Genomic DNA, 456878 nt, shown 5'->3' with positions numbered 1-456878 from the left:
TCGTACCAGTCGGCCTCGACGTCGCGCAGGCGCTTGGCCTGCTTGGCGGCGATGGCCTCCTTGATGGTCGGGGCGTTCCAGCGGCGGATGACCACCGGCGGGCCCATCTTCACCGAGAAGGCGCCCTGGGACTTCAGGTGCGCCAGCATCGGCTGCAGCCAGCGGTCGAGGTCGCGGTCGAACCAGTCGATGACCGGGCCCTCGGGCAGGTAGGCGAGGTAGCGCTTGAGCTTGGGCAGCTGCCGGTAGAGCACCAGGCCGGCGCCGACGAGCTGGTTGGCCTCGTCGAACCAGCCGATCGACTCGGAGCGCCACTCGGCCTTCACATCGCCCCAGGACGGCACCTGCATGTGGCTCGCCGAGGCGCGGCTCCTGATGAAGGCGAGGTGCTCCTCGCGGGTGATCGTCCTCAGGCGCAGGCTCATGCTCGGTGCTCCTCGTCGGTCGGGCTGCGGTGGGCCCCGTCTTCTCGGGGTGACCCTATCGTCCGGGGTCCCGTCGGCCGCGGGCACGGCGGCGCCCCCGCCGCGTACCCGTCCGTCTGAAGACAAGTACGCCACGGGGGCGCCCGGGGTTCCTCGGGGGAGCGGGACTAACCCCACAGACCGCCGCGTGCGATGCCGAGGTAGAAGCCGATCGCCGAGGCGCCGAGCGTGATCATCAGGACGAAGCGCTCGGCCGTGGTGACGGAGACGTACATCCCCAGCAGACCGGTCACGATCCCGAACAGGCCGGTCCACGAGGTCAGCAGGTGCAGGTTGTGGAAGAACGACGTGATGAACGAGATCGCGCCCAGCACGGCGGTGAGGCCGACCAGGGTGTTCTCCCGCGGGTGCGGGTGTCCGTCGGTGTTCAGGGTGAGGGCGGGCATGCGGTGGACGGTCTGGGCCATGAGTCCCACCTCCTGCGGGGGAGACGAACGGGCGGGAAACCCGTTCCGTCCAGATTGCGGCGGTTGGGCGGGTCTCACAACCCCTATGCGTTTTGTTCGTCCGTCCGGGTGCGGGTAGGGTGTGTCGTCTGCACTGGTGTAGGTGTGCCCTCCTCTGCCCTCTTCCGGGTGAACGAGGAGGCACTGTCGGACCCGGCCGCTACGGTGGCCGTGTCGTCACTGCTCCGGTGCCGACGCTGCACAACCCTCCTGCCACGGAGAGACCGTGGCCGCTGAGTCCAAAGGAGGTGGGTTACTCATGCGTCACTACGAGGTGATGGTGATCCTCGACCCCTCGGTCGAGGAGCGCGCCGTTTCCCCCCTGATCGAGAGCTTCATGGCTGTCGTCCGCAACGCGGGCGGCAAGGTCGAGAAGATCGACACCTGGGGTCGCCGCCGTCTGGCCTACGAGATCAACAAGCAGTCCGAGGGCATCTACTCGGTCATCGACCTCCAGGCCACGCCTGAGGTCGTCAAGGAGCTCGACCGCCAGCTGGGCCTGAGCGAGTCGGTTCTGCGGACCAAGGTCCTGCGCCCGGACACCCACTGAGCCACCTCTGAGGCCTTCGGGTCTCGGGTAGCTCGCGACCGCTGTTTCACGTGAAACAGCGGTGAACGGACATCTTCCCGAGAGGTCATCACCACCATGGCAGGCGAGACCGTCATCACCCTCGTCGGCAATCTCGTCGACGACCCCGAGCTGCGCTTCACCCCGTCGGGTGCGGCGGTCGCGAAGTTCCGCATCGCGTCCACTCCCCGCACCTTCGACCGTCAGACCAACGAGTGGAAGGACGGCGAGAGCCTCTTCCTCACGTGCAACGTCTGGCGGCAGCCCGCGGAGAACGTGGCCGAATCGCTCCAGCGCGGCATGCGCGTCATCGTGCAGGGCCGGCTGCGCCAGCGGTCTTACGAGACCAAGGAAGGCGAGAAGCGGACGGTCTTCGAGGTCGAGGTCGACGAGGTCGGTCCGAGCCTGCGCTCGGCGACCGCGAAGGTCACCCGGGCCAACCGGTCCGGCGGCCCCCAGGGCGGCGGCTTCGGCGGCGGCCCGCAGGGCGGCGGCCAGGGCGGTGGCTGGGGCGGCGGCGGTGGCGGCCAGCAGGGCGGCGGCTGGGGTGGAAACTCCGGCGGCCAGTCCGGCCCCTCCGACGACCCCTGGGCGTCCAGCGCTCCCTCTGGTGGCAACCAGGGTGGCGGCGGCTGGGGTGCCCCGTCCGGTGGCGGCTTCTCGGAAGAGCCTCCGTTCTAGAGCTGACAGATTTCGTGCGGCCTGGCCGCGGGCGTCGCGAGACGCCCGCCCGGCCGTGAACCCCAATGGAGCACACAATGGCGAAGCCGCCTGCTCGCAAGCCGAAGAAGAAGGTTTGCGTCTTCTGCAAGGACAAGGTCAACTACGTTGACTACAAGGACACGAACCTGCTGCGGAAGTTCATCTCCGACCGCGGCAAGATCCGTGCCCGCCGGGTCACCGGCAACTGCACCCAGCACCAGCGTGACGTCGCCACGGCCGTGAAGAACAGCCGTGAGATGGCGCTGCTGCCCTACACCAGCACCGCGCGCTAAGAGAGGGTGACCGAACAATGAAGATCATCCTCACCCACGAGGTGCCGGGCCTGGGCTCGGCCGGCGAGGTCGTCGAGGTCAAGGACGGCTACGCCCGCAACTACCTGGTTCCGCGCGGCTACGCCATCCGCTGGACCAAGGGCGGTCAGAAGGACGTCGACGCCATCCGTCGTGCCCGGAAGATCCACGAGATCCAGACCCTTGAGGCCGCCAACGAGGTCAAGGGCAAGCTGGAGGGCGTCCAGGTCAAGCTGGCCGTTCGCTCCGGCGAGGCCGGCCGTCTGTTCGGCTCGGTGACCCAGGCCGACGTCGTCGAGGCCATCAAGGCCGCCGGCGGCCCGGCGGTCGACAAGCGCGCCGTCGCGATCGCCTCGCCGATCAAGACCGTGGGCACCCACAAGGTCTCGGTCAAGCTGCACTCGGACGTCCAGGCCAACCTGGACGTCGCCGTCGTCGCCGCCTGAGCCACGACCACCCGCCGGTAGCGTCAGCTCCTCGGCAGTGGCCCGAGGGCCGGTCCCCCTTCGCGGGGGACCGGCCCTCGGTCGTTCCCGGCCCTCGGTCCGTTCGCGGGCCGCGGGCCGGGAACGGCCGCTCAGCTCCGCACGGCGCCGGTGACCAGCCACCGGCCGCCCCGGGCCCGCCAGGCCAGGAAGCCGCCGCGGACCAGCATGAAGAGGTTCATCGCCCACCAGAGCCCGGCGAGCCCGGTGCCGCTGGCCGGCACGGCGAGTGCGGCGGGCGCGAAGACCGCCAGCGTGGCGAGCATCGCCCAGGCCAGGAACGGGCCGTCCCCGGCGCCCATCAGCACGCCGTCCAGGACGTAGACCAGGCCGGAGACCGGCTGGCAGAGCGCGAGCAGCAGCAGGACGGTGTTCAGCTGGTGCTGCACCGCCGGGTCCGGGGTGAACAGCGGGACGTACAGCGGCCGGGCGACCACCACCAGCAGGCCCAGCACCACGCCGGAGCCGATGCCCCACTCGATCATCCGGCGGGTGGCGGCCCTGGTGCCCGGGACGTCCCCGGCGCCCAGGTAGCGGCCGATGATGGCCTGGCCGGCGATCGCGATGGCGTCCAGCGCGAAGGCGATGAACAGGAAGACCGTCATGGCGATCTGGTGCGCGGCGATCTCGTCGTCGCCGAGCCCGGCGGCCACCGCGGTGGCGATCATCAGGATGGCGCGCAGGCTCAGGGTACGGACCATCAGCGGCCCGCCGGCCCGGGCGCTCGCCCGTATCCCGGCCGGGTCCGGCCGCAGCGAGGCCCGCTCCCGGCGGGCGCCGCGGACCACCACGAACACGTACACGGCGGCCATGCCGGTCTGGGCGATCACCGTGCCCCAGGCCGAGCCGGCCACCCCGAGCCCGGCGCCGTACACCAGGCCGGCGTTCAGCCCGAGGTTGGCGGCGAACCCCGCGACGGCCACGTACAGCGGCGTCCGGGTGTCCTGGAGGCCGCGCAGCACGCCGGTGGAGGCCATCACCATGAGGATCGCCGGGATGCCCAGCGCGCTGATCCGCAGGTACGTCACGGCGTACGGGGCGGCCGTCGGGGAGGCGCCGAGCGCGTCGGCCACCTGCGGGGCGAGCAGCAGGGTCAGCGCGACCACGCCGACGGAGAGCGCCAGCGCCAGCCAGATGCCGTCGACGCCCTGCTGGATCGCGGCCCGGCGGTCGCCGGCGCCGATCCGGCGGGCGACCGCGGCGGTGGTGGCGTAGGCGAGGAAGACGAAGACCCCGGTGGCGGTGGTGAGCGCGGCCGAGGCCACGCCGACGCCGGCCAGCTGGGCGGTGCCGAGGTGGCCGACGATCGCCGAGTCGGCCATCAGGAAGAGCGGCTCGGCGACCAGGGCGCCGAAGGCGGGGACGGCGAGGGCGAGGATCTCCCGGTCGTGCCGGCGGCGGTCGGTGGTGAGGGTCATGGGAACCAGGCTACTCATCCACAGGTAAGTGATGCTACCCACTAGTGTCACTTACTCGTACGAGCGCGCGAGCGGGACGTCCACGTGTGTGTCCACCGCCACCCGACTCCGTGTGAAGAATTTCTCATGCACAGGCCCGGGACGGGGGAAGCGCAGGTCAGCGGGTTGACGGTGGATCGATGGTCTGGTTATCCACAGGGCTTTCCACAGGGGCGTCCACAGGTTTGCGGCACTTCTCCACAGCGGAGGGCCGCTCGTCCACACCCCCTGTGGATAACCGCCTTGGCTGAAGGCCGTCCGGCGCCTTAGCGTGGGCCCTCCGCCCGACACTCCCATCCGCCCCGGCGTCCGATTTGTCGGAGCGGTGGCGTAGAAAATGCGGTGGCGCGGAGTCGGGTCCCGCACCATCCCAGCCACCGGCAAGACCCGCTCCAACTCGCACCACTCGCTGATCGGGGAACACGCGTGACCGGCCCCCAGTACGACGACCACGACGCCCCGCCGCCGGAGGACGACTGGCAGGGCGGCGACGACCCCTTCCCGGTCGGCGCCTTCGCCGACGCCCCGTTCCCGGACGGCCCCGGCGACCGGTTGCCGGTCTCCCGCGGCCGCGGCGGCCAGGGCCAGGGCGGCGGCTTCCAGAAGGGCGGCAAGGGCGGCCCCGGCGGTTCCGGCGGCTTCCAGCGCGACGGCGGCAAGCGCCGCAAGGGCGGCGAGGACGAGGGCGGCGAGGGCGGCGGCCTGGACGGCTTCGAGCGCGTCCCCCCGCAGGACCTCGCGGCCGAGCAGTCCGTCCTCGGCGGCATGCTGCTCTCCAAGGACGCCATCGCCGACGTGGTCGAGGTGCTCAAGCCGGCCGACTACTACCGGCCCGCCCACGAGCTGGTGCACGGCGCGATTCTCGACCTCTACGCGCGCGGCGAGCCGGCCGACCCGATCACGGTGGCCGGCGAGCTGACCAAGCGCGGCGAGCTCCAGCGGGTCGGCGGCCCCGGCTACCTGCACACCCTGGTCAACTCCGTCCCGACCGCCGCCAACGCCGAGTACTACGCGCAGATCGTGCACGAGCGCGCGGTGCTGCGCCGGCTGGTCGAGGCCGGCACCCGGATCGCCGGCATGGGCTACGCCGCCGAGGGCGACGTCGACGAGATCGTCAACGCCGCCCAGGCGGAGATCTACGCCGTCACCGAGCAGCGCACCAACGAGGACTACGCGCCGCTCGCCGACATCATGGAGGGCGCGCTCGACGAGATCGAGTCGATCGGCTCCCGCAACGGCCAGATGTCCGGCGTCCCGACCGGCTTCGCCGACTTCGACGCGCTCACCAACGGGCTCCACCCCGGCCAGATGATCGTCATCGCGGCCCGGCCCGCGATGGGAAAGTCCACCCTGGCGCTGGACTTCGCCCGGGCCTGCTCGATCCACAACAAGCTGCCGAGCGTGATCTTCTCGCTCGAAATGGGCCGCAACGAGATCGCCATGCGCCTGCTCTCCGCCGAGGCCCGGGTGGCGCTGCACCACATGCGCTCCGGCTCCATGACGGACGACGACTGGACCCGGGTCGCCCGCCGGATGCCGGACGTCAGCGAGGCGCCGCTGTTCATCGACGACTCGCCGAACCTGTCGATGATGGAGATCCGCGCCAAGTGCCGCCGGCTCAAGCAGCGCAACGACATCAAGCTGATCGTCATCGACTACCTCCAGCTGATGCAGTCCGGCGGCTCCCGCCGGGCCGAGAACCGCCAGCAGGAGGTCTCCGACATGTCGCGGAACCTGAAGCTGCTGGCCAAGGAGCTGGAGGTGCCGGTGATCGCGCTCTCCCAGCTGAACCGTGGCCCCGAACAGCGCACCGACAAGCGTCCGATGGTCTCCGACCTGCGTGAGTCCGGCTCGATCGAGCAGGACGCCGACATGGTCATCCTGCTGCACCGCGAGGACGCCTACGAGAAGGAGTCGCCCCGCGCGGGCGAGGCCGACCTCATCGTCGCCAAGCACCGTAACGGCCCGACCGCCACCATCACGGTGGCCTTCCAGGGCCACTACTCGCGCTTCGTCGACATGACCCGGGACTGACGGAGCCGGGCCGGGGATTCGCCCCGGCCCGGCGGTGGCGCGGGGCTCGTGTACGGACGTTCACGAAGGGGTGGTGCGAAGCCTGTTCAGGGCATGGGCTAGCCTCCGGCGCGTGATGACACTTAGATCCCGCTCTCGACGAGAGGCCACCGGAGCAGCCGCCGCCGGATCCGCACCCCCGTCGGCGAACCGACTCGGCTGGCTGGACGCGCTGCGGGGTATCGCGGCGCTGGCCGTCGCGGCCCATCACTTCGAGATCCTGAGGATCGTCCCGTACGGCGACACGATCACGGCCCACTTCGACCTCGGCTTCTACGGGGTCATCGCGTTCTTCATCGTCAGCGGCTACATCATCCCGGCCTCGCTGGAGCGCCGCGGTGACGTCCGGGCGTTCTGGATCGGCCGGATCTTCCGGATCTACCCCGCGCTGATCGTGGCGATGCTGCTGTCCGAGTTCATCCTGCCGGACGCCTACCAGGTCCTGACCTTCGACGGCTACCACCACGACAAGCTCTGGCTGGCGGGCAACGGCCTGATGCTGACCGACGTCCTGGGCGTGGTGAACGGCTTCGGCGTGAGCTGGACGCTCACGTTCGAGATGCTCTTCTACTTCTTCGTCAGCAGCCTCTTCGCGTTCGGCTGGCACCGGCGAAGCACGCCGATCGCGGTCGGGGCGGGTGCGATCGCCCTGGTGATGGGCGTCTGGATCCCCTCGCACAGCCTGCAGAGCACCAACCAGGAGATCTACAACCTGGTGACCGCCGCGCTGGTCGTTGTGGTCATGGGCGTCTTCTGCATGCTCAGCGGCAATGCCTCGCTGGCCCGGACCGGCGGTCTGCTGCTGGGCGGGCTCAGCCTGTACCTGGTGTTCAACAACGCCCGGGTGCCCGCGTTCGAGACCTTCACCATCTTCGCGACGATGTTCGCGGGCACGGTCGTCTACCGGGCGCAGCATGGGCAGATCGAGCGCATCGAGGCCTGGCTGTCCGTCGGCTTCGTGGTGGTGGCGGGCGCCCTGGTGGGGTGGATCTACAACCGGGGCGCGTGGGCGGACGCGACCTCGACCTTCACCTGGGAGGCCTTCACCTACGCCTACCTGGGGGCGTGGGCGTCGTTCGGGCTCTTCTTCCTGCTGCGCAAGCGGCGCTGGCCGCGCCCGATGGTCTGGCTGGGCGCGGTGAGCTTCTCGGTCTACCTGCTGCACTGGCCGGTGAAGCGGTTCCTGCTGTGGCGGTTCGGCTGGCACCCCAAGTACTACTGGCAGAAGCTGGCCGAGATGCCGTTCGCCGAGCGGTGGGCGTGGGTGGCCATGTACGTGGCGGTGCTGCTGGTGGTCTGCTGGGTGGTGTACCGGCTGGTGGAGGTGCCCTTCCAGAACCTGGGCCGCAAGCTGACCAAGGCGGCGAACCGGAAGTGGCCCCCGCAGCTCCTGGAGCACCCGGCACCGGCCACTGCGGCTGCCGGCCCGGCGAAGGCCGCGGAGCCGGCGGAGCCGGCCCTGGTGGGCGCAGGCACGGGCCCCTCGGGCCCGGCCAGGACGGACTGACCGGACGGCGCGCCGGGCGTCGGGCACCCGCCCCGGCGCCCGGCGCCGCCGTTCCGCGGCCCGGCCGGGGGCCGGATTCAGAGGGTGACGGTCGCGCGGAAGACGGTGGCGGCGCCGGCCAGGCGGGTCGCCGTCCCGGTGGCGGGGAGGAAGGCGGACTCGCCGCGGGCCAGCTCCAGCACGGTGCCGTCCGCCGCGGTCAGCCGGACGGCGCCGGCGGTGCAGAGCAGGATCTGCGGGGCCTCGCCGCCGACCGTCCGCTCGCGGCCGTCCAGGACGAACCGGGAGAGCCGGAACTCGTCGATCGGCACGGGGTACAGCTCCTCGCCGGGCGTGCCGTCGACCGCGACCGGGAGCAGCGGGGCGGGCGCGCAGGAGGCGAACTCGACCACCCGGAGCAGCTCCGGCACGTCGATGTGCTTGGGGGTGAGCCCGGCCCGCAGCACGTTGTCCGAGTTGGCCTGGAGCTCGACGCAGAGGCCGTGCAGGTACGCGTGCGGGACGCCGGCGCCCAGGTAGAGCGCCTCGCCGGCGCGCAGCCGGACGTGGTTGAGCAGCAGACCGGCGATCAGCCCGGCGTCCCCCGGGAAGTCCCGGGCGATCCGGGTGTACGGCGCGTACGGCCCGTCCGGGTCGTCGGCGGCGGCCTTGCCGACCGCCTCGGCGGTGTCCCGGACGGCCGCCGCGGCCTCGGGGCCGGACAGCGTGAGGGCGGCGGCCAGCGCGCGGCTGAGCGCCTCGGACTCGTCCTCGGCGCCCAGCAGGCCGATCACCGGCTCCAGCGCGGGCACCTTGAGGGCGGCCAGCAGCGCGGCCGCGTCGGCGGGCCGGCGGAAGCCGCAGAGGCCGTCGAAGTCGCCGAGCGCGCAGATGAGTTCGGGCTTGTGGTTGGCGTCCCGGTAGTTCCGGTGCGGGGCGTCCAGCGGGATCCCCAGGGCGTTCTCGGCGGCGTAGCCGGCCCGGGCCTGGTCGAGCGAGGGGTGGGCCTGGATGGAGATCGGGATGCCCGGGGCGAGGACCTTCAGCAGGAACGGCAGGGTGGGGCCGAACCGGGCCACCGAAGCGGCGCCCAGCTCGCCCTCCGGGTCGGCGGCGATCAGCTCGTCCAGCCGGCGCGGCCCCTCGCCCCGGTCCGCCCGCGAGGGGTCCCCGGGGTGGGCGCCCATCCACAGCTCGGCCTGCGGTTCGCCGGTCGGCTCCTGCCCGAGCAGCCCGGGGAGCGCGGTGACCGACCCCCAGGCGTAGGGGCGGACGGTGTTGACGAGCTTGTCCATGGGCGTGGTCCTGCTCCTTGCTGCAGTGGCTGGTGGGCCTCGCCGCCGTCAGGCGGCCGCAGGCGGGGGCGGACGGGTTCGGGCATCCGGGCAAAGGCCGGGCATCGACCCTAGCCGACCCGTACCCCCGCCGGGGAAACGCCGGGCGCCGGCCGGGAGTGCCTCGGCGGGAAGGTCCGTCCGAGGGCTCGGTAGTAGGATGCCAGGACCCAGTGTTTTCCACGGTGTCGTCCGGGCCGGCGGGGTGCCGGCCGGGACTGTGTCTTCCGATGAGTGCGGGCAATGGTGACCGGCACGTCCCGCCACCGGCCGAGAGGTTAGTACGTGACCGTCCAGCAGGGTTTTGCCGATCTCGGCCGGGTGCTGGTGATCATCCCCACCTACAACGAGGCCGAGAACGTCGAGCTCATCGTCGGCCGGGTGCGCGCCGCCGTTCCCGAGGTGCACGTCCTCGTCGCCGACGACAACAGCCCGGACGGAACCGGCGAGCTGGCCGACAAGCTGGCCGCCGAGGACGCCCAGGTGCACGTCATGCACCGCCGGGGCAAGGAGGGGCTCGGCGCCGCCTACCTGGCCGGCTTCCGCTGGGGCATCGACGAGGGCTACGACGTGCTCGTCGAGATGGACGCCGACGGCTCCCACCGCCCCGAGGAGCTCCACCGGCTGCTCACCGCGCTGCGCGGCGCCGACCTGGTGCTGGGCTCCCGGTGGGTCCCCGGCGGCCGGGTGGTGAACTGGCCGAAGTCCCGGCTGCTGCTCTCGCGCGCGGGCTCGACCTACTCGCGGCTGATGCTGGGCGTGCCGATCCGGGACGTCACCGGCGGCTACCGGGCGTTCCGCAAGGAGACCCTGCTCGGCCTCGGCATGGACCAGGTCGCCTCGGCCGGGTACTGCTTCCAGGTCGACCTGGCCTGGCGGACGGTGAAGGCCGGCTTCAAGGTCGCCGAGGTGCCGATCACCTTCGTCGAGCGCGAGCTGGGCGCGTCCAAGATGAGCAGGAACATCGTCGCCGAGGCGCTCTGGCGGGTCACCTCCTGGGGTGTCACCGACCGCGTCGGCAAGCTGACCGGCCGCCGGGGCTGACCCCGGCGGCGCAGGGTCACCGCCCGGACACGTGATCGGGAAGGCGCGCCCCCGCCGGGCGCGCCTTCCGCGTTTTCCGCGCGCCGTGCTCCCATGCTGTAGGGCGCGAACCGCCCAACCAGAGGGAGCACCCAGTGACGTCGTCCCCGTCCGAGGAGAACGCCGGCGCGGACCCGCTCGACGCGCCGACCGCCGCCGGGGCGCCGGTCCGGCCGCTGGAGATCGATGTCTTCACCGGCCCGGAGTCGGCCTTCTTCGCCACCTCCACGCTGATCCTCGGCGAGCACACGGCGATTCTGGTCGACGCCCAGCTCACCCGCAGTGCCGGCCGGCAGCTGGCCGAGTGGGTGGCGGGCAAGGGCCGCCGTCTGCTCGCCATCGTGATCACCCACCAGCACCCCGACCACTACTTCGGCGCCGAGGAGGTGCTGCGGCTCTTCCCCGAGGCGCAGCTGCTGGCCTCGCCGTCGGTCGTGGACGGCATCCTGGGCACCGCCGCCGCGAAGGTCGCCCAGTGGAAGCCGGTGTTCGGCGACGACATCCCGGACCACCCGCTGGTCCCGGCGCCGCTGCTGCCCCAGCCGCTGATGATCGACCGGCAGGTGATCCCGGTCCTGCTGCTCGGGCAGGGCGACTGCGGCGGCTCCACGGTGGTGCACGTGCCGAGCGTCCGTACCGTGGTGGCCGGCGACTTCGCGTACAACGGCACCCACGTGTGGACCGCCGACACCACGCCGGAGCAGCGCACCGAGTGGGTCCGCAACCTGGGCCGGATCGCCGGGCTCGGCGCGGACCGGGTGATCGCCGGGCACCGGGCGCCCGATCAGGGCGACGACGCGGGCCGGGTGCTGGCGTTCACCGGGGAGTACCTCCAGGACTTCGACCGGCTGCTGGCCGAGCACCCGCACGACGCGGAGGCGCTGGTGGCGGCGGTGAACGAGCGGTACGGGGAGCTGACCCTGCCGGCGCTGCTGGAGCTGAGCGCCGCGGCCAACACCGCCGCGGCCAACACCGCCGCGGCCGACACCGCGGCCGCCACCGACGAGGAGGCCGACGGGCCGGACGGGTCCGAGGAGCCCGAGGCGCCCGAGGAGCCGGACGGGCCGGACGGGCCGGACGGGCCGGAAGAGTCCGGCGAGCCGGACGCCGGCCGCGGGCCCGGGGACGGCCGGGACCCCGCCTGAGCCCTCCGGCGGATACTGGCGGCATGACGCCGTACGACGTGATCGTTCCGGCCGGGGGCGCCGCCCGGAGGCTCGGCGGGGCCGACAAGCCCGCCCTGACCGTCGGCGCGGACACCCTGCTGGACCGGGTGCTCGCCGCCTGCGCGGACGCCCGGACCACCGTGGTCGTCGGCCCGGTCCGGCCCACCGCCCGCCCCGGGATCCGGTGGACCTGCGAGCACCCGCCCGGCGGCGGCCCGGTGGCCGCCGTCGCCGCCGGTCTCGCCGAGGTCACCGCCGGCCTGGTGCTGCTGTTCGCCGCCGACCTGCCCTTCCTGGACCGGCGGACCGTGGAGCGGCTGGTCACCGCCCTCGACGCGGCCGGGCCGGACACCGCGGCGGCCGTCCTGGTCGACGCCGCCGGCCGCGACCAGCCGCTCGCCGCCGCCTACCGCACCGCCGCCCTGCGCGCCGCCCTGGCCGCCGCCGGCGATCCCGCCGGGCTCCCGCTGCGCCGGCTCACCGGCGCCCTGCCCACCCTGCGGCTGGCCGACACCGACGACGTCACCTACGACTGCGACACCTGGGAGGCCCTGGAACAGGCCCGCGAACGCGACGGCGCCGGGGGCTGAGCGCCCCGCCGCAGCGGCCGGCCCACCCGGTCGCCGCCGGGACGTGAGCGAAACGACGCGCGCCGCTCACCGGACAAACATCCCGGGGAAACCGCCGATCGGGCAGCATGTTCGCATGGAGCGCACGCTGGATGACTGGATCGCCGAGGTCCGTGCCGAGCTGGACATCGACCTGGACGTCGACGTCCGCGGCCTGCTCGACCTGGCCCGGGTGGTCGCCCACGGGGTGGACCGGCCCGCCGCCCCGCTGACCGCCTTTCTGATCGGCTACGCGGCCGCGCGGCACGGCGGCGGCCCGGAGGCGGTCGCCGAGGCGTCCCGGCGCACCGCCGCGCTCGCCGAGCGCTGGGCGGCGGCCCGGGCCGACGACCCGGGGCAGCCGTGAGCGTGATGGAGGAACGCGCCGCCCCCGCCCCCGCCCCGGTCCGTCCGGTCCGCTGGGCGGCGGCCCGGGAGACCGCCCGCCGGGCCGGCCGCCCGGCGCTGCCGCCGCTCGGCCTGCCGCTGGACGAGGCGCTCGGCCGCACCCTGGCCGAGCCGCTCACCGCGCTCACCGACCTCCCGGCCTTCGACACCGCGGCGATGGACGGCTGGGCCGTCGCCGGTCCCGGCCCCTGGCAGGTGACCGGCCGGCTGCTCGCCGGACGCCCCGCCGGCGGCCCGCTGGCCGACGGCACCGCCGTCGAGATCGCCACCGGTGCCCAACTGCCGCCCGGCGCGACCGCCGTGCTCCGCCGCGAGCACGGCGCGCCGGGCGGGGCGCTGCTGTCCGAACGCACCCCCGGTGCGCTGACCACCGGCCAGGACGTCCGGCCGCGCGGCCAGGAGTGCCGGCGCGGCGAGGTGCTGCTGCCGGCCGGCACCGCGGTCGGCCCGGCGGTGCTCGGCCTGGCCGCCGCCTGCGGCCACGACCGGCTGGCGGTCCGCCGCGCCCCGGTGGCGGAGCTGCTGGTGCTCGGCGACGAACTGCTCGGCTCCGGCCTGCCCCGGCCCGGCCTGGTCCGCGACGCGCTCGGTCCGCTGCTGCCGCCCTGGCTGCGCGCGGCCGGCGCGGAGACCGGCGGACCGCGCGCCGTCGGGGACGACTTCGGCCTGCTCCGGGACGCCCTGCGGCACTCCACCGCCGATGTGGTCGTCACCACCGGCGGGACGGCGGCCGGCCCGGTGGACTTCCTGCACCGGGCGCTCGCCGACGCCGGCGCCCGGCTGCTGGTGGACGGGGTCGCCGTCCGCCCCGGCCATCCGATGCTGCTGGCCGAACTCCCCGGTGGGCGGCACCTGGTGGGGCTGCCCGGCAACCCGCTGGCCGCGGTGGCCGGCATGGTGACGCTCGCGCTGCCGCTGCTGCGCGCGCTGGCCGGCCGGAGCGCGGGTGAGCCGGTCCTGGCCACGGCCGACGGACCGCTGCCCGGCCACCCGGCGGACACCCGGCTGCTGCCGGTCCGCCGGACCGCCCACGGGGTGGTCCGGCTTCCCCACGACGGCCCGGCGATGCTCCGCGGCCTGGCCCGCGCCGAGGCGCTCGCGGTGGTACCGCCGGGCGGCGCGGCGGAGGGCGACGAGATCGAACTGCTGGAGGCCCCGTGAGTGTCCGACGTGTCCGCGAGCGGCTGGCCGGGCCGTCCGCTCCCGGCACCGAGCCCTGGGCCGACTCCGGCATCGTGCTGCCCGCCCGGCGCACCGCCCCGGCGGTGCGGCAGGTCGGCTCCCGGCTGCTGCTGGCGCTGGGCGTGCTGGTCGCCACCACCGTGATCGTCTGGCTGGACCGGGACGGCTACAACGACAACGCCGGCGGGGGCCTGAGCTTCCTGGACTCGGCGTACTACGCCACCGTGACGCTCTCCACCACCGGGTACGGCGACATCACCCCGTTCAGCGACAGCGCCCGGCTCACCAACATCTTCGTGGTCACCCCGCTGCGGGTGATCTTCCTGATCATCCTGGTCGGCACCACCCTCGAAGTGCTCACCGAACGCACCCGTCAGCAGTGGCGGTTGAACCGCTGGAGGTCCACCGTGCGCGAGCACACCGTCGTGATCGGCTTCGGCACCAAGGGCCGCAGCGCCATCGACACCCTGCTCGGCCAGGGCGCGCGCAAGGACGAGATCGTGGTGGTCGACCCGCAGCGCAGGGTCGTCGACCAGGCCGCCCAGCAGGGCCTGGTGGGCGTGGTCGGCGACGCGACCCGCACCGACACCCTGCTGCGCGCCGGACTGACCACCGCCGCCCGGGTGGTGGTCGCGCCGGAGCGGGACGACACCGCCGCGCTGATCACCCTGACCGCCCGCCAGCTCACCCGCTCGGCGACCATCGTCGCGGCGGTGCGGGAGGACGAGAACGCCCCGCTGCTGCGGCAGAGCGGCGCCGACGTGGTGGTCACCAGCTCCAGTTCGGCGGGCCGGCTGCTCGGCATGTCGATGCTCAGCCCGCACGCCGGCGCGGTGATGGAGGACCTGCTCACCTACGGCAACGGCCTGGACGTGGTCGAGCGCCCGGTCACCCGGGCCGAGGCCGGGCACAACCCGCGCGAACTCGACGACCTGGTGGTGGCGGTGGTGCGCGGCCGGCGGGTGATCAACTACACCGAACCGGAGGCGCAGACGCTGCAGCTGACCGACCGGGTGATCGTCATCAAGTCGGCCGAGGGGGCGTAGGGTCGCCACCATGACCGGTCAACCGCAGCTCCCGTTCGGTACGTTCGACTTCTCCGCCCCCGCGCTGGAGGTGGCCGACCGGCTGGTCGCCCCGGTGGCCGACGCGCTGAAGAACTGGGACGACCGGGAGGCCGCCCGCTCCGTGCTGTACGTCGAGACCGATCCGGAGAAGGCCGACACCGCGGTCTTCTGCGAGACCTACGACGTGCCGCCGTCGGCCTCGGCGAACTGCGTGGTGGTCGCCGCCAAGCGCGGCGGGGAGACCACCCTGGCCGCCTGCCTGGCGCTGGCGACCACCCGGGTCGACGTCAACCGCACGGTCCGCAAGCACCTGGAGGCCCGCAAGGCCTCGTTCGCGCCGGTGGACACCGCCGTCGAGGCGACCGGCATGGAGTACGGCGGCATCACCCCGGTCGGGCTGCCGGCCGGCTGGCCGCTGCTGGTCGACGCCGCGGTGGCCGCGGCCCCGTTCGTGCTGGTCGGCAGCGGGCGGCGGCGGGGCAAGCTGATCCTCCCCGGCCGGGTGGCGGCCGCGCTGCCCGGCGCCGTGCTGCTCCCCGGCCTGGCCGGCTGACGGCGCGGGTCGCCCGCCCGCCGGGGTGCCGGCGCGCAGTAGCGTCGGGCCATGCATGCGATGACGATTCCTGAACCCGGCGGTCCCGAGGCACTGGTCTGGGCCGAGGTGCCCGACCCGGTCCCCGGGGAGGGCGAGGTCCTGGTCGAGGTGGCCGCCACCGCGGTCAACCGCGCCGACCTGCTCCAGCGGCAGGGCCTCTACGACCCGCCGCCCGGCAGCCCGCGCCACCCCGGCCTGGAGTGCGCGGGCCGGATCGCCGCGCTGGGCCCCGGGGTGTCCGGCTGGGCGGTCGGCGACGAGGTCTGCGCGCTGCTGGTCGGCGGCGGCTACGCGGAGCGGGTGGCGGTGCCGGTCGGCCAACTGCTGCCGGTGCCGCCGGGGCTGAGCCCGGAGCAGGCCGCCGCGCTGCCGGAGGTGGTCTGCACGGTGTGGTCCAACGTCTTCCTCACCGCGCACCTGCGGCCGGGCGAGACGGTGCTGGTGCACGGCGGCGCCAGCGGCATCGGGACGATGGCGATCCAGCTGGCCAAGGCGGTCGGCGCCCGGGTGGCGGTGACGGCGGGCGGTCCGGAGAAGCTGGCCCGCTGCGCGGAGCTGGGTGCCGACGTGCTGATCGACTACCGCACGCAGGACTTCGTCGAGGTGCTCGGGGAGGCCACCGGCGGCGCCGGGGCGGACGTGATCCTGGACATCATGGGCGCCAGGTACCTGCAGCGGAACGTGGACGCGCTGGCCGTCAACGGGCGGCTGGTGATCATCGGGCTGCAGGGCGGGGTGACCGGCGAGCTGAACCTCAACACCCTGCTGCGCAAGCGCGGCGCGGTGATCGCGACCAATCTGCGCGGGCGGCCGCTGGCGGAGAAGGCGGCGATCGTGGCGGCGGTGCGCGAGCACGTCTGGCCGCTGGTCGCCTCCGGGGTGGTGAAGCCGGTGGTCGACCGGGTGCTGCCGCTGACCGAGGCCGCCGAGGCGCACCGGGTGCTGGAGGCCGGTGCGCAGGTCGGCAAGGTGGTGCTGCGGGCCTGATCCCGGTGGTGGGAGGTGGGGTGCCGGGTCCCGGGGACCCGCGCTCCGCCGGTCCGGTCCGTCCGACATGCCCGGAATGCCGGACTGTGTGACGCTGGTCGGGAGCTGTCCCGCCGCCGACCCCGCCCCGCGCGGTCGGCCGTCGCGGAAGGACCTCGACCGTGCACGCACCTTCGTCCGCGTTCCTCGGGCCGCTGCCCGCTGCACCGCCGCCGTCCCCCTCCCGCCGGATCCCCGGGCGTGCCCGGGTCCGGGCGGGCGTCCGCCTCCGGGTCCGTCCGGGCACCCGCCGTGCCGAGCGCCGCGCGCGGCGGCTGCTGGTGGTGGCGGTGCTCGGTCTCGCCGTTCCGCTGGCCGTCGGACCGGCGGCGGCCCTGCCGGCCGGTCCGGCCGGCGCCGTTCCCGTCCCGGTCGTCTCCCCGGGACCGGGTGTCCCGCCGGTCCCGGCGCCCGGGCCCTCCGCCCCGCCGTCCCCGGAGGCGCTGCCCACCGCGGAGACGTCCGCCCCGCCCGAGCCCTCGCCCGAGCCCTCGCCCGCCCCGGAGCCGGCCGCCGTCGCGCAGTCCACCGCTGTCGCGGAGCCCTCCTCGGCCGCGCCCGCGGGGCCCGGGGCCGTCGAGGCGTCCGTGACCGCCACCGCCACCGCCACCAGCACCGCGACCACCACCGTGACCGGCACCGCGAGCACCGCCGCCGGCGCGGCCGCGTCCCCGGTGGTGCAGGCCGGGCGCCTGCACGCCGGACCCTCCCGGGCCGGGTGGGAGCAGCGCCGGCAGCGGCACCGCCCCGCCTCGGCGCCCGAACGCGTCCAGCAGGCGCCCGGGCAGGCACCGGAGCAGGCACCCGGGCAGGCCGTCGGGCAGAGCCCGGAGCAGCCGGTGGAACGCCCGGTGGAGCAGCCGGTGGAACGCCGCCCGGAGCAGCCGCCGGAGCAGCCCGCCGGCACCGGCGCGGACCCCGGCGCGGACTCCCCCGCCCCGGCCGGGCCCGCCGAGGACACCGGGAGCGGGACGCTGGCGCTCGGCCGCCCCGGGCCGCGGACCGAGGTGGCCGGCCCGGTCGTGCTGCCGACCCGCTGGGACGACGCCTCCACCCGCCAGCTCCCGCTCGGCGCCGGCCTGGGCCTGATCGGCTGCGGACTGGGGCTGATCGGCCTGCGGCTGCGGCGCGGCTGACCGCTTCCCGGCGGGCCGCGGGGCGCCCGGGTACCCGGGCGGACTGAGTATCCGTACGGATACCGCCCCCCGCGCCCGGGGCGTAGCGTCGTGCCCGGGTGGCCGGGGGCCTCCACCCCGGCAATCCCAGTGAGGGAGAATGTGGTTCATGACGAATCCGATGAACGAGCGCTCGTCGCACGAGTTCCACCAGGCCATGGGCGGGCAGTCGCAGGACGGCCAGAAGGTGCTGATCGTCGGACCGGACGGGCTGCCGGTGGGGCAGGGGGCGGTCGGCCTGGGCGGGGACGACGAAGGGGACGGCCCGCGTGAGCTGCCGGTGACCGAGATGGTCGAGCAGCCCGCCAAGGTCATGCGGATCGGCAGCATGATCAAGCAGCTGCTGGAGGAGGTCCGGGCGGCTCCCCTCGACGAGGCCAGCCGGGCCCGGCTGAAGGACATCCACGCCAGCTCGATCAAGGAGCTGGAGCTCGGTCTGGCCCCCGAGCTGGTCGCCGAGCTGGAGCGGCTGTCGCTGCCGTTCACCGAGGACTCGATCCCGACCGAGGCCGAGCTGCGGATCGCGCAGGCGCAGCTGGTGGGCTGGCTGGAGGGACTGTTCCACGGCATCCAGACCGCGCTGTTCGCCCAGCAGATGGCGGCGCGCGCGCAGCTGGAGCAGATGCGCCGGGCGCTGCCGCCCGGTCTGCACGGCGCGGAGCCGGAGGGCGACGAGCCGGGCGAGGGCCGCGGCATCCGCTCCGGCCCGTACCTGTAGGCCGTACCCGTACCGCCACGGCCCCGTCGGGGCCGTGGGGCACCGGGCGCGCCAGGGCGCCCCGGTGCCGGGAGCACCACCGGCCGGTGCCCGGTCGCGACCTGGACACAGTGTCGGCCCTGGACCGGTCGGTGTCGGCGCGAGCCGATACCCTGGGCCCCTGTCGCCGGGCGAGCGTCGCGACAGGGGCAGAGCAGGCCGGCGGGCCGGGCCCGCACACGCACGGACGAGACCGAACGTCACGGTCGCGGCGGCAGGGCCGCGCCGAGGGGGAGCAGAGGACCATGAGCGAGCACGGCAACGCGGCGGTCGAGGGCTACTCCCTGGGCAACGGGCGGTACGTGCTGCAGCGGGTGCTGGGCGAGGGCGGCATGGCCTCGGTCCACCTCGCCTACGACAGCGTGCTGGACCGGTCGGTGGCGCTGAAGAGCATGCACGCCGAGCTGGGCCGGGACGACTCGTTCAAGGAGCGCTTCCGCCGCGAGGCGCAGGCGGTGGCCCGGCTGGAACACCCCAACATCGTCACGGTGTACGACAGCGGCGAGGACATCGCCCCGGACGGCTCCAGCACCCCGTACATCGTCATGCAGCTGATCGACGGCAAGGGCCTGCGGGACGCCATCAACGAGGCGGTCGCCCAGCAGGGCGCGATCGCGGTCGAGGAGGCGCTGCGGGTCACCGTCGGCGTGCTGAACGCGCTGGAGGCCTCGCACGACATGGGCCTGGTGCATCGTGACATCAAGCCCGGCAACGTCATGTTCGACCGCAAGGGCAACGTCAAGGTCATGGACTTCGGCATCGCCCGCGCGCTGGAGAGCGGGGTCACCTCGATGACCCAGACCGGCATGGTGGTCGGCACCCCGCAGTACCTCTCGCCCGAGCAGGCGCTCGGCAAGCCGGTGGACGCCCGCTCCGACCTCTACTCGGTCGGCGTGATGCTCTTCGAGATGCTCACCGGCCAGCTGGTCTTCGACGGCGACTCGGCCTTCTCGATCGCGTACAAGCACGTCCAGGAGGAGCCGCCGGCGCCGTCCACGCTCAACCCGCGGCTCAGCCCGGCGGTCGACGAGTTCGTGGCCAGGGCGCTGCGCAAGGACCCGGCGCACCGGTTCCCGAGCGCGGCGGCGATGCGCGAGGAGGCGGAGCGGCTGATGGGCGCGGCCAAGGGCGGCGGCAGCCCGCTGGCGGCCAGCAACCCGCTGGTGATCACCGACGGGCCGCGCTCGGTGCACGCGGCGCCGCAGGCCCCGAGCACGCCGCAGCCGTTCGCGCAGCCGCAGCAGCCGTTCCAGACCCCGCCGCCGGCCTACCAGGCGCCGCAGACGCCGACGCCGTTCCCGCAGCCGCAGCCCTTCCAGACGCCCCCGCCGGCCTTCCAGGCCCCGCACACCCCGCAGCCGCAGTTCCTCCACCCGCAGGCCCCGCAGGCGCACACCCCGCCGCCGCACCCGATGCCGGCGCCGCCGTTCCAGCCGGCCCCGGCCTCGAACAGCGGCGGCTGCTCGACCGCGCTGGTGATCATCGGCATCATCGTCGGCGTGATCGTGCTGGCGGTCATCATCATCGCGATCGTGGTGAACCGGGCCGAGCGGGACACGAAGTCCGGTCCCGCCTCGCGGGTCTCGGGGCCGACCGCCACGGTGCTGCACCTGGACGGTCCGGCCGACCGGAATGGCCTGCTCTGACGCGTTCCGTCCGGATTCCGCGTGCCACAGGGGCCGGCCGGAGGCGGTAGCGTTCGGGGATACGAGCGACAGGGCACCGCGATCCGAGCGAAGGCCCGGGGCGAGGAGCGATGGCACAGACGCAGCATCCGGACGACGACGACGGGGCCTGGGCGACCGGTCCGGCCGGCGGGGCCCCGAGGCCCGAGCCCGGTGGCGACGCCGCCACGACCGCGCTCCCGCCGTACGGGGGCGGCCCGCAGACCCCCGGCCGGGGCACCGCGGCCCCGCTGGGCACGGTCGGCGACGGCCGCTACCGGCTGACCCACCGGCTCGGCCGGGGCGGCATGGCCGAGGTGCTGGCCGCCCAGGACGTCCGGCTCGGCCGGACCGTCGCGGTGAAGCTGCTCCGCGGTGAACTGGCCCAGGACGAGATCGCCCGGCTGCGCTTCACCAGGGAGGCGCACGCCGTCGCGGCGCTCAACCACCACGCGATCGTCTCGGTGTACGACACCGGCGAGGAGTACGTCGGCGAGGAGTCGACGCCCTACATCGTGATGGAGCTGGTCGAGGGCCGGACCGTCCGCGAGCTGCTGGTGGACGAGGCGGAGCCGCCGGTCGACCAGGCGCTGATCATCATCGCCGGGGTGCTGGAGGCGCTGTCCTACAGCCACCGGCACGGCATCGTGCATCGTGACATCAAGCCCGCCAACGTGATCATCACGACCAACGGCGCGGTCAAGGTGATGGACTTCGGCATCGCCCGGGCGCTCACCGGCACGGCCTCGACGATGACCCAGACCGGCATGGTCATGGGCACCCCGCAGTACCTCTCCCCGGAACAGGCGCTGGGCAAGCAGGTCGACCACCGCTCCGACCTGTACGCGGCCGGCTGCATGCTCTACGAACTGCTGACGCTGCGCCCGCCGTTCACCGGCGACACCCCGCTGTCGGTGGTCTACCAGCACGTCCAGGACCAGCCGGTGCCGCCCTCGCAGGCCAATCCGCGGGTGCCGCCCGGGCTCGACCCGCTGGTGCTGCGCTCGCTGGCCAAGAACCCGGACGACCGGTTCCAGGACGCCGACGAGTTCCGCGCGCACATCGAGCACGCGCTGCGCGAGCTGACCGGCGGCACCGGCGGCTGGGCCGTCGGCGCCGCGGCCGGGGCGGTCGGCGGGCCGGGCCGCGGCGGGCTGCCGGCGGCGGACGAGACGGCGGTGCTCGGGGCCGGTGTCCCGGGCGACCCGACGACGGTGCTGCCCTACCAGGTGCCGGGCGGCCCGCACACGCCGTCCTCGCCCTACCCGGCGGCCGGCGGCCCGTACGGGGACGGCGGCGACTCCGGTGACGGCCAGGGCGGCGGGCACGGGCACGGCTCCGGCCGGCGCGGGCCGTGGCGCTGGGTGGCCGGCATCGCGGCGGTGCTGGTCGCGGCCAGTGTCGGCATCGGCCTGGCGCTGAGCGGCGGCGACGACGGCGCGGACGGGAAGCCGGGCGGCACCAGCCCGTCCGCCGGGGTGGTGTCGACGGCGCCGGAGGCCACCACGCCCAGTTCCGGCGGGACGGCGACCCCGGGGCCGACCGGCCAGAACAGCCGGCGTCCGCAGCAGCCGCAGCAGCCGACCGACAACGGCAACAACAACGGCGGCGGCAACCAGAACCCGCAGCAGCCGGGCCAGCAGACCGGCAAGCACAACACGCCGAGTCCGACGGCGCCGCCGACCACGGCCGGCAGCAAGCCGACGACGGCGACCAACGCGCCGACCGGGACGGCCACCGCCCCGCCGACCAACCCGCCGACCACCGGGACGGGCGGCGGCACCACGCAGGCCCCGACCACCCAGCCCCCGGCGACCAACCCGGCCGGGGGCGGGGGTTCCCAGACCCCGCCGCCGGCCGGCGGCGGGGCCGGGGGCACCACGCCGAAGCCGCCGGTGCAGCCGACCACCCAGCCCCCGGCGACCGGGGAGTGATCCGCGGGGTCAGTTGGCGAAGGCGTCCAGGACCTGCTCGTACTCCTGGCACCACCACGCCAACTGGCCCGCGGAGGCGGGGTACAGCGGGTCGGCCCGGTGGTCGGCCCGCTGGTAGCGCCACTGGAGCATCCAGAAGTCGTTCAGCCGCTCCCACCAGACCCGGTGCGCCGCGGCGGCCAGGTGCTCGGCGGTGGCGGCGCCGGTGGCCCGGTAGGACTGCGACCAGTGCCGGACCCGGACGAGGTCCAGCACTCCGCTGACGCGGTCGTTGAAGAGCAGGGTGGCCGCCCGGACGGCCTCCTCGGCGCGCGGCTGCGGGCCGAGCTTGTCCCAGTCCAGGACGGCGGCGATCCGCCCGCCGCTGTGCAGCAGGTTGAGCCCGTGGAAGTCGCCGTGGGTCCAGCCGGTGGGCGGGGCGGCCTGCGGGAGCGGACGGCGGTGGGCGTGCTCGGTGAGCAGCTCCAGCCGTTCGGTCAGCCGGCGCTCCACCAGGGCGTCCAGCTCGCCGTGCGGCTGGTGCTCGCGGGCCCGGCGGCGCAGCTCGCGGGCGAGCCCGGAGCTGTCGCGCGGGTCCGCGCTGCGGTAGCCGGAGGGTTGTGCGAGGGGAGCGCAGACCTCGTCGAGCGCGCCGTGCAGCCGGCCGAGCAGCGCGCCCAGCTCGGCGCACTGCGACAGTGCCAGCTCGGTGCCGTGCCGGTGCCCGCCCTCCACCCAGGGGAAGAGGGCGAACAGCCGCCCGCCGAACGCGGCGATCGTGGCGGTGCGGCCGGAGAGGGCCAGCGGGGGAGCGACGGGCAGGCCCAGGGCGGCCAGCGCGTCCATCGCGCGATGGTGGGCGTCGACGGCCTCGCGGCCGGCGGTCGCGGCGTCGACGTAGCACTTCAGGAAGTAGTCGCCGGCCTCGGTGGTGACCCGGTAGCCGCGGTTCAGCAGGCCTTCGGCGACGGGTTCGGCGGTGAGCAGGCGGCCCACCCGGTAGCGGCGCAGGACCTCGGCGAGCGCGGCGCGGGGGACGGGCGGGCTGAGGGTTCCTATCGGGGGCGCGGTGAGGTCGGGACGGGCTGGTGCGAGGGCAAGGGTCTGGCTGAAAGTCACAGCCAGAGGGTAGGACCTCTCGGCGGGGGTCCTTGACAGCTCGTCAGTTCTGTGCATCCACCCTATCCGTGCTGGTGGTCCGCCTGGTGCCGGGCCACGAAGGCGGCCGCCTGGGTCCGGCGCTCCATCCCCATCTTCGCGAGCAGACTGGAGACGTAGTTCTTCACCGTCTTTTCGGCGAGGTGCAGCTCGTTGCCGATCTGACGATTGGTCATCCCTTCGCCGATCAGGTCCAGGATGCGGCGCTCCTGCTTGGTGAGCTGGGAGAGCCGCTCGTCCTCCTTCCCGCCGCCGTCGCGCAGCCGGGCGAGCACCCGGCTGGTGGCGACCGGGTCGAGCAGCGAGCGGCCGGCCGCGACGTCCCGGACGGCGGTGATCAGGTCCGTGCCGCGGATCGCCTTGAGCACGTAACCGGAGGCCCCCGCCATGATCGAGTCGAACAGCGCCTCGTCGTCGGAGAACGAGGTCAGCATCAGGCACGTGATGTCCGGCAGCCGGGAGCGGATCTCCCGGCAGACCTCGACCCCGTTGCCGTCCGGCAGCCGGACGTCCAGGACCGCGACGTCGGGGTGGACCGCCGGGATCCGGGTCAGCGCCTCGGCGGCGGTCCCGGCCTCGCCGACCACCTCGATGTCGTCCTCGACCGAGAGGAGTTCATGGACGCCCCTGCGGACCACCTCGTGGTCGTCGAGGAGGAATACCCTGATTTGTCCCTTATCAGTCACGCGCAAAGCCTCCCATATCACCCTACGAAAGACCTCTCGCCCGCACCGGGCCGGGGTCACGATCCGGCCAGAGCGGTCGAAACCGATGCCGGTAACCCCCTTACGCAGGAGCCTCCGCCCGGATAACGTGCGCAGGTGTCCTGAAGGCGACCGAATTGAGAGCTGCGCCACACGCGCGTTTGTAGATCCCGAACAAGTAGGACGTCCTAGCGCAGACGCGCCGAGGGCGGACGCTGGGTAACGTTCTCGTGAGGGACGCCGTCGGAACAGGATCACCACCTGCCCCGCAGTTGGGAGCGCACACCCACGCGCGCCCCGCGAGGCGGTGACCGGACCGGTCACCGGCGACCCCGGGCGGCCGGACAGACCGAGGAGTGAACGTGACCGTCAAAAGCACGGCGAGGGCTCGCAAGAAGGCGGCCCCCGGCGTCCCTGACACCCTCCGCGCCACGGGTAAGGACGCCCGGCCGGAGCTCGTGCAGCTGCTCACCCCGGAAGGCGAGCGGGTCGAGCACCCGGACTTCCCGCTCACCGTGGAGCCGGACGAGCTTCGAGCCCTCTACCGTGACCTGGTGCTGGTGCGCCGGTTCGACGCGGAGGCCACCTCCCTGCAGCGCCAGGGCGAGCTGGGCCTGTGGGCCTCGCTGCTCGGCCAGGAGGCGGCGCAGGTCGGCTCCGGCCGCGCGCTGCGGCCCGGCGACTACGCCTTCCCCACCTACCGCGAGCACGGCGTCGCCTGGTGCCGCGACGTCGACCCGCTGAACCTGCTCGGCATGTTCCGCGGCGTGAACCACGGCGGGTGGGACCCGAACGAGAAGAACTTCCACCTCTACACCATCGTGATCGGCGCGCAGACCCTGCACGCCACCGGCTACGCGATGGGCATCACCAAGGACGGCGCCGACGACGCGGTGATCGCGTACTTCGGCGACGGCGCCTCCAGCCAGGGCGACGTCAACGAGGCCTTCACCTTCGCCTCGGTCTACAACGCCCCGGTGGTGTTCTTCTGCCAGAACAACCAGTGGGCGATCTCCGAGCCCACCACCACCCAGACCCGGATCCCGCTGTACCGCCGCGCCTCCGGCTTCGGCTTCCCGGGCGTGCGGGTCGACGGCAACGACGTGCTGGCCTGCCTCGCGGTGACCCGCTGGGCCCTGGAGCACGCCCGCAGCGGCAACGGCCCGGTGCTGATCGAGGCGTTCACCTACCGGATGGGCGCGCACACCACCTCCGACGACCCGACCCGCTACCGGCTCGCCGAGGAGACCGAGTCCTGGAAGGCCAAGGACCCGATCACCCGGCTGCGGGCCCTGCTGGAGAAGCAGGGGCTGGCCGACGAGGCGTTCTTCGCCTCGGTCGACGCCGAGAGCGAGCAGCTCGGACTGCGGGTGCGCGAGGGCGTGCGCGGCATGCCGGACCCGGACCCCACCCTGATCTTCGACCACGTCTACGCCGAGCCGCACGCGCTGGTCGATGAGGAACGGGCCGGGTACGTCGAGTACGCGGCCTCCTTCGAGGCGGGGGAGAACCTCTGATGGCCGGTCAGCTCAGCATCGCCAAGGCGCTCAACGAGGCCCTGCGCAAGTCGCTGGAGAGCGACCCGAAGACCGTCCTGATGGGCGAGGACATCGGCAAGCTCGGCGGCGTCTTCCGGATCACCGACGGCCTGCAGAAGGACTTCGGCGAGGGCCGGGTGATCGACACCCCGCTCGCCGAGTCCGGCATCGTCGGCACCGCGATCGGCCTCGCGCTGCGCGGCTACCGCCCGGTGGTGGAGATCCAGTTCGACGGCTTCGTCTACCCGGCCTTCGACCAGATCGTCTCCCAGCTGGCCAAGATGCACGCCCGGGCGCTCGGCCACGTCAAGATGCCGGTCACCGTGCGCATCCCCTACGCCGGCGGCATCGGCGCGGTGGAGCACCACAGCGAGTCGCACGAGGCGTACTTCGCGCACACCGCCGGTCTGCGGGTGGTCAGCCCGTCCAACGCGCACGACGCGCACTGGATGCTGCGCCAGGCCATCGAGTCGGACGACCCGGTGATCTTTCTGGAGCCCAAGCGGCGCTACTGGGACAAGGGCGAGGTCGGTGACGCGGCCGACCTGGGCCTGCACGACGCCCGGATCGTGCGCCCCGGCGCCGACGCCACGCTGATCGCCTACGGCCCGATGGTCAAGGTCTGCCTGGAGGCCGCCGCGGCCGCCGAGGAGGACGGCCGCCGGCTGGAGGTCGTCGACCTGCGCTCGCTCACCCCGGTCGACTTCGCGGCCCTGGAGGAGTCGGTGAAGCGGACCGGTCGCGGCATCGTCGTGCACGAGGCGCCGGTGTTCCTGGGCATGGGCGCCGAGCTGGCCGCCCGGCTCACCGAACGCTGCTTCTACCACCTGGAGGCGCCGATCCTGCGGGTCGGCGGCTACTACGCGCCGTACCCGCCGTCCCGGGTCGAGGAGGCCTTCCTCCCCGACCTGGACCGCGTGCTCGACGCCGTCGACCGCGCCTTCGCGTACTGATCCAGGGGAGCGATGATGACCACCGAAGTTCGCTCGCTCCGCGAGTTCAAGATGCCCGACGTGGGCGAGGGCCTCACCGAGGCCGAGATCCTCAGCTGGTACGTCAAGCCCGGTGACACCGTCACCGACGGGCAGGTCGTCTGCGAGGTGGAGACCGCCAAGGCCGCCGTGGAGCTGCCGATCCCGTTCACCGGGGTCGTCGAGCAGCTGTTCTTCCCGGAGGGCGCGACGGTCGACGTCGGCACCGTGATCATCTCGGTCGCGGTGGCCGGCGGGGCGGGGTCGCCCGCGGCCGCGCCGGCCGCCCCGGCCGCATCGGCGCCCGCCGCCGGTGCCGCTGCCGAGGAGGCCGCCGAGCCCGAGCGGCGCGAGGTGCTGGTCGGCTACGGCCCGCGGACCGGCGGCAGCCAGCGCCGGGCCCGCCGCACCACGGCGGCCGCCCCGGCGCCCGTCGCCGCCCCCGTCGCGGCTCCGGCCGCGGTGCCCGCTCCGGCTCCCGTTCCGGCCCCCGCGCCGGTCGCGGTTCCGGCCCCGGCCCCCGCCCCGGCCGTCGCGGTGAGCGGTGACCGGCCGCTCGCCAAGCCGCCGGTGCGCAAGCTGGCCAAGGACCTCGGGATCGACCTGCGGGCCGTCACCCCGACCGGTCCGCAGGGCGTGATCACCCGCGAGGACCTGCACGCCCACGCGGCGGCCGCTGCGGCCCCGGCCGAGGCCCCGTCCCCGGCCGTCGAGCAGGCCGTCGAGCCGGCCGCGCTCCCGGTGGCCCTCCCCGGCGCGGGCGACGTCCGGGTGCCCATCAAGGGCGTCCGCAAGGCGACCGCGCAGGCGATGGTGGCCTCGGCCTTCACCGCCCCGCACGTCACCGAGTTCGTCCAGGTCGACGTCACCCGGACGATGAAGTTCGTCCGCCGCCTCAAGGAGAGCGGCGAGCTGGGCCGGGACGTCCGGGTCAGCCCCCTGCTGCTGGTCGCCAAGGCGCTGCTCACCGCGATCAAGCGCCACCCGGAGATCAACGCCCAGTGGGACGAGGCGGCGCAGGAGATCGTCATCAAGGGCCAGGTGAACCTCGGCATCGCCGCGGCCACCCCGCGCGGCCTGATCGTCCCCAACATCAAGGACGCGGGCGCGAAGACCCTCTCCGGACTGGCGGTCTCGCTCGGCGAGCTGATCGACACCGCCCGGCAGGGGAAGACGGCGCCCGGCGACATGCAGGGCGGCACGGTCACGATCACCAACGTCGGCGTCTTCGGCGTCGACAGCGGCACCCCGATCCTCAACCCCGGCGAGGCGGCCATCCTCGCCTTCGGGGCGGTCCGGGAGCTGCCGTGGGTGCACAAGGGCAAGGTCGTCCCGCGCCAGGTCACCACGCTGGCCCTGTCCTTCGACCACCGGCTGGTCGACGGCGAGCTGGGCTCCAAGGTGCTGGCGGACATCGCGGGCATCCTGGAGCACCCGAAGCGCCTGATCACCTGGGGCTGACCCCGGGCGGTCCGCGTCGCGCACCAGGGGCCCGCCCCGCCGGTACGTCCGGTGGGGCGGGCCCCGGCGCGTCCGCGGCCGCCTCTTCCGGTGGGATCCCCTACGAGGTCACCGGTCCGTTCGCCGCCGGCGAAGGAGAAGGGGCCCGGCCTCCGCACCGCCGTGCGGAGGCCGGGCCCCTTCGTTCCAGCGGTCCCCGCGGAGCTCAGGACCAGGCGGCGTCATCGTCGTCGGCGGCGTTCTCCTGGTTCATGCGGTGGCTCCGGCGCTGCGGGGTGTCAGCCCTGGGCGCGCAGGCGCCGCACGGCGACGACCAGGCCGGCGCCGAGCGCGGCGAGGCCGGCGGCGATCCCGCCGAGCAGGCCGTTCGGGGTGCCGGCGCCGGTCTCGGCGAGCTCCGGGGTGCCGGCCGGCGCGGCGGTGGGCTTGCTCGCCGGGGCGGCGGGGGCGGCGCTCGGGGTGCTCTTCGGCGTGGCCGGGGCAGCCGGGGCGGTCGGTGCGGTGGTGGCAGGCGTGTTGTCGGAGGCCGGCGCGGCGGGCTTGGCGGCGGGCTTGGCGGCGGGCTTCGACGGGGTGGGCTTGGCGGTCGGGGCCGTCGTGGCCTTGTCGGGCGCGGCGGCGCGGGAGACCGGCAGCGTCCGGGTGCTCTGCGTCCCGTTGGTGGACTCCGACCAGGCCGACAGGGTGACCGTCACGGCGGAGACGGAGGCCGGGGCCTTCGCCGACAGGCCGATCCGGAACAGCAGGCGACTCCCCCGGCCGTCCTTGAGGTCCTTGAGGAGCGGCGAGGTGTCGATGTTGACGTTCCGCTCGTAGCAGTCGGTGTTGGTGACGAGCTTCTTCCAGGCGCCGTTCACCATCACCTCGGCCGTGACGTCCTCGGGCAGCAGCTTCCCGCCCTTGCCGGTGACGGTGAGCGAGGGCGCGGCGATGTAGAAGTCGCCCCCGGTGAAGTTGGCGATCTGGGTGCCGATCTCGGCCTTCGAGCCGCCGGGGGTGATCCGGCCCGAGGTGTCGAAGAACGCGCTGGAGATGGCGCCGTTGTGCTTCACGGCCATCGCGGCCGCCGGGACCTCGGGCTGGTACGCCATGTCGGCGCCGCCGCAGGCCGAGGAGGACTCGGCGGTGAGCAGCTGGACGGAGCCGACGAGCAGGAGGGTGGCGGCGACGGTGGCGATCCGGCGGCGCCGGGTGGCGACGGAGGTGTGCGCGGAAGCGGGCATGATGGACGTGAGCATGACAGGACCCCCCAAGGTCTGATGCGGGTGAATGGCTTGATGGATGGTGAAGGTGACCGGCCTGCTCCTGCTGAGCAGTTGCGCCCCCCGGCCTCGCCGGTCTCGCTCCCGCTTCCTTCGTCCATACAGACATTGGTCGGGTCCGAAGGGTTGCGGGCGGTTCAGGAATTTCTTCGCGAGTTTTAGGTGACCGCCGCATCACGGACGGTGATGATTGGGCATCTGATCGGATTCATCGGTATGGCTGGTCGGATTCTTATAGTTCGTCCAGATCGGTGATCTTTTCGGCTTTCGGTGAGGACGACACGCCGGGCCGGGTACGTCTTCGCGTCCACCACCCGGGCGACGCCGGGTGACCGGAACGTCGAGGACGCACCCGTATGCCGCCTGGCAACCCTGGCCGGATCGTCCGGAGTCTGGCCGCGCTCGTGCTGGTGTCCACCGCCGTGCTCCCGGCCGCGCTCGAACTGGCCGGGCCCCCGCCGTTCGCGGCGATCGGACCCGGCGCCCCCGCCGACCGCGCGGTGCCGCCGCACACCGCGGTGCAGCACGCCGACCTGCAGACCGCCGGGGAGGCCCCGACCGTCGACATACGGCGCACCGGGGATCCGGCCAACCGGATCACCCTCGTCCTGCTCGGCGACGGCTACACCGCCGGGGAGCAGGACCTGTTCCGGGCGCAGGCGGACCGGGCCTGGCGCGCGCTGATGGACATCGAGCCGTTCCGCAGCTACCAGGGCTTCTTCAACATAAGGCGGGTCGAGGTGGCCTCCGCGGTCTCCGGCATCGCCGAGACCGAGAACCGCGGCCGGCGCCCCGCCACCCCGCTCGGCATGCACTTCTGGTGCGAGGGCACCGCCCGGCTGCTCTGCGCCGACGAGGAGGCGGCCGCCCGCTACGCCGGCCACGGGGACGGCCCGCAGTACCTCATCGCGCTGGCCAACTCCACCGAGTACGGCGGCGCCGGCGGCACCGGGGTGACCACCCTGGCCGGCGGCAGCCCGGACGCGGGGCGGATCATCCAGCACGAGATAGGGCACACCGTGGGGGACCTCGGCGACGAGTACGACAGCGCGCCGGACGACGCCGACTACCCCAACCTCGCCACCGACAACGCCGAGGAGATGCGCCGCAAGCAGACCAAGTGGTGGCGCTGGCTGGGCGCGGAGTCCCCGGACGGCGCCGGGACGATCGGCGCCTACCGCAGCGCCAACGGCATCTACCGGCCGACCCGGGACTCGGTGATGCGCACCCTCGGCGGGGCCTACAACCTGCCCTCGCGGGAGGCCATCATCGAGGAGATCTACCGGCGGGTCAGGCCCGCCGACGACCCGGTGCCGGCGCCCGGCGAGGTCACCGGCCGGCCCCGGCTGGAGGTCCGGCCGCTCCCGCTGGCCGGCGCCCGGCAGCTGCGGGTGGACTGGACGGTGGACGGCGTCCCGGTCGAGCCGCAGGGCGGGGACCGCAGCCGGCTGGACACCGCGGCGCTGGCGCTGCGGCCCGGGCACAGCGCGACCGTCACGGCCACCGTCCGGGACACCACGGACTGGGTCCGCGACGAGGCGTTCCGGGACCGCTACATGACGCGTTCGGTGTCCTGGACGGTGACCGGCTGAACCCCGTACGAAGGCACTCCGGTCCGCCCCGGGTCCGTTCCGGGCCCCGGGGCGGACCGGATGGTTCGTACCCGTCCCCCTGACCCTGCCCTGTCCGTCCAATGATGGGATGACTAATCTGGGGCCACTATGACCGTGGAGCCCGCCAGTTCAGTCCGCCCCCTGTCCGCCCCCGCTCCCCGTGCCGGCGCCGCCACCGGCCCCACCGCCGTCCATCACCCACCGGGTGGCCGGGCCGCCTGGCTCGCCTGGTCCATCGGCGTCAGTGTCTACGTCCTGGCCGTCATCCACCGCACCAGCCTCGGCGTCGCCGGGCTGGACGCCGCCGACCGCTTCGGCATCGGCGCCTCCGCGCTCTCCACCTTCTCGATCCTCCAGGTCCTCGTCTACGCGGCCATGCAGATACCCGTCGGCCTGCTGGTGGACCGGTTCGGACCGCGCCGGGTGCTGCTGCTCGGCGTCGTCCTGCTCAGCACCGGCCAGCTCGCCTTCGCCTTCTCCGGCTCCTTCGGCCCCGCGCTCGCCTCCCGGGCCGTGCTCGGCTGCGGCGACGCGATGACCTTCATCAGCGTGCTGCGGATCGCCGCCCGCTGGTTCCCCGCCGCCAAGAACCCGCTGGTCGCCCAGCTGACCGGCCTCGCCGGGATGAGCGGCAACCTGGTCACCACCGTCGTCCTCGCCCAGGCCCTGCACAGCGAGGGCTGGACGCCCACCTTCACCGCCATCGCCCTGCTCGGCGTCGCGGTCTTCGCCCTCGTCGCGCTCTTCCTCCGGGAGGCACCGGACGGGCCGGCCGGGGCGCTGCCGGCCGCCGCGCCGCCCCGGGTCGGCGTCGGGCGGCAGATCCGGGAGACCTGGCGGGAGCCGGGCACCCGGCTGGGGCTCTGGATCCACTTCACCACCCAGTTCCCCGGCAACGCCTTCGGCCTGCTCTGGGGCCTGCCCTACCTCGTCGAGGCCCAGGGCATGACCCGCGCGGCGGCCGGCGGACTGCTCACCCTGCTGGTGCTCTCCAACATGAGCTTCGGCTTCCTCTTCGGCCGCGTCCTGTCCCGCACCGCCCGGGCCCGGATGCCCATCGTGCTCACCGTCATCGGCGCCACCGCGCTGCTGTGGGCGGTGACGCTCGCCTGGCCCGGCGGCCACCCGCCGCTCTGGCTGCTGGTCGCGGTCGTCCTGGTGATGGGCAGCAACGGCCCCGCCTCGCTCGTCGGCCTCGACTACGCCCGCGCCCGCAACCCCGTCGAACGCCTCGGCACCGCCTCCGGCATCGTCAACATGGGCGGCTTCATCGGCACGATGATCACCCTCTTCGGCATCGGCGTCCTCCTGGACACCCTCACCCCGGACGGCACCGGCACCTACGCGGCGAGCGCCTTCCGCTGGGCGTTCTGCTGGCAGTACGTCCCGCTGGCGGTGGGCACCCTGATGATCCTCCGGCTCCGCAAGAAGCTCGCGGCGGTGTCGGCGTAGGGTTTCCGGCCCCCGGAAACGCCCGTGGCCTTCCTTCCGGGAAGGGCATTCCGCCGCTCTGCCCGACGAGAACCCGGGCAGAGCGGCGGAATGGGTCAGCCCCGGTACTCCCGCATGAGCCCGGCGATCTGAGGGGGCGTCCCGAGGATCCGGGCACCGTTCAGCTCCACGAGCAGGCTTCCGTGGCCGCAGGTGTGCGTTGCCCCGGGCTTCGGTCCGGCCCGAGTCTCGTTCCGCATCCGGACCAGGTCCACGATCCGCAGCTTCGGGCACCCCGGGACCACCCGGCTGCCCCGGATCCCGACGCGATCCTCGCTCGGGCACTCGAAGGGCGGGCCGAACGGTGGCCCGCTGTCGTCCGGCCCGGATAGCCGCAGGACCATTCCGCCGTGCCGGCAGCTGACCGTGCCGTCGGAGTGGACGGTGAGGGCCGGCCGGTCCTCGTGCTCGATCCGCGCGACGTGACGTACGGGAGCACGAGGCGCACTCGCCCGGCGTGCACGGTGCGTGTACGCCGGGCGGGTGATGGCCGGAGGTTACGGGGTGACGGAGAAGTTGGCCAGGACGCGGTCGGCCAGCTCCTTGTCGCCCTCGACGGTCACCGGGCCCGGGCGGCCGCGGCCGCAGGCGAGGCGGACGTAGGTCTCCCAGTCCAGGGTGAGCTGGACGTCGGGCGCGATGCTGACGGACTCGTCGACGGTGCCGCGCCCGGCGGAGTCGACCCGCACGGTGCGCAGGAACTCGACGGGGCCGGTGACGTCGACGACCAGCGCGGTGCCCGCCGGGGCGCCGGCCTGGTGGGCGACGGCCTTCGGCAGGGCCTGCAGCAGGACGTCGCGGGCGACCAGGGCCCCGGGGGAGTCGAGGTTGCCGGGGACGCCGAGGGCGCGGCGGAGGTCCTGCTCGTGCACCCAGACGTCGAAGGCGCGCTGGCGCAGCAGTTCGTAGTACTTGATCTCGCCGCTCTGCGGGCCGCCCGGCCGGCGGACCGGCTCGTTGGGCATCTGCTTGGCGTTCCGCAGCGCGCGGGAGCGGCGGATGATCGTGTACTCCAGCTCGCTGGTCATCTCCAGCGCGGTGTGGCAGCGGCGCTTGTCGACGGGGAGTTCGAGGTAGCGGGCGGCCTCGGTGGTGACGTGGCGCAGGTCGCGGGGGAGGGAGTGGATCGGGCGGGGATCGCCGAGGAGCTCGGACTCGACGGCGATCACGTGCGAGACGACGTCGCGGACGGACCAGCCGGGGCACTCGGTGGCCCGGTTCCAGGAGCCCTCGGGCAGGGGGGTCACCAGTTCGGATATCGCCTCGATGGACTGGGTCCACGCCTCGGTGTAAGCCTGCACGGTCTGGTTGTCCGTCACGGGAATCTCCGGCCCTCCGTCAGCTGCCTTGCCACGCGTGCCCGCGGGTTCCTGGGCGGCCGGGTTGTCCGGCTTCCCGGCGCACACGCTAACCGCACGTTACGCTGCCGGGAGAGAGCAGGGCAGCGCTTTCGGGTGACGATCGTAGGACTCTTGCCGTGGACGGTGGTACTGTGCGCGCTTCATTGATCCAACTCGTGGTCTCCGACGCCGAGCCCCCGGCCGAGCGGCGGGCCCGTGCGGCCGCGCTGGTGCGGGCGCAGCGGGGGTCCGACCTGGTCGTCCTGCCGGAGCTGTGGCCGCTCGGCGGGTTCGCCCACGACCTCTGGTCGGACGGTGCGGAGGCACTGGACGGGCCGACCTCGGACGCCATGGCGGCGGCCGCCCGCGCGGCGGGGGTCTGGCTGCACGCCGGTTCGATCGTCGAGCGCGATCCGGACGGGCCGATCTACAACACCTCGCTGCTGTTCGCCCCGGACGGCGAGCTGGTGCACACCTACCGCAAGATCCACCGCTTCGGCTTCGACAGCGGCGAGGCGGTGGTGATGGGCGCCGGGCAGGAGATCGTCACCGCGGCCACCGACGTCGGCACGCTGGGCCTGGCGACCTGCTACGACCTGCGGTTCCCGGAGCTGTTCCGGGCGCTGCTGGACGCGGGCGCGCAGGTGCTGGTGGTGCCGGCGGCCTGGCCGGAGCGGCGGCGGGAGCACTGGACGCTGCTGAACCGGGCGCGCGCGGTGGAGGAGCAGGCGTACGTGCTGGCCTGCAACACGGCGGGCACGCACGGCGGGGTCGAGCAGGCGGGCCACAGCATCGCGGTGGACCCGTGGGGCCGGGTGCTGGCCGAGGCGGGGGCGGGGGAGGAGGTGCTGACCGTGGAGTTCGATCCGGCGGAGGTCGCGAAGGCGCGTGCCGAGTTCCCGGTGCACCGGGACCGCCTGCTGGGGATCCCGGCGCCGGTCCAGCGCTGACGGGGCGGTCCCGCAGGCGGTCCGGCGGGGCGGTCCCCAGGGCGGTCCGCAGGGCCGGGAGGAGCGGCCGGGACGCGTGGCCGGAACGAGGGGGCGCGCCGGGATGTATGGGGGGCTTGTACACGTGGGTGTCCTTTTTGAGAAGATGAGCCCCCGTCGTGTTACCAGCCCGTACGTCGCCGGTCTGTCCCCGTCAGGCCGTCCAGCCCGCCCGAGGAGGTCGCGCGCATGTTCGGCACCGACGCGGGCGGCACCCGCCCCGTCATCCAGCGCAACAGCCTGCGCGAGCAGATAGCCGGCGCACTGCGCGAGGAGATGATGGCCGGCCGGCTGGCGGCCGGGCGGAACTTCACCGTCAAGGAGATCGCCGAGCTGTACGGCGTCTCGGCGACCCCGGCCCGGGAGGCGCTGGTCGACCTCTCGGCGCAGGGGCTGCTCCGGGCCGAGCACCACCGCGGCTTCACCGTTCCCGAGTTCGGCTGGGACGACTTCCGGGAGATCTTCGAGTCCCGGGTGCTGATCACCGACAGCTACTTCCGGCGGCTGGCCGTCGACCCCGGCCGGCACGACGACAGCCGGATGACCTCGCTGCGCCGCCGGGCGGACGCGGCGCTGCGGGCGTCCCGGGCGGGGAACCTGGACGTCATGGTGGGCTGCGACCGCCGGTTCTGGCAGGAGGTCGGCGGGCTGCTCGGCAACCGCCGGATCGCCGAGTACCTGGACTGGCTGCGGGTGCAGTCGTGGATGTTCGCCGCGCGCTACCTGCGGACGATGCCCGAGCTGGCCGGGGTCTGCTGGGACGGCCACCTCGACCTGGTGGACGCGATCGAGGCGCGCGACGTGCCGCGCGCACACCGGATCATCTGCGAGTACGACCTCTTCACCGCCGGGCTGCTGGCCGAGCTGGCCGGCCAGCCGGTCGAGTCGGTGGGGGTGCTGCCGCTGCTGACCGGGCACCCGCCCGCCGCGCCGGGCGGCCAGGACGCCGCCCCCGCGCCGCCCGGCGACCCGGGGGACGCCGCGCCGGGGAAGACCGGGGCGGGCACCGGTCCCGGCGCCGCCGAGGCGCCCGGTCCGGGGGAGCCCGCCCCACCGTCGGAACCGGGCCGCGCGGGCGGTGGCGCCCGGGGCCGGGACCGCGAGATCGGCCGCGAACTGGGCCGCGAACTGGGCCTGGGGCTCGGCCTGGTGCCGCAGCCGCGCGCGGTGCCGTACGGGCGGTTCGGCCGCCGCCCGTCCGTCCCGCCGCCGGACCAACTGCCCGGGGGGCGGCCCGATCCGCATCGCTCGCCGGGCCGGTAGGGTGGGCGGTCGTCCGTCCCGGCCGCCCGTCGTACCGGCCGTCCGGGCACCGACCCGCCCATCCGCCGTCCGCCGCCGCGCGGCCGGTCCCCCGCGTCCGGAGAGGAAGAGCCGGCCATGGCCTGCGACCTCTGGCTCGTCCCGCTGGTGGACGTTCTGAGCCACAGCCCCGACAACCCCTTCCGGGACGACCTCGCGCTCTACAACCAGGTGCTGGCCTCCCGGGGGCTGCCCGAGATGCCGGTCTACCGGTACGTGCCGGGGCTCAGCGGGGCGGTCGAGCCGATAGCCGCGTTCGACTACGACTCGCTGCACTTCCTGCGCCGGGCCTACCTGCTGGGCCTGACCGGCCTGGACATCACCCCGGTGGACGCGCTCGGCGGCGACTACGAGCAGCTGCTGGAGATGTTCGAGAGCAGCGCCGAGCAGTCGCACCTGGTCTGGCACTTCGACCACGCGGGCGCGTACGTGCCGATCGAGTTCGCCGCCCCGCTGGTGGAGGAGTCGCTGCTCGCCGCGGGCGGCCCGCTCGGCTCCAGCCACGGGCTGCTGCGCGAGCTGCAGGCCGTCGCCCCGGCGCTGGGCATCGACCCGCTCGCCCCGCCGGCGCCGACCAGGCCGCTCGGCCCGACCGGCCTGGAGCAGCCGTTCGGCCCGCCGCTGGACGACCTGCACCCGTTCGCCCGGGAGCGGCACGCCTGGGCGGGCCTGTACGCGGCGGCGACCCGGAGCCTGCACCAGGGCTCGATGATCGTCTTCGCCTGAGCCCTCCGGGGGCCCCGGCCCCGGGCCCCTCGGAGCCCCGGGGCCGCCGCGCCCCTACCGCAGCGGGCCCTCCGGCGGCCGCTGACGCGGCATGGTGGGCCTGGTCCCCGGCGGCGGCAGCACCCGCACCTGGGCGCCGACGCCCGGCTCGCTGCGCCCGCCCCAGCTGCCGGCGGCCTGGGTGGGCAGCCGGGTCATCCCGGCCCGGAACTCCAGCATCCACTCCGAGGTCTCCGTGCGGACCATGTCCGACACGTCCTCGCAGAACCGCCGCAGCACCCCGAGGCACCGCTCGGCGGCCTCGCCCGCGGTGCCCTCGGTGGGGCCGAGCACCTCCCGGACGCACTCCGAGGCCCAGTCGAACTGGAAGGCCTCCAGCCGGCGCTGCAGCGCCTGCCCGGTGGAGACGTCGCGCATCCAGCCGGAGGTCAGCCCGAACACCCGGTCCGCGCCGTAGCAGCCGACGGCCAGCGCCAGCCCCACGAAGCCCCAGTCGGTGGCGTGGGAGACGGTCCCGGTGAGGCCGACCAGCGGCGCGGTGACCCCGCCGGCCGCGAAGCCGGCCGAGCCGAACCGCAGCAGCCGGGCCCAGCGGCGCTTCCAGACCCGGTCCCTGCGGTACCACTCGATGGCCTCGACGGCCCGCTCCTCGGACCAGCGGTACAGCTCCTCCAGCCGCTCGGCGGGCTCGCCCCAGTCCCCCAGCGGGAACTGTCTGGTGCTCAGATCGGACCGGCGACGGGTGGAGGCCCGGCGCGCCACGGTCGTGGCGGGCTGGTCCTCCTCGCCGATCTCCTTGCCCCAGGCACTCTCCTCGGGCTGCATTTCCGGCTGGCTCACCTGTGGGGCTCCCTGTGGCGGGCGGACTGCTGGTCTGGCTGGTTCCGACTCTGCGCGGACCGACGTGTCACCGGCCTGACGGCCCGTGGAACGACGGACAACGCGGCGGCCACACCGCCGGTCCGGGGCGCTCCGCAGGTGCCCGGGACGGCGTCACCGACGGCTGCCGGTGGTGGTCCAACAGCACTTCTTACCGCCAAATGGCTTACCGTGTGGGCGCTTCGCCAATGATCGTTACCGGATTCGGCCAATGGATCCCGAGGTGAGAGGGTTGCGGCGGTCGGCGGGATTTCACCCGTCCGAGCGAGGGTTCGGTGACCCGCTGTCCTGACCCGGACACGGCGCGGCGATCACCGGCCCCCGGAGCTGGAGGTTCCTCCGAGGCCGTACGGGTACCGGACCCCCGCGGCTGTCTCTTCCTACGGGACCGGAGAGCGGCCGGAACCGGCCACCGACTACCCTTGCCCAGCGTGAAGGTCCTCGTCATCGGCGGCGGCGCCCGCGAACACGCCCTGTGCCGCTCTCTGTCCCAAGATCCCGCCGTGACCGAGCTGCACTGTGCCCCGGGCAACGCCGGGATCGCACAGGTGGCGACGGTCCACCCGGTCGACCAGCTGGACGGCGCGCAGGTCACCGCGCTCGCCCGCGGGCTCGGCGCCGAGCTGGTCGTGGTCGGCCCGGAGGCCCCGCTGGTCGCGGGCGTCGCCGACGCCCTGCGCGCGGCCGGCGTCGCGGTGTTCGGCCCGTCCGCCGAGGCCGCCCGGCTGGAGGGCTCCAAGGCGTTCGCCAAGGACGTGATGGCCGCCGCCGGGGTGCCCACCGCCCGCTCCTACGTCTGCACCACGCCCGCCGAGGCCGCCGAGGCGCTGGACGCCTTCGGCGCCCCGTACGTGGTCAAGGACGACGGCCTGGCCGCCGGCAAGGGCGTCGTGGTCACCTCCGACCGCGACGAGGCGCTGGCCCACGCCGCCGCCTGCGGCCAGGTGGTGATCGAGGAGTACCTGGACGGCCCCGAGGTCTCGCTGTTCGCGATCACCGACGGCACCACCGTGCTGCCGCTCCAGCCGGCCCAGGACTTCAAGCGCGCCCTGGACGGCGACCAGGGCCCCAACACCGGCGGCATGGGTGCCTACTCGCCGCTGCCCTGGGCGCCCGAGGGCCTGGTCGAGGAGGTCCTGGAGACCGTCCTGCAGCCGACCGTGGACGAGCTGCGCCGCCGCGGCACCCCGTTCTCCGGCCTGCTCTACGCGGGCCTGGCGCTGACCTCGCGCGGCACCCGGGTGATCGAGTTCAACGCCCGCTTCGGCGACCCGGAGACCCAGGTCGTGCTGGCCCGGCTGCGCACCCCGCTGGCCGGCGTCCTGCACGCCTCGGCGACCGGCACCCTGGACCAGCTGGAGCCGCTGCGCTGGGACGAGGGCGCCGCGGTCACCGTGGTGATCGCCGCCGAGGGCTACCCGGCGGCGCCGCGCACCGGCGACCCGATCGAGGGCCTGGCCGAGGCGGAGGCCGCCGACGGCACCGCCTACGTGCTGCACGCCGGGACCAGGGCGGCCGAGGACGGCCGGGTGCTGAGCGCGGGCGGCCGGGTGCTGTCGGTCACCGCGACCGGCGCCGGGCTCGCCGAGGCGCGCGAGCGGGCCTACCGGGCGGTCGAGCGGATCTCGCTGCCGGGCGGCCAGCACCGCGGCGACATCGCGCTGAAGGCCGCGCAGTAGCGGCCGCGCACCTCCCTCATCCCCCTCCGGGCCCCCGGCGAGCGATCCGCGCGCCGGGGGCCCGGGCGTTCCCGGCCCGGGCGCGACGTGCCGCGCGCACCCCGCGCAGCCCCGCGAGCGCCGCGGACAACCCCCATGGACGCAGCTCCGCCCGGCGTTTCGGGGGCCGGGCGGGCCGGAGCGGCTCGCGGCGCCGGCACACCGTTCGGCGGCCGGAATCCAGCCCATCGGGTGACAGCGGCCGCATCCGGCTGACGTAACCGGGTGCCCGGCCTTATGGTGCGCTGGACCACGGCACCACAGGTCGGGCCGCTTCCGCCCGCCGCCGGGTAGCGGCGGTCGCGCGGGGGGATGCTGGACGGCGTCCGGCCGGACCGGACACGCCCGGGCCGTCCGACACCGCCCCGGGGGGCCGTCCGGAATCCGGGCGGCGTCACCGGGACGAGTGGTACCGGGGCGATCCGGAACACCCACCCGGACACGGGCGTCGAAAATGTCAGAAGCGCCACGCAGCATGGACGACCGGGGCTCGGCCGCCGCCGTTTCCCGGTCGGAACTGATCGTTTCGAATCGGCTCAGGGCCCCTCGCCGGGCGCCCGAGGGCTCCGAAGGGGGTGCCGCACCGTATGGCCGCTGTCGACACCGCGCGCGCTCACGCCCAGGCGGTCCTGCGCATCCGGGGGCTCGCCCTGGCCGCCGCCGCACTGCCCGCCGCCGTCGCGGTGGTGCTGCTCGCCGGCCGGTTCACCGGCCGGATCGGCGCCCCCGGCTCCCCCGACGCCGTCGGCTGGGACGCCGCCCGCTGGACGGTCTGCGCGGTGGCCGCGCTCACCCTGCTGGTGGCCGCCGCGGCCGCCCGCCGGTACCGCCGCGCCGTCCCGCCGCAGACCCCGGCCGTCCCGCTCGGCCGCGCCCAGGCCCCCGAGCTGTACCGGCTGATCGACGACCTGTCCGACCGGCTGGAGGTCCCCGCGCCGTCCGCCGTGGCGCTCACCCCGGACTGCGACAGCTGGCTGGAGGACGTCCCCGCGCCCCGGCCCCGCCGCCGGGCCCGGGGCGACGGCGGGGAGCCGCCGGCGCCGGTCCTGGTGATCGGCTCGCCCTTCCTGTGGTGGATGCGGGCCGGCGAGCTGCGCGCCCTGCTCGCCCCGGTGGTGGCCGGCACCGCGCCCGCCGCCGACCCCGACATCGCCGCCGCCCGCCGCTTCCTGCGCGCCCTCGACGCCAGCCTGGACGACGGTGCGGCCCCCGCCCCGGCCGGAGCCCCCGGCGGCCCGCGCCCGCCCCGGCGCGGCCCGGCCGCGCTGACGGACCTGATCACCGACCGGATCACCCGCCGGCTGCTCGGCGCCTGCCGCGAGCACGCCGCCGAGCTGGAGCGGTCCGTCGCCGGCTGGGCCTCCGAACAGGCCCGCGGCGTCGACTACGGCCTGCGGATCGCCGCCCAGGAACAGGTCGGCCTCGCCTACGCGGGCTGGGACCGGCTGCTCACCCGGGTCGCGCTGCCCGCCTGGCGGCTCGGCCGGCACCCCGCGCACCTCAACGCGGGCGTGGCCGCCGCGCTCACCGAACTCTCCCGGCGCGACCGGCTGGCCGACGGCTACGGCAGCCGGCTCGGCGACCGCCCGGCCTGCGACCTGCTGGAGGAGCCCGGCACGGTGGACGCCGCGGTCTCCCGGCTCGCCGCCGAGCTCTTCTTCGGCGCGCCGGCCTCCGGCGGCTTCCGCGCGCTGGAGTGGGCCGACTACCCGGCCGAGGTGGTGGACGCCGGCTGGCGGGCCCGCGCCGCCGCCCTGCAGTCCGCCCTGGACCTGCTCGCCCCGCAGTCCCGCCCCGGCGCCCCGACGCTGACCCGGCTGCTGGGCCGGCTCGCCGACGGCGACGGCGAGCGGCTGGCCGCCGCGCTCGCCGCCCGGCCGGACCGCACCGCCGCTCCCGCCCCGCTGCTCGAACCGGTCCGCACCGGGCGGGACGTGCTGGTCGAGCACGTCACCGCGATGGTCTGCTGCGCCGCCGTGGACACCGCGGGCGCCGTCCCCGGGCTGGACTGGCTGGACGGCCCGGTGCTGCTGCTCGGCGGGGTCCGCCGCACCGACCTCGCCGAACCGGTCGCCCAGGCCGTGGAGCAGGGCCAGGACGGGCCGCTGCGGGCGTGGCTGGACGCCGCCGACGTCCGGCTGGAGAAGCCCGTCCGGCTCTGACCGGCACCCCCGGGAGGGGCGCGAACCCCCTTCGCGAGCGCCCCCGGCCGGACCGGCCGCCCCGGGTCTTCGCAGGCCGGAGGCCGTCCCCCCGACGGGCCGTAAGATTCCCGCCACTAGTTGCTACCGTAGGGTGACGCAGCGCCAGCACGGTGTGGTGTATTAGTCCGCACGCACATCCGGGAGGCACATGCCAGCCCGGCGGAGGTGCACCTGGGAGGGGCGCGCGTGGGGACCGAAGTCAACCGCCGCTGGGAGTCCGGGACGCACGCGCACAGCGTCTCCGACCCCTTCGGCCAGGGCCCGCTGCCCTGGCTGCGCAGCCCGGACCAGTACCTCGCCGGCACCGAGGGCGACGTCCCCTGGTACGTCTCGGTGGACGCCCCCGGGCAGCGCCCGCTCGCCGCCGGGCTGCGCGGCAAGCCCCCGGTCGGCACCCCGTTGAGCGCCAACGACGAGGAACAGCAGATCAAGGGCTTCGCCTCGGCCGGCGTGGTCCGCCCCGGCGGCTCGGTGGACCTGCGGGTCACCGTCAACCCGCCCCGCGAGTTCACCGTGGACGTCTACCGGATCGGCCACTACGCGGGCGACGGCGCCCACCACATGACCTCCAGCCCGCTGATCGCCGGCATGGTCCAGCCCGCCCCGATGGTGGCCGGCCGGACCGTCTCCTGCCACCACTGGTGGCACACCTGGCGGCTGCAGATCCCCCGGTACTGGCGGCCCGGCGCGTACGTCGCCGTGCTGACCACCGCCGACATGCTGCACCGCAGCCACATCCCCTTCACCGTCCGCGACCTCGACGACCAGGCCCGCGCCGCCGAACTGCTGCTGGTGGTCCCCGACGTCACCTGGCAGGCGTACAACCTCTTCCCCGAGGACGGCCGCAGCGGCGCCAGCCTCTACCACGCCTGGGACGGCGGCCTGCTGGTCGGCGAGAGCGAGGCGGCCGTCACCGTCTCCTTCGACCGCCCGCACGCCACCGCCGGGCTCCCGCTGCACGTCGGCCACGCCTACGACTTCATCCGCTGGGCCGAGCGCTACGGCTACGACCTCTCCTACGCCACCGCCTCCGACCTGCACGCCGGGCTGGTCGACCCCTCCCGGCACCGGGCCCTGGTCTTCCCCGGCCACGACGAGTACTGGTCCGAGCCGATGCGCCGCGCCGTCGAGGGGGCCAGGGACGGCGGCACCTCGCTGGTCTTCCTCTCCGCCAACACCATGTACTGGCGGGTCGAACTGAGCCCCGGACCGTCCGGCGAGCCCAACCGGATGCTCAACTGCCGCAAGCGCCAGAAGGTCCGTCCCGACCACCCGGCCGCCGGGGCGCCCGGCGCCGCCAGCGCGCTGTGGCGCGACGCCGGCGAGCCGGAGCAGCACCTGCTCGGCCTCCAGTACTCCAGCCGGGTCGCCACCGCCGTCCCGCTGGTCGCCCGGCACACCGCGCACTGGTTCTGGGCCGGCACCGGCCTGCACGAGGGCGACGGGCTGCCCGGACTGGTGGCCGGCGAGGCGGACCGCTACTTCCCCAAGGTCGCCCTGCCCGAGCACACCGAACGGGTGCTGCTCGCCCACTCCCCGTACCAGGACCCGGCCGGACGCACCCGCCACCAGGAGACCTCGCTCTACCGGGCGCCGAGCGGTGCCCACGTGTTCGCCGCCGGCACCTTCGCCTGGTCGCCCGCGCTGGACCGCCCCGGCCACACCGACGAGCGGATCCAGCGCGCCACCGCCAACCTGCTGGACCGCCTCTGCAAGGGCGGCTGAACGGCCCTCGGGCCGGTCCGCGCGGGTGGTCATGACAGACTCGACCCCAGTGACCTCCCCTTTCGCGCCGCACCGCCCGCGAACGACCCCTGAGGACTGAGACGACCTTGAGCGGATTTGTCACCAAGCCCGAGCCGGTCCAGGTGCCTGGCCTGGTCCACCTGCACACCGGCAAGGTGCGCGACCTGTACCGCGCCGAGTCGGGTGACCTCGTGATGGTCGCCAGCGACCGCACCTCCGCCTACGACTGGGTGCTGCCCAACGAGATCCCGGACAAGGGCCGCATCCTCACCCAGCTCTCGCTGTGGTGGTTCGAGCGGATCGCGGACATCGTGCCCAACCACGTGATCTCCACCGACGTCCCGGCCGGCGCCCCGGCCGACTGGAAGGGCCGCACCCTGGTCTGCCGCAGCCTGGACATGGTCCCGGTGGAGTGCGTGGCCCGCGGCTACCTCGCCGGCTCCGGCCTGGAGGAGTACCGCGCCTCCCGCACCGTCTGCGGGATCGCCCTGCCCGAGGGCCTGGACGACGGCTCCGAGCTGCCCGCCCCGATCTACACCCCGGCGCTCAAGGCCGAGGTCGGCGAGCACGACGAGAACGTCCCCTACGAGGAGACCGCCCGCCGGATCGGCTCCGAGCTGGCCGCCCAGCTGCGCCAGACCACCCTGGCCGTCTACTCCCGGGCCCGGGACATCGCCCGCGAGCGCGGCATCATCCTGGCCGACACCAAGTTCGAGTTCGGTCTGCTGGACGGCGAGCTGGTGATCGGCGACGAGGTGCTGACCCCGGACTCCTCGCGCTTCTGGCCGGCCGACGCCTGGGAGCCGGGCCGTCCGCAGCCGTCCTTCGACAAGCAGATCGTCCGCGACTGGCTGACCTCCCCGGCCTCCGGCTGGGACCGCCGCAGCGAGCAGCCGCCGCCGCAGCTGCCCGCCGAGGTCACCGAGCGGGTCCGCGCCAAGTACGTCGAGGCCTACGAGCGGCTGACCGGCCTCAGCTGGGCCTGAGGCCCCGGCGGAGCGCCCGCGGACCCGGCGGTCAGATCCAGCCGTGTTCGCGGGCGATCCGCACCGCCGCGTGCCGGTTCTCCGCGCCCAGCTTGGCCGCCGCCGCGGACAGGTAGTTGCGGACGGTGCCCTGGGAGAGCGCGGCCCGCTCGGCGATCTCGGCGACCGAGGTGCCGTCCGCGGCGAGTTCCAGCACGTCCGTCTCGCGCGGGGTCAGCGGACTCTCCCCGGCGGCGATCGCGTCCGCCGCCAGCTCCGGGTCCACGTACCGGCCGCCGGCCCGCACGGTCCGGATGATCCCGGCGAGGTCGGCCGCCGAGACGGTCTTCGGCAGGAAGCCCCGCACGCCCACCTCCAGGGCCCGCTTCAGGTACCCCGGGCGGCCGTGGCCGGTGACGATCATGCAGCGGCAGTCCGGCAGCAGCGCGCGCAGGCTGGTGGCCACCTCGATGCCGTCCAGGCCGGGCATCTGCAGGTCGAGCACCGCGATGTCCGGCCGGTGCGCCTGGGCCATCGCCACCGCCTCCGGGCCGGAGGCGGCCTGGGCGACCACCGCGATGTCCTCCTCCAGCGAGAGCAGCGCGGCCATCGCGCCGCGGATCAGGTGCTCGTCGTCGGCGAGCAGGACGCGGACGGGCGCGGTGTCGGTCATCGGCGGGCCTTCCGTACGGCGGTTCTCAGAGCGGGACGCTGGCGAGCAGCCGGAAGCTGCCGGGTGCGGCCTGCGGGAGGGTCAGCTCGCCGTCGTGGGCGGCGAGCCGCTCGCGCAGTCCGCGCAGGCCGGTGCCGCTGCCCTGGGAGGGCAGCGGCACGGCCGGCACCCCGTCATTCTCCAGCTCCAGCACCGCCCGGCCGTCCTCCCTGTGCAGCCGGATCGCGCAGCGGCCCGCCTCGCTGTGCCGCAGGACGTTGGTGGTGGCCTCGCGGATCACCCAGCCGAGCACCGACTGGACCTGCGCCGGCAGCCGGTCGGCGTCCTCGCCGAGGTCGATCTCGCAGGCCACGTCCGCGGCGCGGAGCACCGCGCGGGCACCGATCGCCTCCGCGTGGAGGTCCGCCGTGCGGTAGCCGCGGACCACGTCGCGGACCTCGCGCTGGGACTCCTGGGCGATCTGCTGGACCTCGGCCATCTGGTCGGCGGCCTCCGGACGCCCGCGCCGGGCCAGCTGGACGGCCAGCTCGCTCTTCAGGGCGATGGTGGTGAGGTTGCGGCCCATCACGTCGTGCAGGTCGCGGGAGAACCGCAGCCGCTCCTCGGCGACGGCCAGCCGGGACTGCGCCTCGCGGGCGGCGTCCAGCTCCCAGACCACCGACTGGAGCCAGGCGAAGCTGCGGCAGCTGCATCCGATGAAGAGCATCACCAGCCCGCTGCCGGTCAGCAGTCCGAGGCACGTCCCCGGAGTGGCGCCGGTCAGCAGCATCGCGGGGAGGACGGCCAGCAGGCCGGCGGCCCCGGCGAGGGCCGCCCGGCGCGGGGGCAGCCCGACCGCGACCGGACCGAAGGCGGAGAACAGGACGGTGGTGGTGATCGGGAGGGTGAAGACCACGGACTCCGTGGCGGAGGCCGCGCCGACCCGCGGGCCGATCAGCAGCACCGCCCAGCTGCCCGCCACCGCGACGCCGCCGGTGAGGGCGAGCCAGCGCAGGTGGTCGGTGGGCCGCTTCAGGTAGTGGTCCAGCGAGGTGCGGTAGGCCCGCAGGGTGACCAGGGTCTGGGCGAAGCCGAGCACCAGGGCGACCCGGGCGGCCGGGTGGGTGCGGTAGTCCGGGTCGGACAGGTTGATCAGCAGTCCGACCGGCAGCGGGGCGAGCGCCATCAGGTAGAGCGACCAGCGGAGGTAGAGCTCCGAGCGCTGGGGCTTGGAATAGTTCTTCCACGCGCGCACCGGATTCGCGACGCCCATCTGTCCTGCTCCCCGTTCGGTCATGATCGTGCCGCTGCCTTCCTATCAGAGGTGGAGCGGGGTGCGGACCTTAGCTTCGAAAAAGCGACGGGCCGCCCGTCCGGGCGGCCCGGGGCCGGTTCAGCGGCGCGGCTCCCAGCGGAAGTAGCGGACGGCGCCCCAGACCGCGAGGGCGAGCCAGATGGAGCCGGTGACCAGGTGCGGGGCGGCGGTGGCCCAGGTGCCGGCGAAGCCGGTCGGGGCGGCGGAGCCGTCGGTGCCGAACCAGCCGACCCGGACCAGCTGGAAGGCCGGGGTGGTGGGCAGCAGCCGGCAGATGTCGGCGAGCCGGTCGGGCATGACCTCCAGCGGGATGAACAGGCCGGAGCCGAACTGGGTGAGCAGCAGGACCGGCATGGTGGTGATGCCGGAGCTCTCCACGGTGCGGGTGAAGGCGCTGGAGACGGCGGCCAGCGCCATCAGGGTCGCGACGACCAGGGCCAGGCCGACGGCCAGCAGGACCGGGTTGGCCGGGGCGGTGAGGTCCAGCGCGGTGGCGCCGACGGCCCCGATCACGGTGCACATCACCAGGGCCAGGCCGACCGAGGGGACGGCGGTGCCGGCCAGGATCTCCAGGTCCCGGGCCTCGCCGGTGCGCAGCCGCTTGAGCACCAGCTCGCCGCGCCGGGCCACGTAGGCGGCGGTGAGGTTGTAGTAGACGACGAAGGCCAGCACCATCCCGACCGCACCGTTGACCAGCAGCGAGTCGACGTCGAGGCCGGGGTTGGTCTCGGCCTGCTGGGCGAGCACGCTCTGCAGGCCGAAGATCAGCAGGAGCGGCAGCAGCACGGCGGTGAACAGGGCGGTCCGGTTGCGCAGCAGCAGGATGCCCTCGGCCCGGCCCAGGGCGAGCAGCCGGCGGACGGTGGTGCTCTTCGGCCCGGTGGCGGTGGCGGTGGCGGTGGTCATCGGGCGAGTCCGATCAGCTTGCGGCGGGCGGGGGGAGCGGCGGGGGAGTCGGCCGGGGGCTGGTGGGCGGCCTCGGCGGCGATGGCCAGGAAGGCCTGCTCCAGCGAGGCGCTGCGGGCGTCGAGGGCGCCGAGGGCGATGCCGTGGTGGCCGGCCCAGCCGAGCAGGTCGGTCAGCGTCGCCTGGAGGTGCGGCGTGCGGACGGTGACCTTGCGGCCGTCGGCGGTGACGGTGGCACCGGCCAGTGGCGGGATCGAGGTGCCGGTGAACTCGGGGAGTTCGAAGGAGATCTGCGACGGCCGCCCGGCGATCACCTCGGCCACCGTGCCGGCGGCGACGATCCGGCCGCCGTGCATGATCGCCAGCCGGTCGGCGAGCTCCTCGGCCTCCTCCAGGTAGTGCGTGGTGAGCAGCACCGTGGTGCCCTGGGCGCGCAGCTCGCGGACCAGCCGCCAGACGGCGGCGCGGGCCTCCGGGTCGAGGCCGGTGCTCGGCTCGTCCAGGAACAGCACCTCGGGCCGGCCGAGCAGGGCCATCGCCAGGTCGAGGCGGCGGCGCTCGCCGCCGGAGAGCTGCTTGACCCGGACGTTGCGGCGGTGGCCGAGGTCGACCAGGTCCAGGGCCTCGTCCAGCGGGCGGACGTGGCTGGTGGCGCCGGCCCAGGCCCGGCCGGTCTCGGCGACGGTGAGGTCGCCGGGGAAGCCGCCCTCCTGGAGCATGATGCCGATCCGGGGGCGGACGGCGGCGCGCTCGCGGTACGGGTCGCGGCCGAGCACCCGGACCCGGCCGTGGGTCGGGGCGGCGAGGCCCTCGATCAGCTCCATGGTGGAGGTCTTGCCGGCCCCGTTGGTGCCCAGCAGGGCGAAGAGCTCACCGCGGCCGACGGTCAGGTCGACGCCGCGGACGGCGTGGTACCGGCTGCTGCCGGTGCCGTAGTGGCGGTGCAGGTCGGTGACCTCGATCACGTCGTCGCCGCGGCGGTGGGGCTGGCTCGTTTCCATGCCTCAAGCCTCCCGTCGCCGGGCGGCCGGGGGCAGTGCGCGGCCTCATGAGAACCCGGTGCGGATCCACGGGTCCGCGATGACAAATGTCATGGGGCCGGGCGGGGAAAACGCCGAAGGGCCCTCTCGACCGAGAGGACCCTTCGTACTGGAGCGGACGACGAGATTCGAACTCGCGACCCTCACCTTGGCAAGGTGATGCTCTACCAACTGAGCCACGTCCGCAGGATGGAACTATGCAATTGTGCTGTGCTCGCGCACTGCGAGCGGACGACGAGATTCGAACTCGCGACCCTCACCTTGGCAAGGTGATGCTCTACCAACTGAGCCACGTCCGCACGGTGCCTGGTGGGGCACCGGCCGCCTTCCCGGATCTCTCCGTTGCGGCGACGAGGAATACTCTACAGCATCCGAAGGGGTGGTCGTCCCGCCGCTCGGGCGCGGGCGGGACGACCGGTGCCCGCGGGCGTCAGTTCGCCTCGGCGAACGCCTCGTACACGTGCTTCGGGATCCGGCCGCGGGCCGGCAGCTCCATGCCGCGGGACTGGGCCCAGGCACGCACGGCGGCCGGGTCCGGGGTGAGGGCGGTGCGCCGGAAGGACTTCCCGGTGCGGCTCTGCCGGCGGCCGGCGGCGACGAACGGGGCGAGGGCCTCCCGCAGCTTTTCCGCGTTGTCCACGGACAAATCGATCTCGTACGACTTCCCGTCCACGCCGAAGTGGACCGTTTCCGCGGCGGCGCCGCCGTCCAGGTCGTCGGAGAGCGTGACAACTACACGCTGAGCCATGGGTGTCAATCCTCTCGGGCAATTCGGCCGACAAGGACGCGGGCGCGCCCCCGGGCCTGATGTGCACCTATCGCGCGGGCGCATACGGGCAGGCCGGACGGCCGTGCCGGATACGCAGCACTCGCCGCGGCAGGTGGCCCTATTCTGCACCCGAAGCGGGGAGAAATCGAAGAGTCCGGCTTTCTTTTCCGGATATTCACGTGTCTTCGCCGGGGTGCCGGATACCGGGGGCACTCGGCTGGCCGATCTGTCCGGAGTGCCGGTATTCGGGTGCTCTTCGGCCGTTCCCGCCGGGGCCCGCGGAATCCGGCGAAAAGGGGCGGACGGCGGGGGGTTCCGGGGGGACGGGGGCCTTGCGGCGTAAGGGTCGTGGGTCTACGCGCGTCACTACGCCCGGCCAGCAATCCTGCCCGAAACCCCCGGTAGTCTGGAGTTCCCCCGCCTCACGAAGACACCACCGGGAGTGCCAGTGGCACGCGTCGTAGTCGACGTCATGCTCAAGCCGGAGATCCTCGACCCCCAGGGACAGGCGGTGCAGCGCGCACTGCCCCGTCTCGGATTCACCGGGATCGCCGACGTCCGCCAGGGCAAGCGTTTCGAGCTGGAGCTGGAGGGCCCGGTCGACGACGCCGCGCTCGCCCGTATCCGCGAAGCCGCCGAGACCTTTCTCGCCAACACCGTGATCGAGGACTTCACGGTCCGCGTCGAGGAGGAGGGCAAGTGACCACCCGCGTCGGCGTCGTCACTTTCCCCGGCTCCCTCGACGACCGCGACGCCCAGCGCGCGGTCCGCCTCGCCGGCGCCGAACCGGTCGCGCTGTGGCACCGTGACAAGGATCTCCACCAGGTCGACGCCGTCGTCCTGCCGGGCGGATTCAGTTACGGTGACTATCTGCGCTGCGGCGCGATCTCCCGCTTCTCGCCGGTGATGGAGACCGTCATCGAGCAGGCCAGGGCGGGAATGCCGGTTCTCGGTATCTGCAACGGCTTCCAGGTGCTGTGCGAATCGCACCTGCTGCCCGGCGCCCTCACCCGCAACGACTCGCTGCACTTCATCTGCCGCGACCAGAAGCTGCGGATCGAGAACAACGGCACCGCCTGGACCCGCGATTACGCGGCCGGCCAGGAAATCGTCGTCCCGCTGAAGAACGGTGAGGGCCGCTTCGTCGCCGACGCGCACGTCCTCGACGAGCTGGAGGCCGAGGGCCGGGTGGTCGCCCGTTACCTCGACGTCAACCCCAACGGTTCGTACCGCGACATCGCCGGCATCACCAACGCCGCCGGCAATGTCGTCGGCCTGATGCCGCACCCCGAGCACGCCGTGGAGCCGCTCACCGGTCCCACCACCGAGGGCCTGGGCTTCTTCACTTCCGTCCTGAAGCAGCTGGTGAACGCCTGATGAGCCTCGACACCGTCAAGAACGCCGAGCAGACCCCGGACGCCGCCCAGCCGTGGGCCGAACTCGGCCTCAAGGAGGACGAGTACGCGCGCATCCGGGAGATTCTCGGCCGCCGCCCGACCGGCGCGGAACTCGCGATGTACTCGGTCATGTGGTCGGAGCACTGTTCGTACAAGAGCTCCAAGGTCCACCTGAAGCAGTTCGGCGAGAAGAAGCCCGAGACGGACGCGATGCTCGTCGGCATCGGCGAGAACGCCGGTGTGGTCGACGTCGGCCAGGGTTACGCGGTCACCTTCAAGGTCGAGTCGCACAACCACCCGTCGTACATCGAGCCCTACCAGGGCGCGGCCACCGGCATCGGCGGCATCGTCCGCGACATCCTGGCGATGGGCGCCCGCCCGGTCGCCGTGATGGACCCGCTGCGGTTCGGCGCGGCCGACCACCCCGACACCCGGCGCGTGCTGCCCGGGATCGTCGCGGGCATCGGCGGCTACGGCAACTGCCTGGGCCTGCCGAACATCGGCGGCGAGGTCGTCTTCGACTCCTGCTACCAGGGCAACCCGCTGGTCAACGCGCTGTGCGTGGGTGTCATGAAGCATGAGGACATCCACCTCGCGCAGGCCTCCGGCGCCGGCAACAAGGTCATCCTCTACGGTGCCCGCACCGGCGGCGACGGCATCGGCGGCGTCTCGGTGCTCGCCTCCGAGACCTTCGACGACAGCAAGCCGGCCAAGCGCCCGGCGGTCCAGGTCGGCGACCCGTTCCAGGAGAAGCTCCTCATCGAGTGCACCCTGGAGATCTTCCGCGAGAAGCTCGTCAAGGGCATCCAGGACCTCGGCGGCGCCGGGCTCTCCTGCGCCACCTCCGAGCTGGCCTCGGCCGGCTCCGGCGGCATGCGGATCGACCTCGACACCGTGCACCTGCGCGACCACACGCTCTCGCCGGAGGAGATCCTCATGAGCGAGTCGCAGGAGCGCATGTGCGCCATCGTCGAGCCGGAGAAGGTCGCCCGCTTCCTGGAGATCTGCGAGAAGTGGGACGTCATCGCCAACGTCATCGGTGAGGTCACCGACGGCGAGCGGCTGGAGATCTACTGGCACGGCGACCTCGTCGTGGACGTGCCGCCGCGCACCGTCGCCCACGAGGGCCCGACCTACCAGCGTCCGTTCGCCCGCCCGAGCTGGCAGGACGCGCTGCAGGCCGACGCCCCGACCGCCGAGCGGCTGGCCCGCCCGGCCACCGGTGAGGGCCTGAAGGCCGACCTGCTGAAGGTCGCCTCGCACCCGAACCAGGCCTCCAAGTCCTGGATCACCGACCAGTACGACCGGTACGTGCTCGGCAACACCGTGCTCTCGCACGGCGAGGACTCGGGCATGATCCGGATCGACGACGAGACCAACCTCGGCGTCTCGGTCGCCACCGACGGCAACGGCCGCTACACCAAGCTGGACCCGTACACCGGTGCCCAGCTGGCCCTCGCCGAGGCGTACCGCAACGTCGCGGCCGGCGGTGCCAAGCCGCTCGCCGTCTCGGACTGCCTCAACTTCGGCTCCCCCGAGGACCCGGACGTGATGTGGCAGTTCGCCGAGGCGACCCGCGGTCTGGCCGACGCCTGCCTGACCCTGGGCACCCCGGTGACCGGCGGAAACGTCTCGCTGTACAACCAGACCGGCGAGGTCGCCATCCACCCGACCCCGGTGGTCGCGGTGCTCGGCGTCATCGACGACGTCACCCGCCGCACCCCGGTGGCCTTCGCCGAGGAGGGGCAGCTGCTCTACCTGCTCGGCGACACCGCGGACGAGCTGGGCGGCTCGGCCTGGTCGCAGGCGGTCCACGAGCACCTGGGCGGCCTGCCGCCCAAGGTCGACCTGGAGCGCGAGCGGCTGCTCGGCGAGATCCTGATCTCCGGTTCGCGCGACGGCATGATCGACGCCGCGCACGACCTGTCCGACGGCGGCCTGGGCCAGGCCCTGGTGGAGAGCTGCCTCAAGGGCGGCCGGGGCGCGCGGATCGTCGTGCCCGAGGGCATGGACCCCTTCGTGTTCCTGTTCTCCGAGTCGGCCGGCCGCGCCGTGGTGGCCGTGCCGCGCAGCGAGGAGCTCCGGTTCAACGACATGTGCACCGCGCGGGGCCTGCCGGCCACCCGGATCGGTGTGGTCGACGGTGACAGCCTGGACGTCCAGGGTCAGTTCACCGTCTCGCTGGCGGAGCTGAAGGACGCCCACACCGGCGTCATCGAGGCCCTGCTCGGCTGATCCGCCGTCCGACGGCCCCCGGGGGCGGCCGGTTCCACTCGGAACCGGCCGCCCCCGGGCGTATGTTGGGGGCCATGCCTGCCAAGTCCCGTACGTACCGGCCCGCCGCGGTGCACGCCGCGCTGGTGGCGCAGATCGAGTCCCTGCGTGCGGCCGTCCACCGGCTGACCGCCGCCGAGCTGGAACGGCCGACCCGGCTGGGGCAGTGGCGGGTGCGGGAGCTGGTGGCCCATCTGGGCCTGCTGCTGGAGCGGCTGCCGGAGCACCTGGACGCCCCGGTGCCGCCGGGGCCGCCGATCACCCTGTCCCGGTTCACCGAGCTGACCGGGACGGTCGCCGAGGCGGTCGACACCGCGGTGACCGGGTACGCCGCGGAGGAGTTCACCGGCCCGCCCGAGCAGGTGGCCGCCCGCTTCGAGCGCTCGGCGGCCGCCGCCCTGGACGCCGTGGCGGACGCCGCCCCCGTGCGGCCGGTGGCGATGCGCTTCGGCCCGATGCCGCTCACCGAGTTCCTGGTGACCCGGCTGGTCGAGACGGTGGTGCACGCCGACGACCTGGCCGACGCGCTCGGCCCGGAGCCGTTCCCGCACGACCGGCAGGCGGTGGCCGCCGTCACCAGGATGCTCGCCGACGCCTTCGCCGAGCGGGTGCCCGGCGGCGCGGTCGAGCTGCGGGTGCCGCCGTACGCGGTGGTGCAGGCCGTCGAGGGGCCCCGGCACACCCGGGGCACCCCGCCGAACGTGGTCGAGACGGACCCGCTGACCTGGATCCGGCTGGCCACCGGGCGCACCGGCTGGGCGGCGGCGGTCGAGGCCGTGACGGTGTCCGCGAGCGGCGAGCGCAGCGATCTGCGGGCGTACCTGCCGCTGCTCGGCTGACCCGGGACGCGCCGGGGTGCTCCGGGCGCCGGCCCGGCGCCGGCCGGTTCAGGGGACCGGGGGGCCGCCGAGGTAGCCGCCGTCGGTGCCGTACGGCCAGGCGTTGGGCGCGCAGCCCTTGAGCCCGTAGATCTGCTGCATCATCGCGGGCGCGGGCTTGCCGGGGCCGGGGCAGGTCTCGTGGCCGTGGCCGATCCGGTGGCCGACCTCGTGGTTGACCACCAGGGCCCGGTACTCGTCGATCGGCCCGTCGAACTGGGGTGATCCGGTGGTCCAGCGCTTGACGTTGACCAGCACCTGGCTGCCGACGTTGCAGTTCACCTCGCCGTGGGTGTCGAGCCCGGCGGCGCCGCAGATCCGGTCCACGGTGGCGGGGGAGGCGATCTTCACGGTGAAGTCGTAGGCGCCGTCGGCGACCCGTTGGAAGCCGTTCTTCCGGTCGTTGGTCCAGCCGCGCGGGTCGGCCAGGATGCCCTGGATCTGCTGGGCGGAGGCCGCCGGGTCGATGCCGATGCCGTCCTCGACCTCGACCCGGTAGCGCCGGACCCGGCCCTTGCCGACCGGATCGGCCGAGCCCGGGGCGACGGTGAAGGTGCCGGAGCCCTTGACGGGGGCGCCCTCCGCGCCGCCCGGCTGCGGCGCGGAGGGCACCGGGGCGGCGGACGTCGGGGCGGGGGAGGCCGGGGGCGGGGCGGGAGCCGCCGGGGGCGTTGGGGGCGGCGGGGTCGCGGACGGCGTCGCGGCGGCGGGCGGCGGCGTGGTGCCGCCCGCGGGCGGGGCGACCCGGGCCCGGGCGGTCCGGTCGCCGCCGGGCAGCGCGTCGGGGCGGTTCAGCACGAAGAGCGTGCCGCCGAGGATCGCCACCGCGGTGACCAGGGCGGCGAGCATGCCGGGCCCGATCCGGCGGCGCGGCGGGCGCCGGCGGCGGGAGGCCGCCCGGGGGCGCGTCGCGGCCGTCCTCAGCCGTGCGGGGCCGGCGGCGGTGCGGGATCTGCGGGCGGGGCTGGGTGCGGGCACGCTGGGGCTCTCTTTCGACCGGTGGGGCCGCGAACCCTCGAACTGACGTGCGCTCCCCCTCGCGGGCCCACCCTGACATGGCGGAGTGGTGAATGTCCACGTACCCGGTATGCACGGAACGCACAGAAACCGCCCCCGATGCCCGTGTTCGGGCACCGGGGGCGGTGTCGGCGGGTGGTCCGGGGGTCAGCCCAGAGTGGCGGCGGCGGTCGGCGAGCTGTCGCGCAGGAACTGCGTGCAGCGCTCCGCCTCCTCCTTCTCCTCGATCGCGGCGGCGGCCCGGCCGAGCGCGTGCAGCGCCCGCAGGAAGCCGCGGTTCGGCTCGTGCTCCCACGGCACCGGGCCGTGGCCCTTCCAGCCGCTGCGCCGCAGCGCGTCCAGACCGCGGTGGTAGCCGGTGCGCGCGTAGGCGTAGGACTCCACGACGCGGCCGGCCGCGAAGGCGTCGTCGGCGAGCTGGGCCCAGGCCAGCGAGGAGGTCGGGAACTTCGCCGCGACCTCGGCCGGGGAGGCGCCGCCGGCCAGCAGCTCCAGCGGAGCGGGCTCGGCGGGCAGGTGCGTCGGGGGCGGACCCCCGAGGAGGTTCTCGTGAATGGTCATGCCCCCCAGTGAACCACCGGGGGGCACGGACCCAGGACCTCGCGCGGGGCGCGGTCCTTACTTCAGGCGGTTGCCGGCCGAGCGCAGCTGCTGGGCGGCCTCGGCCACGCGGGTGGCCATGCCGGCCTCGGCCAGCTTGCCCCAGGTGCGCGGGTCGTAGGTGTTCTTGCGGCCGACCTCGCCGTCGACCTTCAGCACGCCGTCGTAGTTCTGGAACATGTGCGCGGCGACCGGGCGGGTGAACGCGTACTGGGTGTCGGTGTCCAGGTTCATCTTCACGACGCCGTTCTCCAGCGCGGTGGCGATCTCCTCGGCGGTGGAGCCGGAGCCGCCGTGGAAGACGAAGTCGAACGGGTCGGTCTTGCCGTACTGCTTGCCGATCGCGTCCTGCAGCTCGCGCAGCAGCTCCGGCTTCAGCACGACGTTGCCCGGCTTGTACACGCCGTGCACGTTGCCGAAGGAGGCGGCCAGCAGGTAGCGGCCCTTCTCGCCCAGGCCCAGCGCCTCGGCGGTGCGGACGGCGTCGTTGACGGTGGTGTACAGCTCGTCGTTGATCTCGTGCGTGACACCGTCCTCCTCGCCGCCGGTCGGGGTGATCTCGACCTCAAGGATGATCTTGGCGGCGGCGGCCTGGGCGAGCAGCTCCTGGGCGATCGCCAGGTTGTCGCTCAGGGTCTCGGCGGAGCCGTCCCACATGTGCGACTGGAAGAGCGGGTTCTGGCCCTTGGCCACGCGCTCGGCGGAGACCGCCAGCAGCGGGCGGACGTAGCCGTCGAGCTTGTCCTTGGGGCAGTGGTCGGTGTGCAGCGCGACGGTGATGTCGTACTTGGCGGCGACGATGTGCGCGAACTCGGCGAGCGCGACGGCGCCGGTCACCATGTCCTTGTTGTGCTGGCCGCCCAGGAACTCCGCGCCGCCGGTCGAGATCTGGATGATGCCGTCACTCTCGGCCTCGGCGAAGCCGCGGAGCGCGGCGTGCAGGGTCTGCGACGAGGTCACGTTGATCGCCGGGTAGGCGAACTTGCCCGCCTTGGCCCGGTCCAGCATCTCGTTGTAGACCTCGGGAGTTGCGATGGGCATGCGAATCCGCTCCTGTCGGGTTGCGGCGTACGGACGGTGCTGTCCGACGCTGTGTACGCCTTGTGACGACTCCGGGGTACCGGGGCCGGTGCGCGGCTCTGCGGTGCGGCGGACCGGTACCAAGGTTCGAGGCAGCGGCCGCGGTGCGGCGATGAGGGTGTTCGCCACTGCGGGCCGGACGCCGGTGTCATCTTCCCAGAATGCCCACCGGCTCCACCATGCGGCCCGCCAGTCGGGACGGCGGGCGCGCGGCGCTCCCCGCAGGCGGCGGACGGCGCTCCCCGCAGGCGGCACGCGGGTGCTTCCCGGAGGCGGGGGCGGGGTGCGACGAAAGGATGAGCGCCCGCTCGCCCCCGGGGGCGAAGCCCCGGCCAGGACGGGCCCGCTATCCTGCGCCGTGTGGACTACAACCAGCTGGCCGTCAATCTGCTCGACGCCAAATCACTGATCTCGTCCCTCGGTGCCATCGGGCTGATCGCGATCATCTTCGCGGAGACCGGCCTCCTGGTCGGGTTCTTCTTCCCGGGTGACTCGCTGCTCATCATCGCGGGCGTGGCCTCCTCCAGCGCCGCCTCGTCGGTGCTCGGCGACAACGCGCGGCTGCCCATCGCGGCCCTGCTGATCGGGGCCCCGATCGCGGCGATCGCCGGCGCCCAGCTCGGGCACCAGATCGGTGTGAAGGTCGGACCGAAGATGTTCGACAAGCCGGAGTCGAAGATCTTCAGGCGCGAGTACGTGCTGAAGGCCGAGGAGTACTTCAACCGCTTCGGGCCGGGCAAGGCCGTCGTGCTCGCCCGCTTCATGCCGATCGTCCGGACCTTCCTGAACCCGGTCGCGGGCACCCTGGAGATGCCGGCCAGGACCTTCTTCCTCTGGAACGTGGTCGGCGGCGTCCTGTGGACCGAGTCGATGCTGCTGATCGGCTACTTCTTCGGCGACGCGCTCGCCCCGGTGATCGACAAGTACCTGATCCCGGCGGTGCTGCTGATCGTGCTGCTCTCGATCTCGCCGATGATCTTCGAGGTGCTGCGCGAGCGCAAGAAGAAGAAGGCCGGCGGCGCCCAGGCCGCCGAGGGCGGCGAGGCCGTCCAGGCCGGCGGTGGCCGGCACCGGCGCGACTGAGTCCGCTGCCGCGAACGGCCGGGGCCCGGAGCGTTTCACGTGAAACGCTCCGGGCCCCGGCCGTTCGCCGTGCGGGGGAGGAGGGGCGGGCTCAGAGGCCCAGGTCCTCCAGGGTGTAGGCGGTGACGTACGGCAGGCCCTCGGCCTCGACCGCGGCGGCGCCGCCGCGCTCGACGATCACCGCGACGCCGACGACCTCGGCGCCCGCCTCGCGCAGCGCCTCGACGGCGGTCAGCACCGAGCCACCGGTGGTGGAGGTGTCCTCGACGGCCAGCACCCGGCGGCCCTTGACCTCCGGGCCCTCGATCCGGCGCTGCAGGCCGTGCGCCTTGCCGGCCTTGCGGACCACGAAGGCGTCCAGCTCACGACCGCGCGCGGCGGCGGCGTGCAGCATCGCGGCGGCCACCGGGTCGGCGCCCAGGGTCAGCCCGCCGACGGCGTCGTACTCCAGGTGGGCGGTGGCGTCCAGCATCACCCGGCCGACCAGCGGAGCGGCCTGGCCGTCCAGCGTGATCCGGCGCAGGTCGACGTAGTAGTCGGCCTCCTTGCCGGAGGAAAGGGTGACCTTGCCGTGGACGACGGCCTTGTCCTTGATCTGTGCCAACAGGGCGTCGCGGTCGTTGCTCATGAGCGTCCAGTCTAGGCCCTGGGCCCGGCGCCGCCGGCTAGCGCCGCCGCAGCGCCCTGACCAGCACCACCGCGCCGCCCAGCAGGGCCACCCCGCCGCCGATCATCCACGGCACCGTGTTGCGGCCGCCGACGCCGGGCACCACGATGCCGCCGGCGTCGCCGCCCCAGCGGGAGGCCGCCCGGGCCCGGGCGCTGCGGGCCGGCAGGGCGGGCGCGTACGGGCCGCGCGGCGGGGCGTGGTCGACCTCCTCGGCCGAGCGGCCGACGATGCTGCGGCGCACCGGACCGCCGAGCACCGGCTCCTGCTCGTAGCCGAACGGCGGCTCGGCGGGCAGCTCGGCGGAGACCTCCTCCTCGGCCCCGGCGGCGGGCTCCCCGGCCGCGGCAGGCCCGTCGACGTCGTCGGCGTCCGCGTCCGGCTCCCCGAGCGGGAGGCCGAAGCGCTCGGCGTCGGCGTCGGAGAAGGCGATGAGGTCGGACAGGTCGTCGTCGAGGTCGTCGCCGGGCTCGTCCTCGCGGTCCTCCTGGCGCTCCTCCTGGCGGTCCTTCTCGCGGCCCTCCAGGAACACCACGGTGGCCTCCTCGGCCGTGTCCTCCGCGGCCGTGCCGTCCTGGCCGGTCCCGGTACCGCCCTCGGCGGCGGCCTCGTCGCCGTCCTCGCTCCGGCCCTCGGCCTCGCCCTCGCCCTCGTCCGCGCCCTCGTCCTCGGCGCCGGCCGCGTCCTCCGGGGAGGTCAGGGCGGCGGCGAAGCGGTCCAGCAACCGGCGGCCGGCCGTGGCGAGCGTCTCGTCGTCGAACTCGGTGAGCCGTCCGGTGGCGCTCAGGTCGCCGGTGAAGCGGACCACCGCGGTCCCCTCCGCGGCGCCCTCCGTGACGCTGATCCGCACCGTCGCGGTCGCCTCGCCGCTGCCGCGCGCCTCCTGGCCCTCGGCGAACGCGGTCAGCACGCCCTCGCGGCCCTCGATCAGCGAGAGCACGCCCTTGTACGTGATGGTGGAGGTGCCGAGCCGCAGCTTCAACCGCCCGCCGATCTCCTCCGCCCCGCCACTGCCGACGGCGGCGGGTTCGGTGCTCAGCCCCGGCACGGAACGCGCCAGCAGCGCCGGATCCTGCAGGGCCTGCCGGACCTGCCCGGCCGGCATCGGGACGACAACCTCATGCTCCATGCCACGGAGCCTACCGACCGAACCCCGTCGCGGGCCCGCCCCGTCCCCCACCTGTCGCCGCGTCCCCGCCGGCGTCAGTGCGGCCCGAGGAGGGTGAGGGCGGCCGGCGGGTGGAGCGGGCGCAGGGCGGTGAGGCGGGCGGCGGAGCTGCGCAGGGTGTCCGGCGTGAGGGCGCGCGGCGCCGGAGCGTCCGGGGCGAGGGTGAGCGGCGGCTGGGCGGCCGCGGCGAGCAGGAAGCTCTGGCTGCCCTCCGGCCCGGGCCGGCAGCTGGCCGTCGCGCTGCCCGCGACCGCGTACGGGACGGTCCGCAGCCCGGCGGCCCGCAGCCCCGACTCCGCCTGCCACAGGCCGCGCCGGCCGTGCTGCTCCTCGCCGCCGCGCACGGCGAGCCGCCCGCCCGGGGCGAGCAGCCGGGTGGCGAGGCCGTAGAACTCCTGGGAGTGGAAGGTCACCGGCCCGCCGTCGGAGGGGGCGGGCAGGTCGGCCAGGACGACGTCGAAGGACTCCCCGGGGGCGGGGCGCACGGTGCGCAGCCACTCCAGCGGGTCGGCCTGGGCGGTGCGCACCCGGGGGTCGTCCAGCGAGCGGCCGGAGAGCGCGGCGAGGCCGGGGTCGGTGCGGGCGAGCCGGGGGAGCGCCGGGTCGTGGTCGACGACCAGCACGGAGCGCACGCCGCGGTGCCGCAGCACCTCCCGCAGCGCCAGGCCGTCGCCGCCGCCGAGCAGCAGCACCCGGGCGTCCGGTCCGGCGGCCATCGCGGGGTGGACCAGGCCCTCGCTGCCCCGGTACTCGTCCGGTCCGCAGACCGCGAGCCGGCCGTCGAGGTAGAGCCGCAGCGGGCCCTCGGCGGGGCCGGTGAGCACGATCTCCTGGCGGAGGCCCTGGCTGACGGTGCGGACCTGCCCGCCGTACAGGGCCTGCCGGGCGGCGCGTTCGACCGCGCCGGACCAGGCGGCGGCCGCGGCGAGCAGGGCCAGGACGAGCCCGCAGCCGCCCCAGAGCAGCAGCCGCACCCGGGGGGCCGGCTCCTCGCGGAAGAGCCAGAGCACCACGGCGGCGCCGGCGACGGCGTTGACCGCGCCGGTGACCAGCGCCCCGCTGCCGGGGCCCAGCACGGGCAGGATGACGAACGGGAAGGCGAGCCCGCCGATCAGCGCGCCGACGTAGTCGGCGGCGAACAGGTCGGCGGCGGCGCGTCCGGCGTCCTCGCGGCGGATCCGCTGGATGAGGGTCATCAGCAGGGGGATCTCGGCGCCGATGAGGATGCCGATGAGGCAGGTCAGCCCGACCATCACGGCCTGGTGCCGGCCGATCCAGGCCCAGCAGGAGTACACCGCCAGGACGGACAGGCCGCCGGTGAGCGCGAGGGCGCACTCGACCAGGGCGAAGGCGGTGGCCGGCCGGCAGCTGAACCGCTTGGCGAGCAGCGAGCCGAGGCCCATCGCGAACACCATCACGGAGAGCACGACCGAGGTTTGGGTGACCGAGTCCCCGAGCAGATAGTCGCCGAGGGCCACGAGTTCCAGCTCGTAGACGAGTCCGCAGGCCGCGCAGACGAACGCGGCCAGCAGGACGGCCAGCCGGGCCAGTTCGGGATGGGCGCGCAGTCGGGAGGGGCGGCGGGCGGGCAGCGGGGTCAGGCTCCGCCCGGGCCGGGGCGGGCTGCCGTCGTCGAGGTCGAGGCTCGGCTGTGCGGGCGGCGGACCGGCCGGATGATTGATCACGAACAAACGCTAGGCGACGTGCGGGACGGACGGCTGCGCCCATTCGACGGACAGCGTGACATGGCAGGTTGACGAATCGTTCCTGCGTGCGAATGCAAGCCGGTGGCGTGGGCTATGGACGGCTCGTCCTCGGTGGCGCCGGCGGCGGGGGCGTCGTCGTCGGGGCTCATCCGGCCACCACCAGCGAGGACCGGGTGCAGACCAGCTGCCCCTCCTGCGGATAGGCGTGCCAGGTCCGCCAGAGCAGCCGGTCCGCGCCGCCCTGGGCGACCAGCGCGGTGAAGGCGCTGGGGTCGCCGGGGAAGACGCCGGCCAGGCCGCGCGGATGCCCCTCGACCAGGGCCAGCAACTCCTGTGCGCGGGCCGCGAAGTCGTGCGGCGGCAGCGCCTCGATCCGGGCGGCGAACTCGTACTCCCAGCCGTCCACCTGTTTGGCCACCCGGGCGGGCAGCGGCGTTCGCCGGCCGGGCAGGCAGGCGACGGTCTCCAGGCAGTGGCCCGGCCCGGCGGCGATCACCACCTGGTGGGAGGCGCCCAGCAGACGCAGCTGGAGGGTGCCGGGCGGGCCGGGGTGGCCGGAGCCGTCGAGTCTCAGGTCGCGGACCGCGAGGGCGGGCAGCGGTTCGCCGCCGAGACACCAGGCCAGGTCACCCGCGCGGGTGTCCGTGTAGGAGGTCTGCAAAGTGGTGAGCATGCTCGGCTCCGCGTTTCAGCTCCGTGCGCGCCCGCCGAGCAGCAGCGAGTAGGCCCAGGCAAAGGCGAGGGTGTTCGTGGCTGTGCGGTCCAGGGCGCGGCCGACCGTGGAAGGAGGGATTCCGGCTGGAGATTCAGCAGCAGAGAAGCACGAATACGCCGGGTCCGTCGGTGATTTACCCAACTTTGTCTAGCATTCACCGTTTCGAGCACATCTGCTTCCCTGCTCTGATCGACCCGGTGTGCGACTATGCACCGCGCGCGCCCCTCGCCCCGGCCCGCGCGCCGTGCGCGCCGTTCGCACGCCGCCCGCACGTCCTGTACGCCCCGTTCCCCCCGCCCCGGGCGCACGACCCCCTGCCGCCCCGTCCACGACCTGCCGCCCGGGCTGCAGCAATTGCCCGTGAGGCAGCAACAGCTCTCTCGTGAAGCCGAGTTGACGAATCGTCAGGACGTGCGAGAGGTCCCGTCGACGGAACTCACCTGGTCAGGACCAATCCGCAGCTGTAGGCGCGGCCGTGTCCGAGGCCCTGGGACAGGGTCCGCACCAGGACCTCCGGATCCGTCACCGTGAGTGAGCCGCGAACCTCCGCGCGGACGATCCGCAACCGCAGGTCTCATCTGTCGTTCGGCTCCTCGGCCGGCCACGTGGCCGCCCCGCAGAGTGGGTGGCGCCGGTCCGCCCACTCCAGCCATCCCTCCGGGGTCCTCGGGTACGTCCTCGACGCGTAGCAGACCGCCGACGAGGGCCCGATCAGTGCCGGCAGGCCTGCTGTCCTCAACCGGCCGTCCGCCGGAGCCACTGGCACGCAGCCCTCGTGGCGGGGATCCCGGTGCAGCCCCTGGCCCGCACCGGAGGCGGCCGAAGGGGAGGAGTTGGCGAGCATGCCGTTCGAGTTCCATCCGTCGTGGTGCGGCATCGGAGGAAACTCGAAGCTACCAGGAGGGCCGGGGCGGCGATGAGGGTTTGGCGTAATGCCAAAAGTCCTATGATCAAAGCAACTTGGCCGTGTCAGCGCATGGCATCCCCACCCGTGCGGGGAATGGTCCTGGCAACGATGCGGAACCTGCCGTCCGGCGACCCTCAGAGCCGGGACAGCCGTTCGACGGCCTCCTCCAGGACGGTGGTCCGCTTGCAGAAGGTGAACCGCACCAGTGGGCGGCCGGCGTCGGGGTCGTCGTAGAAGACGGCGTTGGGGATGGCGACGACTCCGCAGCGTTCCGGCAGGGAGCGGCAGAAGGCGATGCCGTCCTTCTCGCCGAGGGGGGTGATGTCGGTGGTGATGAAGTAGGTGCCCTGCGGCCGGAAAACCCGGAAGCCTGCGGTGGCGAGGCCGTCGGCGAGCAGGTCGCGCTTGTGCCGCAGGTCCGCGCGGAAGTCGTCGAAGTACGCGTCGGGCAGGTTCAGGGCCTCGGCGACGGCGTACTGGAAGGGGCCGGCGCTGACGTAGGTGAGGTACTGCTTGGCGGTGCGGACGGCGGCGACGAGTTCGGGGGCGGCGGTCACCCAGCCGACCTTCCAGCCGGTGAAGGAGAAGGTCTTGCCCGCCGAGGAGATGGTGACGGTGCGCTCGCGCATGCCGGGCAGGGTGGCGATCGGGTGGTGGGCGCCGTCGAAGACGAGGTGCTCGTAGACCTCGTCGGTGACCACCAGCAGGTCGTGCTCGACGGCGAGCGCGGCGATGGCGGTGAGCTCGTCGGGGGTCAGGACGAGGCCGGTGGGGTTGTGCGGGGTGTTGAGCAGCAGGAGGCGGGTGCGCGGGGTGATCAGTGACCGCAGCTCGTCGAGGTCGGGGCGGAAGGACGGGGCCCGCAGGGTGAGCGGGACGCGGACGGCGCCGGCCATGGCGATGCAGGCGGCGTAGGAGTCGTAGAAGGGTTCGAGGGCGATGACCTCGTCGCCGGGCTCCAGCAGGGCGAGCAGCGAGGCGGCGATGGCCTCGGTGGCGCCGGCGGTGACCAGCACCTCGGTGTCCGGGTCGAGGCCGAGGCCGTAGCGGCGCCGCTGGTGCGCGGCGATCGCGGTGCGCAGCTCGGGGATGCCGGGGCCGGGCGGGTACTGGTTGCCCCGGCCCTCGCGCAGGGCCCGGACGGCGGCCTCGCGGACCTGCTCGGGGCCGTCGGTGTCCGGGAAGCCCTGGCCGAGGTTGATCGAGCCGGTGGCCGTGGCCAGGGCGGACATCTCGGCGAAGATCGTCGTTCCCATGCCCGCCAGCCGGCGGTTCAACAGCGGCCTCGCACCCATCACGGCTCCTCACAGATCGTGGTCGGCCCCATCCTCCGACGGCCGTGGTCCGTGGACAAGCTCCGGGGTGCGGCCATTCCTCCGGCGCAGTGGAACCCGACGGTCACCGTGGACCTGCCCGCCAGTGCCGTGGGCGGGATCCACACCGGACCGCTGACCCACTCCGTTGCACGCGTGCCACCGCCACCTTCCCGAGGACTCCCGGCGTCGGCCGGTGCCTGCGCGCAGCCGCGGGGACGACGACGGCCCGCCACCGGGTGCCGGTGGCGGGCCGTACGGGAAGCCGGAGCGGGAGGCCGCGAGGCAGGAAGCGGGAGCGGGGGCCGGAACAGGAAGCCGGAACGGGCGGCCGGAGCTCCCGGGCGAACGGCGATCAACGATCAACGATCAGCAATCAGCGATCAGCGGCCAACGATCAGAGACCGGCGATCAGCTCTCGTCGGTGCCCTCGGACGGCTTGCCCTTGCCGTCCTCGCCCTCGATCTCGTCCTGCAGGCCGAGGCGCTCGACGATCCACTGCTCGAAGCCCACGGCGGCCTGGGTCCAGTTGGCGGTGGTGGTGACGAAGTAGTCCAGGTTGACGCCGGTGCCGACGATCATCTGGGCCTCGCCGATCAGGCGGACCACGCCGTCCTCGTGGGTGTGGGTGTAGACCTTGGGCCACAGGGTCTCGCGGTTCCACTCGTCGATCAGGTCGAGGATCTCGCCCTTCTTCTCCAGCGGGTACGGGCGGTCGTAGAACGCCCGGACGGCGAAGAGCTCCTTCTGCTCGCCGCGGAACATGTAGTAGACGCGGAAGCCCTCCCAGGGGGCGGTGAGGTCGCCCTCCTCGTCGACGCCGTGCTTGAGCTGCATCTGGTCGAGGAGCTGGCCCACCAGGTTCTGGTCCGGGACGATGATCGGCGGCGGGCCGGCCGGACGCCCGCCCTGGCCTCCGGGCTGGCCGCCCTGGGGCATGCCGAACGACGGGATGGACGACGGGTCGATGCTCATGGGGTCCTCTTCCTCAGTGCACATGGTGGTCGGCAATGAGAGGCCGCCCTTCCGAGTCCATCCTGCCTCATCCGGGGCCCGCCTCACAGGGGTGGCAGGCACCGGGACGGGCATGACCGGATCATGGTCCGGCCCCGGGGTCGACCGGGGCCGGACCATGATCGTCCGGTGGTGACGGGGGGCTACTTCTCCAGCGGCCCGCGGGCACGGACGGTGAGCCGGTCGCCGTCGTCCGCCCGTTCGACCAGCACGGTGTCGCCGTCGTGCACCTGGCCCGCCAGGATCGCCCTGGCCAGCTGGTCGCCGATCGCGGACTGCACCAGCCGGCGCAGCGGCCGGGCGCCGTACGCCGGGTCGTAGCCGGTGAGCGCCAGCCAGTCCCGGGCGGCCTCGGAGACGTGCAGGGTGAGCCGGCGGTCGCGCAGCCGGTCGCCCAGCCGGGCCACCTGGAGGTCGACGATCCGGGTCAGCTCGGCGGTGCCCAGCGGGTCGAAGACCACGATGTCGTCGAGCCGGTTGAGGAACTCCGGCTTGAAGGCGGTCCGCACCGACTCCAGCACGAGGTCCTTCTTCCGCTCGTCCGGGATGGCCGGGTCGACGAGGAACTGGCTGCCGAGGTTGGAGGTGAGGATCAGGATCGCGTTGCGGAAGTCCACCGTGCGGCCCTGGCCGTCGGTGAGCCGGCCGTCGTCGAGCACCTGCAGCAGGACGTCGAAGACCTCGGGGTGGGCCTTCTCCACCTCGTCCAGCAGCACCACGCTGTACGGGCGGCGGCGGACCGCCTCGGTGAGCTGGCCGCCCTCCTCGTAGCCGACGTACCCGGGCGGGGCGCCGACCAGGCGGGAGACCGAGTGCTTCTCGCCGTACTCGCTCATGTCGATGCGGACCATCGCCCGCTCGTCGTCGAAGAGGAAGTCGGCCAGCGCCTTGGCGAGTTCGGTCTTGCCGACGCCGGTCGGGCCGAGGAACAGGAACGAGCCGGTCGGGCGGTCCGGGTCGGCGATGCCCGAGCGGGTGCGCCGCACCGCGTCCGAGACGGCCTGCACGGCCTCCGCCTGGCCGATCAGGCGGCGGCCCAACTCCTCCTCCATGCGCAGGAGTTTGGCGCTCTCGCCCTCCATCAGCCGGCCGGCCGGGATGCCCGTCCAGGAGGCCACCACGTCGGCCACGTCGTCCGGGCCCACCTCCTCCTTGACCATCGAGGCGGAGGTGTCCTCGCCGGCGGCGCGCTCCTGGGCCTCGGCGAGCTCCTTCTCGGCCGCCGGGACCTCGGCGTACATCAGCTTGGACGCGCGCTCGAAGTCGCCGTCCCGCTGGGCGCGTTCGAGCGCGCCGTGCAGGTCGTCGAGCCGCTCCTTGAGCTCGCCGACCCGGTTCAGGCTCTTCTTCTCCTGCTCCCAGCGGGCCGTGAGCACGCTCAACTGCTCGTTCTTGTCGGCGAGATCGCGGCGCAGCTTGGCCAGCCGGTCGACCGAGGCCGGGTCCGACTCCTTCTCCAGGGCCAGCTCCTCCATCCGCAAGCGGTCGACGGAGCGCTGGAGTTCGTCGATCTCGACCGGGGAGGAGTCGATCTCCATCCGCAGCCGGGAGGCCGCCTCGTCGACCAGGTCGATCGCCTTGTCGGGCAGGAAGCGGGAGGTGATGTACCGGTGGGAGAGGGTGGCCGCGGCGACCAGGGCGGCGTCCGCGATCTGCACCTTGTGGTGCGCCTCGTAGCGGCCCTTGAGGCCGCGCAGGATGGCGATGGAGTCCTCGACGCTGGGCTCGCCGACCAGCACCTGCTGGAAGCGGCGCTCCAGGGCCGGGTCCTTCTCGATCCGCTCGCGGTACTCGTCCAGGGTGGTGGCGCCGACCATCCGCAGCTCGCCGCGGGCCAGCATCGGCTTGAGCATGTTGCCGGCGTCCATCGCGGAGTCGCCGCCGGCGCCCGCGCCGACCATGGTGTGCAGCTCGTCGATGAAGGTGACGACCTGGCCGTCGCTCTGCTTGATGTCGTTGAGGACGGCCTTCAGCCGCTCCTCGAACTCGCCGCGGTACTTGGCGCCGGCGACCATCGCGCCGAGGTCCAGGGCGACCAGGCGCTTGCCGCGCAGCGACTCCGGCACGTCGCCGGCCACGATCCGCTGGGCCAGGCCCTCGACCACGGCGGTCTTGCCGACGCCCGGCTCGCCGATCAGCACCGGGTTGTTCTTGGTCCGGCGGGAGAGCACCTGGACCACCCGGCGGATCTCCTGGTCCCGGCCGATCACCGGGTCGAGCTTGCCGTCGCGGGCGGCCTGGGTGAGGTCGGTGCCGTACTTCTCCAGCGCCTTGTAGGTGCCCTCCGGGTCCGGGGAGGTGACCCGGGCGCTGCCCCGGACGTCCTTGAACGCGGCGAGCAGCGCCTTCGGGGTGGCGCCCTGCTGCACCAGCAGCTCGGCGACCGCCCCGCCCTCGGCGGCGAGGCCGACCAGCAGGTGCTCGGTGGAGACGTACTGGTCGTCGAGGTCGTCGGCGCGCTTGCCGGCCTCGGTCAGCACCGCCAGGGTGTCGCGGGCCAGCTGCGGCGCGGCGACGGTGGCGCCGGAGGCGCTGGGCAGCGCGGCGGCCTGGCGGCGGGCCTCGGCGTCGATCCGGGACACGTCCGCGCCGACCGCCTCCAGCAGCGGCCTGGCGATGCCCTCGGGCTGATCCAGCAGGGCGGTCAGGATGTGCACCGGCTTGACGTCCGGGTTGCCGACGGCGCCGGCCTGCCGGATCGCGGCGGACAGGGCGTCCTGCGTCTTGGTGGTGAACTTGCTGGCGTCCACTGCTGGGGGGTCCTCCCTCGTTGTGCGTGATGTCTGCCGGGTACAGCATGCACTAAGTTGAGTCTATTCCGCTCAACCTTTGGATGAACGGTCGGGGCGGACCCGCAGCGCGGGGCGTTCGGGCGAGGCCGCGGGCTCGCGGGCCGTCCTCGGCGGCAGGGCCCGGGCCTGCGCCATCCGCGCCTGGTGGGTCCCGGCCGTGCGCCGGGTCAGCGCCAGCAGTTCCCGGGCCGGGCCGGTCGGCCGCTGCCCGGCCGGCCAGACCGCCCGCAGCGGGCGCCGCAGGTCCAGCTCCTCCGCCAGCCGCACCGCCACCAGCCGCCGGGTCGCCAGCTCCTCCACCACCGCCAGCTCGCTCAGGCAGACCGGCCCGGCCCCGGTCATCGCGGCCGCCTTCAGCGCCGTCGAGGAGGCCAGCTCCAGCCGCGGCGGCGCGGTGCCCCCGTACGGCGCCAGCGCCATCTCCAGCACCTCCCGGGTGCCCGAACCCGGTTCGCGCAGCACCAGCGGGGTCTGCGCCAGCTCCCGGCCGGACAGCGGCGCGCGGCGCCGTGCCCACGGATGGTCCGGCGCCACCACGACCACCAGCCGGTCGGCCGCCACCACCGCGCCCGCGAGCCCCGCCGGGGGCAGCGGCCCCTCGACGAAGCCGAGGCCCGCCTCCCCGGCCAGCACGTGGCCCGCGACGTCCGCCGAGTTGGCGGTGCGCAGCGTCACCGCCGTGCCGGGGCTGACCGCGTGCAGCGCCAGCAGCCAGCCCGGCATCAGGTACTCGGCGACGGTCAGGCTGGCCACCACGGTCAGCCGGGCGTCCCGGCGCTCGCGCAGCGCGTCGATCCCGGCGTCCAGCGCCTGCGCCGCCTCCACCACCTGCCGCGCCCACTCGACCACCAGCCGGCCCGCCTCGGTGGGCCGGGAGCCGCGCGGGGAGCGCTCCAGCAGTGGGACGCCGATCTGCCGCTCCATGCCCTTGATCCTGGCACTGGCGGTCGGCTGGCTCACCCCGAGTTCGGCGGCCGCCCGGCCGACGCTGCCGAGCCGGGCCACCGCGAGCAGCAGCTCCAGCGCACCGAGTTCGGGGACGCGCGGAGAGAGGGCCATAGACTCAGGCTATGCCCTCATAGAGCGGGCGGCGCTACCGCCACCGCCCGGGCCGGGCGACGGTGGGTGCCATGGCCACCCTGCTCAGCCCCGCCCCCAGTCCCCGCGCGTCCGTCCGCGTCCGCCGTCCCGACCTCGCCCAGCTCGGCCCGAACTGGTACGCGGTGGTCATGGGGACGGCCATCACGGCCAACGGCGCGGCCGTCCTGCCGGTCGGGTGGCCGGGGCTGACCGGCTTCGCCGAGCTGATGTGGGCGCTCGGGCTGGCCGGCCTGCTGGTGATCGGCGCCGCCCGGGCCGTCCACCTCACCCGGCACCGCGCGGCCGCCCGCGCCCACCTGCTGGACGACCCGGCCACCGCCGTCTTCTACGGCTGCCCGCCGATGGCGCTGCTCGCGGTGGGCCTCGGCACCCTGACCGTCGGCTCCCGGGTGATCGGCACCGGCCCGGCCGTGGCGCTCGACCTCGCGCTCTGGACGGCCGGCACGCTGTACGCGCTCGCCGTCGCGGCCGGCATCCCGTACCTGATGATCACCCGGCACGCCGTCTCCCCGCTCACCGCCAACCCGACCTGGCTGCTGCCCGTGGTCGCCCCGCTGGTCGCCTCCGCCACCGGCCCGGCGCTCGTCCCGCACCTGCCGGCCGGCGCGGCCCGGCAGACCCTGCTGTACGGGTGCGCGACGCTGTTCGGGATCGGCCTGCTGGCCACCCTGGCGCTGCTGCCGGTGGTGCTCACCGGCCTGGTGCACAGCAAGCTGCCCGCCCTGGCGCTCACCCCGACGCTCTTCCTGGTGCTCGGCCCGCTCGGCCAGTCCACCACCGCCGTCCACCAGCTGGCCGACGCCGCGGGCCCGGTCTTCCCCGGCCTGGCGCCCGCGGCGGTCGCCCTCGCCGAGCTGTTCGGGGTGGCGGTGCTGGGCGTCGCGATGCTCTGGCTGCTGCTCGCCGTCGCGGCCAACCTGCGCGCCCGGCGGGCCGGGATGGGGTTCGCGATGACCTGGTGGGCCTTCACCTTCCCGGTCGGCACCTGCGTCACCGGGGCGTCCGCGCTCGCCCGGCACACCGGCTTCCCCGGCTTCACCGGGCTCGCCGCCGCCCTGTTCGTTCTGCTGCTCGCCGGCTGGGCGCTCGCGGCGGGCGGCACGGCCGCCGCCCTGGCCGGCGGCCGGCTGCTGGCCCGCTGAGGCCGCAGGGCTCGCGGGGGCGGGTGCCGCCTTCCTGCGAACCCGCCCTGAACGGTTCGTTCATCGCTGACCAGCCGTTCACCGAGGCCGGCATCATCGACGGCAGCCTGCGCGGGCCGGAGTTCGGATCCGGCCGGCCGAGGCGCTGCGGCGCCGAGCCGCCGCTGCGGGACCGCCACCCGGTTTCCGGAACACGCAACTCCGCCGCCGACCGGACGGACGGTCGGACAATCCTCCCCCGTACCCCTCTGACCTGGGGTTTCACAGCAACCGGCAACGTACTGCGGAAGCGTGCGGCGAACCGCCGGTGCAGGTTCCTGCAATTGCGAGAACATGCAGCAGGGTGGTACTTGTTCACCGGCCGTCACGCTGTGAGGGTGGAGTCACGCCAGGTCGTCCGGGCAACCGCAGCCCGAAGCAGGCGACTTGCTCTTCATACTGGATGCGACCGGTACGTCCGCACGTACCTGCATATCGGGGGGGAGAGCGCCGGCCGGGACGCCATGTGTGGTGATGGCCCCCGTGACCGGAGCCGTCGAGGCGTTGCTGCTCCGCCTCGACGGAAGCGCTGGGACCGGCGTACACCGGCGGCCCCTGGACCCGGGTGCGACGGCACCCGGGGTCCGGGGGACCGTCGGGCGCCAGTACCTTGATCATCGCCCGCCACCGCGCGCGGCACGCTGAGCACCGACACCCAGAGCATCCGGCAGGGAGCGTTCGACGTGACGTTCGAGGCGACGGCGGACCCGAGCACCACCCGGGGCACCGCCGCCGGCGACGGGAGCGCGACCGCCGCCGGGGCGGCCAGCGAGCCCGACGAGGCCGCGCGCCGCGTCTACCTCGCGATCCTCGCCGACGGCGGCCGGGTCAGGTTCGCCGACGTCCCCGAGTCCGACCGCGAGCCCGTCCGCCAGCTGGTCTCCATCGGCCTGCTGATGACCAATCCGATGGACGCCTGCTACACCGCCGTCAGCCCCCGCTCGGTCAGCGACCGCCTCGGCGCGGAGCTGCGCAGCGAGGCCACCCGCCTGCTGGTGCGCGCCGAGAACCTGCCCGGCGCCCTGGACTCCCTCACCCGCGCCTACGACGCGATGCCCCGCCCGCCCGAGCGCTCCGGCGGCGCCGTCTACGTCGAGGGCCACATCCACATCCGGCACCGGATCTCCCAGCTGGTCTCCGACTGCCGCACCGAGGTCCTCACCGCCCAGCCCGGCCACCGCCCGCCCGACGCGCTCAAGATCGCCATCCAGCAGGACGTCAAGCTCCTCCAGCGCGGCTGCTCGCTGCGCACCCTCTACCAGCCCGTCGCGATCTCCGAACCGGCCGCCCTCGCCTACGCCGAGGAGGTCACCCGGCGCGGCTCGCTGATCCGGATCCTGGACGAGCCCTTCCAGCGGCTGATGATCTTCGACCGCTCGGTCGCGGTGATCTCCGCCAGCGACGACCACAGCACCGCCGCCTTCATCAGCGACCCGGCCGCGATCGCCTTCATCGTCAACGCCTTCGAGCGCGACTGGTCCCGGGCCGACGCCACCGACTGGTCCGCCGTGCTCAGCCAGGGGCCCGCCCACAACGCGCCCGACCGGGTCGGCCGGCTGCTCGCCCGCGGCCTGACCCAGCGCGCCGTCGCCACCCGCCTCGGCCTGAGCGAGCGCACCGTGGCCGCCCACATCTCCCGGCTGCGCGACCGCTACGGCGCCCAGACCCTCTTCCAGCTCGGCTGGCTGATGCGCGGCGGCCGTGATGACGGATGAGCCCACCGCCGCGGAGCACGGCCTCTACCTGACCGCGCTGGCCAACGGCGGCCGGCTCACCGCGTCGTGCGCCGCCGATCCGGCGGCGCTGGCGGGTCTGGTCACCCGCGGTCTGCTCGAACGCACCGCGGGCGGGTACAGCGCCGTCAGCCCGCGCACGGCCGGGGACCGGCGGGCCGCCGCGCTGCGCACCGAGGCGACCCGGCTGCTGGTCCGCGCCGAGCAGTTGCCCGGTGCCCTCGCGCCGCTGAGCGCCGCCTTCGACGCCGCCCGGCAGCCGGCCCCGCTGTCGCCCTGCGTCGAGGGCCCGGAGGCCATCCGGCACCGGCTCGCCCTGTTGGTCGCGGAGTGCCGGGAGGAGCTGCTGACGGCCCAGCCGGGGACCCGCCGGCGGGCCACCCTGGAAATGTCGGTCACCCAGGACGTCCCGCTGCTGATGACCGGGCGGCGGATCCGGACCATCTACCAGCCCGTGGTGCGCCGTCAGCCCGAGGTGATCGGGTACGCGAACGCGGTCGTTCCGCACGGCTCGCAGATCCGCCTGCTGGACGAGCCCTTCGACCGGCTGATCATCGTCGACCGGACCACGGCGGTGGTCTCCGCGCGGGCCGACCACAGCGCCGCCGCGTTCATCACCGACCGGGCCACGGTGGACGCGCTGGTCGCCACCTTCGAGCGCGACTGGTGCCGTGCCACCGTCATCGACTGGTCGGCCGCCGCCGCGCACCCGGTGGCCGTCCGGATCGGCCGCCTCCTCTCGCGCGGCTTCACCCAGCGGGCCATCGCCGCCCGGATCGGTCTGAGCGAACGCTCCGTGGCGGCCCACATCTCCCGCCTGCGCGAGCGCCACGGCGCCCGGACCCTGTTCCAGCTCGGATGGCGGATGCGGGGCTGCCGCGATGACTGAGCGGTGGTCAGCCGGTGGCCGCGCCGGTGGGCCAGTAGCCGGCCGGGCCGACGGCGGGGGGCTGCTGCCGGGGGACGGTGAACTGCTCGCCGGGGGCGGTCCAGAAGCCCTCACGCAGCGAGAGCGCCATGCCGGCCCAGTCGAGGGCGGTCTCCACGGTGTGGTGGAGGGCCTCCTGGGACCAGGTGTCGTCGAAGACCAGCGGCAGGACGGGGGCGACCTGCTCGATTGTGGCGATCAGCGGGTTGTGGGTGATGGCCTCGTCGACGAGCAGGACGATCGGCTTGCGCAGCGCCGAGGCCCAGCCCAGCTCCAGGCTGACGCCGGCGGACAGCGGCGCGCCGACGTAGGCGAAGACGAGGTCCGCGGACTGCAGCGCGCGGAAGTCCGACGGCACCCGGGGCTCGGGGGCGCGCCCGGCGACGGTCCAGGCGTCACTGTGGTGGGCGCTGTACACGGCGGCGCCGCTGCGGAGGAGGGTGGTGCGAAGCGTCGTCAGCCGCGTCCGGCTGGCGAGGGTCACCACACTGTCCGCGGGCCCGGTCAACCGCATCAGCGGCGCGGCCAGGAACACGCGTGCGCGCCGGCCCTCCTGGGCCTGTGCGGGGAGGTCGCGCAGATAGGGCTCGCTCATGACGACTCCGGGGAAGTGGTGGTCAGGCGAGCAGACATGGCACCGCTGCTCGGAGGTGCTGTTCCGTCCTGCCTGAACAATCAACGTGAGTTATTGCGACGGGCGGGTTGATCGTCCAATGAGACGGGTCTTGGCGTCCACAGCGTCGTGCTGGCATCTGACTGCCAGGCAGTCAGATGACACACCGCCGGGCCTGACCGGCGCGTACGTTGGTTGTGCTCACATCAGGAGAGCTTGTTCGGGGTGAGAGTAGACGTCGTCGACGTGCTCCTGCCAGCCCTCGCAACGCTCTGCGGGTGTCCTGGGGCGTGACACGTCGGCCCTTCATGGGTCATCATATGGTCGCATTAGTGCGACCGTCGCCCGATGAGTCGATGCTCGCAGTAAGTTGTCATGAAAGGAGTGATGTTGTGCTGAAGGCGCGCCGTATTGCTGTCTCTGCATTCCTCCTGGGCATCGCCATGCTCATTGGAGTGGGCTCGGCCACCGCTGATGACTCCCATTGGGGGGCCGACCGCCAGCAGGTTGCCATGCTCGACATGGACAGTCACTGGTAGGACTTTTGCCAGTCAAGGGGAAGGACCGATGCATCGGGCAGCATCGGTCCTTCTTGTTGCCGGGCGAGTTTCCAGCCCAGCTGGAAGAGCGTTTCGACCTCGTGCTCCTCGCGGAGTTCGGCGATGTGGCGGGCCAGTGTGCGCTCGCTCAGTCCGAGCCGGCGCGCGATCGTTCTGTGGCCGGCTCCCTGGAGCATCATCCGGATGATTTGCTGACGCATGCTCGAAACCACCTGGCGGGGGATCTCGTGCGAACCGGAGAAGGGAATGGCCCGCTCCCACTGGCTGCTGAACACGTGCACGATGTAGCTGATCACCGCCTCGTCCCGGATGAAGGCCGCGCGGTCGCGGTTCTCCTCGCCCCCGACGGTGACCACGGCCACCTTGCGGTCGAGCACGATGAGCTTGGCGAACGCCTCGTCGAGGGTCCTCACCTGGCAGCCTGCCTGGGTGATCTCCCGCACGTAGTCGACCGTCGGATTGGAATAGCGCGCACCCGGCTGGTAAATGGTCCGGATGGTGCCGCCGCGCTGCACGAATCTCATGTCCCGGTCGATGGCGATCCGCAATGCGTCGGCCGCCCGGCCGCCGCCGGGCTGCGCGGTCAGCATCTCGCGCGAGGCGTTCTCCAGCAGCGTTTCCAGGAGCTGGTTTATGGTGCCGCGGCCCTGGACGTACTCAATTGATCCGCCGGGTTCCGGTCCGGTGGTGTGCGCCTGGTATTCGAGGCTGAGTTCCTGCAGGGTCGCGTGCAGCGAAATCGACCGGCGGAGCAGATCGGCGGCCTCCATCTGGAGATTGTTCGAGGCCGATTCGGCGAGCTGCCGGGGGTCTTTCACCGCGAAGGTGCCCGGGGGGCCCACTTCCGGATTGAGGAGCCCGAGCCGCAGCAACTCCTGGAGCGGTTCGTGGTCGGATTCCGGCGACAGCGGACAGCCCTGGTCGTCCGTCAGGGGCCCGTCGTGCCGCAGGGCCTTCTGGTACAGGCTTCGGGCCTCGGGAGACAGCACCCCCTCGTGGCTGGCTCCAGACCTGTGTCCGGCACTCATCTGCGGCTCCTCGCCGTTGGCTGGACCGGGTGGACTGCGCGGACCTGGTCCGCCCTGGGCATCCTAGGCGCCGCGTGCCCCCGTGCCGACTGCTGCGTGGTGTTCGAGCCGGTTCCCCGCTTCCTGAACCTTCGCACTGGAACGATACTGCCGGTACCCGCTGTACGGCGGGTACCGGCGGTGGTGCGCGGGCGCGTGACGGTCGTCAGCGCTTGGGACGCCAGACGACGAGGGCGCTGGAGTGCGGGGTCGGGGGCTGGTAGGGGACGAGGTCGCGCCGGTAGGAGGCGTGGATGGTGGCCTCGCGCTGCTGGAGCGCGGTGGCCGCGCCCTCCAGGGAGTCGGCCAGTTCGGCGATCCGCGACTGCAGCGCGGCGACCTGGTTCTCCAGCTCGATGATCCGCTTGATGCCGGCCAGGTTGATGCCCTCGTCCTGGGAGAGCCGCTGGACCTCGCGCAGCTGCTGGATGTCGCGCGCGGAGTAGCGGCGGCCGCGTCCGGCGGTGCGGTCGGGGCTGACCAGGCCGAGCCGGTCGTACTGGCGGAGGGTCTGCGGGTGCAGGCCGGAGAGCTCGGCGGCCACCGAGATCACGTAGACCGGGGTCTCCTCGGTGAGCACGTACGGGGGCTGCGGGGCGGTCCGGCGGGTGGTGCGGCGGGCGCCGCCACCGGGAAGACCGTCGCCGAGGCCGGGGCCGATGGGTTCGTCGGGGGTCATCTGGTCGTCACGCTCCCTTCGCCGCTCGGAAGAGGGCGGCTCGCGGGTCGTCGGAGGCGGTCGCCTCGCGGTACTGCTCCAGAGCGGTCAGGGCGTCGCCGGTGACGGCCTGCGGCACCACGACCTCCACGGTGACCAGCAGGTCGCCGCGGGTGCCGTCCTTGCGGGTGGCGCCCTTGCCGCGGGCCCGCAGGGTCAGGCCGTTGGCGCTGCCCGGGGGCAGCTTGAGCTTCACCGAGGGGCCGTTCAGGGTCGGCACCTCGATGGTGCCGCCGAGGGCCGCCTCGGGGAAGGTCACCGGGACGGTCACCGTCAGGTTGTCGCCCTTGCGCCCGAACACCGCGTGCGGGTCGACGTGGACGGTGACGTACAGGTCGCCGGGCTGGCCGCCGCGCTCGCCCTGGGCGCCCTTGCCCTTGAGACGGATCCGCTGGGCGTCCTGGACGCCGGCCGGGATCCGGACCTGCATGGTGCGGGCGGAGCTGGCGCGGCCGCTGCCGTGGCAGTCGGGGCAGGGGTCGTCGACGATCATGCCGCGGCCCCGGCAGTCCCGGCAGGGCTCGGAGAGCGCGAAGGCGCCCTGGCCGCGGCTGACCGTGCCGGAGCCCACGCAGGTCGGACAGACCCGCGGGGTGGTGCCGGACTTGGCGCCGGTGCCGTTGCAGAGCCGGCAGGGGGCCTGGCTGGTCATCCGCAGCGGGACGGTGGCGCCGTCGACGGCCTCCTCGAAGGAGAGCGTCACCTCGGTCTCGACGTCGGCGCCCCGCCGCGGCTGGGCCTGCCGGGCGCCGCGGTTGAACAGGCCGCCGAAGACGTCGCCCAGCCCGCCGCCGGGGCCGCCGCCCTGGCTGCCGCTGAAGAGGTCGCCGAAGTCGAAGCTGTAGCTGCCGGTGCCGCCGGGGCCGCCCGGCCGGAAGCCGCCGTTGGCGAAGAGGCTGCGGGCCTCGTCGTACTCCTTGCGGCGCTTCTCGTCGGAGAGGACGTCGTACGCCTCGGAGATGTCCTTGAACCGCTCCTCGGCCTTGGTGTCGCCCTTGTTGGCGTCGGGGTGGAACTCGCGCGCCAGCTTGCGGTAGGTCTTCTTGATCTCCGTGGCGCTGGCGTCCTTGGGCACGCCGAGGACCTTGTAGTAGTCCTTCTCCACGTAGTCCTTGCCGCTCATGGCCGGCGCCACCTCCCGAGGTCCATCGTCACAGTGCTGTCAACGGGCCGGGCACGGTCCTCCGTGCCCGGGGACGCCGACAGCGCGCTGCGGAGCCGGCCGCCGTACTGGCCGGCGTACGACTCCGCAGCGCAAGGGTTGTCAACCGTCACCGGTGGTCAGCTGTCCGAGCCACCGTCGGCCTGGTCCTTCTTCTCCCCGCCCTTGGCGGTGTCGGCGTCCGGGCCGGACGTGGTCTGGGTGCCCGGCTGGGGCTCCGCGACCGCGACCATCGCCGGGCGGATGATCCGCTCGCCGATCCGGTAGCCGGGCTGGAGGATCTGGACACAGGTGTCCTCGGTGACGTCCGAGGAGTAGCTGTGCATCAGCGCCTCGTGCATGGTCGGGTCGAAGGGCTCGCCCTCCTTGCCGAACTGCTGCAGGCCCAGCTTGGCGACGACCGTCTCCAGCGACTCCGCGACGGACTTGAAGCCGCCCGTCACCTCGCCGTGGTCGCGGGCGCGGCCGATGTCGTCCAGCACCGGGATCAGCGACTCCAGGATGTTGGAGACGGCGATCTCGCGGACCGTCAGCCGGTCGCGCTCGACCCGCTTGCGGTAGTTCTGGTACTCGGCCTGCAGGCGCTGGAGATCGGCGGTGCGCTCGGCCACCTCGCGCTTGGCCGCGGCGACCTCGTCCGCACCGGAGCCCTCGGCCCCGGCCGCGGCGGCCTCCTCGGCCGCCTTGATCACGGCCTCCTCGGCGGCGGAGTCGTCGCCGGGCTCGGCACCCTGCGGCTTCTCCGTCATGCCGCACCGCCCTTGGGCTTCTCGTCGTCCACGATCTCGGCGTCGACGACGTCGTCGTCCTTGGCACCGGCGTCGCCGGCGTCACCGGCCGCGCCCGCACCGGCCGCACCGGCGGCGTCGGCGTTGGCGTACAGCGCCTGGCCGAGCTTCTGGGCGGTGGTGGAGACCTTCTCCGAGGCCTCGCGGATCTTCGCGATGTCCTCGCCCTTCAGGGCTTCCTTCAGCTCGCCGATGGCGGTCTCGACCTCGGTCTTGACGTCGGCCGGCAGCTTGTCGGCGTTGTCGGCGATGAACTTCTCGGTGGAGTAGACGAGCTGCTCGGCCTGGTTGCGGGTCTCCACGGCCTCGCGGCGCTTGTGGTCCTCCTCCGCGTACTGCTCGGCCTCGCGCATCATGCGCTCGATGTCGTCCTTCGGCAGCGCGGAGCCGCCGGTGACGGTCATCTTCTGCTCCTTGCCGGTGCCGAGGTCCTTCGCGCCGACGTGCATGATGCCGTTGGCGTCGATGTCGAAGGTGACCTCGATCTGGGGCAGGCCGCGCGGGGCCGGCGGCAGGCCGGTCAGCTCGAACATGCCGAGCTTCTTGTTGTACGCGGCGATCTCGCGCTCGCCCTGGTAGACCTGGATCTGCACGGACGGCTGGTTGTCCTCGGCCGTGGTGAAGATCTCCGAGCGCTTGGTCGGGATCGTGGTGTTGCGCTCGATCAGCTTGGTCATGATGCCGCCCTTGGTCTCGATGCCGAGGGACAGCGGGGTGACGTCGAGCAGCAGGACGTCCTTGACCTCGCCCTTGAGGACACCGGCCTGGAGCGAGGCGCCGATGGCGACGACCTCGTCCGGGTTGACGCCCTTGTTGGCCTCCTTGCCGCCGGTCAGCTCGCGGACGAGCTCGGCGACGGCCGGCATGCGGGTGGAGCCGCCGACGAGGACGACGTGGTCGATCTCGGAGAGCGAGATGCCGGCGTCCTTGATCACGTTGTGGAACGGGATCTTGCAGCGCTCCAGCAGGTCGGAGGTCAGCTGCTGGAACTGGGCGCGGGTGAGCTTCTCGTCCAGGTGCAGCGGGCCCTCGGCGGAGGCCGTGATGTAGGGCAGGTTGATCGAGGTCTCGGAGGACGAGGACAGCTCGATCTTCGCCTTCTCGGCGGCCTCGCGCAGACGCTGCAGGGCCATCTTGTCCTTGGACAGGTCGACGCCGTGGCCGGCCTGGAAGACCTTGACCAGGTGGTCGACGACCTTCTGGTCCCAGTCGTCGCCACCGAGGTGGTTGTCACCGTTGGTGGCCTTCACCTCGACGACCCCGTCGCCGATCTCCAGCAGCGAGACGTCGAAGGTGCCGCCACCGAGGTCGAAGACCAGGATGGTCTGGTCGTCCTTGTCCAGGCCGTAGGCCAGGGCGGCCGCGGTCGGCTCGTTGACGATGCGCAGGACGTTGAGGCCCGCGATCTCACCGGCCTCCTTGGTGGCCTGGCGCTCGGAGTCGGAGAAGTACGCCGGGACGGTGATGACGGCGTCGGTGACCGTCTCGCCCAGGTAGGACTCGGCGTCGCGCTTCAGCTTCTGCAGGATGAAGGCGCTGATCTGCTGCGGGTTGAAGTCCTTGCCGTCCAGCCCGATCTTCCAGCTGGTGCCCATGTGGCGCTTGACCGAGCGGATGGTGCGGTCGACGTTGGTGACCGCCTGGCGCTTGGCCACCTCGCCGACGAGCACCTCGCCGTTCTTCGCGAAGGCCACGACGGACGGCGTGGTCCGCGCGCCCTCGGCGTTCGTGATGACGGTGGGCTCGCCACCCTCCAGAACGCTGACGACCGAGTTCGTCGTGCCGAGGTCGATGCCGACCGCGCGTGCCATCGTAGATACCTCCACGGAAGAGTTGAGCTTTACGGACTCAAGGATGCATGACCGGCCAGGCGCCGTCAACAGGACTGAGTCCGGTCCGCTCAACTTTGCTGAGCCGTTGGCCCGGAACGGGGCGGCGCGCCGCGGCGGGAGTGCGTTCGCGTGACTGCCGCCATACCTTGAGCATCTTCAGCGGAAGTGTTGGCGAACGGTAATGTCCGGGCCGTCGGCCCTGGAAGTTACCGACGAGTACACTCCCCTTGGAGACACTGCACACCCGCAACTCGCAAGCCGCAGGAGACGGAGAGCCGATGCAGCTAGCAGCGATCGTCATCTCGCTGGTCACGTTCGTGGTCGGCACCGCGCTCGCCGCTCGTGCGGCGCTGTACATCTACCGGGTGGTGCGGACCGGCCAGCCGGACGCCACCCGCTTCGGGCAGCCCGCGCAGCGGGTGAGGACCGTGGCCGTGGAGTTCGTCGGCCACACCCGGATGAACCGCTGGGGGATCGTGGGCATCGCCCACTGGTTCGTCGCGGTCGGCTTCCTCACCCTGGGCCTGACCCTGCTGACCGCCTTCTTCCAGCTGTTCGACGCCGAGTTCGTGCTGCCGGTGCTCGGCGGCTGGCTGCCGTACGAGCTGTTCACCGAGCTGGTCGGCACCCTCACCACGCTGGGCATCGCGACGCTGATCGTCATCCGCCTGCTGAGCCTGCCCGGCCGGGCGGGCCGCAAGTCCCGCTTCGCCGGCTCGATCGCCTGGCAGGCCTTCTACGTCGAGTACACGATCCTCGGCATCGGCCTGTGCATCATGATCCTGCGCGGCCTGGAGGGCGCGCTGGAGGGCGTCGGCTCCTACGAGGCCACGTACCTGATTTCCTACCCGCTGGTGGCGGCCTTCCGCGGCCTGTCCCACGGCACCCTGGAGAACCTGGTCTACCTCTTCGCGATGCTGAAGATCTGCATCTCCTTCGCCTGGGCGATCACCATCGGCGTCAACCCCTCGATGGGCGTCGCCTGGCACCGCTTCCTGGGCTTCTTCAACATCTACTTCAAGCGCGAGGAGGACGGCTCCACCGCGCTCGGCGCACTGCGCCCGATGACCAGCGGCGGCGAGCCGATCGACTTCGAGGACCCGGCCGACGACGCCGTCTTCGGCGTCTCCCAGGTCGAGCACTTCTCCTGGAAGGGCATCCTCGACTTCTCCACCTGCACCGAGTGCGGCCGCTGCCAGTCGCAGTGCCCGGCCTGGAACACCGGCAAGCCGCTCTCCCCGAAGCTGCTGATCATGAGCCTGCGCGAGCACGCCTTCGGCAAGGCTCCCTACCTGCTCGCCGGCGGCGGCAAGGACATGGAGGGCACCGAGCGGGCCACCGCCGAGCAGCTGGGCGACGTCCCCGCGGCCGCCCTGGCCGAGGCCGAGCGCCCGCTGGTCGGCACCGCCGAGGAGAACGGCGTCATCGACCCCGACGTGCTGTGGTCCTGCACCACCTGCGGCGCCTGCGTCGAGCAGTGCCCCGTCGACATCGAGCACATCGACCACATCGTCGACATGCGCCGCTACCAGGTGATGATCGAGTCCTCGTTCCCCACCGAGGCCGGCACCATGCTCAAGAACCTGGAGAACAAGGGCAACCCCTGGGGCATGGCCACCAAGGCCCGGCTCGACTGGGTCAAGGAGCTCAAGAAGGAGACCGGCATCGAGGTGCCGGTGATCGGCGAGGACATCGAGCCCGCCGAGGTCGAGTACCTGTACTGGGTCGGCTGCGCCGGCGCCCTGGAGGACCGCGCGAAGAAGACCACCAAGGCCTTCGCCGAGCTGCTGCACACCGCCGGGGTGAGCTTCGCGATCCTCGGCAAGGAGGAGTCCTGCACCGGTGACTCCGCCCGCCGCCTGGGCAACGAGTTCCTCTTCCAGATGCTCGGCGCGCAGAACGTCGAGACCCTGAACGCGGCGCTGGAGGACGCCCCGGTCAAGCGGATCGTGGCGACCTGCCCGCACTGCTTCAACACCATCGCCAACGAGTACCCGCAGCTGGGCGGCCACTTCGAGGTCATCCACCACACCCAGCTGCTGCAGCACCTCATCGACGAGGGCAGGCTCGTGCCGGTAAACCCGGTCGAGGGCCTCATCACCTACCACGACCCCTGCTACCTGGGCCGCCACAACAAGGTCTACAGCCCGCCGCGCGAGATCATGGACAAGGTCCCGGGGCTGCGCCAGCAGGAGATGCACCGCCACAAGGAGCGCGGCTTCTGCTGCGGCGCCGGCGGCGCGCGGATGTGGATGGAGGAGCGCATCGGCAAGCGGATCAACACCGAGCGCGTCGACGAGGCGCTGTCCCTCGACCCGGACATCGTCTCCACCGCCTGCCCGTTCTGCCTGGTCATGCTCTCCGACTCGGTCAACGGCAAGAAGAACGAGGGTGCGGCGAAGGAGCACCTGAAGGTCGTCGACGTCGCCCAGCTGCTGCTCGACTCGGTCAAGGCGATCCCGCCGGCCGGGGCCGAGGAGCCGCAGACCGTCGATGCCTGAGGCGCCGTCCTGACCGGGCGGGCCGTGCGGCGGCCGGCCCGGTAGTTGTTCGACAGTTCTGCTACAACCGCCCGGCCCGGGCGGGGTGCCACCGGCGCCCGCCCGGGCCGGGCTTTTCGGCTCCGCGGGGCCGCCGCGCGGGTGGTGGAGCGCAGGTCGGGCGCCGGGGCGGCGGGGGGTCCGGGCGCCGGGAGGAAATACAGTAGGCGCCGGACCGGCCGCGAGCCGGTCGATCCGTTCCGGCCCCCGGAACGGCGTACAGCAGACCGACGGAGGTATCGGCCCGCCGGGCCGGGCCGCAGAGACCACAAGGGGAACAGCGCAGACCATGACCGAGGCGATCATGCTGGTCGGTGGTAAGGGCACGCGACTGCGTCCGCTGACCACCCACACCCCCAAGCCCATGCTGCCCGTGGCGGGCGTCCCGTTCATCGCGCACCAGCTGGCCCGCGCGGCGGCGGCCGGGGTCACCCGCGTGGTGCTCGCCACCTCCTACCTCGCCGAGGTCTTCGAGGACCACTTCCAGGACGGCACGCCCTACGGCATCGAGCTGGTCTACCTGACCGAGCGCGAGCCGCTCGGCACCGGCGGCGCCATCCGCAACGCGGCCACCGGGCTCACCTGCGGCCCCGACGAGCCGGTCCTGGTGTTCAACGGCGACATCCTCTCCGGCGTCGACATCGCCGCCCTGCGCGACGGCCACGTGGCCGCCGGGGCCGACGTCACCCTGCACCTCACCCGGGTCGAGGACCCGCGCGCCTTCGGGCTCGTCCCCACCGACGCCGACGGGCGGGTGCTGGAGTTCCTGGAGAAGCCGGAGACGCCGGAGCAGATCGTCACCGACCAGATCAACGCCGGCTGCTACGTCTTCACCCGCTCGGTCATCGACCGCATCCCGGCCGGCCGCGAGGTCTCCGTCGAGCGCGAGACCTTCCCGGAGCTGCTGGCCACCGGCGCGCTGCTGCGCGGCGTCGTCGACACCTCGTACTGGCTCGACCTCGGCACCCCGGCCGCCTTCGTGCGCGGCTCGGCCGACCTGGTGCTCGGCAAGGTCGACTCGCCGGCCGTCCCCGGCCCGACCGGTGACGCCCTGCTGCTGCCCGGCTCGACCGTGCGGCACGGCGCGGTGCTCAGCGGCGGCACCGTGGTCTCCGAGGGCGCGGTGGTCGAGGCCGGCGCGATCGTCGAGGGCAGCGTGATCCTGCCCGGCGCGGTCATCGGGCCGGACACCCTGGTCAAGGACTCGATCGTGGGCGCCTTCGCGGTCATCGGCGACCGGACCGCGCTGGACGGCGCGGTGATCGGCGACGGGGCGATCGTCGAGTCCGACAACGAGCTGCCGAACGGCGTGCGGATCGCCTGCGGCACGCTGCTGCCGGTCGGCGCCGTGCGCACCTCGGCCGGGCCGGGCGGGTGCCCGGCCGGCACCAGCGCGGCGGCGGCGGTGCACGGGCCGAAGGTCGGCGTGCGGGGTTAGGCCCTTTCTTCCGGATCCGTCGGCGGTGTCGCCGGCTCACCGGCTCACCGGCGTCGTCGGCGTCGCCGGCGTCACAGGCTCGCTGCAAAGCGGTCGCCGGACCGCCGCGGGTTCCGCCGGGCGGGTACCTTCGGAACGTGGCTGGCAATCGATACGACAGCGGTCAGGGCGCCGACCCCCGTGGCGGGTGGTCGGCGCCCCCGCAGCAGCAGGCGGCGCCCGGGGGGTACGGGCCGACGGACGGACCGGAGTACTTCACCGGCCCGCAGCAGGGGCCGCACCAGGACCCGTACGGCGGGTACGACCCGTACGGCCCGCGGACCCCGTACCCGCAGGGCCCGCACCAGGACCCGTACGCGGCCGACCACCCGGGCCACACCCGGGCCTTCCCGGTCGGCGCCGACCCGTACGCGGGCGAGCCCTCCTCCTACGGCCACGGCCAGGAGCAGCCGCCCACCGGGTACGCGGACGGGTACGGCCAGGACAACGTCGCCGTCTACCGGGCCGGCGGCCAGTCCGCGCCGCAGGTCACCGGCCCCCGGCCGACCTGGCGCGAGCTGCTGACCGGGCTGTTCCGCACCCCCACCGCGATCTTCGACCGCACCCGCGACCACCAGGTCTGGCTCCCCGCCGTCACCGTCTCCCTGCTGTACGGCGCCCTCGCCGTGCTCGGCATCGGCCTGACCCGCGACGACGTGGTCAACTCGGCCTTCACGGTCGCGCTCACCGCGATGCTCGCCGCCGCGATCGGCTTCACCCTGGCCGGCGCCATGCTCGGCGCCGTCACCTACGGCCTGGCCCGGCAGTTCGGCGGCGACGGCCCGTGGCAGTCCACGGTCGGCCTGGCCGTGCTGATCGGCTGGGTCACCGACGCGCCCCGGCTGCTGCTGGCGCTCGTCCTGCCGGCCGACAACCTGCTCGTCCAGGCCGTCGGCTGGGCCACCTGGCTGCTCTGCGGCTATCTGCTGACCCTCATGGTCCGCCGGGTGCACGACCTGCCGTGGGGCAAGGCGGCCGGCGCGGCCGCGCTGCAGCTGCTGGCCCTGCTGGTGCTGATCAAGCTGCCGACCCTGGGCTGACCGGGGGGCCTCCCGGCGGTCCGGGACGCTCGGCGACAATGGACGACGGGCCTCGCCTCGCGGGGCCCGTCGCGTTGTCCCGACCACGTCCGACCACCCTCACCCGCACGGAGCCAGGCATGTCCCTCCCCACCACCCACGTCAGCTTCCCGTCCGGGGCGGTGACCGGCGAGTCGACGGTGCTCGCGGTGCACCCGCTGGACGACGGCCGCTACGCCGTGGTCACCGGGGCGACCCCGTTCCACCCGCTCGACCACACCTGGCCCGACCAGCCCGCCGACCTCGGCACCCTCACCGTGGACGGCGTCGAGCTGGCCGTCGTCGACTGCCTCACCGGCGCGGTGGGCCCGGACGGCGGCGCGCCGCTCGTCGGCGCCGGTATCCCGGTCCGGCGCGGCGACGAGGAGTGGTCCTGGCTGGTCCTGCACGTCCTCGCGGCCGACCCGGGCGACCTCACCGGCCGGACCGCCGTCCTCACCGTCGACGCCGGGCGCCGCGCCGCGCTCAGCGCCTCGCACAGCGGCTGCCACCTGCTCGCCCTCGCCCTCAACGAGGCGCTCGCGCCGCGCTGGCGCAAGGACCCGGGCCGCGCCGACGCCCTCGGCCACCCGGACTTCGACAGCCTGGCCATGGCGAGCTCGGTGATGGACACCGAGGCCAGCACCGACACCTACCGGCTCGGCAAGTCGCTGCGCAAGAAGGGCTTCACCGCCGAGGCCACCGAGGACCTCCCGGCCCTCGCCGACGCCCTCCCCGCGCTCACCGAGGCCGTCAACCGCCGGCTGGCCGCCTGGGTCGCCGCCGACGCCCCGGTGCGCATCGACGTCCCCGGCCCCGAGCTGACCGCCCGCCGCCAGTGGCACTGCGAGCTGCCCGAGGGCGCCGCGCAGATCTTCTGCGGTGGCACCCACCTGCACCACCTGGGCGAGCTGGCCGGGCTCCGCACCGAGCTGCGGCTCTCCGCGGACGGCAGCGAGCTGGTCGCCGTCACCCGGCCCGAGCGGGCCTGACGCACCGGCGGGCGGTCGCCCCTCCCAGGGGTGACCGCCCGCGCCGTGTGCTCCTCGTCCTCCGCGCGCCGCTCAGACCTGCGTGCGGTGGAAGTTCAGGTAGGACCGGGACGGCGTCGGCCCGCGCTGCCCCTGGTACCGCGAGCCGTACCGCTCCGAGCCGTACGGGTGCTCCGACGGCGAGGAGAGCCGGAACAGGCAGAGCTGCCCGATCTTCATCCCCGGGTAGAGCTTGATCGGCAGCGTCGCGACGTTCGACAGCTCCAGCGTGACGTGCCCGCTGAAGCCCGGGTCGATGAAGCCCGCCGTGGAGTGCGTCAGCAGCCCGAGCCGGCCCAGGCTGGACTTCCCCTCCAGCCGCGAGGCGACGTCCTCCGGCAGCGTGATGACCTCGTAGGTCGACGCCAGCACGAACTCGCCCGGGTGCAGGATGAACGCCTCGTCGCCCTCCGGCTCGACCAGCCGGGTCAGGTCCGGCTGCTCCTCGGAGGGGTCGATGTGCGGGTAGCGGTGGTTCTCGAAGACCCGGAAGAAGCGGTCCAGCCGCACGTCGATGCTCGACGGCTGGATCATCGCGGGGTCGAACGGATCGATCACCACCCGGCCGTTGTCGATCTCGGTCCGGATGTCCTTGTCAGAGAGCAGCACGCTTCGAGGTTACGTGCACGACGCGGCCCCGGACGAATCGTCCGGGGCCGCCCCTGCCACTTCTCTCCTCCGTCAGCCCTCGCCGGACCCGGTCAGGCGAGGAACTCCGCGGCCTCCAGCCGCAGCGCCCGGGCCAGTTGCGGCTCGGACAGCTCCCGCACGTCGGCCAGCACCGAACTCCGCAGCCGTCCGCACTGCGGACACCTGATCAGCCGGCCGGGCCCCAGCCGGCCGGGTCCGAGGTTCTGCATCGGGAACGTGGTGGTGCTGAACAGGTGCCCCTCGGCACAACGAACGACGGCGCGCTGCTCCATCGATCCCCTTCCCATCCTTACCCCAGTACTCACCCGTACTCATCGCCCCGAACGGCGGAGCCCCCGGGACCAGCGTCACATTAGGGGATGTACCGGACATCTCACACCAAGGCTCGCCGCCCCGCCCCCACCCGCCGGAGCACTCTCACGCGGCCCACACAGTACGCCCCCGCCCCCGCCCCCCGCCCCTCCGCCGCAACCCCGGGCCACCTGTGCATCCACCGTCACGGATGGGGTACAGTGAGGGACAGATCGAGCGGTCTCTGACGGCTCATCAGGCGGGCGTAGTTTAATGGTAGAACATGAGCTTCCCAAGCTTAGAGCGCGAGTTCGATTCTCGTCGCCCGCTCCAGCAGGCAAGAGCCGCAGGTCAGATGACCTGCGGCTTTTGTGTTGCCCGGGGGCGGGTCAGGGGGTGCGGGGGAGGGTGCGGATGGGGTGGGTGGCGAGGAGGGCGGTGGCGGTGAGGAGGGCGACGGCGGCGCCGAGGAGGAGGACGTGGTCGGTGCCGAAGGCGTGGGTGGCGGGGCCGGCGAGGGCGCTGCCGAGGGGGTACATGCCGACGGAGCCGGCCACCTCGTAGGCGTGGACGCGGTTGAGGACCTCGCCGGGGACCTGGGTCTGGACGCTGGTGGCCCACATGACGCTCCAGATGCCGGTGCCGGTGCCGACCGCGATCTGGGTGGCGGCGAGCAGCCAGAGCGGCCAGCCGAGGACGATGCCGAGCGGGTAGAGGGGGTAGGCCAGCATCGCCACGGCGCCGGCGGCGAGCGGGCGGGCGGGCTTCCAGCGGATCGCCAGCAGGCCGCCGGCCACGGTGCCCGCGCCCAGGGCGCCGTTGAGCAGGCCGAAGGCGGTGGCGCCGTGGTCGGGGACGATGACGCCGGCGGCGACCGACAGCTGCGGGCCCCAGGAGAGCACGGCGAAGACCATCCAGATCACGATCACGCCCCAGAGCCAGCTGCGGGAGCGGAACTCCCGCCAGCCGACCGCCAGGTCGTGCCAGAGGCCGCCGCCGCGCGGCGGGGCGGGCACCGGGCCGAGCCGGAGGGTGAACAGGCAGGCGGCGCTGGTGCCGTAGGCGACGGCGGAGATCACCATCACCCAGGCGGTGTCCCCGAATCCGACCAGGACGCCGGCCAGTGCCGGGCCGCCGAGGCCGGTGAGCGCCTCGGAGGTGCGCAGCACGCCGTTGGCGCCCTGGACGTCGCGGGAGACCAGCGGGATGGTCGAGGCGGCGCCCGGCTGGAACATCGCGTTGGCGGTGCCGGCCACCACCAGCAGCGCGTACAGCTGCCAGAGGTGGTCGATGCCGTGCAGGAACAGCAGGGCGAGCAGGACGTGGGCGACGAGGTTGGCGAGGTCGGCGGCGATCATCATCCGGCGGGCGGTGAACCGGTCGGAGAGCACCCCGCCGAACAGCACCAGGCCGGCGAACGGGCCCACCAGGAAGGCCATCGCGTAGCCGGCGGTGTCCACGCCGTACCCGCCGCTGAGCAGGCCGGCCGAGACGGCGACGGGCAGCATCGCCCAGCTGAGCAGGCCCGCGCTGCGGGCGGTGAAGTAGCGGCGGAAGTTGCGGGACCAGATGGCGGGGAGCGGCGCTTCGCAGGGGCGGTGAGTCAGGAGGTCTTCCACGCCGACCACCGTAGGGAGGGGGACCGGCGGCGCTCCCGCAGCCGGACCGCAGGCGCGGAGGTCCCCCGGGAGCCGGACGGCTGCCGGGTGCACCCGCGCTGACCTGCGGTGGAGCGGCGGCGCCCGGCGGCCGGGCCGGGGGACCGGCAGAACCGGGGAAACTGCCGGGCCGGTCCTTCTGCCGCCGGCCGGGCGTCCGCGCCTCAGCGGGGCCGGGCGGCGCCGCCCATCGCCCGGTGCAGCCGCAGCGCCTCGCGCCAGTGGCCGAACGCCCGGCCGCGCGCGCCGAGGGCCGCCTGCGCCTGGCCGAGCGCGAGGTGACTGCGCGCCTCCCCGGGCCGGTGCCCGGTCTCGCGGTGCACGGCGAGGGCGGCGCGTCCGCTCTCCAGGGCGGGCCGCGACTCGCCCCGCCGGACCCGCACGCCGGCCAGCGCGTCGAGCGCGCAGCCTTCGAGCATCCGGAACCCGGCCTCCCGGGTGAGCGCGACGGCGTGCTCCGCGGTGTCCAGGGCGGCCCCCGGGTCGAGGTGCGCCTGGGAGGTCGCGAGTCCGACCAGGGCGGCGGCCTGCGAGAACCGGTCGTTGACCAGCTCGGCGAGGCGCAGCGCCTGCCGGTAGCTGTCGGCCGCGTCGGCCGGCTCGTGGGCGCGTTCCTGCGCGGCGCCCAGGGCGAGGAAGGCGTTGGCCTCCAGCGCCCGGTTGCGCAGGGTGCGCGCGGCGGCGAGCGCGGTGCGGGCCAGCAGCAGGCCGGTGGTGTGGTCGCCCAGGTCGGTGTACGCGCCGGAGAGGCCGTTCAGGGCGACCGTCTCGCTGTACCGGTTGCCGCTGCGCAGATGGACCGGGAGGGTTCCGCCGAGCACCCGGATGGCGTCCCCGGGGCGTCCCAGCGCCCGGTGGACGACGCCGAGGTTGGTGTGCGAGACCGCCTCGGCGCGGGCCGCGTCGTGTTCGCGGAAGTGCCGGGCCACCTGCGAGAAGTGCGCGGCGGCCTCGTGCAGCCGGCCGAGCTTCCAGCAGACCAGGCCGAGGGTGGCGATGTCCTCGTCGGAGCCCTCCCGGCGGCCGGGCCGGGTGCGCCGCAGCCGGGCGGCGGTGGCGACCTCGAAGCAGTCGCCGGTGTACATCCCGGTGGACAGGTAGCTGTGCAGGCTCTCGGCCAGCCGCCGGGCGACGGTGGTGAACCCGGCGTCGGACGCCTCCCGGACGGCGCCGGCCAGGTTCTCCCGTTCGCGCTCCAGCCATTCCGCGGCCCGGCCGTGGTCCGGGAAGGGCGGCGGTCCGGCCGGTGGCGGTCCGGCCGGGGCGGCGGGGAAGAGCAGCCGGGCCGCCGCGTCCGTGCGGTGCAGGTACCAGGCGAAGAGCCGCTCGCGGGCGGCGTGCGCCTCCGGGCCGCCGGCCAGCTCGCGGGCGTGGGAGCGCAGCAGGTCGTGCAGTCCGAACCGGCCGGCCGCCCGTTCCTGCACCAGGTGGGCGTCGGCCAGGACCGCCAGCAGCGCGGCCGCCGCGGCCGGGTCCGAGCCGGCCAGCGCGGCGGCGCCGTCCGCGGTGAGATCGGGGCCGGGCATCAGGCCGAGCAGCCGGAACATCCGCCGGGCCGCGGGCGGGAGCGCGCGGTAGGAGAGGTCGAAGGCGGCCCGCACCGTGGAGCGCCGGTCGCCCTCGACGTGCAGCCGGCCGAGCACGTCGCCGCCCGCCAGCTCGGCGCAGTAGCCGGCGATCCCGGTGCCGCGGGAGACCAGGTTGGCGCCGGCGATCCGGATGGCCAGCGGCAGTCCGCCGCAGAGCCGGACGAGGGCGCGGGCGGCCTCCTCCTCGGCCGCGACCCGGCACTCGCCGACGACGTCGCCCAGCAGCCGGCGGGATTCCTCCGGACCGAGCACGTCCAGGCCGAGCTGGCGGGCGCCGTCGCCCGCCACCAGCCCGGCGAGCCGGCTGCGGCTGGTGATCAGCACGGCGCAGTCCGGGGCGCCCGGGATGAGCGGTCTGACCTGCTCGGCGTCACGGGCGTTGTCCAGCACGACCAGCATCCGCCGGCCGGCGAGCAGGGTGCGGTAGAGCGCCGCGGCCTCGTCCTGGTCGGCGGGCAGCCGGTCGGGCGGGGTGCCCAGGGCCCGGAGGAAGCGGTCCAGGACCTCGCCCGGGCGCAGCGCCGGGAGCCGGGAGTGGCCGCGCAGGTCGACGAACAGCTGGCCGTCCGCGAAGTGTTCGCGCCGCGCGTGCGCCCAGTGCGTGGCGAGGGCGGTCTTGCCGACGCCGGGCGCGCCGACCACCGCCACCACGTGCCGGCGGTGGGGCGGATCGGGGGCGACGAGGGCGTCCAGCTCCTCCAGTTGCCGCCGCCGTCCGACGTAGCAGCCGGTGGCGGCGGGCAGTTGGGCCGGGAGCGGGAAGGGGGACGCGGGCGCGGGCTCCGGTGGGGGCGGGAGCGCGGGCGGGGCCGGGAGCGGGGCGAGCGGCAGTTGCCGGCGCAGCACCCGCAGCTGGGCGTCCTGGACCTCCGCGCCGGGGGCGATGCCCAGTTCCTCGTCGAGCCGCTCGCGCAGCCGGCCGAAGACGGCGAGCGCGGCGGCCTGCTCCCCGCAGCTCGCCAGCGCGAGGATCAGCCGGGCGTGCAGGCCCTCGTGCAGCGGCTCGGCGTCCACCAGCTCCGACAGCACCGGGACGGCCTCCGCGGAGCGGCGCAGCAGCAGCGCCGCGTCGGCGTGCGCCAGCGCCGCCCTGACCCGCCGTTCGTCGGCGGCCACCGCGGCCGGGTGCCGGCGCAGCAGGGGGTCCGCGTCCGCGAGCACCGGGCCGCGCCAGTGCCGCAGGGCCCGGGTGAGCGTCTCGTACGCGGCCCGCGGGTCCGGTGGCGCGGGGTGCCGGCTCCGCGCGCGGTCCAGCAGGTCGTCGAAGCGGCCGAGGTCGGTGAGGTCCCGGGCCGCCTCCAGCAGGTAGCCGGTGGGGGTGCGGACGACGGCCGGCGGCGGGGCGGTCCGCGGGCCGCCGGGGTCCAGCAGCCGGCGGACCTGGCTGACGTAGCCGTGGACGAGGCTCTGGTGCGAGCCGGGCGGTCCGGCCGGCCAGAGGATGTCGGTGATCTCGCGGTGGGTGGCGGGCGCGGGGTGCTTGAGCGCCAGCAGCCCGAGCAGGCGGCGCAGCATCGGGCTGGTGACGGGGACGGGCGTCCGGCCGTGCCGGAGGACGAGCGGGCCGAGGACCAGCAGCCGCGGTCCCGCGGCGCCGCGTGCCGGTTCGGTGCGGGCGGCGGCCAGCAGGTCCGTCAGTTCGGCGCCGGTCAGTTCCAGCGCCCCGGCCAGGTGCCGCAGGGTCCCCTCCCGGGGCCGGCGGACCCGGCCGTGCTCGATGTCGCGCAGCGCCCTGGTGCTGATGCCGGCCCTGGTCGCGGCCGCCTCCTGGCTGAGCCCGGCCCGGCTGCGGAACGCCTGGAGCCGCGCGCCGAACGCCTCCGGCCCGTCCGCCGCGGCCGCCGCCGTCTCCTCCGCCATGGCGTCCCCCTCGTCCGGTGATCAGTGTGGACCGGCCCGATCCGGCGGGCAAGGGACGTTCTCGGGGCGGGGGAGCGCGGAGGCGGGGAACAGGGGCGGGAACAGGGGCGGGAACAGCGGCGGAAGACAGGGAGGCGCGGAGCGAGTCCCCCCGGACCCGCCCCGCGCCGCGTCGACGCGCGGCTCTTCGCCGCTCCCCCCGATCGCCCCGGATTCCCGCCGTCCCCCCTGGCGCAGCTCTCCGGCGAGAGCGTTCCGCACAGGCCCGGCAAGCCCCCTGTGAAGTGGGGCGTCGTTGATCATTACGGTAACAAACCGTGTGGTTGGTTTGTCAATGCCCGGCCGCCGGAAACACCCACCATCGGGGACGGGGGTGCGGATGGCAGCGGGAGGCCGGGCGGGCCGGGGGAGCGGGCCGGTGGAGGCCGGTGGTCCGGGTGCGCGGCGGAGGACGGCTCGCCCCGGAAGAACGTGCGTTCGGAATCGGACGATCCGAACGGCGGGCCGGAATCAGCGGAGCAGACGGCGCTCCTTGGCCACGGCCACCGCGCCGGCCCGGGTGTCCACGCCCAGCTTGTCGTAGATCCGGCCCAGGTGGGTCTTGACCGTCGCCTCGCTGATGAACAGCGCGCGGGCGATCTCCCGGTTGCCCAGCCCCTGGGCGAGCTGCGCGAGGATGTCCGTCTCGCGCTCGGTGAGCTGCGGCGCCGGGGCCCGCATCTGCGCCATCACCCGGGAGGCGACCGGCGGCGAGAGCACCGTGCGCCCCTGCGCGGCCGAGTGCACCGCGGCGAAGAGCTCCTCCGGCCGCTCGGCCTTCAGCAGGTAGCCGGTCGCGCCGGCGCCGATCGCCCGGGTGATGTCGGCGTCGGTGTCGTACGTGGTCAGGACCAGGACGTGCGGGGCGTCCGGGGCCGCGGTGATCCGGCGGGTGGCCTCCACGCCGTCGATGCCGTCGCCGAGCTGGAGGTCCATCAGCACCACCTGCGGGGCCAGCCGGGCCGCCAGCTCGACCGCCTCCTCGCCGCTGCTCGCCTCGCCGACCACCTCGATGTCGCCGGCGCTGGCCAGCAGGGCGAGCAGTCCGGCCCGGACCACGGCGTGGTCGTCGCAGACCAGCAGCCGGACCGGGGACGGGACGGGGGCGGGGTTCATCGGACGGGCTCCAGACTCTGGGGGTCAGCGGCGGTCGGGGGCGAGGGGGACGGCCGCGGAGACCACGGTGCCCTCGCCGGGGGCGCTCTCCACGGTCAGGGTGCCGCCGAGCTGGCGCAGCCGGGCGCGCATGGCCGGCAGGCCGTGGCCGCGCCCCGAGGGGGCGGAGGAGGGCGGAGCCGCGGGGGTGAAGCCGCGGCCGTCGTCGGCGATGTCCAGCACGGCCTGGTCGCCGAGGAAGGACAGGGTGAGCGCGGCCGCCGAGGCCCCGGCGTGCTCGCGGACGTTGGCCAGCGCCCCCTGGGCGATCCGCAGCAGTGCGGACTGCGCGGCCGCCGGCAGCGGCACCGGCGCGCCGTCCAGGTGGAAGCGGACCGGCAGCCCGCTCTCGGCGGACTCCCGTTCGGCGAGCGCGCGCAGCGCCTGGTCCAGGGTGCGGCCGTCGGCGAGCTCGGCGGGCGCGAGGTCGTGGACGAAGCGGCGGGCCTCGGCGAGGTTGCGGGCGGCCACCTCGGCGGCGGTGCGGACGTGGTCCCGGGCGGTCGCCGGGTCGCCGTCCCAGGTGCGGTCGGCGGCCTGGAGCAGCATCTGCTGGCTGGACAGGCCCTGGGCGAGGGTGTCGTGGATCTCCATCGCCAGCCGTTCGCGTTCGGCGAGCGTCCCCTCCCGCCGCTCGGTGGCGGCGAGTTCGCGCCGGGTGCGGACCAGGTCGGCGATCAGCGCGCGCTGCCGTTCGGCCTGCCGCTCCATGTACAGGAAGACACCGGTGGCCAGCGCGGCGACGGCGGGCGGCAGCAGGACGAGGTTGGCGTCCTGCGGCCCCGGCAGCCGGACCTCGCCGACGACCACCAGCAGGGTGAGCGCCGCCACCAGCGGGATCGCCGCCGGCGTGGGCAGCGTCCGCAGGGCCGTGTAGACCAGCGGGACGGCGCACCAGGAGAAGCTCGGGGCGATCAGCACCAGGACCACCCAGAGCACCGTCACCACGGCCAGCGGCCAGGGGTCGCGGCGCTGCCCGGGGGCGGGCGGCCGGCGGTGGGCGAGCCAGGAGCCGACCGGCTGGACGACGGCCAGGGCGATGCTCAGGCCGAGCACCCAGGGGATGCGCGGGTTGCCCGCGTGGTGGGTGAGGAAGCGGCTGAGCGAGGTGGCGAGCAGCAGCAGGAAGGCGGAGTCGAGCAGCACGGCGAGCCGGCCGGCGTCCGGGTCGGGGGAGGCGGGGAAGGGGGCGGAAGCGGGCGGGGCGGGCCCGACGGGGGAGGGGCCGGGGTGGTGCACGGGCCGCTCCTCGCTCTGTGTCTCGCGCTCTGTCTCTCGCGTCCGGTCTCTCGTGTCCGGTCTCCGCACCGTCCCGGCTGCGGCGATCCTTCGATGGTGACCCGTCCGGTCCGCGGTCGCATCAACCGATCGGCTGACGGGTCCGTCGTCCATCATGCCCGGGTGCGGTGTCCGGACCGCCGATGCGGCGGGGCGGGCCCGGAACGGAGGATCGGATCCGTCCCCACCACCGCCATCCGACGAGGAGCCGGACCATGAAGAAGACCTCCGTTCGCACCAAGGTGCTGACCGGTACCGTCGCCGCCGCCGCACTGGCCGCCGCCACCGTCGGTGCCGTCTCGGCCAACGCCGACGCCACCGACACCCCGGCCGTCGCCGCCGCGGTCAAGACCGACGCCCAGAACAAGAACCTCGCCCAGACCACCGGTCTGACCATCGAGGCCGCCACCAAGGCCGCCCAGGCGACCCTGGACGCGGCCGCCAAGGCCGGCCAGCGCGTCTCGGTGGCGGTCGTCGACCGCGACGGCGTCACCCGGGTGCTGCTCAAGGGCGACGGCGCCGGCCCGCAGTCGCCGGAGTCGGCGGTGCGCAAGGCGTTCACGGCGGTCTCCTGGAACGCGCCCACCTCGGAGCTGGCCAAGCGCCTCGCGCAGGCCCCGAACCTGAAGGACATCCCGAACACGCTGTTCCTGGCCGGCGGCGCCCCGGTGCAGTCCAAGGGCGCGCCGGTGGCGGCCATCGGCGTCGCGGGCGCGCCCAGCGGCGACCAGGACGAGCAGTTCGCGCAGGCGGGCGTCGAGGCGCTCACCAAGTAGCCCACCGGGGGAGCGCCCCCTGAGGAGCGCTCGTCGAGGGAGCGCCCGCCGAGGAGCGCCCCCCGAGAAGCACCGGCCGCCGCCGAGCGCGCGGCCGGCCCCGCGCGCCGGGGCGGACCCCCGACCGCCCCGGCGCGCTTCCACGCGCCAGGAGGCTCCCCGTACGGGTGAAGGTCGCGCGGGTCGCCGCAGAACACGGGGTCGCCGGCCGAAAAGCCGCTGCCGCTGTCGGTGCCGCGTGGCAGGCTTCCCGCTATGACGGCGTGGACCCTCAACGACATCGAACGTGCGATCCGCTCCTCCTGGGGTGTCGACACCTGCGCGCCCGAGGACCAGGCCCACTGGCGTCCCGACAATCCCGCCCACGGCCAGTGCCGGGCGACCGCCCTGGTGGTGCACGACCTGCTCGGCGGCGAGCTGATGATGGGCGAGGTGTACACCGGCGCGGTCCGGACGGACCTGCACTGGTGGAACCGGTCCGCCGACGGCGCCGAGATCGACATGACCCGCTCGCGCTTCGGCCCGGACGAGCGGGTGGGCCCCGGCCGTCCGGTCGCCCGCCCGCAGCGCCCGGGCCGGTTGCAGGCCCAGTACCAGCTGCTGCGCCGCCGGGTCCTCGCGCAGCTGGAGGCCGGCTCGGCGGACGGGGGACGCGCCGCGGCCTGACCCGCCCCGGACGGCTCCGCAGGACGCGCCCCGACCGGCCGACGGTCGGAGAACTGACGTACAGTCGGTTGATCGTGGCCGGACGACCTTTCCGGCTGCCGGGCGACAGCGGGAGAGCGCGATGAGCGGGATGACGGTCGGCTTCGTCGGACTGGGCACGATGGGCCGGGGCATGGCCGCCAACCTGGTGAAGGCCGGGCACACCGTGCGGGTCTGGAACCGCTCGCCCGGACCGGTGGCCGCCATGGTTGCCCGGGGCGCCCTGGCCGCCGACGGACTGGCCGACGCCTTCGCGGCCGACGTGGTCGTCTCGATGCTCGCCAACGACGCCGCCGTGGAGCGGCTGCTGCTGGACCCGGCCCTGCTGGAGGCCGCCACGGCCCGGGTGCACGTCAACATGGCCACCGTCTCGGTCGCCCTGGCCGAGCGCGCCGAGGCCCTGCACGCCGAGTACGGCATCGGGTACGTCGCCGCGCCGGTGCTCGGCCGCCCGCCGGTGGCCGAGGCCGGGGAGCTCAACATCCTGGCCGCCGGGAGCGCGGAGTCGCTGGCGGCGGTCGATCCGCTGTTCGCCGCGATGGGCCGGCGCGTCTGGCACTTCGGCGAGCGTCCCGGCCAGGCCAACACCGCCAAGATCAGCACCAACTTCCTGCTGGCCTGCGCGATCGAATCGATGGCCGAGGCGTGCAGCCTGGCCGAGGCCAACGGCGTCCGGCCGACCGATCTGATCGAGATGCTCGGCGGCACGCTCTTCCCGGGGCCGGTCTACTCCGGCTACGGCTCGATGGTGGCCGAACGCCGGTACGAGCCCGCAGGGTTCAAGCTGCCGCTCGGGCTCAAGGACGTCGACCTCGCCCTGGCCGCCGGCGCGGCGACGCACGTGCCGCTGCCGTTCGGCAGCGTGCTGCGGGACGCGTTCCTGGACGCGCTGGCGCACGGGGACGGCGAGAAGGACTGGGCCGCGGTGGCGGCCGTCGCCCGGCGGCGGGCCGGGCTCCCGGAGTAGCGGGCGGGCGCGGCTCGCGGGCCCTCCCCGTCAGCGTCCCCGACGACGGCGCCGGGGTGTGCAGAGGCCCGTGCGGGGCGGTCCGCGGGACGCGCCCCGGCCGACCCGGGCCGTCCGGACGGGAGGAACAAACCCCCTGTCACGGGGCAGAGTTGGGCCAATGGGACAGCACCCGGTCCACGGCTGCCGGAAACCGGCACCCGGCTTCCGGCAGCCGTGGAGGCTTCGGTAGTCTCCGTCGGACTTTCAGCTTCGCGGGGGGATCGCGGCTCGGACGGCCGCCTGGTCCTTCCGCGCCCCCGGGCCGCGCCCGGACACTCTCGTGAGGTCTCCCTTGTCCATCTCCATACCTCGCAGTCTCGCCCTGGCCGGCGCCGCCGCGCTCGCCGCCTCGATGGTCCTGGCCGGAGCCCAGGGCGCGGTGGCCGCAGCCACCGCCGGATCGTCCCCCGCCGCCGCGCAGGCCGACAAGGCGGGCGCCCGCGCGCTCGACCTGTCCCTGGACGGGGTGCCGCGGACCTTCGTCGCCGGTGGCGACACCAAGCTGTTCAACTTCACGGTCGACAACAACACCAAGCACGACTTCGTCTACTACCCGCTGCTCAAGTTCAAGAACGAGGCGGGCAGCCTGCGCGCGCAGCACCTCAAGGTCGAGTACCAGCTGCCCGAGTCGCTGGACCGGACGCGGAGCTGGCTGCCGGCCGCGCCCGCGCCGGGCGGCGGCGACACCGACGACGACGGTGTGCTGTTCCTGCTGGCCAAGCTCATCGACAACGCGGTGCCGGACTACAAGAACTCGCTGCTCGCCCTGAACCGGGGCAGCAGCCTCACGGTCACCGTCCGGGTCTCGGCGGCCAGGAACGCGCCGCTCGGCAAGGCCGGTGTGGTCCCGGTGGTCTTCGCCTCCAGGGTGGAGGCCAACAAGCCGGTCGGCCCGGGCGAGTTCGCGGGCGAGCAGGACTGCGGCGAGCGGTTCAGGATCGTGGCCGGGGGCGGCAAGCCGAGCCCCACCGCCACGCCGTCGCCCACGAAGCCGACCACCCCGAGCGCGAGCCCGACCGGCAAGCCGACCACCTCGCCGTCGGCCAGCACGACGCCGCCGGCCACCGCCTCGCCGTCCGCGACCACGACGCCGTCCGCCACCACGACGCCGACCGGCAGCCCGAGCGCCACGGCCACGCCGAGCACCAGCATCAGCCCGTCGGCCACCACCACGCCGTCGGCCACCACCACGCCGTCGGAGACCGCCACGCCGTCCGGCACGCCGAGCGCGACCACGACGCCGTCGGGCAGCGCGTCGCCCTCCGCCACGGCGAGCAGCTCGCCGAGCGCCACGCCGACCTCCGGCGCGAGCAGCTCGCCGAGCGCCTCCACCGCCCCGGGCACCCCGGCGCCGACGCCCGGCGACACCTCGGGCGACGACGAGACCGGCGGCCGCCAGCCGATCGACTTCCCGGTGAAGCTCCCGGCCGTCGCGCCGCTGCCGATCACCCCGGAGGCCGTCGTCCAGGCGCGCGCCGACGCGGACAAGGCCCTGGCCACCACGGGTGGCGGTGACGACACCACCGGCATCGCGATCGCCGGCGGCGCCGTCCTCGCGGCCGGTGTCGGCACCCTCGTGGTGCTCCGCCGCCGCCGCGCCGCGCAGCACGGCTGAGGCCTGCACGGCCGGCCCCGCGGCGCACCGCGCCGCATCCGCCCGTGTCCCCGGTCCGCCGGGGGCACGGGCGGTTCCGTCCGGCCGCCCGGACGTGCCTAGGATGGCCGGTCAGGGGGCCGAAACGGGGCCGGAACGGGGCAGGCGAGGTACCGGGGTGCGGGGACGGGGCGCGGAGCGCTCGGCGAGGACGGAACGGCCGCGGCGCGCGGGGCGGGCCGGGTCGGACTACGGCGCCGGCGCCGGCCGGATCGCGGGTCTGCCGGTCCGCCGGCACCATGTGCTGCTGCTCGCCTGGACGGTCCTGTGGTTCCTGCTGGTCGAGCCGAGCGGCGGCTTCTCCTGGCACTACCTGCGCCAGGGCGAGGAACTGCTCTTCAGCGACCGGCCGGACGGCGGCCTCGCGCTCTACGCCCACCACCCCGAGCTGCAGATCGGCCCGGTCAGCCTGGCGGTGGCGCGGCTCTTCAGCCCGTTCCCGCCGCACACCGGTGAGCTGCTGGCCGAGGCGGCGATGTCCGGACTGGGCCTGGCGATGCTGGTCCTGGTCGGCCGCACCGCGGCCCGCCACTACCTGGGCACCGGCACCAACCACCGCCGGCTGCAGCAGCGGCTGCTGATCGCCGGCCTGGCGTTCATCCCGATGTGGGTCGAGGTGTCCGTGCGCTTCGCGCACCTGGACGACGTGCTGGCGCTGTTCTTCACCACCCTCGCCGCGCACGAGCTCAGCCGGGGCCGGGCCACCGCGGTCGGGGTGTACCTGGCGCTGGCGGTGGACGCCAAGCCGTGGGCGCTGGCGTTCGCGCCGCTGGTCCTCGCGCTGCCGCGGGCCCGGTGGCCGCGGACGCTGCTCTGGTTCGCCGCACTGGTGGCCGTCGCCTGGCTGCCGTTCTACCTGGGCGACCTGGACACCATGGCGGCCGCCAAGTTCACCATCCCCAACCAGCCCGCCTCGGCGCTGCGCTGGTTCGGCGTGACCGATCCGGCGACGCCGTGGTGGGACCGCCCGGCGCAGTTCGCCCTCGGGCTGTCCCTGGGCTGCCTGGCGGTGTGGCGCGGCCGCTGGCCGGCCGTCGTCCTGCTGGGGGCGGACGCCCGGATCCTGCTCGACCCCAGCGTCTACACGTACTACTCCGCGTCGATCCTGCTCGGCACGCTGCTCTGGGACACCGTCGGACAGCGGCGGCTGGTGCCGTGGTGGAGCTGGATCGCGCTGGCCGCCCTCTACGGCGGCACGCTGTTCCTGCCCTCCGACCCTGCACGCGGCTTCGTCCGGCTCGCCTTCGTGGTGCTCTCGGCGGGGTACGTGCTGCTCTGGCCCACGCAGCGGCGGCGCGGACGCGGCGGCGGCTCCCGGCCCGCCGCCGGGCAGTCCGCCGGGCAGCCCGCCGAGGGACGGCCGCCCGGCCGGGAGCCGGCCGCGGTCTGACGCGGACGCGGCGCGCCCGGACTTGACCCTCACGCAACGGGAGGGCGGAGGGTCGTGGTCAGCACGGAGGGAGATCCCGGATGAGCACCGGAGACGGGTACCCGGTCGGCGCGGTGGCGAAGATCGCCAAGGTGACCGTCCGCACCCTGCACCACTACGACGAGATCGGCCTGCTGTCCCCCCGGGGCCGCACGCCGGCCGGCTACCGCCGGTACGACGAGGCCGATCTCGGGCGGTTGCAGCGGATCCTGTTCTACCGCGAACTCGGGTTCTCCCTGGAACAGGTCGCGGCCGTCCTGGACGACGATTCGGTGAGTCCGAGCGAGCACCTGCGGCGTCAGCACCGGGTGCTGACCGACCGCATCGCCCATCTCCAGCGACTCGCCGCGGCCGTCGAACACGCCATGGAGGCAGAGAAGATGGGCATTCAGCTGACCCCGGAGGAGAAGTTCGAGATCTTCGGCGAGCACTACCGCGAGGAGTGGGAGACCGAGGCCGAGCAGCGCTGGGGCGACACCGCCGCCTGGGCGGAGTCCCAGCGCCGCACCGGCGGCTACGACAAGGCCGACTGGGAGCGGATCAAGGCCGAGACGGACGCGCTCAACGCCCGCCTCGCCGAGGCCTTCACCGCCGGCGAGCCCGCCGACGGCGGCCCGGCCACGGACCTCGCCGAGGAGCACCGGCAGCACATCCGCCGGAACTTCTACGACTGCACCTTCGAGATCCACCGCGGCATCGCCGGGATGTACCTCGCCGACCCGCGCTTCACGAAGGTCTACGAGGACCTCGCCCCCGGCCTCGCCCGGTGGCTGCACGACGCCATGCTCGCCAACGCGGACCGCCGCACCGGCGGACAGGCGTAGCGACGGCCGGACGGGGGCGGATCCCGGCCCGCCCCCGTCCGGGCCGGGAGCCGCCCCCGTCCGGGCCGGACGGAAGGAGGCCGATGAGTGGAATCGTTCCGGCCAGTGCGAAATTTTCTTCGAACACCCCACAACCCCGGCGGGACTTGGGCGTCTGACTGGGTGAGGGCCGATCCGGCGCGGGTCCGACCGAGCCGGTGCCGGGCCTCGCCGCACAGGCCGAGTCCGACTACCACGGGGAACCCACCATGCGCCCGTCCACCGTCCGGCGTCTCGTCGGGACCGTTCCGCTGGCGGCCGTCGTCGCCGGTGCGGCCGGCTACGCGCTGCTTCCCGCCGAGGAGGGCACGGAGTTCCGCCGGGTGCGGCCGGCCGGGGCGGCACCGGCCGGGGCGGCGTGGATGCGGTCGGCGCTGGCCGCTCCGGTGGCCGAGGCGGGCGCACCGGAGTTCGCACCGGTCGCCCTGGCCGTCCAGGCCGCGGCGCCCGTGCCGACGACGGGTCCCGGCCCCGTGCCCGGCAACTCCCCGGCCTGGCCCGAGGAGATGCCCGGCGCGGTCGCGGAGGCCGTCGACGTTTCCCTGCGCCCGCTCGCCGGCGCCTGGGAGATCCAGGCCGGCGGCAGCTACCTCGACTTCGAGGTCACCTGGACCAACACCACCCGGCAGCGCTACGACGAGGTCGTCCCGGTGGTGCGGGTGCTCCCGTACGACCACCCGGCCGCCCTGGCCGGCCCCGGCAGGACGTCCAAGGGGATGCTGGACCGCAAGGACCTCGACGAATGGCGCGAGGTGAAGCTGAACCAGCCGGGCGTGGGCAGCGGCCCCCAGCCGGGCGCGTTCGCGCTCGACCCCGGCGAGAGCCGGACGGTCCGCTACCGGCTGACCCTGTCCGCCGGCAGCCCGTCGGGCCGGCTGCCGGTCCAGGCCGAGGGCTGGATCGGCCGCAGCGCCAAGGCGGTCCGGGCCGGCGGCGCGCAGGCCCGGGTGAACGTGAAGGTGGACCAGCCGGTCCAGCTCTCGACGACCAGGCCCACCGAGGGGTCCAGGGGCCGGCAGCCCTCCGAGGTGCAGGTGGAGCTGGCCAACCTGGACGGCTACGCCCAGCACACCGTCACCCCCGCCCTGGCGGTGTCCGACCTGGGGTCCTCGAACGGCACCCACGACCTGACGCCGGCGGACCTGACCGCCGAGGTGCTGGCGGGCGGCGAGTGGCGCCGCCTCGACGGGGCCCTCGACGCGCAGGGCCGGGTCCGGCTGGACACCACCGGGCTCACCCGGGTGCTCGGGCCGGGCGAGAACGTGCTCTACCGGTTCCGGCTCAACGTGCCGGCGGGCTGGATGCCCGACCGGAGCCTCTGGACGGCCGCGGGCGCCGACGTCGACGGCCGGGCCCTGCCCGAGCGGTCGGCGGCCGTTCCCATGCTCGCCCGGTAACGGCGCGAACCGATCGAACCGGGCCGGACCGTCCACTCCGACCGGTCCGGCCACCCGAAGACGATGTCCTGACGCGCCGGCGTGGAACCGGAACGCCGTCGGGGGGAGAGCGAAGACGGATGTCCATGGCCATCGAGCCGGCCGCCCGGACCGACCGGGGGTGGGGAGCGGCCCTGCGCGGCCTGGTGACGCTGCTGTTCGGCGCCCGGGAGGCGCCGCAGGGCGGGGGCGAGGTGCTGGACATCCCGGTCGCCGCGCAGTCGGCCGGGCGGCGCCGCGCCGGGTTCCGGCTGCTGCCCGGCGGCGGCCGGACGCCCGAGGGGCGGCCGACGCTGACCGACCTCTACCTCACCCACCGGCTCAGCCTGGTCCGCCTCGCGGTGCTGCTGGTCGACCACCAGGACCAGGCGGAGGACGTCGTGCAGGAAGCCTTCGCCAAGCTCTACCAGCGGCACGGCGAGCAGCTGGACGACCTGGACAACGCGCTGGCCTACCTGCGCACCGCCGTGGTCAACGGCGCCCGGTCGGTGCTGCGCCGCCGCCGCACGGCCCGGGAGTACGTGCCGCCCCACGAGGCCGACGCACCGTCGGCGGAGGACCACGCCGTCCTCCACGACGAGCACCGCCGGGTGCTGGTGGCCCTGCAGGAGCTGTCCCCGCGCCAGCGCGAGGTGCTGGTGCTGCGCTACTGGTCCGACCTGTCGGAGTCGGAGATCGCGGAGATCCTCGCCGTGTCCCGCGGCACCGTGAAGTCCACCGCCAGCCGGGCCCTGGACGCGCTGGAGAAGAAGCTGGAGGACGCCCGATGAGCGAGGAGCGGCGCCCCACGGCCGACGGGGAGCACGGCGGCGGTCCGGTCCCGGGCGGCGAGTCCCCGGTGGAGTGCCTGCTCCGGGAGGCCATGGCGGCCCGCGTCGCCCGGATCACCACCCAGGACCTGCGTCCCGCCGATCCGCCGTCCGGCCCCCGGACGCGGCGCCGGCCCGCCTACCTGGTGGGCCTGCCGCTGATGGGGCTGGCGGCGGCGACGGTCATCGGCCTGCTCTCCGTGCCCGGTGACACCCTGGCCGACAAGGGCGACGACACCCCGGCGGCCACGATGAGCACCAGTGCCGACCCGAGCCCGGGCCCGGATCCGCTGGCCCCGGCCGAGCAGTCCGTCGACCCGCTCGGCCGCCCGGCCGGAGCGCCGGCCCCGAGCGGGCCGCCGGATCCGGGCGGCGCCTCCGCACCGGACGCCCCCGGGGCGTCCGGTGCCACCGGGGACCCCGGCGGCACCGGGGCGGGCAGGGGCCGGCCGGGCGCCGCCGGGGCCTCCCCGCCGCCGGGCGGGGCGGCGGCCGGAGCGTCCGGGGCGGGTGATCCGACCGCGGCCACCGGTGGGGTGGCGCGCCCGTCCCAGGGCATCGCGCTGAGCTTCGAGGGCCTGGAGAAGAAGGAGGCGACGGTGGGCGCCGGCCCGGTGGCCTTCTCGGTGACCTGGCACAACACCACCGAGCAGGCGTACGGGAAGGTGGCCCCCGTGGTGGCGGTCCGCTCGCTCGCCGCGGAGGGCGGCGGGGGCCGGTCGCTGCGCGGCCGCCTGCAGCGCGAGGACGAGGGCGGCTCCTGGACCGACGTGCCGCTGACCGAGGCGTCGGGCAACTACCTGGCCTCGGGCGACGAAGCGGCGTTCCCGCTGGCCCCCGGCGCCTCCCGGACGCTGCGCTACCGGCTGGACCCCTCGATCGACAGTGCGGAGGGAACCCTGCTGATCGAGGCCCTGGCCCTGACGCCGGCCACCCCGCAGCGCACCGTGGAGGCGTCGGTGCTGACCGCCCTGCGGCTGTCCGAGGCCCCCGCCGCCGCCCGGATGGCACCCGAGTTCACCGTCGCCCTCGCCAAGGACGACGGCGGGGCCGACCCGCAGCGCGCCACGTTCACGATGACCGTCCGCAATCCCGGTGCGGCGCCGCTGGCCTCGGTCCTTCCGACCGTCCTGCTGAGCGGGACGGAGGCGGCGAGCCAGATCATGGTCCAGGCCGGGTACGGCACGGACGGGCGGCGCAGCCTGCCGGTCACCCGGAACCAGGCGGGGCTGAGGGTGGTCGACACCTCCCTGCTGGAGCGGCTGGTCCGGCCGCACGAGTCGACGACCTTCTCGTTCTGGCTCAGCGTGCCGGAGGGCTGGCTCTCCGACCCCGAGAGCTTCACCGTGGTCGTGGGGGTCAGCGGGGACGGACGGGAGGCCGCACCGGTCGTGATCCACCCGTCCCTGGCGATCGCCGGCCGGTGAGAGCGGCGGGTGAGAGCGGCGGGTGAGCAGCGGCCGGCGAGAACGGCCGGGGACCGCCGGCCCCCCAGAACGCCGCCGGCGGTCCGGCCCCCACTGCTCGGGGGCCGGACCGCCGGCGGCTCGGACGGCCGCCGGCTCAGGCCAGCGAGGCCATCCACGCCTCGACGTCCTCGGCGCGGCGCGGCAGGCCGGCCGAGAGGTTCTCGTTGCCGTCGGCGGTGACCAGGATGTCGTCCTCGATCCGGACGCCGATGCCGCGGTACTCCTCCGGGACGGTCAGGTCGTCCTGCTGGAAGTACAGGCCCGGCTCGACGGTGAGCACCATGCCGGGCACCAGCAGCGCGTCGACGTGCTCCTCGGTGCGCGAGTGGGCGCAGTCGTGGACGTCCAGGCCGAGCATGTGGCCGGTGCCGTGCAGGGTCCAGCGGCGCTGCAGGCCCAGCTCCAGGACCTTCTCGACGTCGTACACCGAGGCGTCCAGCAGGCCCCAGGCGAGCAGCCGTTCGGCGAGCACCCGCTGCGAGGCGTCGTGGAAGTCGCGGAACCGGGCGCCGGGCTTCACGGCCGCGATGCCGGCCTCCTGGGCGTCGTGGACGGCGTCGTAGATCTTCCGCTGGAGCGCGTCGAAGCGGCCGTTGATCGGCAGGGTGCGGGTGACGTCGGCGGTGTAGAGGGTGCTGGTCTCCACGCCGGCGTCCAGCAGCAGCAGCTCGCCGGGGCGGACCTCGCCGTCGTTGCGCACCCAGTGCAGGGTGGTGGCGTGCGGGCCGGCGGCGCAGATCGAGCCGTAGCCGACGTCGTTGCCCTCGACCCGGGCGCGGCGCCAGAAGGTGCCCTCGATCCAGCGCTCGGAGGTGGCGACGGCCTGGCCGAGCTCGCGCACGCAGTCGGTGAAGCCCTTGACGGTGGCCTCGCAGGCGGCGCGCAGCTCGCCGATCTCCCACGCGTCCTTGACCAGCCGCAGGCCGCTCAGGAACTCCTTGAGCTCGGCGTCCCGGCCGGCGTCCAGCGCGCCGTCGAGCGCGGCCTCCAGACCGGCGTCGTAGCCGCGCACGATGCGGGTCGGCACGCCGTCCGCGGCCCGGGCGGCCAGCTCGTCGGCGGCCTTGCGGACGTCGCGCACCGGCAGCCCCAGCAGCTGTTCCTGCTCGGTGAGGCTGTGCCGGCGGCCGACCCACAGCTCGCCGTGGCCGTCCAGCCAGAACTCGCCGTTCTCGCGGTCGGAGCGGGGCAGCAGGTAGAGGTCGAAGGTGTGGCCGGCGGGGCCCGCGGGCTCGGCGACCAGCACGGCGTCCTCGGTCTGGTCGCCGGTGAGGTGCACGTACTCGCTGGCGGCGCGGAAGGCGTAGTCGCAGTCGTTGGACCGGACCTTGAGGGTGCCCGCCGGGACGACCAGGCGCTCGCCGGGGAAGGCGGCGGACAGCTTGGCGCGGCGCTCGGCGGCGTACGGGGCCTGCGGGACCGGGGTCAGGCCGCGCAGCTCGGTGTCCGCCCAGCCCGACTTCATCGAGGCGGCCAGTTCGTCGGAGACCTCGGAGTAGAGGCCGTTCTTGCGGCCCTTGAACTGCTGCGGCTCCTCGTCGCCGCCGACGGCCTCGGGGTTCTCGGCCACCGCGGGGGTGCGGTCCTCGGTCACGTACGTCGCCTCCTTGCGCGTGGTGCCGCCCGGGGCGCGTCGGATCGCGACACAGGTGGGCGGCCGTGCGTCCATGGTACGGACGCCCGGCCGCTCACCCGTTCGGGCCTTCGCCCGGCCCGTTCGAACGGGCCGGGCGGGCCCCGCTACTCGAAGCGCGCGGCGAGCAGCACCAGGTCGTCGGTGTCCGGACCGTCCCGGCGGCCGGTGGTGTCCTGCTCGGCCGCGGCCGCCACCAGGTGGGCGCAGAGCCGGTCGGGGTCGGTCCGCACGTCGCGCGGGGCGTCGGCGGCGGCCCGGCGCAGGTTGGCCTGCCCGGCGTGCAGGGTCGGGCCGAAGCGGTGGGCCAGCCCCTCGGTGTAGAGCACGAGGGTGTCGCCGCGCTCGGCGGTGAACTCGACCCCGGGCGCCTCCCAGCAGGAGAGCACGCCGAGCGGCGCGGAGAGCGAGGTCTCCACGAACTCGGCGCCGTAGCGGGTGACCAGCACCGGCGGGCAGTGGCCGGCCCCGGCCAGCGTGACCCGGCGGCCCTCCGGCTCCACCCAGGCGTAGACGGCGGTGGCGGTGCGGGCCGGCTCGGTGGTCTTCAGCAGCAGTTCGAGGTCGCCCAGGACGGACACCGGGTCCTCGCCCTCCAGCACCGCGTACGCCCGCAGCGCGGCCCGCACCCGGCCCATCGCGGCGGCGGCGCCGGGGGCGGAGCCCGGTCCGGCGCCCGGCCCGTCGCCGGAGACGGAGCCGACGGTGAGGCCGACCGTGCCGTCCGGCAGCGGGATGGCGTCGTACCAGTCGCTGCCGCAGGAGCGGTCCAGCCCGGCCGCGACCAGCCGGGCGGCCAGCCGCAGGCCGGCGGGCCGGGGGAGGCGGTCGGGCAGCAGACCGCGGCGCAGCGCCTCGGTGGTGCGCCGGACCTTCTCCGCGTCGAGCTGCTTGGCCAGCAGCGGGGCGGCCACCGCGCAGTAGCGGCGGGCCAGCTCGCGCTGGCGGCCGGTGGGGCCGGCGGGCTCGTCGTAGAACCAGAGCACGGCGGCCAGCGGGCCGTCCTCCTCGGTGGCGAGCGGCAGCCCGTAGCAGCCGCCGATGCCGAGGTGGCCGGCGAGCTCGCGCAGCCGGGCGCCGATCGCCGGGTCGCCGGCGAGGTCGTGCGAGGCCAGCTCGGCGGGCCGGTCGTGCGCGCGCAGCAGCCGGGCGAGCAGGCTCTGGTCCGGCGGAACGGTCTCCAGCGAGCCGAGGCTGGCGCGGTCCATGCCGAGGCCGACCGGCTGGCTGGGGCCGCCGCCGGGGAGCGCGGTGACCAGCAGGGCGCGGTCGGCGCCGAGCAGCGCGGCGCCGGAGGCGAGCACGGCGTCCAGGGTCGCGGACAGGCCGCGGGCGCGGGCGAGCCGCTCGGTGTGCTCGTGCAGGCTGGTGAAATCGGACAGGCGTCCGGCCAAACGGTCCTGCACTCCGGCGGCGGAGGCGTCGGGACGTTCACCGTCGGGCGCGCCGGGGGCGGACGCGGCACGGTCCGCGCCCTCGCCGGCGCCCGGCAGCTCGCCGGGCGTCAGGGCGTCCGGCCGTCCGGACCGCTCCGCGTCCGGCTCTCCGCCCGGCCGCGCGGCGGACGCGGCCGGATCGTGGAAGCCGGGCGGGTCCAGCACGGAGAGCCCGCTGGCACCGCCGGGTTCGGCGGGCTCGGAGGACGTCGACGGTGGGGGGGACTCGGTCATGCCGCCACTCCTGACGCGGTGGTGCGTGTCACGCGGATCATGCGGAACCCCCAGGTACGGCCGTTTGGAGCGAGCACGGCCAAAAGGGCGCGTTTCGCCTCGATTCGCTACTACTCGTCATTGATCGACAGCAATGCCACCACTTCTACACAGGCCATTCGGGGCATGTCCAGAGCCATGACAAGGCTGGTGGCCGCCGTCGCGCCGGGGCGGGCCCGGTCAGGGGGCGCGTTCCGTTCCGCGCGCGCCGGTCGAGTGCACCGCGGTCCGGCGGGACGGGGCGCCTCCGCCCGCCGGGCATGGAGCGGCCGGTGAGCGGGCAGAACCGGGGGGACGGCTCCGGCGGCCGTCCGGATCGTATGCCCCTGGCGCCGGCCGGCCGGGTCGGCCGGAAGCGACTCACTCGTACGGTGGAACCAACCGCGGCCGGGCGGCGTCCATCCGGTCGCATACGGGATTCTCGTTCCAAGGGCTGTTCTATTCCGCAGCCCTTTCACATCGTGCTCCACCGCGTGCTCCAGGCCCGCGCCGTTGTCCGCACCGCCGTCCGTACCGCCGCCCCGCCCGCCGCCCGGCTCCGGCCCGGCCCCCGGTCCGTTCCGACCCGGCTTCCGGCCGGATCCCTCCGTCCGGCTTCGCGGGCCGGTCCGGCGTCCCCGGACGCGCGGCGGCGGCCGGTCCGGCGGCCGCGGGGCGGAGCCAACCGAGCGGTCACGGAAAGGAACGGGTGCCAATGCGCGACAACCCACTGCGCGACGACCCGAGGAGCCGGCCGGCGGCCAGGGCGGCCCGGCTGGCCGGCGCCCTGACGGCGGCCACCGGCTACCGCTGGCCCGTCGTCCCCGGGGCCGTCCTGCTCACCGGCGGACACTGCTCCTGCGGTGACCCGGACTGCCCGGTGCCGGGCGCCCACCCGCACGACCCGCCGCTGCTCGCGGCCACCACCGACGCCCGGATGGTGCGCTGGTGGTGGGAGCGGCGCTGCCCGGACGCCCCGGTGCTGACCGCGACCGGCCGCACGGTCTGCGCGGTCAGCCTCCCCGCGGCGGCCGGCGCCCGCGCGCTCGCCTACCTGGCCGCCCTGCGGCTGCGGCTCGGGCCGGTCCTGGCGATGCCCGACCGGTACGCGATGCTGGTCGCCCCCTGGTCGCTCGACGCGCTCGGCGAGGTGCTCGTCCAACTCCCCTGGGTGCCCGGATCGTTGCGCTACCACGGGAGCGGCGGCTTCCTGCCGCTGCCGCCCGGCGGCGGGGACGGCGACCGGGTGCGCTGGGTGCTGCCGCCCCGCCAGGGGGCCGACGGCGGCGTCTGGCTGCCGCAGGTCGAGCCGCTGCTGGGCGAGTTGGTGGCGGCGGCGGTCCAGCTGGACAGCGGCCGCTCGGCGTACTGACGATCCGTCGTCCGCGTACTGATCGGGCACGGCCGACCGGCCCCGGCGTGGGGCGTTCGGAAAACAAAAGATCCGGCCGCTGGCGACGGGGGATGCACCAGCGACCGGACTCTTTAGACAGTAACAAGGATCCGCGCCCGCGCCAATTTCCAAGACGCCCTCGCAGCCCGGAAATTGCGGGTTGCGGGCGCCAATGTGACGCGTATCACGCCGATCCGCCGGGCGCGCCCCGGCGTTCCGTCCCGCCTTTAGTTCAGGGTGACCTGACGGTTCACCAGGTTGGCGCGGGCCCGCCGCTCGTCGGCGGTGAGCGGGGCCGGGTCGGCGAGCGTCGCGGCGAGCCGCTCGGCGAACTCCGCGGCCGGCTTCTCGCAGTCGGCCGCGGTCATCGCGAGCGGCAGGTCCCAGACCGGAACGGTCAGGCCGTGCGCCCGGAACGAGCCCACCAGACGGGTGTCCGGGCCGAGCGAGGACTCCTCGGCGGCGGTCAGCCGGGCCAGCGCGTCCAGCAGCTCCTCCTCCGGCACCGTCATCACCCAGCGCAGGTGGTTCTTGTCCGGGGTGCCGCACCAGTAGGCGGAGTCGACGCCGGCGAGCTTCTCGGTGGGGATCGCCGAGGCGTTGGCGCGCTCCAGCGAGGCGGCCACCTCGCCGGTGGCGGTCTCGGCGTCCTCCAGCCAGAACTCGAAGCCGGTGTGCACGGTCGGCTCGAAGGCGGCGGTGCCGTCCAGCAGGTCCTGCAGACGGCGGCCGCCCGGCACGGTCCGGCGGGCCGGCACCGGGGTGCCCGGGGCGGTGGCCAGCGCCAGCTCCAGGGCGTCCGCGAGGTCGCGGCTCAGGTCGCCGGAGGACGACTGGGTCTGCAGGCCGAGCAGGATCGAGCCGTCCTGGCGCCGCAGCGCGGGCCACGCCAGCGGCAGCACGGTGGCCAGGGTGACCGACGGCACCTCGCCCTCGGCGGTCCCGGCCACCCCGGCGGCCAGCGTCAGCGGCACGGTCGCGGCGGGCACCAGCTCGCGCAGCGCGACCCAGTCCGCCTCGCCCGGCAGGCCCTCGAACGGGCGGTGCACCAGCTCCTGGACGGCGTGCGAGGCCTCGCGGCCGTGGCAGGCCTTGTAGCGGCGGCCCGAGCCGCAGGGGCAGTTCTCACGGGCCCCGACCACGGGGATCTCGCCCGTGGCGGCGGGGGTGGACTGGCTGCGCTGCGGCGCCTTCTTGGCGGCCTTCTTGCCCATGGTGCGGCTCTCCCGGGAACGGTGGTGTGGTGCTCCCGTCAGCCTACTGACGTTCCCCGGGCGCGTGGGCGTGCGCCGGGGCGCGGACGGGCCCGCCGTGCCCGCTGCCCGGGCGCCGCGCCCTCCGGCCGCTCAGACCCCGGCGTGCCCGCCGTCATGGCCGTGGTGCCCGCCGCCGTGGCCGGGGTGCCCGCCCTCGTGGTGCCCGCCGCCGGGGTGCCCGCCGTCGCGGTGTCCGCCGCCGGTGCGCCGGGCGTGCCGGGCCCGGGCCGGCAGGGCCGCCCAGACGGTCACCTCGCCGGGGGCGTCGCGCACGCCCCAGTCGCTGGCCAGCTGGTCCACGATGCTCAGCCCGCGGCCGCCGTGCGAGGTCAGCGAGGGGCTGGACGGTGACGGCCGGGTCTGCGCCCCGCCGTCGGTGACCTCCAGGGTGAGCACGCCGTCGGCGTGCATCTGCCAGCGGACCAGGACACCGCCGGCGTCCTCGCCGGCGTCGCCCGGTGCGGCGGGCGGCCCGCCCGTCCGGCCGCTCTGCGACGGTCCGCCGACCAGCAGCGGCTGGACGGCCCCGGCGCGGGCGCCCCGGCCGAGCGCGGGCATCGGCCCGAGTGGCCGGGCGTAACGACAGGCGTTGCTCAATAGTTCGGAAAGGATCAGAACGGCATCATCAATGACCGGTTCCGGTATCTCGCGGTCTCCCAGATCTCGACGCAGTCGGCGCCGCGCGACCCCGACACTCGCTGGGCCGTGCGGCACTGCCATGGTCGATGAAGTCGGCACTTCACGCGCCACCATCAACGCCACCCCCGGACCTCCTTCAGCGTATGCCGAGGGATGGATGCCCCTTGGCAATACGTCGGAAACGACCGCGCGGCGATCCCGCGCGGACATTTCCGGCCCGTCCACCGTCGGTGCGCGACAGGTGATTCGGTGCTCACCCTCCGTCGTGAAACTGTATGAATTGCGGCAGAAATCGTCGCCGAAAGGTTTGAGTCCCTACCAAGACGATCAACGGCCGGCGGTGGTTGAACGGTTCACCACGTACCGGCCCCGTGCGCCGGGTCGGCCCGGGTCAGCGGCCGAGCTGGGCCAGCACCTCCGCCGGGCGGTTGGTGATGATCGCCGACACCCCGAGCTCCAGGCAGAGCTCGACGTCGGCCGGCTCGTCGACGGTCCACACGTGCACCTGGTGGCCCAGCTCGCGCAGCCTGGTCACCAGCCCCGGCCTGGCCCGCACCAGCTCGATGCCCGGCCCCGCGATCCGCGCCCCGCCCGGCAGCGGCGCGCCCGGGCGCAGCCGCCCGCGCAGCACCAGGCCGCGCTCGAACAGGAACACCCGCGGGTACTGCGGCGCGGCCGCCGCCACCCGGGCCAGCGCGACGGAGGAGAAGCTCATGATCCGGGCGTTGACGCCGTGCTCCCGGGCGGCCGTCCCGCCGCCGTGCGCGCCGCCGCGTTCCGTTCCGCCGCCCGCCGCGCCGCCGTGCGCGCCGCCGATCCCGAACCGGTCCAGCATCCGCAGCAGCTCGGACTCCACCCGGCCGCGGAACCGCACCGGGTGCTTGGTCTCGATCGCGAGGTCCACCGGGCGCCCGCAGTCCACGACCAGCTCCAGCAGGCTCTCCAGCCGCAGCACCCCGCGCAGCTCCGGGTCCTCGCTCGGCCGGCCGGTCTTCCAGGCGCCGAAGTCGTGCGCCTCCAGCTCCGCCAGCGTCATCGCGGAGACCGTGCCCCGGCCGTCCGAGACCCGTCCGATCCGCCGGTCGTGCACGCAGACCAGGTGTCCGTCGGCGGTCACCCGCACGTCGCACTCCAGGGCGTCCGCCCCCTCGCCGAGCGCCCGGCGGTAGGCGACGAGGGTGTGCTCGGGCAGGGCGAACGAGGAACCGCGGTGGGCGATCACCTGGACGGGCGGGGCGGTGCGGGTCGTCGTGGGCGAGACATCGGGGCTGGTCACGCCCTCCACGATAGGCCGCGGACATGACGAGGAGGCGAAGACGGCCCCAACCCGGGGGGCCGTCTTCGCCTCCGTGCCGGTGGCCCGGCGGGCGTCAGCGCGCGGCGTCCCGGCCCCGGGTGAGCGGGGTGAGCGCCCAGGTGGCCAGGGCCGGCACCAGGAAGCCGAACAGCGAGGCCGAGGTCCACTCCTGCGGCGTGAAGTGCAGCGCCTCCTGCGCGGAGGTCCAGAGGTCCGTCCACCAGCCGGCCACCGCGGTCGGCGCGATCAGCTGGTACGTGGCGAAGCCCAGCGCCCACGGCAGCAGCATCAGCCAGCGGGACGGCGCGTCGGCGGAGAGGTCCCAGCCGCGCCGCCCGGCGCCGAGGAAGTAGTCCACCGCCAGCACCGCGAACATCGGGACGAAGACCGAGCCGATCAGCCCCAGGAAGGCGTAGTAGGAGTCGGTGAACTCGGTGATCTGCAGCGCGAGCACGGTGATCAGCACGCCGGTGCCGCCGGTCAGCACCCGGCGGTCGGCCTTCGGCAGCAGGTTGTGGACCGACATCGCGGTCGAGTACACGTTGGCGAAGGACTGGTCGGTCTCGCGCAGCACCAGCACCAGCAGGAACAGCCAGCCGGCCCAGACGCCCAGGAAGGAGTCGAAGATCCGCTCCGGGTCCCCGTCCGCCTGCAGCAGCGCCATCAGCCCGAGCACGTAGCACCAGACCTGCGCCACCGTGTAGCCGGAGAAGCTGCCCCAGAACGCCGAGCGCGGGGTGCGCGAGTGCCGGGTGTAGTCGGCGGCGAGCGGCACGAAGGAGATCGACACCGCGATCATCGCGTCCGTCGCCGGCAGGAAGCCGTGCCAGTTGCCCGCGCCCGGGTCCGGGACGCCGTTGCGGCCGAGCTGGACGGTGAAGTACACCATCGCGACGGCCACCGCGGCCGCGACGAAGCGGCGCAGCACCGCGATCGCGCCGAGCGGCCAGATGGTCAGCGCGGTGGTCAGCGCGCCGGCCAGCACGACGAAGGCCCAGCGGTAGCCCTCGGCACCGGTGACGGTCTGGGCGCCGAGCGCGATCGTCAGCAGCTCGTAGACGCCCCAGCCGATGCACTGGACGATGTTGAGCACCGTCGGCACGTAGGACAGCCGGGTGCCGAACAGGCCGCGCAGGTTCGCCATGGCCGGCGCGCCGGTGCGGGCGCCGATCAGCGCGGCCACGCCGAGCATCGCGGTGCCGACCACGGTGCCGGCCACGATCGCGGTGACGGCGGCGGCCAGCGACAGCTCGCTGCCCTTGGCACCGAGCACGGTCGCGGCGGTGGTGAAGCCGATCAGCGAGACGCCGAGGTTCATCCAGAGCGCGAAGTGGTCGCGGAAGCCCAGGGTGCGGGGCGGTTCGGTGTCCAGCACCAGCGGCGCCTCGGCCCGGGCCGGGGGCTCCAGGACGGCGGTGGCCGCCGCGGCGGCGGAACCGGGGGCGGTGCCCGCGGCGTCCTGCGAGGAGGGGACGCCCGGCGACGAGGGCGCGCCCGAGGACGAGGATGGCGAAGCAGGCGGCATGGCCGATGTCTCCCTACGCCGGCATTACCCGGACAGGTTCCGGCGGTCTGCGCCCCCTCGACGGCCGTCCACGGGGTCCGTGGCGTACGGTCGACCGGCGCACTCTCAGCCTGGTGTGGGTCCAAGCTCCCGCGTGTCAGTTCGGAGCGACAGGCTAGTCGGCGCGGGGGAGAACGCCAAGGCCGGCGGGTTCGGGTGCGGCGCTGCGCGGGCCGTCGGGACCGGCTAAGGATTCTTATGAGTTCTTCAGAAGGGTCCTTACGGCAATCGAATCGGGTGTGCGAAAAACTATGGTTGTTGGTCCTGTCAGCTATGGAGGTCGTCCGTGAGCACCGAGCGCGAGGTTGGGTCCACCGGGCCGCAGGGGGAGCAGCCCTCCGTCGGCCAGGGGCCGGTGGGTTCCGCTTCTGACGGTCCGGCGCAGCAGCCTGCGGCCGGTCCCGCCCCCGCAACGACGCCCGCGGCCGACCAGCCGTCCCAGCCGGCCGAGGGGGGCTCCGGCGGGTTCACGCCCACGCTGGCGTTCGGCAAGCTGTCCGCCCCGGAGCCGGCCGGCGCCCCCGAGCCCGCCCCGGCCGCCGACGCCGGCTACCTCGACGCCCCGCCGCCGGTCCTGCCGCCCGCCGCGCCCGCGGCCCCGGCCGCGCCGGCCGCCGCCCCGTACGGCGGCAACCCGTACGCCACCCCGGCCCCGGGCACCCCGGTGCCCCCGGCGCTCGCCGCGCACGACCCGTACGCCGCCCCGGGCGCCCCGCAGGGCCAGGACGCGACCGGCCGGCACCACCACCCGTTCGGCGCCGGCCAGCCGCTCGGCGGCTGGGGCGCCCCGCACGACGTCACCCCGGGCGCGCCCGGTGCGCCCGGCGGTCCCGGCGGCCCGCTCGGCTACCCGGGCGAGTACCCCGGCGCGCCCGCCCCCGGCGGCCCGCGCAAGAAGCGCGGCGGCCTGATCGCCCTGGTCGCGGCCGTCGCCCTGGTGGCCGGCGTGGCCGGCGGCGCGGTCGGCGTGGCCGTCGCGGACCGCGACGGTTCCACCGTCAGCGCCAGGAACGACCGCAGCTCCACCACGGTCCAGGCCAACAACACCCAGAAGAACGAGCCCGCCCCGGGCTCGGTCGCCGGCATCGCCCAGAAGGCGCTGCCCAGCGTCGTCACCATCAAGGCCCAGGGCAACGGCGAGTCCGGCACCGGCACCGGCTTCGTCTTCGACACGGAGGGCCACATCCTCACCAACAACCACGTGGTCGCCCCGGCCTCCGCGGGCGGCAAACTGACCGTCAAGTTCGCCGACGGCTCCTCCTACAACGCCTCCGTGCTCGGCCGCGCCGAGGGCTATGACGTGGCCGTCATCAAGCTCGACAGCCCGCCCAAGGACAAGCTGACGCCGCTTCCGCTGGCCGACTCCGACAAGGTCAACGTCGGCGACTCCACCATCGCCATCGGTGCCCCGTACGGCCTGGAGTCCACCGTCACCACCGGCATCATCAGCGCCAAGGACCGCCCGGTCGCCTCCGGCGACGAGACCGGCGCGCAGGCCTCCTACATGAACGCGCTGCAGACCGACGCCTCGATCAACCCCGGCAACTCGGGCGGCCCGCTGCTGGACTCCGGCGGCGGCGTGATCGGCATCAACTCGGCGATCCAGTCCAACACCTCCAGCAACGGCCGGGCCGGCTCCATCGGCCTGGGCTTCGCGATCCCGATCAACCAGGCCAAGTGGGTGGCCGACACCCTGATCAAGACCGGCAAGCCGGTCTACGCCAAGCTCGACGTCCTGCGCAACGACGACTACAAGGGCGACGGCGCGCAGATCCAGACCCGCGACGTCCAGGGCCAGCCGGCCGTCACCCCCGGCGGCGCCGCCGACCAGGCGGGCCTCAAGCCCGGCGACGTCATCACCAAGCTCGGCGGCAGCCCGATCGAGAACGGCCCCGCCCTGGTCAGCAAGATCTGGACGCACAAGCCCGGCGAGACCGTCGACGTCGAGTACACCCGCAACGGCCAGACCGCCACCACCAAGGTCACCCTCGGCACCCGCGTCGGGGACAACTGACCCCGGCCCGCCCGGGAAACCCTGTGCACCGAACCCCGCCGGACCCGTTAGGCTGACCTCCGCCTGGAGAGCTGCCCGAGCGGCCTAAGGGAACAGTCTTGAAAACTGTCGTGCGGTGACCCCGTACCGTGGGTTCGAATCCCACGCTCTCCGCCGGTAGGAGAAGAACCACCTGCTCAAGGCGGGTGCCGACCCGAGGTCGGCACCCGCCTTCGTGCGTTCTGCCGGGTTCACCTGAACGGGGGGTTTGGGGGTGGGGCGTCCTCGTGCGGGGGTGCGGGGTCCGTTCACCGGGGCGTAGGGGGCGAACTGCCCTGGGCCCGGCAAGGAGAGACGGATGGCCTGGTACCCCGGTGCGGAGAAGATGGAGCTCCAACCCGAGTCGGACGAGCAGCCGGCGATCACGCCGACGCAGGTGATCTTCCACAGTGTGGCGGCGCCGTGGACGCCGCGGCGGATGTACGAGTACTGGCGGGACTCCACCAACCTGGAGTCGCACTTCGGGGTCGGTTACGACGGCAGCGTGGGGCAGTTCATCGGGACCGAGACCCGGGCCGACGCCAACATGCGGGCCAACCGCCGGGCCGACGGCACCGGCGCGGTGAGTGTGGAGTCGGCCAGCGACGACCAGAGCACCGATCCCTGGACGGATCCCCAGGTCGACGCGCTCGTCACGCTCGGGGTGTGGCTGCACCGGCGGCACGGCATCCCGCTGCGGATCTGCCCGGAGTGGGACGCACCGGGCTTCGGCGTGCACCGGATGTTCCCCGAGTGGTCGGACGGCGGGACGGCCTGCCCGGGCAACGCCCGCGCCCGGCAGTTCCGCGAGGTGGTGATGCCCGGCATCGTCGCGGTGGCCGGCGGCGCCCCGCTGCCCCCGCCGGGCGGCGGGTCCGGTCCCGCCCGGTACCGGGTGACCATCAACGGGCTGGAGTACGGCTACGGCGCGCACGGGCCGCAGGTCGAGGAGGTGGGCCGGGCGCTCGTCCAGCAGGGCTTCGGCCGGCACTACCAGTCCGGTCCCGACCAGGACTGGCGGGACGCCGACACCCTCAACTACCAGGACTTCCAGCACAGTCTGGGGTACTCGGGAACGGACGCCGACGGAGTGCCGGGCGAGGGGTCGCTGCGCCGGCTGCTGGGCCGGCTGCCCTCGCCGCAGCGGGTCTCGCTCGCCCACGTGGTCGCGGCGGCGCGCACCGACCCGGGGGCCGAGCAGGGCCACCAGACGTACGGCGGCGAGGTGCGGATCGTCGAACAGGCCCTGGCGGACGAGGGGTTCCTGGAGCAGCGCTGGGTGGACGGCTCGCTCGGCACCCGCACCGTGCAGGCCTACGCCGCCTTCCAGCGCAGCCTCGGCTACTCGGGCGAGGACGCCAACGGCATCCCCGGCCAGCGCAGCCTCCAGGTGCTGGGGCGGCGCAGGGGGTTCGACGTGACGGACTGAGCGGGCCCTCCGGGAGCGGAGGGACGGGCGTCGGCCCCGGTGCTTGACCGTGACACCGTGTGAGGGTCTGCACTGGAGGGACCATGTTGAACATCGGGGACTTCGCCAAACACGGCCGGGTGTCGGTCCGCATGCTGCGCCACTACGACGCCATCGGGCTGCTCCGGCCGGCCCGGGTCGACCCGGTCAGCGGCTACCGCTGCTACGAGGCGGCCCAGCTGGCCCGGCTCAACCGGGTCATCGCCCTCAAGGAGCTCGGCTTCACGCTGCACCAGGTGCGGGCCGTCCTGGACGAGGAGGTGGACACGGCCGAGCTGCGCGGGATGCTGCGGCTGCGGCGGGCCGAGCTCGCCGCGGCGATGGCGGCGGACGCCGAACGGCTGGCCCGGGTCGAGGCGAGGCTCCGGACGATCGAGAGCGAGGGGACCATGTCCACCCAGGACGTCGTGGTGAAGCGGGTGCCGCCGGTGCGGGCGGCCGAGCTGACGGGGGTCGCGGCGAGCTACGAGCCGCAGGACATCGGGCCGGTGATCGGCCCGCTGTTCGAGGAGCTCTGCGGCCGGCTGGCGGCGGCCGGCCTCGCGCACACCGGGCCGTCCGTCGCCCGGTACGAGGACACCGGGGACGGGGACGGCTCGGTGCTGGTCCGGGTCGCGGTGCCGGTCTCCGCCGCGGCCGGCCCGGCCGGGGAGCGCGGCTTCGTGGTGGTCGACCTGCCGGCCGTCGAGGAGGCGGCGACCGTGGTGCACCGCGGCCCGATGGACGGCTCGCTGGGTGCGGTCCAGGCGCTGGCGCGGTTCATCGAGGAGAACGGCTACCGCTCGACGGGCTACGCCCGGGAGGTGTACCTGGCCTGCCCGCAGGAGCCGGCGGACTGGGTGACGGAACTCCAGGAGCCGGTGGCGCGGGCGTAACCGCACGGGCTGCCCGGAGCAGTGCGGGGCCCCGGCGCCGCCGGGACCCCCGCGACGCCTCGCCCGGGCCGCGCGGGGCCAGGCGTACTTGCCGGGCGGGCGGGCGGCGGGCAGAGTGCGAGAGCCGGGCGGCGTCGGTCGGACCCGCGCCCGGGCGGTGCGAGCGGAGGCGGCGATGAGTGACCTGACGGACCGGCTGGCACAGGGCCTCCCGCCCGGCGCCCTGGCGGTGGACCCGGACGTGACGGCCGCCTACCGGCACGACATGGCGGGCTTCTGCCCGGCCGGCACGCCCGCGGTGGTGGTCTTCCCGGAGACGGTCGAGCAGGTGCAGCACGTCCTGCGGACCGCCTGCGAGCTGCGCGTGCCGGTGGTCCCGCAGGGCGCCCGGACCGGACTGTCCGGCGCGGCCAACGCCGTCGACGGCTGCATCGTGCTGTCGATGGTGAGGATGAACCGGATCCTGGAGCTCGACCCGGTGAACCGGATCGCGGTGGTCGAGCCGGGCGTGGTCAACGCCGAGCTGTCCCGGGCCGCGGCCGCCGCCGGGCTCTCCTACCCGCCCGACCCGTCGAGCTGGGAGTCCTGCACGATCGGCGGCAACATCGGCACCGGCGCGGGCGGGCTGTGCTGCGTCAAGTACGGGGTGACGAGCGAGTACGTGCTCGGCCTCGACGTGGTGCTGGCCGACGGGCGGCTGCTGTCCACCGGCCGCCGGACGGCCAAGGGCGTCGCCGGCTACGACCTGACCCGGCTGCTGGTGGGCTCCGAGGGCACCCTCGGCGTGGTGGTCCGCGCGGTGGTGGCGCTGCGGCCGGCCCCCGCGCCGCAGCTGGCGCTGGCGGCGGAGTTCCCGGGCGCGGGAGCGGCGGGCGCGGCGGTCTGCGAGGTGATGGCGCGCGGCTTCACGCCCTCGCTGATGGAGCTGATGGACGCGGTGAGCGTGCGCGCGGTCAACGCGCTGGGGCGGATGGGGCTGCCGGAGTCCACCCGGGCGCTGCTGCTGGTCGCCTTCGACGGTCCGGACCGGGTGGCCGAGCTGGCCGCGGTCGGGGAGCTGTGCCGGGCGGCCGGGGCCACGGAGGTGGTGCCCGCCGAGACCCGGGCCGAGTCCGAGCTGCTGCTGGAGGCGCGCCGGCTGGCGCTGCCCGCGATGGAGCGGCTGGGCACCACGATGATCGACGACGTGGCGGTGCCGCGCTCGCGGCTGGCCGAGATGCTGGACGGCGTCGCGGCGATCGCCGAGCGGCACGCGCTGACCATCGGGGTGGTGAGCCACGCGGGCGACGGCAACACCCACCCGATCGTCGTCTTCGACGCGGCGGACGCCGAGCAGTCCGCGCGGGCACAGCGCTCCTTCGACGAGATCATGGCGCTGGGGCTGGAGCTGGGCGGCACGATCACCGGTGAGCACGGGGTGGGGCTGCTCAAGCGGGAGTGGCTGGCGCGGGAGCTCGGGCCGGTGGCGATGGACCTGCAGCGGCAGCTGAAGGCGGTCTTCGACCCGCTCGGCATCCTCAATCCCGGGAAGGCGCTCTGACCCGTCCGGGCCGGAGAGGCCGGAGAGGCCGAAGGAGGGGCGGGAGGAGGGGCGGGAGGAGGGGCGGGAGGGGCCGGAGGGGGTCGGAGAAGCCGGAGCGGCGCCCGGTGTGGCGCTCTGCTGATTTTCGGACCGTCACAGAATGAGGGGAACGCCCGGCACGGGAGGGTGACCGCACCGAAAGGGGGCGTGTTCGGCCTCGGCGCACGCCGTGGTGGTGCGCCGGGTTGTCCGGGTGATTTCTCCACGCCGCTCCGGGCGCACCGGTCCGTGACCGGTCGACCCCCTTGCGCCGCAGGTGGGAGGGGGTGCGACGGTCCCGCTCTCCGGGTCGTGGACGGTTATGCGCCGGGCCGCCGGATATCACGCTAAAGGGCGAAAAGGCCGCCGGGAGGTGGTGCTTTGTCGATTTGTTGCGGAAGTCTGTCTCCCGACGTCGCAGACCGCGGGTGTTCGTTTGGTCGGCGAACTCCCGCACATCTTGCACGATTACCGTTTCTTGGAGGCGCTTCTTGGAGGCTCTGATGGCTCGCATCCGAACCCGCGGGGCGGCCGGCCTACTGCTGGCGGCCCCGCTCGCGGCCGGCCTGCTGATCGCCGGTGCCGGCTCGGCCGCCGCCGCCGAAGACGACGGCACGCTCGTGTCGAACGCCGGCACGGGCAACGTCTTCGGGTCGGTCGACGGCAACCACCTCTCCACCCAGCAGACGGCCACCGGCGCCGGTGCCTCGAACCAGGCCGACACCCTCGGGGTGAAGGACAACGCGGGCACCGTCCAGGCCGGCCAGTTCAACAAGAACGACACCATCGTCCTCGCGCCGGTCTTCTCCTGAGCACGGCCCGGGGGCCGTCGACGGCGGGGGCGCCGTCGGAGGGCCGCCGGGGCAGGCCGGAAGACCGGAGGACCGCGAGACCGAACGGATCGCACCGCGCATCACGCAACCGGGCAGCGGAAAGGGTCACCGCGCACCGGCCCCGTGGGCGGCACCGCACGTCGGTGCCGCCCACGGGCGCGTCCGGGGCCGGAGGAGGTCCAGTCCAGGGCCCGCGCCCGGCGCCGTCACCGTACGGCGGTACGGTTGCGCTCCGACAGCGCACCCCCGCGCCCGGCCCGCCCAGCGGCGCCCGGCCCGCCGCGGGGCTGCGGCCGCGGCAACCGGAAGGAAGGGCGCGATGGCAGCGGAGGAGGAGGGCCTGACCGGCCCCGGCGAGACCAGGCCCGCACCGGGCCCCGGGCCCGGCGGGGAGCCGGCCGCGGCCGCGCCCCGGTCCGTGCCCGAGCTGATGCTCGGCCGTCCGCCGATGGCCCGCCCGTTGCCGACCTTCGACACCGGGGCGGCCCCGGCCGAGCCCGGCCCGCTCTTCGTGGACTGGCTCGCCACCGCCCTGCAGGCGGGGGTGCTGGATCCCCAGGTGTTCACCCTCTCCACGGTCGACGCCGACGGCACGCCGGACGCCCGGGTGCTGGTGCTGCGCGACGTGGACGCCGCCGGCACCGGCTGGGTGTTCTCGACCGCCGCGGACAGCCCCAAGGGCCGTCAGCTCGCCGACCACCCGGCCGCCGCGCTCACCGTCTACTGGCCGCAGCTCGGCCGCCAGGTGCGGGTGCGCGGCACCGTCGAGCGGGCCGCCGACCAGGTGGCGGCGGCCGAGTTCGCCACCCGCTCCCCGGCCGCCCGGATCGGCGCGCTGGTCGGGCGGCAGAGCGAGCCGCTGGCCTCGCCCGCCGAGTACGAGGAGGCGGTGGCGGTGGCCCGCCGCCGGCTGGAGGCCACCCCGGACGCGGTCGCCGCCGGGCACGCCGTCTACACGCTCTGGGCCAACGAGGTGGAGTTCTGGCAGGGCGACGCGGAACGCCACCACGTCCGGCTGCGCTACACCCGGACCGGTCCGGTCCGCACCCCGGAGTGGTCGCGCACCCTGCTCTGGCCGTGACCCGACGGGGGCGCGCATCACCGGGATGCGCGCCCCCGGTTCACCCCGCCGCGGTGCCTCAGCGCCGCCCGGTCAGCGTGGCCCCGACGCTCGCCGCCACCACGCAGCCGATGCCCGCCAGCTGTGCGGCGCCCAGCAGCTGGCCCAGCACCACCAGGCCGACCAGCGCGCTGACCGCCGGCTCCAGGCTGACCAGCACGCTGAACACCCGCTGCGGCATCCGCCGCAGCGCCGTCATCTCCAGCGCGTACGGGATCACCGGCAGCAGCAGCGACACCCCGGCCACCGCGAGCAGCAGCATCAGCGGCGAGGCGCCCGGCTCGGTCAGCCCGTCCCAGGCCTGGCCCAGCCCGAACGGCGCCACCGTCAGCGCGCCGACCGTCATCGACACCGCCAGCCCCTGGAAGCCCTGGAACGCCGCCCCGACCTTGTCGGTGAACAGGATGTACGCGGCGTAGCAGGCGGCCGCCCCGAAGGCGTACAGCAGGCCGACCGGGTCGAGCCCGCCGCCCTCCCCGCCCTCGCCGAGCAGGGTCAGCAGCGCCACACCGCCGGCCGCGAGCAGCGCCCAGAGCAGGTGGCTGGCGCGGCGGGCGAAGACCAGGGCCACCGCGAGCGGGCCGAGGAACTCGATGGTGGCGGCGGTGCCCATCGGCAGCCGGTCGATCGCCCCGGCGAACAGCAGGGTCATCCCGGCCGAGGCCATGCCGAGCAGGGCGGCGGCGGCCAGGTCGCGCGGCCGGCGCCCGCGCAGGTCCGGCCGGGTGACGGCGAGCAGGATGACCGCCGCGAAGCCCAGCCGCAGGAAGGTGGTGCCGCTCACCCCGAGCGGTCCGAAGAGCGGCTTGGAGAACGCGATCCCGGTCTGCACCAGGAACATCGCCGTGACACAGAGAAGCGGCGCCGGAATCCGTTCCGGGCGCCGCAGGAGGCCGGTGAACCGTCGGCCGGTGGTCCGGCCGGGGCCCGCGTCCGGTGGCAGCCCCTGCCCGGGCGCCCCGCCTCGTCGCCAGCTGCCCCGCTCGCCGGCGGGCTCGCCCTTGGGGGCGGGCGGCATGGCAAGCGCCTCGGCGACGGCGGCGGCCGGCGTCGGGGCGGAGGTTTCGCTGGGATGGGAGGTGGGCATGGGGCGAGTTTGCCGTAAGGAGCCACTGGGCAGCAAGCTCGTTACAAGAATCGGGACGGATCCGGACGGGTGCGTCCGAAAGGGTGAGTTTCCCCGGCGCGCCCGGCGCGGCGTCCGCCGTCGCCCGACAGCCCGTCAGTATCAAGGCGGAGTGCGCCATCTCCGCTCCGCAGCCCTCACCGCCGCCTCGCTCGTCCTCCTGCTGGCCGTCGGCGGCCCGCGCGCGAGCGCCGCCGCCGCCGGTCCGGCAGCCGCCGCCCCCCGCATCCGGGCGGCCGTCCTGCCCGACCGGCTCGGGCCGCCCACCGCCCGCCCGCGCGACCACTACACCGGCGCGGCCTTCGACGCCTGCACCGCGCCCCCGCTGGAGACCCTGCGGGCCTGGCGCGACGCCTCGCCCTACGGGGCGCTCGGCATCTACACCAGCGGCCGCCAGCGCGGCTGCGCCCAGCCGAGGCTCACCGCCGACTGGGTGCGGCAGGCCCGGGCGATGGGCTGGCGGTTCCTGCCCGTCCACGTCGGCCTCCAGGCGCCGTGCAGCGAGCTGAAGCGCAAGCCGGAGCGGATCGACCCGGCGCGCGCCGCCCGGCAGGGGCGCCAGGAGGCGGCCGAGGCGGTCGCCGGCCTGCGGGCGGTCGGGTTCGGCCCGGGCAGCCCGGTCTTCGTGGACATCGAGGCCTACCCGCTGCGCGACCCGGCCTGCGGGCAGGCCGTCGTCGACTTCGCCGTCGGCTGGACCCAGGCGCTGCACGCGGCCGGGTACCGCTCCGGCTTCTACTCCAGCCTCGACTCCGGCATCGCCGACCTCGCCGCGGCGGCCCGGGCCGGGAGCTCGCCGCTGCCCGACGTCCTCTGGTACGCCCGCTGGGACGACCGCGCCGACACCACCGGGGGCGGGCCGCTCACCCCGGACCTCTGGAGCCGGCACCGGCGCGTCCACCAGTACCGCGGCAACGTCGAGGAGACCTACGGCGGCGCGACGCTCACCGTCGACCGCAACCAGGTCGACGCCCCGCTGGCCCGCTGACGGCCGCCGGCCGGGCGGCGGCCCGTCACTCGCGCAGCGCGAGCCCCAGCCAGCCCCGGCCCTGGCAGTAGCGGCAGGTCTCCGGGACGTACCCGGTGCCGGTGCGCCCCGCCCGCAGGCCCAGCCGTGCCTGGGTGCGCACCCCGCCGGAACAACACGGGCACGGCATCCGGAACCCGGTCAGACCCTGCCCCACCCGCCGTTCACCGCGTCCGTCGCCCATGCGCCCAGTATCCCGGCCGCCGCCGCGGGCGTCCGGGCGCCCCCGTCCGGCCGGGGAGAACGTGGCCCGACCGTGGCCGGGCCGTGATCGGCACAACGCGGTCGGGATGCTGACATCCGGGACACGGCGCGGCAGAATCGGGCCCTACTGCCCGTATTACCGCCGAGTAGCCGACGTCCGGCCAGGCCGGGGCAGGAGCCGCAGTGCCGCCCAGGTCGAGGAGGACCCGTGTTCAGCACGATGCAGGACGTACCGCTCACCGTCGCCCGGATCCTTGAGCACGGGTCCACGATCCACGGCCGTTCGACCGTCACCACCTGGGACGGCACCGGCCCGGTGGTCCGGACGTACGCGGAGGTCGGCGCCCGTGCCGCCCAGCTCGCCTGGGCCCTGCGGGACGAGCTCGGGGTGACGGCCGACGACCGGGTCGCCACCCTGATGTGGAACAACGCCGAGCACCTGGAGGCCTACCTCGCGGTGCCCGCGATGGGCGCGGTGCTGCACACCCTCAACCTGCGGCTCCCGGCCCACCAGCTGTCCTTCATCGTCGACCACGCCGCCGACCGCGTGATCATCGTCAACGGCACCGTGCTCCCGCTGCTGGCGGCGGTCCTCCCCGAACTCGCGCCGACCCTCAAGCACATCGTGGTCAGCGGCCCCGGCGACCGGTCGGTGCTGGCCGGCTTCGCGGGCGGCGTGCACGACTACGAGGAACTGATCGCGGACCGGCCCACCGCCTACCCCTGGCAGTCCGACATCGACGAGCGCCAGGCCGCCGTGCTCTGCTACACCTCCGGCACCACCGGGGACCCGAAGGGCGTGCTCTACAGCCACCGCTCGGTGTACCTGCACTGCCTCCAGGTCAACACCGGCGACAACTTCGCCTTCACCCCGCGCGACACCGCGCTGCCGGTCGTGCCGATGTTCCACGTCAACGCCTGGGGCATCCCGCACGCCGCCTTCATGTCCGGCGCCAACCTGCTGATGCCGGACCGCTTCCTCCAGCCCCGGCCGATGGCCGAGATGATCGCCACCGTGCGGCCCACCGTCAGCGCGGCCGTGCCGACCATCTGGAGCGGCCTGCTGGACGAGCTGGACGCCGGCGACTACGACACCTCAAGCCTGCGCATGGTGGTGATCGGCGGATCGGCCTGTCCGCCGTCGCTGATGAAGGACTTCGACGAGCGCCACGGCATCCGGGTCATCCACGCCTGGGGCATGACCGAGACCTCGCCGCTCGGCTCCTTCGCCCAGCCCCCGGGCGGCCTGAGCCCCGAGGAGGAGTGGCCGTACCGGTTCACCCAGGGCATCTTCCCGGCCTCCGTCGAGGCCCGGCTGATCGGCCCCGGCGGCGAGCGGATGCCGCACGACGGGGTGTCGGCGGGCGAGCTGGAGGTGCGCGGCCCGTGGATCGCCGGGGCGTACTACGGGGGCGCGGGCCAGGATCCGCTGCGCCCGGAGGACAAGTTCTCCGAGGACGGCTGGCTGCGCACCGGCGACGTCGGCACGATCACCCCGGACGGCTACCTGACCCTCACCGACCGGGCCAAGGACGTCATCAAGTCCGGCGGCGAGTGGATCTCCTCGGTGGACCTGGAGAACCACCTGATGGCCCACCCGGAGGTCGCCGAGGCCGCCGTGGTGGCCGTCCCGGACGAGAAGTGGGGCGAGCGGCCGCTGGCCACCGTCGTGCTGCGGCCGGGTGCCACCGCCGGGCTGCCGGAGCTGCGGGCGTTCCTGGCCGGGCGGATCGCCTCCTGGCAGCTGCCGGAGCGCTGGGCGATCGTCGAGTCGGTGCCGAAGACCTCGGTCGGCAAGTTCGACAAGAAGGTGATCCGCGCCGACTACGCCGCGCAGAAGCTGGACGTCACCCGCCTCGGCAAGGAGTAGGAGCGGGACGGCGAGGGCCGGCCACCCCGGGAGAGGGCGGCCGGCCCTCGGCGCGTGCGGGGGTCAGCCGGCGGCGGCGACGCCCGCCTCGCCCATGGCGCCGATCCGCCCGAGCAGGTCGACGATCCGGGACTGCACGTCGTCGCTGGTCGAGCGCTCGGCGAGGAAGAGCACCGTCTCGCCGGTGCGCAGCCGCGGCAGTTCGCGCGGGTCGAGGTCCACCGAGGTGTAGACGACCAGCGGGGTGCGGTGCAGCCGGTCGTTGGCGCGCAGCCAGTCCAGCAGGCCGACCCGGCGGCGGCGGATCTGCAGCAGGTCCATCACCACCAGGTTGGGCTGCACGCTGCTGGCCCGGGCGACGGCGTCGTTCTCGTCCACCGCGTGCTCGACGTGCATGCCGCGCCGTTCCAGGCTGCCGATCATCGCGGCGGCGATGTCCGGGTCGCCCTCGACCAGCAGGACGCGCGGGGCGTGGTTCTCGCCGTCGCGCGGGGCGAGGGCGCGCAGCAGGACGGCCGGGTCGGCGCCGTACGCGGCGTCCCGGGTGGCCTGCCCGAGGCCGGCGGTGACCAGCACCGGGACCCGGCTGTTCAGCGCCGCCGTGCGCAGCGACTGCAGCGCGGTGCGGGTGATCGGGCCGGTCAGCGGGTCGACGAAGAGCGCGGCGGGGAAGCCGGCGACCTGCGCGTCCACCTCCTCGCGGGAGCGGACGATCACCGGGCGGTAGCCGCGCTCCTGGAGCGCCTGACGGGTCGCCGGGTCGGGCTCGGGCCAGACCAGCAGCCGGCGCGGACCGCCGTCGGGGGCCGGGGCGGGCACCGCGCCGTGCTCGCCGGTGTCGGCGCGGCCGCCCGGCAGGGCGATCGGGGTGCCGGCCTGCGGGGCACCGGGAGCCGCCGGTGCGGGGGCGCCGGACGCGGCGGGCAGCTCGGCCATCGGGCGCGGCCCCGGACGGGCGTCGGCGGCGGGCGGCAGCGGCGTCACCGGCACCACCGCGCCGGCCGGGCCGGTCGCACCGAGCGGACGCGGCGGGGCCAGCTCGCCCAGCCCGCTGCCGACCGGCTGCGGGCCGCCCTCGCGCTGCTCGCCGCCGGGGGTGGCGGGGGCGGCGGGGGAGCCGCCCGGAGCGGGCGGCGCCGGGGCGGCCGCGGGCAGCGCGGGCAGCGCCGAGCCGCCCGCCGCCCCGCCCTCGGGCGCGGACGGGCCGCCGGCCTCGCCGCCCGGGCCGGGCGGGACGGCCAGCCGGCGCCGCCGGCCGGTCGGCGTGGGCGCGGCGGGCTCGGGCGGAGCGGGCGCCGGACCGGCCGGCAGGGCGTGCTCCAGCCCCGGGTAGACGGGGGTCTCGGGGACGCCGGGCAGGGCGAACCCGCCGGAGGAGTCCTCGGTACCGGGCAGCGCGCGGCGGCGCCGCGACGGCCGGTGCTCGGGGTCGCCGCCGTCCTGGCCGGCCGGTCCGTCCGGGGCGGAGTCGCCGCTGCCGGGGCCGAGGGCGATCGGACCGCGCGCGCCGCCGGACCGGGGCTCGCCGGTGCCGCCGCTCTCGCCGGGGCGCTCGTCCGGGCGCCCGCCGTCGACCGGCACGGCGTAGGCGGTGCCGGAGCGGCCGTCGTCCTTGCCCCAGGGGTCGTTCTGCGGGCCGCTCGGGCCGCCCAGGCCCTGGCGTCCGTACGCGGGGTCGTTGCCGGTGCCGTTCCACTGCTCGGGGACGGCCCGTTCGATCCGGGCGGGGGCGTTGGGCCACTGGTCGGCGGGGACGTCCGGGGCGGTGCCGCCCGCGGGGGCGGGCGCCGCGGTGTCGCGGCCCGGCTGCTCGGGGGCGGCGGGCGGCAGCTCGACGGCCGGCCGGCCACGGCGTCCGCGCCGCTGCTCGGTGGCCGGTGCCTCGCCCGGCGCACCGCCGGCCGCCGACGGGCCGGCCGGGGCCTCGGCGCCGCGGGCGTCGGCGGAAGCCTCGGGCGCGCCCTCCGGGGAGTCCTCCGCCGGACCGCCGGCGGGTCCGCCCGGTGCGGAGCCCTCGGCGGGGGCCGGCTCCCCGTCCCCGGCGGCGCTCGGCAGCTGCGGGATGCCCGGCAGGTCCGGCAGGACGGCGCTGTCGCTCTCCTTCGGCCGGTCCGACCGGCCCTCGGCGGCGGCGCGCTCGGCGGCGGCCTTGGCGGCGGCCGGGTCCAGCGGCAGTTCGACGACGTAGGTGGTGCCGGCCCGGCCCGGCAGCTCGTGCGGCTGGAGCACCCCGCCGTGGCGCTCGACCACCGCCCGGGCTATCGGCAGGTGGACGGGGCTGCCGCCGCGTCCGGGGCCGCGGATCTCCACCCGGGCGACCTCGCCGCGCTGGGCGGCGGCGAGCACCACGGCCGGCACGTCGCCGCCGGCCGGCGGCAGGGCGGGCGTGCCGGGGGCGGCGAGCCCGGGGGAGGGCAGTTCGGGGGCGGCGTCGTCCAGCGCGAGGCCGATGCCGCTGACGTCGGCGACCAGGTGGGCCAGCGCCTGGGCGAGCCGCTGCTCGTCGGCGATCACCTCGACGGCGGCGGCGTGCACGGAGAACCGCACCCGGCCGGCGCCGACCAGCTCGCCCGCCTGCTCGACGGCCCGGCGGACCACCGTGTCCAGCGCGACGGGCACCCGCTCGGCGGCCTTCCGCCCGCTCCTGCCGTCCGTGCCCTTGCCGTCCGCACCCTTGCCGTCGGTGCCGGCCCCGGCGCTCTCGCCGGCCTCGCACCGCTGGTGGGCCAGCACGCCCTCGATCAGCTTGCCGTACCGGCGGCACTCGTCGGCCAACCGGCGCAGCGTCCAGTTGGCCTCCGGCCAGAGCTGCCCGGCCGGGTCGGCGGCGAGCGCGTCGATCCGCCGGTGGAGCGCGGTCAGCGCGCCGCCCAGCTCGCTCTCCAGGACGGCGGTGAGGTGCTCGTTGCGGGCGACCAGCGCCAGCTCGCGGCTGCGGTCGGTGAAGGTCATCACGGCGCCGACCAGCTGGTCGCCGTCCCGGACCGGGGCGGTGGTGAGGTCGACGGTGACCGGACGGCCGTCCTTGCGCCACAGCACGGTGCCGCGCACCCGGTGCTTGCGCCCGGAGGTCAGGGTGTCCAGCAGCGCGGACTCCTCCAGCGCCAGCGGGGTGCCGTCGGCCCGGGAGTGCTGGATCAGCGGGTGGAGCTCCCGGCCGCCCAGTTCGCTGGCCCGGTACTCCAGGATGTGTGCGGCGGCCGGGTTGACCAGCACGCAGCGGCCTTCGAGGTCGACGCCGAGGACGCCCTCGGCGGCGGCCCGCAGGATCATCTCGGTCTGCTTGTGCTGGCGTCGCAGCTCCGCCTCGACGCCGAGCCGGCCGGTCAGGTCGCGGACCAGCAGCAGGAGCAGGTCGGAGGAGCGGGAGCCCTCGCGGTAGGGGTCGTAGGGCGCGGGGGGCGCGTAGCCGGAGCCGGTGGCGGACCCGTCGTCGTCGAAGTCGTTGCCGGAGACCTCGACCGGGAAGGTGGTGCCGTCGGTGCGCCGGGCGGTCATCCGCACCGGGCGGTCGAGCGCGTCGTCCTCACGGGCGGCGGGCCGCATCGAGCCGGGGATCCGACTGGGGTCGAACTCCGGGAGCAGGTCGAGGACGCCCATGCCGACCAGCGAGGTGCCGGGTGCCTGCAGCGCCTGGACGGCCGCGTTGTTGGCATCGACGACCGTGCCGTTGCTGTTCACCAGCAGCAGCGCGTCGGGCAGGGCGTCGAGTATGGCGGCGAGGCGAGCAGCGCCTCGGATCGGCCTGCTGCTCACGTCGACAGGTCTCCTCGGCTCAGGGCAGCTCTCTCCGGAGAGGGCAGTATCTCATTCTTCTTTGCGGCGGGGACGACCCGCCTAGTAACGTGGTCGGCGGTTGGTGCCGGGCCCCCGGGTTGTGGCATCATCACAGGCACAGGGAACGAGTCCGCGCACGCGGGCTTGCTCCGTGTGGAGGAGGCTTCGCCTAGTCCGGTCTATGGCGCCGCACTGCTAATGCGGTTTCGGGGTTATTCCTGATCGAGGGTTCAAATCCCTCAGCCTCCGCCAGCCGGGAGCCCCGCCGACGATCTCGTCGGCGGGGCTCTTCGCATGTCGGGGGAGGTCCGGGGAGGTCCCGGCGGAGGCCGGGGGAGGGCCCGGGCGGTGGCCGGCCGCGGGGCGTCCGGGGTGCCCGGATCAATCGATTTCGCCCCGCGCCGCAGGTCATGTAATGTTGTCCCCGCACCGCCCCGGTGGAAACGTTCACCAGGGCGAGCGCTCATAGCTCAACGGATAGAGCACTTGACTACGGATCAAGAGGTTGCAGGTTCGAATCCTGCTGAGCGCACCAAACCCCGCAAGACCGGGTCCGCCCGGCACTTGCGCTCATAGCTCAACGGATAGAGCACTTGACTACGGATCAAGAGGTTGCAGGTTCGAATCCTGCTGAGCGCACCATCGAGGAACCCCCGGCCATCGGCCGGGGGTTCCTGCGTTTCCGGGACCACCGGCCGGGCCCGGCCATGGGGGAGCGGGTCCGGAGCGGGGAGAGCCCACCGGTGAACGGCCGGATACCGGATACCGGACGCCGGTGCGTGGCCGGGGCGCGGCCGGGGCGCCGGGATTCCTCGCGATACCCCGCGATACCCCGCCTAATGGATGAAATGCAGTCCTTTCGGGTACATCCCGTCCTGCCGGTCGGAGGGCCGCCAATCGGGTGTCATGCGGCCAGGAGTGCAAGTGTCGCGGTATGACCGGCCCAGGATCGTGATTCCGTTTTGTCTGATCTTGTGTTCTGCCTGCCCGGCCGTCCAGGCCGCCCGGCAGCCGATGCGAAGGAGAGCCGGATGAGCCGACAGTTCCCGGCTGCGGCCCGGACCGCCGCCGTCCTGGCGGCCGGGCTGCTGATCGGCTGGAACCCGCCGCCCGCGGCCGCCCGGCAGGGTCCCGGGGCGGCCGTCATCGGCGGTTCCGGGGAGTCGGCCGGCCGTTCCGGAAGCGATCGTTCCGCCGTTCTGCCCTCGGACGCCCTGCGGTCCGGGGGCATTGCGGCGGCTTTCCGGAGTGCCGGGGAAAGCCCGCGGCCGGACGGTTCCGGGCGGGCCGCCGGAACGCTCCGGGCGGAATTCCCCGGGGCGCCGCGCAATCCCCGGCTGGAGACCGCCGGAATCGCCGCCGTCGCCGTTTCCGCGCCCGCCGCCGGGAATGACCCGGCCGCCGCCCCGGCCGAAGGCGCCGGCAGCGCACCGAAGGGCTACGGCACCGCCACCCACCGGCTCTCCGACCTCCGTCTGGGCGGTGATGCCGCCGCCGGTGCCCCGGACGGCGGCCCGGTCCTCGGCTATCCCGAGGAGGCGGTGGCCGGCCACGACTACCGGCTCACCGTGCCGGTCGCGGTCGGCGGCGCGCCCGCCACCGTGGCCGGCTGGATCGACTTCGACCGCAACGGCCGCTTCGACCCGGCCGAGCGGGTGCAGGCCGAGGTCGCCGCCGGCGCGCGCAGCACCACTCTGGAGTGGACCGTCCCCGGCGCGGCCTCCTCCGGCGAGACCTGGGCCCGGCTGCGGATCGGGCGTGACCCCGCCCAGGTGGTGCCGGCCGAGGGCCACGCCGACTCCGGGCAGGTCCTGGACCGGCGGATCCGGCTGACCGTCGGGGGTGCCCGCCCGGAGATCTCCCGGCCCGCCGACGGCGCCACCCTCGCCGAGACCCGCCCCGTGATCTCCGGCGGCCGGGCGACGGCCGGCGCCGCCGTCGAGGTCCGCGAGGGCGACACCGTGCTCTGCCGCTCCCGGGCCGACCGGGGCGGCGCGTGGTCCTGCCGCCCGGACGCGGCGCTGGCCGAGGGCCCGCACACCCTCACCCCCGTGCCGACGGCCGACGGCGGGGCGGCGCGCGCAGGTGAACCGGTGCGGATCACCGTGCGGACCGCGGCGCCGGGCACACCCGTGCTGACCTTGCCCGCCTTCACCAACGACCCCGGCGTCCGGCTGACCGGTACCGGCGAGCCGGGCGGCATCGTCGTCGTCACCGACCTGCCGTCCGACGGGCAGCGGACCGATCTGTGCAGCACGTCCGTCCGGGCCGACGGCAGCTGGTCCTGCCTGCCGGTGGAGAACCTGGGGGAGGGGCGGCACCAGATCACCCCGGCCGCCGCCGACCTCGCGGGGAACCGGACCGCCGGACAGCCGGCCGAGCTGGTGGTCGACACCGCGCCGCCGGACCGCCCGGTGCTGACCGCGCCGGCCGCCGGGGAGACCGTCCGGGCCGCCCGGCCCCGGCTGGCGGGCAGGGCCGAGCCCGGTGCGCGGGTGCTCGTCACGGCGGGGCCGCGCGGTGGCCGGGAGAGCGAGCGGATCGTCGCCTGCGGCACCACGGCGGCCGTCGACGGCAGCTGGACGTGCACCGCCAACCGGGATCTGGCGGGCGGGGAGCAGTGGCTGGTCGTCACGGTGACCGACCGGGCGGGGAACGGGACGGCGGCGGAGCCGGTGGCGGTCCGGGTCGAGGTGCCGCTGGGCGCGGTGGCTCCGGCTCCGGCTCCGGTGCCGACGCCGGTCCCCGTGCCCTCCGGGCCCCCCGCCGCGACGCCGTCGCCGTCGGTCACGCCCCCCGGGGCGGCGACGCCCACGGCCACGCCCACGCCCACGGCCACGCGGGTGCCGACGGTGGCCGCCACGGCGGCCTCGGCGGCCTCGGCGGCGGCCCCGGCGGCCGTCTCCCCAGTGGCGCCGAAGCCCTCGTCCCCCGCCCCGGTTCACCCGGCCCCGTCCGCTGCCGCGCCGACTGCACCCGTCCCGACTGCACCCGTCCCGTCCGTTCCCGTCCCGTCCGTCCCGGTGGCGCCGTCCCCGTCCGTTCCCGTGCCCGGGCCCGCCGTGCTGCCGGTCCCCGCCCCGGCCGGGCTGCTGCCGGTCGCCGTGCCCAAGGCCGCCCCGGCGGTGACCGGGCCGCCGACGGCGCGCCCGACCCCGACCCCGACCCCGCCCCCGACCCCGACCCCGCCCCTGACCCCGACCCCGCCCCTGACCCCGGCTCCGCCCCTGACCCCGGCTCCGCCCCTGACCCCGGCTCCGCCCCCGACCGCGGCCCGGAGCGCGTCTCCCTCGGCCTCGACGCCCCCGAGTCCGGGCCCGCGCCCCACCCCGGCCCCGGCCGCCGCTTCCTCCGTCACCCCGGCCCCCGTCACCCCGCCCTCGGCCGGCCCGGCCGCCGCCCCCGACCGCGCCCAGGCCGACCGGGCGCCGGCCGCGCCGCCGCCGGGCGGCCCGCGCCAGGCGGCCCGCACCGCGGCCGCCGCAGTCCCCGCAGCCGCCCCAGGCGCCGCCGCGGCCGTCCGGTCCGCCGGCCCGGCCGACGCGGAGGAGCCGTCCTCGCCGGCGGCCGCCGGCCGGCACCGGTCGGACGGCTGGCGCGGCGTGCTCGCCGGGGTCCTGCTCCTGCTCACCGGCGCCGGACTGGTCACCCGTCGGGTGGTCACCCGGGGATCCGGCCCCCGGCGGCGCTGAACCGCCCCACCTGTCCGCTCATGTGCCTGCGCGTCAGGCAGGGCTTCGGATGATTCGTCAGTAAATGTCGACACGCACTGGTTCAAATGTCGCATTTGATGACGTATGAACTTAGCCTGGGCTCTGGCACTGCCCGTCAGATCCGGGCCGCCCGTTGCGCGACACACTGAACCTGAGGATCCGTGCATGGACGTCACCCGCGATTCTTCGCAGCGACCCGACCACCTGCCCAAGGCGTTTCCCCCGGCACTGCCGGAACGTTCCGCCACGGGCTCCAGCCCGCTGGCCGGAGCGGCGAGGACGCCCGGGCCCGCCCGGCCGGCCGGCAGCGGCCCGGCCACGACCCCCATCGCGGTGGTCCCGGGACCCGCCGTCGGCACGCCCGCCGACCTGCGTGATCCGCTGGAGACGACCGACCCGCCGGCGCCGGTGACCGCGATGCTCCCGGTGACGGAGGAACCCGAGAGCGCCCCGGTCGGGGCGGCCGCCGCCGCCACCTCGCGCCGGCCCCCGCGCGCCGACCAGGCGCTGCGCGAGCGGCCCGCCGCCTCCCTGCCCGGCTGGGTCGCCCTGCTCGGGCTGCTGCTCGGCACCGCCGCCGTCCTGCTGGTGCTGGTGCGCGACGGCGTCGTCCCGTACTGGGACGCGCTGCCCGACCTGCGCACCGACGCCGCCCGGGCCAGCGGCCAGGCCGAGGTGACCGCCCGTTCGGTGGCCGCGGTGGCCGTCGCCGGGCTGCTCGTCGTCGTCTCGCTCGCTGGCCTGCTGGCCAACGCCGGCGGCGAGACCCGGGTGCTCACCCGCTGGGGCCGCTACCGGGGCACCGTGCGCCGCACCGGCCTGGTCTGGGTCAATCCGCTGCTGCGCCGCCGCCGGGCGGACGTCCGGCTGCGGCACTGGCGCAGCGAGCCGGTCAAGGTGGTCGACCGCACCGGGACGCCGATCGTCGTCCGGCTGCTGATCGTCTGGCGGGTCAAGGACACCGCCCGCGCCATGCTGGCGATCGAGGACCACGAGAGCTACCTGCGCGAGCAGGTCCAGGCGGTGCTCACCCGGACCGCCTCCACACTGCCGTGCGACAGCAACGCGGCGCCCGGGCCCGCGCTGCGCGACGGCCAGTGGTTCGCCGACGAGCTGACCCGGGCGCTGGCCGCCGAGGTCGCGCCGGCCGGTCTGGAGGTCTACTCGGCGCAGCCGCTGGCCCTGGACTACGCGCCGGAGGTGGCCGAGTCGATGCGCCGCCGCCGGCTGGCCGACCTGGACGCGGGCCTGCGCACGGTGCTGGTGGACGACGCGGTGGAGGCGGCGGCGCTCGCCGTGCGCCGGCTGGAGCGCGCGACCGCGCACGAGCTGGACGAGGCCGCCCGCAGCGCGCTGATGGAGCAGTTGCTGGTCGCCTTCGTCGCCCCGGCCGGAGTGGCCGCCTCGGTACCGCCCCCGGCCAACCGGGCCGGGCGGAAGGAAGGACGACCGGCATGAGGATAGCCACCGGCACGCACGCCGCCGCGGCGGGCGCGGACGCGGACGACGCGGCGCTGATCGGTTTCGAGGAGAGCCTCGGCAGCATCCCGGCGATCACCGGGTGTGCCTGCCCGAACTGTGCGGCCCGGCCGCGCACCGCCCGCGTCGCGGCGGAGCCGTCCGGTGGGGGCCGAATACACCGGGCGGTGCGAAGTACCTGCCTGGCCACCACCGTGCTGGCCGGCGCCGGGGTGGTCGGACTGACCGCCGGCGCCGGGGCCGCGCACGCCGCGCCGGGCAAGCAGGGCTGGGACGGCTCCAAGTACTGGTTCAAGAACGCCCGGGGCGAGTGGCGCTACACCAGCCACTACAGCGTCTACACCAAGGCGGTGGGCGGCGGCTCCGGCTCCTCCTCCGGGCAGTCGGTCTCCAACGGCCCGGCCTCCGACGGGATGGCGCAGGGCTGGGACGGCTCGAAGTACTGGTTCAAGAACAGCGCCGGCGAGTGGCGGTACACCAGCCACTACGACGTCTACCTGAGCCGCACCGGCCAGTCCGGTGGCGGGGCGTCCTCCTCGTCCTCGGCCGGCTCCGCCCGGCCCGCCGCGGACCCGGCACCGTCCGCCGGCCGGCTGGAGTCGGCGATCGAGTACGCGCTCGCCCAGCAGGGCAAGCCGTACGTGTGGGGCGGCAACGGCCCCTCCGGCTACGACTGCTCGGGGCTGGTGCAGCAGGCCTACCGGCGGGCGGGCATCGACCTGCCGCGGGTGGCCGACGACCAGTACGCGGCGACCACCTCGATCACCGCGGGGCAGCTGCGCCGCGGCGACCTGCTGTTCTGGTCGGACAGCGGCCGGGCCTCGGGCATCCACCACGTGGGGATCTACCTGGGCGGCAACACCTTCGTCGAGGCCCCGCGGCCGGGCAAGACGGTCCGGGTCTCCACGATCAGCAGCGGCTTCTACCCGACGCACTTCGGCCGGCCCTAGCCGATGGACGCGCGAGGGGCGTGCCGTCCGGGCTGCGGACGGCACGCCCCTTCCGTGCGGCCGGCGGTCAGGCGGAGGCTGCGTCCAGCAGGGCGGTCTGCGCCGGGGTGAGCTCCAGTGCGGCGGCGGCCAGCAGCGGCGGGAGCTGGGCGACGGTGCGGGCGCTGGCGATCGGGGCGACGACCGTCGGCCGGGCGGCGAGCCAGGCCAGGGCGACGGTGGCGGGCTCGACGCCGTGCTCGGCGGCCACGGTGTCGAGCGCCTCCAGCACCTTGGGGCCGCGCGGGTCGTCCAGGTAGCGGCCGGCCCCCTCGGCGCGGGCGCTGGCCACCTCGGCGCCCAGGCGGTACTTGCCGGTGAGGAAGCCGGAGGCCAGCGCGTAGTACGGCACGGTGGCGAGGCCGTGTTCGGCGACCACGTCGGCCAGCGGGCCCTCGAAGGTGCCGCGGGAGACCAGGTTGTAGTGCGGCTGGACGGCGGTGTACGCCGTCAGGCCCTCGCGGCCGGCGAAGGCGAGCGCCTCGGCGAGCCGGTCGGCGCCGATGTTGGAGGCGGCGACGGCGCGCACCTTGCCCTCGCGCACCAGCGCGTCCAGGGCGGTGACGAACTCCTCCACCGGAGTGTCGTCGTCCTGGTGGGTGTAGTAGAGGTCGATGTGGTCGACGCCGAGGCGGCGCAGCGAACCCTCGGCGGAGGCCTTGATGGTGGCCGCGCCCAGCCCGCGGGCCTCGGGGTGCAGGCCGACCTTGGTGGCGACGACGACGGAGTCGCGGTTGCCGCGGCTGCGCAGCCACTTCCCGATGATGGTCTCGGACTCGCCGCCGGTGTTGCCCGGGACCCAGCAGGAGTAGACGTCGGCGGTGTCGACGAAGTTGCCGCCGGCGGCGGCGTAGGCGTCGAGGACGGCGAAGGACTCGGCCTCGTCGGCGGTCCAGCCGAAGACGTTGCCGCCGAGGGAGAGCGGGAACACCGAGAGCTCGGAGTCGCCGAGCTGCACGTAACGGGGGGCGTCGCTGGGGGATTCGGTCATGGTCCGAGTCAACCCGATGGGCCGGGCCGGCATTCCGGGAACGAGGCGGACTTCACATGCCCGTCGCACATCCGTAGGGCGGAGACCGGGTGTCGGGGCGGTCCGCGGATTCGTTAGAGTCCCTGCCATGGCTGACAACGAGTACGACCCCGCCGGCAGCACCCAGATGTTCCGGGCCTTCGTCGAGGAGACCCCGGCACCGCAGGCGCCGGGCTCCGTCAACACCTACGGCAACAGCGGCGGTGGCAGCCGCACGGGCGTGATCGCGCTGATCGCCGTCGTCGCGCTCGCCGTGCTGGGCGCCGTCGTCTGGCTGGCCGTCAAGTAGTCCGGTCGGTGGAAGGCCTGGCGGTCCGGCAGCCGTCGGGGGCCGGGCCCTGCCTCCTCAGCAGGGCTTCCGCCAGGCGTCCAGTTCGAGTTTCTTCTGCATCGAGCTGAAGCCCAGGGCTTTGGTGCGGGTGCAGAACTTCTCGGTGCCCAGCTTGTACTCGACGTGGAACACCGCCTTGCCCGCCTGGATGAAGGGGGAGAGGCGGCCGCACTCGTCGTACTGCGCGCACTCCTCGTTCACGGCGAAGTCGAAGTCGTCCAGCAGTGCCGGGACCTGCTCCAGGTCGTTCTTCAGGCCGATCGCCAGACCGCGTTCGTGGGCGAGTGCGGCGAGCATGCGGTTGTAGCGGAGCTGGTCGTCCGCGGTCAGCGGGAAGCCGCTGTTCTGGTTGTAGGCCTCGATGGTGTCGGGTTCGACGGCGTCGAAGCCCTTCTGCTTGCACATGTCGAAGCGAGCCGCCATCAGCGGTTTCAGCTGGTCGATCCGGCGGATGTCGAACCACTTCTCGCCCTTCCAGCCGTTGCCCGAGCCCTGGAGGGCCTGGGCGAAGGCGGCGGAGTCGGGGCGGAAGTCCTCCCAGGAACCGGCGTTGACGTAGCAGATCACCTTGCGGCCCTTGGCGTGCAGGGCGGCGACCACGGAGGCGTCGGTCTCGAAGCCGTCGATGTCGTAGACGGGGACGTCGACGGACTGGTCGACGCCGCCGCCGAGTTGCCACTGCCAGGCGAGGCCGGGGGCGGGCTGCCAGCGGGCGCCGGCGGTGCTGGCCGTACCGGGGGTGCCCGGAGTGCCGGGCGTACCGGGGGCGTTGGGCGTTCCCGGGGTGACCGGGGTGACCGGGGCGGCGGGGATCGAGGGGGTGCCGGGCGCGGTCGACGGGCGGCCGGGCGCGGTCGGCGAGCCCGGGGCCGTGGGCGAGCCCGGGGCGTCCGGGGTGACCGGCGTACCCGGGGTGCCGGGGGTGTCAGGGGTACCGGGGGTGGCCGGCGCACCCGGGACGGGGGCGGCGGTGGCCGCCGGGGGCGGGGCCGGGGTGGCGTCGGCCGAGGTGTCGTCCTCGTCCTCCGAGCCGGAGCTGCTGCACGCCGTCGCCAGCAGTGCGGTGGCGGTGGCCAGGGCGAGGGCGGCCCACACGGGCCGGGTACGGCGGGTCATGGGGCACGGACTCCGGATCGGATCGGACGGCGGCGCGGACGGGTGCGCGGACGGGTGCGCGGACGGGCGTTCGGACGGTGGATCAGAGGGGTTCGGCCAACGGAAGGTTGCCGGTCAGCCGGTGCGGCAGGGTGCTCCAGGGGTTCTCCCCGGCGCCCGGCACCGCGCAGCCGACCCCGGCCCGCCGGGCGGCGATCAACGCGGCCGCCTCTCCGGCCCGTTCGGCGGGAACGTCGTAGACCAGGTGGCAGAACCGGGCGGCGGCGTGCCGTCCGGTCCACAGCGGCAGGGCCAGCGCCTGGTAGGCCGCCCAGTCGCCCTCGAAGGTGACCAGCAGATCGGCCAGGCCGACCTCGGCGTACCCGGGGTCCGGGTGGTCGCCGTGGCCGAACACCACGGTGGCGCAGCCGGCGGCCCGGGCCGCGGTGGCCAGGCGCCGGTAGTGCGGCAGGGCGCCGGGTGCGGCCGACACCTGGTCGAGGTAGACGCCGGAGATGCCGTGGCGCTGACGGTAGGTCAGGATGTCGTTGACCACGGCGGCGTGCGGCCGCCGTCCGTAGTCGGTGTCGGCGTAGCCGAGCAGCGGAAGGCCGGCCGTGCGGAGCTGCTCGGCGGCCTCGGCGAAGACGTGGTCGGGCTCGCCCGGCCCGTCGGCGAGGTTGAGCACCACGGCGGCGATGAGCCCCGGGTCGGCGGCGGCGACCGCCTGCCAGGCCGCCGGGTCCACCGCGGGGTGGACGTAGAGCGGCACCAGCAGGCGGCCGTCGGGGTGCGGGCCCCCGGTCATGCGGTGACCAGCGGTGCGGTGGAGGCCCAGAGGTCGCGCAGCGTCTCCTCGAACCCGGTCTGCGGGCGCCAGCCGAGTGCCCGGGCGGCGGCCGACACGTCGGCCTGCTGCCAGGAGACGGCCGCGGAGCGCTCGGAGCCGGCGCCGCTCTCGTCGATCCGGCCGGTGAAGGCGGCCGCCGCGACCAGGCCGTCGGCGATCGCCCGCACCGGCCTGGCCTGCCCGGAGGCGAGGTTGAGCACCCGGGGCAGCGGGCCCCGCGCGGTGACGGCGAGCGCCACCGCGCGGGCGACGTCCCGGGCGTCGACGAAGTCGCGGTGGGCCGAGAGGTCCCCGACCCGCACCACCGCGTCGGCGCCCCCGGGCGCGGCCCGGCGCAGCTCGGCGGCGAGCCGGCCGGGCAGCGAGCCGGCCGGGGCGCCGGGGCCGACCGGGTTGAACACCCGCAGCACCACGGCGTCCAGCGGCGAGCCGGCCACCGCGAGGGAGCCGGCCAGCTTGGTGGCGCCGTAGACGCCGACCGGGCGGGCGTCGGCGTCCTCGGCGAGCGAACTGCCGGGGGCGCAGACGCCGTACTCGCCGGCCGAGCCGATGTGCACCAGCCGGGCCGTCGGGGCGCCGCGGCCGAGCGCCTCGCAGAGCACGGCCGGGCCGCGGGCGTTGACCTCGGCGAGGGTGACGGCGCTGCCCGAGACGGCGCCGGCGAGATTGACCACCGCGTCCGGGGCGAGCGCGGCCAGCTCCTCGCCGAGCGGGCCCGCCTGGGCGGTGGCCAGGTCGAGCCGCAGGTCGTGGTCGGGCCGCCGCCCGGCGGTCAGCACGGTGGCACCGGGCAGGGCCCGCAGGGCGGTCGCGGCGTGCCGGCCGAGGAAGCCGTCGGCGCCGAGCAGGAGGATCCTCACGCGGCCCGCCCGTCGTTCCCCGGACCGGCCGGGACGGCGGCCGCGGCAGCCGTCGGCTGCCCGTCGGCGGCCTCGGGGGCGGTGCGGGCCGCGGGGATCGGCAGCCCCTGGCCGGTCGGCACGGCGTACAGGCCCTCGCCGGGGGTGGCGGGCGCGGGGCCGGCCGGCTCGTCAGGGAGCAGCAGCGAGCGGTTGAGCCCGAACTCGGCGTTGGCCCGGTCGTAGTCGTCCGGGCGGCCGATGTCCAGCCAGTAGCCGTCGAACTCGTAGGCGGCCGGCGGCGTCCCGGCGGCCAGCAGGTCGAGCACCAGCTCGTCGAAGCCCAGCGGCAGGCCCGGGGTGTAGCGGGCGAGCGCGGCGCGGGAGACGCCGTAGACGCCCATCGAGACGCGGTAGTCGATGCTCGGCTTCTCCTGGAAGCCGGTGATGGACCCGGCCTCGGTGGTCAGCACGCCGAAGTCGATCTTCACCTGGCGGGCGTAGGTCGCGATGGTGAGCGGGGCGCGGGATGCCTCGTGGTGCTGGAGCACCCCGGCGAAGTCCAGGTCGGTGAGGACGTCGCCGTTCATCACCAGGAAGTTCTCCGGCAGCCGGTCCTGCAAGGTGAGCAGCGGGCCGAGGGTGCCGAGCGGGCTGTCCTCGACCGCGTAGCCGACCCGCAGCCCCCACTGGGAGCCGTTGCCGACGTAGGCGCGGATGATGTGGCCGAGGTGGCCGATGGCCAGGGTGACGGTCTGGAAGCCCGCGGCGGCGAGCTGGCGCATCACGATCTCCAGGATCGCGTGCTGGTCGCCGATCGGGACGAGAGGCTTGGGAAGCGCGGTGGTGTACGGGCGCAGGCGTACGCCCTTGCCGCCGGCCAGAATCACTGCGTGCATGGTGGTTCCCCCACGGAAGTCGTTCGACACGGGGCCTTCGGGTGCCGGGAGCGGACGGAAGGCGGAGTCGGATCAGACGTTGTAGATGTCGGTCTTGTAGCGGGCCAGGTTGGCCGGGTCGCGGAAGAACGCGATGGTCTGCTCCAGGCCCTCCTCCAGCGAGTGCGCCGGGGCCCAGCCGGTGGCGGTGCGCAGCCGGGTGGCGTCCGCGACCAGGCGCATGACCTCGGAGTTGGCCGGGCGGATGCGCTGCTCGTCCTCCCGGACGGTGACGTCGACGCCCATCAGCTTGCCGACCAGGGTGACCAGGTCGCCGACCGAGATCTCGCCGCCGGTGCCGGCGTTGAAGGTCCGGCCGACCACGGTCTGCGCGGGGGCGGTGCCGACCGTGCGGAAGGCCAGCGCGGTGTCCTTGACGAACATGAAGTCGCGGGTCGGGCGCAGGTCGCCGAGGGTGATCGTGGTCTCGCCGGCGGCGAGCTGGGCGATCACGGTGGGGATGACGGCGCGCATCGACTGGCGCGGGCCGTAGGTGTTGAACGGGCGCAGGGTGACGACCGGGGTCCCGAAGCTGGCGTGGTAGCTGTCGGCCAGCCGGTCCCCGCCGGCCTTGGAGGCGGCGTACGGGGACTGGGTGTTGATCGGGTGGTCCTCGGTGATCGGCACGGTCTGCGCGGTGCCGTAGGTCTCGCTGGTCGAGGTGTGCACCAGGCGGGGGATCTCCAGGTGGCGCACGGCCTCCAGGACGTTCAGGGTGCCGGTGACGTTGGTGTCCACGTAGGAGTGCGGGGCCCGGTAGGAGTACGGGATCGCGATCAGGGCGGCGAGGTGGTAGACCGCCTCGGTGCCCTTGACCAGTCCGTTGACCGAGCCGGGGTCGCGGACGTCGCCGAGGACGATCTCGACGGAGTCCAGCACCTCCTTCGGGAGGGTCTCCAGCCAGCCGAACGACGAGAACGAGTTGTACTGGACCATCGCGCGGACCTGGTGGCCGTCGGCCACCAGGGTCTCGACGAGGTGGGAGCCGATGAAGCCCTCGGCTCCGGTGACGGCGACGCTGCTCATGGTGAATCGCTTCCTGTGTCTTCTGGGACTCGGTGTACGGGCCCGGCCGGGTGGTACGACGCTGTGGTGCCGGCCGGGCCGGTACGGGTGGTGCGGTTCCGTCGGTACTGGCTCCGTGCCGCGCTGTTCAGCGGTGCAGCCGTTCGGCTGCAGCTGGTCGGCGGCGCCGGGGTCAGCGGTGCTTGGTGGTGCGGCCGAGCACGGGCCCGGCGGTGGCGGTGAGGACGGCGGCCGCGGCCCCGCAGCCGGCCAGCTGCAGGAGGGTCGGGTCCGCACCGGTCAGCAGTCCGGCGCACTCGGCGCCCGCGGCTGCCAGACAGATGAGGGCGGTGCTCCAGCTGAGCCCGAAGGCGTTCAGCAGCAGCGCCAGCCAGAGCGAGCCGCCGAGCAGCAGCAGCGCGCCGAGCTCCGGGACGCCCAGCGCGGGGGCGCCGGGCCAGAGCACGGTGGCGGCGGCGTCGAGGGCGGCCACGGTGGTGAGGTAGATGAACAGGCAGCCGAGCAGCACGCCGCCGGTGCGGCGGGCGAACTCGCCCGGGGTGTGGCTGGTGCGCAGCGCGGCCACCGCCATCGCCCGGTAGCGGAAGAGCAGCCACTCGGCGAGGCCGAGGCTCAGCGTCAGGGCGATCATGGCCGGCCCGGTCGGGCTGGCCGAGGCGCCCTCGGCGCTGCCGGTGCGCACCGCCTGGTGGACGGTGACGCCCAGTCCGGCGATCAGGGTCAGGGTGCCGACCGCGAGCCCGAACAGCAGGTGCGGGACCTCCTTGTACAGCGGCAGCCGCAGCGGGACGGGCTCCGCCTCGGCGCTGCGGCAGCGCAGCAGCTCCCGGGCGGCGAGCCCGACGGCCAGGCCGAGCGAGGCGAGCAGCACCGCGGTGCGGACCGCCTGCGGCACGTCGACGGCGAGCACCACGCCCGCGCCGACCGAGGACGGCGCCAGCGCCAGCAGCAGGAACCTCTCCCGGCCCAGCACCAGCAGCACGGTGGCCGCCGCCAGGTAGGCGGACTGCCCGGCGGCGAAGCAGAGCGCGCCCAGCGGTCCGCCGACCACGTACCCGGCGGTGGCCGCGGTCAGCGCGCCGAGCGGCGCCCCGGTCGCCAGGCAGGCCGCGGCCGACCGGCGCCGGCCGCGGCCGAGCCAGGCGTACGCGCGGTGGGCCAGGGCCTGGTTCCACGACCAGCTGACCAGGGTCGCGACGGACAGCGCGAGCATGCCCGAGGGCAGGCCGAAGCGCAGCCGGTCGGCGGCGAACAGGTTGGCGCCCAGCAGGTAGCCGAGGCCGGGCAGGGCGAAGACCAGGCCGCGCACGACGCACCGCCGGGGGTCGGCCCGCCAGGGGTTGGCGAACTCGGCGCTCGGCCCGGGGTAGCGGCGCTCGACCCGTTCGAACAGCTCCTCGGCGACGGTGAACGCGTCGGGCCGGCCGTACAGCAGGCCCGCCTGTTCGTCGGAGAGGCCGTCGGACTCCAGGAAGGCCGCGATCTCGTAGGGGTGGACGGCGTCGGCGCAGATGTCCCGCAGCCGCTCGGCGAGCTCGTCCAGCGGGTCGGGGGAGAGGTCGAGCTGGTCCGTCTGCGGCCCGGGCCGCTGCGCGGGCAGGGCCGGGCGCCGCCGCTTCAGCGGCAGGACCCGCAGCTGGACGGTCTCGTCGGCCTCGTTCGGAACGAGGCGCAGGGGGCCGCTCATGCGCCCACCTCGCTGCGCTCGCTCATGCGCCCACCTCGCTGCGCTCGGCGGCCGCTTCGCGGAACGCGCACCTTGATTCGCTCGCTGCGCTCGCTCATGCCGTCACCTCACTGCGCTCCTGCTCGGCGGCCGGCTGTTCCCAGGCCCGGTCCGGCGGTCCGTCGGTCACGGCGACCACGCCCTCGGGCAGCCAGCGGGAGGTGCCCAGCAACTCGGTGTAGATGCCGCGGAAGCCGTCGATGTTCTGGCGGAGCGTGAACTGCTCGATCACCCGCAGCCGGGCCTGCTCGCCCAGCCGGGCCCGGCGCTCCGGGTCGCGCAGCAGCTCGACCGCCGCCGCGGCCATCGGCTCGGGCTCGCGCGGCGGGACGACCAGGCCGGTGTCGCCGACCGCCTCGCGCACGCCGCCGACGTCGGTCGAGACGGTGGCGCGCCCGCAGGACATCGCCTCGATCAGGGTGAACGGGAAGCCCTCGCTGATCGAGGAGAGCATCACCACGTTCCCGGCCGCGTAGGCGTCGGTGATGTCCGCGACCCGGCCCTCGAAGACCACCGCGTCGGCCGTGCCGAGCTCGGCGGCCAGCGCCTCGCACCTCTCCCGGTAGGCCTCGCCGCCCTTGGGGGTGCCGCCGAACAGCCGCAGCCGGGCGTCGGGTATCTCGCGCCGCACGAGCGCGAACGCGCGGATCAGCGTCTCCAGGTCCTTGATCGGGTCGACCCGGCCGGCCCAGCTGAGCGTCGGGGTCTCCGGCTCCGGCCCGGCGGGCGGGAAGGCCGCCGGGTCGACGCCGTTGTAGACGGTGCGGATGTGCGTGGAGGGGGTGCCGCCGCGCTCCTCCCAGCGCCGGTTGTACCGGTTGCCGGGGGTGACCAGCGCGGCCCGTCGGTAGCTCTCCTCGGCGAGCATCCGGTAGAAGCCGAGCAGCAGCGCCTTGACCGGCCAGCGGTAGGGGCCGGTGCGGTAGCCGAGGTAGCGCTCGCGCAGGTAGATGCCGTGCTCGGTGAGGAGAAACGGTACGCCGAACTGCTGGGCGGATATCAGCCCCGGGAGCGTGGCCAGCCCGCCGCTCGCGGCGTGCGCCACGCCGTCGCGCGGCGGCTCGACCGCGAGCGGGCGCAGCGCGTGCTCCAGCAGGTCGGTGGCGTTCAGCGCGTCGTGCATGGTCGGCCGGGAGACGGCCGTGGAGAGGTAGTCCCTGGTCCAGACGTGCTGGAGGGTGCGCAGGGCGCGCTCGCTGCGCAGCGCCGGGCTGAGCAGCCCGCGCCGGGCGAGGTCGGCGAAGCCGTAGAGCTCGGTGCCGAAGTGCGTGGTGTAGACCGGGTCCAGGAGGGAGTGCAGGAACCGTTCGTAGGCGTTGAGGAAGCGGCGCATCTCCTTGCCGCGCGGTGCCTTCGCCTCCGAGGCCGGGCCCCAGAGCGGGGCGGTGGTCACCGACCGCACATTGGCCGGCAGCTCCCAGGCCAGTGGTTCGTGGCCGGTTCCCGTGACGGCGATGACGTCGAAGTCGACGTCGGGCATGCCTTGCACGAGCTGGTCGCACCAGACACTGACCCCGCCGTGCTGGTGCGGGTACGTCCCCTCGGTGAGCAGGGTGACGCGCATCTCTGGTCCCCCCTCCTGTTCTTGCCTCAAGCTCCCGGCCGGGCAGGCCGGGTGGTGCCGGTGGCGGCCGCGGTACCGCGGCCGCCACCGGGTTCACCTGTCTAGCGGTGGCCGGCGGACGGGCCGGCGGTCTTCCTGGCGGGCTCGGCCTTCCCCCCGGAGGCCTTGCCGTGCTGCTGCGGGACGCTGCCGTGACCGGCCGCCTTCCCGCCGGTGCCGCTCGTCGTACCAGCAGTGGTACCAGCAGCGACGTTCTTGCCCGCCACCGGGGCCCCGCTGCCGGGGACCAGGGTCGGCGCCTCGGTGCGGTCGGTGTCGCCCGGGCCGGCCGGGACGGCGTCCGCGGTGCCCTGCGGGACGACCTTGGTGTCGGCCGGGGCCGGGGCCGGGACGGACTTGGCCGCGAGGCTCGGGCTGGCGCCGGCCGGGGCGGCCGGGGTGCCCGTCGCGGGCAGCGTCAGCTGGACGCCGCTCTGCAGCTGGCCGGGCTTCACCCAGCCGGAGAGCGAGCCCGCGTAGGCGGTGCCGAAGGCGGCGGTGCCGATCGCGAGCTGCTGCACGGTGCCGGCCGGCATGGTGGCCTGGACCTGGACGCCGGCCGGGGCGTTCACCCGGACGGTGTCACCGGTGCGGTAGGCGGTGACCTGGCCGGAGGCGAGGGCCGCGTTCCAGGCCGCCCGCCGCTGGAACTCCTGGCCGATCTCCTTCTGCGGGAGGTTCACGACCGGGGCGTTGTCGGCGTGCAGCGAGCGGTAGGTGGAGAGGATCCTCTCCAGCACCGGGTAGACGATCCGGTCCTCGGACAGGTTCGACTGGTGGATGAAGTGCGGCCGCGGGTCGTTGCTCAGCACGTGGCCGAGGTCGATCCGGGCCTCCAGCGGCACGATGTACGACTGGTAGCCGGTGTTGACGTCCAGCGGGGCCGGCAGGCAGGTGGAGTTGGCCGACTCGCAGGCGCCGCTGCCGCCGTTGGCCGCGCTGGTGTAGATCCAGTTGTACTCGTCGGTCTCCTCCTGCGCCGTGGCGGCGTTGTAGAAGACGTTCATCGGGTACCGCGGCACGGTCAGCGCGTTGCCGACGGCCCGCTGGGCGGGCTCGCGGGAGGCGTCGCTGGCGGTCCACTTGACGCCGTTGGCGGCCAGCGAGGGCGCCAGGTACGGGTTGTCGCTGGTCTCCTGGGGCGCGGTCAGCAGGCCGGAGTGCTCGCCGGTGACCAGTTCGGTCCGGTCCAGCTGCAGGCCCCGGGCGGCGGCCCAGTCCAGGTTGTTCTTGATCTGGGAGGTGATGGTGGCCTGGTCGACCCAGACGGTGCTGCCCGAGGGGGTCTTGGTGCACTTCCACGGCACCACCGAGACGTCCTGGAGGCAGCCCAGGTACGGGTGGGTGTAGGTGTGGTTGATCCACCGGTAGCTGCTCTGGTCGGCGATCATCCGGTCGACCACCGGGTCGGTGGTGGTCTCGTGGTCGGCCTTCCAGTCCTCGCTGCCGCCGCCGTTGAACACCATGTCCATGGTGAAGCCGTGGTCGAGCTGCCACTGCTTGGCGTACTGCGCGTCGGCGACCGTCATCCGGATCGGGTTGGCGGTCTCCGGGGTCCCGGGCGGGCAGGTGACGTCGCCGGGGGTGCACTTGAGCACCGTGTCCCAGCGGTCGTCGGCGAGGAAGACGTCGTCGACGTGGGCCGCGAAGTAGTTGCGGTCGTAGCCCAGGTGGACCCCCTGGGTGATCCAGTCGACTATGCCGCGGGCCAGCAGGCGGTACTGCTGCTGGTACTGGTTGTAGACGAAGGTGACGACCAGTTCCTTGCGGCCGGCGTGCTCGTACTCGCCGACCAGCGAGCCCTTGGCGGTGCTGCCCGGGATGGGCACCTCCACCAGCGGGGTGAAGCCGGAACCGGCGGGCAGGGTGGTCAGCGGGGTGGCGAGGTAGCCGTAGCTCTCCGAGACGGCCGGGTCGTTGTCCTCGAACGGGACGCTGCCCTTGAGGTAGCCGAACGGCCCGCTCAGGCCGGCCGTCGTGACCTCGCCCTGGAAGCCGTCCAGGGTACCCATGTACCCGGGGTTGACCGCCCAGTTCAGGCCGACGTCGGGACGGGCGTAGGTGTACGCGTCCACCTGGCGGACGCCGAACGCGGCCTCGTACGCGGCGATCGCGGTCATCTCGGCGGAGCCGGCCGCGAACGGGTTGTCGTTCGGCAGCACGATGCCCTGGTACTTGCCGCGCGGCTGCCCGTTCAGCGTGTCGCTGAGGAAGGCCGCGTCGATCACCGGGCGGTTGGCGTCGTTGAGGTCGACCAGCTTGTACGGCGTGCCCTGGCTCTTGAGCTCGGCGGCGATCGCGGCCGTGGCCGGCCCGCCGTCGCTGATCACCAGGACCGTGAGGTCGATCCGGGGCGTGGTGGTGGCGTGCGCGAGGGACGACTGCAGGCCTCCGGCCAGCAGGACGGCGGCCGCGCAGGCGGCGACTCTTCGGGTCGCTCGACCCATGTTGACTTTCCTCCCCTGGGCAGGGCGCTCCGCTGCCGGCGTCCACCTGCCCTGTAGCTGTTCACGGGCACCAGGCTGCCCGGCGCCCATCCTGGTGGAAGTTCCCGGGCAGGAGGGACCGAATGGGCAGGAGTGCAGCGAATCTGTTACCAACGTTCATGGTCGTTGCCATGAGGGCGCTGATTGTGGCCGAAACCGCAGCGGCTGCGCAAATAATGAATTAAAAATGAAAACCGGGAACCTAGCGTTACCGCTGCTCACCCATCGTGTGATCCGGGAGGCGGCCGGACCCTACACTGGCGGCGATGCCCGGGACACCCTTGCACATCCGGCTGTTTCGGTGGGCAGGTTCATGCAATATCGCTCAGGGTTGTGCAACGTCACCGTCCGAATATCCAATGGAGGCCCCGAGTGACCGAGCAGCAGATCGAAATCGCCGCAATTCCGGCGGCCCGCAGTCTGGGCCTGCTCGGCGCCGTGAATGCCCGGGACCTGGGCGGCTACCGGACCGCCGAGGGCCTGGTGCTCCGGGCCGGCGTCGCCCTGCGCAGCGACGGCCTCAGCCGGCTGACCGACGAGGACCTCGGCCGGCTGGCCGGACTGGGGCTGCGGCGGATCGTCGACCTGCGCAGTCCGGACGAGGTCCGCGAGGCGGGTGCGGACCGGATCGCCGAGGGCATGTCCGTCCATCAGCTGCCGGTCTTCGCGGCGGACTTCGACATCTACGCGACGCTGCGCGAGGCGCTGGCCGACCGCGATCCGCACAAGCAGCGCGCCCTGCTCGGCGGCGGACGCGCCGACGCCATGATGACCGGCCTCTACCGGTGGTTCGTCACCGACCGGATCGCGCGCGAACGGTTCGCCGACGTGCTTCGTCTCCTGGCCGATCCGGCCGGCGCGCCGCTGCTGTTCCACTGCTCGGCCGGAAAGGACCGCACCGGCTGGACGGCGGCCGTGCTGCTGACCGCGCTCGGTGTGGAGCGGGAGACGGTGGTCGCGGACTACCTGCTCACCAACGAGCGTTCCGCCGTCGTCGTGGAGGCCGTCCTGGAGGGCTTCCGGACCCGCGGTCTGATGCACGAGCCCGAGCTGCTGCTGCCGGTCTTCCGGGCCGAACGCCGCTACCTGGAGGCGGCCTTCGAGGAGGTCGAGGCCGGCTGGCCGGACTTCGGCGCGTTCTGGGCCGACGGCCTCGGCCTGGACGAGGCCGTGCTGACGGGACTGCGGACCAACCTGCTGGCGCCCTGAGGCGGCGGCGGGGCCCCGACGGGCCCCGCCCTGCCCCGTGCCGGCGCCGGTGCTCAGGCCTCGGCGGTCAGGCCCTCGCGCAGCTGGGTGAGGGTCTTGGTCAGCAGCCGCGAGACGTGCATCTGCGAGATGCCGATCTCCTCGCCGATCTGCGACTGGGTCAGATTGCCGAAGAAGCGCAGCATGATGATCCGCCGCTCGCGCGGCGGCAGCTTGGCCAGCAGCGGCTTCAGCGACTCCCGGTACTCCACGCCCTCCAGCGCGAGGTCCTCGTAGCCGAGCCGCTCGGCCAGCGGGCCCTCGCCGTCCTCCTCGCTCGGGCTGGAGTCCAGCGAGCTTGCGGTGTACGCGTTGCCGACCGCCAGGCCCTCGACCACGTCCTCCTCGCTGACGCCGAGGCAGGCGGCCAGCTCGGCCACGGTGGGGGAGCGGTCGAGGCGCTGGGAGAGCTCGTCGCCCGCCTTGGTGAGCGCCAGCCGCAGCTCCTGGAGCCGCCGGGGCACCCGCACCGACCAGCTGGTGTCCCGGAAGAAGCGCTTGATCTCGCCGACCACCGTCGGCATCGCGAAGGTCGGGAACTCGACCCCGCGCTCCGGGTCGAACCGGTCGATCGCCTTGATCAGGCCGATCGTGCCGACCTGGACGATGTCCTCCATCGGCTCGTTGCGGCTGCGGAAGCGCGCCGAGGCGTAGCGCACCAGCGGCAGGTTGAGCTCGATCAGGGTGTCGCGCACATAGGTGTGCTCGGCGCTGCCCGGTGCGAGGGCGCCCAGCCGTCCGAAGAGGGAGCGGGAGAGCGTGCGGGTGTCGAGCCCCGCGTCCGGCGCGGCCGCGACGCGCTGGAGCGGGATCTCCGCGGCGCCGGCCGGTGCAGCGTGGATCTCCGCAGTGCCCACCTCTGAGGACATGCGCCCACCCCCTCGTGACTGACGGTCCAACGGGCGCCGTCCCCGGAACGTTCCCGCGCCCGTGCCGGCCCCCCTCGAACCCTGCATACCGGCTCACGGTCCCCGGCAAACCCGAGCGTCGCAAGATGTCACGCGGCGGTGACGTGCCGCTATCGTGCCGTCACGGCGCAGCGTGGTCAGTCCTCCCAGGAGTTCCCGGTCCGCAGCCGGGTGAGGATCCGCGACAGCAGCCGCGAGACGTGCATCTGGGACATCCCCAGCTCGGTGCTGATCTGCGACTGCGTCAGGTTGGCGAAGAACCGCAGCATGACGATCCGGCGCTCCCGCTCGGGCAGTTGCACCAGCAGGTGGCGGACCATGTCCCGGTGCTCGACCTCGGCCAGCGCGGAGTCCTCGTAGCCGAGCCGGTCGAGCAGCGCCAGCCCGCCCTCGTGCTCCTGGGCGGCCTCCAGCGAGGCGGCGTTGTACGCCCGCCCGGCGTCCAGGCAGGCCCGGACGTCCTCCTCGGGGATGCGCAGGCTGGCGGCGATCTCCGGCACCTTGGGGGCCCGGCCGTGCGCCACGGTCAGCTCCTCCATGGCACCGCTGACCTGCACCCAGAGCTCCTGGAGCCGGCGCGGGACGTGCATGGTGCGGACGTTGTCGCGGAAGTAGCGCTTGATCTCGCCGAGGATGGTCGGCAGCGCGTAGGTGGGGAACTGCACCCCCCGCTCGGGGTCGAACCGGTCGATGGCGTTGATCAGGCCGATGGTGCCGACCTGGACGACGTCCTCCATCGGCTCGCTGCGGCTGCGGAAGCGGGTGGCGGCGTAGCGGACGAGGGGGATGTTGATCTCGATCAGCGCGGCCCGGACCCGCTCGCGCTCGGGGGCGTCCGGGGGCAGCTCGGCGAGCCGCTCGAAGAGCACCCGGGTGAGGGTGCGGACGTCGACGGCGGGGCGGCCGCCGGGACCGCGCAGGCCGTCCGGGCGGAGCTCGCCGGCCGGGCTGATCACGGCGGCCAGCACCTCGTCGTCCGGTGCGCTCCCTGGTGTCCGCACGGACACGTCACCCCTCCCAAAGTCGACAACGGTGGGACCTGCGGACCGGGTGTCGCGTCTGGTTCAGCACCTCGCCATGTCCGGCAAAACCGGTCATAGCATCACAAGGCGGGCACGCGTCGGGCAAGTACCACGTGGAGGTGTGTTGGTGCGCCGTCCGGCCCCCGCCGGTCGCGGCAGCGGTGCGGGGGCGGTGCGGGGGTGGTGCGCGGGCGGGCCGTCCGGGGGACGCGCCCGGACCGGCCGGGTGCGTCGGGGGCGGCCCGCCGGGCTCAGACCTCGATGTCGGCGATCACCCAGGTGGCGAACTCGCGCCACTGCGCGGCCGCGGCCTGGTGGGCCGGGTGGGTGAGGTACGCCTGGAGGGCCTCGCGGTCCTCGACCAGGCTGTTGATGGCGAAGTCGTGGGCGATGTCGCGGTCGGTGGTGTTCCAGCCGCACTCCCACTCGCGCAGCTCGGGGACGACCGGGCCGAGCTCGGCGAAGGCCTTGGCGCCGGCGAGCGCGCGCTCGTCGTCCTTGCTGACGCCTTCGTTGAGCTTGAACAGGACCAGGTGGCGGATCACGGTGCCGCTCCTCGCGGACGGGGTCGGGTGTCGGGCCCACCGTAGCCGGTGGGGTCCGGGCTACTTCACCAGGCCGGTCATGAAGGTGCCGACCGCCTTGGCGGCGTTCGAGATGCCTTCGAACCCCAACTGGACCAGCTCGGCCGCGCGGGCGGGCGAGGTGATGATCGTGTAGAGCACGAAGATGAGCAGCAGGACCATTCCGATCTTCTTCGCCTGCGCCATCCGGTGACCTTCCTCCCTGCCGTGGGCCGTCGTCGCCCGGTCCCCGAGCGGCCCGGTGCAACGGGCAGCTTATCCACCCGGACGGCCTATCAGGTGTGCGACGCGTTCACCTGCCGGGACGAAGGTCCCCGCGAGTGGGGCCTTTCTCCGGGTGCCCGGTCCGGCGGAGCGCGGCAGGATGGTTGATGTACCGAGGATCTGGCAGGAATCCCCGGTACGTGGATCCGGAGCTCCCCGCTGTGGGACCGGGCGCCGCGGCTTCCCCCCGACGCGGCCCCGGTTGTGGGACTCCGCCGGGGGAGCGGTCAGTCCCCCCGAACCGCTCCCCCTCTTCCAGGCTCCGTACTCGACAGGCGTTGGTGGTCATCGGCCGACGGGTACGGAGCCCTTTCCGCGTCCGAGGGTACGCGGGAACGCCGAAGGGCCCGTCCGGTTCACCGGACGGGCCCTTCGGGCTTGCTGGCGGTAGCGGTGGGATTCGAACCCACGGTGGAGTTGCCCCCACACACGCTTTCGAGGCGTGCTCCTTTGGCCGCTCGGACACGCTACCGAGGGGAACTCTACCGGACGGGTGGCGCGGGAACGAAATCCGTATCCGGCCGGGGTCCCGGCGGTGGTTCAGCGGTGGGTGTCGAAGAAGGCGCGGAGCTGCTCCCCGCACTCGTCGGCGAGGACGCCCCAGATCACCTCGGGCCGGTGGTTGAGCCGACGGTCGCGCATCACGTCGAAGAGCGAGCCGGCCGCGCCGGCCTTCTCGTCGAGGGCGCCGTAGACCACCCGGTCGATCCGGGAGAGCACGATCGCGCCCGCGCACATGGTGCAGGGCTCCAGCGTGACGACCAGCGTGCACCCGCTCAGCCGCCACTCGCCCAGCTTCTCCGCCGCCGCGCGGATGGCGACCACCTCGGCGTGCGCGGTCGGGTCGCCGACGGCCTCGCGTTCGTTGTGGCCGCGGCCGAGGATCTCGCCGTCCGGGCCGAGGACGAGCGCCCCGACCGGGACGTCACCGGTGGCCGGCGCCAGGGCGGCCTCGGCGACGGCGAGGCGCATCGGCGCCGCCCAGCGGTCGCGGACCGGGTCGGGGCGGACGGGGGCGGGCAGCGGCGGGATCGGGCGGACGGACTGCATGGCATCCAGTGTCGGGCATGACGGGGGTGCGGCCGTCCGGACGACGGACACGGGGCGTTACCGGACGGCCTCCAGGACCTCGCCGCAGCCGAGCGCCTCGGCGATCTCCTCCAGGGCGTCGCCGGGCACCGCGCCCTCGCCGCTGAGGGCGATCAGCTCGTCGGCGGCGAGGCCGAACTCGGTCAGCAGGTGGGCGTCGCCGAGCGGGCCGACCGGGACGCCGCCCTGGCCCTCGCCGTCCTCGTCCACCTCCTGCTCCTCGGCCTCCGCGCCGTCCTCCAGCTCGGCGACCAGGTTGTCGAGGTCGCCGAACTCGCTCTCGCCGGCCTGGTCGACCAGCTCGTCGGTGAGGACGGAGCCGTAGGAGCTGCGGGCGGCGGCGGCGCCGTCCGACACGAAGATCCGCGGATCCTCCTCGCCGTCCACCCGGACGATGGCGAACCAGGCGTCCTCCTGTTCGATGAAGACCAGGACGCTGTCGTCGTCCTGGGCCGCCTCGCGGGCCAGGTCGGCCAGGTCGGCGAGGGTTTCGACGTCGTCGAGCTCCGTCTCGCTCACATCCCACCCGTCCTCGGTGCGAGCAAGCACTGCAGCGAAGTACGCCACCAGGGACACTCCCAAGTCTCGGTCTCGGCTGTCGGCGCTCGCGGGCGGCGCGGAACTGGCCGCCCCCGCGCCAGAGCGGTCCGCTGGTCGGACCGTCCCATCGGAATCGTGACAGAAAGCACGGCTCTGCGGGGGGTGTTCTGCAGCGCGTCTTTGCAGGTCGTGTCGGAAGGGTTGGCCGCCGGACGGTGTCACGGGGGCCGCGCGGCAGAGGGTCTGTGGAGAAGCCGTGGAGGGCCGGTCAGATGCGGAAGGTTCGCATCCGCATCGCTTCGCGCAGCCGGCGCTCCTTGGTCCGGCGGGGCTGCACCCGCTCGCGGAGTTCGCGGGCCTCGGTGAGCTCGCGCAGGAAGACGGCGCGGCGCCTGCGGCGCTCCGCCTCGGTCTCCGGGCGGTCCGGGGGCGGACCGGAGCGCCCGCCCGACGGGGCCGGGGCCCCGTCCGCCGAGCCGTCCCCGGAGTTCGGGTTGCTCGTCATAGGACCTGACTTTCCCAGATCGGCCGGGTTGATACCACAGGAGGACGATCCGTCCGGACATTCTCACCACGTCACGGCGCGTCACGACGGAACCGGCAGCCGCCCGGGTCGGACCGCGGCCCGGCCTGGCACGGCGTGTCGTACGGGCGTCCGGACCCGGGCTAACCTCGATGCATGCGGATCCACGTCGTCGACCACCCCCTGGTCGCCCACAAGCTCTCCACCCTGCGCGACGAGCGCACCGACTCGCCGACCTTCCGTCGCCTGACCGACGAGCTGGTGACCCTCCTCGCGTACGAGGCCACCCGGGACGTCCGCACCGACGAGGTGGAGATCACCACCCCGGTGGCCGTGACCACCGGCACCCGGCTGTCCTACCCGCGTCCGCTGGTGGTGCCGATCCTGCGGGCCGGCCTCGGCATGCTGGACGGCATGACCCGGCTGCTGCCGACCGCCGAGGTCGGCTTCCTGGGCATGGTGCGCAACGAGGAGACCCTGGAGGCCTCCACCTACGCCACCCGGATGCCCGACGACCTCTCCGGCCGCCAGGTCTACGTGCTCGACCCGATGCTGGCCACTGGCGGCACGCTGGTCGCGGCGATCCGGATGCTGATCGAGCGCGGCGCCACCGACGTCACCGCCGTGGTGCTGCTGGCCGCGCCCGAGGGCGTCGCGGTGATGGAGCGCGAGCTGGCCGGCCTGCCGGTGACCGTGGTCACCGCGGCCGTCGACGAGCGGCTGAACGAGAACGGCTACATCGTCCCGGGCCTCGGCGACGCGGGCGACCGGCTGTACGGCACGGCGGGCTGAGCGGCCCTCGCGGGCCCGGTCCTCGCCGGCCCGGTCCTCGCGGGCCCCGTCCGTCCGGACGACGAGAAGCCCCCCGGCGCGCTGCCGGGGGGCTTCGTCGTGCGGGTGCGGGGGAGGGTCAGCAGCTGCCGGTGGTGCTCGGGGCCGGGACCGGCTTGGTGGCCAGGGCCAGCGCGGCGGCGGCCTGGGCCTCGTCGAGCAGCGCGTTGTAGCTGTCGCCGATGACGAAGTCCACGGTGGTGTCGGTGCGGGCGTCGGCGGTGCTGGTCGCGCCCGCGATCACCGAGCCGACCAGGGTGGACGCCCCGGCGCCGGCCGGGCCGGCGATCACCTGGGCGGTGCCGGGCACCTTCTTGTCCAGTTCGGCCGGGGCGTTGCCGACCTTGCCGATGGTGAAGCCGCGCTTCTTCAGCTCCTCGGCGGTCCGGGCGGCGAGGCCGGCCTTGGCGGTGGCGTTGTAGACGTTCACGGTGACCGCCGCCGGCTGCGGGACGGCCTTCGGGTCGATCGGCGCGGTGGCGGAGCCCGGAGCGGTCGGCGTCGCCTCCGGGGCCGGGGCGGCCAGCGGCTTGCCCGACGGGGTGGCACAGGCCTCGGCGGCGGCGTTCTTGCCCTTGCCGCTGAAGATGTCCCAGAGCTGGACGCCGCCGAGCCCGATCAGGGCCAGCGCGAGCACCACGCCGACCAGCGCGAACACCCTGCGGCTCTTCTTCGGCGGGCGGCCCAGCCGTGGATAGGAGTTGCCGGTGATCCGGTACTGCTTCCCCTTCAGGCCTTGGGGAGTCAACATGCTCACGGTTTGTCTCCCCCTCGTGCCGGGGCGGGGATCGGGTGACGGTGGGCCGGGCGCGGTGCCGCGCGAAGCGGTGTCACGCGAACGCGGTCGCGGCCGTAGTCAGCAGATTAGTGCCGTACAGCGGTGAAGGTACTAAACGATCATCATCGGGAGTACGCCGGTACCCGAATGGCGGCACCGCGACCGCACCCGGGTACGAACGGACCGCTCCCCGGAAGCAGCCGGGGAGCGGTCCGAACGCGTGCGGGGCCGGCCGGGCGGCCCCCGGGTTCATTCCATTTCGAGGACACGGGCGTGCAGCACCTGGCGCTGCTGGAGCGCGGCGCGGACCGCCCGGTGCAGTCCGTCCTCCAGGTACAGGTCACCGTGCCACTTCACGACGTGCGCGAAGAGGTCCCCGTAGAAGGTGGAGTCCTCCGCCAGGAGGGTTTCCAGATCCAGTTGTCCCTTGGTGGTCACCAGCTGGTCGAGTCGCACCGGGCGCGGGGCGACGTCCGCCCACTGGCGGGTGCTGGTACGGCCGTGATCCGGGTACGGCCGCCCATTGCCGATGCGCTTGAAGATCACACGGAAAGCCTACCGTTTGGGCGGCGGGTGGCGCAGCAGCCGCGGCGCCGCCACGCGCACGGGTACGGGCTGCGGGCGGGGGATTGCGGCTGTTTCATGGGAAATGTCGTGTAGGTCCCGCGCGGTTGGAGGGTCGTCCGATGTCCGCAGCTGTTCCGTCCGCCGTCCGGGAGATCGCCGACGGGTACGCCTTCACCGGCCCGGCGCTGGATCTCGGCGCGGTGCTGCTGGACGGCACCGCGTACGCCGGCGCCCCGGTGCGGGTGCCGCTCGGGGTGCTCAACCGGCACGGGCTGGTGGCCGGGGCCACCGGCACCGGCAAGACCAAGACCCTCCAGCTGATCGCCGAACAGCTCTCCGCCCAGGGCGTGCCGGTGTTCCTCGCCGACATCAAGGGCGACGTCTCCGGGGTGGCCGCCCCCGGCGAGCCGGGCGGGCGGACCGCGGCCCGGGCCGCCGAGGTCGGCCAGGACTGGCAGGCCCGGGGCTGCCCCGCCGAGTTCTACGCGCTCGGCGGCCAGGGCAGCGGCATCCCGCTGCGGGCGACGGTGACCAGCTTCGGGCCGCTGCTGCTCGCCAAGGTGCTGGACCTGAACGAGACCCAGGAGTCCTCGCTCGGCCTGGTCTTCCACTACGCCGACCGGCAGGGCCTGGAGCTGTACGACCTCAAGGACCTCACGGCGGTCATCACCTTCCTCACCTCCCCCGAGGGGAAGGCGGAGCTGAAGGGCATCGGCGGGCTCTCCGCCGCCACCGCCGGGGTGATCCTGCGCTCGCTCACCCTGCTGGAGAACGAGGGCGCCGGGGCGTTCTTCGGCGAACCGGAGTTCGACACCGCCGAGCTGCTGCGGCGGGCGGAGGACGGCCGGGGCGTGGTCTCGGTGCTGGAGCTGCCCGCCGTGCAGGACCGGCCGCGGCTCTTCTCGACCTTCCTGATGTGGCTGCTCGCCGACCTCTACCAGGAGCTGCCCGAGGTGGGGGACCTCGACCGGCCGAAGCTGGTCTTCTTCTTCGACGAGGCCCATCTGCTGTTCAAGGGCGCCTCCAAGGCCTTCCTGGAGGCGATCACCCAGACCGTGCGGCTGATCCGCTCCAAGGGCGTGGGGATCTTCTTCGTCACCCAGACGCCGAAGGACGTGCCGGGGGACGTGCTGGCGCAGCTGGGCAACCGGGTGCAGCACGCGCTGCGGGCGTTCACCCCGGACGACGCCAAGGCGCTCAAGGCGACCGTCTCGACCTTCCCGAAGTCGCCCGTGTACGACCTGGGGGAGGTGCTGACCTCGCTGGGGACGGGCGAGGCGGTGGTCACGGTGCTCTCCGAGAAGGGCGCGCCGACGCCGGTCGCGGCGACCAGACTCCGGGCGCCGCAGTCGCTGATGGGGCCGCTCGACCCGGCGGTGCTGCGGGCGGCGGTGGATGGCTCGGCGCTGACGGGGAAGTACCGGGACGCGGTCGACCGGGAGTCGGCGTACGAGAAGCTGGCGGCGCGGGCGGCCCGGCCGGAGGCGGAGCCGGTGCCGGTGCCGGTGCCCGCGGAGGATCGGGAGCCGCAGGCGCGGCGCGAGTCGGAGGAACGGCGGGAGCCCGAGGGGCGGCGGGAGAAGGAGGGCGCCGGGCTGCTCGGGTCGCTGCTGGCCAACCCGGCGCTGAAGTCCTTCGCCCGCTCCGCCGGGACGCAGCTCGGGAGGGAGATCTCCCGGAGCCTGTTCGGGACGTCCCGGCGGCGCAGGTGAGGGGCGGCCGGCGGCCGGGACCCGGAGTCAGAGGCTGTCGCTGAGCCAGACCCGGCCGGCCGAGATCGGGCGCTCGGCGACGGTGCGCGGCACCGTGGTGTTCAGGCTCCAGCGGTAGCCCGCGAACAGCTTGGTGTCGGCGTCCGCGTAGAACACCATGTGGCCGTAGCCGACGCCGTCGTGCTCCTTCCAGGTGGAGGAGCCGGCGGTGCCCGGGACCTCCTCGATCCGGGTGTCCGGGAACGCCCGGTAGAGGTCGGTGGCGGTGCCGCCGAGCGCCGGGTTGCCGTGCGGGTCGCTGGTGCAGTCGATGACCTCGAAGACGTACGGGACGACCGGACGGCCGATCTTGGCGTCCACCGCGGGCTCGGACCAGGTGCCCTTGCGCTCGCGGATCATGACGATGTGTCCGGTGTACGGCTTGGTGTTGTCCTCGCCCGGGTAGTAGTCGAGGGCCACCAGGTCACCGGGGCGCAGGTTCACCGGCTTGGTGACGCGGGTGAAGTGCGGGAGCGAGGCCGTGTCCAGGAAGGCCTGCTGGTACTTCTCCGCGGTCGGGTAGGGGTTGGGGTTGGCCGGGTCCTTGATGAAGTACTGCTGGAAGTACTCCCGGGTCGCCCAGCCGTAGCTGTAGTCGCCCCAGGGCATCGGGGTGCCGGCCGGCACGGTGGGCGCGGTCCCGTAGGCGCGCTGGAGCGCCAGGGTCAGGAACGAGGAGCACTGGGAGAGGTTGGAGAACTCCTCCGGGTGGCCGGCGGTGCCCCAGCGGACGCTGGTCGGGACGTCGTCGAACACGCCGGCCCGCTTGTAGCGGTTGGCGAGGTGGCTCCAGGGGCGCAGGCGCAGGTTGTCGACCAGGGCCTCGGCCTCGATCTGGTGCGGCAGCTTGAGGGCGTACGGGCTGGGCGCCGGGACGGTGGCGGCGGACGCCTCGCCGGCGCCGGCGACGGTGGCCAGGGCGGCGGCACCGGCGGTGCCGGCGGCTCCGGCGAGCAGGCCGCGGCGGGTGATCCGTGGTGTGGACATTGGAGTGCTCCCCCTCGTCGGATGATCACGACTGAGGGGGAGCTTAGGGTCCGGACATTGGCATGGTCAGGACCATTTCGCGCAGCTGATCGATCGAATCCGGCCATTCGGCGAGCGGGTCCGGTCGGGGCCGGTCCGGCCCGGTCGGGCGGGGGTGGTGGTCAGATGCCCAGGTCGTCGAGTTCCTTGAGCAGCGCGGTGCCCGGGCCGGCCGGGTTCGCGGCGCTCTCCGGGGCGTTCCGCGCGGTCCGGCCGCCCCCGTCGCGTCGACTGCCCCGGTCGCGCAGCAGCCAGGCGCCGGCCAGGCCGCCGATCAGCCCGCCCAGGTGGCCCAGCCAGCTGACGCCCTGCGCGCTCGGCAGCACGCCCAGCAGCAGGTAGGAGTACAGCGCGGCGACGACCACGCCGATCACCGTGTCCACCAGGTTGCGGTCGAAGATCCCGCGCAGCACCACGTAGCCGAAGTAGCCGTAGACGATCCCGCTGGCCCCCGCCGTGACGACGTCGGGCCGTTCGAAGAGCCAGACCGTCAGCCCGCTGGAGACCACGATCAGGACCGTCGCCAGCAGGAACCGCTTCATTCCCCGGTACGCGGCCAGGAAGCCGAAGGCGAACAGCGGCCAGGAGTTGGCCTCGATGTGGTCCCAACCGAAGTGCAGCAGCGGCATGGTGAGCATGTCCGGCAGCTCGTCCAGCCGCCCGGAGTTCATCCCGTACTCGTAGGAGAGCCGGTAGTCGTCGAGCCAGTTCGCCACCTGGACGGCCCAGATGACGGCCAGTGCGCCGAGCATCGTGATCAGCGCGGCGCGGGAGTCTCGGAGCAGACGGGCGAATCGCGGGGACATAACCCGACTGTAGGGCCGGGCAAGCCGGTTGGTCACCCCACTAAGGTGAATCCTGTCCGACGGCCCGCACCCGGGCCCGGGCAGCCCGTTCCCCCCGTGCCGAGAGGTGACCCTCCATGAGTGTGCGTCCGCCGCTGCCGTACGAGTTCCTGCCGCAGGTGCCGTCCTTCCCGCTGACCAGCGAGGACATCACCGACGGCGGGACGCTGGCCGAGGAGTTCCGCCACGGCGGGGGCAACGTCTCGCCGCAGCTGGCCTGGTCGGGGCTGCCCGAGGGCACCCGCTCGGTCGCCGTCACCTGCTACGACCCGGACGCCCCGACCGGCTCCGGGTGGTGGCACTGGCTCGCCCTCAACCTGCCCGCCGACACCACCGGCCTGCCGCGCGGCGCCGGTGCCTCCGACGCCGACCTGCCGGGCGAGCGCTCCTTCCACGGCCGCAACGACTTCCCGACCAACAAGTACGACGGCGCCGCCCCGCCGCCCGGCCCGGCCCACCGTTACGTCTTCGCCGTCCACGCCCTCGACGTGGACGCCCTGGACGTCACCGCCGAGACCCCGCCGGCCCAGGTCGGCTTCAACCTCACCTTCCACACCCTGGCCCGGGCCCTGATCACCGCCGAGTACGGCGTCTGACGCGCGGGCCGATCGCTCCGGCCGCCGCCGGGACCGCCCAGGTCCGGCGGCCGTCGGAGCAGGGGCAGGAGCAGGGGCAGGAGCCGGAGCCGGAGCAGGACGCACGGGCCGGCCGTCAGCCGGCGCGCCCGGCCGGGTCCGCGGCGCGGGTGGCGCGGGCGGCGAGGTCGCGCAGGCGGGTGCGCATCTCCGGCGGTGAGTGGACCTCGAAGTCGCAGCCGAGCATCAGGAGCCGCACGGCCAGCCAGTCGGGGGCGTCGGTGTGCGAGCGGAAGCGGCAGGTGTGCTCGTCGACCGGCTCGACCTCGTCGGCGTCGCCGTGGCCGCCCAGGCGGTGGCGGACCTCGTCGGCGGGCAGGTGGAGGGTGGCGTCCAGGGTCGGGGTGGGGGACTGCCGCCGGAGCTTGCCCGCCACGTACGCGGCGGCGTCCTCGGCGGGGAGCGGGCGCGGGGTGAAGCGGGCACCGGTGGCGAAGGGCTCGCTGATCCGGTCCACCCGGAACAGCCGCCAGTCGTCCCGGTCGAGGTCGAAGCCGACCAGGTACCAGCGGCGGCCGGCCGAGACCAGGCGTTCCGGTTCGACCTGGCGCCGGGTCTGGGCGCCGTCGCCGGCCCGGTAGCCGAAGCGCAGCCGCTCGCGGTTGGCGACCGCGTTGGCCAGCACGGTGAGGTCCTCCGGGTCGACGGTCGGGCCGTCCCCGCCGAGCAGCGGGAGGGTGGCCCGGTCCAGGGTGGCGACCCGGTGGCGCAGCCGGGCGGGCAGCACCTGGAGCAGTTTGCCGAGGGCGCGCACCGAGGCCTCCTCGATGCCGACCACGGCGTGCCCGGCCGCCGCTCGCAGGCCGACCGCGATGGCCACGGCCTCCTCGTCGTCGAGCAGCAGCGGTGGCATCGCGGTGCCCGCGACCAGCCGGTAGCCGCCGACCGGCCCCATGGTGGCCTCGACCGGGTAACCGAGGTCGCGCAGTCGGTCGATGTCGCGGCGGATGGTGCGCGGGCTGACCCGGAGCCGTTCGGCGAGCTCGCTGCCGGGCCACTCGCGCGGGGTCTGGAGGAGGGAGAGCAGGCTGAGGAGTCGTGCCGGGGTGTCGGTCATGGGATCCAGGGTGTCGGAAGTCGCGGTCAGGACCTGACCTACTCACCTCCTAGTTTCGTCGACGTGCTGACGAGGAACGGCGACGAGGAGTGTGTGGTGGGCAAGGTTTCGGATCCGGTGGCGGACGGGGCGCCCGGGGCGGTGGCCGCCGGGGCGGTGTCGGACCGGCGGAGGTGGATCGCGCTGGCGATCGTGATGACGGCCTCCTTCATGGACCTGGTGGACGTCACGATCGTGAACATCGCGATCCCGAGCATCCAGGAGTCCACGGGGGCGTCGTTCTCCGCCGTGCAGTGGGTGACCGGCGGCTATGCGCTGGCCTTCGCGATCGGTCTGATCACCGGTGGCCGCTTGGGTGACATCCACGGCCGCAAGCGGCTGTTCCTGATCGGCATGGCGGGCTTCACGCTCGCGTCGGCGCTGTGCGGTTTCGCCGGCGGCTCCGAGATGCTGGTCGCGATGCGGATCCTCCAGGGCGGGACGGCCGCGCTGATGGTGCCGCAGGTGCTGTCGATCGTGCACGCGACCTTCCCGGCGGAGGAGCGCGGCAAGGTGTTCGGCCTGTTCGGCGCGGTGGTCGGGCTCGGCGCGGTCAGCGGCCCGCTGATCGGCGCACTGCTGACGGAGTGGGACGTGTTCGGCCTCGGCTGGCGCCCGATCTTCCTGATCAACCTGCCGGTCGGCATCGCCGGCCTGCTGCTCGGCCGGGTCTTCATCAACGAGTCGAAGGCCGAGCGCGCCCTCAAGCTCGACCTGCCCGGCGTGGTGCTGGCCAGTGCCGCGCTGCTGATGCTGATCTACCCGCTGACCCACGGCCGGGAGGCCGGCTGGCCGCTCTGGGGTCACCTGATGATGGTGGGCAGCCTGCCGGTGTTCGCGCTGTTCGTCGCGTACGAGCGGGTCAAGACGCGGCGGGACGGCTCGCCGCTGGTCGAGCTCTCGCTGTTCCGGGTGAAGTCCTTCGCGGCGGGCATCGGCGTCCAGCTGACCTTCGGCGTGGTCACCGGGATCTTCTTCCTGGTCTGGACCCTCTACATGCAGCTGGGCCTCGGCTGGAGTCCGCTGAAGGCCGGCACGACCGGCATCCCGTTCTCGCTCGCCTGCTCGACGGCGGCCGGCGTCTCCGTGCAGCAGCTCGTCCCCCGGTTCGGGCGCAAGGTGCTCCAGGCGGGCGCGCTGGTGATGGCGCTGGGCGTGCTCGTCTACATCGGCGAGGCGCACCGGTACGGCACCGGCATCGCGCCCTGGCAGATGGCGCTGCCCCTGGTGGTGATGGGCGCCGGGATGGGCCTGATCGTCGCGCCGATCACGGACGCGGTGCTGGCGGAGGTGCCGCGGGAGCACGCCGGTTCGGCGTCCGGGCTGATCAACACGGTGAACCAGGTGGGCCTGGCGCTCGGCCTGGGCCTGGTGTCGGTGGCCTTCTTCGGCGCGGTGCCGGACGGGGCGGTGGCCGGCGAGCCGTTCACCGGCGCGTTCCAGCACGCGATGTGGTGGGTGCTCGGGGTGCTGGTGGTGGTGTTCCTGCTGATGTTCGCGCTGCCCGGGCGGCGGAGGGCCGGCGGAGCCGCTCCCGCCGCCGCCGAGGACACCGAGCGGGAGCCGGTCCTGGTGTAGACGCGCCCCGGCACCCGGCGGCGTCGGGCCCCGGTCGCGCGGCATGCGCGGCCGGGGCCCTCGTGGCGCACACCGGGAGGGCCGTGAACCGCACGCCGGTGGACTCCTCGGCGCTGCGCTCGGTCGGGTACGACGCGGCGCGGCGCGTCCTTGAGCTGGAGCTCACGGCCGGGGGCCGGTACGCGTGCCTGGCCGTGCCGGGGCGGCGGGTGCACCGGGAACTGATGGCCGCCGAGAGCCGCGGGCGGTACTTCGTCCGGGAGATCCGCGACCGGTACGACTGGCGGCGGCTGCGGTGAGCCCGTCCGTCAGGCGGAGCGGCGCGTCGTCCGGCGGCGCAGTGCGACGGTGGTGGCGCCACCGGCGAGGACCAGCACCGCGGCCACGGCGGCGAGCGCCGCGGTGTCGTCGTTCGTACCGGTCCGGGCGAGGGCCCCGGTGTCGTTGGCCTTCATGGTGTCCTTGATCCAGTTCGCGTAGGCGGGGGCGCTGGTGTAGAGACCGGGCCCTTCCGAACAAGGCACGTTCAGGGCGCCGGGGCCCGATGTGACGCCGACCAGCTCCCACTGCTCGTCGCGGCCCTTCTGGAGCTGCGGGCCCCCGGAGTCCCCGGAGCAGGCCATCGCCTTCGGCTTGGTGGTGATCGTGCACAGCCGGCTCGGGCCCGCGAAACCGGGCGCGCACTCGGACTCCGCGCCGAGGCGGGTGTCCAGCTCCTTGAGCCGGTTCGGGAACGCGAACTCGCCGTCGACCTCGGTGCCGAAGCCCAGCAGGCGCGTGGCGGTGCCCGGCCGCCCCGCCTCCTGCGCGATCCTGACGGGCTGCTCGGTGACGGGCCGGTCGAGGCGGACCAGGGCGAGGTCGTCCTGGTTGGCGGCCGCGTTCTCGCCGTTCACGTAGCCGGGGTGGACGAAGGTCCGGTCGATCTTCCGGACGGTGCCCCCGGCCTTCCGCTGGTCGCTGCCGATCCGGACGGTGCCCTCCAGTTCGAGACCCTCCCCGGTGACGCAGTGCGCGGCCGTCAGGACCCACTGACGGTCGATCAGGGAGGCGCCGCAGTTGCCGTCCACCAGGCCGTAGGCGGGGGCCGACTCCGCGATCGTCGCCATGAACGGATAGCTCGCGGTGGCGTCCCCGCCGTTGACGATCGCCCCGGCGCTGCCGGCCATGAGCGTGGCGCCGGCGGCGGCGGTGAGGGCACCGAGGGCGACGGCGCGGGCGGTACGGCGACGGGAGGACTTCAGGCTGAACACGGGGAGAGTTCCTTTTTGCCGGGAAATTTCGGATGTGTTCAGCCTGGTCGTCGGAGTCCCCCCGGGCCACGGTGGTACCACGTGGAACCGGGGGCCCGGCAGCAGGTGCCCGGACGGTGGGGATATCCCCCCTGGTGGGGCGGGGTCTCAGACCCGGGCCTTGGCCTTCGCCTGCGCCTCCTTCGCCGCCTTCTCCTCCTTGGCGGCGCGCTTCACCTCCTGCTTGGTGGCGCGCACCTTCTCCAGCGACTCGGGCCCGGTGATGTCCGCGACCGAGCGGAACGCCCCCTCCTCGCCGTACACCCCCGCCGCCTCCCGCCAGCCCTCCGGCCGCACGCCGTACTGCTTGCCGAGCAGCGCGAGGAAGATCTGCGACTTCTGCTTCCCGAACCCCGGAAGCGCATTGAGCCGGCTGAGCAGCTCGCGCCCGGTCGCGACCTCCTTCCAGAGCGCGCCGGCGTCGCCGTCGTACTGCGCCACCAGGAACTGGCAGAGCTGCTGCACCCGCTTCGCCATCGCCGCCGGATACCGGTGCACGGCCGGTTTCTCGCACAACAGCGCGACGAACTCCTCGGGGTTGTACGTGGCGATCTCGTGCGCGTCGAGGTCCTCGTGCCCCAGCCGCTGGGCGATCGTGAGCGGCCCGGTGAACGCCCACTCCATCGGCACCTGCTGGTCCAGCAGCATCCCGACGAGCGCGGCGAGCGGGCTCCGCCCGAGCAGCTCGTCGGCCTCGGGCTGCTGCGCGAGCCGCACGGTGACGTTCATGGGACGACCTCCTCGGAGCGTGGACTCGGGTCGCGCCCAGTCTGCTGGACGGGCGAGGAGGGGGTCGCGTCAACACGCCATGACCTGGTGATTCCTTGAAACCAAGGGGTGGTTCGTCGTCGGAGGGTGCGAGCGCCCGGTGCCGCCTACTCCAGACCGAGCGTCATGTGCGGGTAGCCGAGGCGGATCCGCCCGCCGAGCTCGACGCCGAGCCCCGCGATGAACGCCTCCAGCCGGGCGGTGGCCTGCTCGACGCCGTCGGCGTCGCCCTTGAACTCGAACTCGACGAACTCGCCGAGGCCCGCCACGCTGTCGAAGGCGACGGCGATCCCGTCGACGTGCCACTCCTCGCGCGTCTTGTCGACGACGGTCAGCTCCGTGAAGTCGAGCGAAGCCAGCAGCCGCCGCACGGCCTCGGCGTCGCCGACGCTGCTCTCGTACTCGTCGCAGTGCGTCTTGACCGGCGACGCGACCGGATGGAACCGCTTGAAGTTGACCGACGCCACCCCGTCCTCCACCCGCACCCGCAGCCACTCGGAGACGACGTCGTTGTCGAGGAAGTCCCGGTGCGGCGCGTTGTAGTACGTGTCCACCTGCCGCACCGGACTCCCGGGCGCGGCACCGAGGTTGGTGAGGAGGTTCTTCAACTCCTGCACGGGGCTGAGGAGTCGGAACTTCTGCTCGACCTCGATGTACTTCACGGCGGCTGATCCCCTTGTCGGTCGTCGAAGGTGGGACGAGAGTCGGTGCCGTTCGCGGACCCTACCAACCCGTCGGCGGGGGCGGGCCGAGGATGGGTGGGGTGGGGCCGATCAGTCGCACGGGTGAGCTAATCGGGAGGGGGGAGTTGGGCAGGTGTTCGAGGGAACTGGGCGATCTCATATGACTGTTCCGGTTCTCCGGCTGAGATCGTTGAAGTCGGGTAAAGCTGATTCGGCCTCGTCGACGCGTCCAGAAAGGCCCGCCCGGTGTCCCAGCCGTTCGAACTGCCGTCCTTCTACGTGCCGCACCCGGCGCGGCTCAATCCGCATCTCGACGAGGCGCGGGAGCATTCCGCCGTGTGGGCCCGGGAGATGGGCATGCTGGAGGGGTCGGGGGTCTGGACCAGGGCGGACCTGGACGCCCACGACTACGGGCTGCTCTGCGCGTACACCCATCCGGACGCGTCCGCGGAGGCGTTGTCGCTGGTCACCGACTGGTACGTCTGGGTGTTCTTCTTCGACGACCACTTCCTGGAGGTCTTCAAGCGGAGCAACGACCGGGAGGGCGGGAAGGCGTACCTGGACCGGTTGCCGCTGTTCATGCCGGCCGACCCGGGGGCGGAGGTGCCCGAGCCGGTCAATCCGGTCGAGGCCGGGCTCGCCGATCTGTGGCGGCGCACCGTGCCGTCGATGGGGGAGGACTGGCGGGTCCGGTTCGCGGAGAGCACCCGGAACCTGCTCAACGAGTCGCTCTGGGAGCTGGCCAACATCAACGCGGGGCGGATCGCCAACCCCGTGGAGTACATCGAGATGCGCCGCAAGGTGGGCGGGGCGCCGTGGTCGGCCGGGCTGATCGAGTACGCGGCGGGGGCGGAGGTGCCGGCGGAGGTGTCGGGGGCGCGGCCGCTGCGGGTGCTGATGGACGCCTTCTCGGACGGCGTCCACCTGCGCAACGACCTGTTCTCGTACCAGCGCGAGGTCGAGGACGAGGGCGAACTCAGCAACGGTGTCCTGGTGCTGGAGACGTTCCTGGACTGCACGACCCAGGAGGCGGCGGAGGCCGTCAACGACCTGCTGACCTCCCGCCTCCAGCAGTTCGAGAACACCGTCCTCACCGAACTGCCGCAGCTGTTCGCGGACACCGGGCTGGATCCGGCGGGATGCGCCCGGGTGCTGGCCTACGTCAAGGGCCTGCAGGACTGGCAGGCCGGCGGGCACGAGTGGCACCTGCGCTCCAGCCGGTACATGAACGACGGCGGGGCGGCGGCCTCGGCGGGTCCGGCCGGTCCGGCGGGCGCGGCGGGGGCGGCAGGGGCCGCCACCTGGTGGGACCCGTTCGCGATCGGCGGGGTGGGGACCTCGGCGCTGGACGTGCTGAAGCCGGGCGGGGCGCTGGACGATCTGGCCGGTGAGCTGGGCTCGTTGAGCCGGTCGGGGCCGGTGACGAAGGGCTGGGCGCCGACGGTCGGGCAGTCGCCGCTGGCCGGGCTGCTGGGGGCGCTGAAGGCGGGCGCGGCGGGTACGGGCGCGTCGCTGGAGTCGCCGGGGACGGGCCCGGTCGGGGGTTCGCGCGGGGACGTCGACCCCGGGGTGCGGCGGGCGCGGTCGCACGCGCACGTGCCGTTCCAGGCCGTCGGCCCGTCGCGACTGCCGGAGTTCCGGCTGCCGTTCACCGTCGACCCGAGCCCCTACCTGGAGTCCTCGCGGCTGCACACGCTCGCCTGGGCGGACCGGATCGGCCTGCTGGAGATCCGGCCGGAGGACCCCACCGCGGGTCTGTGGACCGCCGGGAGCATGGCCGACTACGACCTCGCGCTCTGCGCGGCCGGCATCCACCCGGACGCCTCCGCCGACCAACTCGACCTCACCACGGACTGGTTGGCCTGGGGAACGTACGCGGACGACTACTTCCCGGTGGCGTTCGGCCGGACCGGCGACCTGGCCGGCGCCAAGGCGGCACACGCCCGGTTCCTCCTGCTCATGCCGGTCGACGGCGAGCCGGCCGCGGAGCCGTTCACCGCGCTGGAGCGCGGGCTGGCGGACCTCTGGGAGCGGACCGCCGGGCCGATGACCGCCGAAGCGCGCGGGAAGCTCCGCGAGGCCGTCGGGACGATGACGCTGAGCTGGATCTGGGAGCTCAACAACCAGGCCCAGAACAGGATCCCGGACCCGGTCGACTACCTGGAGATGCGCCGCTCCACCTTCGGTTCCGACCTCACCATGAGCCTGTCCCGGCTGGCGCACGGGAACGTGGTGCCGCCGGAGGTCTACGCCAGCGGGCCGATGCGCTCGCTGGAGAACGCGGTCGCCGACTACGCCTGCCTGATGAACGACCTGTTCTCGTACCAGAAGGAGATCGAGTTCGAGGGCGAGGTGCACAACGCCGCCCTGGTGGTGCAGAACTTCTTCAGCTGCGACTACCCGGCGGCGGTGCGGATCGTCGACGACCTCATGCACGCGCGGCTCGACCAGTTCCGGCACGTGGTGGCCGAGGAGCTCCCGGCGCTGTTCGCGGACTTCGCGCTGGACGGACCGGCCCGGGCGGTGCTCGCCGGGTACGTCAGGGAGCTGGAGAACTGGCTCGCCGGGATACTGGCCTGGCACCGCGGCTGCCGGCGGTACCGGGAGGAGGACCTGCTGCGGCACTTCGGGCGGGAGGCGGCCGAGGCACCGGGGACCCTCGCACAGGAGGCGGTCGAACCGGGCGGCGGGGTGGCCGCTGCCCTGCTGGTGCGGCCGACCGGGCTGGGGACCTCGGCGGCCACGGTGGCGGGCGCCCTCGGCCGGGCGGCGGTCGGGTAGCGGCGGGCCGACGGGTGTGCGGCGGTCCGCCGGGGGTTCCGGCCCCGACGGGCCGCCGCCTTTGCGCGCGCGGACGGGTGGAGGACTGGCTAGGGTGACGAATCGGGACAAACGTCACACGAGAGGGCTTCGTCATGGCTGCGCTACCCGAGGGAACGCCCTGCTGGGCCGACGCGATGTTCGCCGACCTGGAGGGCGCCAAGGCCTTCTACGGCGATGTGCTCGGCTGGACCTTCGGTGAGTCCTCCACCGAGTACGGCAACTACACGCAGGCCTACTCCGACGGCAAGGCGGTCGCCGCGATCGTCCCGCCGATGCCGAACCAGGACGGCGAGGTGACCTCCGCCTGGTGCCTCTACCTCGCCTCGCCCGACGCCGCCACCACCGCCGAGAGGATCCGCGGCAACGGCGGCGAGGTGCTGATGGGCCCGATGACGGTCGGCGAGTTCGGCTCGATGGTGATCGCCAAGGACCCGGCGGGCGTCGTCTTCGGCGTCTGGCAGGCCGGCACCCACGAGGGCTTCGAGAAGCAGGGCGCACCCGGCGCGTACACCTGGGCCGAGGTGATCACCCGCGACGGGGCCGCCGCGGACGGCTTCTTCCCCGCCGTGTTCCCGTACACGGTGAAGCGGATGGATTCCGAGCAGGTCGACTACAAGATCTACGACGTCCGGGAGCAGCCGGTGCTGGGCCGGATGCAGGCCGGCCCCGACGACCTGCCGCCCGAGGCGCCGAACTACCTCAGCGTGTACTTCGCGGTGGACGACTGCGACGCGACCGTCGCCAGGATCACCGAGCGTGGCGGCAAGCTGTACGCCGGTCCGATGGACAGCCCGTTCGGCCGGTTCGCGGCCGTCGGCGACCCGCAGGGGGCCGCGTTCGGCGTGATCGACCTCGGGAGGACGGCGGGGGACCTGCCGGTGACGGTGGCGGAGTGACCTCCGCCGGCACCGCCCTCCACGGGGAGCGGGCGGACCTGCTGCGGACGTTGGACAGGCACCGGGGCTTCCTGCGGTACACCGTCCGCGACCTCACCGACGAGCAGGCCGCCCGGCGCACCACGGTCAGCGAGCTGTGCCTCGGCGGGCTGATCAAGCACGTCAGCGGGACGGAGGCGCGCTGGATGCGGTTCGCCGTCGACGGCGCGGCGGCGATGGAGGCCGAGCCGGTGGACTGGGAAGGGCAGTTCCGGATGACCGGGGACGAGACCCTGGCCGGGCTGCTCGCCGGCTACGAGCGGGTGGCCGCCGAGACGGACGCGTTGGTGGCGGGCCTGCCGGACCTCGACCTGGTGCACGCGCTGCCGGTGGCGCCGTGGTTCGAGCCGGGGGCCGCCTGGTCGGTGCGGCGGGTGCTGCTGCACGTCATCGCGGAGACGGCGCAGCACGCGGGCCACGCCGACATCATCCGGGAGGCGCTGGACGGGGCGAAGACGATGGGCTGAGCGGGCGGGGGCGCGCGGTGGGGGCTCGACGGCGCAGCGGCGCAGCGGCTCAAGGGCTCAAGGGCTCAGAGCGCGACGCCGAGCAGGTCCTGCAGCGCGCTCGCGCCGTCCGGGGTCACCCGCAGGGCGCGGCCGGAGCCGATCCGTTCGACCCAGGCGCGGTCCAGCGCCGTCCGGCAGAGCGCCGCCCCGAACGCGCCGCCCAGGTGGCTGCGCCGCTCGGTCCAGTCCAGGCAGGTGCGGACCACCGGGCGGCCGCCGGAGCGTCCGGCCCGGGGAGGCAGCTCCACGCCCAGTTCGGCCAGCCAGGACCGGCCGCGCCCGGTGAGCGCCGGGCCGTCCTCGTCCGCCACCAGGCCGCGGGCGATCACGGCGTCGCGCACGGCCACGCCGAGGCGCCCGGCCAGGTGGTCGTAGCAGGTGCGGGCGCGGGCCTCGGCGCTGGTGCGGGTGGCCTCGCGCAGCGAACCGGGGGCGGTGGGGGACGGCGGCCGGTCGGCCGGTCCGGCCGGGACCGGGAAGGACGCCAGGTCCTCGATCAGGGTGGCGACCTCGGGGCCGGCCAGCCGGACGTACCGGTGACGGCCCTGGCGCTCCTCGGCCAGCAGGCCGCCGGCGATCAGCCGGGACAGGTGCTCGCTCGCCGTGGACGGCGCCACGCGGGCGTGCCGGGCCAGCTCGCCGGCGGTCCAGGCGCGGCCGTCGAGCAGGGCCATGCAGAACGCGGCGCGGGTCGGGTCGGCGAGCAGACCGGCGAGGTGGGCGAGGGTCATGCGTCCATGGTGCCGCGGAAACGGTTCGGCGGGGGCCGAAACGTTCCGGTCCTAGCGTGGGGCGCATGGCCGATCCCACCGCTTCCACCGCCCCGCACGCGCCCCGCCCGCACGCGCACTCCCCGCACGCGCCCCGCCCGCACGAGCACCCCCCGCTCGGCCCCTTGCTCGACACCCCGTTCGCCGCCCTGCACCGCCGTCCCGGCGAGCCGCTGCTGCTGCCCAACGCCTGGGACCACGCCTCCGCCGCCGTCCTCGCCGAGCAGGGCTTCGCCGCCATCGGCACCACCAGCCTCGGGGTCGCGGCGGCGGCCGGACTGCCCGACGGCGCGGCGGCGACCCGCGACGAGACGCTGCGGCTGGCCGACCGCCTCGGCCGCTCCGGGCGGTATCTGCTCTCCGTCGACGTGGAGCACGGCTTCAGCGACGACCCGGACGAAGTCGCCGCTTTCGCCGTCGAGTTGGCGGAGGCCGGAGTCGCCGGCATCAACCTGGAGGACGGCCGCCCGGACGGCACGCTCAGCCCGGCCGCCGTGCATGCCGACAAGATCGCCGCGATCAAGGCCGCCGCTCCGGCCCTGTTCGTCAACGCCCGCACCGACACCCACTGGCTGGCCCTGCCCGACCCCGCCGAGGAGACCGACCGCCGCCTCGCGGCCTACCGACGGGCGGGCGCCGACGGCCTGTTCGTCCCCGGCCTCACCGACCGGGCCGCGATCGAGCGGCTCTGCGGCTCCCTCGCCCTCCCGCTGAACATCCTCTACACCCCGGCCGGCCCCACCCTCCCCGAGCTCGCGGCCCTGGGGGTCGCCCGGGTCAGCCTCGGCTCCTACCTCTACCGCACCGCCCTCGCCGCGGCCGTCTCCACCGCGCTCGCCGTCCGCGCCGGCGCTCCCGGCCCCGCCGCACCGGTCGACGCCCCCGGCTACGCCACCGTCCAGGCCCTGTACGCCGACGGGCGCTAGGCGGGCGGATCCCGGGAAAGCGGATCCCGGGAAAGCGGATCCCGGGCCGCCGTCACCCGGTCAGATAACGGCGGCCCGGGATCTGCTCGAAGATCAGGTTGGTGCGGGTCTGCGCCACCGCGGGATGGGTGGTGAGGTGGTCCACGACGAAGTCGCGCAGCTCCTCCGGGCCGGCCACGCCGACGTGCAGCAGGTAGTCGTCGGACCCGGCCATGTGGAACACCGCCAGGACGCCCGGCAGATCGGGGGCGGTGCTCCGGAAGCTCTCGATCCGCTCACGGGTGTGCGCCCGGAGCCGGACCGAGATCATCGCCTGCAGGGGCAGCCCGATCGCGGCGGGGTCTATCTCCGTCCGGAAGGCGCGGACGATGCCGCGCTCGCGCAGCGTGCGCACCCGCGCCAGACAGGTCGAGGGGGCGATGCCCACGGCCTCGGCGAGCGCGTTGTTGGGCGTGCGGGCGTTCTCGGCGAGCACGCGCAGGATCGCGCGGTCGGTGTCGTCGATGGGCGCCCGGTGGGCCTGCGGAAAATTCGGCACGCCGCTCAGCGTCCCCGACCGCGCCGCAGATCCGCAAGACAGGCGCGGCCGATTCCGAATCTTCTGCGGAAGGCTTTCGCCCGGGCAGTGAAAAGTTCCATCCTGACGGGCGAGCGGCCACGGCCGCCCCGCCGCCGTCCAGCCCCCGCCCGCCCTCAGCGAACCCGGAGCGCCGCACCCATGAGCCCCACCACCGCCCCCGCCGGCGCCCCGGTCCACATCGACGCGGCGCCGGAGAGCGGGGACTTCGCGATACCCGCCGAGGGGCTCACCGACGGCGAGCGGCTGCGCGCCCTCGACCGGATCGACGGGTACCTGACGCGCAAGCGCCGGCACCTGGTCGGCTACCAGGCCACCCAGGAGCTCGCGGGCAGCGCCCTCGACCTCGCCCGCTTCATGCTCAGCAACATCAACAACCTCGGCGACCCGTTCCAGAGCGGCGGCTACAAGCCGAACACCAAGGTCGTCGAGCGCGCCGTGCTCGACTACTACGCGCGCCTCTGGCACGCCGGGCGCCCGTACGACCCGGCCGATCCCGGGTCGTACTGGGGCTACATGCTGTCCATGGGCTCGACCGAGGGCAACATGTACGCCCTCTGGAACGCCCGCGACTACCTGACCCGCCCCGGCGCCCCCCGCCCGGTGGCGTTCTACTCGGAGGACACCCACTACTCCTTCGCCAAGGCCGTCCGGGTGCTGGGCGTCGACACCTTCCACGCGGTCGGCACGGCGGACTACCCGGGCGAGTGCCCGCTCGGCGGCGACTGGCCCGCCGAGGTGCCCTCGCTGCCCGGTCCGTCCGGCACCTCCTGGGACGGGCCCGGCGCCGTCGACGTGGACGCGCTGGCGGTGCTGGTGGAGTTCTTCGCGGCGAAGGGCCACCCGGTCTTCGTCAACTTCAACCTCGGGAGCACGTTCAAGGGCGCCCACGACGACGTCCGCGGCGCGTGCGAGCGGCTGCTGCCGGTCTTCGAGCGGCACGGCCTGCTGCCGGGCGCGGGCGCGCGCGACGGCGGGCGCCGGGGCTTCTGGATCCACGTCGACGGTGCGCTCGGCGCCGGGTACGCGCCGTTCCTGCGGATGGCCGCCGAGGACCCGTCGGCGTACGGCTGGGCGCCGGAACCCGGCGCCGGCGCACCGGAGTTCGACTTCGGCCTCACCCTGCCGAGCCGGACCGCCGGCGAGGTCGACATGGTCGCGTCGATCGCGATGAGCGGCCACAAGTGGGCCGGTGTGCCGTGGCCCTGCGGCGTCTTCATGACGAAGACCAAGTACCAGCTCGAACCGCCGACCCGGCCCGAGTACATCGGCGCCCCCGACAGCACCTTCGCCGGCTCCCGCAACGGCTTCTCGCCGCTGGTGCTCTGGGACCACCTCTCCCGGCACTCCTACCGCGACCAGGTCGACCGGATCCGCCGTTCCCAGGAGCTGGCCGCCCACCTGGAGCGCCGGCTCCACGAGCTGGAGGCGGAGACCGGCGCCGAGCTCTGGCCGGCCCGCACCCCCGGCGCGATCACCGTGCGGTTCCGCAAGCCCAGCGCCGGCCTGGTCGCCAAATGGTCGCTGTCCTGCGAGAACGTCCTGACCATCCCCGGAGACCCGACGAGCCTGCGCGGCTACGTGCACGTCTTCCTGATGCCCTCGGTGGACCGCGCGAAGCTGGACGCCCTGCTCGCCGACCTCGCCCGGGACCCGGTCATCCTCTCCGCCCCCGGCACCGCCGCCGCCCCCGCCGCCGTCTGACCCGCGGCACCCCGCCGCGCCGGTGCGCCGGCGCACCGGCGCGGCGGCGCACCGGGGGTCGGCCGGGGATTATTCGGTGGCACCGGCGCCGGCGGCGTTGTTACGCTCGCCGCTCCGTCTGTCCGTCACTGCTACGGCCCCGTGCCTCCGAGAGGGTGTCTTGATGTCCTGGACCGCGCCGAGTGCGCCTCGCCACACCGCCTGACGAACGTCGTCGAGGCCGCTCGGCCTGCTCTTGCTGTCATCGTTGACCTCCAGCAAGGAGCACCCCGGGTGTCCAGCACCACCAACACACGCAACACCCTGAAGACCGCCACCTTCGCCTGCGCCTGGTGCGGCCTGACCGTGTCCACGTTCGCCGGTGACGGCGCGCGGCGCAACCACTGCCCGTCCTGCCTGCACTCGCAGCACGTCCTCGACCACGTCGAGGGCGGTCCGAGCGCGTGCCACGGGCGGATGTCGCCGATCGCCATCGCCGTGCTGCGCACCGGCGACTGGATGGTCGTCCACCGCTGCGTGCGCTGCGACGAGTTGACGTCCAACCCGGTCTGCCGGGACGACAACCAGCTCATCCTGATGCGCATCGCCGTCCGGCCGCTGGCCCAACCGCCGTTCCCGCTCGAAGCGTTCGGCTCCCTCTGAACCGCCGCAGGAAAGGGAGACCGACCGTGCCACGACAGCGGAACAGCGGCGACGGCCGCCGCCGGCAGCGCCCCAAGGACGTCCTGCACGCCAGGGACGGGCACCGGGCGAACGACTTCCGGTGCGTCGGCTGCCGGCTGGACGTCCCGGTGGACGCCCCCGGCACCGTCCACCGCAACCACTGCCCGAACTGCCTGACCAGCCTCCACGTCGACCGTCGCGTCCCCGGTGACCGCGCCGCCGGCTGCCGGGGCCGGATGGAGCCGCTGGGCATGTCCGCGCGCCCGGACGGCGAGTGGATGATCGTCCACCAGTGCCTGTCCTGCGGCGAGCTGAGCACCAACCGGATCGCCGGCGACGACAACCCGCTGCCGCTGCTCCGGCTCGCGCTCCGGCCGTTGCGGGACGCGGACTTCGCCCGCCGCACGCTGTTCAGCCTGTGACCCCGCCGGTCTGGTCACCGCCCCCCGCACGGGCGGTGACCAGACCGGACTCGTAGGCCGCGATGACCGCCTGCGCGCGGTCGCGCACGTCGAGCTTGCCGAACAGGCTGGTGATGTGGTTCTTCACCGTGGACTGGCTGATGTCCATGGCCCGGGCGATGCCGGGATTGTCGAGGCCGGTGGCCATCAGCCGCCACACCTCCACCTCGCGCGGCGTGAGCTCCCCCGGGGCAACGGCGGGCGGCGACGGGGCACCGAGCGGCGCCCGGACGTAGGTGGAGATCAGCCGGGTGAGCAGGCGCGGGGCGACCACCGCCTCCCCGGTGTGGACGGTGCGGATCGCCGCCGCCAGGTCCTCCGGCGAGACGTCCTTGGGCAGGAACCCGTGCGCGCCGGCCCGCAGCGCGGCCACCACGTACTCGTCCATGTCGAAGGTGCTGAGCGCCAGGACCCGGCACGCCGGCAGGGTGCGGGCCAGCTCCTCGGTCGCGGCGACCCCGTCCAGGACGGGCATCCGGATGTCCATCACCACGACGTCGGGGCGCAGCCGGTGGGCGAGCGCGACGGCCTGCTCCCCGTCCTCGGCCTCACCGACCACGTCGAAGGCCGGGTCCGGCGAGAGGATCAGCGACAGACCGCGCCGCACCAGCGGCTGGTCGTCCACGATGAGCACCCGGATCCCGGGCTCGGCGGCCGTCACCGGACCGCCGCCTCTCCGTGCTGGACCGCCGCCTCGGACGTCTCCTCCGCCGCCAGTGGCAGTTCCGCCAGCACGGTGAAGCCGCCGTCCGGCCGGGGCCCGGCCTCCAGGGTGCCGCCGTGCAGGGCGACCCGCTCGCGCATGCCGATCAGGCCGTAGCCGCCCCGGCCCGGACCGTGGTCGGGGCCCCGGGGCGGGGCGCCCCCGCCGTCGTCGCGCACCTCGACGGTGATCCCGTCCGTGCGGTACGCCAGCAGGACGCGGGCGCGGGCCGGCCCCGCGTACTTGCGGGCGTTGGTGAGCCCCTCCTGGACGATCCGGAACACCGTCAGCCCGAGCGTCGGCGGCAGGGGCCGCGGGGAGCCGTGCACCTCGAAGTCGGTCGGCAGCCCGGCCCGGCGGGAGTCCTCGACCAGCCGGCCGAGGTCGTCCGCCCCGGGCTGGGGCGAGGCCGGGACGGCGTCCGGCACGTCGTCGGCCCGCAGGACGTTCAGCAGCTGGCGCATCTCGCGCAGCGCCAGTCGCCCGGAGGACTCCAGGGTGACCAGCGCGTCCCGGACCACCTCCGGGTTGCCGAGGTTGGCGCGGGCGCCGCCGGCCATCAGCTGCATGGTCGTGATGTGGTGAGCCACGATGTCGTGCAACTCCCGGGCGATGCGGCGGCGTTCCTCGGCCACCGCGCGGTCGGCCAGCAGCTTGCGGTTGGCGTTCACCTCGCGCTGCCAGCGGGCGACGGCGAGGCCGGTGCCGGTCACCAGGCCGGCGGAGCAGACGCCGGCGATGAACCCCTCCCAGGTGGGCGTGCGCAGGCCGCTCTGGCTCAGCATCGCCGTCAGCGCCGTGGCGGCGGCGGCGGCGGTGGCGACCGGCCAGGTGCGGTACCGGGCGGCCGCGTACAGCGCGACCGTCAGGACGGCGCCGAAGCGGATGCCCATCGGGCTCGCCAGGTCGATCACGGCCTGGATCGGCAGGACGGCGGCGAGCGCCAGGACCGGGTGCCGGCGCCGGGCGAGCAGGGGCACGCCCGACAGCGCGAGGAGCACGAAGACCGGTACGCCGACGGCGGGGGCGGCCTGCTCGTCCACCTCGCTGACGAGCAGGTGGGCGAGGAGGTCCAGGGTGCCGGTGACGACGGCGATCAGCGCGTCGGCCTGGGTCCACGGCAGACCGTCGGCGAGCTTCCGCGGCTTCTGCGCTTTCTGCGCTTTCTGCGCTTTCTGTGCCTTCTGCGCCTTCTGCAGCTTCTGCGGCTTCTCGGCCTTCCGGGGTTTCTCCGCCTTCTGCGGTTGCTCCGACCGGGGCTGCTCGGATGTCCGGGGGTCCGGCGTGTGCCGCGGCACCTCGTCCACGGGCGCCCCCGGGCGCTGACGCCCGTCCATTCCGTCCCTCGTCCTCCCGGCCGACCAGCCCTGATGACCTCATTCTGGCATCCGGCCGGCCGGCCCCGGATGGTCCCTCCGGCCGAGGACGGGCGGCCGGACCAGGAGCACGGTCCCGGTTCCGGGCCGGCGGGGGACCGGGGGCCCCGGTGCGGATCGTCCGCTGCCCGGACGCCCGGCACCCCTCTCACCTGATGGTCTGGAAGCAGGCCGGGAACCCCCGGCGCCAAGGCCGACGTTCGCGTCCATCAGCCGGAGGGCACCGTGATCCGCGCACTGACCGGATTCTCCACCAGGAACGCGTGGAAGGTCATCGTCCTATGGGTGGTGCTGGGGCTCGGGCTGACCGCGCTGGGCCCGCTGCTGCTCAACCGGGTCACGCAGTCCCAGACCGGGGACTTCCTGCCGAAGAGCTACGACTCGGCCGCCGCCCTGCGGATCGCCGAGGAGCAGTTCGGGGTGAAGCCCGACGCCACCACGATCACCGTGCTCGTCGCCCGGAGCGACGGCAAGGCGCTCACCGAGGGCGACCAGCGGCGGATCGAGGCCGGAGCGGCGGAACTCGGCAAGCGCCGGGTCGTCATGCCCAGGGTGAAGGACGAGCCGGCCTTCCTCAAGCCCGACCGCTCGCAGACCCCCCGGGTGGCCCCGGCGATGACGGCGCCCGACCGGAGCTTCGAACTGCTCTCCGTCGAACTGACCGGCAACGCCGTGGACGAGGGCGTCCAGGAGGTCTACCGGACCTTCCGGGACTCCGCCCGGGCGACGTTCGCCGACGCCGGGATGCGCACCGGGTTCACCGGCGGCCTGGCCGAGGCCACCGACAGCGCGGACGACAACCGGACCGCCGCGCTCATCGGCAGCAGCCTCGTCATCGTGCTGATCGTCCTGCTCAACGTGCTGGTGTTCCGCAGCGTGCTCGCGGCCGTGCTGCCGCTGCTCGCGGTCGCCATGATCGGCGGCGTCGCCGGCGGAGCGGTGGCCGGCGCGGCGGCGCTCACCGGCCTGCGGCTGGACTCCTCCACCCCGAGCCTGATCTCCGTGGTCCTGCTCGGCATCGGCGTCGACTACCTGCTGTTCCTGCTCTTCCGGTTCCGCGAGCACCTGCGCGCCCGGCCCGACCAGCCCGCCCGCGAGGCGGCCGCCGAGGTCTCCGCCCGGGTGGGCACCGCGATCACCTCCGCCGCGCTGACCATCGTCGCCGCCTTCGCCACCCTGGGCGTGGCGACCTTCGGACAGTTCCGCTCGCTCGGCCCGGCGATCGCCGTCGCCGTCCTGGTGATGCTGCTGGGCAGCCTCACCCTGATGCCGGCCCTGCTCGCCGCCTGCGGCCGCAAGATGTTCTGGCCCTCCCGCAGCCTGGACCGGGAACCGGGCGTCGGCACGGCCGCCCGCTACGGCGCCTTCGTCGCCCGGCGCCCGCTGGTCCTGCTGCTCGCCTCCGTCGCGCTGCTCGGCGCCCTCGCCGCCGGGATGACCGGGGTCCGGATGGACTACGGCCAGGGCGGCGGCTCGAAGACGGCGGCCGCGGCCACCGCCGCGGAGATCTCCCGCGCCCTGCCGGCGGGCGTGTCCGACCCGACCACCGTCTACGTCACCGCGCAGGGCGGCGGCACCCTGGACCCGGCCCGGCTCGACGGCCTCTCCCGCGCCCTCGCGAAGGTCGAGGGCGTCGGCCAGGTGGGCGGCACCGTCCTGAACGGGGACCGCCGCGCCGCCCGGATCGACCTCTTCCTCACCGCCGACCCGCAGAGCGCCCGCGCCCGCGAGCTGGCCTCCGGACCCGTCCGCGCCGCCGTCGCCGCCCACACCCCCGCCGGGACCAGCGCCCACGTCGGCGGCACGGCGGCGGTCTTCGCCGACGTCTCCGCCGCCGTCGACCACGACCTGACGATCGTCTTCCCGGTCGCCGCCGCCCTGATCGCCCTGATCCTGCTGCTCCTGCTGCGCAGCCTGCTCGCCCCGGTGGTGCTGATGCTCGCCGTCGGGCTCGGCTTCGCCGCCACCCTGGGCGCCGCCACCCTGCTGTTCCAGCACGTGCTGGACGAGCCCGGCGTCAACTTCACCCTTCCCCTGGTGCTGTTCCTGTTCGTGGTGGCCCTGGGCACCGACTACAACATCCTCATCACCGACCGGATCCGCGAGGAGATGCACCACCCCGGCCCGGCCCGCGCCGCGGTCGCCCGCGCCGTCCGCCACACCGCACCCGCCGTCGCCACCGCGGGCCTGGTCCTGGCCGGCTCCTTCGCGACCCTCGCCACCACCCCCGGCAGCGCCCAGATCGCCTTCGCCCTGACGCTCGGCATCCTGCTCTCCGCCGTCGTCCTCTCCCTCGGCCTGGTCCCCGCCCTGGCGACCCTCCTCGGCCGCTCCCTCTGGTGGCCGCTCCGCCCCACCCCGGCCTCCGCCCCGGCCCCCACGCCCGCCCCCACCCACTACGCCCCCACCCCCTGACCGGGCGCCCGCCTGCCCCGGGCGCCCACGGAGGCCCGGCCCCCACCCCGAGGGGCCGGGCCTCCGGCCTCGGCACGTCTCACCGCTCCCCGTGGAGCGCGGTGCCCAGGCCGCGTGCGTCGACGAGGTAGAGGCTGTCGATGATGTCGAGGCACCGGGCCCGAGTCGCAGGGTCCCCCTGGCGGTACAGGCGCAGTACCGTCTCGACCAGGTACCTCTCGACCAGAGAGCTTCCACGTCGCCCTTTACCGCTGCCGGCCGCGGCTACGGCCGCGAGTGCTTGGCAGGCCTTGAGCGCCCAGGAGGGGAGCCGAAGGGGCGACCGGGAGAGCGACAGGGCCAGGGTCTCGGGATGCTCGCCGAAAGCCGGGCTGGCGAGGAACGAATCGACGAGTCCGTCCGAGACCTCCGCCGACAACGAGGCCACTGCTCTCATCGAGCGTGCCGCTGCCTGGCGGATCGCCGCATCGTCGTCATGGAACAGCTCTCGGAGCAGCGGTGCACCGCCGCCCGGATCACCCGCGGCTGCCTCGGCGGCTCCCCGGCGAGCGGCGGATGTCAGCGCGGAGGCCTCTCCGGGCAAGGGGGCAATCAGCCGCCCCCCTATCGCGAGGACGGACCAGACCGCCCCGGCGTGGGCAGCCGCTCCTTCAGGGCCTTCGAGGCCCCGGACCAACTCCGGCGCGAAGCGCTCGGTGTCGTGGAAGAGGGAACAGGTGAGCAGTTCTTGAGTGGTCCGTGCATCGTGGATGTCGACCGGAGCTCCGGCGAAGAGACGTGCCGCGAGATCCAGCGCTTCCGTCGGAGCAGTAGGCAGCAGTGCGGTGACGGCGTCCGCCGCGCACACCCGAACGGCCGTGACCGGGTCCTGGACGAGTCGGTCCAGCAACGGGAACAGATCTCCCACGGGGGCGTTCGGTGTCCTGAGGAGCGCGCCGACGGCCAGGGCGGCCTCGCCCCGGGTGGAGTTCATTCCCGCTGTCAGGAGATCCCCGCTGTAGTAGTACTGCCCTTGGGATGCCTCGGTCCGCGCCGATTCGGTGGCGGGATCAGCGTCCTCGACGCAGTCGTTCAGCAGGGGGATCGTCGCGGGATGAGCCACGGCGTCCTGTGCCGTGGCGAGGACCGCTGAGCAGACGGTGCGGCCCACCTGCTCTCCGACGACCTGCCGGGCGTGGACACAGAGCTGCAACAGCGAGTCGATCGCCACCTTTCCGGTGACCGCATGGATCAGCGCGGCGAAGGCGGGAGGCGGAACGGTCTCGTCGAACCTGTGGCCCAGCCGGACGAACCGCTCCGGTCGGCGACGAGCCGCGGACTCCAGCAGCGAGGACAACTCGGTGGCTCCGCCCCGTGGCCGGTCCCCGCTCCAGTCGACGCCTTCCTCCGTGTATTTCTGCAGCGCGGTCAGCCATTGGCCATCCGTCATGTGCTCGCCGGCGGACGAGGCGACCGGAGGGCCGACCACGTCGGCCTCCATCGGACGTGGTTCACGCAGAACGTTTCGGCCGAACTTGCGTTCCAGTTCTCCGAGACGTTTTGCGGCCTCAGGAGTTCGGCGACGCTCGTCGACGGCGTCGAGGAGTACGTACTGGGCGCGCCCGAAGAGCCCCCGGCGCCCGGTGGTCCTTTCGGAATCCGGATAGTGACGGAGGAGAGTCCGGAGCAGCTGGGTCAGGGTCTCGTCCGAGCAGCTTCGGGTCGCTGAGGCGATGAGTTCGCGCGAAGCCCAGAAAGGACTGTCCAGCCAGCCGAGACGGAGGCGTTCGGGCGCCGCGGTGAGCCACACCAGGGCCTCGTCCGGCCGGTTCCACCGGGCGTAGGCCCGGCAGGCGAGGAAATTCAGGGCCCACCCCTCACCCGCCGCCAGGACTCCCATCACCTCCGCGACGGCGGAGGGCTCCCGTTCGGCCAGCGTCCGCAGCGCGTCGTGCGCCGCCGCGTACAGGGCGTCGCTGATGTCGGGTTCGAACGGGGAGGGTGGATGCGTCCAGCGGGACTGCGGAACGGCTGCCTCCGGGTCGGCGGCGTGGTTCGACTCCACCACGGCGACGACGAAGGGCAGCACGTGGTCGAGGGTGGCTCCGGGTACCGCCGCCGCTGTCTCGACGACGAGGGGGCCCGCTCGGGATCCGCCGGGCGTAGGCACGTGACCGGAGTCGAACGGGTCGCTCCAACCGGCGGCGGCGGTCCGACAGAGCGCCCGGGCGAGGAAGGACCCCAGCACGCGGATCGCGGATGCCGCGTCCTGCTGGGCCAACTGTTCGAACAAATCCCAGAAGGCTGCACCGGTGGCGGACCGCCAATCGGTGTTGTCGTCGAAGTCCCCTCGTTCGATGAGCCGGTGGACCAGATGGGCGGAGAACGGTGTCGGCCACTTGCCGAGCCACTCGCGGATCCGCTGTCGCCACGGCTCGTCGGCGTCCGCGTACGGTTCCAGGAGTTCCAGTACCCGCTCGGGGCGCTCCTCCGTGCACCACTCCAGCTGCCGGAAGACCAGCGGGAGCGTGCGAGAGTCGGCGAGCCACTGTTCCCATCGCCCAGTATCGGCAGCATCGAACCACGCGGGCCGGGAGAGCAGGTCCCGCAGCCGCTCCGCGGTGACTCCCTCGCCCCACGCGAGCGGGTCCAGGACTGCCCAGTCCTCGCTCGTGGCGTCGAGGTCCTCCAGCACCGCGAGGGCGACGAAATGCAGATGCGGCCGCACCAGCCCGGAGGCCAGCAGACGGACCACCGTGCGACGGAACTCGGCACGGTCCGTATTGCGCAGGTGCTCCAGCACCTGCCGGGTCTGGGCACGGCGGAACAGTGCCTGGCCGCTCGCGGCGAGGAAGTCGTGGAGGTCGTGACCGGACCGGACGAAGGAGCGGGCGAAGAGGTAGTCGAAGTACGTCTCGTGGAAGAACCCGATGCGGTCGCCGTCCGCTCGGAAGAGGACCCCGGCCGAGACGAGTGCGGCCAGATCGGCTCGGGCGAACCGGTCCAGGAGGGCGTGGGGCACGGTGAGGGTCTCGCGCCGGCTCATCTCGTCGACCAGCTGACCGGTGATGTCAGGCCAGACGTCGGCGGGGAGCGACCGCTCGATCCCGCGGCGCGTCTCCTCGGTGTACTGGGCGTAGAGCTCTTGGAGACTCCGGTACGGCGCCGTCCGCGCGCTCGGCGAGAGCTTGCCGAAGACCGCGAGGTGCAGCGGGGTGCGCAGGAGTTGCAGGGTGTCCCTGCCCAGTGCCCGCCAGCAGGTGCCGTCCGCTTCGAGGACGGTGCGCACGGCCTCGTCGTCGAGGGGGCCAAGCGGGAAGCGTTCCACCGTCCTCTCCTGCCTGACCAGGCTCGTCAGGCGGGGATCCTTCTCGACATCGATGCTCCTGGCCACCAGGACGATCTTGACGTTCGACGAGTCGGCCAGGGTCTCCAGCATCTCGTCCACCGCCTCGAAGGCGTCGGGCATGCGCCCGCTGTAGCTGCTCGCGGCGTCGAGCTGGTCCACGACGAGCAGCGCCGGAGCACCACTCGCCATCCGGGCGATCACCGTGGCAGGTGAGCCGGGGAGGCTCAGCCGCCGTCCCACGGCCTCGGCGGTCCGGTCCTCCGCTGCCATCTCGTCCATGCGGAAGGGCAGTACGGGCCACCCGTGGTCCTCAGCCAGGGCGACGACCTCGCCCACCACCGTCGACTTCCCCATACCCGCAGAGCCCTCGCACACGATGGTCGTCGGTGCGTCCTCGGCGACCAGCCGCCCGAACAGTTGCCGTGCATAGGGACTGGCGGCCAGCCCGAACGTCGGTCGTGCACGATCGGTGCGCCGCAGGAACCGCCGTTTGACCGAGTGCACCGCTCGTCGGTCTGACTCGGGGGTGCCCGGGTGGGGCGAGCCGCCAGTCGAAGAGACAGTGAGGTTCTCGATGTTGCCCACGATCACGTTGCCGCCGGGGGACAGCATGATGTCCTGATTCGCGGCGGGGACGGGGCTGCCGGCCACCCCGGTGCCATGTCGTCCTGCGGAGTGGTCGCGCACGAGACGCTGCAGACGCGATGCCGCCCCGTCGCGTTCCTCCGGGGCGAGCCGCTCCAGCAGGTCGATGAAGCGGTTCTGCCAGGCCACGGTGCAACGGGGGACGACGGCCCAGTCCTCCGAGCCGCCGACCGTCCGCAGTTCTGCCGCGGTCGCCGCCAGGCGGGCCCGCTCCGACCGTTCGTCCTGCCCGCCCTCCCGGGCGAGCCAGGAAGCCACTTGCGGGAGGAACGACGGCCAGTGAGCGGTGCCTGCCGCTTTTACGACGGCGGTACCGGCCTCGGTCGCGATGGCGAAATAGGTTTCCGACAACACGCTTTCCCCCTGGTCGGTCGCGGCCCACGATAGCCGGTCCGGTCCGCCCGCGCAGGGAATCCGCCGTTATCCGCCGTCCGCCGCGTTCCCGTCCTCGCCGAAGAGCTTCGAAAGGGGGCATTTCTCCTGGTCAGGGGCTATATCCACGATGCCCGCGCCGGCGGCCGGGAAGAAGGAAACGGGAAACACCTATTTTTTCTGCGGGTCGCCGCCGCGCGGTGTCAGAGTGGGCGACAGGTCGATCGTGGGAAGTTCGACGGCCCATCGGACCACTGCTGGACAAAGGACGGAATTCTGCATGTCTTTGATCTTCGTGAACTACCGGACCGGGGACGAGGAGGTGATCGCCACGCTCGTGGACCGGGGGCTGTCGCGGGTGTTCGGCACCGGGAACGTGTTCCGGGCGAACAAGTCGATCGGACCGGGGACGTGCTTTCCCCAGGAACTCCTCACGGCCGTCCGGCGCAGCAAGGTACTGCTGGCCGTGATCGGTCCCCGCTGGCTGGAGGCGGAGGGTGCGGCTGGGCGGAGTTTCCTGGAGGACGCGGAGGACTGGACCCGGCGGGAGATCGCGGAAGCGCTCGACACCGGCGCCGTGGTCATCCCCCTGTTGGTCGGTGGGGCGAAGCGGCTTCGGCACGAGGACCTCCCTGCGCAGATCGAGGGCCTCGCCGACTGCCGGCCTCGTCGGCTCGACCACCGGAACGTGGACGCCGATCTCGGGAAGCTGTCCGACGACCTCGTGGAACTGCTGCCCGAACTCGGCGTGGCGGCACGGGACAGCGAGTACCGGTCGGTCCTGGCCTTGCCGGAGGCGCCGCCGCACCGGACCGGGAGCGCCAAGGTGATCCAGCACCTGCAGTACGGGGGGATCGGGAGGATCGCTGGCGACTTCTCCGGAACCTTCATCAATGAATCCCACAGGCCCGTCCACACGGGCAGTGGTCACCTCTACCAGTCGGGTGACGAGCGGGCATGACCGGGGATGACCGGATTCGGGTGTCATCGACGTCGGATGCCTTCACGGGTGTCTGCCGGCGCGTCGAGGCGTACTGTGCCGGCACGGTGTTGCCGTGCGGGCCGGCGACACCGTGCGAGGCCGGCGGGCCCGCTTCATGGGAGGACCTTCGGGCCCGCACCCGCGACGGAACCACCGACAGCCCCGAGCGGATCGCGGTGTGGCGTCATGTCGCACGCCACGTCCGCGAGGAGTCGTGCACCGGCGGCGAACGGATCTGGACGCTGGCCGCCGTCGGGCTGCTTGTGCCTCGGCTGCACGGCGCGGCGTACGCGATCGCCCGCCGGACGGGAGCCGAGCGGGCCGACGTCGGTTCCGCGTTGCTGCTGGGAGTGCTGGAGGGCGCACGGACCGTCCCGGAGGCATCGGCGGGCATCGAGCAGCACCTGATGGACGCGGCGTTCGCCGCCGGGTGGCGGACCGGTCGACGCGGCTCCAGGGAGACCCCGGCGGGGGAGCGGGACGCGGCACGGGACGAGGCGCAGCCCTCGTTCGTGCTCCGGACGCCCGGCGTTGTCTCCGTCGGTGCGATGTCCGGCAGACTGCTCCAACGGGCTCAGGGCGAACGCCTGGGGGCGCTGGCCCATCGCCTGGGTCTTCTTCCGCACGTGCGCGAGGTCCGCAGGGCCGGTCGGTCCCGGCACGGCGGACCGCTCGGCGGTGACCACCGCACGCGGGGCGAGCAGCCCGCCCTGTTCGAGCTGCGCCGGACAGGAGGGTTCAACCATGACGCGCCGTCATGACGAGTTCGTGCCGTTCTCGGTGGTCTTCGGTCTTCCGACGGAAGTCGGTCTGAGGGTCGCCGCGAAGGCGCTGGGCCTGAGTCCGACCACCGCGTACCGACGGATCCGCCGCGGCGACTTCCCCTGCGCGCTGCGCAAGGCCGGCCGGACGTACGTCGTACGGATGCCGGACTTGATGCGCGCACTCGGCATCCAGGACGTGCGGGTCCACCATGACGACATCGAAGCAGGAGCCCGGTTTTCGGCCGGGATGACCGACGACTGACGCCGAAGCCGGCGAAGGCCCGGGCCGCGGGGTGCGGCTCGGGCCTTCATGGAACGGAGGGCGTGAGATTCGAGATCGTGAGGGTCTGCCCCCCGGCGCGCTCACTCCCGGGTTCGGCCGGGGCGCCCGCGCCGGTGCTCAGCCGCCGCCGTAGGTGGCCTGGGTGACGGCGAAGACGTTGCGGCCGCCCGTGGTCTCCTGCAGCGACCACAGCAGGTCGGGGTTGGTGGTGTCCTCCCAGTAGGAGAGGCTCTCGCCGCCGCCCACCCAGGCGAAGGTGGACGGGCCCGCGGTCGGGGTCCAGTAGTAGAGCTTCTTCTGCCCGGAGGAGTTGAACCACCACCGGCCGTTGTGGGACGCCGTGCCGTTGAGGTTGTACCAGGGCAGCTGGAGCGCCTGGGCGGCGGTCGTCGTCGCGGCGAACGTCGTCGCCCCCGGGGCGAAGGGGAAGCGGACGGCCCGCGGCGGGCGGTTGGGGTAGCCGGTGCAGCCGGACTGGCAGGTGTACTCCGCCATCACGATCGACTTGCTGACCCGGTCCAGGGAGATCGACGACCACACCAGATTGGTGCCGGAGGTCGTCCGCGAGGTGACGGTGCCGATCTGGGGCAGGACGTAGGCGTAGTTGTGCGCGTAGTAGGCGCCGTCGGGCTGGCGGCCGATCTGGTCCGCGGTGCCGCCGGAGTCGGTGTTGAGGATCTTGCGCATGTCGAAGACGCGCATGCCGCGCCCGGTGTCGGCGACGTAGAGGTAGTCGCCGTACCAGGAGACACCGCCGGCGTGGATCGGGATGTCCTTGAAGTCCGGTGCCGCCGCCGTGCCGGTCGGCTCCACCAGGAGGATCTTCCGGTAGGTGTTGGGATAGGTGGCGTCCCAGTCGACCAGGGTGATCCGGCTGCGCTGCTGGGCGCCGTCGCAGCCGTCCTTGGTGTACCAGCTCACCAGCACGAGCTGATGACCGTCGTAGTTGCCGCTGTCCGCCGTCCCCACGGCGTCCCGGCTCGTCGTGATGCCCTGCGGGAAGCTCTGGCAGTCGGAGTTGTCGCCGTCGTCGAAGCGGAACCCGGTGGACAGGCCGGCGACGGAGAACGAGGCGGGGAGCGCCTGCCGGTCGTGGTTCGCGTGTTCCATCACCGTGTGCACGGCCGAGGTCCCCAGCGTGGTGACGAGGGCCGAGTCGAGCGCGTCGAACTGGTGGTAGTCCGCCGTGAGCGTGTACTCGGACGCGTTCAGGGCCGTCGGCGCCACAGCGGCCGCGGCCGGCGGCGCACCGACGAGCGCGCCGGTGACCAGCAGACCGGCGGCGAGCACCGCGCGTGCCGCTGTTCTGACATGACTGATCATCAAGGGGGCCTTTCCGCGCGAATGGATCAACAGCCGCTCACGCTAGGGCCGTTTTGAGCATGTCCGCAACATCTTTCGAGGGGCCGGCTACTTGCTTCCCGGTGTCCACTTCATGCCGAGCCGGTACGCCCGGGAGATCACGTCCTGGATGCCGGGACCGTCCTGCGGGGTGAACCAGCGCACCTCGCGCCCGACCACGAGCTCGCCCTTCTGCCGTTTGATCAGGGCGATGGCGCACGCGTGGGCGTGCGGCGGGCAGTCGTCGAGGCGCACCTCGAACCGGTCGCCGCGGTCGGAGGTGAGGGTCACCACCGCGTCGAGGCCGCGGAAGTCCCCGGCGCCCTCGTAGATGTAGACGAAGAGCAGCAGTTTCGAGAACGCGGCCTGGTGGTCCAGGTCGATCACGAGGTTCTCGCCCGCCGCCCGCGCGCCGGTCCGGTCGTCCGCGTCCAGCGCGACGTACGGGAAGCGGCCCGTCGCGCCGAACGCGTTCCCCAGCGCCTGGACCACGGTCTTGCTGCCGTCGGTGAACCGGATCATGCAGCCGAGGTCGAGGTCCACGTCCTTGACCGCCCCGGCCCGCAGCACGGCCCGCACCTTGCCGAACACGCCCCGGGCCTGCTGCACCTCCCGCTGCGCGGCGGCCCGGGGCGAGGTCCAGTTGAGATTGACCCGGATGAGACCGGACGTCACGCCGTGCTTGTCCAGGGAGACGGTGGGGGACGCTTTCGTGAGGACTACCGTGCCGGAGGCCATGGGGCGGCACCCTTCGGGGAGAGCGGGCAGGACGGGGTGTGGTGGACATCAAAGCCCCGGCCCGTGCCGGCGGGGCGGACGTTCGCCGATTCGTGACTGCTCCGTCACCGGATCGCCGACGACGGGCCCGGATCTCCGGATCGAGCAGGAATCGAGAAGCACGGCCCACGGGCCGCGTCTAGCCTGCGAGGCATGGAGATCACCATTCACACGACCGTCCTCCCGCACGACGACCCGGACGCGTCGCTCGCCTTCTACCGCGACGTCCTCGGCTTCGAGGTCCGCAGCGATGTGGGGCAGGGCCGGATGCGCTGGATCACGGTCGGCCCGCCCGGGCAGCCCGGCACGTCGATCCTTCTGGCGCCGCCCGCCGCCGATCCCGGCATCACCGAGGACGAGCGGCGCATGATCACCGAGATGATGGCCAAGGGCACGTACGGCTGGATCCTGCTGGCCACCCCGGACCTCGACGCCACGTTCGAGAAGGTGCAGGCCGGCGACACGGAGGTCGTCCAGGAGCCGACCGAGCAGCCGTACGGCGTCCGTGACTGCGCCTTCCGCGACCCCGCGGGCAACCTGGTCCGCATCCAGGAGGACAGGGGGAGGGGCGCCCGTGTGTCCGTCTGAATGGCGGCGCGCACGGATCCAGGCACAGCGCCTGGACGATCTCGCGCGGCTGCGCCGGGTCCGCGACCGGATCGACCGGGAGTACGCGCAGCCGCTGAACGTCGAGGCGCTCGCCCGCGAGGTGCACATGTCCGCCGGACACCTGAGCCGGCAGTTCCGGGCGGCCTACGGCGACTCGCCGTACGCGTATCTGATGACGCGTCGCATCGAGCGGGCGGCGGCCCTGCTGCGGCGGGGCGACCTCAGCGTCACCGAGGTCTGCTTCTCGGTGGGCTGCGCGTCGCTGGGCACGTTCACCACCCGCTTCACCGAACTGGTCGGCATGTCGCCCGGGGCCTTCCGGCGCCAGGCGGCCGAGGCGGCGGCGCTCACGGTGGAGGGGATGCCGGCGTGTGTCGCGAAGCAGGTCACGAGACCGGTCAGGAATCGAGAAGTCCCGGCCACCGGCCGGCCCCTAGCGTGATCGTCACGCACCGCACACGTCCGACAGATGCAGATGGAGAGACGACATGAAGGCGCACGTGAGTTCGATCCTGCTGGGTGTCCGCGACCTGGAGGCCGCCAAGCGCTTCTACACCGAGGGGCTCGGCTGGCAGATCCGGAACGACTACGGCATCTCGGTGTTCTTCGAGTCGGACGGCGCCTCGCCCGTCGGCTTCTACGGCCGCGAGGGCCTCGCCGACCTGGTGGGCACGAGCGCGGAGGGCAGCGGCTTCAGCGGCCTGGTCCTCACCTACGTCGTCCGCAGCGAGACGCGGGTCGACGAGGTGATGGCGGAGGCCGCGAAGGCGGGCGCCACGATCCTCAAGCCCGCCGGCGCCCTGCCGTGGGGCGGGTACGGCGGCACCTTCGCCGACCCGGACGGCTACGTCTGGAGCCTCGGCTACAGCGCCCAGGGGGCCGACCAGCCCTACGCGGAATAGGAACAGCGGAGCCCGCCGAGCAGGCCGGGAGACGCCGAAGGCCCCGATCGCGCTGCGGTCGGGGCCTTCGTGCTGGTTCACATCCGCCCTGACCCGCGCCGGAGCGTGGACGGGCGCGTGGTCTGAACCCCGGCGGACTCCAGCGAACGAGATCAGAAGGTACGCATGGGCCGGTCTATCCGGCGGCCTCGACGCCGAGGTCGGCGAGCAGGCTGCGGATCCGGGCCTCGATCTGGTCGCGGATCGGCCGGACCGCGTCGACGCCCCGGCCGGCCGGGTCCGCCAGCTTCCAGTCCAGGTAGGTCTTGCCGGGGAAGAACGGGCAGGCGTCTCCGCAGCCCATGGTGATCACCACGTCGGAGGCTTGGACGGCCTCGACGGTCAGGACCTTGGGGATCTCGGCGGAGATGTCGATCCCGACCTCGGCCAAGGCCTCGACAACGGCCGGGTTCACGGTCTCGGCCGGGGCGGAGCCGGCCGAGCGGACCTGGACCCGGTCGCCTCCGAGGCGGGTGAGGAAGGCGGCGGCCATCTGGGAACGGCCGGCGTTGTGCACGCAGACGAACAACACCGAGGGCTTGGACTCAGGCACGGGCGGACCCTTCGGGAGCGGCGGCCGGACGGTCAACGGCGGGCTGGGGGAAGAATCGGCGGGCGGCGAGGGCCACGTGGACGAGGCCGATCAGGACCGGCACCTCGATCAGCGGGCCGACGACCCCGGCGAGGGCCTGGCCGCTGGCGGCACCGAAGGTGGCGATGGCGACGGCGATGGCCAGTTCGAAGTTGTTGCCCGCGGCGGTGAACGCAAGGGTGGTGGCGCGCGGGTGGTCCAGGCCCACCGCGCGGCCCAGCGCCAGCGATCCGGCCCACATCACGGCGAAGTAGGCCAGCAGCGGCAGGGCGATCCGGGCGGCGTCCAGGGGCTGCGCGGTGATGGCACGGCCCTGGAGGGCGAACAGGGTGACGATGGTGAACAGCAGCCCGTACAGGGCGAAGGGGCCGATGCGTGGCAGCAGCACGCCCTCGTACCAGGTCCGACCGCGGGCCTTCTCGCCGAAGCGGCGGGTGAGGTAGCCGGCGGCGAGCGGGATGCCGAGGAAGACCAGCACGCTGTGGGCGATCTCCCACGCCGACACGTCGAGGGCGGTCTGCTCCAGGCCGAGCCAGCCGGGCAGGACGGACAGGTAGAACCAGCCGAGCGCACCGAAGGCGATCACCTGGAACACGGAGTTGAGGGCGACGAGCACGGCGGCGGCCTCGCGGTCACCGCAGGCGAGGTCGTTCCAGATGATCACCATGGCGATGCAGCGGGCGAGGCCGACGATGATCAGCCCGGTGCGGTACTCGGGCAGGTCGGGCAGCAGCAGCCAGGCGAGCGCGAACATCAGCGCCGGGCCGACCAGCCAGTTCAGCACCAGGGAAGGCACCAGCAGGCGGCGGTCGCGGGTGACGGTGTCGAGGCGGTCGTAGCGGACCTTGGCGAGCACCGGGTACATCATCACCAACAGGCCGAGCGCGATCGGCAGCGAGACGCCGGTGACGGTCACCTTCGCCAGAGTGTCGCCCAGGCCCGGGACCAGGCGGCCCAGTCCGATGCCGAGCGCCATCGCGATCAGGATCCACACCGCGAGGTAGCGGTCGGTGAACGACAGTCGGCCGGTCACCGGGATGTCCGCCCGGACGGTGGTGTTCACGAGGCGGTCCCGGCGGGGGCGGGCGAGTCCGCGGGGCGGGTGAGGATGCCGGCGAGGCGGTCGGTGGTTTCGGGGACCAGCCGGTAGTACACCCAGGTGCCCCGGCGCTCGGAGTCGATCAGCCCGGCCTGTCGCAGCAGCTTCAGGTGGTGGGAGATCGTCGGCTGGGACAGGTCGAACTGCGGAGTCAGGTCACAGACGCACACCTCGCCCCCTTGGCCGGAGGCGATCATCGACAGCAGCCGCAACCGCACCGGGTCACCCAATGCCTTGAACAGCGGCGCGAGTTCGGCGGCCTGGGCCTCGTCCAGCGGGGCGCTGAGCAGGCCGGGGCAGCAACCGTCCCCGCCGTCGTCCTGGCCGAGCACCCGAAGTTCCTGATTCGACATGCTTCTATATTGACGAATATCGATCCGGCGCGCAAGGTTGCATCGACAGACATCGATCCAGCCTGTGGGAGGCAGCCATGTCCCGTGTCCAGCTCGCCCTGCGCGTCGCCGACCTCGAAGGCTCCATCGCCTTCTATTCCAAGCTCTTCGGCACCGAGCCCGCCAAGCGCCGCCCCGGCTACGCGAACTTCGCCATCACCGAGCCCCCGCTCAAGCTCGTCCTCATCGAGGGCGAGCCCGGAGTCGAGACCCGCCTGGACCACCTCGGCGTCGAGGTGGAGAGCGCGGAGCAGGTCGCGGCTGCCACCACCCGCCTCAAGGGCGCCGGCCTCGCGACCTTCGAGGAGAACGACACCTCCTGCTGCTACGCGCTCCAGGACAAGGTCTGGGCCACTGCCCCCGGCAAGGAGCCCTGGGAGGTCTACGTCGTCAAGGCCGACGCCGACACCCTCGGCAAGAGCGCGGCCGGTGCGCCGAATGCCTGCTGCACGTCCGACGCGCAGCTTCTCGAACCCGCCCATGGCCCGGCGGGGGTTCAAACCGCCACGGACTGCGCCTGCGGGAGCTGATCCGCGCAGCGTCTCGGACCGGGCGGAGGGGGGGTCCGCGTTCGAACGAGGCCGGCAAGGCCGGGGTGGCGGGCGAGGGCCCGCCACCCCGGCCCGGAATCCCGACCGGGGCCAGAACCGGGACCAGGACACGAAGAAGGCACCAGCACCTTGAGAACCAGCCGTGCCCAGGGTCAACGACCTCGTCGCCGCTGCCTCCCGCCTGCTCCCGGTCCACGCGGTACGTCTCTCGGTGTCAGGAACCGGTGAGGTGCTTCACGGTGCTCACCGCGTTCTGGAACTGCGGCTCGCCGGTGTAGGTGGCGCGCCAGAAGCCCGCCCCGGTGCTGGGCACGGTCGCGACGAAGCCGTAACCCGTGCCGTCCCATGATGCGTTGGGGACCGTGGTGACGGTGGTCCAGTCGTCCGTGCCGTTCTCCGAGAACTGGATGTTCACTGGAATCGTGCTTGGGGTGAGGTTGCCGGAGAAGACCATGTCGCCCTGGAGCGTGACGTTCGCGGCGTCAGCCCGCGTCGCGGTGAAGGAGCGGAAGGAGGCCGGCGCCACCACCATGATGGAGCTGCTCGCCTGGGCGTCGGTCAGGTACGGGTCGTCGCTGGACCAGCCCACGCTGAGCGTGGTGTTGCTCCAGAGCGGCTGGGTCGCCGGGAAGACCGCGGAGCCGTCGCCGTCCGTGGTCCGCTGGACGAAGCCCCCGAAGGAGTTCGAGCCGAGGGTCTTGCCGGCCAGCGGCTCCCAGCCGTCGGGCGAGTCCCACAGCAGCCTGGCGCTGGTCGAGTCCACCGTTCCCTTGAACGGGACGACGCTGGTGCTCGGGTTCACGTCGATCCTGGTGGCTGTCCTCTTCCAGCCGATCTGGAAGTCCCGCGAGCTCGACTGGTTGTAGAAGACGTGGGTCGGGTCGTAGTTGAAGGACGCCTGGATGTCGGTCGCGTTCAGGTCGGTGAACGGGAGCGTCGCAGAGAAGCTGCCGTCCGCGGCAGTCGTCACGGTCGCGTTCTGGAAGTAGGACTCGACCTGCACGGACAGTCCGCCCATCGGCGTGATGGCGCCGGTGCTCGGCCACTGGCCCATCAGGTGACCGCTGATGGTGACGCTGCGGTGGAAGTAGTCCACCGTGCTGCGGTCGATCGTGGCGTCGTCCAGGTTGGTCTGCACCGCGTAGTAGAAGTAGCCGGAGCCGGTGGTGGAGAGGGTGTCGCCGCCCACGTCGGTGGCCGACACGTCGATCCGGTAGCTGCCCAGGTCGGGGAGCTGAATGCGGCTTGCGGTGCCCCAGGTTCCGTTGTCGGCGGTGCCGGAGGTCAGGTCGAAGTCCGTGACCGTGGCCACCGTCTGGTGGGTGGCCACTGAGTACAGGCTGACCTTGATGTCCTTGATGGCCGTCGGCGCGGTCAGTGAAAGGACCAGCTTTCCGTTGTTGGTCCAGTCGTTGTGGGCCGCCACGACGGTGATGCCGGTGGCCGCCTGCGCAGCCGTCCCCCCGGCCAGCGAGAGCCCCCCGGTGACGAGCGCGGCGGTGAGAGCCGCCAGGGCGCGGCGAGAAGTCATGGTCCCCCCTCTGGTGTTGCGCTGCTGTCGAGCAGCGGACCGTCGGAAGCTATCAACGGCCGCACCGCTGCTCAACACACTTTCATCACCTGATGCCACCGACCGGCGCAACGAAGGCGGAGGGTACGAGGTGCGAGACCATCCGGGGGCGGGCGGAACGGCTCTGGCCCGGTTCGGCTTCCCCGCTGAACAGCGACGACGGGGCCAGCCGGACCGAGGCAGGCTTCGGTCCGAACCCGAGGCCCAGTGCGACAACGCACGCAGCCGCGCCCTGTGGTGGGCGGGACAGGGTGAAGACCTGCGCGCGTGGCCGTGTCTGAACCTCGTTGACGGGCCATCGGGCATGGGGCATGGGACACGAGCAGCCTACGAAGCCCGTTCCATCGACCGGGCGAAACGCCGGTATATGCGTAAATGTACCAACCTTTTACAAATCAGTGGTTTGCTGCCGTCCAGAAGTGTGGCTTTGTCAGATGGTGCTACCGCTGCGGACCTGACGTTCAGTCGCTGTGTGTAGCGGCCTGAGGGGAGTTCCGGAAATGATGCATGTGAGACGGTGGATGCGGCCCCCCACGCATGGGTCCGGAGGAGGGCCGGTCCGGTCGGCGTGGCTCCTTGCCGGGGAGGGCGGGCTCCGCCCGTGGACGGGAGACGGCGGAGACCTGGGCCGGCGTACGGTCCGCTCCGCTCCTGGAACGCCCGGTCGGAACGTGACTCCTGCCCGGCGCGCGTACGGCCGCCGCGGGATATCGCGCCAGACGTCCGGGGGGTACTGAATGACCGCCATGATGCGACGCTCGGGGAGACACCGGGCACGGCGGTTCCGGTCGGGAGCGGTGGTCGGCTCGCTGGCCCTGGTGGCGTCGACGCTCGGCCTCGCGGTCACCGCGCTGAATCCGGCGCCGGCGCAGGCCGCCGTGCCGACGGTCACGTGTACGACGAATCCGAACATCTTCAACACCGGGTACAACGCGGCCACCGGCGGCGTCCTCGCCGACGGCTCGAAGGACGCGCACTGGCAGGTCGCCGGGCCCTTCCCGGCAACGGCTCTGGTCTCCCCGCCGCCCGCGGGTGCCGCGTTCGCCCCGGCGAATGTGGCCAACCTGGTGCCGGGGTGGTGGGCTTCCAGCCCCTACCAGAACGCGCAATGGGTCTCACAGCAGACGAAGGCCAACCCGGATCAAGGCGTCGCCAACGGTGACTGGTACTACCGCTACCAGTTCGACCTCTCCTCGGCCGTCAGTCCCTCCGCGTTCGCGCTGTCGATGAACTTCCTCGCCGACAACGCCGTGGCCGAGGTGTACGTCAACGGTGTCGCGCAGTCCAAGAAGACGACCGGGCTGCCGCAGACCCCGTTGACCGGTCCGCCGCCTGCCGGGCAGAAGACCGGCACCTACTACTACCAGGGCTTCACCACGGCGAACGCCGCGCAGACGACCCTGAAGAACAACTGGAAGACCGGTCTGAACACGATTGACGTGCAGATCAAGTCCGGTGAGGGAGCAGAGGGTTTCGACGCGCAGGTTCGGCCGAGCACGCTGTGCCCGCCCCCTGCGGTGTCGCTGAAGAAGACCGCGACGGTGACCCCGGCCGGCAACCAGACGCAGGCCAAGGTCGGTGACAAGATCGCCTACTCGTTCGCGGTCACCAACACCGGGACGACGCCGCTCGTGTCGGTCGCGGTCAACGATCCGGCCCTCGGTACCGTGACCTGCCCGAAGCCGGCGGCACCGGGTCTGGCTCCGGGTGCCTCGGTGACGTGCACGTCCACAGCGGTCCACACTGTCACACAAGCGGACGTGGACGCCGGTTCGGTGCGGAACACCGCGACCGCGACCGGGAGCAACGGCGTCGCGACCAGCCCGCCCGCCACCGCCACCGCGACCGTGCCGACCCAGGCGCAGGCACCAGCGCTGACGATCAAGAAGTCCGCCACTGCCAGCCAGCCGGACAAGCTGGTCCTCGGTGAGACGATCGACTACAGCTTCGTGGTCAAGAACACCGGCAACGTCACGCTGAAGAACGTGAAGGTCAACGAGACCACGTTCACCGGCACCGGCACCGCGCCGGTCGTCACCTGTCCCACTGCCCAGGCCGCCTCCCTGGCCCCGGGCGTGTCGATGACCTGCACCGCCTCCTACACGGTGACGCAGGCGGATGTGGACGCGGGCACGGTCAAGAACATCGCGACCGCGACCGGTACCCCGCCGTCGGGCCCGCCGCCGGTCTCGCCGCCGTCCGAGGTGATCGTCCCGGGGCCGTCGGCCCCCTCGCTGACTGTGGTCAAGTCCTCCTCCGCTGACAAGCTGGTGGCCGGCGAGAAGGTCACCTACAGCTTCCAGGTCACGAACACCGGCAATGTCTCGCTGAAGGACGTGAAGGTCAACGAGGGCGCGTTCACCGGTAGTGGCACGCTCGACCCGGTCGTCTGCCCGAGCGGCGCCGCTTCGCTCGCTCCGGGTGCCTCCGTCACCTGCACCGCTGGCTACACGGTGACGCAGGCGGATGTGGACGCGGGCTCGGTCAAGAACAGCGCCACCTCCACCGGCACGCCGCCGACCGGTCCGCCGCCGGTGTCGCCGCCGTCCGAGGTGACGATCACCGAGCCGCCGGCTCCGGCGATGACGGTGGTCAAGTCCGGCCAGAGCAGTCAGCCCGACAAGCTGGTCCTCGGCGAGACGGTCACCTACAGCTTCGCCGTCAAGAACACCGGTAACGTCACGCTGAAGGACGTGAAGGTCACCGAGGGTCCGTTCACCGGTAGCGGCACGATGTCGCCCGTCACCTGCCCGAGCGCCGAGGCGGCTTCGCTGGCGCCGGGTGCGACGGTGACCTGCACCGCCACCTACACGGTGACGCAGGCGGATGTGGATGCGGGCTCGATCAAGAACAGCGCCACCTCCACCGGTACGCCGCCGACCGGGCCGCCGCCGGTGTCGCCGCCGTCCGAGGTGATCATCCCGGCGCCCGACGACCCGAAGCTGACGGTCGTCAAGTCGGCCTCGACCGGCAACCTCGTCGCCGGTGAGCAGATCACCTACAGCTTCGAGGTGAAGAACACCGGCAACGTCACCCTGAAGGACGTCAAGGTCACCGAGGGCGCATTCACCGGCAGCGGCACGCTCTCCCCGGTCACCTGCCCGAGCGCCGAGGCGGCCACGCTCGCCCCGGGCGCCACCGTCACCTGCACCGCCACGTACACGGTCACGCAGGCGGATGTGGACGCCGGTTCGGTGAAGAACAGCGCGACCGCGACCGGCACTCCGCCGTCCGGCCCGCCGCCGGTCTCCCCGCCCAGCGAGGTGACCATCACCGAGCCGCCGGCTCCCGCGCTGGAGATGGCCAAGTCCTCCTCCACCGACAAGCTGATCGTCGGCGAGAAGATCACGTACAGCTTCCAGGTCACCAACACCGGCAACGTCACCGTCAAGGACGTCAAGGTCACCGACGGCCCGTTCACCGGTAGCGGCACGCTCGACCCGGTGGTCTGCCCGGCGGAGGCCGCCTCGCTCGCGCCCGGCGCCACCGTCACCTGCACCGCCGGCTACACCGTCACGCAGGCGGACGTGGACGCGGGTTCGGTGAAGAACAGCGCGACCGCGACCGGCACTCCGCCGTCCGGCCCGCCGCCGGTCTCCCCGCCCAGCGAGGTGACCATCACCGAGCCGCCGGCTCCCGCGCTGACGGTGGCCAAGTCCGCCACCAGCAGCCGGCCGGACACGCTGGTCCTCGGCGAGGCGGTCACCTACAGCTTCGTCGTCAAGAACACCGGCAATGTGACCCTCAAGGACGTCAAGGTCACCGAGGGCCCGTTCACCGGCACCGGCACGATGTCCCCGGTCACCTGCCCCACCGCTCAGGCGGCTTCGCTGGCGCCGGGCGCGGAGATGACCTGCACCGCCACCTACACCGTCACCCAGGCGGACGTGGACGCGGGTTCGGTCAAGAACAGCGCCACTGCGACCGGCACTCCGCCGTCCGGCCCGCCGCCGGTCTCCCCGCCCAGCGAGGTGACCATCCCGGCTCCCTCCGACCCGAAGCTGACCGTGGTCAAGACCGCGACCAGCAGCCGGCCCGACAAGCTGATCGTCGGCGAGAAGGTGGCCTACAGCTTCGCCGTCACCAACACCGGCAATGTCACGCTCAAGGACGTCAAGGTCACCGAGGGCCAGTTCACCGGTACCGGCACGATGTCGCCGATCACCTGCCCGAGCGGGGCGGCCTCGCTCGCGCCCGGCGCCACCGTCACCTGCACCGCCACGTACACGGTCACGCAGGCCGATGTGGACACGGGATTCGTCAGGAACGACGCGACCGCGACCGGCACCCCGCCGACCGGCACTCCGCCCGTCTCCCCGCCGTCCGAGGCGATCGTCCCCGCGCCGAACGAGCCGGCGCTGACCGTGGTGAAGACCGCGACCAGCAGCCGGCCCGACAAGCTGATCGTCGGAGAGACGGTCACCTACTCGTTCGCGGTGAAGAACACCGGCAACGTCACGCTCAAGGACGTGAAGGTCACCGAGGGCGCGTTCACCGGCACCGGTCAGCTCTCCCCGGTCACCTGCCCGATTGCCGAGGCCGCTTCGCTGGCCCCGGGCGCGTCGATGACCTGCACCGCCACCTACACCGTCACCCAGGCGGACGTGGATGCGGGCTCGATCAAGAACAGCGCCACCTCCACCGGTACGCCGCCGACCGGTCCGCCGCCGGTGTCGCCGCCGTCCGAGGTGATCGTCCCGGCGCCCAACGACCCGAAGCTGACGGTCGTCAAGTCGGCCTCGACCGGCAACCTCGTCGCCGGTGAGCAGATCACCTACTCGTTCGCGGTGAAGAACACCGGCAACGTCACCCTCAAGGACGTCAAGGTCACCGAGGGCGCGTTCACCGGCAGCGGCACGCTGTCGCCCGTCGCCTGTCCCAGCGGCGCCGCTTCGCTCGCCCCGGGCGCGACGGTCACCTGCACCGCCACCTACACCGTCACCCAGGCGGATGTGGACGCGGGTTCGGTCAAGAACAGCGCGACCGCCACCGGCACCCCGCCGTCCGGCCCGCCGCCGGTCTCCCCGCCGTCCGAGGTCACGGTGACCACGCAGGACCAGCCCGGCCTGTCCGTGGTGAAGTCCGCCTCGACCGGCACGCTCGTCGCGGGTGAGGAGATCACCTACAAGTTCGAGGTCAAGAACACCGGCAACGTCACGCTCAAGGACGTGAAGGTCACCGAGGGCACGTTCACCGGCAGCGGCACGCTGTCGCCGGTCACCTGCCCCAGCGGCGCCGCCTCGCTCGCCCCGGGTGCCGTCGTCACCTGCACCGCCACCTACACGGTGACGCAGGCCGACGTGGACGCCGGTTCGGTGAAGAACACGGCCACCGGTACCGGTACGCCGCCCCGCGGCGAGCCGCCGGTGTCCCCGCCGACCGAGACGACCATCACCACGAACGACCGGCCCGGCCTGGTGGTGGTCAAGACCGGCCACAGCAGCAAGCCTGACCAGCTCGTCGTCGGCGAGACCATCCGGTACGACTTCACGGTCACCAACACCGGCAACGTCACGCTGAAGGACGTGAAGGTCACCGAAGGCACGTTCACCGGCACCGGCACGCTGTCCCCGGTCACCTGCCCGACTGCCGAGGCCGCCTCCCTGGCCCCGGGCGCGTCGATGACCTGCACCGCCACCTACACCGTCACCCAGGCGGACGTGGACGCCGGTTCGGTGAAGAACACCGCAACCAGCACCGGCACCCCGCCGCGCGGCGAGCCGCCGGTCTCCCCGCCGTCCGAGACGATCGTCCCGGCGCCGGAGAAACCCGCGCTCACGGTCGTGAAGACCTCCTCCACCGGCGCCCTGGTCGCCGGTGAGCAGGTCACCTACGCGTTCGCCGTCACCAACACCGGCAACGTCACCCTCAAGGACGTCAAGATCAAGGAGGGCCAGTTCACCGGCAGCGGCACGCTGTCCCCGGTCACCTGCCCGAGCGGCGCCGCTTCGCTGGCGCCCGGCGCCACCGTGCTGTGCACCGCCACCTACACGGTCACCCAGGCCGACGTGGACGCGGGCTCGGTCAAGAACAGCGCGACCGCCACCGGCACCCCGCCCAAGGGCCAGCCGCCCGTGTCGCCGCCGTCCGAGACGACCATCACCACGAACGACCGGCCCGGCCTGTCCGTGGTCAAGTCCGCCACCAGCGGCACGGAGGACAAGCTGGTCGCCGGCGAGAAGATCACCTACAGCTTCGCCGTCCGCAACACCGGCAACGTCACCCTCAAGGACATCAAGATCACCGAGGGCCCGTTCACCGGCCACGGCAAGCTCGACCCGATCACCTGCCCCAAGGAGGCGACGAACCTCGCGCCCGGCACCACCGTCACCTGCACCGCCACCTACACGGTGACGCAGGCCGACGTGGACGCGGGATCGATCAAGAACGCCGCGACCGCGACCGGCACCCCGCCGCGCGGTGAGCCGCCGGTCTCCCCGCCCTCCGAGGTGGAACTGCCGCAGGCACCCAAGCCCGCGCTGACCGTGGTCAAGTCCGCCCAGACCGAGAAGCCCGGCAAGCTGGTCGCCGGCGAGAAGGTCACCTACAAGTTCGCCGTCACCAACACCGGCAACGTCACCCTCAAGGACGTCAAGGTCACCGAAGGCGAGTTCACCGGCACCGGCAAGCTCACCCCCGTCACCTGCCCCAAGGAGGCCGCTCCGCTCGCGCCCGGCGCCACCGTCACCTGCACCGCCACCTACACGGTGACGCAGGCCGACGTCGACGCCGGCACCATCCGCAACACCGCCACCGCCACCGGCACCCCGCCCACGGGCGAACCGCCGGTCTCCCCGCCCTCCGGGATCACCGTCCCGTCCAACGGACAGGGCGTGCTCGGCCTCACCAAGACCGCCGACGTCACCGACGTCAACGGCAACGGCAAGACCGACACCGGCGACCGCATCGACTGGAAGCTGACCGTCGCCAACCAGGGCACCGCCACCGTCACCGGCATCAAGGTCGACGACCCCACCGCCGGCGAGGTGACCTGCCCCAGGACCAGCCTCGCCCCGGGCGAGACGATGGTGTGCACCACCGAGCCGCACACCATCACCACCGAGGACGCCCAGCGCGGCAAGGTCGTCAACACCGCCACCGCCACCGGCACCGGAGCCACCTCCCCCGAGGCCACCGCCACGGTCAAGGTCGAACCCGGACCCGTCGCGCCCGGCCAGCCCGGCAAGCCCGCCGAGCCCGGACCGACCGGCATCCTCGCCCGCACCGGCACCGCCGTCCTCACCGCAGCCGGCATCGCCACCGCACTGCTGGCCATCGGAGCCCTCGCCCTCACCCTCAGCAGGCGCCGCCGCAACAGCTGAGACAGGCGAACCTGAGGAGGGGTGCCCGTGGCAGCCGGCCACGGCCACCCCTCCCAAGGAACAGGACGACCACGATGCCCGGACCGCTCAGCGGTCCGGGCATCGTTTGTCCGCTGAGCGGTCTGCCACAGCGCTGCTCTCCACGAGCAGTTGCGGCGGCTCCTGGACGAGCCCATGCTCCACTGCGTCGGCAGGAGGATCGGCGCGGCTCTGTGGGGGCGACGGACGTGGGACGGGCGCCGCCCGATCGTGCAGGGGAACGGTGTGACGTTGGCGCGGATCGTCAGCCGTTGGTGTTGATCTCGTTCACGATCCACTCGCCGAGTTCCTCGGTCATCGTGGTGTGACCCTCGTTGCGGCTGGCGCACTTGAAGGCGTCGAGCTCCCCGGCACCCACCTCGATCGGCGCGTAGAGCGCCTCCGACCGATCAACCTCGGACTCACCCGCACCACAGGCGCGGTTGCGCAGGTTCGACCGGCCGCTCGCGCCAACTGGGACCACACGACGACGAAGGCCCGGACCGCAGTGCGGTCCGGGCCTTCGTCTGCCCTGGCGGGCGGAGGCGGAGGATACGAGATTCGAACTCGTGAGGGGTTGCCCCCAACACGCTTTCCAAGCGTGCGCCCTAGGCCTCTAGGCGAATCCTCCGAGGGAGAGCTTAGTACATGTTTTGGGGTGGTCGCGACCACGTATCTCGCAGGTGGGGGGAGGGGGTGGCCTGCGGATGCGGGGGTGGGGGTGGTGGTGGAGGGGTGGGGCCGGGATCCGGTACTGTGGGGGGCAGCCCCTCGTGTGGCGTCATCTCTCTGAACCCCCCCAGGGCCGGAAGGCAGCAAGGGTAGGAGGGCTCTGGCGGGTGCACGAGGGGTCTTCGCGTTTCCGGGGCGGGGCTGGGGGAGGCCGCGTTTGTCGGTCCGTCCCGATATCGTCGGTGGTGTGTCCCTAGCCCTGTACCGCCGCTACCGCCCCGAGACCTTCGCGGAGGTCATCGGGCAGGAGCACGTGACCGCTCCGCTCCAGCAGGCCCTGCGCAACAACAGGGTCAACCACGCCTACCTGTTCAGCGGCCCGCGCGGCTGCGGCAAGACGACGAGCGCGCGCATCCTGGCCCGCTGCCTGAACTGCGAGCAGGGGCCGACGCCGACGCCGTGCGGCGAGTGCCAGTCGTGCCGGGACCTCGCCACGGGCGGGCCCGGGTCGATCGACGTGATCGAGATCGACGCGGCCTCGCACGGTGGTGTGGACGACGCGCGCGAGCTGCGGGAGCGGGCGTTCTTCGCGCCGGTGCACAGCCGGTACAAGATCTTCATCCTGGACGAGGCGCACATGGTGACCTCGGCCGGCTTCAACGCGCTGCTGAAGGTGGTGGAGGAGCCGCCGGAGCACCTCAAGTTCATCTTCGCGACCACGGAGCCGGAGAAGGTGATCGGGACGATCCGGTCCCGGACGCACCACTACCCGTTCCGGCTGGTGCCGCCCGGCACGCTGCGCGACTACCTGGCGGAGGTGTGCGGCCGGGAGGGGATCCAGGTCGAGGACTCGGTGTTCCCGCTGGTGGTGCGGGCGGGGGCCGGGTCGGTGCGTGACTCGATGTCGGTGATGGACCAGCTGCTGGCCGGCGCGGGCGAGGGCGGCGTCACGTACCAGATGGCCACCGCGCTGCTCGGGTACACGGACTCGGCGCTGCTGGACGAGGTGGTGGACGCGTTCGCCGCGCACGACGGGGCGACGGTGTTCCAGGTGATCGACCGGGTGGTCGAGGGCGGGCACGACCCGCGGCGGTTCGTCACGGACCTGCTGGAGCGGCTGCGCGACCTGGTGATCCTCGCCACAGTGCCGGACGCGGGGGAGAAGGGGCTGATCGACGCCCCGGCGGACCGGGTCGCGGTGATGCAGGCGCAGGCGGACGCCTTCGGGGCGGCCGAGCTGAGCCGGGCGGCGGACCTCGTCAACACCGGGCTGACGGAGATGCGTGGCAACGCGGCGCCCCGGCTGCAGCTGGAGCTGATCTGCGCCCGGGTGATGCTGCCGGGCGCGTACAGCGACGAGCTGTCGTTGCAGGCGCGGTTGGACAAGCTGGAGCGCAGGGCCGCAGCCGGTGGGATGGCCGGCGGAGTGGTCGGGGGGATGGCGGCGGTGGCTCCGGCCGTCGCGCCGCCGGTGGTGATGCCGGAGGCGGTGCCGCCTACACCTCAGCCGGTGCCTCAGCCGGTCGCTCAGGTGCAGCCGGCCCCTGCCCCTGCGCCCGCGCAGCCGGCCGGGCCGGCGCCCGGGGCCTGGCCGATCAAGCGGAGCTTCCCGCCCGCCGGGGAGGCGCCCGCGCCCGCGCCCGCCCCGGCGGCCGCGCCGACGCCGGCCCCCGCGCCGGCCCCCGCTCCTGCTCCCGCCCCCGCGCAGGCGCCCGGCGGGCAGCCGTCGGCGGCGGCGCAGCAGGGTGCGGCGCAGGTGCGGCAGCTGTGGCCGCAGATCCTGGAGGCGGTGAAGAACCGTCGTCGCTTCACCTGGATCCTGCTCAGCCAGAACGGCCAAGTGGCCGGGTTCGACGGCAGCGTGCTCCAGGTCTCGTTCATCAACGCGGGTGCCCGCGACAGCTTCGTCAGCAGCAACAGCGACGACGTGCTGCGGTCCGCCCTCGCGGACGCCCTGGGCGTCGACTGGCGGATCGAGTGCATCGTCGACCCGTCGGGCGGGGCGGGCGGCGGCCCCACCGGCGGACTCGGCGCCGGACCCGCCGGACCCGCCGGACCCGGCGCGGGCGGGGGCGGTTGGGGCGCTCCGCCGGCGCGTCCCGTGGCGTCCGCGCCCCCGATGCAGCCCGCCGCTCCGGCGCCCGCGCCCGTGGCGGCGCCCGCGCCGCAGCCGCAGGCTGCGCCGGCCGCACCGATGCCCCCGCCGGTCCAGGCCCCGCCCCCGGCGGCCCCGGCGCGTCCCGTGCAGGCGGTGGCCCCGGAGGACGACATCCCGGAGGAGGACGACCCCGATCTCAACGAGGAGGTGTTCTCCGGCCAGGAGCTGATCATCCGCGAGCTGGGGGCCACGGTGCTGGAGGAGATCCGGCACGGTGGGAACTGACCGGCACGTACGCTCGTCGAGGACGTACGCACAGACCGAACGCAAGGAGTGAGCCGTGTTTCCCGGTGGTGGCCAGCCCAACATGCAGGCGCTGCTCAAGCAGGCCCAGAAGATGCAGCAGGACATCGCCCAGGCCCAGCAGGAGCTGGCGGAGGCGAAGGTGACCGGTTCGGCGGGCGGCGGTCTCGTCGAGGCGACGGTGACCGGTGCCGGGGAGCTGGTGGCGCTGACCATCGCCCCGGCCGCCGTGGACCCGGAGGACACCGAGACCCTGGCGGACCTGGTGCTGGCGGCCGTCCGCGACGCCAACCAGGCCGCGCAGAAGATGCAGGCCGAGCGGATGGGCCCGCTGACCCAGGGCCTGGGCGGCGGCGGCATCCCCGGTCTGCCGTTCTGAGGGCGGCGGGCGGTCCGGGATGCCGGGCCGTGACGGTCCGGAGTTCAGGCGATGGACCTGTGTGATTTATGCGGGAGTCGGGCGTCGGGCGGTGTGCCCGGCGTCCGATTCGTTGGATGATGGCACCGGAGCACCCCGTGCGGGTGCCACCGGTCCAACCCGAGGGAAGGCGCGACGTTGTACGAGGGCGTGGTTCAGGACCTGATCGACGAACTGGGCAGGCTGCCCGGCGTCGGGCCCAAGAGCGCGCAGCGGATCGCCTTCCACGTCCTGCAGGCCGACCCGGTCGACGTCCGCCGGCTGGCGCACGCGCTGCTGGAGGTCAAGGACAAGGTGCGGTTCTGCGCCGTCTGCGGCAACGTCGCGGAGGCCGAGCAGTGCCGGGTCTGTCTCGACCCGCGCCGTGACCTCGCGGTCGTCTGCGTCGTCGAGGAGCCCAAGGACGTCGTCGCCATCGAGCGCACCCGGGAGTTCCGCGGCCGCTACCACGTACTGGGCGGCGCGATCAGCCCGATCGAGGGCGTCGGCCCGGACGACCTGCGGATCCGGGAGCTGCTGGCGCGGCTCGCCGACGGCACGGTCACCGAGCTGATCCTGGCCACCGACCCCAATCTGGAGGGGGAGGCGACCGCCACCTACCTGGCCCGGCTCTGCAAGCCGATGGGCCTGAAGGTGACCCGTCTGGCGAGCGGCCTGCCCGTCGGCGGGGATCTGGAGTACGCGGACGAGGTCACGCTCGGCCGTGCCTTCGAAGGGAGACGACTGCTCGATGTCTGACCGGACGATCAACCAGCAGCCCCACACGCCCCACCAGGCCGGACCGGAGCAGGACCGGCGCACCACCCAGGACGCCCCGCACACCCCGCACACGCACGGTCACGGCTCGGAGCCGGACGACTTCGCGGTGCAGATCGCGGACTCGGTGGAGAGCTTCGTGCTCTCGGTCACCGAGGTCGCCAAGGGCGACGAACCCGGCAGCGCCGTCTCGCTCCTCCTGCTGGAGGTCTCGCAGCTGCTGCTGGCCGGCGGCCGGCTGGGCGCCATCGAGGACGTCGTCCCCGAGGACCGCTTCGAGCCCGACGCCGGGCCGGAGCCGGACGGCGAGCAGCTGCGCGAGCGGCTGGCCGAACTGCTCGCGCCGATCGACGTCTACCACGAGGTCTTCGACCCGTACGGGCCGCCGGAGAAGCCGAACGCCTTCCGGATCTCGGACGACCTGGCCGGGGTGGTGGGCGAGCTGCAGCACGGGCTCACCCACTACCGCGAGGGCCGGGTCAGCGAGGCGCTCTGGTGGTGGCAGTTCTCGTACCTGTCCAACTGGGGCACCACCTGCACGGCCGTCCTGCGGGCGCTGCAGTCGCTGATCGCGCACGTCCGGCTGGACAGCCCGATCGGGGCGGCGCCGGACGGGGCGGACACCGACAACGACGGGCTCACCGACGAGCAGCTGGAGCAGCAGGCCGGTGACCTGATGGCGGCGGAACTCGGTCTGGGGCGGTAGGGCGGCCGCACCCCGGGGCACCCCTGGGCACTTCCGCGCGCCCCTGGGCCCTCCCGGGCATCCGGGCCGAAAGTGTGACGGACGACTCACCCTCCCCGCCGGAGCGGAAAACCCCGGGGCGTCCGTCCGTTCGTCCGCCGATTCTCCGGGGCGACGGCGGCCCGCCAGCAGACCTGCCGGTGGAGCCGCCCGCACCCCCGCTCACCTGCCGAAACGTGTGTCTCATCATATGGAAAGCGGAGGTCGGGGCACCCCCGCTCGGTAGACTGGCGCCGACCGCTGCCCCCGCCACCCGGGGGTGCGGGGGCCGATCGCCCCCGAAGACGACACAAGTCGAGGAGCGCACGTGGGCCTTGTCGTGCAGAAGTACGGCGGCTCATCCGTTGCGGATGCCGAGGGCATCAAGCGCGTGGCCCGTCGAATCGTTGATGCCAAGAAGGCCGGCCATGAGGTCGTCGTCGTGGTGTCCGCGATGGGCGACACGACGGACGAGCTCATCGAACTCGCGGAGCAGGTGTCACCTCTCCCCGCCGGCCGCGAGTTCGACATGCTGCTGACCGCTGGAGAGCGCATCTCCATGGCGCTGCTGGCCATGGCGATCAAATCCCTGGGCCACGAGGCGCAGTCCTTCACCGGCAGCCAGGCCGGCGTCATCACCGACTCCGTCCACAACAAGGCGCGCATCATCGACGTGACGCCGGGCCGCATCCGCACCGCCCTCGACGAGGGCAACATCGCGATCGTGGCCGGCTTCCAGGGCGTCTCGCAGTCGAGCAAGGACATCACCACGCTCGGCCGCGGCGGCTCGGACACCACGGCCGTCGCCCTCGCCGCCGCCCTCAAGGCGGAGGTCTGCGAGATCTACACCGACGTGGACGGCGTCTTCACCGCCGACCCGCGCGTGGTGAAGAAGGCCCGCAAGATCGACTGGATCGCCTACGAGGACATGCTGGAGCTGGCCTCGTCCGGGTCCAAGGTGCTGCTCGACCGCTGTGTGGAGTACGCGCGCCGCTACAACATCCCGATTCACGTACGCTCGTCCTTCTCGGGCCTCCCCGGGACGATCGTCAGCAACGACAACCCGAACCAGCCCGAAGGGGGCGAGATGGAGCAGGCCATCATCTCCGGAGTCGCCCATGACACGTCCGAGGCGAAGGTCACGGTCGTCGGCGTCCCCGACAAGCCCGGCGAGGCGGCGCGCATCTTCCGTGCCATCGCCGATGCCGAGATCAACATCGACATGGTCGTGCAGAACGTCTCGGCGGCCTCGACCGGCCTGACCGACATCTCCTTCACCCTGCCGAAGACCGAGGGCCAGAAGGCCATCGACGCGCTCGACCGGGTCCGCGAGGGCATCGGCTACGAGTCGCTGCGCTACGACGACGCGATCGGCAAGATCTCGCTGGTCGGCGCGGGCATGCGCTCCAACCCGGGCGTCACCGCGACCTTCTTCGAGGCGCTCTCCGCGGCCGGGGTCAACATCGAGCTGATCTCCACCTCGGAGATCCGCATCTCGGTGGTCACCCGCGCCGAGGACGTCAACGCGGCCGTCCAGGCCGTCCACAGCGCCTTCGGGCTGGACAGCGAGACGGACGAGGCCGTCGTCTACGGAGGCACCGGGCGATGACCCGGCGGCCGAACCTCGCCGTCGTCGGCGCCACCGGCGCGGTCGGCGAGGTGCTCCTCGGCCTGCTCTCCCTCCGCCAGGACATCTGGGGCGAGATCCGTCTCGTCGCCTCCCCGCGCTCGGCCGGCCGCAAGGCGGTCGTGCGCGGGGAGACCACTGAGGTGCTCCCGCTCGACGAGGCGGTCTTCGACGGGATCGACGTCGCGCTCTTCGACGTCCCCGAGGAGGTCTCCGCCCGCTGGGCACCGATCGCGGCCGCCAAGGGCGTCGTGGTGGTGGACGGCTCCGGCGCGTTCCGGCTGGACGACGCCGTCCCGCTGGTGGTGCCCGAGGTCAACGCGGCGGCTGCCCGGATGCGCTCGCGCGGCATCGTCGCCAGCCCCGACTCCACCACCCTGACCATGATCGCGGCGATCGGCGCGCTGCACGCCGAGTACGGGCTGGAGTCCCTGGTCGTCGCCTCCTACCAGGCCGCCTCCGGGCTCGGCCGGGCCGGTACGGACACGCTGCGCACCCAGCTCGCCCGGGTGGCCGGCACCGAGGTCGGCGAGCAGACCGGCGACCTGCGCGCGGTGATCGACGACCACGGGCCCTTCGCCGCACCGCTGGCGCTCAACGCGGTGCCCTGGGCCGGGGTGCTCACCGACGGCGGCTGGTCGTCCGAGGAACGCACGGTGCGCGACGAGTCCCGCAAGATCCTCGGCCTGCCCCGGCTCAAGGTCTCCGCCACCTGCGTGCGGATCCCGGTGGTGCGCACCCACGCGCTCGCCGTGCACGCGGTGTTCGAGCGCGAGGTCACCCAGGAGCACGCCCGGGAGCTGCTGGCCCAGGCCCCCGGGGTGGTGCTGTACGACGACCCGGCGGAGGGCGAGTTCCCCACGCCGAACGACGTGGTGGGGACGGACCCGGTGTGGGTGGGGCGGCTGCGGCGGGCGCTGGACGACCCGACCGCGCTGGACCTCTTCCTCTGCGGGGACAACCTGCGCCGCGGGGCGGCCCTGAACGCGCTGCAGATCGCGGAACTGGTGGCCGCCGAGGGCCTGGGCGCGGCGGCGGCCGACGACGCGTCCTAGCGGCGGCTCCCGGCGGCTCCCGGCGGCTCGGCGGCTCCGGGCCGGTTCTCCCCGGCTGCTCCCGGCCGCTCAGGGCGCCCCCGGTGGTTCCCGGCGGCCCCGGGCGGCGCCTCACCGGCCCCGCCCTGCGCGGGATGTTCGCCGACTGTGCGAGGAATCCCCGCCGAATCCCCTGGAGGGCCGTTCCGTCCATGCGGAAGAATGTCCGCCGGGCCGGGCAACCATGACAGGGGATCGAGTGTCCAACGGGCGTGGCGAACGTGATGGTGGGGGCAGGGACGGGAATCCCGGCGACAGCCGCGGTGACCTTCCCGGCGCGTGTCCAGTGGCCTGCGGACAGGCCGGAAAATAGCCAGATGACGGCAGTCGCACCCGGCGCCGCGGACTCCGGCGCCGGTACCGCCGGTACCGCCGCCGGGACCAGCGAGGACCTGCTCACCGAGACCTACCAGGCGCACTACCGGTCCCTGCTGAGGCTGGCCGCGCTGCTCCTCGACGACCTGTCGAGCTGCGAGGACGTCGTCCAGGAGGCCTTCATACGCGTGCACGCGGCCCGGCGCCGGGTGCGCGAACCGGAGAAGACGCTGGCCTACCTCCGGCAGACCGTGGTCAACCTGTCCCGCTCGACCCTGCGGCGCAGGATCCTCGGGCTGCGGCTGCTGCAGAAGCCGATGCCTGACATGGCCAGTGCAGAGGAAGGTGCCTACGATGCGCTGGAGCGCGACCAGTTGAAGGTCGCGCTGCGGGGCCTGCAACGCCGTCAGCGGGAGGTACTGGTGCTGCGCTACTTCGTGGACATGACGGAGGCGCAGGTCGCGGAGACCCTGGGCATCTCGCTCGGTTCGGTCAAGGCGTACGGCTCACGAGGGCTCGCCGCACTGCGGGTCCAGATGGAGGCCGGGCATGGCTGAGAACGATCTTCCGCTCGGCGGAGGTGTGCCGCTCGGCGGGGAGGGCCCCGGTGACCACGAGGAGCGGCTGGTCCGGGAGCTGATGCAGCGGGCCGTGGCCGAGGTGCAGCCCGCGCCCGGCAGCCTGCAGCACATCCGGCGGGCGGTGCCGCGCCGCCGGGCCGTCCGGCGCGGGGCCTGGACCGGCGCCGCCGCGGTGGCGGCCGCCACCGCCCTGCTGCTGCCCGCCCTGCACACCGCGGACCACCTCGGCCTGTCCGGCGGCCCCGGCTCGCCCGGCGCCGCGAGCGGCGGCGCCTCCCCGACCGTCACGGGAACCGCCCCCGGCGGCGCCACCGGCACGCCCGAGCGGCCGCCCGCCGCCGGCACCGGATCGCCGGCCGCACCGGGCAGCCCGTCCGGCCCGGCCGACGGCGCAGCGAGCGCCGGGCCGAGCACCACCCGCCCCGCGCCCGGTACCTTCGCGCCCTCCACCCCGGCCACCGGTGGCGGGAGCGACGCCCCGGTGCCCGCCCTGTGCACGCGCTCCGACCTGGGGCAGGGCGCCACCCAGCTCGGCGCCGCGGACTCCGGCGGGCGGATCTACGGCGCCTTCACCGTGACCAACGTCTCCGGGCGCAGCTGCCGGCTCGGCGGCCCCGGCTCGGTGACCGTCACCGGCGCGGCGGAGACCGGCCGGGTCCGGATCGCCTTCCACACCGCCGGCGACCCGGCGACCGGCCTGCCCGCGCCCGGGCCCTCGTCCGGTCCCGCGACGGGGAAGGACGCGGGGAGCGACGGCCTCGTCCTCGCGCCCAGGGCCGGGTACCGGGTGGACTTCGCCTGGTTCCCGGATCCGGCCGGCTGCCCCGTCCCCGGCGGGACGGCCTCGCCGAGCGCGTCGACGGGCACCGGACAGCCGGGCACGGGCACGTCCGGCGGCGGCGGTGCGACGGGCGGCGGCACGACCGGTCCCGGCACCGGGACCGCGAGCGGCGGACCGGGCTCGGTGCCGGGTACGGGTGGGTCCGGATCCGGCGGCGGGTCCGGTTCCGGAGGGTCCGGCGGCGGTTCCGGATCCGGTTCCGGATCGGGCGGCGGCGCCGGCAGCGGTTCCGGTGGTCAGACAGGCGGCTCGGGGGCGGGCGGCACCGGGACGGCCGGGGGCGCGGTCGGTCCGGGGAGCACGGGCAGCGGCGCGGTCGGTCCCGGCACCGAGAGCGCCGAACCGGGAACGTCGGCGGGCGGCACCAGCGGGGTGCCCGCGGCGGTTCCGGCGGCGGTTCCGGCGGCCTTCCGCACCGGGGAGCCGACCGCGCAGCCGCGGCCGACCACGACGGGCGTGCCCTCCGGGGCGCCGAGCCCGTCGGCCACTCCGTCGCCCGGCGCGAGCAAGCCCTCGACGAGCGTCACCCTGGCGCACACCCCGGCCCCGGGCAACCCGGTCGCCGCGACCGCGGTCCTGCCCGGCGCCTGCGCGGGCACGGTCTACCGGACGCTCCCGCAGCTCATCGCGGCCGACGCCCCGGCCGCCGACCCGAGCGCCTCCCCGTCGGCGGGGTGAGGCGGGGCCGGACGGCCGGAAGCGGGCCGCCGGGAGCAGGACGGCCGGGAGCGGGCGGCCGCAAGCGGGACGTCGGAGCGGGACGTCGGGAGTGGGAAGTCGGCGGGTCCGACTTCCTGCTCCGGTGCGGGCGCACGGGGGCCCTGGGGACGGGCCGGGTGTGAGGAGTGGTTACCGTGGGGGGTGTGTACCGGTTCCTCCTCACCCCGCGCTGGCTGAGCGGCACCGCGCTGGCCGTGGCGGCCGTCGCGGTGTGCGTCTGGCTCGGCTCCTGGCAGCTCGGCCGGTTCGAGGACCGGGTCTCCTCGCATCAGGAGATCAGCCGGGCGGCGGCCGACGGCGGAGCGCCCAGGCCGCTCGGCGAACTGCTCGCCGCCGACCGCCCGCAGGTCACCACCGACACCGTCGGCCGTGCCGTGACGGTCACCGGCACCTTCGACGAGGAGCACCAACTGCTCGTCCCCAACCGGGTGTTGGACGGCAAGCAGGGCTACTACGTGCTCACTCCGCTGCGCACCGCCGACGGCCGGACCGCCGCCGTCGTCCGCGGCTGGGCCGCCGGGGCGCCCCCGGCCGGACCGGCCGCCACGGCCCCCGCCCCGGCCGGGGAAGTGACCGTGACCGGCCGTCTCCAGGCCGGCGAGAACAGCGGCAGCGGCGGCGCCGTGGCCGGCGGCCTCCCGGAGGGGCAGCTCGGCACGATCAACCGGGCCGCGCTCGTCAACAAGCTCGCACTCGACGGCTGGTACGACGGCTGGGTCTCCGCCGACTCCGCGGCGGACGGCCTCACCCCCGTGCCGACCGTGCAGCCGCAGGGCGGCGACGGCCTCTCGCTGCGCGCGTTCCAGAACCTCGGTTACACGCTGGAGTGGTTCGTCTTCGGCGGCTTCGTGGTGTTCATGTGGTTCCGCCTGCTGCGCCGCGAGGCGGAGGCGGAGCAGGACCGGGCCCTCGGACTGGACCCGGTCCTGGACTGACGCCGTACCGCCGACCTGCTGATCATGGGGTCAGCGGGTCAGCGGGTCATCGGGTGGGCTTGACCGGCGGAACGGCCGGCTTCGCCGGGACCGCCGGGGTGGACGGCACGGCGGCCGACGGCGCACCGGGCGACGGCGGGACCGTCGACGCCGGGTCGTCGCACCTACGACCGCTGTTGTTGCCGTTGCCGTTGCCGTTGCCGTTGCCGCTGCCGCTGCCGTTGTCGTCGTCCGAGTCGTAGTGGTCGGCGTGGTGCCGGGTCGTGCGGCCGCCCTTGGACCCCTTCGACCCCTTCGACCCGCTGGACCCTCCGGACCCTCCGGACCCCTTCGAGCCCGACTTGGCCAGCACCACCACGCCGCCGTCCTCCCCGGCCCCCGCCGCCACCGCGGTGCGGAACGCCGCCTTCACCACGGTGGAGGACGCCGTGGGCGAGGGCGCCCACGGCGTCGGCGAGGCGGAGGGCGAGGAGGACGGCGAGGACGGCGGCGGACAGGCCGCGGTGCTCCCGCCGCCACCCCCGTCGTCCTGACCCGAGCAGCCGGTGAGCGCCAGCACCCCGGCCACCCCCGCCGCCACGATCGTCAGCAGACGTCTCACCCCGTACCCCCCGCTCTCCCGCGTCCCCTACTTCTCCGTGTCCGCCTGATTCTCGCCGACCGCCGCACCGCCGAGGTGCCGGCGGACGAAGTCGATCTCCAGCCGCAGCTGCTTGATCCGCTCGTCCACCACCAGCGACCCGTGTCCGGCGTCGTAGCGGTACACCTCGTGCGTCTTGCCGAGCTGCTCCAGCCGCTCGACGTAGTTGTCGATCTGCTTGATCGGGCAGCGCGGGTCGTTCACCCCGGCGCTGATGTACACCGGCACCCGCACCCGCTCGACGTACGTCAGCGGCGAGGACGCCCTCCAGCGCTCGGGTACCTCCTCCGGCGTGCCGCCGAAGAGGGTGCGGTCGATCGACTTCAGCGCCTCCATCTCGTCCTCGTACGCCGTCAGGTAGTCCGCGACCGGCACGGCGGCGACGCCGAGGCTCCACAGCTCCGGCTGCGTCCCGAGCCCGAGGAGGGTGAGGTAGCCGCCCCAGGAGCCGCCGGACAGCACCAGCCGCTCCGGGTCGGCCAGCCCGCTCGTCACCGCCCACTCCCGGACGGCGGCGATGTCCTCCAGCTCGATCAGCCCGACCCGCTCGCGCAGCGCGTCCGTCCAGGCGCGGCCGTAGCCGGTGGAGCCGCGGTAGTTGACCCGGACGACCGCGAAGCCGTGGTCCAGCCAGGCGGCCGGTCCGGCGGCGAAGGAGTCGCTGTCGTGGTGGGTCGGGCCGCCGTGGACCTCGAACACGGTCGGGAACGGCCCGTCGCCCGCCCCGGCCGGCCGCTGGACCAGCGCGTGCACCCGCCCGCCGGGCCCCTCCACCCAGACGTCCTCGACCGGCACCGAGCCGGGCGGGACGGCGCCGGGCGCGCGCAGCACCACGGTGCCGGCGGTGGAGCGCACGGCGGAAGGCTCGGCGGCCGAGGACCAGAGGAACTCCACGGTGCCGTCCGGCCGCGGGGTGGCGCCGCCGACGGTGCCGCGCGGGGTGTCCAGGCGGGTGAGCACGCCCTCGTCCAGGGAGTACGAGAAGAGCTCGCTGCGCGCCTCGTACTCGTGCTCGATCAGCAGCGCGCGGGCGCCCGGCCGCCACTGGGCGGAGAGGTCGCCGGGCAGCTCGCGGCCCTGCTCGTCGCGGAGCGCCAGCGCCGTCTCGACGCCGGTCGCGACGTCCCAGATCACCGGCTCCCAGCGGCCGGTGCGCTGGTGGGCGACCAGCAGCCGGGTGTCGCCGTCGACCGGTGCGAAGCCCAGGCAGGCCACCCCGCGCGGCTCGTCGCGGCCGGTGACCTCGTCCAGCTCGGCCACGGTGGAGACGGCGGTGGCATCGGCGCCGTCGGCGGGCAGCCGCAGGACGCGGATGGCGCCATGCATGGCATCGCCGTGCTCGGTGTGGTCGATGGCCAGCAGGGTGCCGTCGTGGCTGAGGTCGCCGACGCCGCCGTACTCGGCGTGCCGGTAGATCTCCACGGCCTCGGCCGCTCCGGGGCGGCGCAGGTGCAGGGTGGTGCCGCCGTCGTCGGTGGAGCGGCCGACCACCACGGTGCCGTCCCGGCCCAGCGCGAGCCCCGCCTCGTAGGACGGGGCGAGGCCGGGGACGGCCTCCTCGTCGGGGCCCTCGGCGCCCTCGGGGCGGCCCGCGAAGGGCTGGCGGCGCCAGATGCCGAACTCGTCGCCGTCGTTGTCGTCGAACCACCAGATCCACTCGCCGTCGGGGGACAGCTCGGCGTCGGTGGTGCCGTTGGGGCGGTCGGTGACCCGCCGGTGGGTGTCGGTGGCGCGGTCCCAGGCGTAGACCTCGTAGGTGCCGCTGGCGTTGGACACGTACAGCGCCCGCTCGGGGGCGTCCTCCGCCCAGTCCGGCAGGGAGACCCGTGCCGCCCTGAACCGCTGCTCCCACGCCGGTACCGCGCTCTTCTCCTCGCTCATCCACCCATCCAACCCGATCGGGGGGAGGAAACGGAACGGGAGGGCGGAAGGGAAGCGGGCCGACCGTGGCGCGCTCCCCCTCCGACGCCGCCGCGCGGGCTCACCCCGTCCGGCGGGGCAGCAGCCGGACCAGGCCCGCCAGCAGCAGCTCCAGCGCCGCCAGCGCCGCCAGGCTGTGCCCGAACGCCTCGGCCGGGTCGTCGGCGGCGTAGTGGACGATGCCGATCAGCGCGACCCCGAGCGCACCGGCCACCTGCTGGACGGTGGACACCACGCCCGCCGCCGAGCCGGCCAGCCGCGGTTCGACGCCCGCCAGCACCACGGACGTCACCGGGGCCACCACCAGGCCCATGCCGAGCCCGTCCACGAACAGGCCGGGCGCCAGCCACCAGACGCTGCCGCCCGGGTCGCTCGTGTGCACCGCGAGGCCGAGCAGGCCCAGCCCCGCCGCCATCAGCAGGGCGCCGAGCGTGATCGTCCGCCGGCCCAGCCGGGCGAGGACGTGGTGCGCGGTGGTGGAGGTCACCAGGTAGCCGAGGCCGATCGCGGTGAAGACCAGGCCCGCGCCGAGCGCGTCCAGGCCGCGACCCGGCTGCAGGTAGAGGGCGAGCACCAGGAAGAACGACGCCTGGCCGAGCCAGAAGGCCAGCTGGGCGAGCATGCCCGCGGTGAAGGCGCGGTCGGCGAACAGCCGGGTGTCGACCAGCGGCGAGCGGCCCGCCCGGCTGCCGCGGTGCTGGTGGACGGCGAAGAGCGCCAGCAGCACCGCCGATCCGCCCAGGCAGAGCCGGCTCCACAGCGGCCATCCGGCCTCGGGGCCCTGGATCAGCGGCAGCACCAGCCCCGTCAGCGCGAGGGTGATCAGCACGACGCCCACCGGGTCCAGGCCCGGCCGGTGCGGGGCGCGCGACTCGGGCAGGCAGCGCCGCACCAGGGCCAGGGCAGCCAGGCCGACCGGCAGGTTGACCAGGAAGCAACTGCGCCAGTCCAGGCCGAACAGGTCGGCGCGGATCAGCAGCCCGCCGATCAGCTGCCCGAAGACCGCGCCCAACCCCATGGTCAGCCCGTACATCGAGAAGGCCCGGGCCTGCGCCGCGCCGCTGTACGCCGTCCGCAGGATCGCCAGCACCTGCGGGCCCATCAGCGCCGCGGCCAGCCCCTGGGCGATCCGGGCGCCGACCAGCGCGCCCGCCGTCGGGGCCAGTCCGCAGGCGGCCGAGGCCAGGGTGAACAGGGCCAGGCCCAGCCCGAACGTCCGCCGCCGGCCGTAGCGGTCGCCGAGCCGGCCGGCGGTGACCAGGCCAGCGGCGAGGGCGAGGGCGAAGCCGGCGACCACCCACTGGACGGCGGCCGGTCCGGCTCCCAGGCCGGTCTGGAGGGAGGGGATGGCGACGTTGACGACGAAGACGTCGAGGGCGGTCATGAAGGTCGCGGTCAGGAGCACCGGCAGCAGGCCGCGCGGGGCGGCGCCGGGGGAGGGGGCGGTGGCGCCCGGGCGGCTGATCAGGCTGGTGGACAACGCTTCAACTCCTGCGGGGCGTCGGGGCGGGGCGGGCGGTGGGGTCGCCCGCCCCGGTGGCCGGTCGGGGCGCGGTCGGCTCAGGCGCCGGGGACGCGGTCGAGGAAGCCGTACACCGAGGCGATGCGCCCCGCCGCGTCGGCGACCAGCACGTCGAAGCCGACGACCAGCGGCTCCTCGCCGGCCGGGCCGAGGTTCCACGTGAAACGGGCGATGTCGTGGTGGGCGTCGACCGGGCCGAGGGTGAAGACGAGCCCGGGGAACTGCGCCTGCGCGGCGCCGATCAGGGCGTCGACGCCCTCGCGGCCGGTGACGGCGGCCAGCGGGTCGGTGTAGCTGCCGTCCTCGGCCCAGGTCTCGTCGACCAGCTTCCGGCGGGCGGCCGGGTCGGTCTCGTTCCAGGCGGCGAGGTAGCGGGCGGCGAGCTGCTCGATGTCGGTCGGCCGGGTGGCGGTCATCGTCTTCTCCTTTGTCCGGTGGGGCGGTTGGCGGGCCGTTCCCGCTGTTCGAAAAGGTACGGACGGCGGGCGGCGGGCGAATCCGTCACGGATGGGTAGGGCGTACGTACGTCGCCGCCAGTAGGGTCGGGGCCAACGGGAGGGGGCCGCGGTGCTGTACGGGCGGGAACGGGAGCGGGCCGCCGTCGACGCGCTGCTCGACGGGGCGCGGGACGGCCGCAGCGGGGCGCTGGTGCTGCGCGGTGAGCCGGGGATCGGCAAGACGGCGGTGCTGGAGTACGCGGTGGCGGCGGCCGGGGACGGCATCCGGGTGATCAGGGCCACCGGGGTCGAGTACGAGGCCGAACTCCCCTTCGCGGGCCTGAGCCTGCTGCTGGCGCCCGGCCTCGACCGGCTGGAGGCCCTGCCCGCGCCGCAACGGCGCTCGCTGGAGGGCGCGTTCGGCCTCGGCGAGCCGGCCGGCGGCGCGAACCGGCTGCTCGCCGGGCTGGCCACCCTCGGGCTGCTCGCCGAACTCGCCGACGAGCAGCCGCTGCTGTGTGTCGTGGACGACGCCCAGTGGTGGGACCGGCCTTCGCTGGACGCGCTGCTGATCGCCGCCCGACGGCTCCAGGCGGAGGGCGTCGTGCTGCTGCTCGCCGCCCGCGACGACGGGGGCGAGGTGCTGCCGCTCGCCGGGCTGCCCGAGCTGCGGCTGACCGGCCTCGCCGACGCGGACGCCGCCCGGCTGCTCGCCGACCGTGCGGGCGGGGCGCCGGCCGAACCGGTCCGCCGGCGGCTGCTCGCCGAGGCGGCCGGGAACCCCCTGGCGCTGGTGGAACTGCCCTTGACCGTCGAGGACGTCGGATCGGGCGGGCTGGCGCTCACCAGCCGCCTGAGGATCGCCTTCCACGGTCAGGTCACCGGCCTGCCGCCGGACACCCAGACCCTGCTGCTGGTCGCCGCCGCCGAGGAGAACGGCGAACTGGACGTCGTCCTCGCGGCGGCCGCCGCCCTCGGGGCGGGCGCCGAGGCACTGGCGCCCGCCGAACGGGCCGGCCTGGTCACCGTCGGCGCCGACCGCCGGCTCGTCTTCCGGCACCCGCTGCTGCGCGCCGCCGTCCTCCAACGGGCACCGCTGCAACAGCGGTTGGCCATTCACCGGGCGCTCGGCGAGGCCCTGGAGGACGGCGACCGGCGCACCTGGCACCTCGCGCTCGCCGCGACCGCACCGGACGCCGACCTCGCCGACGCACTGGAGCGCACCGCCCGGCGGGCCGAGGCGCGCGGCGCCCACGGCGGCGCGGCCGCCGCGTACGAGCGTGCCGCCGGGCTCACCCCGGACCGCGACGGCGCCACCCGCCGTCTGGTGCTCGCCGCCGAAGCGGCCACCGAGGAAGGAAAGCTGGCGCAGGCGGAGGCGCTGGCGGACCGGGCCGGGGCGCGTACCGACAGCGTCTTCGCGCACGCCCTGCTGGACCAGGTCCGGGCGGTCGCCCACTTCTGGCGCGGCGCCTACCCGGCCGCGTACCGGCTGCTGCTGGACGCCGCCGCCACCGACATCGAGCCCGCGCACGCCGCCCGGATGCTGCTCCAGGCCTTTCACGCCGCCTGGTACGCCGGCGAGGAGCCGGTGGCCACCGTGCTCGACCGGCTGGCCGCCCTCCCGCTCGGTCCGGACGAACCGCTCGCCCCGCTGGCCCGGCACCTGCCGGCCGCCGTGCTGCCCGCGCTGGGGCGGTCGGCCGCTCCGCTGCCGGACGTGCGGGTCACGGTGGAGGCGGCGCGCAAGGCGGGGGCGGAGAGCCCGGTCGACCTCGTGCAGCTGTGTGGTGCGGCGCTCGTCCTCGGGCGGGACCACGAGACGCTGGAGCTGGCGGCGGAGCTGGTCGCGGAGGCGCGGGCCAAGGGGACGGTGGGGGTGCTGCCGACGCTCCAGTTCTTCCTCGCCGAGGCGGAGTTGTTCCATGGACGGCACCGCGACGCCGAGGTGACGGCGGCGGAGGGGCATGCGCTCGCCCGGGACACCGGGCAGCACCAGTGGACCAGCCAACTCGCGGCCCTGCTGGCCTGCTTGGCGGCGCTGAGCGGGTCGGACGAGCGGTGCGCGGAGCTGGCGGCGGAGGCGCTCGCCTCCGGCTCGTCCGCCCCCGCCGCCGGCGAGCCGTGGGCGCGGTGGGCGCTCGCGCTGCTGGACCTGGGGCGGGGACGGGTGGCGGCCGCCGCCGACCGGCTGCACACGCTCACCGCGGGGCCGTACCGGCACCACGTGGGCGCGACCCGGGCGGTGCCCGACCTCGTCGAGGCGGCCGTCCGGCTGGGTGAGCCGCAGCGGGCGGCGGAGGCGTACGAGCGCTTCGCGCGCTGGGCGGGCGCGGCGGGGACGCCGTGGGCGGAGGCGCTGCGGCTGCGCTGCCAGGCGCTGCTGGGGCCGGACGAACTGGCCGGGTCCGCGTACCTGGCGGCGCTGGAACGGCACGAGGGCACGCACCGCCCGTTCGAGCGGGCGCGGACGGCGCTGCTCTACGGGGAGTGGCTGAGGCGCGAGCGCCGGCGGACGGATGCCCGGCCCCACCTGAGCGCGGCGCTGGAGACCTTCGAGCGGCTGGGCGCGGGGCCGTGGGCGGACCGGGCGCGGGGGGAGCTGACCGCCACCGGCACCGCCGCGCCGACCGCTCCTGCGGGCGTGCTGACGGCGCTCACCCCGCAGGAACTGCAGATCGCCCGGCTGGCGGCCCAGGGACTCACCAACCGGGACATCGCGGCGCAGCTCTTCCTGAGCCCGAGGACGGTGGGCCACCACCTGTACAAGGCCTACCCGAAGCTGGGGATCGCCTCGCGCGCGGAGCTCGTGGCGCTGTTCTGAGCGGGCCGTCGTCCGCGGTCCTCCGGGCCCGCGCCCGGCGCGGGACGGTGACCGGCTAGCTTGTCGTCTCATGCGATCGGTTGACTGGGGCGAGGTGCGGGACCGGGTGACCGCCCTCCACGCGCGGCGGGGAGCGGGCGGCCGTCTTCCGGACGCGCTGAGCGAGGCACACGTGCGCGGGGCGGAGGAGCAGTTCGGAGTGACGTTCCCCGACGACTACCGCCAGTACCTGCTCCGGGTCAGCGCCGGCGGGGGCCGGCTGCGGACGCTGCGGTTCGACGGGTCGCGCTGGGACTGGGACGGTGCGCTTCCCCGTGACCACGCGAGGATGCATGTCGACTTCCCCGATCACGACGCCGCGGCCGCGGCGAGCGAAGCGGTCTGGGAGCGCCTGCCGCAGCCGGAGAGCTACGCCTCGGACGCCGCCTACCAGGCCGATCTCCTCGTGTGGCGGGCGGCTGCGGATGCGTCCGAGGAGGACCGGGTCACCGGGGTCATCGGCCTCACCGACGACGGCTGCAACTTCCGGACGCTCCTGGTGGTCAGCGGTCCGATGCGCGGGGCCATGTGGTTCGACGAACGCTCGACGACCGAATGCCTCAGCCCGCTCCTGAACGCCGACGGCGGGGCCGTCACCTTCGCGGAGTGGTACCTGGACTGGCTCGCCCGCGAGGAGGCGCTCACCCGCGAACAGTACGCCGCCACCCGCGCGAACTGGGACGCGAGCGCCCGTCGGCCCACCTGGTTCCGCTGGGACGCCTCCTAGCACCGGCACCGGGCCGCCACCGGCCGCCGGGCCGTCGCCCGTTCCCGGGACGGTCCCTGCCGCCCCGGGGTGTGCTGCTTTCGGTTCGGGCTATTCGGCGGGGGTGCCGCGGAGGAGGAAGGGGAGGTGGATGCCGCGGGTGAGGGCGGTGAGGGCGTGGGTGGTGCGGCGGTGCTGGTCGGGGGTCATGGCGCCGGGGAGTTGGTGGGGGTGGAGCCAGTGGACGGCGGTGATGGTGGCGGGGGGTCGGTGGCGGGCGACGATGTCTTCCTGGGTGGGGGTGAGGTGGCCGCCCCAGTAGACGAAGTTGATGCCTTCGGGGAGGCGTTGGGCGGGGACGTAGTCGGTGGCGAGGATGTGGCGCAGGGGGAGGGCGAGGCCGGTTTCGGTTTCGGTGTGGCGGCGGGCGGCGTGGTGGGGGAGTTCGTTGGCTTCGGCGCTGCCGCCGGGGAGTTGGAGGCCGGTTTTGTAGGCGGTTGCGACGAGGAGGATCGCGCCGTCGTGGTTGAGGACGAGGGCCTGGTGGCCGAGGCGTCGGCGGGGTGGGTGGGTGAGGAGGGTGGGGAGGGTGTGCGGCATGCGGGGGTGCTCCTGTTCGGGCGAGAGCCAGGGGAGGCAGGCGGGCAGTCCGGCGGAGATGCCGGCGGTGAGGATCAGCCCGGCTATGAGGAGTTGCGGTGCGAGTGGCCCGTGGTGGATGGGCCAGCAGGCGGTGGTGGCGGTGAGGGTGGAGAGGGTGGCGACGCCGAGGACGGCGGCGAGCAGCCTCATGCCACGTCGGCGGTGCGCGGCCGGCTGGGGTGCTGGACGGTGATGAAGCGGGGCGAGGCCAGGGCCTGGACGTGTTCGGGCTTGGTGGTCCACTCGCAGCCGCCGGCGAGGGGCCGGAGGTAGGCGAGCCCGGCGAGGGTGTCCATGTAGACGGCCTCGACGGGATCGCCGGTGAAGTCCCGGTGTCCGAGGTCCCGGACGACCTCGCCGACGTGGGGCTGGTAGGTGGGGGTCGAGTTCTTTCGCGACATTACGGTCGCTCCCTTCCGTAGTCGGTTCACTACCCGGGGCGACTCACTGTGGCGTACAGTCGGAGCGGTCTTCAACGTGTCAGGCGTGCTCGAAGAGTTAGGGCGCTGGTTCGTGAACAAGGTCGAGCTGGACCCGGACTCATCTCCCGCAGCGGCGTTCGGCGCTTTTCTTCGCACGTCACGCGAGGCCCGGGGATGGACCCAGGACGAAGTGGCGGGGGCGACGGGCTATTCGGCAACGCACATCTCGGCGGTGGAAACTGGTCGGCGTCCGCCAACTGCGCGCCTAGCATTGAAACTTGACCTTGCCTTTGGAGCAGATGGCGTGTTCAAGCGGCGGGCCGGCGACGTGAAGTACTCGGCGTTGCTGGAGGGATTTCCGGAGTACGTGACCCACGAGCGGCGTGCGGTCGAACTTCGGCTCTTCGATCTCGGCATCGTGCCGGGACTGCTCCAGACCAAGGACTACGCAGCGGCCATCGCCGCCGGGGCGGTTCGCCGGGGGAACATCACGCCGGAGCAGGCCGACGAGCGAGTAAAGGTCCTGGCCCGTCGGCAGGCCCATCTGCGCCGTGAACCCTTGCCGCCGCTGGTCCACGTGGTGATGGACGAGAGCTGCATCCGCCGGCCGGTCGGAGGCCCGGCGGTCATGGATGCGCAGTTGGAGCACCTGGTGGCCTTCGCCGAGCTGCCGAACACGGTGCTCCAAGTCGCCCCGTACGCCATAGGCGAGGACCGCTCGTTCGACCTGCCGGTGAACGTGCTGACGCTTCCCAACCGCACTCTGATGTCCTACGCGGAATCTGCACAACAGGGGCATCTGGAGCGGGACAGCGACGCGGTGCTGCCGGTGCTGACGGCCTACTATCAGCTCCAGGCCCTTGCGCTCTCCCAGGCTGAATCCGTGGCCTTGATCCGCCAGTTAAGGAAGGAACTCCCGTGACCGCCGATCCTCAGTGGTTCAGGTCCTCGTACAGCAGCAACGGCGGCAATTGCGTCGAGGTCGCACGGAATCTCCTCGCCGAGGGTGTCGTGCCCGTCCGCGACTCCAAGGACCCCCAGGGTGCGGTGCTGGTCTTCCCGTCCTCCGAGTTCGCCGCGTTCGTCGCTGCTGTCCAGGCCGGCGAGTTCGGCACCATCTGAGCCCATCTTGCGCCGATGGGCCTCGACTGGGCAGTCGGTCGAGGCCCACCGGCGTCCCCCGCCGGAATTGCTGTCCTCTGCCAGTTAAGGAAGGAACTCCCGTGACCGCCGATCCTCAGTGGTTCAAGTCCTCGTACAGCAGCAACGGCGGCGACTGCGTCGAGGTCGCACGGAATCTCCTCGCCGAGGGTGTCGTGCCCGTCCGCGACTCCAAGGACCCCCAGGGTGCTGTGCTGGTCTTCCCGTCCTCCGAGTTCGGCGCGTTCGTCGCTGCTGTCCAGGCTGGCGAGTTCGGCACCATCTGAGCCCATCTTGCACCCCCGCCGGCCGACCGACCGGCGGCGGCCTCACCGTGCGGTCGGGCCGGGTGGGCGGAGCTGGAGTAGGAAGTCGGATCGGTCGACTTCCTGCTCCAGCGGCGTCAGCGGACGGCCGGGGTCGCCGGCGGATCCGGACGACGATCGGGTGGGGTTCGGCGAGGGGGAGAGGGCCTCACGGGGGTCGAGGCCCTGTCCGGGTCCGGGTCCGGGGCCGGCGGAGCGGCACCGCTGGACGGTCATTCGGCCGCTGCGGCCCCGGTCTCGGTCCCGGCTCCGGCGGCGATGGCGTCCAGGCGGGCGTACTGCTCGCCGGTCAGCTCGACGGCCAGTGCGCCGAGGTTCTCGACCAGGTGCTCCTCGGACGTGGTGCCCGGGATCGCCAGGATGTTGGGCGAGCGGTGCAGCAGCCAGGCGAGCGCGGTCTGCGCCGGGCTGGCGCCGATCTCGCGGGCGACCTCGGTGACCGGGCTGTCCTCGCCCGCGTGGCCGCCGATGGCGATCGGGAAGAACGGCATGAAGGCGATGCCGCGCTCGGCGGTGAAGTCGACCACCTCGTCGTGCCGACGGGTGGCCAGGTTGTACCAGTTCTGCACGGTGGCGATCGGAGCGATCTCCAGCGCCTGCTCCAACTCCCCGACGGTGACCTCGGAGAGGCCGATGTGCCGGACCTTGCCCTCGTCCTGCAACTGCTTCAGCGCGCCGATCTGGTCGGCCAGCGGCACCCCGGGGTCGATGCGGTGCAGCTGGAGCAGGTCGATCCGCCCGACCCGCAGCCGGCGCAGGCTCAGTTCGGCCTGCTGGCGGAGGTAGGCGGGGTGGCCGACCGGGACCCACTCGGACGGGCTCGGGCGGGTCATGCCCACCTTGGTGGCGACCACGACGTCCGGGGCGTACGGGTGCAGCGCCTCGGCGATCAGCTCCTCGCTGCCGCCGAGGGCGTAGGAGTCGGCGGTGTCGATGAGCTGGACGCCGTTCTCCACGGCGGCGCGCAGCAGGCTCAGCGCGGCGGAGCGCGGGGTGGGCGGGTGCCAGACCACGGCCTCGGCGGGCTTGACGTCCGGGGTGTCGGCGAGGCGCATGGTGCCGAGGCCGATCCGTCGGACCGTCAGGTCGCCGCCTAAGGCGAAGGTCTGACGCCCGATCTGGCGAATGATCTCGGTTCTCGTTCTGCTGGTCACGGTACGATCTCCCATTCGTGTGAGATTCAAGCGGAGGCGCGGGGTGGTGGCGGATGCGGATCGGTGAGCTGGCGGCCCTGACCGGGGTCAGCGTCCGCCTGCTGCGGTACTACGAGGAGCAGGGCCTGCTGGTGGCCCACCGTCCGGAGGGCGGGCACCGCCGGTACGGCGAGGACGCGCCGGCCGTGGTCCGCCACATCCGGGCTCTGCTCGGGGCGGGGCTCTCCACCAGCGCCATCCGGGACGTGCTGCCCTGCGTGGGCGGCGACGGCTCGGTGGCTCCCTGCATGCTGGAGGTTCTGGAGCAGCGGCTCGACCTGCTCGACCAGCGGTTGCTGACGCTCGGGGCGAGCCGGGCCGCGCTGGCGGGGATCGTCGCGGCGGCCCGCCGGGAGGCCGGGGCGGCCGGGCCGGACGAGCCGGTGCCGGCCTGAGGCGGCGGCCCGACCGGGAGGCGTGGGCGGATCCGCGGGGCGGTGGGGCGAGCGTCATGCGCGGGTTTCGGCCCTCGCGGGAATGCCTCCCGCCGCGGCGTCGGCCGCGCGGAGGGGGTGGGGAAGATCGGCGGTCCGGTCCGGTCCGCAGCCGGTCGGCCGGGGCTCTACCGGGCCGGTGTCCGGGCGCCGGGGCCCGGGCCCGGGGCGGACGGCGGAGGACGTGGTGCAGCCGCCGGACCGCCCCCGGGCGTCGGGCGTCCGGGGGCGGTGGCCGAGGGAGCTCCGGCCGGCCGGACGAGGCGGAGGACCGCTCGTCCGGAACGGCCGGGAGGCTGCGCGCACGCGTGCGCCGGCCTGGGGAGCATCGACCGGGGCGGGGATCTCTCTCAAGGCGAACGGACGTCCTCGGGGAGTCGTCGGGCTGTTGTCAGGCGGAGTTCCGGAGGCGTTCCCGGGCGATCTCCGCCGCGCGTCCGGGCAGGCCGTGTCCGGACAGGTCTCGGTCGCGCAGGCCATGGTCGCGCAGGCCATCGTCGCGCAGGCCGAGTCCGGGCAGCTCGCGGCCGAGGGAGTACGCGGCCGCCACCAGCGTCATGTGGTGGTGCCAGCCGGTGAAGGAGCGGCCGGAGAAGTCCAGCAGGCCGAAGTCCGATCCGAGCCGGTCCACGGTGCGCCGGGTGGCCGCGCCCGCGTCCAGCAGTGCGAGCACGGCCGGGGCGTCCTCGGCCAGGTTGGTGAGCCAGTACCGCCGAGGACCCCCGGAGCCGCCGCCGTGCGCCCAGAGCCGGTTCACCGGCGCGCCGTGCGGCCCGGTCACGCCGGTGGTGCCGGTCGAGCCGGCGGTGCCGGTCGTGGTGGGCGGGGCGGGCAGCAGGACGGGTGTGCCGCGCAGGACGGGCTGCGGGGCGCCGGGCGTCCGCGGCCGGCGGTGCGGGAAGAACTCCTCGGCCGTCAGGGTGCCGGGCCGGCCGCGCCCGGGGCCGCCGGTGGTCATCTGCAGCACCGGCCGGAAGACCTGGCCGGCGCGGACCTCCAGCAGGTACGGGACGTTGCGCCGGGCGAGCGCGCCGGCCAGCCGCAGCGGCTCGTCCGCCACGCCGAGATCGGCGACCAGTGGTGCGACCGGGAGGAGGCCGGCGAGCCGGTCGACCATCCCGAGCAGCAGCTCGCCGGGCGACTGCGGTGCGAGGCCGTCGGGGATCCGGACCCGGGCGCGCCGTTGCGGGTCGTCCGTCCAGTGCGGGTCGAGCACCAGCGACCAGTCCACCGGCACGGCATCCCGGTCGGTGGCGACGAACAGGCCCGGCGCGGCCTGGCACTTGACGGTGCGTCCGGTCTCCAGGTCGAACCGTCGGTGCACGCCCACCACCTGGTCGCCGCGCTTGGGGATGACCGCGAGGGTGGCCGTCCACGCGCGGACCGGCCGCTCGCCGGCGGCGAGGCGGGCCAGCACCCGGCGGGCCGGGCGCCAGTCCCAGGGGCTGCCGTTGATGAACTGCTGGAGCGAGAGCGAGGCGGTGGTCGCCGTCGGCCCGGCCGCCAGGCTCGCGGCCATGTTCGACAGCGACTTGCGGCCGGGGGCCGTGAGCAGTCCGTGCAGGTAGGCGCGGGCCCAGCGGCGCTGGTCCACCCGGGTCAGGTGGGCGAAGACCTGCTCGGCGAACCGGGAGAGCGTCGCTTCGCCGGCCGGTGGCAGGGTGTGCGCGTCCATCTGAGCTCCCCGAGGTGTGTGGTGCCATGAGATGCCGTTCCCCAAAGAATAGCGAACGATCGCTTTGTTTTTGAGCCCCTTGCGGGCCGTGCATCGGTTTTGGCAAGTCCCGGCGCCTGGCGGCCAAGAGCGTGAAGCACCCGGCGAGGAAGGCGGGTTGACCGGGGCGGGGCGGTGGACGCGCTGGTCAGCGGTGTGCGCCCGAGGCGGGCGGGCCGGCTGCCGCGCGGTGCCAGAGCCGTCCCAGCCGCTGCCGGACGTCCGCCCGGGCCGCCGGGTCGCCGCCGCCCAGGGGGACGATTCCACGCCGCAGCGCCTCCGAGCCGACCACCAGGCAGTGGGCCAGGGCCTCCAGGTCCGCGCTGTCGAGGCCGGGGTCACCGGCGTCGGCGCCTTCGGCCGCGGGCGCGGCGGTCCGTTCGCGGGCCAGCCGGTCGCGCAGGTCGGGGCTCCAGTCCGCGTGCCAGTTGCCGGGCGACTCCGGCTGCTCCCAGGTCAGCCGGGCCGCCGCCCGCACGCTCGGCTCCTCGTCCAGCAGGCGGGTCAGCGTGTCGATCAGCTCGACGACGCCCGCCGCGGGCCGGCCGTCCGCGCCGGAGGCCCGGGCGACCGCCGTCCGGGTGAGTGCGGCCGCGTGCGCGCGGACCGCGTCCGCCAGCGCGGCCTTGGAGGGGAAGTGGAAGGTGAGCGCCCCCATGGTGACCCCGGCGGTCTGGCTGATCCGGGCCAGCGAGGTGCCCGCGTAGCCGTGCCGGTCGAACTCCGTGGCGGCGGCGTTCAGCAGCGTCCGGTGGGTGTGCTGGGCGCGTTCCTGCTTCATCGCGCACCGCCGGTCCGGTCGGCGGGCCCTCGCCGCGCGTGGGCGTCCGTGCCGCCGGCCGCTCCCGGGCGACAGGGCCGGAGGGCTCCGCGGTGCCGCGCCGTCAGGGCTGTCCGGGGGTGAGGGGGGACGAACCACATGGCCGCCGAGGCTCCTTCGCGCAGTCGGGGCGCCGGCGCGTGCCGGCGCGGTGACACGCCGACGCTACGCCCCGGCCTGCCGCACATGCGCGGTATCGCCCGGATCCTCCGGCAGCTTTGGCACTTCCTTTGCAAATGCCCGCAAAGGCACGGAGGTTGGGCCATTCAGGACGTTCACGACCGGTCCCCGCCGGACGCCTCGAAGGACGCTCCGACGGAGGCCCCGCCGGACGCCCCGAAGGAGGCCCCGCCGGACGCCCCGGCGAGGTGCGACCGGTACCAGGGCGCGGCCTCGGCGAGCCGGTGCAGCGGGCCAGGCCCGGGGTCGGTGCCGGTCAGCCGCCAGATCTCCTCGCTGCGGTACCAGTGGTGACGGGCCAGCAGTTCGAACTGCCGCTCGCTGTGCACCCCGGGCACCCGGCCGAGTTCGGCGGTGCAGCGCTCCCACGGCCAGTTCGCGTCGGGCACCGCCGGAAGCACCCCGTGGTCGGCGAGCGCCGCCAACAGCTCGGCGGTGGTGACGGGTCGGGGGTGCCCGGCGTGGTGCACCCCGTGCACCCCAGCCGGGACGGCTGCCTGGTCCGGTGCGACGGCGAGGTCCGCGATCAGCCGGGCCAGGTCCGTCACCGCGACCAGCGAGAGCAGCGCCCCGCCGCCGTCCCAGCGGGCCGGCACCCGGCGGAGCAGGTCCGCCAGGCAGGGCACCACCCAGCGGTCGCCCGCGCCGAGCACCAGCGGTGCGCGCAGCACCACCGCCCCGGCCTCCAGGGCGGCCCCTTCACCGGTCAGCCGGGTGCGGCTGGCCGCCGAGACGGGCGCGGGCGCCACCTCGTCCACGCCGATACCGCGGTGCGGACCGGCCCCGTACACCGCGGCCGTAGAGAGGTGGACGATCCGGCCGACCCCGGCCCGTCCGGCCTCGGCCAGCAGCGCCCGGGTGCCGTGCACATTGACGGCGGCGCACTCCTCCTCGGGGCCGCTCACCACCGAGGCGAGGTGGATCAGCACCTCGGCGCCCTCGGCCGCGCCGCGCAGCGTCGCCGGGTCGGCGAGGTCCGCCGCGACCGGAACGGTGCCGGCCGGCGCGGACGAGCGGGTGAGCGCCCGGACCTCGCCGACCCCGGGCAGCGCGCGCAGTGCGGCCAGGACGGCGGAGCCGATGAAGCCCCCCGCCCCGGTCAGCAGGACGACGGGCCCCTCGGCGCCCGCCCGCCCGCCGCCCCGTCCCCGGCCGGGCCCTCGCCCGTTCTCCCGCTCGTTCCCCCGTGTCGCCCTCCGTGCCCCGGTCATGCCGGCTGCTTCCCGTGCTCCAGGAGGGACGCGCGCAGCTCGGCGACCACCGGCGCGGGCGCGATGCCGGGCAGGAGGAACCACCACAGCTGGACGATCCGCTCCGGCAGGTCGGCGCGCCCGGTGCGCAGGTGGGACATGACCTGCGAGCCGGTGTACGCCGCGACCAGGACCTGCGCGAGCTCCTCGATCACGACGTCGTTGAGCAGTTCACCGGCCTGCCGGGCGGCCTCCAGCTCGGCGCGGAACTGTTCGGCCCACATCTCGTACGGGGTGAAGTCGCGCAGTCCGAGCTGCCCCTGCTCGACGGCGAGGGTGACGCCGGCGCGCAGCAGCACGTTCTCCCGCAGTTCGTCGGCCAGGTAGAGGGTGATCCGCACGAGCTGGCGCAGACCCGTCGGCTGCCCCGGCAGGTCCAGGTCGGAGGCCTGCTCGTCCATGACCGCCTTGGCGAGATCCTCCTTGGACTTGAAGTGGAAGTACATCGCCCCCTGGGTCGTCCCGGCCAGGTTGATGATTTTGCTGACGCTGGACCCGCTGTAGCCGTACTCGTCGAAGATCTGCGCGGCGGCCTTCAGGATGGTCTCGCGGGTGCGTACGGCTCTCTCCTGCATGGCTCTCGCCACGAGTAGCTCCAAACTCCTCGACAAACAAAAAGAACGACCTCTATGTTATTGGTCCGGGGCGCCCGGCGTACACACCGGAGCACCGATCTTTCGCCAGCCTGTGGCCACTCTGGGGGAGTGCATCCATGTTTCGCACAGTCCACAGCACCATCCTGACCAACGACGCCGACGCGATCGGGCCCGTCGAGGGGGAGGCCGCGGGCGCGGCCGCCACCACGGCGGTCACCGGTACGGCCGCCGTGCCGGTCACGGTGCCGGTCGCCGTACCCAAGGAGTACGTGCACAAGCGGGCGGCCGAGGAGGTGCTGCTGACCGGCTGGGAGCAACGCGCCGAGGACTCCTACCGGATCACCGCGCGGTGGCCGCGCGACCACCGTGCCTACGGCGTCCGCGACGGTCACCACGACCCGATGCTACTGGTGGAGACGATCCGTCAGACGTTCCCGCTGCTCTCGCACGTGGCGTTCGACGTCCCGATCGGCCACCAGCTGATCTGGGACCACTTCGGCTACGCGCTGATCCCGGACGGCCTGCGGGCCGACGCGGGCGACCCGGACTCGCAGCAGAGCGGCACCGTCCCGCCGCAGCGCGTCGCCGGGGACCCCGCCGCCCGCGCCCGGCAGGCCGGCGAGGGGCACGACGAGGTGCAGGTCGACGCCGTCTGCCAGGACGTGGTCCGCCGCGGCAACCGGGTGGCCGCGCTGACGCTCGCCTACGTGGTCAGCCGGGACGGCGTGCCGATCGCCACCGCGCAGAGCCGCTTCACCGTCCAGACCCCGGCCGTCTACCGCCGCCTGCGCGCCGACAAGGGCGACGCCGCCGAGATGATGGCCCGCGCCGTCCCGCTGCCCGCCCCGATCCAGGCCGCCCGGGCCGGCCGCGCCCTGCCGCACGAGGTGGCGCTCTCCGCCGGCGACCGCGCCCGGCGCTGGCAGCTGCGGGTGGACACCCGCCACCCGGTCCACTTCGACCACCCGGTCGACCACGTGCCCGGCTCGCTGCTGCTGGACGCCGCCCGGCAGGCCGCGCAGGCGCTGCACCACCGGACGCCGGTGATGGCCGTCGCCATGGAGTGCGACTTCGGCCGCTACGTCGAGCTGGACGAGTCCTGTCTGGTCGAGGTGACCCCGCTGCCGCGCGACCCCGCCCGCCGGGACCGCGTCGGGGTGATCCTCCAGCAGGGCGCGGGCGACCCGTCCTGTTCGATCATCGTCACCGTGGCGCCGCTCACCACGGACTGACGGTGCGGGTGGGGGAGTGCCGTCCCCGCACCCGCGCGGGCCCGCCGGTCCTTCCCGTCGGCGGGCCCGTCCTCCCCTCGTTCACGCCTGCCGGGCCGTCCTCCGGGCGAGCAGCAGCCCCGCCGCCGCGCACGCGAGCGCCGGCAGCAGCAGCGCCGCCCCCGCCCGGCCCGGGGAGCCCGCGAAGGCCCCCAGCACCGCCACCCCGAGCGTGGCCCCCACCTGCCGGCCGGCGTTCAGCAGCCCGCCGGCCGTGCCCGCCGCCCCCTCCGGCGCCGTCGACACCACCGCCGTCACCAGGGCCGGCAGCGCGAACGACACCCCGGACCCCGCGCCCAGCAGCCCCACCGCCAGCAGTGGGTACGGCGCCCCGGCCGCCACCGAGGCCGCGGTCACCAGGCACCCGCCCGCCAGCAGCGCCAACCCGCCCACGGCGGGCCGCCACGGTCCGGTCCGGGCGACGATCCGCCCGGTCAGCAGCGGGTTGAACCCCGGCGGCAGGGTCATCGGCAGGAACGCCGCCCCGGCCGCCACCGGGGACAGCCCCCACCCGTCCCGCAGCAGCAGCGGCAGCAGGAACAACAGCCCCAGCAGGGCGAAGTTCGCCGCCGCCCCGGCCAGCAGCACCCGCCGCATCCCGGGTGCCCGCACCACGTCCGCCCGCAACACCGGGGCGCGGCTGCGCCGTTCACGCCGGACGAAGACCGCTCCGGCGAACAGCGCCGCCCCGCCCGACCAGCCGGCCCGCGCCCACGCCCCCGCGCCGGCCCCGATCAGCGCGTCGGTGGCCGCCGCCAGCGTCGCGCAGGCCGCGAGCTGCGTCCACCAGTCGACCGGCGGCCCGCCGCCCGGGCAGCGCACCACCCGGCCCGCGGTGAGTGCCAGCACCAGCGCGGTCAGCGGCACATTCGCCCAGAACACCGCCCGCCAGCCGCCCAGGCCGACCAGCACCCCGCCCGCCACCGGCCCGAAGGCCATCGCGCAGCCGCTGACGGCCGCCCACACCGCGACCGCCCGGGCCCGCTCGGCCGCGTCCGGGTGGAGCCGGGCGATCATCGCCATGCTCGCCGGCACCGCGGCCGCCGCCGCGATCCCCAGCAACGCCCGCAGCGCCACCAGGGCCGGCAGGCCCGGCGCGAGCGCGCTGAGCAGCGAACCCGCGCCGAACGCCGCGATCCCCCAGCGGAACGCGCGGTGCGCGCCGTACCGGTCGGCGATCGCGCCGCCGGACAGCAGCACCGCCCCGAACGCCACGCTGTACCCGGTCACCACCCACTGCAGCCCGGCCGTCGAACTCCCCAGCGAAGCCGCGAGATCGGGCTCGGCCACCGACAGCACGGTGGTGTCCAGCAGCACCGCGAAGTACCCCATCGCGATCCCGGCGAGCGCGCGGCCCCGTCCCTCGTGTCCCTTCGGCATGCCGCCCACCCTGCGGCCCCGGCCGCCCCGCGCTCCACCGCCCGCCCCGGACCCCGCGTTCGGGCAACCCGAACGCGGCGGGCCGTACCCTGGACTCCCGCGTCGGACACCAGGGGGACGGACCGCGCATGGAACTCAGACAGCTCCGCACCTTCGAGGCGGTCGTCGTCCACCGCACCGTCACCGACGCGGCCGTCGCGCTGGGCCTCGCGCCCTCCTCCGTCTCCGAGCAACTGCGCACCCTGGAACGCTCGCTGGGCACCGCGCTGTTCGAGCGCTCACCGCGCGGCATGACGCCGACCCGGGCCGGCCACCGTCTGCTGCCCTGGGCCCGCCGCCTGCTGGACCAGGCCGAGCAGGCCCGCCGCGAGGTCGCCGGCACCCGCCCGGTGCTGCGGCTCGGCGCCCTGGAGACGGTCGCCGCCACCCACGCGCCCCGGATCCTCGCCCGGCTCGCCGAACGGCACCCGGACCTCGACGTCGCCCTGCACACCGACGCGGCCCGGGACGGCCTGCTGCACGGGGTCGCCGCCGGGAGCGTGGACGCCGCGCTCCTCCTGGACACCGCCGGTCCGCTCGGCGAACTCGGCTTCGCCCTGCCGCCGGTCCCCCTCGCCCACCTCGACCTGGAGGACGTCCCGCTCGCCCTGGTCGCCGCCCCCGGATCCCCCGCCACGGGTCAGAGCCTGCTGGTGAACGCCTCCGCCTGCTCCTTCCGCCTCGCCGCCGACCGCCTCTTCGGCCCCGAGGTCGAACGCGTCCACACCGGCGGCGTGGCCACCACCCGCGCCTGCGCCGAACGCGGCCTCGGCATGGCCCTGCTCCCCGAGTTCGCCGTCCGCGACCAGCTCGCCACCGGCACCCTGCGCCGCCTCACCCCCGCCACCCCGGTCCCCCCGCTCCACCTCCGCCTGGTCTGGCGCGCCGACCGCGAAGCCCTCCCCGCCGTCCGCGACGCCCTCTACGCCGCCGCCAGCCCCCACTGACACCCACTCCGACCACCCACCCGCCCCCTGCACCCGCCCGACGCCCCACCCCCGCCGCAACCACCGGCTTCCCGCCTCTGCGCGGATTGCTTCGGCAGGGTCCCTGTACTGGGTCAGGGTGGCGGGATTTGAACCCACGGCCTCTTCGTCGCGAAGCAATATGGGCACCCATCCAGCCTCGGCGGGGAGCGCCACTGACCTGCCTGAACGGTCCTGAGCGTCCGTAGCTGTTCGCCGAGCGAAGGTCCCGCATAGCACAGTTAGACGCTCACCGCTACTGACTGCCCGCCGAGCGTGGGACTGCTCTGCCTCTAGCTCAAACGTCTCACCTCCACCATGCATCTCTTGTAGTATCACCCCACTGTTGATCAACTTAGGGGCGGGATCGCGCAATGGACTTTGAGGTTGCCGACTTTTCGAATGCCGCAGAGTACTTCGGTGGCGCAGGGAAAGGAGATTGGCTAGAAATTGAATCCATCCTCCATGAGCTGCGCCTCCAGCTCCAGCCGAGCGGTCAAGATGGGATCGTCGGAGAGCCGAACTTCGACCCAAAGGCCACGAATAGGATTCTCACTAATAGCGCTTCATTGCTCGGTTGGGAGAAGGTTCCCGTTCCTGTCGATCTAAAGTCGGCTTTCGGGGCTGATTGGGACGCAGGGAAGCATGCCACGCTTGTCGAGTGGCAGTTTTCCAACTATCCGTTCCTTTGGAATAATATTATCCGCAGCCAAGTTGCGGCTCGAAATTCTTTGCGGCTGACCGGGTTGACCAGCCCGCCGGAAGCCCTCATTATTGTTACGAAGAGCGGCTGTTTGCCTGCATCGCAGAGCACCTTGTACTTTGAGCAGGCGCGCGCTCAAGTTAGGATTGTTTCCGAAGCCCTAGACCTGGATATTGCAATCCGTCTTGTAGGGTTGAATGTCCCGGTTGGGGAGACGTCAATCACTGCTGATTGGAATACTTACCCGGACCACAGGTCGAGGGTCGTCTTGGGCAGTACTTCGCGCGACTTTTCGGTTTCATGGACTCGACGTTCGAGGGCTGCCTATCCTATTGCGCGGATAGCTTTGAGGTGATTATCCCTACAAGGAGAAGGGTGGCTCCCATATCGGCGGCCGGCCTCTTTTTGTAGACTAATCGAATAGGCTGGGGTTTTTGGTGTTCTTGCTGGGTTGTGCAGGAAGGCTAGGGAGTCCATCTGAGATCCCTCGCAGGCGTTCGCCGAACGCACCCTCCTCTATGGCGAGGCGCTTTTCGAGTTCCTCCAGGTGGTGCTGCTCGTCGAAGCGCCTCGACTTGCCGCGCGAGGTTGGGGCCTTTCCAACCTGGACTTGGAAGCGGAAATTCTCGGCAGGCTGGCCGGTTCGGTCAGCATAGTCGCGAAGGGTCTTCAGGTTAGGGAAGGTGCCGTTTTCGTCTGGAGTGCCAGCGATTCTTTGAAGAGCAATCGCATGGTACTGAGGATCGAGCTCCGCCCCCATGTATCGTCGGTCATGGTCCCGCGCAACAACTGCCACAGTTCCCGTCCCCATGTAGGGGTCGAGAACCACATCGCCCGGCTTGGTGGTCGCAAGAAGCATGCGCGTGACCATATCTTCCGGAAATTGCGCCGGATGGATAGTCTGTTCCTCGTGATTATGCTTCACATTCTGGAAGAGCCAGATGTCGCCAGGATTCTTTCCGAGCGGATTGCAGGTCAGTTCACCCTTGTTGTCACCCCGCCATGACTTTTTATTCTGATACTTCTGGGGGACGCGAATTTCGTCCAAGTTGAACTTGTAATCGTCGCTCTTGGAGAACCAGAGAATGGTCTCGTGGCGCGCCGAAAACTTATTCTTTGCATGCAGGCCGTGGGGGCGAACCCAAACAATGCGGTTGCGTGGGATTAGGTTGAAATCTTCCAGGATTGGAAAGAACCGAACATCCAGTGGAATGTGGACGCCTCGATCTGCGTAAACACCGACCTGCCAAAAGATTGAGCCGGTTGGCTTAAGGATGCGCGCGCACTCACCCAGCACCTGTCGCTGAATTTCCAAGTAGCTTGAAAGCTCGGCTCGCGACTCGTAGGACTTGCCAATGTTGTACGGCGGCGACGAGATGATGGTGTCGACGCTCTCACTTTGGAGGCCTCGCAGCCAGGTCAGGCAGTCGCCCAGGTGAATTCGATCTAGGTCTTGTGTTTGCATGTCGTTCACTGGGGCCATCTTCCGCCGGGGTCGTTCGCTGCTCAGGCGCCTCAGTGTAGGCGAGGTTGGTGGGTTACGAGTGGTGTGCGCGGCCGATTGAGGTTCTTCCAACACATCTACGCCCTGATGCACCGCTCCCTGTTGCCATCCCACGGTGCCACAGCCCACTGACATGTGGAGCTGACTGTTCCTAAGGCCAGGTAGAGTGCCCTGCTGCCTGAAGCAACCTAGGCGTGGGCGCCGACGTGAGGCATGAGCGCAGCTGTGGATCGATGCTCCTTGGTGTTCACGGCGATTCCCTGTGGCTCCCCTTCTCACCTGGTACGGCTGAGGCCCAGCACCACCCGCGACCCGACCACCATCACGACCATGGAGCCGCACCCGTGCACCCGCCCCTCGGTCACCTGCGAGAGAGGGCCGGGGTTCGGGGCGGAGCCTATGTTCTGCGCCGCCAGCGGGTTCTGGTCGTACGTCCCAATCTGCCGACTGGCCACGGTGCGCGGTCGGGCCGCCGCCGGGAGCGGGCTGTAAGACAGCAGCGACATCGCGCCGCGCGTTGGCGCACCGCAAGCCCACCGCCGCCTACACGGTCCCGCTCCGCCGGGAAGTTGCCAAGCGCGCCGGACTGACGCAGCGGGAGTTCAAGGACTTCGCCCGCATCTCGTTCGGCAAGGTCGCCGAGTACCAGAAACGCGGCGCCATCCACTTCCACGCCGTCATACGCCTCGACGGCCCCGAGGGCGGTGACACGCCCCCGCCTTCCTGGGCCTCCGCCGAGCTGCTGACCGACGCCATCCGCGCGGCCGCCCGCCGCACCGACATTCCCGGTCCGGACCTCGACGGCCGACAGCTCCGCTTCGCCTTCGGCCGCCAGCTCGACGTCCGCACCATCCGCGGCTCCGACTTCACCGGCGCCGCCCAGATCACAGATCGCGCCGTCGCCGCCTACATCGCCAAGTACGCCACCAAGGGCGCCGAGACCGCCACCGGTACGCTCGACCGCCCCGTGCGCCTGCTCGCCGAGATCGCCCAGCACGACATCCCCGAACACGCCCGCCGGCTCATCCGCACCTGCTGGAACCTCGGCGCCCGGCCCGAACTCGCAGACCTCCGCCTTCGCGCCTGGGCCCACATGCTCGGCTTCCGGGGCCACTTCTCCACCAAGACCCGCAGGTATTCCACGACCCTGGGCGCCCTTCGCGACGCGCGCATCGCCTGGCGCCGTGCCCAGACCCTCGAACGCCTGCACGGCCCCGACGCCCCGGCCGCCGCCGACACCACACTCGTTCTCGCCCACTGGGTCTTCGCCGGCCTCGGCCTCACCCGTGGTGAACAGTGGCTCGCCGCCGCCATCCAACCCGCACCCCGTACGGAAGGAGAACCCACTCGTGGCTGACGTGATGACCAGACCCGCCCTCTACCGGGTGGCGGACGCCGTGGAAGTCCTCAACCTGAGCCGGACGGTGATCTACGACCTCATCCGCACCGGCCGCCTCCGGACGGTCAAAGAGGGCCGTTCGCGCCGCATACCCGCCTCGGCCATCGCCGACTACGTCGCGCTGCTGGAGCGCGAAGCGAGGGGCTGACGTTGACCAAGCGCCGCAGCAGGGGAGACGGTGGCCTTCACTGGGACGAGAATCGACAGCGCTGGATCGCGACGGCCAACCTCGGCTTCGACCCGAGCGGCAAGCGCATCACCAAGCGCGGGAGCGGCAAGACCAAGACCGAGGCGAAGAACAAGCTCAAAGAGGTCCTGCGGGACTTCGAGGACGGCTTGGCCATCGCGCCCACGAACTACACGGTGGCGAACGCGGTGAACGACTGGCTCGCCTTCGGCCTCGCCGGCCGGGACGAGAAGACCCTGGAGACCAGCAAGATCCTCTGCCTCAACCACGTCATCCCGGCTCTCGGCGCTCGCAAGCTCCGGGACCTCAGCGCGGAGGACGTGGACCGCTGGCTGGCGGACAAGGCGAAGATCCTCAGTACCCGCACCCTCCAGGCCCTCCACTCCTGCCTGAACCGGGCCGTCAAACGCGCCATGGCGCGGGACAAGGTCAAGCGCAACGTCGTCGAGCTCTGCTCCGTCCCCACCGGACAGCCGGGCCGGCCGTCGAAGTCGCTGACCTTCGCTCAGGCTGAGGCGGTCCTGAAGGCGGCCGAGAAGACCTCGATGCATGCCTACATCGTCGTTTCCCTCCTCACCGGCGCCCGGACGGAGGAGCTTCGCGCGCTCACCTGGGATCACGTCTTCCTCAAGGGTCAGCCCGCGGCCACGCCGCCGGTCCCGCCGCACATGGCGGTGTGGCGCTCGGTCCGTGCGTCGGGCGATACCAAGACCCGGAAGTCCCGCCGGACGGTCGCGCTGCCGGCCCGCTGCGTCGAAGCGCTCTGGGACCACTGGGTGGATCAGGGCTGGGACCGGCTCGCCGCCGGGGACAAGTGGGAGGAGAACAACCTGGTCTTCCATTCGGCCGTCGGCACCGAGCTGGACCCGTCCATGTCCGCCGGGCGTTCCGGGCCGCCATCGGCACGGCGGAAGGGATCAACGCCGCCGACTGGACCCCTCGTGAGCTACGCCACAGCTTCGTGTCCCTGCTCTCGGACAGCGGCGTGCCCCTGGAAGAGATCTCCCGCCTGGTCGGCCACTCCAGTACGGCGGTCACCGAAGAGGTCTACCGCCACCAGATCCGTCCAGTGATCCAGACGGGCGCCACGGTCATGGATGACCTGTTCGCCGAGCACCCTGAGGCTTAGTCACTCAGTTGGACACGCACAACGCCAGAGGGCCTACCGGATTTCTCCGATAGGCCCTCTGGACTGGGTCGGGGTGGCGGGATTTGAACCCACGGCCTCTTCGTCCCGAACGAAGCGCGCTACCAAGCTGCGCCACACCCCGGTCTTTCTGTTTGTCGCTCCGTCTCCTTCGCGACGAGTAGAACTCTACCGGACGCTCGCCGAGAGACGAAATCCGGTATCTCGGCGAGCGGGGTGGGAGGGTCAGCGGGGGGCCGGGGTGAGGGTGAGGAGGGTGGCCTCGGGGGGGCAGGCGAAGCGGACGGGGGTGTAGCGGTTGGTGCCGCAGCCGGCCGAGACGTGGAGGTAGGAGCGGCTGCCGCCGGCCTGGTGGGTGGAGAGGCCCTTGACCCGCTTGGCGTCGAGGTCGCAGTTGGTGACCAGGGCGCCGTAGAAGGGGATGCAGAGCTGGCCGCCGTGGGTGTGGCCGGCGAGGATCAGCGGGTAGCGGTCGGCCGCGAAGGCGTCGAGGACGCGCAGGTAGGGGGCGTGCACGACGGCGAGGGAGAGGTCGGCGTCGGCGGAGGGGCCGCCGGTGACCTCGCTGTAGCGGTCGCGGCGGATGTGCGGGTCGTCCAGGCCGGTGAACTCCAGGTCGAGGCCGCCGACGGTCAGGCGGCCCCGGGTGTTGGTGAGGTCGAGCCAGCCGGCCGCGTCGAAGCCGTCGCGCAGCTTCTCCCACGGGTTGTGGACGGCTCCGGAGATGCCGCGGGCGGCGGTGCCGTCGGGGTTGTTCATGCCGTGGACGCCGCTGCGCATGGCCTGGAGGTAGCGGGCCGGGTTCTTGCGGGCCGGGCCGTAGTAGTCGTTGGACCCGAAGACGTAGACGCCGGGGAACTCCATCAGCGGCCCGAGCGAGTCCAGGACGGCCGGGACTCCGAGCGGGTCGGAGAGGTTGTCGCCGGTGTTGACCACCAGGTCGGGGCGCAGGCCGGCGAGGCTCTGGAGCCAGCGCTGCTTCTTGGCCTGGTTGCTCACCATGTGGATGTCGGAGACCTGCAGTACCCGGAGGGGGCGGGCGCCCCGGGGGAGGACCGGAACCTCGACGCGCCGGAGGCGGAAGGAACGGACCTCGTACCCGGCGGAGTAGGCGAGGCAGGCGGCGCCGGTGGCGGCGATTCCGAGGGGAACGGAGTACAGCGGTCGCATCGTTCCATGCTCTCAGACGGCGGATCAGCAGGTGAACTGCCGGTGCTCACAGGGGGACGCGCGGGGTCACTCCTCGGGCTGTCCGCGCCGGGCGCGCAGGGCCCGGACCTTGTGGCGGTTGCCGCAGCGCTCCATCGAGCACCAGCGCCGCCGCCCGGGCCGCGAGGTGTCGACGAAGAGCAGCCGGCAGTCGTCGGCGCCGCACTCGCGGACCCGGTCCGCGTGGGGGCCGGTGAACAGGGCGATGGCGTCGCGGGCGACGGCGGAGGCGAGCTGGTCGCCGTCGCCGGGCAGGGGCGGCGCCGGGGTGCCGTCCGGGGCAATCTGCGGGGCGAGCGGGGGCAGGGCGGCGGCCCGGTTGAGCACGGCGTAGTCGGCGGGGTCCCCGGCGGCCGGGCCGGGGGTGGCGCGGGCCGCGGTGAGCCGCCAGAGGGCGTCCCGCAGGGCGCGGACGGCGGTCAGCTGGCCGTCGGTGATCCGGACGGCGCCGGGCGGCAGGGCGAGCCGGGACCGCCCGGCCCAGTCGGCCAGGTCGGACGGCCGGTGGAGCACCTCGTAGCGGGCGTACGGGCCGGGGCCGCCGGTGGGCAGCAGCTCCAGGCAGAGCGTGCCGGGGTCGAAGTGGAACCGCGTTCCGCCGGGGGAGTGCAGGACCAGGCCGGGGGCTCGCTCGTCGGTCATGTAACCACTTTAAAGGGGGAGACCGGGTGCGGGGAGGGCGCGGGGGAGGCCGGGTGACGGGAGCGGCACGGTTAATGGTGGGCGGCGGAACGTCGCAGGTGGGAGACTCGGGGCCATGACCACGCTCAAGGAGCAGCTGCAGGAGGACCTCACGGCTGCCATCAGGGACCGGGACGAGCTGCGCTCGTCCACCATCCGGCTCACGCTGGCGGCCGTCACCAGCGAGGAGGTGGCGGGCAAGGCGAAGCGCGAGCTCTCCGACGCCGACGTGCTCAAGGTGATCGGCCGGGAGGCGAAGAAGCGCCGGGAGGCCGCCGAGGCCTTCGACACCGCCGGCCGGGCCGAGCAGGCCGCCCGGGAGCGGGCCGAGGGCGAGCTGCTGGCCGGGTACCTGCCCAAGCAGCTGTCCGACGAGGAGCTGGCGGCGATCGTGGCCGCGGCCGTCGCGGAGAGCGGGGCGAGCGGGCCGCAGGGCATGGGCGCCGTGATGAAGCTGGTGCGGCCGAAGGTCGAGGGCCTGGCCGAGGGCGGCCGGGTGGCCGCCGCGGTGAAGTCCGCGCTCGCCGGCTGAGCCCGCCGGGAGCCGGCCGGTCCTACGGAAAGAGGGGCGCCCCCCGAGCGATCAGCTCGGGGGGCGCCCCTCGTCGTCCGGCGGACGTCCGCTCAGTGGCGGCCGTGCCCGTTGCCGTTGCCGTTCCCGTTGCCGTTCCCGTCACCGCCGCCGATGACGCCCGGCGGGAAGGTGAAGCCGCCGCCGATCACACCGCCCGCGTTGGTGCCGGGGACGGCGGGGTTCTGGGCCGGCGGCGGGTTGCCGCCCGCGTTCGGGTCGGCCGGCGGGCTGGCCGGGGCGGTGGCGTTCGGGTCCGGCTTGGGGGCCGGGTCCGGGATGTCGACGGTCTGGAAGTTCTCCTTGGGCGAGCCCTTCAGCGCGCCGTCCATGGCCATCTTCCAGATCGGGCCGGGACCGGTGGCGCCGAAGACGCCGTCGGAGCCGTAGTAGGTGTCGCCGATCTTCATGTTCTTCATCTCGACGCCGCCGGTCGGGCCGCCGATCCAGACCGCGGTCGCGAGCTGCGGGGTGTAGCCGCTGAACCAGGCGGCCTTCTTCTTGTCGGTGGTACCGGTCTTGCCGGCGATCTGGCGGCCGTCCTCCAGGCCGAGGGTGGCGCCCGTGCCCTTCTCGGTCACGTTGAGCAGGACGGTGTTCATCGCGTCGGCGGTCTGCTCGGAGAAGGCCTGGGTGCAGCTGGTCTGCGGGACCTTGACGTCCTTGCCGTCGACGGTGGTGATCTTGTTGATCGCGATCGGCGTGCAGTGCTTGCCGCGGGCGGCGAAGGTCGCGTAGACGTTTGCCATGGTCAGCGGCGACATCTCCTTGGTGCCCAGGGTGATCGAGGGCACGACGTCGATCTTGTCACCGGAGGCGGTGGCGGTGATGCCCAGCTTGTCGAGCATCTGCTTGACGGGGCAGAGCCCCATCTCCTGCTCCATCTGGACGAAGTAGGTGTTGACCGAGAGGGCCATCGCCTGCTTCAGCTCGTAGGGGCCGACCTCGCTCTTGCTCTCGTTCGGGACGTAGCGCTTGTCGCCCCGCTCGGTGTTCTTCCAGGTGCCTTCGCAGGTCTTCATCGTCGGCCACTCGATGCGGTTCTCGGACGGGTACGCCTTGGTGGGCGGCATGCCGTTCTCCAGGGCGGCCGCGGCGATGATCGGCTTGAACGTCGAGCCGGGCTGGAAGCCGTTGCCGCCGCCCATCGCCGCGTCGACGTTGAGGTTGACGACGGTCTGGTTCTTGGCCGGCTCCAGGCCGTACGGGCGGGTCTGGGCCATCGCCAGGATCTTGCCGGTGCCCGGCTCCATCATGGTCGCGGCGGCCGAGACCGGGTCGGTCACCTTGACCTTGGTGGTGACGGCGGCCTGGGCGGCGGCCTGCTTGTCCGGGTCGAGGGTGGTGTAGATGTTCAGGCCGCCCTGGTCCCAGAACTTCTTGCGCTCGGCGGCGTTCTTGCCGAACACCGGGTCCTGCTTGACCACGTGCCGGACGTAGTCGCAGAAGAAGCCCATGCCCGCCTGGGCGGTGATGCAGCCGTTCTGCGGGTCCTTGTACTTCAGGCCCAGCGGAGCGGCCTTGGCCTCCTTGGCCTGCTCCGGGGTGACGTGCTTGTTCTCGACCATCTTGTCGATCACGACGTTGCGCCGCTTCACCGCGTTGTCCGGGAAGCGCACCGGGTCGTACTGCGAGGGGTTCTGCACCAGGCCGGCCAGGGTGGCGGCCTCGGCGATGGTGAGGTCCTTGTTGGACTTGCTGAAGTAGCGCTGGGAGGCGGCCTCGATGCCGTACGCCTGGTGGCCGTAGAAGGTGATGTTGAGGTAGTTGGTGAGGATCTGGTCCTTGGTCAGGTCCTCCTCCAGCTTGATCGCGACCTTCAGCTCCTGGATCTTGCGGCCCAGGGTCTTGCGCTGGGCCTCCAGGACGGCGGCCTGGTCGTCGCCGGCCTTCTCGACGTTGACGTTCTTCACGTACTGCTGGGTGAGCGTCGAGGCGCCCTGGGAGGCGGTGCCGCTCTCCGCGTTCTTGCTGATCGCGCGGAGCACGCCCTTGAGGTCGACGGCGCCGTGCTCGTAGAAGCGGGCGTCCTCGATGTCGACCTGGGCCTGCCGCATGTACGGCGACATCTGGTCGGCGGTGAGGACGGTGCGGTCGCGCTCGTACACCTTGGCGATCAGGCCGCCCTTGGCGTCGAAGATCTGGGTCGCCTGGGTGAGCGGCGGGGTCTTGAAGTCGTCCGAGATGTTGGAGAAGCCCTCCGCCGTGTTCTTGGCGGTCAGCCCGAGCGCGCCGACGGCGGGCAGGGCCATGCCGGCGAGCAGGACGCCGGAGAGCACGCTGACCCCCAGGAACTTCACTCCGTGTCCCGCGTAGTCCAGCGGTGACCCGCGGCGCTTGCCGCGCGGAGCTCCGGTGTTGCCGGGGGGCGGGGATGCCTGGGGGAGCTTCGGTGCCATGAGGAGAACCCTACGTTGCCGAATGCCATACACCGGGGCAGGTGTTCGCCTACGCTTGTCACAAGCTTGCGACAGCTTCGCTGCGTCAGCATCGATCACTCTTGTGAGTGATGAGAATTGCCCGAATTGCCCGCCCCTGGTGTGCTTTTGAGGCAGCTGTCGCCCGCTGCACCGCTGTGTCCGGTAGCGCTGAGTGACGAACCGCGTGGCGAGAGTGGCGCCCGTCGGGTCGGCAAGGCTTGCGACCTGCGATCACTCCAACGAGTGAGCTGATCGCCACCCATAGTCCAATTGGGTCATTCGAGATTGAGCCCGAAGGGGCTGTTGCAACCTGTCGTTCTTCCGTAACGTCCTCAACTGGCAACGGTGAATATGCCGTTGCCGCCGTGGGGGAGCCTCGATTCGGGAGAGGACGGCGCCGGCATGGGCTGGGTAGACGACTGGAGTGCGCAGGCCGCCTGCCGCACGAGCGATCCGGACGAACTGTTCGTCCAGGGGGCGGCGCAGAACCGCGCCAAGGCGGTGTGCAGCGGGTGCCCGGTGCGCACGGAATGCCTGGCGGACGCGCTGGACAACCGGGTGGAGTTCGGGGTCTGGGGCGGGATGACCGAGCGCGAGCGCCGGGCGCTGCTGCGCCGCCGGCCGACCGTGATCTCGTGGCGCCGGCTGCTGGAGACGGCGCGCACCGAGTACGAGGCCTCGCTGGCCACCGGCGTGATACTGACGGACTACGCCCAGGCGGGCTGAGCCCCCGGGGCGGTCACCGCGGGCCGGCACGACGTCCGCGGACCGACGCCGCAGCGGACGGTCGGGCCGCCGGAGAACGGTCGGGCCGCCGGAGAGCAGGCGGCTCGCGAGAGAACCGCCGTGGCAGCAGCAACAGGACGGTCGGTCGGCCCGGGCTGGGGGGCCCGGGCCGGACCGGCGTCCGGGGCCGGCGTCAGCCGGTGGAGCCGCTGAGCCGTTCGCCGATCGCCCGCAGTCCCTCCAGGTCGTGGACGTCCCCGGGCAGCGCGGCCACCTCGACGATCGGCACGTCCGGGTAGACCGCGACGAAGCGGTCGCGGGTCCGGCGCTCGCGCACCATCACCTGCATCCGCTCGGCGTGCAGCCGCAGCAGCCCGGCCGCGAGCAGCTCGGCCTCCGGCGAGGCGTGCTCCGCGCCGTTCTCCTCCAGGGCCTCGGCGGCGGCCAGCGCCCGTTCGGCGGTGAGTTGCGGCGCGCCCGTCCCGTGCACCCGGTTGAGCACCAGCCCGGCCAGCGGCATCCGGTCGGCGGCCAGCCGGTCCACGAAGTACGCCGCCTCGCGCAGCGCGTCCCGCTCCGGCGCGGCCACCACCAGGAACGCCGTGCCCGGCGCCTGGAGCAGCTGGTACGTGCGGTCCGCGCGCTCGCGGAAGCCGCCGAACATCGAGTCCATCGCGCTGACGAAGGTCTGCACGTCGGTCAGCAGCTGGGCGCCGAAGATCTTGCCGAGGGTGCCGGTGAACAGGCCCATCCCGGCGTTCAGGAACTTCATCGCGGACCGGCCGCCGACCTTGGCCGGCGCGGTCAGGATCCGGATCACCTTGCCGTCCAGGAAGGACCCGAGCCGGTTCGGGGCGTCCAGGAAGTCCAGCGCGGAGCGCGAGGGCGGGGTGTCGACGACGATGAGGTCCCACTCCTCGGCCGCCCGCAGCTGGCCGAGCTTCTCCATCGCCATGTACTCCTGGGTGCCCGCGAAGCCGGCCGACAGGGACTGGTAGAAGGGGTTCTCCATGATCGCGCGGGCCCGCTCGGGCTCGGCGTGGGCGAGCACGACCTCGTCGAAGGTCCGCTTCATGTCGAGCATCATGGCCTGCAGCTCGCCCTCGCCGCTCACGCCCTTGACGATCCGCGGGGTGTTGTCGAGCTCGGTCAGCCCCATCGACTGCGCCAGCCGGCGGGCCGGGTCGATGGTCAGTACGACGACCTTGCGGCCGCGCTCGGCGGCCCGCAGGCCGATGGCCGCCGCGGTGGTGGTCTTGCCGACGCCACCGGAGCCGCAGCAGACGATGATCCGGGTCTTCGGGTCGTCGATCAGCCCGTCCACGGCGAGCCGGCTGCCGTCGTCACCGTTCGCCCCGCCGCCCGCGACGCCGTTCACACCGCCGCCCGCGCCGCCGTTCGCCCCGCTGCTCCCGCTGTTCCGCCCGCTCACGCTGCCCCCTGACGCTTCAGTTCGCCCGCCAGCCGGTAGAGCCCGCCGAGGTCCACGCCCCCGCCCAGCAGCGGAAGTTCGTACGTCGGGAGCTTCAGCTGCTGCAGGTCGGCGCGCCGCGCGCGCTCCAGCTCCACCCGCTCGGCGTGCTCCCTGGCCTGGTCCAGCAGCGGGTCGAGCAGCGGCTCGACCGCCGCCCGGACGGTCTCCGGCTTGCGCGAGCGCCCGCCGAGCCCGGCCTCGCCGAGGGCCAGCGCGACCTCCTCGCGGTGGTCGCCGTCCACCGCGGCCACCGCCGCCGCGTCCAGCACCGGCGGCCGGACCATGTTGACCAGCACCCCGCCCACCGGCAGCCCCGCCTCGTGCAGCTCGGCGAAGCCGTCCACGGTCTCCTGGACCGGCATCTCCTCCAGCAGGGTGACCAGGTGCACGGCGGTCTCCGCCGACTTCAGCACCCGCATCACGGCCTGCGCCTGGCTGTGGATCGGGCCGATCCGGGCCAGGCCCGCCACCTCGGAGTTGACGTTCAGGAACCGGGTGATCCGCCCGGTCGGCGGCGCGTCCATCACCACCGCGTCGTACCGGCGCCGCCCGTCCGGGCCCTTGCGGCGGGCGGCCTCGCAGGCCTTGCCGGTCAGCAGCACGTCCCGGACGCCAGGGGCGATGGTGGTCGCGAAGTCGACGAAGCCGACCTTCTGCAGCGCCTTCCCGGCCCGGCCGAGCTTGTAGAACATGTCGAGGTACTCAAGGAGTGCCTGCTCGGTGTCGATGGCCAGCGCGTGCACCTCGCCGCCCGCCGCCGCGGCGCCGTCCTGGGCCGGCAGGCCGAGCTGGGCCGGGGTGACCGAGGCGATCCGGCGCTCCTCGTAGGGCAGCGCCGCTATGCCGAACAGTTCGGCGATGCCCTGCCGGCCCTCCACCTCGATCAGCAGCGTCCGGTGGCCCTGGGCGGCGAGCGCCAGCGCCAGCGCTGCGGCCACCGTGGTCTTCCCGGTTCCGCCCTTGCCGCTGACCACGTGCAACCGCACGCCCTCCCAGTCGGGATCGCGCCGGGCCGCCTGGCCGGGGGTGCGTGCCACGCTCCGTCTCCGTCCGTCTCCGAGGGCCGGCACCTCGCGGGTGCCCTCCCGCGAGGGTAACCAGGGACCGCGCCGGATGCCGGGAGTACCCCGGGGGCCGGACCTGAATCATGCCCGCTTTGTGGGCCACCTCACACGCCCGAGCGCGCCGGGGCGCGGGCACGGTCCACGCCGGGGCGCGGACCGTGCCGGTCCGCCGGGACGGAGCGTCTAGAGTCTGGCCATGACCAAGTGGGAATACATGACGGCACCCCTGCTCGTGCACGCCACGAAGCAGATCCTGGACAACTTCGGCGAGGACGGCTGGGAGCTCGTCCAGGTCGTACCGGGCCCGAACCCGGAGCAGCTGGTGGCCTACTTCAAGCGGGAGAAGCAGGCATGAGCAAGGTCGAGGAGAAGCTCGCCGAGCTGGGTCTGACCCTGCCGCCGGTGGCCGCCCCGGTCGCCGCCTACGTGCCCGCGGTGCGCACGGGTGAGTTCGTCTTCACCTCCGGCCAGCTGCCGATGGTGGGCGGCAAGCTGCCGAACACCGGCAAGGTCGGCGCCGAGGTCACCCCCGAGGAGGCCAAGGAGCTCGCGCAGATCTGCGCGCTGAACGCGCTGGCCGCCGTCAAGTCGGTGATCGGCGACCTCGACCTGGTCGAGCAGGTCGTCAAGGTGGTCGGCTTCGTCGCCTCCGCCCCCGACTTCACCGGCCAGCCCGGCGTGATCAACGGCACCAGCGAGCTGCTCGGCAAGGTGCTCGGCGAGGCCGGTGTGCACGCCCGCAGCGCGGTCGGCGTCACGGTGCTGCCGCTGGACGCCCCGGTCGAGGTCGAGCTGCAGGTCCGCGTCCGCGCCGGAGCCTGAGCCCCACCCGGACGCGAGGACCCGCCGGGGCGGGGAAGGACAACGGATCACCCCTGTCCAACCCCGCCCCCGGGCGCTTAGCATCCGGGCATGGACCAGCGAGCAAGGACGCTCCCGATGCCGCCCGGCTGGCCTGCCCGGATCCGGGCGGCCGACGCGGGCGAGCTGACCCCGCCCGTGCCGAAGCCGTCCGCCACCGTGGTGCTGCTCAGGGACACGGCCGCGGGCGGGGGGCCCGAGGCGTACCTGCTGCGCCGCCGCACCTCGATGGCGTTCGCCGCCGGGATGTACGCCTACCCGGGCGGCGGGGTGGACCGGCGGGACGCCGAGGCGGAGATCGGCTGGGCCGGTCCCGGTCCGCGGGCCTGGGCCGAGCGGCTCGGCGTGGACCCGGCGACCGCGCAGGCGGTGGTCTGCGCCGCGGTCCGCGAGACCTTCGAGGAGGCCGGTGTCCTGCTGGCCGGCCCGGACGCCGGCAGCGTCGCCGAGCCCCGCGACTGGAGCGCCGAGCGCGCCGCGCTGGAGGCCCACGAACTCTCCTTCGCCGGCTTCCTGCGCGAACACGGCCTGCTGCTGCGCAGCGACCTGCTGGCCGGCTGGGCGCGCTGGATCACCCCGGCGTTCGAGGAGCGCCGCTACGACACCTGGTTCTTCGTCGCCGCCCTGCCGCCCGGGCAGGACGCCGCCCTGGAGGTCGGCGAGGCCGACCGGGTCGCCTGGCTCACTCCGGCCGAGGCCGTCCGCGGCCACCAGGAGGGCCGGTTCGGCATGCTGCCGCCCACCGTCACCGTGCTGCGCGAACTGCTGCCGGTGCGCAGCGCCGCCGAGGCGCTGGCGGCGGCGGCCGGCCGCTCGCTGGAGCCGGTGCTCGGCCGCGCGGAGGTGCGCGGCGAGCGGCTGACCGTCCGCTGGCCGGGGTACGACGAACTGACCATCGACGGCACCTTTCCCGAGGAACGCGTCGGCTGACGCCGCGCTCCTCCTCGCCCGCACCACCCGCTCATGCCCGTTCCCCTTCTTCTTCCCGGAAAGGACCGACGCCCGATGACCCACAATGACGTGGCTCGCCGGACGGCACCCGAGATGCCCGCCCGCAGCCTGACCCCGCGCACCCCGGCCTGTGACGACAGCGGCCCGGTCCGCTTCACCGAGGTGGCCCAGCGCGCCCTCGTCCGGGCGCTGCCCCTGCGCCTGTTGCACCGCGACGGAGAGGGCGGCCGGTGAGCGGACTCCTGCCCGGTGACCCCGCCGCCGCCATCGGCGGCGAGGCCACCGCCCGTGCGCACTGCGTGCTGGCGCCGAACCCGTCCCCGATGACCCTGGACGGCACCAACACCTGGCTGCTCGCCGAGCCCGGCTCGGACCTCGCGGTGGTGATCGACCCGGGCCCGTTGCACGAGGGCCACCTGCGCCGGGTGATCGAGACCGCCGAGCAGCGGGGCCTGCGGGTGGCGCTCACCCTGCTGACCCACGGGCACGCCGACCACTCCGAGGGCGCGGCCCGGTTCGCCGAGCTGACCGGCACCGAGGTCCGCGCGCTGGACCCGGCGCACCGGCTCGGCTCGGAGGGCCTCACCCACGGCCAGCGGCTGGACGTCGGCGGTCTCGACCTGCGGGTGGTCGCCACGCCCGGCCACACCTCGGACTCGCTGACCTTCCACCTGCCCGCGGACGGCGCGGTCCTCACCGGTGACACCGTGCTCGGGCGCGGCACCACGATGGTCGCCCACCCGGACGGCCGGCTCGGCGACTACCTGGACTCGCTGCGCCACCTGCACACCATGGCCGCCGAGCACGGCGTGCGGACGGTGCTGCCCGGCCACGGGCCGGTGCTCGCGGACGCGCTCGGCGCGGTGGACTACTACCTGGCGCACCGGGCCGGCCGGCTGGCCCAGGTGGAGACGGCGGTCGAGGCCGGCTGCCGGACGGCCGCCGAGGTGGTGGCCCGGGTGTACGCGGACGTGGACCGCGCGCTGTGGCCGGCCGCCGAGCTGTCGGTCCGCGCCCAGCTGCAGTACCTGCGCGAGCACGGGCTCATTCCGGACTGACGCCCGTCCGGCCGCGCCCCGGCCGTACGCGAAGGGCCCGTACGCTCCGGCGTACGGGCCCTGTCGCGAGCGGTGCGCGGTTGCGCCGCCGGTGGCTGCGCCGTTCGTGGCTACCGGGAGCGGCGGGAGAGCCGCTCGACGTCCAGCAGGACGACCGCGCGGGCCTCCAGCTTCAGCCAGCCGCGGCCGGCGAAGTCGGCGAGCGCCTTGTTGACCGTCTCGCGGGAGGCGCCGACCAGCTGGGCCAGCTCCTCCTGGGTGAGGTCGTGGGCGACGTGGATGCCCTCCTCGGACTGCACGCCGAAGCGGCGGGAGAGGTCCAGCAGGGCCTTGGCGACGCGCCCGGGCACGTCGGAGAAGACCAGGTCGGACATCACGTCGTTGGTCCGGCGCAGGCGGCGGGCGATGGCGCGCAGCAGGGCGATCGAGACCTCGGGGCGGGCGTGCAGCCAGGGCTGGAGGTCGCCGTGGCCCAGGCCGAGCAGCTTGACCTCGGTCAGCGCGCTCGCGGTGGCGGTGCGCGGGCCCGGGTCGAACAGCGAGAGCTCGCCGATCATCTCGCTGGGGCCGAGGACGGCGAGCATGTTCTCGCGGCCGTCCGGCGAGGCGCGGTGCAGCTTGACCTTGCCCTCGGCGACGACGTACAGCCGGTCGCCCGGGTCGCCCTCGTGGAACAGCGACTCACCGCGGGCGAGCGTCACCTCGGTCATGGAAGCGCGCAGCTCGCCGGCCTGTTCGTCGTCGAGTGCCGCGAAGAGTGCGGCGCGCCGCAGAACGTCGTCCACGTGCTTCCTCCTTCTCGGCCGGCCGGCCGTCAAGCCCTCCGGCACAAGTTCGTACAGTGCTCTGCATCACCAAGCATGGCGCATGTCGCTCCGATCATATGAGGAGGGGGTGTTCCGAGGGGCGCTGCGCGGGGCCATTCGTACCGCCGGAATCGTCCCGGGAGCCGCCCGAACCGGCAGGTCAGCCGGTCAGCAGGGCCGGGGGTGCGGTCGGGGCCGGTCGTGATCAAGCCAGGCCCGATCAAGTCCGGTCAGGTTCGGTACGGGCGGGTCGGGCCCGGTGGGGGAAAGCCGGTGCAGGTCGCGCGCAGTACGGGACGGGCACGGTACGGGACGGGCACGGTACGGGCACGGTACAGGACGGGCGCGGTACGGGACGGGCGCAGTGCAGGCCGGGCGCAGTGCAGGCCGGCCCGGTCCGGGGATCTTCAGGACTCCGACGGCGCCGGCAGTGCGGCGAGCGTCGCCGGCTGCCCGGCGCCCGGGGCGGGCAGTCCGAGCAGCCGCCGCATCGCCCGCCGGGCGCGGTCGGCCGCGCGCCGGTCGTCGTACAGCCGGCGGGCGTGGTTGAGCGCGAGCACCTGGCCGGTCAGTTCGAAGACGGTCTGCTCGGGTTCCGTTCCGGCGGGCAGCTGCCCGGCGGCGACCGCCAGCTCGACCTGGCGGCGCACCCGGCGCTGCCAGAGCGCGTTGCGGGCCACCACCGCCGAGCGGACCGGCCCGGGCTCCCGGTCGTCGAACTCGGCGCTCACCGTGGTGAAGAAGCAGCCGCCGGGCAGCAGGTCGCGCTCCAGGTAGGAGACCCAGGCCTCGCACTGGGCGAGCAGCAGCGGCAGGCCCGGCGCGGCCCCGGCGGTCTCCGAGCGCTGCACCACCTCGCGGACGAACAGCGCGACGGCCTCGTCGACGACCGCCAGCTGCAGGCACTCCTTGGTGCCGAAGTGCCCCAGGACACCGGACTTGCTCATCGACAGGTCGGCGGCGAGCCGGCCGATGGTCAGGCCCTCCAGCCCCTCGACCGAGGCGAGGTCCAGGCCGCGGGCCAGGATCGCGTCGCGGGTCCGGCGGCTGTCGGCGGCGGATCTTCTCGGGCTCACCGCGTCAGTGTAGCGAGCGTCGGGGCTTTAGCGTCCGACCGTTCGGACGCTATAGTCCGGCGTGATGACGCCCCCTCACCGCCCCGTCCATCGAGGAGCAGCCATGCCGGGTTCCCGCATCGTCGCGCTGGGCCACCACCAGCCCGCGAAGGTCCTGACCAACCACGACCTCGCCCGGCTGGTCGACACCAGCGACGAGTGGATCCGGCAGCGCACCGGCATCGTGACCCGCCGCATCGCCGAGGACGAGACCGTCACCGACCTCGCCGCGGCCGCCGCCGGCAAGGCGCTCGCCGCCGCCGGACTGGCGCCCGACGAGATCGACCTGGTGGTGGTCGCGACCTGCACCGCGAGGGACCGCTGCCCGAACATCGGCACCCAGGTCGCCGGGCGGCTGGGCATCCCGGCGGCCGTCGGCTTCGACGTCAACAACGGCTGCGCCGGCTTCTGCACCGCGCTGGCCACCGCCGACCACGCCGTCCGGGCCGGCGCCGCCCGCCACGCGCTGGTCGTCGGCGCCGAACGGATGAGCGACGTCACCGACTGGACGGACCGCTCCACCTGCGTCCTGCTCGGCGACGGCGCGGGCGCCGCCGTGCTCGGCCCGGACACCGCGGCCACGTCGGCCACCGCGGGCGCCGGGCGCCCGGGTGTCGGACCGGTGGTCTGGGGCTCCGACCCGACGAGGGGTCACGCCGTCCGGCTGGACGACGGCTGGCGGCCGCACTTCCGCCAGGAGGGCCAGACCGTCTACCGCTGGGCGACCACCACCCTGGCGCCGATCGCCGAGGAGGCCTGCCGCCGGGCCGGCCTCGCCCCCGCCGACCTGGGGGCGGTGGTCACCCACCAGGCCAACCTGCGGATCGTCGAGGCGCTGTCCGACCGCCTCGGCGCCACCGGCGCGGTGGTGGCCCGCGATGTCGTCGAGTCCGGCAACACCTCGGCCGCCTCCGTGCCGCTCGCCCTCGCCAAGCTCGTCGAGCGCGGCGACGTGCCGGCCGGCGCCCCCGCGCTGCTGCTCGGCTTCGGCGGCGGCCTCTCCTGGGCCGGCCAGGTCGTCACCTGCCCCTGACACGTGTCGGCCGGCGCGCGGCCACGGGCCGGGGGCGCGAGCCCGGCCGATCCGCCGCAGGAGCGCGGCCGTCCGGCGTAGCCTTCACGCATGGCAGAGAGCAAGGTCCGGAAGACCGCGTCTGCGGGGCAGCCGGCGGGCAGGGCGGTCAAGGTGCGCAAGCCGGAATCGCGGCTGGCGATGGTGCGCAGGGCCCGGAGGATCAACCGGGAACTGGCGGAGCTGTACCCGTACGCGCACCCGGAGCTGGACTTCGAGAACCCCTTCCAGCTGCTGGTGGCGACGGTGCTGTCGGCGCAGACCACCGACCTGCGGGTGAACCAGACGACACCGGCGCTGTTCGCGAAGTACCCGACGCCGGAGGACATGGCGGCGGCGAACCCGGCGGAGCTGGAGGAGATCATCCGGCCGACCGGGTTCTTCCGGAACAAGGCGAAGTCGCTGATCGGCCTGTCGATCGCGCTGCGCGACGAGTTCGACGGGGAGGTCCCCGGCCGGCTGGCCGACCTGGTCACCCTGCCGGGCGTCGGCCGCAAGACCGCCAATGTCGTCCTCGGCAACGCCTTCGGAGTCCCCGGGATCACCGTGGACACCCACTTCGGGCGGCTGGCCCGCCGCTTCGGGTGGACCACCGAGGACGACCCGGTGAAGGTCGAGGCGGCCGTCGCGGAGATCTTCCCGAAGTCCGAGTGGACGATGCTCTCGCACCGGGTGGTCTTCCACGGGCGGCGCATCTGCCACTCCCAGAAGCCGGCCTGCGGGGCCTGCCCGATCGCACCGCTCTGCCCCTCCTACGGGGAGGGCGAGACCGACCCGGAGAAGGCGCGGAAGCTGCTGAAGTACGAGCTGGGCGGTCACCCGGGCCAGCGGCTGCGGCCGCCCGCCGACTTCCCCGGGGAGGCCGGTGCCCGCGCGGACGCCGCCGCGCACCACGGCGAGGTCGCCGACCTGGCGGTGGCCGAGTGAGCGGCCGAGTGAGCGGTCGAGTGAGCGGGCGGGGGGAGCCGAGGGTGCCCCGGGTCGAGCGGGACGGGCTGCCGGTCTGGCTGGAGCCGGTCCGGGAGGCCGCGGAGCGGGTGCTGCCCGAGGAGCTGAGCCGTTTCCTGCCGCCGCCCGAGGGCGGCCGGGCCGCCGCGGTGCTGATGCTGTTCGGCGAGGGCGCGTCCGGACCGGACCTGCTGCTGATCGAGCGGGCCCGCTCGCTGCGCTCGCACGCCGGGCAGCCGTCCTTCCCGGGCGGTGCGCTGGACCCGGAGGACGGCGACCCGGCGGGGCCAGGACCGGTGGCGGCGGCGCTGCGCGAGGCGTGGGAGGAGACCGGTCTGGAGCCGGACGGCGTGCAGGTCTTCGCGACCCTGCCCGCGCTGTACATCCCGGTCAGCCGGTTCGTGGTGACCCCGGTGCTCGGCTGGTGGCGCGAGGAGTCGCCGGTCCGCCCGGTGGACCTGGGGGAGACCGGCGCGGTGTTCCGGGTGCCGATCACGGAGCTCACCGACCCCGCCAACCGGGCCCGGCTGCGCCATCCGTCCGGTCACCTGGGCCCGGCCTTCGCCGTCGGCGGGCGGCTGGTCTGGGGCTTCACCGCCGGGGTGATCGACCGGGTGCTGCACCACAGCGGCCTGGAGCTGCCGTGGGACGCCGACCGGATCGTGGACCTCTCGGACGAGGCGCTGGCGCTGGTGCAGGGCGATCTGGAGCGCTCCCGCGCGGTGCTCGGCCGCGACGCCGGGGCGCTGTGAACCGCAGCGGTGGTGGTGCTGTCCGCCGCGGTGACGGGGCCGTGGACCGCGGTGCGGTGGGCGGGGTGCGCGGTGCGGTCGGGCCGGGCGGGGTGCGCGGTGCGACCGGGGTGGGTGTGTGCCCCCGTGCGGTCCGCGCCGGATTCGGCGGTCGTCCCTCCGGCCGGGTGGTCCGTCGTGGGAGGGTGTCCGGGTGAACGTCCTGGATGTGCTGTTGATCGCCGCGGCCGTCGGCTTCGCCGTCTCGGGCTACCGGCAGGGCTTCGTCGTCGGCGTGCTGTCGGTCCTCGGCTTCCTGGGCGGCGGCCTGCTCGCCGTCCAGCTGCTGCCGCTGCTGCTCGACCACCTCAGCCCCGGGACGGCCGCCTCGGTGATCGCCGTGGTGGTGGTGATCGTGCTGGCGGCGACCGGCCAGGCGATCACCACCCACTTCGGCTGGAAGCTGCGCGGCCACATCGACCGCCGTCCGGCCCGGGCCCTGGACGCGGTGGGCGGCTCCGTGGTCAACGTGATCTCGATGCTGCTGGTCGCCTGGCTGATCGGCTCGGCGCTCGCCGGGACGTCCCTGCCGACCGTCTCCAAGCAGGTCCGCACCTCGGCCGTCCTCGGCGGCGTCCAGGACGCTCTGCCCTCGGACGCGCCCAATTGGTTCTCGGACTTCTCCAAGGTGCTCGCCCGCAACGGCTTCCCGCAGGTGTTCAACCCCTTCGAACACGAGCCGATCACCCAGGTCGACACCCCCGACCCGGCGCTGGCCGGCAGCCCGGCGGTGGCGAAGGCGCGGCAGAGCCTGGTCAAGGTGGTCGGCACCGCCACCGCCTGCGGCAAGACGCTGGAGGGCAGCGGCTTCGTCTACGCGCCGCACCGGGTGATGACCAACGCCCACGTGGTCGGCGGCGTCGACGAGCCGACCGTGCAGATCGGCGGTGTCGGCCAGCTGTACGACGCGACGGTGGTCAGCTACGACTGGCAGCGCGACATCGCCGTCCTCGACGTGCCCAAGCTGAACGCGCCGCCGCTCGCCTTCGCGGGCGAGGCGAAGACCAATGACAGCGCGATCGTCGCGGGCTTCCCGGAGAACGGCGCCTTCAACGTCCAGCCGGCCCGCATCCGCGGCCGGATCCAGGCCAACGGCCCGGACATCTACCACCGGGGGCAGGTCGTCCGGGACGTCTACTCGGTGCGTTCGCTGGTCCGCCAGGGCAACAGCGGCGGCCCGCTGCTCACGCCGGACGGCCAGGTGTACGGGATGGTGTTCGCGAAGTCGCTGGACAGCGCGGACACCGGCTACGTGCTGACCGCCGCCGAGGTGCGGCAGGACGCCGAGCAGGGCGTCACGGCGTCGGGCCGGGTGGACACCCAGGGCTGCGCGCTCTGACCGCGGTGCCGGCCGGGCCGGTGACGGCCGGAACCGGTCCGGTCGGGTGCCGTGGGGGCGGGGCCGGCCGGGTGCCGTGGGGACCGGGCCGGTCAGGTGTCGCGGCGGAGCCGGGCGCCCACCCAGCGGGCGCGGCGGCCGAGGATGTGCGGGATGCCGAGCTGCCGCTGCGCCGTGCGGGGGTGGCCGCCCGCACCGTCGAAACCGCTCTCGAAACCGGAGTCGTAGCCGGTGTCGAGGCCGGTGTCGTAGCCGCCGTCGTAGCCGTGCTCGTCCGCCCACTCGGGGCGGTGGGCGGAACGCTGCGGGCTGTTGCTGTGCTGTCGGCCGCGCGGGGCGCCGCCGCGATCGGGCATCCAGGTCATACCGCAATGGATGCCCCTGGGCCGACGGAGGTAACCGCCCGGCGGGCCACCAACCGGGCCTATGCGTTTGTCATATGAACGCCAAATCAAGGGAGTTGGGACCTTCGGCCCCGTTCGGCCATCCGGGCGCCGGGACCATCGCCCCGTGCCCTTTCCCGGTGGCGGGCCGTTGCACCCTCAGTCCTTGTGCCGGCCGATCCAGTCCAGCAGCTCGGCGGTGAACTGCTCCGGCGCCTCCTCGTGCGGGAAGTGCCCGATCCCCGGCATCAGCCGCCAGCGGTACGGCGCGGCCACGTACTCGCCGCCGCCCAGCGCGGTGTGCGACAGCAGCACCGGGTCCGCCGCGCCCTGGACGTGCAGGGTGGGCGCGGTGATCGGCTTCTTCATCCGGCGGGCGAACTGGATGCCGTCCGGCCGGGCCATCGAGCGCAGCAGCCACCGGTAGGGCTCGATCGAGCAGTGGGCGGTGCTGGGGATCCGGATCGCCTGCCGGTACGCGGCCACCGTCGCGCGGTCCAGCTGGTTGCGGCCGGTCCAGGCGTCCAGGTAGCGGCCGACCAGCGCGGCGTCGTCGGCCACCAGGCGCCGCTCCGGTATCCACGGGCGCTGGAAGCCCAGCACGTGCTCGAAGGCGGCCATCTGCTTGCGGTCGGTCAGCAGCGCCCGGCGGAGGTCACGGGGGTGCGCGGCCGAGACCACGGTGAGGCTCTGGATCACCGAGGGCCGCATCACGGCCGCCACCCAGGCCAGCGTGCCGCCGGAGGCGTGGCCGACCAGGTGCGCCCGGTTCTCGCCCAGGGAACGGATCACTCCGGTGATGTCCAGCGCGAGGTTGCCGGGGTCGTAGCCGCGCGGGGTGCGGTCGCTGCCGCCGATGCCGCGCAGGTCCACGGCGACGGCCCGGTAGCCGGCTGCCGCCAGCGCGGTCAGCTGGTGGCGCCAGGCCCACCAGTACTCGGGCCAGCCGTGCACCAGCAGGACCAGCGGGCCCTCGCCGAGCTCGGCGATGTGGAACCGCGCGCCGTTGGCGGCGAGGTCGCGGTGGGTCCACGGCCCTGCCTGCCGGACGTCCCAGGAGGCCGGGGACGCGTCCTGGGCGTCACCGGGTGCGGAGAGGCCGGAGCTGTCGGACGGCTGCGCGGGCACGGGCTTCTGGTCGAGCGACATACCGAGAGCGTGTCACATCCGCGCGCCGGACACGCGTCCGGCACTCGCATGCGGACCGTTCCGGCCCGCCGCGCGGAGGGCGCACGTCGCCCACGGGCCCCCGGCGCATCCCTGGCGCGTTCCCGGCGTGCCCCTGGCGCGCGCTGCGGGGCCCGCCGGAGGGGCTGCGGGGGTGCGTACGGGGTGCGTACGGGGTGCGTACCGGGTGCGGCCGGGGCGCCCTGCGGGGGTGCTGGCGGGGATGCCCACGGGATGCCTACGGGATGCGGCCCAGGGCGCGGTCGATCTCCTCCTTGGTGGCGGGACGCGGCCGGGCGTTCTTCAGCACGTCGGCGGTCTTCTGCGCACCCTCGATGGTGCGGACCGGCTTCTCGATCTTCTTGAACGAACGCAGCGCCAGCAGGCCCAGCAGCACGGCCAGCAGCAGGTACGCACCGGCCACGATCAGGAACGACCAGCCGAGCGACAGGCCCAGCGCGTGGATGCCGAACGCCGCGGCCGCGCTCAGCATCGGGACGGCGGCCAGCGCGACGACACCGGCGACGCCCAGCGAGACGCCGCCGGAGACGCCGCGCTTGACGTCGGCGCGGATCTCGGCCTTGGCGAGCGCGATCTCGTCGTGGACCAGGGCGGACAGGTCGGCGGTGGCCGCGGCGAACAGCTGCCCCACCGAACGCTCGCCCTCGTAGGGCGCCCGGCCGTTGCTGGACGGGTCTGCGGCTCCTGCGGGCATCAGCGGTTCTCCTCTTCGGTGGACTGTCGACAGTTCAGAATCATGCCTCTACCGGACGAGCGGACACCACTCCGGGGCCCCGCCGGGGGGACGTGTCCGGCGGCCGGACCGCTCAGCGCGCTCCGTCGCGGCCCTGATCGGCCGGGCGTGTCGGCCCCGCGTCGGTGGGCCGGTCGTCGGCAGTCCGGCCGTCGGTGGGCTCTCCGTCGGCGGGCTGTCCGCCCGTAGGCCGTCCGCCCGTGGGCCGGTCGTCGGTGGGCCGGCCGTCGGTGGGCTGCCCCTGGGCGGCCATCCGGTTGCGCCAGGCCGGGTCGTCGAGCTGGTAGACGTCGGGGATGCCGTCGCCGTCGAGGTCGCGGTCCTCCTCCTCGCACAGCTCGCGGTAGTGCCGGTTGCGCAGCTTCAGCAGCACGGTGGCCGCCAGCGCGCAGATCAGCGAGCCCACCAGGACGGCGGCCTTGGCCCGGTCGGCGAGCGCCGGGTCGTCCGGGAAGGCCAGCTCGTCGATCAGCAGCGAGACGGTGAAGCCGATGCCGGCCAGGACCGAGACGGCGAACATGTCGGCCCACTTGAGCTGCGGGTTCAGCTCGGCGCGGGTGAAGCGGGCGGTCAGCCAGGTGCCGCCGAAGACGCCCACGGACTTGCCGACCACCAGACCGATCACGATGCCCAGGGGGGCGGACTGGGTGAACACCTCGCGCAGCGCCGGACCGGAGATCCCCACCCCGGCCGCGAACAGCGCGAAGACCGGCACCGCGACCCCGGCCGAGAGCGGCCGGACCAGGTGCTCGATGTGCTCCCCGGGGGAGTGCTTCTCGTCGCCCTCCCGGTGGCAGCGGAGCATCAGACCCATCGCGACGCCCGCCACCGTGGCGTGCACGCCGCTCTCGTGCATCAGCGCCCAGATCACGAAGGCGAGCGGGACGAACAGGTACCAGCCGTGCACCCCGCGCCGGTGCAGGAACCAGAAGAGTACGAGCCCGGCGAAGGCCAGCCCGAGCGCCCAGAACTTGATGCCGGAGCTGTAGAAGACCGCGATGATCAGGATCGCGATCAGGTCGTCCACCACCGCGAGGGTGAGCAGGAAGGCGCGCAGCGCCGAGGGCAGGTGGCTGCCGACGACGGCGAGCACGCCGAGCGCGAAGGCGATGTCGGTGGCGGTCGGGACCGCCCAGCCGCTCGGATGCCCGCCGGGGCCGGCGTTGACGAGGGTGTACAGGACGGCGGGCAGGACGACACCGCAGACGGCCGCGATGACGGGCAGCATCGCCGCGCTGGGGCTGCGCAGCTCGCCCGCCACGAACTCGCGCTTGAGCTCGATGCCGGCCACGAAGAAGAAGATCGTCAGTAGCCCGTCCTTGGCCCAGGTGCCCAGCGTGAGGTCGAGGTGGAGCGGGGCGGAGGGGCCGACGGTGTGGTTCAGCACGGACTGGTAGGCGTCCGGCCAGACGTTGGCCCAGATCAGCGCGATGACCGCGGCGCTGAGCAGCAGGACGCCGCCGACCGTCTCGGTGCGCAGGGCATCGGCGAGGTAGTTGCGTTCGGGGAGCGGCAGCCTGCCGAGGAACTGGCGGCGCTGGGGCGTCGGCGTCGGCTCGTGAACGGGCGGCTGGCTGGCCACGCGCGGCCTCCTGGGGCGAGGGGACGGTGTGGATGCACCGGTGGTGCACCGCCGACCAGACTTCCCGGCTCGCCCTGTGGCGCGGATCTTGATGCGCCTTTGACATTGTAGCGTGGCGCCGGAACGCCAGAACGAGAGAACGACAGAGCGACATCCGGATTGTCCTACTCAAGGACTTAAGCCCTCGCGGCCCGTTGCGCACGGCGGACGGGGTGGGGGAGGGGCCCGGACGCGGCGGTGCCCCGGGCGGTCATGACCGCCCGGGGCACCGTCACCCGTGGTTCAGGGGGTGGGTCAGCTCTCGCTGCCCGCGGGCGGCAGCTGGGCCTGGATGAGGTTCATCACCGTCGAGTCGGCCAGCGTGGTGGTGTCGCCGACCTCGCGGCCCTCGGCGATGTCGCGCAGCAGCCGGCGCATGATCTTGCCGGAGCGGGTCTTCGGCAGCTCGCCGACCACCTTGATCTGCTTCGGCTTGGCGATCGGGCCGAGCGTGCGGCCGACGTGCGCCCGCAGCTCCTCGACCAGCTCGGGGCTGTCGGTGGCGTTGCCGCGCAGGATCACGAAGGCGACGATCGCCTGCCCGGTGGTGGCGTCGGTGGCGCCGACCACGGCGGACTCGGCCACCGAGGGGTGCCCGACCAGGGCCGACTCGACCTCGGTGGTCGAGATGTTGTGGCCGGAGACCAGCATGACGTCGTCCACCCGGCCGAGCAGCCAGATGTCGCCGTCCTCGTCCTTCTTGGCGCCGTCACCGGCGAAGTAGCGGCCCTCGAAGCGCGACCAGTAGGTGTCGATGTAGCGCTGGTCGTCGCCCCAGATGGTGCGCAGCATGGACGGCCACGGCTCGGTGAGCACCAGGTAGCCGCCGGAGCCGTTCGGGACCTCGACGGCGTTGTCGTCGACCACGGTGGCCGCGATGCCCGGCAGCGCGCGCTGGGCGGAGCCGGGCTTGGTCTCGGTGACGCCCGGCAGCGGGCTGATCATGATCGCGCCGGTCTCGGTCTGCCACCAGGTGTCCACGATCGGGGCCTTGCCGGCGCCGATGTGCTCGCGGTACCAGATCCACGCCTCGGGGTTGATCGGCTCGCCGACGCTGCCCAGCACCCGCAGCGAGGAGAGGTCGAACTTCGCGGGGATGTCGTCGCCCCACTTCATGAAGGTGCGGATCGCCGTCGGCGCGGTGTAGAGGATGGTCACGCCGTACTTCTGGACGATCTCCCAGAACCGGCCCTGGTGCGGGGTGTCCGGGGTGCCCTCGTAGATGACCTGGGTGGCGCCGTTGGAGAGCGGGCCGTAGACGATGTACGAGTGGCCGGTGACCCAGCCGATGTCGGCGGTGCACCAGTAGACGTCGCTCTCCGGCTTGAGGTCGAAGACGGCGTGGTGGGTGTAGCCGGCCTGGGTGAGGTAGCCGCCCGAGGTGTGCAGGATGCCCTTCGGCTTCCCGGTGGTGCCCGAGGTGTAGAGGATGAAGAGCGGGTGCTCGGCGTCGTGCGCCTCGGGGGTGTGCTCGGTGGACTGGCGCTCGGTGGCCTCGTGCCACCAGACGTCGCGGCCCTCGGTCCAGGCGATCTCCTGGCCGGTGCGGCGCACGACCAGGACGTGCTCCACGCCCTCGACCTTGGTCAGCGCCTCGTCGATGGCCGGCTTGAGGGCGGACGGCTTGCCGCGCCGGTAGCCGCCGTCGGCGGTGATGACCAGCTTGGCCTGGGCGTCCTGGATGCGGGAGGCCACGGCGTCGGCGGAGAAGCCGCCGAAGACCACCGAGTGGGTGGCGCCGATCCGGGCGCAGGCGAGCATCGCGACGACCGCCTCGGCGATCATCGGCAGGTAGATCGCGACCCGGTCGCCCTTGACGACACCGAGCTCCAGCAGCGCGTTGGCGGCCTGCGAGACCTCGTCCTTGAGCTGGGCGTAGGTGATCGAGCGGCCGTCGCCGGGCTCGCCCTCGAAGTGGATGGCGACGCGGTCGCCGTTGCCGGCCTCGACGTGCCGGTCGACGCAGTTGTAGGCCACGTTGAGCTTGCCGTCGGCGAACCACTTGGCGAACGGCGGGTTGGACCAGTCGAGCGTCTGGGTGGGCTCGACGGCCCAGCTGAGGCGGCGGGCCTGCTCGGCCCAGAAGCCGAGGCGGTCCTCGGAGGCCTGAGCGTACGCGGCCGCGGTGACGTTGGCGGCTGCGGCGAGCTCTGCCGGCGGGGCGAAGCGCCGCTCCTCCTTGAGCAGGTTGGCCAGGCTCTCGTTGCTCAACGCGCACTCCTCATGAGTCATGATCGGGGTCGTTTCCCGTGCGTGGGGATTGTCCCGTGTGTCCCAGCGCACAGCTCACCAGGCGAAGCGGTCAGTTGACAAGAGGCTCCGGATAATTGGTGTAGACCTTTGACCGGGCGTCGAACGGCCGCCCGAGGCCGGTGGTGCCCCCGGGGGCGGGGTGGGAGGTGGGCCCGCGTCCTTGGCCCGCCCGGCAGGACGCGGGCCCGGCTCTCAGGCGGCCAGACCGGGACCTCCTCCGTCCCTGGCCGGATCGGCGACGGCGGTACCGACGGTCGGAACCTGTTCGAATTCATCCACCCGTCCGGGCGTGTCGCGTTCCTGCCGCGGAGCGGCGGCCTCGACCGGACCGAACCGGCCGCTCTCCCGGTCGAGCACATAGGCCTGCGCGGTGGCGAAGTCGAAGTACATGCCGACCAGCCGCAGGGTGCCCTCGGCCACCCGCCGTTCCACCGCCGGGTTGGCCATCAGCTGGTCCAGCTGCTGGACGACGTTGGTGATGCAGAGCTGCTCGCCCAGGTCGACCGCCGGGCGGTCGGTGAACTCCGCCGGAACCCTGCGCAGCCGGTCCAGCGAGCCCCGGCCGTTGCGCAGCCAGCGGGCCAGCGGAGTGGGCCGCCCGGGCTGCTCGTGCACACCGTCCAGCAATGCCTTCATCGCCCCGCAGCCCGAGTGCCCGCAGACCGTGATCGACCGCACCTCCAGCACCTCGACCGCGTACTGCACCGCCGCCGCCACCGAGTCGTCGGCCGCACCCGGCTCGTGCGGGGCCGGCACCAGGTTGCCGACGTTGCGCACGGTGAAGAGGTCGCCCGGACCGCTGTTGGTGATCATGCTGGTGACCATCCGGGAGTCGGCGCAGGTCAGGAAGAGCTGCGAGGGCGTCTGTCCCTCCCGGGCGAGCCGGGCCAGCTCGGGGCGCACCAGCGGGGCGGTGTGCAGCTGGAACACCCGCACCCCGTCCAGCAGCCGACCGTGCGGGTCCTCCTGCTGCTCGATGCAGTGGTGGCCGACCCAGGGCGTCCAGGCGCGGCAGCGGTGCGGGCCGGGGGAGCTGCCGGTGCGGACGGTGCCGTCCGGATCGAGGACCTCGTCGTCCTGGCGGCGCGTCACCATCGACACCCGCCCGCCGCCCGCCTGATGACCGGTGCGCCAGCTGTGCACCGTCTCGTAGGCGGCGTGGTCCAGGAAGGAGCCGTCGTGGACGACGGCGACCTCGGCGCCCGCCGGGATGCCCGCCAGCGCCCGGCTGAGCCGGGGCACCGCGGTGAAGGTGAGCGGGCCGTGCGTCTCCACGGTGAACGAGCCGTCCGGGCCGGGCAGGACGTCCACGTGGGCGCGGGTCAGCCGGTAGAGGGCGAGCAGCACCGCCGTCCCCGCGCCCAGCGCCACCCCCGGCAGGACGCCGAGCAGCACCACGGCGACCACGGTGGTCAGGTAGACCGGGAACTCGCGGTGCCGGTGCACCTTGCGGATGTGCGCGAAGCTCACCATCTGCAGTCCGACGACCAGCACCAGGGCGGCGAGGGCGGCGAGCGGGATGCGGCGCAGCCCGCCGGCGAGGGCCAGCGCGGCGGCCAGCACCCAGACCCCGTGCAGCACCGAGGAGCGCCGGCTGCACGCCCCGGCCCGGACGTTGGCCGTGCTGCGCACCGCGCCGCCCGCGACCGGCAGCCCGCCGACCAGTCCGCTGACCAGGTTGGCGAGACCCTGGCCGCGCAGTTCCCGGTCGAGGTCCCCGGTGCGGTGCGACATCCGGTCGACCGCGACGGCGGAGAGCAGCGATTCGACGCTCGCCACGGCGGTGACGGTCAGCACGGCGGCCAGGACGGCGAGCGGCGGGCCGTGCGGCAGGTCGGGGACGAGGCCGTGCGGCTGCCAGGCGGGCAGCGCGACCCGGGCGAGCCGCAGGTCCAGTGCGACGGCGAGCGCGGTGGCGGCGGCGACGGCGACGAGCGGGCCGGGGACCTTGGCCAGCCGGGCGCCGAACTCCCCGTACCGGCCGGGGAGTCGCCCCAGCCGCGGCCAGCCGAGCAGCACGGCGACGGTGACCGCGCCGACGGTGAGGGCGGCGGGGTGAGGGGCCGCCAACTGTCCGGGCAACGCGAGCAGGTTGGCCGACGCGGAGCTCTGCGGCGAGCCGCCGAGGACGACGTGCAGCTGGGCGATGGCGATGGCGAGGCCGACACCGGCCAGCATGCCGTGCACGATGGCGGGCGAGACGGCGAGCGCGGTGCGGGCCACCCGCCGTACCCCGAGCAGGAGTTGGAGCAGGCCGGCGGCGACGGTGATGGCGCAGGTGGCCTGCCAGCCGTACTGCGCGATGAGCCCGGCGGTGATCACGGTGAGCGCGGCGGAGGGGCCGCTGACCTGCAGCGGGGTGCCGCCGAACAGGCCGACCACGATGCCGCCGACGGCCGCCGCGGCCAGGCCGGCGGTGAGCGGGGCGCCGGTGGCCAGGGCGATGCCGAGGGAGAACGGCACGGCGATCAGGAACACCACCAGGGAGGCCGAGAGGTCCCGGGCCCAGTCGGCGCGGGGACGTCGGCCCGGTGGTGCGTGGTCGGTGGTGTCGGAGGCGATGGGGGCGCTGGAGATGTCGAGGGTCATGGGTCTTCCCGTCTGTCCGGGGGAACGAACGCAGTCAGGTCCGGCGGTGAGTCCGGCGCGGGCTCGGGGGAACGGATCGGCTGTCGTGGGTCGCGACGGTGTGGCGGGATGGCGCGGTCGGGCCGGGAGTGCGGGTGTCACCGGCCGGGCCTTGGTCCATCGGGCCGCCCCGCGGCCGCTCGGCGGGGCGCTGGGAGGAGCCAGGCCACGGCGAGGAGCACGGGGACGGAATCGGGAACATCAAGACTCGGTAAACCGAGGGTAATGAGAGCTTTGCACAGCGTCATTCGGAACGACAGTGAATAACCGCCTGATTCACCCCATTGGGTGGTGGCCGAACGAACGGGAATCTGCTGGTGGCGGGCCTGTCGGGAACGCGCGCGGGCCGCGGTCCCCGTGCGGGGGACCGCGGCCCGTGGTGGGTGCGGCGGGGCTGCGGCTCAGACCGCCGCGCCGGCGGCGGTGGGCTCGCCGGCCAGGGCTGGCCCGCCGCCGAGCACGAAGTCCGGGTCGACCTGGGCGGCGAGGTCGGTGCCGACCTTGGCGTTGGCCCAGCTCTCGGCGTTGCGCAGGTGGAAGAGGACGGCCTGCTCGGTGTACCGGTGCGGGTCCCGCAGACCGTACGCGGCGTCGGCGGCCGAGTGCAGCTCGTCCAGCGCGGTGCGGTTGGCCGGTTCGAGGGCGTGCAGCGGCGGCTGGGCGCCCTGCTCCAGACGGCGCACCCAGTCCGACTGCCCGAAGGCGGTCAGCAGGTCCTCGCCGACCTCGCGGCGGAGGAAGTCCAGGTCGTCCGGACCCTGCACCTTGTTGCCGACGACCCGCAGCCGCACGCCGAAGTCGCGCGCGTAGTCCCGGTACTGGCGGTACACCGAGACGCCCTTGCGGGTGGGCTCGGCGACCAGGAAGGTGAGGTCGAAGCGGGTGAACAGGCCCGAGGCGAAGGAGTCGGAGCCGGCCGTCATGTCGGTCACCACGTACTCCTCCCGGCCGTCGACCAGGTGGTTGAGCAGCAGCTCGACCGCGCCGACCTTGGAGTGGTAGCAGGCGACGCCGAGGTCCTCCTCGGTGAACGCGCCGGTCGCCAGCAGCCGCACCGAGCCCTCGTCGAGCGCGACCGGGCGGGCGCAGGCCGTGTAGACCGGGTTCTCCTCGACGATCCGCAGCAGCCGCGACCCCCGGCCCGGCGGGGTGGTCTTGATCATCTCCTCGGCGGAGCGGATCAGCGGGTTGCTGCCGCGCAGGTACTCCTTGATCTCGGGAAGCCGGGCCCCGAGCGCGGGCAGCGCGGCGGCCTGCTCGTCCGTCAGGCCGAGGGCCGGGCCGAGGTGCTGGTTGATGTCGGCGTCGACGGCGAGGACCGGACGGCCCGCGGCGGCCAGATGGCGGATGAACAGCGCGGACAGCGTGGTCTTGCCGCTGCCGCCCTTGCCGACGAAGGCGATCTTCATCTGGGACTCCGGCTCTCGCTCCTGGGCCCGCCGCGGTCGCGGCTGAGCGCCGCGGCGAGGACGACGATCCCACGAGGTGGAAATCGTTATCGTCTTCGACAGCGGCCATGCTATCGGGGGTTTCGGGTCATGGGCCGGCGGGAAGTGAGGATTGCCTCTAACGGGTGATGTGAGGTTGCTGTTCCGGCCGGGGCGCCCGGGTCATTACTCTCGGGTAGGTGAGCACTGGAACAGATCCCCTCGCCCCGTTGGCCCAGCTCCCCGGAGTGCCGGACGCGGTGGCCGAGGTGCGCAAGGCCGTCGACCGCCTCTACGGCCACCGGGTGATGCGCCGCCGCGCGGCCGAGGTCACCTCCGAGGCCGCCCTGCGCGGCGCCCGCGCCTCGGCGGCGCTGGCCGGGGCCGACTGGCCGCTGGAGGAGGTCCGGCGGCGCAGCGACTTCGGTGCGGACCCCGAGGCCCGCACGGTCGGCGCCGCGCTGCGGGTCGCCGCCGAGGCCGGCCAGCTGCTGAGCGTGTGGCGGCACTCGCCGCTGCAGGTGCTGGCCCGGCTGCACCTGCTGGCGGTCGGCGACACGGATCCCGCGGCGGGCCGTCCGCGCCAGGGGAGTGAGGGCGCCGACGACCCGTTCCCGCTGGAGCTGAAGGCGGTGGAGGGCGTCGCGGCGGACCACGCCCCCGGCGGCGGGCCGGCCGGCGCGCTCGCGGACGGTCCGGTGCCGGCGCTGCCCGCGGCGCCCGGCCCGGAGGAGGTCGCCTCCCGGCTCGACCAGCTCTCGCGGCTGCTGGTGGCCCGGGCGGAGGGCCAGGGCGTCGGCACGCCGGCCCTGGTGGTCGCCTCGGTGGTGCACGGCGAGCTGCTGGCGCTGCGGCCGTTCGGTGCGTACAACGGCCTGATCGCGCGGGCCGCCCAGCGGATCGTGCTGATCGCCGAGGGGCTCGACCCGAAGTCGATCTGCCCGGCCGAGGTCGGCCTGGTGGAGCTGGGCACCGACGCCTACCGGCGAGCCCTGGCCGGGTACCTGGCGGGGACGCCGGAGGGGCTGGCGGCCTGGATCGGCCACTGCGGCCGGGCGCTGCGGCTCGGGGTGCGGGAGAGCACGGCGGTGTGCGAGGCGATGCAGCGCGGCATGGTCTGAGCGTCCGAACGCCCCGCGCCGGCGGGACCTCGTCGGCGCGGGGCGGAGAACGAGATGCGGCGGCACCTGATCCTGCCAGGTGCCGCCGCTGGCACAGATGCCGGGTGACCATGCATGCACCGGAAGTGCCGATCAGACGGGGATCCTGCCCGTTCGTCTGGTCCGGCGGCCCGACAGCGGGTCGGCTGCATGTGGGTGCTCGGTCATCTGCACGGCGGTCCGTGGGGCCTGAACTGCGTTGTCGGTTTGACCTCTTCGGTCCTGACCGGGTCTCGCGGGCCGTGCTTCATTTGTATCGCGTTTCGGGCGAAAGGGGAACCCGAAAAGCGGCGTCTTCGGCTTTTTACCGTTTTGTCCAACGGTCGGTGGTCCCGGGTGCCCCGGGCGCCCGGTTCCCCGCTCCCCGTCGTCAGGCCGCCGGGCGGCGGCGCCGGGCCGCGTACCAGATGACCCCGGCCGTCAGCGCGGCCGTGCCGACCGCCACCGCCGTCAGCACCGAGCGGCTCGGGGCCGAGAATTCCGGGAGCCTGCGCCGGAGTTCCACCGGCTTGTCGAACACCAGCACCGGCCACTCGCGGGCCACCGCCTCCTTGCGCAGCGCCCGGTCCGGGTTGACCGCCGAGGGGTGGCCGACCGCCTCCAGCAGCGGCAGGTCGGTGGACGAGTCGCTGTAGGCGTAGCACGCGGCCAGGTCGTAGCCCTCGACCTCGGCCAACTCCCGGATCGCGGCGGCCTTGTTCTCGGCGTAGGCGTAGTAGTCGATCTCGCCGGTGTAGCAGCCGTCCTCGATCTTCAGCCTGGTCGCGATCACGTGGTCGGCGCCGAGCAGCGTGCCGATCGGCTCGACCACCTCGGAGCCGGAACTGCTGACGATGACCACGTCGCGGCCGGCCGCGTGGTGCTGCTCGATGAGAGAGGCGGCCTCGTCGTAGATGATCGGGTCAATCAGGTTGTGCAGGGTCTCGGCGACGATCTCGCGGACCTGCTGCACGTTCCAGCCCCGGGTGAGTGCGGAGAGGTACTCCCGCATCTTCTCCATCTGGTCGTGGTCCGCGCCGCCCGCCAGGAAGACGAACTGGGCGTACGCACTTCGCAGGACGGCCCGACGGTTGATCAGACCGCCCTGGTAGAACGGACGGCTGAACGCCAGGGCGCTCGACTTGGCGATGATCGTCTTGTCGAGGTCGAAGAAGGCGGCGGTGCGCGGCCCGGCCGGGCGCGGGCGCAGGGCCGGCGGACGGGCCTGCGACGGGCCGGAGCCGGCCGTTCCGGGCCGCGCGCCGGTCACGGGCGCCCCGTCGGGCCCGGGTGTCCCGTCGGCCGCGGCGGCTGCGGCGGTGGAGTCCGGGGACTCGTCGGCGTGCTCGTCGGCGTTCTCGGTGGTGTCCACGGGAACCGAGGATAGAGGGCGCCGCAAAACAGCCCGCCATTCGGCGTACTCGTGGGCGTGCGGGTTTGTGTTTCTGGCCGCTCGGGTACACCATGGAAGTCACGGATCGTTCGCGACCGTGCTAACCCGGTCCGGCTCCTCCCCCCCGAGTCGGGCCGTGGATAGACGACCCCCGCTCTCCCCCCCGGCGGGGGTCGTCGCACGTCCGGGGCCATTTTCAGGGCTTGAACGGCCCATGGCGGCGATCTGCCGGCCGGCCGCGGTGACGTCTACAGGGGGTGTCGGCGAACGGGGGCGGTCGCACCTTTTCGTCACTCTCCGTAGAGCATTCGTAGGGCATCGCTCATGGCCCGCTCCGGCTGGCGCTGCGTCGGGAATGCGGTCCGGACCTGCCCCGGGGAGCACGCGGGCCGCACGACGCTATCCGGCCGCGCCGGTATGGCGGTTCATCTCCGTGAGGCCGTTTCGTCAATTCTTTGTCCAATAGCCCCCCGTGTGGGTGAACGTTTTCGTCCACAGCCCATGAGTTGTCCACAGGGATTCGGAACCCGGCGCCCGGAATCCGGATCACCGTCCACCGTGATGTCCGGCAGCGCTCGCCGGGCCCGTACCGAGGTCCCGGCGAGCGGTTGCCGGAACGACCGGACACCAGGACGACAGGGGAGCCGCCATGACGAAGCCCGTCACCGACCACGCCACCGCCGGCGGGCCGCAACCCGCCGGGCCGCTCGTCCTCACCGGGGACGACGGCCTGGCCGAGCAGCTGCTGCGGATCTGCGCGGCGGCCGGCACCGAGCCGCGGCTGATCCGGCGCGCCCCGCCGCCGCGCGAGCTCTGGGAGAGCGCGTCGCTGGTCCTGGTCGGCGACGACCGGTCCGGGCAGTGCGCCGGGCTGCCCCGCAGACCCGGGGTGCTGCTGCTCGGGCTGGACCTCGACGACGCGGGCGTCTGGGTCAGGGCCGTCCAGCTCGGCGCGGAGCACGTGCTGTTCCTGCCCGATGCCGAGGCCTGGCTGCTCGACCGCGTCGCCGACGCGGCCGAGGGGGTCGGCGCCCCCGCGCGCACCGTCGCCGTGCTCGGCGGGCGGGGCGGCGCGGGCGCCTCCACCCTGGCCTGCGCGCTGGCGGTCACCGCCGCGCGCCGGGGCCTGCGCACCGTGCTCGTCGACGGCGACCCGCTCGGCGGCGGGCTCGACATCCTGCTCGGCGGCGAGACGACCGCCGGCCTGCGCTGGCCCGACCTCGCCGGCTCCCGGGGCCGGGTGAGCGGCGCCGAACTGGCCCGGGCGCTGCCCGCGCTCAAGCGGCTCGGCACGCTGTCCTGCCTGTCCTGGGACCGCAGCGACACCCTCGCGGTGCCTCCCGAGGCCATGCGCAGCGTCCTGGCCGCCGCGCGGCGCCGGGGCGGGCTGGTGGTGGTCGACGTGCCCCGGCGGCTGGATCCGGCGGCCGGGCAGGCGCTGGAGCAGTCCGACACGGCGCTGCTGGTGGTGCCGGCCGAACTGCGCGCAGTGGCGGCCGCCGACCGGGTGGCGGCGTCCGTGCGGATGCGGCTCGACGACGTGCGGGCGGTGGTGCGGCCGCCGGGGCCCCTCGGGCTCCCCGCACACCGGGTCGCCCGGGGGCTGCGGATGCAGCTCGCCGGGGTGCTGGAGCCGGAGCCCGGCCTGGCCGTCGACCTCGAACAGGGCGTGCCGCCCGGGATCCGGGAGGGCGGGCCGCTCGCCCGCTTCTGCGGCGCGTTCCTGGACGAGGTGCTGCCGCCGGTGCCGGCGGTCGAGGGAGGTGTCTCCTGATGGTGCGTCTGCGCAGGACCGCCGGCCCCGGGGCCGGCCGTGACGGAGACGGCCCGCGCGAGCGGCGGGCGCTGCGGAGCGTCCCGGGCCCCGGGGCCGCCCCGGCGGCCGGTTCCCGGACCGGACCGCCGCCCTACGGCCGGACGGCGCGGGAGGAGCGCGCCGCGGCCCTGGTCGACGCCGTCCGGCTGCGGCTGGCCGAGTCCGGGGCACCGCCCACCGCCGGCTCGGTGGCGACCGCCCTGCGCGCCGCCAGGCCGCCGCTCGGCGGTGACGACGTCCTCGACACGGTGCGCTCGCTCTGTGCCGAACTGGTGGGTGCGGGCCCGCTGGAGCGGCTGCTGGCGGCGCCCGACGTCACGGACGTCCTCGTCAACGGACCGGAGGAGATCTGGTTCGACCGGGGCGGTGGTCTGCGCCGGGCCGCCGGAGTCCGCTTCGCCGACCCGGAGGCGGTGCGCCGGCTGGCCCACCGCCTCGCCACGGCGGCCGGGCGGCGGCTCGACGACGCCCGGCCCTGGGTGGACGCCCGGCTGCCGGACGGCACGCGGTTGCACGCCGTCCTGCCGCCGATCGCGGCCGGGTGCACCCACATCTCGCTGCGGGTGTGCCGCCCCCGGCCGTTCAGCCTGGAGGAGCTGGTGAGCGGCGGGGCGCTCCCGCCGCGCGGCGGCGAGCTGCTGGCCGCCGTCGTGCGGGCCAGGCTCTCGCTGCTGGTCAGCGGGGGGACCGGCACGGGGAAGACCACCCTGCTCGCGGCGTTGCTCGGCCTGGTCGGTCCGGAGGAGCGGATCGTCGTCGCCGAGGACTCCGCCGAACTGCGGCCCGACCACCCCCACGTGGTGCGCCTGCAGGGCCGTCCGCCCAACCAGGAGGGGCTGGGCGAGCTCACCCTGCGGGACCTCGTCCGCCAGGCGCTGCGGATGCGGCCCGACCGGCTGGTGATCGGCGAGGTGCGCGGGCCGGAGGTGGCCGACCTGCTCGCCGCCCTCAACACCGGCCACGAGGGCGGCACCGGGACGGTCCACGCCAACACGGCGGCGGACGTGCCGGTCCGGCTGGAGGCGCTCGGCTCGCTGGCCGGGCTGGACCGCCCGGCCCTGCACAGCCAGCTCCGCGCCGCCCTCGACCTGGTGGTGCACCTGGTGCGGGAACCGGGCGGCGGGCGTCGGCGGGTCGCGGAGATCCACACCCTGGGCGGCGACCGGCACGGCCTCGCCGTCACCACTCCGGCGGTGCGGTTCACGGCGGACGGCGCCACCGTTCCGGGGCCCGGGTGGGAGCGGCTGGCCGGTCTGCTCGCCGCCCGCGGGGCGGCCGTCGAGGAGGGCGGCCCGTGACGGCGGGGCTGGCGGAGCTGGCGTTCGCGCTCCTGATGGGCGGTTGCGCGGCGGGTGCGCTGCTGCTGCTCCGGCCGGGCGGCGGACCGGGGCGACGAGGGGAGCGGAGCCGTGAGGGCGACGGCGAGGGAGGTGGCGTCCATGGCCGGTGACGAGGCGGCCGTGGTGTGGGTGCTGGTGCTCTGCGGGGCCGCGGTGGCGGCGTGGTGCGGGGTGCAGCGGCAGGCGGCGGGCCTGCGCCGGGCCGGGGCGGTGCTGGCGGACGGCTCCGGTGCCTGCGCTGTCGGTGCCGCCGGTGCCGCCGGTGCCGCCGGGGTCGAGGGCGGCGGTGCGGCGGCCGCGCTTGTGCGGTGGTCGGCCGGGCTCTGGCGGCCCGTCCGCGGCGCGCCCGAACTGCTGCTCCTGCCTGCGGGCTTGGCGGCCGGATGGGTGACGGGATCGCCCGTCCCGGTGCTGGCGGCCGTTCCCGCGGTCCTGCCGGTGCGGCGGTGGCGGCTGCGACGCGCGACGGCCCTGGAGGCGAGGCACCGGGCGGCGGCCGTGGTGGAGCTCTGCGCCGCGCTGGCGGGCGAGTTGCGCGGAGGGGCGGCGCCCGAGCAGGCACTGCACCTGGTGACCGCGCGGATCGCCGCCGATCCCGTGGCACTGGGCCGGGTCGGTGCCGAGCCGGTCGCCCGGCTCGCGGCGGGCCGGTACGGCGGGGACGTGCCCGCCGCGTTCCGGCTGCTCGCCGAACTGCCGGGCGGGAGCGGGGCGGCGGCGGTCGCCGCCTGCTGGGAGGTCTCCTGCGCCGGCGGGTCGGGACTGGCGGCCGGGCTGGACGGGGTGGCCGAGGCCCTGCGCGTGGAGGGGGCCCTGGCGGAGGAGATCGGCGCCGAGCTGGCGGCGCCGCGCACCACGGTCGCGATCCTCGCGGCCCTGCCGCTCGCCGGACTGCTGCTGGGCGCGGGACTCGGGGCCAGACCGCTGGAGGTGTTGCTCCACACGCCCGCCGGGCTCGCCGCCCTGGTGGCGGGCGCGGCCCTGGAGGCGGTGGGCCTGGTGTGGACCGGCCGCATCGTCCGGGCGGCCGGCGAAGGGGCCCTGGGCTCCTCCCGGGCGCGGGAGCCGGTGCGGGAGCCGACGGGGAGGCCGGTGCGGGAGAACTCGCCGCCCGGGGCGGAGTGGAGGTGCGGGATCAGCCGGATCCGCAGCCGGTCCGGCAGGCCTGACCGGGCGATCCGAGGAGAGGTGGGGTGCGGATGAGCGGGCTGGCGGGGTCGGCCTCGCTGGGGGTGCTGCTGGCCGCGCTGGCCGGCGCTCCGGCGCGGCGCCGATGGCGGGCGCGACGGCGGGCCGACGCTCTGCTGGGCACCGGGAGCCCGACCGGGCAGCGGAGGGCCGGACGGCGGACGGCGGCACGGGGGAGTCCCGTTCTCCCCGGCCGGGTCCGGCGGGCGGCGACCGCGGTGGCGGCCGGGCTCGGGGCGGCGGCCTTCGTCGGAGGACCGGGAGGTCTGGTGGCGGGCGGACTGCTCGCGCTCGGGCTGCACCGGTGGATGCCCCGGGCGAGGTCCCCGGCGGAGCGGCGGGCCGCGCTGGAGCAGGAGCGGCTGGTGCGGCAGCTGCCGTTCACCGCCGAGCTGTTGGCGGCCTGCCTGGGATCGGCGGCCTCGCCGGCCGAGGCCGTGGCGGCGGTCGGCGCGAGCGTGGACGCCCCGATGGGTCCGCGACTGCTGTCGACCGCGGCCGAACTCGCCCTCGGATCACCGCCGGAGGTCTGCTGGCGGCGACTCGGCGAGGAGCACCCGCCGTTGGCGCCGCTGGCCCGGTGCCTGGCCCGGACGAGCCTGAGCGGCGCTCCGGCGGCGGCAGCGCTCTCCGGGCTCGCGAGCGGCCGGCGGGCGGAAGCCGTCCGGACGGCGCACGTCCGGGTCCGCCGGGCCGGGGTGCTCGCGACGGCGCCGCTCGGGCTGTGCTTCCTCCCGGCGTTCGTCCTGGTCGGTGTCGCCCCGGTGGTCATGGGGCTCACCAGCCGCTTCTCGTCCGTGATGTGACGCACCACGGAACACGACTCGATGCAAGGAGGAACCCATGAACCTGGCGATCAGGAACGCGGCCGTCGCCGCTCCCGGGGCGCCGCAGTGGATCCGGACGGCGATCCGCACCGCGCTCCGGACGACGATCCGGCGAAGGAGCCGGTCCCGGGGCGGCCGGGACGCGGGGATGACCACCGCGGAGTACGCGGTCGGCACGCTCGGCGCGTGCGCCCTGGGGGCCGCGCTGTACAAGGTGGCGACCAGCGCGGCCGTGCTGGAAGCGCTGGCCGGCGCCCTGGACCGGGCGCTCCATGCGACCTGACCGGCCGTCGGGGCCGTCCCGGCGGCAGCAGCGGCGCGGCGGCGGGCGCGGTGACGGTGGGTTCGTCACCGCCGAGACCGCCGTCGCGCTTCCGGCGCTGGTGCTGCTGGGCGTGCTGCTGGTCTGGGCCGTGCTCGCGGCGGCCGCCCAGCTCCGTTGCGTCGACGCGGCGCGGGCGGGTGCCAGGGCGGCCGCGCGCGGCGAGCCGGATGCCGCCGGGGTGGCACGGGCGGCCGCCCCGGCCGGGGCGGCGGTCCTGGTCGACCTGGCGCCGGACACCGTCCGGGTCACCGTGGACGCGCCCTACGGGGCGCCGGGGCGGTTCGCGGAGGTGCTCGCGGTGCGGCTGAGCGCCACCGCCGTCGCGGCCAGGGAGGACACCCTGCGGGGAGCGGAGGGAGGTGCGGATCCATGGGTGGGTTGAGGCTGCGGGCGCGGGCGCGGCCGGCGCCGAGGCGGGCCGACACCGGGTCGGCGACGGTCTGGCTGCTGGCCTTCGTGCTGCTCGGCTGCCTGGCCTGCACGGCGGCGCTCTCGGTGGGCGCGGTGGTCGGCGCCCGGCACCGGGCGGAGTCCGCCGCCGACCTGGCGGCGCTCGCGGCGGCCGACCGGCTGCTGCTGGACGCGGACGGCGGCTGCCGCCGGGCCGAGGCCGTCGCGGCCGCGCAGGCGGCCACCATGGTCGCCTGTGCGGTGGACCGGGAGGAGGACGCCGTCGAGGTGGTGGCGCAGGTGCCCGTCACCGGGCTGCCGCCGCGCCTGCCGGTCGGTCCGGCCCTGGGGCGGGCCAGGGCCGGACCGGTCAGGGCGCCGGTGGCCCCGACCGACGAGGACGCTCGGGCCGCGCTGGGCGGGCCCGGGCCGGTCGGGGGCGGCTCATGAGGTTCCCGGCGAGTCCCCGTCGGTGGGCGCCTGCGGCCCCCGCTCCGCCGCCCGGGCCACCGCGTCGGCGCCGTCGGCCGCCTCGGCTGCTGCCTGGGCCGCCTCCGTCGGGTCCGCCGCGTGCGTCGGCATTGTGGCCGGCCCGTCGGATCGGTCCGGTCCAGCCGGTCCAGCCGGTCCAGCCAGTCCGTCCGGTCCGTCCGGTCCGTCCGGACCGTCGTCTCCGGCCCGCTCGGACCGCTCGGACCGTTCTGACCGCTCCGACGGTGCGGCCGGTGCGGACCGTCCGGTTGCTCCGTCCCGGCCGGTCCCCGCGGCGGCCGCGGGAGCGCCGGCGAGCAGCACGTCCAGCAGCCGGACCGCCGCCGCCTTGTCCAGCGGGTCGTTGCCGTTGCCGCACTTGGGCGACTGCACGCAGGACGGGCAGCCGCGCTCGCACTCGCAGACGGCGATCGCCTCCCGGGTGGCGGTCAGCCACTGCACGGCCCGCTGGAAGCCGCGTTCGGCGAAGCCGGCCCCGCCGGGGTGGCCGTCGTAGACGAACACGGTGGGCAGCCCGGTGTCGGGGTGCAGCGGCACCGAGACACCGCCGATGTCCCAGCGGTCACAGGTGGCGAAGAGCGGGAGCAGGCCGATCGAGGCGTGTTCGGCGGCGTGGGCGGCACCGGGCAGCTGGTCGGGCGGGATGTCGGCGTCGAGCAGCTGGTCCTCGGTGACCGACCACCACACGGCCCGGGTGCGCAGGGTCCGGGGCGGCAGGTCGAGCTTGCTCTCGCCCATGATCTCGCCGGTGGAGATCCGCTTGCGGAGGTAGCCGACCACCTGGTTGACCACCTCCACCGAACCGAAACTGAGCCGGCCCTCGCCCCAGTCGACGGTGGTGTCGGTGGAGAGCACGGAGACGGAGGTGATGTCCCTGGCGGCGGTGGTGTAGGGCGGGTCGGCGGGCTCGACCAGGGCGACCGAGCTGTCCAGGTCGAAGTCCCGGACGAGGTAGGTGCGCCCCCGGTGGAGGTGAACGGCCCCGGTGTGCACGGTGGTGTGGGCGGCGGAGGCGTCCACCGTGCCGAGCAGCCGGCCGGTCGGCGCCTCGACGATCTGCACCGGGCTGCCGCCGCTGCCCCGCAGGTCGACGGCGTCGGCGGCCCGTTCACGGCGGGTCCAGTACCAGGACTCGCCGCGTCGGCGGAGCAGCCCGCGCTTCTCCAGCACCGGCAGCAGCGGCGCGGCCGAGGGGCCGAACAGTTCGAGGTCCGGATCGGTGAGCGGCAGCTCGGCGGCCGCCGCGCACAGGTGCGGGGCGAGCACGTGCGGGTTGTCCGGGTCGAGCACGGTGGCCTCGACCGGGGTGGCGAACAGGGCTTCCGGGTGGTGCACCAGATAGGTGTCCAGCGGGTCGTCCCGGGCGATCAGTACGGCGAGCGCGCCCTGGGCCTCGCGCCCGGCCCGGCCGGCCTGCTGCCAGAGCGAGGCCCGGGTGCCCGGGTAGCCGGCCATCAGGACGGCGTCCAGGCCGGAGATGTCGACGCCGAGTTCGAGGGCGGAGGTGGAGGCGAGGCCGAGCAGCCGGCCTGACTGCAGGTCGCGCTCCAGGGCCCGGCGCTCGTCGGCGAGGTAGCCGCCGCGGTAGGCGGCGACCCGGTCGGCGAGCGGGCGGGGGAGCTGGTCCTGGGTCTGCAGCGCGACGAGCTCGGCGGCGCGCCGGGAGCGGACGAAGACGACCGTGCGGGTCTCCCGTTCGACCAGGTCGGTCAGCAGGTGGGCGGCCTCGGCGGTGGCGGTCCGGCGGACGGGCGCGCCGTGTTCGCCGACGTTCTCGGTGAGCGGGGGCTCCCAGAGCCCGAAGACCATCGGGCCGCGCGGGGAGGCGTCCTCGGAGACCGCCTCGGCGGGCAGGCCGGTGAGGCGCCGGGCGGTGACGGCGGGGTCGGCAGTGGTGGCGGAGGCGAGCAGGAAGACGGGCGAGGAGCCGTAGCGGGCGCAGATCCGCCGCAGCCGGCGCAGCACCTGGGCCACGTGGGAGCCGAAGACGCCGCGGTAGCCGTGGCACTCGTCGACCACGACGTAGCGCAGGGTCTTGAGGAAGGAGGACCAGCGGGCGTGCGCGGGCAGAATGCCGCGGTGCAGCATGTCCGGATTGGTGAGGACGTAGGACGCGTACTGGCGGACCCACTCGCGTTCCTCGGGCGGGGTGTCGCCGTCGTAGAGGGCGGCCCGCACGCGGGGCGGGGCGAGTTCCGCGGCCCGGCGGCGCTGGTCGGCGGCGAGCGCCTTGGTCGGGGCGAGGTAGAGCGCGGTGGCGCCCCGGCCGTTGGGCGCCTCGGTGCCGTCCAGCAGGTCGGAGAGCACCGGCCCCAGGTAGCCGAGGGACTTGCCCGAGGCGGTTCCTGTGGCGATCACCACAGATTGACCGGATTTGGCCAGGTTCATCGCCTCCGTCTGGTGGGCCCAGGGCCGGCGGACACCCATGGCCTGGGCGGATGCGGTGATCTCGGGCCGGATCCAGTCGGGCCACGGTGCATAACGGGCGGGCCGGGCGGGAAGGTGCTCCGTATGGGTGAGCCGGTCCGACCGCCCTCGGGTGGTGGACAGGGTCGTGAGCAGTGCCTCGGGCAGGCTGTGACGCGGCGGCATGGGGACCCAGTGTGTCACCGGCGTGACGGAGAATCGTCCTAAGCCATCGTGCGGGCATGGTCGCAGGTGGTTGAATGTGGCCGTGACGGCCGTACGGCCGGGGGTCGCAGCGCTGAGGCTCGCCACGCACTGGCTGGGTGTGCCCGGGGTTCGCGACCATGCGGTGACGGCCGTCCGGCCGGGGATCGCAATGACGTAGCAAGGCAAGGTGCTGGAGGTTCCGTGGACCTGTCCCTGTCGACCCGTACAGTCGGCGACCGCACGGTCGTCGAGGTTGGCGGCGAGATCGATGTGTACACCGCCCCCAAGCTGCGCGAGCAGCTGGTCGAGCTCGTCAACGACGGCAGCTACCACCTCGTCGTCGACATGGAGGGCGTGGACTTCCTGGACTCCACGGGCCTCGGCGTGCTGGTGGGCGGTCTGAAGCGGGTGCGTGCCCACGAGGGCTCGCTGCGCCTGGTGTGCAACCAGGAGCGCATTCTGAAGATCTTCCGGATCACGGGTCTGACCAAGGTCTTCCCGATCCACAACTCGGTGGACGACGCGGTCCAGGCCACCGACTGATCCGCAGGACGGACTGATCCGGCCGGGTCGGCCTCTGAGGGCCGGCCCGCCCGATCCCTGTGCGTCCGGGAGCCGGGGCCCCGTGCCCCGGCCCGTCCGGCCGCCCCAGGGCCGGCCGACACCAACCCGCAGGGGCCGTGAGCCCGGCCCCGGTCGGAGCACCCCGAGGGGGAAGAGATGGCAACCGTCGAACTTCGATTCAGCGCGCTCCCCGAGCACGTGCGGACGGCCCGGCTGGTGGCCGCGGCAGTCGCCAGACGAGCCGGGGTCGACGAGTCGGTGCTCGACGAGGTGCGGCTCGCCGTGGGCGAGGCGTGCTCCCGCGCGGTCGGCCTGCACCGGCGCGGGGACGTCAAGGGCGCGGTGCGCGTCGCCCTGATCGACCAGCAGAAGCGTTTCCTCATCGAAGTCGAGGACGAGGCGGGTCTCGACACCGTCCCGAGCGCCGGCACGGCGGACGGCGCCGAGCCGGACGAGGACGCCCTCGGCCTCGCGGTGCTCACCGGCCTGGTCGAGGACCTGGAGGTCACCGCCGGTGCCGGCGGCGGACTGATCCGGATGAGCTGGCCCGCCTCGGTGGACGCCCTCGCGCTCTGAGCGGCGGCACCCGACGCGGCCCGGTGCGGCCCGGCGCCGGGCGGCGGGAGGAGGTCCGGGCGGGAACCGGGAGTCGGACAGCGGCCGTGTAGGTTCGCAGTTCGACGACCGAAACCGAAAGGGCTTCTCCCGGTGAACAAGCGACTGCTGGCCGTACCCGTGCTCGGGGCGCTGCTCGCGTTCGGCGCCGTCGGCTGCGGCGACGACAACAGCAAGCAGCTGGAGTCCTGGGCGGCGAACGTGTGCGGCGCGGCCAAGGACCCGATCGCCCAGGCGCAGACCGCGCTGGCGGACACCGCGGAGGTGAAGGCCGGGGAGGTTCCGGCCGACCTCCAGAAGCGCCTCTCGGCGGACATCGGCCGGCTGGCCAAGACCAACCAGGACATCGCCGCGGCCATCGACGGGGCCGGTGCCCCCAAGGTGGACGACGGCGCGACCCTGCAGAAGGACACCGTCGCCGAGCTCAACAAGGCGGCCGACGGTTACCTCGACATCCAGAAGAAGCTGGACGCGCTCGCCAACGACGACCAGTCGAAGTTCGCCGACGGGCTGCGCAGCGTGGGCGACCAGATCCGCCAGCTGTCCGCGCTCTCCACCCAGGCCCAGAGCAAGCTGCAGCGCGGCGACCTGGGCGCGGCGATGGCCAAGCAGGAGGGGTGCAAGCCGGGGTCGGCGGCTGCCGCTCCGACGGCCGGCTCGACCGGCACTGCGGCGGCCACGCCGACGGACGCGGCCTCCGGCGCGCCCACGGAGACCCCCTCGGCGGGCGCCACCGACGGCGCGGGCCCGGCGGCGGGCGCCCCCGCCCCCTCGGCGGGCTGACCGGCCGCACCCCACCGGACGCCCGCACCTGAACGCCCGAGCACCCGCACGTCGAGCACCGCGCACCCGGGCACCCGTACCCCCCGCCCCCGCGCCCCCTCGGCCGCCGGCCGAGGGGGTCGTCGGCGTGCGGCCGGGGAGGCGCGGGAACGTCGGGCACGGGGCACCGCCCGAGGGACAATGGCGGGGTGATCAGTAGCCCCGCTCTCGACCCGACCCGCCTCGCCAAACTGCGCGAGGCGCTGCTCGCCGCCTCGTACACCGCCGACGGCTGCCTGGACCTGCTCGGGCCCACCGGGTACGCGGCGCTGGCCCGCAGCGAGGCGGTGCCCGCGCTGCGCGCCACCCGCGGCGGCAGCCCGCTGGAGACGCTGGTGCGGCTCTTCCTGCTGCAGCAGCCCGTGCCGTACAAGGCGGCCGCCGCCGCGCTGCCGGTGGAGGACTGCCTGGCCGACGGCTGGCTGCGCCCGGACGGCGAACTGGTGCGCGCCACCGTGGACATCCGCCCCTACGCCAACGAGGTCGCCGGGCTGCCCGTTTCGGACGCCTGGGTGGTCTCCGACCTGGGCTGCGCGGTCGGCGGCGCGGGCGGGATCGGCTCCGGCGAGACCGCGCACGGCGTGGACCGCAAGGACCTGGTGCTCGGGGTGGGCGGCGCGTCCACCACGCTGGCCAACATCACGGTGCGCCGGCCGGTCCGCTCGGCGCTGGACCTCGGCTCCGGCTCCGGGGTCCAGGCGCTGCACGCCGCCCGGCACGCCCAGCGGGTGACCGCCACCGACCTCAACGCCCGGGCGCTGCGCTTCACCGAGCTCACCCTCGCGCTCTCCGGCTTCGACAACACGGAGACCGCCACCGGCAGCCTCTTCGAGCCGGTGGGGGAGCGGCGGTTCGACCTGATCGTCTCCAACCCGCCGTTCGTGATCTCCCCGGCCGGCCGGTTCACCTACCGCGACGGCGGGATGGCCGGGGACGACCTCTGCCGCAGCCTGGTCCGCTCGGCCGCCGCCCACCTGGAGCCGGGCGGCTACTGCCAGTTGCTGGCCAACTGGCAGCACGTCAGGGGCGAGGACTGGCACGACCGGCTGGCCGGCTGGGTGGCCGGCACCGGGCTGGACGCCTGGATCGTCCAGCGCGAGGTGCAGGACGTGGCCCAGTACGCGGAGCTCTGGCTGCGCGACGGCGGTGACCACCGCGGCCCCGGCGGCGACTACCGGGCGCGCTACGGCGAGTGGCTGGACGCCTTCGAGGCCGGCCGGGTCGAGGGCATCGGCTTCGGCTGGATCACCCTGCGCGCGAGCGGCGCCGAGCGGCCGACCGTCCGGGTGGAGGAGTGGCCGCACCCGGTGGAGCAGCCGCTCGGCCCGCACATCGAGGAGTGGTTCGACCGGCAGGACTTCCTGCGCACCCACGACGACGCGGGTCTGCTGGCGGCGCGGTACGTGCTGGCCGACGAGGTGGTCCAGGAGCAGGTGGGCGCGCCGGGGGCGGAGGACCCGGAGCACGTGATCCTGCGGCACAACCGCGGTATGCGCCGGGCCACCAAGGTGGACACGGTGGGTGCCGGCTTCGTCGGCGTCTGCGACGGGACGCTGTCGGCGGGCGAGATCGTCGACGCGATCGCCCAACTGCTCGGCGAGGACCGGGTGGTGCTGCGGGACCGGACGCCGGAGACGCTGCGGCTGCTCACGGAGCAGGGGTTCATCCGCCCGGTGGTCTGAGCCGGTCGTCCGGGCCCCGGCGGTCCGGGAGCCGGCGAGCCCCGGCGATCTGAGTTCCGACGGTCCGAGACCCGACGGCCGGAGCCCCGGAGTCCAGGAGGACCCGGTCCGGTTCACGTTCCGGCTTCCCCCGGTTCGTCGGCCGTTCGCCGAGTCTCTGCCTCTCGTTGGCCCCGGGCTGTGAAGCTCTGTCCACAGGCTGTGGACAGAGCTGGGGGCGGTTGGGGTGGACACGACGACGGCGACGGCGGGGGGCGCGGTACTCGCTCTCTTCGGCGGCGCACTTCTGCTCTGGTGCGCCGCCGAAGTGCGCCTGCGCCACCGCGTGCGCCGCCGAGGCCGGCCGGCCGTCGCGACCGTGGTCGCGGAGTCCGACGCGCACGGCGAGCTCGACAGCGCACCCTTGCTCTCCTTCGCCACCGAGCACACGGCCGTCGGAACGCCCGGCGCCGGGGCCCTGGCCGTGGAGGCGTGCGAGCTGGTGCTGACCCGTCCGCGCGGCCACACCCCGCTGCGTCGCCCGCCCCGGCTCGTACCGGGCACCTCCGTCCGGATCGCCTACGACCCCCGCCGCCCCGGCCTGGCGGTGCTCGCACCGGAGGAGTCCGGCCCGCGGACCGTCGTCGCCGACCTGCTGTGGACGGCGCTCGGCCTCGGCTGCCTGGGCGCCGGGGCGCTCCTGCTGCTCGTCGCCCGGTAGCCGCCCACCCCCCTCGCCCCCGCCCCCTCGCCCCCGTCCGCCTCGCCTCGCCCCGGCTGCGCCGCCCGCCCCGCCTCGCCCTGGCGTCGGCCCGTCCCGCCCCGGCCGCATCCGGGCCGGATATTCCGTTGACAGATTTTGAAATCCGTCATTCCATCCTTCGAAACCCGCCGAAGCCCCCCTCCGCAGGGCGCGATCCGTCGCCGTCGGGTTACCGTTCGAGTGGCGTCGGTCGGCCTTGCCGGTGAAATCGCGGGATCCGTCCGTTTGACAAGGGTGGCCGGGGTACGGTCACACTCCGCTGGTGGGGTCGTCGTACAGCGGCAGCCCCGGGACGGTGGAGGGGTCGGGCGGAGCGCAGCCCGTGCTGCCAGCGCCGACCAGCTCACGTAACGACCGGGAGAGAAGAGCGAAGGTGTCCCCGAGCAGCGAGACCGCGCACGGACAGCGACTCGTCATTGTCGAGTCGCCGGCCAAGGCGAAGACGATCAAGGGCTACCTTGGCCCCGGCTACATCGTCGAGGCGAGCGTCGGGCACATTCGCGACCTGCCGAGCACGGCGGCCGAGGTCCCGGACAAGTACACCGGCGAGGTGCGCCGCCTCGGGGTGGACGTGGACCACGACTTCGCTCCGATCTACGTGGTCAACGCGGACAAGAAGTCCCAGGTCAGCAAGTTGAAGTCGCTCCTCGCGGAGTCCGACGAGCTCTTCCTCGCCACCGATGAGGACCGCGAGGGCGAGGCCATCGCGTGGCACCTGCAGCAGGTGCTCAAGCCCAAGGTGCCGGTGCACCGCATGGTGTTCCACGAGATCACCAAGACCGCCATCCAGGAGGCGGTGGCCAACCCGCGCCAGCTGAACCAGCGTCTGGTCGACGCCCAGGAGACCCGCCGCATCCTCGACCGCCTCTACGGCTTCGAGGTCTCGCCGGTGCTCTGGAAGAAGGTCATGCCGAAGCTGTCGGCCGGCCGCGTCCAGTCGGTCGCGACCCGGCTGGTGGTCGAGCGCGAGCGCGAGCGGATGGCGTTCCGCTCGGCCTCGTACTGGGACCTGGTCGGCACCTTCGGCACCGGCCGCACCCCGGCCGACGCGGCCAACCCGGAGAGCTTCGGCGCCCGGCTGATCGCCGTCGACGGCAGGCGGATCGCCAGCGGCCGCGACTTCGGCCAGGACGGCCGGCTCAAGGCGGGCAGCGCCAACACCCTGCACCTGGACGAGCAGGCCGCCCGCGCGCTGGCCGCCGCCCTGGAGCAGACCGCGTTCTCGGTGCGCGGCGTCGAGTCCAAGCCCTACCGCCGCTCGCCGTACGCGCCGTTCCGCACCACCACCCTCCAGCAGGAGGCCAGCCGCAAGCTGGGCTTCGGCGCCAAGCGGACCATGCAGGTGGCCCAGAAGCTGTACGAGAACGGCTTCATCACCTATATGCGCACCGACTCCACCACGCTGTCGGACACCGCCGTGGCCGCCGCCCGCGCGCAGGTCACCCAGCTGTACGGCGCCGACTACCTGCCGGACGCGCCGCGCACCTACGCCTCCAAGGTGAAGAACGCGCAGGAGGCGCACGAGGCGGTCCGCCCGTCCGGCGACCGCTTCCGCACCCCCGCCGAGACCGGCCTGAGCGGCGACGACTTCAAGCTCTACGAGCTGATCTGGATGCGCACCGTCGCCTCCCAGATGAAGGACGCGGTCGGCCAGTCGGTCACCGTCAAGGTGGGCGGCCGGGCCGCCGACGGCCGGGACGTCGAGTTCTCCGCCTCCGGCAAGATCATCACCTTCCACGGCTTCCTCAAGGCCTACGTCGAGGGCGCCGACGACCCGAACGCCGAGCTGGACGACCGCGAGCGCCGGCTGCCGCAGGTCGCCCAGGGCGACCCGCTGGCCGCCGAGCAGCTCACCCCCGAGGGCCACGCCACCAAGCCGCCGGCCCGCTACACCGAGGCCTCGCTGGTCAAGGAGCTGGAGGACCGGGAGATCGGCCGCCCCTCCACCTACGCCTCGATCATCGATACCATCATCGGCCGCCGGTACGTCTTCAAGAAGGGGACGGCGCTGGTGCCGTCGTTCCTCTCCTTCGCCGTGGTCAACCTGCTGGAGAAGCACTTCGGCCGGCTGGTCGACTACGACTTCACCGCGAAGATGGAGGACGACCTCGACCGGATCGCGGCTGGCGAGGCGCAGTCCGTGCCGTGGCTGAAGCGCTTCTACTTCGGCGAGGGCGCCGGCGAGGGCGCGGCCGCGGGCGGCGCCGCCGAGGCCGGCAACGGCGACGGCGACCACCTGGGCGGCCTGAAGGAGCTGGTCACCGACCTCGGCGCGATCGACGCCCGGGAGATCAGCTCGTTCCGGGTCAGCGACGACATCACCCTGCGGGTCGGCCGCTACGGCCCGTACGTGGAGCGTGCCTCCGAGGTCGAGGGCGAGCCCGGCCAGCGTGCCGACATCCCGGACGAGCTGCCGCCGGACGAGCTGACCGTCGAGCTGGCCGAGGAGCTGCTGGCCCGCCCCAGCGGCGACTACGAGCTCGGCGCGGACCCGGTCAGCGGCAACATGCTGGTCGCCAAGGACGGCCGCTACGGCCCGTACGTCACCGAGATCCTGCCCGAGGGCACGCCCAAGACCGGCAAGAACGCGGTCAAGCCGCGCACCGCCTCCCTCTTCAAGACGATGTCGCTGGACACCGTCACGCTGGAGGACGCGCTGAAGCTGCTCTCGCTGCCGCGCGTGGTCGGCGTCGACCCGGAGGGCGTGGAGATCACCGCGCAGAACGGCCGCTACGGCCCGTACCTCAAGCGCGGCACCGACTCCCGTTCGCTCACCAGCGAGGACCAGCTGTTCACGGTCACGCTGGAGGAGGCGCTGGCGATCTACGCGCAGCCCAAGCAGCGCGGCCGGGCCGCCGCCGCGCCGCCGCTCAAGGAGCTGGGCACCGACCCGGTCAGCGAGCGTCCGGTGGTGGTCAAGGACGGCCGGTTCGGGCCGTACGTGACCGACGGCGAGACCAACGCCACGCTCCGCAAGGACGACGCGGTCGAGACCATCACCCCCGAGCGCGGCTACGAGCTGCTCGCCGAGAAGCGGGCGCGCGGGCCGGTGAAGAAGACGGCGAAGAAGGCTCCCGCCAAGAAGGCCGCGGCCAAGAAGACCACGGCCAAGACCGCCGCCAAGAAGACCACCACGGCGGCCAAGACGGCGGCGAAGAAGACCACCACGAAGAAGGCCGCCACCAAGACGGCGGCGGCCAAGAAGACCACGGCCAAGACCGCGGCGAGCAAGACCACCGCCACCGACGAGGGCTGACCCCCGGTCGGTCGCACCCGGGCCCGCGTCCGCTCCGGCGGCGCGGGCCCGGACCGTTTCCCCCGCCGGTCCCCGCCGGTGCCCCGGCCGCCCCCGCCCGTCCCCGGCCGGGCCCGGGGACCGGCGTGACAGGGTCGTGCGCGGATCGTCACAACCCGGTGGCGAGGTCCTTCCGGAGCCGCGCTCCCCTCTTTTGCGCCGTGCCCCGACCGCTACGCTGACCGTATGACGAGCGAGGAGCAGCCCACCCCCAGCGCCGCGGCGGCCGCCGGCACCGGCACGCCCGACCGGCCGGAGACCGCGCCCGCCGGAACCGCCGGCGAGCGGATCCGGGCGCTGCTGCGGCTGCGCCCCTTCCGGCGGCTGTGGATCACCCAGCTGATCGGCGGCACCGCCGACCGGCTCGGCCTGCTGGTGCTGCTCGTGCTCACCGTGGTCGCCGCCGTGCTCGGCCGCTCCTTCGGCGACCTGCCGCGCAGCCTCGCCTTCGCGGTCGCCGCCGTCCTCGCCACCCGGCTGGCCGCCACCGGACTGGTCGGCGCCGCCCTGCTCGGCCCGGTGCACGGCCTGCTCAACGGGAAGCTCGACCGGCGCTGGACGCTGTTCGGGGCCGACGCGCTGCGCGCCGTGCTGATCGGCGTCGCCCCCTGGTGGATCGTCTGGCTGGGCTCCGGTCAGGAGCCCTCCGGCGCCGCGACCTGGATCCTGCTCGCCACCGTCTTCCTGACCGGCGCCGCCGAACGGGTCTGGGCGATCGCCCGGGCCGCCGCCGTCCCGGGGCTGCTGCCGCCCGCCGACGTGTACGCCCCGGTGGCCGAGCGGCGCCCGTCCGCCGCCAACCTGGACACCGTCCGGACCCTGGACCACCGCACCGGCTGGGCCACCGTGCCGCTCGGCGCCGCCGCGCTGATCGCGCTGACGCTGCTCAACAACGTCTTCGCCGCCCTCGGCTCGGACTGGCTGCGCGCCCACCAGACCACCTTCGCCGCCCTCGGCGCGGCCGCCCTGTTCGCCGTCTCGGCCGCCCGGGTCCACCTCCAGGAGCTGCCCGGCGGCCCGGCCCGGGTGCAGCCGGTCCCGCCGCTGCGGGGCCTGCGCGCCCCGACCGACGCGTCCCCCGGACCCGCCCTCGCCAAGGGCCGCACCGGCTCCGCCCCCTACTTCACCTTCGCGGTCTCCGCCGGGTACGCCACGATGGCCGGCGTCGCCGCGCTGTCCCTGCTGACCGCCGTCGAGCACGGCGCCGGGCCGATCGGCTACGGCCTGCTGGCGCTGGCCGCCACTGGCGTCCCCGCGCTCGGGATCCGGCTCACCCGGGCCGTCCTGCCCGCGCTCTCCCGCCGCCGGCTGCTCGCGCTCGCCCTGATCACCGAGGGCGTCGCGCTGATCCTGGCCGGCCTGGTGGCGGACTTCGTGCTCGTTCTGCTGCTCACCGTGCTGGCCGCGCTGGCCGCCGGAGTGGTGATCTCCACCGGCCGCACCCTGCTCGCCCAGGAGGTCGAGGAGGTCCGGCTGCCCCGGGTCACCGAGCACCTGTACGCGGTGCTGCGGGTCGTCGTCGGCACCGCGCTGGTCGGCGTCCCGCTGATCGCCGCCGCCTACGGGGACGTCGAGTACGGCACGGCCGAGCCCGGCGCGTTCACCTTCATCCACGGCGGCGCGGCCCTCGCGGTCGCCACCGCCGGACTGCTCACCCTGGTGCTGGCCGCCGTCGTGCTGCTGCGCACCGACGACCGGCGCGGCACCGTCCCGTTCGGCCGCGACCTGGCGGACGCGGTGCGCGGCGCCACCGGCCCGGCCCCGCACCGGGCGGGCACCGGTTTCTTCCTCGCCCTGGAGGGCGGCGACGGCGCCGGCAAGTCCACCCAGGCGCAGGCGCTCGCCGAGTGGATCCGCGGCAAGGGCCACGAGGTGGTGCTCACCCGCGAGCCCGGCGGCAGCCCGGTCGGCCAGCGGCTGCGCGGGCTGGTCCTGGACGTCGGCAACACCGGCCTCTCGCACCGCGCCGAGGCCCTCATCTACGCGGCCGACCGGGCCGAGCACGTCGAGAACGTGATCCGCCCGGCGCTGGCCCGCGGCGCGGTGGTCATCACCGACCGGTACATGGACTCGTCCATCGCCTACCAGGGCGCCGGCCGCGACCTGGCCGCCACCGAGGTCGCCCGGATCTCCCGCTGGGCGACCGGCGGGCTGCTGCCCGACCTGACCGTCGTCCTGGACGTCGACCCGACCCGGGCCCGGGAGCGCTTCACCGAGGCGCTGGACCGGCTGGAGTCCGAGCCGACCGAGTTCCACCAGCGGGTCCGCTCCGGCTTCCTGGCGCTCGCCGCCGCCGATCCGGCGCGCTACCTCGTCGTCGACGGCAGCCAGGCGCCCGGTGTCGTCACCACCTCGATCCGCCACCGGCTCGACCGCGAGCTGCCGCTCTCCGAGCAGGAGAAGGCCGCCCGTGCCGAGCAGGAGCGCAAGGCGGCGGAGGAGGCGCGCCGCCGGGCCGAGGAGGAGGCCCGCAAGCGCGCCGAGGAGGAGGCCGCCGAGCGCAAGCGCCAGGAGGTGCTGGCACAGCTGCGGGCCGAGCAGGCGGAGAAGGAGCGGCTGGCCAAGGAGGAGGCCGAGCGGGCCGCCGCCGAGGCCGCGCGCAAGGCGGCCGAGGAGGCCCGGAAGAAGGCCGAGGAGGAGGCCCGCCGCCGCGCGGAGGAGGAAGCGAAGCGGCGCGCCGAGGAGGAGGCGCGCAAGGCGGCCGAGGAGGCCGAGCGCAAGCGGCTCGCCGAGGAGGCGGCCGCCCGGGCGGAGCTCCAGCGGCAGCGCGACCTGGCGCGCGAGGAGCAGCGGCGCCGGGCGGAGGAGGCGCTGCAGCGGGCCGAGGAGGCCAGGCTGGCGCAGGCCGCCGCGCTGGCGGCGGCTGCGGCGGCGGCCGCCGAGGCGGCGGAGCGCGCGGGTGCCGGGGCCGGGGCTGCGGCCGGGGCCGGGACGCCGGGTGGCGCGGGCGCGCCGGACGACGCGGCGACCACCGAACTGCGGGCCGTGCGGGACACCGGGGCGGCGGAGCCGCGGACCGGGCACGGCGACGACGTGACCCAGGAGCTCTCGCTGCGGGGCCGGGGCGCGGCGGACCTCACGGCGACCGCGAAGCTGCCGGTGGTGCCGGAGGGGCCGGCGGCCGACGAGACCGCGGTGCTGCCGCGGATCCCGGCGGAGGACGCCGACTCGACGGCCGTGCTGCCCCGGATCGAGCCGGGCGCCCCGGCCGGCCGCACGCCCCGGGACACCTGGCGGGACGGGTCGCCGGGCACCGGGCGGCCGGAGACCGAGGAGCGCCCGGTGGAGCGCACCCGTGAGCTTCCGGTGGTCGACCCGCAGCAGGACGGGCCCGCCGCCGATCAGCGGCCGCGCCCGGACTGGGCGGAGGAGACCCCGATGGACGACCTGCCGAGCCTGACCGACACGCTGCTCGGCTCGCGCGAGGAGTGGGCCCGCTGGGGCCAGGACGACCGTCCGGGTTCCGGCGGCGCCGACCGCGGGGGTGACGCCGGCGGCGCGGGCGGACCGGGTGCCCAGGGCGGCCAGGGCGGGCAGGGCGGGCAGGGCGACGGCAAGGGCAAGGGCCGCCGCTGGGGCCGCCGGAGCTGACGGCCGGCCTCCTGTCCCGGCTTCCCCTCCCGCCTCCCGCGTGGCCTTCCGGCCCGGCTTCCCGCCCGGCCCGGGCCGTCGTAGCCGCCACGTATGCTCGACGGCGGGAGCGGTAGTCCGTAGCGAGCTTGGGAGCAGCAGTGGCCGTCTGGGACGACCTGGTGGGCCAGGAGCGGGTGGTCGAGCAGCTGACCGCCGCCGCCCGGGCGGCCGGGGCGATCGTCGGTGCCGGGCGCGGCGCCGAGCCGCAGGCGGGCGGCAACGCCTCGCTGATGACGCACGCCTGGCTGTTCACCGGCCCGCCCGGGGCCGGCCAGACCACCGCCGCGCGGGCCTTCGCCGCCGCGCTCCAGTGCACGAGCCCCGACCTCGCGCTCGGCGGCACGCCCGGCTGCGGCTTCTGCGACGGCTGTCACACCGTCCTCGCGGGCAGCCACGCCGACGTGAAGTACGTCCGCACCGACGGTCTGTCCATCGGCGTCGGCGACATGCGCGACCTGGTGCTGCGCGCCTCCAGCTACCCGACCGGCGGCCGCTGGTCGGTGATCCTGGTCGACGCCGCCCACCGGCTCACCGAGGCCGCCGCCAACGCACTGCTCAAGGGCGTGGAGGAGCCGTCCCCGCGCACCGTCTGGCTGCTCTGCGCCCCCTCGGTGCAGGACGTGCTGCCGACCATCCGTTCCCGCTGCCGTCTGCTGGTGCTGCGCACCCCGGCCGCCGAGGCGGTCGCCGACATGCTGGTGCGGCGCGACGGCGTCGAGCCGCACACCGCCCGGCTCGCCGCGCTGGCCGGCCAGGGCGACGTCGAGCGGGCGCGCCGGCTGGCCGTCGACGAGCAGGCCCGGACCCGCCGCACCGACGTGCTGCGGATCCCGCTGGAGGTCGGCGACATCGGCGGCTGCCTCGCCGCCGCCCAGCGCCTGGTCGACACCGCCAAGGCCGACGCCGAGGCGCTCGCCGAGACCCAGGACGCCAAGGAGACCGACGACCTCAGGGCCGCGTACGGCGCGGCCGAGGGCAGCAAGGCACCGCGCGGCATGGCCGGGGCGGTCAAGGAGCTGGAGAAGCGGCAGAAGAGCCGGGCCACCCGGACCCGCCGCGAGACCCTCGGCGTCGCCCTGCTGGACCTGCTCGGCTTCTACCGGGACGTCCTCGCGCTCCAGCTCGGCTCGACCGGCGCGCTGGCCAACGAGGACCAGCGGCCGGCGCTGGACCGGGTCGCCCAGGCCGGTCCGCCGGAGTCCACGCTGCGCCGGATCGAGGCGGTGCTCGCCTGCCGGCGGGCGCTGGACCGCAACGTCGACCCGCTGCTCGCCGTCGAGGCGATGACCGTGGCGCTGCGCGCGGGCTGAGCCTCCGCCGGGTCGGGCCGAGCCGGCGTCGGGTTGGGCTGAGCCGTCGCGCCGGTCCGCCGCCGGGGCGGGCCGAGCCGTCCTCGCTCCGGTCCCGTCCGCCGCCGGGGGCGTCATTCGGCCTGTCGCCTCCCTCCGGCGTCCCACCTTCGAGTGAACGTGCGTTACGCGCCGGGCACACGCGTGTGCGAGCCCCGGCTCGTCCCGCACGCTGGGGGCCGACTGCGCCCCGCCGCCGGGGCCGTCGCTCCCGTACGGTGCCGGGCCCGGCCGCCGGCCGGCCGGCCCTCCTCCGAGGTGGTGCGTCCCATGGTCCGTTCGCTCCTGATCGTTCCCCTGCTGGCCGCCGCCGGGGGCGGAGTCTGGCTGGCGCGCGGCGCGCTGCTGCGCTGGCGCGACCTGCGGGCGGCGGAGACGTACGAACTGGCCGGGGAGCACCGGCCGATGCTGCTGCGGGCGGCCGGGGCGATGGTCTGCGGGGTCGGCGTCACGGTGCTGACGCTGCTGACGGCGCTGGGCACCTTCGGTGCGCTGAGCGGCGACGGCACTGGGGACGGCGCGGGCGGACCGGGGGGCCTGACCGGCTCGGCCGGCTCGCTCGGATCGGTGGCCGGACGGCTCGACGGGTCGGGCGGGGGGTGGCAGGCCGCTCCGCCGGCCGAGGTCGCGGACGCCGCCGCGCCCGCCACGCCGGCCCCGCCCGCGCCGACGCCGTCACCCCTGCCGGTCGTCAGCCGCTTCGACAGCGTCGGCCACCCGGGCGGCGGGGAGCTGCTGCAGTCCGCCGTCCCCGGCCCGGACGGCCATCCGCGCAACGTCCGGGTCTGGCTGCCCGCCCAGTACGCCAAGGACCCGAACGCCCGCTTCCCGGTCGTCGTGATGCACGCCGCCACCCCCCGCAAGACCGCCGACGCCGAGGTCCCGGACGTCTTCGAGGGACTCGCCTCCGCCGTGCAGAGCGCCAAGGGCAAGCCGTTCATCCTGGTCGCCCCCGAGGCGCCGAACGGCACCGCGCACCCCTGCGAACTGGTCGCCGCCGCCCCGATGGCGGTCGCCGACGACGCCGCGCTGCGCACCACCATCGCGGCCACCTTCCGCACTCTGCCGCCCGGCCCGGCGGCCTGGGGCGCGCTCGGCGTCGAGGACGGCGCGCCCTGCGCCGCGGCCGCCGGTCTGGCCCGTCCCGACCTGTACGGCGCGGCGGCGGCCGTCTCCGGCCGGTACGACGCGGCCGCGCTCGTCCGCACCGGCGCCGAGGCGCCCGCCACCGGGACCCCGAGGCTGCTGCTCGCCGCCGGGAAGGCCGACGCCGCCGGGCTGGACGCCGCCCGCAAGCTCCAGTCGGCGCTGCGCGGCGGCACCGGCGCCGCCGCCCGCGCCGAGGTGCGGATCTCCGACAACGCGACGGACTACTCGGCGGACCGGATCCGGCTGCGGCTGGTCCGGCAGGCGGCGCAGTACCTCGGCGAGGCGCTCGGCAAGGCGTCCTGATCCCGGCCGCGCACGGCACTACGCTTCCGGTACTCCCGGTGGCAGTGGGGCCACCGGGGGTGAACGGCTGAGGGGATCCCGGATGCGGGCCGACAGGCGGCAGGACGCCCCGGCGCGGGTGCGTGCCGGGCGCGGGGGAGGAGCGGTGGCGGCCGTCCTGGCCGCCGGGCTGCTGGCGGGCGGCTGCTCGGCCGCCGGGACGACCCCGGACGCCGTGCCCGCCGGCGGCGGGGCGACGAGCTCCGCCACGCCGTCCGGGGGCGCCGACGGGGTCTCCGGGTTCGCGTCCGCGCCGCCGGTCACCCCGCTGGAGTCGCTGCCCGCCGCCGTGCCCGCCGCACTCGCGCCCTACTACGGGCAGCGGCTCGCCTGGACGCCCTGCGACGACGGCTACGAGTGCACCGGCTTCCGGGTGCCGCTGGACTACGACCACCCCGCCGACGGCGACCTCACCCTGGCCGCCGTCCGCGCCCCTTCCGTCCCCGACGGGTCCGGCGAGCGCCTCGGCTCGCTGCTGCTCAACCCCGGCGGCCCCGGCGGCTCGGCCGTCGAGTACGTCGAGGGCGCGGCCCGGACGTACGACGCCGCCGTGCGGGCCCGGTACGACCTGGTCGGGGTGGACCCGCGCGGGGTCGGCCGCAGTTCCCCGGTCAGCTGCCTGAGCGGCGAGCGGATGGACGCGTACACCTCCGTCGACATCACCCCCGACGACCCGGCCGAAGTCGACGCCTTGGTGGCCGCCGCCAAGGAGTTCGCCGAGGGCTGCCGCCAGGGCGCCGGCGCCCGGCTGGGCCATCTGAGCACCGTCGAGGCGGCGCGCGACCTGGACGTGCTGCGCGCCCTGCTCGGCGACGAGCGGCTGAACTACGTCGGCAAGTCCTACGGCACCCTCCTCGGCGCGACGTACGCGGGCCTGTTCCCCGGCCGCGCCGGCCGGATGGTGCTCGACGGCGCGATGGACCCCTCGCTCGACTCGCTGGCCGGCAACCGCACCCAGGCGGGCGGCTTCGAGACCGCCTGGACCGCCTTCGCCCGGGACTGCGCCGCCCGCGAGGACTGCCCGCTCGGCCGCACCGAGCAACAGGCGGGCGAACAGCTCGCCGCCCTGTTCGCGGAGGCCGACGCCCGCCCGCTGCCGACCACCGACGCCGGCCGCCGGCTCAGCGAGGCACAGGCGACCACCGGTGTCGTCCAGGCCATGTACGCGGAGTTCCTCTGGCCCCGGCTGCGCACCGCGCTGGCCGACGCCCGCTCCGGCGACGGCACCGGTCTGCTGAAGCTCTCCGACGCCTACTACGGGCGGGAGGCGGACGGCTCCTACCCCAATCTGATGTCCGCCAACGCGGCGGTGAACTGCCTCGACCTGCCCGCACCGTTCACCGGCCCGGACGACGCCGCGCGGGCGGTGCCGGAGTTCGAACGGACCTCGCCGCGGTTCGGCCGGGACATGGCCTGGATGGCGCTGACCTGCACCTACTGGCCGGTCCGGGCCACCGGCACCCCGCACACCGTCCGGGCCGCCGGCGCCGCCCCGATCGTGGTCGTCGGCACCACCCGGGACCCGGCCACCCCGTACGCGTGGGCGCAGGCACTGGCCGGCCAGCTGGAGTCGGGGCGCCTGCTGACCTTCGACGGGGACGGCCACACCGCGTACGGCCGCCACGACGCCTGCCTCGACGGTGCGGTCAACCACTACCTGCTGGCCGGCGAGGCGCCGGAGAACGGGAAGCGCTGCGGGTCCTGATCCTCAGAAAGCTCCCGGTACGACGTTAGGATGAGCGCCCCTCACCGCTCTCCCACCTCACCGGAGCCCACCGTGCTCGGAGTCAACGACCTGGCGACCTACGTCCTCGGTGCCCTCGTCATCATCCTCCTCCCCGGCCCCAACTCCCTCTACGTGCTGTCCGTCGCCGCCCGCAAGGGCGTCCGCACCGGCTACCGCGCCGCCGCCGGCGTGTTCGTCGGCGACTTCACCCTCATCAGCCTGACCGCGCTCGGCGCCGCCTCCCTCCTGGAGGCCAACCCCGCCGTCTTCGCCGTGGTCAAGTTCGGCGGCGCCGCCTACCTGCTCTGGATAGGCATCGGCATGCTGCGCGCCGCCCGCCAGCTCTGGCGCGAACACCGCGCCGTCCCCGCGCCCGCCACCGCCGCGCCGGCCGCCGACCCCGCCGAGTCCACCGAGCGCCCGTTCCGCCGCGCCCTGGTGATCAGCCTGCTGAACCCCAAGGCCATCCTCTTCCTCCTCTCCTTCTTCACCCAGTTCGTCGACCCCTCCTACGGCAACCCGGTGCTCTCCTTCACCCTGCTCGGCGGCATCCTGCAGACCTTCAGCTTCCTCTACCTCTCCCTGCTGATCTTCGCGGGCACCACGCTCGCCACCGCCTTCAGCCGCCGCAAGCGCCTCTCCGCCGGCCTCACCAGCGGCGTCGCCGCCCTCTTCGCCGGCTTCGCCGCCAAGCTCGCCGTCTCCTCCGCCTGACCCCACCCCGCCACCGCGTTACGGATCACCGGCCAACCTGTGTAGACTGGCCCGCGTTGCCAGCACTTCCGGCAACGGCGCCGCCTTAGCTCAGTTGGCCAGAGCAACGCACTCGTAATGCGTAGGTCGCGGGTTCGAATCCCGCAGGCGGCTCAGTAGAGGCCCAGGTCATATAGCCCATGACCTGGGCCTTTTGCCATTCCTTGACGTTGAGCAGGCGTCAGCGACGCGCTACAAGATCGCTTGCGTGAGCGATGCGTGAGCGCCGGTGTTGATCTTGGGTTAGCCCTTGGCCTTCTTGGCCTTGGTCTTCGCCTTCTTCGCGGCCTTTCGCTTGGCCTTCTCGGCTTCGGCCGCGGCCTTGGCGTGAGCCTCGGCCTCGGTCCTCCGCTGGAGGGGAACGAGCCTCGCGGCGGCCTCGGCCGCGCCCTTGGCGATCTCGGGCAGGACGCTGGTGTAGGTGTCCGACGTGATCTTGATGGAGGAGTGGCCGAGCATCTCGGACACCACCTTCATGTCGACCCCGCCGGCGAGGGCGAGCGTGGCCGCGCCGTGGCGGAGGTCGTGCAGGCGGATCGGCGGCAGCCCGGATGCGGCGATCAGTCGCGCGAACATCTCGGTGACCTTGCCGGGGTGGAGCCAGGACCCGTCCTCGTTGGTGAAGACCCGGCCGGTGTTCTTCCAGGCGGGCCCCCAGTCGTTCCGCTCCTTCTGCTGCCGCTCGCAGTGGCGCCGCAGGACGGCCACCGTGTCGTCGTCCAGCGCCACGGTCCGGAAGCTCCCGTCGGTCTTGGGGTCGGACTCCTCGACCTCCCAGCCGTCCTGCACGAGCTGGGTCGTCACGGTCAGGGAGCTGTCGTCGAGGTTGGTCTCGGACCACAGCTGCCCGCACGCCTCGCCTCGGCGAAGACCGCGGAAGGCGATAACGTGCCACATCGCGTACAGGCGGTCGTCAGCGACGAAATCGAGGAACGCGCCAGTCTGTTGCGGCGTCCAGACCATCACGGGGAGGGCTTCACGCCGGTCTCCCGCCACTGCGCGACCCGCTCGGGTGTCCACACCAGACCCTTCGGCTTGGTGGCCGGGTCGAGCTTGACGTGGGCGGCCGGGTTGAGGGTGATCAGGCCCTCGGGGATCGCGGCGTTCAGGGCGGTCCGGAGCGTGGCCCGGATGCGCTGGCGGGTGGCCGCGCCGGTCGTCCGTCGGAAGGGCGGCATCTCGGCGAGTTCGGCGCGCAGAGCCTTGCGGCGGGCGCGGTTCTCCATGCCTTTGATCGGCACCGTGGCGAGCTCGGCCTTCAGCGCGCGCCGCAGGGCGTTGTTCTCCAGGATCTCCTCGTTGGCGTCAGCGATGGCCGTGAACATCTCGGCGAGCGTGCTCACCCGCAGCCGGTCGACGCGGATGTGCCCGATGCGGGGCTTGAGGTGGGCCCGCACGTCACACTCATAGCGAGTGATCCCGGACTTGCGGATCGCCTTGCCGGCCAGCCAGGTATTGAGCCACTCGCCCACGGTGACGCGGCTGGACCGATCCTGACCGGCCTTCAGGCGGTTGCGGGTCTCCTCGATATCGGGCAACAGCTGGGCCTTCTCGTCGGCGACCTTCACCAGGAGCTCGGCGACCAGGGCCAGGTCGTCGGGATCCTCCTTGCCGAGGGCGAGCAGGCCACGGACGTGGTCGAGGTCAGCCTGCGCCTCCTTGAGAGTCTCGTAGCCGGCGCGGTTGAACGAACGGCGGGTGCCGTCCTCGGAGTTGGGCAGCTCCTGGCGTATGGAGTAGGAGCCGTGCTTACGGCTGCCGGCCTTCGGGCACGCCTTGGCGAGCGGCTTTCGGTCTCGGCGTCGCGGCAGTAGCAGCGGTGGTAGGTGGAACCCTTCATTTGTCCTCCAGATCGGTGTTCAGTGGGGGAAGCTCGGCGTCGAGAAAGTCGAGACTCGGTGCGAGGTGCGGGACTTCCAGGCCGATCTCGCGCAGGTGTGCCCTGACGGGTTGAAGCCGCTCGCGGACGGCGGCGACGAGAGCGTCGAGTTTGTCCTGCGAGCCGGGAGGCCATTCCTCCCGGAACAATTTGAATTCCAGCTGGAACGCGTCGTGGTGTTCGTCCTGGAGCTCTTGCCAGATCCGTTCGTGCTTCCGGTAGAGGCAGAGCCGGTACATCCCGAGCGAGTGGCGGGCCTCTCCTGTGAAGTGGGTGAGCGCCGACCAGCGGTCGCTGGGCATCTCTGGCAGGTAGTCGACCCAGCCGCCGAGGGCTGGGGAGAAGAGCAGCTCGACCGGTGCGATGTCCAGGGCCTCGGCCACGACGATCAGCTCGGGAATCGTGATCGTCTTGCGCCTGCCGGATTCCCAGTTGGCGATGACGTTCCGGGGGACTTCGTAGCCCAAGTCCCTTGTTTCGTCGGCCACATCCTGCGCGGACAGTCCAAGGTCTTGCCTCCTTCGAGTGATTGCTCGGATGACGTGCTTGGTGATTCGTTCGGGCCAGTCGGGCGCGTCTTCGTCGTCGGTGGACCAGTGCTCCACTCCGGGCCTCGCCGCGCCGACAGCGGAGGCGAGGCCGCACGGTCCTACGAGGACACACCGTTGGTGATGGCTCGCGCGTTGGTCGGACTCCGCCAACTCTGACCACAAGAATTGCCCGCGCCCAGTGGGCCCACGATCGAGTGGCCGACGCCGGTTTCCCTGCGGCAACGGCCACTCAGAGCGCCCCCGCAGCCCCCTGCGAACTCGACGCCCTGCGGGTTCCGCGTCGGGCCGGCGGGGGCGCTCACCCAGTAGCCGGGGCGACACAGCCGTACCTGCTCCACCCCAACTCGGCGCTACGGAAGGATGGATGGATGACCGACTGGGAGTTTGTGAAGGACAGAACCGCCACCCAAGGTGCGGTGTGGAGGTCGGCCGATGGCCTGCTCTACAAGCGGACGGGTGGCGAGGACCTGCGGGCAGAGATCGAGTTCCAGCAGATGGCTTCAGGACTGGGCTATCCCGTGCCGGAGATCGTAGACAGCGGGTTGGAGGACGGCGGCTACTTCGTTGTCGAGCGCGCCATCGGTGACACCTCGCTACACGAGGAGGCGCTTGCCGACGCCCGGCGGGACGGGCAGGTTACCCACCAGGTGGTCGACACCGCGGCTGCTGTCGCATCGCGTCTCCTACGGGCCCAGGCGCGGCACCCACTGCCGGCAACGTCGTGGTTCGAGAAGGCCGCCTTCGCGGCAGAGGTCTTCGAGGAGAACCCGGACTTCGACACCTCGCGGGTCCACGAGGCGGTCAAGGTTGCCCTCGACCGGCTGGCCACGCTGCCGATGGTGCACGGGCACCTCGACTACGGCCTGCCGAACGTCCTGGAAGCCGGGGTCATCGACTGGCAGCACCACGGGCCGATCCCGCTCGGCTATGACGTCTACCCCGCGCTCGACATCGTGGCCTTCAAGGGCGGTGGCAAGGGCTACACGGTCACCTCGGGACAGCGCGCCGCCTACACCGCCGCGCTCGACGAGACCACCGCGTCCCTGATCGGACAGCAGGTGAGCGAGCACCTGGGCGACTTCCTGCTCGTCAAGTGCTTCTTCTTCCTTGCCCTCATGCGGCTCACCGACCCCACGCGGCACGACAAGCACATCAAGCGGCAGTATCGCCGCACCCTTTTCACGATGGGACTTGATCAGTATGAGTCGTCCAACACGATCGACACCGGCACCTTCCCCACTCTGAAACGGTTCACCGCTGAACACCGGTAGGCCGGTCCCCACCGTCCGCGATCGCGACTACCTGATGGACCACGGAGTCGTCTTCAAGGTCATCGGCGACAGCCACCCCGTCGCCCAGGCCGAACTCCAGCAATCCCGCACCGTCGTCGCCTTCACCCACCAGACCGCCGCGGTGGCTCTTCGATCCCTGCTCGAAGCCTGCACCTTGCCCGAGATCCTCGCCGAGGAGCGGAAGGGCAAGATGCCCAACGCCGCGATCCTCCACTACGAACTGCGAGACGGCCGGTTCACCCGGACGGGAACCACTACCCCGCCGATCTAGGAGGAGCCCGTGCGACACCTGTTCCTCAACGGGCCCGTCCAGAACGGCCCCTTCACCTTCGACACCCGCCCCGGCAAGGCCGTGGGCATCCGCCTCGCCGCCGCCCTCAACGCCATCCTGGGCTTACCGCCCGCACCCCACCTGTGGAACACCGTCACCCTCGCCGGAGACCTCCGCCACCGCCAGGCCGAGGGCCCGATGATCCCCCGCCAGCGGTTCGAGGCCGATCTGATCGCCGCCAAGTACACGTCCGGACAGTCCCCGGCGGGCGGCATCCTGACCGACACCGACGCGGAGGTCGCCAACCTCGCGCTGGAGATGATCGAGAACAACCTCCGCGCCGGCACCCTCACCATCGGCCGCGAGACCGTCCCCACCTGCCGGGCCTGCGGTCACACGACCGACACCGGCAGCCACCCCTGCAACGCCTGCGGCTGCACCGACACCCAGGAGCGCACCGGCCTCCACCTCGTCGCCGAACTCGCGAGGGACCGCCCCGTCCTCGACCGCTCGGACATCCACGCCAGCCACCGCCAGCAGCCCAAGCACCTCCAGCACACTGCCGGCAATGTCGCCGAGCGGCTGATCCTCTCCCGAACCGGCGACCACGGCATCGACCTCTCGCCCCTCGGCCTCAACGGCCTCGTCCTCGACCCGCGCGTCGGCATCCATGCCACCGTCCTCGCCGCGGCCCGGCGGCGCGAAGCGGACACGGCCGTCATGACCATCACCGAGAACGCGGCCAACCACATCGCCGCCCATGGCCAGCACTTCCGCGAACACGAGGGCACCCGGCTTCAGTACGCCCTGCACGGTCACCTCCCCTACGATCACACGGCCAGCCTGCAGCCGCTGCATGAGGCGTACCGAGCCACCCAGGAGGTCAGGGACGGCTTCGAAGCGTGGTTCCTGCCGCTCTTCTCGCTGAGGACCAAGCACGTAACCGGGCCGGATCAGTTGCCCGCGCTCTTCAAGCACTTCATGCGGGCACACCTGGCCAAGCCTGTTGCGCTCGACGAAGCCGCCTTCGAAGCCGTTCAGCGCTCGGTTTCCGCTGGTGACACGGAATGGATCACGAACAAGCAAGCGCTGGCCAACGTGATGACTGCCCGTGAGACAGCGCCTCCCGCCGCTGCGAGTGCCTGACAAACCGCTCCGACGTTTTGTGCGCCAGATCAGGCAGTGTCGAGGTCGAGGAGCACATCGGCGGCTGGATGGGGCCATGCAAGTGAGTCGTAGCCGCTGACCTGCTGCTCGATATGCGCCTTAGCCGTGGCGATCAACGATTCGGAATCATGGACCACCCCGCCGTGTGTGCGCCGCCGACCGTCGTGCACGGTGTCCCACATGCTCTTCTTGCTCTTGCGGGTGCTGGCGCCCTGCTCCTTGCTGCCGAAGCCCTTGAGCTTGCTGTTCCATATCGGTTGGTAGCCGACGCGCAGACCATTTTCGCCCAGATCGGCGTGCACGTCGGGGAGCAGGAGAGCCCGGAAGCGGAACTCGGCGATGGGCAGGCCGCCCTCGATGATCGAAATCCGGTGCTGCTTGAGGCGGCTGTGAAGAGGGTACTTTTCCCGGACCTTCTCCCCAGTAGCGCTGTTACTGGAGAGTGCCTGGCCCGCGTACACGGGGATCTGCAGGTGAGCGAGAGGCAAATACAAGTCCACGCTCGCGCCACGGTAGTAGAGCGCGTACAGCCCCGAACCCTCGAATCGCGGGATCTCGTGAGTCATGGAGACCAGCGGCTGTCGTTCGAACGTCTCGCAGATGGTGTTCGCGATCTGCTCGGTCGACAGAGGGTCGAACGAGTTCGGTGTGTACTCGGAGGTCATGTCTTCCTGCTCATTCATAGCCAGGTCCGACCTGAGGCCAGCGGGTGCGGCCAGGTCCGGATCGGGCTCACTGACTGGTGTACGTACGCGATCATTCCTCGTCGAATAGGTCGTCCTGGCCGATCTCCTCGGGTGAGGCTTCGGGCTCAGCTTCGACCACAGTTCCGGACCGGAAGTATCGCCACGCGCTCTTGTACTCGTTTGGCGAGTCCGCATACATGATCACATAGCCCATGAGGGCCGCTACCTGCCATGCTTCGGGCAGCGCCTCGGAAAGTAGGCGGAACGCCTCATTGGCCGAGAGCCCAGCGTGCGGCACTGTCACAAACGAGGACTTCGAGCGCGGTGGCTCCGCGTACCGGAAGTTGTAGGGCAGCCCGCTCTTGAGCGCCTTCAAGAAGGCGTGCAGAGAGGTATCTCCCGGGACAAGCCCCTCGACGGGTCGGTCCAGGTCGATCGGGAACACGACGTCGAAGTGGTTCTTCTTCAGGATCGTGCTGTCACGCTGGCGCCCCGGGTCTTTGTTACCGAAGCCGTTGTTGTTCCAGGGGATGCTGCCCATCTCCTTGTGATGGCTGATGAGCAGCTGTTCCGGCGCGAGCGCGGAGAAGTCCTCCGCGACGTACAGGCAGGAGAAGGCGACGTCATCAAGGTCGATGTTGCGGCGCCCCGAGAGCTTGCGCAAGTGGTTCCGCAGCCGGCCAGGCAGGGTCTTGTCGGCCTTGCCGACGTAGACGAAGTCGCCACCTAGGTAGAGCTGGTACACGCCGGGCCGCTCGTCGAGTTGTACGAGGTTCTCGTCGGCCAGCGGCGCGCGTCCCAGGTGGGAGAGCGCGTCGGCCAGCTGATCACCAAGTGCCTTGGTGATGCTCAGCCGGAAGTCGTCGTGGTAGGTGCCCCGACCGTTCGGCCTGGCCGCCTGTGTCATCTCGCACCGCTCCTCGTCCGGTATTGATCAAGGCAACCCTATGTTCTTGCTCACTATCAGGGGACACGTTCGGGTGAAATCCCGCCAAGATCACCAACTCCGCGGTATGGTTCTCGCATGGTTGACCAGCCTGAAGACATGAAGAAGCCGCGGACCAGTGTTGAGCTATTCGCGGGCGGAGGCGGCCTTGCCATGGCGGTCCACCAGGCGGGCTTCCGCCCACTGCTGTTCAACGAGTTCAACAATCGGGCCTGCGAGACCCTTGTGGCCAGCGCGCGGAAGACCCTTGGCGTCGACGGCCTGCTGCGTACCGAGGAGCGCAGGCCCTCGCCGCCGAGGCCGGGCGAACCGGCCCCTCTCTACCCGGGGGACGTCCGCGATCTCGACATGAGCAAGCTCAAGGGGCAGGTCGACGTCCTCGCCGGTGGACCCCCGTGCCAGCCGTTCAGCGCGGGCGGAGTCGCCAAGGGCGACGAGGACAAGCGCAACATGTTCCCCGCCATGTTCCAGGCGGTGCGGGAGATCCGGCCGAAGGCCGTCATCTGCGAGAACGTCCGAGGTCTGCTGCGGCCGTCGTTCGCGGAGTACTTCCAGTACATCCAGAACGAATTGAGCCTCCCGTTCGAGAAGCGGGACGATGAGGCGAGGTGGCAGGATCACAACGCCCACCTGACGCGCATCCTCGGGGGGCTCTCCGACGACGACGGCGACCCCGACCACTACAAGGTGGTGATGGTCCCGGTCAACGCCGCCGACTACGGCGTCCCGCAGATTCGGAATCGCGTGGTCCTTGTGGCCTTCCGGGCCGACCTGGGCGTCGACATCGAGGCTTTCACCAAGTACGTCAAGACGCAGCCGTTTTCGGAGCCGGCCCTGCAGCGCTCGATGCGGGACGAGGACGGTCCCTACTGGCAGCGCCATCCAGATGTGCCGGGGCATGTGCGTGACCGAGTTCGCGCGCGCCTGCCCAAGGTGATCAAGGAAGACGACTGCCAGCCGTGGCGCACGCTGCGCGACGCCATTGAGGGCTACGGCACAGACGAGAAGCTTCCGGCCCTGCCGGCGGTTGACCTGAGCCGACTCCACGAGAAGTTCAACTTCGGCAAGGAGATCGGCGTCGTCGATCACATCGGCTGGCCCGGTGCCCGGATCTACAAGGGCCACACGCCGAACGAGCTCGACCGGCCCGCCAAGACGGTCAAGGCCGGTGTCCACGGCGTCCCAGGAGGCGAGTCGGTAATGCTCACGGACAAGCTTGTCCGTGAGCCGTCCGCCGGCGGCGAGACCTATCAGCACCGCTACATGACCGTGCGGGAGACCGCCCGCGTCATGACATTCCCCGATGAGTGGCTCGGCTCCGGCCCTCGGGGCGAGCAAATGCGGCAACTCGGCAACGCGGTTCCGGTCGTGCTCGGCGAGTTCTTCGCCCACGCCGTTGCCGACGCCCTGACGGCAGCGGGACACTGATCGTATGCCGCAGATAGGGGATGGGGGGCACTGGAAAGAGCGGCTCCCCCCAGAGCGCGCGTACAAACGACGAGCTGGGGCCATCGCGCCAGCGCTGGAGCAGGACCGTGCGGCCGGAGGTCGCAACCATCGCAGTGTCGCTGTCGGCGACGGGCGCTTCGCACGTGCATCGATCACGCTTCGGCTGTACCGGCGTACGCGGCGCATTCGCGCGTACTTGCGCTGGTCGCAGGACGGTGAAACCCAAGAGAGGTACATCTGCGAGGTCGAGCGAGACTCCCGGAAGGAGAACTTGGCCGACGCGTGGCGACACGCACGGGAGAAGGGCCTGGTGACGGAAGAGCCGCTGCCGCCCGAGTCGACGGCCTCCTCGCAGGAGGTGCGCGCATCTATGCGAGCCAACCGAGGCAAGGACACCGGACCGGAACTGGCGCTGCGCAGCCTGCTCTACAGTCGCGGCCTACGTTACAGGGTCAACGCCAGGCCGCTGGCTGAAATTCGACGCAGCGCGGACCTGGTGTTCCCGCGCGACAAGGTCGCGGTCTTCGTAGACGGGTGCTTCTGGCATGGCTGCCCCGAGCACTACCGGCCGGCGATCAGGAACGCGGACTTCTGGCGAGAGAAGATCGAGGGCAATCGGGCCCGGGACGCCGAGACCACGGAGAAGTTGAGTGCGGCTGGCTGGACGGTCATCCGAGTCTGGGAGCACGAGGACCCAGCTGCGGCAGCGGAACGGGTCGACCAATGGCTCCGACGGCTGCGGAGCTCGGTGTCTTCCGGAAAGCCAACAGTGGTTGGCGGTTGAAGTGCCGTCACCGGTTCCGAGCTCCCGCCGGCAATGACGCTCGGGCTGGTTGTCCGAAGACGGGGTGTGCCAGCGACAGGCAGCGCGACATCGCGGCGCACTGTGGCATTGACCTGGCTCATCTGCACCAGACCGTGATCGTAAATCCGGACTACGTGGGCTGAAGCCGCCTCGCCGATTGGGATCGCGTCGTCGCAGACGGCGGCTCGTTGGCTGCCGCCGTCTGCAACTCATCAGATCAGTTCACTCTGGGGCTGCGGTAGCCAAGAAGCCGGTCGGACCGAAGAGGGAAGTCCGGTTCAGGTAGCGGTTGAAGTAGTCGCAGGCGGGTTCCCCGAGATGCAGGCACGCATAACAGGCGCCGCCGTTGCGCTCACACGCGGGATCCATGGCGCACCTCGATTCCGCACCAGCGATGGTTGCCAGGAGGAGGTGGAGGTCATTCTCGAAGACGGCCTGCAGCCCGCCCAGCACGAAGTCCCCGCGGCTGGCAGCGAAGACGAAGAATCCGTTGTGCCTCGGGACGAGGTACTCGCCGAGACCTTCACGGTCAACGCCGGCGAAGACAGCGAGTTGACGGATGGCGCGGTGGGCGTAGGAGTGGATGAGCGTCAGGAGGTCCCGGCCCACGGGTGCGGCGTCCACTGGGTCGCTGAACCGCGAAGGCGGGGCCACGTGAGCGGCAAGGACACTTCGAGCAGTGCGCGCGTCCTGGGCGGCCGACAGGGAGTGGCCCCGCTGGCTCAGGGCGGCGTGGACCAGCAGGGGGTCGAGGCGGAAGAAGAGTGCTTCCGTTGCGCGCAGGTCAGCGTAGACGCGACGGCCACTTCTACCTGTGAACAGGCTCAAGCGAGACGCCCCTGGCTCGCCGCTTCCTCGGGTGTAGCCGTAGACGGCTTTGAGGACGGGGAAGTCGGTGAACAGATCGACCCCGGCCAGTCCAGCCCGGCGCAGTGCGGCGGGGTACTCCACCTCATAGCGGTGGAGCGCATCGGCGGGCGTCGCAGGCGTGACGAGGTCGCCGATGCGGCGACGCGAATCCTTCTCGGTGGCAGCGAGCGCGACATCGACAGCCTCACGCTCGGCCGCTTCGATCTGCGAGGCAGGCGCACTTGCCAGCGCTCCAAGGTCCTCTTCGATGCCAAGTTCGCCTGCCTGACTGGCCACAGTCGCCATCTGCTCGGCCACTGCCCGCGTGAGGCCTGACGCCACCAGCTGGTCGACCAGGGAGGTCTGGGTCTGGCGGCCTGCCCCAGGCTCTGCGTCCTCGAACCCGCCCAGCGCCCAGGTCAGTGCTCGCCGCGGACCACCGGACTCGGTGACGCGGCGCATCGCGGCACGGCTGGCGGGGTTTACCTGAGTGAAGGTTTGAGGGGTATAGACACTGGCTGAGCGGTGCACGTTGTAGCGGATGAATTCGGCGGCCTTCCCTTCCGAGTAGCGCCGCCCGCACGGACACTTGCGGAACCCGAAGCCCTTCTGAAGCTCCCGGTGGCATACCGGGCAGTCGAAGCGAACGCGTGCGGCATCCATGCTGGACTGGTGCGGCATGCGCACCTGGTGATGCTCGCGGCACCTTGGAATGACAGGCTGCTCAAGCAGCCCGCAGTCGTGGAATCCGACGAAGTGCAATTGTTCCCAGCGGTTGTTGCCGCATGGGCAGCTCTTGGGGTTGCCAGTCTCCACCAGGCGACAGACCCGGCAAACCCAGACGAGCGGGAAACGCTCCACGCGCACGCCGCGCTCGGGGTTGACGGCCACCACCTCGATCGGCCCCCCGGAGCGCAGGAAGCTTACGGCGCTAGGGTCCATGCCATGCTCAACCCAACCCTGTAGTTCAGCGATGAGACGTCCCCGGATGATCGCGTCGTCGACATCAACGACGCGCGGATCCTTCCACTCGGTGGTGCGCCAGATTCCGCCCTTGAGATCGGCGGTCTGCTGGGGCAGGAAGCCGTACAGGATCTGTGAGCCGCTGCGCTGGTCCTTCATGTGTACTTCTCCGAGTTCGGTCAGTCGTCGCTGACAGGGATCTGCGCCTCGACGTCGCGCAGCGAGCGCATAGGAACGCGTGAGAGCAGTTGTTGTGGCCATCGGGCACCGTCGCCGGGGTTCTCCAACCGCATGAAGTACGTCTCCAGCTGGCGAGCGACATCTCCGACCGCCAGGTGCTGCTGGTTTTCCAAACCGAGGGCTGCGGCGCAGGCTCGGGCTTCCTCGCCGGCCGCCAGGCCCGTTTGGCTCGCGTACTTGCGAAGTAGATCCACTGTGGTCAGTCGGCCGCCAGCGGACCGCGGCTCGTGAACGAAAAGGCGGCGCGCCTCAATGGCAGCGCTGGTTGTCAGCTCAAGGACACGGCGGCTCGACCGGGTGACAGGAATGGGTTCCACGAACCGGTCACCCTGCTCAATGAAGGGAATGAAGTGCGAGAAGACAGCGGCGTCGCGTTCGCGCCCGATCTTGTGAATGACGTAGACCAAGCCTGGGTGGGCTCGCCCAACACGCGCGGTGGCCTGAATGAACTCGGCGGTGGTGAGCGGCACGCCAAGTACGGTCATGATGTTCAGACGGTCGACGTCCACCCCGTGGGAGATCATCGACGAGGCTGTGACCACGTGAAGACGGTCATGGAAGTCCTCCTCCGGCCGAAGCAGCCGCCGCAAGGTCTCGCGGACCTCGTCAAACGGTGTCTGACCAGTCAACTGAGCGATGTTCAGCGGATCGACAGGCACCTGTGTCCCCAGAGAGCGCCTGGCTGCCTCCACATCGCGCACGGTGTTCCCGTACACGACGTGCGTACCGTACAGATCGAGGAGCATCGGTACATGGATCGTGTCGATGCCAGCCTGAGCACAAACAACGTCAGCGTCTTCGAGAAGCCAGCGCACTGACTGCTGCACGATGGTCGTAGTGCGGTCGGAGACCCACTCAAGGGTGACTCCGCGAGGCCACACCGCGACGAATCTGCGCAGCGGATTGTCCGTCTCACGAGTCCAGAAGGATTCGCGAGCCGATGGTCCGGGGACGGGGAAGACCCGGCCGGAGCGGTTGTACAGGACCTGTACCTGCCGATCGAACCCTGTCAGAGTTGCGGATGAGGCGATGATCTTCGGTGTGTGGCCGGTAAGTTCCAGCTGCAGCGCGTCCAACAGTGACTCGTAGTGGGAGTCCACCGCGCCCAGGGAGTCGCGCAAGAGGTGCAGTTCGTCCTGCAGTCGGAATGACGGAGCGAAGCGCACGCGCGTCGCAGGGCTCAGCGGAACCACGCTCGCCTCGCAATCGGGAACAAGGCAGCCGCTCGGGCGCTTGGAACGCTTGGCGTAGGTGAAGCCGTGGCCGGGGCGTGAGCACTCGCCCGCCGGGCCTTCAACGAAGGCGCGCATGCCTGCTTGCATGGCGATCAAGGCGGCCTTGTCCAGGGTGCCGATGACCACGGTGGGCAGGAAGCGATAGATCTCCTGATCGACAACGTAGACAGGGAGCGGTTGGCCTCCCGAGGGACATTGGGGCGCCGGACAAACATGACGCAAGACCCAGTCGCCCCGGTGGAATTTCATGCGGATCTGTTCCGATCCGCAGAATGGGCAGGCGTTGAGCACCTGGTACCGATTGGCCATTCCGGGCTCGTCAACATCGATCGGGTTGAACTCGGTGGGTGCCGTAGGGATCTCGTTGGGTGTGGCACTGGAACCGATGAAGTAACCAAGCGAGATCGGCGAGCCGACCACATCGTACTCGCGGCGGACCAGCTCGGCCGCAGCCAGCGCGTCCGCGAAGCGCTGGGTCTGCTGCAGAGACAGCATGCGCAACGGAAACCTGCTCCAGGCGGTGATGCCCGCCAGCTTCCCCCGAAGACGGTCGTAGAAGGCAGCGAGTACGAGCAGCCCCAGATAGGTCTCCGTCTTGCCGCCACCAGTGGCGAACCAGACGGTGTCCACCGTCTGCCAGTCAGTGCCCTGGCGGACGAGCGACGGCAATACCGAGAGCACGAAGCCGATCTGGAACGGGCGCCATCCTTCGTACCTGCCCCGAGCCGCGCGGTGCATCGCCCGATTCATCAGCCTAAACGCCTGGCGAAGATTGTCGTCCAGCTCAAGCGCCGCGACTCCAGCGCGCAGTCGTTCCAGCTCGACGACGTGTTCAGCGGCCGCATCCCGGGCCTGGTCGAGCATCTCAGGCTGCCACTGCCCCTCTGCGGCTCGACGTTTCAGACTGTCCGGTGACCAGTGATCGTCCCCCCACGACGCGTAAGCGTCGACCAACTGCGTCAGCGTGGCAATCGGGTCCTCCGACAGCCGCTCGAAAGTCAGCGACAGGACCGCCGGATCGGTGCGCTCGAAAGTGTATTCGGGCCGACGCCGCTCAACAACCACCTGGTCGGTGGTGGTCAGCTCGCGGGGGCTCACGACGTCCACGCCGCAGTTCATTCCGATCGCTGGAATACGCCGGTCGTAGCGGAAGCTATCGGGCAACGACTCCAGCAGGAACGGCAGAGTCGGGAGTTCCTGCACTCTGAGCTCCACCTCGAAGAGGTGGCGCTCGCCGCGCTGGCGCGGTCCCTCAGCGGTCGTGTTGACAAGTTCCACCACAAGCTCGGGCGCCCCGCGCCATGACTCGTCAGTGATTCGCACTTCGGCACTGGAGCCGCTGGCTCCGACGCGTTCCAGGGCGACGGCAATCTGTTGCGCCCCGAACCTCCGTCCCACCGCGCTCGCCGGGGCTTCGATGTACACGAGCTCATCGATGCACCCGGTCTTCTCCCACTTCTCGTTCCGCTCCTGCGCGTCCCTCAATCGGTTCCAGGCCAGTGCCCGCACTCGGACCGCGAAGGACCAAGGGCCCGACTGCGTAGGACGCAGACGCATCCCAATGGCACAGGGATCCATGCGTCGCTCCCGGCCCACCGCTGCGGCTTCGCTTTCAGGCGCGAGCCGTCCCAGCCAGTACACCCCAGACGGATCAGCGTCCAGCACATCGTCGCCATCGCCTCGCCCTTCGGCCGTGACCTGCCGGTCAAGCCAGGCCACGAAGCGGCTCTGGGCCTCAATCACATCCTGCGTCATGCCGCTGCCTCCCGTCCCAAGTACTCCGCCGTCAGCGTCTTGAGTCCTTCGTTCGTCTTCAGTCGCTCGAGTAACTTCTTCTCCAACTGGCGCACGCGCTCGCGAGTGATGCCGAACTCCTTGCCCAGTGCGTCCAAAGTCATCGGCTCCTCGCCGTCGAGGCCGAAGCGGCCCTCGAGCAAGCGGGCGAGCCGCGGATCTGTGCCAGCTAGCAGGGTGTTGATTGTGTCGAAGATCTGTTCCCACAGGAGATGCCGCATGGACTCCTCCTCCGGAAGCTCGACCTTGGACGCGAGTACGAGATCCCCCAGAGTCGCGCTGCCCTCCTCATCGACCGGCACGTCCAGGTGGATGACGGGTGCGGAGTAGTCCAGCAGCGCGCGAATCTCCGCTGGCTTCTCCCCGAGCCCTTCGGCCAGCTCCGCCAGCGAGGGCTTCCGGCCGTTGCGCTCCTCGAAGCCACGCGCGTATCGATCGACACGGCGGAGATCCTCGCGCACATGCACTGGTAAGCGCACCACTGAGCCCGTGTTCGCGATGGCGCGACTGATGGACTGTCGAACCCACCAGGTCGCATACGTTGAAAACTTGTACCCCAGTGTCGGGTCGAACTTCTCCGCAGCACGGTTCAGCCCCAGGACACCTTCCTGGATCAAGTCGTCCAGCTCCAGGTCGCCCGCGCCTGGGAGAAACCGCCTTGCGATGTCGATCGCCAGGCGCACGTTGTGACGAACCAGGGCGTTGCGAGCGGCCTCGCCGTCCTGTACGAGCTCAGCGGCATCGCCCAGCTTTTCGCCGGCAGCTAGAGACAGGGCCGCGCGCTGGCCCATCTGAATCGTCCGCCCGAGCCGTACCTCCTCCTCGGCGCTCAGGATGCGGTGGCGACCGATCTGGTTCGCGGACGCCCCTGAGTGAGGTGTCCTGGAGCCTGCTGGCTCCGAGTTGACCACGTCATGGACAACCTCTGCCCGTACGGCGGACCCGTCATTGAGCACCCCGTGATCGCGTAGAACCGCAAAGGCGTGATCTAGCTGTTGCGGGGTGATGCCTCGTCGGCTCGCCACTTGCACGACGTGCTCTCGTTCAAGCCGCCCGAGGCGCTCGCTGTCTTCCAACAGCGCCTCAACGAAGTCCTCGATCACTTCATCCATTACCGAGGACGCCTCCCAACGAGGTCGAGAATAGAAGCCCTAAAGCCTGGTGGTGGCGGCCCTTCTGCCATCCGGGCCGCGCCATGAGAAAGCTATGGGTGCAAGTCGAAATGATGCAAGCGGAAAGCCGATTTATCTCGTATTGGTCCTTTGGGGCTAGTTTATCTGCTAGGTGCACCTTATTCATCATTGACCGCTATGCCGGACTCGTTGACTGAGGGTGGACGGCTCGCTAAGTTGGCCGTACGGCAGTGAACTCCAGCACGCTAAGCGCGACTTGGGCTGGGCGGCTGACACGTCGGGCGCCGCTCAGTTTGACTGGACATCGACATCGGCGCGTCTCGGGGTCCGGTGTCTCATGCTCCCTGGCGGTCCAGAAAAATTCAACGGACCGCTCATTCGAGCCCATTATTTCCAGCGCCACTGAGTGGCTTTGTAAATTATGGCGGAAGTAGTGGGAGGTGAATTTTTCGATTCCCCTTGTCCTGTCGCCGCCTGGAATCATGATTGGCCTATGGCTGCTCCCCCTTGCGTCACAAAGCTCGCCGCCCAGATCCAGGCCCACTTCGGCGGCGGCCCGTTCCCGCTGGCCTCGCCGCTGAACCGCTAGGTAGGTGGCGGACTGATCCGCGAGCCTCGTGTCGGCCGATACGCGGTTGCTGCCCTCAGAAGCCTCTTGGCAGGGCCGTCGAAGCGCTAACTTCCCGGTTGGTGGACGTTTCCCCGCTGACCTAGACCGCTTGATGCTGGGGCGGTCGGTTTCGGAGGGAGCGGCCAAAGGTAGTGGGCACGCCCGGATGGCGCGAGGTTTGGCGCGCAACCTTAGCGCGCCGCCGATGCCCTCGACGCCGTCGGCCCACAGTGACCGACCCTCTCGGACGACGATCACTGCAGCGGTGCCCCGCCGGCCGTCCGAAGCCGGAGCATCGGGCTACTCCCTCTCCGTCGCTGAGGGCGCCACGGGGCGGAGCAGGTCGAGGACGTGGGTCCAGGTGTACGTGCCGCGGCCGCTGCCGGCCTTGGGCTCGTGGGGGACGTGGTCGCCGATCAGGACGCCCATCGACCGGAGGCGGGTGAGGCTCTCCGCGTACGCGGGGTGCGCGGCCTGGGCGGAGTTGAGGAAGGGCTGGACGGCCACGGGGATGCCGAGGCCGTACGCCTCGCAGAGGATGCCGAGCGCGAGGGTGTCGGAGATGCCGGCGGCCCACTTGTTGATGGTGTTGAAGGTGGCCGGGGCGACGGCGATCGCGTCGGCCGGGGGTAGCGGCTGGGGGAGGCCGGGGGTGCGCCAGGCGGAGCGGATCGGGTAGCCGGTCTGGGCTTCGATGGCCTCCTGGTCTATGAACCCGAGTCCGTTCGGGGTCGCGATCACGCCGACTCCCCAGCCCTCGGCATGGGCTGCGGTGATCAGTTCGCCCACGCCGTCGGCGATGCCCGAAGCGCAGACGACGATGTAGAGGAACGGCTCACGGTGCTCGGTCAAACCCGGACTCCCAACTCCTGGCAGAAACGGCGAAGCCCCGGGACGACGCCGCGCCGGTCGCGAGCGGCCGTGTCACGTCCGGCTCCAGCACGCTGTACCTCGGCGGATCTCCTCCGAGGCACAGCTCTCCGCGATCCTGAGCGCCTTGTATCCCTCGGTCAGTCTGCCCTGCCGGCCGTAGGCCCGTACAACCTCCACCCACAATGCCGCCCGGCGCTCGGAAACCGGGATGCGCCTGCGCATCAGGGGCTGGGTGGCTCCCGGCACCGCTCCCGCGTCGGCGGGGACGACCGAGGCAAGTGCGGCGTTGGTCGGACTGAGGTTCGCCCAGGACGCGGAGGCGATGGTCACAGAGGTGAGATCCTTCGTTGAAGACTTGCACCTGGGGCATGGAAGAGGGCACTGACATCCCGGGAAGCCGGTTCGGCCAGGGCGTCGGCACGGCTATGGGCGGCCGGCGGTTTCGGCGCGGGCCGGCGGCCGGTCGTCGACGGGGCGGGCCGGTTCCGGGCGCCGCCGCAGCAGGGTGGCGACCAGTGCGGCGCCCGCGAGGGCGGTGAGGCCGCAGGCCAGCAGGGTGTGGTCGAGGGCGGTGGCGAAGGCGGTCCTGAGCAGGTCCCCGGGCAGGCCGGTCACGGTGCGGCCGGCGGCCAGCGCGCGGGCGGCGGCGTCCGGGTCGGGGACGGCGTCCGGGTGTCCGGCGAGGGCGTCGCGCAGGCCCCGGTGCAGGACGAGGCCGAGCAGGGCGATGCCGACCGCCTGGCCGAGCTGGCGGAAGGTGTTGAGGGCGCCGCCGGCCGTGCCGCCGAGCTCCGGGGGGACGGCCGCCATCGCGGCGGAGGCCAGGACCGGGCTGACCGCACCGACGCCGAGGCCGGTCAGCGCCAGCCCGGGCAGCGGCGCGGCCCAGCCCGAGGACCCGTCGAGCACCGTCTGGAGCAGCCCGCCCAGACCGATCACGGCCAGGCCGCCGGCCAGTGGCACCGCCGTCGGCAGCGCGGCGAGCCGGCGGCCCGCCAGCGCGGAGACCAGGAAGGCGGCGGCGCTCATCGGCAGCAGGGTGAGCCCGGCGGCCATCGGACCGAGGCCGAGCACCGACTGCAGCCACAGCGAGGTGTACGGCAGGTAGGAGAACGCGGCGGCGGAGTAGACGGCGCCGCACAGCATCACCCCGGTGAAGGCGGGGCGGCGGAACAGCGCGAGGTCCAGCAGCGGGTGCGGGGCGCGCCGTTCGGCCAGCAGGAACGCCGCGAGCGCCAGCACGGCGGTCGCGCCCGCGCCCAGGACGGCGGGCGAGCCCCAGCCGTCCGTCCCGCCGCGGATCAGCGCCAGGACGGCCGCGCCGGCCGCGAGGGTGAAGGCCGCGGCGCCGGGCAGGTCGAGCCGGGGGCCGCCGGAGCCGCGTGACTCCGGCAGGGTGCGCCGGGCCAGGACCAGGCCGAGCAGGGCGACCGGCAGGTTCACCAGGAACACCCACCGCCAGCCCAGGTACTCGGTGAGCAGGCCGCCGGCCACCGGCCCCACGGCGGCCCCCGCGCCGCTGACGGCGCCCCAGACCCCGAAGGCCACCGCCCGATCGCGGCCCCGGTAGGCGAGGTTGAGCAGTGCCATCGCGGTGGCGAACATCGCCGCGCCGCCGCCCGCCTGGACGATCCGGGCCACCACCAGGGTGGCGCCGTCCGGGGCGAGCCCGCAGGCCAGCGAGGCGAGCGCGAACACCGCCAGGCCCGCCGTGTAGACCCGGCGGCGGCCCACCCGGTCGGCCAGCGCGCCGAGCCCGAGCAACAGCGCGGCCAGGGCCAGCGCATAGCCGTCGAGCACCCACTGCAGGCCGTCGAAGCCCATGTCCAGCCCGGCGCCGATGTCCGGCAGCGCCACGATCACGATGCTGACGTCGGTCAGCAGCATGAACACCCCGAGGCCGACCGCGACCAGCGGTCCCCACTTGCGCATCCCCGTGTCCCTTCCTCCGTGTCGCCCGGTCCGGCCGACGCACCGTCACCTTCCGTGCGGGGACGGCCGGTGCGCCGCCCGGCGGGAGGATTCCGGCGGATCTCGACACCGGCTACCCTCCGGACGGTGGAAACCGTGACGCTGGACGAGCTGGACCGGGCCCTGCTGCACGCCCTGCAGGTGGACGGCCGGGCGCCGTTCCGGCGGATCGCCGAGGTGCTCGGGGTGTCCGACCAGACGGTGGCCCGCCGCTACCAGCGGCTGCGCGGCGCCGGGGTGGTACGAGTGGTGGGGCGCACCAGTGCCCGGCTGCTCGGCCAGGTCGACTGGCTGACCCGGATCCGCTGCGTGCCGGACGCCGCGGCGTCGATCGCCGAGGCGCTGGCCCGGCGGCCGGACACCTCCTGGGTGAGCCTGCTGTCCGGCGGCGAGATCGTCTGCAACGCCCGTGCGCCGGTCCGGCCGGAGCGGGAGGAGCTGCTGCTCGGCAAGCTGCCGCGGACCCCGCGGGTGCTGTCGGTCGCGGCGCACTACCTGCTGCGCACCTACGTCGGCGGGCGGGTGGCGTGGAGCGGGCGGACCTCGGCGCTGAGCGCCGAGCAGGCCGGGCGGCTGCTCCGCGCGGCGCCGGCGGCCGGGTCCGCTCCGGCGGGCGCGCCGGGCGTGCCGGGGTCGCCGGACGCGCCGGACGGGAAGGCCGCGCCGGGCGTGCCCCGCCCGGCCGCGCCCGGCGCGTGGGGACCGGTGGCGCCGGACGAGCTGGACCGCGCGCTGCTGGCCGCGCTCGCGGTGGACGGGCGGACGCCGCTCGCCGCGCTGGCGGCCCGGACCGGGAGCCCGGAGGCGACGGTGCGCCGGCGGCTGGCCGGGATGACCGGGTCCGGGCTGCTCTTCTTCGACGTGGACGTGGATCCCCGGCCGCTCGGCTACGGGATCGAGGCGTTCTGCTGGCTGACGGTGGCGCCGGGACGGCTGGCGGCGGTGGGGCGGGCGATGGCGGACCACCCGGAGGTGGCGTTCGTGGCGGCGACCACCGGTCCGGCCAACCTGGTGGCCGGGCTGGTCTGCCGGGACACCGAGGCGTTCTACGACTACCTGACGGAGCGGTTGGGCGCGCTGGAGGGCGTCGGCGCGCTGGAGACGGCACCGGTGATCAGGAGCGTCAAACGCGCGGGGTTGATAATGCCATAAATAAAATCATCCGCAAAAGATTCTGTCGGTCGAATGGCGATGATTTCCGGCAACGTGCAGGCTCCTGGCGCTCTGTAGATCATCGGACAAATCGAGAATTCCATGATTCTCCTCGAAAATGCCTGGCGGTGTCTTCGGGGCCCCCTTAGTATCTGAACGAACACTTTCGGTGATCGTTCGACGGAGGGCTGCGAAAGGGGGCTGTCATGCGTGAGCAGCTTCGGACCGTGCTGCGCCGGGTCGCCTATCCGTTCCTGCTGGTCGGCCTCGTCGTGGTATCGGTGGCGACCCTGCGTCTGCGCTGGGACCTCGGCCGGGTGAACCAGCTCTTCCTGCTCGGGACGATCGCCTACATGGCCTTGCTCGAACGGATGATTCCGTACGAACCGGAATGGCTTCCGAATGTGCGCGAGTGGGGCTGGTACGGCATCTACTTCGCGCTGACGATGGTCGGCGGGGCGCTGTCCCAGATTCCGGTCTCCGCTCTCGTCGGCTGGGCGGCGCCGTCCACGGGGGTGCTGCCGGTCTGGGGGGAGATCCCGGCCGCGCTGCTGCTCGGCTCGCTGGCCAATTACCTGGTCCACCGCTGGTGCCACACCAACCCGAGGCTCTGGCGGCTGCACGGGGTCCACCACGTGCCCGACAAGGTGAACGTCGGCAACAACGGGGTCAACCACCTGCTGGACGTCCTGCTCACCCAGGGCTGTGTCCAGTTCTCGCTGGCGCTGGCCGGCTTCTCGGAGCCGGCGGTGTTCGTGGTGGGCCTGTTCGTCGTCGCCCAGGGCTACTTCGTGCATGCCAACATCGACGTCCGGCTCGGCCCGCTCAACCACGTGCTCGCCGGTCCCGAGCAGCACCGGCTGCACCACAGCACCGACCTGGCGGAGGCCGGCCACTACGGTTCCGACCTCTCGGTGTGGGACCACGCCTTCGGCAGCTTCACCTGGAGACCGGGGCGCCGCCCGGCCGCGGTGGGGCTGGCCGATCCGGGCGCCTTCCCCGCCACCGGCCGGGTGATCGCCAGCCATCTCCAGGCCTGGCGCCGTCCGGCCCGGGCCGAGGGCTCCCCGACCGGATCGACCTGACCCCGCCCCAGCCGGTCGGCCCGCAGCCGACCAGCCCGCGGCCGACCAGCCCGCGGCCGACCAGCCCGCAGCCGTCCGGCCGGTAACCGAGCCGCCCGCACCCGTCCTTCGACCGACCCCCACCGACCGACCCCCACCGACTGACTCGCCCCACCGACCGGCCCGTCCCCTCGGCCGCCCCGGTGTCCGGCCTGCCCGGAGCCGGCGCCCGACCCGTGTCCCCCCTGCGCGCGCGTGGCTCCCGTCACTCCGCCCGCGTGCGTGAACGCAGCGACCCAAGGACTCGACTCGCATGACGGATTCCCGCTTCGTCACCTCACCGGAAACCTCCGAACGCCCCGCACCCGCCGGTCCGTCCGCCGCCGGGCGGGAGAAGATCGCGATCATCGGGATCGGCCTCCGCCTGCCCGGCGGGGCCTGTGACCACCGGTCGTTCTGGCAGAACCTGGTCGACGGCAAGGACTGCATCACCCCCACCCCGCGCAGCCGCTACGACGTCGCCACCCTCGGCAGCCGCGACAAGGCCAAGCCCGGCCGGCTGGTCGGCGGCCGCGGCGGCTACATCGACGGCTTCGACGAGTTCGACCCGGCGTTCTTCGGCATCAGCGGCCGCGAGGCCGACCACATGGACCCGCAGCAGCGGAAGCTGCTGGAGGTGGCCTGGGAGGCGCTGGAGGACGGCGGGCAGAAGCCCGCCGAGCTGGCCGGGCGCGAGGTCGGCGTCTACGTCGGCGCGTTCACCCTGGACTACAAGATCGTCCAGTTCTCCGACCTGTCCTTCGAGACGCTCGCCGCGCACACCGCCACCGGCACCATGATGACGATGGTGTCGAACCGCATCTCGCACTGCTTCGACTTCCGCGGACCCAGCGTCTCCATCGACACCGCCTGCTCCTCCTCGCTGGTCGCCGTCCACCTCGCCGCGCAGAGCCTGCAGCGCGGCGAGACCGACCTGGCACTGGCCGGCGGCACCCTGCTGCACATCGCCCCGCAGTACACCATCGCCGAGACCAAGGGCGGCTTCCTCTCGCCCCAAGGACGCTCGCGCACCTTCGACGCCGCCGCCGACGGCTACGTCCGGGCCGAGGGCGTCGCCGTGGTCGCGCTCAAGCGGCTCTCCGACGCCCTGCGCGACGGCGACCCGGTGCACGCCGTCGTCATCGGCAGCGGCGTCAACCAGGACGGCCGCACCAACGGCATCACCGTGCCCAACCCGGACGCCCAGGTCGCGCTGATCGAGCGGGTCTGCGCCGAGGCCGGGATCACCCCGGGCGCCCTGCAGTACGTGGAGGCGCACGGCACCTCCACCCCGGTCGGCGACCCGATCGAGGCGAACGCGCTGGCCCGGGCCCTCGCCGTCGGCCGCCGCCCCGGCGACACCTGCTACGTCGGCTCGGTGAAGACCAACATCGGGCACACCGAGTCCGCCTCCGGACTGGCCGGGCTGATCAAGTCCGCACTCGCCCTCGAACACCGCACCATCCCGCCGCACATCAACCTGGAGACGCTCAACCCGGCGATCGACCCGGCCACCCTGCCCTACCGGATCCCCACCGAGCCGACCCCCTGGCCGGCCCACGAGGGGCCGGCCCGCGCCGGGGTCAACTCCTTCGGCTTCGGCGGCACCAACGCGCACGTCCTGCTGGAGGCCGCGCCGGAGCCAGAGCCCGAGCCCGCCGTCGGTACGGCGCCCGACGCCGACGCCGCGCACTGCGGCGGCATCCCCGACCTCCCCGACGTCCCCGCCGACGTCCCCGCCTGGACGGTGCTGCCGCTCAGCGCCCGGGAGGCCGCGGCACTGCCCGAACTGGCCGCCGGCATCCGGGCGGAGCTGGCCGGCGTCCGCGGCGGCAGCCCGGCCCGCCCGGCCGACCTCGGCCATACCCTGGCCCACCGCCGCCAGCACCACGACGCCCGGCTGTCGATCGTCTACGACGCCCGCGAGCACGCCGCCCGCGCCTCCCTCGACGAGGCGCTCGCCGCCCACCTGCGCGGCGAGCCGCACCCCCGGGTCCTCACCGACCACCGCCGTGAGGCCCGGCACCGCCGGCTGGCCTGGGTCTTCACCGGCATGGGTCCGCAGTGGTGGGCGATGGGCCGTCAGCTGTTCGCCACCGAGCCCGTCTACCGGGAGGCCGTCGAACAGGTCTCCGCGCACCTCGCCGAACTCACCGGCTGGTCGCTGACCGACGAACTCGCCGCCGACGAGGCGACGTCCCGGATGGCCGAGACCTGGCTCGCCCAACCCGCCAACTTCGCCGTCCAGACCGGCCTCGCCGCGCTCTGGCGCAGCCGGGGCGTGCGGCCGGACGCGGTCGTCGGCCACTCCACCGGCGAGGTCGCCGCCTTCCACGAGGCCGGTGTCTACGACCTGGCCGACGCGGTCAAGGTGGTGGTCCACCGCAGCCGCCTGCAACAGAGGCTCGCCGGTACCGGCGGCATGCTCGCGGTCGCGCTCACCGAGGCCGAGGCGCTGCGACGGATCCGCCCGTACGGGGACGCCGTCTCGGTCGCCGCCGTCAACAGCCCCGGCTCGCTCACCCTCGCGGGAGAGGAGCCGGCCCTGGCCGAGCTCGCCGCCGCGCTCACCGCCGAGCAGGTCTTCGCCCGTCCGCTGACCGTCGAAGTCCCGTACCACAGCGCCCGGATGGAGCTGATCAAGGACGAGCTGCTGGAGTCGCTGGCCGATCTCAAGGCCCGCCCCGCGCAGGTCCCGCTCTACCTCACCGGCCGCGAGGGCACCGCGCACGGCACCGAGCTGGACGCCGGGTACTGGTGGCACAACGTCCGTGACAGCGTGCGCTTCCGGCAGGCGGTGGAGCGGCTGACCGACGACGGCTACGGCCTGTTCCTGGAGATCGGCCCGCACCCGGTGCTCGGCCGCTCGATCCAGGAGACCGTGGAGGCCCACCCGGGCACGGCGGAGCGGCCCGAGGTGCGCATCCTGCCCTCGATCCGCCGCCAGGAGGACGAGCGGGCCGTCCTCACCGCCTCGCTGGCCGCGCTGCACAACCTCGGGGTCGCGGTCGACTGGTCGGTGCTGCAGCCCGCCGGGCGGATCGTCCCGCTGCCGCGCTACCCGTTCCGGCGCGACCGGCACTGGGTGGAGCCCCGGCCGGTCGAGCAGGTCCGGCGCGGAGAGCTCGACCACCCGCTGCTCGGCCGTCGGCTGCCCGGAGCGGAACCGGCCTGGGAGGCCCGGCTGGACGCCGAGGCGCTGCCCTACCTGGAGGACCACCGGATCCAGGGCGACGTCCTGTTCCCGGCCGCCGGGTACCTGGAGATGGCCGTCCAGGCGGTCCGCGCGCTCACCGGCGGGACGGACGCCGCCCTGGCCGACATCGAGCTGCGCAAGGCGCTCTTCCTGCCGGACGAGGAGAGCCGTGCCGTCCGGCTGACCCTCTCCGCGGAGCACGGCGCGTTCACCGTCGCCACCGGCGAGGGCGCCGAGCGCACCGTGCACACGGTCGGCACCGTCCGGCCCGCCCAGCGCCGCCGGCCCGGCCGGCCGCTGGACACCGGGGCGGTGCGCGGGCGGGCGGTGCGGCGGCTCGCCGGGCCCGACTGCTACGCGGAACTCGCCGCGCTGGGCTACCACTACGGCCCCGCCTTCCAGGGCATCGAGGAGGTCTGGATCGGGCCCGGCGAGGCGCTGGCCAGGATCCGCCCGACGGCGCCGGTCTCCGGGCAGGGGGAGCACCACCAGGTGCACCCCGTGGTGATGGACGCGTTCTTCCAGACCCTGCTGACGCCCCAGTTGCTGGACGACCGCCCCGGGGGGACGGGCATCCGGCTGCCGGTGGCGATCGCGGAGGTCCGGCTGGACCAGGTCGGCGAGCGTCCGCTCTGGGTGCACGCCACCGTCACCCGGGACTCCGGCGGCGAGCTGGTCGGCGACCTCGCGGTGCACGACGAGCACGGCGCACCGCTCGGCGGGATCACCGGCTTCCGGGCCGCCGACGTCGAGCAGGCCGCCACCGCCGTCGGCCTCGCCACCATCGACGGCTGGCTCGCCGAACCGTCCTGGGCGGAGCTGCCCGTCGCCGCCGAGACGCCCGACCTGTTGGCCGAACACCCCGACCACTGGCTGCTGTTCGCCGACCGGGGCGGGGTCGCCGACGCCCTCGCCGGGCGGATCGCCGCGCGCGGCGGCAGCTGTCTGCTGGTCCGGGCCGGTACCGGTTACCGGCCCGCCGGGAATGGCCACCCGGCCACCGTCGACCCCGGCTCCGCCGAGGACCTCGCCCGGCTGCTCGCCGACCACCGGGCCACCGGCGCCCCCGACCCCGCCGCCGTGGTCCACCTGTGGAACCTCGACCGCCCCGGGCTGGCCGGGGCCGGTCCCGCCGCCGTCGCCAGTCACACCGCCGCGGGCGCCTACAGCCTGGTCGCCCTGGCCGCGCTGCTGGCCGCCGAACTCCCCGACTGCCGCCTCCACGTGGTCACCCGCTCCGCCCAGGCCACCGCCCCCGGCGAGCTCGTCGAACCCCTCGCCGCCCCCGCCTGGGGCATCACCCGCGTCCTGCGTCACCAGGAACTCCCCTCCCACCAGGGCAAACTGATCGACCTCGGCCCGTCCGAGGAGGCCGGGGCCGGCCCTGGAGCCGGAGCGGGCGCGGGCGCCGAGGCCGAGGCCGAGGCGCTGCTGCGGGAGTTCGCGCTCGCGGACGAGGACGAGATCGCCCTGCGCGACGGTCGGCGGCTGACCAGCCGGCTGCGGACGGCCGAGGGCCTGAGCCGGCCGCTCGCGCCCCGGCTGCGGGCGGACGCGGCGTACCTGGTGACCGGGGCGTTCGGGGCGCTCGGCCGGCTGCTCTGCCGCACCCTGGTCAAGCGCGGGGCCCGCCGGCTGATCCTGGTCGGCCGCAGCCCGCTGCCGCCGCGGGAGCAGTGGCGCGACCTCGACCCGGCGAGCCCGGCCGGGCAGCGGGCGGCGTTCCTGCGCGAGCTGGAGGCGCTCGGCGCCGAACCGGTCCCGGCGGTCCTGGACGTCACCGACGAGGCCGCGCTGGCCGCCTGGCTGGCCGAGTACCGGCGGCTGGACCGGCCGCCGGTGCGGGGCGTCTTCCACCTGGCCGGGCAGGTCAGGGACACCCTGGTCGGAGAGCTGGACCGGTCGACCTTCGAGAGCGTGTACGGACCCAAGGTGCTCGGCGCCTTCGCCCTGCACCGGCAGCTGGCCGGTGAACCGCTCGACCACTTCGTGCTGTTCGCCTCGATCGCCTCGCTGCTGACCACCGCCGGACAGACCAACTACGCCGCCGGCAACGCCTTCCTGGACGCCCTGGCCCACCACCGCCGCGCCCTCGGCCTGCCGGCGCTCAGCCTCGACTGGGGTCCCTGGGCCACCGGCATGATCGAGGAGCTCGGCCTCATCGACCACTACCGGCACAGCCGGGGCATGAGCTCGCTCGCCCCGGAGACCGGGATGGCCGTGCTGGAGCGGGTGCTCGGCCAGGACCGCGCCCAGCTGCTGGTCGCCACCGTCGTCGACTGGCCGGTGTTCCTCTCCTGGTACCCGGCGCCGCCGCCGCTGGTCGCCGACCTCGCCGCGGCCGCCCGGGAGGCCGCCCCGGCGGCCGGGCAGACCGGACTGCTGGACGCCCTGCGGGCGGCCGGGGAGGAGGAGCGGCGGGCGCTGCTCACCGAGCGGTTCACCGCGCTGGCCGCCACCGTGCTGCGGGTGCCCGCCGAGCAGGTCGACCCCGCCGCCGGCCTCGGCGGCCTCGGCCTGGACTCGCTGCTCGCGATGGAGCTGCGGGCCCGCCTGAGCAGCGAACTGGGCACCACCCTCCCGGTGGTGGCGCTGCTCGGCAACACCCCGGTGGCCGAACTGGTCGCCCGGCTGCACGAGTCGCTGGCCGAGCTGCTGGACGAGGACCAGGACGGCCCGGGCGCGGCCGAGGTCGAGCGGTACGAGGACGAGTCGGCCCACCCGCTGACCCAGAACCAGAAGGCGCTCTGGTTCCTCAAGCAGCTCAACCCGGACGGCTTCGCCTACAACATCGGCGGCGCCGTCGAGGTCCGGGTGGAGCTGGAACCCGAGCTGATGGCCCTGGCCTTCCGGACCATGGTCGAGCGCCACCCGAGCCTGCGGGCCAACTTCGTGCTGGACGGCGGCCGGGCCGTGCAGCGGATCTCCGCCGCGGTGGAGCCGGACTTCGGGGTCTTCGACGTCGAGGGCCTGGCCTGGGACGACATCCACGCGATGATCGTCCGCGAGTACCGCAAGCCGTACGACCTGGAGCGGGACCCGCTGGTGCGGTTCCGGCTGTTCCGGCGAGGACCGGCCCGCTGGGTGATCATGAAGGCCGTCCACCACATCATCTCGGACGCGATCTCCACCTTCACCTTCATCGAGGAGCTGCTCGCCGTCTACGAGGGGCTGCGCCGCGGCCGGGTGCCCGAGCTGCCCCCGGTGGCCGCCCGCTACCTGGACTTCCTCAACCGGCAGAACGCCTTCCTGGCCGGCCGCGAGGCGCCGAGGATGCTGGGGTACTGGCGCTCGCACCTGCCCGCCGAGGTGCCGATCCTCAGCCTGCCCACCGACAAGCCGCGCCCCGCGGTACAGACCCACAACGGCGCCTCCGAGTTCTTCGTGCTGGACGAGGAGCTCAGCGCCCGGGTGCACGCGCTGGCCCGCGAGCACAACGTCACCGTCTTCATGGTGCTGCTCAGCGCCTACTACCTGCTGCTGCACGCCTACGCGGGCCAGGACGACATCATCGTCGGCAGCCCGGTGACCGGCCGCACCGACGAGGAGTTCGCCGGCGTCTACGGCTACTTCGTCAACCCGCTGCCGCTGCACGTCTCGCTGGCCGGCGCCCCGACCGTCGCCGAACTGCTGGACCGGGTGCGGACCACGGTGCTCGGCGGGCTCGACCACCAGGAGTACCCCTTCGTCCTGCTGGTGGAGAAGCTCGGGCTGCAGCACGACCCGAGCCGCTCGGCGGTCTTCCAGGCGATGTTCATCCTGCTCCACCACAAGGTGGCCACCGAGAAGTACGGCTACCACCTGGAGTACATCGAACTCCCCGAGGAGGAGGGGCAGTTCGACATCACCCTGTCCGCCTACGAGGACGAGGCCGAGCACCGCTTCCACTGCGTCTTCAAGTACAACACCGACCTCTTCCTGCCCGCGACGATGGCCCGGATGGCCGGTCACTACGTCAACCTGGTCGACGCCCTGACCACGGCCGGGCCCGAGCGGGCCGCCACCGGTCTCGAACTGCTCGGCCGCGAGGAGCGCGCGGTGGTGCTCCGGCAGTGGAGCGGCGCCGGCCGGCGGGTGCCGTTCGCGGAGCCGGTGCACGAGCTGGTGCTGCGCGCGGCGGCGGCCGACCCGGCGGCACCCGCGGTGGCGGCGCCCGCCGAGTCCGGCCCGACCGTCCGGCTGTCCTACGGCGAGCTGGCCGAGCGCTCCCGGCGGGCCGCCGCCCGGCTGCGCGCGCTGGGCGCCGGGCCGGGCACCGTGGTGGCGCTCTGCCTGCCGAAGTCGCCGGAGCTGGTCACCGCCCTGCTCGCGGTGCTCCGCACGGGCGCCGCCTACCTGCCGCTGGACCCGGACCACCCGGTGGACCGGCTGGCGTACATGGTCCGGCACGCCGGCGCCGCCCTGCTGGTCGGCGACGACCCCGAGCGGCTCGGCGGACTGCCCGCCAGACTGGTCCGCACCGCGGAACTCGACGCACCCGCGGACGGGTTCACCGACGCGGTGGTGAGCCTCGACGACCCGGCGTACGTCATCCACACCTCCGGTTCCACCGGCCGGCCCAAGGCGGTGCGGGTCTCCCACGGCAACCTCGCCTCGGCCTACCGGGCCTGGCAGGCCGAGTACCGGCTGGACACCGACGCCCGGGTGCACCTCCAGATGGCCGGTCCGTCCTTCGACGTCTTCACCGGCGACGTGGTCCGCGCCCTCTGCTCGGGCGGCTCCCTGGTGCTGGTCGGCCGGGAGCTGCTGTTCAACACCGCCCGGCTGTACGAGGTGATGCGCACCGAGCGGGTGGACGCCGCCGAGTTCGTCCCGGCGGTGGTCCGCACCGTCCTGGACCACTGCGAACGCACCGGGCAGGACCTCGCGTTCATGCGGCTGCTGGTGGTCGGCTCGGACGTCTGGAAGGTCGAGGAGTACCAGCGGCTGGGCGCCCTGTGCGGCCCCCGCACGCGCCTGGTCAACTCCTACGGCCTGACCGAGACCACCATCGACAGCGCGTACTTCGAGGGCCCGGCGGACGGCCTGGAGCCCAGCCGGATGGTGCCGATCGGGCGGCCGTTCCCCAACAGCGCCTTCTACCTGCTCGACGCACAGGGCCGCCCCGTGCCGCCGGGGGTCACCGGGGAGCTGTGGATCGGCGGCTCCGGCGTCGCGCTCGGCTACGTCGGCGACGAGGAGCAGACCGCCGGCCGCTTCGCCACCCTGCCGCTCGGCGGCGCCGACGGGACCCGGCCGGTCCGGCTCTACCGCACCGGGGACCTCGCCCGCTGGGACGCCGACGGCGGGGTGCACCTGCTCGGCCGGGCCGACTCGCAGATCAAGGTCCGCGGCCACCGGATCGAGCTGGGCGAGATCGAGAGCCGGCTCGCCGACTGGCCCGAACTGGAGCGCGCCGTGGTCACCGTCCGGCCGGACCGCGACGGCGAGCCCGTGCTCTGCGCCTACTGCGTACCGGCCCCCGGGCGGACCTTCGACCACCGCGGGCTCCGCCGCCACCTGGCCGGCCACCTGCCGACCTTCATGATCCCGACGCACTTCGTGGAACTGCCCGCGCTGCCGCTCACCGCCAACGGCAAGGTGGACACCGCCGCCCTGCCCGAGCCCCGCACGGACGCCGCGGAGGCCGCCGAGCCGCCGGTCACCCTCTACGAGGTCCGGATGGCCGAGCACTGGCGCACGCTGCTCGGCATCGAGGAGCCCGGCCTGCAGCACGACTTCTTCGAGTCGGGCGGCTCCTCGATCAAGCTGATCGAGCTGATCCACGGACTGCAGTCCGAGTTCAACATCAGCATCCCGGTCAGCCGGCTCTTCAAGGTCACCACCCTGCACGGGATGGCGAAGACGGTCGAGCACATCATCACCGGCCGGATCGAGGGCGGTCAGCCGTACCTCTGGTTCAACCAGGAGCAGCAGCAGACGCTCTTCTGCTTCCCGCCGGCCGGCGGCCACGGCCTGGTCTACCGGCAGTTCGCGGCGCACCTCCCGGAGTACCGGATGGTCGCCTTCAACTACGTGACCGGGGACGACAAGGTCGACCAGTACGCCGATCTCGTCGAGGCGCTCCAGCCGGAGGGGCCGTGCGCCCTGCTCGGCTACTCGCTCGGCGGCAACCTCGCCTTCGAGGTGGCCAAGGAGCTGGAGCGGCGCGGCCGGGCGGTGCCCAATGTGGTGATCATGGACTCGCACCGGATCCCGGAGTCCTTCGACCTCGCCGACGAGCACCTCCAGGCCTTCGAACGGGAGCTGGCCGAGCACCTCCAGCGGCACACCGGTTCGGCCGCGGTCGCCCAGGAGACCCGCGAACAGGCCCGGGACTACCTGCGGTTCTGCAGCCGCACGCCCAACCTCGGGGTGGTCACCGCCGCGCTCAGCGTGATCTCCGACGACGAGAAGGTGGCGCTCTACGAGGCCGGGCAGCACGGCGCCTGGCACGGCAGCTCGGCCACCGGGACGGCGGTCTTCAAGGGCTTCGGCCCGCACGCGGAGATGCTCGACCGCGAGTTCATCGCCCACAACGCCGGGCTCGCCCGGTCGATCCTCACCGGAGCCGCCCCCCATGCGTCCTGAGACGGTCCGGGGCCCCGCCCCGAGTCTGCCCGCCCCCGCACGAGAGACGGATCCGCCCATGCTCCGCCAGCACCCGCCGCTGACCTACCCCTTCGAGCCGAACGGCCTCGAACTCGACCCCCGCTACGCCGAGCTGCGCGAGCAGCCGCTGGTCAGGATCCGGATGCCGTACGGCGACGGCGCCTGGCTGGTCACCCGGTACGAGGACGTCCGGGAGGTGCTCGGCGACCCCCGGTTCAGCCTCGCCGCCGCGATGGGCGAGGACCAGCCGAGGATGCGCCCGGTGGCCCGCACCGGCGCGGGCCTGTTCTCCACCGAGCCGCCCGAGCACACCCGGCTGCGCTCGCTGGTGGCCAAGGAGTTCAGCGCCCGCCGGGTGGAGCGGCTGCGGGTGCGGGCCCGGGAGCTGGCCGACGAGCTGCTCGACGGCATCCTCGCCAAGGGCCGGCCCGCCGAACTGGTCGAGGACTTCGCGATCCCGATGCCGACCACCATCATCTGCGAGGTGCTCGGGATCCCGGCCGAGGACCACCGGATGCTCTGGCGCTGGGCGGAGACGGTGCTCTCCGCCGTCACCCCCGGCGAGGTGCTGGCCGTCGACGGACAGGCGTTCATCGACTACATGGCCGGGGTGCTGGAGCTGCGCGGCCGCGAGCCCGGCGAGGACCTGCTCACCACGCTGGTCCGGGCCTGCCGGGAGCAGGGGCTGATCAGCGAGGAGGAACTGCTCTCCATCGCCTGCGACCTGCTGATCGCCGGGTTCGTCTCCACCACCAACCAGATCGGCAACTTCTTCCACCAGTTGCTGGTGAACCCGGAGCAGTCGGCCCGGCTGCGGGAGCACCCCGGGCTGATCCCGAAGGCGGTCGAGGAGCTGATGCGCTACGTGCCGCTGCTCACCGGCTTCAGCCTGCCCCGGTACGCCACCGCCGACGTCGAGCTGGGCGGGGTGGTGATCCGGGCCGGCGAGGCGGTGATGATCGCCACCGCCGCCGCCAACCGCGACCCGGAGGTGTTCGAGGAGCCGGAGCGGCTGGTGCTGGACCGGCAGGCCAACCCGCACATCGGCTTCGGCCACGGCGTGCACTACTGCATTGGCGCGCACCTCGCCCGGCTGGAGCTCCAGGTGGCGATCGAGCAGGTGCTGACCCGGCTGCCCGGGCTGCGGCTGGCCGTCCCCGAGCGCGAACTGCGCTGGAAGGAGGACGCGATGGTGAACGGGCTGCAGGCGCTCCCGGTCACCTGGTGAGCGGTCGCCGACCCCACCCACACGGCTAGGCAAGGACGACGAGGAAGGCCAGGAATGGCACGGCAGACAGACACCGCCCGCCGGCGGGAGTCGATGATCATCGTCGGCGGCGGGCTCGGCGGCCTGTCCACCGGGTGCTACGCCCGGATGAACGGCTACCGCACCAGGATCTTCGAGATGCACGAGATCCCCGGCGGCTCCTGCACCGGCTGGGACCGCAGCGACTTCACCTTCGACTGGTGCATCAGCTGGCTGCTCGGCAACGGCCCGGGCAACGAGATGTACCAGATCTGGCTCGAACTGGGCGCGCTCCAGGGCAAGGAGATGCGGCACTTCGACGTGTTCAACATCGTCCGCGCCCGGGACGGCCGGGCGGTCTACTTCTACTCCGACCCGGACCGGCTGGAGGCCCACCTGCTCGGCCTCTCCCCGGCCGACGCGGCACCGATCCGGGAGTTCTGCGCGGGGATCAGGACCTTCCGCAAGGCGCTCGCGGCCTACCCGTTCCTCAAGCCGGTCGGGCTGATGGGACGGCTGGAGCGCTGGCGGATGCTGGCCTCCTTCACCCCGTACTTCAACACCATCCGCAAGTCGATCGCGGTGCTGATGACGGACTTCTCGCAGCGGTTCCAGGACCCGCTGCTGCGCGAGGCGTTCAACTTCATCCTCTACGAGAAGCACCCGGCCTTCCCGGTGCTGCCCTTCTACTTCCAGCTCGCCTCGCACGCCAACCGGGCCGCCGGGGTGCCGGAGGGCGGGTCGCTCGCGCTGGCCCGGTCGATCGAGGAGCGCTACCGCGGGCTCGGCGGGGAGATCACCTACAACGCCAGGGTCGAGGAGATCCTGGTCGAGCACGACCGCGCGGTGGGCGTGCGGCTGAGCGACGGCCGCGAGTACCGCGCCGACATCGTGGTGTCCGCCGCCGACGGCCACACCACGGTGATGAAGCTGCTCAAGGGCCAGTACCTCAACGACACCTACCGCCGGCTCTACACCTCGCTGATCGACGAGCCGGGGCAGCTGTCGCCCGGGTACGTGGCGCTCTTCCTGGGCCTGCGCAAGCCCTTCCCGGCCGGCGACCCGTGCACCACCTACCTGCTGGGCGAGCGGGAGACGGCCCAGCTGACCGGGATCCGCTGCCCGTCGATGAACGTCCAGTTCCGCACCCGGCACTACCCCGAGCTGGCGCCGTCCGGCTCGACCGTGGTGTTCGCGACGTACTTCTCCGACATCGCCCCCTGGCGGGCGCTGTCACAGGGCCCGGAGCGCTCCTCCCGGGTCCGGCGCGGCGAGGAGCTGCACACCCTGCCGGTCAAGCACGGCCGGGAGTACCTGGCGGCCAAACGGCGGGTCCGCAACGGCATCGTCGGCTTCCTGGACGAGCGCTTCCCGGGCTTCAAGGACGCGGTGGCCGTCGCCGACGTGTCCACCCCGCTCACCCAGGTCCGCTACACCGGTGTCTACGACGGCACCTTCCCCGGCTGGAACCCCTTCGTGGAGGGCGCCGAGACGGTGGAGGAGGAGATCAAGAAGAGCGGTCCGGTGCTGCCGGGGCTGTCGAACTTCTACCTCTCCGGGGTCTGGGCGACCATCGGCGGGCTGATCCGGGCGGCGGCCGCGGGGCGGCACGTCATGCAGTTCATCTGCCGGGACGACGGACTGGAGTTCACCGCCGAGATCGACCCGGACGCACCGCTGCCGACGCACCTGGTGATTCCGGTGGGCCGGCCCGCCGGGCCGGCCCGGCAGGCGGCGCCGGCGGGGGCCGACGGGGCGGAACGGCCCGAGGACAGCGAGAACGTGGAGACGGGAGCCCTGGCATGAGGATCGAGAAGTGGGTGGTCCGGGAACACCTGGACGGTGTGCCCGACGTCAACCGGATCTACGAGAAGGTCGTGGAGGACGTCGAGATCGACCTGCGGCCGGACGAGATGCTCTTCCGGACCAGGTACGTCTCGGTGGACCCGTACCAGAACGGCCTGGCGCTGGAGACGCCGGTCGGCCACCACATGGGTGCCGACTCCATCATGGAGGTGGTCGAGGCCGGGCCGGAGGCGGCGTTCGCGGTCGGGGACCTGGTGCAGGGCTTCGGCGGCTGGCGCACCCACGTCGTCCACAACGGCGCCGAGGAGCTGTGGACGACCGGCATCTTCCCGATGGTCTTCCCGGCCTACCGCCGGCTCGACCCGTCCTGGTACGACGAGCGGCTGCCGCTGTCCACCGCGCTCGGCGTCATGGGCGCGCCGGGGATGACCGCCTGGGGCACGCTCACCCGTTTCCTGGAGGTCCGCCCGGGGGACACCGTGGTGATCAGCGGGGCGTCCGGCTCGATCGGCACCCTGGTGGGCCAGTTGGCGAAGCGGGCCGGGGCCGGCCGGGTGGTCGGCACCACCGGCTCGCCGGGCAAGGCCGAGTACCTGCGCGAGCTGGGCTTCGACGAGGTGGTGCTCTACGCGCAGGGCGACGACGCGGAGAAGGCCCGGCAGGCGCTGCTGTCGGCCGCGCCGGACGGCGTCGACCGGTACTTCGACAACCTGGGCGGGGCCGTCACGGACGCGGTCTTCACCATGCTGAACGTGGACAGCCGGGTGGCGGTCTGCTGGCAGTGGGCGACCACGGTGAACGGCGAGCTGACCGGGCCGCGGCTGCTGCCGTACATCATGTTCCCGCGCACCACGATCCGCGGCATCTTCGCCCAGGAGTGGTTCACCGAGCCGCTGTTGGCACAGATGCACCGGGAGCTGGGCGGGCTGGTCGGCCGCGGGGAGATCCGCTACCACCAGACCGTGCACAAGGGGTTCGACGCGATCCCGCAGGCCTACCGGAGCCTCTACCTGGACCGGGAGGCCAACCGGGGCAAGGTGCTGGTCGAGGTGTGAGCCGGGCCCGGGCGGGCGGCCGGAACCGCCCGCCCGGGCCCTCGCCCGGGATCCCGCCCGGGCTCTCAGTCCTCGTCGAGGCCGTCGAAGGCGCCGGCGTCGGAGCCGTCCGGGGTGCCGGTGAGCGCATAGCCCTGGCGGCGCGCCTCGTAGCAGGCCACCGTGGCGGCGGCGGAGACGTTCAGCGAGCCGACCCGGCCCAGCTGCGGCACGAAGACCACCTGGTCGCAGAGGGCGAGCGCGTCGGCCGTCACCCCGCGGTCCTCGTGGCCCAGCACGAAGGCGACCGCCGGGGTCAGCTCGGCGGCGAACATCGGCACCGCCTCGTCGGCGAGCTCCAGGCCGACCACCTTGAAGCCGTCGGCCTTCGCCGCCGCGACCGCCTCGGCGACGGTGGGGAAGTGCTCGACCTTCAGGTACTTGTCGGTGCCCATCGCGGCCTTCTGCGCGCCGGAGGAGCGCACCGACGGGGTGTCACCGGTGAGGTAGAGCTTCTCCGCGCCCATCGCGGCGCCGGTCCGGACGACCGAGCCGACGTTGAACGGCGACTGGAGGTTCTCCAGGATCATCGCGAGCCGGAACTCGTTGCCACGCCGCCAGGAGCGGTGCAACCGCTTCAGTTCGGTCCCGCGGAGCTGCTTCACGACGTCGTCCCTCGTCCACTCTCGGGGCCCTCGCCCGCCGCCGGGCGGGGCCGCGCTTCCAGAATCCGGAACCCGTTGACCGAGGTCAGCCGGGTGGTCGGCCAGCCCTGCTCGTTCAGCCACTTCTGCAGCGAGTCCGAGCCGAGGTGCTTCTGCACCACCAGGAAGGCGGAGCCGTCCGGGGTCAGCCGGCCGAGCCACTGCTCCAGCAGCCGGCGCAGCGCCGCCTTGCCGATCCGGATCGGCGGGTTGGAGTAGATCGCCGCGAACCGCAGGTCGGCGGGGACCTCCTCGGGCAACGCGGCGTGCACGTTGCCCAGCCCCAGCGACCCGGCGTTGTGCCGGACCAGCTCCAGGGCGCGTTCGTTGACGTCCACCGCCCAGACCGGGAGCCGCTTGCGGCGGCTCGCCCAGGTCAGCGCGATCGGGCCGTAGCCGCAGCCGACGTCCAGGATCGGGCCGCGCACCCGGGGCTGGGGTGCGTGCTCCAGCAGGATCCGGGTGCCCGGGTCCAGCCGGGTGCGGGAGAAGACGCCCGCGTCGGTGGTGAGCTCCAGGGTGAGGTCCGGCAGGGTGACCGTGATCGGCCTGCGCTCGCTGGCGACCTCGGGTGCACCGGTGAAGTAGTGCGAGCCGGACATGATTTCCCCGTCGTTCGTAAGGGCCTCGGGGCCACCGGGAGGTGTGGGTAAGCCCTGCTGGTACGGCTCCGATCGTACCCCGGTGGCCGGGAGGCCCGTTCGGCCCGCGCGCCGGACCGCCGGGCCCGCCCGGGTCAGGCGGTGCCGGGGGTCTTGCGGGTGGCGACGTTGATCCGGTTCCAGGCGTTGATGGTGAAGCAGAGCGAGATCAGCTGGGCCAGCTCCTGCTCCGGGAACAGCTCGGCGGCCCGTCCGTAGACCTCGTCGCTGACGCCGCCGCCGATGTGGGTGATCTGCTCGGCCAGCGCGAGGGCGGCGCGGTCCCGCTCGCTGTAGACGCCCGCCGGGGCATCCCGCCAGGCCGGCAGCAGATGGATCCGCTCGTCGCTCTCGCCGGCCTTGCGGGCGTCCTTGACGTGCATGTCCAGGCAGTAGGCGCAGCCGTTGAGCTGGGAGGCGCGGATCTGCACCAGCTCGACGAGGGCCGGGTCGAGGCCCTCGCGGGCGGCGGCGTCCAGCGCGATCATCGCGCGGAAGACCTTGGGGGCGGTGCGGGCGTGGTCGAGGCGGGCGGTGTGCTGCGGGGCGGGTGCGTTCGTCGTCATGGCTTCGACCCTAGGCAGCGGGTGCACCCCGGGCATGGTGCAAACCCGGTCGGTTTCGGCGGGTCAATCCGGGTAGGAGGCAACACGCCGACGGGCCGGTGGCGCTTCGCGCCCGGGCGGCGGCCGACGGATACTGCCAGTACCCCACCGGGCAGTGGCCATCGGGTCAGAGGAAGCCTCCGAGGAACCTTCGAGGAACGAGGACGGACGCCATGCCGCAGAACCACGAGGACTACCTGGACGAGGTCGACGAGGTCGACGAGGCCGCGGATCCGGACGAGCAGGCGGACGAGGACGAGTACGACGAGCTGGCCGAGCGGCGATCGCTGGGAGCGGACCCGGCCACCGACGTCGCGGACGTCGCCGAGCAGAACCGGATCGTCCAGCTCGACGAGGACGAGTACCGGGAGTAGGGCCGGGCAAGGCCGAGCAGGGCCGGGCAGGGCTCCGCTCCGGGCCGTCTGCCGGGCCGCCCGCGGTCAGAGCGCCCCGCGGCGCTGGAGCCAGCTGAATGCCGCCCAGCCCGGGAGCACCGGCAGCAGGAGGGTGAGCAGCCGGAAGAGGGTGACGGTCGCCAGGATCTCGCCGGCACCCATCGAGGTGGCCGCCTTCAGACCGGCCGCCAGCGCGCTGTCCACCGCGCCGACCCCGCCCGGGGCCGGCGCGGCGTTGCCCGCCGCGTTGCCGACCAGGAACACCACGCCGACCGCGGCGTAGCCCGGCTGGGACCCGACCGCCCGGGCGCAGCAGTACAGGCAGGTGATCAGCGTGATCGACACCAGCAGCTGCCCGGCGAAGCCGACCGCCAGCCGCCCGGGGTTGCGCAGCAGCTCCACCAGCCGGGGCAGCACCTCGGCGGTCAGCGGGTGCAGCCGGGCGGCCAGCCAGCGCCGGGCCGGCGGCACGGCCGACACCGCGGCCAGCAGGGCGCCCGCCACCGCGATGCCGCCGACCACCAACGGCAGGATGTCCAGTTCGGAGCCGCCGGCCTCCAGGCCGGTCAGGTAGACGAAGGCACCGATCTGCAGCAGGTGCAGCACCAGTCCGAGCAGTTGTCCGACGCCGACGCTGGACAGGGCCTGCGCGGTCGGGATGCCGGCCCGCTGGAGGAAGCGGGTGTTCAGGGCGACGCCGCCGACCCCGCCGGGGGAGGCCAGCTTCACGAAGGAGCCGGCGACCTGCGCCAGGACGGCGTTGCGGAAGTCCAGCCGCTCGGGGACGAAGCCGATGAAGCCCATCGCCGCCATGACGTGACTGGTGACCGCGGCGAGCAGGGCGAGGACGAGCCAGAACGGGTCGGCGTCGGCGACGGCGGCGAGCGGGTTGCGCTCGGCGGCGAAGAACTGCGGGATCAGCAGCCAGCCGGCCACCACGCCGCCGCCCACGGCGGCCATGGTGCGCGGGCGCAGCCGCTCCAGCCGGACCGGCCGGACCGGGGCCTGCGGGCGGCTGTGGAGGATCTCGGTGCGGATCTGCTCCAGCAGGTCGGGCGCGGGCGGTGCGGGCGGCCCGCCGGGGGCGGCCGGCGCCGTCGGCGCGGCCCGTCCGGCCCGCTTGAGGGCGAGCCGGGTGCCGCGGGCCAGCGCGATCGGCTGGAGCAGCGGCAGGGCGGCGGCGACCGCGTCCGGCCCGAGCACCGCCACCGCGCTGCGCACCGACCGCTCCGCCCCGGTGCGCAGCGCGAGCGTGGTGAGCAGCTGGGCGACGTCGCATCGCAGCACCAGCTCGCCGGCCGCGATGTCGCCGTCCGCGAGGCCGACCAGGTGCACCGCCCCCGCCGCGTCGACCAGCAGGGCGGAGGGTGCCAGTGCGCGGTGCGCGATCGCCCGCCGCTGGAGCAGGGCCAGCTGGCCCCAGGCGTCGGCGAGCAGCGCGTCGGTGAGCTCCTCGTCGTCCAGGTCGTCCAGGGTGCGGCCGGGCAGCCGCTCGTAGGCGACCAGCGCGGTGTCCCGGCCGAGTTCGGCGGTGGCGGCGATCCGGCGGGTGCGGACCCCGGCGGCGACCGCCGCGTAGGAGACCAGGGCCTCGTGCTCCAGCCCGGTGCGCAGCGAGCGCAGGGCGCGCGGGTGCGGGGCGGTGCGCAGCCGCAGCCGCCGCCAGGCCCGCTGCACCAGGGCGGCGGTGACCGCCTGCCGGTCGAGCAGCTGGACGTCCAGCTCGGGGCGGCCGTCCTGCTGGCGGACCAGGTAGCGGTCCGGCCCGGCCGGGGTGGCGGCGACCGGGCGCAGACCGGCCTCGCGCAGGCTGTGCAGGAGCTGGGCGGGCCGGGGCCGCGGGTCCGGGGTGCCGACGGCCCAGCGGGTGCCGTGGGCGGCCGTCCAGCCGATCAGCACCCCGAGCAGCAGGGCGGTCGGGGTGGCGGCCCCGGTGGCGAGGCCGGCCAGCGCGGAGAGGGCGAGGACGGAGCGGGGCACCCGTCGTTCGCGGGCCGCGGAGGCGGTGAGGAAGGCGAGGACGGGGGCGAGGTAGCCGTACACCGGCTCGGTGCGGGCGATCGGGTCGCCGGGCAGCGGCTGGGTGAGCGCGGACACCAGCGAGAACGGGGCGGGCCCGTCGATCCACAGGTCGACGGCGAGCGAGGCGCCGTAGGCCAGCACGGCGGCCAGCAGGCCGTCGGAGAGCTGCTGGAGGACGTGCCGCCGGTCGGCGGTGGTGCGCAGCAGGCGGCGGGCGGCCGAGAGGGCCGGCAGGAGCAGCAGCGCGGCGGTGGTGAGGCCGGTGGCGACGGCGCCCAGCGGGTGCGGCACCAGCGCGGCGGCGTCGGCGACGTCCTCGGCGAGGCCGTTGGTGGTGGCGCGGGCGTAGTCGGCGAAGAGCAGGGCCAGGGCGGTCACCATGAGGCCGGCGAGCAGCCGGATCAGTGCCGCGGGCTGCCGGATCCGGCCGGTGCCGGATATGCCCGGAGGCGGGAGGTCTCCCGTGTCGCCGGTCGTGCTGACTGCCGCGCTCCCCGTCACATCCGCCACAGGGGCATGCTCCCACGGGCCTCCGGGCGCGCGTCCCGGGGAGCGCGGCGGGCCCGACGTCACTACTGTGCGTTCCATGAGCGCCTGCGAAGACCTCGCCGCCGCACCCCGGGACGTCGCGCCCCTGCCGCCCGTGGACGGCTGCGCCGACTGCCTGGCCCAGGGACGCCGGGACTGGGTGCACCTGCGGCTCTGCCTGGACTGCGGCCACATCGGTTGCTGCGACTTCTCGCCGCAGCGGCACGCCACCGCGCACTTCCACGACAGCTCCCACCCCGTGATCAGGTCCTACGAGCCGGGGGAGGACTGGCGGTGGTGCTTCGTCCACGAGCTCATGGGGTGACCGGGTCCGGGCGAGGGGTTGACGTTCCGGCGGCCATGGGTTGAGGTGTAATACCCGATCAATCGGGACATAACGCCCGTGCGGCCCCCGGTCGGCTTCCGTCCGGCCGGCGGCCACCGAAGGGAGGCCGACGATGACCAACCGAACAGCGGGAAGCTCCCCCAGGCTCCGCCGCGGTGCCCAGGAGCTGCTGGAACGCCGGGGCATGGCGACGACGCCGGACACGCTCCCGCCCCGGCTGCGCACCGGCGCCGGGTGGTCCGCCTCCGGTGCCGGGACGGCGGCCGCCGCCTCCTTCCGGCACGGCGGCCGGGACGGCGCGACCGCCGTCCCGCACGCCGCGCCCGCGCAGCACGCCGAGCTCAAGGGGCACCGGCACCGCGGTGCCGAGCGGCACAGCGCGCACTGAGCACACCGAGCGCACGGCGTGCACTGAGCACCGGGCGCACCGGACGCACCGGGCGCCCCCGCCCCCCGCCCCCGGCCGCCGTCCTGATGTCCGTTCAGGGCGGCTGCCGGGGGCGTGCGGTGGCGTTGTCGGTGGGCTGCGGTACCTTTCCCGGTGATCGACGGCAGCAGGTGAGCGGGGGCGCGGGCGATGGCCGAGCTGATGACGGAGGAACCGGTCGAACTCCAGCTGGAGCGGTACCGGACGGAGCTGACCGGGTACTGCTACCGCATGCTCGGCTCGGTCTTCGAGGCCGAGGACGCGGTGCAGGACACCATGGTCCGGGCCTGGCGCGGGTACCGGGGGTTCGAGGGCCGCGCGGCGCTGCGCTCCTGGCTCTACCGGATCGCCACCAACGTCTGCCTGGACGCGCTGAACGGCCGCAACGCCCGGGCCCGGCCGATGGACCTGGCCGGCCCCTCCACGGTGGCCACCGCCAGTGACGCCCAGCTGCCCGAGGTCACCTGGATCGGCCCGGCGCCGGACGGCCGGGTGCTGCCCGAGACCGGTGATCCGGCGGAGGTGGCCGCCCAGCGCGAGTCGGTGCGGCTGGCCTTCGTCGCCGCGCTCCAGCGGCTGGCGCCCCGGCAACGGGCGGTGCTGATCCTGCGCGAGGTGCTCGGCTGGCGGGCCAACGAGGTCGCCGAACTGCTCGGGGTCACCGTCGCCTCGGTGAACAGCGCGCTCCAGCGGGCCCGGGCCGCGCTGGCCGCCGACCCGGCCGCCTCCCGGCCGGCCCCGGTGCTGGACGAGGACCACCGGGCGCTGCTGGCCCGGTACGTCGCCGCCTTCGAGGCGTACGACATGGACGGCCTGGCGGCGCTGCTGCACGAGGACGTCACGCTCAACATGCCGCCGTTCGCGCTCTGGCTGACCGGGCACGCGGACCTTCGGGAGTGGATGCTCGGGCCCGGCCACGGCTGCCGGGGATCGCGGCTGGTGCCGGCGCGGGCCAACGGCAGCCCGGCGTTCGGCCAGTACCGGCCGGCCCCGGACGGCGGGCACGAGCCGTGGGCGCTGATCGTGCTGGAGGTGTCAGCGGGCCGGATCACCGGGCTCACCAACTTCCTCGACACGGACGTGCTGTTCCCGCTCTTCGGCCTGCCGCCACGGCTGGCGGCCGGGGAGTAGCCCCGCGCCGTCCTCCTCGACGGGGAGGACGGCGCCCAGCCCGCTGAACGCGAGCAGGTCGCGCAGCGGGCCGGCGGCGTTGCGCAGCACGAGGCGCACCCCGTGCCGGGCGGCGGCGAGCCGCAGCCGGGCCAGGGCGTCGACGACGGCCAGGTCGGGGGCGGTCAGGGCGCCCAGGTCACAGCTCAGCGGACGGTCGGCGGATGCTTGCGGTTCGGTCTTCACGGAGATCAGACCGGCGCGATCGGCGGGCCTCATCGGCCCGCCGGAAAGATTTCCGGAAAAACTTCTCCGGGGAGCGATGAGTTTCCGATGAGCCTCCGGTCTACCCCTGTGAAAGCGCGGCACCGAGCGGCGCGTCCGGCGAACAGAGGGAACCACCACCATGACCGAGAACCTCGGCACCCTGTCCATCGTCCGCGAGCTGTCGGCCACCCCGGCCGAGGTCTTCCGGGCGTACGTCGAGCCCGAGCAGTTCGTCCGCTTCTGGGGCCCGGTCGGCACCCGGGTGCCGCTGGACACCGTCACCATCGAGCCGGTGGTCGGCGGGCGCTTCGACAGCACGATGGTGATCGACGAGACCGGCGACCGCTACCCGCTGCGCGGCCACTTCACCGCGGTCCGCGAGGGCGAGCTGCTGGAGTTCTTCGAGGAGGGCGTCGGCCTCACCGGCCGGATCACCCTCAGCGACCTCGGCGACGGCCGCACCCGGGTGCTCATGGAGCAGGAGAACGTGCCGGCGATGTACCTGGGCCCGGAGGCCGAGGCCGGCCACAACTCCAGCTTCGACCGCCTGGTCGAGCACCTGGCCGCCCGGGCCTGACCGTCGCGCGGGCCGGCCTGACCGTTGCGCGGGCCGGCCGGCTGCCGCGCGGGCCTGCGGAGCGGGGCCTGGCAGAGTGGGGGCGCACGCCCGTTCCCGCGCCCCAGGAGGCCCCGCCGTGCCGGTCGAGCCGTTGAAGTCCCGTGAAGAGTGGTTGGCCTCGCTGCCGCGGAGCTACGCGGCGGCGGGGTGCGTCCTGCGGGACGCTTCCGGGCGGATCCTGCTGGTCAAGGCCGGGTACCGGGAGCACTGGCAGTTCCCCGGCGGCACGATCGACCTGGGGGAGGGGCCCGCCGAGTGCGCCGCCCGGGAACTGCTGGAGGAGACCGGCATCGTGCGCGAGGCCGGTGACCTGCTGGCGATCTCCTGGACCCACCCGTCGGGCGAACTCGACCACCCGGCCGTGCACTTCCTCTTCGACGCCGGCACCGTCCCGGACGGCACCCCCGTGACCGTCCCGGCCGGCGAACTGGACGACCACCGCTGGGTCGGCGACGACGAGGCGCTGCGACTCCTCGGCCCGGCGCGGTCGTTGCGGCTGGCCGCGGCCCTGGAGGCGAAGGCCGACGGGCGGACGCGGATCATCACCACGCACGTGTCGGGCTTCTGAGCGGCGGGTGACGTTCCGGGGCCGGGCCCGTCCCGCACGGCCCCGGAACGGGTCCTTCAGTCCTGCTGCCGGTCGCCGCCGCTCGACGCGACGAACGCGGCGAGCAGCTCGCTGACGAACCGCTCGGTCTCGGCCTTCTCCACGCCGAGGTCGTCGAGCACCCCGGCGCCGTTCTCCAGCTCCAGCAGGGCGAGCAGGATGTGCTCGGTGCCGACGTAGTTGTGACCGAGCTTCAGCGCCTCCCGGAAGGTCAGCTCCAGCGCCTTCTTCCCCCGGGCGTCGTAGGGGATCAGCGCCGGAACCTCGGCGCCGGGGGCGGGCAGGGCGGCGACGGCGGCCGTGCGGAGCGCCTCCGGGGTGACGCCCTGGGCGGCGAGCGCCCGCACGGCGAGGCCGTCCGGCTCGGCGAGCAGGCCGAGCAGCAGGTGCTCGGCACCGATCTCGGCGTTGCCGGCCTGGCGGGCCTCCTCCTGCGAGGCCATCACCACGTGCCGGGCCCGGTCGGTGAACCGGCCGAAGCCCTGGCTCGGGTCGAGGTCGTTGGGGGTGGCCGGGTCCTTGGGGACGAAGCGCTTCTGGGCGGCCTGCTTGCTGACGCCCATGCTGCGGCCGATGTCGGTCCAGGAGGCGCCGGAGCGGCGGGCCTGGTCGACGAAGTGGCCGATGAGGTGGTCGGCGAGCTCCCCGAGGTGGTCGGCCGCGATGACGGCGTCGGAGAGCTGGTCGAGGGCGTCGGTGTGGATCTTCTTGATCGCGTCGATCAGATCGTCGAGGCGCAGCGGAGTGGTCTTGGGAACGATCGGATTCTCCATAGCGTCAACCGTAGGTTGTCGACCCCAGGGTCGTCAACCATCGGTTGACGCTAGGGCGAGTTGCCGGACTACCGCTTCTCCCACACGTACGCCGCCGAGACCGGGTGGCTGCGGTACTTCTCCCACTTCGGCTTGAGCGCGATCCACCCGTCGTCCACCACCGCCTCCCGCATCTCGGCCAGCGTCCAGCCCGCCGCCAGGCCGGCCGCGAGGTGGTCGGAGACCAGGTGGACGTGGGTGGTGATGGCGACGTCGGCGCCGTCCGCGCCGGTGAAGTGGGTCGGCATGCCGGCGGCCATGATGAAGGACGGGTGCAGCCCGACCAGGACGCAGCGCCCACCGGGGCGGGCCAGCCGGAAGGCCTCGCGGTAGTACGGGCCGAGGTCGGCCAGGTGCTCGTCGATCAGGGAGGAGACCACCAGGTCGTACGCGCCCGTCGCGAGCCCGGTGCCGGCGACGTCGGCCTCCGTCAGGCTGTCGTGGGCGCCCCGTTCCCGGGCGCGCGCCAGCATCTCGGGCGTGAGGTCCACCCCGTCCAGTACGAGGCCGCCGGCGGCCCTGCCGCGCAGCCAGGCGCCCGTCCGGCCGGTCCCGCACCCGAGGTCGGCGGCCCGGCGGACCTCCGCCCAGCGCGGTGTGTCCAGCCGGTCGAGGACGGCGAGGTCCATCGCGTCCTCGACGGTCTGCTCATAGGTGTCGACCCAGCCGGCGTAGCCGGTCCGGACGTCCACGGTGGGGTAGTTGCGGGTGTCGAAGTCGGAGAAGTCCACCATGCCCGGCAGTATCGAGCGGCGAGCTGGCCGGCCGCGAACGATTATCGGAGCGCCAGCTTGAACCCGTCATGGCTGCGGTCGAAGCCGAGCGCGTCGTAGAACCGGTGCGCCTCCGTGCGCCGCTTGTGGCTGGTCAGCTGGACGAGCATGCACCCCCGCGCCCGGGCCCGCTCGATCGCCCGGACCATCAACGCCCGCCCCAGCCCCGCCCCGCGCCGGTCGGCCCGCACCCGCACCCCTTCGATCAGCGCCCGCTCCGCCCCGCCCCGCCCCAGCCCCGGGATGTACGTCACCTGGAGGTACCCGGCCACCGTCCCGTCCCCTTCGTCGAGCACCAGCATCTCGTTGCGCGGATCGGCGTCGATGTCGGCGAACGCCCGCTCGTACGCCTCGCCCACCTCGACCGAGGCGGGGTCGCCCACCCCGTCCTCGTCGGTGAGCAGGGCGACGACGGCGGGCAGGTCCTGGCGGGTGGCGGTGCGAAGGATCACGCCCGGAGTCTGCCAGAGCGGCGCGCGGGGCCGGCGGGGCCGGTTCCCCGTGCCCGGGGAACCGCGGTCAGGCGGGGAGCAGACGGGCGCGGACGGCTTCGAGGGCGGTGGGGGTGACGCCGGCGGTGAGGAGGTAGGGGGCGGGGGTGAAGCCGGTGAGGGCGGCGGCGAGGGCGGCCTCGGCGGTGGTGCCGGCTTCGGCGAGGACGGTGTCGATGCGGCGGAACGGGTCGGGGAGGCCGAGCATGCCGTACAGCGGGCGGACGTTGGGGGCGCTCAGGAGGTAGTCGGCGGTGATCTCGTCGGGTTCGACGCCGGCGAGGGCGAGCAGCAGGAGGGCGGCCAGGCCGGTGCGGTCGCGGCCGGCGCCGCAGTGGACGACCAGGCCGCCGGGGCGGGCGCCGGCGATCGTGGTGATCAGCGCGGCGGCGGCGTGCGGGCAGTGGTCGAGGTAGGGGCGCAGGGCGAGCGGGGTGCCGTCGAGGTGGCCGTAGGCCCGCCACCAGGCGGGGCCGGCGAGTTCGTCCAGGGGGACGCGGATCAGCTCGACGTCCTCGGGGAGCGGCAGGAGCGGCTTGTACTCCTCGCTGTTGCGCAGGTCGACGACGGTGCGCACGCCGTGGTCGAGGAGGGCGTCCCAGCCTTCGGCGGTGAGGCGGTCCAGGTTGTCGGCGCGGACGATCGCGCCGCGGGTGGTGCGGGCGCCGGTGGTGGTGCGCAGACCGCCCAGGTCGCGGACGTTGAGGCAACCGTCCCAGACGAGGGTGCGGTCCTCGGTGGTGGTGGTTCGCGCGTCGGCCCGGCTCATCGGTTCCCCGTTTCCTCGACGAGGGGATCCCGTTACCCCCTCGTTATTTCTGGACTCCCGGTGAGGCGGGTTGGTTCCTCCGACGACCGGACGACCGGACGACCGGGCGACCGGGCGACCGGACGACCGGCCCGCTCAGGCGGCCTCGGTGCGGACCAGCTCCTCCATCGGCTGCGCGGCGGCCTGGCCGAGCACCGAGCCGGCCACGATCCCGGCGACCAGCAGGACGGTGGACAGCCACGCCATGGTGGCCACCGGCAGGGTGAAGGCCCCGGCGACCCGGGCGACGCACTCGGCGAGCAGCGCGGTGCCCCAGATCGCCGAGAACCGGCGCTCGTGGCGGCGGAAGGCGCGCGAGCCCGCCGCGAGCCGGTCCCAGGCCGCCTCGCGGGCCGCGTCGCCCTTGGTGAGGAAGGGGCGCAGCGCGGCGGACATCAGCGGACGGGCGCCCAGCGCCGAGCCCAGGATCGCCAGCGCCATGAAGCCGCTGAGCACGGAGTCCTTGGCGAGCATCAGCCGGGCGTCGCCGCTGACGGCGGTGAGGGCCAGGCCGGCCAGGTTCACGCCGACCATCAGGGCGGCGAAGCGGTTCAGCGTGCGCTCCCCGACCAGGCCGAGTACGGTGCGGGCGACCGGGAGGAGGCTGCTCCAGGCGAGGGCCGCGAACTCGCCGAGGCCGAGGCCGGCGTGGAGGAGGTAGAAGCCGGCGAGCGGGCCGGCGATGTCGACGGCGAGCGGGCGCAGGGCCTTGGCGAGGGAGTTCGGGGCCTTGGCGGTGGCCCCGGCGGCCGCGGTGGCGGGTGCGGCGGCGGACGCGGTGGCGGTGATCTGGCTCACGGTGGGTTCCTCCCCGGACTGGCTGCTCGGTCGGCGGGCCGCTGCCCGCTTCGTCGTGCCTCCACCCTTCCGGGCGGGGCCGTCCGCCCGGCAGTGCCGTCCGTTGCCGGATCCGTATGACAACCGTCATGGCGCGCGCGGGCGTCAGGGGCGGCCGAAGTCCCAGAGCGGCCGGCCGAGGGTGTCCGCGCAGCGCACGACGGCGAAGAGCTCGTCCTCGGCGGAGAGGAAGCCGAGGGCGACGCCGCGCAGCACCGTACGGGCGGCCGCGTCCGCGCGCGTCCAGGCGCCGGTGAGGACGAGCGCCCCGTCGACCAGCTCGGCGCGCTGGATCCGGGCCACCGGGACGGCCAGCAGGGCGGCGTTGACCTGTTCCAGTCCGGCGGGGGAGAGGTAGGTCTCGCCCGCGGTGGCGCCGCGCTCCCGATCGGCCCGGCGGCGCAGCTCGGACAGCCCGTAGTGGCGGACGGCGGCCGCCGAGTCGTCCAGGGCGACCCGCCAGCGCGGGCCGGGCAGCACCTCCCACCAGACGTCCTCGCCGACCGGCATCAGGTCGCCGATCCGGGCCCGCCAGGCCTCGATGCCGTAGACGGCGCGCGGGTCCGGGCGCGGGCCGGGGAAGCCCGCGGCGGTCCAGTCGGCGCGGCGGACCAGGCTCAGGTCGAAGGTGTAGCGCAGCCGGCCGTCGGTGCGCTGCTCGACCAGGCCGAGCAGCGCCCAGTGGGCCGGGTCGGGGAGGCTGAACGTCCGCCGCCAGCCGGTGAGGCCCAGGAGGCGGAGGGTGGGTGCGAGGTGGTCGCGCAGGCCGCGCTCGAAGAGCTCGTGGGCGGCGGAGGTCATGGTGTTCCCGGGGGGTGGGGGAGCAGTCGGCAGCGTCCGCGGCGCACGGCGGGGGGAGGGGGCGCAAAGGGGGCGGGCGACATGGATCGTTCACCTACAACGTAGGTGATGTGGTCGCTTCGATGCCGCAGGCGAAGGCCAGAAGGTCTCAGGACCTTCGACCTGAAGGCGAATCGGCGTGAATGCTGCATCCTGGCCGTCGCCGGACCGGGCGCGGAGGCGCTGTGGACGGACGGCGGACGGACCGCGGACGGGCCGTGGACGGGGCGCGAAGGGCCGGTGGACGGACGGCGGACGCGGCCGGGGGCGACGGCCCGGGCCCGAGGGGGCGGGGCATTCGCCCGGATGGCGGATGATGTGGCGGGTGCAGAGTGCAGAACGCCCCGGAGCGGGCACCGACAGCCCCGTCGGCCGGTCCGGACCGGTCCCGACGTCCGGCCCGCCACCGGGCCCGCCCACCGGCGGCGAGGCCGCCGGCCCCGCCGATCTGACCGAGGCCGTCCGCGCCGCGCAGGGCGGGGACGAGGAGGCCTTCCGGCTGCTGTTCCGCAGCGTCCAGCCGGGCCTGCTCCGCTACCTGCGGGTGCTGGTCGGGGGCCGCCCCGAGGACGCCCAGGACGCCGAGGACATCGCCTCCGAGGCCTGGCTGCAGATCGCCCGCGACCTCGGCTCCTTCACCGGCGACGGCGACGGCTTCCGCGGCTGGGCGGCGACCGTCGCGCGCAACCGGGCGCTGGACCACCTGCGGGCCCGCCGCCGCCGGCCGGTCACCGACCTGCCCTTCGAGCAGTTGGCCGGGTTGGCCGGCGGGGACGACACCGCGGGCGCGGCGCTCGCCTCCGTCGGCACCTCGGACGCGCTGGCGCTGATCTCCCGGCTGCCCCGGGACCAGGCCGAGGCGGTGCTGCTGCGGGTGGTGATGGAGCTGGACGCGGAGAGCGCCGCCCAGGTGCTCGGCAAGCGCCCGGGCAGCGTCCGGATGGCCGCGCACCGGGGGCTCAAGCGGCTCGCCAAGCTGCTGGAGCAGTCCTTCCCCGCGGGCGCGGGGACCGGCGCCGACGGCCCGGGGATCCCGGCCGCGCGCACGGGCCGGGGCGGCGCCACCGCCGGCGGGGGCGGCCGGAAGGGGCTCGGACGAGCCGCGAAAAAAAATCCTCCGCAGGGTGTGACAGAACGCCGGGCCGCGACGCTGAAGGACATGAGATGAGCACCAACCGACCCCGTCGGATCGACCGTGACACCGCCGAGCACCTGCTCGCCGGTGCCGTGGACGGCCCGTCGGCCGGGCGGGACGCCTCGCTCACCGGCCCGGACGGCAGTACCGGGCACACGGGAACCCTCCCGCCCGGCACCGGGCCGGAAGGACGGGTCGCCCGGGTGCTCGCCGCCGCCGCGGCGCCGGCGACGCAGGGCGAACTGGCCGGGGAGGAAGCGGCCCTGGCCGCGTTCCGGGAGGCCCGTCTCGCAGCAGCTCCCGCAGGACCCGCCGCACCCGCACCCGTCCGGAGACGTTCGATGGCAACCGCCGCGCTGACGAGGGCCTTCAGCACGAAGGCCGCCGCCGTCGTGCTCGGCGCCACGGCGCTCGGCGGGGTCGCGGTCGCGGCCGGCACGGGCGGTCTGTCCGCGCTGGGCGGCGGTTCGGGCGAGCCGGAGCACCATCCGGCCGCCTCCGCGACGTCCGCCGCGTCGGCCACGACGGGGACCCGCTCCGGCTCGCCGGCCGGCGGGGAGCCGGCGGCGCCGTCCGCCACCGGCCCGGCCGGTGGAGCGTCCGGCACCCCGTCGAACAGCGCGTCGGGCGTCCCGGCCGCCCCCGCCCCGTCCGCCTCGGCGCTCGCGCCGACGGCGCCCCAGCCCCAGCCGACGGCCGCCACCCCGGCGGACGGGCGCGGTCCGTCGAACCCGGTGGCCCATGCGGCGCTCTGCAAGGCGTTCTCCGACCGGGAGGGCAAGGGCGAGCGCCCGCGCACGCTGATCACCGATCCCCAGTTCGGCGGGCTGGTCACCGCGGCCGGCGGGCCGGACGGCGTGAAGGACTACTGCGCCCGGCTGCTCCGCGGCACGGGCGACAACGGCCAGGGCGGTCCGGCCCCGTCCAAGTCCGGCGCCGCGGGCTCCGGGAACGGCGCCGGGAACGCGTCCGGGAGCGGCTCGGGCGGCACCGGGAAGGGCGCCGACGAAGGCCAGGGCCCGGGCGGTTCCGGCGGCTCGTCGGCCTCCGGCGGCAACGGCACGGATGCCAACGGCCAGGGAACCGGCAGCCAGGCAACCAACGGCCAGGCAACCATCGGCCAGGCAACCAACGGCCAGGGCCCCGGCGAGAACGGCGGCGGCGGAGGCACGGGCCGGGCGTCGAAGGCCCCCGCCGCACCGCCCGCGACGGCCCCGGCGGTCACGCCCGCACAGCCGGGGACCGACCGCACCGGCCAGTCCGGCGTCACCTCGGGAGACCCGAGGTGACCCACGATCTCCGGATGGGCGACGAGCGAATCCCCCCGGGCCCGTCGCTCATCCGGACTGCCCCACCCCGCACCACCGCAGTGACCGCACCACCGCAGTAGCCGCAGGACCCGTTCCACCCGAGGACCCCGGGCGGACGGTCGGCCCCCCCCGTGCCGGCCGTCCACCCGGCCGGTCCCGTCCGGACCGGCAGGCGCACCCCGGAACGCGCCCGCCGGTCCGGACGGACCGGAACCCGCCGGCCCGCCCGCCCGCAGTCCGGGCGGGCCGGTACCCGCCCGACCAGTCCGACCCGGACCGATCGTGACCCGTCGTCCTGGACGACCCACGAGCCGGCGGTCGGGGATCCGCTGCCCGGTTCCCCGGCCGCCACCCCTTCCGGCGGGCCGCCGCCCCGTCAGGTCGCCGCCGGGGGACCGGTCGTCACCGGGGGCTATCGTGCACAGGTGCACGAGGTGGTCCGGGACCCCGGGCGGGGCCTCTGAGGGGAGCGGTTCCAGGTGATCGGACGCGCGCTGAACGGGCGCTACGAACTCGTCGAGATACTCGGCGTCGGCGGCATGGCCACGGTCTGGCGCGGAGTGGACCACGTCCTGGGCCGCCAGGTGGCCGTCAAGGTCCTCAACGGGGGCCTCGCCGACGACCCGCGGTTCGCCGAGCGGTTCGGCCGCGAGGCGCAGCACGCGGCGATGCTGGTCCACCCGAGGATCGTCATGGTCTTCGACTCCGGGGTCGACCAGGGCTCGCCGTACATCGTGATGGAGCTGGTGCAGGGGCGCTCGCTGGCCGCGCTGCTGGCCCAGCGGCCGGGCCTGCCGGTCGAGCAGGCGGTCGGGATCGCGGCCGCGGTCTGCGAGGGGCTGGCCCACGCGCACGCGGCGGGCCTGGTGCATCGGGACATCAAGCCCGGCAACATCATGATCACCGACGACGGCGGGGTGAAGGTCGTCGACTTCGGCATCGCCCGGGCGGGCTCCTCGCACAACCTCACCCAGACCGCCTCGGTGCTCGGCACCGCCGCGTACCTCTCGCCCGAGCAGGCCACCGCGAGCCCGCTGGACGGCCGCACCGACCTCTACGCGGTCGGCTGCGTGCTGACCGAGATGCTCACCGGGGCGCCGCCGTTCGCCGCCGAGACCCCGGTGGCGATCGCCTACAAGCACGTCGGCGAGCAGCCGCTGCCGCCCTCCGCCCGGCGGCCCGGCCTGCCGCCCGCGCTGGACGCGGCGGTGCTGCGGCTGCTCGCCAAGCACCCGGCCGGCCGCCCGGCGGACGCCGCCGCGGCGCGGGCCGAACTGCTGGCCTGCGTGCCGGGGCTGGTGCCCGCCGACCCGACCACCGAGCTGCTCGCCGCCGCCCCGCTGCCGCCCGCCTTCCCCACCGCTCCCGGCCCCGACCAGCAGCACACCACCCTCCTGCCGCCCCAGCCGGCGCCGCCGGCCCCCACCTCGGTGATGGCGCCGATCCCGGTGGCCCCGCTGCCGGTGCCGGAGCCCGAGCGGGAGAGCCGCCGCAGGCCGATCGTGTTCGGCGCCCTCGGCCTGGCCGGTGTCGCGGGCGCCGCGGTGCTCGCGCTCACCGCCTTCGACGACCCGTCGACGCCCGCCGCCGCGCCGTCCACCCGCCCCACCGCGACCGCCCCCGCCGCCCCGTCGGCCACCCCTACCCCCACTCCGACCCCGACCCCGACCCCGGCCGCCACCACCCCGTCCGCCCGCCCGGTCCCGACGGCCCCCGCCACCACCCCGGCCCCGCACGACCTGGCCCCGCTGGTGCAGATCAACGCCCTGCGGCAGAGCATCGCGCAGACCCAGGTCGAGAAGGAGCGCGCCCGCCAGGTCGAGCTGCTGCGCACCCTCGACGAGGCCACCGCCCGCCTCAACGAGGGCCGGCCCGACGACGCCGCCGCCAAGCTGAAGAGCGCCCAGCGCACCGTCCGCGACCTCGCCCGGAAGCACGCCGTCGACGGCCAGACCTACCAGAACTGGAACTCCCGGCTCTCCTCCCTCATCACCTCCCTCAACGCCGTCGCTGACGAGGAGGACTGACCCGTCGTCGGTGCGGACCGCCGGGCCGTCGTGGAGCGTGCCGACGGCGTGACGACGGCGTGCCGACGGCGTGACGACGTCCGGCGCCCGGTCGCGGCGACGCACCCGCCGCGTGGCTGAGCCCCGGTCAGACGCCGAGGAAGCGCTGGAGCTGCTCCAGGACGTAGTTGGCGCCGGTGTAGCCGATGCCCTGGAACCACAGCTGGTCGTCGACGGGGAACGCGCGGTGCGCCTTCACCGCCTCCAGGGACCGCCAGGCGGGGCTCGCCAGGGTGGCGGTGAGGCCGTTGCGGGCCGGGTCGCCGTAGCCCGCGTAGAGGAGCAGGTCGCCGTCGGCCCTGGCGAGCTGGTCGGGCGGGAGCTCCTGGTCGGCCTGGTCGGTGTTCTGGGCGTCCGGGCGGCCGAGGCCGGCGTCGGTGAGGACCGTGCCCGGGAAGGTCTGCCGGCCGTACTGCCGCAGCCCGCCGCCCTCGACGAAGCGCAGCAGGCTGACCCTCCGCCCGCCCGCCCTGGCGTTCGCCAGCGCGGTCACCACCTGGTTGACGTGCCGCTGGTAGGAGGCCGCGAACGCCGCCGCCGCGTCCTGGCGGCTGAGCGCCTGGGCGTGGGTCTGGACGTTGGCCTTCCAGGGCGCGCCGGTGGTCTGGGTGAGCACGGTCGGGGCGATCGCCCGCAGCTCCTCGTAGCGGTCGCCGTCGCGGGTCCGGTTGGACAGGATGAGGTCGGGGCGCAGGGCGCGGACCGCGGCGAGGTCGGGGGCGCCGGCCGGGCCGACGTAGGCGATCCGGGCGGTCCGGGAGACGGGCCAGTAGTCGGGGAAGGCGTGGTCCGCGGCGGGCCGGGCCGCGCCGACCGGGGTGATGCCGAGGGTGAGCGCGGAGTCCAGTTCGGCGGTGTCCAGGGCGACCACCCGCACCGGCGCGCCGGGCACGGTGACCGGGCCGGTGGCGGTGGCCACGGTGACGGGCGGCAGCGGGGTGGGGGAGGGGGCCGGAGTGTCGGCGGCGGCCGGGGGCCCGGCCGACGGGGACGCGGCCGGGCCGGTCGTGCAGCCGGTGAGGGCGGCGCCGCCGATCCCGCCGAGCGCGGTCAGCAGGGTGCGGCGGGTGAGCGGGGGCATCGGGACCTCGGACGGCGGGGAGGGTGAGCGCAGTCCGTCGATTATGTCCGAATTGGTGCGTAATCGGCGCATGAAGCGTCGCTACGCGTCCGCCCGGGCCGTCCACGGCGCGCCCGGCACCACCAGCGGCGTCCCGGTCACCGGATCCGGCACCACGACCGACTCCAGCCCGAACACCTCGCGCACCAGGTCCGCGGTCACCACCTCGGCCGGCGGGCCTTCGGCGACGACCCGCCCGGCCCGCATCGCCACCAGGTGGTCCGCGTACCGGGCCGCCTGGTTGAGGTCGTGCAGCACCGCGACGACCGTCCGCCCGCGCTCCACGTTCAGCCGGCGCACCAGGTCCAGCACCTCCACCTGGTGCGCGATGTCCAGGAAGGTGGTGGGCTCGTCGAGCAGCAGGATGTCGGTGCCCTGGGCGAGCGCCATGGCGATCCAGACCCGCTGCCGCTGCCCGCCGGACAGCTCGTCCACGCCGCGCTCGGCCAGCTCGGCCGTCGAGGTGCGCTCCAGCGCCTCCGCGACCGCCGCCTCGTCCTCCGCCGACCACTGCTGCCACCAGCTCTGGTGCGGCTGACGGCCGCGCGACACCAGGTCGGCCACCGCGATGCCCTCGGGGGCGGACGGCGACTGCGGCAGCAGCCCGATCCGCCGGGCGATCTGCTTGGTGGGGACGCGCGCCAGCTCCTCGCCGTCCAGCAGCACCGCGCCGCGCACCGGCTTCAGCAGCCGGCCCAGCGCGCGCAGCAGGGTGGACTTGCCGCAGGCGTTCGGGCCGACGATCACCGTGACCTTCCCGTCCGGGATCCGCAGCGAGAGCTCCTCGGCCACGGTGCGCGCCTCGTAGGCGAGGGTGAGGTCCCGCGCCTCCAGCCGGTGGGCGGGCACCCGGCCCGCGCTCCCGGCGCCGTCGACGGGCCCGGCGGCACGGGCGGCGTCGGCGGACTCGGCGGCGGCGACGGACTCGGCGTCGGCGGGCATCGGGACCTCCACGACTCAGGAACCTCCACGGCGGGAGCGGATCAGCAGCCACATCAGGTACGGCGCGCCGACCAGCCCGGTCACCACGCCGACCGGCAGCTCGGTGGGCGCCAGCAGCCGGCGGGCCAGCAGGTCGGCGAGCACGACGACCAGCGCGCCGGTGAGCGCCGAGCAGAACAGCGGGATCTGCGCCGAGCGGGCCAGCCGCACGGCGATCTGCGGGGCCATCAGTGCGACGAAGTCCACCGGGCCGGCCGCGCCCGCCGCGCAGGAGGCGAGCACGACGCCGAGCAGCGCCATGCCGAGCCGGATCCGGTTCAGCCGCAGCCCGAGGCCGACGGCGGTGGCGTCGTCGAAGGAGATCGAGCGCTGCGCCCGCGCCGCCCACAGCGCCACCGGCACGGCGGCCAGCAGCACCCGGGCGAGCCAGCCGGCCTGGTCGTAGCCGGAGCCGTTCAGGCTGCCGGTCATCCACACCTTGGCGGCCTGCGCCTGGAAGCCGTCGCCCTTGGTGAGGAACACCGAGGTCAGCGAGGAGAGCGCGACGGAGATCCCGATGCCGATCAGCACGAAGCGCTGGGCGTGCAGCCCGCGCCGCCAGGCCAGCAGGTACACCAGCAGGCCGGCCGCCAGCCCTCCCGCGACGGCCGCGTACGGCACCTCGCCGGTGGAGCCGACCACGCCGTACGCCAGCAGGCCGACCACGGTGGCGGTGGCGCCCCAGGAGACGCCGACCACGTCGGGGCTGGCCAGCGGATTGCGGGCGACGGTCTGGATCAGCGCCCCGGCCAGCCCGAGCGCGGTGCCCACCAGCAGGCCGACCACCACCCGGGGCAGCCGGAACTCGCCGACCACCAGCTCGTGCGGGCTCGGCTGCCCGAACACCACCTTCAGCACCTCGCCGGGCGCCACGGTGGACTCGCCCAGGCAGAGCGAGGCGACGACGACGGCGGCCAGCGCCACCAGCAGGCCGAGCGCCGCCCAGGCCGAGCGCCGGTGCAGCAGGAAGGAGGCGCCCCGGGCGCGCACCACGGTGTAGCCGCGCAGCGGCACCGTCGGGGCCGTCATGCCGCCACCACCTTCCGGCGCCGGACCAGCGCGACCAGCACCGGCACACCGACCAGTGCGGTCATCACCCCGGCCGGGACCTCGGAGGGCGGGAACAGCACCCGGCCCAGGGTGTCGGCGAGCAGCAGCAGCGCCGGGCCCAGCACGGCGGAGAGGGTGAGCACCCAGCGGTGGTCGGCGCCGGCCACCGCGCGGGCGGCGTGCGGCACGGCGAGGCCGACGAAGGCGACCGGACCGGCCGCCGCGACCGCCGAGCCGGTCAGCACGGTCGCGCCGAGCGCGCCGACGGCCCGCACCAGTCCGGTCTTCGCGCCGAGTCCCTTGGCGGTGTCGTCGCCGAGCGCCAGCGCGTCCAGCCCGCGCGCCACCGCGAACACCAGCACCGTGCCGACGGCCAGGAACGGCAGCAGCTGCCAGGCGACGTCCGCGGTGCGGCCGGAGAGCGAGCCGACGTGCCAGAACCGGAACTGGTCCATCGCGGCGGCGTCGGTGGTGAGCACCAGGGTGTTGAGCGAGGCGATGAACGCGGAGACCGCCGAGCCGGCGAGCGCCAGCTTGACCGGTGTGGCCCCGCCCCGGCCGCGCCCGGCCAGCCCGTAGACCACCACGGTGGCGATCACCGCGCCGGCGAAGCCGAACCAGACGTAGCCGGTGAGCGTGGAGATCCCGAACGCGGAGATCGCCAGCACCACGCCGGCCGCCGCGCCCTGGCTGACGCCGAGGATGCCGGGGTCGGCGATCGGGTTGCGGGTGATGCCCTGCATGACGGTGCCCGCCAGACCGAGCGCCGCGCCGACCGCGAGCCCGACCACCGTGCGCGGCACCCGCAGCTCGCGGATCACGACGGCGTCGGTGGAGTCCCCGCCGTGCAGCAGGGCGTCGAGGGTGGTGCCGAACGGGATGTTCCGGCTGCCGACCGCCAGGCTCAGTAGCACCGCGGCGGCCAGCACGGCCAGCGCGGCGGCGAGCCACAGGATGCGGCGGCGCAGCAGGCGGGCTCTGCCGGGCGCGGTGGTGTCGGTCATGGCTCTCTCTCGCAGATAGCTCAGGCAAACCTAAGTTCCACGTCGAAGCCTGGGCAAATCGTTACTCCGCGCAGGTCGGGGGTCGCCCGGCTCACGGGGGGCGCAGGGGGCGGCCGGGCCGCGCGGGCCGGGCCGGTCCGCTCCGTTGGGTAGCCTGGCGGCATGCCTGCGACCCCGGACGCCCCGCTCACCGTCGGCTTCGACCTCGACATGACGCTGCTGGACACCCGGCCCGGCATCCGCGCCACCTACCTGGCGCTGTCCGCCGAGACCGGCACCGCCATCGACGCCGACCTGGTGGTCACCCGCCTCGGGCCGCCGCTCCTCGACGAGCTGCGCAACTGGTTCCCGGCGGAGCGGGTGGAGGCGGTCGCGGACCGCTACCGCACGCTGTACCGGGACCACGCCTTCGCGCCGACCGTCGCCCTGCCCGGCGCGCACGCCGCCCTGGACGCGGTCCGCGCGCACGGCGGCCGGGTGGCGGTGATCACCGGCAAGTACGCGCCGAACGCCCGGCTCCACCTGGAGCACGCGGGCCTGCGGGTGGACGCGCTGGCGGGCGACCTCTGGGCGGAGACCAAGGGCGACGCGCTGCGCGAGCACGGCGCCGGCGTCTACGTCGGCGACCACCTCGGCGACATCCGGGGCGCCCGGCACGCGGGCGCCGTCGCGGTGGCGGTGGCCACCGGCCCGTACGGCGCCGAGGAGCTGCGGGCGGCGGGCGCGGACGTGGTGCTGCCCGACCTCACCGCCTTCCCGGCCTGGCTGGCCGGGCACCTCGGCAAGGCCGGCTAGGTCCGTCCGGGCCTAGGTCCGTCCGGGCTCGTCCAGGTCCCGGCTCAGGCGTTCGCGCGGGAGCGGCGGCGCTGGGCCCGCGCGGAGAGCAGCAGGCCGGTGAGGGCGAGCAGGAAGCCCAGCGGCATCAGCATGCTCAGCCAGTACGCGGCCGTGGGCAGCGGCGTCAGGTGCAGGAACAGCGGGACGAAGGTGACGAGCGTGGCGAGCGCGCCGAGCCCGAAGACGATCGCTCCGGCCTTGACGTAGACCTCGCCGCGGTCGGCGCTCTGGCTGCTCACGGGGCTTGCTCCTCTGCGGCCGGGACGGCGGGTTCGGCTGCCGTCCCAGTCTCGCAGAGGCCGCCGGAGGCCGTTGCCGCGCGGTGCCGGGCGGCGGCGTCCGCGACCGCTTCGCGGACGAGCGGCCCGGTCACGTTGCGCAGTTTTCCGGGCGCTGGGAGTTTTGATCCCTGCTGAGCGGGGGTATGCAGGCTGTGCCGAGGGGTGCGATCAGTGCGCCCCGCTCTCTGCGACCGGGGGTGCGAGCCTGTGGACAGCGCCGAGCCGCGCCCCGGCCACGCCGGCCCCGGGTCCGCCGTGGCCGCCGGAGCTCCGTACGGATCTTGTGCGGAACGCGGATGAGACAGTGACGGACCGTTAGTCTGCTCCTTACAGCGTGCTGACCGTACGCGCCCCTGCGGGCGTGCCCCCAGGCCGGCCCGCTCTCCCACCACCCAGCGATCCCCGGCCAGGGCCCGGGATCCCTCACACCCACATCGAGGACTGTTCGAGATGCCCACCGGCCAGGTCAAGTGGTTCAACGAGACGAAGGGCTTCGGCTTCCTGTCGCGCGACGACGGCGGCGACGTCTTCGTCCACACCAAGGCGCTGCCCGCCGGGATCACGTCGCTGAAGCCGGGCCAGCGGGTCGAGTTCGGCGTGGTCGCCGGACACCGCGGCGACCAGGCGATGCAGGTCCAGCTGCTGGACGCGCTGCCGTCGGTGGCCGCCGCCCAGCGCAAGAGCCCGGACGACATGGCGGCGCTCGTCCAGGACCTCATCACGATGATGGACGCGGTGCTGCCGGGCCTGCAGCACGGCCGCTACCCGGCCAAGCCGGCCGGCCAGAAGCTCGCCGTGCTGCTGCGCGGGGTGGCCGACCAGTTCGACGTCTAGCCGGCCGGGCGAGCCCCCGGACGCGCGGGCTCAGAAGTCCAGCGCACCCGGGCCGACCGGGGGCACCAGCCCCTCCGCGGCGGCCCGGGTGAGCAGTGCCCGCACGGCCGCGTGCCCCTCCTCGCCGAGGTCCGCGGTGAACTCGTTCACGTACAGGGCGATGTGCCGGTCCGCGACGGACGGGTCCATCTCCTGGGCGTGCTCCAGCACGTACCCGCGGCTGGCCTCCGGGTCCTCCCAGGCCTGCCGCACGGAGGCGCGGATCGCCCCGGCGAGCTCCCGCAGCCGCTCGGTGCCGAGCGAGCGCCGGGCGATGATCGCGCCCAGCGGGATCGGCAGTCCGGTCTCCCGCTCCCAGGCCTCGCCCATGTCGGCGAGGCAGCGCAGGCCGTAGTCCTGGTAGGTGAACCGGGCCTCGTGGATGACCAGGCCGGCGTCCACCCGCCCGTCCCGGACGGCGGGCATGATCTCGTGGAACGGCAGCACCACGATCCTCCCCAGACCACCCGGCACCGCCTTCGCCGCCCAGAGCCGGAACAGCAGGTAGGCGGTGGAGCGCTCGGAGGGGACGGCCACCGTCCTCCCGCTCAGGTCGTCGCCGCTCTCCGGGCGGGTCAGCACCAGCGGTCCGCAGCCGCGCCCGAGCGCGCCGCCGCAGGGCAGCAGGGTGTACTCGTCCAGCACCCACGGCAGGGCGGCGTAGCTGACCTTGAGGACGTCCAGCTCGCCGCGCTCGGCCAGGCCGTTGGTGACGTCGATGTCCGCGAAGGTGACCTCGGGGGCGTCCGCGCCCGGCACCAGGCCGTGCGACCAGGCGTGGAAGACGAAGGTGTCGTTGGGGCAGGGCGAGTACGCGATGCTCAGCCGTTCAGCCACGGCCGGCCTCCTTCACTAGCGCGGGGTGGGGCAGGGCGGCGAAGGCGCGTTCCAGCGCGGCCAGCGCCTCGCCGATCCGCCAGGCGGACCGGTCGCGCGGGCCCACGGCGTTGGAGACGGTCCGCAGCTCGAACGACGGCACGCCGTGCCGGGCGGCGGCCTCGGCGACCCCGAAGCCCTCCATCGCCTCGGCCACCGCGTCCGGATGGCGGGCGGTCAGAGCGGCGGCGCGCCCGGCGCTGCCGGTCACCGTCGAGACGGTCAGCACCGTCCCGGTGACCGCGCCCAGGGCCTCGGCGGCCAGTGCCACGGCGGCCGGCGCCGGGGTGTGCCGGACGGTGCCGAAGCCCAGCTCGGTGACGTCGGCGAAGCCCTCGGGGGTCTCCGCGCCCAGGTCGGCGGCGACGATCGCGGTGGCGACCACGGTCGCCCCGAGCGCCGCCCGGGGGGCGAAGCCGCCGGCGATCCCGGCGGAGAGCGCCAGGTCGTAGCGGGCGGCGGTGAGCGCGGTGGCCGCGGCGGCCGCGGCGGCGCCCGGGCCGACCCCGCCGGCCAGCACGTCCACCGTCACGCCCGAGGGGTGGGTGACGCGGTCCAGTGCGCCGCCCGGCAGCGCCACCCGCTCCCGGGGGCCCTGGGAAGCGCCCAGACCGCGCAGCACCGCCTCGGCCTCGGCCGGCACCGCGACGACGACGAGCAGCCGGGCCCGCGCGGGGTCCGACTGCTCGCCGGGGAGTCGTGCCGTCACCGGACGACCGTCAGCTGTCCTGGGTGTTCAGCTGGAAGTACCAGACGGCGTAGATCGAGTCCGGAGTCTTCGGGTCGGTCTCGACCACGGTGATGAGGGTCTTGCCGGAGGCGTTGAGCGCCTTGCCGGCCGGGACCGAGCCCGAGAAGGTGGCGTTGCGCGCCGCCGAGGCCAGGATGAACCGGCCGCCCTGGCCCTGCTGGCCGCCGTTGGTGTTGGCCCACCAGCCGCGGTCCGCCACCTCCGGGCTGACGCCGATGCCGATCCGGTCGCTGACCGTCACGTCGGACGACGGGAGGGTGCCGTTCTCCAGGGCCTTGCCGGCCTTGTCCTGGCACTCCTCCTGCTGCTGCTCGGTCAGCGGCTGGCCGCCGTTGAAGCAGAACGGGTCGTGGGCCTGCGAGGAGTTGCCGACCACCAGGGTGGCGCGGTGGTCGCTGATCTCGTGCTGGTTCGACGCGTAGGCGATGGACCCGCCGACCGTGCCGGCGGCGATGACGACGACGGCGCCGAGGCCGGCGACTGCGCGGGTGCTGAGGCTCATGCGTCAGAGGCTACCGGGCTTTCGCGATCACGCTGCGCGGGGGTCGGCAACCGCGTGTTGTCCGCGGAAGCGGCCGCTACGCCACCCGGGGAGCGGCCGGGCGGGGGCGCAGCCCCACCCGCAGGAGCGAGCGGAGCGTCCAGAGCAGCACCGCACCGAGCACGGCGGCGGCCACCGACAGGCCGAGCGCGCCGTCCAGCGGCAGCAGGATGCCGACCGCGCCGCCCGCCACCCAGGACAGCTGGAGCGCCGTCTCCGAGCGGGCGAAGGCGGAGGTCCGCACCGACTCGGGGACGTCCCGCTGGATCAGCGCGTCCAGCGACAGCTTGCCCAGCGAGGCCGCCAGCCCGGACGTCCCGGCGACCGCCACCACCGTCACCGTGCCGTACCAGAGCGCGGCGGCGGCCGTGGCGCAGCCGGCCAGCAGCAGCATCGCGGTGACGGTCAGCTCCGGGCCGCGCGGGCGCAGCCAGGAGCCGAGCACCGAGCCGAGCGCGTTGCCCGTCCCGGCGGCCAGCGCCACCAGGCCGAGCGCGACGGTCGGCTGCAGGCCGCCGACCGGCTCGTCGCGCAGCAGGAACGCCAGGAACAGCACCAGGAAGCCGACCAGCCAGCGCATCGCGGCCATCGCGCGCAGCGCGAGGATCACCGAGGGGCCGACGGTGCGCAGCGAGGCCCTGGGCCGCTGCCCGGCGGCGGCCGGCTCGCCCGTCCCGGCGCCGCCCGGGCCGCCCGGCGCAGCGTGGCGGTGGTCCGGCGGGTGCTGCTCGGCGTGCAGCACGGCGCGCTGCTCGCCCTTGGCCGAGTCCACCTCGTGCGGCAGGTGGAAGGCCATCAGGGTGCCCGCCACGAACACCAGGAAGGCGCCGCGCAGCGGCCAGCCCGGCCCGATCAGGTGCAGCAGCCCGCCGACGCCGGCCGCCACCATGGTGGCCAGCAGCCCGGCCAGGGTGACCCGGGAGTTCGCCTTCACCAGGGAGAGCCGGCGGGGCAGCAGCCGGGGCACCACCACGCTGCGCACCACCCCGTACGCCTTGGAGGCGACCAGCACGCCGAGCGCCTCCGGGTAGAGCGCGAGTCCGCCGCCGGCCACCACGCCGGCCATCGTCCAGGCGAGCACCGCGCGGGCCAGCATCGACGTCGCCATCGCGGCCCGGCGGCCGTGCGGCAGGCGGTCCAGCAGCGGGCCGATCACCGGTGCCAGCAGGGCGAACGGCGCCATGGTGACCAGCAGGTAGAGCGCCACCCGGCCGCGGGCCTCGCCGGTGGGCACCGAGAAGAAGATGGTGGAGGCGAGCGCCACGGTGATCAGCATGTCGCCGAAGGCGTTCAGGGCGTGCAGCTCGATGAGCTTGGCCAGGCCCGACTCGCCGGCGCCCTCGGCGGCGGTGGCCCGGCGGATCCGGCGCCCGGTGCCGTGCACCACCTTGCCGGTGCGCGCGCCGGCCGCGGAGGCGGTGCGGACCAGGAAGTGCCGGCGTGGCTCCTCCGCTTCCGCCGCTTCCGTCCGGCCGCCCGCGACGGACCCGGTGGCGCCGGGGTCGTCGGCGGGCAGTGGCGAGGGGTCCACCGGCTGCGGTTCGCCCGCAGCGTGGACCGGAGGCTGCTGTCGCGGCACCGCGTTCACCTCGCCGGGAACGCCGGTCTGCGAGGCCCGCAGTGCGTGCTGCGACGGTTTCTCGTCCGCCACAATGCCCATCCTGCCCCAGAATCGGGATGACAACGCGGGATTCCGCTCCGCGCCGCGCGGCCGACGGCCGGTGTTCCCGTTCCGGACGCTCCGGAGCCACTGCGGACGCCCCGGACTGTGCCGGGTGGCCGACCGACGGGTAGCCTGCCCAGGGTCCGCCCGGAAGCCCGACCGGCGCCGGCGGACCTGCCGAGCGGCGCGGCCGGTATCCGCGGCGGCCCGCGGTCGCGCAGAATGGACGGGGAAACCGAGCCGCGACGGAACAGGCAACTCGCCGTGGGCGACAGAAGAACTGGGAGAGAATCGACGCCGTGAGTGCTGCGATGCGAAGCCGTACCCCTGATCGGCTCTGTGCCGAGGCCGTCGAACTCGCCCGCCAGGCCGCCGAGGAGGCCGTCGGCGCCGAGACCGTCGGCGCGCACCTGGGTGTCCAGGCCGAGGCCGACCGTGTCGTCACCCACACCTTCGAGTGCCTGGACGCGGCGTACCGGGGCTGGCACTGGGCCGTCACCGTGGCCCGCGCCCCGCGCGCCAAGAACGTGACGCTGGACGAGGTCGTGCTGCTGCCCGGCGCCGACGCGATCCTCGCCCCGCAGTGGGTGCCGTGGAGCGAGCGGCTGCGCCCGGGCGACATGGGCCCCGGGGACCTCCTGCCCACCGACGCCGACGACCTGCGCCTGGAGCCGGGCTGGACCGGCGAGGACGAGCCCGCGCCGAACTCTGCGGTGGCCCAGGCCGCGCAGGAGGACGTGCTGGTCTCCGACCCGGACATCCAGCCGGCGCCGGTGCGCGCGCAGATCAGCGCCGTCGCCGACGAGCTGGGCCTGGGCCGCAGCCGGGTGCTCTCCCGGCTCGGCATGCACCTGGCCGCCGACCGCTGGGAGAAGGCGCACGGCCCGCAGACCCCGATGGCGCAGTCCGCGCCGGCCTCCTGCGTCAGCTGCGGCTTCCTGATCCCGATCGGCGGCACGCTCGGCCAGGCCTTCGGCGTCTGCGGCAACGAGTTCGGCCCGGCCGACGGCCAGATCGTCTCCTTCGCCTACGGCTGCGGCGGCCACTCCGAGGCCGCCGTCATCCCGGCCCCGCCGGCGCCCGCCGAGCTGATCCTGGACGAGCTGGTGGTCGAGCCGCTGCCGCTGCACCCGGACCGGCTCTCCGGCTCGGTCGAGCCGGACGCGCCCACCGAGGAGCTCGGCCACTCCTGAGCGGAGCCGCCCGCGGCCCGTCCCATCCGGTGGGGCGGGCCGCCGCCGTTGCCGCCCGCCCGCGTCGCCGTCGGCCCCCGTCGCCGCCCCCGGCGGCGCCCGCGTCACCGTCGGCCGGGACGTGCCGCCGCCGGGGGCGTGTCCGGAGCAGTCCTTCCGGCAGGGAAGAATGCCCCCGTAGGGCACAACAGGGCGGCGGAAGGCGGCAGGTCCAGTGGAACCTCGGATCATCGGCAGCGGCACGGACGAGCACCTCGCGGACCCCTTCGGCTGCGCCGAGCTGCGCCGCCGGGTGCTGGACGCCTGGGCCGCCTCCCCGGCCCGGTTCCGGGAGGACGCCAACGCCGAGGAGGAACTGGCCCTCGGCGGCTACCGCGACCGGCTGGTCGTCGAGCTGGCGCAGAACGCCGCCGACGCCGCCGTCCGCGCCGGGCGCGGTCCCGGACGGCTGCGGCTCACCCTCGCGGACGGCGTGCTGGCCGCCGCGAACACCGGCGCGCCGCTGGACGCCGCCGCCGTGGAGTCGCTGTCCACCCTGCGCGCCTCCTCCAAGCGGGGCGGGCACGACACCACCGTCGGCCGGTTCGGCGTCGGCTTCGCCGCCGTCCTCGCCGTCACCGACGAGCCCGCCGTGCTCGGTTCGGCCGGCGGAGTGCGCTGGTCGCTCGGCGAGGCCCGGGTGCTGGCCGAGGAGCAGCCCGCGCTGGCCGACGAGCTGCGCCGCCGGGACGGTCACGTCCCGCTGCTGCGCCTGCCCTTCGCCGCCGAGGGCCCGGCGCCGGAGGGCTACGACACGGTGGTGGTGCTGCCGCTGCGCGACGCCGCCGCCGAGGACCTCACCCGCCGGCTGCTGACCGGCATCGACGACGCGCTGCTGCTCACCCTGCCCGGCCTGGCCGAGGTGGTGGTGGAGACCTCGGAGGGCACCCGCACCCTGACCCGCTCGGCCGCCGAGCCGCGGCCCGACGGAGTCACCGAGGTGACCGTCACCGACGACGCGGGCGGCGGGCTGCGGCGCACCGTCTGGCAGACCGCCGAGGCGGCCGGCGCGCTCGGCGCCGAGCTGCTCGCCGACCGGCCCACCGAGGAGCGCGCCCGCCCCTACTGGACGGTGACCTGGGCGGTGCCGGTCTCCGACGAGGGCGCTCCGCAGCGGCCCGCGATCGCCCCGGTGCTGCACGCGCCCACCCCCAGCGACGAGCCGCTCGGCCTGCCCGCGCTGCTGATCGCCTCCTACCCGCTGGACTCCACCCGCCGGCACGTCGCCCCGGGCCCGCTCGCCGACTTCCTCACCGAGCGCGCCGCCGACGCCTACGCCGACCTGCTGCGCGCCCGCGGCGGCGACCTCGGCTCGCTCGGCCTGGTGCCCGGCCCGCTCGGCCAGGGCGCGCTGGACAACGCGCTGCGCGCCGCCGTGCTCTCCCGGCTGCCCGGCACGCCGTTCCTGCCGCACCCGGCGCCGGTCGAGGAAGGCACGCCCGCGCTGCGGCCCCGGGACGCCACGCTGCTGGAGGGCGCGGACGGCTCGGTGGTCGAGGCGCTGGCGCCGATCTTCCCCGGTCTGCTGCCGGCCGGCCTGGAGCGCCGCACCGAGCTGCGGGTGCTCAACGTGCGCCGGGTCCCGCTCGCCGAGGTGGTCGACCAGCTGGGCGGCCTGGACCGGGAGCCGGCCTGGTGGCGCAACCTGTACGCGGCGCTCGGCGGCGCCGACCCGGAGGCGCTCGGCGCGCTGCCGGTGCCGCTCGCCGACGGACGGACGGTCACCGGCCCGCGCCGCGTCCTGCTGCCCTCCGACGCCGCCGACTGGGCGGCCTTCCCCGGCTACCCCGAGTCGCTGGCCGGCGCCCTCGCCGTGCTCGACCTGAGGCTCGCCCACCCGGAGGCCGCCCACCCGCTGCTGGCCAGGCTCGGCGCCGGCGCGGCCACCCCGGCCGGGGTGCTGGACACGCCCGAGGTGCGGGCCGCCGTCGCCCGCTCCTACGAGCTGGCCGAGGACGACCCGGACGCCGCCGCCGACCTCGCCGAGGCGGTGCTGGCGCTGGTCAGGGCGGCCGCCCCGGCACCCGGCGAGCACCCCTGGCTGGCCCGGCTGGCCCTGCTCGACGACGAGGGCGAGCCCGCCCGCGCCGGTGAGCTGCTGCTCCCCGGCACCCCGCTCGCCGCGCTGGCGCGCGAGGACGACGCCGCCTGGGTGGACGACGAACTGCTGGAGCGCTGGGGCCCGGAGGTGCTCGCCGCCGCCGGCGTGCCGGCCGAGTTCGTGCTGGTCCGCGCCGAGGACGTGGTGCTCGACCCCGACGACCTGGAGCGGCTCGACCCGACCGTGCCCACCGACCGGGCGGCCGGCGGCCACCCCACCGGGCTGATCGACGAGGCGCCGGACGGTCTGGCCGAGTGGGCCGAGGACGCCCTGGAGGCGCTGCACGCCGACGACGGGGACACCGCGGGCGTCCCGCCGGTCGCCGCCGAGCTGCTCGCCGTGCGCGACCTGGACCTGGTGGACGACGACGCCTGGCCGCAGGCGCTGGCCGCGCTGGCCCGCCCGCCGTACCGGGACGCCGTGGTCAGCCCGGTCCGCACGCTGCTGCCGGACGGCTCGTACGCCGACCTGCCGCCGTACACCGCCTGGTGGCTGCGCGACCACCCGGTGCTGGACGGCCGGGAGCCCGCCGGGCTGCGCGCGGCCGGCGCCGACCCGCTGCTGCGCGGCCTGTACGACGAGGCCCGCACCACCCTGGACGAGCAGTTCCTGCACGCGCTGGGGGTGCGCACCACGCTGGCCGCGCTGCTCGCCGAGCCGCACGGGCCGGACGAGGTGCTGGACCGGCTCACCGACCCGGCCGCCGAGGTCGGGCACCGTCAGCTGCACGGCATCCACAGCGCGCTGGCCCGGGTCGAGGTGGAGCGGATCGAGCCGCTGGACGTGGTGCGGGCGGTGCCGCCGCTGGACCGCGCCACCGGCCGCCGCCCCGGGCGGACGGTCGTGGTGGACGCCTCCGAGGCGGTCGTCGCGGACGCCCCCGACCTGGTGGAACTGCTGCACGACCACCCGCTGCTGCCGGTCGCCCCGGCGCTCGCCGCCGACCTCGCCGAGCGGCTGCACGTCTCGCTGGCCAGCGAGGTGGCCGGCGGCCGGGTGCTCTCCCAGGGCGCCCTGCACCGGGTGCCGGCCGTGGTCCGGGAGCTGCTGCCCGGCTGCCCGGCCGCCTACGAGGAGCACGAGGAACTGCTGGTGGTCGGCCCGGACGGCGAGGAGGCCGCCGTCGACTGGCGCTGGGACGCCGCGGCCGGCACCCCGGAGGCGCCGTACGACCCGGAGTCGGCCGAGGAGGCGGACGAGGACGACGAGTTCGAGGTGCCGCCGGTGCCCGGGCTGCTGCACGCGGCCACGCCGGAGGGGCTGGCCGCCGGACTGGCCTGGTCGGTCGGGCAGTGGCACCGCCGGTTCGAGGTGCTGGCCGCGCTCAGCGAGCCGGACCGCGCCTACGAGCTGTCCGCCGCCCGCGACTTCGAGGGCTGAGAGCCGCCGCGCTCCGGTTCCCGTGCCTCAGGAGCGGGAGCCGGAGCGGGTCCGGCCGCGGGCGGTCAGCCGCAGGTAGATCGTCAGGGTGATCACCACCCAGGCGGCGGTCAGGACGGCGATCACCACCTTGGTCAGCCGCGGCCCGGCGTGGATCCCGGCCAGCGCGCCGGCCCCCGCCATCGCCAGGGCCAGCACCCCGGTGGCCAGCAGCCCGCCCAGGAAGGCCGCGAAGGCCTCCAGTTCACCGCCCCTGCGTCCCATCGCGGCACCCCCCTGTCGCCCGCTCCCCGGTCCCCCGTCAATCATCGGTCCGGCGGCGCACGATCCGCCAGACCACCTCCAGCACCAGCCCGGCGGCGACGGCGATGGCGACGCCGATCCACGGGTCCCGGGTGCCCGCCAGCGAGAGCTGGAAGAAGTCCGAGAGCCACGGCACGGTCAGCACCAGGGTGAACGCCCCGCCCATCGTCCCGATCAGCAGCAGCCGCCACCAGTTGTACGGGCGGGCGACGATCGCCAGTACCCAGAGCGCGACCAGGAAGAGCGTCAGGGTCGCCACGCTGGTGTCCGACTTCAGGTCGGTCGCGTGGTTGGCCCGGGCCAGCGCGTACGCGGTGAAGGTGGCCGTCCCGGCGATCAGGCCGCCCGGGACCGCCAGTCGCAGCACCCGGCGCACGAAGCCGGTGCGGGCGCGCTCGTTGTTGGGCGCGAGCGCCAGGAAGAAGGCCGGCACGCCGATCGTCAGGGTGGACAGCACGGTGGAGTGCCGGGGCAGGAACGGGTACGGGGAGTGGGTGAAGATCACCAGCAGCGCCAGCAGCACCGAGTAGACCGTCTTGACCAGGAACAGCCCGGCCACCCGCTCGATGTTGCCGATCACCCGGCGGCCCTCGGCGACCACCGAGGGCATCACCGCGAAGGAGTTGTTCAGCAGCACGATCTGGGCGACCGCCTTGGTCGCGTCGCTGCCGCTGCCCATCGCCACGCCGATGTCCGCGTCCTTGAGCGCCAGCACGTCGTTGACGCCGTCGCCGGTCATCGCCACGGTGCGCCCGCGCGACTGCAGCGCGCCGACCAGCTCGCGCTTCTGCTGCGGGGTGACCCGGCCGAAGACGGTGGTGCGCTCGGCGGTGTCGGCGAAGGCCTGCGGCTCGGCGGGCAGGGTGCGGGCGTCCACCGGGTGGTCGGCGCCGGGCAGCCCGAGGTGGGCGGCGACCGCGCCGACCGAGACCGCCGAGTCGCCCGAGATCACCTTGGCCTCGACCCGCTGGCCCTCGAAGTAGCGCAGCGTCTCGGCGGCGTCCTCGCGCAGCCGCTGGCGGAGCACCACCAGGGCGAGCGGCCGCAGCCCGGCGGCCGGGTCCGGGGCGTCCAGCGGGACGGGCGTGCGGCCCAGCAGCAGCACCCGCAGGCCCTGGGCGCCCAGGTCGTCCACCTCGCTCAGGGCCGGGTGGCCGGAGGGCAGCAGCACGTCGGGGGCGCCGAGCAGCCAGCTGGCCTCGTCGCCGCGCGGCTCCAGCAGCTGCACGCCGCTCCACTTGCGGGCGGAGGAGAACGGCATCGCCTCGATCACCCGCCAGCCGTCGCGCCGCTCGCCGCTGCCGTCGCCGTAGGCGTCCAGCACGGCCTGCATCGACGGGTTGGGGCGGGCGTCGGCGCCGGCCATCACGCCCAGGGCCTGCCGGACGGTCTCCTTGCGGGCGCCGTCGTCCGGTCCGCCGGCCTCGTCGGGTCCGCCGGCCTCGCCGGCCTCGATGATCCGCAGGTCGACGACGTCCATGCCGCCCTCGGTGAGGGTGCCGGTCTTGTCCAGGCAGACGGTGTCCACCCGGGCCAGCCCCTCGATCGCGGGCAGCTCCTGCACCAGGCACTGGCGGCGGCCCAGCCGGACCACGCCGATCGCGAAGGCCACCGAGGTCAGCAGCACCAGGCCCTCGGGCACCATCGGCACGATCCCGGCGATCATCCGGCGGACCGCCTCGCGCCAGTCCCGGCCCTCCACCGCCAGCTGGCTGATGATCAGGCCGATCGCGGTCGGCACCAGCAGCCAGGTGATGAACCGCAGGATGCTGTCGATGCCGCTGCGCAGCTCCGACTTCACCAGGGTGAACCGGCTCGCCTCCTCGGCCAGCTGCGCCGCGTACGCCTCGCGGCCGACCTTGGTGGCGGTGAACGCGCCCGCACCGGCCACCACGAAGCTGCCGGACATCACCGGGTCGCCGGGGCGCTTGAGCACCGGGTCCGGCTCGCCGGTGAGCAGCGACTCGTCGATCTCCAGGCCGTCCGCCTCGGTGATCCCGCCGTCGACGATCACCTTGTCGCCGATGCCGAGCAGCACGGTGTCGTCCAGCACGATCTCGCCGACGGCGACCTGCTGGGCGACGCCGTCGCGGCGCACCTGGGGCCGGGCCTCGCCGATCAGGGCGAGGCTGTCGAGGGTCTTCTTGGCGCGCAGCTCCTGGATGATGCCGATCGCCGTGTTGGCGACGATGACCAGGCCGAACAGGCCGTCCTGGAGCGGGCCGACCACCAGGATGATCGCGAACATCACGCCGATGATCGCGTTGAACCGGGTGAAGACGTTGGCCCGGACGATCTCCCGGGTGGAGCGGCTGGAGCGGACCGGAACGTCGTTGACCTCGCCGCGGGCGACCCGCTCGGCCACCTCGCCGGCGGTCAGCCCGCCCTGCCTCCCGGGCAGCAGCCCGAGCGGGTGCGCGCCGTCCGGCTGGTCACCGGCGGGCTGTTCCTCGGCGGGCTGCGCAGGCTGCGTCATGGCACCGACTCTACGGGTGCCTTATGTCCGATGCGTGCTACTAAAGGACTATTCAGTCCGACCGGGTGGCCGGATTCTGCGCCTCCGCGGCGGCGGCCGCCCGGCTGCGCGCGATGGCGTCCCGGCGGGCCCGGCAGTACCAGAGGCCGATCAGTCCGAGCCCGCCGCCGGCCAGGCAGATCCACGGCCAGCTGCCGTGGCCGTGGTCGGAGAGCGTGCCCCAGAACGGGAGCAGGGCCACGAACGCCACGAACCAGAGCACCGTGCCGCCGCCGACGATGGCGACGTCGTTGGCCTCCAGCGGCGGGGGCGAGGGGTGCAGTGGCGTCTTGGGCATGGGCCCTAGGGTACGGTGCGGGCGTACGTCCGATCGATTCTGGCGGCGACTGTCCGCGCCTGTTACCTGGGTTATTCGTTCTACGCGCGAAGATAGCGTACGAGCGATCGAGGAACCCATACTTGTCTCTCCGGTCGGTCGCGGCATGCTCAGGACACCGTGCTTCGTGCCCGTCCCACCGGGTCGCCCGGCGCCACCGTCGTTCCCGGGCGGTTCCCCCTCTCCTCCGCCCCCCACAGAGGACGCAGCATGCCCGTGGCCCAGCCGACCACCGAGTCGCCCGAGCCCGCCCAGCCCGACACGCCGAAGCCCCCGTCCGGCGCGCTGGACCGCTACTTCCGGATCAGCGAGCGCGGCTCCACCCTGCCGCGCGAGATCCGCGGCGGCGTCGCCACCTTCTTCACCATGGCGTACATCCTGGTGCTGAACCCGATCATCCTGGCCAGCGCCACGGACATGACCGGCGCCCACCTGGACAGCGCCCAGCTGGTCACCGCGACCGCGCTCACCGCCGGTCTGACCACGCTGCTCATGGGCGTCATCGGCAACGTCCCGATCGGCCTGGCCGCCGGCCTCGGCGTCAATACGATCGTCGCCCTCCAGCTCGCCCCCAAGATGACCTGGCCGGACGCCATGGGCATGGTCGTGCTGGCCGGCTTCGCGATCATGCTGCTGGTCGCCACCGGCCTGCGCGAGCGGGTGATGAGCGCCGTGCCGCTCGGCCTGCGCAAGGCCATCGCGATCGGCATCGGCCTGTTCATCACCCTGGTCGGCCTGGTCGACTCCGGCTTCGTCAGCCGCATCCCGGACGCCGCCCACACCACCGTTCCGCTCCAGCTGGGCGCGGGCGGCCACCTGCTCGGCTGGCCCGTCCTGGTCTTCGTGCTCGGCCTGCTGCTCACCCTCGTCCTGGTGGTCCGCAAGGTCCCCGGCGCGATCCTGGTCTCCATCGCCGTGATGACGGCCGTCGCCGTCGTGATCGACAAGCTCGCCGACATCCCCGCCCTCAACTGGGGCCTGACCGTCCCCGCCTGGCCGGGCAACCCGGTCGCCGCCCCCGACTTCGGCCTGGTCGGCGAGGTCAGCCTGTTCGGCGGCTTCGAGAAGGTCGGCGTCCTCACCGGCGTGCTCTTCGTCTTCACCGTCCTGATGTCCTGCTTCTTCGACGCGATGGGCACCATCCTCGGCGTCGCCGACGAGGCCCACCTGCTCGACGAGAAGGGCGATCTGCCCGGCATCAACAAGGTCCTGATGATCGACGGCATCGCCACCGCGGCGGGCGGCGCCACCTCCTCCTCCGCCAACACCTGCTTCGTGGAGTCCACGGCCGGCGTCGGCGAGGGCGCCCGCACCGGCTTCGCCTCCGTCATCACCGGCGGCCTCTTCGTGGTGGCCCTCTTCCTCACCCCGCTCGCCACCATGGTCCCCGCCCAGGCCGCCACCCCGGCCCTGGTCACCGTCGGCTTCCTGATCCTCGCGAACTCCGTGCGCGACATCGACTGGTCCGACTACACCATCGCGATCCCGGCCTTCCTGACCATCGCGATGATGCCGTTCACCTACTCCATCACCAACGGCATCGGCTTCGGCTTCATCACCTTCTGCGTCCTGCGCCTCGCCACCGGCCGCGGCCGCGAGGTCCCGCTCCCGATGTACGCCGTCTCCGCCGTCTTCGCCTTCTACTACCTGATGCCGGCCCTCGGCCTGCTCTGAGTCCCGTGGAAGGCCCGGCGGCCCCGCGCTCCCCTCCGGAGCGCGGGGCCGCTGTCGTCGGGACGGGCGAGGGTCTCCGGTGTCCGTCAGGCTGACGCGAATCGGCCGGAGCGGGCTGGTGAGGTCGCTCTGTTGCCGCGCCTCGAAGGACCACCCGGTGAGGTGCGCGCGTGCGGCAGCGCTGCCGCGGAGGCTCCGGCCTCCTGCCCGTGGTCGGCCTCCTCCGGCACCGACGGCGCGGCCGGCGGTGGAGGGCGACGGTGTCCGAACCGGGGAGAGCGTGACGGTTGTCGGGCGGTCGGCGATACTGTGGGCGGGCGGCGATCGACGGGCGGCTGAAGGGGGCGGCGGGCGTGAGCGAGCGGGACGGCACCCTGGCGGAGGAAGAGGCGGTTCCCGACCCGGAGGCGGAGCGGCTCGGGCAGCGGATCGAGTACCTGTTCGCGACCGTGCAGCCGCTCGGTCGGCGCTACACGCTGCAGGAAGTGGCGGACGGGATCCGCGCGGCGGCCAGGCCGGGGGAGCCGAAGCTCTCCGTGGGGCGGCTGTGGATGCTGGTCAAGGGCCGGGCCGGGAACCCCACCGTGGGCACGCTCCGGGCGTTGGGCGAGTTCTTCGGCGTCCCGCAGGCGTACTTCATCGACGACGAGGTGGCGGACCGGGTCGCGGCACAGCTCGCGCTGATCGCGGCGATGCGCGCCAACGACGTGCGGTCAGTGGCCCTGCGGGCGGCGGCCGTGGCGACCATGTCGACGCACGGCGTGGACACCGTACGGTCGTTGGTGGAGCGCAGCGGACTTCTGGAAGCCGGCGAATAAGGTATCGCCGTCACCGGTTCGTCGGCGGACCGATCGTCTAGACTCCGTCCAGGGGCGCGCGGAGGGGCGCGGACGGGGCTGTACGGACGCGGGGGCGCGCGTGGAGCAACGGGAATGGCACCGGTTCAAGGCGCGGTGCGACGACCTGATCCGGCAGTTGGACGTCGCCGGACGGTTCACGATCGAGAGCCTGGCCGACGCGGTGGCCCGTTGGCGCGGGAGGCCGCTGCGACTGATCCCCTTGCCACGGACGGACTCCGGAGGGTCCGGGATCTGCGGGCTGTGGATCGCCCTCGCCGACATCGACCACGTCTACTACTCGGTGGTGACCAGCCCCGTTCACCAGGCCCACATCGTGCTGCACGAGCTCGCGCACATCCTGCTGGACCACCGGCAGGACGGCGAGCCGGACCAGGACGCCCTGCGGCGGCTCTTCCCCGACCTGGACCCGGTGATGGCCGCCCGGCTGCTGGCCCGGGACCCCACCCGGACGACCAGTGACCAGGAGCAGCAGACCGAGCTCCTGGCCACCCTGATGTGGCAGCACTTCGACAGTGTCCCGGCCGTGCGGCCGGGTGCCTCGCGCGAGTCGGCCGACGCGCTCTGCCTGGTCAAGTGCACCTTCGCCTACGCCTACGAGCGGAAGGGCCTCGATGAGGCCCTTTGACCTGGCGGTCCTGCCACCGGTCTGGATCCTGACCCTGCTCGGCCTGCGCGGGCTGCGGACCGCACCCCGGCGCAACCGGGTGCTGTGGACGGTGTGGGCGTGCTGGGCGGTGTCGACGACGCTGGGGGCCCCGGCGGTCCGGCGGGTGGTCGACGCGCTGCTGGGCGTCGTCAGCGTCACCAACCTGCTGGTCCACCTGGTGGGACTCGCGGCCACGGCGACCATGCTGGAGTTCGTCCGGGAGATGACCGGGCGGGCGCGGGGACGGGTGTCCCGGCTGAACATGGCCGGACTGGCGGTGGCCTCGTGCGCGCTGACCGCGGCGTTCCTGGTGATGCCGCGCCCGGGCGTCGACACCGAGCTGTCGACGTACAGCGAGGGCCCGCCGGCGGGCTACCTCTACTGGGTGGTCCTGACCGGCGATCTCGCGATCGGGCTGGCGGCCTTCGCCCGGCTCTGCTGGGTACACGGGAAGCACGCCGGGCCCGGTCCGGTGCGGACCTCGCTCTGGCTGATGCGGATCGCGACGCTGCTGGGCGCCGCGGGCCTGACGCACCGGCTGGTCCACCTGAACGCGAGCCAATTCGGTTGGCCGAATCTCCAGCCGGCGGCGGCCGGCGTCGTCACGGAGGCCCTGATGGCGCTCGCCCCGGCGCTGTTCGCGCTCTCGGTGCTCTGGCCCTCGCTGGCCGAGTACCGGCAGAAGCGCGTGGCCGTACGGCAGGCCGACCGGATCGCGCCGCTGTGGCGCCTGCTGCAGGCGGCGACGCCCGAGGTGGTCCTGCCGCTGCCGGAGGAGCTGCGCCGGAACAACCCGCGGCTTCGGTTGTACCGGTACGTGATCGAGATCCGGGACAGTGTGTTCGCTTTGGAGGGGCACCTCAGCGAGGCCCTTCTGGCCGCCGCCGAGGAGCGACTGCGCGCCGGGAGCATCGCCGACGGCCAACTGGCGCCCGCCGTCGAGGCGGTGCTGTTGCGGTACGCCATGACAGCCGAACTGGAAGGGCGGGACCAAGCGCCCGGCGGCCGGCTGAGGCCGTGCGACGAGCAGATGGACCTGGACGCCGAGATCCGCTGGTTCCAGCGGGTCGCGGCCGCGATCGAGCTGCCCGCGGTGGTCGCCGCCGCCCGGGAGCTGGGTGCGCCCGGCGCGCCGGTGAGCGGCGCGCCGGGCGGCGGAGGGGGTGGTGAAGGTGAGCACCGGATCAGCGGGGCTGGCCCCAGTTGATCTGGATGAGGCTGCCGTCGTCCATGCGGAGGTGGAAGTCGGCGGTGGAGGGGCGCCAGATGCCGAGGTTGGCGGCGGGGCCGCCGTTGGCGCCGTCGAAGTTGGCGGAGACGGGGAGGTCGCCGTTGGTGCCCCAGTTCACCTTGACGAGGCTGCCGTCGTCGTAGCGGAGGTGGAACTCTCCGGTGGAGGGGCGGAAGACGCCGATGTTGTCGGGGCCGGTGCCGTCCCAGTTGCCGGAGACGGGGATGTCGCCCTGCTGGCCCCAGTAGAGCTTGGTGAGGGTGCCGTCGTCGTTGCGCAGGTGGAATTCTCCGGTGGAGGGGCGGAAGACGCCGATGTTGGCGGCGGGGCCGCCGTCCCAGTTGCCGGCGACGGGGAGGTCGCCGTTGGCGCCCCAGTAGAGCTTGGTGAGGGTGCCGTCGTCGTAGCGGAGGTGGAATTCTCCGGTGGAGGGGCGGAAGACGCCGATGTTGTCGGGGCCGGTGCCGTCCCAGTTGGCGGAGACGGGGATGTCGCCCTGCTGGCCCCAGTAGAGCTTGGTGAGGGTGCCGTCGTCGTTGCGCAGGTGGAACTCTCCGGTGGAGGGGCGGAAGACGCCGACGTTGGCGGAGCCGCCGCCGTCCCAGTTCCCCGCCACCGGCTGGTCGCCGGAGCCGCTGGCGCTGAACAGGGCGTTGACGATGCGCTCGCCGTCGGCGGCCTGGAGCTGGTACTTGCCGGGGTAGTCGGACACCTGGACCAACTGGCACACGTCGCCGATCGGCCGGGTCTGCCAGTTCGGCACGTTGAGCATGGCGTTGAGGAAGGCGTTGGTCGCCCAGGCCGGGTCCATCCGGTTGGCGAAGGAGCCCCAGCTGGCCCGCTGCTGGAACAGGCCCACGCTGTCGTGGTCCTCCTCGTTGGGGTTGTTGCGCAGGGTGGTCTCGACGATGGAGGTGGTCACCGCGAGGACCGCGGCGCGCTGGGGCAGTCCGCGGTTCTTGACGGCGTTGACGATCGCGCGGGCGCAGGAGACCCGGTAGGCCGTCATGTAGCCGCTCAGCGAGCCGGTCAGCACGGTGTTGAGCTGGCCGGCGAGGGCCTGGTCGGTGCTCTGTACCGGTCCGCAGGACCAGTCGGGCGCCAGCGTGACGGCGGCCGGGTTGGAGAGGTCGACCGCGCTCGCCTGGGTGGCGGGGGCGAGGGCGAGGGCGCCGGTGACGAGGGCGGCGGCGGTGACGGCGGCGAGGTGGTGAACGGTGCGGTTCATGGTGGCGGGCTCTGCTTCCGTTGGGAATCCGGTGAGGTGGCGTCACACGCGGGCCCGCCGGGGCACGATGGGTCTGGGTGCCCCGGCGGGCGTTCGTCAGCGGGGCTGGCCCCAGTTGATCTGGATGAGGCTGCCGTCGTCCATGCGGAGGTGGAAGTCGGCGGTGGAGGGGCGCCAGATGCCGAGGTTGGCGGCGGGGCCGCCGTTGGCGCCGTCGAAGTTGGCGGAGACGGGGAGGTCGCCGTTGGTGCCCCAGTTGACCTTGACGAGGCTGCCGTCGTCGTAGCGGAGGTGGAACTCTCCGGTGGAGGGGCGGAAGACGCCGATGTTGTCGGGGCCGGTGCCGTCCCAGTTGCCGGAGACGGGGATGTCGCCCTGCTGGCCCCAGTAGAGCTTGGTGAGGCTGCCGTCGTCGTTGCGCAGGTGGAACTCTCCGGTGGAGGGGCGGAAGACGCCGATGTTGGCGGCGGGGCCGCCGTCCCAGTTGCCGGCGACGGGGAGGTCGCCGTTGGCGCCCCAGTAGAGCTTGGTGAGGGTGCCGTCGTCGTAGCGGAGGTGGAACTCTCCGGTGGAGGGGCGGAAGACGCCGATGTTGTCGGGGCCGGTGCCGTCCCAGTTCGCGGAGACGGGCAGGTCGCCGTAGGCGCCCCAGTTGACCTTGGTGAGGCTGCCGTCGTCGTTGCGCAGGTGGAACTCTCCGGTGGAGGGGCGGAAGACGCCGACGTTGGCGGAGCCGCCGCCGTCCCAGTTCCCCGCCACCGGCTGGTCGCCGGCCAGCGGCTGGGCGTCGTCCACGATGCTGTTGTTGCGGACCGGCTTGAAGGTGCCGTAGCCGGAGAAGTACGGGTACGGGATCGTGCGGTGGTGCACGCCCGACGAGGTGAACTCGTAGCCGGAGTAGGAGGTCCGCGAGGAGTCGGTCCAGCCCTCGAAGAGGACGACGTGGCCGCTCGCGCCGGCCGCGTCGTTGAGCAGGGCGTCGCCCGGCTTCAGCTGGTCCTTGGTGATCCAGGAGGCGACGCCGCTCGGGACGAAGCTGGTGGTGTCCAGCCCGGGCGTGGCGAGGTGCCAGGCCATCGAGACGTACCCGGAGCAGTCGGTCCGGTAGCCCTGGTGGGTGGTGTTCCAGTTGTAGTTGAGCCCGATGCCGACCCAGGAGGCAGCGCGGCTGATCGTCTCGCTGCGGGATATCTGCGGGCCGGCGGTCAGCGACGAGATCGCGACGGACGCGCCCTGGCCGGGGCTGCCCTTGTCGTTGGAGGCGATGGCGACGGCGGACGACGGTGCGCCGGCCTCGGCGGCGGCCGGGGTGGTGGCGACGATGCCGGCGACCAGTCCGGCGGCGGCCGTGACGGCCAGGGTGCGGGTCAGGGCGTGCTTGGTGGACATGAAGGGTCCTCCCCTTGGTGGCAGATGGTGAGCGGCATCGGACCCGCCCCTTCGGCAGGCCGCGTACGACCGGCGCTCGGCGGTGCTCCCGCTCTCCCGGGTGCCGAGGTGACGGCCGGTCAGTTGCCAGCATCATTCGTCCGCGCCCTGAGCGGAGTCAATCTTTATTGAAAATGATCAACGAGCGGCCTGGCTAGATCCACGCGCGTCAAGTGGCCGCTCTATGCTGATTTATCGCCACAGAATGCAGAGAGCCGCAGGCGGCTGATCGCTCGCCTGTGGCTCTCTTCTGGCTTGAATTTTCACTATGCGATTACTTCATCTGCTCCTGGAGGGCGATGGAGCATGCCGGGCCCGGCGTGGGGCGGGCCCCGGCGCGAGGTCAGTGGACGCAGAACTCGTTGCCCTCCGGGTCCTGCATCACGGTCCAGGAGCCGCCCGGCTCCTGGACGCGGCGCAGGGCGGTGGCACCGAGGGACTCCAGGCGCTCCACGGTGGCCTCGCGGGCATCGGGGCCGGGGTGGAGGTCGAGGTGGAGGCGGTTCTTGGCGCCCTTCGCCTCGGGGACGCGCTGGAAGAGGACGCGGCGGCCGAGTCCGGTGTCGCTGCCGGGGTCGTACGGGTCCTCGGGGTGGCGGACGGCGGCGAGGGTGGGCCAGGCGTGCCGGCCGTCCACCTCGGTGACCTGGGCCGGGGTGATCGCGCCGGCCGAGAGCAGGCCGGCGATCAGGGTGCTGTGGTCCTCGACGGTGTAGTCGAGGGCGGCGGCCCAGAAGGCGGCCTGGCGGTGCGGGTCGGTGGCGTCGATGACGAGCTTCCAGTGCATGGGCATGTAACCGGTTATAGGGGTTGCGAGCGGGTGTGTGCAAGGCGGAATGTCAAGAAGGCGCCGGTGTAGGGGAGTTGGCGGGGGGCATACTCCCGGCTGAGACGGGGGAGGGGAGCGGTGCGATGGTGAGACAGGATCCGCCGACGGGGGTCGAGGAGCAGTTGCTGCCGGACCTGTTCCGGACGGCCGATCAGGCGTCCTTGTCCGGGCAGCAGCAGACCCTGCGCTGGTACCGGTGGCTCATCTCGATGCTGGTGGTCGCGGCGGCGGTGGGTTCGCTGCCCGGGCCGGACGAGAAGGGGGCCTCGGACATCACGCCGCTGTTCTCGGTGGTGGCGCTGCTGGTGGCCGGGTACTTCTGGTCCCGGTTGCGCCGCAGCAATCCGCAGGCGCGGTGGTACGAGGCGCGGGCGGCGGCCGAGTCGGTGAAGACGCTGGCCTGGAAGTACTCGGTGCGGGCCAGGCCGTTCGAGGGTGACGCCGCGTCGGAGGACGTCGACCGCGGCTACGAGCTGCAGGTGGCGGACGTGCTGCGGGCGTTCGAGGACCCGGCGATCGTGCCGCCGGGGTCGGTCGTCGAGATCACCCCGGAGATGCGCCGGGTGCGGGCGGAGTCGCTGACCGCCCGGCGGACGCTCTACCTGCGCACCCGGGTGGAGGGACAGCGGACGTGGTACCGCTCGCGCGCCGAGTCCTGCGAGTCGCAGGCGGTCACCTGGGGGCTGGGCGTGGCGGTGCTGATCATCATCGGGGCGGCGGCGGCGATCGCCCAGGCGACCGGGGCGCTGCAGGTGCACGTCTTCGGCGCCACCTCGGCGGCGGCCGCGGCGGTGATCGCCTGGACGCAGCTGAAGCAGCTCCGCCCGCTGGCGGCCGCGTACCAGCTGGCGGCGCGGGAGCTGGAGAACGTCGGCAACCAGCTGTCCGACCTCGACGTGCGGGCGCCGGACGCCGAGCAGCGCTGGGCCCGGCTGGCCGCCGAGGCGGAGGACGCGGTGTCGCGCGAGCACACCACCTGGCGGGCGCGGCGGGCCTTCCCGCGCTGAGGCGGGGCGGGAGGCGGGCCGCGCTCGCGCGAGGTCGGCGCTCGCGCGGGGTCGGCGCCCGTGCGGGGTCAGCGCTCGCGCGGGGTCGGCGCCCGTGCGGGGTCGGCGCCCGTGCGGGGTCAGCGCTCGCGCGGGGCGAGCGGTGCCGCGCGGCCGACCAGGACCGGCTGGGCGCCGGCGGCGGACCGGCTCGGGGACACCGCGAAGGCCAGCGAGCCGACGAAGATGAAGCAGCCCAGCCCGACCACCAGCGGGAAGATGAACTGCAGCGCCATCAGCCCGTCGTCGACCGTGCGCGTGCTGTGCAGCCGGACCGAGACGGCGGCCATCCCGGTGTAGTGCATCGCGCAGACCGCGACACCCATGACCGGTGCGGCGGCCAGCACCGCGAGGGTGCCCCGGATGTTCAGCGCGGCCCACAGCGCGGCCGTCGCCGCGAACACCGCGATGGCGACGGAGAGCACGACGGTGCGCCCGTCGTAGCCGACGAAGCCGGGCAGGACCATCGCGGCCATGCCGAGGTAGTGCATCGCCGCGACCCCGAGGCCGGTGGTCAGCCCGCCCGCCAGCAGGGCCGTCCGGCGGTGCCGGCTGTAGCCCACGGAGAACACGCCGATGCCGACGACCGCGATCGCCACGAGCAGGCTGAGCAGGGTGAGGTCGGGCCGGTAGCTGATCTCCGCGCCGGTGACGGAGAAGCCGAGCATGGCGATGAAGTGCATCGACCAGATGCCCGCGCCGAGCGAGGCGGAGGCGAAGAGCAGCCAGTGGACGCGGGTGCGGCCGGTGGAGACCAGGGCCCAGCGGGTTCCGCGCAGGGCGACGAAGGCGCCGAGGCAGGCGACGAGGTACGAGGCCGCCGGTGTCACCCAGCCGTGCGCGGCATGGTGGATCTCGCCCACGAGGGACTCCTGTCGGGGGTTGGGGGAGGGGGAGCACCGACACCGGGGCAGGGCGGACCGGCCGGCCGGGAACCGGGTCCGCGAGGGGGATGCCTGGGAGTGGGGGGTGCCCTGACACCGCCGGAGAGTAGCTGCTCCCGATGCGTCCCACAATGTGCGTTTTTCCTGTGAAATCGCAGGTCAGAGGCGCCCTTCACGTCATCGGCATGATCTTGGCACCAAGCCCTGACGCACTCTTCCCAAAAGAGCCGGATCCATCCGAAAAAGGACGCAACGGTCAGGCGTCCAGGGGAGCCAGCCCGAACGGGTGGCCGGCCGGGTCGATCAGCACCTTCAGGGTGCGTCCGTGCTGGTAGGTGGGCTCGGTGGCGCCGAGGGCCAGGGCGCGCGCGGTGGCCGCCTCCAGGTCGTCCACGTAGAAGTCCAGGTGGAAGTGCTTGCCGCCGTCCGGTTCGGTCCAGGGCTCCGGCCGGTACCCGCTGACCCGGCCGAAGCCGATCGGGCTGCCGCCCTCGGGGTTGTCCAGGATGGCGAACTGCTCGTCCGCGTGCCGGGTCTCCCATCCGAGCAGTTCGCCGTAGAAGGCGGCCAGCGCGACCGGGTCGGCGCAGTCGATGGTGACCATGGCGAGGCGGGCGAAGCCGGAGTCGTCCTGCCCGGCCGGGTCGGACCTGGTGGCTTGCTCGGCGGCGACGTCGGTCATGGCTGCTCGACCCTTTCTGCTGGGTGGTGCTGCGGCGCCGGGGCCCGCGCGGACCGGCTCCCAGGTCCAGCATCGCACCGGGAGTCACGGAGGGCACGGCCAGCCGGGACGGCGGTCGGGGAGGGGAGGGCGACGGACCGGTCGCAGGCCGTTGACCTGCACGAACCGACCGGGATCGTTCCGGATCGCTACACAATCGGCACGCTTTGGGTATCGGCAGCCAAAGATCAATTGGATAAACTTCTGATCCAATCGGGGGACTTTCACGGGGGGATTCTCGATGGCGATCGAGCTTCCGGGTGAAGTGGCGACGCTGCTGGAGTTCATCGGCATCCGGTGGCCCGCGGTCAACGAGGACAAGGTCCGCGAGTTCGGCGAGCACGTGAAGGAGTTCGCGAAGGGCCTCGAAGAGGTGCACGCGGACTCGACCGCGACGATCCATCAGCTGGGCGGCGCCTACGAGGGCGCGTCCTACCAGGCGTTGGCCGCCACGTGGGCGCAGATGTCCGACAAGCACTTCGACCAGGTGATCCAGGCCGCCCACGTGGTGGCGCAGGCGATGGACATCGCGGCGGACGTGATCGTCGCGATGAAACTGGAGGCGCTCGGCGAACTCATCGTCCTGGCCGCCACGTTCGTCGCCGCCCAGGCCGCCGCGGTGGCGACCTTCGGCCTGGCGGAGGTGGGCGCCGTCGCGGCCCAGCAGGCCGCGCGCAAGCTGATGTCCCACCTGGCCCACCAGTTGGAGGAGTACATCGTCGGCCAGGTGATCGAGGCGGCCGTCGGCCCGCTGGTCGAGGTCGTCGCCGAGGCGGTGTCCGGCCTGGTCTTCGAGGCGGCGGAGGCGGCGGTGACCGGCGGCGGAGCGGCCGGCAGCGGATTCAGGATCGACCCGGCGGCCGTGGAGGCGCACGCCCGCGCCCTGCACGAGCAGGCCGAGAAGGTCGCCCAGCACGCACAGGTCTTCGGCGCCCGCGTCTCGGCAGTGAGCTTCGAGTGAGCGACCCGGTCGTCAAGGCGCTCCAGAACAGCGCCAAGAAGCTCGGCAAGACCCTGGCCGACGACATGGGCAAGGCCGCCGGGAAGATGTACAAGCAGGCGGGCGACAACCTCACCAGGACCGCCAAGCGCCACAGGGACAACGACACCCACCACGCCGACGACTTCGCGAAGAAGGGCGGGGACAAGGCCGCCCCACCGCCGAGGACGGGCAAGGGCGGCGGGGACGGCGGGGCCGGGCCGGCGCCGCGCAAGTACTACATCCACGACGACGGCCGGGTCCAGGAGATCAAGGACGGCAAGCTGGTCGACCTGGACGGTACCGACGGCTCCCTCAAGACCCTGCTCGACGGGACCTCGGCCAAGGTCAGGGACCCGTCCAAACAGGATCTGAGCAAGACGTACCACGCGAGGAAGGACGCGGAGAAGAGCGACGAGAAGGTCGACAGCCGGAAGGTCACCGAGCCGACGGACCTGTCCCGTGCCGTGGAGGAGGCCCGGCGCGCCCAGGGGGACTACGGGGGCAAGAACTACGCCTCGCTCAGGTACCGGGACGAGAAGGGCGAGTTCATCCTGGTCGGCCGGAGCGACTACAACCGGAGCCATTCGGAGCGGTCGATCGGCAAACCCCTGCTGGGCGGCAAGGAGGCCAACGTCAGCGAGCTCTACACCGAACGGGCCCCGTGTCAGGCCGGGCCGAACTGTGAGCGCTGGCTGGCCCGGCACTTCGAGTCGCAGAATCCGGACCTGAAGGTCACTCACGGCGTCGCGTACGACAACTCGATCGCGTCGAAGGACCGCGACGAGGGTCACAAGGCGTACGTGAAACAGCTCCGGGAGGACCACGCCGCCGGCCGGACGGACGGCACCATGGGCACCGCCGACTTCGACGAGCGGGGCCAGGAGAACAAGCAGACCGCGGACGAGCACCGTCAGAAGCGCGCCCGCAGGACTCGGTAGAGTCGGCCGGGGAACGCGGACGCAGAGGAAGGAACCCGGCATGCTGGTGTCGGTCGACTGGAAGGCCATCGTCGAAGAGGACCTGCCGGCGGGCGCCATGATGCGGGTGCGCGCGGAGGCGGCCGCGGAGATCTGGCCGGATCCGGCGGACGCCGAGTTCGCCTCGAAGATCGGGTTCCCGACCGCGAGCCGGCTCTTCCGGCTGCTGGACGAACTCGCGGAGAAGGATCCGGCGCATCCCGGGCTGGTCTTCGTCGAAGCCCTGGAACCGCTGCCGGTCGTCACTCCGCACGGGAGGCTGCGGCAGCTGGGCGAGCTGCTCGGCGGCTTCGTCTTCGTCAGCCTCGACGACGGGACGATCTGGGTCCACGATCCGGACGCCGACGAGGAGTACGAGCTGATCCACCGGGACCTCACCTCGCTGGCCTACCTGCTCTACAAGGTCGAGGGCGAGCGCCCGCGCCCCGAGGAGGACCCGGGCCCGTACGACTGGGCCGACGCCGAGGAGTACATCCGGGAGGACGTGACCCGCTGGGATCCCCTGCCGTTCGAGAGCGGTGCGCGGTTCTGGCCGATGTTCCTCGACACCTGGGCCACGATGTGAGCGCGAACGGGGACGACGAGCTGGCGGCCGCGCTGCTGGCGCACTTCGGGCCGCGCGGCTTGCGCGCCCTGCCGATCGCACCGGCGGGGCCGCTGCGGGAGCCGGGGCTGCCGGTGCAGGTGGGGCCGTACTTCCGGGCGGCGGAGGAGTCGGATCCGCTGTCGGTGGGGGAGTGCGCGGCCGCGGCGGGGTGGGACGCGGGGTCCGTGGCGGCGCAGTTGCGGATCGGGACGGACGGCGGGGCCGAGCTGTACTTCGCCTCGGACCGCTCGGTGCGGGCGGTGGTGCCGGGGGCCGAGCCGCTCGACCTGCCGGTCGCTCCCGGGGTGGAGGCGTTCGCGCAGGGGCTGTTGCTGCTGGACCGGCTGCTGCCGGCGATCGCCGCATCGGAGCGGCCGGACGCGGCGGCTGCCGCGTACCGGGAGCTGCGGCAGGGCCTGCTGGGCATCGACCCGGCGGCGTTCGAGGACCGCGAGGGCTGGTGGCCGCGGGTGCTGGACGATCTGCGGCGGCCGCTGAACGTCGACTCCTCGGCGGCCTTCGAGGTGGTCGACGAGCAGGGCGGCAGGCGGATCGTGACCGAGGTGGGCGGCCCCGGGCTGCTGCACCCGGAGGAGCGGCTCTGGCACCGGCTGCGGGCGGACGGCGTGGAGGCCGGGCAGGTGGTCCGGGTGTACTGCGAGCTGGAGCCGTGCATGATGCCCGGGCACTACTGCGCGCGCTGGATGGCGCGGGAGTTCCCGCAGGCGGAGTTCACCCACGGCTTCGACTACGGGGCGACGGCCGACTCCCGGGAGAACGGGATCAGGGCGCTGATGATCAGCCTGGCCGAGCGGCGGGGCTGAACGGGGAGAGGGACGGGCGGGGAATGGTGCGCGACGGGCGGCGGATGCCGCCGCTGGGGGCGGGGCGCAGGCCGGCCGGGCTGGCGCTGCTGGGCTGGCTGGACGATCCGAAGGCGCCGCGGCTGTGCCGGGTTTCGGGGCCGCCGGGCTCCGGCAAGTCGCATCTGCTGGCGTGGCTGGTGCGGGGCGCCGTCGCGGGGGAGGCGCCGGGCGGGCGGCGGGTCCACGCCGTGCTGCCCGCCGCCGGGGCCACCGTGCGGACGGCCGTCTGGTCGCTGGGGCGCCAGCTGGATCTGGTCGCGCACGCGCCCGGGCCGCTGGTCGAGGCGGTCGCGGCGGACGGCCGGCCGACCGTGGTCTGCGTCCCGGCGCTGGACCTGGCCGAGGACCCGGCCGCCCTGGTGACCGGGCTGCTGGACCCGCTGCTGCGGCTGCCGGGGGTGCGGTTGGTGGTCGAGGCGGTGACCGGCGGTGCGGCGGCCGGGGCGTTCACCGCCGTGCCCGCGCCCGCCGTGCTGGACCTCGGCGATCCGCAGTGGACGGACCCGGCGCGGTTCGCCGTCTGGGCGGCGGAGCGGGGCGGCGACGCGACCGCCTATCCGTCGCCCGGCCAGGTGCTCGGGACGCCCGCGACGCCGGCCGCGCCGGTCCCGCCGCCGCCCGGGGCCGAGCTGCGCTCCCTCGGCGAGGAGGCGCTGTCCGCGCTCTGGACGGCCGCCGCGGCCGACCCCGGCCCGCTGGCCGCCGACCCGCTGCTCTACGCGCTCGCCGGCCCCGTCCCGGTGACGGCCGCGGTCGAGCGGCGGGACGACGCGCTCGCCCGGGCCTGGCGGGCCGCCGGTCCGGCGGTGGTCGACGAGCCGGATCCGGCGGTCCGGGCCGCCGTGCTGCGGACCAGGCTGCTGGGCGCGGACACCGTGTCCGCGGCCGCGGCGGCCCTCCTGGCCCAGGCGCCCGCGCCCTGGAGCGGACGCTGGGCACGCTGGGAGGCCACCGACCGGGACTGGCCCGGGCCGGCGGTCGCACTGGCCCCCGGGGCGGGGCCGTACCTGGCGCAGGTGCTGGTGGCCGACCCGACCGGAGCGGTGCGGACCTTCGACGCCGCCGGTGGCCGCCGGCTCGGCGCCGTGGCGGTGCCCGAGCCGCGTCCACTGCGGGGGCTGGCGGTGACGGCCGGCGGCGTGGTGGTGCTGCTCGACGCCTGGGGGCGCCCGGAGCCGGTGGTCCCGGACGGCCTGCGGCCGGTCCCGGACGTGTACGGGCTGACGGCGGCGCTGGACGCGGTGCGGGCGGTGGCGGGGGACCTCAGCGCGGTGGCGGCGATCGGCGCCATGGCCGGATCGTCGCCGGCCTTCGGCGACGCGGACGGCGCCGTGCACTGGGCCGAGGACGGCAAGGTGGCGAGCGAGCGGCTGCACCACGGCCCGGTCACCGCGCTGGCCGGGACGGCGCTGGGCGGCGGGCCGCTGTCCGACCCGGAGATCCCGCTGCTGGTGAGCGGCGGCTTCGACGGCGCCGTCCGGCTCTGGGGTCCGCACTCGGCGCCGATGCCCGAGCCCTCGGACCGGCGGGGCTGCCCGGTGACGGCGGTGGCGGCCGGGGCGACGGCGGCCGGACCGGTGGTGGCGGCGGCCTGGTCGGACGGTCTGGTCCGGGTGCGGGACCTCGCCACGGGCGGGATGCTGGACGTGCGGACCGGCTCGGAGGTGTGGTCCGTGGCGCTGGCCGGCACGCTGCTGGTGCTGGGCATGCCGGACGGACTGGCGGCGGTGGACACCCGTCGCTGAACGGCTCCGGACCCCTGGCGGGACCCGGGATGCGGAGCGTCGGAATCCAATTTTCTTTAGCCAGAGTAATGACGTAGGCTAAAGAACATGCCCGAGATGTCCGAGCAGGACCTCGCAGCCATCAGTCAGCTGCGGTCGTCCGCCATGCGCCTCTCCCGTCGACTGCGCCACCAGCGGGTCGAGGAGTCGCTCAGTCCCACCGAGATCGGGGTGCTGGGCACCCTCGCGCGGTGCGGCAAGGCCACGCCGGGTGAGCTCGCCCGGAAGGAGCACGTACAGCCGCCCTCGATGACCAGGATCGTCGCGATGCTGGAGGAGAAGGGCCTGGTGCGGCGCGAGCCGCACCCGGAGGACCGCCGGCAGGTGGTCGTCAGCAGTACCGAAGAGGCCGAGACGATCCTGGCGGAGTCCCGCCGGCGTCGCAACGCCTGGCTCGCCGAGCTCGCCGAGGGGCTCGACGAGGAGGAATGGGCGAAGCTCCGCGAGGCGGCGCCCGTGCTCTACAAGCTCGCACACCTCTAGGCACAGCGATCCGGTAGCCGCCGGAGGACGAAGGAGAACCGCATCACCGCAGGACAGCTGACCGACACCAGGAGCGCGACGGCCCCGCCACGGGCCGCCGCGCCGCGAGGGGAGACCACCGTGACACCGCCGGCCGCAGCCAGCGCCGCCGCCACCCGTACCCGGACCGACGAGCAGACCACCGACCCCGCCGCGGCGAGCGCCGCGGCCGCCGAGACCGGCGCACCGGCCCCGACGGGGCTGCCGGGCAACGGCGACGACGACCCCGACGAACGCACCGCGGCGGACGACCCCGCCGCTCCCGGCCGGACCCGCCCGGCCGCGTCCCCCACCGGCGCCCGCTTCACCCGGCCCGGGGGGATGTTCTCCTCACTGCGCGTTCGCAACTACCGCTACTACTTCGCCGGCCAGGTGGTGTCCAACACCGGTACCTGGATGCAGCGCATCGCCCAGGACTGGCTGGTCCTGAGCCTCACCGGCAGCCCGCTCGCGGTCGGCATCACCACCGCCATGCAGTTCCTGCCGATGCTGCTGCTCGGCCTGTTCGGCGGGGTGCTCGCGGACCGGATGCCCAAGCGCCGGCTGCTGATCTTCACCCAGGGTGCGATGGGCCTGCTCGCCGCCGGCCTCGCCGTGCTGACCATCGGCGGCGTGGTGACCCCGTACTACGTGTACGCGTTCGCGCTGCTGCTCGGCCTGGTCACGGTGGTCGACAACCCGACCCGGCAGGCGTTCGTCTCCGAGATGGTCGGCCCGAAGGACCTCGCCAACGCGGTCAGCCTGAACGCCGCCAACTTCCAGACCGCCCGGCTGGTCGGCCCCGCCGTCGCGGGCCTGCTGATCGCCGCCGTGGGCAGCGGCTGGGCGTTCGCGCTGAACGCGCTGTCGTTCGCCGCCGTGATCGGCGGACTGCTCGCGATGCGGACGGCCGAACTGCGCCCGACCGCGCCGATCGCCCGCGAGAAGGGGCAGCTGCGGGAAGGACTGCGGTACGTCAGGGAGCGGCCCGAGCTGCTCTGGCCGATGGTGCTGGCCGGTTTCATCGGCACCTTCGGGTTCAACTTCCCGACGCTGCTGGCGGGTTTCGCCTCCGACACCTTCCACGTCGGCGCCGGGCAGTACGGCCTGCTGAACACCGCGATGGCCGTCGGCTCGCTGACCGGCGCGTTGATCGCGGCCCGCCGCGGCGTGCCACGGCTGCGCAGACTCGTCGGGGCCGCCCTCGCGTTCGGGGCGCTGGAGGTGGTGGCGGCGTTCGCGCCCGGCTACTGGACCTTCGCGCTGCTGCTCACCCTGGTCGGGGTGTTCGGGCTGAGCTTCAACACCTCGGTCAACGCCACGCTCCAGCTGGCCACCGAGCCCGCGATGCGCGGGCGGGTGATGGGCCTGCTGATGCTGGTCTTCACCGGCGGGACGCCGATCGGCGCGCCGATCGTGGGCTGGGTCACCGCCTCCTACGGGCCCCGGACCGGGCTGCTGGCCTGCGGTCTGGTCTCGGCGGCGGCGGCCGGGGCGGTCGGCCTGGTGCTGGCCCGCAGCGCCGAGCTGCGGCTGCGGCTGGACCTGCACCCGGGCCGCGGCGGCCGGGTGGTGGCGCTGGTGCCGCGTCCGGCGGCGGGCGCCAAGCCGGAGCTGGCCACGGCCTGCTGAGCCCGGACCCGCCCCGGCACGCCGGCCCGGCGCGCCGGGGCGGGCCTTCAGCCGGCGAGCCGGATCGCCAGGATCTGCCCCGGCCAGGGGCCGGCCGGCTGCTCGACCTCGAAGGACTCCGTCTCGGTGAAGCCGAGCGCCCGGTACTGGCCGACCAGCTTGCGGTCGTCACCGCCGAAGCAGTCCACCCGCAGCAGGCCGAGGCCGCGCCGACGGGCCTCGTCGAGGGCGTCGGCGATCAGGGCGGCGCCGATCCCGGACCCCTTGCGGGACCGGTCGGTCACCAGGTTGCGGATGTACAGCTCGGGCTCGTCCACCGGCGTGGCGTACTCCGGCCGCTGCTCGGACAGGACGCAGGAGCCGACCGCCCGCCCGTCGTCGTCGACCGCGAGCCGGATCAGGAACGGCTCGCGGGCGTACCGGCCGATGTGCTCGACGCGGGCGGGGGTGCCGCTGAACGACCGGTCACCCCACTGCCGGGTGCGCCCCTGGGCGGCCAGCCAGGCCACCGCGCCGTCGAGCAGGGACAGGATGTCGGGGATGTCCTCGGGGCCCCCGTTGCGGATCTTCATGGCCATCCGTTCTAGTCCAAACCGTCGCGCGGGGGAAGATGGCCCCATGAGGCTCTTCGTGGCGGTACTGCCTCCGGTGGAGGCCCTGCAGGGCTTGGCCGACGCGGTGGCCCCGGTGCGCGGGCTGCCGGGGGCGGACCGGCTGCGCTGGACCCCGGCCGACGCCTGGCACCTGACCCTGGCGTTCCTCGGCGAGGTGCCCGCCGAACGGGTGCCGGAGCTGGAGGTCGCGCTGGCGGAGGTCGCCGAGGGGCACCCGGTGCACACGCTGCGGCTGGCCGGCGGCGGGCGGTTCGGCGACCGGGTGCTCTGGGCCGGGGTGGAGGGGCAGGACTGGGCGCTGCGCCGGCTCGCCGAGGCGGTGTACGAGGCGACCGCGGAGGTGGCGGGGGAGAGCGACGCGTTCCGCTTCCACCCGCACCTCACGCTGGCCCGGGCCGGCTCCGGGCGCGGCCGGCGGCGGGCCGAGCAGCGGACCGCGGCCGTCGAGCTGGACGCCCTGGTGGGGGCGCTGGAGGGCTACCGGGGGCCGCCGTGGGAGGCGGCCGAGCTGCACCTGATGCTCAGCGCGCACGAGGGCGGCACGGTCCGCTACACCTCGCTGTGCTCCTGCCCGCTGGCCCGCTGGGAGGCCTGACCGGGGCGGGCCGGGCGCCGGCGCCGGGGCTGCGAAGGGCCGCCGCCCGCCGGCTCAGGGCCAGATCCGCATCGCGTCCGCCGCGACCCGTTCCAGCTCGGCGCGGCCCGCCCCGTCGCGGGCCCGCTGCGACATGCCCTGGATCACGGTGGCGGTGAACTGCGCCAGCGCCGCCGGGTCGGTGCCGGCGGGCTCGTGGCCGGCCGCGACGTCGGCGCGGATCCGTGACTCCAGAGCGCGGACGTTGGCGTTGCGCAGCTCCCGGACGGCCTCGACCACCTCGGGCGAGGTGCAGTTGACCGTCGAGCTGATCAGCAGACAGCCCCACGGGTGGTCCGGATCGGTGGCCTCGGCGGCGGCCTCGCGCAGCATCCGGGCCACGCCGGCCCGGGCGGTGGGTTCCTCGGCGAGCGCCCGGCTCGCGTAGGCGCCGTGGCCCTCCCGGTAGCGGGTGACCACCTCGTCGAAGAGGGCGCGCTTGTCGCCGAAGGCCGCGTAGAGGCTCGGCGGGCGGATGCCCATCGCGGTGGTGAGGTCGGCGACCGAGGTCGCCTCGTAGCCGCGCTCCCAGAACAGCCGCAGGGCCTGCTCCAGGGCGGCCTCGCGGTCGAAGGAGCGCGGGCGGCCGCGCTTCGCGGCGGGAGTGGTCATGCGCCGATTCTATATCGCCCGCTACAGAAAGCATGCTACGGTTCCTTTCATTAGCGACCGCTACATAAATGGGAGGGTGCGGTCATGTCGAAGCTGACCGGGAAGACGGCGCTGGTGACGGGCGGCAGCCGGGGCATCGGGCGGGGGATCGCCGAACGGCTGGCGCGCGAGGGCGCGCTGGTCGCGGTGCACGGGCGGGACACGGCGGCGGCCGAGCAGGTGGTGAAGACGATCGAGCGGGCCGGCGGCCGGGCCTTCACGGTCACGGCCGAGCTCGGCGTCCCCGGGGACGCCGAGGCGCTCTGGGCCGCCTTCGACGCCGGGCTGGCCGGGTACGACGGGGGGAGCGGGCTGGACGTCCTGGTCAACAACGCCGGGATCGCGCAGTACGGCCGGATCCACGAGGTGCCGGAGGACGGCTTCGACCGGGTCTTCGCGGTCAACGCGAAGGCGCCGTTCTTCGTCGTCCAGCACGGCCTGGGCCGGCTGCGCGACGGCGGGCGGATCGTCAACGTCTCCTCGGGCGTCACCCGGGTGGCCTTCCCCGCCGCCGTCGCCTACGCGATGACCAAGGGCGCGCTGAACACCCTGACGCTCACCCTCGCGCAGGAGCTGGGGCCGCGCGGGATCACCGTCAACGCGGTCCTGCCGGGCATCGTCGACACCGACATCAACCCCTGGCTGGCCGACCCGCAGGAGCGGGCCAGGGCCGCCGGGTACTCGGTCCTCGGCCGGGTCGCCGAGGCCGGCGACATCGCGGACGTCGTGGCCTTCCTGGCCTCGGACGACGCCCGCTGGATCACCGGCCAGAACCTGGACGCCACCGGCGGGTCCAACCTCGGCGTCTGAGCGCGGACCGGCCGGGGGTACGCTCGTTGACCGTGGATCCCAAGACTCGCATGCGAATCGTGACCGGCGCCCTGGTACTGCTGCTGGTCGTCGTGCTGATCAGCTCGCTGGTCGACCGGTAGCGGCCGAAGACGCGGGAAGGGCCACCGCCCGGAGGCGGTGGCCCTTCCCGCGTGTCCGGGAGGAGCGGTCAGAGCCGCTCGACCACGTAGTCGACGCAGGCGGTGAGGGCGTCGACGTCGGCCGGGTCGATCGCCGGGAACATCGCGACGCGCAGCTGGTTGCGGCCCAGCTTGCGGTACGGCTCGGTGTCGACGATGCCGTTGGCGCGCAGTGCCTTGGCGACGGCGGCGGCGTCCACCGCGTCGTCGAAGTCGATCGTTCCGACGACCTGCGAGCGCTCGGCCGGGTTCGCCACGAACGGGCTGGCGAACGAGGACTTCTCGGCCCAGCCGTAGAGCCGGGACGAGGAATCAGCCGTACGGGCGACGGCCCAGTCGAGCCCGCCGTTGCCGTTCAGCCACTCCAGCTGGTCGGCCAGCAGGAACAGGGTGGCGATCGACGGGGTGTTGTACGTCTGGTCCTTCGACGAGTTGTCGATGGCCGTCGGCAGGTCGAAGAACGGCGGGATGTAGCGGCCGGAGGCGGCGATCCCGGCGGCGCGCTCCAGGGCGGCCGGGGAGAAGGACGCCAGCCAGAGGCCGCCCTCGGAGGCGAAGGACTTCTGGGGGGCGAAGTAGTAGACGTCGGTCTCGGTGATGTCCACCGGCAGGCCGCCGGCGCCCGAGGTGGCGTCCACCAGGACCAGCGAGTCCTCGTCGCCGCCGGCCGGGCGGGCGATCGGCATCGCGACGCCGGTGGAGGTCTCGTTGTGGGTGAGGGCGTAGACGTCGACGCCGGCCTCGGCGACCGGCAGCGGGTGGGTGCCGGGCGCGGTCTTGATCACGCTCGGCTCGGCCAGCCACGGCGCGGCCTTGACGGAGGAGGCGAACTTGGAGGAGAACTCGCCGAAGTCGAGGTGCTGGGACTTCTCCCGTACCAGGCCGAAGGCCGCGATGTCCCAGAAGGCGGTGGAGCCGCCGTTGCCGAGGACCACCTGGTACCCCTCGGGGAGGGAGAACAGGCTGCTCACGCCCTCGCGCACGCGCTTGACCAGGTTCTTCACCGGGGCCTGGCGGTGCGAGGTGCCGAGCAGGGAGGTCTCGGTGGCGGCGAGGGCACTCAGGGCCTCGGGGCGCACCTTGGACGGGCCGCAGCCGAAACGGCCGTCTGCGGGCTTGATGTCAGCGGGGATCTGGATCTGAGCCACGGGCGCAGCCTACCCGCCGGGGCGGTCGGGAATCGACGGTGGTCCGCCCGCTGAGATGCCGCCGACCGGCCTGCGAGCTGCGGAAACAGCGGGTCCGGTTCATATCCCGGACCCGCTGCCCGACGACCTGCGCCGACGCGCGAGGACGCGCGTCGGCGTGCGGCGGGCCGCGGTGCCGGGCCCGCCCGGGGGGTCAGTGCTTGATGGCGTCGTAGCCCTCGATCTCGTGCGGGCTGCGCGGACCGGGGCCGATGTAGCGCGCGGCGGGGCGCACGAGCCGGCCCGTGCGCTTCTGCTCCAGGATGTGCGCCGACCATCCGGCCGTCCTGGCGCAGGTGAACATCGAGGTGAACATGTGCGCCGGGACCTCGGCGAAGTCCAGCATGATGGCGGCCCAGAACTCGACGTTGGTGGCCAGCACGCGGTCGGGGCGGCGGTTGTGCAGCTCCTCCAGCGCGGCCTTCTCCAGCGCCTCGGCGACCTCGAAGCGCGGCGCGCCGAGCTCCTTGGCGGTGCGGCGCAGCACCCGGGCGCGCGGGTCCTCGGCGCGGTAGACGCGGTGGCCGAAGCCCATCAGGCGCTCGCCCTTGTCGAGCGCGTTCTTGACCCAGGTGGTGGCGTCGCCGGTGCGCTCGATCTCCTCGATCATGCCGAGCACGCGGGACGGCGCGCCGCCGTGCAGCGGGCCGGACATCGCGCCGACCGCGCCGGAGAGGGCGGCCGCGACGTCGGCGCCGGTGGAGGCGATGACCCGGGCGGTGAACGTCGAGGCGTTCATGCCGTGCTCGGCGGCGGAGGTCCAGTAGGCGTCGATGGCCTTGACGTGCTTGGGGTCCGGCTCGCCGCGCCAGCGGATCATGAAGCGCTCGACCACGGTCTCGGCCTTGTCGATCTCGCTCTGCGGGACCATCGGCAGGCCCTGGCCGCGGGCGGACTGGGCGACGTAGGAGAGTGCCATGACGGCGGCGCGGGCGAGGTCGTCGCGGGCCTGCTCGGCGTCGATGTCCAGCAGCGGCTTCAGGCCCCAGACCGGGGCGAGCATCGCGAGCGCGGACTGCACGTCGACCCGGATGTCGCCGGAGTGGACCGGGATCGGGAACGGCTCGGCGGCCGGCAGGCCGGGGTTGAACCTGCCGTCGACCAGCAGGCCCCAGACGTGACCGAAGGAGACATTGCCGACCAGGTCGTCGATGTCGACGCCCCGGTACCGCAGAGCGCCGCCTTCACGGTCGGGTTCGGCGATCTCGCTCTCGAACGCGACGACACCTTCGAGCCCGGGTACGAAGTCGGACATGCACGGCTCCTTCAGTTCTGCGATCGGCGGCCGCCGTGGTGGGGAGGCACGCCTCTGACCGAATGGTGGTTGGCACTCGGTGCCAGGGTGACAGGCACGGGGTGCATTGCGCCATACACCACGATGGTGATGTTTCCCGGGCGCGCACTTGACTTTTCGCGCGGCGGCCGACCGGTCCCGGCGGATCTCCGGAACCAAGGGCGCGGTTGCGGACAAATCACCGTACGACGGGCAGCCGATCGGTGGCGAGTCACCTTATCTCCCACCGGGGTTTGTCCGGAGGTAGCGGTGCCGGTTGCTTGTCGTACGGGATGATGTTGATTGTGCAGACCCCGGACCGCGCCCAGTCGACGCCCCTGACCCCCGCCACCCGGATCCTGGCCGACGAGGCCCGCCCCGGACCGGACCTCACCGTGATGCGCAAGCACTACGCGCACGAGGGCCTGGCCGAGGAGCAGCTCGCCGCCGATCCGGTCGGCCAGTTCACGCGGTGGTTCCACGAAGCGGACGACGCGGGGGTGGTCGAGCCCAACGCGATGGTGCTCTCCACCGCCGACGCCGGGGGACTGCCCAGCGCGCGCACCGTGCTGCTCAAGGCGTTCGACGCGCGCGGCTTCGTCTTCTTCACCAACTACGGCTCCCGCAAGGGCACCGAGCTGGCCGCCAACCCGCACGCGGCGCTGCTCTTCCCGTGGATCGCGCTGGCCCGCCAGGTGATCGTCCAGGGCCGGGTGGAGAGGGTCGGCCGGGACGAGACCGCCGCGTACTTCCGCACCCGCCCGCACGGCTCCCAGCTCGGCGCCTGGGCCAGCGAGCAGTCCAGCCCGGTCGCCTCGCGGGAGGTGCTGGAGCAGCGCTACGCGGAGCTGGAGCGGCGCTACCCGGAGGGCGAGGGGGTGCCGGTGCCGCCGTTCTGGGGCGGCTACCGGGTGGTGCCGGCCAGCGTGGAGTTCTGGCAGGGGCGGGAGAACCGGCTGCACGACCGGCTGCGCTACGTCGCCGCCCCGGACGCCCCGACGGGCTGGCGGGTGGAGCGACTCTGCCCGTGAGGCGGGTGCGGCGCTGCCCGCCGGGGCGCGGGGGAACTGCCCCCGGAGCGGGTGCGCCGCCGCCCGCCGGGGCGCTCCGGCGGCCGTCCGCGCTCCCCGCCGCAGGCCTCCGGCCAGGGGTGTCGAGGCGCCGGGCCGGACTTGTGACGACACCGCGACAACTTCCTCCGCCCACCGGCTGACCCGCCGTCAGCCACGCCAGTAAGGTGGGGGCGTTCACCGGGTCGGTGGGGGGTTGTCGGTGCGGCCGTACTTCTTCTTCAGCTACGCACGGCGGGACCAGCTGGCCGGGGGCGCCTTCGTCGACCAGTTCTTCACCGACCTGCGGGACGAACTGGCGCGGATCGAGCCCGAGGCCGGACCGGGCGAGCTGGCCTACCGCGACACCGAGCGGCTGCGGGTCGGCGACGACTGGGAGCGGCAGCTCTCCCGGATGGTCGGCGCCAGCCGCACCATGGTCGCGCTCTACTCGCCCGCCTACTTCGCCAGCGACTACTGCGGCAAGGAGTGGACCGCCTTCGACCGCCGGACGCGGCGCCACGAGGAGCAGACCGGCGAGAGCGTCCCGGCCCTCATCCCCGTCCTGTGGGAGCCGCCGCCCCGGGACCTGCCCGCCGAGGTGCTGCGGATCCAGTACGTGCAGGACGACTTCGGCCCGGAGTACGCCACCGGGGGGCTGCGCCACCTGCTGCGGACGGACCCGCACGGCGCGGCGTACCGCCAGGTGGTGCGGGTGATCGCCGAGCGGGTGCGGGAGGCCGCCGCCTGGCGGGTCGCCGAGCAGCGGGACCTCGACCTCGGGCGGGTGGACGGCTGCTTCCCGGTGCCGGAGATCCTGGTGCCCACCGGCCGCAGCAGCCTGGTGCGGCTGTTCGTCGCCGCCCGCTGGGCCGGGGACCGGGCCGTCCAGGGCGCCGCGGCGGCCGGGGACCGCGTCCCGCCGCAGCGCGCCGCGGGTCCGGCGGCCGCGGGGAGCGACGGCGGAGCCGACGGCGAGGAGTGGTACCACGGCGGCTGGTACGGGGCGCACCCCCGGGACTGGGCGCCCTACCACCCGCCGCGGATGCCCTCGCTGGCGGTCCAGGCCCAGCAGGTGATCACCCGGGCCGGGCACAGCACCAGCCTGGAGACGGTCGGCCCGGACCTCGCCGACGCGCTCGACCGGGCCCGGGAGAACAACGAGGTCAGCGTCCTGCTGGTGGACCCGTGGGCGGCGGGCCGCGAGCCCTACCGGCAGGCGCTGCGCGACTTCGACCGGCAGAACCACCCGGTCACCGCCGTCCTGCTGCCCGACAGCACCGAGGACCCGCCGCCCGGTCCGGCGCGCGCCCGGCTCTGGGAGGGGGTGCGCGAGGTGTTCGCGCGCACCTGGTTGCACCGGTCCGGGCCCGAGCCGCTCTTTCGCATCCACGTCCGGCGGGAACGCTTCGAGCGCGAGCTCCTGTCGACGGTGACCGTGGCCCAGAACCGGCTGCTGGACCAGATCGACGACGATCCGGAGACGATCCGCGCCCAGTTCGGTCTCGGCCCCGACCCACGGCCGATGCCCGGGCTCACCATCCCGGCCTGGTCGCCGCCGGTGCCGCCGGAGCCGCCGGACCCGCCGGAGCCGCCGACCCAGGCGGGTCCACCCCTGCCACGCCCGGGGAACACCCCGGGGAACGGAGCCGCCCCGGGGGCACGGGCGGCCCTGCACGAGGAGACCGTGCCCCCGGCCACCCGGGCGCCCAGTGAAGGAGAAGCGGACCGATGAGCCCCGAGCACGCCGCCCTCGCGGACCACGGGTCCGCCGCCCTGGCGCCCCCCGACACCGGCACCGTCGTCACCTTCTACTCCTTCAAGGGCGGCACCGGCCGCACCATGGCGCTCGCCAACCTGGGCTGGATCCTGGCCAGCCAGGGCCTGCGCGTCCTGGTGGTGGACTGGGACCTGGAGGCGCCGGGCCTGCACCGCTACTACCACCCGCTGCTGGTCGACCCCGAGCTCCACGCCACCGACGGCCTGATCGACATGCTCCGGGCCTACGTCGACGAGGCGCTGCCGGGCCCCGGCCGCCGCGGCCCCGGCCCGGACCCCCGGGACTGGCTGGCCGCCCCCGGCCGGCTGGAGCAGTACCTGTGCGGCCTGGCGCTCGACCTCCCGGACGGCGGCCGGCTCGACCTGATGCCGGCCGGCCGGCAGAACGCCGCCTACTCGGCCGCCGTCACCAGCTTCAACTGGCGCAGCTTCTACACCCGCACCGACATCCGCGGCGCGGAGTTCCTGTACGCGCTGCGCGAGCAGTGGACCGGCAGCTACGACTACGTGCTGATCGACAGCCGCACCGGCGTCAGCGACACCTCCGGCATCTGCACCGTGCTGATGCCCGACACCGTCGTGGACTGCTTCACCCTCGGCGCCCAGAGCATCCGCGGCGGCGTCGACGCGGCCCGCGCCATCGTCGACGCCGACGAGCGCGACATCCGGGTGCTGCCGGTCCCGATGCGCGTCGAGGACGCCGAACGCGCCGGACTGGCGGCCGGCCGCGACCTCGCCCACGACGCCTTCGCCCCCTACCTGGACCGCTGGCTGGACCCCGGGCGCCGCGCGGAGTACTGGCGCGACGTCGAGGTGCCGTACAAGCCGTTCTACGCCTACGAGGAGGTGCCGGCCACCGTCGTCGACCGGCCGCAGCAGGACCGCACCCTGCTCGCCGCCTTCGAACGGCTCGCCGACTGGCTCACCGACGGCCGGGTGCGCGAGCTGCGGCCCGTCCCCGACCAGGCCCGCCGCCGGCTGTACGCGGCCTACCTGCGCCAGGGCCGCACCCGCTCCCGCCAGGTGTACGTCAGCTACGCCCCCAAGGACCGGATCTGGGCCGAGTGGATCGCCGGGACCCTGAGCGGCTTCGGCTACCTCGCCACCCTGCACAGCGCCGCCGTCCCGCTCGACCCCGGACCGGCGCAGGCCGCCCCGCTCTCCGAGGCCGCCGCGCCGCTGGACGGCGACGGCCGGCTGCTCGCCCTGCTCACCGCGGAGTACGCCACGCTGCCGCGCGCCCGGGAGATCTGGCGCCGGTTCACCACCGAGGGCCCGGTGGGCGAGTCCGGCGGACTGCTCGCGGTGCGGATCGCCGCGCCGGAGCAGCCGGCGCCGCCGCAGTTCGCCGGGCACCGGGCGCTGGACCTGGCGACCGGCTCCGCCGAGCAGGCCGAGGCACAGCTGTTCGAGCTGATCGGCCCGCCGCCCGGGGCCGGACGCTGGCGGGACTCCGGCGAGTTCACCCTGTCGCGCCTGCCGCGCTTCCCCGACGGCCGCCCCGCCGTCCAGGACCTGCCGCCCCGGCTGCCCACCTTCACCGGCCGGATGCGGCTGCTGGAAGCCGTCCGCGACGGCTTCACCGGCGACGCCGGCGCCGCGCCGGTCCAGGTGCTCTACGGCATCGGCGGGGTCGGCAAGTCGCAGACCGCGATCGAGTACGCGCACCGCTTCGCGGCCGGCTACGACGTGCTCTGGTGGGTGCCCGCCCAGCAGCCCGCGGTGATCCCGCAGAAGCTCGCCGAACTCGCCCCCGCCCTCGGCCTGGAGACCGACGGCGACGTCACCCGCACCGCGCGCGCGGTGCTGGAGGCGCTCGGCAGCGGCCGGCCCCACCGCCGCTGGCTGCTGATCTTCGACAACGCCGAGGACCCGGAGCTGCTGGACCCCTGGCTGCCCGCCACCGGGCCGGACGGCCACGTGCTGGTCACCTCGCGCGACCGGCGCTGGGCCCGGCGGCCCGGGCGCACCGAGGTCGAGGTGTTCGACCGCGCGGAGAGCGTCGAACTCGTCCGGCACTTCAACACCGGCGTCGAACGGGCCGACGCGGAACGGATCGCCGAACTCCTCGGCGACCTGCCGCTCGCCGTCGGCCAGGCCGCCGCCTGGCTCCAGGAGACGCCGATGCCGGCCGCCACCTACGCCGACCTGCTCGACGAGACGCTCACCGACATCCTCGACCGCTCGGTGCGCTCCGGCATCGAGCCCGGTGGCGGCGGGCGGGCCACCGAGGAGGGCGCCAACGCCTCGGCCACCGCCGCCACCTGGCGGATCGCCGGCTCCGACCTGCGCCGGATCAACGCCCCGGCCGCCCGGCTGCTGGAGATCTGCGGCTTCCTCGGCCCGGACGCCATCCCGATCGGGCTGCTGTACAGCCCGCCGGTGATCGAGGCGATCGGGCTGCCGACCGGCTCCTCCGACCACCGGCTCGCCGTCGGCGACATCCTGCGCACCGTCAACCAGTTCAACCTCGCCCGCTACGACCAGGCCGCCGGGACGCTGGTGGTGCACCGGATCGTCCAGGCGCTGCTGCGCGAGCAGGTCGGCGAGGCCGACCGGGAACGGGTCCGCGCGGTGGCCCACCGGGCGCTGGCCCTGGCCGACCCCGGCGACCCCGACGCCCCGCACAACTGGCCCTGGTACGCCGAACTGCTGCCTCACCTGCGCCCGTCCGGTGCGGACGAGTCCACCGACCCGGCGGTGCGGCAGTGGATCGTCAACTCGGTCCGCTACCTGTGGCAGCGCAGCCTGAACGACGCGGGACGCGAGCTCGCCGAACGGGTCCTCGCGCGCTGGCGGGAGATCGGGCCGCTGGGAGTGGGGCCCGACGTCAAGGTGCAACTGCTGCGGGTCCAGCTGGGCAACATCCAGCGGACCCAGGGCCTGGTCCGGGAGGCGTACGCGACGGACCGGGACGCGTTCGAGCGGCTGACCGGACTGCTCGGGCGGGAGCACCAGGAGACCATCCCGGCCGCGATGAGCCTCGGTGGGGACCTCCGGCACCTGGGCCGCTACCACGAGGCGCGGGAACTCGACGAGCAGACGCTGACCGCCGCGCGCCGGTTGTTCGGCGCGGACAGCCGGCGCGCTCTCATGGCGGAGAACAACCTGGCCGTCTCCATCATGCTCACGGGCGACTTCGCCGGAGCGCTGGCCGTCCACGAGTCGCTCTACCACCGCAAGTTGGAGGTGTTCGGCAAGCGCAGCCCGTACACGATCCTCGGGGGCGTCGCCTACGGTCTGGCGCTGTGCGAGGCGGGGCGGCCGGAGGAGGCGCTGTCCCGGCTGGACAAGGCCGTGCGCCGCAGCCGGCAGGCGCTCGGCGAGGAGCACGACGAGACCCTGCGCGCCCGTCGCTTCCGCTGCGCCGTGCTGCGCCGGCTCGGCCGGCTGCCGGAGGCGCTGGGGGAGATCGAGGACGTCCACCGGCAGCTGATGGAACGCTACGGCGCGGATCACCCGGGCACCGCCGCCGCCGCGGGGAGCCTGTCCGCCACGCTGAGCGCGCTCGGGGACACCGGACAGGCCGTGGAGCTCGCGGAGGAGTCCTACCTCTACCACCGCGACCACCTCGGGGCCGGTCATCCCATGGAGCGCGTCGCGGCGGGCAACCTCGCCGTGGCGCTGCGCCGGGCCGGGCAGAGCGAGGAGGCGAAGGCGCTCTCCGGCCGGGTGCTGGAAGACCTGACCGGGCTGCTGGGCGAGCACCATCCGTACGTCGGGACCGCCCGGCTCAACCGGGCCAACGACCTGGCGCGGGCCGGCCGTTCCGCCGAGGCACTGGCGCTCGCGGAGGCGGCCGCGGAACTGCTCGCCGGGCGGTTCGACCCCGACCACCCCGACGTCCTGGCGGCGACCGCGAACGTCGCCCTGGCGCTGGCCGCGGTCGGCGAGACGGCGCGGGCGGCGGAACTGCGGGTGCGGACGCTGGTCCGGGCGCGGGCGGTCGCGCACCTGGGGGACGGACATCCGCTCACCGAGGCGATCCGGGTGGGGGAGTGGGTGGACATCGAGACGGAACCGCCCCTGGTGTGACCGAGCACCGGAGGCGTCGGCCAGGGAAGGAGTCGGAGGATGGAACCGGAGGTTGCGGCGGGCCCGGACGGGCCACCGCCCGGCACCGCCGAGCGGCCCGCGCTGGCGGAGCTGGCGAGGGCCGACGCGGGTGAACTGGCCCGGGTGCTCGAACTGGCGTTGCCGGGAGTGGGTGCCCGGGCGGTGGCCGCGTTCAATTCAGGTATCTGACAAAACGATTAGCGGGCGTCCGGCCCTGGAAACGTGCCGTCATGACGCCTGCTCCCGCGCCGTTCACCCAGATCGTGCTGAAGGTCCACAGCCGGTGCGACCTCGCCTGCGACCACTGCTACGTCTACGAGCACGCCGACACCGGTTGGCGGTCCCGGCCGCGGGTCATCGGGGACGCCGTGCTGGCGAGAGCCGCCGAGCGGATCGGGGAGCACGCCGCCGCGCATGGGCTGACGGCGATGCGCGTCGTCCTGCACGGGGGCGAGCCGCTGCTCGCGGGTCCGGCGGTGCTCCGGCGGGCGGCCGAGGCGCTGCGGGGCGCGCTGCCCGAGGTCTGTGAGCTCGACCTCCGGGTGCACACCAACGGGGTCCGCCTCACCCCGGAGTACTGCGAGCTGTTCGACGAGCTCGGCATCCGGGTCGGCCTCTCGCTGGACGGCGACCGGGCCGCCAACGACCGCCACCGCCGCTTCGCGGACGGGCGCTCCAGCCACCCGCTGGTGCTGCGCGCCGCCGGGCTGCTGCGCGAGCCCCGGTTCCGGCACCTGTACGCGGGGCTGCTCTGCACCGTCGACGTGGCGAACGACCCGGGGGCCGTCCACCGGGCACTCGCCGCACTGGAGCCCCCGGCCGTCGACTTCCTGCTCCCGCACGCCACCTGGGAGCGTCCGCCGGGGCGCCCCGCCGGCGCGGGCCCGACGCCCTACGCCGACTGGCTGCTCGCCGTCCACGCGCGGTGGGAGGCGGACGGCCGCCCGTTCGCGGTGCGCACCTTCGACTCCGTGCACCGCACCCTGTCCGGGCTGCCCGGCCTCACCGAGGCGCTCGGGCTGGAGCCGGTCGACCTGGTGGTGCTGGAGACGGACGGCGCGTACGAGCAGGCGGACAGCCTGCGCACGGCGTACGACGGCGCGCCCGCCACCGGGATGGACGTCTTCCGGCACCGCCTCGACGACGTCCTGCGGCACCCGGGGACGGCCGCCCGGCAGTCGGGCCTGGCCGGGCTGAACGCCACCTGCCGGGCCTGCCCGGTGGTGCGTTCCTGCGGCGGGGGCCTGTACGCGCACCGCTACCGGGACGGCTCCTTCGACCACCCCTCGGTGTACTGCGCGGACCTGCGGGCAATGGTCGACGGTCTGGCCGCCCGCGCCGGCACCGGCTCCGCCCGGCCCGCCCCGGCGCCGGCGGACCTCGCCGGTCCGGGGCTCACCGAGCCGCAGCTGGGCGAACTGGCCCTCGGGCTGGGCGGTCCGGAGACGGTCCGGGCGCTGGCCCGCTCGCAACTCGCGCTCACCCGGACCATGCTGGCCGCCGTGCACGGCTCCTCCGGGCTGGCCCGTTCGGCGGCCTGGGAGCTGCTCGCCGAGCTCGACGCCACCGCGCCCGCCGCCGTGGACGCGGTGGTGGCGCACCCGTACGTCCGGGCCTGGGCCGCCCGTCGGCTGACCGGCGACCCCGGGGCGGGCCTCGGCCCGCTGGCCGAACTGGCCGCCGCCGCGGCCGTCCGGGCGGGCCGGGGGGACACGGTGGCGGTGCCGGTCCGCGACGGGGTGCTGCACCTGCCGACGCTCGGCCGGCTGGTGCTCGGCCGGGGCGTACGGGAGGCGCGGGTCACCGGCGGGCGGACGGGCTGGACGGCGCGCACCGACGACGGCACGCTCGCCGGTCCGGGCGATCCGCGCTGGCAGCCGGTCCGCCGGATCGGGCCGGCCGCCGGGCGGGTGCTCGCGCTGGAGGACGTGGACCCGCAACGGGCCGTCCACCGCTGGCCGGTGGCGGACCGGCTGGGCGACGCCGAGTGCGCCGGCTGGGCGCGCGACCTGCGGTCGGCCGCCGACCTGCTCGACCGCGACCTGCCGGACCACGCGGCCGGTCTGTGGGCCGGCCTGACCACCGTCACCCCGCTGCGGCCCGGCCCGGACGGCCGGGACCTCAGCTCGGCGGCGCGGCAGGCCTTCGGCGCCGTCGGCATCGCCCGCCCGCGCACCGCGCCGGCCCTGGCGCTGCTGCTGGTGCACGAGTTCCAGCACGTGAAGCTGGGCGCGGTGCTCGACCGCGCGGAGCTGTACGACCGCACCGACACCCGCTTGTTCGAGGCGTTCGGCCTTTCCCCGCGCCCGATCGGCTCCCTGTTCCAGGCCGTCTACGCCCACCTCGCGGTGACCGCCTTCTGGAGCGCCCGCGCGGAGCGGGGCACCCGGGCGGCCCGCACGCGGTTCGCGCACTGGCGGGGCCTGACCGACGAGGCGGTGGACCTGTTGGCCGGAAGCGGCGCGCTGACCCCGCTGGGGCGCCGATTCGCCGCCGGGGCGCGCGAGTCGGTGGACGCCTGGCTCCGCGGCGCGGCCGTGTGCGGGTAGCCGCCACCGGCTCACCCGGCTGCCCGTCCCGGGCGGCCCGTGGGTCGTCGGGACCAGCCCGGTCCTGGACTCCGCCGGCCGCGCGGCCGGGCACACCCGGGCTTCCGCGTCGGGGCCGGATGTGCACGTCCTCCCGGCGGGCGTTCCGGGCCGCTCCCGCGAGGCGCGGGAGCGGCCCGGGGGAGCGGTGGTCAGCGGGTGAGGTGGTCGAACTCGCCGAGTGCGGGCGGGGGCTCCGCGCGTCGCGGGGCTCACTCACGGGTGGGGTGCCGAGGCGTACAAGAGAGGCAAGCTCGTCCGGTTCGAGCCGGACTCGGCCACGTAGGCGCCATTGATGGCACCCTGCCCCCGTGTCCGGCCCGGCGAGGGGGTGGAGCGTAGATTCGGCACATGAACGAGCAGCCCCCGGTCCTGGTCACCCGTCGTCTCGCGCCCGGTGTCGTGGAACGGCTCACCGCGAACCTCCCGGCCACCGTGCACGACTCCGACCTGCCGATGGCGCGCGCCGATCTCCTCACCGCCGTCCGCGGCCGGCGGGCCCTGATCACCACGCTGGACGACCGGGTGGACGCGGAACTGCTCGACGCGGCCGGCCCCGGCCTCAAGGTGGTGGCCAACCACGCCGTCGGCCACCACAACGTCGACCTCGCCGCCTGCGCCGAGCGCGGCATCCCGGTCACCAACACCCCCGGTGTGCTGACCGCCGCCACCGCCGACATGGCCTGGGCCCTCCTCCTGGCCGCCACCCGCCGGCTCGGCGAGGGCGAGCGCCTGCTGCGCAACGGCGAGAGCTGGGCCTGGGCGCCGAACTTCCTGCTCGGCCTCGAACTGGCCGGCACCCCGCTCGGCATCCTCGGCATGGGCCGGATCGGCCAGGCGGTGGCCCGCCGCGCGCGCGGCTTCGACATGCCGGTCCGCTACCACAACCGCCACCCCCTGCCGCCCGAGCAGGCCGACGGCGCCGAGTGGCTGCCGCTGGAGCAGCTGCTCTCCACGTCCCCCGTCCTGGTCGTCACCTGCCCGCTCAGCGATGCCACCCGCTACTTGCTGGACGCCCGCCGGCTCGCCCTGCTGCCGCCGGGGGCCGTGGTGGTCTCGATGACGGCCGGCGTCGTCGACGAGGAGGCGCTGGCCGCCGCCCTGGAGTCCGGCGCGCTGTTCGCCGCCGCCGTCGACAACTTCGAGCACGAGCCGGCCGTCCCGCCCGCCCTGCTCGCCCAGGACCGCGCCGTCCTCGCCCCGCACCTCGGCAGCGCCACCGTCCGCACCCGCCAGGCGATGGGCGGCCTCGCCGTCGACAACGTCCTCGCCGTCCTCGCCGGCAAGGACCCCGTGACCCCGGTCGCTCAGTAGTCGCGGTCGGCGGAGCCGTTGACCTCGCGACGGGCCTGCCAGGTGGTGTGCTCGCGGGAGACGGCGTCCTCGGCGTCGCGGGCGAGGCGGGCCCAGAGCTCCTCGGCGTCCGGGGAACCGACGTCCAGCCGGGCCAGCTGGGCGCGGATCTGGGCCAGTTCGTCGGCGGCCAGGCCGTAGGCGGCGGCGAGCGGGCGGTACTGGCGCAGCTGGGCCCAGGCGGTGACCGAGGCGGCCACCGCGGAGACGGTGCCGAGCGCGTCGAAGGTGAACCCGCCCATCGCCCGCAGCACCGCGAGCACCAGACCGAGCAACGGCAGCGCCACTCCGGCCACGCCGGTCCAGAGACCGGCGCGGGCGCAGTGGCGCGACTTCGACCGGTACCAGTCCTGCTGCACCTGGATCCGCTCGCGCAGGTAGACGTCCCGGCGGACGGCGAGCGGCCGGCCGCGCAGACCGCGCATCGCCGGGGTGATCTGGCTCTCGGGCGACCGGCCGGCCAGGCCGGGGCCGACCGCGCGGCTGCCCCGGAAGGCGTGCAGCACCCGGCCGAGCTGGAGGCCGTACAGGCCCTCGGCGTCCGGCAGCGGGCGCGGGGGCGGCTGGACGGCGTCCGCCCGGACGGCGAACTTCCAGGCGAGCGTCTTCACCGACTCGGCGGCGGCCCGGCCCTCGTACCAGAGGCCCTGCGGGTTCTGCCGGCTGATCACCGCGGAGAGGGCGATCGCGCCGAGGTAGGCGACGGCGGCAAGCCAGGCCCACACCGTGCCGTCGGCGGAGCCCGCCGTCGCGGCCGCGACCAGCAGCACCAGCTCGGCGGCGGAGAGCCGCACCGCCCTGGTCTGCCCCTGCTGGGAGGCCGAGTCGGCCGCCCAGAAGAGCTCCGGCAACAGCTCGCGCTCCCGCACCACCCGGTCCGCCCCGCCCGTGCCCGACGTCATCCCGTCCCCCGCTCGCAGCTCCACCGCCCCGGCGGTACCTGCCCCGGCGGGGGGACCGGTACGCCTCGGGCGGGTGATGAGGCCGGTTCCGGTGGGGCTGGGGTGGCGGCGCGCGGCCCGGTGCCGGGGCGCGCGCCGCGGACGTGCTCCGGACCGCCGCCGGGCCGGGTGTCCAGACCGGTCGGCCGTTCGGCGTAGCCGGGCTGGTGCCGACGGCTGCGCCGCCCTACGGCGAACGGCCGGACGCGGACGGAGGGCGGTCAGAAGGTGTAGAAGATCCGCTCCGCGTTATCGGCCATCTGCTTGGCGTTCCACTCGGTACCGCCCGGCACGTTGCCGGAGCGGAACAGCGGCGGGGTGGCGCCGGTGCCCGCGAGTGCGGCGTCGGCCAGGCGGTCCACCGCGGAGGCGACCACGGCCTGCATCAAGGCGCTGGTCACGATGGTGGAGACGGGGCCGAAGGTGGTCTCGGCACCGGGGTGGGTCAGCTCGCCGTCGCCGACCGCGATCTTGTTGTCCAGGACGACGTCGCAGTGGTCCTTGAGATAGGTGCCGGACGGGTGGGCGGAGGCGATCTCGCCGGGGTAGGCGAGCGAGGTCAGCCCGATCACCTTCAGCCCCCGGCCCCGGGCGTGCTGGGCCAGCTCGACCGGCATCACCTGGCGGCCGGAGAGCGAGATGAGGAACAGCAGGTCACCGCTGGTGGCGGGGGTGTGGTCCAGGGCGGCGGTGGCCAGCCCGGAGACCCGCTCCAGCGCGCTGGACAGCGGCGCCGGCATCACCGTGACCCCGGCCATCCCGGGGACCTCCAGCAGGTTCACCGGAACCAGTCCGCCGGCCCGGTAGACGACGTCCTGGGCGGCCAGCGAGGAGTGGCCGGCGCCGAAGGCGAAGATCCGGCGCCCCTCGGTGACCGCCTCGGCCAGCAGGGCGGCGGCGGCCTCGATGTTCTCCGCCTCCTCGGTGCGGACCCGCTGGAGGTGCGCGATCGCGGCGTCGAAGTACCGGCCGACCAGCTCGCTCATCAGTTGCCTTCGCTCTCTGCCGGTGGGGGACTCCGGCCGGGTGGGGGCGGGCCGTGGTGGTCCGGGCCGCGGGGGAGAAAGCTCCGGCCAGCACCGTGCTGCCTCACCGGCGCCGCTGTCAACAGTCGCGAAAAGCCGCCCCCGCCGCCCCGGGGCGGGCCCGGCAGTCGGTGCGGTAGGTCAGAATTGGCGATGAGGACACCGAAGAACGGAGCCAGCGGCGATGTCTGGGCTGATCGACACCACTGAGATGTACCTTCGCACCATCCTGGAGCTGGAGGAGGAGGGCATCACCCCGATGCGCGCCCGGATCGCCGAGCGCCTGGAGCAGAGCGGTCCCACGGTCAGCCAGACGGTCGGCCGGATGGAGCGCGACGGACTGCTGCGCGTCGCGGGCGACCGGCACCTGGAGCTGACCGAGGAGGGGCGCCGGCTCGCGGTGCGGGTGATGCGCAAGCACCGCATCGCCGAGTGCCTGCTGGTCGACGTGATCGGCCTGGAGTGGGAGCAGGTGCACGAGGAGGCCTGCCGCTGGGAGCACGTGATGAGCGAGACGGTCGAGCGCAAGGTGCTCGCCATGCTCGGCCACCCCACCCAGTCCCCGTACGGCAACCCGATCCCGGGGCTGGACGAGCTGGGCGACGCCAAGGCCGAGGGCGAGGGCTTCGACGCCGGGCTCGTCCCGCTGGACGCCGTGCTGCCGGGCGCGGACGGCGCCGACGTGGTGGTCCGCCGGATCGGCGAGCCGATCCAGACCGACGGGGAGCTGATGCGCACGCTGCGGCGGGCCGGGGTCCGGCCGGGGTCGACGGTGCGGGTGAGCGCCGGGGTCGGCGGGGTGCTGGTGGGCAGCGGCGAGAACGCGGCCGAGCTGGGCAGGGAGATCGCCGCGCACGTCTTCGTCGCGCAGACCTGAGCGGGTAGCGGCCGTCCGACGGCCGCGCAACGCCGGACGGGGCCGGGCGCTCCCCGCGCTCCCGGCTCCGTCCGGCCCCTCCCGTTCCCTCCCGCTCTCCGCGGCACCGGCCTCCCCGAACCCGGCCGGTACCGCGGCCCCGCCCCGTCCCTCCCGTCCCCTCCGTTCCCCTCCGGTCTCCCCTCCGTCCCTCCCGTCCGCCTCGCCCGGCTTCCCCGACCGAGCGCCCCGTCCGGCGGCCCCTCTCGCTGGAAGTTCTCCCACTCGGACGATCAAGGCAATCCTTGAGTGCTGTCACTCGTACGAGGGGCTTTCACCGCTGGCCAGCGGGTACACCGAAGCCTTATCCGCACATGCGTATGACGGGCCCCGTCTCCGGTGGGAGACAAGGCCCGTCACTCGCGCGCGGGGTCTCGCGCAGCGCGCGCCCTCACCCGATCGGCGCAGGGCGGCAGTCCGGCGGTGCGGTCCGGGGCGGTCGGCGCACCGCCGCGGGCCGGGCCCGTCGGGCGGCGGACGACGGCGCGTCACGTCCCGGGGCGGGGAGATCGCCGAGGTCCCCCCACGGACTGCTCAACTACCGTCCGTGAGCCTGGTTACGGCCGGGGCCCGGTCGTTGCGCCAGGTAGGGGCTGTTCACCCGAACCGGTGAGGCGGACCGGGCGGGAGCGCGCCGGGGGAAGGCGGGGTGGGCGCAGTGGGGGCGCACAGGAGCATTTGGGCGGGCGCGTGGGGGGTCGGCATCGTCACCGTGGGTATCCCGCTGGCGTTGCTGATCGCTAACCTGGTGTCAGTTTCCTTGAACGGTCGGACAGTCGGCAACTCGGCAACAGAGATCAGCAGAAAGCGTCGCCCGCCGGCCGGGACCGGAGGGTGTGGGGAGGCGAAGCCCAATGGCCGCGAGACCACTTGTCGCACGACAGCCCAACGAGCGTCTCCAGCAGCTGATCCAGGAGGCCAGCTGCTCCAACGCCGGTCTGGCACGGAGAGTCAACCTCTGCGGTGCCGAACACGGTCTGGACCTGCGGTACGACAAGACCTCCGTCGCGCGCTGGCTCCGCGGGCAGCAGCCACGCGGGCAGGCGCCGGCGGTGATCGCCGAGGCGCTCGGGCGCAAGCTGGGGCGCAGCGTGTCGGTCGAGGAGATCGGCATGGCCGACGGCAAGAACCTCAGCTCCGGCATCGGCCTGCAGTTCGCGCCGACGCTGGGCGCGGCGCTGGAGCAGGTCTGCGAGCTGTGGCGCAGCGACGTCGGCCGCCGGGACTTCCTGACCGGGGCGACGGTGGCGGCCTCCGCCCTGGTCGAGCCCAGCCGGGACTGGCTGATCACCCCGCCCGACCCGGTGGTGGCCCGCACCGGCGGGACCAGGGTCGGCCCGACCGACGTCGCGGCCGTCAAGGCGACCACCGCGATGCTGGTCGACCTGGACCACCGGTTCGGCAGCGGGCACGTCCGCCCGGTGGTGGTGCACTACCTCAACAGCGTGGTCTCCGGACTGCTCGGCGGCTCCTACCGGGACGAGACCGGGCGTCAGCTCTTCGCCGCGGTCGCGCGGTTGACCGAGCTGGCGGGCTACATGGCGGTGGACACCGGCCAGCCGGGCCTGGCCCAGCGCTACTACATCCAGGCGCTCCGGCTGGCCCAGGCCGCCGACGACCGGGGGTACGGCGGGTACGTGCTGGCGGCCTCGATGAGCCATCTGGCGGCGACCCTGGGCAATCCGCGGGAGATCGCCCAGCTCGCCCGGGCCGCCCAGGAGGGCGCCCGGTCGGTGGCCACCCCGACCGCGATGGCGATGTTCTACGCGGCCGAGGCGCGCGGGCACGCCCTGCTCGGCGACGCCAAGGCCTGCGAGGCGGTGGCCGCCAAGGCGCTGGAGATGATGGAGAAGCGCCGCCCGGAGGACGACCCCGACTGGATCGTCCACTTCGACGACGCCTACCTCGCCGACGAACTGGCCCACTGTCACCGGGACCTCGAACAGGCCGGCCCGGCCGAGCACTACGCCCGCCGGGCGCTCGACCTGCACCCGCCGACCCGGGTGCGGCGCCGCGCGGTGGACCTCGTGCTGCTGGCCACGGCGCAGCTCCAGCAGCGGGACGTCGAGCGGGCCTGCGAGACCGGGGCGCAGGCGGTCCGGCTGCTGAGCGGGCTGCGCTCCAACCGGGGCGTGGAGTACCTGGACGAGTTCCGGCGCCGTCTGGAGCCCTTCCGGGAGCAGCGGGTGGTGCGCGAGTTCCAGGCCCGGGCGGAGGCGGAGGCGGCCTGAGCCGGGCCCGTCGAGGAGGACGGCGGGGAGCGTGCAGGGTCGGTGAGGGATGGACCGCCCACGTGGTCGGCCGGTTCGGTGAACCGGTAGCGTGGGCGCGACGTCCAAGGAACTGTGATGCCCCCAAGAACCGACGAGATGTGGTCCGCCGTCAGCGCGCGGTCGTGCACAGGTGAGGAATCGCGTTGAGCCAGCGCCGCTCGTATCCCAACTCGGGTGACTTCAACCTGGACGACCTGTTCCGCCCGGAGCCCGGACAGCAGCCGGGCCAGCAGCCGCAGCAGCCGGGCGGGCAGCCCGGGCAGCAGGGCAGGCCCGTTCCGCCGGGCCCGCCGCCGGCGTACGGCCCGCAGCCGGGGCAGCACGCCGGTCCGCCGCCGCACGTCCAGCCGCCGCACGCCCAGCCGCCGGCCGGGCCGTACCCGGGACAGCCGTCCGGGCAGCCGGAGTACCTCGGCGACAGCGCGCTGCCGACCCAGGCCATGCCGGTCCAGCCGGCCGGCCCGCAGCCGTCCTGGGGCGGTGCCCCGCAGCCGGGCCACCCCGCCGACCCGGCCCAGGCGACCCAGTACCTGCCGCCGTACCCGGGCGCGGACCCGCAGGCGGCGGGCGGCTACCCGCCCGCGCAGCCGGGGTACGCCGACCGGCCCGCGCCGGGCCACCCGGGCGAGGCCCCGGCCGGGCGGGACGGCGGCCGCGGCGGCCGTTCCTCGTCCAAGCTGCTCATCGGCGGTGTGGTGGCCGGTGGCGTGGCGGCGGCCGTCCTGGTCGCGGTGCTGCTGAACGGCAACGACGACACGTCCGGCACGGAGAAGAAGGCCGTTCCCCCGGTCACCGACAGCGGCACGGTCGCCGCCACCGTCCAGAGCGCCGGCCCGACGACCGCCTCGGTCAACCCGGAGGTCAAGGCGCAGGCCCAGGCGCTCTCCGACCTGCTCGGCACCGCCAACGACAGCCGGCAGGCCGTGATCGGCGCGGTCGCCTCGGTGCAGAAGTGCGACAAGCTGCCGGAGTCGCAGCAGGCGCTGACCGCCGCGGCCGGGCAGCGCCGGGAGCTGCAGAGCAAGCTGGCCGGGCTGAAGACGGACAAGCTGCCCGGCGGTCCGCAGCTGGTCGAGCAGCTGAACGCGGCGTGGACGGCCTCGGCGACCGCCGACGACGAGTACGCGGCCTGGGCCGGCGACGCCCAGGCCGGCTGCGACCCGAAGAAGAACGACAACCAGCACTACAAGAACGCCGTCGCCGCGAGCGGCACCGCCACCACGGCCAAGAAGCAGGCGGCCGGGCTGTGGAACACCGTCGCCGGCCAGACCGGCCTGCCCACCCGCACCGACGGCGACCTCTGATCCGACCGCACCGGTACCGCACTCCGGAACCGCACCCCGGAACCGCACCCCGGTACCGGCCGCCGACCCCGGCCGCAGGACACCGGGGCGCGGCGAAGGGCCCGGCCGCCGGACGGCCGGGCCCCGGGAACCGCGGGGGCGGAGCGCCGGATCAGGCCGGCGGCTTGCCGCCGGTGAGCACCCAGCGCACGTCCACGAAGCCCGGCCGCTGCAGGGTCAGCTGCCCGCCCTTGACCACCTGGTAGGTGACCCAGGTGTTCACCAGCCGGGGCGACTCGGTGGACGGCAGCATGTTGGTGGTCGCCCAGTTCAGCGGCGGGGTGAGCCCGACGTCGATCTGCTCGCCGCTGTCCAGCAGCCCGGTGATCGTCTTGCTGCTGATCTGGCGCCCGGCCGCGGCCAGCCGGTCGGCGACCTGGCGGAACACCTCGTAGGCCACCCAGGTGGTCTGCACCCCGGGGTCGGCGGCGTCGATGGTCCGCCCGGCCGTGTCGGCGCGGATCACCGCGCGCAGGCCGTCCCAGATCTTGGCCGACTCCGGCGGGTACCAGCCGGTCACGAAGGCTCCCGCGAGCGGGCCGTTGTCCCCGCCGGTGGAGTCGACCACCGACTGCTGGACGCTGCCGATCACCGAGGCGATCCGGGTGTTCTTCGCGCCGGTCCGGCGGAAGGCGTCGAGCAGGTTGCCGGTCGGCTCCGAGCCCAGCGCGCTGGTGACGCAGTTGCCCGGCTGGTCACCGCCGATCGCCTTGCGGACCTCGGGGGAGTAGTCGTTGGACTTCTCCGGCGCCTTGACGTCCAGCAGCTTGATCCCGGCCGGCTTGAGCGCGTTGCCCAGGTAGCCGAGCAGGTTGTCGCCGGCCGGGGTGTCCGGGCGGATCAGCGAGACCGCCTTGCAGCCGGCCTCCACCAGCTGCCGGCCGCTGCCGCCGATCAGGGCCGGCAGGCCGCCGCCCACCGGGTAGGACAGCGGGCTGCTGAACTCCGGCTGGGACAGGCCGTAGCCGCCGATCAGCGGGATGCCGGCCCGTTCCAGGGCGGGCATGAAGTCGTCGCCGTACTGGCTGTAGGAGCCCAGCACCGCGACCGCCTTGGCGTCCACCGCCTGCTGCGCGCAGGCCTTGGCGCCGTCGGAGGTGTTGTGCTCGTTGCAGGTGATCACCCGCAGCCGGCGGCCGTGCAGGCCGCCCTTGACGTTGACGTCCCGGCCGATCGCCTCGGCCAGGGCCGTCATCCCGGGGCGGTCGGCCGATCCGGTGTCGGACGGTGCCCAGGTCATGACGGTGAGGTCGCCGCTGCCGGTGGCGGCATCGGCCGGTCCGCCGCACGCGGAGGCCGAGAAGAGGGTTGGGAGCACCGCCGCGGCGGTCGCGACGGCAGCGATCGGGCGCCGGCGGCGCCGTCCCGCGATCGGGTGCATGGCCTGGGACGAGCCCCTACGGCTGGTCATCGGTCTTTCCCTCCCTGGGCGCTGTGCTGCGCACCGGTTCCAGCCAATCCCCGGTGTCGCAAGCCGAGAGGACCGTCCAGCCAACGGCCGGCAAACGGGGGTGGAACTCCGGGTGGGGACGCGTGTAGATCGGGAGTGGAGCACGAACGGTGGGGGAACGTACGATCGATTCCCATGTCCGCCAGCACAGAATCTTCGTATCGGTCTGCCCGAAACCCTTCTCGTCCGGGCCACCGCTCCAGCACGATGGGCGGCATGCCGCTCAACGACCTGCCCTGGTGGCGCTGGCGGGCCCGGCTCCGCTCGGCGCTGCACATGCTCTCCGACCCCGGGTTCCAGCGGGACGCCTGGCTGGCCGGCCGCGAGGGGTACGGCGACGTCACCGACGCCGTCTACCGCCTGGTCGAGGACACCTGGCTGGACCGCTGGTCGGCCGAGAAGTACGTCGGCACGATCTTCCGGGACTCCGCCGAGGCGACCCTGGTGGACGTCGCGGTGCTGCGGGTGGTGCGGATCCTGCACGAGGTCGGCGCGGACGCCCCGGCCTCCGCCTACCTGGAGCACCACGGCTGGCCGGAGGCGGTCCGGGCGGCCCGCGAGGCGCACGTCAGGCTGGCCGCCAACGACGGCGAGGACCCGGACGTCCCGCCGCGCTCGCTGGACGTGCTGCGGATCCTGACCCAGGTCTGAACGGACCGCCGCCCTGGTCCGGGGCGGTCCGTCCCGCAGTGCGGGCAGCCGGAGGGGGGCCTGCGGGAGTGTGACACGCTGGAGCGTCCACATCCGCACGAGCTCAGGACGGGATACCACCACCGTGGAACAGCAGCCGGCCAGCGCCCAGTACGTCCTCACGCTGTCCTGCCCCGACAAGCAGGGCATCGTGCACGCGGTCTCCAGCTACCTCTTCATGACCGGGTGCAACATCATCGACAGCCAGCAGTTCGGTGACGGGGACAGCGGTCTGTTCTTCATGCGGGTGCACTTCTCCGCCGCCGAGCCGGTGACCCTCGACAAGCTGCGGGCGAGCTTCGCCGCGATCGGCGCCTCGTTCGGGATGGACTGGCAGATCCACCCGAGCGACGAGAAGCTGCGGATCGTCCTCATGGTCAGCAAGTTCGGGCACTGCCTGAACGACCTGCTGTTCCGCACCCGGATCGGCGCGCTGCCGGTGGAGATCGCCGCGGTGGTCTCCAACCACACCGATTTCCGCGATCTCACCGAGGGCTACGGGATCCCGTTCCACCACATCCCGGTGACCCGCGACACCAAGGCCGAGGCCGAGCAGCGGCTGCTGGACCTGGTCGCCGAGGAGAAGGTGGAGCTGGTCGTGCTGGCCCGCTACATGCAGGTGCTGTCGGACCGGCTGTGCACCGCGCTCTCCGGCAAGGTGATCAACATCCACCACTCGTTCCTGCCGAGCTTCAAGGGCGCCAAGCCGTACCACCAGGCGCACACCCGGGGCGTGAAGCTGATCGGCGCCACCGCGCACTACGTCACCGCCGCCCTCGACGAGGGCCCGATCATCGAGCAGGAGGTGGCCCGGGTGACCCACGACGTCACGCCGGACCAGCTGGTCGCGCTCGGCCGGGACGTCGAGTGCCAGGCGCTGGCCCGCGCGGTGAAGTGGCACAGCGAGCACCGGGTGCTGCTGAACGGCACCCGGACGGTCGTCTTCGCCTGACGCGCCCGCCCGGCGCCGCCGCCGGCGGCTACGGCCGGGACAGCAGCGGCGCCGCGTGCAGCACCTCGCGGATCGCGGCCCGGTCGCCGTGCTCGCCGACCGGCAGCCGGTCCGGGTCGCGGTGCGCGGCGGTCAGCTGGCAGAACTCCAGCCCGTCCAGCACCATCGCCGCCACCGGCTCGCCGCCGGGCGGTCCCGCGTCCGGGCCGTCCAGCGGTATCAGCCACTCGCCGGACGCCGGGCCGTCGATCACCAGCCGGATCCGGCGCCCGGCCGCCCTCCCGTCGGCGGGCCCGGGGGTGCCGGCGGGCGCCCCGGCGAGTTCGGGGCGGGCCGCCCGCTGCCCGGCCAGGGCCAGCGGCAGCATCCGCACGGCGAGGTCGATCATCTGCCGCAGGTGCTGCGGGGCCGGCGGGTCGTAGGGGTAGGCGACCGCGCGGGCGACGTCCTCGCCGTGCACGTAGCACTCGAAGGCCCGGTCGACGAAGGCGTCCCGGAGCGGGACGGTCACGAAGCCGAAGTCCACCGGGGTGTTGCCCTGCGGGGCGAGTGCGGCCGAACGGACCAGCCGGTGGCAGTGCCGGCGCCACCGGGCGCGGACCCGCTGCGGCGGCTGGCCGGCCTGCTCGGCGGTGAGCCGGGCGGTGCGGTCGGCGATGGTGTCCCAGGGCCGGCCGGCCTGCGGGGGCACCCGGGGGACCGGCGGGAGGACGGCCTCCTGCGGCGGGACGCGGCGCCCGGCCGCCGCTCCGGCGCCGCCGGGAGCCGTGCCGCTGCCGCCGGGGCCGGGGCCGGATCCGCCCGGGACGGGGTCGGGCAGGCCGAGGGCGACGGCCACGTAGCCGTCCACGGCGGCGAGGTGGCAGAGGACCTCGGCCGGGCGCAGGTACTCGGTGCCGCCGTGCCAGGGCAGTTCGGCGACCTCCTGCCACTCCTCCGGGCCGAGGTCGCGCAGCAGGGCGTCGAACTTGGCGGTCTCGGCGGCGTACGGCAGCCCCCACGCCGGGACCGGCAGGTCGGCCGGGCGGCGGGCCAGGCACCAGTCGAGCACCTGCTGGCGCAGCGCGGCGGGCTGGTCCAGCGGCTCCTCGACGGAGAGCCAGCCGGCCGCCTCGCGCAGCCGCTCGGCCTCGTCGGCGCACTGCGGGCAGCCGGCCAGGTGGGCCTCGAAGACGGCGGCCTCCCGGGGCGGGACGGCGCCGAGCGCCCAGGCGCCGAGCAGCGAGCGCAGGGCCTCGTGCTGCTCGTCGGTGATCGTCACGTCCCCCCGCCCTCCGTCCACCGCCCGCGCTCCCCGTCCGCCCGCTCCCCGTCCGCCCGCTCCCCGTCCGCCCGCTCCGCGTCCACCCGTTCGGCGACCGCCCGCTCCCGGTCCTGCCGTTCGGGGTCCGCCCGTTCGGGGCCGGCCGGGGCGGGGCCCCGGTGCCGGGCGCGTTCCCGTTCCAGTGCGGTGGCGAGCAGTTCCAGACCCTGCCGCATCCGCTCCTTGGCGGCCTGTTCGCTGATCCCCAGCCGACGGGCCGTCTCCTGGTAGGTGCGGCCGTCGTAGTACGACTCCGCGATGGTCTCACGCAGCGGTTGCGGCAGGGCGGCGACCACGTACTGGACCCGGGCGGCGGTGGCCACCGCGCGGATCTCGTCCTCCGCTTCCCCGGCGGGGCCCGCCTCCGCGGCGCGGCGGGCCCGCAGCCGGTCCACCGCGCGGCGGTGGGTCAGCGCGCCGAGCCAGGAGCGGAGCGAGCCGCGGGCCGGGTCGAAGGCCTCGGGGTGCTCCCAGACGTGGGCGAATATCTCCCGGGTGAGCTGTGCCGCCGCGGTCTGGTCGGCCAGTATCCGGCCCGCCAACCCGTGGACCATCGGGGCGAGTTGGTCGTAGAGCTCGCCGAGGGCGGTCTCCTCGCCGCGGGCCAGGCGCCGCTGCAGCTGTTCGTCCCGGCGCGGGGCGCCGTCGGTGCTGGCCACCGGTCACCACCCTCCTGCCGGACCGGCCGCTGACGCGTCCCACGGTAACCCGGGCGGTTCGGACGGCGGGTGGATTCGGTGAAGAACAGGAGGCCGGGGCTTCGGATGGTCGGATCGTGGGATCTGCGGCCGGTCCCGCGACCGCCCTGTTCGAAGGTGGCTGGACATATGTCGCACGGGTGGTTCGCGAGTGGCGGGTGCGGTGCGAGGGGCGGACGGCGGTAGGTTCGCCTCTGCGTCGCGGCCCGGGCCGGGCGGTCGCCGGTCCGGGGCTCGCCAGAGTGAACGGGACAGTATGCCCTGCCCTGTCCCCCGATCGCTGGAATATGCCCGAAGCGCTTGCTGCCGCCCGCCCGCCGAACCATCCTGAGGCGTATTCGTGTCGCGGCCGGTGCGCGACGGACGACGTGGCGCGGGCGCGCCGCGGCGGGTGCGACGTGCGGTCACCCGCTGGGCGGCGCCCCGGCGGACGGCGGGCCCGGTGCGCGCCCGGGCGGACGGGCGACCGGGGCCCGGCCGAGACGGTGGCCGAACTGCGAGTGCGGGTGGTGGAGCGGTGCAGGTTCTTCAGGTACAGCTTGCGGTGCGGGCGGACCCCGCCGAGGTCGGCCGGGCCCGCCGGTGGGCCCGCTCGCGGCTGCTCAACCACGGGGTGGACCCGGATGCGCCGATCGCCGAGGCGGTGGTCCTGGTGGTCTCCGAACTGGTCACCAACGCCGTGGTGCACACCGGCCGTCCGGCCGTGCTGCGGCTCTGCTTCCCGCTGGGCGACCACCGGGGCGACGCTCCCGCCGCCTCCCCGGGCGGCCCCGGGAACGAGGGCGTGCGCGAGGCGGCGACGGTCGGCCCGCTGCGGGTCGAGGTCGCCGACGCCAGTGAGGTCGCCCCCGCCCCCCGGCACGCGGGCGCGGACGTCGACGCCACCAACGGGCGCGGCCTGGAACTGGTGGAACTGCTCTGCGACCGCTGGGGCTGGTACCCCGACGGCACCGGCAAGCGGGTCTGGTGCGAGATCAGCCCGGACGCCCGGCCCGCGGACCCGCTCGCGGCCGTGGACTGGGTGGCGCTGGCGCAGCCCTGACCCGTCGTCGGGCCGAAAGCTGACGCAACCATTCCGAATTTCCGACTACCCATTGACGTGACGTATCCGACTGATCACTCTTGGGTGCAGCGCTCCGTCGCGAGGGGACGCCGAGGGAACACCCGAACGCCGCTGCGGTGCTGCTGTCCAGGGGGACCACGTCAGCAGGGGGGCCGTGGACCGGTCGTGCGCTGGCTCCTCGGCGAGTGCGGAGGGATCGGCACGGCTTCAGGGCCCGTGTGCCGAGGTTGGATGGCGGCCGGCCGTGCCGTGCTCGGGGCGCGTGCGGCCCGCCGCCATCCGATCCGCCCGTCGGGGGCGATCCCTTTCGGCCACCCGGCCCGCCCGCCGAACCGCCGCTTCCGGTCGGCCGGTTCCCGCCCCCGGTTGGCCCGATTCCGGCGGAAGCTGGCAGCCCCGCCCCTCGTCGTCCGCCCGCGCCGTGGGAAGACTCGGCCGGGTGAACGAGACCGCCGCCCCCACCGGCCCCGCTGCTCCCACCTGCTCCGCCGACCCCACCTGCCCCACCGGCCCCGCCGACGCCGCCTGTCCCGCCGACGCCGCCGATGTGCTTCCCGCGCCCGCTCGCACGCCCCGGCTGCACTACGCCTGGGTGGTGGCCGGCGTCTCCCTGCTGGTGCTGCTCGGCTCGGCCGGCTTCCGGTCCACGCCCGGTCTGATGATGGACCCGCTGCACACCGAGTTCGGCTGGTCGATGGGCACGATATCCAGCGCCAGCTCGGTCAACCTGACCCTCTACGGCCTCACCGCGCCGTTCGCCGCCGCCCTGATGGACCGGTTCGGCGTGCGGCTGGTGGTGGTCTGCGCGCTGCTGACGATCTCGGTCGGCGCCGGACTCACCCTGCTGATGCGCGAGCCCTGGCAACTGGTGCTCTGCTGGGGCGTCCTGGTCGGCCTCGGCAGCGGCTCGATGGCCGGCGCGTTCGCCACCACCATCACCGGGCGCTGGTTCCGGGCCCGGCAGGGGCTGGTCACCGGAGTGCTGACGGCCGCCGGCGCGGCGGGCAACCTCGTCTTCCTGCCGCTCGGCGCCTGGCTGGTCGAGCAGCACGGCTGGCGCTCGGCGGTGGTCGTGGTCTCGCTGGCGGCCAGCGCGGTGGCCGTCCCGGTGCTCCTGATGATGCGCGAACGGCCCGCCGACCTGGGCCTGCTCCCGTACGGCGCCACCGAACCGCCGCCCGCCCCGGCCGGCGGCGGCGGGGCGCTGGCCCGCTCGCTGCGGGTGCTCCGGCAGGCCGCCCGCACCCGGGCGTTCTGGCTGCTGGCCGGCTCCTTCGCGATCTGCGGCGCGACCACCGCCGGGCTGGTCGGCACCCACTTCATCCCGGCCGCCCACGACCACGGCCTGCCGGTCACCACGGCGGCGGGGCTGCTCGCGCTGGTCGGCGTGTTCGACGTGATCGGCACCGTCGCCAGCGGCTGGTTCACCGACCGCTTCGACGCCGGGCGGCTGCTGATCGTCTACTACGGTCTGCGCGGGCTCTCGCTGCTGGTGCTGCCGCAGCTGTTCGCGGGGTCGCTGGAGCCGCCGATCCTGGCGTTCGTCATCTTCTACGGACTGGACTGGGTGGCCACCGTGCCGCCGACCGTCGCGCTCTGCCGCCACCACTTCGGGGAGGACGCGCCGATCGTCTTCGGCTGGGCGCTAGCCTGCCACCAGATCGGCGCCGCCGTGGTGGCCGGTCTGGCCGGCTTCGCCCGGGACGCGCTCGGCGACTACGACCTCGCCTGGTACGCGGCGGGCGGGCTCTGCGCGGTCGCGGTGCTGCTCTGCCTGGCGCTGCGGTCCGGGGGCCCGGAGCGGACCGCCCCGGCCCTGCCCTGAGGCACGGCCGTCCTGCCGTGGGGGCTGTCGTAAGGGGCTGTCGTAAGGGGCGGCTAGGCTCCGGGACCATGACGCTCACCTTCACCCTCGACCCGGAACTCGACCCCGCCCTGCGTGCGGAGATCACCGGCCTGTGGACCGCCGCCAGCAACGCCGGCGGGGCCGTCGGCTTCGTCCACCAGGTGACCGAGGAGGAGGTCGGGGCCGCCGGGGAGGCGCAGTTCGCCGGGGTGGCGCCGGCCGGGCCGGACCGGCTGCTGATCGCCCGGGAGACCGCGACGGGCAGGCTGGCCGCGCTGCTGGTCTTCGAGTCGATGCGGTTCGGGCCCATGGACCACTGGCGGCTGGTGGCCAAGGTCATGGTCCACCCCGAGCTCCAAGGACGCGGCCACGGTGCGGCGCTGATGGCCGAGGCCGAGCGGACCGCGCGCGGCTGGGGCCTGGACGGGCTGAAGCTCCAGGTGCGGGGCGGGCTGGGTCTGGAGTCGTTCTACGCCCGCAGCGGCTACGTCGAGGTCGGCCGGGTGCCCGCCACCATCCGGGTCGCGCCGGGCGACGACCGCGACGACGTCATCATGTGGCTCGACCTGCGCTGATCGCGCGCCCGGCGGAGCGGTGCCCGGCGGGACCCGTTCCCCGCCGGGCGCGTCGGGCATGCTTCACTGGGAGACCGGCCCGGTTCCCAGCGCAGTGAAGGATGTGTCCCCGGTGGGCAGCAATGTGAGCAAGAAGTCGCACGCCACGCTCCGGTACACCTCGATGCGGGTCTCCATCTTCCTCGGCTGCCTGCTGGTCGCGCTGCTCCTCGGACACTTCCAGATCATCCCGGTCTCCGGCGAGGCGGGCGTGGTCTTCCTCTTCCTGCTGGCCGCGATCGCCTCGGCCCCGCTGAGCTACGCGCTGCTGAGCCGCCAGCGCGACGAGATGTCGGCCGAGATCTCCGGCAAGGTGGACGGCATCCGGTCCCGGACCGCCTCCAGGATCGCCGCGCAGAACGCCGAGGAGGACGCCGCGGACGAGGCCGCCCGCGCCGCGGCCGCCCAGCAGGCCGCCCCCGGCTCCGCCGCCTCGGCTCCGCAGAACTGACCCGCGCCGCCGTGCCGGAGAACGCCGCGCCGGACGGCGCCGCACCGGGCGTGCCCGCACCGCCCGGCGCCGGGGCGGGGCGGGCCGGCGGGCCCGCGGCCGGGACCTGGCCGGCCCCGGTCCGCCGCCCCACCGGCCGGGACGTCGCCCGGCTCGCCGGGGTCTCGCAGGCCACCGTCTCCCTGGTGTTCTCCGGCTCCGAGGCCGGCCGCCGGGTCTCCGACGCCACCCGCGAGCGGGTCCGCGAGGCCGCCCGCAGCCTCGGCTACCGCCCGCAGGCGGCCGGCCGTCAGCTGCGGCTGGGCCGCAGCGGGATGATCCTGCTGGCCGTGCCGAACATCCTCGGCCCGTTCTTCGGCCGGGTCCTGGAGGGCGTCCACGAGGAGGCCGGCAGGCACGGCCTGGCCGTGGTGGTCAGCTCCGGCTGGGGGAGCGCCACGCTCGCCGAGGCCGCCACCACCAGCCGCTTCGACGGCCTGCTGATCTGCTCCCCCGACGACAGCCAGCTCGGTGAGCTGCCCGCCGACACCCCCGTCGTCTTCCTGGACGCCGACCCGGGCACCGACCGGGCCCGGCCGACCGTCGAGCTGGACGTGGCCGGCGGCATGCGGGCCGCCGTCGAACACCTCGCCGGGCTCGGCCACCGCCGGATCGGCCGGCTGCGTTCCACCCATGCCGCGTACACCTTCCGGGTCCGCCAGGCCGCCTTCGAGGAGACGGTCCGCCGGCTCGGCCTGGACGTGGTCGAGCTCGGCGTCAGTCTGAACGAGGGCCAGCCGGCCGCCCGCGAGGCCGCCCACCGGCTGCTCGCCCGCCCGGACCGGCCACACGCGGTGATCTGCGACGACGACGTGGTCGCCTCCGGCGTCTACCAGGCCGCCGCCGAGCGCGGGCTGCGGGTGCCCGCCGACCTCTCGGTGATCGGCATCGACAACGTCCCGGTGGCCGCGCTGCTCGCCCCGCCGCTGACCACCGTCGACCTGCCGGGTGAGGAGCTGGGCCGGGCCGGGGTGGCGGCGCTCGCCGGGCTGCTCCGCGGCGAGGCGGTCGCCCCGGTGCCGCCGCTCGCCACCTCGCTGGTGCGGCGCTCCTCCACCACGGAGGCCCCGCCCGGGGCGCAGGACTGAAGGCGCGTTCGGGTGCGGTGCGCCGTTCGGGCGGCCGGCGCCCGGGAGGCCGTCCTGCGGCCTCGCGGCGTGCCCCGGGGCGGGCTGACGGGCGGTGAGGGACGGACCGGCGTCGCGCTGACCGCCGTCACCCCGACCGCCCCGGCGGCCGCCGGCTCCACCCGGGAAGGCCGAGGCCGCCCCAGCGGGGCGCAGCCACGTCCGGGGGAGGCGGCGGGCGTCAGCCCACCGGCATCGGTTCGGCCGGCGCCGGCCGCGCCCCGGCCGGCGCGGCGGCCGGCCGGAACCAGCGGCGGGCGCCGAACAGCAGGGCGGCGCCCAGGCCGATCCCGCCCGCCGCGCACAGCGCCACCGGGCGCAGCGAGCCTTCCGCGAGGTGGCCCGAGACGGCGTAGCCGAGCGAGTTGCCGGTCGCGAAGAGGGTGACCAGCCAGGCGAACGCCTCCGTCACGGTGCCGGCCGGCGCGAGCTCGGCGACCAGGACGAACGCCGCCGCCAGCAACGGGGCCAGCGCGATCCCGGAGAGGAAGGCGAGCCCGGCCATCGCGGCCGGCCCGGGGAGCAGCACCAGCGGCAGGTAGCTGACGGCCATGCCGAGCGCCATCAGCCAGGTGCGGGTGGCCGTCGAGCTGCGCCACTGCACCGCGCCGTAGGCGAGCGCACCGAGCAGTCCGCCGAGCGCCGCCAGGGCCAGCAGGGTGCCCGCGCCGCCGGGCAGGCCGTCCGCGGCCGGGGCCTCGGCGTAGGCGATGAACAGCACGTTCTGCGCGCCGACCGCCCAGCCGGCGCCGGCCAGGCCGACCAGCAGCAGGACCAGCCCGGGGGAGCGCAGCGGGCCGAGCAGGCCGGCCGAGTGCGCGCGCGGCGGGGCCTGCCAGGCCCGGGCCGGCGCGGCGGTGGCGACGACGGCCGCCCCGATCAGGCCCAGCGCGGCCGCCACCCAGAGCGCGGCGACGGCGCTGACCGCGCCCGCGATGCCGGCCACCGCGAGCGGGCCGGCGACGTAGAGGATCTGCTGGGAGGCGGAGTCGAAGGCGTAGGCGGTGTCGAGCCGCTCCTCCTCGACGACGTCCGGCCAGAGCGAGCGCAGGCAGGGTTCGAGCGGGGGCATGGCCAGGCCCGCGATCGCGGCGCCGAGCGGGGCCGCCACCGCCGAGCCGGGGGCCAGTGCCAGCAGGGCGTAGCCGCCGCCGGCGACCACCGCGGAGACCAGCAGCACCCGCGGCTGCCCGGTGCGGTCCACGATCCGGCCGAGCACCGGTCCGCCGACGGCCGCCGCGATCGCGTACGCGGCGGTGGCCAGGCCGATCCGGCTGAACGGCGCCTGGGCCTCGCGCAGCGCGAGGGCGATCACCAGGGCGGTCATGCCGGCCGGGAGGCGGCCGAGCAGGGTGCCGAAGAGGAGACGGCCGACGTGCGGGGCGCGGAGCAGGGCGAGGTAGCCCATGGGCGGGATTCTCCGGTCTGGGCGGGCGGCGGGCGGGGGATGCCACCAAGTTATACGTATAACTGTTGACCGGTCAATCGGTCCGTACCCGGAACTCAAACAACTACTTTGAACAACTCAAAGCTTTACTGCTAATGTGTCGGCCGTGACCACCTCAGACGCACGTTCGCCGCTCGGCCCGGGCCCGCTGCCCGGCGCCGCCCGCGCGTGTCGTCTGTCCGGTGCTGTGGACAGCCCGCGCCGTTGTCGCGCCATGAGCTGTATTCAGGCGGCACGCCCCTGACCGGGGCCGGTTCCCTTCCCGTCCGGCCCGCGTGCCGTGCCGCCGTCCCCACCCCCCACCTCACCACCAGCAACGCCTCCCCCGGAGCCGCACCGTCATGTCCACAGCGCCCGAGGCGACTTCGTCGCCGTCCGTGCTCGCCAGAATCCGCAAGACCCCGTTCTGGGTCCAGATCGTCGCCGGCCTCGTGCTCGGCGTCGGCCTCGGCTACCTGGCCCGCGCGGCCGACATCTCCTGGCTGGCCACCACCCTGGAGACGATCGGCCGGATCTTCGTCCAGCTGCTGAAGCTCGCCGTCCCGCCGCTGGTGTTCACCGCGATCCTGGTGAGCGTGGCGAACCTGCGGAACGTCACCAACGCGGCCCGCCTCGCCGTCCGCACCCTGCTCTGGTTCGCGATCACCTCGCTGATCGCGGTGGCCATCGGCCTTGGCCTCGGCCTGCTGACCAACCCGGGCGAGGGCACCAACCTCAAGACCGAGGGCCTCAAGCCGCCGAAGTCCACCGGCAGCTGGATCGACTTCCTGACCGGGATCTTCCCGACCAACATCGTCACCGCGTTCACCGAGGTCGAGGTCCTGCAGATCGTCTTCCTGGCGATCGTGGCCGGTGCCGCCGTGATCAAACTCGGTGCCAAGGCCGAGCCGATCCTCAAGCTCAGCGAGTCGGTGCTGGAACTGGTCCAGACCGCCCTCTGGTGGGTCATCCGGCTCTCGCCGCTCGGCACCCTCGGCCTGATCGGCAAGTCCGTCGCCAAGTACGGCTGGGACCTGCTGGAGCCCTTCGCGACCCTGACCGTGGACGTCTACGTCGGTTGCGCGCTGGTGATGTTCGTCGTCTACTCGCTGCTGCTGAAGTTCGCCGCCGGCCTCAACCCGGTCAAGTTCTTCCAGGGCGCCTGGCCCGCGATCCAGCTGGCCTTCGTCTCGCGCTCCTCGGTGGGCACCCTGCCGGTCACCCGCCGGGTCACCGAGCGCCTCGGCGTCCCGGGCGAGTACGCCTCGTTCGCCGTCCCGTTCGGCGCCACCACCAAGATGGACGGCTGCGCCGCGATCTACCCGTCGCTGGCCGCGATCTTCGTCGCCCAGGTGTACGGCATCGACCTCGGCGTCAAGGACTACCTGCTGATCGCCTTCGTCTCGGTGATCGGCTCGGCGGCCACCGCCGGTCTCACCGGTGCGATCGTCATGCTGACGCTGACCCTCTCCACCCTGGGTCTGCCGCTGGAGGGCGTCGGCCTGCTGCTGGCCATCGACCCGATCCTCGACATGATGCGCACCGCGACCAACGTCGCCGGTCAGGCCCTGGTGCCGATCCTGGTCGCGGCCCGGGAGAAGACCCTCGACCTGGTCGCCTACAACAACCCCACCGGTGACCTCTACGACGACGCCCCGGCCGTGATCCCGGCCCAGGGCAAGGGTGCGAACCAGACCCCCGCGACGGCCTGACGCCCCCTCCGAACGGGTCCCGCGAAGGGCCCTCCTCCCCGGGACGGGAGGAGGGCCCTTCGGCGTTCCCGCGCGGGGGCGGTGGTCCTGGCGGTGACGCTCCGACGGCGGTGCCCGGTGGTGCCGGTCCGGCGGCGGCGTCCCGCTGGGGGCGTCCCGCTGGAGGCGCCCCCCGGTGGTGGCGCCCGGAACGCGCGGAGCGGCACGAGGCGGGCGGGCACGAGGCAGGGGGCCCACCGGACGGCGGGCCCCCTTGGGTACTGCAGCTCTTGTGCTCATGGTGACGGCCGCGGGCCGTCGGCGGACCCGGTGGGGTCCCGAGCGATCAGATCATCATTGAGGATGGTCAGATAACGGTGACGTTCTCCGCCTGCGGGCCCTTCGGGCCCTGGGTGACGTCGAAGCTGACCGCCTGGTTCTCCTCCAGCGAGCGGAAACCGCTCGCGTTGATGGCGGAGTAGTGGACGAAGACGTCGGGGCCGCCGCCATCCTGGGCGATGAAGCCGAAGCCCTTCTCAGCGTTGAACCACTTGACGGTTCCCTGAGCCATGCCGTTCTCCTTGCGAGGGACGTGTCGGGGACCACACCGTGTGGCCACCCGGTCCGCTGCGCTGATCGCCCTGCCTCCGGATGGGTCCGGAGTTTTTCGATATTGCTGAAAAACTACAAAAAGCCTGCGGTTACATGCTCCGCAGGCTTCAAGTACTGCAAGGGGAATCAAACTGCAACTGAGGGCAACGCTAGCATGCGACTGCTGTGACGACCAGGGGTGACTTACGGGCTGGACAGCGCGTGTCGCAAGGGCGTTGTGACGCTCTGTGCGGGCCCCGGCGGGGCATCCCGGTGCGTCCCCGGAAGGGCGGTGCGGGGCTCCCGGGGCGGCGGGCATACGCTGCGGGGAGGCGCACGAACAGCAAGGGAGCGGCGCAGTGGCAGTACCGGATGCGGAAACGCGGGAGCCCCGGGAGAACACCCCGGCCCGGCCCCGGGTCGGGCATATTCAGTTCCTCAACTGCGTCCCCCTCTACTGGGGGCTGGCCAGGACCGGCAATCTGCTCGATCTGGACCTCACCAAGGACACCCCGGAGAAGCTGAGCGACCAGCTGGTCGACGGTTCCCTGGACATCGGACCGATCACCTGTGTGGAGTACCTGCGGCACGCGGACGAACTGCTGGTGCTCCCGGACATCGCCGTGGGCAGCGACGGTCCGGTGATGTCCTGCGTGATCGTCAGCAAGCTGCCGCTCGCCGAGCTGGACGGCCGGCGGGTCGCGCTCGGCTCCACCAGCCGCACCTCCGTCCGGCTCGCCCGGCTGCTGCTGGAGGAGCGCGAAGGGGTCCGGCCGGAGTACTTCAGCTGCCCGCCCGACCTGGACGCGATGCTGGCCGAGGCCGACGCGGCCGTGCTGATCGGGGACCCGGCGCTCCGTGCCTACCTGGGGCAGGCGGCCGAACAGGGCCTGGCCGTGCACGACCTGGGCGAGATGTGGAAGGAGTGGACCGGGCTGCCGTTCGTCTTCGCCGTCTGGGCCGCCCGCCGCGACTTCGCCGAGCGGCGCCCCGGGCTGACCGCGGCCGTCCACCGGGCCTTCCTGGAGTCCCGGGACCTCTCGCTGGTCGAGGCCCGCGAGGTGGCCGAGCAGGCCGCCCGCTGGGAGGCCTTCGACGCGGGGGTGCTGGAGCGGTACTTCAGCGAGGCGCTGGACTTCTCGCTCGGCGAGCGGCAGCTGGCCGGGGTCGCCGAGTTCGCCCGGCGGGTCGCGCACGACAGCGGCTTCGCCCCCGACGTGGCCGTCCGGCTGCTGGAGCCGGCGCCGGTGGCCTGAGCGGGGCCGTCCCGGACGGCTCCGGTGGCGGGGCCGTCCGGGACGCCGCCGCCGCAGTGGCGGGCGCAGCGGGCGGGGCGCGGTGGATGGCTGGCGCGGGCGGGCGCGGTGGGCGGGCTGGCGCGGGCGCCGCAGAGCGCTGGCGTAGGCTGAACCGGATGCGACCCGGTGCCCCGGCACGGCGTGGTCGCACCCGCCGCACACGTAGCACGTGCAGTACCCGAGAGAGAGAAGGCCGCCAGGTGTCCGAGCTCGCAGCGACCACCCTCGATGCGCCCAGCACCGACCTGCAGGCCGTGCTCGACCGGGCGGCCGGCGGTGGCCGGATCAGCCCGGAGGAGGCGCTGGAGCTCTACCGCTCCGCCCCGCTGCACGCGCTCGGCTCGGCGGCCGACGCGGTGCGCCGCCGCCGCTACGCGGGCACCGAGCACATCGCGACGTACATCATCGAGCGCAACATCAACTACACCAACGTCTGCGTGACGGCGTGCAAGTTCTGCGCCTTCTACGTGCCGCCGAAGAGCGACAAGGGCTGGTCCCGCGACCTCGACGAGATCCTGCGCCGCTGCGCCGAGACCGTCGAGCTGGGCGGCACCCAGATCATGTTCCAGGGCGGCCACCACCCGGACTACGGCGTCGAGTACTACGAGCGCGCCTTCTCGGCGATCAAGGCGGACTTCCCGCAGCTGGTGATCCACTCGCTGGGCGCGTCCGAGGTCGACCACATGGCGCGGATCTCCGGCGTCTCCATCGAGGAGGCGATCACCCGGATCCACCGGGCGGGCCTGGACTCCTTCGCCGGCGCCGGCGCCGAGCTGCTGCCGGAGCGCCCGCGCAAGGCGATCGCGCCGCTCAAGGAGTCCGGCGAGCGCTGGCTGGAGATCATGGAGACCGCCCACACCCTGGGCGTGGAGTCCACCTCCACCATGCTGATGGGCACCGGCGAGACCAACGCCGAGCGGATCGAGCACCTGCGGATGATCCGCGACGTGCAGGACCGCACCGGCGGCTTCCGGGCCTTCATCCCGTACACCTACCAGCCGCAGAACAACCACCTGAAGGGGTCGACCCAGGCGACCGTCTTCGAGTACCTGCGGATGATCGCCATCGCCCGCCTGTTCCTCGACAACGTCGCGCACATCCAGGGCTCCTGGCTGACCACCGGCAAGGAGGCGGGCCAGCTGTCGCTGCACTACGGCGCGGACGACCTCGGCTCGGTCATGCTGGAGGAGAACGTGGTCTCGGCCGCCGGCGCCAAGCACCGGTCCAACCTCACCGAGCTGATCCACCTGATCCGGGCCGCCGACCGCGTCCCCGCGCAGCGCTCGACCACGTACGAGCACCTGCGGGTGCTGGACGACCCGGCCAACGACCCGGTCGACCCGCGGGTCGCCTCGCACATCGCCTCCACCGCGATCGAGGGCGGCACCGCGCACCCCGAGCTGAAGATCCTCGACAACGACTGAGGCGCCGTCCCGCCGTGCTGACCCTGCACCGGGCCGCCCTCGTGCTGCCCGACCCGGCCGATCCCACCGCCCCGTCCCTCGCCGACGGGGCGGTGCTGGTGCGCGGCGAGCTGGTCGAGGCGGTCGGCCCGTACGCCGGGCTGGCGGCGGCGCACCCGGCCGCCCGGGTCCGGGACTGGGGCGACGCGCTGCTCACGCCCGGGCTGCGCAACCCGTACGGGCACTGGCTGCTGGAGCGGGCGTACCACCCGGACCCGCGTGAAGGGGTCGGGGACGAGCCCGTGCCGGACGGGCTGGCGGGGGAGCGGGACGAGACGCGCTGCGGGGGGAGCGCCCGGCGCGGGCTGCAGCGGATGCTCGGCTGCGGAGTGACGGCGGTGGCCGGACCGTTCGAGCGCGCCTCGGTGCGGACGGCGGTGGCCCGTTCGGGGCTGGCCGTGCTGCCGGGGGGCGGGGTGGTCGCGGGGGCGCGTGCGGGCGCGGAAGCCGGCACGGGGGCGGGGCCGCTGGACCCGTTGGCGGTGCTGCCGCTCGCCGAGGCGGTGCACGGCCGGGTGGCGGCCGGGGGCCGGGCGGACTTCGCGGTGTTCGCCCCCGGCGGGGTGTTCGCTTCGCAGGGGCAGGGGCAGGGGCAGGCTGAGGCGCGGGCGCAGGGACGGCCGGACGGGCCGGAGGCCGGGGAGTGCCGGGCCACCGTGCTGGCCGGCCGGCTGGTGTTCCGGCGGCGCTGAGCGGGCGCCGGGGTCGGTTCCGGTCACACCCTACTCGTCGGTAGGCGCACCGTCCCGCCGGGTTTCCTCGTACTCCCGTGCGGTGTGCGGGACTTGCTTCGTATGCCGCTGAACTGTGGCTTCACCCCCCTGGCCTGATTGCCCCTTCGCCGTGACCTGAGGGCCCGCCAGCGGATAGCATCCGGCTCAGCTCGTACCCTCACCACACCTCGCCCGTGCCCGCGGGCGGCGGGGCCCCGTCCCAGGCCCCGAACGCAAGCCAGGACAGGAACCATGCGATCCGCGACCGTCCCCCCGCAGCGATCCCCGCGGTTGGGCCGAGGCTGGTACCTCACCGCCGTGCTCAGCGCCGTGCTGGCCGTCGGGATGTGCCTGCTGGGGTGGCGTCAGGCGGAGCAGGCCGACCGGATCGGCGCCCACCCGGTGCGGGTCGACGGCGTGGTGACCCAGCTGCAGACCGGCGGCGGCTCCTACAGCACCGTCAGCTACCAGGCGGCCGGTCAGCACCGCACCGCCACGGCGCTGCCACTGGCCGACGGCACCAAGCTCGGGGACACCATCTGCCTGGAGCACGCGGCCGACGAGCCGAAGGCCGTGCGGATCTGCGGTGACACCTACCCGCAGCCGGTCGGCGTCGGGCTGGCCCGGTTCAGCGTGCCGGTGGCGGTGCTGCTGTTCGCGGTCTGCATGCTGAAGATCCGGCGGCACCGGAGGGCGCTGGCCGTCCGGAGCGGGCAGAACCGGCTGGCCACCACCGTCGCCCTGGCGACCGAGGCGCTGGCCGACGGGATGCCCGCGATAACGCAGGGCAAGCGCTCGCGCCGGCGGCGCCGCGCGGGCGGGCGGCGCGGCCTGCACTGAGGCCGCGCGCGAACGGTGCGGCGAGCCCCGGGCGCGCTGGATGCGCTGCCGGCGCGTTGCCGGGGTGCTCCCGGGTGCTCCCGGCGCGTCCAGGTGTGGTCCATGAGTGTCCCGTCGGTGCCCGGGGGACGCCCCCTTGCCCGGATCGGCGGAGCCAGGGTGAACAATGGGGGCGTGACCCGAGCCTCCCTGGACAAGCAGCCGCACGAAGTCGCCGCCATGTTCGACGACGTCGCGGCCAAGTACGACCGCACCAACGACGTTCTCTCGCTCGGCCAGGCCCGTGCCTGGCGCCGGGCGGTGGCCGAGGCGGTGGCCGCCGGTCCCGGGGACGTCGTGCTCGACCTCGGGGCCGGGACCGGCACCTCCTCGCTGCCCTTCGCCGAGGCCGGGGCGCAGGTCGTCCCGTGCGACTTCTCGGTCGGCATGCTCGCCGAGGGCAAGCGCCGCCACCCCGAGCTGGCGCTGACCGCCGGGGACGCCACCAGGCTGCCGTTCGCCGACGACACCTTCGACTCGGTGACGATCTCCTTCGCACTGCGCAACGTCCACGACACCGAGGCGGCGCTGAGCGAGATGCTGCGGGTCACCAAGCCCGGCGGCAAGCTGGTCATCTGCGAGTTCTCCACGCCGACCTGGACGCCCTTCCGGACGGTCTACACCGAGTACCTGATGCGCGCGCTGCCGCCGGTCGCCACCGCGGTCAGCAGCAACCCGGACGCGTACGTCTACCTCGCCGAGTCGATCCGCGAGTGGCCCGACCAGCCGGCGCTGGCCGCCCTGATGCAGGAGGCCGGCTGGTCCAAGGTGGCCTGGCGCAACCTGACCGGCGGGATCGTCGCCCTGCACCGGGCCTACAAGGTCTGACCGGCCGCAGCTGCGTCCGCAGCTCGTAGACTCGTCCAAGCCCAGCCGGGCCGGCCCCCGCCGGCCGGCCGACCCCCAGCAGGAGTGTGCCCACCGTGTCCGAGACCGCCGTTGACCTGAGCGCAGGCGTTGTGGAGAGCACCGCGGACGTCATCGTGGTCGGCGCGGGCCCGGCCGGGTCCACCACCGCGTACCACCTCGCGCAGGCCGGCCTGGACGTGCTGCTGCTGGAGAAGACCAGCTTCCCCCGGGAGAAGGTCTGCGGCGACGGCCTCACCCCCCGGGCCACCAAGCAGCTGGTGGACATGGGCATCGACGTGTCCACCGAGAACGGCTGGCTGCACAACAAGGGGCTGCGGATCATCGGCGGCGGGGTCCGGCTGGAGCTGGACTGGCCCGAGCTGTCGGCCTTCCCGGACTACGGTCTGGTCCGCAAGCGCGCCGACTTCGACGAGCTGCTCGCCCGGCAGGCCGAGAAGGCCGGGGCCCGGCTCTACGAGCGCTGCAACGTCAGCGGCCCGGTGCTGGACGAGCGGACCGGCCGGATCGTCGGGGTCACCGCCCGGCTGGGCGAGGAGAAGCGGCCGGTGACGTTCCGCGCCCCGCTGGTCGTGGCCGCCGACGGCAACTCCACCCGGCTCTCGCTGGCCATGGGCCTGCACCGCAGGGAGGACCGTCCGATGGGCGTCGCCTACCGCACCTACTTCACCTCCCCGCGCCACGACGACGACTACCTGGAGTCCTGGCTGGAGCTGTGGGACACCCGCGGCGGGGAGCGCAAGCTGCTGCCCGGCTACGGCTGGGTCTTCGGCATGGGCGACGGCACCTCGAACGTCGGCCTCGGCATCCTCAACTCCTCGCCGGCCTTCGGCGAGCTGGACTGGCGCGAGGTGCTCAAGGCCTGGTGCGCGAGCATGCCGGAGGAGTGGGGCTACACGCCGGAGAACATGACCGACCCGATCCGCGGGGCAGCCCTGCCGATGGCGTTCAACCGGCAGCCGCACTACACCCGCGGCCTGCTACTGGTCGGCGACGCCGGCGGCATGGTCAACCCGTTCAACGGCGAGGGCATCGCCTACGCGATGGAATCCGGACAGATCGCCGCCGGGGTGATCGTGCAGGCCCTCGCCCGGGTGACCGACGGCGGCCGGGAGCGCGCGCTCCAGGCCTACCCGCGCATCCTCAAGGACGTCTACGGCGGCTACTACACGCTCGGCCGGGCCTTCGTGAAGCTCATCGGCAACCCGAAGGTGATGCAGCTCGCCACCCAGCGCGGGCTGACCCACCCGATGCTGATGAGGTTCGTCCTCAAGCTCCTCGCCAACCTCACCGACCCGCAGGGCGGCGACGCCATGGACCGCATCATCAACGGCCTGGCCAAGGCCGCGCCGAACGCCTGACCGGCGGCCGCGGGCCGGCCGCCGTCGGCCGGGCCCTCGTCAGCCGGCCGGGCTGTCCGTCGGGCTGTCCGTCGGGCGGCCTGCGTCGGCGCGGCTGGCTGCGGAGCGCTGCTCGACGTAGGCGAGGCGGTCGGCGAAGACCCGCGCCGCGTCCGGGGTCAGCGTGCGCAGCGCGACCAGGGCCGAGAAGACCACGTCGCACAGCTCGTGCTGGACGTCCTCCCAGCTGTGGGTGACGCCCTTGCGCGGGTTCTGGCCGGTGGCGCCGATCACGGCGGCACTGACCTCGCCGACCTCCTCGGAGAGCTTGAGGATCCGGGCGAGCCGCTCCTCCTGCGGGGGGAGCGGGCTCTGCTCGTCGAGCCAGGCGACCAGGTGGTCGACGCTTTCCCAGATCCTGCTGTCCATGCGGTGCCGCTCCCGTACGGTGTCGATGGCCTGTTCCGGGCCTGTTCCTGGCCTGGCGGTGGCCGGTCGTGGCCTGCTCCACCGTACGGGAGTCCGGTGGGTGGCTCAGCGGGCGGAGATCTTCACGTTGCGGATGTTCACCGGCAGGGTGGGGAAGCCGTCACCGGGGTTGTTCTGGTCGTCCTCGCCACCGGCGGCGATCTTCTGCAGCACGTCCAGGCCCTCGGTGACCCGGCCGAACGGGGTGTAGGCGGGGGAGAGCTTGGTGTCCTTCCAGACGAAGAAGAACTGGCTGCCATTGGTGTTGGGCCCCGCGTTGGCCATCGCGACGGTGCCGGCCGGGTAGGTGGCGCCCTCCAGGTTCTCGTCGGGGAAGGAGTAGCCCGGGCCGCCGCTGCCGGTCCCGGTCGGGTCGCCGCACTGCAGGACGAAGAGCCGCTGGGTGGTGAGCCGGTGGCAGTGGCTGCGGTCGAAGTAGTCGCGCTCGGCGAGGAAGCGGAAGGAGAAGGTCGTGCAGGGCGCCTTGTCGGTGAGCGCCTGGAAGGTGATCGAGCCCTGGGTGGTCTTCAAGGTCGCCTTGTAGGGCTTGGCCGCCTTCCGGGCGTCGAAGACCGGGATGCCCTTGAAGTTGTCGGCGGGGACGGCCGGGGTGTAGGTGCAGGTGACCCCGGCCGCGCCGGTGCCGGACCCGGTCGACGGGGTGTCCGCGACGGCGGTGCCGGTGCTCGCGACGAGCGGCAGGACGGTGGCGGCGGCGATCAACGCCCAGTGCGTGCGCGTCACGTGAGTGGCCTTCCGGTGGGTGGGGGACGGCTGCTTTGGCATGGCGACATCATCCACGGCGGGGTGGAGATCCGGTAGGGGGTGGGAAACCGTTGATCCGGTGCGGGGCGGTGCGCGAGGATGGCGGACCCCGCTCCGCTCCGGGATCCGTCCGACGACGTGCGTGACCCTCGTGTGGCCGCTCTCCCTTCGCTTCGAGAGGCTCCGCCGTGCGTGCTCCGTCCTCCGCTCCGATGCGTGATCTGCCGGTCCTGCTGGTGGCGGTGGTGTGGGGATCGAGCTTCCTGGCGGTGCAGCGGGTGGCCGAACCGGGGACGGTGGTGGCGATGCTGGTCCTGCGGTTCGGCCTGGTGCTGCCCGTCCTGGGTCTGGCCGCCTGGCGGCCGCTGCGGCGGTTGCGGCGCGCCGAGTGGCTGGGCGGGGCCGGGCTGGGGCTGGTGCTCGGTGCGATCTTCCTCCTGGAGACGTTCGGCGCGGTGCACACCTCGGCGACCAACGCGGGCCTGATCATCAGCCTCACGATCGTGTTCACCCCGCTGGCGGAGAGCGCGCTGGCCCGGGCGCCGCTGCCGCGCTCCTTCCTCGCGGCGGCCGGTCTGGCGCTGGTGGGCATCGCGCTGCTCACCGGGGACGGCGGACTGCGGGCTCCGGCCCCGGGGGACCTGCTGGTGCTCGGCGCCGCCGTGGTGCGGACGGTCAGTGTGCTGGCCACCGCCCGGACCCGGGCGATCCGGGAGAGCGACACGCTGGCCGTCACCTGGGTCCAGCTCGCGACCGCGACACTGGTGTTCGCCGTCGTCGCGCCGTTCGCCGGTCCCTCGCCCTGGACGGTCGCGGCCGCCTTCGGGCCGGCCCAGTGGGGCTGGCTGCTGCATCTGGCGCTGCTCTGCACGCTGTTCGCGTTCTTCGTGCAGATGTGGGCCGTCCGCACCACCTCGCCCTCCCGGGTCAGCCTGCTGCTGGGCACCGAACCGCTCTGGGCGGCGGTGTTCGGCATCACCCTGGCGGGCAACCACCTCGGGCCGCTCGCCCTGGTGGGCGGCGCCCTCGTCCTGGTCGGCACCGAGTGGGGCCGGCGCACCGCCGCGGTGCCGCGGCCGCAGGCGGCACAGGCGGAGCGGGAGCGGATGGCGGCCTGACGCCGAGGTGCGGTGGTCACCGGCGACGCCCCAGGGTGCGGCGGGCGTAGGCGACGGTGACCGCGGCAAGCAGCGGACCCCAGGCGACCAGAGGCAGGTAGCAGAGGGTCATGATCGCCCCGGCGAGGCCGTGTGGGGCGTCCGGATCGCTCATCGCCGAGGCCCAGCCGCCGAACAGGGCCGACAGCCAGAGCGCGGTCAGGGCGGCGGAGCCGAGGGCCGCCGGGACGATCGCGGCGAGCGGCGGGACGGCACGGCCGCCGATCAGCGGGATCCAGCGCGGGAACACCTCGCCCCAGGGCCGCACCAGCCCCAGGGTGAGGAAGGCCAGCAGCTCGGCCAACCCGCTGAGCGCGACGACGTACACGGTGCCCCAGCCGGGGACGTAGGGATCGAAGGCCGCGGCGAGCTCCCCGCTGAAGCCGACCGGGACGCCCACACCGAGGGCGATCCGCCAGAGCCCGGACGGGACGGTCGTCCAGACGGTGGCGCGGGCGGCCAGCTCGGCCCAGCGCGGGGTGCCGGCCGGCGGGACGGCCCGGGAGGTACGGCCGATGCGGGAGTTGCGGGCGGCCGGTACGGCGGGTGCGGTGGTGGACACGGTACGGACTCCTCTCCAGGACCGGCCGCGGTGGCCGGTCCGACGGGATCAAGAGTGGCCGTCGGCAGGGGGCTCCCATCAGTGCCGATCGGGCTGTCTTGGCTGCTCGGAACGGGTGCGGAAATGTGCCGATCGGCACAGGCGGAGCGCTCCGCGGGTCCGTAGGCTTCCCGCAGGAAGGAGGCGACGATGAGTCAGATGCTGGCGTTGGCGGGCCCGGTGGCGGTCCTCCTCGGGTGGCTGCTGCGGTCCCGGCTCGGGATGGCGGCGGTGGCCGGCGCGGCCGGTGCCGTGTCGGCCGCGGCCACGGCCGGCGTCTGGGCCGCCGGCCGGTGGCGGGAGGCCGACCGCTGGCCGGGACTGGCCGGGCTGATCGAACTCGCCCTGCTCCTCCTCCTGGTGGTCGTGGCACTGCGGGCCGAGGGCGGCCGGCGCGGGGCGCTGGCGGTCTGGACGATCGGCGGCGCGGTCGCCCTGTGGCTCTCCCGGTTCCAGGCGATCGAGGGCCCGCAGGACGCACTGACCCTGTTCGGGTTCGGCTCGGTCCTCGCGCTGCCGGCCGTCCTGACCGGGCTCTACCTGCGCGGGCTGGACGACACCCGGCTCCGCTCGGTGGCCGCCGCCCGGCGCTCCCAGCGCCTCGAACTCGCCCACGACCTCCACGACTTCGTCGCCCATGACGTCAGCGGGATGGTCGCCCAGGCGCAGGCGGGCATGGTGCTGGCGGCCTCCGACCCGGTGCGGGCGGCCGCCCTGTTCGAGCGGATAGAGCAGGCCGGGCTGCAGGCCCTGGCCTCGCTCGACCGGACCGTTCACCTGCTGCGCAGCGAGGACGCGGACGGTCCGGAGCGCGGTCCGCAGCCCGGCCTGGCCGAGCTGGCCGAACTCACCGAGCGGTTCGCGGACTCGGGTGGAGTGGCGGTGCGACTGGACGCCCCGGCGGAGGATCCGGGGATCCCCCGGGAGGTGGCGGCCACCGCCTACCGGGTCGTGGTGGAGGCCCTGACCAATGTGCGGCGGCACGCACCGGCCGCCCGGGTGGTCGAGGTCCGGGTGCGCCGCGAGGGCCGGCGGTTGACGGTGCGGGTACGGGACGACGGCGGTGCGGCGCCGCAGCCGTCCGGGCCGCGCCGGGGCGGCAGCGGGCTGGCGGGGCTGGCCGCCCGGGTGGAGGCGCTGGGCGGCACGCTCGTCTCCGGCCGGGAGGACGGCGGCTGGCAGGTGGCGGTGGTCATGCCGCTGAAGGCGTGGTGACCGGTCCGACCGCACTCGTCGCAGGGAGGGCGCGGCCGTCTCGATCGGTACGGACGCCGTGCTCGGCACGGTCGGCACGGCCGCTACGTACGGGTACGGCGTCCACGGCACGTACGGCCGGCACGGCACGAACGGAAGGAGACGTGGGCCGATGACCATCAGGGTGCTGCTCGCCGACGACGACGAGGCGATCCGCAGCGCGTACCGGATCATCCTCGACGCCCAGCCGGACATCGAGGTGGTGAACGAGGCCGCGGACGGCGAGGCGGCGGTCGCCCTGGCCCGGCGGCTGCGGCCGGACGTGATCCTCGCCGACATCCGGATGCCCCGGCTGGACGGGCTGGAGCTGACCAGACAATTGGGCGGGGAGTTCCGGGTGGTCGTGGTGACCACCTTCGACCTGGACGAATACGTGCATGAGGCGATCCGGGCGGGTGCGGCGGGCTTCCTGCTCAAACGCTCGGGGCCGGCGCTGCTGGCCGAGGCGGTCCGGTCGGCCGTCGCGGGGGACGCGTTGATCAGCCCGCAGATCACCGTTCGGCTGCTGCGCCGGCTGTCGGGCGGCGCATCGCAGGGACCGGCGGGCGGACGGGCGCCGGGCGGACGGGCGGCGGAGCGCCCGAGGGTCGGTCCGGTCGAGGAACTCACGGCGAGGGAGAAGGAGATCGCGCGGTTGGTCGGGGATGGCGCGACCAACGCCGAGATCGCGGCGGAGCTGTTCATCAGCGCCGGGACGGTGAAGAACCACCTGGCCTCGGTCCAGCGGAAGCTCGGTGCCCGGAACCGGGTGGGCATCGCCGCCTGGGCCTGGGAGAGCGGCGCCTGAGCACCGCTCGCGCGCTTGTGAACGAAGGGTCAAGCGGACGTTCGCGGAGCCGCCACCCCTGCGGGTGAGCCGCTATAACACGTCAACATGTCGCCCAGAAATTTGCTCTCAGCGATGCATAGTTGATATAGGTGCGCGGCCCTGACCTGCCACTTCGCAGGTGAATGCGACTGCTTGTGACCATTTGACTTCTTTGCGTTGACAAATCTCGCCATGTTCACCTTCGTGGCGATTCACGAGGTGGCGGAGATCACAAAGATCGGCTTGAACTGCGTGTCGCAGATCACAAGCCGACGGGCATAGGATGCGCTCGTTCCAGGCTTTGTGAACTGCCTCACATGAGGTGGATCTCGGGAACTGGAACGCCGGGTTCACCGCAGCGTGACCCGTCGGTTCCGATCTGCAGTCAAGGACGACTGGACGGAGGGAGCGGGGCTATGAATGCCTACGCGCCGATCCTCGTACTCGGTGCCATCGCGGCGGCGTTCGCGGTCGGCTCCGTCGTGATGGCCTCACTGACCGGCCCCAAGCGCTACAACCGGGCCAAGCTGGAGGCGTACGAGTGCGGCATCGAGCCGACCCCGCAGCCCGTGGGCGGCGGTCGGTTCCCGATCAAGTACTACCTCACGGCGATGCTCTTCATCGTCTTCGACATCGAGATCGTCTTCCTCTACCCGTGGGCCGTGAGCTTCGACGCCCTGGGGATCTTCGGACTGGTCGAGATGCTCCTGTTCATCGCCACCGTCTTCGTCGCCTACGCCTACGTCTGGCGCCGCGGCGGTCTGGAGTGGGACTGACCGCTGACTTTGTGAACATGCGGACAAGCCAACGGACTTGAGGGCATTGAGAGGGATCTGATGGGAATCGAGGAGAAGCTGCCGAGCGGCTTTCTGCTCACGACCGTGGAGACGGCCGCCGGCTGGGTGCGCAAGGCGTCGCTCTTCCCGGCCACCTTCGGGCTGGCCTGCTGCGCGATCGAGATGATGACCACCGGCGCGGGCCGCTACGACCTGGCCCGGTTCGGCATGGAGGTGTTCCGGGGCTCCCCCCGGCAGGCCGACCTGATGATCGTAGCGGGCCGGGTGAGCCAGAAGATGGCCCCGGTGTTGCGCCAGGTCTACGACCAGATGGCCAATCCGAAGTGGGTCATCTCGATGGGGGTCTGCGCCTCCTCGGGCGGGATGTTCAACAACTACGCGATCGTGCAGGGCGTCGACCACATCGTCCCGGTGGACATCTACCTGCCCGGCTGCCCGCCCCGCCCGGAGATGCTGATGGACGCGATCCTGAAGCTGCACGACAAGATTCAGCACGAGCCGCTCGGCGTGAACAAGCGCCGCGCCGAGGAGCTGGGCGAGGCCCTCGCGCTGCAGGCGACCCCGGTGAGCGAGATGCGGGGGCTGCTGCGATGAACGAGCAGGTACCCGAGACCCGGCGCGAGCAGCCGCACCGCGAGATTCCGGTCGAGGTGGTCGGCCGCCGGCAGGGCATGTTCGGCGCCCAGGACAGCGGCGACACCTCAGGCTTCGGCGGGCTGGTCGCCCCGATCGCGCTGCCGCCGGCCAGCGAGCGCCCGTACGGCGGCTGGTTCGACGAGGTCGCCGACGAGCTGGAGGGCGCCCTGGAGGAACAGGGCCTCGACCCGGCCGAGGTGATCGAGAAGACCGTCGTCGACCGCGCCGAGATCACCTTCCACATCGCCCGCGAGCACCTGCTGCGCACCGCCCGCACCCTGCGCGACGACCCGGCGCTGCGCTTCGAGCTCTGCCTCGGCGTGAGCGGCGTGCACCACCCGGGCGACCAGGGCCGCGAACTGCACGCGGTCTACCACCTGCGCTCGATCACCCACGGCCGGCTGATCCGGCTGGAGGTCACCGCGCCGGACGCCGATCCGCGCATCCCGTCCGTGGTCAGCGTCTACCCGACCAACGACTGGCACGAGCGCGAGGCCTACGACTTCTTCGGCCTGGTCTTCGAGGGCCACCCGGCGCTCACCCGGATCATGATGCCGGACGACTGGCTGGGCCACCCGCAGCGCAAGGACTACCCGCTCGGCGGCATCCCCGTCGAGTACAAGGGCGCCCAGATCCCGGCGCCCGACCAGCGGAGGTCGTACAGCTGATGAACACCCAGCACTACGAGGAGACGCAGCGCGACGGCGCCGCCGAGGCCGGCGCCCGGGACACCACCGAGGGCCGGGTCTTCACGGTCACCGGCGGCGACTGGGGCGAGGTGGTCGAGGCCGTCGGCCGGGCCGACGACGAGCGCATCATCGTCAACATGGGCCCCCAGCACCCCTCCACCCACGGGGTGTTGCGGCTGATCCTGGAGATCGACGGCGAGACCGTGACGGAGGCCCGCTGCGGCATCGGCTACCTCCACACCGGCATCGAGAAGAACATGGAGTTCCGCAGCTGGGTCCAGGGCACCACCTTCGTGACCCGCATGGACTACCTGACCCCGCTGTTCAACGAGACCGCCTACTGCCTGGCGGTCGAGAAGCTGCTCGGCATCACCGACGACATCCCCGAGCGGGCCAGTGTCATCCGGGTGCTGATGATGGAGCTCAACCGGATCTCCTCCCACCTGGTCTGCCTGGCCACCGGCGGCATGGAGATCGGCTCCACCACGCTGATGATCTACGGCTTCCGCGACCGCGAGCTGATCCTGGACGTCTTCGAGCTGGTCACCGGTCTGCGGATGAACCACGCCTACGTCCGCCCCGGCGGCCTCGCCCAGGACCTCCCGCCCGGAGCGGTCGACCAGATCCGCGAGGCCGTGAAGACCCTCCGCTCCCGGATGCACGAGTACGACAAACTCGCCACCGGCAACCCGGTGTTCAAGGCCCGCCTGGTCGACGTCGGCTTCCTCGACCTGCCCGGCTGCCTGGCCCTCGGCGCCACCGGCCCGATCCTGCGCGCCACCGGCCTGCCGCACGACCTGCGCAAGACCGACCCGTACTGCGGTTACGAGAACTACGACTTCGAGGTCGCGATCGCCGACAGCGCCGACTCCTACGGCCGCTTCCTGATCCGTCTGGAGGAGATGAAGCAGTCGCTGCGGATCGTCGAGCAGTGCCTGGACCGGCTGCGCCCCGGCCCGGTCATGGTGGCCGACAAGAAGATCGCCTGGCCGGCCCAACTCGCCGTCGGCCCGGACGGGATGGGCAACTCCCTCGACCACATCCGGAAGATCATGGGCACCTCCATGGAGGCCCTGATCCACCACTTCAAGCTGGTCACCGAGGGCTTCCGGGTCCCGGTCGGCCAGGCCTACACGGCGGTCGAGTCCCCCAAGGGCGAGCTGGGCGTGCACGTGGTCAGCGACGGCGGCACCCGCCCGTACCGGGTCCACTTCCGGGACCCGTCGTTCACCAATCTGCAGACGATGGCGGCGATGTGCGAGGGCGGCCAGGTGGCCGACGTCATCGTCGCGGTGGCCGGGATCGACCCGGTGATGGGAGGCGTGGACCGGTGACAGACGTCCGACTGGGGATGCCGGCGCTGCCGGCCCGGCCCTACCCCGAGGAGGTGCACGCCCGGCTGGCCGCCGACGCCGCGGAGCTGATCGGCCGCTACCCGGTGGCCAGGTCCGCCCTGCTGCCGCTGCTGCACCTGGTGCAGGCCGAGGAGGGCTTCGTCAGCCCGACCGGCATCCGGTTCTGCGCCGAGCAACTGGACCTCACCACGGCCGAGGTCACCGCCGTGGCCACCTTCTACACCATGTACCGGCGCCGGCCCGCCGGCGAGTACCACGTCGGGGTCTGCACCAACACCCTGTGCGCGGTGCTCGGCGGCGACCAGATCTTCGCCGAGCTCCAGGAACACCTCGGGATCGCGAACAACGAGACCACCGAGGACGGCCGGATCTCGATCGAGCACATCGAGTGCAACGCGGCCTGCGACTACGCGCCCGTGGTGATGGTCAACTGGGAGTTCTTCGACAACCAGACACCGGAGAGCGCCAAGCGGCTGGTCGACGACCTGCGCGCGGGCCGCGAGGCCGCCCCCACCCGCGGCGCCCGGCTCTGCTCCTTCAAGGAGACCGCCCGGATCCTGGCCGGCTTCCCCGACGAGCGCCCCGGCGCCGTCGACGAGTCCGGCGCCGGCGGCGCCCCCTCGCTGGCCGGCCTGCGGCTGGCCCGCGGCGAGGCCCTGCCCGGCACCGGCGGCACCCGCGTCGTCTCCCCCCGCCACGAGGGCTCCGGCCAGGAAGGGACCGAAGCGTGATGACCTCCGCCGAGCCGGCCGAGAAGCTGCTCACCCCCGTCCTGTCCGCCTCCTGGGACGACAGCCGCCCCTGGAGCCTGGCCACCTACCGCCGCCACGCCGGGTACGAGGGCCTGCGGGCCGCCCTCGCCATGCCCCCGGACGACGTGATCGCCCTGGTCAAGGACGCCGGCCTGCGCGGCCGCGGCGGCGCCGGCTTCCCCACCGGGATGAAGTGGCAGTTCATCCCGCAGAACGACGGCAAGCCGCACTACCTGGTGGTCAACGCGGACGAGTCCGAGCCGGGCACCTGCAAGGACATCCCGCTGCTGTTCGCCAACCCTCACGCACTGATCGAGGGCATGATCATCGCGTCCTACGCGATCCGCTGCGACCACGCCTTCGTCTACCTGCGCGGCGAGGTCGTCCCGGTGCTGCGCCGGCTCCAGGCCGCCGTCACCGAGGCCTACGAGGCCGGACTGCTCGGCCGGGACATCCTCGGCTCCGGCCTCGACCTGGACATCACCGTCCACGCCGGTGCCGGCGCGTACATCTGCGGCGAGGAGACGGCCCTGCTCGACTCGCTGGAGGGGCGCCGCGGCCAGCCCAGGCTGCGCCCGCCGTTCCCGGCCATCGCCGGCCTCTACGCCTGCCCGACCGTGGTCAACAACGTCGAGTCGATCGCCTCGGTGCCGCCGATCCTGGCCCGCGGCAAGGAGTGGTTCAAGGGCCTGGGCACCGAGAAGTCCCCCGGCTTCACGCTCTACTCGCTCTCCGGCCACGTCACCAACCCCGGCCAGTACGAGGCCCCGCTCGGCATCACCCTGCGCCAGCTGCTCGACATCAGCGGCGGCATCCGGACCGGCCACCGGCTCAAGTTCTGGACCCCGGGCGGCTCCTCCACCCCGATGTTCACCGACGAGCACCTCGACGTCCCGCTCGACTACGAGGGCGTCGGCGCGGCCGGCTCGATGCTCGGCACCAAGGCCCTGCAGATCTTCGACGAGACGACCTGCGTGGTCCGCGCGGTCACCCGCTGGACGGAGTTCTACGCCCACGAGTCCTGCGGCAAGTGCACCCCCTGCCGCGAGGGCACCTACTGGCTGGTGCAGCTGCTCAAGCGGATCGAGGCCGGCGGGGGCACCGAGGGCGACCTCGAAAAGCTCCTCGACATCGCCGACAACATCAACGGCAAGTCCTTCTGCGCGCTGGGCGACGGCGCGGCCAGTCCGATCGTCTCCTCGCTCCAGCACTTCCGGGCCGAGTACGAGCAGCACCTCACCGAGCGCCGCTGCCCGTTCGACCCGGCCGCCTCCACCGTCTGGGCCGACGGCCCCCGCCCCGGCCACCCGTCCGCCACCGAAAGGGAGGTGCACGCGTGACGATCACAGAACCCTCCACCTCCAAGGGCGGCCAGGCCGCGGTCGAGCTGGTCACGCTCACCATCGACGGCGTCGAAGTGCAGGTCCCCAAGGGGACACTGGTGATCCGGGCCGCCGAGCAGATCGGCACCCAGATCCCGCGCTTCTGCGACCACCCGCTGCTCGACCCGGCCGGCGCCTGCCGGCAGTGCATCGTCGAGATCGAGGGCCAGCGCAAGCCGGTCGCCTCGTGCACCATCCCGGTGGCCGAGGGCATGGTGGTCCGCACCCAGCTCAGCTCGCCGGTCGCCGAGAAGGCCCAGCGCGGCGTGATGGAGCTGCTGCTGATCAACCACCCGCTGGACTGCCCGGTCTGCGACAAGGGCGGCGAGTGCCCGCTGCAGAACCAGGCGATGTCCACCGGTGACGCGGACTCCCGCTTCGAGGGGATGAAGCGCACCTACGAGAAGCCGGTCCCGATCAGCAGCCAGGTGCTGCTGGACCGGGAGCGCTGCGTGCTCTGCGCCCGCTGCACCCGGTTCTCCCAGCAGATCGCCGGCGACCCGTTCATCGACCTGGTCGAACGCGGTGCCCTGCAGCAGGTCGGCACCGGCGAGGGCGACGACTTCGAGTCGTACTTCTCCGGCAACACCATCCAGATCTGCCCGGTCGGCGCCCTCACCTCGGCGGCTTATCGTTTCCGCTCCCGCCCGTTCGACCTGGTCTCCTCGCCGAGCGTCTGCGAGCACTGCTCCTCCGGCTGCGCCCAGCGCACCGACCACCGGCGCGGCAAGGTGCTGCGCCGGCTGGCCGGCGAGGACCAGGCGGTCAACGAGGAGTGGAACTGCGACAAGGGCCGGTTCGCCTTCCGCTACGCCCAGCAGCGCGACCGGATCACCACCCCGCTGGTCCGGCGGGACGGCGAACTCGTCGCCGCCTCCTGGCCGGAGGCGCTGGCCCGGGCCGCCGAGGGGCTGCGCGAGGCCCGCACCGGCGTGCTCACCGGCGGCCGGGTCACCGTCGAGGACGCCTACGCCTACGCCAAGTTCGCCCGGGTGGTGCTCGGCACCAACGACGTGGACTTCCGGGCCCGCCCGCACAGCGCCGAGGAGGCCGGCTTCCTGGCCGCCGCGGTCGCCGGGCAGGGCGTGGACCTCACCGGCGAGGGCGTGACCTACCAGGACCTGGAGGCCGCGCCGGTGGCGCTGCTGGTGGCCCTGGAGCCCGAGGAGGAGTCGCCGATCGTCTTCCTGCGGCTGCGCAAGGCCACCCGCAACCGCGGCCTGGCGGTCTTCTCGGTCGCCGCGCACGCCTCCCGGGGCCTCGGCAAGCTGCACGGGGCGCTGCTGCCCGCCGCCCCCGGCACCGAGGCCGAGTGGCTGGCCGCCCTCGCCGCCGACGAGCCGCTCAGCGACGACGCCGGCCGCGCCGCCGGACTGCTGCGCACCCCCGGGGCGGTGATCCTGGTCGGCGAGCGGGCGGCCGCCGCCCCCGGCGCGCTGACCGCCGCGCTGCGCCTCGCGCACGCCACCGGCGCCCGGCTCGCCTGGATCCCCCGGCGGGCCGGCGAGCGCGGAGCGGTCGAGGCGGGCGCACTGCCCGGACTGCTGCCGGGCGGCCGCCCGGTCGACTCCCCGGCCGCCCGGGCCGAGGCCGCCGCCGTCTGGGGCGGGGCCGACCTCCCGGTGCGGCCCGGCCGGGACACCGAGTCCATCGTCGCCGCGGCCGTCGGAGGTGAACTCGGCGCGCTGCTGATCGGCGGTCTCGACCCGGAGGACCTGGCGGACCCGGCGCAGGCCGAGCTGGCACTGGCCGCCGTCCCCTTCGTGGTCTCGCTGGAGCTGCGCCCGTCCGCCGTCACCGCGCACGCCGACGTGGTGCTGCCGGTGGCCGCGGTCGCGGAGAAGGCCGGCACCTTCCTGGACTGGGAGGGCCGGGTGCGGATGTTCGAGGCCGCGCTCAAACCGGACCAGCAGATGGGCCGCCACCTCCACCCGGACCTGCGGGTGCTGAACATGCTCGCCGACGCGCTGGGCCACCGGCTCGGCCTGCCCGACGTCCGCGCCGCCCGGCTGGAGCTGGACCGGTTCGCACCCTGGACCGGCGAGCGCCCGGCCGCCCCGGCCGCCCACCCCGGCGTGCTGCCCCGTCCGGCCACCGGCCAGGCGGTGCTGTCCGGCTGGCGCCTGCTGCTCGACCGCGGTTCGCTCCAGCAGGGCGATCCGCACCTGGCCGGCACCCGGCACCGGGCCGTCGCCCGGATCTCGCCGACCACCGCCGAGGAGATCGGCGCCGCGAGCGCCCCCGCGCTGCGGCTCACCGGCCCGGCCGGCTCGGTCACCCTCCCGCTGGAGATCGCCAAGGAGATGCCGGACCGCACGGTCTGGATCCCGCTGAACTCCACGCCGGGCGGCGCCCACCGCACCCTCGGCACCACCATCGGCCACCTGGTCACCATCGCCCCGGCGCAGGGCACCGAGCCCGACGAGGAGGAGAAGTGAACCCCACCTCGCACCCGCTCGCCGGGTACGACCTCGCCGCGTACGAGACGCTGGGCTTCTTCGGCCGTGACCCCTGGTGGCTGGTCCTGCTGAAGGCGGTGTTCTGCTTCGCCTTCCTGGTCGGCACGGTGCTCGTGGCGATCGTCTGGGAGCGCAAGGTGGTGGCCTGGATGCAGCTGCGCATCGGGCCCAACCGGCACGGCCCGTGGGGCATGCTGCAGTCGCTCGCCGACGGCGTGAAGCTGGCGCTCAAGGAAGACCTCGTGGTCAAGGGCGCCGACAAGGCGGTCTACGTGCTGGCCCCGATCGTCTGCGCGATCCCGGCGTTCATGGCCTTCGCGGTGATCCCGTTCGGCCCGGCCGGCAACGAGGTGTCGGTGTTCGGCACCCGGACGCCGATGCAGCTGACCGACTTCCCGGTGGCGCTGCTCTACATCCTGGCCACCGCCTCGGTCGGCATCTACGGCATCGTGCTGGCCGGCTGGTCCTCCGGCTCGACGTACCCGCTGCTCGGCGGTCTGCGTTCCTCGGCCCAGATGATCAGCTACGAGATCGCGATGGGCCTGTCCTTCGCGGCGGTGTTCATCTACTCCGGCTCGATGTCCACCTCGGAGATCGTCTCCTCGCAGCAGCCGACCTGGTTCGCGGTGCTGCTGCCGGTGTCGTTCATCGTCTACATCGTGGCGATGGTCGGGGAGACCAACCGCGCCCCGTTCGACCTCCCGGAGGCCGAGGGCGAGCTGGTCGGCGGCTTCAACACCGAGTACTCCTCGCTGAAGTTCGCGATGTTCATGCTGGCCGAGTACATCAACATGGTCACCGTCTCGGCCGTCGCCTCCACCCTGTTCCTGGGCGGCTGGCGGGCCCCCTGGCCGGTCTCCACCTTCTGGGAGGGCGCCAACCACGGCTGGTGGCCGCTGCTCTGGATCACCCTCAAGATCCAGTTGCTGCTGTTCTTCTTCATCTGGCTGCGCGGCACCCTGCCCCGGTTCCGCTACGACCAGTTCATGAAGCTCGGCTGGAAGGTGCTCATCCCGGTCTCGCTGGTCTGGCTGGTGATGGTGGCCGCCGTCCGGGCGCTGCGCAACGAGGGCTACGGGTTCGGCGAGGTGGTGCTCTACGTCGGCGCCCCGGTCGGCGCGCTGCTGCTGCTCGGTCTGCTGCGGGACGTCGTCAAGCGCCGGCCGGAGACCGAGGACGGCGCGCCGAGCGGCGAGTTCGACCCGATGGCCGGCGGCTACCCGGTGCCGCCGCTGCCCGGCCAGCAGCTCCCGCCGGTCCCGCGCCGGCGCAGCCGCGCCCCGAAGCAACTCCAGGACGCCCTCAACGGGGCCGACCATTCCGAAGGGAGCTGAACCGAGATGTCGTCCGACCAGAACCCCCGGAGCGACCGGCCCGAGCGGGCCGAGAAGCCGTCCATCCTCGGACCGGCCGCCGGCTTCGGCGTGACCTTCAAGGCCATGTTCAAGAAGCGGCTCACCGAGCAGTACCCGGAGCAGAAGAAGCCCACCGCCCCGCGCTTCCACGGCCGCCACCAGCTCAACCGGCACCCGGACGGCCTGGAGAAGTGCGTCGGCTGCGAGCTGTGCGCCTGGGCCTGCCCCGCCGACGCCATCTACGTCGAGGGCGCGGACAACCGCGAGGAGGAGCGCTACTCGCCGGGCGAGCGGTACGGCGCGGTCTACCAGATCAACTACGCCCGCTGCATCCTGTGCGGCCTGTGCATCGAGGCCTGCCCGACCCGGGCGCTCACCATGACCAACGAGTACGAACTCGCGGACTCCTCCCGCAAGGACCTCATCTTCACCAAGGAGCAGCTGCTGGTCGGCCTCTCCGAGGGCATGGTCGACACCCCGCACGCAATCTTCCCGGGGGCCGACGAGGGCGCCTACTACCGCGGCGAGATCACCGCGGCGGCGCCGGGCACCGAGCGCCAGGAGCGCACCGAGCGGGAGAAGGAGGCGCAGTCGTGACCGCCGCCCCCGCCACCCTCGCCGCCGTCACCGGAGCGACCTCCACCGGCGAGGCCGTCCAGTTCTGGGTGCTCGCGGTGGTCGCCGTCGGCGGCGCCCTCGGCATGCTGCTGATGAAGAAGGCGGTGCACAGCGCGCTCTGCCTGGCCGCCACCATGCTCGCCCTGGCGGTCTGTTACATGGCCCAGGGCGCGGTGTTCCTGGGCGTGGTGCAGATCGTCGTCTACACCGGCGCGATCATGATGCTCTTCCTGTTCGTGGTGATGCTGGTCGGTGTCACCAGCGCGGACTCGCTCAAGGAGCAGCTGAAGGGCCAGCGGTTCGCCGCCGTGTTCTGCGGCCTGGGCTTCGGCGTGCTGCTGGTCGCCGGGATCGCCAACGCCAAGCTGGACACCTTCGGCGGTCTCGCCGAGGCCAACGCCGAGGGCAACGTCCAGGGCCTGGCCCGGCTGATCTTCACCAAGTACGTGTGGGCCTTCGAGGTCACCGGCGCACTGCTGATCACGGCCGCGATCGGCGCCATGGTGCTGACCCACCGCGAGCACGTGAAGGCCCCGAAGACCCAGCGCGAGCTGGCCGCCCAGCGGGTCGCGGACAACCTGCAGGTCCCGCCGCTGCCCGCGCCCGGCGTCTACGCCCGGCACAACGCGGTGGACATCCCGGGTCTGCTGCCGGACGGCACGATCGCCGAGGACTCGGTGATGGCGACCCTGCGCGAGCGCGGCCAGATCCGCGACGTCAGCCAGGAGATGCTGGCCCGGATGGCCGAGCTGGAGTCCACCACCGCCGACTGGCTGGGCCGCCCGCCGTCCGAGCGCCCGCCGGTGACCGGCCCGCGCCAGGCGCTGGAGCCGGTGGCCGCCAACCACACGGCGCCGGCGAACCGCCCGGCGTCCGACCACGACGAGGAGGGGGCGGAGTGAATCCGGTCAACTACCTCTATCTCTCCGCCCTGTTGTTCACCATCGGCGCCTCCGGCGTGCTGATCCGGCGGAACGCGATCGTCCTGTTCATGTGCGTCGAGCTGATGCTCAACGCCTCCAACCTGGCGCTGGTCACCTTCTCCCGGATGCACGGCAACCTGGACGGCCAGATCATCGCGTTCTTCACGATGGTGGTCGCGGCGGCCGAGGTCGTGGTCGGCCTCGCGATCATCGTCTCGATCTTCCGGACCAGGCACTCCGCTTCGGTCGACGACAGCAACCTGATGAAGCTGTAGGCGGAGGACCTCGGTGAACTCTCTCATTCCGCTGCTGGTCGCGGCCCCGCTGGCCGGCGCCGCCCTGCTGCTGCTCGGTGGACGGGCCTTCGACCGGTTCGGCCACTGGCTGGCCACCGCGCTCGCCGCACTGTCCTTCGGCTTCGGCCTCGCGCTGTTCTCGTCCATGCTGGGCCGGGACGCCGAGGAGCGCGCCGTCACCGAGCACCTGTTCAGCTGGATCCCGGTGAACGGCTTCCAGGCCGACGTCTCCTTCCGGCTCGACCAGCTCTCGATGACCTTCGTCCTGCTGATCACCGGTGTCGGCACGCTGATCCACCTGTACTCGGTGGGCTACATGGCGCACGACGAGCGCCGGCGCCGGTTCTTCGCCTATCTGAACCTCTTCCTGGCGGCCATGCTGCTGCTGGTGGTCGCCGACAACTACCTGCTGCTGTACTTCGGCTGGGAGGGCGTCGGCCTCGCCTCGTACCTGCTGATCGGCTTCTGGCAGCACAAGCCCAGCGCCGCGACGGCCGCCAAGAAGGCGTTCATCGTCAACCGGGTCGGCGACCTGGGCCTGTCCATCGCGATCATGCTGATGTTCGTCGAGTTCGGCTCCTTCGCCTTCGAGCCGGTCTTCGCCACCGCCGACAGCGCGAGCGAGGGCAAGCTGACCGCGATCGGCCTGATGCTGCTGCTCGCCGCCTGCGGCAAGTCCGCGCAGGTGCCGCTGCAGTCCTGGCTCGGGGACGCGATGGAGGGCCCGACCCCGGTCTCCGCGCTGATCCACGCGGCCACCATGGTCACCGCCGGCGTCTACCTGATCACCCGCTCCGGGGCGATCTTCAACCTGGCGCCGGACGCCCAGACCGCCGTGGTGGTGGTCGGGGCGGTCACCCTGCTCTTCGGTGCGATCGTCGGTTGTGCCAAGGACGACATCAAGAAGGCGCTGGCCGGCTCGACCATGTCGCAGATCGGCTACATGATCCTCGCGGCCGGCCTCGGCCCGATCGGCTACGCCTTCGCGATCATGCACCTGGTGACCCACGGCTTCTTCAAGGCCGGGCTGTTCCTCGGCGCCGGGTCGGTCATGCACGGCATGAACGACGAGGTGAACATGCGTCACTACGGCGGCCTGTGGAAGCACATGAAGGTCACCTTCGTCACCTTCGGCCTCGGCTACCTGGCCATCATCGGCTTCCCGGGCCTGTCCGGGTTCTTCTCCAAGGACAAGATCATCGAGGCGGCGTTCGCCAAGGGCGGCACCGAGGGCTGGATCCTCGGCCTGTGCGCCCTGACCGGTGCCGCGGTCACCGCGTTCTACATGACCCGGGTGATGATCCTGACCTTCTTCGGCGAGAAGCGCTGGCAGCCGGACGCCGAGGGCCACGAGCCGCACCCGCACGAGTCGCCGCGCACCATGACCGTTCCGATGATCGTGCTGGCGATCGGCTCGGTGCTCGCCGGCGGGCTGTTCGCCTTCAACAGCTCCTTCCTCCACTGGCTGGAGCCGGTCACCGGCCACGAGGAGGGGAACTCCCCGCTCGCCCCGCTGGTGGTCACCCTGCTCACCAGCGCCTGCATGGTGGCCGGCGTCGCGCTCTCGTACCTGGTGTACGGCCGCTCCGCCGTCCCGGTGGTGCCGCCCTACGGCTCCCCGCTCACCCGGGCCGCCCGCCGGGACCTCCTCCAGGACGACGTCAACCACGCCGTCCTGGTCCGCCCCGGCTCGGCGCTCACCGCCGCCCTGGTCTACTTCGACAGCCGCGGCCTGGACGGCTTCGTCAACGGCCTGGCCGCCGTCATCGGCGGCGTCTCCAGCCGGTTGCGGCGGATCCAGACCGGCTACGTCCGCACGTACGCGCTCTCCATGTTCGGCGGCACGCTGGTGCTGGTCGCCACGACTCTCCTGATGAGGTCCGTCTGATGCACCCGGATTACACACGTCGTCAGGAGGCCGAGGCATGAGCGCCCTCCTCACCGCCACCTGCGCGGTCCCGGCGGCCGGCGCGGTGGTCACCGCCGCGCTGCCGGCCGGGACGAGCGAGAGCCGGCGGCGCACTGCCAAGGCGGCGGCGCTGGCCTTCTCCGCCGTCACCCTGGCCCTGGCCGGGGCGGTCGCCGTGCGGTTCGACCCGGACGGCGCGCGCTACCAGCTGACCGAGTCCTACAGCTGGATCCGCTCCTTCGGCATCAGCTTCTCGCTCGGCGTGGACGGCATCGGTGCCGTCCTCGCCCTGCTCACCGCCGTCCTGGTGCCGGTCGTGCTGCTGGCCTCCTGGCACGACGCCGACCCGGCCGCCCCCACGTCCGCCTCCGCGGCCGCGGGCGCCGCCGAGGGGACCTTCGAGAACCGGCGCCGCACCCAGGGCTTCTTCGCGCTCGTCCTGGCGGTGGAGGCGATGGTGATCGTCTCCTTCTACGCCACCGACGTCTTCGTCTTCTACGTCTTCTTCGAAGCCATGCTGATCCCGATGTACTTCCTCATCGGCGGCTTCGGGGACCGCGCCGGCGGCCCGGAGTCGGCCCGTCAGCGGTCCTACGCGGCGGTGAAGTTCCTGCTGTACAACCTGCTCGGCGGCCTGGTCATGCTGGCCGCCGTGATCGGCCTGTACGTGATCGCGCAGGACCAGGGCCTGGCCACCTTCGACCTGCAGACGCTCACCGGCGCGGTCGCCGACGGCCGGCTGCAGTTCAGCGGCCCCGCCGAGAAGGCGCTGTTCCTCGGCTTCTTCTTCGCCTTCGCGGTCAAGGCCCCGCTCTGGCCGCTGCACACCTGGCTGCCGAACGCGATGGGCGAGGCCACCGCCGGCACCGCCGTGCTGATCACCGCCGTGGTCGACAAGGTCGGCACCTTCGCGATGCTCCGCTTCTGCCTCGGGCTGTTCCCGGACGCCTCGAAGACCTTCGGACCGGCGATCCTGGTCCTCTCGGTGATCGGGATCATCTACGGCGCGCTGCTGGCCATCGGCCAGAAGGACATCAAGCGGCTGGTCGCCTACGCCTCGATCTCGCACTTCGGCTTCATCATCATGGGCATCTTCGCGCTGACCAGCCAGGGCCAGAGCGGCGCCACCCTCTACATGGTCAACCACGGCATCTCCACCGCTGCGTGGATGCTGGTGGCCGGCTTCCTGATCTCCCGCCGCGGCTCCCGGCTGATCGCCGACTACGGCGGCGTGCAGAAGGTCGCCCCGGTGCTCGCCGGCACCTTCCTCATCGGCGGACTGGCCACCCTCTCGCTGCCCGGACTGGCGCCCTTCGTCAGCGAGTTCCTCGTCCTGGTCGGCACCTTCACCCGCTACCCGGCGGTGGGCATCGTGGCCACCCTCGGCATCGTGCTCGCCGCCCTGTACGCCCTGCTGCTGTACCAGCGCACCATGACCGGCCCGGTCAAGGAGGGCGTCAGCGGCATCACCGACCTCAAGGCCCGCGAACTCGCCGTGGTGGCCCCGCTGGTGGCGCTCACCGTGCTGCTCGGCGTCTACCCGAAGCCGCTCACCGACCTGGTCAACCCCTCGGTGAACGCGACCCTCTCGCAGGTCCACCAGACCGACCCGGCGCCGGCCCACCCGGTCGCCGACCACGGGAGCGGCCAGGACGGCGCCGCCCGCTCAGGAGGTGAGCACAAGTGAGCAGCACCGGATGGCTCGCCGCCGCCGGCGGCACCCAGAGCATCCCCGCACCGCACATCGAGTACGGCCAGCTCTCGCCGATGCTGGTGGTGTTCGGCGCCGCCGTGACCGGCATCCTGCTGGAGGCCTTCCTGCCCCGGCGGCTGCGGCACTGGGCCCAGGTGGTGACCGCGCTGACCGGTCTGGCCGGCGCATTCGTCGCCGTCCTGGTGCTCGCCGCCCAGGGCTACGGCACCACCAAGGTCGACGCGGTCGCGATGGGCGCGGTCGCCCTGGACGGCCCGACGCTCTTCCTCCAGGGCGTCATCCTGCTGGTCGCGGTGGTCGCGGTGCTGACCTACGCCGAGCGCCGGCTGGAGCCCAAGGCCGGGGGAGCACCGGCCGACGCGTTCGCCGCCCAGGCCTCCGCCACCCCGGGCGGCGAGCAGGAGCGCGGCGCGATCCGGGCCGGCTTCACCACCAGTGAGGTCTTCCCGCTCACCATGTTCGCGGTCGGCGGCATGCTGCTGTTCCCGGCCGCCAACGACCTGCTGACGATGTTCGTCGCGCTGGAGGTCTTCTCCCTCCCGCTCTACCTGCTCTGCGCGCTCGCCCGGCGCCGCCGGCTGCTCTCCCAGGAGGCGGCGGTGAAGTACTTCCTCCTCGGCGCCTTCGCCTCGGCGTTCTTCCTGTTCGGCACCGCGCTGCTGTACGGCTTCTCCGGCACGGTGCGGCTGGGCGAGATCGCCGACGTCATCTCCGGCAACGCGCTGCTCACCCCGGCGCTGGTCTCCTCGACCCAGAACGACGCCCTGCTGCTGGTGGGCCTGGCGATGCTGTCGGTGGGCCTGCTTTTCAAGGTCGGCGCGGTGCCGTTCCACTCCTGGACCCCGGACGTCTACCAGGGCGCGCCGACCCCGGTCACCGGCTTCATGGCGGCGGCGACCAAGGTGGCCGCGTTCGGCGCCGTGCTGCGGCTGTTCTACGTGGCCTTCCCGGCGCTGCGGCTGGACTGGCGGCCGGTGCTCTGGGGTGTGGCGATCCTCACCATGGTGGTCGGCGCGGTCCTCGCCGTCACCCAGCAGGACGTCAAGCGGCTGCTCGCCTACTCCTCGATCGCGCACGCCGGCTTCATCCTCACCGGCGTGATCGCCAGCAACCGGCAGGGCGTCGGCTCGGTGCTCTTCTACCTGCTGGCGTACTCCTTCGTGACGCTCGGCGCGTTCGCCGTGGTCACCCTGGTGCGCGACTCCAAGGGCGAGGCCACCCACCTCTCCAGCTGGGCGGGCCTGGGCCGGCGCTCCCCGCTGGTCGCGGCGGTGTTCGCGCTCTTCCTGCTGGCCTTCGCGGGCATCCCGCTGACCTCCGGGTTCACCGGGAAGTTCGCGGTGTTCCAGGCCGCGGCGGCCGGAGGGGCCACCCCGCTGGTGATCGTGGGCGTGCTCAGTTCGGCGGTCGCGGCGTTCTTCTACATCCGGGTCATCGTGCTGATGTTCTTCTCCGACCCGCAGCCGGGCGGCCCGACCGTCGCCATCCCGAGCGCCTTCACGGCGACCGCGATCGGCGTCGGCGTGCTGGTCACGGTGGGGCTCGGACTGCTGCCGCAGTACTTCCTCGACCTGGCCTCCAAGGCCGTGTTCTTCGTCGGCTGACCGGCGCCCCGGGACGGGCCGGCCGTCCGCCCGGGGCCGGCCGGCCACCCCGTCCACGCCCGGCCGGCCGCCCCGGCGGAGAGCGGGTCGACCGCTCCGCCGACCGTCCGGGCCGCGCCCCCGCGCGCGGCCCGGACGCGTCGTTGGCGTATCGGTGCTGGCCAGCGGGGACGCCCCGGCCATGACAGAGCCGCACGCCCGTGCAGTGATCCACTCGCGACCGGATACCCTGCCTGTATGGCCAGCGGCGGCACTCAGGGACCGGGCCGCTAGATCGACCAGGGACAGAGGAGTGGTCTTCGTGACCGTCGTGGGACCCTTTGGGCTCAGCGTGCAGGACCGCGATCTGACCCGCGACGTCCAGGCCGGGATGGACGCGGTGGAGATCGCGCTCACGGACGCCGTGAAGAGTGACGTCCCGTTCATCACCGTCACCGCCAGCCACCTGATGGAGGCCGGCGGCAAGCGCTTCCGTCCGCTGCTGGTGCTGCTCGCCGCCCAGTTCGGCGACGCCAACGCGCCCGGGGTGGTCCCGGCCGCCGTGGTCGTCGAGCTCACCCACCTCGCCACGCTCTACCACGACGACGTCATGGACGAGGCCCCGGTGCGGCGCGGCGCCCCGAGCGCCAACTCCCGGTGGGACAACTCGGTCGCCATCCTGACCGGTGACTTCCTCTTCTCCCGCGCCTCCCAGGTGCTCGCCGACCTCGGCCCGGAGGCCGTCCGGCTGCAGGCCGACGCGTTCGAGCGGCTGGTCACCGGCCAGATCCTGGAGACCGCGGGCCCCGGTCCGGAGGACGACCCGCTCGACCACTACCTGAAGGTGCTGGCCGGCAAGACCGGCTCGCTGATCGCCGTCTCCTGCCGGATAGGAGCGCTGGCGGCCGGCGCCGAACCCTGGGTGATCGACATCCTCAGCGCCTTCGGCGAGCGGATCGGCATCGCCTTCCAGCTGGCCGACGACGTGCTGGACATCGCCAGCGACGGCCACGAGTCCGGCAAGACCCCCGGCACCGACCTGCGCGAGGGCGTGGAGACGCTGCCGACCCTGCTGCTGCGGCAGATGCCCGCGGACCCGGCCGACCCGGACGACGCCCGGCTGCGCGAGCTGCTGCACAAGGACCTCGCCGACGACGAGCTGCACGCCGAGGCGCTGCGGCTGCTGCGCCACCACCCGGCGCTGGAGCACGCCCGCCGGGAGACCCTGCGGCACGCCGAGGAGGCCCGGGCGCTGCTGGACCCGCTCCCGGCCGGCCCGGCGAAGAACGCGCTCCAGGCGCTCTGCGACTCGGTGGCCATCCGCGCCATGTGACGGCCCGGCGGCCCGGCCGTCCGGCCGCCCGCGGGGAGCCCGCCGGGACCCCGGCGGGAGCAGACCGGCGAGCGGACCGGGAGCGGACCGGGAGCGGACCGGGCGAAAAGCCGCCCCTGGTCCCGGGGCACGCGCGGATGGGGGAGACTGACACCCGTCAGCACCGTGTCCACACCTCCGCCCATCCGGAAGGCCGCCATGCTTCGCGTCGTCATCGCCGAGGACTCCGTCTTGTTGCGGGAGGGCCTGACCCGGCTGCTCACCGACCGCGGCCTGGAGGTCGTGGCCGGCGTCGCTGACGGCGAGGCGCTGATCAAGACGATCCACGACCTGGCCGCCGGCGGCGCGCTGCCCGATGTGGTGGTCTCCGATGTGCGGATGCCCCCCACCCACACCGACGAGGGCCTGCGGGCCTGCGTGACCCTGCGCGGCCTCTACCCGGAGCTCGGCGTGCTGGTCCTGTCGCAGTTCGTCGAGGAGCGCTACGCATCCGAACTGCTGGCCGGTTCCACCCGGGGCGTCGGCTACCTGCTGAAGGACCGGGTCGCCGAGGTCCGCGAGTTCGTGGACGCGGTGGTGCGGGTCGCCGAGGGCGGCACCGCGCTGGACCCGGAGGTCGTCCAGCAGCTGCTGAGCCGCAGCCGCAAGGGCGACGTGCTGGCCGGGCTGACCCCGCGCGAACGCGAGGTGCTGGGGCTGATGGCGGAGGGCCGGACCAACACCGCGGTGGCCAAGCAGCTGGTGGTCTCGGAGGGCGCGGTGGAGAAGCACGTCAGCAACATCTTCCTGAAGCTGGGGCTCGCGCAGAGCCCGGGGGACCACCGGCGCGTCCTCGCGGTGCTCACCTATCTGAATTCCTGACCGGCCGGCCGCCGGACCGTTCGAAGCTGGCGTTCGTGTCCGAACCACATGGTCGATCCAGTGTCCCGAACCGGTCGTTCACGGCGTTTTTCCCGGGTGCGGCGGTGATTTTCCGCCGCATCGGGAAGTTCCGTCCAAGGCAATCCTTACCCGCATAGGATGCGAGAGGTGCACCAGGCGGACGGGGCACACGGCTCACGCCCGCGGCTGGTGCCCACGAGGAGGTCCGCGGCAGTGACCAGTCAGGTCGATCAGTCAGAAGCAGTGGACGGCTCGAACGGGGACGAGGGCCGCTCGGGCCCTGCCGTGCCGGTCGGTCCACAGCACCGGGGCACCAAGCCGATCCGCAAGCTGGACCGGGTGATCATCAGGTTCGCCGGCGACTCCGGCGACGGCATGCAGCTCACCGGCGACCGCTTCACCTCGGAGACGGCGTCCTTCGGCAACGACCTCTCCACCCTGCCCAACTTCCCGGCCGAGATCCGCGCTCCCGCCGGAACCCTGCCGGGTGTCTCGTCCTTCCAACTCCACTTCGCCGACCACGACATCCTGACCCCGGGGGACGCCCCCAACGTCCTGGTGGCGATGAACCCGGCCGCCCTCAAGGCCAACCTCCCCGACCTGCCGCGCGGTGCCGAGATCATCGTCAACACCGACGAGTTCACCAAGCGCGCGCTCGCCAAGGTCGGCTACGGCGCGGATCCGCTGGAGGACGGCTCGCTGCAGGGCTACCACCTGCACAAGGTGCCGCTCACCACGCTGACCCTGGAAGCGCTCAAGGAGAGCGGCCTCGCCCGCAAGGACGCCGAGCGCGCCAAGAACATGTTCGCGCTGGGCCTGCTCTCCTGGATGTACCACCGCCCGACCCACGGCACCGAGTCCTTCCTGCGCACCAAGTTCGCCAAGAAGCCGCAGATCGCCGAGGCCAACATCAGCGCCTTCCGGGCCGGCTGGAACTTCGGCGAGACCACCGAGTCCTTCGCGGTGTCCTACGAGGTGGCGCCGGCCAAGCTGCCGCCGGGCCGCTACCGCAACATCTCCGGCAACCTGGCGCTGTCCTACGGCCTGATCGCCGCTGCCCGGCGCTCCGGGCTGCCGCTCTACCTGGGCTCGTACCCGATCACCCCGGCCTCGGACATCCTCCACGAGCTCAGCCGGCACAAGAACTTCGGCGTGCGCACCTTCCAGGCCGAGGACGAGATCGCCGGCATCGGCGCGGCGCTCGGCGCGGCCTTCGGCGGTGCGCTCGGCGTGACCACCACCTCGGGCCCGGGCGTGGCGCTCAAGAGCGAGACCATCGGCCTGGCCGTCTCGCTCGAACTCCCGCTGCTGGTGGTGGACATCCAGCGCGGCGGCCCGTCCACCGGCCTGCCGACCAAGACCGAGCAGGCCGATCTGCTCCAGGCGATGTTCGGCCGCAACGGCGAGGCCCCGGTGCCGATCGTGGCCCCGGCGACGCCGGCCGAGTGCTTCGACGCGGCACTGGAGGCGGCCCGCATCGCGGTCACCTACCGCACCCCGGTCTTCCTGCTCTCGGACGGCTACCTGGCCAACGGCTCGGAGCCCTGGCGGATCCCGGCGGTCGACGAACTGCCGGTGATCGAGCCGGACTTCGCCACCGCGCCGAACCGCGAGGACGGCGCCTACTGGCCCTACCTGCGCGATCCCCGGACGCTGGCCCGCCCCTGGGCGCTGCCCGGCACGCCCGGCCTGGAGCACCGGATCGGCGGCATCGAGAAGCAGGACGGCACCGGCAACATCTCCTACGACCCGGCCAACCACGACTTCATGGTCCGCACCCGGCAGGCCAAGGTGGACGGCATCACGGTGCCCGACACGGTGGTCGACGACCCTTCCGGCGAGGCCCGGGTCCTGGTGCTCGGCTGGGGGTCGACGTACGGCCCGATCACCGCGGCGGTCCGCCGGGTCCGCTCGGACGGCGGACTGATCGCTCAGGCGCACCTGCGCAACCTCAACCCGTTCCCGGCCAACCTGGGTACCGTGCTGCGGAGTTACGACAAGGTCATCGTGCCCGAGATGAACCTCGGCCAGCTGGCGCTGCTGCTGCGCGCCAAGTACCTGGTGGACGCGGAGTCCTACAACCAGGTGCGCGGACTTCCCTTCAAGGCGGCGCAGTTGGCGGACGTGCTGTGGGCGGCGATCGGCACCCTGGACGAGGAGGACAACCGATGAGCGAGCAGTTCCGCTCGTTGAAGCTGGTCCCGAAGGCCGAGGCGCCGCAGAGCGCCAAGGAGTTCAAGACCGACCAGGAGGTGCGCTGGTGCCCGGGCTGTGGTGACTACGCGATCCTGGCGGCGGTGCAGGCCTTCATGCCGGAACTCGGGATCAGACGGGAGAACACCGTCTTCGTCTCCGGTATCGGCTGCTCGTCCCGCTTCCCGTACTACATGAACACCTACGGCGTGCACTCGATCCACGGCCGCGCCCCGGCGATCGCCACCGGGCTGGCGACCTCCCGGCGGGACCTCAGCGTCTGGGTGGTGACCGGGGACGGCGACGCGTTGTCGATCGGCGGAAATCATCTGATCCATGCACTGCGCCGCAATGTGAATCTGAAGATCCTGCTGTTCAACAACCGTATCTACGGTCTGACCAAGGGCCAGTACTCGCCGACCAGTGAACTCGGGAAGATCACCAAGTCCACGCCGATGGGTTCACTGGACGCCCCGTTCAATCCGCTCTCGCTGGCCATCGGCGCGGAGGCCACCTTCGTCGCCCGGACCATCGACTCCGACCGCCAGCACCTCCAGTCGGTGTTGCGGGCGGCGGCCGAGCACGAGGGCACCGCCCTGGTCGAGATCTACCAGAACTGCAACATCTTCAACGACGGCGCCTTCGAGGTGCTCAAGGAGGCCGGCACCCGGGACGAGGCGCTGATCCGGCTGGAGCACGGGCAGCCGGTCCGCTTCGGCGCGGACCGCGCCCGGGGCGTCTTCCGCGGCGCCGACGGCGACCTGTTCGTCGGCGCCGTCACCGCGGAGAACGAGTCGGCCCTGCTGGTCCACGACGCCCACGCCCCCGGCCCGGCCACGGCGTTCGCGCTCTCCCGGATCGCCGACGCGGACACCCTCCACCACACCCCGATCGGGGTGCTGCGCGACGTCCGCCGGCCGGTGTACGACGAGCTGATGGCCGACCAGTTGGCCACCGCCGCCGCCGACCGCGGTGAGGGCGACCTCGCCGCGCTGCTCACCGGCGGCGACACCTGGACGGTCGACTGAGTCCGGCCGGACCGGCGAGCACGGCGGAGCCCCCGACCCTTCCGGGCCGGGGGCTCCGCCGTCGCCGTACGGCCGCTACCGCTGCTGCCCGGCCCACTCCACGACCTGGACCACGATCCCGTTCGGGTCGGTGACCTGGAAGAGCTTCTCGCCCCACGGCTCCTCGCGCAGCGCCATGGTGATCCTCACCCCGGCGGCCCGCAGCCGCGCCTCCTCGGCGGCCACGTCGGCGACCACGAAGGCCAGGATCAGCCCGGCGGCGACCTGGTCGCGGAAGCCCTCCGGCAGGACCTCGATCCCGCGCGCCAGCAGGACGACGTTCACCCCGGCGCTCGGGTGCCCGAGGGAGACGAACCCCTCGGCCGACATCTGCTCGGCGAACCCGAAGTGCTCCCGCAGGAACGACGCGGACGCCTCGACGTCCTCGACGGTGAGCGAAACGGCGGAGGAAGTGATCTGCATGGTCGATGGCCCTCTCGTCGACTGTTTTACCGTACGCAGTACACTATACGCAGTACGGAGAAACTGGGAACAGTGATCCCGGTCACAGGGGTGCCGCGCGTGCTAGCCCAGCCCGGGCAGCGGGTCCTGGTCGACCTCGTGGCGGGGCACGCGCTCGGCCGGGTCGCGGCACTCGGGGCCGAGGCGGAGGATGCGCGACTCCGGGTCGTGCAGCGGGCGGTGGCAGCGGCGGCAGGTCACCCGGGGGCGGACGGCCTCGGGGGTGGCAGTGCCGGGCAGCGGGTCGGGGTCGGCGGCGGTCATGGCCCCGACGGTACCGGCGGGCCGGGCGTGAAAGGATCGGGTCCATGGCCAGTGACCGCAGCAGCGCCGGGGACCCGGCGCGCACGCTCGCGCTGCTCTGGGGCCTGTCGGCGCAGGAGAAGCCCGGCCGGCGCGGGCCCCGGCAGGCGAAGTCCCCGGCGGAGATCGCCGCCGCCGCGATCGCGATCGCGGACGCCGAGGGGGTGGACGCCGTGACCATGCGGCGGGTCGCCCAGGCGCTCGGCGTCTCGCCGATGGCGCTCTACACCTATGTGCCCGGCAAGGCGGAACTGCTCGACCTGATGCTGGACACCGTCTACGCGGCCATGCCCCGCACCGCCCCCGCCGACGACGGCTGGCGGGCCAGGGCCGCCGCCGTGGCCGAGGACAACCGCGCCCTGTACCGCGCCCACCCGTGGACGGTGGCGGTGGGCACCAGCCGCCCGCCGCTCGGGCCCGGCCTGATGGCGAAGTACGAGTACGAGCTGCGCGCCCTGGAGGGCACCGGTCTGCCGGACGTCGAGCTGGACGCCGCGCTCACCCATCTGCTGGGCTTCGTGGAGACCTGCGCCCGGATGGCGGCGGACGAGCGCGCGGCCCGGCAGGAGAGCGCGATGACCGACGCCCAGTGGTGGGCCGCCAACGCGGACCTGCTGGCCCGGGTCTTCGACGCCGAGCGCCACCCGGTCGCGGCCCGGGTCGGCGCCGCCGCCGGCGAGGCGCACGGCGGCGCGTACGACCCGGACCACGCCTACGCCTTCGGCCTGGCCCGGGTGCTGGACGGCCTGGCGGCCCTCATCGAGCAGCGCGCCGGCTCCTAGTCCGGCCGTCAGCGCCCCCGGCCGGCCGTCAGCGCCCCCGGGCGTCGTACTCGTCGCGGGCGGCCAGGACGACGGGGACGCGCTCCTCGGTCCAGTGCGCCAGCTCGGCGACCAGCCGGGCGGCCTCCCGGCCGAGCGGGGTCAGGCTGTAGTCGACCCTGGGCGGGATGACCGGGTGGGCCTCGCGCAGCACGAAGCCGTCGCGCTCCAGCGTCTGCAGCGTCTGGGCGAGCATCTTCTCGCTCACCCCGGTGATCCGGCGGCGCAGCTCGCTGAACCGGTAGCCGCGCTCGTGCAGTGCGCCCAGGACCAGCACGCCCCAGCGGCTGGTGACGTGTTCCAGGACACCCCGGGAGGGGCACATCCGGTCGAAGACGTCGGGCGGGGGCAGCGGGCCGGCCGGGCTGCCAGGGTCCGCGGAGGGCGCCGGGTCCGCCGGGGGCGCCGGGGATGCGGTGTTCATTACCTGCATGTCAGTACCCTACTTTGAAGTGCGTACTTACGAAAGGTTAGTGCCACCCCTAGGGTGAGTTTCGACGCAGGAAGTTCAACGGACAACCACTCCAAGGGAGCAGCACCATGTACGTCGTCACCGGAGCCACCGGACAGCTCGGCCGCCTCGTCGTCGAGGGTCTGCTGGCCAAGGTCCCCGCGAGCGAGGTGGCCGTGGTCGTCCGCTCCGCCGAGAAGGCCGCCGACCTCGCCGAGCGCGGCGTGAGCGTCCGGGTGGCCGACTACAACCGCCCGGAGAGCCTGGCGGGCGTCTTCGCCGCCGGCGACCGGGTGCTGCTGGTCTCGGGCAGCGAGATCGGCAGCCGGGTGCCGCAGCACACGGCCGTGGTCGAGGCGGCCCGGGCCGCCGGGGTCGCGCTGCTCGCCTACACCAGCGCGCCGGGCGTGGCCACTTTCAAGCTGGCCGACGAGCACAAGGCCACCGAGGCCGTCATCCGGGAGTCCGGGCTGCCCTTCGTCCTGCTCCGCAACGGCTGGTACACCGAGAACTACCTGGGTGACGCGGCCGGCACGGTCGAGCGCGGCGCCGTGGTCGGCAGCGCCGGCCCGGACGGCCGGATCGCCACCGCCCCGCGCCGGGACTTCGCCGACGCGGCGGTGGCCGTGCTCACCGGCGAGGGCCACGAGAACGCGGTCTACGAGCTGAGCGGCGACGCCGCCTGGAGCCTGCCCGAGCTGGCCGCCGAGCTGGCCCAGGCCTCGGGCCGGCCGGTCGCGTTCCACGAGGTCACGCCGGAGGAACACCTGCGGATCCTGGTCGGCGCCGGCCTGCCGGAGGGCTTCGCGGAGATCCTGGTGGACGTCGACGCCGGCATCGCGCGCGGCGAGCTGGCCGGCACCCCGGGCGACCTGGCCCGGCTGATCGGCCGCCCGACCGTCCCGCTGGCGCAGAGCGTGAAGGCCGCGCTGGGCGCCTGAGGCCGCGCCCCACGGCTGTCCGTGACACCGCCCGCGGCCCCGCCGCGGGCGGTGCCGTGCGCACCTCCTCGGGCAATGTCATGACCAAAAACCGAATACGGAGATGACAGGGGCCGCCGCGCCCGCTACCGTCGCCTCGACACTCGTGCGCGCGGAGGGCAGGCGTTCCATGCCGGAGACAACCCAGCAGGAGGCCGGACGCGGCCTTTGGTACGGCTTCGCGGCCTATGGCATATGGGGCCTGTTCCCGCTCTTCTGGCCGCTGCTGGAGCCCAGCGCCGCCGACGACATCCTGGCCAACCGGATGGTCTGGTCGCTGGTCGCGGTCATCCTGCTGCTGGTCGTCCAGCGGCACTGGGGCTGGATCCGCCCGCTGCTGCGCCAGCCCCGCCGGCTCGCCATGCTGGGCGCCGCCGCCACCGTGATCTCGGTCAACTGGGGCGTCTACATCTGGGCCGTCAACGCCGGGCACGTGGTGGAGACCAGCCTCGGCTACTTCATCAACCCGCTGGTCACCATCGGCTTCGGCGTGCTGGTCCTCAAGGAGCGGTTGCGCACCGCCCAGTGGGCCGCGGTGGGCATCGGCGCCCTCGCCGTGGCGGTGCTGACCGTCGGCTACGGGCGGCTGCCGTGGATCGCGCTGACCCTGGCCCTCTCCTTCGCCACCTACGGGCTGCTGAAGAAGACGGTCGGGCTGAGCGGCCTGGAGAGCCTGGCCGCCGAGAGCGCCTTCATGTTCCCCTTCGCCCTCGGTTACCTGGTCTTCCTCCAGCTCTCCGGCCGCGGCACCTTCGGGCACGCCGTGGCGGGCGAGTACGGCTGGGGGCACACCGGGCTGCTGATGCTCAGCGGTGTGATCACCGCCGTCCCGCTGCTCTTCTTCGGCGCGGCGGCCGTCCGGGTGCCGCTGAGCGTGCTCGGCCTGCTCCAGTACCTGGCCCCGGTGTTCCAGTTCCTGATCGGCATCGCGGTCTTCCACGAGTCGATGCCGCCCGCCCGCTGGGCCGGCTTCGCCCTGGTCTGGGCGGCGCTCGCGGTGCTCACCTGGGACGCGCTGCGGCGGGTGCGCGCCGACCGGGCGGCCGTCCGGGCCCGGACGGCCGCCGCTCCCGCCACCGCCGATGCCACCGCCGGGGCGGTGCCGGTCAGGCGGTGATGTCCCGGGAGGTGAACCGGGACCACGCCGCCGAGCCGAACACCGCCACGTAGGCGGCCTGCAGCCCGAGGTTCTTCAGCACGCCGTCCCAGTACATCGGCTCCCGCAGCAGGTCGCCGAAGGTGAGCCAGTGGTGGGTGAAGAGGAACGGCTGGATCGCGTGCAGCTGCGGGAAGCTGTCCAGGATCTGCACCGTGATCACCAGGCCGACGGTGGCCGCCATCGCCGCGATGCCGCTGCCGGTGAGCGTCGAGACGAACAGGCCGATCGCGACCAGCCCGGCCAGTGAGGCCGCCACCACGGCGGCCACCAGCACCGCCCGCAGGGCGGCCGGGCCGAGGCCGATGGTCTCGCCGGAGATCAGCGTGACGTCGCCGACCGGGAACAGCGCCGCCCCCGTGATCACCGCCGAGAGCGCCACGGCCGCCGTCGCCGCCAGGCAGAACGCCAGCCCGGCGGTGAACTTGGCGGCCAGCAGCCTGGTCCGCCCGGCCGGGGCCACCAGCAGGTAGCGCAGGGTGCCGGCGGCCGCCTCGCCCGCCACCGCGTCCCCGGCGACCACGCCGACCGTCATCGGCAGGAAGACCGGCAGCGCCACCGCGAGCGCCGTGAACACCAGGAACAGCCCGTTCTGGGTCACCTGGGCGATGAACGCCGGGCCCTCGCCGCCGCGCGGCCCGTCGGTCTCGATCCGGACCACCACGCCGATCAGCACCGGCAGCACCGCCAGGATGCCGAGCAGCACGATCGTGCGCACCCGGCGGAAGGTCAGCAGCAGCTCGCTGCGGAACAGCGCCAGGAACCCGGCCGCGGTCTGCGGCCGCCGCCCGTGCGCCGCGGCCGCGACCGCCGGCACCGTCTCAGCCCGCGACATCGAAGCCCTCCCCGGTCAGCGCCACGAAGGCGTCCTCCAACGTGCCCCGTTCCACGCCGAAGCCGTGCACCCGGACGTCCGCCGCGACCAGCGCCGCGACCAGCCCGGGCAGCGCGTCCTCGGCCAGCGCGCCGACGTCGCCGTCCACCCGGTCGTCGCCGACCCGGACGTCGGTGACCTTGCGGGCGAGCAGCACCTCACCGGCCCGGTGGGTGTCCGGGGTCCGCACCACCAGCCGGCCCCGGGCCCGGGCGGCCAGCTCGGCGACGGTGCCCTGCACCACCAGCCGGCCGCGCGACATCACCGCGGCGTGGCTGCAGACCTGCTCGATCTCGTCCAGCAGGTGCGAGGAGAGGAAGACCGTGGTGCCCTCGGCCGCGACCTCCCGGACCAGCGCCCGGATCTCCCGCATGCCCTGCGGGTCCAGGCCGTTGGTCGGCTCGTCCAGGACGAGCAGCTCGCGCGGCTGGAGCAGCGCCGAGGCCAGGCCGAGCCGCTGCTTCATGCCCAGCGAGTAGGCCCGGGCCTTCTTGCCGGCCGCGGCGGCCAGACCGACCCGGTCCAGCGCCTCGGTGACCCGCCGCTGCCGGGTGCGCGGATCGGAGGTCGGGTCGGCGGCGTCGAACCGGGCCAGGTTGTCCCGGCCGGAGAGGAAGCCGTACAGCGCCGGCCCCTCGATCAGCGCGCCGACCCGCGGCAGCACCGAGGCGGCCGACTGCGGCATCGGCTCGCCGAGCACCGTCGCCACCCCGGCGCTGGGGGCGATCAGGCCCATCAGCATCCGGATCGTGGTGGTCTTGCCGGAGCCGTTGGGGCCGAGGAAGCCGAAGACGGAACCCCGGGGGACGCTCAGGTCCAGCCCGTCCACGGCGAGCTGGCCGCCGCGGAAGCGCTTGGTCAGACCTCTGGTGCTGATCACGTCGTCGGACGGACGGGAGGGCGAAGCGGCACCGGGGGCCGGGGGCGCCCCCCCCCCCCGCCCCCCCCCCCCCCGACGAAAGACCACACAAAAAGGGAGAAAGGGCACATAACAAAAACACCACCCAACAAGACAAAACCCCA

General features: G+C 73.8%; 386 protein-coding genes, 11 tRNA genes, 1 other RNA gene, 7 pseudogenes and 1 riboswitch (1 of these 406 cut by a window edge). Of the genes and pseudogenes, 231 read left to right on the top strand and 174 right to left on the bottom strand.

Annotated features, from left to right (window positions below):
* Together ACF1AK_RS07345 and ACF1AK_RS07340 are read right to left on the bottom strand one after the other, a co-directional pair.
* Positions 1–425, bottom strand: the start of a protein-coding gene (locus ACF1AK_RS07345) for a peptidoglycan bridge formation glycyltransferase FemA/FemB family protein (protein ID WP_344329973.1). The gene continues 694 nt to the left of window position 1, outside the view; the window shows 425 of its 1119 coding nt (coding positions 1–425); the start codon lies at positions 423–425; its stop codon lies beyond the left edge, outside the window.
* Between the two features lie 167 nt (positions 426–592).
* The gene (locus ACF1AK_RS07340) at positions 593–892 is read right to left on the bottom strand and encodes a hypothetical protein (protein ID WP_350543136.1); all 300 of its coding nucleotides are present in this window, start codon (positions 890–892) and stop codon (positions 593–595) included.
* A gap of 298 nt (positions 893–1190) precedes the next feature.
* Between ACF1AK_RS07340 and rpsF the strand changes: the two genes are divergently transcribed.
* From rpsF to rplI, 4 genes are all read left to right on the top strand, one after another.
* The gene (gene rpsF, locus ACF1AK_RS07335; protein WP_350570360.1) at positions 1191–1481 is read left to right on the top strand and encodes a 30S ribosomal protein S6; all 291 of its coding nucleotides are present in this window, start codon (positions 1191–1193) and stop codon (positions 1479–1481) included.
* 96 nt (positions 1482–1577) lie between these two features.
* Positions 1578–2180 carry a single-stranded DNA-binding protein gene (locus tag ACF1AK_RS07330; protein ID WP_391497760.1) on the top strand — a complete coding sequence of 201 codons (603 nt, stop codon included), beginning with the start codon at positions 1578–1580 and terminating at the stop codon, positions 2178–2180.
* Positions 2181–2257: 77 nt separating this feature from the next.
* Positions 2258–2494, top strand: coding sequence for a 30S ribosomal protein S18 (gene rpsR / locus ACF1AK_RS07325; RefSeq protein ID WP_030304537.1), 237 nt, complete (start codon positions 2258–2260; stop codon positions 2492–2494).
* 17 nt (positions 2495–2511) lie between these two features.
* Positions 2512–2958, top strand: a complete 447-nt coding sequence (rplI, locus tag ACF1AK_RS07320) for a 50S ribosomal protein L9 (protein ID WP_380294405.1) — start codon at positions 2512–2514, stop codon at positions 2956–2958.
* Between the two features lie 131 nt (positions 2959–3089).
* Here the strand turns inward: rplI and ACF1AK_RS07315 are convergent, their stop codons facing one another.
* The gene (locus ACF1AK_RS07315) at positions 3090–4415 is read right to left on the bottom strand and encodes an MATE family efflux transporter (RefSeq protein ID WP_391497759.1); all 1326 of its coding nucleotides are present in this window, start codon (positions 4413–4415) and stop codon (positions 3090–3092) included.
* 591 nt (positions 4416–5006) lie between these two features.
* Between ACF1AK_RS07315 and dnaB the strand changes: the two genes are divergently transcribed.
* Together dnaB and ACF1AK_RS07305 are read left to right on the top strand one after the other, a co-directional pair.
* Complete coding sequence (gene dnaB / locus ACF1AK_RS07310; protein WP_380294421.1) at positions 5007–6488, top strand: replicative DNA helicase; 1482 nt, start codon at positions 5007–5009, stop codon at positions 6486–6488.
* Positions 6489–6603: 115 nt separating this feature from the next.
* A complete protein-coding gene (locus ACF1AK_RS07305; RefSeq protein WP_391498040.1) occupies positions 6604–8034 on the top strand; it encodes an acyltransferase family protein in 1431 nt (476 codons plus the stop codon).
* Positions 8035–8111: 77 nt separating this feature from the next.
* Here ACF1AK_RS07305 and manA read toward each other — a convergent pair whose 3' ends face one another.
* Entirely contained in the window at positions 8112–9308 is a 1197-nt protein-coding gene (manA, locus tag ACF1AK_RS07300) for a mannose-6-phosphate isomerase, class I (protein ID WP_391497758.1), read from the bottom strand.
* Positions 9309–9632: 324 nt separating this feature from the next.
* Between manA and ACF1AK_RS07295 the strand changes: the two genes are divergently transcribed.
* The 12 genes and pseudogenes from ACF1AK_RS07295 (at position 9633) to ACF1AK_RS07240 (ending at position 22012) form a co-directional block, all read left to right on the top strand.
* Positions 9633–10391: a polyprenol monophosphomannose synthase gene (locus tag ACF1AK_RS07295; protein ID WP_391497757.1), complete on the top strand. Its 759-nt coding sequence runs from the start codon at positions 9633–9635 to the stop codon at positions 10389–10391.
* 134 nt (positions 10392–10525) lie between these two features.
* The gene (locus tag ACF1AK_RS07290; protein WP_391497756.1) at positions 10526–11575 is read left to right on the top strand and encodes an MBL fold metallo-hydrolase; all 1050 of its coding nucleotides are present in this window, start codon (positions 10526–10528) and stop codon (positions 11573–11575) included.
* 23 nt (positions 11576–11598) lie between these two features.
* Positions 11599–12186 (top strand): molybdenum cofactor guanylyltransferase, encoded by a 588-nt coding sequence (locus ACF1AK_RS07285; RefSeq protein ID WP_391497755.1) that lies wholly within the window; start codon positions 11599–11601, stop codon positions 12184–12186.
* 127 nt (positions 12187–12313) lie between these two features.
* Positions 12314–12571, top strand: a pseudogene (locus ACF1AK_RS07280) (DUF6457 domain-containing protein); the annotation flags it as partial.
* A 5-nt stretch (positions 12572–12576) separates the two neighbouring features.
* Entirely contained in the window at positions 12577–13773 is a 1197-nt protein-coding gene (locus tag ACF1AK_RS07275; protein ID WP_391498039.1) for a molybdopterin molybdotransferase MoeA, read from the top strand.
* 23 nt (positions 13774–13796) lie between these two features.
* Positions 13797–14840: a potassium channel family protein gene (locus ACF1AK_RS07270; protein WP_391498038.1), complete on the top strand. Its 1044-nt coding sequence runs from the start codon at positions 13797–13799 to the stop codon at positions 14838–14840.
* Between the two features lie 10 nt (positions 14841–14850).
* Positions 14851–15414, top strand: a complete 564-nt coding sequence (locus ACF1AK_RS07265; protein WP_391497754.1) for a YbaK/EbsC family protein — start codon at positions 14851–14853, stop codon at positions 15412–15414.
* Between the two features lie 51 nt (positions 15415–15465).
* Positions 15466–16443: an NAD(P)H-quinone oxidoreductase gene (locus ACF1AK_RS07260; protein WP_391497753.1), complete on the top strand. Its 978-nt coding sequence runs from the start codon at positions 15466–15468 to the stop codon at positions 16441–16443.
* A gap of 161 nt (positions 16444–16604) precedes the next feature.
* Positions 16605–17618 carry a hypothetical protein gene (locus ACF1AK_RS07255; protein ID WP_391497752.1) on the top strand — a complete coding sequence of 338 codons (1014 nt, stop codon included), beginning with the start codon at positions 16605–16607 and terminating at the stop codon, positions 17616–17618.
* Positions 17619–17766: 148 nt separating this feature from the next.
* A complete protein-coding gene (locus tag ACF1AK_RS07250) occupies positions 17767–18375 on the top strand; it encodes a bacterial proteasome activator family protein (protein WP_391497751.1) in 609 nt (202 codons plus the stop codon).
* Between the two features lie 284 nt (positions 18376–18659).
* On the top strand, positions 18660–20060 hold the full coding sequence (locus tag ACF1AK_RS07245) for a protein kinase (protein WP_391497750.1): 1401 nt from the start codon (positions 18660–18662) through the stop codon (positions 20058–20060).
* Between the two features lie 110 nt (positions 20061–20170).
* A complete protein-coding gene (locus ACF1AK_RS07240) occupies positions 20171–22012 on the top strand; it encodes a protein kinase (protein WP_391497749.1) in 1842 nt (613 codons plus the stop codon).
* Between the two features lie 9 nt (positions 22013–22021).
* Here the strand turns inward: ACF1AK_RS07240 and ACF1AK_RS07235 are convergent, their stop codons facing one another.
* Positions 22022–23110 carry a phosphotransferase enzyme family protein gene (locus ACF1AK_RS07235; RefSeq protein WP_391497748.1) on the bottom strand — a complete coding sequence of 363 codons (1089 nt, stop codon included), beginning with the start codon at positions 23108–23110 and terminating at the stop codon, positions 22022–22024.
* A 62-nt stretch (positions 23111–23172) separates the two neighbouring features.
* On the bottom strand, positions 23173–23835 hold the full coding sequence (locus tag ACF1AK_RS07230) for a response regulator (protein ID WP_391497747.1): 663 nt from the start codon (positions 23833–23835) through the stop codon (positions 23173–23175).
* Between the two features lie 380 nt (positions 23836–24215).
* Here ACF1AK_RS07230 and pdhA point away from each other — a divergent pair, with 380 nt between their 5' ends.
* Genes pdhA through ACF1AK_RS07215 form a run of 3 tightly spaced genes read left to right on the top strand, consistent with a single transcriptional unit; the run spans position 24216 to position 27823 of the window.
* Positions 24216–25370, top strand: a complete 1155-nt coding sequence (gene pdhA, locus ACF1AK_RS07225; RefSeq protein WP_391497746.1) for a pyruvate dehydrogenase (acetyl-transferring) E1 component subunit alpha — start codon at positions 24216–24218, stop codon at positions 25368–25370.
* The gene (locus ACF1AK_RS07220) at positions 25370–26344 is read left to right on the top strand and encodes an alpha-ketoacid dehydrogenase subunit beta (RefSeq protein WP_380294419.1); all 975 of its coding nucleotides are present in this window, start codon (positions 25370–25372) and stop codon (positions 26342–26344) included. The genes pdhA and ACF1AK_RS07220 overlap by 1 nt, the downstream gene beginning before the upstream one ends.
* 15 nt (positions 26345–26359) lie before the next feature.
* The gene (locus tag ACF1AK_RS07215) at positions 26360–27823 is read left to right on the top strand and encodes a dihydrolipoamide acetyltransferase family protein (RefSeq protein WP_391497745.1); all 1464 of its coding nucleotides are present in this window, start codon (positions 26360–26362) and stop codon (positions 27821–27823) included.
* 278 nt (positions 27824–28101) lie between these two features.
* On the opposite strand, the gene ACF1AK_RS07210 is transcribed toward ACF1AK_RS07215, so the two are convergent.
* Entirely contained in the window at positions 28102–29061 is a 960-nt protein-coding gene (locus tag ACF1AK_RS07210) for a hypothetical protein (protein ID WP_391497744.1), read from the bottom strand.
* Between the two features lie 380 nt (positions 29062–29441).
* On the opposite strand from ACF1AK_RS07210, the gene ACF1AK_RS07205 reads away from it, so the two are divergent.
* A complete protein-coding gene (locus tag ACF1AK_RS07205) occupies positions 29442–30677 on the top strand; it encodes a M64 family metallopeptidase (protein ID WP_391497743.1) in 1236 nt (411 codons plus the stop codon).
* A gap of 129 nt (positions 30678–30806) precedes the next feature.
* Positions 30807–32150, top strand: a complete 1344-nt coding sequence (locus ACF1AK_RS07200) for a nitrate/nitrite transporter (RefSeq protein WP_391497742.1) — start codon at positions 30807–30809, stop codon at positions 32148–32150.
* 536 nt (positions 32151–32686) lie between these two features.
* On the opposite strand, the gene ACF1AK_RS07195 is transcribed toward ACF1AK_RS07200, so the two are convergent.
* A complete protein-coding gene (locus ACF1AK_RS07195; RefSeq protein ID WP_391497741.1) occupies positions 32687–33508 on the bottom strand; it encodes a maleylpyruvate isomerase family mycothiol-dependent enzyme in 822 nt (273 codons plus the stop codon).
* Between the two features lie 173 nt (positions 33509–33681).
* Between ACF1AK_RS07195 and ACF1AK_RS07190 the strand changes: the two genes are divergently transcribed.
* From ACF1AK_RS07190 to ACF1AK_RS07180, 3 genes are all read left to right on the top strand, one after another.
* Positions 33682–34479 carry a carbon-nitrogen family hydrolase gene (locus ACF1AK_RS07190; protein WP_391497740.1) on the top strand — a complete coding sequence of 266 codons (798 nt, stop codon included), beginning with the start codon at positions 33682–33684 and terminating at the stop codon, positions 34477–34479.
* Positions 34480–34707: 228 nt separating this feature from the next.
* Complete coding sequence (locus ACF1AK_RS07185) at positions 34708–35781, top strand: GntR family transcriptional regulator (RefSeq protein WP_391497739.1); 1074 nt, start codon at positions 34708–34710, stop codon at positions 35779–35781.
* A gap of 117 nt (positions 35782–35898) precedes the next feature.
* Positions 35899–36546 carry a hypothetical protein gene (locus ACF1AK_RS07180; RefSeq protein WP_380295065.1) on the top strand — a complete coding sequence of 216 codons (648 nt, stop codon included), beginning with the start codon at positions 35899–35901 and terminating at the stop codon, positions 36544–36546.
* Between the two features lie 54 nt (positions 36547–36600).
* On the opposite strand, the gene ACF1AK_RS07175 is transcribed toward ACF1AK_RS07180, so the two are convergent.
* Entirely contained in the window at positions 36601–37386 is a 786-nt protein-coding gene (locus ACF1AK_RS07175) for an SLATT domain-containing protein (protein ID WP_391497738.1), read from the bottom strand.
* Positions 37387–37856: 470 nt separating this feature from the next.
* Between ACF1AK_RS07175 and purD the strand changes: the two genes are divergently transcribed.
* The 4 genes from purD (at position 37857) to ACF1AK_RS07155 (ending at position 44079) form a co-directional block, all read left to right on the top strand.
* Positions 37857–39104, top strand: coding sequence for a phosphoribosylamine--glycine ligase (purD, locus tag ACF1AK_RS07170; protein ID WP_391497737.1), 1248 nt, complete (start codon positions 37857–37859; stop codon positions 39102–39104).
* 626 nt (positions 39105–39730) lie between these two features.
* Positions 39731–41305: a hypothetical protein gene (locus ACF1AK_RS07165; protein WP_391497736.1), complete on the top strand. Its 1575-nt coding sequence runs from the start codon at positions 39731–39733 to the stop codon at positions 41303–41305.
* Positions 41306–41533: 228 nt separating this feature from the next.
* Positions 41534–43072, top strand: a complete 1539-nt coding sequence (locus ACF1AK_RS07160; protein ID WP_391497735.1) for a N,N-dimethylformamidase beta subunit family domain-containing protein — start codon at positions 41534–41536, stop codon at positions 43070–43072.
* 107 nt (positions 43073–43179) lie between these two features.
* Positions 43180–44079 carry a phosphoribosylaminoimidazolesuccinocarboxamide synthase gene (locus tag ACF1AK_RS07155; RefSeq protein WP_391497734.1) on the top strand — a complete coding sequence of 300 codons (900 nt, stop codon included), beginning with the start codon at positions 43180–43182 and terminating at the stop codon, positions 44077–44079.
* Positions 44080–44110: 31 nt separating this feature from the next.
* Here the strand turns inward: ACF1AK_RS07155 and ACF1AK_RS07150 are convergent, their stop codons facing one another.
* The 7 genes from ACF1AK_RS07150 to ACF1AK_RS07120 form a co-directional block, all read right to left on the bottom strand.
* Positions 44111–44731, bottom strand: coding sequence for a response regulator (locus ACF1AK_RS07150; protein WP_391497733.1), 621 nt, complete (start codon positions 44729–44731; stop codon positions 44111–44113).
* Between the two features lie 25 nt (positions 44732–44756).
* A complete protein-coding gene (locus ACF1AK_RS07145) occupies positions 44757–45983 on the bottom strand; it encodes a sensor histidine kinase (RefSeq protein ID WP_391497732.1) in 1227 nt (408 codons plus the stop codon).
* 120 nt (positions 45984–46103) lie between these two features.
* On the bottom strand, positions 46104–46931 hold the full coding sequence (locus ACF1AK_RS07140) for an ABC transporter permease (RefSeq protein WP_391497731.1): 828 nt from the start codon (positions 46929–46931) through the stop codon (positions 46104–46106).
* Positions 46928–47932, bottom strand: a complete 1005-nt coding sequence (locus tag ACF1AK_RS07135; RefSeq protein WP_391497730.1) for an ABC transporter ATP-binding protein — start codon at positions 47930–47932, stop codon at positions 46928–46930. Before ACF1AK_RS07135 ends, ACF1AK_RS07140 begins: the two co-directional genes overlap by 4 nt.
* A 149-nt stretch (positions 47933–48081) precedes the next feature.
* A tRNA-Gly gene (locus tag ACF1AK_RS07130) sits at positions 48082–48157 on the bottom strand.
* Positions 48158–48197: 40 nt separating this feature from the next.
* Positions 48198–48270: transfer RNA gene (locus tag ACF1AK_RS07125), tRNA-Gly, on the bottom strand.
* Positions 48271–48401: 131 nt separating this feature from the next.
* Positions 48402–48719, bottom strand: coding sequence for an Lsr2 family protein (locus tag ACF1AK_RS07120; protein ID WP_030304494.1), 318 nt, complete (start codon positions 48717–48719; stop codon positions 48402–48404).
* Positions 48720–49188: 469 nt separating this feature from the next.
* Between ACF1AK_RS07120 and purS the strand changes: the two genes are divergently transcribed.
* The 4 genes from purS (at position 49189) to ACF1AK_RS07100 (ending at position 53250) form a co-directional block, all read left to right on the top strand.
* Complete coding sequence (gene purS, locus ACF1AK_RS07115) at positions 49189–49443, top strand: phosphoribosylformylglycinamidine synthase subunit PurS (protein ID WP_030304493.1); 255 nt, start codon at positions 49189–49191, stop codon at positions 49441–49443.
* The gene (purQ, locus tag ACF1AK_RS07110) at positions 49440–50117 is read left to right on the top strand and encodes a phosphoribosylformylglycinamidine synthase subunit PurQ (RefSeq protein WP_391497729.1); all 678 of its coding nucleotides are present in this window, start codon (positions 49440–49442) and stop codon (positions 50115–50117) included. The genes purS and purQ overlap by 4 nt, the downstream gene beginning before the upstream one ends.
* A complete protein-coding gene (gene purL, locus ACF1AK_RS07105; RefSeq protein WP_391497728.1) occupies positions 50117–52372 on the top strand; it encodes a phosphoribosylformylglycinamidine synthase subunit PurL in 2256 nt (751 codons plus the stop codon). The genes purQ and purL overlap by 1 nt, the downstream gene beginning before the upstream one ends.
* A gap of 74 nt (positions 52373–52446) precedes the next feature.
* Positions 52447–53250, top strand: coding sequence for a sterol carrier family protein (locus ACF1AK_RS07100; RefSeq protein ID WP_391497727.1), 804 nt, complete (start codon positions 52447–52449; stop codon positions 53248–53250).
* 48 nt (positions 53251–53298) lie between these two features.
* On the opposite strand, the gene ACF1AK_RS07095 is transcribed toward ACF1AK_RS07100, so the two are convergent.
* The 3 genes from ACF1AK_RS07095 to fbaA all read right to left on the bottom strand — a co-directional run bounded on the left by ACF1AK_RS07095 (position 53299) and on the right by fbaA (position 55947).
* Positions 53299–54267 (bottom strand): DUF3152 domain-containing protein, encoded by a 969-nt coding sequence (locus tag ACF1AK_RS07095; RefSeq protein ID WP_391497726.1) that lies wholly within the window; start codon positions 54265–54267, stop codon positions 53299–53301.
* A gap of 186 nt (positions 54268–54453) precedes the next feature.
* On the bottom strand, positions 54454–54867 hold the full coding sequence (locus tag ACF1AK_RS07090) for a DUF3151 domain-containing protein (RefSeq protein ID WP_350559147.1): 414 nt from the start codon (positions 54865–54867) through the stop codon (positions 54454–54456).
* A gap of 57 nt (positions 54868–54924) precedes the next feature.
* On the bottom strand, positions 54925–55947 hold the full coding sequence (gene fbaA, locus ACF1AK_RS07085) for a class II fructose-bisphosphate aldolase (protein ID WP_391497725.1): 1023 nt from the start codon (positions 55945–55947) through the stop codon (positions 54925–54927).
* A 399-nt stretch (positions 55948–56346) separates the two neighbouring features.
* Between fbaA and ACF1AK_RS07080 the strand changes: the two genes are divergently transcribed.
* On the top strand, positions 56347–57069 hold the full coding sequence (locus ACF1AK_RS07080; protein WP_391497724.1) for a DedA family protein: 723 nt from the start codon (positions 56347–56349) through the stop codon (positions 57067–57069).
* A gap of 91 nt (positions 57070–57160) precedes the next feature.
* Here the strand turns inward: ACF1AK_RS07080 and pyrE are convergent, their stop codons facing one another.
* The 9 genes from pyrE to ACF1AK_RS07035 form a co-directional block, all read right to left on the bottom strand.
* Positions 57161–57697, bottom strand: coding sequence for an orotate phosphoribosyltransferase (pyrE, locus tag ACF1AK_RS07075; RefSeq protein WP_030304482.1), 537 nt, complete (start codon positions 57695–57697; stop codon positions 57161–57163).
* A 37-nt stretch (positions 57698–57734) separates the two neighbouring features.
* A complete protein-coding gene (locus ACF1AK_RS07070; RefSeq protein WP_391497723.1) occupies positions 57735–58865 on the bottom strand; it encodes a hypothetical protein in 1131 nt (376 codons plus the stop codon).
* 74 nt (positions 58866–58939) lie between these two features.
* Complete coding sequence (locus ACF1AK_RS07065) at positions 58940–60589, bottom strand: spermidine synthase (protein ID WP_391497722.1); 1650 nt, start codon at positions 60587–60589, stop codon at positions 58940–58942.
* A gap of 166 nt (positions 60590–60755) precedes the next feature.
* Complete coding sequence (locus ACF1AK_RS07060; RefSeq protein ID WP_391497721.1) at positions 60756–61283, bottom strand: DUF2617 family protein; 528 nt, start codon at positions 61281–61283, stop codon at positions 60756–60758.
* Positions 61284–61761: 478 nt separating this feature from the next.
* Positions 61762–61890, bottom strand: a complete 129-nt coding sequence (locus ACF1AK_RS07055; protein WP_391497720.1) for a type I-E CRISPR-associated protein Cas6/Cse3/CasE — start codon at positions 61888–61890, stop codon at positions 61762–61764.
* 476 nt (positions 61891–62366) lie between these two features.
* The gene (locus tag ACF1AK_RS07050; protein WP_391497719.1) at positions 62367–63527 is read right to left on the bottom strand and encodes a pyridoxal phosphate-dependent aminotransferase; all 1161 of its coding nucleotides are present in this window, start codon (positions 63525–63527) and stop codon (positions 62367–62369) included.
* A 429-nt stretch (positions 63528–63956) separates the two neighbouring features.
* Positions 63957–64520, bottom strand: a complete 564-nt coding sequence (locus ACF1AK_RS07045; RefSeq protein ID WP_380290016.1) for a YbjN domain-containing protein — start codon at positions 64518–64520, stop codon at positions 63957–63959.
* Between the two features lie 182 nt (positions 64521–64702).
* Complete coding sequence (clpB, locus tag ACF1AK_RS07040) at positions 64703–67309, bottom strand: ATP-dependent chaperone ClpB (RefSeq protein ID WP_391497718.1); 2607 nt, start codon at positions 67307–67309, stop codon at positions 64703–64705.
* A gap of 72 nt (positions 67310–67381) precedes the next feature.
* Positions 67382–68410, bottom strand: coding sequence for a LysR family transcriptional regulator (locus tag ACF1AK_RS07035; protein WP_391497717.1), 1029 nt, complete (start codon positions 68408–68410; stop codon positions 67382–67384).
* 71 nt (positions 68411–68481) lie between these two features.
* Here ACF1AK_RS07035 and ACF1AK_RS07030 point away from each other — a divergent pair, with 71 nt between their 5' ends.
* The 3 genes from ACF1AK_RS07030 to ACF1AK_RS07020 all read left to right on the top strand — a co-directional run bounded on the left by ACF1AK_RS07030 (position 68482) and on the right by ACF1AK_RS07020 (position 72255).
* Positions 68482–69594: a TDT family transporter gene (locus ACF1AK_RS07030; RefSeq protein WP_391497716.1), complete on the top strand. Its 1113-nt coding sequence runs from the start codon at positions 68482–68484 to the stop codon at positions 69592–69594.
* A gap of 722 nt (positions 69595–70316) precedes the next feature.
* Complete coding sequence (locus tag ACF1AK_RS07025; protein ID WP_391497715.1) at positions 70317–71348, top strand: LuxR C-terminal-related transcriptional regulator; 1032 nt, start codon at positions 70317–70319, stop codon at positions 71346–71348.
* Complete coding sequence (locus ACF1AK_RS07020; RefSeq protein ID WP_391497714.1) at positions 71338–72255, top strand: LuxR family transcriptional regulator; 918 nt, start codon at positions 71338–71340, stop codon at positions 72253–72255. Before ACF1AK_RS07025 ends, ACF1AK_RS07020 begins: the two co-directional genes overlap by 11 nt.
* A 7-nt stretch (positions 72256–72262) precedes the next feature.
* Here the strand turns inward: ACF1AK_RS07020 and ACF1AK_RS07015 are convergent, their stop codons facing one another.
* Complete coding sequence (locus ACF1AK_RS07015) at positions 72263–72889, bottom strand: hypothetical protein (RefSeq protein ID WP_391497713.1); 627 nt, start codon at positions 72887–72889, stop codon at positions 72263–72265.
* A 410-nt stretch (positions 72890–73299) separates the two neighbouring features.
* Between ACF1AK_RS07015 and ACF1AK_RS07010 the strand changes: the two genes are divergently transcribed.
* The gene (locus ACF1AK_RS07010; RefSeq protein ID WP_380290003.1) at positions 73300–73446 is read left to right on the top strand and encodes a hypothetical protein; all 147 of its coding nucleotides are present in this window, start codon (positions 73300–73302) and stop codon (positions 73444–73446) included.
* Here the strand turns inward: ACF1AK_RS07010 and ACF1AK_RS07005 are convergent.
* From ACF1AK_RS07005 to dnaK, 5 genes are all read right to left on the bottom strand, one after another.
* Complete coding sequence (locus tag ACF1AK_RS07005) at positions 73437–74495, bottom strand: helix-turn-helix domain-containing protein (protein ID WP_391497712.1); 1059 nt, start codon at positions 74493–74495, stop codon at positions 73437–73439. The two genes, ACF1AK_RS07010 and ACF1AK_RS07005, sit on opposite strands and share 10 nt — an antisense overlap.
* A gap of 205 nt (positions 74496–74700) precedes the next feature.
* Positions 74701–75213: a heat shock protein transcriptional repressor HspR gene (locus ACF1AK_RS07000; RefSeq protein ID WP_391497711.1), complete on the bottom strand. Its 513-nt coding sequence runs from the start codon at positions 75211–75213 to the stop codon at positions 74701–74703.
* A 7-nt stretch (positions 75214–75220) separates the two neighbouring features.
* Complete coding sequence (gene dnaJ, locus ACF1AK_RS06995) at positions 75221–76375, bottom strand: molecular chaperone DnaJ (protein WP_391497710.1); 1155 nt, start codon at positions 76373–76375, stop codon at positions 75221–75223.
* A gap of 158 nt (positions 76376–76533) precedes the next feature.
* Complete coding sequence (grpE, locus tag ACF1AK_RS06990; RefSeq protein ID WP_391497709.1) at positions 76534–77163, bottom strand: nucleotide exchange factor GrpE; 630 nt, start codon at positions 77161–77163, stop codon at positions 76534–76536.
* Positions 77160–79013, bottom strand: a complete 1854-nt coding sequence (gene dnaK / locus ACF1AK_RS06985; protein WP_391497708.1) for a molecular chaperone DnaK — start codon at positions 79011–79013, stop codon at positions 77160–77162. Before dnaK ends, grpE begins: the two co-directional genes overlap by 4 nt.
* Positions 79014–79312: 299 nt before the next feature.
* Between dnaK and ACF1AK_RS06980 the strand changes: the two genes are divergently transcribed.
* The 4 genes and pseudogenes from ACF1AK_RS06980 to ACF1AK_RS06965 all read left to right on the top strand — a co-directional run bounded on the left by ACF1AK_RS06980 (position 79313) and on the right by ACF1AK_RS06965 (position 85101).
* Positions 79313–81535: a (Fe-S)-binding protein gene (locus ACF1AK_RS06980; RefSeq protein ID WP_391497707.1), complete on the top strand. Its 2223-nt coding sequence runs from the start codon at positions 79313–79315 to the stop codon at positions 81533–81535.
* A 328-nt stretch (positions 81536–81863) separates the two neighbouring features.
* Positions 81864–82937 (top strand): annotated as a pseudogene (locus ACF1AK_RS06975) (sugar phosphate nucleotidyltransferase); the annotation flags it as partial.
* 212 nt (positions 82938–83149) lie between these two features.
* Complete coding sequence (locus ACF1AK_RS06970) at positions 83150–84091, top strand: YIP1 family protein (protein WP_391497706.1); 942 nt, start codon at positions 83150–83152, stop codon at positions 84089–84091.
* 119 nt (positions 84092–84210) lie between these two features.
* The gene (locus ACF1AK_RS06965; protein WP_391497705.1) at positions 84211–85101 is read left to right on the top strand and encodes a metal-dependent hydrolase; all 891 of its coding nucleotides are present in this window, start codon (positions 84211–84213) and stop codon (positions 85099–85101) included.
* 72 nt (positions 85102–85173) lie between these two features.
* Here ACF1AK_RS06965 and dcd read toward each other — a convergent pair whose 3' ends face one another.
* Together dcd and ACF1AK_RS06955 are read right to left on the bottom strand one after the other, a co-directional pair.
* Positions 85174–85749 (bottom strand): dCTP deaminase, encoded by a 576-nt coding sequence (dcd, locus tag ACF1AK_RS06960; RefSeq protein ID WP_391497704.1) that lies wholly within the window; start codon positions 85747–85749, stop codon positions 85174–85176.
* A 92-nt stretch (positions 85750–85841) separates the two neighbouring features.
* Positions 85842–86078, bottom strand: coding sequence for a hypothetical protein (locus ACF1AK_RS06955; protein ID WP_045938839.1), 237 nt, complete (start codon positions 86076–86078; stop codon positions 85842–85844).
* A 263-nt stretch (positions 86079–86341) separates the two neighbouring features.
* Between ACF1AK_RS06955 and ACF1AK_RS06950 the strand changes: the two genes are divergently transcribed.
* Positions 86342–86415 (top strand) — tRNA-Gly (locus ACF1AK_RS06950).
* 56 nt (positions 86416–86471) lie between these two features.
* Here the strand turns inward: ACF1AK_RS06950 and ACF1AK_RS06945 are convergent.
* The 4 genes from ACF1AK_RS06945 to ACF1AK_RS06930 all read right to left on the bottom strand — a co-directional run bounded on the left by ACF1AK_RS06945 (position 86472) and on the right by ACF1AK_RS06930 (position 93622).
* Positions 86472–87701, bottom strand: coding sequence for an MFS transporter (locus ACF1AK_RS06945; RefSeq protein ID WP_391497703.1), 1230 nt, complete (start codon positions 87699–87701; stop codon positions 86472–86474).
* 203 nt (positions 87702–87904) lie between these two features.
* Complete coding sequence (locus tag ACF1AK_RS06940) at positions 87905–91189, bottom strand: BTAD domain-containing putative transcriptional regulator (RefSeq protein WP_391497702.1); 3285 nt, start codon at positions 91187–91189, stop codon at positions 87905–87907.
* 510 nt (positions 91190–91699) lie between these two features.
* Entirely contained in the window at positions 91700–92344 is a 645-nt protein-coding gene (locus ACF1AK_RS06935; protein WP_391497701.1) for a response regulator, read from the bottom strand.
* A 24-nt stretch (positions 92345–92368) separates the two neighbouring features.
* Positions 92369–93622, bottom strand: a complete 1254-nt coding sequence (locus ACF1AK_RS06930; RefSeq protein ID WP_391497700.1) for a sensor histidine kinase — start codon at positions 93620–93622, stop codon at positions 92369–92371.
* 254 nt (positions 93623–93876) lie between these two features.
* On the opposite strand from ACF1AK_RS06930, the gene ACF1AK_RS06925 reads away from it, so the two are divergent.
* The 10 genes and pseudogenes from ACF1AK_RS06925 (at position 93877) to ACF1AK_RS06880 (ending at position 103769) form a co-directional block, all read left to right on the top strand.
* A complete protein-coding gene (locus ACF1AK_RS06925) occupies positions 93877–94437 on the top strand; it encodes a heme-binding protein (protein WP_391497699.1) in 561 nt (186 codons plus the stop codon).
* Between the two features lie 255 nt (positions 94438–94692).
* The gene (locus tag ACF1AK_RS06920; protein WP_391497698.1) at positions 94693–95103 is read left to right on the top strand and encodes a hypothetical protein; all 411 of its coding nucleotides are present in this window, start codon (positions 94693–94695) and stop codon (positions 95101–95103) included.
* 112 nt (positions 95104–95215) lie between these two features.
* Positions 95216–95692, top strand: a pseudogene (locus ACF1AK_RS06915) (NAD(P)-dependent oxidoreductase); the annotation flags it as partial.
* The gene (locus ACF1AK_RS06910) at positions 95681–96109 is read left to right on the top strand and encodes an NAD-binding protein (protein ID WP_391498037.1); all 429 of its coding nucleotides are present in this window, start codon (positions 95681–95683) and stop codon (positions 96107–96109) included. The pseudogene ACF1AK_RS06915 and the gene ACF1AK_RS06910, both read left to right, overlap by 12 nt.
* Positions 96110–96443: 334 nt before the next feature.
* On the top strand, positions 96444–97766 hold the full coding sequence (locus ACF1AK_RS06905) for an LPXTG cell wall anchor domain-containing protein (RefSeq protein WP_391497697.1): 1323 nt from the start codon (positions 96444–96446) through the stop codon (positions 97764–97766).
* Positions 97767–98025: 259 nt separating this feature from the next.
* Positions 98026–99195 (top strand): hypothetical protein, encoded by a 1170-nt coding sequence (locus ACF1AK_RS06900; protein WP_391498036.1) that lies wholly within the window; start codon positions 98026–98028, stop codon positions 99193–99195.
* Positions 99196–99275: 80 nt separating this feature from the next.
* A complete protein-coding gene (locus ACF1AK_RS06895) occupies positions 99276–100058 on the top strand; it encodes a MerR family transcriptional regulator (protein ID WP_391497696.1) in 783 nt (260 codons plus the stop codon).
* 248 nt (positions 100059–100306) lie between these two features.
* The gene (locus ACF1AK_RS06890; protein WP_391497695.1) at positions 100307–101494 is read left to right on the top strand and encodes a hypothetical protein; all 1188 of its coding nucleotides are present in this window, start codon (positions 100307–100309) and stop codon (positions 101492–101494) included.
* Between the two features lie 119 nt (positions 101495–101613).
* Positions 101614–102303: an RNA polymerase sigma factor gene (locus ACF1AK_RS06885; protein ID WP_391497694.1), complete on the top strand. Its 690-nt coding sequence runs from the start codon at positions 101614–101616 to the stop codon at positions 102301–102303.
* Positions 102300–103769, top strand: a complete 1470-nt coding sequence (locus ACF1AK_RS06880) for a hypothetical protein (RefSeq protein WP_391497693.1) — start codon at positions 102300–102302, stop codon at positions 103767–103769. The genes ACF1AK_RS06885 and ACF1AK_RS06880 overlap by 4 nt, the downstream gene beginning before the upstream one ends.
* Before the next feature lie 136 nt (positions 103770–103905).
* On the opposite strand, the gene ACF1AK_RS06875 is transcribed toward ACF1AK_RS06880, so the two are convergent.
* Together ACF1AK_RS06875 and ACF1AK_RS06870 are read right to left on the bottom strand one after the other, a co-directional pair.
* On the bottom strand, positions 103906–105405 hold the full coding sequence (locus ACF1AK_RS06875; protein WP_391497692.1) for an aminopeptidase P family protein: 1500 nt from the start codon (positions 105403–105405) through the stop codon (positions 103906–103908).
* A gap of 146 nt (positions 105406–105551) precedes the next feature.
* Positions 105552–107114, bottom strand: a complete 1563-nt coding sequence (locus tag ACF1AK_RS06870; RefSeq protein ID WP_391497691.1) for a PP2C family protein-serine/threonine phosphatase — start codon at positions 107112–107114, stop codon at positions 105552–105554.
* Positions 107115–107847: 733 nt separating this feature from the next.
* Between ACF1AK_RS06870 and ACF1AK_RS06865 the strand changes: the two genes are divergently transcribed.
* Entirely contained in the window at positions 107848–108504 is a 657-nt protein-coding gene (locus ACF1AK_RS06865; protein ID WP_391497690.1) for a bifunctional DNA primase/polymerase, read from the top strand.
* Positions 108505–108752: 248 nt separating this feature from the next.
* On the opposite strand, the gene ACF1AK_RS06860 is transcribed toward ACF1AK_RS06865, so the two are convergent.
* The 4 genes from ACF1AK_RS06860 to ACF1AK_RS06845 all read right to left on the bottom strand — a co-directional run bounded on the left by ACF1AK_RS06860 (position 108753) and on the right by ACF1AK_RS06845 (position 113242).
* Entirely contained in the window at positions 108753–109739 is a 987-nt protein-coding gene (locus tag ACF1AK_RS06860) for a DUF5926 family protein (RefSeq protein ID WP_391497689.1), read from the bottom strand.
* 132 nt (positions 109740–109871) lie between these two features.
* The gene (locus ACF1AK_RS06855) at positions 109872–110543 is read right to left on the bottom strand and encodes an ATP-binding protein (protein ID WP_391497688.1); all 672 of its coding nucleotides are present in this window, start codon (positions 110541–110543) and stop codon (positions 109872–109874) included.
* 268 nt (positions 110544–110811) lie between these two features.
* Complete coding sequence (locus tag ACF1AK_RS06850; protein ID WP_391497687.1) at positions 110812–111696, bottom strand: glycerophosphodiester phosphodiesterase family protein; 885 nt, start codon at positions 111694–111696, stop codon at positions 110812–110814.
* Between the two features lie 94 nt (positions 111697–111790).
* The gene (locus tag ACF1AK_RS06845) at positions 111791–113242 is read right to left on the bottom strand and encodes a purine-cytosine permease family protein (protein WP_391497686.1); all 1452 of its coding nucleotides are present in this window, start codon (positions 113240–113242) and stop codon (positions 111791–111793) included.
* Positions 113240–113381: riboswitch (TPP riboswitch) on the bottom strand. Its footprint overlaps the gene before it by 3 nt.
* 186 nt (positions 113382–113567) lie before the next feature.
* Between ACF1AK_RS06845 and ACF1AK_RS06840 the strand changes: the two genes are divergently transcribed.
* From ACF1AK_RS06840 to ACF1AK_RS06810, 7 genes are all read left to right on the top strand, one after another.
* Positions 113568–115295, top strand: a complete 1728-nt coding sequence (locus ACF1AK_RS06840; RefSeq protein WP_391497685.1) for a trypsin-like peptidase domain-containing protein — start codon at positions 113568–113570, stop codon at positions 115293–115295.
* Between the two features lie 65 nt (positions 115296–115360).
* Positions 115361–115448: transfer RNA gene (locus ACF1AK_RS06835), tRNA-Ser, on the top strand.
* A 184-nt stretch (positions 115449–115632) separates the two neighbouring features.
* Positions 115633–116742: a peptidoglycan-binding protein gene (locus ACF1AK_RS06830; RefSeq protein WP_391497684.1), complete on the top strand. Its 1110-nt coding sequence runs from the start codon at positions 115633–115635 to the stop codon at positions 116740–116742.
* A gap of 83 nt (positions 116743–116825) precedes the next feature.
* Positions 116826–117656, top strand: coding sequence for a MerR family transcriptional regulator (locus ACF1AK_RS06825; RefSeq protein ID WP_391497683.1), 831 nt, complete (start codon positions 116826–116828; stop codon positions 117654–117656).
* A 175-nt stretch (positions 117657–117831) separates the two neighbouring features.
* The gene (locus tag ACF1AK_RS06820; protein ID WP_391497682.1) at positions 117832–119196 is read left to right on the top strand and encodes an FAD-binding oxidoreductase; all 1365 of its coding nucleotides are present in this window, start codon (positions 117832–117834) and stop codon (positions 119194–119196) included.
* Positions 119197–119720: 524 nt separating this feature from the next.
* A complete protein-coding gene (locus ACF1AK_RS06815; protein WP_391497681.1) occupies positions 119721–120029 on the top strand; it encodes a hypothetical protein in 309 nt (102 codons plus the stop codon).
* Between the two features lie 340 nt (positions 120030–120369).
* Positions 120370–121131 (top strand): pyridoxal 5'-phosphate synthase, encoded by a 762-nt coding sequence (locus tag ACF1AK_RS06810; RefSeq protein ID WP_391497680.1) that lies wholly within the window; start codon positions 120370–120372, stop codon positions 121129–121131.
* 58 nt (positions 121132–121189) lie between these two features.
* On the opposite strand, the gene ACF1AK_RS06805 is transcribed toward ACF1AK_RS06810, so the two are convergent.
* On the bottom strand, positions 121190–122257 hold the full coding sequence (locus tag ACF1AK_RS06805) for a DMT family transporter (protein WP_391497679.1): 1068 nt from the start codon (positions 122255–122257) through the stop codon (positions 121190–121192).
* A 151-nt stretch (positions 122258–122408) separates the two neighbouring features.
* Here ACF1AK_RS06805 and ACF1AK_RS06800 point away from each other — a divergent pair, with 151 nt between their 5' ends.
* A complete protein-coding gene (locus ACF1AK_RS06800; protein WP_391497678.1) occupies positions 122409–123284 on the top strand; it encodes a DUF1906 domain-containing protein in 876 nt (291 codons plus the stop codon).
* A 25-nt stretch (positions 123285–123309) separates the two neighbouring features.
* Here the strand turns inward: ACF1AK_RS06800 and ACF1AK_RS06795 are convergent, their stop codons facing one another.
* A complete protein-coding gene (locus tag ACF1AK_RS06795) occupies positions 123310–123507 on the bottom strand; it encodes a hypothetical protein (protein ID WP_391497677.1) in 198 nt (65 codons plus the stop codon).
* A 228-nt stretch (positions 123508–123735) separates the two neighbouring features.
* On the opposite strand from ACF1AK_RS06795, the gene ACF1AK_RS06790 reads away from it, so the two are divergent.
* Positions 123736–125397 carry a long-chain fatty acid--CoA ligase gene (locus ACF1AK_RS06790; protein ID WP_391497676.1) on the top strand — a complete coding sequence of 554 codons (1662 nt, stop codon included), beginning with the start codon at positions 123736–123738 and terminating at the stop codon, positions 125395–125397.
* Positions 125398–125460: 63 nt separating this feature from the next.
* Here the strand turns inward: ACF1AK_RS06790 and ACF1AK_RS06785 are convergent, their stop codons facing one another.
* A complete protein-coding gene (locus tag ACF1AK_RS06785; RefSeq protein ID WP_391497675.1) occupies positions 125461–129153 on the bottom strand; it encodes a PAS domain-containing protein in 3693 nt (1230 codons plus the stop codon).
* A 179-nt stretch (positions 129154–129332) separates the two neighbouring features.
* Between ACF1AK_RS06785 and ACF1AK_RS06780 the strand changes: the two genes are divergently transcribed.
* The 6 genes from ACF1AK_RS06780 to ACF1AK_RS06755 all read left to right on the top strand — a co-directional run bounded on the left by ACF1AK_RS06780 (position 129333) and on the right by ACF1AK_RS06755 (position 135316).
* Positions 129333–129426: transfer RNA gene (locus ACF1AK_RS06780), tRNA-Ser, on the top strand.
* Positions 129427–129633: 207 nt separating this feature from the next.
* Positions 129634–129709: transfer RNA gene (locus ACF1AK_RS06775), tRNA-Arg, on the top strand.
* Positions 129710–129740: 31 nt separating this feature from the next.
* Positions 129741–129816 (top strand) — tRNA-Arg (locus ACF1AK_RS06770).
* 389 nt (positions 129817–130205) lie between these two features.
* Positions 130206–132866, top strand: a complete 2661-nt coding sequence (locus ACF1AK_RS06765) for an Ig-like domain-containing protein (protein ID WP_391497674.1) — start codon at positions 130206–130208, stop codon at positions 132864–132866.
* 186 nt (positions 132867–133052) lie between these two features.
* Positions 133053–134345: an SPFH domain-containing protein gene (locus ACF1AK_RS06760; RefSeq protein ID WP_391497673.1), complete on the top strand. Its 1293-nt coding sequence runs from the start codon at positions 133053–133055 to the stop codon at positions 134343–134345.
* Positions 134342–135316 carry a C40 family peptidase gene (locus tag ACF1AK_RS06755; protein ID WP_391497672.1) on the top strand — a complete coding sequence of 325 codons (975 nt, stop codon included), beginning with the start codon at positions 134342–134344 and terminating at the stop codon, positions 135314–135316. Before ACF1AK_RS06760 ends, ACF1AK_RS06755 begins: the two co-directional genes overlap by 4 nt.
* A 67-nt stretch (positions 135317–135383) precedes the next feature.
* On the opposite strand, the gene ACF1AK_RS06750 is transcribed toward ACF1AK_RS06755, so the two are convergent.
* Positions 135384–136346 (bottom strand): aldo/keto reductase, encoded by a 963-nt coding sequence (locus tag ACF1AK_RS06750; protein WP_391497671.1) that lies wholly within the window; start codon positions 136344–136346, stop codon positions 135384–135386.
* 127 nt (positions 136347–136473) lie between these two features.
* Here ACF1AK_RS06750 and ACF1AK_RS06745 point away from each other — a divergent pair, with 127 nt between their 5' ends.
* Positions 136474–136674, top strand: coding sequence for a hypothetical protein (locus ACF1AK_RS06745; RefSeq protein WP_380297020.1), 201 nt, complete (start codon positions 136474–136476; stop codon positions 136672–136674).
* A 57-nt stretch (positions 136675–136731) separates the two neighbouring features.
* Here ACF1AK_RS06745 and ACF1AK_RS06740 read toward each other — a convergent pair whose 3' ends face one another.
* From ACF1AK_RS06740 to ACF1AK_RS06705, 8 genes and pseudogenes are all read right to left on the bottom strand, one after another.
* Positions 136732–137832: an endo alpha-1,4 polygalactosaminidase gene (locus tag ACF1AK_RS06740; RefSeq protein WP_391497670.1), complete on the bottom strand. Its 1101-nt coding sequence runs from the start codon at positions 137830–137832 to the stop codon at positions 136732–136734.
* A gap of 82 nt (positions 137833–137914) precedes the next feature.
* Complete coding sequence (locus ACF1AK_RS06735) at positions 137915–138619, bottom strand: spherulation-specific family 4 protein (RefSeq protein WP_391497669.1); 705 nt, start codon at positions 138617–138619, stop codon at positions 137915–137917.
* Complete coding sequence (locus tag ACF1AK_RS06730) at positions 138616–139521, bottom strand: NAD-dependent epimerase/dehydratase family protein (RefSeq protein WP_391497668.1); 906 nt, start codon at positions 139519–139521, stop codon at positions 138616–138618. The genes ACF1AK_RS06735 and ACF1AK_RS06730 overlap by 4 nt, the downstream gene beginning before the upstream one ends.
* A gap of 176 nt (positions 139522–139697) precedes the next feature.
* Positions 139698–140399: pseudogene (locus ACF1AK_RS06725) on the bottom strand (NDP-sugar synthase); the annotation flags it as partial.
* A 72-nt stretch (positions 140400–140471) separates the two neighbouring features.
* A complete protein-coding gene (locus ACF1AK_RS06720; RefSeq protein ID WP_391497667.1) occupies positions 140472–141464 on the bottom strand; it encodes an SDR family NAD(P)-dependent oxidoreductase in 993 nt (330 codons plus the stop codon).
* 172 nt (positions 141465–141636) lie between these two features.
* The gene (locus tag ACF1AK_RS06715; protein WP_391497666.1) at positions 141637–143151 is read right to left on the bottom strand and encodes a hypothetical protein; all 1515 of its coding nucleotides are present in this window, start codon (positions 143149–143151) and stop codon (positions 141637–141639) included.
* Between the two features lie 94 nt (positions 143152–143245).
* Positions 143246–144754 carry a GT4 family glycosyltransferase PelF gene (gene pelF, locus ACF1AK_RS06710; protein WP_391497665.1) on the bottom strand — a complete coding sequence of 503 codons (1509 nt, stop codon included), beginning with the start codon at positions 144752–144754 and terminating at the stop codon, positions 143246–143248.
* Positions 144755–144855: 101 nt separating this feature from the next.
* The gene (locus tag ACF1AK_RS06705) at positions 144856–147240 is read right to left on the bottom strand and encodes a hypothetical protein (protein ID WP_391497664.1); all 2385 of its coding nucleotides are present in this window, start codon (positions 147238–147240) and stop codon (positions 144856–144858) included.
* A gap of 411 nt (positions 147241–147651) precedes the next feature.
* Between ACF1AK_RS06705 and ACF1AK_RS06700 the strand changes: the two genes are divergently transcribed.
* Positions 147652–148488 carry a tyrosine-protein phosphatase gene (locus ACF1AK_RS06700; protein WP_391497663.1) on the top strand — a complete coding sequence of 279 codons (837 nt, stop codon included), beginning with the start codon at positions 147652–147654 and terminating at the stop codon, positions 148486–148488.
* A 53-nt stretch (positions 148489–148541) separates the two neighbouring features.
* Here ACF1AK_RS06700 and ACF1AK_RS06695 read toward each other — a convergent pair whose 3' ends face one another.
* The 8 genes from ACF1AK_RS06695 to ACF1AK_RS06660 all read right to left on the bottom strand — a co-directional run bounded on the left by ACF1AK_RS06695 (position 148542) and on the right by ACF1AK_RS06660 (position 153439).
* Positions 148542–149396, bottom strand: a complete 855-nt coding sequence (locus ACF1AK_RS06695) for an RNA polymerase sigma factor SigF (protein WP_391497662.1) — start codon at positions 149394–149396, stop codon at positions 148542–148544.
* 176 nt (positions 149397–149572) lie between these two features.
* A complete protein-coding gene (locus tag ACF1AK_RS06690) occupies positions 149573–150442 on the bottom strand; it encodes an RNA polymerase sigma factor SigF (RefSeq protein WP_391497661.1) in 870 nt (289 codons plus the stop codon).
* 266 nt (positions 150443–150708) lie between these two features.
* Positions 150709–151002, bottom strand: coding sequence for a Dabb family protein (locus ACF1AK_RS06685; RefSeq protein ID WP_391497660.1), 294 nt, complete (start codon positions 151000–151002; stop codon positions 150709–150711).
* A 60-nt stretch (positions 151003–151062) separates the two neighbouring features.
* A complete protein-coding gene (locus tag ACF1AK_RS06680) occupies positions 151063–151203 on the bottom strand; it encodes a hypothetical protein (protein ID WP_320437731.1) in 141 nt (46 codons plus the stop codon).
* Positions 151204–151687: 484 nt separating this feature from the next.
* Positions 151688–151777, bottom strand: a tRNA-Ser gene (locus ACF1AK_RS06675).
* Between the two features lie 68 nt (positions 151778–151845).
* Positions 151846–152355, bottom strand: coding sequence for a tRNA adenosine(34) deaminase TadA (gene tadA, locus ACF1AK_RS06670; RefSeq protein ID WP_391497659.1), 510 nt, complete (start codon positions 152353–152355; stop codon positions 151846–151848).
* A gap of 57 nt (positions 152356–152412) precedes the next feature.
* The gene (locus ACF1AK_RS06665) at positions 152413–152961 is read right to left on the bottom strand and encodes a tRNA adenosine deaminase-associated protein (RefSeq protein WP_391497658.1); all 549 of its coding nucleotides are present in this window, start codon (positions 152959–152961) and stop codon (positions 152413–152415) included.
* Positions 152962–153202: 241 nt separating this feature from the next.
* Positions 153203–153439: a hypothetical protein gene (locus ACF1AK_RS06660; RefSeq protein WP_391497657.1), complete on the bottom strand. Its 237-nt coding sequence runs from the start codon at positions 153437–153439 to the stop codon at positions 153203–153205.
* A gap of 174 nt (positions 153440–153613) precedes the next feature.
* Here ACF1AK_RS06660 and upp point away from each other — a divergent pair, with 174 nt between their 5' ends.
* Positions 153614–154249, top strand: a complete 636-nt coding sequence (gene upp, locus ACF1AK_RS06655; RefSeq protein WP_350541577.1) for a uracil phosphoribosyltransferase — start codon at positions 153614–153616, stop codon at positions 154247–154249.
* A gap of 118 nt (positions 154250–154367) precedes the next feature.
* Here upp and ACF1AK_RS06650 read toward each other — a convergent pair whose 3' ends face one another.
* Complete coding sequence (locus tag ACF1AK_RS06650) at positions 154368–155039, bottom strand: LytR C-terminal domain-containing protein (RefSeq protein ID WP_391498035.1); 672 nt, start codon at positions 155037–155039, stop codon at positions 154368–154370.
* A 276-nt stretch (positions 155040–155315) separates the two neighbouring features.
* Positions 155316–155612, bottom strand: coding sequence for a type II toxin-antitoxin system VapB family antitoxin (locus ACF1AK_RS06645; RefSeq protein WP_030061387.1), 297 nt, complete (start codon positions 155610–155612; stop codon positions 155316–155318).
* A 140-nt stretch (positions 155613–155752) separates the two neighbouring features.
* Between ACF1AK_RS06645 and ACF1AK_RS06640 the strand changes: the two genes are divergently transcribed.
* The gene (locus ACF1AK_RS06640) at positions 155753–157345 is read left to right on the top strand and encodes a helicase HerA-like domain-containing protein (protein ID WP_391497656.1); all 1593 of its coding nucleotides are present in this window, start codon (positions 155753–155755) and stop codon (positions 157343–157345) included.
* Between the two features lie 27 nt (positions 157346–157372).
* On the opposite strand, the gene ACF1AK_RS06635 is transcribed toward ACF1AK_RS06640, so the two are convergent.
* Both ACF1AK_RS06635 and ACF1AK_RS06630 read right to left on the bottom strand, forming a co-directional pair.
* Positions 157373–158371, bottom strand: a complete 999-nt coding sequence (locus tag ACF1AK_RS06635) for a hypothetical protein (RefSeq protein ID WP_391497655.1) — start codon at positions 158369–158371, stop codon at positions 157373–157375.
* Positions 158372–158532: 161 nt separating this feature from the next.
* The gene (locus ACF1AK_RS06630; protein ID WP_391497654.1) at positions 158533–159216 is read right to left on the bottom strand and encodes a rhomboid family intramembrane serine protease; all 684 of its coding nucleotides are present in this window, start codon (positions 159214–159216) and stop codon (positions 158533–158535) included.
* A gap of 116 nt (positions 159217–159332) precedes the next feature.
* Between ACF1AK_RS06630 and ACF1AK_RS06625 the strand changes: the two genes are divergently transcribed.
* Positions 159333–159851: a YbhB/YbcL family Raf kinase inhibitor-like protein gene (locus ACF1AK_RS06625; RefSeq protein ID WP_391497653.1), complete on the top strand. Its 519-nt coding sequence runs from the start codon at positions 159333–159335 to the stop codon at positions 159849–159851.
* Positions 159852–159966: 115 nt separating this feature from the next.
* Here the strand turns inward: ACF1AK_RS06625 and ACF1AK_RS06620 are convergent, their stop codons facing one another.
* Positions 159967–160947 (bottom strand): helix-turn-helix transcriptional regulator, encoded by a 981-nt coding sequence (locus ACF1AK_RS06620; RefSeq protein WP_391497652.1) that lies wholly within the window; start codon positions 160945–160947, stop codon positions 159967–159969.
* A gap of 195 nt (positions 160948–161142) precedes the next feature.
* Between ACF1AK_RS06620 and ACF1AK_RS06615 the strand changes: the two genes are divergently transcribed.
* Both ACF1AK_RS06615 and ACF1AK_RS06610 read left to right on the top strand, forming a co-directional pair.
* Positions 161143–162564, top strand: coding sequence for an MFS transporter (locus ACF1AK_RS06615; protein WP_391498034.1), 1422 nt, complete (start codon positions 161143–161145; stop codon positions 162562–162564).
* 83 nt (positions 162565–162647) lie between these two features.
* Positions 162648–162863, top strand: coding sequence for a KTSC domain-containing protein (locus tag ACF1AK_RS06610; protein ID WP_391497651.1), 216 nt, complete (start codon positions 162648–162650; stop codon positions 162861–162863).
* A gap of 9 nt (positions 162864–162872) precedes the next feature.
* Here ACF1AK_RS06610 and ACF1AK_RS06605 read toward each other — a convergent pair whose 3' ends face one another.
* From ACF1AK_RS06605 to cyaB, 3 genes are all read right to left on the bottom strand, one after another.
* Positions 162873–163817, bottom strand: coding sequence for a S1 family peptidase (locus tag ACF1AK_RS06605; RefSeq protein WP_391497650.1), 945 nt, complete (start codon positions 163815–163817; stop codon positions 162873–162875).
* A gap of 147 nt (positions 163818–163964) precedes the next feature.
* The gene (locus tag ACF1AK_RS06600; RefSeq protein WP_391497649.1) at positions 163965–164585 is read right to left on the bottom strand and encodes an HhH-GPD-type base excision DNA repair protein; all 621 of its coding nucleotides are present in this window, start codon (positions 164583–164585) and stop codon (positions 163965–163967) included.
* 146 nt (positions 164586–164731) lie between these two features.
* A complete protein-coding gene (cyaB, locus tag ACF1AK_RS06595; RefSeq protein WP_391497648.1) occupies positions 164732–165286 on the bottom strand; it encodes a class IV adenylate cyclase in 555 nt (184 codons plus the stop codon).
* A 267-nt stretch (positions 165287–165553) separates the two neighbouring features.
* On the opposite strand from cyaB, the gene ACF1AK_RS06590 reads away from it, so the two are divergent.
* From ACF1AK_RS06590 to ACF1AK_RS06580, 3 genes are all read left to right on the top strand, one after another.
* On the top strand, positions 165554–168088 hold the full coding sequence (locus ACF1AK_RS06590) for a germacradienol/geosmin synthase (RefSeq protein WP_391497647.1): 2535 nt from the start codon (positions 165554–165556) through the stop codon (positions 168086–168088).
* A 134-nt stretch (positions 168089–168222) separates the two neighbouring features.
* A complete protein-coding gene (locus ACF1AK_RS06585) occupies positions 168223–169026 on the top strand; it encodes a VOC family protein (RefSeq protein ID WP_391497646.1) in 804 nt (267 codons plus the stop codon).
* The gene (locus ACF1AK_RS06580; RefSeq protein ID WP_391497645.1) at positions 169023–169532 is read left to right on the top strand and encodes a DinB family protein; all 510 of its coding nucleotides are present in this window, start codon (positions 169023–169025) and stop codon (positions 169530–169532) included. The genes ACF1AK_RS06585 and ACF1AK_RS06580 overlap by 4 nt, the downstream gene beginning before the upstream one ends.
* A gap of 65 nt (positions 169533–169597) precedes the next feature.
* Here ACF1AK_RS06580 and ACF1AK_RS06575 read toward each other — a convergent pair whose 3' ends face one another.
* A complete protein-coding gene (locus ACF1AK_RS06575) occupies positions 169598–170305 on the bottom strand; it encodes an ArsR/SmtB family transcription factor (RefSeq protein ID WP_391497644.1) in 708 nt (235 codons plus the stop codon).
* Positions 170306–170370: 65 nt separating this feature from the next.
* Between ACF1AK_RS06575 and ACF1AK_RS06570 the strand changes: the two genes are divergently transcribed.
* The gene (locus ACF1AK_RS06570; RefSeq protein WP_391497643.1) at positions 170371–171270 is read left to right on the top strand and encodes an isocitrate lyase/phosphoenolpyruvate mutase family protein; all 900 of its coding nucleotides are present in this window, start codon (positions 170371–170373) and stop codon (positions 171268–171270) included.
* Between the two features lie 52 nt (positions 171271–171322).
* Here ACF1AK_RS06570 and ACF1AK_RS06565 read toward each other — a convergent pair whose 3' ends face one another.
* Positions 171323–171808, bottom strand: a complete 486-nt coding sequence (locus ACF1AK_RS06565; RefSeq protein ID WP_391497642.1) for an Lrp/AsnC family transcriptional regulator — start codon at positions 171806–171808, stop codon at positions 171323–171325.
* A 180-nt stretch (positions 171809–171988) separates the two neighbouring features.
* Between ACF1AK_RS06565 and ACF1AK_RS06560 the strand changes: the two genes are divergently transcribed.
* From ACF1AK_RS06560 to ACF1AK_RS06550, 3 genes are all read left to right on the top strand, one after another.
* Positions 171989–173551 carry a histidine decarboxylase gene (locus tag ACF1AK_RS06560; RefSeq protein ID WP_391497641.1) on the top strand — a complete coding sequence of 521 codons (1563 nt, stop codon included), beginning with the start codon at positions 171989–171991 and terminating at the stop codon, positions 173549–173551.
* A 273-nt stretch (positions 173552–173824) separates the two neighbouring features.
* Entirely contained in the window at positions 173825–174193 is a 369-nt protein-coding gene (locus ACF1AK_RS06555; protein ID WP_391497640.1) for an RNHCP domain-containing protein, read from the top strand.
* Positions 174194–174219: 26 nt separating this feature from the next.
* A complete protein-coding gene (locus tag ACF1AK_RS06550; protein WP_391497639.1) occupies positions 174220–174636 on the top strand; it encodes an RNHCP domain-containing protein in 417 nt (138 codons plus the stop codon).
* Here the strand turns inward: ACF1AK_RS06550 and ACF1AK_RS06545 are convergent.
* Together ACF1AK_RS06545 and ACF1AK_RS06540 are read right to left on the bottom strand one after the other, a co-directional pair.
* Positions 174626–175336, bottom strand: a complete 711-nt coding sequence (locus ACF1AK_RS06545) for a response regulator (RefSeq protein ID WP_391497638.1) — start codon at positions 175334–175336, stop codon at positions 174626–174628. The two genes, ACF1AK_RS06550 and ACF1AK_RS06545, sit on opposite strands and share 11 nt — an antisense overlap.
* Positions 175333–176715, bottom strand: coding sequence for a sensor histidine kinase (locus tag ACF1AK_RS06540; RefSeq protein ID WP_391497637.1), 1383 nt, complete (start codon positions 176713–176715; stop codon positions 175333–175335). The genes ACF1AK_RS06545 and ACF1AK_RS06540 overlap by 4 nt, the downstream gene beginning before the upstream one ends.
* Before the next feature lie 264 nt (positions 176716–176979).
* On the opposite strand from ACF1AK_RS06540, the gene ACF1AK_RS06535 reads away from it, so the two are divergent.
* Positions 176980–179169, top strand: coding sequence for an MMPL family transporter (locus ACF1AK_RS06535; protein WP_391497636.1), 2190 nt, complete (start codon positions 176980–176982; stop codon positions 179167–179169).
* A 79-nt stretch (positions 179170–179248) separates the two neighbouring features.
* On the opposite strand, the gene ACF1AK_RS06530 is transcribed toward ACF1AK_RS06535, so the two are convergent.
* The gene (locus ACF1AK_RS06530; RefSeq protein WP_391497635.1) at positions 179249–183496 is read right to left on the bottom strand and encodes a hypothetical protein; all 4248 of its coding nucleotides are present in this window, start codon (positions 183494–183496) and stop codon (positions 179249–179251) included.
* A gap of 298 nt (positions 183497–183794) precedes the next feature.
* Here ACF1AK_RS06530 and ACF1AK_RS06525 point away from each other — a divergent pair, with 298 nt between their 5' ends.
* From ACF1AK_RS06525 to ACF1AK_RS06515, 3 genes are all read left to right on the top strand, one after another.
* On the top strand, positions 183795–184475 hold the full coding sequence (locus ACF1AK_RS06525) for a toll/interleukin-1 receptor domain-containing protein (protein ID WP_391497634.1): 681 nt from the start codon (positions 183795–183797) through the stop codon (positions 184473–184475).
* A 197-nt stretch (positions 184476–184672) separates the two neighbouring features.
* Complete coding sequence (locus ACF1AK_RS06520; RefSeq protein ID WP_391497633.1) at positions 184673–185257, top strand: hypothetical protein; 585 nt, start codon at positions 184673–184675, stop codon at positions 185255–185257.
* A complete protein-coding gene (locus ACF1AK_RS06515; RefSeq protein WP_391497632.1) occupies positions 185241–185522 on the top strand; it encodes a helix-turn-helix transcriptional regulator in 282 nt (93 codons plus the stop codon). The genes ACF1AK_RS06520 and ACF1AK_RS06515 overlap by 17 nt, the downstream gene beginning before the upstream one ends.
* Positions 185523–185660: 138 nt before the next feature.
* On the opposite strand, the gene ACF1AK_RS06510 is transcribed toward ACF1AK_RS06515, so the two are convergent.
* Together ACF1AK_RS06510 and ACF1AK_RS06505 are read right to left on the bottom strand one after the other, a co-directional pair.
* Entirely contained in the window at positions 185661–186866 is a 1206-nt protein-coding gene (locus ACF1AK_RS06510; protein WP_391497631.1) for a hypothetical protein, read from the bottom strand.
* Positions 186867–186953: 87 nt separating this feature from the next.
* Entirely contained in the window at positions 186954–187622 is a 669-nt protein-coding gene (locus ACF1AK_RS06505) for a hypothetical protein (RefSeq protein ID WP_391497630.1), read from the bottom strand.
* Between the two features lie 192 nt (positions 187623–187814).
* On the opposite strand from ACF1AK_RS06505, the gene ACF1AK_RS06500 reads away from it, so the two are divergent.
* From ACF1AK_RS06500 to ACF1AK_RS06490, 3 genes are read left to right on the top strand one after another with little or no spacing between them, the layout of a single operon-like run.
* Positions 187815–188249, top strand: coding sequence for a VOC family protein (locus ACF1AK_RS06500; RefSeq protein ID WP_391497629.1), 435 nt, complete (start codon positions 187815–187817; stop codon positions 188247–188249).
* On the top strand, positions 188236–188712 hold the full coding sequence (locus tag ACF1AK_RS06495) for a helix-turn-helix transcriptional regulator (protein WP_391497628.1): 477 nt from the start codon (positions 188236–188238) through the stop codon (positions 188710–188712). The genes ACF1AK_RS06500 and ACF1AK_RS06495 overlap by 14 nt, the downstream gene beginning before the upstream one ends.
* A gap of 46 nt (positions 188713–188758) precedes the next feature.
* On the top strand, positions 188759–189172 hold the full coding sequence (locus tag ACF1AK_RS06490) for a VOC family protein (RefSeq protein ID WP_391497627.1): 414 nt from the start codon (positions 188759–188761) through the stop codon (positions 189170–189172).
* Between the two features lie 175 nt (positions 189173–189347).
* Here the strand turns inward: ACF1AK_RS06490 and ACF1AK_RS06485 are convergent, their stop codons facing one another.
* The 3 genes from ACF1AK_RS06485 to ACF1AK_RS06475 are packed head-to-tail and all read right to left on the bottom strand — an operon-like array spanning position 189348 to position 191255.
* Positions 189348–189764 (bottom strand): arsenate reductase ArsC, encoded by a 417-nt coding sequence (locus tag ACF1AK_RS06485; protein ID WP_391497626.1) that lies wholly within the window; start codon positions 189762–189764, stop codon positions 189348–189350.
* The gene (gene arsB / locus ACF1AK_RS06480; RefSeq protein ID WP_391497625.1) at positions 189757–190866 is read right to left on the bottom strand and encodes an ACR3 family arsenite efflux transporter; all 1110 of its coding nucleotides are present in this window, start codon (positions 190864–190866) and stop codon (positions 189757–189759) included. The genes ACF1AK_RS06485 and arsB overlap by 8 nt, the downstream gene beginning before the upstream one ends.
* Positions 190863–191255, bottom strand: a complete 393-nt coding sequence (locus ACF1AK_RS06475) for an ArsR/SmtB family transcription factor (RefSeq protein WP_391497624.1) — start codon at positions 191253–191255, stop codon at positions 190863–190865. Before ACF1AK_RS06475 ends, arsB begins: the two co-directional genes overlap by 4 nt.
* Before the next feature lie 77 nt (positions 191256–191332).
* On the opposite strand from ACF1AK_RS06475, the gene ACF1AK_RS06470 reads away from it, so the two are divergent.
* Positions 191333–191824 (top strand): ArsI/CadI family heavy metal resistance metalloenzyme, encoded by a 492-nt coding sequence (locus tag ACF1AK_RS06470; protein WP_391497623.1) that lies wholly within the window; start codon positions 191333–191335, stop codon positions 191822–191824.
* A 235-nt stretch (positions 191825–192059) separates the two neighbouring features.
* Here the strand turns inward: ACF1AK_RS06470 and ACF1AK_RS06465 are convergent, their stop codons facing one another.
* Positions 192060–193376, bottom strand: coding sequence for a hypothetical protein (locus tag ACF1AK_RS06465; protein WP_391497622.1), 1317 nt, complete (start codon positions 193374–193376; stop codon positions 192060–192062).
* Between the two features lie 836 nt (positions 193377–194212).
* Between ACF1AK_RS06465 and ACF1AK_RS06460 the strand changes: the two genes are divergently transcribed.
* Positions 194213–200737, top strand: coding sequence for a hypothetical protein (locus ACF1AK_RS06460; protein WP_391497621.1), 6525 nt, complete (start codon positions 194213–194215; stop codon positions 200735–200737).
* A 283-nt stretch (positions 200738–201020) separates the two neighbouring features.
* On the opposite strand, the gene ACF1AK_RS06455 is transcribed toward ACF1AK_RS06460, so the two are convergent.
* Positions 201021–201239, bottom strand: coding sequence for a hypothetical protein (locus ACF1AK_RS06455; protein WP_391497620.1), 219 nt, complete (start codon positions 201237–201239; stop codon positions 201021–201023).
* A gap of 62 nt (positions 201240–201301) precedes the next feature.
* Positions 201302–201386 (bottom strand) — tRNA-Ser (locus ACF1AK_RS06450).
* A 131-nt stretch (positions 201387–201517) separates the two neighbouring features.
* Between ACF1AK_RS06450 and ffs the strand changes: the two genes are divergently transcribed.
* The 10 genes from ffs to ACF1AK_RS06400 all read left to right on the top strand — a co-directional run bounded on the left by ffs (position 201518) and on the right by ACF1AK_RS06400 (position 211839).
* An RNA gene (gene ffs / locus ACF1AK_RS06445) (signal recognition particle sRNA small type) lies at positions 201518–201614 on the top strand.
* A 60-nt stretch (positions 201615–201674) separates the two neighbouring features.
* Positions 201675–203810: a DNA polymerase III subunit gamma and tau gene (locus ACF1AK_RS06440; RefSeq protein WP_391497619.1), complete on the top strand. Its 2136-nt coding sequence runs from the start codon at positions 201675–201677 to the stop codon at positions 203808–203810.
* 55 nt (positions 203811–203865) lie between these two features.
* Positions 203866–204207, top strand: a complete 342-nt coding sequence (locus ACF1AK_RS06435; protein ID WP_391497618.1) for a YbaB/EbfC family nucleoid-associated protein — start codon at positions 203866–203868, stop codon at positions 204205–204207.
* 177 nt (positions 204208–204384) lie between these two features.
* Positions 204385–204984 carry a recombination mediator RecR gene (gene recR, locus ACF1AK_RS06430; protein ID WP_380296354.1) on the top strand — a complete coding sequence of 200 codons (600 nt, stop codon included), beginning with the start codon at positions 204385–204387 and terminating at the stop codon, positions 204982–204984.
* A complete protein-coding gene (locus ACF1AK_RS06425; protein ID WP_391497617.1) occupies positions 204977–205708 on the top strand; it encodes a DUF5063 domain-containing protein in 732 nt (243 codons plus the stop codon). Before recR ends, ACF1AK_RS06425 begins: the two co-directional genes overlap by 8 nt.
* Before the next feature lie 346 nt (positions 205709–206054).
* A complete protein-coding gene (locus ACF1AK_RS06420; protein WP_350541538.1) occupies positions 206055–207335 on the top strand; it encodes an aspartate kinase in 1281 nt (426 codons plus the stop codon).
* Positions 207332–208408, top strand: coding sequence for an aspartate-semialdehyde dehydrogenase (locus ACF1AK_RS06415; RefSeq protein ID WP_391497616.1), 1077 nt, complete (start codon positions 207332–207334; stop codon positions 208406–208408). Before ACF1AK_RS06420 ends, ACF1AK_RS06415 begins: the two co-directional genes overlap by 4 nt.
* Positions 208409–208764: 356 nt before the next feature.
* Positions 208765–209319, top strand: a complete 555-nt coding sequence (locus ACF1AK_RS06410) for a SigE family RNA polymerase sigma factor (protein ID WP_344345760.1) — start codon at positions 208765–208767, stop codon at positions 209317–209319.
* Positions 209312–210862, top strand: a complete 1551-nt coding sequence (locus tag ACF1AK_RS06405) for a hypothetical protein (RefSeq protein WP_391497615.1) — start codon at positions 209312–209314, stop codon at positions 210860–210862. Before ACF1AK_RS06410 ends, ACF1AK_RS06405 begins: the two co-directional genes overlap by 8 nt.
* A gap of 185 nt (positions 210863–211047) precedes the next feature.
* The gene (locus ACF1AK_RS06400; protein WP_391497614.1) at positions 211048–211839 is read left to right on the top strand and encodes an SURF1 family protein; all 792 of its coding nucleotides are present in this window, start codon (positions 211048–211050) and stop codon (positions 211837–211839) included.
* A gap of 46 nt (positions 211840–211885) precedes the next feature.
* Here ACF1AK_RS06400 and ACF1AK_RS06395 read toward each other — a convergent pair whose 3' ends face one another.
* The 4 genes from ACF1AK_RS06395 to ACF1AK_RS06380 form a co-directional block, all read right to left on the bottom strand.
* On the bottom strand, positions 211886–212440 hold the full coding sequence (locus ACF1AK_RS06395) for a hypothetical protein (protein ID WP_391497613.1): 555 nt from the start codon (positions 212438–212440) through the stop codon (positions 211886–211888).
* Between the two features lie 27 nt (positions 212441–212467).
* Positions 212468–214360, bottom strand: coding sequence for a prolyl oligopeptidase family serine peptidase (locus ACF1AK_RS06390; protein WP_391497612.1), 1893 nt, complete (start codon positions 214358–214360; stop codon positions 212468–212470).
* A 100-nt stretch (positions 214361–214460) separates the two neighbouring features.
* Positions 214461–215879, bottom strand: a complete 1419-nt coding sequence (locus ACF1AK_RS06385) for an MFS transporter (protein ID WP_391497611.1) — start codon at positions 215877–215879, stop codon at positions 214461–214463.
* Between the two features lie 80 nt (positions 215880–215959).
* Positions 215960–216337: a nuclear transport factor 2 family protein gene (locus ACF1AK_RS06380; protein ID WP_391497610.1), complete on the bottom strand. Its 378-nt coding sequence runs from the start codon at positions 216335–216337 to the stop codon at positions 215960–215962.
* A 151-nt stretch (positions 216338–216488) separates the two neighbouring features.
* Here ACF1AK_RS06380 and ACF1AK_RS06375 point away from each other — a divergent pair, with 151 nt between their 5' ends.
* Both ACF1AK_RS06375 and ACF1AK_RS06370 read left to right on the top strand, forming a co-directional pair.
* On the top strand, positions 216489–219182 hold the full coding sequence (locus ACF1AK_RS06375) for an AAA family ATPase (protein WP_391497609.1): 2694 nt from the start codon (positions 216489–216491) through the stop codon (positions 219180–219182).
* A gap of 70 nt (positions 219183–219252) precedes the next feature.
* Positions 219253–219948 (top strand): hypothetical protein, encoded by a 696-nt coding sequence (locus tag ACF1AK_RS06370; RefSeq protein ID WP_391497608.1) that lies wholly within the window; start codon positions 219253–219255, stop codon positions 219946–219948.
* A gap of 90 nt (positions 219949–220038) precedes the next feature.
* On the opposite strand, the gene ACF1AK_RS06365 is transcribed toward ACF1AK_RS06370, so the two are convergent.
* On the bottom strand, positions 220039–220719 hold the full coding sequence (locus ACF1AK_RS06365; protein WP_391497607.1) for an NUDIX domain-containing protein: 681 nt from the start codon (positions 220717–220719) through the stop codon (positions 220039–220041).
* Positions 220716–220970, bottom strand: coding sequence for a hypothetical protein (locus ACF1AK_RS06360; protein WP_391497606.1), 255 nt, complete (start codon positions 220968–220970; stop codon positions 220716–220718). Before ACF1AK_RS06360 ends, ACF1AK_RS06365 begins: the two co-directional genes overlap by 4 nt.
* A gap of 112 nt (positions 220971–221082) precedes the next feature.
* Between ACF1AK_RS06360 and ACF1AK_RS06355 the strand changes: the two genes are divergently transcribed.
* The 3 genes from ACF1AK_RS06355 (at position 221083) to ACF1AK_RS06345 (ending at position 222418) form a co-directional block, all read left to right on the top strand.
* Entirely contained in the window at positions 221083–221913 is an 831-nt protein-coding gene (locus ACF1AK_RS06355) for a Scr1 family TA system antitoxin-like transcriptional regulator (protein WP_391498033.1), read from the top strand.
* Positions 221910–222113, top strand: a complete 204-nt coding sequence (locus ACF1AK_RS06350; protein WP_391497605.1) for a DUF397 domain-containing protein — start codon at positions 221910–221912, stop codon at positions 222111–222113. Before ACF1AK_RS06355 ends, ACF1AK_RS06350 begins: the two co-directional genes overlap by 4 nt.
* Positions 222114–222214: 101 nt before the next feature.
* Complete coding sequence (locus ACF1AK_RS06345; RefSeq protein WP_391497604.1) at positions 222215–222418, top strand: DUF397 domain-containing protein; 204 nt, start codon at positions 222215–222217, stop codon at positions 222416–222418.
* A gap of 251 nt (positions 222419–222669) precedes the next feature.
* Here ACF1AK_RS06345 and ACF1AK_RS06340 read toward each other — a convergent pair whose 3' ends face one another.
* On the bottom strand, positions 222670–223611 hold the full coding sequence (locus ACF1AK_RS06340; protein WP_391497603.1) for an aldo/keto reductase: 942 nt from the start codon (positions 223609–223611) through the stop codon (positions 222670–222672).
* 53 nt (positions 223612–223664) lie between these two features.
* On the opposite strand from ACF1AK_RS06340, the gene ACF1AK_RS06335 reads away from it, so the two are divergent.
* Positions 223665–224045: a MerR family transcriptional regulator gene (locus ACF1AK_RS06335; protein WP_391497602.1), complete on the top strand. Its 381-nt coding sequence runs from the start codon at positions 223665–223667 to the stop codon at positions 224043–224045.
* A 430-nt stretch (positions 224046–224475) separates the two neighbouring features.
* On the opposite strand, the gene ACF1AK_RS06330 is transcribed toward ACF1AK_RS06335, so the two are convergent.
* The 4 genes from ACF1AK_RS06330 to ACF1AK_RS06315 all read right to left on the bottom strand — a co-directional run bounded on the left by ACF1AK_RS06330 (position 224476) and on the right by ACF1AK_RS06315 (position 228623).
* Positions 224476–225759 (bottom strand): transposase, encoded by a 1284-nt coding sequence (locus tag ACF1AK_RS06330; RefSeq protein ID WP_391497601.1) that lies wholly within the window; start codon positions 225757–225759, stop codon positions 224476–224478.
* Between the two features lie 187 nt (positions 225760–225946).
* Complete coding sequence (locus tag ACF1AK_RS06325; protein WP_391497600.1) at positions 225947–226579, bottom strand: TetR family transcriptional regulator; 633 nt, start codon at positions 226577–226579, stop codon at positions 225947–225949.
* Between the two features lie 314 nt (positions 226580–226893).
* Positions 226894–228009: an NAD-dependent epimerase/dehydratase family protein gene (locus ACF1AK_RS06320; RefSeq protein ID WP_391497599.1), complete on the bottom strand. Its 1116-nt coding sequence runs from the start codon at positions 228007–228009 to the stop codon at positions 226894–226896.
* A complete protein-coding gene (locus ACF1AK_RS06315) occupies positions 228006–228623 on the bottom strand; it encodes a ScbR family autoregulator-binding transcription factor (RefSeq protein ID WP_391497598.1) in 618 nt (205 codons plus the stop codon). The genes ACF1AK_RS06320 and ACF1AK_RS06315 overlap by 4 nt, the downstream gene beginning before the upstream one ends.
* 137 nt (positions 228624–228760) lie before the next feature.
* Here ACF1AK_RS06315 and ACF1AK_RS06310 point away from each other — a divergent pair, with 137 nt between their 5' ends.
* Positions 228761–229876: an AfsA-related hotdog domain-containing protein gene (locus tag ACF1AK_RS06310; RefSeq protein WP_391497597.1), complete on the top strand. Its 1116-nt coding sequence runs from the start codon at positions 228761–228763 to the stop codon at positions 229874–229876.
* Positions 229877–229957: 81 nt separating this feature from the next.
* Here the strand turns inward: ACF1AK_RS06310 and ACF1AK_RS06305 are convergent, their stop codons facing one another.
* Positions 229958–231295 (bottom strand): MFS transporter, encoded by a 1338-nt coding sequence (locus tag ACF1AK_RS06305; RefSeq protein WP_391497596.1) that lies wholly within the window; start codon positions 231293–231295, stop codon positions 229958–229960.
* A 128-nt stretch (positions 231296–231423) separates the two neighbouring features.
* On the opposite strand from ACF1AK_RS06305, the gene ACF1AK_RS06300 reads away from it, so the two are divergent.
* A complete protein-coding gene (locus tag ACF1AK_RS06300; protein WP_391497595.1) occupies positions 231424–232281 on the top strand; it encodes a LysR family transcriptional regulator in 858 nt (285 codons plus the stop codon).
* Positions 232282–232673: 392 nt separating this feature from the next.
* Positions 232674–233357 carry a hypothetical protein gene (locus ACF1AK_RS06295; RefSeq protein WP_391497594.1) on the top strand — a complete coding sequence of 228 codons (684 nt, stop codon included), beginning with the start codon at positions 232674–232676 and terminating at the stop codon, positions 233355–233357.
* 57 nt (positions 233358–233414) lie between these two features.
* On the opposite strand, the gene ACF1AK_RS06290 is transcribed toward ACF1AK_RS06295, so the two are convergent.
* Positions 233415–234467: a DNA-methyltransferase gene (locus ACF1AK_RS06290; protein ID WP_391498032.1), complete on the bottom strand. Its 1053-nt coding sequence runs from the start codon at positions 234465–234467 to the stop codon at positions 233415–233417.
* Between the two features lie 583 nt (positions 234468–235050).
* Between ACF1AK_RS06290 and ACF1AK_RS06285 the strand changes: the two are divergent.
* The 3 genes and pseudogenes from ACF1AK_RS06285 to xerC all read left to right on the top strand — a co-directional run.
* Positions 235051–235863: pseudogene (locus ACF1AK_RS06285) on the top strand (replication initiator); the annotation flags it as partial.
* On the top strand, positions 235856–236053 hold the full coding sequence (locus tag ACF1AK_RS06280) for a helix-turn-helix domain-containing protein (RefSeq protein ID WP_391497593.1): 198 nt from the start codon (positions 235856–235858) through the stop codon (positions 236051–236053). The pseudogene ACF1AK_RS06285 and the gene ACF1AK_RS06280, both read left to right, overlap by 8 nt.
* 2 nt (positions 236054–236055) lie before the next feature.
* Positions 236056–237221 (top strand): annotated as a pseudogene (gene xerC, locus ACF1AK_RS06275) (tyrosine recombinase XerC).
* 68 nt (positions 237222–237289) lie between these two features.
* Here xerC and ACF1AK_RS06270 read toward each other — a convergent pair.
* The 3 genes from ACF1AK_RS06270 to ACF1AK_RS06260 all read right to left on the bottom strand — a co-directional run bounded on the left by ACF1AK_RS06270 (position 237290) and on the right by ACF1AK_RS06260 (position 239090).
* A tRNA-Pro gene (locus ACF1AK_RS06270) sits at positions 237290–237363 on the bottom strand.
* Positions 237364–237464: 101 nt separating this feature from the next.
* A complete protein-coding gene (locus ACF1AK_RS06265) occupies positions 237465–238409 on the bottom strand; it encodes a metallophosphoesterase (RefSeq protein WP_391497592.1) in 945 nt (314 codons plus the stop codon).
* A 66-nt stretch (positions 238410–238475) separates the two neighbouring features.
* The gene (locus ACF1AK_RS06260; RefSeq protein ID WP_391497591.1) at positions 238476–239090 is read right to left on the bottom strand and encodes a CGNR zinc finger domain-containing protein; all 615 of its coding nucleotides are present in this window, start codon (positions 239088–239090) and stop codon (positions 238476–238478) included.
* Between the two features lie 115 nt (positions 239091–239205).
* Between ACF1AK_RS06260 and ACF1AK_RS06255 the strand changes: the two genes are divergently transcribed.
* Positions 239206–239661, top strand: a complete 456-nt coding sequence (locus ACF1AK_RS06255) for a GatB/YqeY domain-containing protein (RefSeq protein ID WP_391497590.1) — start codon at positions 239206–239208, stop codon at positions 239659–239661.
* Positions 239662–239753: 92 nt separating this feature from the next.
* On the opposite strand, the gene ACF1AK_RS06250 is transcribed toward ACF1AK_RS06255, so the two are convergent.
* Positions 239754–242099, bottom strand: a complete 2346-nt coding sequence (locus ACF1AK_RS06250) for a transglycosylase domain-containing protein (protein WP_391497589.1) — start codon at positions 242097–242099, stop codon at positions 239754–239756.
* A gap of 423 nt (positions 242100–242522) precedes the next feature.
* Between ACF1AK_RS06250 and ACF1AK_RS06245 the strand changes: the two genes are divergently transcribed.
* Complete coding sequence (locus ACF1AK_RS06245; RefSeq protein WP_344338874.1) at positions 242523–242846, top strand: WhiB family transcriptional regulator; 324 nt, start codon at positions 242523–242525, stop codon at positions 242844–242846.
* A gap of 193 nt (positions 242847–243039) precedes the next feature.
* Here the strand turns inward: ACF1AK_RS06245 and ACF1AK_RS06240 are convergent, their stop codons facing one another.
* Both ACF1AK_RS06240 and ACF1AK_RS06235 read right to left on the bottom strand, forming a co-directional pair.
* Positions 243040–244224 carry an ArsA family ATPase gene (locus ACF1AK_RS06240; protein ID WP_391498031.1) on the bottom strand — a complete coding sequence of 395 codons (1185 nt, stop codon included), beginning with the start codon at positions 244222–244224 and terminating at the stop codon, positions 243040–243042.
* Positions 244225–244274: 50 nt separating this feature from the next.
* Positions 244275–245357: an ArsA-related P-loop ATPase gene (locus tag ACF1AK_RS06235; RefSeq protein ID WP_391497588.1), complete on the bottom strand. Its 1083-nt coding sequence runs from the start codon at positions 245355–245357 to the stop codon at positions 244275–244277.
* A 223-nt stretch (positions 245358–245580) separates the two neighbouring features.
* On the opposite strand from ACF1AK_RS06235, the gene ACF1AK_RS06230 reads away from it, so the two are divergent.
* From ACF1AK_RS06230 to ACF1AK_RS06210, 5 genes are all read left to right on the top strand, one after another.
* Positions 245581–245739 carry a DUF4177 domain-containing protein gene (locus tag ACF1AK_RS06230; RefSeq protein WP_350541473.1) on the top strand — a complete coding sequence of 53 codons (159 nt, stop codon included), beginning with the start codon at positions 245581–245583 and terminating at the stop codon, positions 245737–245739.
* Complete coding sequence (locus ACF1AK_RS06225; protein WP_344338870.1) at positions 245736–246206, top strand: RidA family protein; 471 nt, start codon at positions 245736–245738, stop codon at positions 246204–246206. The genes ACF1AK_RS06230 and ACF1AK_RS06225 overlap by 4 nt, the downstream gene beginning before the upstream one ends.
* A gap of 90 nt (positions 246207–246296) precedes the next feature.
* Complete coding sequence (locus ACF1AK_RS06220; RefSeq protein ID WP_391497587.1) at positions 246297–247175, top strand: NUDIX hydrolase; 879 nt, start codon at positions 246297–246299, stop codon at positions 247173–247175.
* A 75-nt stretch (positions 247176–247250) separates the two neighbouring features.
* Complete coding sequence (locus ACF1AK_RS06215) at positions 247251–247430, top strand: hypothetical protein (protein WP_380294548.1); 180 nt, start codon at positions 247251–247253, stop codon at positions 247428–247430.
* Positions 247427–248254: an MBL fold metallo-hydrolase gene (locus ACF1AK_RS06210; protein WP_391497586.1), complete on the top strand. Its 828-nt coding sequence runs from the start codon at positions 247427–247429 to the stop codon at positions 248252–248254. The genes ACF1AK_RS06215 and ACF1AK_RS06210 overlap by 4 nt, the downstream gene beginning before the upstream one ends.
* Before the next feature lie 110 nt (positions 248255–248364).
* Here ACF1AK_RS06210 and ACF1AK_RS06205 read toward each other — a convergent pair whose 3' ends face one another.
* On the bottom strand, positions 248365–249039 hold the full coding sequence (locus tag ACF1AK_RS06205; RefSeq protein ID WP_030288117.1) for a Crp/Fnr family transcriptional regulator: 675 nt from the start codon (positions 249037–249039) through the stop codon (positions 248365–248367).
* 428 nt (positions 249040–249467) lie between these two features.
* Complete coding sequence (locus ACF1AK_RS06200) at positions 249468–250136, bottom strand: TetR/AcrR family transcriptional regulator (protein WP_391497585.1); 669 nt, start codon at positions 250134–250136, stop codon at positions 249468–249470.
* A 103-nt stretch (positions 250137–250239) separates the two neighbouring features.
* Between ACF1AK_RS06200 and ACF1AK_RS06195 the strand changes: the two genes are divergently transcribed.
* The 4 genes from ACF1AK_RS06195 (at position 250240) to ACF1AK_RS06180 (ending at position 254325) form a co-directional block, all read left to right on the top strand.
* On the top strand, positions 250240–251208 hold the full coding sequence (locus ACF1AK_RS06195; protein WP_391497584.1) for a beta-ketoacyl-ACP synthase III: 969 nt from the start codon (positions 250240–250242) through the stop codon (positions 251206–251208).
* 90 nt (positions 251209–251298) lie between these two features.
* Positions 251299–252174 (top strand): endonuclease III, encoded by an 876-nt coding sequence (gene nth / locus ACF1AK_RS06190; protein WP_391497583.1) that lies wholly within the window; start codon positions 251299–251301, stop codon positions 252172–252174.
* Between the two features lie 8 nt (positions 252175–252182).
* Positions 252183–252947 carry an NUDIX hydrolase gene (locus ACF1AK_RS06185; protein ID WP_391497582.1) on the top strand — a complete coding sequence of 255 codons (765 nt, stop codon included), beginning with the start codon at positions 252183–252185 and terminating at the stop codon, positions 252945–252947.
* Positions 252948–253140: 193 nt separating this feature from the next.
* The gene (locus ACF1AK_RS06180; protein WP_391497581.1) at positions 253141–254325 is read left to right on the top strand and encodes a MarP family serine protease; all 1185 of its coding nucleotides are present in this window, start codon (positions 253141–253143) and stop codon (positions 254323–254325) included.
* Between the two features lie 92 nt (positions 254326–254417).
* Here the strand turns inward: ACF1AK_RS06180 and ACF1AK_RS06175 are convergent, their stop codons facing one another.
* The 7 genes from ACF1AK_RS06175 to ACF1AK_RS06145 form a co-directional block, all read right to left on the bottom strand.
* A complete protein-coding gene (locus ACF1AK_RS06175) occupies positions 254418–254690 on the bottom strand; it encodes a hypothetical protein (protein WP_391497580.1) in 273 nt (90 codons plus the stop codon).
* 177 nt (positions 254691–254867) lie between these two features.
* Positions 254868–255857 carry an alpha/beta fold hydrolase gene (locus ACF1AK_RS06170; protein WP_391497579.1) on the bottom strand — a complete coding sequence of 330 codons (990 nt, stop codon included), beginning with the start codon at positions 255855–255857 and terminating at the stop codon, positions 254868–254870.
* 256 nt (positions 255858–256113) lie between these two features.
* Entirely contained in the window at positions 256114–256590 is a 477-nt protein-coding gene (locus ACF1AK_RS06165) for a phage holin family protein (protein ID WP_350558600.1), read from the bottom strand.
* A 112-nt stretch (positions 256591–256702) separates the two neighbouring features.
* A complete protein-coding gene (gene nhaA, locus ACF1AK_RS06160; protein WP_391497578.1) occupies positions 256703–258211 on the bottom strand; it encodes a Na+/H+ antiporter NhaA in 1509 nt (502 codons plus the stop codon).
* Positions 258212–258505: 294 nt separating this feature from the next.
* Entirely contained in the window at positions 258506–260482 is a 1977-nt protein-coding gene (acs, locus tag ACF1AK_RS06155) for an acetate--CoA ligase (RefSeq protein WP_391497577.1), read from the bottom strand.
* Positions 260483–260695: 213 nt separating this feature from the next.
* On the bottom strand, positions 260696–263092 hold the full coding sequence (locus ACF1AK_RS06150) for a SulP family inorganic anion transporter (RefSeq protein WP_391497576.1): 2397 nt from the start codon (positions 263090–263092) through the stop codon (positions 260696–260698).
* A 440-nt stretch (positions 263093–263532) separates the two neighbouring features.
* Positions 263533–264540 carry an ATP-binding protein gene (locus ACF1AK_RS06145; RefSeq protein WP_391497575.1) on the bottom strand — a complete coding sequence of 336 codons (1008 nt, stop codon included), beginning with the start codon at positions 264538–264540 and terminating at the stop codon, positions 263533–263535.
* Between the two features lie 218 nt (positions 264541–264758).
* On the opposite strand from ACF1AK_RS06145, the gene ACF1AK_RS06140 reads away from it, so the two are divergent.
* Positions 264759–265679 (top strand): oxidoreductase, encoded by a 921-nt coding sequence (locus ACF1AK_RS06140; protein WP_391497574.1) that lies wholly within the window; start codon positions 264759–264761, stop codon positions 265677–265679.
* A 409-nt stretch (positions 265680–266088) separates the two neighbouring features.
* Here the strand turns inward: ACF1AK_RS06140 and ACF1AK_RS06135 are convergent, their stop codons facing one another.
* Complete coding sequence (locus tag ACF1AK_RS06135) at positions 266089–266907, bottom strand: HAD family hydrolase (RefSeq protein WP_391498030.1); 819 nt, start codon at positions 266905–266907, stop codon at positions 266089–266091.
* A gap of 832 nt (positions 266908–267739) precedes the next feature.
* Here ACF1AK_RS06135 and ssd point away from each other — a divergent pair.
* The 7 genes from ssd to ACF1AK_RS06100 all read left to right on the top strand — a co-directional run bounded on the left by ssd (position 267740) and on the right by ACF1AK_RS06100 (position 273426).
* On the top strand, positions 267740–268864 hold the full coding sequence (ssd, locus tag ACF1AK_RS06130; protein ID WP_391497573.1) for a septum site-determining protein Ssd: 1125 nt from the start codon (positions 267740–267742) through the stop codon (positions 268862–268864).
* Positions 268864–270204, top strand: a complete 1341-nt coding sequence (locus tag ACF1AK_RS06125; protein WP_391497572.1) for a TadA family conjugal transfer-associated ATPase — start codon at positions 268864–268866, stop codon at positions 270202–270204. Before ssd ends, ACF1AK_RS06125 begins: the two co-directional genes overlap by 1 nt.
* 141 nt (positions 270205–270345) lie before the next feature.
* On the top strand, positions 270346–271449 hold the full coding sequence (locus ACF1AK_RS06120; protein WP_391497571.1) for a type II secretion system F family protein: 1104 nt from the start codon (positions 270346–270348) through the stop codon (positions 271447–271449).
* Positions 271446–272240, top strand: a complete 795-nt coding sequence (locus ACF1AK_RS06115; protein ID WP_391497570.1) for a type II secretion system F family protein — start codon at positions 271446–271448, stop codon at positions 272238–272240. The genes ACF1AK_RS06120 and ACF1AK_RS06115 overlap by 4 nt, the downstream gene beginning before the upstream one ends.
* A 37-nt stretch (positions 272241–272277) precedes the next feature.
* Positions 272278–272544: a DUF4244 domain-containing protein gene (locus ACF1AK_RS06110; RefSeq protein ID WP_391497569.1), complete on the top strand. Its 267-nt coding sequence runs from the start codon at positions 272278–272280 to the stop codon at positions 272542–272544.
* A complete protein-coding gene (locus ACF1AK_RS06105; protein WP_391497568.1) occupies positions 272534–272968 on the top strand; it encodes a TadE family type IV pilus minor pilin in 435 nt (144 codons plus the stop codon). Before ACF1AK_RS06110 ends, ACF1AK_RS06105 begins: the two co-directional genes overlap by 11 nt.
* Entirely contained in the window at positions 272956–273426 is a 471-nt protein-coding gene (locus tag ACF1AK_RS06100) for an Rv3654c family TadE-like protein (RefSeq protein ID WP_391497567.1), read from the top strand. Before ACF1AK_RS06105 ends, ACF1AK_RS06100 begins: the two co-directional genes overlap by 13 nt.
* Here the strand turns inward: ACF1AK_RS06100 and ACF1AK_RS06095 are convergent.
* Positions 273421–276060 carry a DEAD/DEAH box helicase gene (locus ACF1AK_RS06095; protein ID WP_391497566.1) on the bottom strand — a complete coding sequence of 880 codons (2640 nt, stop codon included), beginning with the start codon at positions 276058–276060 and terminating at the stop codon, positions 273421–273423. The two genes, ACF1AK_RS06100 and ACF1AK_RS06095, sit on opposite strands and share 6 nt — an antisense overlap.
* 222 nt (positions 276061–276282) lie before the next feature.
* Between ACF1AK_RS06095 and bldG the strand changes: the two genes are divergently transcribed.
* The 12 genes from bldG (at position 276283) to ACF1AK_RS06035 (ending at position 292867) form a co-directional block, all read left to right on the top strand.
* Positions 276283–276624 carry an anti-sigma factor antagonist BldG gene (bldG, locus tag ACF1AK_RS06090; RefSeq protein WP_344342978.1) on the top strand — a complete coding sequence of 114 codons (342 nt, stop codon included), beginning with the start codon at positions 276283–276285 and terminating at the stop codon, positions 276622–276624.
* Between the two features lie 177 nt (positions 276625–276801).
* Complete coding sequence (locus ACF1AK_RS06085) at positions 276802–277221, top strand: ATP-binding protein (protein WP_391497565.1); 420 nt, start codon at positions 276802–276804, stop codon at positions 277219–277221.
* Positions 277222–277353: 132 nt separating this feature from the next.
* A complete protein-coding gene (locus tag ACF1AK_RS06080) occupies positions 277354–278043 on the top strand; it encodes a small secreted protein (RefSeq protein WP_391497564.1) in 690 nt (229 codons plus the stop codon).
* A gap of 188 nt (positions 278044–278231) precedes the next feature.
* On the top strand, positions 278232–279764 hold the full coding sequence (locus tag ACF1AK_RS06075) for a methyltransferase (RefSeq protein ID WP_391497563.1): 1533 nt from the start codon (positions 278232–278234) through the stop codon (positions 279762–279764).
* Between the two features lie 226 nt (positions 279765–279990).
* Positions 279991–280464, top strand: a complete 474-nt coding sequence (locus ACF1AK_RS06070; protein ID WP_391497562.1) for a DUF3592 domain-containing protein — start codon at positions 279991–279993, stop codon at positions 280462–280464.
* 415 nt (positions 280465–280879) lie between these two features.
* A complete protein-coding gene (gene topA, locus ACF1AK_RS06065; protein WP_391497561.1) occupies positions 280880–283762 on the top strand; it encodes a type I DNA topoisomerase in 2883 nt (960 codons plus the stop codon).
* A 225-nt stretch (positions 283763–283987) separates the two neighbouring features.
* Entirely contained in the window at positions 283988–287392 is a 3405-nt protein-coding gene (gene tmk / locus ACF1AK_RS06060) for a dTMP kinase (RefSeq protein WP_391497560.1), read from the top strand.
* Between the two features lie 140 nt (positions 287393–287532).
* The gene (locus ACF1AK_RS06055) at positions 287533–288744 is read left to right on the top strand and encodes a DNA polymerase III subunit delta' (protein ID WP_391497559.1); all 1212 of its coding nucleotides are present in this window, start codon (positions 287533–287535) and stop codon (positions 288742–288744) included.
* A gap of 309 nt (positions 288745–289053) precedes the next feature.
* Entirely contained in the window at positions 289054–290235 is a 1182-nt protein-coding gene (locus ACF1AK_RS06050; protein WP_391497558.1) for a hypothetical protein, read from the top strand.
* Between the two features lie 82 nt (positions 290236–290317).
* Positions 290318–291979, top strand: coding sequence for an alpha/beta hydrolase (locus tag ACF1AK_RS06045; protein ID WP_391497557.1), 1662 nt, complete (start codon positions 290318–290320; stop codon positions 291977–291979).
* A gap of 72 nt (positions 291980–292051) precedes the next feature.
* Positions 292052–292714 carry a leucine efflux protein LeuE gene (leuE, locus tag ACF1AK_RS06040; RefSeq protein WP_391498029.1) on the top strand — a complete coding sequence of 221 codons (663 nt, stop codon included), beginning with the start codon at positions 292052–292054 and terminating at the stop codon, positions 292712–292714.
* A gap of 79 nt (positions 292715–292793) precedes the next feature.
* A tRNA-Thr gene (locus ACF1AK_RS06035) sits at positions 292794–292867 on the top strand.
* 129 nt (positions 292868–292996) lie between these two features.
* On the opposite strand, the pseudogene ACF1AK_RS06030 reads toward ACF1AK_RS06035, so the two are convergent.
* Together ACF1AK_RS06030 and ACF1AK_RS06025 are read right to left on the bottom strand one after the other, a co-directional pair.
* A pseudogene (locus ACF1AK_RS06030) lies at positions 292997–294593 on the bottom strand (tyrosine-type recombinase/integrase).
* Positions 294590–295237, bottom strand: coding sequence for a helix-turn-helix domain-containing protein (locus ACF1AK_RS06025; protein WP_391497556.1), 648 nt, complete (start codon positions 295235–295237; stop codon positions 294590–294592). The pseudogene ACF1AK_RS06030 and the gene ACF1AK_RS06025 overlap by 4 nt, the downstream one beginning before the upstream one ends.
* Before the next feature lie 314 nt (positions 295238–295551).
* Here ACF1AK_RS06025 and ACF1AK_RS06020 point away from each other — a divergent pair, with 314 nt between their 5' ends.
* Genes ACF1AK_RS06020 through ACF1AK_RS06010 form a run of 3 tightly spaced genes read left to right on the top strand, consistent with a single transcriptional unit; the run spans position 295552 to position 297892 of the window.
* Positions 295552–296454, top strand: coding sequence for a phosphotransferase (locus tag ACF1AK_RS06020; RefSeq protein WP_391497555.1), 903 nt, complete (start codon positions 295552–295554; stop codon positions 296452–296454).
* 34 nt (positions 296455–296488) lie between these two features.
* On the top strand, positions 296489–296746 hold the full coding sequence (locus tag ACF1AK_RS06015) for a hypothetical protein (protein WP_391497554.1): 258 nt from the start codon (positions 296489–296491) through the stop codon (positions 296744–296746).
* A gap of 9 nt (positions 296747–296755) precedes the next feature.
* Positions 296756–297892 carry a hypothetical protein gene (locus tag ACF1AK_RS06010; protein ID WP_391497553.1) on the top strand — a complete coding sequence of 379 codons (1137 nt, stop codon included), beginning with the start codon at positions 296756–296758 and terminating at the stop codon, positions 297890–297892.
* A gap of 29 nt (positions 297893–297921) precedes the next feature.
* Here ACF1AK_RS06010 and ACF1AK_RS06005 read toward each other — a convergent pair whose 3' ends face one another.
* Entirely contained in the window at positions 297922–298596 is a 675-nt protein-coding gene (locus tag ACF1AK_RS06005) for an Eco29kI family restriction endonuclease (protein WP_391497552.1), read from the bottom strand.
* A gap of 73 nt (positions 298597–298669) precedes the next feature.
* The gene (locus ACF1AK_RS06000) at positions 298670–299506 is read right to left on the bottom strand and encodes an Eco29kI family restriction endonuclease (protein WP_391497551.1); all 837 of its coding nucleotides are present in this window, start codon (positions 299504–299506) and stop codon (positions 298670–298672) included.
* A 117-nt stretch (positions 299507–299623) separates the two neighbouring features.
* Between ACF1AK_RS06000 and ACF1AK_RS05995 the strand changes: the two genes are divergently transcribed.
* Both ACF1AK_RS05995 and ACF1AK_RS05990 read left to right on the top strand, forming a co-directional pair.
* Positions 299624–300973, top strand: a complete 1350-nt coding sequence (locus tag ACF1AK_RS05995) for a DNA cytosine methyltransferase (RefSeq protein WP_391497550.1) — start codon at positions 299624–299626, stop codon at positions 300971–300973.
* A 292-nt stretch (positions 300974–301265) separates the two neighbouring features.
* Positions 301266–301778, top strand: coding sequence for a very short patch repair endonuclease (locus ACF1AK_RS05990; protein ID WP_391497549.1), 513 nt, complete (start codon positions 301266–301268; stop codon positions 301776–301778).
* A 243-nt stretch (positions 301779–302021) separates the two neighbouring features.
* Here the strand turns inward: ACF1AK_RS05990 and ACF1AK_RS05985 are convergent, their stop codons facing one another.
* From ACF1AK_RS05985 to ACF1AK_RS05960, 6 genes are all read right to left on the bottom strand, one after another.
* Positions 302022–303770 (bottom strand): hypothetical protein, encoded by a 1749-nt coding sequence (locus tag ACF1AK_RS05985; protein WP_391497548.1) that lies wholly within the window; start codon positions 303768–303770, stop codon positions 302022–302024.
* A gap of 20 nt (positions 303771–303790) precedes the next feature.
* The gene (locus ACF1AK_RS05980; protein ID WP_391497547.1) at positions 303791–306841 is read right to left on the bottom strand and encodes a helicase C-terminal domain-containing protein; all 3051 of its coding nucleotides are present in this window, start codon (positions 306839–306841) and stop codon (positions 303791–303793) included.
* Positions 306838–307992 (bottom strand): sigma-70 family RNA polymerase sigma factor, encoded by a 1155-nt coding sequence (locus ACF1AK_RS05975; RefSeq protein ID WP_391497546.1) that lies wholly within the window; start codon positions 307990–307992, stop codon positions 306838–306840. The genes ACF1AK_RS05980 and ACF1AK_RS05975 overlap by 4 nt, the downstream gene beginning before the upstream one ends.
* Positions 307993–308923: 931 nt before the next feature.
* Positions 308924–309475 carry a flavoprotein gene (locus ACF1AK_RS05970; protein ID WP_391497545.1) on the bottom strand — a complete coding sequence of 184 codons (552 nt, stop codon included), beginning with the start codon at positions 309473–309475 and terminating at the stop codon, positions 308924–308926.
* Between the two features lie 72 nt (positions 309476–309547).
* Positions 309548–309826 carry a hypothetical protein gene (locus tag ACF1AK_RS05965; RefSeq protein WP_391497544.1) on the bottom strand — a complete coding sequence of 93 codons (279 nt, stop codon included), beginning with the start codon at positions 309824–309826 and terminating at the stop codon, positions 309548–309550.
* 93 nt (positions 309827–309919) lie between these two features.
* Positions 309920–311428: an MFS transporter gene (locus tag ACF1AK_RS05960; RefSeq protein ID WP_391497543.1), complete on the bottom strand. Its 1509-nt coding sequence runs from the start codon at positions 311426–311428 to the stop codon at positions 309920–309922.
* Between the two features lie 126 nt (positions 311429–311554).
* On the opposite strand from ACF1AK_RS05960, the gene ACF1AK_RS05955 reads away from it, so the two are divergent.
* From ACF1AK_RS05955 to ACF1AK_RS05930, 6 genes are all read left to right on the top strand, one after another.
* Positions 311555–312619, top strand: coding sequence for an Lrp/AsnC family transcriptional regulator (locus ACF1AK_RS05955; protein WP_391497542.1), 1065 nt, complete (start codon positions 311555–311557; stop codon positions 312617–312619).
* A 206-nt stretch (positions 312620–312825) separates the two neighbouring features.
* Entirely contained in the window at positions 312826–313704 is an 879-nt protein-coding gene (locus ACF1AK_RS05950) for a sterol desaturase family protein (RefSeq protein ID WP_391497541.1), read from the top strand.
* A gap of 292 nt (positions 313705–313996) precedes the next feature.
* Entirely contained in the window at positions 313997–323488 is a 9492-nt protein-coding gene (locus tag ACF1AK_RS05945; RefSeq protein ID WP_391497540.1) for an amino acid adenylation domain-containing protein, read from the top strand.
* A gap of 58 nt (positions 323489–323546) precedes the next feature.
* Entirely contained in the window at positions 323547–324737 is a 1191-nt protein-coding gene (locus tag ACF1AK_RS05940; protein ID WP_391497539.1) for a cytochrome P450, read from the top strand.
* Positions 324738–324791: 54 nt separating this feature from the next.
* Entirely contained in the window at positions 324792–326561 is a 1770-nt protein-coding gene (locus tag ACF1AK_RS05935) for a phytoene desaturase family protein (RefSeq protein ID WP_391497538.1), read from the top strand.
* A complete protein-coding gene (locus ACF1AK_RS05930; RefSeq protein ID WP_391497537.1) occupies positions 326558–327616 on the top strand; it encodes an MDR family NADP-dependent oxidoreductase in 1059 nt (352 codons plus the stop codon). Before ACF1AK_RS05935 ends, ACF1AK_RS05930 begins: the two co-directional genes overlap by 4 nt.
* 65 nt (positions 327617–327681) lie before the next feature.
* On the opposite strand, the gene ACF1AK_RS05925 is transcribed toward ACF1AK_RS05930, so the two are convergent.
* The 3 genes from ACF1AK_RS05925 to ACF1AK_RS05915 all read right to left on the bottom strand — a co-directional run bounded on the left by ACF1AK_RS05925 (position 327682) and on the right by ACF1AK_RS05915 (position 329506).
* The gene (locus ACF1AK_RS05925) at positions 327682–328260 is read right to left on the bottom strand and encodes a TrmH family RNA methyltransferase (protein WP_380290082.1); all 579 of its coding nucleotides are present in this window, start codon (positions 328258–328260) and stop codon (positions 327682–327684) included.
* Positions 328257–328901 carry a class I SAM-dependent methyltransferase gene (locus tag ACF1AK_RS05920; RefSeq protein ID WP_391497536.1) on the bottom strand — a complete coding sequence of 215 codons (645 nt, stop codon included), beginning with the start codon at positions 328899–328901 and terminating at the stop codon, positions 328257–328259. Before ACF1AK_RS05920 ends, ACF1AK_RS05925 begins: the two co-directional genes overlap by 4 nt.
* 134 nt (positions 328902–329035) lie before the next feature.
* The gene (locus tag ACF1AK_RS05915; RefSeq protein ID WP_391497535.1) at positions 329036–329506 is read right to left on the bottom strand and encodes a carboxymuconolactone decarboxylase family protein; all 471 of its coding nucleotides are present in this window, start codon (positions 329504–329506) and stop codon (positions 329036–329038) included.
* Between the two features lie 212 nt (positions 329507–329718).
* Here ACF1AK_RS05915 and ACF1AK_RS05910 point away from each other — a divergent pair, with 212 nt between their 5' ends.
* Positions 329719–329919: a hypothetical protein gene (locus ACF1AK_RS05910; protein WP_391497534.1), complete on the top strand. Its 201-nt coding sequence runs from the start codon at positions 329719–329721 to the stop codon at positions 329917–329919.
* A gap of 66 nt (positions 329920–329985) precedes the next feature.
* Here the strand turns inward: ACF1AK_RS05910 and ACF1AK_RS05905 are convergent, their stop codons facing one another.
* On the bottom strand, positions 329986–332472 hold the full coding sequence (locus ACF1AK_RS05905) for a lysylphosphatidylglycerol synthase domain-containing protein (RefSeq protein ID WP_391497533.1): 2487 nt from the start codon (positions 332470–332472) through the stop codon (positions 329986–329988).
* Positions 332473–332548: 76 nt separating this feature from the next.
* Here ACF1AK_RS05905 and ACF1AK_RS05900 point away from each other — a divergent pair, with 76 nt between their 5' ends.
* The 3 genes from ACF1AK_RS05900 (at position 332549) to ACF1AK_RS05890 (ending at position 334394) form a co-directional block, all read left to right on the top strand.
* The gene (locus ACF1AK_RS05900) at positions 332549–332815 is read left to right on the top strand and encodes a UBP-type zinc finger domain-containing protein (RefSeq protein ID WP_391497532.1); all 267 of its coding nucleotides are present in this window, start codon (positions 332549–332551) and stop codon (positions 332813–332815) included.
* A 133-nt stretch (positions 332816–332948) separates the two neighbouring features.
* Entirely contained in the window at positions 332949–333224 is a 276-nt protein-coding gene (locus ACF1AK_RS05895) for a hypothetical protein (protein WP_391497531.1), read from the top strand.
* Between the two features lie 201 nt (positions 333225–333425).
* Positions 333426–334394, top strand: coding sequence for a sigma-70 family RNA polymerase sigma factor (locus tag ACF1AK_RS05890; RefSeq protein WP_391497530.1), 969 nt, complete (start codon positions 333426–333428; stop codon positions 334392–334394).
* On the opposite strand, the gene ACF1AK_RS05885 is transcribed toward ACF1AK_RS05890, so the two are convergent.
* Positions 334299–334619, bottom strand: coding sequence for an STAS domain-containing protein (locus tag ACF1AK_RS05885; RefSeq protein ID WP_391497529.1), 321 nt, complete (start codon positions 334617–334619; stop codon positions 334299–334301). The two genes, ACF1AK_RS05890 and ACF1AK_RS05885, sit on opposite strands and share 96 nt — an antisense overlap.
* A 160-nt stretch (positions 334620–334779) precedes the next feature.
* Here ACF1AK_RS05885 and ACF1AK_RS05880 point away from each other — a divergent pair, with 160 nt between their 5' ends.
* Positions 334780–335217 carry an SRPBCC domain-containing protein gene (locus ACF1AK_RS05880; RefSeq protein ID WP_391497528.1) on the top strand — a complete coding sequence of 146 codons (438 nt, stop codon included), beginning with the start codon at positions 334780–334782 and terminating at the stop codon, positions 335215–335217.
* A 118-nt stretch (positions 335218–335335) separates the two neighbouring features.
* Positions 335336–335827 (top strand): NUDIX domain-containing protein, encoded by a 492-nt coding sequence (locus tag ACF1AK_RS05875; RefSeq protein ID WP_391497527.1) that lies wholly within the window; start codon positions 335336–335338, stop codon positions 335825–335827.
* 56 nt (positions 335828–335883) lie between these two features.
* On the opposite strand, the gene ACF1AK_RS05870 is transcribed toward ACF1AK_RS05875, so the two are convergent.
* From ACF1AK_RS05870 to ACF1AK_RS05845, 6 genes are all read right to left on the bottom strand, one after another.
* Positions 335884–336639 carry a Clp protease N-terminal domain-containing protein gene (locus ACF1AK_RS05870; protein ID WP_391497526.1) on the bottom strand — a complete coding sequence of 252 codons (756 nt, stop codon included), beginning with the start codon at positions 336637–336639 and terminating at the stop codon, positions 335884–335886.
* Positions 336640–336707: 68 nt separating this feature from the next.
* Positions 336708–337412, bottom strand: coding sequence for a class I SAM-dependent DNA methyltransferase (locus ACF1AK_RS05865; protein WP_391497525.1), 705 nt, complete (start codon positions 337410–337412; stop codon positions 336708–336710).
* A gap of 41 nt (positions 337413–337453) precedes the next feature.
* Positions 337454–337903, bottom strand: a complete 450-nt coding sequence (locus ACF1AK_RS05860; protein WP_391497524.1) for a GNAT family N-acetyltransferase — start codon at positions 337901–337903, stop codon at positions 337454–337456.
* A gap of 67 nt (positions 337904–337970) precedes the next feature.
* Positions 337971–338711: a tyrosine-protein phosphatase gene (locus tag ACF1AK_RS05855; protein ID WP_391497523.1), complete on the bottom strand. Its 741-nt coding sequence runs from the start codon at positions 338709–338711 to the stop codon at positions 337971–337973.
* 135 nt (positions 338712–338846) lie between these two features.
* On the bottom strand, positions 338847–339548 hold the full coding sequence (locus ACF1AK_RS05850; RefSeq protein WP_391497522.1) for a VC0807 family protein: 702 nt from the start codon (positions 339546–339548) through the stop codon (positions 338847–338849).
* Between the two features lie 144 nt (positions 339549–339692).
* Positions 339693–340388 (bottom strand): hypothetical protein, encoded by a 696-nt coding sequence (locus tag ACF1AK_RS05845; RefSeq protein WP_391497521.1) that lies wholly within the window; start codon positions 340386–340388, stop codon positions 339693–339695.
* Between the two features lie 355 nt (positions 340389–340743).
* On the opposite strand from ACF1AK_RS05845, the gene ACF1AK_RS05840 reads away from it, so the two are divergent.
* From ACF1AK_RS05840 to ACF1AK_RS05830, 3 genes are all read left to right on the top strand, one after another.
* Positions 340744–341595, top strand: a complete 852-nt coding sequence (locus tag ACF1AK_RS05840) for an RNA polymerase sigma factor (protein WP_391498028.1) — start codon at positions 340744–340746, stop codon at positions 341593–341595.
* Positions 341592–342851 (top strand): hypothetical protein, encoded by a 1260-nt coding sequence (locus ACF1AK_RS05835; RefSeq protein WP_391497520.1) that lies wholly within the window; start codon positions 341592–341594, stop codon positions 342849–342851. Before ACF1AK_RS05840 ends, ACF1AK_RS05835 begins: the two co-directional genes overlap by 4 nt.
* 500 nt (positions 342852–343351) lie before the next feature.
* A complete protein-coding gene (locus ACF1AK_RS05830; RefSeq protein ID WP_391497519.1) occupies positions 343352–344899 on the top strand; it encodes a protein kinase in 1548 nt (515 codons plus the stop codon).
* Positions 344900–345026: 127 nt separating this feature from the next.
* Here the strand turns inward: ACF1AK_RS05830 and ACF1AK_RS05825 are convergent, their stop codons facing one another.
* The 4 genes from ACF1AK_RS05825 to ACF1AK_RS05810 form a co-directional block, all read right to left on the bottom strand.
* Positions 345027–346019 carry an ABC transporter substrate-binding protein gene (locus ACF1AK_RS05825; protein WP_391497518.1) on the bottom strand — a complete coding sequence of 331 codons (993 nt, stop codon included), beginning with the start codon at positions 346017–346019 and terminating at the stop codon, positions 345027–345029.
* A gap of 81 nt (positions 346020–346100) precedes the next feature.
* Positions 346101–347000 carry an ABC transporter ATP-binding protein gene (locus tag ACF1AK_RS05820; protein ID WP_391497517.1) on the bottom strand — a complete coding sequence of 300 codons (900 nt, stop codon included), beginning with the start codon at positions 346998–347000 and terminating at the stop codon, positions 346101–346103.
* A gap of 15 nt (positions 347001–347015) precedes the next feature.
* Complete coding sequence (locus tag ACF1AK_RS05815) at positions 347016–348068, bottom strand: FecCD family ABC transporter permease (RefSeq protein WP_391497516.1); 1053 nt, start codon at positions 348066–348068, stop codon at positions 347016–347018.
* A complete protein-coding gene (locus ACF1AK_RS05810) occupies positions 348065–349093 on the bottom strand; it encodes a FecCD family ABC transporter permease (RefSeq protein WP_391497515.1) in 1029 nt (342 codons plus the stop codon). The genes ACF1AK_RS05815 and ACF1AK_RS05810 overlap by 4 nt, the downstream gene beginning before the upstream one ends.
* Before the next feature lie 162 nt (positions 349094–349255).
* On the opposite strand from ACF1AK_RS05810, the gene ACF1AK_RS05805 reads away from it, so the two are divergent.
* Complete coding sequence (locus tag ACF1AK_RS05805; RefSeq protein ID WP_391497514.1) at positions 349256–349888, top strand: HAD family hydrolase; 633 nt, start codon at positions 349256–349258, stop codon at positions 349886–349888.
* A gap of 44 nt (positions 349889–349932) precedes the next feature.
* Here the strand turns inward: ACF1AK_RS05805 and ACF1AK_RS05800 are convergent, their stop codons facing one another.
* Entirely contained in the window at positions 349933–350169 is a 237-nt protein-coding gene (locus tag ACF1AK_RS05800; RefSeq protein WP_380286901.1) for a hypothetical protein, read from the bottom strand.
* 492 nt (positions 350170–350661) lie between these two features.
* On the opposite strand from ACF1AK_RS05800, the gene ACF1AK_RS05795 reads away from it, so the two are divergent.
* Positions 350662–351045, top strand: coding sequence for a cold-shock protein (locus tag ACF1AK_RS05795; RefSeq protein WP_350541364.1), 384 nt, complete (start codon positions 350662–350664; stop codon positions 351043–351045).
* Positions 351046–351075: 30 nt separating this feature from the next.
* Here the strand turns inward: ACF1AK_RS05795 and ACF1AK_RS05790 are convergent, their stop codons facing one another.
* The 4 genes from ACF1AK_RS05790 to ACF1AK_RS05775 all read right to left on the bottom strand — a co-directional run bounded on the left by ACF1AK_RS05790 (position 351076) and on the right by ACF1AK_RS05775 (position 354768).
* Positions 351076–351921 (bottom strand): 1,4-dihydroxy-6-naphthoate synthase, encoded by an 846-nt coding sequence (locus ACF1AK_RS05790; protein ID WP_391497513.1) that lies wholly within the window; start codon positions 351919–351921, stop codon positions 351076–351078.
* Positions 351914–352669, bottom strand: a complete 756-nt coding sequence (locus tag ACF1AK_RS05785; protein ID WP_391497512.1) for a futalosine hydrolase — start codon at positions 352667–352669, stop codon at positions 351914–351916. Before ACF1AK_RS05785 ends, ACF1AK_RS05790 begins: the two co-directional genes overlap by 8 nt.
* Before the next feature lie 10 nt (positions 352670–352679).
* Positions 352680–353213 carry a hypothetical protein gene (locus ACF1AK_RS05780; protein WP_391497511.1) on the bottom strand — a complete coding sequence of 178 codons (534 nt, stop codon included), beginning with the start codon at positions 353211–353213 and terminating at the stop codon, positions 352680–352682.
* A 76-nt stretch (positions 353214–353289) separates the two neighbouring features.
* The gene (locus ACF1AK_RS05775) at positions 353290–354768 is read right to left on the bottom strand and encodes an MFS transporter (RefSeq protein ID WP_391498027.1); all 1479 of its coding nucleotides are present in this window, start codon (positions 354766–354768) and stop codon (positions 353290–353292) included.
* Between the two features lie 458 nt (positions 354769–355226).
* Here ACF1AK_RS05775 and ACF1AK_RS05770 point away from each other — a divergent pair, with 458 nt between their 5' ends.
* Both ACF1AK_RS05770 and ACF1AK_RS05765 read left to right on the top strand, forming a co-directional pair.
* A complete protein-coding gene (locus ACF1AK_RS05770; protein WP_391497510.1) occupies positions 355227–356108 on the top strand; it encodes a DUF3027 domain-containing protein in 882 nt (293 codons plus the stop codon).
* Between the two features lie 214 nt (positions 356109–356322).
* Positions 356323–359628: a sacsin N-terminal ATP-binding-like domain-containing protein gene (locus tag ACF1AK_RS05765; RefSeq protein ID WP_391497509.1), complete on the top strand. Its 3306-nt coding sequence runs from the start codon at positions 356323–356325 to the stop codon at positions 359626–359628.
* A gap of 27 nt (positions 359629–359655) precedes the next feature.
* Here the strand turns inward: ACF1AK_RS05765 and ACF1AK_RS05760 are convergent, their stop codons facing one another.
* From ACF1AK_RS05760 to ACF1AK_RS05750, 3 genes are read right to left on the bottom strand one after another with little or no spacing between them, the layout of a single operon-like run.
* The gene (locus ACF1AK_RS05760; RefSeq protein WP_391497508.1) at positions 359656–359892 is read right to left on the bottom strand and encodes a hypothetical protein; all 237 of its coding nucleotides are present in this window, start codon (positions 359890–359892) and stop codon (positions 359656–359658) included.
* A gap of 37 nt (positions 359893–359929) precedes the next feature.
* Entirely contained in the window at positions 359930–362407 is a 2478-nt protein-coding gene (locus tag ACF1AK_RS05755; RefSeq protein ID WP_391497507.1) for an HAD-IC family P-type ATPase, read from the bottom strand.
* 52 nt (positions 362408–362459) lie between these two features.
* Positions 362460–362744, bottom strand: coding sequence for a DUF2530 domain-containing protein (locus ACF1AK_RS05750; RefSeq protein ID WP_391497506.1), 285 nt, complete (start codon positions 362742–362744; stop codon positions 362460–362462).
* A 249-nt stretch (positions 362745–362993) separates the two neighbouring features.
* Between ACF1AK_RS05750 and ACF1AK_RS05745 the strand changes: the two genes are divergently transcribed.
* From ACF1AK_RS05745 to ACF1AK_RS05730, 4 genes are all read left to right on the top strand, one after another.
* Positions 362994–364457, top strand: a complete 1464-nt coding sequence (locus ACF1AK_RS05745) for an NCS2 family permease (RefSeq protein ID WP_391497505.1) — start codon at positions 362994–362996, stop codon at positions 364455–364457.
* Positions 364458–364810: 353 nt separating this feature from the next.
* The gene (locus ACF1AK_RS05740; protein ID WP_391497504.1) at positions 364811–365275 is read left to right on the top strand and encodes a hypothetical protein; all 465 of its coding nucleotides are present in this window, start codon (positions 364811–364813) and stop codon (positions 365273–365275) included.
* Positions 365276–365375: 100 nt separating this feature from the next.
* Entirely contained in the window at positions 365376–365942 is a 567-nt protein-coding gene (locus tag ACF1AK_RS05735) for a hypothetical protein (protein ID WP_391497503.1), read from the top strand.
* Positions 365929–367170 (top strand): MAB_1171c family putative transporter, encoded by a 1242-nt coding sequence (locus ACF1AK_RS05730; RefSeq protein WP_391497502.1) that lies wholly within the window; start codon positions 365929–365931, stop codon positions 367168–367170. Before ACF1AK_RS05735 ends, ACF1AK_RS05730 begins: the two co-directional genes overlap by 14 nt.
* On the opposite strand, the gene ACF1AK_RS05725 is transcribed toward ACF1AK_RS05730, so the two are convergent.
* From ACF1AK_RS05725 to ACF1AK_RS05715, 3 genes are all read right to left on the bottom strand, one after another.
* Positions 367148–368422: a hypothetical protein gene (locus ACF1AK_RS05725; RefSeq protein WP_391497501.1), complete on the bottom strand. Its 1275-nt coding sequence runs from the start codon at positions 368420–368422 to the stop codon at positions 367148–367150. The genes ACF1AK_RS05730 and ACF1AK_RS05725 overlap by 23 nt on opposite strands.
* Before the next feature lie 96 nt (positions 368423–368518).
* On the bottom strand, positions 368519–369811 hold the full coding sequence (locus ACF1AK_RS05720) for a hypothetical protein (RefSeq protein WP_391497500.1): 1293 nt from the start codon (positions 369809–369811) through the stop codon (positions 368519–368521).
* Positions 369812–370193: 382 nt separating this feature from the next.
* Entirely contained in the window at positions 370194–370637 is a 444-nt protein-coding gene (locus tag ACF1AK_RS05715; RefSeq protein ID WP_391498026.1) for a VOC family protein, read from the bottom strand.
* A gap of 125 nt (positions 370638–370762) precedes the next feature.
* Between ACF1AK_RS05715 and ACF1AK_RS05710 the strand changes: the two genes are divergently transcribed.
* On the top strand, positions 370763–371686 hold the full coding sequence (locus tag ACF1AK_RS05710) for a DUF4231 domain-containing protein (RefSeq protein ID WP_391497499.1): 924 nt from the start codon (positions 370763–370765) through the stop codon (positions 371684–371686).
* A gap of 119 nt (positions 371687–371805) precedes the next feature.
* Here ACF1AK_RS05710 and ACF1AK_RS05705 read toward each other — a convergent pair whose 3' ends face one another.
* Both ACF1AK_RS05705 and ACF1AK_RS05700 read right to left on the bottom strand, forming a co-directional pair.
* Complete coding sequence (locus tag ACF1AK_RS05705) at positions 371806–372588, bottom strand: MHYT domain-containing protein (RefSeq protein ID WP_391497498.1); 783 nt, start codon at positions 372586–372588, stop codon at positions 371806–371808.
* 277 nt (positions 372589–372865) lie between these two features.
* On the bottom strand, positions 372866–373291 hold the full coding sequence (locus ACF1AK_RS05700) for a VOC family protein (RefSeq protein WP_391497497.1): 426 nt from the start codon (positions 373289–373291) through the stop codon (positions 372866–372868).
* A gap of 280 nt (positions 373292–373571) precedes the next feature.
* On the opposite strand from ACF1AK_RS05700, the gene ACF1AK_RS05695 reads away from it, so the two are divergent.
* From ACF1AK_RS05695 to ACF1AK_RS05665, 7 genes are all read left to right on the top strand, one after another.
* Positions 373572–374291 (top strand): WXG100 family type VII secretion target, encoded by a 720-nt coding sequence (locus tag ACF1AK_RS05695; protein ID WP_391497496.1) that lies wholly within the window; start codon positions 373572–373574, stop codon positions 374289–374291.
* A complete protein-coding gene (locus ACF1AK_RS05690) occupies positions 374288–375250 on the top strand; it encodes a nucleic acid/nucleotide deaminase domain-containing protein (RefSeq protein WP_391497495.1) in 963 nt (320 codons plus the stop codon). The genes ACF1AK_RS05695 and ACF1AK_RS05690 overlap by 4 nt, the downstream gene beginning before the upstream one ends.
* A 40-nt stretch (positions 375251–375290) precedes the next feature.
* On the top strand, positions 375291–375854 hold the full coding sequence (locus tag ACF1AK_RS05685; RefSeq protein ID WP_391497494.1) for an SUKH-4 family immunity protein: 564 nt from the start codon (positions 375291–375293) through the stop codon (positions 375852–375854).
* Complete coding sequence (locus ACF1AK_RS05680) at positions 375851–376699, top strand: nucleic acid/nucleotide deaminase domain-containing protein (protein ID WP_391497493.1); 849 nt, start codon at positions 375851–375853, stop codon at positions 376697–376699. Before ACF1AK_RS05685 ends, ACF1AK_RS05680 begins: the two co-directional genes overlap by 4 nt.
* A 23-nt stretch (positions 376700–376722) precedes the next feature.
* Positions 376723–378486, top strand: a complete 1764-nt coding sequence (locus ACF1AK_RS05675) for a hypothetical protein (protein ID WP_391497492.1) — start codon at positions 376723–376725, stop codon at positions 378484–378486.
* A gap of 87 nt (positions 378487–378573) precedes the next feature.
* Positions 378574–379008, top strand: coding sequence for a MarR family winged helix-turn-helix transcriptional regulator (locus ACF1AK_RS05670; RefSeq protein ID WP_376140043.1), 435 nt, complete (start codon positions 378574–378576; stop codon positions 379006–379008).
* A gap of 360 nt (positions 379009–379368) precedes the next feature.
* Entirely contained in the window at positions 379369–380658 is a 1290-nt protein-coding gene (locus ACF1AK_RS05665; RefSeq protein ID WP_391498025.1) for an MFS transporter, read from the top strand.
* A 47-nt stretch (positions 380659–380705) separates the two neighbouring features.
* On the opposite strand, the gene ACF1AK_RS05660 is transcribed toward ACF1AK_RS05665, so the two are convergent.
* Positions 380706–381230 (bottom strand): GNAT family N-acetyltransferase, encoded by a 525-nt coding sequence (locus tag ACF1AK_RS05660; RefSeq protein WP_391498024.1) that lies wholly within the window; start codon positions 381228–381230, stop codon positions 380706–380708.
* 46 nt (positions 381231–381276) lie between these two features.
* Between ACF1AK_RS05660 and thpR the strand changes: the two genes are divergently transcribed.
* On the top strand, positions 381277–381867 hold the full coding sequence (gene thpR / locus ACF1AK_RS05655; RefSeq protein ID WP_391497491.1) for an RNA 2',3'-cyclic phosphodiesterase: 591 nt from the start codon (positions 381277–381279) through the stop codon (positions 381865–381867).
* A 54-nt stretch (positions 381868–381921) separates the two neighbouring features.
* On the opposite strand, the gene ACF1AK_RS05650 is transcribed toward thpR, so the two are convergent.
* Entirely contained in the window at positions 381922–382518 is a 597-nt protein-coding gene (locus tag ACF1AK_RS05650; protein WP_391497490.1) for a TetR/AcrR family transcriptional regulator, read from the bottom strand.
* A gap of 84 nt (positions 382519–382602) precedes the next feature.
* Here ACF1AK_RS05650 and ACF1AK_RS05645 point away from each other — a divergent pair, with 84 nt between their 5' ends.
* Positions 382603–383367: an SDR family NAD(P)-dependent oxidoreductase gene (locus tag ACF1AK_RS05645; protein ID WP_391497489.1), complete on the top strand. Its 765-nt coding sequence runs from the start codon at positions 382603–382605 to the stop codon at positions 383365–383367.
* Positions 383368–383557: 190 nt separating this feature from the next.
* Here ACF1AK_RS05645 and serC read toward each other — a convergent pair whose 3' ends face one another.
* Together serC and ACF1AK_RS05635 are read right to left on the bottom strand one after the other, a co-directional pair.
* Complete coding sequence (serC, locus tag ACF1AK_RS05640; protein ID WP_391497488.1) at positions 383558–384676, bottom strand: phosphoserine transaminase; 1119 nt, start codon at positions 384674–384676, stop codon at positions 383558–383560.
* Between the two features lie 193 nt (positions 384677–384869).
* Positions 384870–385970 carry a citrate synthase 2 gene (locus tag ACF1AK_RS05635; protein WP_391497487.1) on the bottom strand — a complete coding sequence of 367 codons (1101 nt, stop codon included), beginning with the start codon at positions 385968–385970 and terminating at the stop codon, positions 384870–384872.
* Positions 385971–386386: 416 nt separating this feature from the next.
* Between ACF1AK_RS05635 and pdxH the strand changes: the two genes are divergently transcribed.
* From pdxH to ACF1AK_RS05605, 6 genes are all read left to right on the top strand, one after another.
* Complete coding sequence (pdxH, locus tag ACF1AK_RS05630) at positions 386387–387019, top strand: pyridoxamine 5'-phosphate oxidase (RefSeq protein WP_391498023.1); 633 nt, start codon at positions 386387–386389, stop codon at positions 387017–387019.
* 241 nt (positions 387020–387260) lie between these two features.
* Positions 387261–388772, top strand: a complete 1512-nt coding sequence (locus ACF1AK_RS05625; protein WP_391497486.1) for a TIR-like protein FxsC — start codon at positions 387261–387263, stop codon at positions 388770–388772.
* On the top strand, positions 388769–392851 hold the full coding sequence (gene fxsT / locus ACF1AK_RS05620; protein ID WP_391497485.1) for an FxSxx-COOH system tetratricopeptide repeat protein: 4083 nt from the start codon (positions 388769–388771) through the stop codon (positions 392849–392851). Before ACF1AK_RS05625 ends, fxsT begins: the two co-directional genes overlap by 4 nt.
* 39 nt (positions 392852–392890) lie before the next feature.
* Positions 392891–393061, top strand: a complete 171-nt coding sequence (locus ACF1AK_RS05615) for a hypothetical protein (RefSeq protein ID WP_391497484.1) — start codon at positions 392891–392893, stop codon at positions 393059–393061.
* A 41-nt stretch (positions 393062–393102) separates the two neighbouring features.
* Entirely contained in the window at positions 393103–395421 is a 2319-nt protein-coding gene (locus ACF1AK_RS05610; protein WP_391497483.1) for an FxsB family cyclophane-forming radical SAM/SPASM peptide maturase, read from the top strand.
* A 390-nt stretch (positions 395422–395811) separates the two neighbouring features.
* The gene (locus ACF1AK_RS05605) at positions 395812–396774 is read left to right on the top strand and encodes a 2-hydroxyacid dehydrogenase (protein ID WP_391497482.1); all 963 of its coding nucleotides are present in this window, start codon (positions 395812–395814) and stop codon (positions 396772–396774) included.
* Here ACF1AK_RS05605 and ACF1AK_RS05600 read toward each other — a convergent pair.
* The gene (locus ACF1AK_RS05600) at positions 396768–397715 is read right to left on the bottom strand and encodes a DUF4231 domain-containing protein (protein WP_391497481.1); all 948 of its coding nucleotides are present in this window, start codon (positions 397713–397715) and stop codon (positions 396768–396770) included. The two genes, ACF1AK_RS05605 and ACF1AK_RS05600, sit on opposite strands and share 7 nt — an antisense overlap.
* 260 nt (positions 397716–397975) lie before the next feature.
* Entirely contained in the window at positions 397976–398740 is a 765-nt protein-coding gene (locus ACF1AK_RS05595) for an SIS domain-containing protein (protein WP_391497480.1), read from the bottom strand.
* A 223-nt stretch (positions 398741–398963) separates the two neighbouring features.
* Between ACF1AK_RS05595 and ACF1AK_RS05590 the strand changes: the two genes are divergently transcribed.
* The 3 genes from ACF1AK_RS05590 (at position 398964) to ACF1AK_RS05580 (ending at position 403272) form a co-directional block, all read left to right on the top strand.
* A complete protein-coding gene (locus ACF1AK_RS05590; protein WP_391497479.1) occupies positions 398964–399656 on the top strand; it encodes a metal-dependent transcriptional regulator in 693 nt (230 codons plus the stop codon).
* An 893-nt stretch (positions 399657–400549) separates the two neighbouring features.
* Positions 400550–401926 (top strand): transcriptional regulator, encoded by a 1377-nt coding sequence (locus ACF1AK_RS05585; protein ID WP_380286935.1) that lies wholly within the window; start codon positions 400550–400552, stop codon positions 401924–401926.
* A gap of 185 nt (positions 401927–402111) precedes the next feature.
* Complete coding sequence (locus ACF1AK_RS05580; protein WP_391497478.1) at positions 402112–403272, top strand: hypothetical protein; 1161 nt, start codon at positions 402112–402114, stop codon at positions 403270–403272.
* A 151-nt stretch (positions 403273–403423) separates the two neighbouring features.
* Here ACF1AK_RS05580 and ACF1AK_RS05575 read toward each other — a convergent pair whose 3' ends face one another.
* Positions 403424–404722, bottom strand: coding sequence for an ABC transporter substrate-binding protein (locus ACF1AK_RS05575; protein WP_391497477.1), 1299 nt, complete (start codon positions 404720–404722; stop codon positions 403424–403426).
* Positions 404723–404896: 174 nt separating this feature from the next.
* Between ACF1AK_RS05575 and ACF1AK_RS05570 the strand changes: the two genes are divergently transcribed.
* The gene (locus ACF1AK_RS05570) at positions 404897–405412 is read left to right on the top strand and encodes a hypothetical protein (RefSeq protein WP_391497476.1); all 516 of its coding nucleotides are present in this window, start codon (positions 404897–404899) and stop codon (positions 405410–405412) included.
* A gap of 124 nt (positions 405413–405536) precedes the next feature.
* Positions 405537–406403 carry a formyltetrahydrofolate deformylase gene (purU, locus tag ACF1AK_RS05565; protein WP_391497475.1) on the top strand — a complete coding sequence of 289 codons (867 nt, stop codon included), beginning with the start codon at positions 405537–405539 and terminating at the stop codon, positions 406401–406403.
* 28 nt (positions 406404–406431) lie between these two features.
* On the opposite strand, the gene ACF1AK_RS05560 is transcribed toward purU, so the two are convergent.
* Entirely contained in the window at positions 406432–407664 is a 1233-nt protein-coding gene (locus ACF1AK_RS05560) for a zf-HC2 domain-containing protein (RefSeq protein ID WP_391497474.1), read from the bottom strand.
* Complete coding sequence (locus ACF1AK_RS05555; RefSeq protein ID WP_391497473.1) at positions 407661–408365, bottom strand: sigma-70 family RNA polymerase sigma factor; 705 nt, start codon at positions 408363–408365, stop codon at positions 407661–407663. The genes ACF1AK_RS05560 and ACF1AK_RS05555 overlap by 4 nt, the downstream gene beginning before the upstream one ends.
* A 556-nt stretch (positions 408366–408921) precedes the next feature.
* Between ACF1AK_RS05555 and ACF1AK_RS05550 the strand changes: the two genes are divergently transcribed.
* The 5 genes from ACF1AK_RS05550 (at position 408922) to ACF1AK_RS05530 (ending at position 413505) form a co-directional block, all read left to right on the top strand.
* Complete coding sequence (locus tag ACF1AK_RS05550; RefSeq protein WP_391497472.1) at positions 408922–409446, top strand: ATP-binding protein; 525 nt, start codon at positions 408922–408924, stop codon at positions 409444–409446.
* Between the two features lie 460 nt (positions 409447–409906).
* The gene (locus ACF1AK_RS05545; protein ID WP_391497471.1) at positions 409907–411292 is read left to right on the top strand and encodes an MFS transporter; all 1386 of its coding nucleotides are present in this window, start codon (positions 409907–409909) and stop codon (positions 411290–411292) included.
* 68 nt (positions 411293–411360) lie between these two features.
* Complete coding sequence (locus tag ACF1AK_RS05540) at positions 411361–411888, top strand: GNAT family N-acetyltransferase (protein ID WP_391497470.1); 528 nt, start codon at positions 411361–411363, stop codon at positions 411886–411888.
* 112 nt (positions 411889–412000) lie between these two features.
* Positions 412001–412378 carry a DUF4229 domain-containing protein gene (locus tag ACF1AK_RS05535; RefSeq protein WP_391497469.1) on the top strand — a complete coding sequence of 126 codons (378 nt, stop codon included), beginning with the start codon at positions 412001–412003 and terminating at the stop codon, positions 412376–412378.
* An 11-nt stretch (positions 412379–412389) separates the two neighbouring features.
* Positions 412390–413505 (top strand): LacI family DNA-binding transcriptional regulator, encoded by a 1116-nt coding sequence (locus tag ACF1AK_RS05530; protein ID WP_391497468.1) that lies wholly within the window; start codon positions 412390–412392, stop codon positions 413503–413505.
* A 220-nt stretch (positions 413506–413725) separates the two neighbouring features.
* Here the strand turns inward: ACF1AK_RS05530 and ACF1AK_RS05525 are convergent, their stop codons facing one another.
* Entirely contained in the window at positions 413726–414952 is a 1227-nt protein-coding gene (locus ACF1AK_RS05525; RefSeq protein ID WP_391497467.1) for an MFS transporter, read from the bottom strand.
* Between the two features lie 380 nt (positions 414953–415332).
* Between ACF1AK_RS05525 and ACF1AK_RS05520 the strand changes: the two genes are divergently transcribed.
* Positions 415333–416682: a dicarboxylate/amino acid:cation symporter gene (locus ACF1AK_RS05520; protein ID WP_391497466.1), complete on the top strand. Its 1350-nt coding sequence runs from the start codon at positions 415333–415335 to the stop codon at positions 416680–416682.
* Between the two features lie 346 nt (positions 416683–417028).
* Here the strand turns inward: ACF1AK_RS05520 and ACF1AK_RS05515 are convergent, their stop codons facing one another.
* Complete coding sequence (locus tag ACF1AK_RS05515; protein WP_380286949.1) at positions 417029–417232, bottom strand: cold-shock protein; 204 nt, start codon at positions 417230–417232, stop codon at positions 417029–417031.
* Between the two features lie 379 nt (positions 417233–417611).
* Between ACF1AK_RS05515 and ACF1AK_RS05510 the strand changes: the two genes are divergently transcribed.
* The 6 genes from ACF1AK_RS05510 (at position 417612) to ACF1AK_RS05485 (ending at position 423833) form a co-directional block, all read left to right on the top strand.
* Positions 417612–418508: a menaquinone biosynthetic enzyme MqnA/MqnD family protein gene (locus ACF1AK_RS05510; protein ID WP_391497465.1), complete on the top strand. Its 897-nt coding sequence runs from the start codon at positions 417612–417614 to the stop codon at positions 418506–418508.
* A gap of 242 nt (positions 418509–418750) precedes the next feature.
* Positions 418751–419974: a cyclic dehypoxanthinyl futalosine synthase gene (gene mqnC / locus ACF1AK_RS05505; RefSeq protein ID WP_391497464.1), complete on the top strand. Its 1224-nt coding sequence runs from the start codon at positions 418751–418753 to the stop codon at positions 419972–419974.
* Positions 419975–419988: 14 nt separating this feature from the next.
* Positions 419989–420705 carry a hypothetical protein gene (locus ACF1AK_RS05500; RefSeq protein ID WP_391497463.1) on the top strand — a complete coding sequence of 239 codons (717 nt, stop codon included), beginning with the start codon at positions 419989–419991 and terminating at the stop codon, positions 420703–420705.
* 273 nt (positions 420706–420978) lie between these two features.
* Positions 420979–421566 (top strand): hypothetical protein, encoded by a 588-nt coding sequence (locus ACF1AK_RS05495; protein ID WP_391497462.1) that lies wholly within the window; start codon positions 420979–420981, stop codon positions 421564–421566.
* Between the two features lie 174 nt (positions 421567–421740).
* Complete coding sequence (locus tag ACF1AK_RS05490; RefSeq protein ID WP_391497461.1) at positions 421741–422433, top strand: demethylmenaquinone methyltransferase; 693 nt, start codon at positions 421741–421743, stop codon at positions 422431–422433.
* Positions 422434–422549: 116 nt separating this feature from the next.
* A complete protein-coding gene (locus tag ACF1AK_RS05485) occupies positions 422550–423833 on the top strand; it encodes a geranylgeranyl reductase family protein (RefSeq protein ID WP_391498022.1) in 1284 nt (427 codons plus the stop codon).
* Between the two features lie 39 nt (positions 423834–423872).
* On the opposite strand, the gene ACF1AK_RS05480 is transcribed toward ACF1AK_RS05485, so the two are convergent.
* Together ACF1AK_RS05480 and ACF1AK_RS05475 are read right to left on the bottom strand one after the other, a co-directional pair.
* Entirely contained in the window at positions 423873–424241 is a 369-nt protein-coding gene (locus ACF1AK_RS05480) for a MazG-like family protein (protein WP_391497460.1), read from the bottom strand.
* 105 nt (positions 424242–424346) lie between these two features.
* Entirely contained in the window at positions 424347–425066 is a 720-nt protein-coding gene (locus ACF1AK_RS05475; protein WP_391497459.1) for a peptidylprolyl isomerase, read from the bottom strand.
* A gap of 191 nt (positions 425067–425257) precedes the next feature.
* Between ACF1AK_RS05475 and ACF1AK_RS05470 the strand changes: the two genes are divergently transcribed.
* Entirely contained in the window at positions 425258–426163 is a 906-nt protein-coding gene (locus ACF1AK_RS05470; RefSeq protein ID WP_391497458.1) for a DMT family transporter, read from the top strand.
* A 16-nt stretch (positions 426164–426179) separates the two neighbouring features.
* Here ACF1AK_RS05470 and ACF1AK_RS05465 read toward each other — a convergent pair whose 3' ends face one another.
* Positions 426180–426764: a hypothetical protein gene (locus tag ACF1AK_RS05465; RefSeq protein ID WP_391497457.1), complete on the bottom strand. Its 585-nt coding sequence runs from the start codon at positions 426762–426764 to the stop codon at positions 426180–426182.
* Between the two features lie 189 nt (positions 426765–426953).
* Between ACF1AK_RS05465 and ACF1AK_RS05460 the strand changes: the two genes are divergently transcribed.
* The 20 genes from ACF1AK_RS05460 to ACF1AK_RS05365 all read left to right on the top strand — a co-directional run bounded on the left by ACF1AK_RS05460 (position 426954) and on the right by ACF1AK_RS05365 (position 450769).
* Positions 426954–428018: a sensor histidine kinase gene (locus ACF1AK_RS05460; RefSeq protein ID WP_391497456.1), complete on the top strand. Its 1065-nt coding sequence runs from the start codon at positions 426954–426956 to the stop codon at positions 428016–428018.
* Positions 428019–428169: 151 nt separating this feature from the next.
* Entirely contained in the window at positions 428170–428844 is a 675-nt protein-coding gene (locus ACF1AK_RS05455; RefSeq protein WP_391497455.1) for a response regulator, read from the top strand.
* A 437-nt stretch (positions 428845–429281) separates the two neighbouring features.
* On the top strand, positions 429282–429641 hold the full coding sequence (locus tag ACF1AK_RS05450) for an NADH-quinone oxidoreductase subunit A (RefSeq protein ID WP_014137597.1): 360 nt from the start codon (positions 429282–429284) through the stop codon (positions 429639–429641).
* A 60-nt stretch (positions 429642–429701) separates the two neighbouring features.
* Positions 429702–430256, top strand: coding sequence for an NADH-quinone oxidoreductase subunit B family protein (locus tag ACF1AK_RS05445; protein ID WP_030300882.1), 555 nt, complete (start codon positions 429702–429704; stop codon positions 430254–430256).
* The gene (locus tag ACF1AK_RS05440; protein WP_391497454.1) at positions 430253–430966 is read left to right on the top strand and encodes an NADH-quinone oxidoreductase subunit C; all 714 of its coding nucleotides are present in this window, start codon (positions 430253–430255) and stop codon (positions 430964–430966) included. Before ACF1AK_RS05445 ends, ACF1AK_RS05440 begins: the two co-directional genes overlap by 4 nt.
* On the top strand, positions 430966–432321 hold the full coding sequence (locus ACF1AK_RS05435; protein WP_391497453.1) for an NADH-quinone oxidoreductase subunit D: 1356 nt from the start codon (positions 430966–430968) through the stop codon (positions 432319–432321). The genes ACF1AK_RS05440 and ACF1AK_RS05435 overlap by 1 nt, the downstream gene beginning before the upstream one ends.
* Positions 432322–432338: 17 nt before the next feature.
* A complete protein-coding gene (gene nuoE / locus ACF1AK_RS05430; protein WP_391498021.1) occupies positions 432339–433073 on the top strand; it encodes an NADH-quinone oxidoreductase subunit NuoE in 735 nt (244 codons plus the stop codon).
* Positions 433073–434434 carry an NADH-quinone oxidoreductase subunit NuoF gene (gene nuoF, locus ACF1AK_RS05425; RefSeq protein WP_391497452.1) on the top strand — a complete coding sequence of 454 codons (1362 nt, stop codon included), beginning with the start codon at positions 433073–433075 and terminating at the stop codon, positions 434432–434434. Before nuoE ends, nuoF begins: the two co-directional genes overlap by 1 nt.
* Positions 434431–436914 (top strand): NADH-quinone oxidoreductase subunit G, encoded by a 2484-nt coding sequence (locus tag ACF1AK_RS05420; protein ID WP_391497451.1) that lies wholly within the window; start codon positions 434431–434433, stop codon positions 436912–436914. Before nuoF ends, ACF1AK_RS05420 begins: the two co-directional genes overlap by 4 nt.
* The gene (gene nuoH, locus ACF1AK_RS05415) at positions 436911–438269 is read left to right on the top strand and encodes an NADH-quinone oxidoreductase subunit NuoH (RefSeq protein WP_391497450.1); all 1359 of its coding nucleotides are present in this window, start codon (positions 436911–436913) and stop codon (positions 438267–438269) included. Before ACF1AK_RS05420 ends, nuoH begins: the two co-directional genes overlap by 4 nt.
* 6 nt (positions 438270–438275) lie before the next feature.
* Positions 438276–438887 (top strand): NADH-quinone oxidoreductase subunit NuoI, encoded by a 612-nt coding sequence (gene nuoI, locus ACF1AK_RS05410; protein WP_391497449.1) that lies wholly within the window; start codon positions 438276–438278, stop codon positions 438885–438887.
* Positions 438884–439810, top strand: coding sequence for an NADH-quinone oxidoreductase subunit J (locus ACF1AK_RS05405; protein ID WP_391497448.1), 927 nt, complete (start codon positions 438884–438886; stop codon positions 439808–439810). The genes nuoI and ACF1AK_RS05405 overlap by 4 nt, the downstream gene beginning before the upstream one ends.
* Complete coding sequence (gene nuoK / locus ACF1AK_RS05400) at positions 439807–440106, top strand: NADH-quinone oxidoreductase subunit NuoK (RefSeq protein WP_030300898.1); 300 nt, start codon at positions 439807–439809, stop codon at positions 440104–440106. The genes ACF1AK_RS05405 and nuoK overlap by 4 nt, the downstream gene beginning before the upstream one ends.
* Before the next feature lie 13 nt (positions 440107–440119).
* On the top strand, positions 440120–442015 hold the full coding sequence (gene nuoL, locus ACF1AK_RS05395; RefSeq protein WP_391497447.1) for an NADH-quinone oxidoreductase subunit L: 1896 nt from the start codon (positions 440120–440122) through the stop codon (positions 442013–442015).
* A 37-nt stretch (positions 442016–442052) separates the two neighbouring features.
* Positions 442053–443723: an NADH-quinone oxidoreductase subunit M gene (locus ACF1AK_RS05390; protein WP_391497446.1), complete on the top strand. Its 1671-nt coding sequence runs from the start codon at positions 442053–442055 to the stop codon at positions 443721–443723.
* Entirely contained in the window at positions 443720–445354 is a 1635-nt protein-coding gene (gene nuoN, locus ACF1AK_RS05385) for an NADH-quinone oxidoreductase subunit NuoN (RefSeq protein WP_391497445.1), read from the top strand. The genes ACF1AK_RS05390 and nuoN overlap by 4 nt, the downstream gene beginning before the upstream one ends.
* A 301-nt stretch (positions 445355–445655) precedes the next feature.
* Complete coding sequence (locus tag ACF1AK_RS05380; protein ID WP_391497444.1) at positions 445656–446666, top strand: polyprenyl synthetase family protein; 1011 nt, start codon at positions 445656–445658, stop codon at positions 446664–446666.
* 198 nt (positions 446667–446864) lie between these two features.
* Positions 446865–447527, top strand: a complete 663-nt coding sequence (locus ACF1AK_RS05375; RefSeq protein ID WP_391497443.1) for a LuxR C-terminal-related transcriptional regulator — start codon at positions 446865–446867, stop codon at positions 447525–447527.
* Between the two features lie 234 nt (positions 447528–447761).
* The gene (locus tag ACF1AK_RS05370) at positions 447762–449720 is read left to right on the top strand and encodes a 2-oxoacid:acceptor oxidoreductase subunit alpha (protein ID WP_391497442.1); all 1959 of its coding nucleotides are present in this window, start codon (positions 447762–447764) and stop codon (positions 449718–449720) included.
* Complete coding sequence (locus tag ACF1AK_RS05365) at positions 449717–450769, top strand: 2-oxoacid:ferredoxin oxidoreductase subunit beta (protein WP_391497441.1); 1053 nt, start codon at positions 449717–449719, stop codon at positions 450767–450769. Before ACF1AK_RS05370 ends, ACF1AK_RS05365 begins: the two co-directional genes overlap by 4 nt.
* A 75-nt stretch (positions 450770–450844) precedes the next feature.
* Here ACF1AK_RS05365 and ACF1AK_RS05360 read toward each other — a convergent pair whose 3' ends face one another.
* Both ACF1AK_RS05360 and ACF1AK_RS05355 read right to left on the bottom strand, forming a co-directional pair.
* On the bottom strand, positions 450845–451231 hold the full coding sequence (locus ACF1AK_RS05360) for a VOC family protein (RefSeq protein WP_391497440.1): 387 nt from the start codon (positions 451229–451231) through the stop codon (positions 450845–450847).
* A gap of 102 nt (positions 451232–451333) precedes the next feature.
* The gene (locus ACF1AK_RS05355; protein WP_391497439.1) at positions 451334–451534 is read right to left on the bottom strand and encodes a DUF6011 domain-containing protein; all 201 of its coding nucleotides are present in this window, start codon (positions 451532–451534) and stop codon (positions 451334–451336) included.
* Positions 451535–451578: 44 nt separating this feature from the next.
* On the opposite strand from ACF1AK_RS05355, the gene ACF1AK_RS05350 reads away from it, so the two are divergent.
* Positions 451579–452355 carry a TetR/AcrR family transcriptional regulator gene (locus tag ACF1AK_RS05350; RefSeq protein WP_391497438.1) on the top strand — a complete coding sequence of 259 codons (777 nt, stop codon included), beginning with the start codon at positions 451579–451581 and terminating at the stop codon, positions 452353–452355.
* A gap of 28 nt (positions 452356–452383) precedes the next feature.
* On the opposite strand, the gene ACF1AK_RS05345 is transcribed toward ACF1AK_RS05350, so the two are convergent.
* Positions 452384–452719 (bottom strand): winged helix-turn-helix transcriptional regulator, encoded by a 336-nt coding sequence (locus tag ACF1AK_RS05345; protein ID WP_391498020.1) that lies wholly within the window; start codon positions 452717–452719, stop codon positions 452384–452386.
* Positions 452720–452934: 215 nt separating this feature from the next.
* On the opposite strand from ACF1AK_RS05345, the gene ACF1AK_RS05340 reads away from it, so the two are divergent.
* Together ACF1AK_RS05340 and rarD are read left to right on the top strand one after the other, a co-directional pair.
* Positions 452935–453786, top strand: coding sequence for an SDR family oxidoreductase (locus ACF1AK_RS05340; protein ID WP_391497437.1), 852 nt, complete (start codon positions 452935–452937; stop codon positions 453784–453786).
* A 169-nt stretch (positions 453787–453955) separates the two neighbouring features.
* Positions 453956–454942, top strand: coding sequence for an EamA family transporter RarD (rarD, locus tag ACF1AK_RS05335; protein ID WP_391497436.1), 987 nt, complete (start codon positions 453956–453958; stop codon positions 454940–454942).
* Here rarD and ACF1AK_RS05330 read toward each other — a convergent pair.
* A complete protein-coding gene (locus ACF1AK_RS05330) occupies positions 454932–455816 on the bottom strand; it encodes an ABC transporter permease (RefSeq protein WP_391497435.1) in 885 nt (294 codons plus the stop codon). The two genes, rarD and ACF1AK_RS05330, sit on opposite strands and share 11 nt — an antisense overlap.
* Entirely contained in the window at positions 455803–456735 is a 933-nt protein-coding gene (locus tag ACF1AK_RS05325) for an ABC transporter ATP-binding protein (RefSeq protein ID WP_391497434.1), read from the bottom strand. The genes ACF1AK_RS05330 and ACF1AK_RS05325 overlap by 14 nt, the downstream gene beginning before the upstream one ends.
* Between the last annotated feature and the right edge of the window lie 143 nt (positions 456736–456878).

Origin of the sequence: Kitasatospora sp. NPDC015120 (genome assembly GCF_043080305.1) — a bacterium.
In the GTDB taxonomy this organism is placed as follows: domain Bacteria; phylum Actinomycetota; class Actinomycetes; order Streptomycetales; family Streptomycetaceae; genus Kitasatospora.
Note: the sequence above shows the minus strand (reverse complement) of the source record. Positions and strands in the feature narration are given on the sequence as shown.

Bases quoted from the DNA above. Each gene is read 5' to 3' on its own strand.
- ACF1AK_RS07340 (WP_350543136.1), bottom strand. From the start codon at position 892: ATGGCCCAGACCGTCCACCGCATGCCCGCCCTCACCCTGAACACCGAC.
- rpsF (WP_350570360.1), top strand. From the start codon at position 1,191: ATGCGTCACTACGAGGTGATGGTGATCCTCGACCCCTCGGTCGAGGAG.
- ACF1AK_RS07330 (WP_391497760.1), top strand. From the start codon at position 1,578: ATGGCAGGCGAGACCGTCATCACCCTCGTCGGCAATCTCGTCGACGAC.
- rpsR (WP_030304537.1), top strand. From the start codon at position 2,258: ATGGCGAAGCCGCCTGCTCGCAAGCCGAAGAAGAAGGTTTGCGTCTTC.
- rplI (WP_380294405.1), top strand. From the start codon at position 2,512: ATGAAGATCATCCTCACCCACGAGGTGCCGGGCCTGGGCTCGGCCGGC.
- ACF1AK_RS07315 (WP_391497759.1), bottom strand. From the start codon at position 4,415: ATGACCCTCACCACCGACCGCCGCCGGCACGACCGGGAGATCCTCGCC.
- ACF1AK_RS07305 (WP_391498040.1), top strand. From the start codon at position 6,604: ATGACACTTAGATCCCGCTCTCGACGAGAGGCCACCGGAGCAGCCGCC.
- manA (WP_391497758.1), bottom strand. From the start codon at position 9,308: ATGGACAAGCTCGTCAACACCGTCCGCCCCTACGCCTGGGGGTCGGTC.
- ACF1AK_RS07285 (WP_391497755.1), top strand. From the start codon at position 11,599: ATGACGCCGTACGACGTGATCGTTCCGGCCGGGGGCGCCGCCCGGAGG.
- ACF1AK_RS07275 (WP_391498039.1), top strand. From the start codon at position 12,577: ATGGAGGAACGCGCCGCCCCCGCCCCCGCCCCGGTCCGTCCGGTCCGC.
- ACF1AK_RS07265 (WP_391497754.1), top strand. From the start codon at position 14,851: ATGACCGGTCAACCGCAGCTCCCGTTCGGTACGTTCGACTTCTCCGCC.
- ACF1AK_RS07260 (WP_391497753.1), top strand. From the start codon at position 15,466: ATGCATGCGATGACGATTCCTGAACCCGGCGGTCCCGAGGCACTGGTC.
- ACF1AK_RS07250 (WP_391497751.1), top strand. From the start codon at position 17,767: ATGACGAATCCGATGAACGAGCGCTCGTCGCACGAGTTCCACCAGGCC.
- ACF1AK_RS07245 (WP_391497750.1), top strand. From the start codon at position 18,660: ATGAGCGAGCACGGCAACGCGGCGGTCGAGGGCTACTCCCTGGGCAAC.
- ACF1AK_RS07240 (WP_391497749.1), top strand. From the start codon at position 20,171: ATGGCACAGACGCAGCATCCGGACGACGACGACGGGGCCTGGGCGACC.
- ACF1AK_RS07220 (WP_380294419.1), top strand. From the start codon at position 25,370: ATGGCCGGTCAGCTCAGCATCGCCAAGGCGCTCAACGAGGCCCTGCGC.
- ACF1AK_RS07215 (WP_391497745.1), top strand. From the start codon at position 26,360: ATGACCACCGAAGTTCGCTCGCTCCGCGAGTTCAAGATGCCCGACGTG.
- ACF1AK_RS07210 (WP_391497744.1), bottom strand. From the start codon at position 29,061: ATGCTCACGTCCATCATGCCCGCTTCCGCGCACACCTCCGTCGCCACC.
- ACF1AK_RS07205 (WP_391497743.1), top strand. From the start codon at position 29,442: ATGCCGCCTGGCAACCCTGGCCGGATCGTCCGGAGTCTGGCCGCGCTC.
- ACF1AK_RS07200 (WP_391497742.1), top strand. From the start codon at position 30,807: ATGACCGTGGAGCCCGCCAGTTCAGTCCGCCCCCTGTCCGCCCCCGCT.
- ACF1AK_RS07185 (WP_391497739.1), top strand. From the start codon at position 34,708: ATGTTCGGCACCGACGCGGGCGGCACCCGCCCCGTCATCCAGCGCAAC.
- ACF1AK_RS07180 (WP_380295065.1), top strand. From the start codon at position 35,899: ATGGCCTGCGACCTCTGGCTCGTCCCGCTGGTGGACGTTCTGAGCCAC.
- ACF1AK_RS07165 (WP_391497736.1), top strand. From the start codon at position 39,731: ATGGCCGCTGTCGACACCGCGCGCGCTCACGCCCAGGCGGTCCTGCGC.
- ACF1AK_RS07150 (WP_391497733.1), bottom strand. From the start codon at position 44,731: ATGACCGACACCGCGCCCGTCCGCGTCCTGCTCGCCGACGACGAGCAC.
- ACF1AK_RS07145 (WP_391497732.1), bottom strand. From the start codon at position 45,983: ATGGGCGTCGCGAATCCGGTGCGCGCGTGGAAGAACTATTCCAAGCCC.
- ACF1AK_RS07140 (WP_391497731.1), bottom strand. From the start codon at position 46,931: ATGACCACCGCCACCGCCACCGCCACCGGGCCGAAGAGCACCACCGTC.
- ACF1AK_RS07135 (WP_391497730.1), bottom strand. From the start codon at position 47,932: ATGGAAACGAGCCAGCCCCACCGCCGCGGCGACGACGTGATCGAGGTC.
- ACF1AK_RS07120 (WP_030304494.1), bottom strand. From the start codon at position 48,719: ATGGCTCAGCGTGTAGTTGTCACGCTCTCCGACGACCTGGACGGCGGC.
- purL (WP_391497728.1), top strand. From the start codon at position 50,117: ATGAGCCTCGACACCGTCAAGAACGCCGAGCAGACCCCGGACGCCGCC.
- ACF1AK_RS07100 (WP_391497727.1), top strand. From the start codon at position 52,447: ATGCCTGCCAAGTCCCGTACGTACCGGCCCGCCGCGGTGCACGCCGCG.
- ACF1AK_RS07090 (WP_350559147.1), bottom strand. From the start codon at position 54,867: ATGACCATTCACGAGAACCTCCTCGGGGGTCCGCCCCCGACGCACCTG.
- fbaA (WP_391497725.1), bottom strand. From the start codon at position 55,947: ATGCCCATCGCAACTCCCGAGGTCTACAACGAGATGCTGGACCGGGCC.
- pyrE (WP_030304482.1), bottom strand. From the start codon at position 57,697: ATGAGCAACGACCGCGACGCCCTGTTGGCACAGATCAAGGACAAGGCC.
- ACF1AK_RS07070 (WP_391497723.1), bottom strand. From the start codon at position 58,865: ATGGAGCATGAGGTTGTCGTCCCGATGCCGGCCGGGCAGGTCCGGCAG.
- ACF1AK_RS07060 (WP_391497721.1), bottom strand. From the start codon at position 61,283: ATGCTCACCACTTTGCAGACCTCCTACACGGACACCCGCGCGGGTGAC.
- ACF1AK_RS07050 (WP_391497719.1), bottom strand. From the start codon at position 63,527: ATGGGTGCGAGGCCGCTGTTGAACCGCCGGCTGGCGGGCATGGGAACG.
- ACF1AK_RS07045 (WP_380290016.1), bottom strand. From the start codon at position 64,520: ATGAGCATCGACCCGTCGTCCATCCCGTCGTTCGGCATGCCCCAGGGC.
- ACF1AK_RS07035 (WP_391497717.1), bottom strand. From the start codon at position 68,410: ATGGCCCTCTCTCCGCGCGTCCCCGAACTCGGTGCGCTGGAGCTGCTG.
- ACF1AK_RS07030 (WP_391497716.1), top strand. From the start codon at position 68,482: ATGGCCACCCTGCTCAGCCCCGCCCCCAGTCCCCGCGCGTCCGTCCGC.
- ACF1AK_RS07020 (WP_391497714.1), top strand. From the start codon at position 71,338: ATGACGGATGAGCCCACCGCCGCGGAGCACGGCCTCTACCTGACCGCG.
- ACF1AK_RS07015 (WP_391497713.1), bottom strand. From the start codon at position 72,889: ATGAGCGAGCCCTATCTGCGCGACCTCCCCGCACAGGCCCAGGAGGGC.
- ACF1AK_RS07005 (WP_391497712.1), bottom strand. From the start codon at position 74,495: ATGAGTGCCGGACACAGGTCTGGAGCCAGCCACGAGGGGGTGCTGTCT.
- ACF1AK_RS07000 (WP_391497711.1), bottom strand. From the start codon at position 75,213: ATGACCCCCGACGAACCCATCGGCCCCGGCCTCGGCGACGGTCTTCCC.
- dnaJ (WP_391497710.1), bottom strand. From the start codon at position 76,375: ATGAGCGGCAAGGACTACGTGGAGAAGGACTACTACAAGGTCCTCGGC.
- grpE (WP_391497709.1), bottom strand. From the start codon at position 77,163: ATGACGGAGAAGCCGCAGGGTGCCGAGCCCGGCGACGACTCCGCCGCC.
- dnaK (WP_391497708.1), bottom strand. From the start codon at position 79,013: ATGGCACGCGCGGTCGGCATCGACCTCGGCACGACGAACTCGGTCGTC.
- ACF1AK_RS06980 (WP_391497707.1), top strand. From the start codon at position 79,313: ATGCAGCTAGCAGCGATCGTCATCTCGCTGGTCACGTTCGTGGTCGGC.
- ACF1AK_RS06965 (WP_391497705.1), top strand. From the start codon at position 84,211: ATGTCCCTCCCCACCACCCACGTCAGCTTCCCGTCCGGGGCGGTGACC.
- ACF1AK_RS06955 (WP_045938839.1), bottom strand. From the start codon at position 86,078: ATGGGAAGGGGATCGATGGAGCAGCGCGCCGTCGTTCGTTGTGCCGAG.
- ACF1AK_RS06940 (WP_391497702.1), bottom strand. From the start codon at position 91,189: ATGGCGGAGGAGACGGCGGCGGCCGCGGCGGACGGGCCGGAGGCGTTC.
- ACF1AK_RS06935 (WP_391497701.1), bottom strand. From the start codon at position 92,344: ATGAACCCCGCCCCCGTCCCGTCCCCGGTCCGGCTGCTGGTCTGCGAC.
- ACF1AK_RS06925 (WP_391497699.1), top strand. From the start codon at position 93,877: ATGAAGAAGACCTCCGTTCGCACCAAGGTGCTGACCGGTACCGTCGCC.
- ACF1AK_RS06920 (WP_391497698.1), top strand. From the start codon at position 94,693: ATGACGGCGTGGACCCTCAACGACATCGAACGTGCGATCCGCTCCTCC.
- ACF1AK_RS06910 (WP_391498037.1), top strand. From the start codon at position 95,681: ATGGGCCGGCGCGTCTGGCACTTCGGCGAGCGTCCCGGCCAGGCCAAC.
- ACF1AK_RS06895 (WP_391497696.1), top strand. From the start codon at position 99,276: ATGAGCACCGGAGACGGGTACCCGGTCGGCGCGGTGGCGAAGATCGCC.
- ACF1AK_RS06890 (WP_391497695.1), top strand. From the start codon at position 100,307: ATGCGCCCGTCCACCGTCCGGCGTCTCGTCGGGACCGTTCCGCTGGCG.
- ACF1AK_RS06885 (WP_391497694.1), top strand. From the start codon at position 101,614: ATGTCCATGGCCATCGAGCCGGCCGCCCGGACCGACCGGGGGTGGGGA.
- ACF1AK_RS06880 (WP_391497693.1), top strand. From the start codon at position 102,300: ATGAGCGAGGAGCGGCGCCCCACGGCCGACGGGGAGCACGGCGGCGGT.
- ACF1AK_RS06870 (WP_391497691.1), bottom strand. From the start codon at position 107,114: ATGACCGAGTCCCCCCCACCGTCGACGTCCTCCGAGCCCGCCGAACCC.
- ACF1AK_RS06865 (WP_391497690.1), top strand. From the start codon at position 107,848: ATGCGCGACAACCCACTGCGCGACGACCCGAGGAGCCGGCCGGCGGCC.
- ACF1AK_RS06860 (WP_391497689.1), bottom strand. From the start codon at position 109,739: ATGGGCAAGAAGGCCGCCAAGAAGGCGCCGCAGCGCAGCCAGTCCACC.
- ACF1AK_RS06845 (WP_391497686.1), bottom strand. From the start codon at position 113,242: ATGCCGCCTGCTTCGCCATCCTCGTCCTCGGGCGCGCCCTCGTCGCCG.
- ACF1AK_RS06830 (WP_391497684.1), top strand. From the start codon at position 115,633: ATGGCCTGGTACCCCGGTGCGGAGAAGATGGAGCTCCAACCCGAGTCG.
- ACF1AK_RS06825 (WP_391497683.1), top strand. From the start codon at position 116,826: ATGTTGAACATCGGGGACTTCGCCAAACACGGCCGGGTGTCGGTCCGC.
- ACF1AK_RS06820 (WP_391497682.1), top strand. From the start codon at position 117,832: ATGAGTGACCTGACGGACCGGCTGGCACAGGGCCTCCCGCCCGGCGCC.
- ACF1AK_RS06815 (WP_391497681.1), top strand. From the start codon at position 119,721: ATGGCTCGCATCCGAACCCGCGGGGCGGCCGGCCTACTGCTGGCGGCC.
- ACF1AK_RS06810 (WP_391497680.1), top strand. From the start codon at position 120,370: ATGGCAGCGGAGGAGGAGGGCCTGACCGGCCCCGGCGAGACCAGGCCC.
- ACF1AK_RS06805 (WP_391497679.1), bottom strand. From the start codon at position 122,257: ATGCCCACCTCCCATCCCAGCGAAACCTCCGCCCCGACGCCGGCCGCC.
- ACF1AK_RS06795 (WP_391497677.1), bottom strand. From the start codon at position 123,507: ATGGGCGACGGACGCGGTGAACGGCGGGTGGGGCAGGGTCTGACCGGG.
- ACF1AK_RS06765 (WP_391497674.1), top strand. From the start codon at position 130,206: ATGAGCCGACAGTTCCCGGCTGCGGCCCGGACCGCCGCCGTCCTGGCG.
- ACF1AK_RS06760 (WP_391497673.1), top strand. From the start codon at position 133,053: ATGGACGTCACCCGCGATTCTTCGCAGCGACCCGACCACCTGCCCAAG.
- ACF1AK_RS06755 (WP_391497672.1), top strand. From the start codon at position 134,342: ATGAGGATAGCCACCGGCACGCACGCCGCCGCGGCGGGCGCGGACGCG.
- ACF1AK_RS06750 (WP_391497671.1), bottom strand. From the start codon at position 136,346: ATGACCGAATCCCCCAGCGACGCCCCCCGTTACGTGCAGCTCGGCGAC.
- ACF1AK_RS06745 (WP_380297020.1), top strand. From the start codon at position 136,474: ATGGCTGACAACGAGTACGACCCCGCCGGCAGCACCCAGATGTTCCGG.
- ACF1AK_RS06740 (WP_391497670.1), bottom strand. From the start codon at position 137,832: ATGACCCGCCGTACCCGGCCCGTGTGGGCCGCCCTCGCCCTGGCCACC.
- ACF1AK_RS06735 (WP_391497669.1), bottom strand. From the start codon at position 138,619: ATGACCGGGGGCCCGCACCCCGACGGCCGCCTGCTGGTGCCGCTCTAC.
- ACF1AK_RS06720 (WP_391497667.1), bottom strand. From the start codon at position 141,464: ATGAGCAGCGTCGCCGTCACCGGAGCCGAGGGCTTCATCGGCTCCCAC.
- ACF1AK_RS06715 (WP_391497666.1), bottom strand. From the start codon at position 143,151: ATGAGCGGCCCCCTGCGCCTCGTTCCGAACGAGGCCGACGAGACCGTC.
- pelF (WP_391497665.1), bottom strand. From the start codon at position 144,754: ATGCGCGTCACCCTGCTCACCGAGGGGACGTACCCGCACCAGCACGGC.
- ACF1AK_RS06705 (WP_391497664.1), bottom strand. From the start codon at position 147,240: ATGGGTCGAGCGACCCGAAGAGTCGCCGCCTGCGCGGCCGCCGTCCTG.
- ACF1AK_RS06695 (WP_391497662.1), bottom strand. From the start codon at position 149,396: ATGTCCTCAGAGGTGGGCACTGCGGAGATCCACGCTGCACCGGCCGGC.
- ACF1AK_RS06680 (WP_320437731.1), bottom strand. From the start codon at position 151,203: ATGGTCCTGCTGCTCATCTTCGTGCTCTACACGATCATCACCTCGCCC.
- tadA (WP_391497659.1), bottom strand. From the start codon at position 152,355: ATGCAGTCCGTCCGCCCGATCCCGCCGCTGCCCGCCCCCGTCCGCCCC.
- ACF1AK_RS06660 (WP_391497657.1), bottom strand. From the start codon at position 153,439: ATGACGAGCAACCCGAACTCCGGGGACGGCTCGGCGGACGGGGCCCCG.
- upp (WP_350541577.1), top strand. From the start codon at position 153,614: ATGCGGATCCACGTCGTCGACCACCCCCTGGTCGCCCACAAGCTCTCC.
- ACF1AK_RS06650 (WP_391498035.1), bottom strand. From the start codon at position 155,039: ATGTTGACTCCCCAAGGCCTGAAGGGGAAGCAGTACCGGATCACCGGC.
- ACF1AK_RS06640 (WP_391497656.1), top strand. From the start codon at position 155,753: ATGTCCGCAGCTGTTCCGTCCGCCGTCCGGGAGATCGCCGACGGGTAC.
- ACF1AK_RS06635 (WP_391497655.1), bottom strand. From the start codon at position 158,371: ATGTCCACACCACGGATCACCCGCCGCGGCCTGCTCGCCGGAGCCGCC.
- ACF1AK_RS06630 (WP_391497654.1), bottom strand. From the start codon at position 159,216: ATGTCCCCGCGATTCGCCCGTCTGCTCCGAGACTCCCGCGCCGCGCTG.
- ACF1AK_RS06625 (WP_391497653.1), top strand. From the start codon at position 159,333: ATGAGTGTGCGTCCGCCGCTGCCGTACGAGTTCCTGCCGCAGGTGCCG.
- ACF1AK_RS06620 (WP_391497652.1), bottom strand. From the start codon at position 160,947: ATGACCGACACCCCGGCACGACTCCTCAGCCTGCTCTCCCTCCTCCAG.
- ACF1AK_RS06615 (WP_391498034.1), top strand. From the start codon at position 161,143: ATGACGGCCTCCTTCATGGACCTGGTGGACGTCACGATCGTGAACATC.
- ACF1AK_RS06600 (WP_391497649.1), bottom strand. From the start codon at position 164,585: ATGAACGTCACCGTGCGGCTCGCGCAGCAGCCCGAGGCCGACGAGCTG.
- ACF1AK_RS06585 (WP_391497646.1), top strand. From the start codon at position 168,223: ATGGCTGCGCTACCCGAGGGAACGCCCTGCTGGGCCGACGCGATGTTC.
- ACF1AK_RS06575 (WP_391497644.1), bottom strand. From the start codon at position 170,305: ATGACCCTCGCCCACCTCGCCGGTCTGCTCGCCGACCCGACCCGCGCC.
- ACF1AK_RS06570 (WP_391497643.1), top strand. From the start codon at position 170,371: ATGGCCGATCCCACCGCTTCCACCGCCCCGCACGCGCCCCGCCCGCAC.
- ACF1AK_RS06560 (WP_391497641.1), top strand. From the start codon at position 171,989: ATGAGCCCCACCACCGCCCCCGCCGGCGCCCCGGTCCACATCGACGCG.
- ACF1AK_RS06540 (WP_391497637.1), bottom strand. From the start codon at position 176,715: ATGGACGGGCGTCAGCGCCCGGGGGCGCCCGTGGACGAGGTGCCGCGG.
- ACF1AK_RS06525 (WP_391497634.1), top strand. From the start codon at position 183,795: ATGTCTTTGATCTTCGTGAACTACCGGACCGGGGACGAGGAGGTGATC.
- ACF1AK_RS06515 (WP_391497632.1), top strand. From the start codon at position 185,241: ATGACGCGCCGTCATGACGAGTTCGTGCCGTTCTCGGTGGTCTTCGGT.
- ACF1AK_RS06510 (WP_391497631.1), bottom strand. From the start codon at position 186,866: ATGATCAGTCATGTCAGAACAGCGGCACGCGCGGTGCTCGCCGCCGGT.
- ACF1AK_RS06505 (WP_391497630.1), bottom strand. From the start codon at position 187,622: ATGGCCTCCGGCACGGTAGTCCTCACGAAAGCGTCCCCCACCGTCTCC.
- ACF1AK_RS06500 (WP_391497629.1), top strand. From the start codon at position 187,815: ATGGAGATCACCATTCACACGACCGTCCTCCCGCACGACGACCCGGAC.
- ACF1AK_RS06490 (WP_391497627.1), top strand. From the start codon at position 188,759: ATGAAGGCGCACGTGAGTTCGATCCTGCTGGGTGTCCGCGACCTGGAG.
- ACF1AK_RS06475 (WP_391497624.1), bottom strand. From the start codon at position 191,255: ATGTCGAATCAGGAACTTCGGGTGCTCGGCCAGGACGACGGCGGGGAC.
- ACF1AK_RS06470 (WP_391497623.1), top strand. From the start codon at position 191,333: ATGTCCCGTGTCCAGCTCGCCCTGCGCGTCGCCGACCTCGAAGGCTCC.
- ACF1AK_RS06465 (WP_391497622.1), bottom strand. From the start codon at position 193,376: ATGACTTCTCGCCGCGCCCTGGCGGCTCTCACCGCCGCGCTCGTCACC.
- ACF1AK_RS06425 (WP_391497617.1), top strand. From the start codon at position 204,977: ATGTCTGACCGGACGATCAACCAGCAGCCCCACACGCCCCACCAGGCC.
- ACF1AK_RS06415 (WP_391497616.1), top strand. From the start codon at position 207,332: ATGACCCGGCGGCCGAACCTCGCCGTCGTCGGCGCCACCGGCGCGGTC.
- ACF1AK_RS06410 (WP_344345760.1), top strand. From the start codon at position 208,765: ATGACGGCAGTCGCACCCGGCGCCGCGGACTCCGGCGCCGGTACCGCC.
- ACF1AK_RS06405 (WP_391497615.1), top strand. From the start codon at position 209,312: ATGGCTGAGAACGATCTTCCGCTCGGCGGAGGTGTGCCGCTCGGCGGG.
- ACF1AK_RS06390 (WP_391497612.1), bottom strand. From the start codon at position 214,360: ATGAGCGAGGAGAAGAGCGCGGTACCGGCGTGGGAGCAGCGGTTCAGG.
- ACF1AK_RS06380 (WP_391497610.1), bottom strand. From the start codon at position 216,337: ATGACCGCCACCCGGCCGACCGACATCGAGCAGCTCGCCGCCCGCTAC.
- ACF1AK_RS06370 (WP_391497608.1), top strand. From the start codon at position 219,253: ATGCGATCGGTTGACTGGGGCGAGGTGCGGGACCGGGTGACCGCCCTC.
- ACF1AK_RS06365 (WP_391497607.1), bottom strand. From the start codon at position 220,719: ATGAGGCTGCTCGCCGCCGTCCTCGGCGTCGCCACCCTCTCCACCCTC.
- ACF1AK_RS06360 (WP_391497606.1), bottom strand. From the start codon at position 220,970: ATGTCGCGAAAGAACTCGACCCCCACCTACCAGCCCCACGTCGGCGAG.
- ACF1AK_RS06335 (WP_391497602.1), top strand. From the start codon at position 223,665: ATGCGGATCGGTGAGCTGGCGGCCCTGACCGGGGTCAGCGTCCGCCTG.
- ACF1AK_RS06330 (WP_391497601.1), bottom strand. From the start codon at position 225,759: ATGGACGCGCACACCCTGCCACCGGCCGGCGAAGCGACGCTCTCCCGG.
- ACF1AK_RS06325 (WP_391497600.1), bottom strand. From the start codon at position 226,579: ATGAAGCAGGAACGCGCCCAGCACACCCACCGGACGCTGCTGAACGCC.
- ACF1AK_RS06320 (WP_391497599.1), bottom strand. From the start codon at position 228,009: ATGACCGGGGCACGGAGGGCGACACGGGGGAACGAGCGGGAGAACGGG.
- ACF1AK_RS06315 (WP_391497598.1), bottom strand. From the start codon at position 228,623: ATGCAGGAGAGAGCCGTACGCACCCGCGAGACCATCCTGAAGGCCGCC.
- ACF1AK_RS06310 (WP_391497597.1), top strand. From the start codon at position 228,761: ATGTTTCGCACAGTCCACAGCACCATCCTGACCAACGACGCCGACGCG.
- ACF1AK_RS06305 (WP_391497596.1), bottom strand. From the start codon at position 231,295: ATGCCGAAGGGACACGAGGGACGGGGCCGCGCGCTCGCCGGGATCGCG.
- ACF1AK_RS06300 (WP_391497595.1), top strand. From the start codon at position 231,424: ATGGAACTCAGACAGCTCCGCACCTTCGAGGCGGTCGTCGTCCACCGC.
- ACF1AK_RS06295 (WP_391497594.1), top strand. From the start codon at position 232,674: ATGGACTTTGAGGTTGCCGACTTTTCGAATGCCGCAGAGTACTTCGGT.
- ACF1AK_RS06290 (WP_391498032.1), bottom strand. From the start codon at position 234,467: ATGCAAACACAAGACCTAGATCGAATTCACCTGGGCGACTGCCTGACC.
- ACF1AK_RS06265 (WP_391497592.1), bottom strand. From the start codon at position 238,409: ATGCGACCGCTGTACTCCGTTCCCCTCGGAATCGCCGCCACCGGCGCC.
- ACF1AK_RS06260 (WP_391497591.1), bottom strand. From the start codon at position 239,090: ATGACCGACGAGCGAGCCCCCGGCCTGGTCCTGCACTCCCCCGGCGGA.
- ACF1AK_RS06255 (WP_391497590.1), top strand. From the start codon at position 239,206: ATGACCACGCTCAAGGAGCAGCTGCAGGAGGACCTCACGGCTGCCATC.
- ACF1AK_RS06250 (WP_391497589.1), bottom strand. From the start codon at position 242,099: ATGGCACCGAAGCTCCCCCAGGCATCCCCGCCCCCCGGCAACACCGGA.
- ACF1AK_RS06245 (WP_344338874.1), top strand. From the start codon at position 242,523: ATGGGCTGGGTAGACGACTGGAGTGCGCAGGCCGCCTGCCGCACGAGC.
- ACF1AK_RS06230 (WP_350541473.1), top strand. From the start codon at position 245,581: ATGACCAAGTGGGAATACATGACGGCACCCCTGCTCGTGCACGCCACG.
- ACF1AK_RS06225 (WP_344338870.1), top strand. From the start codon at position 245,736: ATGAGCAAGGTCGAGGAGAAGCTCGCCGAGCTGGGTCTGACCCTGCCG.
- ACF1AK_RS06220 (WP_391497587.1), top strand. From the start codon at position 246,297: ATGGACCAGCGAGCAAGGACGCTCCCGATGCCGCCCGGCTGGCCTGCC.
- ACF1AK_RS06215 (WP_380294548.1), top strand. From the start codon at position 247,251: ATGACCCACAATGACGTGGCTCGCCGGACGGCACCCGAGATGCCCGCC.
- ACF1AK_RS06195 (WP_391497584.1), top strand. From the start codon at position 250,240: ATGCCGGGTTCCCGCATCGTCGCGCTGGGCCACCACCAGCCCGCGAAG.
- nth (WP_391497583.1), top strand. From the start codon at position 251,299: ATGGCAGAGAGCAAGGTCCGGAAGACCGCGTCTGCGGGGCAGCCGGCG.
- ACF1AK_RS06175 (WP_391497580.1), bottom strand. From the start codon at position 254,690: ATGACCTGGATGCCCGATCGCGGCGGCGCCCCGCGCGGCCGACAGCAC.
- ACF1AK_RS06170 (WP_391497579.1), bottom strand. From the start codon at position 255,857: ATGTCGCTCGACCAGAAGCCCGTGCCCGCGCAGCCGTCCGACAGCTCC.
- ACF1AK_RS06165 (WP_350558600.1), bottom strand. From the start codon at position 256,590: ATGCCCGCAGGAGCCGCAGACCCGTCCAGCAACGGCCGGGCGCCCTAC.
- acs (WP_391497577.1), bottom strand. From the start codon at position 260,482: ATGACTCATGAGGAGTGCGCGTTGAGCAACGAGAGCCTGGCCAACCTG.
- ACF1AK_RS06150 (WP_391497576.1), bottom strand. From the start codon at position 263,092: ATGACCCTCGACATCTCCAGCGCCCCCATCGCCTCCGACACCACCGAC.
- ACF1AK_RS06145 (WP_391497575.1), bottom strand. From the start codon at position 264,540: ATGAAGATCGCCTTCGTCGGCAAGGGCGGCAGCGGCAAGACCACGCTG.
- ssd (WP_391497573.1), top strand. From the start codon at position 267,740: ATGACGAAGCCCGTCACCGACCACGCCACCGCCGGCGGGCCGCAACCC.
- ACF1AK_RS06125 (WP_391497572.1), top strand. From the start codon at position 268,864: ATGGTGCGTCTGCGCAGGACCGCCGGCCCCGGGGCCGGCCGTGACGGA.
- ACF1AK_RS06120 (WP_391497571.1), top strand. From the start codon at position 270,346: ATGGCCGGTGACGAGGCGGCCGTGGTGTGGGTGCTGGTGCTCTGCGGG.
- ACF1AK_RS06115 (WP_391497570.1), top strand. From the start codon at position 271,446: ATGAGCGGGCTGGCGGGGTCGGCCTCGCTGGGGGTGCTGCTGGCCGCG.
- ACF1AK_RS06110 (WP_391497569.1), top strand. From the start codon at position 272,278: ATGAACCTGGCGATCAGGAACGCGGCCGTCGCCGCTCCCGGGGCGCCG.
- ACF1AK_RS06105 (WP_391497568.1), top strand. From the start codon at position 272,534: ATGCGACCTGACCGGCCGTCGGGGCCGTCCCGGCGGCAGCAGCGGCGC.
- ACF1AK_RS06100 (WP_391497567.1), top strand. From the start codon at position 272,956: ATGGGTGGGTTGAGGCTGCGGGCGCGGGCGCGGCCGGCGCCGAGGCGG.
- ACF1AK_RS06095 (WP_391497566.1), bottom strand. From the start codon at position 276,060: ATGCCGCCGCGTCACAGCCTGCCCGAGGCACTGCTCACGACCCTGTCC.
- ACF1AK_RS06085 (WP_391497565.1), top strand. From the start codon at position 276,802: ATGGCAACCGTCGAACTTCGATTCAGCGCGCTCCCCGAGCACGTGCGG.
- tmk (WP_391497560.1), top strand. From the start codon at position 283,988: ATGACGAGCGAGGAGCAGCCCACCCCCAGCGCCGCGGCGGCCGCCGGC.
- ACF1AK_RS06050 (WP_391497558.1), top strand. From the start codon at position 289,054: ATGGTCCGTTCGCTCCTGATCGTTCCCCTGCTGGCCGCCGCCGGGGGC.
- ACF1AK_RS06045 (WP_391497557.1), top strand. From the start codon at position 290,318: ATGCGGGCCGACAGGCGGCAGGACGCCCCGGCGCGGGTGCGTGCCGGG.
- ACF1AK_RS06020 (WP_391497555.1), top strand. From the start codon at position 295,552: ATGACCGACTGGGAGTTTGTGAAGGACAGAACCGCCACCCAAGGTGCG.
- ACF1AK_RS06015 (WP_391497554.1), top strand. From the start codon at position 296,489: ATGGACCACGGAGTCGTCTTCAAGGTCATCGGCGACAGCCACCCCGTC.
- ACF1AK_RS06005 (WP_391497552.1), bottom strand. From the start codon at position 298,596: ATGAATGAGCAGGAAGACATGACCTCCGAGTACACACCGAACTCGTTC.
- ACF1AK_RS06000 (WP_391497551.1), bottom strand. From the start codon at position 299,506: ATGACACAGGCGGCCAGGCCGAACGGTCGGGGCACCTACCACGACGAC.
- ACF1AK_RS05995 (WP_391497550.1), top strand. From the start codon at position 299,624: ATGGTTGACCAGCCTGAAGACATGAAGAAGCCGCGGACCAGTGTTGAG.
- ACF1AK_RS05985 (WP_391497548.1), bottom strand. From the start codon at position 303,770: ATGAAGGACCAGCGCAGCGGCTCACAGATCCTGTACGGCTTCCTGCCC.
- ACF1AK_RS05980 (WP_391497547.1), bottom strand. From the start codon at position 306,841: ATGACGCAGGATGTGATTGAGGCCCAGAGCCGCTTCGTGGCCTGGCTT.
- ACF1AK_RS05975 (WP_391497546.1), bottom strand. From the start codon at position 307,992: ATGGATGAAGTGATCGAGGACTTCGTTGAGGCGCTGTTGGAAGACAGC.
- ACF1AK_RS05960 (WP_391497543.1), bottom strand. From the start codon at position 311,428: ATGCGCAAGTGGGGACCGCTGGTCGCGGTCGGCCTCGGGGTGTTCATG.
- ACF1AK_RS05950 (WP_391497541.1), top strand. From the start codon at position 312,826: ATGCGTGAGCAGCTTCGGACCGTGCTGCGCCGGGTCGCCTATCCGTTC.
- ACF1AK_RS05945 (WP_391497540.1), top strand. From the start codon at position 313,997: ATGACGGATTCCCGCTTCGTCACCTCACCGGAAACCTCCGAACGCCCC.
- ACF1AK_RS05940 (WP_391497539.1), top strand. From the start codon at position 323,547: ATGCTCCGCCAGCACCCGCCGCTGACCTACCCCTTCGAGCCGAACGGC.
- ACF1AK_RS05935 (WP_391497538.1), top strand. From the start codon at position 324,792: ATGGCACGGCAGACAGACACCGCCCGCCGGCGGGAGTCGATGATCATC.
- ACF1AK_RS05930 (WP_391497537.1), top strand. From the start codon at position 326,558: ATGAGGATCGAGAAGTGGGTGGTCCGGGAACACCTGGACGGTGTGCCC.
- ACF1AK_RS05920 (WP_391497536.1), bottom strand. From the start codon at position 328,901: ATGTCCGGCTCGCACTACTTCACCGGTGCACCCGAGGTCGCCAGCGAG.
- ACF1AK_RS05915 (WP_391497535.1), bottom strand. From the start codon at position 329,506: ATGACGACGAACGCACCCGCCCCGCAGCACACCGCCCGCCTCGACCAC.
- ACF1AK_RS05910 (WP_391497534.1), top strand. From the start codon at position 329,719: ATGCCGCAGAACCACGAGGACTACCTGGACGAGGTCGACGAGGTCGAC.
- ACF1AK_RS05900 (WP_391497532.1), top strand. From the start codon at position 332,549: ATGAGCGCCTGCGAAGACCTCGCCGCCGCACCCCGGGACGTCGCGCCC.
- ACF1AK_RS05895 (WP_391497531.1), top strand. From the start codon at position 332,949: ATGACCAACCGAACAGCGGGAAGCTCCCCCAGGCTCCGCCGCGGTGCC.
- ACF1AK_RS05890 (WP_391497530.1), top strand. From the start codon at position 333,426: ATGACGGAGGAACCGGTCGAACTCCAGCTGGAGCGGTACCGGACGGAG.
- ACF1AK_RS05880 (WP_391497528.1), top strand. From the start codon at position 334,780: ATGACCGAGAACCTCGGCACCCTGTCCATCGTCCGCGAGCTGTCGGCC.
- ACF1AK_RS05870 (WP_391497526.1), bottom strand. From the start codon at position 336,639: ATGGAGAATCCGATCGTTCCCAAGACCACTCCGCTGCGCCTCGACGAT.
- ACF1AK_RS05865 (WP_391497525.1), bottom strand. From the start codon at position 337,412: ATGGTGGACTTCTCCGACTTCGACACCCGCAACTACCCCACCGTGGAC.
- ACF1AK_RS05855 (WP_391497523.1), bottom strand. From the start codon at position 338,711: ATGAGCCGGGCCGACGCGCGAACCACCACCACCGAGGACCGCACCCTC.
- ACF1AK_RS05845 (WP_391497521.1), bottom strand. From the start codon at position 340,388: ATGACCTCCGCCGCCCACGAGCTCTTCGAGCGCGGCCTGCGCGACCAC.
- ACF1AK_RS05840 (WP_391498028.1), top strand. From the start codon at position 340,744: ATGTGGCGGGTGCAGAGTGCAGAACGCCCCGGAGCGGGCACCGACAGC.
- ACF1AK_RS05835 (WP_391497520.1), top strand. From the start codon at position 341,592: ATGAGCACCAACCGACCCCGTCGGATCGACCGTGACACCGCCGAGCAC.
- ACF1AK_RS05825 (WP_391497518.1), bottom strand. From the start codon at position 346,019: ATGCCCCCGCTCACCCGCCGCACCCTGCTGACCGCGCTCGGCGGGATC.
- ACF1AK_RS05820 (WP_391497517.1), bottom strand. From the start codon at position 347,000: ATGCCCGCCGACGCCGAGTCCGTCGCCGCCGCCGAGTCCGCCGACGCC.
- ACF1AK_RS05815 (WP_391497516.1), bottom strand. From the start codon at position 348,068: ATGACGGCCCCGACGGTGCCGCTGCGCGGCTACACCGTGGTGCGCGCC.
- ACF1AK_RS05810 (WP_391497515.1), bottom strand. From the start codon at position 349,093: ATGACCGACACCACCGCGCCCGGCAGAGCCCGCCTGCTGCGCCGCCGC.
- ACF1AK_RS05805 (WP_391497514.1), top strand. From the start codon at position 349,256: ATGCCTGCGACCCCGGACGCCCCGCTCACCGTCGGCTTCGACCTCGAC.
- ACF1AK_RS05795 (WP_350541364.1), top strand. From the start codon at position 350,662: ATGCCCACCGGCCAGGTCAAGTGGTTCAACGAGACGAAGGGCTTCGGC.
- ACF1AK_RS05780 (WP_391497511.1), bottom strand. From the start codon at position 353,213: ATGAGCCTCAGCACCCGCGCAGTCGCCGGCCTCGGCGCCGTCGTCGTC.
- ACF1AK_RS05770 (WP_391497510.1), top strand. From the start codon at position 355,227: ATGCGAAGCCGTACCCCTGATCGGCTCTGTGCCGAGGCCGTCGAACTC.
- ACF1AK_RS05760 (WP_391497508.1), bottom strand. From the start codon at position 359,892: ATGGGACGCAGGGGCGGTGAACTGGAGGCCTTCGCGGCCTTCCTGGGC.
- ACF1AK_RS05755 (WP_391497507.1), bottom strand. From the start codon at position 362,407: ATGACGCAGCCTGCGCAGCCCGCCGAGGAACAGCCCGCCGGTGACCAG.
- ACF1AK_RS05750 (WP_391497506.1), bottom strand. From the start codon at position 362,744: ATGCCCAAGACGCCACTGCACCCCTCGCCCCCGCCGCTGGAGGCCAAC.
- ACF1AK_RS05745 (WP_391497505.1), top strand. From the start codon at position 362,994: ATGCCCGTGGCCCAGCCGACCACCGAGTCGCCCGAGCCCGCCCAGCCC.
- ACF1AK_RS05730 (WP_391497502.1), top strand. From the start codon at position 365,929: ATGAGGCCCTTTGACCTGGCGGTCCTGCCACCGGTCTGGATCCTGACC.
- ACF1AK_RS05725 (WP_391497501.1), bottom strand. From the start codon at position 368,422: ATGAACCGCACCGTTCACCACCTCGCCGCCGTCACCGCCGCCGCCCTC.
- ACF1AK_RS05720 (WP_391497500.1), bottom strand. From the start codon at position 369,811: ATGTCCACCAAGCACGCCCTGACCCGCACCCTGGCCGTCACGGCCGCC.
- ACF1AK_RS05715 (WP_391498026.1), bottom strand. From the start codon at position 370,637: ATGCACTGGAAGCTCGTCATCGACGCCACCGACCCGCACCGCCAGGCC.
- ACF1AK_RS05710 (WP_391497499.1), top strand. From the start codon at position 370,763: ATGGTGAGACAGGATCCGCCGACGGGGGTCGAGGAGCAGTTGCTGCCG.
- ACF1AK_RS05700 (WP_391497497.1), bottom strand. From the start codon at position 373,291: ATGACCGACGTCGCCGCCGAGCAAGCCACCAGGTCCGACCCGGCCGGG.
- ACF1AK_RS05695 (WP_391497496.1), top strand. From the start codon at position 373,572: ATGGCGATCGAGCTTCCGGGTGAAGTGGCGACGCTGCTGGAGTTCATC.
- ACF1AK_RS05685 (WP_391497494.1), top strand. From the start codon at position 375,291: ATGCTGGTGTCGGTCGACTGGAAGGCCATCGTCGAAGAGGACCTGCCG.
- ACF1AK_RS05675 (WP_391497492.1), top strand. From the start codon at position 376,723: ATGGTGCGCGACGGGCGGCGGATGCCGCCGCTGGGGGCGGGGCGCAGG.
- ACF1AK_RS05670 (WP_376140043.1), top strand. From the start codon at position 378,574: ATGCCCGAGATGTCCGAGCAGGACCTCGCAGCCATCAGTCAGCTGCGG.
- ACF1AK_RS05665 (WP_391498025.1), top strand. From the start codon at position 379,369: ATGTTCTCCTCACTGCGCGTTCGCAACTACCGCTACTACTTCGCCGGC.
- ACF1AK_RS05660 (WP_391498024.1), bottom strand. From the start codon at position 381,230: ATGAAGATCCGCAACGGGGGCCCCGAGGACATCCCCGACATCCTGTCC.
- thpR (WP_391497491.1), top strand. From the start codon at position 381,277: ATGAGGCTCTTCGTGGCGGTACTGCCTCCGGTGGAGGCCCTGCAGGGC.
- ACF1AK_RS05650 (WP_391497490.1), bottom strand. From the start codon at position 382,518: ATGACCACTCCCGCCGCGAAGCGCGGCCGCCCGCGCTCCTTCGACCGC.
- ACF1AK_RS05645 (WP_391497489.1), top strand. From the start codon at position 382,603: ATGTCGAAGCTGACCGGGAAGACGGCGCTGGTGACGGGCGGCAGCCGG.
- ACF1AK_RS05635 (WP_391497487.1), bottom strand. From the start codon at position 385,970: ATGTCCGACTTCGTACCCGGGCTCGAAGGTGTCGTCGCGTTCGAGAGC.
- pdxH (WP_391498023.1), top strand. From the start codon at position 386,387: ATGCGCAAGCACTACGCGCACGAGGGCCTGGCCGAGGAGCAGCTCGCC.
- fxsT (WP_391497485.1), top strand. From the start codon at position 388,769: ATGAGCCCCGAGCACGCCGCCCTCGCGGACCACGGGTCCGCCGCCCTG.
- ACF1AK_RS05615 (WP_391497484.1), top strand. From the start codon at position 392,891: ATGGAACCGGAGGTTGCGGCGGGCCCGGACGGGCCACCGCCCGGCACC.
- ACF1AK_RS05610 (WP_391497483.1), top strand. From the start codon at position 393,103: ATGACGCCTGCTCCCGCGCCGTTCACCCAGATCGTGCTGAAGGTCCAC.
- ACF1AK_RS05605 (WP_391497482.1), top strand. From the start codon at position 395,812: ATGAACGAGCAGCCCCCGGTCCTGGTCACCCGTCGTCTCGCGCCCGGT.
- ACF1AK_RS05600 (WP_391497481.1), bottom strand. From the start codon at position 397,715: ATGACGTCGGGCACGGGCGGGGCGGACCGGGTGGTGCGGGAGCGCGAG.
- ACF1AK_RS05595 (WP_391497480.1), bottom strand. From the start codon at position 398,740: ATGAGCGAGCTGGTCGGCCGGTACTTCGACGCCGCGATCGCGCACCTC.
- ACF1AK_RS05590 (WP_391497479.1), top strand. From the start codon at position 398,964: ATGTCTGGGCTGATCGACACCACTGAGATGTACCTTCGCACCATCCTG.
- ACF1AK_RS05585 (WP_380286935.1), top strand. From the start codon at position 400,550: ATGGCCGCGAGACCACTTGTCGCACGACAGCCCAACGAGCGTCTCCAG.
- ACF1AK_RS05575 (WP_391497477.1), bottom strand. From the start codon at position 404,722: ATGACCAGCCGTAGGGGCTCGTCCCAGGCCATGCACCCGATCGCGGGA.
- ACF1AK_RS05570 (WP_391497476.1), top strand. From the start codon at position 404,897: ATGTCCGCCAGCACAGAATCTTCGTATCGGTCTGCCCGAAACCCTTCT.
- ACF1AK_RS05540 (WP_391497470.1), top strand. From the start codon at position 411,361: ATGACGCTCACCTTCACCCTCGACCCGGAACTCGACCCCGCCCTGCGT.
- ACF1AK_RS05525 (WP_391497467.1), bottom strand. From the start codon at position 414,952: ATGGGCTACCTCGCCCTGCTCCGCGCCCCGCACGTCGGCCGTCTCCTC.
- ACF1AK_RS05520 (WP_391497466.1), top strand. From the start codon at position 415,333: ATGTCCACAGCGCCCGAGGCGACTTCGTCGCCGTCCGTGCTCGCCAGA.
- ACF1AK_RS05515 (WP_380286949.1), bottom strand. From the start codon at position 417,232: ATGGCTCAGGGAACCGTCAAGTGGTTCAACGCTGAGAAGGGCTTCGGC.
- ACF1AK_RS05495 (WP_391497462.1), top strand. From the start codon at position 420,979: ATGCGATCCGCGACCGTCCCCCCGCAGCGATCCCCGCGGTTGGGCCGA.
- ACF1AK_RS05480 (WP_391497460.1), bottom strand. From the start codon at position 424,241: ATGGACAGCAGGATCTGGGAAAGCGTCGACCACCTGGTCGCCTGGCTC.
- ACF1AK_RS05475 (WP_391497459.1), bottom strand. From the start codon at position 425,066: ATGCCAAAGCAGCCGTCCCCCACCCACCGGAAGGCCACTCACGTGACG.
- ACF1AK_RS05470 (WP_391497458.1), top strand. From the start codon at position 425,258: ATGCGTGATCTGCCGGTCCTGCTGGTGGCGGTGGTGTGGGGATCGAGC.
- ACF1AK_RS05460 (WP_391497456.1), top strand. From the start codon at position 426,954: ATGAGTCAGATGCTGGCGTTGGCGGGCCCGGTGGCGGTCCTCCTCGGG.
- ACF1AK_RS05455 (WP_391497455.1), top strand. From the start codon at position 428,170: ATGACCATCAGGGTGCTGCTCGCCGACGACGACGAGGCGATCCGCAGC.
- ACF1AK_RS05450 (WP_014137597.1), top strand. From the start codon at position 429,282: ATGAATGCCTACGCGCCGATCCTCGTACTCGGTGCCATCGCGGCGGCG.
- ACF1AK_RS05445 (WP_030300882.1), top strand. From the start codon at position 429,702: ATGGGAATCGAGGAGAAGCTGCCGAGCGGCTTTCTGCTCACGACCGTG.
- ACF1AK_RS05440 (WP_391497454.1), top strand. From the start codon at position 430,253: ATGAACGAGCAGGTACCCGAGACCCGGCGCGAGCAGCCGCACCGCGAG.
- ACF1AK_RS05435 (WP_391497453.1), top strand. From the start codon at position 430,966: ATGAACACCCAGCACTACGAGGAGACGCAGCGCGACGGCGCCGCCGAG.
- nuoE (WP_391498021.1), top strand. From the start codon at position 432,339: ATGCCGGCGCTGCCGGCCCGGCCCTACCCCGAGGAGGTGCACGCCCGG.
- nuoF (WP_391497452.1), top strand. From the start codon at position 433,073: ATGACCTCCGCCGAGCCGGCCGAGAAGCTGCTCACCCCCGTCCTGTCC.
- nuoI (WP_391497449.1), top strand. From the start codon at position 438,276: ATGTCGTCCGACCAGAACCCCCGGAGCGACCGGCCCGAGCGGGCCGAG.
- ACF1AK_RS05390 (WP_391497446.1), top strand. From the start codon at position 442,053: ATGAGCGCCCTCCTCACCGCCACCTGCGCGGTCCCGGCGGCCGGCGCG.
- ACF1AK_RS05375 (WP_391497443.1), top strand. From the start codon at position 446,865: ATGCTTCGCGTCGTCATCGCCGAGGACTCCGTCTTGTTGCGGGAGGGC.
- ACF1AK_RS05365 (WP_391497441.1), top strand. From the start codon at position 449,717: ATGAGCGAGCAGTTCCGCTCGTTGAAGCTGGTCCCGAAGGCCGAGGCG.
- ACF1AK_RS05360 (WP_391497440.1), bottom strand. From the start codon at position 451,231: ATGCAGATCACTTCCTCCGCCGTTTCGCTCACCGTCGAGGACGTCGAG.
- ACF1AK_RS05355 (WP_391497439.1), bottom strand. From the start codon at position 451,534: ATGACCGCCGCCGACCCCGACCCGCTGCCCGGCACTGCCACCCCCGAG.
- ACF1AK_RS05350 (WP_391497438.1), top strand. From the start codon at position 451,579: ATGGCCAGTGACCGCAGCAGCGCCGGGGACCCGGCGCGCACGCTCGCG.
- ACF1AK_RS05345 (WP_391498020.1), bottom strand. From the start codon at position 452,719: ATGTGCCCCTCCCGGGGTGTCCTGGAACACGTCACCAGCCGCTGGGGC.
- ACF1AK_RS05340 (WP_391497437.1), top strand. From the start codon at position 452,935: ATGTACGTCGTCACCGGAGCCACCGGACAGCTCGGCCGCCTCGTCGTC.
- rarD (WP_391497436.1), top strand. From the start codon at position 453,956: ATGCCGGAGACAACCCAGCAGGAGGCCGGACGCGGCCTTTGGTACGGC.
- ACF1AK_RS05330 (WP_391497435.1), bottom strand. From the start codon at position 455,816: ATGTCGCGGGCTGAGACGGTGCCGGCGGTCGCGGCCGCGGCGCACGGG.